Source organism: Nocardia sp. CDC153, assembly GCF_035818515.1.
In the GTDB taxonomy this organism is placed as follows: domain Bacteria; phylum Actinomycetota; class Actinomycetes; order Mycobacteriales; family Mycobacteriaceae; genus Nocardia.
This window is the reverse complement of record NZ_JAYKYU010000007.1, coordinates 56,875-418,524: the sequence shown is the minus strand read 5'-3', so window position 1 is coordinate 418,524 and position 361,650 is coordinate 56,875. Positions and strand designations below refer to the sequence as shown.

The following is a 361,650-nucleotide window of genomic DNA, read 5'->3' as shown; positions in this document are numbered from 1 at the left end:
AGCTCGGTAAGCGCATCAATATCGACCGTGTCGACGAAGCATTGGACACCCTCGGTGGTGGGAATGAGCCGTCGATGATCGCGACGGGGTGCCCGTTCTGTCGGGTGATGCTCACCGATGGGGTGACCGCTCGCAAGGACGGTGGCGAGGTCGGCCAGGGTGTCGAGGTCGTCGACGTCGCCCAGCTGATGCTGCAGTCCATCGAGCGTGTGGATGCGGTGACGTTGACCGAGAACCTGAAGGTTATCCAGACCCCGAAGGCCCCCGAGCCCGAACCGGTTCCGGCCCCCGAACCGGCGAAGGCCGCTGTGGCCGAAGCGCCTGCCGAGGCCGCGAAGGCGGCTCCGACCGGTGGCGGTCTGGGCATGAAGGGCGGGGCGAAGGCCCCGGGCGGTAAGGGCCTGGCCATGAAGGGCGGCCTCAAGGCCCCCGGTGCGAAGCCCGCGGCTGCGGCCGAGACTCCGGCCGCCGAGGCCGAGACCGCGGCCGAGGCGCCCGCGGCTCCGACCGCCAAGCCCGGCGGGCTCGGCATGAAGGGCGGGCTCAAGGCTCCCGGTGGCAAGGGCCTGCAGATGAAGGGTGCCGCCAAGGCCCCGGGCGCGAAGGCCGAAACCGCCTCCGCCGCTCCGGCTCCCGCCGAACCCACCACGGAGACCGCGACCGACGCGCCCGCAACACCGGCCGCCAAGCCGGGCGGGCTCGCCATGAAGGGCGGGCTCAAGGCCCCGGGCGCAAAGCCCGGTGGCCTGGCGATGAAGGGCGCCGCCAAGGCTCCGGGTGCCAAGCCCGCCGCCGAGGCGACTCCGGCCGAGGCTCCGGCGGCGGCCAGCGCGTCGGCCGCCGAGGCTCCGGCCGCCGAGCCCGCGACCGGCGAGGCGGCGGCTCCGGCCGCCGAGGCCAAGCCGTCCATCGCGCCCAAGGGTCTGGCCATGAAGTCCGGCCTGAAGCGCCCCGGACCGAAGGCCCCGGGTGCCGCCGCGCCCGCCGCCCCGGCTCCGGAAGCGGCTGCCGCCCCGGCCGATTCGGTCGCGGAGGCCCCGGCGGCTCCGGCCGAACCCGCTCCGGCCGCCACCGAGAGCAATGGCACGTCGGAGGGGAACGGCACGTCGGAGGGGAATGGCTCCGCCACGCCGCCCGCCGCCAAGCCGGGTGGCCTCGGCTTCAAGTCCGGGATGAAGGCCCCGGGCAAGAAGAGCTAGCCACGGGCCCGAAACATCGGGCGGCCGAACCTGATTGACACGGGCGGCGCTACCACCTCGGTCGCGCCGCCCGTGTCATTGTGCGGATCACCACGGCGCGGCTCGAGCGCCACGGCCAGCCGTCGCGGTGGTATCGCCGCAGGTGGTCCGGGGGTACGACCGGCCGCGACGCCGCCGGTCCGTCAGGTTTGCGGGGTCTGTTCACGGGGCATTAATGGCCCGATGGCTATTCGCGAGCAACATGTCGGGCGGGAGTTCGCCATACTGCAAGGTATGACGGATGCGCGCGCGGTGCGGGTGGAGATCGGGGTGGAGTCTCTGGAGGGGGTCCGGATCGCCGAACAGGCGGGTGCCACCCGGGTGGAATTGTGTTCCGGCCTGACGGTCGGTGGGCTGACACCCGGACCCGCGCTCGTCGAGGCGGCCGTGGCCGCGGCCGGGCACACCCAGATCCACGTACTGATCCGTCCGCGCCCCGGCGACTTCCGCTATTCGGCCGACGAGGTGGCGCTCATGCGCACCGATATCGAGCGGGTGCGCGCGGCCGGCGCGCACGGTGTGGTGATCGGCGTCCTCGACGAGGACGGGCACATCGATCCGGCCGCGAACACCGAACTGCTGGCCGCGGCCGACGATCTGGAGGTCACCTTCCACCGCGCGTTCGATGTCTGCGCGGATCCCGCCGAGGGCTTCGAGCAGCTACTGGAGTTGGGTTTCACCCGGCTGCTCACCTCCGGCCGCCAGATCTCCGTGCTGGACGGCGCGTCGCTGATCGCGCGTCTGGTGAATCTCGCCGACGGCCGCATCGACGTGATGGCCTGCGGCGGGCTGCGCGCCGACAATGCCCGCCGGGTGATCGAGCTGACCGGGACGCGGGATCTGCATGCGGCCGTGCGCATTCCGGTGCCGGGACGACCCGCGCCCGATACCGAGGTCTCCTTCGCCGAATTCGGGGTGCCGAGCGGCTTCGATCACTTCGCCACCGATGCCGACGGGGTGGCCGCGCTGTGCGAGGCGGCCCGGAAATCCCGCTGAAGTTTGCTGACCTACCCGCGAAGTTTGCTGGGTAACAGGATAATTCGGTCACCCGTGATAGGACGCTTGACCAAAGCGTTGCTGAGTCATATCTTTTAGAGCACGCTTTTGCTACAAAGTGGTCTGGATCACATCACAGATCCGTCACGGGACAGCATGTCGGCCGCCGCTGCCCCACTCTCACAAGGGGTTTCACGTGCTCGATAGAAGAAGTCTGTCCCTGCTCGCGGCCGCGGGCATCGCACCGGTGATCGTCGCCTTCCTGCCCGCCGCCATCGCCAATGCCCACGGTTACGTGTCCTCGCCATTGAGCAGACAGGCGCAATGCGCCAAGGGCCTATTGCCTTGCGGCGACATCAAATACGAGCCCCAGAGCGTGGAAGCGCCCAAGGGCTCGAACAAATGCAGCGGCGGCAACGCCCGCTTTCCCGAACTCGACGACGACACCAAGCCCTGGCAGGTCCAATCCGTCGGCAGCACGGTCACTTTCACCTGGACGTTCACCGCCCTGCACCGCACCCTGAACTGGGAGTACTACATCGGTTCCACCCGGGTCGCGGTCTTCGACGGCGGCGACAATCCCCCGCCCGCGAGCGGTGTCAGCCACACCGTGGATCTCAGCGCCTTCAGCGGCCGCCAGAAACTGCTCGCCGTCTGGAACATCGGCGACACCGTCAATGCCTTCTACTCCTGCGTGGACCTGCAGATCGGCAGCGGCGGAACACCTTCCACCACGACGACGCCCCCGACCACCACCGCACCGCCGACCACGACCACCACGCCACCCACGACAACTACTCAGCCCACGACAACTACGTCGCCGCCGACCACGACCGCGCCACAACCCACGACCTCCACCGGCAAACCCGCCTCGAACAGCTGGAAGGTCGGCGCGCACTACAACGTCGGCGATGTAGTCACCTACGACGGCATGACCTACCGCTGCCTACAGGCCCACACCGTGTACGACCCCGGCTGGAACCCCGAGGCCGCACCCGCCCTGTGGCAGATGACCGACTGATCCCCACCCGAAGACCCCGTCATGAGCGGGTGGCCGACCCGAATCCGCCGAATCGAGTCGAGCCACACCCGGTCGGCAATCCGGCGGCGGAACCGCCGCGCCTATCCGCCCCGGACCACCCGGCAACCCACCGCTCATGACGGCGAGGGGCGTGTTCCCCCGGGAACACGCCCCTCACTCCACTTTTCACGCGCTACGGCCGCGAGTGTCGCCCGCCTCTCGGAGGCTCCGGCCAGCCCTGGTCCCCCTCATCGGGCGGCCAGCTCTGTTCACGCTGTCCAGGCCCCGACCACGGCTCGGCCGGATCGAACCAGGAGGAGGTCGTGTGTGGCGGTTCCTGGGGCGCCCCGGCCCCGTACCATCCGTGGTCGGGCCGGGCCGCCTCACCCTGGGGCGGATTCGGCTGCACCACACTGGTTCTCGGGACCGTGGGTGATTCCCCGCCGCCCGGCGCATCGGCCCGCGGCACCGCCTGTTGCTCGCCGGTCCACGAAACCCGCGGCTGCGCACCGCTTCTCGGGGCGGCCGGATACTCTCCGGTGCGCGGGCCGCTGTCGCCACCGCGCCGTGCCGCGGGCTGCGCTCCGGTGCGGGTCGCGGCGGCCTGGGCTCCGGTGCGCGGCCCGTTCGCGCGCCGCGACGTATTCCGTTGCGCCCCGGCGCCGCGCGGCCGCGGGGTACCGGATCCCGCGCGCGCCGGGGCCGGTTTCGCCCCGAGCGGGCGGGCCAGGAGTACCGCGATGGCGGTGGTCAACGGCACCGACAGGGCCAGCGCGATGCCGCCGACCGCGGATCGCGCGATCTCGATGCCCACCGCGTCCCCGGTCAGCACATCGCGAATGGACCGTCCCGCCACGCTGAACAACAGCAGCAGCGGCAGTGCGCCACCGGCGTAGGCGAGCACCAGGGTGTAGACGGTACTGGCGATATGGTCGCGGCCGACCCGCATGGCGGCGGCGAAAATGCTGCGCCGCGTGGCCTTCTCGTCCAGTGCCGCGAGTTCGAAGGCGGCCGACGCCTGGGTGATGGTGACGTCGTTCAACACACCCAGCGAGCCGATGATGAACCCGGCCAACAGCAGCCCGGTAATGCTGACGTGCTGGATATAGGCGGCGACATTGGTGTTCTGCTCTTCGGACAACCCGGTCAGATGCGTGATCTTCAGCGACACCCAGGACAGCACCGCCGCCAACACCATCGAGGTGAGTGTCCCCAGCAGCGCCGAACTGGTCCGCAGATTCACCCCGTGCGCCAGGTACAGCACGGCGTAGAGGATCACCGCGCCCGCCACCAATGCCACGGGTATGGCGGGTTTTCCGTCCAGCAGCGCGGGCAACAGGAACACCACCAGCACGCCGAACGCGATGACGAGCCCGATCAGCGCCCGCAGCCCGCGCCACCGCGCGACGGCGATGATCACCACCGCGAACACGATCCCGATGATCGTCAGGGGCAGCCCGCGCGCGTAATCGTCGAACGAGTAGATGGTGGTGCCGCTCGGATCCGCCTGCCGCACAATGCGAATCTTGTCGCCGACCTTCAGATTGGGCTGATCCGGCGTCGGCGAATTGACGAATACCGTCCAATTCCCTTGGTCCGGGCCGGATTCGATGGCGACCACGCTGCGCGCGCACTGCTGCTGCGCCGCGGGCAACAGCTCCGGCTCCTTGGTGACCACCTTCCCGTTCGAGGCGTCACCGCACGGCCCCAGATCCTGTTTGATCACCGTCCCGCCCTCGGTGTGCACGGCCCCGCCGCCCCCGTTCTGCATCGGCAGGGGGATATCCACATGCTGCGCACTCGGCCACAACCAGATCAGCCCCACCACGACCAAAACCCCGATGGCACTGAGCAGCCCGACGACCACCCGCGCGGCGGTCGCCCCGATCGCGATGGGTCCGGAATGGTCGTGGTGATGGTGGTGGTGATCGCTCACCCGGCGAGCCTAAACGAAAACGATTCCTGACATCCTGAGAGGTTGTCGCCTGGGAGGAATCTCTGGATTGCCTGTTCACATCGGTTTTCTCGACCGGAAAGAACTGTGGCTGAAAGTGCGGGAGGGGCGGCGGAGAGCAGGGGGATGTCTCCGCCGCCCGGCATCGGTGGCCCAGGGGGGGTAGGCCAGCCAACGCAGGGCCGGACGGCCCAGGGGGGGTAGGCGGTCCGGCCGGGGCACTCGAAGTGCCGAGGACCACTGTACACAAAAGACGGTTCTTTGCGCTAGCTAAGTCTCTAAAAACCGAACTTTTTCGTACCAGCGGTTTGTTTTAGCCAGGGTCTCACCTGCGCCATAGGGGCTACGAGGGGATGTCCAAGAGGGGACAGAATCGCATTTCCGCAGGTCAACAGGGGGAACCTGGGGCGCACGCCGGTACTCCAGCGTACCCCACAGGTACCCCACGATCGAGAATTTTCAGCCGGAAATTTACTGCCGATAGCTGGCGAGGAAGTTCCCGAACCGCTCGATGGCGACCGAAAGATCACGCGCCCACGGCAGGGTGACGATCCGCAAGTGGTCGTGGTGCGGCCAGTTGAACCCGGTCCCCTGCACCATCAGGATCTTCTCCTGCAGCAGCAGATCCAGCACCAGCTTCGAATCGTCGTGGATCTCATGGACTTCCGGATCCAACCGGGGGAACGCGTACAGCGCGCCCTTGGGTTTCACGCACGAGACACCCGGAATGGTGTTCAGCTTCTCCCAGGCCACATCCCGCTGTTCCAGCAGCCGCCCGCCCGGCAGCACCAGGTCGTCGATGCTCTGGTGTCCACCCAGTGCGACCTGAATGGCATGTTGCGCAGGCACATTCGGGCACAGTCGAGTCGACGCGAGCAGATCGATGCCCTCGAGGAAGCCGCCCGCGTGTTCCTTGGGCCCGGTGATGACCAGCCAGCCGGAGCGGTAGCCCGCCACCCGGTAGGCCTTGGACAGCCCGTTGAAGGTCAGGCACAGCAGATCCGGCGCGAGCGTGGCGAGGGAGACGTGCTTGGCGTCGTCGTAGAGGATCTTGTCGTAGATCTCGTCGGCAAGCAGCAGCAGCTGATGCTTGCGGGCCAGATCCACCACCTGCTGCAGCACCTCCGCGGAGTACACCGCGCCGGTGGGGTTGTTGGGGTTGATCACGACAATCGCCTTGGTCTTGTCGGTGATCTTGGATTCCATGTCGGCGATGTCCGGCTGCCAGTCGTTGGACTCGTCGCACAGGTAGTGCACCGGGGTGCCGCCCGCGAGCGAGGTCATGGCCGTCCACAGCGGATAGTCCGGCGCGGGGATGAGCACCTCGTCGCCATTGTTCAGCAGCGCCTGCATGACGATGGTGATCAGCTCGGAGACGCCATTGCCCAGATAGACGTCGTCCACATCGAATTCGGGGAAGCCCGGCACCAGCTCGTAGCGGGTGAAGATGGCGCGCCGCGCGGGCAGGATGCCCTTGGACTCGCTGTAGCCCTGCGCGTAGGGCAGCGCCGCGATCATGTCGCGCATGATGACGTCGGGCGCGTCGAACCCGAAGGGCGCGGGATTGCCGATGTTCAGCTTGAGAATCCGATGCCCCTCGGACTCCAACCGTGCCGCGTGCGCGTGTACCGGCCCCCGGATTTCATACAGAACGTTCTGGAGCTTGGTGGACTGCTCCAGCGCGCGCGGGGACCGATGCGGTAGGTGACTCGAAGGGCTCACCCGATCAATGGTGCCATCAGGCTACCGAGCGGTATCGGGCGGCAGTACGCTGCGGGCCGCGGTGGAGCCGCAGAACTCCTCGATCCTTTCGTCCAGGTCCTGGGCCTCTCCGGCATCCCGGAATTCCGGCGAGGCCAGGCGCTGCCGCACCGCGGACAGTCGCTCCTCCAGCTGGGCGATGCGCTTGTCCTCGTCCAGTTCCAGGACCGGTTCCAGGGCCGCCGCGGCCCCGTCGAGACTGCCGTTGATCAGGTGCGCGGCGGCATTGTCGACCCGGGCCAGCGACTCCGCGCCGTAGGAGCGCTTGTCGGTGGGGCCGTTCACATACAGGTCGATGGCCCGGTTGGTGGCCTCCAGCGCGGGCTCGGCCTGGCCGAGGTGGATATAGGTCGCGCCCGCGTAGTAGTGGCTCTTGGGCTGGTTGAATCCGAACACGCCGCCGACCTCGTCGTGCAGGGTGTCATTGGATTCGCTCTCGCGAGCGTCGTCGGCGGCCCGAATGCAGCGCTCGGTGTCGGTGGTGCTGCCCAGCCGCGACCAGATGCGGGCCTCGATGTTCAGCAGCCGCACCCGCGAGGTCGCGGATTCGGCGTAGCGCTGCCCGCTCTGGGCCAGCAGCACCGCGCGCCGCGGCCGCTCGGAGCGGTACTCGATGAGCGCCTGCATGCCGCGGGTCCAGGCCCGCAGCGGATTGTGCTCGCACAGTTCGGCGTAAGCCCAAGCGGCCCTTGCCTGTTCACCGGCCGCGTCGAAATAGCCCAGATCGGTGCTGGCATTGGCCAGCAGACCGGACAAAGTGCCCGCCAAGAGATAGAGGTGCGAGGTGTCGGCCGGGCGCTGATGGCCTTCCAGCAGCCGGTACACCCGCCGCCGTACCCGTAGCATCTCCACCATCATCGGCACCGGCGCCATGTGGACGTAGTCGTTGGCGATGCGCGTGACATCGGCGTCGAGCTGCTCCAACATGGTCGCACCCACATTGGTGCTCTCGGCCCTGCCGGCGTGCTCGCTTGCTTCGTGGGCAGCCGCCATGATCAGATCCCTCTCCGAAATCGCCGCTAACGCATCGCCCCTCATCGCACCCGTATCGACGAGTGCCAGCAGTTCCGCGTCGCTGGAATAACTGGCTGGCGCGGGCATCGGGTTCCATAGCTCGGAAAGCTCGGAACCGCCATGGCGCACATCGAAACCGGGAACGGCGGCGGGGCGGTCGATCAAGGGCTGGTCGATCAAGGCCGCGAACCGTGCCCGCACAACATCGTCGGACCTGGCAAGGGAAGTATCGAGGGCGGCCTGATTGATGGGACGGGGATGCACCCGATTGCCCCCGGCCTCCCATTTCGAGACCAGTCGTTCGTGCACGCCCAGGTGGGCGGCGAACTCCCGGATACTCATGCGTTTGGCATCGCGGAGGGCCCGGGCCTCTTTGCCTGACCAGTGCCGGACCACGGTGCCATCCCTTCCGAACGAACTCCGAACTCCAGGGTACGAGCGGAAACTGGCCGCGACCACATCCGAAACCCGGTTGGTACCAGGCTTTATGCGTTTCGGTAATAGTGGCGGCGGAAAGGCAGTGGAAGGCGGGTGTGCGGGCGTTTTCACAGTGCCTCCCGGCACGCGACCCTTGTGGTCAGGGGAAGGAGGCGGGGATGTGAACGCGGACAAGCTCAGAACAGTCGACGACTGGGTTTCCTACTACCGGCACGAGTTCGGGCTGCCGGTCACCGAACGCGGCGGGTTCGTGATGCTGCCCGTCACCTCGCGCATCGGCGTCGTGCATCTGCCCGTCGCCCGGGCCGAAAAGGTCCGCAGCACACTGCAACAGCAGTATCGCGAGGCCCCGATGCTGGCCCGGCAGATTCGCTGGAGCTTTCTCGCCGAACCGGATTCACGGCCCGGCGATCAGGTCATGGAGGTGTTGAACGGCCTCGATATCGGAATTCCCGCGGTCGGCAGCGCGGTCATGCTGCCCACCGGCCTGGGTCGCTGGACGCGCGAGGGGTGCCACTGGGTGACGCCGCCCGCGCGCGACTCCAAACTCCCACCCCTGTCGGCAATCATCACGACAGCTCTGGCGGTGGGAACCGGAAGCGGGGACTGAACGCAGCCGGTCCCCGCACCCGGCGCATGCTCGCGCCGGTCCCACCGAGTCCGCCCCCTTCTGGCAGTCGACGGGGCGGACTCGGCGCGTGTACGCACGAAGTGAAACCCGTTGCGTCAGTGCTCTTGTGCCGGCGGGGCCGGGAAGAGCGGGGGAAGGGTGGGCACGACGACCGGGGGGAGGCCCGGGATGATCGTGATGGTGTTGGGGCCGACGGTGGGGGGTGGGGCCTCGGTGGTGGTCGTGGTGTAGCGGGGTGGGGGTGCGGCCAAGGATTCGTTGGTGGCGTCGGTGGTGGTGGGGGCGACGGTGGCGGATTCGACCGCGTGGGTGGTGGTCACCGGGACGGAGCTGGTGACGGCGTCCTGGCGCTGCTGCGAATCATGTTCCAGCACACGGGGTCCCCAGCCCAGGGTGACGCCGATGGCGGCGACCACGACCAGCGCGCCGACCGCCACACCGGCGAGGCTGATCTCGCGGCGGCGGCCGAACTTCTCCACCGCGCGGGCGGGCCCGGGCTGCCAGGGCTGGCTCGGTTCGATCGGCGGCGGCGTCTGGTCGTGGACGGCGGTCGGGAACGGCGCGGGCGCGGGGCGCGCCATGACCGGGCGGGCCAGCATGGCCGCGCCGCGGGTCACCACGGTGTCGGGCGCGGCGGGCACGATGACGGGCACGCCCAGCCACCGCCGCAGAACCCTTGCCACCAGCGGAATCTGGGCGCAGCCGCCGAGCAGGGCGACCGCCTGCACCGGCTGCTCGGAGCGCAGGATGACATCGCGGGTCATGCGCGCGGAGGATTCGACGGCCAGCATGATGAGGGCCTCGAAGTTCTCCTGCGAGAGCAGCACCAGCCCCTCGGTCGAGGGCAGGGCCACCGCATTGCTGCCGGAGAGCTGTTCCTTGGCCTGTCGGCACAGCGCGTCCAGCGCGGCCAGCCCGGTGTGGTCCGGCGGATGCGCGATGCGCCCGGAGGCGATCTGCTGTTCGCGGATCAGCGAATCCAGGTAGTCGCCGCTGATATCGCTGGTGCGTTCGCTGAAGCAGACCTGCCGGGTGGCGGTGTCGACCACCGTCACGGACAAACCGGACGCACCCAGGTCGTAGAGCGCGACCGTGCCGAAACCCCGTAGCTCACCGGAGCATTCGAGGAATTCCAGCGCCGCCACCACATCGGGCACCAGTTCGTAATTGGTGAACTGACGCCGCGCCAGCTCGGCCCGAATGGCGCGCGCGTGATTCTCGTCCCGATAGGCGATAGCGGTGGCGGTGATCCGCGAGTCCGCGGCCAGCACCGCGCCGATGACATCGGCGGCCAGCTCGTCGACCCGGCGCTCCCCGACCGGCACGGCCTGCACGTCGAACGCCTCGGGCGCGCCCTCGTAGCCGCCGAATCCGGGCGGTGTCGCGGAAAAGTTGCGGGTGGCAGCGGTTTCCGCGGAATCACCGGCGATCGGGCGTGCGATGCGAACCGCACTCGCCCCCACCGAAACTCCCAGAACCGAACTCATCCGCTGCCCATCTCGTTTCCACAGACCTGTCGCCGTCACCTTACGACGTACCGCGCCATCCGTACACCCGGTAACCCCGCGTACCGGTCGGCGTAATCGCGCCACCTGCGACGGTCAACTGTCCAGGCAGCGGCCGATTTACGCCGTCCGGCCGACAGCACCCGCTACCCCGTAACGCATCTCACTGGGAGACGGGGAAATTCAGATAGGCGCGCGACGGCGTGGGCCCGCGCTGCCCCTGATATTTCGATCCCACGGCCGCGCTGCCGTACGGATGCTCGGCCGGGGAGGTGAGCCGGAAAAGGCACAGCTGCCCGATCTTCATGCCCGGCCACAGGGTGATCGGCAGATTCGCCACATTCGACAGTTCGAGGGTGATGTGCCCGCTGAATCCGGGGTCGATGAAGCCCGCGGTGGAGTGGGTAAGCAGACCCAGGCGACCCAGGCTGGACTTGCCCTCCAGGCGTCCGGCCAGATCGTCGGGCAGCGAGCACACCTCGAGGGTGGACCCCAGCACGAATTCACCCGGATGCAGCACGAACGGCTCGCCCGCGGCCGGTTCGACCAGCGTGGTCAGCTCGTCCTGCCGCTGCGCCGGATCGATATGCGTGTAGCGGGTGTTGTTGAACACCCGGAACAGGCTGTCCAGCCGCACATCGATGCTCGACGGCTGCACCAGCTTCTCGTCGAAGGGCTCGAGCCCGAGACGTCCATTGGCGATTTCCTTGCGGATGTCGCGATCTGAAAGCAGCACGGGCAAGAGCGTATGTCAATGGTCGGTCGGTGAATCGACTGGCCCGGCCTCGGCGACGGCCTTCGGTTTGCGCAACCCCCACGACACATGGGCCTCGGCCCGCATGCGTTCGACCATGTGCGGATAGTGCAGCTCGAATGCAGGGCGTTCGGAACGAATGCGCGGCAGCTCGTAGAAGTTGTGGCGCGGCGGCGGACAGGTGGTGGCCCATTCCAGGGAATTGCCGTAACCCCAGGGATCGTCCACGGTCGCCAGTTCGCCGTACCGATAGCTCTTGAAGACATTCCAGACGAACGTGACCATCGACAGCCCGAGAATGAACGATCCGATGGTGGAAATGGTGTTGAGCGTGGTGAATCCGTCGCTGGGCAGATAGTCCGCGTAGCGCCGCGGCATGCCCTGATTGCCCAGCCAATGCTGCACCAGGAACGTGGTGTGGAAACCGAGGAATGTCGTCCAGAAATGCAGTTTGCCGAGCCGCTCGTCCATCATGCGGCCGGTCATCTTGGGGAACCAGAAGTAGATGCCCGCGAAGGTGGCGAACACGATGGTGCCGAACAGCACGTAATGGAAATGCGCCACAACGAAATACGTGTCCGACACATGGAAGTCCAGCGGCGGGCTGGCGAGAATGACACCGGACAGACCACCGAAGAGGAAGGTCACCAGGAAGCCGACCGCCCACAGCATGGGCGTCTCGAAGGTGAGCTGACCGCGCCACATGGTGCCGACCCAGTTGAAGAACTTCACGCCCGTCGGCACGGCGATCAGGAAGGTCATGAACGAGAAGAACGGCAGCAGCACCGATCCCGTCGCGTACATGTGGTGCGCCCACACCGCGACCGACAACCCACCGATGGCGATGGTCGCGTACACCAGGGTGGTGTAGCCGAACAGCGGCTTGCGACTGAACACCGGGAAGATCTCGGTCACGATGCCGAAGAACGGCAGCGCCACGATGTAGACCTCGGGATGCCCGAAGAACCAGAACAGATGCTGGTAGAGGATGGCCCCGCCATTGGAGGGGTCGTAGATGTGCCCGCCCAGGTGCCGGTCCACCTCGAGGCCCATGAGCGCCGCGGTGAGAATCGGAAACGCCAGCAGCACAAGCACACTCGTGACCAGGATGTTCCAGGTGAAGATGGGCATGCGCCACATGGTCATGCCCGGGCAGCGCAGGCAGATGACCGTGGTGATCATATTGACCCCGCCCAGAATGGTGCCGACACCGGACACCGCCACGCCCATGATCCACAGGTCCGCGCCCACGCCGGGCGCGTGTTCGGCCAGGCTGAGCGGGGTGTAGGCGGTCCAGCCGAAGTCGGCCGCGCCGCCCGGGGTGACGAAGCCCAGGGTGGCCATGGTCGCGCCGAACAGGTACAGCCAGTAGCTCAGCGCGTTCAGGCGCGGGAACGCCACATCGGGCGCGCCGATCTGGAGCGGCAGCACCGCATTGGCAAATCCGAAGACAATCGGTGTCGCATAGAACAGCAGCATGATCGTGCCGTGCATGGTGAACAGCTGGTTGAACTGTTCCGGCGTCAGGAACTGCATGCCCGGCCGCGCCAGCTCCGTGCGCATCAGCAGCGCCATCAGGCCGCCGACAAGGAAGAACGCCATGGCCGTGAACAAATACATGTTCCCGAGCATCTTGGGATCGGTGGTGGTGATGGCCTTCCACAGATACGACCCCTTGGGTCCCATCCGACGTGGAAATGGCCGCACGGCTTCGAGCTCGGGCACTTCACGAGCGGGCACTGCGGTCATACGTCCTCCTCGACCGCCGAGCAGGAGCACCGAGCGCGCGCATCAGCAAACGTTCAGCGCATCCAAACTACTTGTGGTGGACGGGTTTTCGACCCGGAGACAGTCTACGACCGCGCGTAATCGAAACTCGGTGCTTCGGCGAAAGAACCCCGCGATCTTCGGCGTGCCGCCCCCGACGCGCGGGAACGATCATCCGGGCGGCGCGCACGATCGAAAATCCCGCGCCGGACCTGCGAGAACGGATAAGAGTTGCATCGGGTGAGAGGCGGTCTGATAGAGTCGCGAACGCGAGTCAGACGCTGCCGATGTAGTTCAATGGTAGAACTCCTGCTTCCCAAGCAGGTAGCGCGGGTTCGATTCCCGTCATCGGCTCCACGAGAAGGCCCCCAACACTGCGGTGGGGGCCTTCTCGCATGTCAGGGGCTTTTGGGGTTTCAGGGGAACCCCTGAGAGTTACGAGAGTTGTTACTTGGTGCACTCGGTGGCGATGCGCTTGGTGGCCTTCCCCGCCTTGACGAGGTCGTCGGTGCCGAGACTCACCTTGGCCGGGTTGGTGCCGTTGGCGCTGTCGATGATCTTCTGAATACCGCTGTCGGACAGGCCCTCTTGGATGTAGATGTTGGCCACGCAGTCGGCGGTCGTCGCGCTGAGTTTGCCCTTGTCCTGCAAGGCTTTCGAGATCTGCTCGGCGGTCAGACCGCTGCCGGGGGAGGCGCTGCCGCCCGGTGCGGTGGTCGCGCCGGGGCTCACGGCCGCGCCCGGGGAGGTGGTGGGCGCGCCGGACACCGTGGTCTTCGCGGCCGAGGTCACCGCGGCCGGAGCGGGCGTGGTGCTCGCGGCGGTGACGGACTCTTGACTATTGCTGCACGCGGACAGCAGGGGCAGCGCCAGTAGCGCCGCGGCGACGATGGATTTCCGCAACATGATCCCTCCCGGACGCCGGGACGATCCCGGTCGTTCAGAGATTGCACACCGGCGTCCGAGGGTTAACAAGGGCGAGATCACTGCTTCATGCAGTCCGTGATGATCTTGTTCGTTGCGGCCCGGGCCTTTTCGGCGTCGTCCTTGCTCATACCGAGCGATTCCGGGTCCTGCGCGGACGCGTTCTTCGCGTCGTTCTTGATCATCAATCGCAGCCCGGCCTGCGAAATGCCCTGATCCACATAGATTTTCGCGGCGCAGTCGGCGAACTTCGCATCCTTGAGACCGCTGTCCTGTAGCGCCTTGGAGACGTCCGCCTGGGTGACATCGGCGGACTTGTCGCTGGTGCTGCCGCCACAGGCGGCCAGCAGGGGAAGCGCGACGAGCGCGGCGGCGAACAGGGAGATGCGCACGGGGGCCTCGACTCTCGATAACTCGACGAAAACTGCCGCAGGCACGATCTCACAGATCCATGGCGGCGCGCAGCGCTGTGTCGATTCGCTCGGCGGTCTCGGCGTCGACCTCCGCGATCCGCTCGTCCAGCCAGCCGCGATAGATGCGCCCCAGATTGCCCGCGTGCACCCAGCCGTGGCCGGGAATGAGCACGGCCAGAATGTCGCGCGGATCCTCGGCCTCGACCTCGGCCGCGATCAGCCAGGGTCGCGGCGACTCGTTGATGCCGTCGCTGGAGATGAGAATGATGGTGCGGGTTCGGGTGGTGCCGTGTGGGTGGTAGACCCAGAGTTCACCCCTGCGCACGCAGCTCCTTCTCGGCGGCCACGATTTCCGCCTCGTCGGCCGCGGCGAGTTCGACCGGGTCCGGCACGGGCGCGCAGCCCAACCGCACGGCTTCGCGGCGCGCGGCGCGGGAGATCCACGCCGAGGGCGACATGCCCGCGCGGGCGGCGGCATCCTGTGCATAGGACCAGGCCGCCTCGTCCAGCGACAGCGTCACTTTCCGGGTTGCCATACCTTTTATCGTACCGCCGACGTGTCCCTTTTCCTCATGTTGGCGACGCGTCAACGACTGTAGGGTTCGATCGGTGACGAAGTTGAACCATCACCGCGTCGGCAGCGGCGAACCGCTGGTCCTGGTGCACGGCGTCGGCAGCCGCTGGCAGGTGTGGGAGCCGATCATCGACACCCTGGCCGCCTCGTTCGACGTGATCGCGGTGGACCTGCCCGGATTCGGGGGCAGCGCGCCGCTGCCGCACACCACCGTGTCCACGCTCGCCGACGCGCTCGTCGAATTCCTCGCCGCGCAGGGCATCCAAAACCCGCATCTGGCAGGCAATTCCATGGGCGGCGGGATCGTGCTCGATCTCGCCGCGCGCGGGCTGGCCCGCTCGGTCACCGCCTACTCCCCCATCGCGTTCTGGGACACCGCGGGCCGCGTCTGGTGTCAGCAAGCCCTGGGACGCGCCAAACAGCTCACCAAGGTCCTGCATCCGGCGGTGCCCGCGCTGCTCGGAAACGCCGCGGGCCGTTCCACTTTCCTCGGGTTGGTGTTCGGCAAGCCGTGGGCGGTGGACGCGCAGGTCGCGGTCGACACCGTCGAGGGGTTGCTCGGCGCGTCCGGGTTCGATGCCGCGCTGGCCTCCTTCACCGACTTCCGGCTCCCCGACCGCAGCGCCCTCGACGGCATCCCGATCACCGTCGCCTGGGGCAATCGTGACATTCTGCTCACGTACGCCACCCAGTCCCGCCGCGCCCGCGCGGTACTGCCCGGCGCGCGGCACGTCACCCTGCACGGCAGCGGCCACACGCCCTTCTACGACGACCCGGCGGGCTGCGCCCGGCTGCTGCTGGACCAGCTCGAATAGTTCGAATCAAAGGAAAGACCGTGAGCCACAACGTTTCCCTGACCTTCGACGGCGACCGCGCCTACGTGGCCCTGGACCGGCCCGACAAGCACAACGGCCTGACCATCGACATGCTGCGCGAACTGGTCCGCGTCGCCGGGATCATCGGCAAGCGCAAGGACATTCGCGCGGTCATCCTCTCCGGCAACGGGCCCAGCTTCAGTTCCGGGCTGGACGTCGCCAAGGCCATGGGCAATCCGCTGGACGTGGTGCGCGGCTTCGTCCCGCTGCCGTGGCTGGGCACCAATACCTTCCAGGAGGCGTGCTGGGCGTGGCGGCGACTGCCGCAGCCGGTGATCGCGGTGGTGCACGGGCGCTGCTACGGCGGTGGCCTGCAGATCGCGCTGGCCGCCGATTTCCGGTTCGCCACACCGGATTCCGAATTCTCGGTGATGGAGGTCAAGCACGGGCTGATTCCGGACATGACCGGCGCGGCCACGCTGTCGCGGCTCATCGGCATCGATCAGGCGCTGTTGCTCACCATGACCGCCGACCCGGTGGGCGCCGCCTACGCCGAGCGCATCGGACTGGTCACCGAGGTGACCGCGGATCCGCGCGCGGCCGCCGAGAAATTGGCCGACCGGATCGCGGCGCGCTCGCCGCAGGCGGTGGCGAGCGCCAAGAAACTGTTCGATCGGACCTGGCAGTCGTCGGTGCGCCGGACGCTCGCGGTGGAGCGCGCCACCCAGCTGCCGCTCATCATCCGGCAGGCGCTGGGCCGCAACGGATAATCGAGCTATACCAAGATGTAAGCCAATTCACGGCAAACAATCCGGTTTGCAAGCCCCGATTTTCGGGTATCGCTGTTAGCATTTTCACACTTTGCCAACGAGTCGAACGCATTGTGCGGCCCGTCACATACGGTGTGGTCCGCGCATTATTCGGCGAGACCCGGAGGAAGCACCGCATTGACCAAAGCCGCCCCCCTGCTGCTGTCCGGTTTAGCAGGTGCCACGGCCTTGCTCCTTACCGTGACCACACCGGCCGCAGCCAACCCCAACGCGATCAACCCGATTCCGGTCCTCAACGGCACCAACGGTCTACCGCAACTCCCCGGGCGCACCAAGGCGGTCTTCCAGGTCACCGGCATGGCCAGCCCCAACAACACCCAGTCCTACAACGTGCTCGGCACCGACCTGGGCATCATGTGGGACAACGGGAACGGCGAAATGCTCACCGCCTTCGGTGACACCGCCGGACTCGGCCTGCCGAACCTGCTGGTCGGCAGCACCTGGGCGTGGCGCTCCAATATCCTGGTGCGCTCGCACACCCAGAACCCCAGCAACGGCATCTACTTCGATTCGGTGGTGCGGGACTGGTTCGGGCAGGCCCGCGATCTGATCCCCAGCCCGAAGATCCCCTTCATCGAGATCAGCCGGATTCCCACCGCGGGCATCTCGGTCGGCCCGACCCAGTTCATGAGCCTCATGTCGGTCAAGAGCTGGGACGACGTGGGCGAGTGGACGACCAACTACTCCAGCCTCGCGGTCTCCGGCGACAATGGCGAGAACTGGGTGGAACTGCCCGCCACGCGCCGACCGGACGAGGGCGGCAACGCCAACTTCCAGATGAACGCCTTCGTCAAGCGCGACGGGTTCCTCTACGAGTACGGGACCGGGTCCGGACGCAATCACCCGGCCTACGTCGCCCGCGTGCCCGAAGCGGCCGTCACCGATATGGGCGCCTACGAGTACTGGGACGGCGGCAAGTGGCAGAAGGACGTGAACGCGGCGCAGCCGGTGATCGGCGGCGGCGTCGCGGAGATGTCCGTGCAGTGGAACGACTATCTGGGGCAATACATCCTGCTGACCACCGACCCGTGGAACTCGGTGGTCATGTACACCTCGCCCAATCCGGAGGGGCCGTGGAGCGCGCCCGCGGTGCTCATCGACACGCGGGAACTGCCGACGGCCTACGCGCCGTACATCTTCCCGTACCAGACCGGCCGTGACCTGTACTTCCTCACGACGGTCCACAGCCAGTACAACGTGATCCTCATGCACACCACGCTTTAGACAACTCTCGGGCTCTCAGGGGCTTCGCCCCTGAAACCCCCGACGATTTCGGGGGCTGCGCCCCCGCACCCCCGCCGATGGCCGCGAACCGATTCGAGGTTCGCGGCCATCGTCGTTACCGCCAGCGGCTCATAGACTCGCACTCATGGATGCCGCCGAATGGGACGAGCACTACTCCCAGACCGAATTGGTGTGGGGCGCACCTCCGAACGAGACGGTGGTCGAGCAGGTTTTCGGGTTGGAGCGGCGGGTGCCGGTGGGCGGGCTCGGCGTCGGCGAGCCGCGGCCGGAGCTGCCGCGGGCCCTGGATCTGGGCTGCGGCGAGGGCCGCAACGCGCTGTGGCTGGCCACCCACGGCTGGCAGGTGGATGCCGTGGACTTCTCGCAGACCGGCATCGACAAGGGCCGCACGGTCGCCTCCCGACTGTCCCGCTCGGTGCGCGGCCGCATCCACTGGGTCCACGCCAATGTCACCACGCTCGACGCCGCCGACATCACCGGCCCCTACGAGCTCATCCTCATGGCCTTCCTGCACCTACCCGCCGACGACCGCCGCGCCCTGCTGCTGCGCTCGGTCGAGATGCTCTCCCCCGGCGGCACCCTGCTCGTCCTCGGCAACGACACCCTCAACCTCACGGAAGGCTATGGCGGCGAACAGAACCCGTCCCTGACCTTCACCCCCGCCGACATCCTGGCCGACCTGGCCCCCGCCGAACCCGACATCCGCGTCCGCCACGCCGACCGCGTCCACCGCCCGACCGAATCCCACGACGCCATCGACGCCCTGGTGGTCGCCACCAAACCCATCCCCGAACCGCCCACCGAGGAACCCGCCCTCGGCGGCGTCCCCCAACCCCCGGCCCTCGACCTCTTCTAGCCGTCCATCGCTCGTCGACGCCGCGCGGGTAGGCCGGTGAGGTAGGCGCTCTTCGCCCACAACTCGGCGCGCCGGCCCGGATCGGTGGTGTGGGCCGCGGTGCGAACATCCTTGCGGCGCACGAAGAATCGGCCGGACACGCCGGCCAGCTCCGGCGCGGTGGCCAGCCATACCGGGGTGTCCGCGCCCGCGTCCGGGCCGGGGAGCAGCGGGTTGATCCATTGGGACCAGCCGAAGACCCGCAGCAGTCCACGCGCGGAGTCCCGGCCCAGGCCGGTGTGGCGAATGATGCCCGGGTGCGCGCCATTGACGGTGACGCCGCTGCCCGCGAGGTGTTCGGCCAGGCTGTAGACGAACATCGCGTTCATGTTCTTGGTCCGCCCGTAGGCCACGAAAGGCCGGAAACTGGGCGGGAATCCGAGGCCGCGCGGGTTCTCGAAGCCGAGATCCTCGAGATCTACGGGAACTCTGCGCAGGGCGGTCGGTGACGCGCCCACCACAATCAGACGCGCGGATCCGCCTGCGGCGGCGATGTTCTCACCCAATGTGCGCAGCAGAAGATACGGCGCAAGGTGATTGGTGGCCAACGTGCGCTGCACACCTTCGGCCGTGTGGTCGCCGAGTTCGGCGACCACCGCCGCATTGCTGATCAGAATATCGATCCTGGTGTCCCGCAGGCGATCCGCCAACCGCCGGACGTCTTCCAGCAGGGACAGATCGGCCAGTTCGTCGCGCAGTCGCGCGCCCGGAACCGCGGCGGTGATGCGCTCCCGCACGGCCACCAGACGCCCCCGATCCCGCCCCACCAGCACCACCTCCATTCCGGTGGCGGCCAGTTGCCGCGCGATGGCCTCGCCAATGCCGTTCGTCGCACCCGTGACGACGGCCGTCGTGCCCTGATCCATGCCCGCTCCCTTCAGGTTGACAACGTCAACCTAGGCGCGCGGGTTGACGTTGTCAACCGCCGATTAGGATGGTCCGATGCCCCCGTCCACCCGCACCGTCCTGCTCGACTCCGCGCTCCGCCTGCTCGATGCCGGCGGCGCGGACGCGGTCACGCTGCGCGAGGTCGGCAAGGGCGCAGGCGTCTCGCACAACGCGCCCTACAAGCACTTCGCGAACAAGGAGGCGCTGCTCGCGGCCGTCGCGGCGCGCGAATTGTCCGAGCGCGTGGCGGAATTCGCCCGCGTCGTCCAGGACTGCCCCGACCCCCTCGAGATGTTGCGCGCCGTCCTGCACGGGTACATCTCCTGGGCCCTCGACTATCCCGCCCGCTTCCACCTGGTGTTCGGCCGCTGGACCGAGGAGACCCCCGAACTCGCCGAGACCGGCGCGAATGCCCAGTCCGCCCTGATCGCCCTGGTCGCGCAGGCCCAGGCGGCGGGCAGCCTGCCCGCTGCGGATCCCGAACGCCTCGCCTCGCTCGTGCGCGCCACGGCTCACGGTGCCGTCGGGTTCGCCGCCACCGGCCACCTGTCCGCCGACGGCAAGGGTCACGCGGACCCCACCGATCTGATCGACGACCTCCTGACGTACCTGACCCGCGCCCGCTGATCCCGCCGGGGGTCAGGTCGTGGACCAGCGCCGCAGCCAGGGCGTTACCGCGGCGACGATGTCATCGAAGCCCGCGCGGTACGAATGCGCCTGTCCGGGAACGACATGGACCTCGGTGGCGTCGGTGGCCTCGGGGATGCCGAAGGGGTCTCGAGCGCCGTTCACGACGATGACTTCGATGTCGCCAGGGGCCAGCAGTTCGTCGCGACGGGACTTTTCGGGCTTGCCGGGTGGATGGAGGGGAAAGGATAGGGCCAGGACGCCTCGGGCTTTCGCCTCGCGAGCCGTGCGACAGGCCACGCGCGCGCCATTGCTGCGGCCGCCTTGCACGAGCGGCACGCCGCGGACCTTCTTGCGCAGTGCCGCAATGATTTCCAGCCAGGCCGCGTCCTGCGCCTCGGCCTTACCCGGGGCGCGCCGACCCGCGACCCGGTAGGGCTGGGTCACCAAGGCCACTGCGCCGCCCAGCGCGACGGCCGAATCTCGCACGGCGAGCAGGTCTTTCGCGTCGACGCCGCCGCCCGAGCCGTGCGTCAGCACCAGCAGGAAGGTCGGCTTGTTCCGCCCGGGACGGTCGAGCTCCACCTCCGCCGGTCCGGCACTCGTCTCGATGCGCATGCACGCACCGTATCGAGCCGCCCGGCTCCACCCGGCGCGGCTCACCGACGTCGCGTGGGCGGGGTTGCCTACCCTGCGCCGCCCACTGTGTCGAGGGACTCATGTCCCGGCGGCATCGATCGCGGGGCACCGGCCCTAGCTGCGGGAACGGGATCCGCACGGGCTCAACGGAACCCCGGGTCTCGGCAACTCGCGTGCTTTCTGTCACATTCGGCCGCGATGACCTTGGCGGCCCTCCTACCGGTCGGTAACATGGCGCATAAGTTACCCGCCAGTAGCGCTGCTTTACGGTGTCTACCCGGTGGAGACCTAACGGGCGGGAACGGCACACACCGAACCGCACCCATCTCAATGGAGAGTGAGTACGACCATGGGTCACTACAAGAGCAACGTTCGCGACCTCGAGTTCAACCTCTTCGAGTTCCTGGGCATCCAGAAGCTGCTCGACGCGGGCGCCTACGGCGACCTCGACGCCGACACCGTCAAGGAGATGCTGAGCGAGGTTCGTCGCCTGGCCGAGGGCCCGCTGGCCGAGTCCTTCGCCGACGCCGACCGCAACCCGCCGGTCTTCGACCCGGAGACCCACACGGTCACTCTCCCCGAGTCCTTCAAGAAGTCCTACCGTGCCCTCGAGGACGGCGGCTGGTCCAAGGTTCCGGTCCGCGAGGAGCTGGGTGGCCTGGGCGCCCCCTCGGTCGTCGGCTGGGCCCTGGGCGAGATGATCCTCGGCGCCAACCCGCCGGCCCAGATGTACGCCGCCGGTGCGGGTTTCGCGCAGGTCTTCTACAACAACGGCACCGATGAGCAGAAGAAGTGGGCTCAGATCATCGCCGACCGCAACTGGGGCGCCACCATGGTGCTGACCGAGCCCGACGCCGGTTCCGACGTCGGCGCGGGTCGCACCAAGGCGATCCAGCAGGAGGACGGCTCCTGGCACATCGAGGGCGTCAAGCGCTTCATCACCTCGGGTGACTCCGACGACCTGTTCGAGAACATCATGCACCTGGTGCTGGCCCGCCCCGAGGGCGCCGGACCGGGCACCAAGGGCCTGTCGCTGTTCTACGTGCCGAAGTACCACTTCGACTTCGAGACCCAGACCCTGGGTGAGCGCAACGGCGTGTTCGTCACCAATGTCGAGCACAAGATGGGCATCAAGGTCTCGGCCACCTGTGAGGTCACCTTCGGCGGCCACGGCGTGCCCGCCAAGGGCTGGCTGGTCGGCGAGATCCACAACGGCATCGCGCAGATGTTCGACGTCATCGAGAACGCTCGAATGATGGTGGGCACCAAGGCCATCGCCACCCTGTCGACCGGTTACCTGAACGCGCTCGAGTACGCCAAGACCCGTGTGCAGGGTGCGGACCTGACCCAGATGACCGACAAGGCCGCCCCGCGCGTCACCATCACCCACCACCCGGACGTGCGTCGTTCGCTGGCCATGCAGAAGGCCTACGCCGAGGGCCTGCGCGCGGTGTACCTGTACACCGCCGCGCACCAGAACGCGGACATCGCCGAGCTGGTCTCGGGTGCCGACAAGGACACCGCGTTCCGCGTCAACGACCTGCTGCTGCCGATCGTCAAGGGTGTCGGCTCCGAGCGGGCCTACCAGTACCTGACCGAATCGCTGCAGACCTTCGGTGGCTCCGGCTTCCTGCAGGACTACCCGATCGAGCAGTACATCCGCGACGCCAAGATCGACTCGCTGTACGAGGGCACCACCGCCATCCAGGCGCAGGACTTCTTCTTCCGCAAGATCGCCCGCGACCGCGGCGTGGCGCTGGCCCACGTGGCCGGCCAGGTGCAGAAGTTCATCGAGCGCGAGGGTGGCAACGGACGCCTCAAGGCCGAGCGCAAGCTGCTCGCCACCGCCCTCGAGGATGTCCAGGGCATGGCCGCCACCCTGACCGGGCACCTGATGGCCGCCCAGCAGGACCCGAAGGAGCTCTACAAGGTCGGCCTGGGTTCGGTCCGCTTCCTGCTGGCCGTCGGCGACCTGCTCATCGGCTGGCTGCTGCTGGCCCAGGCCGAGGTCGCCATCAACGCTCTCGACAACGGCTCGACCGAGAAGTTCTACGAGGGCAAGATCGCCACCGCCCAGTTCTTCGCCCGCAACGTCCTGCCCGAGCTGACCTCGGTCCGCACGGTGCTGTCGAACCTGGACAACGACATCATGGAGCTCGACGAAGCCGCGTTCTGATCGCGCCGATGCTCTGAAAGAAGCGATGCGGCTCGGAATTCTCCGAGCCGCATCGCTTTTGGCGTTCATTCACAGATGACCGTGGGAACCGGGTCGTATTTGACGGTTCGGGTGTGGCGGGAGATTTCCTTGCCGGTCTTGGCATCTCGGATGACGCGGGTGTCGGAGGTGGTGAAACCCGGTGCGCCGGTGGAGGCGATGCAGTCCTTGCCCTTGGGGAGGGTGATGGTCTTGGGCTCGGTGGGTTTGGTGCGGTCGCCGGTGATGGATTCGACCTCAACGGTTTTGGTGCTCCACAGGCGGACCGTGATCGAGGAGTCGTCGGCGGCGGTTTCGATGACCACGCCGTACGGGGTGTTGTTGCGGAACTTCAGGTCGATCGCGCCGTCGAAGACGGTGGCCTCGCGGGCGGCGGGGTACCGAGAGATGTAGTAGCTGTGTTCGGTGTGGCCCGCGTCCTCGAGGCCCGCGAAGTACGCGGCGTTGTAGAGGGTGGTGGCGAACTGGGAGATACCGCCGCCGACGGCCGTGGCCGGGCGGCCGTTGTTGATGATGCCGGATTCCACGTAGCCCTGGGCGGCGCCGCGCGGACCGGTGAAGTCGTTGAGCGAGAAGGTCTCTCCGGGCTTCACGATCGCGCCGTCCACCTTGCGCGCGATCACCCGGATGTTCACGCCGGACGGTCCGCTGAAGCCGCCGGTGGTGAACGAGCCGACCGGTTCGACGACACCCAGTTTGTTCGCGTCCTCGGTGCTCAGCTTGGGTTGAACCTGCTGATAGACCACGGCCTTCGATCGGTTCGACGGTGAAACCAGCACGGCGGTAAGCCCATCGAGAGTCTTGCCCCAGTCGACGAGGGTGCCGACGACGGCGGGGCGGACGCTCGCGCGGGAGCCGGACAGGTCGAAACCCGCGTCGCGCGGCGGCACCTCGGTGGACCGCAACTGCGGTGCCAGCGCCGCCGTCAACGCCTCGGTATCGGTCGAGAGCTCCAGTCCGCCTTGGTCGTTCGGGTGGAAGGAGAGCGCGCCCGCGATCTGCCCCGGGTCCAGGGTGGCGTCACCGCCCTGGCCGGTGAAGGTGATCGGGGCCCGCACGGCGGGTTCGGCGACCTCTTTCAGCGCGCGGTCCACCGCGTCGGCACGCACCCGCGCCGGGGTCTGCGCCACGGGCAGTTCCAGCACCGAGCCGTCGGCCCAATGCTCGGCGAGTGCGGTGCGCGTCGCCGCGACGTCGAGCACCCGACCGGGAACCGGCCGCACCGCCACGGCCCTGGCGTCCTCGAAGACGATTCCGCCCTCGACCGGCTGCCGGTCGTGCGCGCGTAGGGCATCCAGCGCCCGATCCAGCGCGGCGGCATCGATCGTGGCCGCGGGCTCCACCTTCCGGGTGGTGAAGAACGAAGCCAGCCGAGTGACCGGATTCTTCGGCTGCCCGCCGACGCGCGCCCAGGTGCCGTTCCAGTCCACCCCCAACCCGATATCGCGCGGCACCAGGTCGGTGGTGACGTCCCCGGTGCGGACCGTGAGCGGCTGTGCCACACGCCGATCGAGCACCGTCTCGAGCCGCGACCGCGCCGCGGCCCGATCCATCCCGCCTATGTCGACCCCGGCAACCTGCACCCCGCGCGGCACCTGACCCGACGACAGCGACCAGTCGACCACATACCCGATCCCCGCCGCGGCCATCAGCACACCGGCGGCGATCCCGGCGCGGCGAGCGGCATTCGAGTTCAGAAGTTGGCGTCCGCCAGCACTTCCACCGGTCACGCAAGATCCTCCCCAGCAGTCAGCAAATCATCTGCAACGATAGCCGGGGGCATGAAAAGAGCCCCGTGCGGTTGCCGGGTCGGGGGTCTGGCAACAGCACGGAGCCACCTCTTCTATCGATACCGGATTCAGGGCGTTACACACCGATCCATCCGATCGTAAAAAAGTTTCGAGACGCTCGACTGGGACAATCGGACCGGACCGGACCGTACGAGGCGAGGAGACAAACCATGCAGCTCGGAATGATCGGACTCGGCCGGATGGGCGCGAATATCGTGCGCCGCATCGTGCGCGACGGGCACACCTCGGTCGGCTACGAACGCCGGGTCGAGAACATCGACCAGCTCTCCGCCGAACTCGGCGAAAGCTTCCAGGGCAGCACCGAACTCCAGAAATTCGTGGCCATGCTCGATGCCCCGCGCGTGGTGTGGGTCATGATCCCGGCGGGCGCGACCGGCGCGGTCATCGACAGCGTGGCCGAGCTGCTCGAGCCCGGCGACATCATCATCGACGGCGGCAACAGCCGCTACCACGAGGACATCGCGCGCGCGAAAGCACTGCGGCCCAAGGGCATTCACTATGTGGACATCGGCACCTCGGGGGGCGTGTTCGGCCTCGACCGCGGCTTCTGCCTGATGATCGGCGGCGAGCACGACACCGTCGCCTACCTGGATCCGCTGTTGAAATCCATCGCACCCGGCGTGGACGCCGCGCCCCGCACCCCCGGCCGCACCGGCACCCCCTCCACCGCCGAACAGGGCTACCTGCACTGCGGTCCCGCCGGAGCGGGCCACTTCGTCAAGATGGTCCACAACGGCATCGAATACGGCGCGATGGCCGCCTACGCCGAGGGCCTGAACATCCTGCACCAGGCGAATATCGGCACCCGACCGGACGGCGAGCACTCCGCCGAGGTGACGCCGCTCGAGCATCCCGAGTACTACTCCTACGACATCGACGTCCCCGAGGTGACCGAGGTGTGGCGGCGCGGCTCGGTGGTCGCCTCCTGGCTGCTCGATCTGACCGCCGCCGAGCTGTACGCCGACCCGAACCTCGACACCTTCTCCGGGCGCGTCTCCGATTCTGGCGAGGGCCGCTGGACCGTGGACGCCGCCATCGACGAGGGCGTCCCGACCCCGGTGCTGGCGGCGGCGCTGTTCCAGCGTTTCTCCTCGCGCGGCAATGCCGTGTACGGCGACAAGGTGCTCTCGGCCATGCGTCAGGCCTTCGGCGGGCATCACGAGCTACCGCAAGGGTGAATTCGCCACGCGCGGTGGAACACCCGGTGTCGATGGCGAGAACTCTCGCGCGGGGAGCTACCGTCGGGGCATGCGCCTTGCTCCGGGGATCGCCGTCGCGGTGACCGCTCTCGCCCTGACCGCCTGCTCGAGTGGCTCGAATTCGTCCAACGAATCGGCCTCGACCAGCACCGGAGCGCCGAGCACCAGCAGTGCCGCGCCGACAACGACTCCGACGCAAGGGGATTGCGCGGCCATGTACCTGTCCCAGTTCACGCTGCGGCAGAAGCTGGCGCAATTGTTGACCGTCGGCGTCACCGGCGAGGCCGACGCCGAGAACGTGGTGAAGACCGAGCAGATCGGCGGCATCTTCATCGGCAGCTGGACCGACAAGGCCATGCTGGCCCAGCACCAGGTGGACGCGGTGCAGAAGGCCTCGCGGACACCGCTCATGGTCACCATCGACGAAGAGGGCGGCCGGGTCTCGCGCGCCAAGGACCTGATCGGGGTGGCACCGCCCGCGCGGTCCATCCCGGGGTCGATGAGCGTCGACGAGTTCTACACCTTCAGCCTGGACCGGGCCAAGAAGCTGAAGGCGCTGGGGGTGACCGTGGACTTCGCCCCCGACGTGGATGTCAGCAGCCAGCCCGATGATTCGGTGATCGGCGACCGCTCCTTCTCCGACAATCCGGACGTCGTGGTGGATTACGCGGGCGCGTTCATCCGGGCCATGAACGACGCCGGGGTGGGCAGTGTCATGAAGCATTTCCCCGGCCACGGTTCCGGCTCGGGCGACTCGCACACCGGCGCGGTGCACACCCCGCCGCTGGATCAGCTGCAGGGCAAGGACCTGGTGCCGTTCCGGAAGCTGGTGGATTCGGGGGCGGCGGTCATGGTCGGACACCTCGACGTGCCGGGGCTCACCGACCCGGATCGACCCGCCAGCATCAGCAAGGAGGCCATGGCACTGCTGCGGCAGGGGACCGGCTACGGCGCAGCACCCTTCGAGGGCGTGATTTTCACCGATGATCTGGGCGGCATGGCGGCCATTACCAACCGCATGACCATCGAGGAGGCGGTGGAGGACGCCCTGGTCGCGGGGGCCGACAATGCCCTGTGGATCACGACCGACGCGGTGCCGAAGGTGCTCGACCGGCTCGAGGACGCGGTGAAGACGGGCCGCTTACCGGGAGCCCAGGTGGATAAGTCGGTCATGCGCATGGCAAAGTTCAAGGGCTCCGCGCCGCACTGCTGAGCGCCAGGCAAATCCTCGGCAATTCACGATCGCGGAACTTACCATGGAGTAAGATAAGAGCTTCGGAATTGTCCTAGGAGAGTGAATGGCTGGCGGAACGAAACGGCTCCCGCGCGCGGTCCGCGAGCAGCAGATGCTCGACGCCGCCGTGGAAGTCTTCTCGCGCAAGGGGTACCACGACACCTCCATGGACGCGATCGCCGCGGAGGCGAAGATCTCCAAGCCCATGCTGTACCTCTACTACGGGTCCAAGGACGAGCTCTTTCGCGCCTGCATCCACCGCGAGAGCATGCGCTTCATCGAGGCCGTCGCGGTCGCCGGCAACCCCAAGCTGACCCCGCACGAGCAGTTGCGCGCGGGCCTCGAGGCCTTCCTGTCCTACGTGGATCAGAACCGCCTGTCCTGGCAGGTCCTCTACCGGCAGGCCCTGGGCCAGGCCCCGTTCGCCTCGGAGATCTCCAACAGCCGCGACCGGGTCATCGAGTTGACCGCCAAGCTGCTGGAATCCAGCGCCAAGTACGCCGAGCCGGGCACCAACTTCGAGATCGTCTCGGTCGCGGTGATCGGCGCGGGCGAGGCCATCGCCGACCGGGTGGCCAGCGGGCAGATCGATATGGCCGAGGCCGTGAACCTGCTCGACGATCTCGCCTGGCGCGGTCTGTCCGGCAACAAGAAGAAGGCCGAACAGGTCTGAGTCCGCCGCCGGGCGGACTTGCCGGAACCCCCGGTCCCCTGCCACAGTTCGCTGCGATCGTGTTGCAGGACAGCCGGTACCGGCTGGGGATGGGGACATCGTGTTCGGCTTGCTGAAACCGTGCGCGCACAGCGCCGCGCGGCACGGTATCGACCCGTCGGCGTGGCAGACCCACCTGTGCGGGTTGTGCCTGGGACTGCGCGACGGCCACGGTCAGCTGGCCCGCGCGGCCACCAATACCGATGCCATCGTGCTGGAGATACTCACCGAGGCGCAGCAGTCGACTCCGGCGGCGCGGACCGCGGCCGGGCCCTGCCCGTTGCGGGGGATGCGACGCGCCTCGGTGGTCGCCGCCGATGCCCCGGGCGTCCGGCTCGCCGCCACCGCCGCACTGCTGTTGGCCGCGGCCAAGATTCGCGATCATGTGAACGACGGGGAGACCGCACGGCTGGCCCGCCGACCGTTGAGCCGCGTCTCGAACCGCTGGCAAGCCGGGGCCCGCGCCTCCGCCGCACCGCTCGGCCTCGATATCGAACCGCTCATCACCGCGATCGAATCGCAACTGCGCCTGGAGAATTCGCCCGAGAGCACGCTCGACGAGCTGACCTCCCCCACACAGCTCTGTGCCGCGGAATTGTTCGCGCACACCGCGATACTCGCCGATCGCCCCGAGAACGCCGATGCCCTGCGCGAGGCCGGTTGGCATTTCGGCCGCATCGCCCACCTCGCCGACGCCCTCGAGGACCTCGACGCGGACCGCGCCCAGGGCCATTTCAACCCGTTGCTCGCCACCGGCACCACCCGGGAGCAAGCGCATTCCCTGGTGGCCGAATCGCATTCGCTGCTGCGCGCCGCCCTGGCCCGCGTCGCCCTGGACCGGGTCGCGACCATCCGCTGGAGCCTGCTGGATCCCCTGCGCGGCGTGGTCCGCGAACTCGGCCGCACCGCGGGCATCGCCCACACCTGCGCGACCGGAGCCTGCCGGACGAGCGGCGCGACGGTCGCCGATATCGAGCTGTCCACGCTGAGCAACCAGCAGCCATGGCAGCCGGGCGCGCCGTTCACCCCGCAACCGGGCCTGGAACCGCCCGAACCGCCGCAGCGCCCCAACCTGTTCCAGGGACTCGGCATCCTCTGCACCCAGTACTGCACCGGATACGCCTGCTGCGCGACCCACACCCGGCCCTGCAGCGGCCAACGCAAGGACGCGTGGATCAACCGCTGCGACTGCGATTGCGGCGATTGCTGCGACTGCGATTGCTGTGGCTGCGACGACTGCGGCGGGTGCTGCGACTGCGGGGGCTGCGATTGCGGTTGCGACTGCTGACCCGGCCACACCGCCGCGATTGCCGACCGGGGCGAGCTGCGAATCTCGTCATTCCGGCGTGCTTTTGGCCGGGATCCCCTTCGTACCGGCGGATTCCGGCCAAACACACGCCGGAATGACGGGAAGACATACGCCCGAGTGACGGGAGTGCCGGCAAGGTGGGCGTGATCGCCGTGCAAGGGGTGTGCAAGGGGAGCCGCGCAGGGTTGCGGCATGACTTCGGCACATGTTCCGGTACTGGTGGTCGGCGGCGGTCTGGTCGGCTTGTCGGCCGCGCTGTTCCTCGAATACCACGGCGTTCCTTACGTTTTGGTGGAGCGGCGGGCCACCCCGTCGCCGCTGCCGCGGTCGCGCGGGCTGCACACCCGAACCGGGGAGATGTACCGGCAGGTCGGGTTGGAATCGCGGATTCTGGCGACGGCGGCGACGGCGCTGAAGGCCGGGAAGTTCGGCGGGGCCTGGACCGGCGAGTCGGTGCGGACGGCCGAGGCGTTGGATCTGTCGGCATTCGGGGCGAGCATCGCGGCGGGCGCGGATCCGAGTCCGGCCCAGTTCGTGTTCGTGCCGCAGGTGCAGCTCGAACCGGTGCTGGCGCAGGCCGCCCGGGAACGCGGCGGTGATCTCCGATTCGGCACGGAGCTGGTGGAATTCGCGCAGGACGCCGACGGGGTCACCGCCGTGCTGCGCGATGCCGCGGGTGCGCGGTCGCCGCTGCGGGCGGACTACCTGATCGCGGCCGACGGCGCGGGCAGCCCGATCCGGGCGGCGCTGGGCATCACCGGCAGCGAGCTGCCGCCGACGCACCACTATCTGAATGTCTTCGCCCGCACCGATCTCACCGGCATTCTCGACGGTCGCGGGTTCAGCCAATGCGAGATCACCGGGCCGCGGGTGCGGGGATTGGTGTTGACCAAGAACAACACCGACGAATGGTCCTTCCACATCGAATACGATCCGGCCGTCGAATCGCCCGCCGACTGGTCGGACGCCCGCTGTGTGGACGCCATTCGCGCCATGATCGGCGCACCCGGCCTCGGGGTCCAGATCCTGGCCCGAAGCGCCTGGGACACCGGCACTTTCGTCGCCGACGACTATCGCCGCGACCGCGTCTTCCTGGTCGGTGACGCCGCGCACCGGCACGCGCCGTGGGGTGGCTACGGCGGCAATACCGGGGTCGCCGACGCCCACAACCTGGTCTGGAAGCTGGCCGCCACCCTGCACGGCACCGCCGGCGGGGCCCTGCTGGATTCCTATGCGGCCGAACGCCGTCCGCGCGCACGGATCGCGGTCGAGCAATCGCGCCTGGGCACCGATTTCCGGACCCGCTACGGCATCCGGACGCGCGACAATGCCGGGGATCTGGCCCGCAGACTCGACATGTCGGCGGTCATGACCCGCTATCGCTACACCTCGACCGCCGTGCTCGACACCGCCGATCGCTCGCCGCACGTGCCGGCCCTGCACGGCCAGACCGGAACCCGCCTGCCGCACTGGTGGGTCGACGCCGGAACCTGGACCCTGTCCACCCTCGACCTGTGCGGCCCCGGCTTCACCCTGCTGATCGCCGGACCGGCCGGTGCCTGGCGCGAGGCCGCGGCAAAAGCGCAGCGCGACACCGGCATCGACATCGCCGTGCACGCCCTCCCGGCCTCCGACTGCGCCGAGCGGGCGGGCCTGTCCGAAGGCCAGGCGCTGCTGGTCCGCCCGGACCACCACATTGCCGCCGGACCGGATTCGGGCCTCACCCCGGCCTGGCTGGGCGAGGTCCTCGAACTGGTCTCCGACACCCGCAATGCCCGGCCCGTCCTCGCCTAGCCCGGAAATGCAAGAGCCGCACACTGTCTCGGGCGGATGTAGAAACCCCTGCGTGGCGACATCCGATTTGCGAAACAGTGTGCGGCTCTTCACCCCCGTCGGGCGGACCGCCTATGCGGCGGTACCGCCCGAATCCCTGGGTGACGCGTAAGCCACGTTCAGCGCAGCGTAGCGGTCAGGTGCGGGAAGCCCTTCTTCGGGTTCTTCAAGGAGATGTCCCAGCCACCGGACACCTGGTCCGCGTACAGGTTCACCGTGGACGGCAGGAAGATCGGCTTGCCGAATTTCACCGCGTAGGTGACCTTTTCGGGAATGCGACCCTCGATCGCCCCGAGCACCGTCGCGGCCGACCACATGCCGTGCGCGATCGGCTTGGGGAAGCCGAAGGCCTTGGCGCCCAGCGCCGAGGTGTGGATCGGGTTGTGGTCGCCGGAGGCATTGGCGTAGCGGGTGATCATCTTCTGATCGACGCGCAGCGCCCGCAGCGGCGGCGGGGGCACCTCGTCCGGCTTGGGTTCGGGCTTGGGACCGCCCGACAGCGAGGTCTTCTGCTGGTGCAGGAAGGTGGTGACCTGTCGCCACACCAGCTCGCGCCCCACGCTGACCTCGGTGATGGCGTCCACCAGCAGGCCCTTGGGGTGCTCGCGCAGGTTCTCGATGTGGGTCTCGAAGTCCAGCGGCTCGGACACCGAGATCTCGCGGGTGCGCTCGATGACGTTCTCCGCGTGCACCGCGCCGACCGCCACGAACGGGAAGTCGCGGGCGACGACCAGCTGCATGGCCAGCGGGAAGCTGAGCACGAACGGATAGGTCAGCGGCAGTGCGTCACCGAAGCGCAGGCCGGTGGCCCGGCAGTACGCGGCGAGATGATCGGGATCGGCCTTGAAGCCCTCGAGCCGCACCGTGCGATCCGGCAGCGTGGACTTGCGGTTGGACAGTCCCGGCACCGGCAGCGCGCCCAGGGCGGCCTTGACGAACAGGCCGCTGTTCTTGGGCACCTCGGTGAGGTTGATGGTCTGCGACATCATGCTCCGATCAGGGCCTGGCCGCAGACGCGGATGATGTTGCCCGACACCGCGTTCGAGGCCGGGGAGGCGAAGTAGGCGATGGTCTCGGCGACGTCCACGGTCTGGCCGCCCTGCAGCAGCGAGGACAGCAGGCGACCGGCCTCGCGGGTGCCCAGCGGGATGGCCGCGGTCATGGCGGTCTCGATGAAGCCGGGGGCCACGGCGTTGATGGTGATGCCCTTCTCGGCCAGCTTCGGGGCCTCGGCGTTCACCATGCCGATGACACCGGCCTTGGACGCGCCGTAGTTGGTCTGGCCGCGGTTGCCCGCGATACCGGCGATGGAGGACACGTCGATGACGCGGCCGCCCTGCTTCAGCGCGCCCTTGGCGACCAGGCCCTCGGTAATGCGGTGCGGCGCGGCCAGATTCACGCCGATGACCGAATTCCAGCGGCCCTCGTCCATATTGGCGAGCAGCTTGTCGCGGGTGATGCCCGCGTTGTGCACGACGATGTCGATGCCGCCGAAGCGGGTGGTGGCGAACTCGGCCAGCTTCTCGGCGGCGTCGGGGGCGGTGACGTCGAGGGCGAGGGCGGTCGCGCCGACCTTGTTGGCGGTCTCCGAGAGCGCCTCACCGGCGGCCGGGATGTCGGCCACGATCACGGTCGCGCCGTCGCGGGCGAACACCTCGGCGATGGTCGCGCCAATGCCGCGGGCCGCGCCGGTGACCACGGCGACCTTGCCCTCGAGCGGCTTGTCCCAGGAGGACGGGGCGGTCGAATCGTCCTTGCCGACGCGGAAGACCTGGCCGTCGACGAAGGCCGACTTGCCGGACAGGATGAAGCGCAGGGTGGACTCCAGACCCGTTGCGGCGGTGGCGGCCTCGGGGTGCAGGTAGACCAGGTTCGAGGTGGCGCCGCGCAGCAACTCCTTGCCGACCGAGCGGGTGAAGCCCTCGAGCGCGCGCTGCGCGATCTGCTCGTCGACCGAGGCCGACAGCTCCGGGGTGGTGCCGATGACCAGCACGCGGCCCGAGGCGGCGATGCTGCGCATGGCGGGCTGGAAGAACTGGAACAGCTGCTCGAGTTCCTCGATGGTCTTGATGCCGGTGGCGTCGAACACGAGCGCGCCGAACTTCACGCCCGGGGTGATGGAATCCACAAAGGTGTAGTCGCCCAGCAGGTTCCGCACCGCGTCGGCGACGCGCCCCTTGCCGCCCACGAGAACCGGGCCGGGCAGCGCGGGCTCACCGGCCTTGTAACGGCGCAGCGTCTCCGGCTGCGGCAGGCCGAGCTTGCTGGCCAGGAACGCGCCGGGGGCGGAGTGAACGAAAGATCCGTACAGGTTGGGAGCGCCCTTGCTCTTGCTGGCAGCCACGTTTCCTACCTTCTCCTTGGTTTCGGCCCGCCAAAAGCGGTATTGCGCACACATGCGCGGTTCGGTGTCGACAAATGAACTTACTCCAGAGTAAGTTTAATGTAAACCGAGTGACGCGCGTCCGGAGCGGTAGCGCGTGGCGGAAATTCCACCGACGAGACACTGGAGACTCGAGTGACCACCAAAGCCCGTTCGGCGAAGGCCGCGGCCAAGACCACCAAGCAGGCGCGCCCGGTTGCCATCCTCGGCGGTAACCGCATCCCGTTCGCCCGTTCGGACGGCAAGTACGCCCACGCCTCCAACCAGGACATGTTCACCGCGGCGCTGAACGGGCTGGTCGCCCGCTTCGGTCTGCAGGGTGAGCGGCTGGGCATGGTCGTCGGCGGCGCGGTGCTCAAGCGCGTCGGCGAGCACGGCATGATCCGTGAGAGCGTGCTCGGCTCGACCCTCTCGCCCTACACCCCGGCCCACGATCTGCAGCTGGCCTGCGGCACCGGCCTGCAGTCCATCGTCACCGTGGCCGACGGAATCGCGTTGGGCCGCATCGAGAACGGCGTCGGCGGCGGCACCGACACCACCTCCGACGCGCCGATCGGCGTGAGCGAGGGCATGCGCGAGTGGATGCTCGACGCCAACCGCGCCAAGAAGAACTCCGACTACGTGAAGCTGGTCGGCCGCCTGCGTCCCTCGATGGTCGGCATCGAGATCCCGCGCAATGCCGAACCGCGCACCGGTCTTTCGATGGGTGAGCACGCCGCCATCACCGCCAAGGAGTTCGGCGTCTCCCGCGAGGCGCAGGACGAGCTGGCCTACCTGTCGCACAAGAACATGGCCGCCGCCTACGACCGCGGCTTCATGGACGACCTCGTCACCCCGTTCCTGGGCCTGACCCGCGACGACAACCTGCGCCCGGGCTCGACCATCGAGAAGCTCTCGACCCTCAAGCCGGTCTTCGGCGTCAAGCTGGGTGACGCGACCATGACCGCGGGCAACTCCACCCCGCTCACCGACGGCGCGTCCGCGGTGCTGCTGGGCTCGGAGGAGTGGGCCGCCTCGCGCAACCTGTCGCCGCTGGCCTACCTGGTCGACTCCGAGGTGGCCGCGGTGGATTACATCCACGGCCCGGACGGCCTGCTCATGGCCCCCACCTACGCGGTACCGCGGCTGCTGGCCCGAAACGGCCTGACACTGCAGGACTTCGACTACTACGAGATCCACGAGGCCTTCGCCTCGGTGGTGCTCGCCACCCTGCAGGCGTGGGAGTCCGACCAGTACTGCAAGGAGCGCCTGGGCCTGGACGGCGCGCTGGGCAAGATCGACCGGTCGAAGCTGAACGTGAACGGCTCCTCGCTGGCCGCGGGCCACCCGTTCGCCGCCACCGGCGGCCGCATCATCGCCCAGACCGCCAAGCAGCTGGCCGAGAAGGGTGGCGGCCGCGCGCTGGTCTCCATCTGCGCCGCGGGCGGCCAAGGCGTCGTCGCGATCGTCGAGCGCTAACAGCCCGATCGAAGGCGGTGCCCGGTCCGAGACCGGGCACCGCCTTCGTTGTATTCGCCGTCAGGAGACCAGGTTTCGCGTGCGACGGGCCAGCTCCGAGATGCGGGCGCCGTCGTAGCCCGACACCGCGCTGTGCACGGTGTCGTGGAAGGGCGCGACCCAATGGGCGGGGAGGGCCGCGGCTCCGGCGAGGACGCCCGCCACCGAGCCCGCGGTCGCGCCATTGGAGTCGGTGTCCCAGCCGCCCTGCACGGTGAGGGCGATGGTTTTCGTGAAATCGCCCTCGCCCCACAGCAATCCGGCGGCGATGAGGCAGGCGTTGCCGATGGCGTGGACCCAGCTGTAATGGTCGTGACGGGCGCGGACGGCGGCCACGGCCGCGTCCCAGGAGCGCCCGCCGCGGTGGTCGTCGCGCACCTCGGCCAGGGCTACCGCGAGGCGGGAGCGGGCCGGGACGACCGATCCGGCGATGGCCAGCAGATCGGCGGGCGCGCGGCTGGTGAAGGCCGCCGAGACCAGGGCGGCCGACCACATGGCGGCCCATAAACCATTGCCCACGTGGGAGATCGAGGCCTCGCGGGCGGCGGCCACGGCGGCGCGGCGGGGTTGGCCCGGGTGGGTGTAGCCGTGGATGTCGGCGCGAATGAGCGCGCCGATCCATTCGCGGTAGGGGTTGCGGTAGGTGGCGGTGTCGGGTGGGGCGTACCCGTCGATGAGGTTGCGATAGGCGACGCGTTCGGCGGTGTAGGTCTGCAGGAACGGCAGGCGCTCGAGCCAGAGGGCGGCCACATCGTCGGCGGTGAAATCCGGGCCGCGCTGCTCGAGCAGGTGCAGGCCGAGAATGGTGTAGTCGATGTCGTCGTCGCGGGGACAGCCGTCGATGCCGCCGAGAGTCGCGGCGCGCCAATCCCTTCGGCTGGTGATCTGCGCCGGGATCGGCTCGGATACGGGCACGTAGTCGCGTAACGGGTACGCGTCGTAGGGCTCGAGGTAGGCGCGAATGCTTTCCGGTGTCCAGAGGAAGCCGTTCTCCAACGGCTTGCCCAGGGTGCACCCGGCGCAGCGACCGAGCCAGCCGCCGTGGATGCGGTCCAGCAGTTCCGCATCCGGGCGGGCAGGCGACGAATCCTGCTCGGCCTCGGGCAGATTCGCGCTCCACGGCGCGTCCCGCCACTCGGTGTACGGCCAGTCCGGAATCCGGCGCGCCCGCTCGATGCGATCGAGCAATCGCCAGCAGGCCCCCGGCACCGGATGCTCGGTGTGGGTGAGCTCGCGCACCTCCTCCGCGAAATCGTCGACCGCGTAACCGGATTCGACACGCTGACACCATTCGTAGTACAGCAGGGCGCGTGGATCGGCCTCGTGGTGGCCGAAGAACGCCGACTCTATGGTCACAACACCGCCTGGGTGGCCGCGACCACCTCGGAGAGTAGGGGCAGGGATTCGTCGCGCTGGGGTGCGCGCGCCCACCAGCGGCCCTCATGGGTGTGGCGGCCGAATCCGGTGGGCAGGATGACATTGCTGCGATGCGGGCCGATGTCGATGCTGTTGCGCTCCAACAGTTCCAGGCATTCATCGGACGGATAGCCGTCGAAGACCGCCAGGAATGTTCGCCGCGGCGGCTTGTCGCGCACCAGCACCGGGCCGGGCACACCACGCCCGACCAGTTCGTCAAGGATCAAGGCACCCAACGATTCCGGCGTGTTCAGGGCGGCGATGGTGTCGACCAGGGGTAGCACCACGAAGCCCGGCGTGGTCACGTGCACGTAGGGAAGACCGAACAGGGAGCGGTACACGCGCGCCCACTCCTGCGGGGTCGTCAGCTCGTCCAACCGCACATTCCACCCCTCGTTCGGGCCCAGCTCCAACGACGGCGATGTCGAACGTCGGCGGCGCCGACAATGATCGGCTCCGGAGACGCCGACAATTTCAGTGAAAACCCGCATGCCCCTTCACACCACCGCTTTGGGTGAATCGTTCGCAAACTGTGGAGAACTTGCGACGTGCCGTGCGTTGCCAGGTCCGCGCGGCGGTCGGTTTCCGGGGTAGCCTCGAGGGTACAGCCAGACGTTCCTACCAGGAGGTACGTCATGCCCTGCGATTTGATGCTGATCGCCTACGACGGCTCCGAGAACGCCCGGCGGGCCGTCGAATACGCGGGCCGGTTCCTGGCGGCGAACCGCGCCGTGGTGCTGACCGCATGGGAGCCGATGGTGCGGCAGGCGGCTCGCCTGTCGGGGTTGTCGGGGGTGATGCAGCCCGAGTGGATGACCGACGACGAAATCGAGGACGTCGCCCTCGTGGACGCCCGCAATATCAATGCCGAAGGGGTGCGACTGGCCAAACTGGCCGGTCTGAACGCCGAGGCGCGCACGGTGGAGTGCACGACCACCATCTGGAACGCCATTGTCGAGGTGGCCGACGAACTGGACGTGGACATCATCGTGGCGGGCACGCGCGGGGCCACCGGCATCCGCGCGCTCATGCATTCCAGCGTCGCCGACGCGGTGCTCAAGCACTGCCACCGGCCGGTGCTCATGGTGCCGCCGGGGCGGGAACCACGGTCCGAACCCGCCTGACCGACCGGTACCCACACCCGCGTTGCGGGAAAGCTGCTGGGCCCCAGGAAGATCGGCGGCAACACGCCCGCGACCAGGTGAGAGATGCGTCGCTCCCCGCCCCTGCGCGCCCGGCCGCGGGGCTATGGTCGAAGCATCATGGACGGATTTCTGCTCGCGACGCCCGACGGCGTCGTCCGCGCCTCCGGCAGCCGCGCCGCCTTCGATTCGGCGGCGGCCGCCGCCGCGGCGCTGCGGTCGGGCGCGGCCGAGCTGATCGTCGGGGCGCTCGCCTTCGATCCGCGCCGGCCCGCCGCGCTGGTCGCGCCCGAGGCGGCCGCGCACACCGCGGGCCCGTGGCGGCCAGCCGCCCTGCCGGAGCTGCCCGAGGTCCGGGTGATCTCCGAAATACCCAGTGCCGCAGAGCATGTCGCACGTGTCACGAAACTCGTGGCGGAGCTGGGCGATCCGGGCCAGCCGCTGCGCAAGGTGGTCGCGGCCCGCTCGCTGGTGGCCGCCGCCGACACGCCGCTGGCGGCCGAGGTCATCGCCGCGCACCTGGTGACCCGCCATCCCCGCGCCGCCGTCTACGCGGTGGACCTGTCCCCCGCCGGGCGGCCGGGCGACACCCTGCTCGGCGCGACGCCCGAGGTGCTGGTGTCCCGCCAGGGGCGCACGGTGACCCTGCGCCCACTGGCCGGGACCATGCCGCGGCTGGCCGATCCGGCGGCCGACGCGGCCCGTGCCCAAGATTTGCTGGCCAGCACCAAGAATCGCGATGAGCACGCCTTCGTCATCGACTGGATCCGGGAGCGGCTGACCCCGGTCTGCACCGAGCTCACCATCCCCGACGGCCCGGAACTGCTCTCCACCCCGGAGGTCTGGCACCTGGCCACCCCCATTCGCGGCGAACTCCGCGATCCGACCACCACGGCGCTCGACCTGGCCGTGCTGCTGCACCCCACCCCGGCCGTCTGCGGCACCCCGACCGAACTGGCCCTCGACGCCATCGCCGACCTCGAGGGCGACCGCGGCTTCTACGGCGGCGCGGTCGGCTGGTGCGACGCCTCCGGCGACGGCAACTGGTACGTAGCCATCCGCTGCGCCGAGCTCTCCGCCGACGCCCACACCCTGCGCGCCTTCGGCGGCGGCGGCATCGTCGCCGCCTCCGACCCGCAGACCGAACTCCAGGAAACCACCGCCAAACTCCGCACCTTCCTCGGCGGCTTCGACTGTCGGATCCCCGAGTAAGCGGGCTTCGGCGGCCACGGAGGCAAAACCTGCTAGGTTGGCTCGAGTTGAGCACGGTCCGATGTTGGGAGTACCGCGATGAAGTTTGCCGTTCCTGGTGCAGCGAGTGCTGTCGGTGGGGCCTTGGTCGGGCTGGCGGCGGTCCTGGTCATCACGATGGCGGCTTCGCAGGACAAGCGGCCCGATATCGACCGCAGTGGCGACGCCTCCTCGTCGCTATTGAACAACGTTGAGTACGGCTCGCGCTGACCGGCTGACCTCCGAACCAGGCCACCCCGAAGACGCGCGGTCGCATTCTGCGGACGCGCGGTCCACCGCGACCGGTCCGGGCGAGGACCGGTCACCGAACACCACACCGCTGGGCCGTCGCTGGCTGTTCGGCAGTGTCATCGCCGCCTTCCTGCTGACCTTTCTGCAGGCGCCCGGGCAGACTGTCGCCGATACGAAATACGATCTGGCGCAGAATCCGCTCGGCTTCCTCTCTCGCGCTTCGCATCTGTGGAGCAGCCAGGCCCCGATGGGTCAGGTGCAGAACCAGGCCTACGGCTACTTCTTTCCGCACGGCGCGTTCTTCTCGCTCGGGCACATCCTCGGCCTGCCGGGGTGGGTGACCCAGCGCATCTGGTGGGCCCTGCTGCTGCTCGCCGGGTTCTGGGGCATCATCCGGCTCTGCGAGGCATTGGGCCTGGGCAGTCGCGGTTCCCGGGTGATCGCCGCGATCGCGTTCGCGCTCTCGCCCCGGGTGCTCACCACGCTCGGCTCGATCTCCTCGGAGACGCTGCCGATGATGCTCGCGCCCTGGGTGCTGCTCGCGCCCGCCGCGCTGGGCGTGGCCATGAAACGTTCGGCCGCCGATCCGCCCCTGCGGCACGGCTCCGTTTCCAATAGACGCGGTCTGGCGACGCCCGCGGGCAGCGCGCTCGCGCTCGCGCTGATGGGTTCGGTGAACGCGGTCGCCACGGCCGCCGCCTTCCTGCCCGCGGCGCTGTGGTGGATCTCGTACAAGCCGAATCGCACCTGGTGGCGATTCACCCGCGCCTGGATTCCCCTGCTGGTGCTGGGTACCTTCTGGTGGGTCGTGCCACTGCTGTTGCTGGGCAAGGTGAGTCCGCCGTTCCTGGACTACATCGAGTCCTCCGGGGTGACCACCCAGTGGGCCTCGCTCGGCGAGGTGCTGCGCGGCACCGACAGTTGGACGCCGTTCGTGTCCCCGGAGCGCATCGCGGGCGCGGTGCTGGTGACCCAGCCCGCCGCGGTGCTGGCCACCGGGCTGCTGGCGGCCGCCGGCATGGCCGGGCTGGCCATGCGCTCCAACCCGATTCGGGGCCGCCTCGCGCTCATCCTGCTGGTCGGCCTGGTCGGCATCTGCGCGGGGTACGCGGGCGAGCTGGGCGGGCCGTTCGCCGAACAGGTGCGGATCTTCCTCGACTCCGGCGGCGCGCCGCTGCGCAACGTGCACAAGCTGGAACCGCTCATCCGGCTGCCGCTGGTGCTCGGTCTGGCCCATCTGCTGAGCCGGGTCCCGCTCCCGGGTTCGGTGCCGATGCCGGTGTGGCGCAGGGCCTTCGCGCATCCCGAACGGGACCGGATGGTCGCGGTCGGCGCGCTGATTCTGACCGCGCTGGCGCTGTCCACCTCGCTGGCCTGGACCGGCAAGCTCGCGCCGCGCGGTAGCTACGACCGGGTGCCGGGCTACTGGCAGCAGACCGCGGACTGGTTGGCGCACAACGCTTCCGACACCCGCGCCCTGGTGGTGCCGGGCGCGCCGTTCGGCAGTCAGGTGTGGGGTCTGACCCGCGACGAACCGCTGCAGGCGCTGGCCAGCACCCCGTGGGCGGTGCGCGACGCGGTGCCGCTCAACCCGCCCGGCGCGATCCGCGCCATGGACTCGGTGCAGCGGCTCATTGCCGACGGGCGGCCGTCGGCGGGGCTGGCGGCCACCCTCGCCGGACAGGGCATCGGAGTCCTGGTGCTGCGCAATGATCTCGACCCGGAGACCTCGCGCTCGACCCGGCCGATGCTCGCGCACCGGACGATCGAGGGCTCACCGGGGCTGAAGAAGGTCGCCGAATTCGGCGACCCGGTCGAGACCGGACGCGTGGAAGGCCTGGTGGCGGACGGGGATCTGCGCCCCGACTACCCGGCCATCGAGATCTACCGCGTCGAGCCGACGGTGCCCGGCACACCCACCGGGGTGAGAAGTGGTGTCGGCGCGCCGAATTCGTTCCCGGGCGCGGTCACCGTGCCGTTGGACAGCATCCCGGTCGTCCAGGGTGGGCCCGAGGTCGTGGAACGGTTGCGCCGCGATCCGGCGACACCCGCCGGGCCGACCATGCTGGCCTCGGACGCCGCCACCGCCGGACTGCCCGTGGACGGCGTCACCATCACCGACACACCCATGGACCGCGAGTCCGACTTCGGCCGCGTGGACAACCACAATTCGGCCCTGCGTGCCCCGAGCGACGCCCGCCGCACCCACAACCTGGTGCCCGACTATCCCGTGTACGGCGCACAACCGGTGGAGGGCGAGTGGTCCGGCGCGACCATCACCGCCTCCAGTTCCGCCGGTGACGCGACCCAGCTCGGCGGGGCCGCCCCCGGCAGCTCCACCGCCGCCGTGGTGGACGGCGATCCGGCCACCGCCTGGATCAGCAATGGCGCGGAACACGCCGTGGGCCAATGGCTTCGGTTGGATCTCGACAAGCCGGTCAGCTCCGCGGTGCTGCGGCTCACCACCAGCGCGGCCGCCATCGGCAGCCCGGTGAAGTGGGTCGAGGTGGAGACCGCCAAGGGCACGGTCGCGGCGCGCATCACCGAACCCGGTACGCCGGTGCCGATCTCGCTGCCGCCCGGCCGCACGGACTGGATCAAGATCACGGCCATGAACACCGAGGACGGCAGTGCCGGTGGGCAATTCGGCATCAGCGAACTGAGTCTCGACGACTACGCCGACCGCGACAATCCGGTGCCCGTGGACATTCGCCACCGCACGGTCCTCCCGCCCGCCCCCGCCGGTGCGCCGGTGCGGGGTTGGGATCTGGGTCAGGAATTCCCCGGCCGCAGCGCCTGTTTCGACTCCCCCGACCGGATCCGCTGCAGCAAGGGCCTCGCACTGGCCGCCGAGGAGCCCGGCCTGTTCGAGCGCACCCTGCAGGTGCCGCAACCGATCTCGGTGAACCCGGATCTGATCGTGCGCACCCGCCCCGGCCCGGCGCTGGAGGCCCTGCTCACCGATCCGGACCGGCCGATCGCGCGCGGCCAGGCCGATGTGGCCGACCCGCGCGGCTCCGCCTTCGCCGCCACCGACGGCGATCCGCGCACCAGCTGGACCGCACCGGAGACGGCCGTGCGCAACCCGGCGGGCGCGAAACCCACGCTCACCATCGAACTTCCGGCCCCGACCCTGGTGACCGGGCTCGAGGTCGCGCCCTCGCGCGGAGATCTGCCCGCCCACCCCACCTCGCTCTCGATCAATCTGGGTGACGGCCCGCAGGTGCGCGCGGTGAATCCGGACTCCGGCGCGGCCACCCGCATCGAGCTGCATCCCCGGGTCACCGATCGCATCGAGATCAGTATTCAGACCTGGGATGCCGTACTCGACCGCACCGCACTGGGTTTCGCGCAGGAACAGCCGCCGGGGCTGGCCGAGGTGAACGTGCTGGGCCCCGACTATCCGGCCCCGGCCGACCCGAATCGACAAATCACCATCGACTGCGCGCACGGGCCCACCATTGCCGCCGCGGGACGCACCCTGCACACGACGGTCACCGGCACGGCCGCCGAACTGCTGTCCGGCGCACCGCTGCCCGCCACGGTGTGCGCGGTGGACGACACCCCTCCCGGCGCTACCGGTTCCGACTCCGGATTCGAATTCCCTTCCGGGCGGGTGGATGTCGCGGTCGCGCCGACCGAGCTGTTCACCGTCGACGAACTGCGTCTGGACCGGACCCCGGCGCTGCCGCCGGTCGCCGACCCCAATGGCACGGCGGGCACCCAGGTGCTCGTCCTGCCATTGAGCACCAATGTGGGCTGGCAGGCCCGTACCGCCGACGGTCACACATTGAAACCCGTGGTGATCAATGGCTGGCAGCAGGCCTGGCTGGTTCCGGCGGGCACGCAGGGGCCGATCACCGTCGCGTTCCCGACCGACCGCTGGTATCGCCTGGCCATCTTCGGCGGTCTCCTGCTGCTGATTCCGCTTGCGGCACTGGCCTTCCGGGGTGCGCGCGCGCCGGTGAGGGACGATGGTCCCGCGCCACGCCCGTGGCGCGGTCGCACGGTGGCCGGTCTGGGCCTGGCCGCCGGGGCCGGACTCATCGCGGGACCGGTCGCGCTGGTGATCACCCTGATCGGCCTGATCGGCGACCACCTTTCACCCCGCTGGTGGCCGCGGGCGCTGGTCGCCGTCGCGGGCGGTGGCACGGCCATCTGCGCGGCGGCGCTGTCGACCGGCCCGTGGCGTTCGTTCGAGGGTTATGTCGGCGGGTCGCTGTGGGTGCAGTTCCCGGCCCTGGTCGCGGTGATCGCGGTCGGAATCGCGGCGCTCCCGCCCCGACGCTGAATCCCGCTGCCGCTCAGCCGAAATCCCGCTGGCGCTCAACCGAAACGACGACGGGTCCACTGCCGGACGGGCTCCTCGATGAGCGCGTAACTCGCGGCGGCCAAGGGCAACGTGAAGGCGACGGTCAACAAATAGACGATGACGAAGTGCCCGCGGAACGGCACGATGCCGAACACCGGGAAGATGATCGACAACACCGCCAGATGCCAGATGAAGATGCCATAGGACCAGCGCCCGAGGGTGGCGGCCACCCGGCCGGACAGCAGGCGGTGCCGCCGATCCGGCCGCAGCACCAACGGTGCCAGCAGTCCGAAGCCGATGATCGCGCCGAGCGCCATCTTCATGACGTATTGCCAGGGCTGGCCGTGCTTCAGGCCGGGCGGGCCCGCGATATCGGTGGCCGCCAACAGCATTGCCACCAGGGCCAGCGGCCACATCACCCGGTAATCCCCGGCGATCCGCCGCCACCGCGGTGCGGGCAGGTCCGCGAGTTCGGCCAGCAGCATGCCGACCGCGAACCACGGCAGGTATCCGGGCAACCAGTTGTCGGCGTGAATGCCGTCGGGCGTGGGCACGGGCAGGAAGTTCCAGCCCAGGCACAGCAGCCCGAGACCCACGACCACCGGGACCCGCCAGCGCGCCCGCTGTCCGCGCAACCACACCAGAGCCCCGGCCAATAGCGGAAGTACCAGGTAGAACGCCACTTCCACCGAGAGGCTCCACATCTGGGTGAGCCCGTCGGTCAGAGTGAACGGCACGAACACTTGCAGCAGACCGAGATTCGACAGCCATACCCGCAACCCGGCGGTATGTGCCGCACCGGGCAACAGGATCAGCACCGCGCACACGACGACCCAATAGGCGGGCAGAATCCGGGCCGCGCGATGCAATAGATATCGCCCGGCGCTCGGCGCACTGCCCTGTCCGCGGGCCGCGAGCGCGTGCGGCCGCCACAGCAGGAACCCGGACAGCGCGAAGAACACCGCGACCGCCATATCGAATCGCTCCCACAGCCGACCTGAGAACGGCTGTCCGGTCGCCCCGGTCTGAAAGGCCACATGCGTGAGCACCACCCCCAGCGCCGCCAACGCGCGCATACCTTCCAGCGCCGGAACGAAGCGCCCGAGCCGAAATTCGGCGGGCACCCCGGCCGGAACCGGTGTCGCCGCGGGATCGAGGGTCGTGGTCATCGCGTATCAGTGTGCCCTGTCGGCAATTATGTGAGCATTCCCCGTTTGACTTGGGGGATTTTCGGGGTGTTTTCCTGACTCGGCCGCACTCTGCGACCGCTCGGACTGTTAGTGTCTGGGCTCACGAGTGCTGTGCGGCGACCGCAGTACCGGAAGAAACACGTGTTCGACGACGAGGAGAACCTGCATGGCACTCAGTGCCGGTACCAGAAGGACGGTGGCCTGCGTACTCGTGGGGCTCGGTGCGATGCTGCTCGTCGCCGCGATCATGATCCCCACCTATACGATCAGCCGTCTCGCGAAGACGCCGCTGGACCTGGAGATCACGACCGTCGCGACCAACCCGCAGACCGGGGCGCCCAGCGAAGTCCTCGACGCCAAGTCGCTGACCTCGCCCACCGGTTCGGCGAAGGTGGATCAGAACGTTCCCCTCGTCTCACAGCGTTTCCTCACCGTCGAAAACCCCGCCAACGCTTCGGAAATGACCATTCAGGCCGGTCAGACCCTGCGCCGCACCGATAAGCAGGGCGACACCGGCCTGCTCACCGCGACCATCGACCGGGTCACCATCGACCGCAAGACCGGCGAGCCGGTCGAATCGGTGGACGGCGGCCCGAACGGCTCGATCGCGGTGACGGTCGACAAGAAGGGCGACAGCGTCATGGATCCGGTGCAGCACACCGGACTCCAGTACCGCTTCCCCATCGGGACCGACAAGAAGACCTACCCGTACTTCGACCTGAACGTGCGCAAGAGCTTCGACATCAACTATGTCGACGAGACCGAGATCAACAATCTGAAGGTCTACCACTTCCAGATGACCGTCCCGGTCACCGATCTCTCCACCGTCGCCAACTCGCCGACCAACAAGCTGACCCTGCCCGCCGCCAAGTGGGGCGTCGACGGCGACGGTGATGTCACCATGGCGCGCTACTACACGAACGTGCGCGACCTGTGGGTCGAGCCGGAGACCGGCACGGTCATCAAGGGCCAGGAGCAGATTCACCTGTTCTACGCCCGCAGCGGTGACAAGCCCGAGGTGACCGCGCTGAAGTCCACCCTGGTCTTCGACGAGAACACCATCGAGTCGCAGATCTCGGTCGCCAAGGACAATATGGACAAGCTGTCGCTGTACGGCCGCATCCTGCCGATCATCCTCGGCGTCCTGGGTCTGATCTTCCTGATCGTCGGCATCCTGTTCGGCATCCTGGGCAAGAACGACAATGGCCCCACCGTGGTCCGTCGCTCCGCCCCGGCCCCGTCCGGCGGTCCCGGCTTCGACCCGCCGACCCAGCAGATCGACATGAACAAGAAGGCCTAGCGGCTCCTGTTCCACGCGGCCCGGCACCTCGAAGGTGCCGGGCCGCAGTCGTTTCCGCCGGGCGCAGGGGTGCGCAGCCGGGCTCGCCGCGACGGATGGCAGCATTGCGGGCGTGTCTGCTGTTCGCCGTCTGCCCGTGGTCAAAGACCTGACCTTGGTGACGGCGGGGGCGATGACCGCGAATGTGGCGGGGTACCTGCTGCAATTGCTGGCCAGCCGGTGGCTGGGGGTGAGCGGATACAGCGCCTTCGCGAGTCTGCTCGCGGTGCAGATGATGTGCGCGGTACCGGCCCTGGCGTTGCAGAATGTGGTGGCGCGGGAGATCGTTCGGGGCGCGCCGATGGCGGCCGCGCGGGCGTTGGCCCTCCGGTGCGCGGGAATGGTTGCCGCGCTGGCCATCGTGCTGGCGCCCGTTATCAGCGCGGTGTTGACGGTGAGCCTCGCCGCGTCGGCCGGGGCGCTGTGCACCGCACCGCTGCTCGTGCTGCTCGCGGGTGAGCAGGGGATTCTCCAAGGACGCAGCCGCTTCCGCGAACTGGCCACGGTGCTGGGCGGCGCGACGATCATCCGCGTCACGCCCACGCTGATCCTGCTGGCCTGCGGCTTCGGACCCGCACCCGCGCTGTGGGCCGGGGCGGGCGGTGCGGCGCTCGCAGCCCTTCTCGCCCGCCGACTCACCCGTGCCGCCGCTGCGGCTCGGCGGGTCCCTGATACCGCGGTGTCCGCCCGCGTACTGACCACGGGCGACGCCGAAACGGCTGCCACCGCGCAGAATACGGCCGACTGGTCGGCACTGAGCGGGGAACCGGCGTCGGCCGCTGCCGAGCGAGCGGGCGGGTGGAGGCTCGGGGTGGCGGCGGTGTTTCGGGCGGTGCAGGTGCAGGCGGCGTTGACGGCGCTGTCGGCGGCGGATCTGCTGGTATCGCGAATCGTGTTGGACGAGAACGATGCCGGGCGTTATGCGCTCGGGGCGATCGCGGCCAAGATCGCGTTCTGGCTGCCGCAGGCCGTCGGCGTGGTGCTCTATCCGAAGATGGCGCAGCCGCAGCACTCCGCGCGGGCCATGCGCTCGGCGCTGGCGGTCCTGGTCGGGATCGGGGCCGTGACCGTGCTCGGTGCGGCGGTGGCCGCGCCGCTGGCACCGCTTTTCGCGGGCCGGGATTACGCGCCGATCGAAGGGCTGCTGTGGTTGTTCGCGCTCGAGGGCGCGCTGCTGGCGATCCTGCAGGTGGCACTGCTGTCGGCCATCGCGGCGGATCGGACCGCGCCCGCCGCGATCACCTGGATCGGCTTGGGTATCGGGGTGGCGGTCATGGTGACCTGCGCGCACTCGGTGTTGTCGCTCATCGGGATCGCGACCGGGACCGCGGCGGTCACCACGCTGGTGATCACCGGCGTGGCGGTGCGCGCGGCGCGGGGCGGCGCGAAAGACCGTTCGCCCGTCCCCGATCTCGGGGCGGACGGAACGTAGGGTGCCGGGTGTGAACGCGGAGGTCCGGGAGCGGCGGTGGCGCGGGGTGGTGCCGGCGGGGTACAGCCTGGCGCTGGCCCTGCTCGTGCTGGGCCCGCTGCTGGGCTCGGGCTATCTGCTGCTGCGGGACGCGGTCAGCACCCCGCGCTCGTATCTCACCGATTCCGCGCTCGGGCTCGGCGATGCCGCGCCGCGCGCGGTGCCGCAGGACGCGCTGCTCGCGACGCTGTCGACGGTCGTGGACGGCGGAATCCTGGTGAAAGCGATTCTGCTGGTGGCCATCTGGCTGGCCGGGTGGGGTGCGGCCGCGCTGGCGCGGGAGCTGCTGGGGGTGTCGCTCGGTCCGCAGTTGGTGGCCGCGACGCTCGCCATCTGGAATCCCTATGTGGCCGAGCGTCTGCTGCAGGGACATTGGAGCCTGCTCACCGGCTACGCCGCGCTGCCCTGGATCGCGCTGCTGGCGGCCCGATTACGCGCCGCCGAACCCGCGGGCACGATCTACACCTGGGCGGCGCTGACGGGCTGCCTGGCCGCCGCCGGATTGACCCCGACCGGTTCGCTGCTGGCGGGCGGCGTGGCGCTGCTGGTGGTGGGCAAGCGGAATCTCCCCGCGACGGTGGCGCTGTGGATCCTCTCGGCCGCGCCCTGGCTGGTCGCCACCGCGCTGTCCAGCTCGGGTGCCGCGCCGTCGGATCCGGCGGGCATCGCCGCCTTCGCCGCCCGCGCCGAACCCTGGCTCGGCACGCTGGGCAGCCTGGCGGGCCTGGGCGGAATCTGGAACGGCACGGCCGTACCCGATTCCCGCACCACCTTTTACGCGCTGGTCGGGACGTTGGTGCTGCTCGCGATGGTGGCCACCGGACTGCGCGCGGTCCACCGCGGCGGAACCGTCGAGCGGCGACTGCTCTGGCTGGCCGCCGCGGCCATCGTCCTGCCCGCCCTCGGTGCCACCGGATGGGGACTGTCGGTGGGCGAGTTCCTGGTGACGCGGGTGCCCGGGGCCGGATTGTTCCGCGACACCCAGAAATACGTGGCGCTCGCCATGCCCGCGTACACGCTGTGCGCGGCGGCGGGGTGCCGGGTCGCCGGGCGGTGGATCTCGGCGAACGTCCTCGACGGATCGTTCGGCGAGCGGCCCGCGCGGACCCGGACGGGCGCTGCCGCAGCGCTTTTCATTGTCGCGACGCTCATCGCCCTACCGGATCTGGCGTGGGGTGTCGGCGGGGCGCTGCGCCCGGTGCACTACCCGGCGGGGTGGGAGCGGGTGACCGCGCTGGTCGACGCGCCGGGTGATGTCGCGGTGCTGCCGGGCGGAATGTTCCGCAAGTTCGGGTATTCGGGCGACGCTCCGGTGCTGGATCCCGCCCCGCGCATGCTGCGCCGAGATGTGTTGCAGACGGGGGAACTTCCGGTGCGCGCCGGCGTCGTCGCGGGCGAAGGGGTTCGCGCGCGACGGGTGGAGAAAATGCTGTCGCGTGGCGAGCCGGCGTCCAAGCTGGCCGCGCTCGGGGTCGGCTGGGTGCTGGTCGAGGGCGGTACGCCGGGGCCGCTCGGGGAGTCGAAAAATACGCTGGCTCAGCTGAATCCGGTCTATTCCGACGCGAATCTCCAGTTGTACCGGGTGCCGGGCGACATCACGCCCAATGACGCCTCACCCGAGAGCCGTCGGGCATCGGGGGCCGCGCATCTACTCTGGGCAACCCTGCTCATCGGCGGATTCCTCACCGCCGCAGTGCCTTCGGTGCGCGGTGCCGCAGCACCTTCGGTGCGCCGCTCAGTCCTTCGGGAAGCCGAGCGCGAACCCCACCCCGATCACGACAATGCTGACTAACGCGATGACGACGATGATCCACATGCTTCAACACTATGAAGCGTAGTAGGGCGGCGCGCTCGCTTTACGGAATCGCGGGCGCGATCAACCCGCTGACGCGCTCGCCGCGGGTTACCGCCGACAGCACCTCGTAGACGCCGTTTCCCGTTTGCTCCCAGGAGAATTCGCGCGCCCGCGCCCGCGCCTTCTCCCCGAGCACCGTGCGCGCCTCATGATTGCCGAGCAGATCGCCGACGGCCGCGGTGAGCTGCGCGGCATCGTCGACCAGCAGGCCCGTGACCCCGTCCACGATGGAATCGGTGAGCCCGCGCGAACTCCGGTACCCGACGGTGGGCACCCCGTGCTGGGCCGCCTCGATGACCGCCAGCCCCCAGCCCTCCTTGCGCGAGGGCAGCACGTGCACCCAGGCGCGGGCCAGCAGCCGGTGCTTCTCGTCCTCGTCGACGTGGCCGTGGAAGGTGACCTCCGCCGCGATGCCGAGCTCATCGGCGTGCGCGCGCAGATTGTCGGCCCACCAGCCGTCGCCGATCACATCCAGGCGCAGGCCCGGAATCCGGCCGCGCAGCCCGGCCACCACGGCCATGGCGTCCTCGATCTGCTTGTGCGGCACCAGCCGCGACAGCACCACGATGCTCGGGTGCGCGGTGCGGGTGCTCTCGTCCCCGGCGGAGACGGACGCGGGTACCGGCTCGGCGCCATTGCGCACCACCGCGATTCGCGATCCGCCCACGCCCAGCGCGGTCAATTCCTCGGCCGACGGCAGCGAGACCGTCAGATACTGATTGCGGCGGTGCACGCGCGGCGACAGTCGCGATTCGATCCACCAGCCGATCCGGCCCACCAGTTTTCCGGCCACCGGCCACTGCTCGCGATGGCCGTGATGCACGAGCACCACGGTGGGCGCGGCCGTCGCGGCGCGCGCGAAGAAGGGAATGCCGTTCTGGGTGTCGATGACGGCGTCCGGTCGCGAACCCTTGAGCGGGCCGATCCCCAGGCGACCGAGCGCGATGGCCGCGAGCGCCCGCGGGTACACGGTGAACCGCCCCCCGCCTCGGCTGATCTCGATGCCGTCCACCGATTCCCGCTTGGCCGCCCCCGGATAGCCCGCGGTCCGCAGCGTCACCTTCACGCCCCGCGCGGCGAGCTGTGCCCCGACCTGCTCCAGATAACGCTCGCTACCCCCACCCTGTGGATGCCCGGTGTCGCGCCAGCACAGCAGCAGCACTTCACGCACGGGCGGATCTCCAGGGTCAAGGACTCGACGGGGGATGACGGTCGGGGCGGACAGACAATGGGCTCCACCATATAGCCCGCGGACCCGCCACGGGCCAGCAGTGGTCATCCGACCACCCCGTCATTCCGGCGCGCTTTTGGCCGGAATCCACCACATGCGCGGTATGGATCCCGGCCAAGAGCATGCCGGGATGACGAGTACTGGCCGCCGAGAACGAGGAAGCGCCGGTTGCAGCCGTGGTTGTGGGCCTGTGCGAGACTTGCCGCCGTGCTTCGAGCTGAGCAGTCCTCCATGCGCCGTGCCGGGCAGCGCCCGCGATTCGCCCGGCGGGCGACGCTGCGCAGGTCGCTGCGGCTGCTGGGGAGTTTTCGGTTCGAGCAGACCGATCCGGCCGTGTTCTATGGCGGCGTGGCCTCCGATACCGCGGATTTGGTCGGGGATTTCTATCGGGATCTGACCGGGGAGTCGTTGCGCGGCACGATCGTGCTGGATGTGGGCGGCGGGCCGGGGTATTTCGCGGACGAGTTCGGGCGGGCGGGGGCCCGGTATCTGCCGGTCGAGCCGGATCCGTCGGAGATGCACGCGGCCGGGCTGCGGGTGGCGGGCGCGGTGCGCGGGTCGGGGATGGCGCTGCCGTTCCGCGATGACGCCGTGGAGATCTGCATTTCGTCGAATGTGGCCGAGCACGTGCCGCAGCCGTGGGTGATGGCGGAGGAGATGCTTCGGGTCACCAAACCCGGTGGGCTGATGGTCTTCTCGTACACCGTGTGGCTGGGACCGTTCGGCGGGCACGAGACCGGGCCGTGGCACTACCTGGGCGGGGAGTACGCCGCGCGGCGCTATCGGCGCAAGCAGGGGCGGGAGCCGAAGAACCGCTTCGGGCGCTCGCTGTTCGCGGTGCGGGCGTCGGAGGGCATCCGCTGGGCGCGCGAAACCCCGGACGACATCGAGATTCTCGCCGTGTTCCCGCGCTATCACCCGCGGTGGGCCTGGTGGCTGGTGCACGTGCCGGGCCTGCGGGAGCTGCTGGTCAGCAACCTGGTGGTGGTGGCGACCAAGCGGGCGCGGTCAGCGTTCGGCGAGACCGCGCCGGAAGATGCGGCGTAAACCGGTGCACGGTTCGGGTTCGCTCCACGGTGACTCCTGGGTAGCCAACCCAACGGTCTCCATCGCGGTCAGGCCGACCTGACCGGCGAGGGCGTTCACCGCGGCAACCGCCTCGGCCGCCTGCAGAGCGGCGGCGGCCTGTTCCAGGGTGAGGGTCCGGCCCGGCAGGAAGGACACCACCCATCCGCCTGCGCCAACGCTTTTCGCCTGATGCGGGGTGAGATCACTGGTCATCAGCGACCGATCGACCACTTGCACCGCCATGACTCGGACTCCCCTGTGCGGTAACGGTTCATGTATCGAGCGAGCTATCCACGGTAGCTATAAAGCATGCTCGCTACGGCCGTCGAATGCAATAGTGCGTTCGGTGAAAAGCGAACCGACAGGTTGGAATTCGTTTTTTCGCGGTGCTACCGATTTGCCACAGGGATGCGGAACCGCTTGCACCCCTGCGCATTCGGCGCGCTGCGCACCCTGGGCGCGGCGGTTCAGCCCTCGGGCATCATGAGTCGAAGCACCGGCTGCCCCTGCCGCACCGTCGGATAGGTCGCCTCCACCACCTCGACTCGCCAGCCGGGCGGCAGCACGCGCTGCAACTGATCGGCGGCCCGCCGCATGGGAGTACTGACCTCCGGCGAGTCGACATCGGACAACTCGCCGAGCAGGAAGTCATCGATGCGCATATCAGTCATGCGGGGGATCTACCTTTCGCAAAGCTAATACATAGCAACCGACCGGATTGGTGGAGAAAGGCGTACTTCGCAGAGCATAGGCCACCGCCCGGCAACTCAGAATCCGAACCACTTTTTGCCGCGCGGGTAACAACGCGACTTAGAAACCGAGGGGTCGAATTTCAAAGAAAGATCCCGGTCAGCGGGACGGTTGCCCGTCATGACCGGGACAGCCGAAGACGCAAAACTGTAACGTGTTCTCATGGAGTACCAGAGTCTGTTCATCGGTGGCCGCTGGACCGCACCGGCCGGTCCCGACACCCTCCCCGTCGTCTCGCCCGCAACCCTGGAAACCGTGGGCAGCGTGCCCGTCGTCACCCGCGCCGACGTGGATGCCGCGGTCGCGGCGGCCCGCCGGGCCTTCGACAGCGGACCCTGGCCCGCCACCCCGCCCGAGGAGCGCGCCGCGCTGCTGACCCGGGTCATCGCCCTGCTCGACCAGCAGGCGGGCGAGATCGGCGCCGCACTGTCCGCCGAGATGGGCGCGCCGACGATGGCCGCCAGCACCCTCAACTACGTTCCGGCCCGCGCCACCCTGGATTTCTACGCCGGACTCGGAAAGTCCTTCCCCTGGAACGAGACTCGCACCGGACTGTTCGGCACCACCCGCGTCTCGCGCGAACCGGTCGGCGTGGTCGCCGCCGTGATCGCCTGGAACGTCCCGGTCTTCCTGGCGGTCAACAAGCTCGCGCCCGCCCTGCTGGCCGGATGCAGCGTGGTGCTCAAGCCCGCGCCGCTGACCCCGCTGGCCGCCAATGTGCTCGCCGACATCTTCGCCGAGGCCGGTCTGCCCGAGGGCGTGCTGTCGGTGCTGCCCGCCGAGGCCGACGCGTCGGAATACCTGATCTCGCACCCGGGCGTGGACAAGGTCACCTTCACCGGCAGCACCGCCGTGGGCCGCAAGATCGCCGCGATCGCGGGCAGCCAACTCAAGCGCTGTTCACTCGAACTGGGCGGTAAGTCGGCGGCAATCCTGTTGCCGGACATGAACATCGAGGACATGCCCAAGCTCGCCTTCGCCGGGCTGATGAACAGCGGCCAGGCCTGCGTGGCCCAGACCCGCATCCTCGCCCCGCGCGCCCGCTACGACGAGATCCTCGACGCCCTCAGCGCTTCCGTGGACCTGTTCCCACTCGGCCTGCCCGACGACCCGGCCGCCCAACTCGGCCCGCTGATCTCCGACAAGCAGCGCGAACGCGTGGAGGGCTACATCGCCAAGGGCAAGGATGAGGGCGCGCGGCTGATCCGCGGCGGCGACCGCCCCGACGACCTCCCCGGCTGGTACGTCCGCCCAACGGTTTTCGCCGACGTGCACAACTCGATGACCATCGCCCGCGAGGAGATCTTCGGCCCGGTCCTCTCGGTGCTGCCCTACGACACCGAGGAAGAAGCCATCGCGATCGCCAACGACAGCGACTACGGCCTCGCCGGTTCGGTCTGGACCACCGACATCGAGCACGGCGCGGCCGTGGCCGCGAGGGTCCGCACGGGTACCTACGCCATCAACTGGTACGCCTTCGACCCCTGCGCCCCCTTCGGCGGCTACAAGACCTCCGGCATCGGCCGCGAGAACGGCCCCGAGGGCCTCGACGCCTACTGCGAGACGAAATCCCTTCTGATGCCGATGGGTTCGTAACCCGCGGAATGAAAACGGCTGGCCCGCACAGATTGTGCGGGCCAGCCGTTTTCTGTCTCTTATCCGAGACGCTGCTTGAGCGCCTCGAACTCGTCGCGCAGGCCCGAGGGCAGCTTGTCGCCGATGAACTCGAACCACTCCTCGATGGAGGGGATCTCGTTGCGCCACTCGTCGACGTTCACCGCGAGCGCCTCTTCGACGTCGTCGGGGTTGACGTCCAGGCCCTCGAGGTCGAGGTCGGCGGCGTGCGGGACATTGCCGATCGGGGTGGCCTCGGCCGAGGCCGTGCCCTCGATGCGGTTGACGATCCACTCCAGCACGCGGGAGTTCTCGCCGAAGCCCGGCCACAGGAAGCGGCCGTCGGCGCCGCGACGGAACCAGTTGACGTAGAAGATCTTCGGCAGCGCCTGGGCATCGGCGTTCTTGCCGAGGGTGATCCAGTGGTTGAGGTAGTCACCCACGTGGTAGCCCATGAACGGCAGCATGGCCATCGGGTCGCGGCGCACGGTGCCGACCTTGCCCTCGGCGGCGGCGGTCTGCTCGGAGCCCACGGTGGCGCCCATGAACACGCCGTGCTGCCAGTCGAAGGACTCGGTCACCAGCGGGATGGTGGTCTTGCGGCGACCGCCGAACAGGATGGCCGAGATCGGCACGCCCTGCGGGTCGTCCCACTCGGGAGCCAGGGTCGGGCACTGCGACATCGGGGTGCAGTAGCGCGAGTTCGGGTGCGCGGCCAGGGTTTCCGACTCGCGCTCGTACCAGTCGTTGCCCTTCCAGTCGATGAGGTGGTCGGGGGTGCCCTCCAGGCCCTCCCACCACACATCGTTGTCGTCGGTCAGGGCGACATTGGTGTAGACGGTGTTGCCGGCCTCCATGGTGGCCATGGCGTTCGGGTTCGAGCTGTGGTTGGTGCCGGGGGCGACACCGAAGAAGCCGAACTCCGGGTTGACCGCATATAGTCGGCCGTCCTTGCCGAAGCGCATCCATGCGATGTCGTCACCGAGGGTCTCGGCGCGCCAGCCCGGAACGGTCGGCTGGATCATGGCGAGGTTGGTCTTGCCGCAGGCCGACGGGAACGCGGCGGCGATGTAGTAGTTCTTGTTCTCCGGCGAGATCAGCTTGAGGATGAGCATGTGCTCGGCCAGCCAGCCCTCGTCGTGCGCCATGGCCGAGGCGATGCGCAGCGAGTAGCACTTCTTGCCCAGCAGCGCGTTGCCGCCGTAACCCGAACCGTAGGACCAGATTTCGCGGTCCTCGGGGAAGTGGGTGATGTACTTGGTGTCGTTGCACGGCCACGGCACGTCGGCCTGGCCCTCGGCCAGCGGGGCGCCCACGGAGTGCAGGGCCTTCACGAACGGCTTGTCGGTGCCCAGCTTCTCCAGGGCGGCGCTGCCCGCGCGGGTCATCACGCGCATGGACACCACGACGTACTCGGAGTCGGTGATCTCCACGCCCAGCTTGGGGTCCTCGGCGCCGAGCGGGCCCATGCAGAAGGGCACCACGTACATGGTGCGGCCCTTCATGCAGCCGCGGTACAGCTCGGTCATGGTGGCGCGCATCTCGGTCGGGTCGACCCAGTTGTTGGTCGGACCGGCGTCGGCCTCGGTCTTCGAGCAGATGTAGGTGCGCGATTCGACGCGGGCGACGTCGGAGGGATCGGAGAGCGCCAGGTAGGAGTTGGGCTTCTTCTTCTCGTTCAGCTTCTTGAACGTGCCCGCGGCGACCAGCTGCTCGGAGAGGCGGACCGCTTCCTCCTCGGACCCGTCCGACCACACCACGCGGTCGGGCTGGGTGAGTTCTGCGACCTCCTGTACCCAGGCAAGCAGTTCCTTGTGCTCGGTGGGCGCGGTGCCATCGTGAAGACCAGGAATGGTCGCTGAGGTCATGAAAACTCTCCTGAGATGGGCGGCCCCGATGGCCTCGAGCCGAGGAGCGCGGCTCGCGACACCGAGTGCCACCAAGTGCGGCAGGGCCCCCGCCGGTCTCGCCGTCAGCCCGTCCTGGCTGGACGTGCGTACGAGAACGCGCCGGATGCCCTAGTTCCTGCCATAGAGGTTAACGCCACATATCGGCGTATACGGAATCGGGTTGTCCAGTCGGTATCGGGTCGAAACCTCCGAACTGCGACTATGCGAATTCGAGTGCGGCCAGGTCACGTTCGCATGCCTGCAGTAATGCGGGGCGGCGATGGGCGGCCTGGCGCAATTGCTCCTCCAATTCACCGACCCGCAGATCGATTTCCACCATGCGCGCGGTGGCGCTGCCGAGCACCTCGTCGGTGAGTCGTTCCTCCGCGTCGACCAGGGCCGTCGCCACCCGCGCCTCCAGCTGCGCCCGAGCGTCCACCAGTGCGTCGGCGACCCATTGCCGCAGGTGAGCGCCGTCGGCGAGGTGCCGGCGGGCGCGCACGAACCAGCTGGCGGCCGCGGCACCGAGGGCCAAACCGACCGGCATGATCGCGTAGTCGAGGGCGGGCAGCAGGCTCAGCGGGGCCGCCACCAGGCGACCCAGGCCGAATCCGGCCGAGGCGCCGAGCGCGATCACCAGGTGGTCCTCCACGCCCCGCAGCCGCGGCCCGGGCGTCGGAACCGACCGCGAACCCCGTTCCGCGGGCGGCGGAAAAGATATATGCCATTCCTCCGCGACGGATTCTTCGACTTGACGGCACAATTCGCCCATCCGGAAGCGAATCGCGCGGTCCATGTCGCATGTGAGTTTTTCCACAGATTCGCTCACGTGCCGCGAGAATTCCGCGTGCGACCCGCGCGCCAACCCGTCGATTTCGGCCCGCAGGTCGGTGTGCAGCGCCCGAATTCGGGCCCCTACCTCGTGCAACAGGTCGACGCGGGCCAGTTGCACGCGATTGCGCACCACCGCCATGGCACTCCCGCGCCCGCCGTCGTTCACCGCCAGCAGCCGCGCCCGCTCCTCCCGCAGCGCCGCCACATCGTCGCGCCCCCGCAGCTTCTCCACCTGCGCCCGAATGCGCCGCCGGGTGTCGGCCAGCACCCGCTCCCGCACGATCGCCACCTGATCCCCGACCGCCCCCGCCCCCGCGGCGGCCACCAGCCGCGCGTGCAACAGCCCCACCCCCGACCGATCCACCAGCGCCGCATCCCCGCTCGCCCGCCCCACCGCCGCCAATCGCGCCGAAACCGGCACGATCTCCTCCCCACCCACCCCCTCGACCTCGGCCAGCAATTCGAGATCGAGCTTGCGCACCTCCCGCCATTCGCGATGCGCGTGAATCCCGTCCAGCGCGAAGACGATCCGTGTCCCCTCGGCGCGCAACCGCCGCACCTCGGTGATCAGGTGCTCGCCGATCAGGGCTCCCGCCTCGAGCACGACGAGCGCCACCGGAACTGGTGCGGAATCGCGCCGAACGGATTGCAGCTCGGCCTCGTCGGGGACCCGATCGGCCCGCGCGGCGATCGCCTCCACGTCGATGCGCGGAAGAAAGCGCGCGAACTCGACCCGCAGCGCGGGCGCATGCGATTCGTCGGCGCTGAGCAGGGCGACGGTCGGGGTCGACACCCGCGCCGGGCGGACCATCGCCCGCAGCAGTGCCAGGCCGTGCGGATTCCACCGCATCACCACGGCTTCCACCCCGGGCGGCAGCACCACCTCGGAACGCTCCCCCGCGCCCGGCGGAGGGTCGTCGGCATCGGATCGCCCATTCGTCTCGCCCGGGGCCATTCGGTGCAGCGGTGGAAGTTCCAGCCCGCCACCGCGTGGGTCCGGCACCGCCTGGGCGGCAACGGATTCCGGCTCGGCGGCAGTGGGTTCCGGTGCCGCTATCGGTGGTAGCCGCAGCGAGGGGACGCGCGGATCGCGCGTCGGCGGGTGGCTCGGGGAGGCCACCGGCTTCGGTTCGGGAAGCGGTGGATCGGCGGGGTGGTCATCGGGTATCAACACCGCTGATTCGTTTCACGCGCGGTTTCGGCTTGGCCACGGCCGGTTACGACTTGGGCGGGGCCGGATCCGCGATCGCCGTGTAGCGGCGATGGATTTCGTGATGGAGGCGGTCTATCCCGCTGGCGCAGTGGAGGATCTGCAGCAGGGCTCGCGCACCCAGGGCGGGGTCGTGCCGGAGGGCGGTGAGGGCGCAGGAGACGCCGTAAAGGTCCCAGCGGTCCAGGAGGGCTTGGCGCGCTTCGGGATCGGAGGCGAGGTTCGAGGCGGTGAACAGGTCGTGGGACAGGGTCAGGGGTGGGTCCGCGCGGTCGCGATGGCGGTGCAGGGTGTGGAGATCGGTGTCGGTGAGGAGGCCCGAGCGGGTGCGGGCGGCCAGGACGGCGACCACCGGGAAGGTGGCGAATCCGAGGTCGGACCGCAGGTTCTCGGCCATGGTCGCCGCATCGGACCAACGGGTTCCGATGGCATCGGCCTTGTTGAGGACGACAAGGGTGCGGTTCGGGGGCAGGGTGGCGAGCAGGCGGCGGTCGGCGCGGTCGGCGGTGCCCGGGAGGACATAGAGGAGTAGGTCGGCGTCGAGGACGGGGCACGGTTGCCCGCGCTGGTCGACCGGTCGGGTTTCTTCGGCGGTGAGCAGCGACAGCGCATGTCGCAGGGTGGTTTTGCCCGCGCGGGCCCGGCCCGTCACCTGGATGCGCGGAGATCGCCCGACCGGCACGCGGGCAGCCTAGCCGGAACCCGCTGGGCGCGTGGGGGTTTCACATCACAAACCCGCAGGTCGCGCGGTGAGAACAGACCGCTCCGGGTTCTTCTGTGCGCCAGCACAATTCGCTGCGACGGCTCTTCACAGACACCCGCGAACGGCCTACTCTGGCGATTCGGTCGGCACCAGCGCCGATGCACGGCTGCGGCGATCCCTCTCGGTCCACGGCCGCCGCGACGAGGGGAGGTAGCGATGACCGTCAATGCCGACGTCATCGGAAGATCCGAGACACCGCGGCCGAAACGGGTCCGCCGCACCATACCGAACATGCCCACGCGGGTCGCCCTCGCACCGGCACCCGAACGCAGCGACACATCCAGCCGCGGCGAGACAGCCGGGCACGGCGACACTGCCAGGTACAACGGCACATTCGGGCCGGGCGGCACGCCTGGACACGGCGACACACCCGGGCACGGTGGCGCACGCGAGCGCGGGAGGCCGCTGCCGCCGAGTCAGGATCCGTTCTTCCACCCGCCGCGCGGCTTCGCGCGCCAGGCACCCGGCACCATCCTGCGGCACCGCGAGGTGGAGATCGCTCTCTTCGGCCTGGTGCCGCAGCACGTGACCGCGTGGCAGCTGCTCTATCGCAGCCAGGATCTACACGGAAAGCCCGAAGTCGCCATCACCACCGTGCTGCTCCCCGCGGGCGCGGCCCCCGACCCCGACCGCCCGCTGCTGGCCTTCCAGACCGCCATGGACGCGGTCACCGATCGCTGCGCGCCCTCCTACGCCCTGCGCCGCGGCGCGCTCTCGCCCGGCTCGATCACCCAGCTGGAGTGGATGCTGGTGGCGGGCGCGCTGCGCCGCGGCTGGGCCGTCAGCATCGCCGATCATGAAGGGCCGCAAGGCAATTTCGGTGTCGCGCGGGAGCCCGGCTACCGTGCGCTCGACGGCATTCGGGCCGCCCTGCGTTTCGCCCCGCTGGGCCTGCGCGCCGACACCAGGGTCGCGGTGTGGGGCTATTCCGGTGGCGGCATGGCCAGTTCGTGGCTGGTGGAGATGGCCCCGGAGTACGCGCCCGAGCTGTCCATCGTCGGCGCGGTGCTGGGCGCGCCGGTGGGTGATCCGCGCCACGTCTTCCTGAAACTGGACGGCAGCTCGTTCGCGGGCTTCCCCGCGATCGTGATCGCCGCACTGCGGCAGGTGTATCCGGCCATGGCCGAGGTGGTCCGGCGCGATTTCACGCCCGAGGGCCGTCGGCTGCTGGACCGGGCGCGCAGTCTGGGCCCGATCGCGGTGCTGCCGCTGCTGGTCGGCCGCCGCATGGACGACTACCTGTCGCGCCCGCTGGTGGAGATCCTGCCGGACCTCGAGGACATGTTCGACGATCTGCGCCTGGGCAATCGCGCGCCCACCTGTCCGGTGCTGGTGATCCAGCCCGTGCACGACCAGGTCATCGACGTCGCGGGCATCGACGGTCAGGTGCAGCGGTATCGGGCGGGCGGCGCGGCGGTCTGGTACGTCCGTGATCGACTCAGCGAGCATTTCTCGCTGCTGCCGCTGGCGACCCCGATGAGCCTGGATTGGCTCGCCGATCGGCTGGCCGGGAGAACTCTTACCGAACCCACAACCAAGACCGTCTGGTCGGTCGCACTGTCCCCGACGCACTGGCGCGGCATGGTGGAAATGGCAACTACCGCAATGCGAGTCACGCTCGGACTGCCCCTGCGCGCGCCCGCCGCACCGGCGTCCGACGAGGTGTCGGGCCTGGCAGCCTGAGTGTTCGCACTCGCCGCAACCCCTGGTCGATTGCTGCGCTAATCATCCAATACTGGACAATGGACGCCGTGAACGACGCCGCGAACCACACCGCCGAGCCTGTTCCCGGCCAGCCGGGCGGCAACCGCCTCTACCCCCGTGTCACCAGCTTCCGTGCTCGTCGCGGCGCGGTGTCACCGGCGCGGCAGGATGCCTGGGATCGGGTGTGGCCGCGGATCGGCAAGGACGTCTCCGACGAAAAGCTGGACGCCGACGCCTGGTTCGGGCGCTCGGCCCCGCTCATCATCGAGATCGGCTGCGGCACCGGCACGGCCACCGCGGCCATGGCGCAGGCCGAGCCGCAGTTCAATCTGATCGGCATCGAGGTCTACAAGCCGGGTCTGGCGCAGTTGGTGCAGCGCGTCGAGCGCGAGGGCATCGAGAACATTCGACTGCTGCGCGGCGATGCCGTGGATGTCCTGGAAAATATGATTGCTCCCGAATCGCTGACGGGGGTTCGCGTGTTCTTTCCGGATCCCTGGCCGAAGGCGCGGCATCACAAACGACGGCTGCTGCAGCCGGAGACCTTCGCACTCATCGCGACTCGCTTGATTCCGGGCGGCGTGTTGCATGTCGCTACCGATCATGCCGATTACGCGGAGTGGATCGCGCTTTACGGAAATGCGGAACCGCAGCTCATCGGCATGAACGAGCCCACGGGCGGGGACCCGGAGGCCTATCGAACCAAGGCACCGATTGGTTTCGAACGTCCGATTACCAAGTTCGAAAACAAAGGACTCCGCGCGGGTAGCGCCATCACCGAGTTCATCTGGGGGAAGATCGAATCATGAGCGTCAGTGAGATGGCCCCCGAGGTCACGGAAGTTGCCGAAATAATGCACGGCACCCCGTCGACCGAACTATCGGGCACCGCGGGCCTCGGCGGCACCGCCACTGTTGGTCTGGGCGGCACCGCCACCGATGTGCGCCGCGTCCTGCTCGTCTGGGATGCGCCCAACCTCGACATGGGCCTCGGCGCGATCCTCGGCGGTCGCCCGACCGCCGCCTATCGCCCGCGCTTCGACGCGCTGGGCCGCTGGCTGCTGGCCCGCACCGCGGAACTGTCGGTGGGCAGCAAGACCCGGGTCGAACCCGAGGCCACCGTCTTCACCAATATCGCCCCCGGCACCGCCGATGTGGTGCGACCCTGGGTCGAGGCGCTGCGCAATGTCGGCTACGCCGTCTTCGCCAAACCCAAGATCGACGAGGACTCCGACGTGGACAGCGACATGCTGGCCCATATCGAGTTGCGCCGTCGCGGAGCCGGTTTGGCCGGAATCATGGTGGCCTCCGCCGACGGGCAGGCGTTCCGCGCGCCGCTCGAGGAGATCGCCGCCTCCGGCGTGCCTGTTCAGGTGCTGGGTTTCCGCGAGCACGCGAGTTGGGCCGTCACGTCGGATATTCTCGAGTTCATCGACCTCGAGGACATCCCGGGCGTGTTCCGTGAACCGCTGCCCCGGGTCAGCCTCGACTCGCTGCCCGACGAGGGAGCCTGGTTGCAGCCGTTCCGGCCGCTGTCGGCCCTGCTCACCTCCCGCCCCGCTCAAGGAGTCGCTTAGTGTTCACCCGCTGGGGCGACCTGGTCTACAAGCTGCGATACACCGTTCTGGGTGTGGTTGTGGCGGCACTGCTCTCACTCGGCGCGTTCGGTTTCGGGTTGGAGGACCATCTCAGCTCCAGCGGATGGGACGACCCCACCTCGCAGTCCACCGCGGCCGCGCAGCTGCGCGACCAGGTCTACGGGCGCGATCACGGCAGCGACATCGTGATGCTGTTCACCGCGCCGGACGGCCAGACCATCGATGATCCGGCCTGGAGCCAGAAGGTCATCGACAAGCTCAACAGCCTGCCGAAGGAACATCCCGAGATCTCCGGAGTGGTCTTCGCGCCGTGGAAGCTCGACACCGGCACGCAGGTCGCGCAGGCCGCGAGCCCGGACCGCAAGCACGCCTTCGCGACGCTGGCGCTCAATGGCAACAACGACACCGAGAACATGCGCAACTACCGGAATATCAAGAACGACTTGAGCATTCCGGGCGTCAAGGCCGAGGTCGCGGGCATGGTGCCGATCGCGGGCACGCTCAACGACACCATGGCCCAGGACCAGAAGCGCATGGAGGTCATCGCGATCCCGGTGGTCGCGATCCTGCTGTTCTTCATCTTCGGCGGCATTGTCGCGGCCGCGCTGCCGCTCATCATCGGCGGTCTCACCGTGGTCGGCGCCAATGGCATCGTCATGGGGATCACCAAGTTCACCGAGGTGAATTCGTTCGTCTCGCCGGTGGTTTCGATGATCGGCCTGGGCCTGGCCATCGACTACGGCCTGTTCATCGTGAGCCGTTTCCGCGAGGAGATCGCCGACGGGTACGACACCAAATCGGCGGTGCGGCGCACCATCATGACCGCGGGACGCACCGTTGTCTTCTCCGCGACCATGATCATCGCGGCCAGCGCGGGCATGCTGCTGTTCCCGCAGGGCTTCCTGAAGTCGGTCGCCTACGGCACCATCGCGACGGTCGCGCTGGCGGCGCTGTCCGCGCTCACCATCCTGCCCGCGCTGCTGTCCATCCTGGGCAAGCGGGTGGACGCGTTGGGGCTCAAGTGGTTCCGCAAGACCAAGAGCACCGAGGAGATCGAGAACGGCTTCTGGGGCAAGCTCACCGCGTGGGTGATGAAGCACCCGCTCAAGGTGGCCATTCCGATCACCGTCGGCCTGCTGCTGCTCATCATCCCGGTGAAGAACCTGGCCTTCGGCGGCATCAGCGAAACCTATCTGCCGCCGGACAATCCGACCCGCCTCGCGCAGCAGCACTTCGACGAGGTCTTCCCGATGCGGAAGTCGGATCCGCTGCTGCTGGTCATCGTGACTGACAACAGCCGCAATGTCGGGCCCATCATCAGCGAGGCGAATGCCGATACGCCGGGCCTGACTTCGACCGGTAAGTTCCAGATCCCGACGCAGAAGCCGCCGAACGGCTCCAATGTCTGGGTGTCCGAGGGCCGCCTCGAGAAGGGCGCGGACGCCAACGCGGCCATCGCCGCGCTGCGCGCCATGGACGTGCCCGACGACGCGGAGGTCATGGTCACCGGCCAGCCCGCCATTCAGGCCGACTCCATCAACGCGCTGGAAGAGCGCATGCCGTTGATGATCGCGCTGGTGGTGTTGGTGACGACCATTCTGATGTTCCTCACCTTCGGCTCACTGGTGCTGCCCATCAAGGCCGCGCTCATGAGCGCGCTCGGCCTGGGTTCCACGCTGGGCATCCTGACCTGGATCTTCATCGACGGCCACGGCGCGAGCCTGCTGAACTTCACGCCGCAGCCGATCATGTCGCCGGTGCTGGTGCTGATCATCTCCGTGGTCTACGGCCTATCCATCGACTACGAGGTCTTCCTGCTCTCCCGCATGGTCGAGGCGCGCACCCAGGGCGCGAGCACGACCGAGGCGGTGCGCTCGGGCACCGCGCAGACCGGCCGCATCATCACCGCGGCCGCGCTCATCCTGCTGGTGGTCACCGGCGCGTTCGCCTTCTCCGACCTGGTGATGATGCAGTACATCGCCTACGGCATGGTGGCGGCGCTGTTCATCGACGCGACCGTGCTGCGCATGCTGCTGGTCCCGGCCACCATGAAGCTGCTCGGCGACGACTGCTGGTGGGCGCCCAAGTGGATGAAGAAGATCCAGCAGAAGATCGGCCTGGGCGAGCCCATCCTCGACGATGAGCGGCCCGGCGGCGGGGAGGTGGTCGACCTGGTCAAGACCACCCCGATCACCGATCCGGTCACCATGCAGATCCCCATGGTCACCGACGGTTCCGCGCCCGCGCGGCCGCGCAAGCCGCGCCCGCGCCGCAAGGTCGATATCGACAGCGAGGCCCCGACCCAGCGCATCGACCGGGCCGAGCCCAAGCCGCCGACCACCGCTCCGGCTCCGGCTCCGGCTCCGGCTCCGGAGGCCGATCGGGCCGTACCCGGATTCCCGTCCGCCACAGCGCGTCCCGGCCACGGGGTGACGCCTTCGTCGCGCCCGGCCCCGGACTTCGTCGCGAAGCCGGGCGGCACCGCCGCCCCGAGCCCACTCTCCGGACTGGTTCCGACACCCGAATCCGATTCCGGCACCGGCACTTCCGGCAATGCCGACCAGACGCCCCCGACCCGTGGACCCGAATCCGGTTCCGCCGCACCGCTGACCAACCTCGGCGGCCCGGCGGAGTCCGGCGGTGCGCTCCCGCCGCGCCGGGTCACCGGTGCGGCGTCCGCCGACGCGCCGACCACCGATCTCGGTTCCGGCTCGCCCGCCCGCGGTCCCGTGGCCCCGCACCCGATCGGCGACTTCGCTTCTCCCGGTAAGGGATCCGTGCGCGGTCAGGACGGCGCGTTCCCGCCGCCCGCCCAGCCGACCGGGCTGCCGTCGGTCTCCGAGCCCGCACCGCCCGCGGCGGATCAGCAGGCCCCCGTGGTCGGCTCCGGGCGCGTGCTGCCGCCCGCCCCAGCCGCCCCGTCGACGCCGCCCACACCCAAGCTCCCGCCGCATCCAGCGACGCGCGCCCAGCTGTACCAGCCGCAGCCGCCCGAAACCGAGCAGGCCGCCGAGCCGACCGCGGAAGCCGGTGCCCCGGAGGACCATCCGGCGCATCACGCCGCGCCGGAGCAGCCGCAGGGCGGCAACCGCAGCAGCATCGAGGGCTGGATGTCGGACCTGCGCTCCGCGCGCCGCCGCCCCAAGCCCGAGGAGGACGCCAAGCACCGGGGCGGTGAGGGCCGCCAGGTCAGCGTCAACGAATTGCTCCGTCGCCAGAATCGCGACTGATCTCGACACCGCGAAGGCCCGGCCGAATTCTCGGCCGGGCCTTCGTTTTTCGCTGACCGACGTGGCTTACGCGGTCGGTGTCCGGGTGTCCATGTCGGCGAAGGCCCGCGCGTAACGGGTGCCGACCAGGAGCAGCAGGACGCCGACGACGAGGAACGCGCCGGCCCGCAGCAGCCCGTCCAGGGTCGCCAGGTCGAACAGGAACAGCTTGGCCAGAGCAGCGGCGGTGACCAGAAGTCCCGCGGCGAGAGCGACTTTGGCGCGCTGCGGGGTCCGCGACAGGCTGCGCAGGCCGTAGAGCAGGGCACCGGTCGCGGTGGCCATCCAGACCACGGTGGCAATGCCGTGCCCGGCCCGGAAACCGTCCGGGTTGCCGGTGGCGACGCCGAGGGAGACCGTCAGCGTCGTGACCGCGTACAACCCGACCAGACCCGCGAACACCGACAGCACGGTGGCATTGGACTCCCGATCCAGCAGGCCGAGTCGGCGCGCGCACCAGCCCGCCACCGCCGGCACCGCGAGGATCATCAGCGCCGACAGCGCGGTGGAAATGCCCAGGTGCGCTTCGGCTTCCGTCCGTCCGGCGAGGGTGCCCGGATCGGCGCGGTAGCAGAAGGTCATGCCCGCGAGCACGCCGTAGGCCGCGCCGAGCGCCCCCGCGACCCGCGACCGCTGCTGACCGGCCACCGCCAGGAAGCCCATGGCGACCACGGACAGGGCCACCGGCAGGGTTTGCACCCGCGAGATTCCGAGGCACGCTTCCAGCAGCGCGAACGCACCGGCCAGGCCGGATACCACCGCCAAGTGGCCCGGAATCCGCAGCGCACCACCCAGTTTCGGGATCCAAGGCAGGGCCGCGGTGACCAGCAGCACGGCCGCGAAGGACGCGGAGACGAGGATCGAGCCGGTGCGGTCGAACATGACCGGCGCGGCGAGCAGGGGCAGGGTCGCGGCGGCGAAGCTCAGACTGGCCGTGACATCCCCGGCCCGCTGCCGTCCGGCGAGGACCGCGCCCGCCAGCCCGGCGACCGCGATGACACTGGCGGCGGCGAGCAACTCGATCCGCAGCACCGAGGTGTCGTCACCGGTCAGGGCCGTGGCCGCCACCGCGAGCAGCGTGGTCAGTGCCGCCGGCAGGGTGCGCACCAGGTGCAGCACCGGCCAGTCGCGCACCGATTGCACCGGGAGAGCGGCGATCTGCAACACGATGAGGAAGCCCAGCAGCACCACCAACTCGGTGCTCACGAACGGGGCCAGCAGCGCCGCGCCGAGCACCACCAGCACCGCCAGGGCCTGCGAGCCCCACCGCATCGCCAGGGCGACGCCCCCGGCCGCGATCCCCAGCGCGACCACGAACCCGACCACCGGATTCAGCCAGTGGTAGATCGAGGTCACCGCGACCACATCCAGGTATCCCCCTGCGATACCGGTGGCCGCCAACGCGATTCCCCCGACCTTGCCGCCCGCCTTCGCGGCGACGCGGGTGGCGATGGCCACGAGCGCACCCGAGAACAGCGCGCCCGCAACGACTCTGGGCACCGGACCGAAGAATCCGGCCTGCGCCGCCAACACCAGCAGCATGACCACGCCGATGAGCGTCACCGCGACCCCGGCGACGGCCAGCACCCGACTGATGATGCCTTCGCGCTGCCACCACGGCGTGCGAATCGGCCTGGCGTAGGCGCGATTCCGCTGCTGCGGCAAGCGTGGCGTGGGCTGGTAGGTGGGCTGTCGCCAGCCACCGACGGGCGCGACCGGCTGGGCCTGCCAGGGCCCGCCGGTGGCCTGGGGTTGTGCCGCGGCGGTCGGGACCGGTGGTACGGGAGCCGGTGCGGGCGGCGGATTCTGGCCGGTTCCGGCGGTCTGCGCGGCCGGGAACGGATTCCACGCGGTCGGCGCGCCACCGGACGGCACTGTGGGCATGGTCGCGCCCGTCGCCTCGGGTGTGGCGACGGGCGCTGGGGGCGGGGTCGGCTGCTGAGCGGTTCGGGCGTTTTCGGCGACGACCTGGCAGCGGAGGGTTTCGAGGTCGCGGCCGAGGACGTTCAGGTGCTCGCTGAGCGAGGTGAATTCAGTCGACAGCCGCGCGATCAGGCGAGGATCGATGGCGAGATTCATGTCCGCCATACTCTCGACCCGGGCGTCGGCTCACATGAGTAGAACCACCCGGGCCACCCGCGATTACTACGTGAATCGGGGTGGGCCGCGTCACGCGGGGCGCACGGTGGCCGCCGCGCGGGCGATGGTGGCGCGCACCTCGGCGGTGATCAGGTCCGGTGCCTCGAGCATGGGGACGTGGCCGAGGTCGGGGAGCGGGCGCACCTCGAGGGTCGGGGTGGCGGTCAGCGGGGCGTACACGTGCGGCGGGAGGACGCGGTCGTGCGCGGGGAGCAGGATCGTGGTCGGGACGTCCAGCTCGGCCAGTCCGGTGAAACCCGTTGGGAGCGCGGGATCCTCGGCCAGGTCGTCCACGATGGCGCATTCGGTGATGGCCGCGGTCATCGCCTTGGCCAGTGGATTCGGCACCGCGGCAGGACGATTCGCCAGCAGCGGCAGCAACAGGCTGCGCAGCAGGGTCGGCATGGTCGGCTGCCGGTCCGGGCCCAGGCCGATGAGCGGGCCGAAGGCGCGGAACTTGCGCAGCAGGGAGTCCGCGGCGGCCGGTGCGCGCCACAACCCGGCGGGTGCGATGGCGGTGCAGGAGCGGGCCCGACCGCGGGCGGCGAGTTCCAGGGCGACCCAGCCGCCCAGCGAGTTGCCCGCGATATGCGCGGTGTCCCAACCGGATTCGTCGAGCAGCCGTTCGCAGTAGTCGACCAGCGCGCGCACGGTGGCGGGCCGGGCGGCCGCGGGCCCGCCCCAGTGGCCGGGGAACGTGGGTGCCACCACGGCGTGGTCGGCGGCCATGTCGTCCAGCACCGCGCCCCAGGACTGCCAGGTCAGCAGGACGCCGTGCAGCAGCAGAAGCGGTTCGCCGCCGCCGGATCGATGCACTGCCTCCGGAACCTCGACGCCTTCCACCATGGGGGTGACCATACCGGCGCACGCGCGCTCATGCCCCGTTGAGGAACCGCTTCCAGTTGGTCCCGAAGGGGTGCTTGGCCTTGACCGAGCTGAAGCGCAGCGTGCCGTGCACGATGATGTGCAGCGGGCCGAGGGGCGGGCCGGTGCGGACCTTGGTCTCGGCGCTGGAGGCGATCAGATCGATGGCGTTCATATCCACGGTGGCCTCGGGCGGCACGATCAGCTCGAGCGAGCCGCAGGTGTCGTTGACGTGGATCTCGACCACCTGGGTGGACATCACGGCCTGGGTGAAGTCCAGGCGGACACTGCCCAGCAGGCTGTTGATCATCAGCGCCGGCGGCACCTGCCAGGCGCCCTTGCGCTCGACGCTGGACAGCCGGGCGCGAATCACATTGCCCGGCATGGCCTGTGGCATGCGCTGCGCGGCCGCGTAGCGCTGCGGCTGGTGCAGATAGCGTGGACCCTGGTGGAAGCCCGGCGCGGGCGCCGGGGCCTGGGTGGGCTGCCCGACGAGCCGGATGCCCGGCAGATCGACCAGCACCGTATTGAGTTCGCCGCGGGTCTTGGCCGCGAGCGCGGTGTCCATGCGCTCGGTGAATTCCCCCAGCGACAGCATGCCCAGCCCCACCGCGCGCTGCAGCAGCCGGCCGACATGTTCGCGTTCGACATCAGATACCCGTAGATCCCGGTCGCCGATCACGGCGTTGCCGGTAGCGATCGCGGAAACCGCTTCAGGACCTCCCATGCCTTCGAGGCTAGGCCGGTAGGGGCCGTCGGCGCATCAGGGCAATCCCTGATCCACTCCCCCTACTCGTCGAGACCCTGTTCGATGGCGTACCGGGTCAACTCCACCCGATTGCCCAATTGCAGTTTGCGCAGGGTGGACTGCACGTGGTTCTCGACGGTGCGGTGGCTCAGCCCCAGCCGGGTGGCGATCTGCTTGGCGGACAGGCCCTTCGCCACCATGCGCAGCACCTCGGTCTCGCGGTCGGTGAGGGCGGGGCGGTGCGGTTCGTCGCGGTCGGCGGGGGTATTGGCGATGCGCCGGAATTCGCCGAGCACCAGACCGGCCAGGCCGGGGGTGAACACGGCCTGCCCGGCGGCGGTGGCGCGGACGGCGTCGAGGAGTTCGGTGGCCGAGGCGCTCTTGACCAGATAACCGGTGGCACCGGCCTTGATGGCGTCGAGGACGTCGTCGCGTTCGGCCGAGGCGGAGAGCACCAGCACGCGGGTGCGGGGCGAGACGCGCAGCACCTCGGCGGTGGCGTCCGCGCCATTGCCGTCGGGGAGCTGCATGTCCATCAGGACGACCCGCGGTTGGACGGCGCTGGCGCGGGCGCCGGCGGCGCGGACCCCGTCGGCGGTCGCCACCACGTCGAATCCGGCCTCGGCGAGGTCGCGGGCGACGCCGTCGCGCCAGATCGGGTGGTCGTCGACCACCATCACCGTGATCGGGTCCGTGCCCGCCATCTCCGCCATCTCCGCCTCCGCTCTCCTTGTCGCCCTTGCGGTTTCACTGCCGCCGTCGGCGCGGCACCCGGAACTCCCATTCCGCGCCCGCGCCTTCCTCGCCCTCGACCGGGGTCGCCTCGAACAACAGCTGCGCGGTGCCGCCGAGGGCGGCGATGCGGCCGACGATCGATCGCGAAACACCCATGCGCCCTTGACCTTCCGCCTCCACCAGCCGCCCGGGCGGGATGCCGGGGCCGTCGTCGCGCACGCTCACGATCAGCTCGTCGCCGGTATCCTCCAGCAGCACATAGGCTTTCGCGCCCGGCCCGGCGTGCTGCACCACATTGGCCAGGGCGGCGGCCACGGCGGCGGCGACCTCGCGGGCCTCCCAGCGGCCCAGCGGGACCGGCTCGCCTGGGGTGGAGACGAAGACCGACGGGGTGGCCTGCGCGGTCAGCAGCGGGCGCAGATCCTCTTCCGCACCACCGGGATCGGGGCGTCGCCCCTGTTCGGAGATGAGCACCCGCAGCGCCACCTCCTGCTCGCCCGCGCGTTGCGCCAATTCGGCGGTGGGGCCGCCGATCTCGGTGCCGCGGCGCTTGATGTAGCTGAGCACCTGGAGCACCCCGTCGTGCACCTCGCGCGCCAGGCGTTCGCGTTCCTGGGCGGCCGCGGTGAGTCGGACGGCGCGCTGCAGTTGGGAGTGCGCGCGGCGGGCGGTGTTCGAGGCCAGGCCCAGCGCCAGCCCGACCGAGATGAGCACCGGCAGGGTGGCGTCGCGCCAGACGTCGAAGTCCCATTGGGCGCGCGCGGTGATGACCGCGCCCGAGATCAACAGCCCCGAGCAGATGCCGCCGAGCGGTCCGCGCAGAATCGCCGCGGACACCACGGCATTGGCGGCCCACAGCGTGGTGGGCAGGGTTTGGTGGCCGTGATACCAGTCGTAGGGCGCGACCAGCCGGGTCGCGAAGATCAACGCGATGACCACCACGTGGTCGCCGAGGACGACGGCGGTGCGCACCCGGGGGTGGTGGCGAATCCGCCACTGCGACAACAGCACCGCCGAGATGCCCGACCACACCACCATGATGGCGATGAGGAACCAGCTCAGCCGCTGATTGGTGTAATGCGGCACCGAGGCGATCTGCTGGCCCACCGCGTACAGCAGGGTGACCAGCCGAAAGGCCTGCACGGCGCGCCACAGCGGCGCGGAGGCGGCCCAGTCGGGATCGGTGTCAGTCCCCGGCGTCATCGGTGTCGGTCTTCGGCAGCACGGTGCTGCCGGGAGGCTTCGGGGCCCGATGATCGTCCGCGGGGACCCTCGGACGCAGCTCGTTGGGATCGTCCGGATCGGCGTGGAACATGGGCTCGTGCGGATCGCCGGTGTGCAGGTCCTGGTAGGCCTCTTCCGGCGAATCGGCCAGCAGCGAGCGGATGGCGGTATTGAGCACCGCCACGAACGGCACCGCGAGCAGACCGCCCGCCAGCCCGGCCAGCACCACGCCCGCGGCGATGGCGAGCACCACGGCCAGCGGGTGGATGCGCACGGCACGGCCCATCAGGAGCGGTTGCAGCACGTGGCCTTCCAGCTGCATGACCGCGATGGTGATGCCCAGCACGATGAGCGCGGTCACCAGGCCCTTGGTCATGAGCGCGATGAACACCGCCACCGAGCCCGCGATGAACGAGCCCACGATGGGGATGAACGCGCCGATGAAGACCAGCGAGGCCAGCGGAAGGGCCAGCGGCACACTGAGAATGGCCAGGCCCGCGCCGATACCGATGGCGTCCACCGCCGCCACCATGACGGTGGCGCGCACGAATCCGGTGAGGGTGCCGAAGCCCAGCCGCCCGGCCGTGCGCACGCGTTCCCGGTGCGCGGTCGGGATGATGCGGGTGACGAACTCCCAGATCTGATCGCCGCCGTAGAGGAAGAAGATCAGGATGAACAGGGTCAGGAACGCGCCGGTGAAGAATTCGGTGATGACCGTGGCGGTGGTGAGCGCCCCGTTGGTCAGCGCGTCCTTGTTGGACTCGATGGACTTGACGATGGTGTCGCCCGCATTGCGGATCTGATCGTTGCTCAGGTGCGGCGGCCCGTTGATCAGCCAGTCCTGCACCTGATGCACGGAGGTCTTGAACTCGTCCGACAGCTGCGGCACACCGGAGACGAACTGTTCCACGACGAAGGTCATGATCCCGGCGAGCAGTCCGAGCGCCCCGACCAGCGCCACGAACACGCCGATCGCGCGCGGCACCCCGAACCGCTGCATCCAATTCACCAGCGGCGCCATCAACGCCGCCCCGAGCAGCGCGATGGACATCGGAATCGTGACCGTCGACAGCTTCCGCGCCAGGTAGGCCACCGCCAGCACCGCCGCGAAGATGATGAGCAGCCGCCAACACCACTCCGCGGCCTGCCGCACGATCGGGTGCACGGCCTCCGTATCACGACGGCGCACCCCGCCGGACTCGCCGGATCTGCCGGACCCCGCCTGCACCTCACTCACGTAGGCGAGCCTAACGGCCGGAGCGGCCGCAGGCATGTACCGACGAGATCGATCGCGGGTTCGCACGGGTTGACGCGTGCTGGGGCGCCACGCAGGATCGAACGCGGGATGGATGATTCATGCAGGTAGGGCTGTTGGGTCCGGTGATGGTGGCGGCCGCCGACGGGACGCGGACGGCGGTCGGGGGTCCGCGGGTGCGGGCTCTGCTGGGCTTGCTGGCGCTCGAGGCCGGGCGGGTGGTGTCGGCGGGGCGGCTGGTGGACGGGGTGTGGGGCGAGGACCCGCCGGCGGGAACCGGTAATGCCTTGCAGACCTTGGTGAGTCGCTTGCGCACCGCGGTGCCGATGGTGCGCAGCGACGGTGGCGGGTACGTGCTCGACCTGCCGCCCGAGGCCGTCGACGTGCATCTTTTCACGCGTGAGATCGAGGCCGGGCGGACGTCGCTCGCCGACGGGGCGGCCGAACGCGCCGTCGCGTGTTTCGATGCCGCGCTCGCCCGGTGGCGCGGGGAGCCATTGATCGACGCGGGGGAATCGGAGGTATTGCGCGCGGCGGCACTGCGATTGACCGAACTGCGGCTCGATGCGGTCGAGCTGCGGGCCGACGCCCTGCGCGCCCTGGGCCGCGGTGGTGAGGTGGTGCGCGAGCTGCACACCGAGCTCGCGGCCCATCCGTTCCGCGAGACACTGGCCGCGCGACTGGTGCGGGCGCTGGCCGCGGCGGGACGAACCTCCGAGGCGGTGCGGCAGTATCAGCGCGTCGAGGCCCTGTTGCGCGAGGAACTCGGCACGACACCCGCCGAGGCGCTGCGCTCGGCCCTGGCCGACGTTCACCCGGACCTGGCCGACGTTCACCCGGACGCACCTCCCGATCGCCCGAGCGCGGCGCGGGCCGCGACCCCGCGGGTGTCCGCGCCGCTGCCCACGCGTCGCACCAGCTTCGTCGGCCGCGGCCCCGACGTGGCGGGTGTGCGACGGGCGTTGCGCGAGGCCCGGCTGGTGACGCTGTCGGGGACCGGGGGTGTGGGGAAGACCCGGTTGGCCGCCGAGACGATCGGGGCGCACGCCGAGGACTGGGCGGATGGCTACGCCTTCGTCGAATTGGCCGCACTCGAACGGGAACGGGCCGACCGGCCGACCGTGACCGCGGTCGGGGTGGCGATAGCGAATGCGCTCACACGGTTCGAGCGACCCGATGAACTGTCCACGGAGTGGGCCGAGGTGCTGGAGCGGACGCTGTCCGGACGCCGAATGCTGTTGGTGCTCGACAACTGCGAGCATGTCGTGGCGGCGGTCGCGCGCCTGGTCGACGATCTGTTGCAACGGCTGCCGCTGTTGCGGGTGCTCGCGACGACCCGGGAGCCCCTCGGTGTGGACGGTGAGCGTCTGTATCCGGTCCGCACCCTGGACCTGCCCGAGGCCGACGCGGATTTCGCGGCGGCGACCGCCTCGCCCGCGGTCCGGCTGTTCGTCGACCGCGCTACCGCCGTGCTCCCGGATTTCGTACTGTCCGAGCGCAATTCCGCGGACGTCCGCGGCATCGTGCACAGTCTGGACGGCATGCCGTTGGCCATCGAGTTGGCCGCCGCTCGCCTGCGGAGCCTGCCGCTGCCCGAGCTCGGCGCACGGCTCACCGATCGATTCCGTCTGCTCACCAACAGCACTCGGCACGCGGTCCCGCGCCATCGCACCTTGCAGGCGGCGATCGCCTGGAGCTGGGAACTGCTCACGGCCGCGGAAGTCGCGGCAGCCCGGCGGTTTTCGGTCTTCGCCGGCGGGGCGAGCTTGGCGGCCGTCACCCGGGTGTGCGGGCCGGACGCCATCGACATGGTCGACTCGCTGGTGGCGAAGTCGTTGGTGGACTTCGACGGACAGCGCTACCGCATGGCCGAGACCATTCGCGCCTATGCGACAGCGGAATTGACCGCGGCGGGCGAGGCCGACGAGGTCGCGCGCATCCACGCCGACTATTTCCTCGACTTCACCGACAGCGCCATTCCCGGCCTACGCACTGCCGCACAACCTGATTGGCTTGCCCGGCTGATCGTCGAACACAGCAATTGCGACGCCGCGCTGCGGTGGGCGCTGGACGCGGGTGACGGTGAGCGCGCGGTTCGCCTCTACGCGAATCTCGTCTGGTACTGGCTGCTGCGCGGGCTGCACGGCGATATCTCCGCCCGCCGCCGCGAGGTCCTCGCCCTGGTCGGCGACACACCGCCGCCCGGGTGCACCGGGGCCTATCTGGCCTGCCGGTACGCCGAGGAACTTCCCGCGTACTTCACCAATATCTGGTGGGGGCAAATCCGGGACGACACCGGGCAATTCGAGCGTCTGACCCGCGCGGCCCTCACCGAGACGCGGCCCCCGCACCCGATGTTCGTCCTCATTCTGGCGCTGCGTGACCTGCTCGGCGACGACGAGGGCCTACTGACCGAGTGCACCACCTCCGATGATCCATGGCTGCGCGGAAACTCGCTGATAGCAAAGGGATTCGACGAACTGGGCGGCGACCACCCGGCCCGCGCCCTACCCACCCTGGAGGCGGCGGTGGCCGGTCTGGGCGCCCACGGTGACGCCCGGTCGCACAGCCGCGCCCTGATCTCCCTGGCCAGCTACCGAACCCGGATGCTCGGGCTGGACAGCGCGCGCCCACTGATCACCCGCGCCGTGGAGCTGCTCAGCCCCGACCTGGGCGCCGCTGAACGCGTGGGCGTGCACCTCTTCGCGGCGGAGATGTACCTCGTGGGCGGCGATACCCACAGCGCGGCAACCCATCTCGAGCACGCCGAGGGCTCGATCACACCGCATATGGTCCCCTCGCCCGGCCGCTTCCTGGCCGCGACGCAGGCGCACCTGGCCCACCTGCGCGGCGACAACGACCTCGCGCTGAGGCTGTTCCAGCGGATGTCCGAACATCCGCTGCCCGCCGGACCGCCACCCGCGGGCCGCCACGACACCGTCCGCTTCGTGAACCTGGTCTTCGTGAGCACCGTGTACGCGGCCACCCTGGTCGCGGCGGACCGGCCGGACGACGCGCTGCGCGAGCTGGCCGGGCCCCGCGAGGTGGCCGCCCAGACCTCGGCGGCGCTGCTGGCCGAGGTCGGTATCGGTTATGCCCTGGTCGATCTGGCGCAGGGCGCACCGGGGCGAGCGGCCCGCATTCTCGGCGCGACCGACCGGATCAACCGCAGGGCCGGGGTGAGCCGCGTCGGCCCGTTCCGCCGGCGGGCGCTGGACCAGGCGGAGGCCGCGCTCGGGCCGGTGCGCTCGAGCGCGGAATTCCTCGCGGGGGCGCGACTCACCGACGGAGCGGTGCTCGAATTGCTGCGTACCGAGCGCTGACAACGACTATCAGCGGACGGTACGAGCCGCACTGGATGCTCGGGACGCGTATCCCACCGATCCAGGAGTGCTCATGGTTCCCTCGAACACCGAATCTGTTGTCTCCGCCCGTGATTCCCGCCGATCCGGGACGCGTCTCGGCACGGCCGGGGCCCTGTTGGGAGCCGGGTTCATCATGTCCGTCGGCGGCGGCTATCTGCTCGCCCCGCGAAGCATGGCCCCGGGCTTCGGCTTCACCGCATGGCCGCACGGTGAAGCCGAGGGCTTTCTCAACGTCAAGGGCGTTCGCGATGTCGTCACCGGCGTGATCCCGTTCGCCCTGTTCGCGACCGGGCAGCGCCGCGCGCTCGGCGTCACCACACTCGCCCTCGCCCTCATTCCGACCGGCGACATGCTCACCATCTTGATGCGCCGCGGCTCCACCGCCACCGCCCTGGGCGTGCACGGCCTCACCGCCGCCATGGTGGCCGCCAGTGGCGCGCTGCTGCTGCGCCGCGAAAACCGGTGAGCGACTTATGAACACGCTGGTCGACACCGCTCGGCGGGCATCGCGATGAGCGGCGCGCTGTGGACGCGGGACGCGGTCTCGTTGGCGGCGCTGATCGCCGAGGGGACGGCCACGGCGGTCGAGGTCGTCGAGGCACATCTCGACCGCATCGCGCGGATCGACTCCGAAATCGGCGCGCTCACCACGGTATTCGCCGAGGCCGCCCGGGCGGAGGCGGCCGCGGCCGACCGCCGGGCCCCGATCGGGCCGCTGCACGGGGTTCCGGTCACCGTCGAGCACGACCTCGAGGTGGCGGGCCGCCCGACCACCCGGGGCGTGGCGGCCCTCGGACGCGCGGTCGCGACGGCGGACGCGCCCGCGGTGGCGGCGCTGCGGCGCGCCGGGGCGATCGTCATCGGGCGAACGAACGTGGCGGACTTCGCCACTCGCTGGCACACCGACAACGACGCGTCGGGTCCGACGGTGAATCCGTGGTATCCGACCCGCAGTCCGGGCGGGTCGAGCGGAGGTGACGCCGCCGCGGTGGCGGCGGGCCTGACACCGCTGGGCCTGGGCACCGATTTCGGCGGCTCGCTGCGGATACCCGCCGCGTTCTGCGGGGTCGCCGCGCTGCGCACCACGCCCGGCCGGGTGGCGGTGGCCGCCAGCCTGCCCGGGGCCGCACCCGCGCCGACCAGCCAATTGTTCGCGGCACCGGGGCCGGTGGCGCGCAGCGTGCGTGATCTCGCGACCGCCTTCGAGGTCCTGCGCGACAGCGCCGACGTGCGCGAGCCCGGATGGATTCCGGTGCGGGACACGGCGGATGCCGCTGCGCCCGCGGTCGCCGTCACGCTCGGTGACGACCTCGATCCCCAGGTGCGCGCCGCGGTGCTCCGCTGCGCCGACGCGCTCGAGCGCGCGGGATATCCGGTCGCACACCGGGATCCGCCGCTGGTGCGCGAGGTGGCGGCGGACTACGGCCGACTGGTCTCCACCGAGATCGTGGCCCAGCGCCGAGAAGTCGTGCGCCGCTTCGGCAGCGCCGGAGCGAACGTCTTCCTCGACGCGGCGATCGAGCTGTTCCCGCCGCTGGATCCGGCGGGCTACACGACCGCGCTGGGTGAGCGTCGCACGCGCCGGGCAGCCTGGTCCCGCTTCCTCGCCGAGCACCCGATCGTGCTCGGCCCGGTCTCGACCGAACTGCCCTGGCCGGTCGGCTACGACCTGGGCGGCACCGCGCAGGTCGCGACCATGTACGCGGCGCACCGGCTCACGGTCGCAACCGATTACCTCGCCCTGGCCGCGGTCGCGGTCCCCGCGGGCGTCTCGGCCGAGGGTCTGCCCATCGGCGTTCAGTTGATCACCGCCCCGTTCGCCGAACTCCGCGCGCTGCGGGCCGCCGTCCACCTCGAGGCGGCCTGCCCGATGCCGACACCCATCTCCCCGGCCACCGAGCCGGTCATTCAGTAACGAAGGGAATCCTCATGTCACACAACACCTTGCGCTCCGCCGTGCGCGGACGAGTACTGCTGCCCGGCGACGCCGCATTCGAGGCCGCGCGGACGCCGTGGAATCTGACCGTGGACCAGCCGGTCGCGGCGGTCGTGCACGCCGAGGATGCGGACGATATGGCCGCCGTGGTCCGCTATGCCCGCGACGCGGGCCTGTCGGTGACCGCGCAGCCCAACGGGCACGGCGCATCCGGTGACACCGCCGGGGCCATCCTGGTGCGCACGCGCCGACTCGATCGGGTCGAGGTGGATCCGCTCACGCGCCGCGCCCGGGTCGGCGCGGGAGCCAATTGGGGTGAGCTCCAGGCGGCGGCCGCGCAATACGGCCTGACCGGACTGGCCGGCAGCTCCCCGGTGGTCAGCGTTGTCGGCTACACCCTCGGCGGCGGCCTGTCGTGGTTCGGCCGCGCATTCGGCTGGGCCGCCGACAGCGTCCGGGCCTTCGACATCGTCGACGCCGACGGCCAGCGGGCCCGGGTCACGGCGGAATCCGACCCGGAGCTCTTCTGGGCACTGTGTGGCGGCGGCGGCGATTTCGCGCTGGTGACCGCCATGGAATTCGAGTTGTACGCGGCGCCAGCGCTTTTCGGGGGCACGGTCGCCTGGCCCGCCGCGCGTACCGAGGCGGTCCGGGACGCCTTCCTCGACATCACCGCCCAGGCACCGCCCGAGCTCACCGTCTGGCTCAATCGGCTGCAACTGCCCCAGATGCCCCCGATGGTCACCATCGCGGCCGCCTACCTGGGCGAACCGGACCGCGGGCGGGAACTGCTGCATCGTCTGGACACCATCGACGGCACGCTCGCCGATACCCGCCGGGAGCTGTCCCCGGCCGAGGTCGGCGCCATCGTCCCCGAACCCACCGACCCCGCACCCGGCCTGCTCCGCACCGAACTGCTCACCACCCTGGACGCCACCGCCACCGAAATCCTGCTGCACGCACCGATCGATCCCCTGTTCGGCGTCCAACTCCGGCACCTGGGCGGCGCTCTCGCCGCCCCCACCCGAGGCGCGACCCCCGCCTTCACCGAGACCTATGCCGTGGCCCTGCAGGCCATCGGCTCCGACCCGGACGCCATCACCGCCGCCCACGCCACCCAGAAGCGCATCATCGCCGATCTGGGAGCCCGAATCACCGGCCACAAGCCCTACACCCTGCTCTCCCCCGGCGACACCCCCGCCGCTGTCTTCGACGCCGCCACCCTGACCCGACTCCGAACGCTGAAGCGCTCGCGAGACCCCCGCGGTGTCTTCCGCGCCAACTTCCCGATCCTCGGCTGAACCCCCGGGACCGCTAGATTGGTGATCGTGTCGGCGCCTCTGGAAGCGGTCAAACAGACCATGAAGACGCGTTGGCCGCTGTACTTAGCTTCCATGCTCGCGGCCAACGCGTTCGGCGCTGTGCTGGTGTGGGCGTTCATTCAATACGGGTTGCCGGTTCCGGAGGGGGAGACCAGCGCGACTCGGCAGACGGGGTTGTTGATTCCCGGGCTGGTGTTCTTGATCGGGGGGCTGTTGAGTGTGGGCGCGTCGGCGTTCATGCTGCGGCCGGTCATGCGGTGGCAGATGCGGGGTGGACCGCCGTCGCGGCAGGAGCAGATGGCGGCCTTGCACGCGCCCTTGCGGCAGGCCATCGTGCATCTGGTGTTGTGGCTGGTCGGCGGTGGCGTGCTGGCGTCGTTGATCATCGTGCGCACACCCGAGCTGGCGGCGGCGGTGATCGTGACCGAATGTATGGCCGCCACCATCGTTTTCGGCTTCACCTACATGCTCGGTGAGCGCATTCTGCGCCCGGTCGCGGCCGAGGCCCTGACCACGGGCGCCTTCGACCACACCCTGACCGCGGGCGTCGGCACCCGCATGGCCATGACCTGGGGCATGGGCACCTTCGCGCCGACCATTGCCATCGTGCTGCTGTGCGTCACCCAGATTTCTTCTCGCGTCCAGTTTTCCGCGCAGTCGCTGGCCGTCTCGATTCTGCTGCTGTGCGGTGTGGTGATCATGCAGGCGCTGGCGCTTTCCATGCTCACCGGCTCCTCCATTTCCGATCCGATCCGCCAGCTCAGCCAGGCCATCGACCGGGTGCAGGAAGGCGCGCGGGATGTGCAGGTGGAAGTTTTCGACGGTTCGGAAATCGGACTGCTGCAGGTTGGCTTCAACCGCATGATGGGTGAGGCCGCGAAACGCCGCGAACTGCAGGAATTGTTCGGTCGCCACGTCGGTGAGGACGTCGCGATCCGCGCCCTCGAGTACGGCACCGAACTCGGCGGTGAAACCCGATTCGTGGCCGTGTTGTTCGTGGATATGGTCGGTTCCACCGCTACCGCCGCGGAACGCCCGCCCACCGAAGTGGTCAGCCTGCTCAATGAGTTCTTCCGCGTCGTGGTGGACGTCATCGACCGCCATCACGGGCTCATCAACAAATTCATGGGCGATGCCGCGCTGGCCATCTTCGGCGCGCCGCTGGACCGCCCGGACGCCCCGACCGCGGCCCTGGCCGCCGCGCGTGAGCTGCGCGAAGCCCTGCGCGAGGTGGCCGGGCTGGATATCGGCATCGGCGTCTCGGCCGGGCTGGCCGTCGCCGGGAATATCGGTGGCGCGAATCGTTTCGAATACACGGTGATCGGCGATCCGGTGAACGAGGCCTCCCGCCTCACCGAACTCGCCAAGGACCGTCCCGAACGGGTGCTGACCTCCTCGAGCGCCCTGTTTTTCGCCGACGAGAACGAGCAGCGACATTGGCAGACCGGTGAAGAGGTGCAGCTGCGCGGCCGCCGCCGGAAAACCCGTTTGGCCTGGCCATTGGAAAGCGCCGACCCGACTGATGCAGACGAGGCGGCGGCGAGTTCGTTAGGCTGACGACGTGACGGCCCATGGGGAGCTGGCGGGAGATCCCACGCCAGCCGCGAATAACTCGCACCGTGGCAGGTTCTGGTGGGCCAAATGGGTTCTCGGCGCCGCGCTCGCGGCACTGCTGATATCCGAGGGCATATATCTCTATCCGCGCCTGCACGAATCCTGGAAGAACCTCACCGAAATCCATTGGGGTTGGGTCGCCGCCTGCGTCTTCATGGCCGCGCTGTCCATGAGCGGTTTCGGCCGCATCCAGAAACAGCTGTTGAACGCCGGCGGCGTGGAGGTGAGTCAGCGCAAATCGGTGGCGGTGGTCTACGGCGCGACCGGCATGTCGCTGACCCTGCCCGCGGGCCAGGTGTTCTCGGCGGCCTTCACCTACCGCCAGACCCGGCGCTGGGGCGCGAGTCCGATCGTGGCGTCCTGGCAGTTGGTGATGTCGGGGGTGGTGGCGGCGGCCGGGCTGACCCTGCTCGGCTTCTTCGGCACGGTGTTGTCCGGTGACCAGGTCGGGCCGCTCAAGGTGATCCTCACCCTCGGCGTGGTGGCCGTGCTGGTCTGGGCCTTCAACTATCTGTCCCGGCATCCGGGCGGCATCGAGGCGGTGACGCGGCGGATTCTGGCCCGGGTCAATCGGATTCGGCACCGGCCCGCCGACACCGGCATGGACAAGGTGGGCGAGATCCTGGCCCAGCTGGAATCGGTGGACCTGGGCAAACGCGACGGCGCGTGGGTGATCGTATGGGCGCTGGTGCACCGGCTCGCCGACGTCGCCTGCCTGGGCGCCGCCTGCTACGCGGTCGGCGCGGATCCGCGGTGGGCCGGGCTCATGCTGGCCTTCGCGGCCGGAAAGGCCGTGGGCACCATTCCTTTGGCCCCGGGCGGCATCGTCTACGTGGACGCCACCCTCATCTACTCGCTCTCCGCGGCGGCCGGTCTGCCCGCCGCCCAAGCCGTCGCCGCGGCCTTCCTGTACCGCCTGATCAGCTTCATCCTGGTCGCCATCGTCGGCTGGATCGTCTTCCTGTTCCTGTTCCGCAAGCCCCAAGCCGACGACGCCGAATACGAGAAGGAATTCGAGGAGCGCGGCAACACACTGGTCACCGACCGCCGCCGCGCGACTCCCCCCGCGAACCCCGACGGTAGCGCCGCCTGACCGAACAGGGTGCAGTGTCCCTGCACAGACGCGCCGAGAGCGCCCGTTACCCTGTGGCGCGTGAGGAAACTGGTGCCCTTCGCCGCGGATGTCGTGCTCGTGATCGTCTTCTGCGTGCTCGGGCGACGCAGTCATGACGAGGCCGTGCTCGGGGCGGGGCTGCTGCGGACGTTCTGGCCGTTCGGCACCGGGCTCGTGCTGGGCTGGGTGATCGCGGTGGCGGTGGCCTCGGGGCGGGAAGGCATCAGCGCGGCAAAGCGTTTCGACGCCCGCGGCGTGTGGCCGACCGGCGTCATCGTCTGGCTGAGCACCCTGATCGGCGGCATGCTGTTACGTGCGGTGTCCGGTCAGGGCGTCGCCCTCAGCTTCTTCCTGGTGGCCGCGACCTTCCTGGCCCTGTTCCTGGTCGGCTGGCGGGCGGCCGTTCAGATCCTGCGCGCCCGCTAGGCCGATCTAGTCCGGCGAGGCCAGCGACTGCAGCAGTCGCGCCGCCACCCGCGCGGTGAGGTCGCCGCTGTCGGGATCGTCGATGTGGATGGCGAAGGCCAGATCACCCATCGTGGCCATGAGCCAGCCATTGTTGCCGGTGGTGGCCCCGAAGGCCTGGACATCGCGATACCGGTTGAGGCTCACCATTTCCGGCGCGCCCACCCCGTCGCGCAGCATGGCGCGCAGCCGGTCGGTGGCGCCGCCGGGCAGGGCGGCCAGATCGGCCTCGGTGGTGGCGGGCTGGCCAATGGTGATCATGGGCTTGGGCACCTGGCCATTGGCGATGGCGGCCGCCGCGATGGCCATGCCCCACGGGCTGGCCAGCAGCGAGTCGGCGGCATTGCCGCGGCCCACGTTCTCGGCGGCGTTCTTGCCGGTGGGCAGGCGTCCGGTGGTCTCGTCCAGACCCGGCACCTTGAAGTCGATGCCGATGCCCAGCAGGCTGGCCGCGTCCGCGGCATCCCCGACCGAAACATCCTGCGGCGCTTTGTTCTTGGTGACCGCCGCGACATTCTTGAACAGCTCGATCATGCCGCCGACCGGATACAGCCCGGTGAAGGCGACATTGCCGCGCTCACTGGCCTGACTGTTCTGCGCGGCGGCGACCACGGCCCCGCTGGAGGGCTGGATGGCCACGATCGAGGTCGGCGCGCCGGTGCTCACCACCGCGTCCTCGGCGGCGCGCTGCAGGCGCTGATCCATGGTGGCGGGGATGTCCGGTCCGGGCGGGCCCTGCTCCCCGGCCAGCTGGGTGACGAATTTGCCGTCCGGTTCGAAGAGCTGAACGCCCCAGCCGGAGTGCTGATCCCGATTGTCCTGCCACACCTTGGTGAACGCGTCCAGCAGCGGCGACCAGACCCGACGGTCGGTGGAGATGAGCTTGGGCTGCTTTTCCATCACCACGCCGGGGATGGGGGCCATGCGCGGCTCGAGGATATTGAAGTCACCGTCGCGCAGATTGACCGCGACGATGGGTTTGCCCTGCGCGGCCGAAAGCTGTTGCATCAGAGCCGGTCCGTCGATGAGCGGGGCGACCGGCGCGATGGCCGCGGCCAGCGCGTTGGTGGAGGCGACCGGGTCGGTGATCTTGGCCGGGTCCAGCTTGACCACATTGATGGTCTGCTCGGCCATGAGCGGCGCGCCCACGATGTCGTTCACCTTGGGCGAGGGCTGGGCGAAGGTGCGGACCAGTTTGGCCGAGCGCTTGGCGTCCAGCTGGGGCATGACCAGGGCCGGATCCCACGAGATGCGCCAGCCCACACTGAGTTTGCGCACGGTGCCCTGCAGGTCGAATTTCCAGTCCCGCTTCTCACCGAAGTTCCAGGCGCCGGTCATGGAGAAGAGTCCGGTCGTACCGTCCAGTTCGATGTACTGGGTCTTGCGGTAGTCGGGCTTGCCCGGATCGAGGCCCTCGAAAACTTGCTTCAGCGTTGCCGAAGCGCCCGCCGGGTACGAGGTGAGCCGCGACGCACCGTCGTAGTCCTTCTTGTCGATCAGCGTGGTGAACTTCTCGACCACCGCTTCCGCACCCGTCGACCGCTCCCGAACCCCACACGACCCCATCGCGATCGCGACGGCCGCCACGCCCGCGAGTGCGATCGCACCCCGTACCCGGAAGCGGCGGGATCCCCACACATCCATATCGCCCACTCTTCACTCTGGCCACATCAGCAACAGGTCCACGGTACCGCGCGCCGACGGCCCACGGCTCCACCATTCCACCAGGCGTGCTTGTTCTGAGCACCACCATAGTGCCGAAATCGGTCAGCAGTGACCACTTACATGATCACCGGTCGGTTACGGGCCTGGCGTATTCGAGACTCTGAAGACCGTTCGGTTCTCACTGGTGCCAGTCATTCGGACCATTCGGTTCGAAGCACGCGAACCGCGTTCTCCCAGAGCGGAATCCACTCGGCCCATACCGACGTAACGTTGTAATCAGTATTACAACTCCATGCAGCAAGTGAGAGTGACCAACATGAGACACGGACATCGTGGACACGGTTTCGGGCGCACCGGCGGCTGGCAACAAGCCGACCTTCCCGACGCGTCGGACGCTCCGGACTGGTTCGCTGGACGATTGCCAGCCGACTGGTTCACCGGTCCCGCAACCCTCGAGATCGATCGCGACGAGATCGTCGTGGTCGGCGAACTCCCCCTCCCCACAGCCGAACCCGCCGCCGACGCCCCCGCAGAGGATGCTCCCGCCGGGGTCCCGCAGGCCACCCGCGAGGGCGTCATCGCCCGCTTCCGGGAGACCACCCGCCCCGCCCGCATGCAGATCGCCCAGGAGGCCCAGGCCCGCTACGGCCGCAATGTGGCCTGGGGCGTCACGGTCGATGGCGAGCGAATCATGTTCACCCACCTGGCCGTTCCGGTCATGACCCGGCTGCGCCAGCCCGAGCGCAAGGTGCTCGACACCCTGGTCGACTCCGGCGTGGCCCGCTCCCGCTCCGACGCCCTGGCCTGGACGGTCAAGCTGGCGGGCAAGCACGCCGAGGAGTGGCTCGAGGAATTGCGCTCGGCCATGCGCAAAGTCGACGACCTGCGCGCCGAGGGACCGCAGGGCCTGTAGTCGTAGAGTGTGCGCATGCCCGCAACCGCCCCGATCCTGGTGCTCAACGGCCCGAACCTGAACATGCTCGGCACCCGCCAGCCCGAGGTCTACGGGGCGGACACCCTCGACGACGTGGTGGAGCTGTGTCGCAAGACCGCGGCGCGCTTCGATCGGGAGATCGTGGCGTTCCAGTCCAATCACGAAGGGGCGCTGATCGACCGGATCCATTCGGCGCGCGGAATGGAGTCCGGGATCGTCATCAACCCGGGTGGACTGACCCACACCTCGGTGGCGCTGCGGGACGCGCTGGTCATTCCCGAGGTGCCGATCGTCGAGGTGCACATCAGCAATGTGCATGCCCGCGAGGAGTTCCGGCATCACTCCTACGTCTCCCCCATCGCCACGGCCGTGATCGCGGGCATGGGAATCCAGGGCTACGCGGCCGCGATCGAATTCCTCTGCACGCGCTGAATCGCTGATCGGAAGGGCCCGGCTCACTTCGAGCCGGGCCCTTTTTCGTCCCCCGAAAATAGCTTGAACCCGTCAAAATGTAGTAGGTATGCTACATATGATCCGGCTTCTACTACGGAGGGGTTTCATGGCGGTCGGCGAAGGCGTCGTACTCGACGTCGAGAACTTACGAATGCGCTACGGCACTCGCGATGTGCTCCAGGACGTCACGTTCCAGGCGCACCGCGGCGAGGTGCTGACGCTGCTCGGCCCGAACGGCGCGGGCAAGACCACCACCATCGAGATCCTCGAGGGCTTCCGCATGCGCTCGGCGGGGCGGGTCGCGGTGCTGGGCACCGATCCGGCACACGGCGACGAGGCGTGGCGGGCCCGGCTGGGCGTGGTGTTGCAGTCCTGGCGCGATCACGGCAAGTGGCGGGTGCGCGAACTGCTGCAGTACCTGGGCATGTTCTACGCGCCGTACTCCACCGCCGAGATCCAACGGCCCTGGGACACCGACGAACTCATCGCCGCGGTCGGTCTCACCGAGCACGCCGACGCCAAGGCCATGACGCTGTCCGGCGGTCAGCGCCGCCGCCTGGACGTGGCCATCGGCATTGTCGGCCGCCCCGAGCTGCTGTTCCTGGACGAGCCGACCGCCGGTTTCGATCCGCAGGCCCGCCGCGAGTTCCACGATCTGGTGCACCGGCTCGCCGACGACCAGCACACCACCATCCTGCTCACCACCCACGACCTGGACGAGGCCGAGAAGCTGGCCGACCGCATCCTCATCCTGGCGGGCGGGCGCATCATCGCCGACGGCTCGGCCGATCAGCTCTCCCGCCGCATCGCCGGTGAGGCCGAGGTGAAGTGGACCCGCGACGGGCAGCGCTTCGTGCACACCACCACCGAGTCCACCAAGTTCGTCTACGAGCTTTTCCAGCAGTTCGGGGAGTCGGTCGAGGAGTTGGAGGTGCGCCGCGCCTCGCTCGAGGACACCTATATGACCCTGGTGCGGCGGTTCGAATCCGGCCAAGGCGATACCGAATTGCACAGCCTGGAGGAGATGGTCCGATGAGAACCGCGGCACTCACCAATCCCACCTCGGTCGCGGTGCGGGCCGGATTCCGGCGCGGCCGCATCGAACTCGTCCAGACCCTCACCAATGGCATGGACGTGTTCTCGCAGTTCTTCTGGCCGGTGGCCACCATGGTCGCGGTGTTCTTCATGCGGCACGGCAGTTTCCAGGGCACCGGCGTCGGGCTGGGCACGCTGGCGCTGCCCAGCGTTCTGGGCATGCTGGTGGCGTTCACCGGCATGTTCGGCGTGGCCCAGGGGCTGGCGCTGGACCGGGAGGACGGAACCCTGTTGCGCGCCAAGGCGACTCCCAACGGGATGCTGGGCTATCTGATCGGGAAGGTCACCGCGGTCTCCGGGGTCACCCTGGTGCAGGTGCTGTTGATCCTCGGTTTCGGCCTGATCGCCATCGGCGGCGTGAGCCTGGACAGCGTCGGCTCCTGGGTCACCCTGATCGGTGTCCTGGTGCTGGGTCTGCTGGCCTGCCTGCCGCTGGGCGCGATCGTCGGCTCGCTGTTCGACAGCCCGCGCAGCGTCGGCTTCGTCTCGTTCCCCATCATGGGTGTCGTGGCGATCTCCGGAATCTTCTACCCGATCACCGGCTTGCCGGGCTGGTTGCAGGCGGTGGCGCAGGTCTTCCCGATCTATTGGATGGGTCTGGGCATGCGCTCGGCCATGCTGCCCGACAGCGCGGCGGTGGTGGAGCTGAGCCACTCCTGGCGGCATCTCGAGACCGTCGCGGTGCTGGGCGCGTGGGCGGTGCTGGGCATCGCGGTGGCCCCGATCGTGTTGCGCCGCATGGCCCGTCGGGAATCGGGGTCCTCGGTGGCGGCCCGCCGCGAGAAGGCCATGCAGCGTGCCTACTAGCGAGGTCATCTACAACCGGATCGCGATGCTGCGTGCCGAGCGCGGCATCTCGCGCCGGGAACTCGCCGAGGCGCTGGGGGTCCACTACCAGACCGTCGGCTATCTCGAACGGGGCGAGTACAGCCCGAGCCTGCACCTGGCGCTGCGGCTCGCGCAGTACTTCGAGGTGCCGGTGGAGATCATTTTCTCCACCACACCCTTTCCGCGAATCGGTTCCGAGAGCGCCTGATTCGGCTCAGGCGCGCTCGGGCACCGCGCCCATGATCTCGAAGGTCGAGACCGCCTTGCCCGCGCCCGCGCTGGCGGACACCGCCCGGCGCCAGAACGCCTGCGCCGTGTGCGAGAGGGTGGCGTCCACACCCACCTCCTCGCTGGCGTCGATGATGTGCTGCGCGCCCGCGTCCATCATCTTCAGCCCGGCCACATCGGCCCAGCCGCCGTTCTGGTTCTCCACCGCGAACTGCTCCATGAAGTACGGGAAGGCGGCATTCGACCGCACCGCGAACGGCACGAACTGCGCGATGTCGTGGCCGGAGCGGGCGATCATGGCCGTGGCCTGGTCGAAGGCCAGCAGCCAGGGGTGGAAGATGGTGAGCAGACCCTGGTAGAAGACCTGCGCCAGACCATCGTCGGTGCCCAGGTACTCCTGCGGGCTCAGCGGACGCAGCAGTTCGGCGTGCGCGTCGAAGATCTCCCGCGGACCGCTGTAGAAGATGTACGAGGCCGGATGCTCGATATTGTCGCCCGCCGACATGACGCCGCCGGACAGGAATTCGGCACCGCGTGCGCGCACCCAGGCGCCGCCCGCGCGGGCCTTCTCCGGCGAATCCGACGAGAGGTTGGCGATCACCTTGCCGCGCAGGTGCTCCGCGGCCGGACCCAGCACGTCGTACATGGCCGCGTAGTGGGTGAGGCTCAGCACGATCACCTCGTTGGCGTCGATGGCCTCGGCGACGGTCGCGGCCTTCTTCGCGCCGAGTTCGACCATGGCGTCGGCCTTCTCGGGGCTGCGGTTCCAGACGGTGACCTCGACCCCCGCCTTCAGGAACGACGTGACCATGGCGCGCCCCATCGGGCCCAGGCCGATGACGGTGACGGATCGGTTCTCGGACATGGATTGGTACTCCTCCGATTTCGATGGACTGGTGCAGCGCGCTGCCATCGATGGTGTGCCGGATCGGTAGCCTCGGGAAGACCGCACGTTCGCGTGGGGTTGCTTACCTGGAGGTTCGAAATCTGGTCGGAGAGGGCGCGATGAGTACCGAGGGTGACGTGGATAACACGCGGTGCGGCATGTCCGTGGCCATCGACGTGGTCGGCGGCAAGTGGAAGATGCACCTGATGTGGGTGCTGGCCGAGGGCCCGCAGCGGTTCGGGCAGATCCGCCGCCTGCTCACCGGGGTCAGCGAGAAGGTGCTCGCCGAGAACCTGCGCCAAATGGAGGCCAGCGGTGTCGTGCACCGCGAGATCTACCCGGAAATCCCGCCGCGCGTGGAGTATTCGCTCACCGAGCTGGGCTGGGAGCTGAGCGCGGCACTCCGCCCGCTCGAGGAGTGGGGCGACCGCAATCGCGACCGGATTCTCGGTCGCGCCCTCACCCCGGCCAGCTGATTCACCCCATACTTTCGGCGATTCGCGCACCGACGCGCGTCAGCAGCGCGGCGGCGTCGGCCATGCTGCGGGCCGGATCGGGCTCCAGATCCGACAGCGCGTAGGCGTCGGCGAATCCGGCGGCGCGCACCTGCTCCGGGGTGAGCTGGATGCGGCCCGAGACCGCGATCACCGGCACCCCGGCCGCCCGCGCCGCGTCGCCGACCCCGATGGGCGCCTTGCCGGACAGGCTCTGTCGGTCCAGGGAGCCCTCACCGGTGACCACCAGATCCGCGTCGGCCACCTGCGCCCGGAAGTCGATGAGGTCGAGAATCAGGTCGATGCCCGAGCGCATGCGCGCGCCCAGGACCGCGAGCGCGCCGAATCCGGTGCCGCCCGCCGCGCCCGCGCCCGGCTTGTCGGCCCATTCGGGACCCAGCACGGCGGCCCAATTCTTCAGTGCCGCTTCGAGAGTGGCGACCTGCTCGGGATTCGCGCCCTTCTGCGGGGCGTAGACGGCGGCCGCGCCGTTCGGTCCGAGTAGCGGATTGTCCACATCGCTGGCCAGCGTCACCTTCGAATCGGCCAGGCCCGGATGCAGATCGCTGCGGTCCACGTGCACCGCGCGCGCGAGTGCCGCGCCGCCGCAGGGCAATTCCTTGCCGTCCACGTCGAGGATCCGCAGGCCCAGGGCCTGCAACAGGCCCGCGCCGCCATCGGTGGAGGCGCTCCCGCCGAGCCCGAGCACGATATCGCGCGCGCCCCGGTCCAGGGCGTCCCCGATCACGTCCCCCACACCGTAGGTGCTGGCGTGCAGCGGATCGAATTGTCCGCCGGGCAGTCTCGCGAGTCCGCTCACCGCCGCCAGCTCCACCACCGCCGTCGGTCCGCGCAGGGCGTAGGAGGTGGTCACCGGTGCGAGGGTGGGGCCGTAGCTCTCGACCTCCACCCGCTCCCAGCCCGCGGCCACGAAGGCGTCGACGGTCCCGTCCCCGCCGTCGGCGATCGGCAGCTGCCGGACCCGGGTGTCGGGGGCGGCGCGGGTGATGCCCGCCGCCAGCGCGGCCGCCACCTGCGCGGCGGTGAGGGAGCCCTTGAACTTGTCCGGGGCCAACAACACCCGGCGCGGCGGTGGGTTCGTCACCCCTCCATTCTGATCATGGGTGTGGCAAACGACACGCCCGAGGCCACCCTTCTCGTATTCGGACAAATAGGCGCGTCGCGCGCACTAACGTCGTGCCCATGTCGAGTCAGTCGATCGAGGTCCGCAAGAACGACGCTTTGGATCGGTTCGAGTTGTTCGTCGACGGATACCTCGCCGGTGTCGCCGCCTACCAGGACACCGCCAATGAGCGCGCCTTCGTGCACACCGAGATCTATCCCCAATTCGAGGGGCTCGGCTACGGGCGCAAGCTCGTGCAGGGCGCGTTGGATCAGACCCGGGACGAGGGGTACGGGATTCTGCCCATGTGCCCGATGGTGCATCACTTCGTCGAATCCCGGCCGGAATACCTGGCTTTGGTGCCGCACTGGTCGAGAGAACGGTTGAACCTACCCCAGGGCTGAGCCCCCTTCAGTACGCCTTCACCGCGCCGTCGAGCGCGGTCTGCAGTTCGTCGCGCACCACCCGCGTGATCTCGGCGGGCTTGGTCGGCAGCTCCGCCACCGGCACCCCGAAATAGAAACTGGCCGAACGCGCTTCCTCCTTGGTCGGCTCCACCCTGGGATCCGGGCGCGGGCCGTAGCTCAGCCCCAGACTCACCAGCACCGGCCGCGCGCCGAGCTTCTTGGCCCGGAAAGCGATGTGCCCGATACCGGTTCCCACCGCCTGCACCTGCGTGGGGTCCACGTCGTTGCAGGTGCCCTCGGGGAACACCGCCACCCCGTCACCGCGCGCCATGCGCTCGGCGCAGATGTCGATCATGCGCTGCCCGGCCGCGTTCACCGCCCGCAACCCGTGGTCCTTGCCGCGGAAGACCGGAATGCCGCCCATCATGTCGATGCGTGCGCGCAGCTTGGGTTCGAGGAACAGTTCGTCCTTGGCCAGCACCCGCGTCCGCCCGATGACCGGCCGCAGGTCACTGCGCCAGGCCGCGGCGGCGACCGTATAGGGATCCAGCTGCGAGAGGTGATTCACCGCGATGAGCAGCGGACGGCCCTGGGAGATGAACTCCCGCAGGCTTTCCCGGGCCCCCGGGGCGTAGTCCACCCGCGGCCGGTAGCGTCGTCCCAACAGCCAGTAGGCCGCCCGCGCCTGCAACAGGTTCTGCCGGTGGTCGTGATAGAAGTCGTAGACGGCGTCGCTGTTCTCGAGGAGCACCTCGGGACGTTCCATAGCGCCCACCCTAGCTACCAACCGCAAGGTATGCGGGACAAGTTTTTCCGGCTCCGGGCGACCCCGCCACGGCACAAATGGGTAACCAGCAAATTAAGCAACGCAATTACCCTGTCTCAGTGCGATGATGGCGGGGTGGCACGCGCAGAGGAACACGGTGACCGTTCTCGACGCGAATTCCGGCACGAGGACCAGGTAGTTCGCCCCGGCACGCTCCTGGTGTCCGCAACCGATCTCGTCGAGCCGTCCTTTCGGCGGTCCGTGGTCTACATCCTCGAACACAATGACGGCGGCACCTGGGGCGTGGTCCTCAACAAACCCAGCGACACCGCCCTGCACGACGTTCTCCCCAACTGGTCGGAACTGGCCGCCGCGCCCCGCGCCCTCTTCATCGGCGGCCCCGTGAAACGCGATGCGGCACTGTGCCTGGCCACCATCAAGGTGGGCGCGTCCATCGCCGGGCTATCCGGGGTGCGGCGCGTCGACGGCCGCGTCGCACTCATCGATCTCGACTCCGATCCGGAGCAGATCGAAGGCCTGGTCGAGGGCGTGCGCGTCTTCGCTGGCTATGCCGGGTGGACCTTCGGCCAGCTGGAAGGCGAACTGGACCGCGGCGATTGGATCGTCCTGTCCGCCCTGCCCACCGACCCCCTCGCGGGCCGCGGCGACCTGTGGGCCCAGGTCCTGCGCCGCCAGCCCCTCCCGCTCTCGCTGCTGGCCACGCACCCCATCGAGCTCGAACGAAATTGACCGGCGCGCGAACAAACTGAACCGTCGGGACGTCTGTGTCGTGATCGATGCGGAGGTGAGCGATGCCGGAGGACCAGGCCGCTTTACTGCGCGCGCTCTATGAGGAGCACGCCGCGGCATTGTGGCGCTACACCTACGGGCTGGTCGGGGATCCGGGGCGGGCCGAGGACATTGTGCAGGAGACGCTGCTGCGTGCCTGGCAACGGCCCAATGTGCTGGATCAGTCGACGAGCTCGGCGCGGGCCTGGCTGTTCACGGTGGCACGTAATCTGGCCGTGGACGAACATCGCAGCGCGCGAAGTCGGCGCGAGTTCCGCACCGATCACCCGCCGGAGGTTCCCGAACCCGACAAAACGGATAGGGCCCTGGACGGGTGGCTGGTGGCCGACGCGCTGGCGCGGCTGAGCATCGATCACCGCGACGTCATCGTCCGTGCCTACTACCGGGGGCTTTCCACCCACCAGATCTCGGAGGAGCTGGAGATTCCCGAGGGCACGGTCAAGTCCCGCATGCACTACGGCATGCGGGCATTGCGATTGGTGCTTCAGGAGATGGGGGTGACGAGATGACCGAGGGCCATGAGCTGTGCGATGGCTACACCACGTGGGACGGCGCGTATGTGCTCGGCGCTCTCGCCCGGGACGACCGCCGCGAGTACGAGGAACATCTGTCCGGATGCGATGCGTGCCGCGCCGCGGTGGGGAAATTGGCGGGGCTGCCCGGCCTGCTGGCCCTGGTGGACACCGACACCGCGCTGTCGATCGCGGCGCAGGAGGATCCCCCCGAAACCGTGCCGCCACCGCCCGAGCGACTACTGCCGACGCTGGCGGCCCAGGCCGCCAAACGGCGGCGCCGGGGGCGATGGTGGACGATCGGCGGACCCGTGGCGACGGCGGCCGCGGCGGTGATGATCGCGGTCCCGGTGACCGCGAACGTCGCCCGCGAGGAGAGCCCGGCCCTGGTGCAGCAGGTGGTGGCGCAGGGACCGCTGAAGCCGCAGACCGACACCCCGATTCAGGCCACCTTCAAGGTGGTCACCATCAATGGCCAGACCCGGGTCGACATGTGGTGCCAGTACCCGCCGCCCGCCGACAAGGACGATCTGTCCTACATGTGGACACTGTCGATGTGGGTGACCCGCGACGACGGCGTGCAGTCCAAGCTCGCCGAGTGGACGGTCAAGCCCGGACAGACGCTGACTCCGGACGGCACCACGTCGGTGTCGCCGGAGCAGCTCAAGACGGTCGAGATCCGCAATATGTCCGGGAAAGTCCTTCTCGCGGCGGGTATCTGACCGCTATCGGGTCTTGCGGCGGAAGGTCGTGGTGGACCAGAGGTATCCGGCCACCCCGATCACCACGCACCAGCCCACCGCGAGAATCCCGTTGTGCCCGATCGGACCGCCCATCAGCAGCCCGCGCAGGGTTTCGGTGATGGGCGTGAAGGGCTGGTACTCGGCGAACTGCTTGACCCCGGCGGGCATGGTGTCGGTGGGCACCAGCCCGCTGCCGAGGAAGGGCAGGAACAGAATCGGCGTCGGCATATTGGAGGCGCTCTCGGGCGTCTGGGCGATCAGGCCGAAACCGACACCGAGCCAGTTCAATGCGAACACCGTCAGCGCGATGAGGCCGAAGGCGGCCAGCCATTCCAGCACATTGGCGTGCGGGCGGAACCCGATGGCCAGCGCCGTGAGCGTCATGGCGGTCACACCCAGCATGCCCTGGATGAGGGTGCCCACCACCTGCCCGGTCAGCACCGAGGCGTGCGAGAAGTGCATGGTGCGAAAGCGATTGATGATGCCCTTGGTCATATCGGTGGCCATGCCGACCGCCACGCCCGCGACCATGTACGCCGGAATGATGAGCATCATGCCCGGGGTCAGGTAGTCGATGTACTTGCCGCCGGTCGAGGATTTCAGCGCGCCGCCGAAGACGTAGTTGAACAGCAGCAGCAGAAACACCGGCATGATGATCAGGGCGAAGCTCATGCCGGGATACCGCTTGGCGTGCACCAGATTCCGGCGCAGCATGGTCTTGGAATCGGCGAAAGACGTACTCATCGTGGTCATTTGGAGACCTCCTGCTCCGCAGCATGCCCACCGGTGAGGGCGAGGAAGACATCGTCGAGGTCGGGGGTGTGCACGGACAGGCCCGCCGGTTCGACCCGGCCCGCATCCAGCCGATCGAGCACCTCGCGCACCGAACGCACCGCGCCATCGCTGGGAATGGCCAGGGTGAGATCCCCGTTGACCCGGGCCGCGTCACCGAAAAGCCGTGCGGCGGCCTCGAATTCGTCGCGCTGGCCGAAGTCCAGGCGGATGTAGCCGCCCGGCACCAGGCGCTTGAGCTGATCGGCGGTGCCCTCGGCGACCAGCTGCCCCTGGTGCAGGACCGCGATGCGGTCGGCCAGCTGATCGGCCTCCTCCAGGTACTGGGTGGTGAGGAAGATGGTGACGCCGCGGGCGGTCAGTCGCCGGATGACGTCCCACATGGCGCGGCGGCTGCGCGGATCCAGCCCGACCGTGGGCTCGTCGAGGAAGATGATGCGCGGATCGCCGACCAGGGTCATGGCCAGATCCAGGCGGCGGGTCATGCCGCCGGAGTAGCTGGAGGCGACCTTGTCCGCGGCCTCCTCGAGATCGAAGGTGGCCAGCAGTTCGGCCGCGATCCGGCGGTTCTCGCCGCGCGGCAGATGGTGCAGATCGCCCATGAGCAGCAGGTTCTCGCGCCCGGTGAGCAGCTCGTCGACCGCGGAGAACTGACCGGTGACGCCGATGACCGACCGCACGCCGTCGGCCTGGGTGCCGGGATCGTAACCGCCGACCGAGATTTCGCCGCCGTCGGCGCGCTTCAGGGTGGACAGGATCTCGACGGTGGTGGTCTTGCCCGCGCCATTGGGGCCGAGCAGCGAGAAGACACTGCCCTCGGGAACGGTGAAGTCGATGCGGTCGAGCACGACGTGCTCGCCGAAGGATTTGCGGAGGCCGGTGACCGCGATGGCCGCCGATCCGGGCTGGTTCATGACGCCCCTCTCTTTCATCAATGAATAGCCATGAATGCATGCGTCATCCAGGCCGTGGCCGCCGAGGCTCGCGGCCAAAGTGTTCGAGTCGCGCTGTTCAGTTGTGTGACAGGGTTTTTCGGCTAGATATCGAGGTCCTCGACCTGCGGGTGCTGGGTCGCGTCCACGACGCGGGCGTAGAGGGTGTCGGGAATCTTGCCCTTCAGATCGTCGATGGTGTCGAAGACCTCGAGGGTGAAGTCACCCCAATCCTGTTCGCCCAGACCGAGAAAGCGACGCCACTGCCGCCAGTCCTTGAGGACGTTGGTGTCGGTCGGGAACTCCGACCAGTTGGAGAAGTGGCTGTGTACCGCATACGCGCCTTTGCGGGTGCGGTACACCCGGATGTCCTCGATGCGCTCGTTGGCCATCTGGTGCCAGTGGGTGAGCAGCTGACCGGAGAACCGGACCTGCCGGACGCCGTCCTTGCCCACCTTCAGGACCACCTCGTCGTAGCCCTGTTGGCGGCCCTCCTCGAGCTCGATGAAGCGCCGCAACGCCGTCACGATCGCGCCCGACAGATTGCCCCCCACCAGTTCCTGCGCGCGCTGAAACAGCTTCAGGTCGTCATCGGATACGTAAATCGTCTTGTTCGGCATGCCCCCAACTATACGTAGATGTATACGTACACGGCAAGCCCGGTCGCGAAAAAGCGATATTGAACCGCTCACGACTCGCATTCGTATCCCGATTGAGGGTACTCGGGCACCGGTGGCCACCACCGAAAGGAAGCGCCCATGCACAGCGGTAAACGGGTCGTCGATCACCTGGTCAAGGCGGTTTCGGCCCTGGGCGTCCGGCACGTCTTCGGTGTCGACGGAGCGAATATCGAAGATCTGTACGACGCGGCCTTCGATCATCGCGACCTGCTCACCGCCGTGGTCGCCAAGCACGAGTTCGCCGCCGCCACCATGGCCGACGGGTACGCCCGCTCCACCTCCGGGCTCGGCGTCGTGTGCGCGACCTCCGGCGGCGGCGCCGTGAATCTCGTCGCCGGGTTGGCCGAGTCCCACGCCTCCCGGGTTCCCGTGCTGGCGTTGGTCGGGCAGCCCCCGACGGTCCTGGAGGGCAAGGGCGCGTTCCAGGACTCGAGTGGGCAGGCCGGTTCCTTCGACGCGGTCGCGCTGTTCACGCCGATCTCGCACTACTGTGCGCGCGTCGAGTCGCCCGCCGACCTGCCCGCTCACCTCACCCACGCCGCCGCCGCGGCCCGGCGCGGCGGACCCGCGGTGTTGTTGCTGCCCAAGGACATTCAGCAGGCCGAGCTGGTCGCACCGGACTTCGTGCCGCCCACGCACGCCTATCGACGCGATATCGAAAATCTGTGGCGGGTATTGCACATCGTGCGCGGCGCACGGGCCACCGGCAAGGTCGTGATCATCGCCGGGGATCAGGTGGCCCGTGATGACGCGCGCGCCGAACTGGCCCGATTCGCGGCCATCCTGGACGCGGCGGTCGGTGTCGCGCCGGACGCCAAAGACGTGTACCACCAGGCGGATCCGGGCTTCTGCGGCGTCTCGGGCAGCATGGGCAATCCAGAACTCCTCGACGCCCTGCGCGGGGCGGCGCTGTGCCTGCTGGTCGGCACCCGCATGCCGGTCACCGCGCGGGCCGGGATGGAGGACGCCCTCGGCGCGGTGCCGCTGGCGAGCATCGGTGTGATGCCGCCCTTTCTGCCCGCCCGCCACGCGCAGAGCAACGATCTGGCCAAGACCCTCGCCGAACTGATCGGCGAATTGGGTTCCACCGCGGGCGATCCCGAGCGCGAGGTGATTCCCCTGCGGCCGCGCGCTCCGCACGAGCCGCCGCTGACCTCGCTCTCGGTGCCGCCCTCTGACGGTCCGGGACTGCGCTACCGGGAGGTGGTCGAGACCATCAACGCGGCGCTGCCCGCGGGTGCCGACGTCTTCGCCGACGCGGGCAATACCGGTGCGGCCGTGGTGCATCACCTGCGCCTGCCCCGGCACGGGCGGTTCACGGTCGCGCTCGGCATGGGCGGGATGGGCTACGCGTTCGGGGCCGGTATCGGGTCGGCCTTCGCCCGTCACCGCCGCCCCGACGGGAGCGTCCGCCGTACCTACGTGATCGCCGGTGACGGCGCGTTCTTCATGCACGGCATGGAAATTCACACCGCCATCGAGCACGAGCTGCCGATCACCTTCATCGTTTTCAACAACAACGCACACGCCATGTGCATCACCCGAGAGCAGCTGTACTACGGAGACCGCTACAGCTTCAACCGTTTTCGTCCCGCGTATCCGGGCGCGGGCATGGCCGCCATGTTCCCGGATCTGTGCGCCCACGCACCGGAGTCCCTGGCCGAGCTCGACGCGGCGCTGCGGCACTGCGCCGATCGACCGGGGCCCTCGTTCGTCAGCGTCGACTGTGACCCCGACGAAATCCCGCCGTTCACACCGTTCCTGACGCCCCCCAGGAGGTAACCCGTGACCACCAGCGCCCTGCCCGCCCTCAGCGACATCCCCGAAGCCGTCCCCGGCATTCTGCGCATCGAGAATTCCGATCGCGACGCCACCACTCCGATCATCCTGGACATGCTGCGGTCGGTGTATCCGCACGACCAGATCTTCGGCGACTACTGCCCGGTCCAGGGCTATATCGAGGCCCCGCCCCGGGAGCTGTACGAGTACCTCGCCGATACCCGGTGCCTGGAGGAGTGGACCTACAGCCTGCGGGGTTTCACCGAGACCGACGAGCCGGGCCTGTGGGTCTCCTACGACCGGTTGGGCGACAGCACCAAGATCTACACCCGCACCGTCGCCAATCCCGATGCCATGACGGTGGATTACCACTGCGCCTGGGATCAGGGCGAGCACCTGTGGATGGTCTATCTGATGCGGGTGGTCGATGCCCAGGTGGTGTTCGACAAGCCGGGCTCGGTGGTGCTGTGGACGAACTGCCACCACCCGTTCTACGACAAGAACCCCTATAAGGACACCGCGCCGGACAAGCGCAAGGTGTGGGTGGGTGACTTCTGGGAGATGTTCTCCGCCGGGCACCAATTGGAGCTCGACAACCTCAAGGCCATCGCCGAATATCGCGCGTCGCACGGCCTGCCGATCAAGCCCGCCTGGATGGAATGAGTTGTACGGTCATGGATTTCACCGAACCCTCTTTGGGGACGCCGCCTGTCAGCCTGGTCGATGTGGCCGGTTATCTACCGGGTGAGCCGGTCGGCACCGAATACTTCACCCAGTTCTCCCGCTCGGATCGCATGGCCAAGAACGTCATGTTCCGCGCGCCCAAGGGCCGCCATCACGTGGCCCGCGACGAGACCGCCGTGGACATGATCGAGCGTGCGGTCGCCCCGCTCACCGATCGCCATGGGGCACAGGAAATCTCGAACATCGACGTGCTGCTCACCCACACCCAGCTGCCCGACAATCCGGTCATGGGGGCCGGACCGGAGGTGGCGCGGCGGCTGGACATGAAGCCGCGCTGGGTGTTCGACATCCACAATGGCGGTTGTGCCGCCTTCATCCACATGATGTGGATGGCCCGCATGATCCTGCAGACCACCGAGGCGCGCACCGCGCTCATCGCCTGCGCCCAGAACTGCGCGGGACCGGTGTTCACTCAGCCCGATATTCGCGGGCTCGCGCAGGCCCCCGTGCCCGGCGACGGCTGCGGCGTCGGGCTGCTGGTGAAGAACAATGCCGCGCCCATCCTCGATATCGAATGCCGGACCTATCCGGAGTTCGCGGGCGACATGGAATTCAGCACCAATGGCGACCGCAAGTACTGGGAGCCCGGTGAGGGCCAGGGCTGCGTCACCTTCACCGAATCCAAGGTGGCCAAGGTGATGACGCGTGGCAATCGGCTGGTGCCGGAGGTGGCGCAGGCGGTGTGCCAGCGCATCGGGGTGAAGTCCCGCGATATCGACACCTTCGTGACCAACCAGCCCAACCGGCTGTTTCTGCGCAACTGGAACGAGGCCATGGAACTGCCGCCCGAGCGGCATCCGGACACCTTCGACAGCTGCGGAAACCTGTTCGCCGCGGGCATTCCGGTCACCCTGGACACCGAGAACCGGGCCGGGCGCCTGCGCAATGGATCGGTGGTGCTGATGGCGGCGTTCGCGCACGCCGGGGATTTCGCGGGGGCGGCGGCCGTGCGCTGGGGGGCGGCGCGATGACCGCCGGGGGCGCGGGGGACAGCGGCCGCCCCGCGCCGCGGATGGTGGCGCCGGTGCGCTGGCCGACGGGCCTGCGCGCCAATGAGACGGGCGAACCGTCGGGCGCGCTCGAATCCCGCGGCGCGCCCACCCTGCGCTACGACCTGAGTCTGAGCGAGAATCCCTTTCCCCCACTGCCTTCGGTCGTCGACGCGCTCGAGGACTGCATGGACAAGGCCAACCGCTACCCGGAGTTCCTGCCCAAGCGACTGCCGCAGGTGATCGCCGATCACCTCGGCGTGGACGCCGATCAGGTGGTGGTGGGTTCGGGCGCGACCGGGGTGGCCATGCAGATCATGCAGACCCTGCCCCGCGCCGGGGCCGGATTCGTCTACGCCGCACCGACTTTCGACGGCTATCCGATCATGGCGAACATGATCGGCCTGCGGTCGGTGGCGGTGCCGCTGGATCCGCACGGCCGCCAGGACCTGTGGGGCATGGCGCGCGCGGTGGACGAGCGCACCGGGCTGATCGCGATCTGCCGTCCGCACAATCCGACCGGGACCGTGGTGGCGGCCAGTGAGCTCAAGGCGTTCCTGTACTCGATTCCGGTCCGGGTGCCGGTGGTACTGGATGAGGCCTACGTCGAATTCCTCGGCGCGGCCGACGGTCTCGACACCCTCGAACTGATCCGTCGCCACCCCAATGTCCTGGTGCTGCGCACCTTCTCCAAGGCCTACGGCCTGGCCGGGCTGCGCATCGGCTACGCCTTCGGCGCGCCCGAGCTGGTGCGTCGGGTGCACCGGCTGCAGTTGCCGTTCGGGGTGCCCGCCACCGCGGTGGCGGCGGTGCGCGCGTCCTATGCGGCGGAAGCCGAACTGGGCGAACGGATTCTGCGCATCACCACCGAACGCGAGCTGCTGCGGGCCGAGTTGCGGCGCGGCGGCATTCGGGTGCCCCGATCCAGCGCCAATTTCCTCTACCTGCCCGGCCGCGATATCGCGCCCGCGCTGGCCCGCGCCGGGATCGTGGCCAAACGCTATCCGGACGGCAGCGCCCGCATCGCGGTCGGTGATCCGGCGGCCGATCGGGCCGTGCTGCACGCGTTGGCCGACCGGCCCACCGCGGGCATGCGTTCGCTGCGGCGCGAGGACAGCCGCCTGCTCACGCTGACTGCGCGATACGAGCCCACCTCCCGGCGAGGGCCGCGCACGTGATCAGCTGAATCTGGTGGAACATCATGAGCGGCAACACGATCAGGCCCACCGGATGACCCTCGAACAGCACCGTCGCCATGGGTAGTCCGGTGGCCAGGCTCTTCTTGGAGCCGCAGAACACCACCACGATCCGGTCGGCGCGATCGAAACGCAGCGCCTCGCCGAGGAATCCGGTGGCCGCCAGCACGATGGCCAGGACGGCGCAGCACACCACGGCCAGCAGCAGAATCCGCCACGGCGACATGGCATGCCAGATGCCCTCCACCATGCCCGCACTGAAGGCGCTGTAGACCACCAGCAGGATGGATCCGCGATCCACCAGCTTGGTCGGCTCGGCGTAGCGCGACAAGAAGCCCTTGACCTTCGGGCGCAGCAGCTGGCCGATGAAGAACGGGACCAGCAGCTGCAGCACGATGTCGACGACCGCCGAGGGATCGACCTTGGCCTGCCCGGTGGTGTTCATCAACGCGATCACCAGGGCCGGAGTCAGGAAGACGCCCAACAGGTTCGACACCGTGGCGCTCACGATCGCGCCCGCCACATTGCCCTTGGCGATCGAGGTGAAGGCGATCGAGGACTGCACGGTGGACGGCACCAGGCACAGGAACAGCACGCCGGTGTAGAGGTCGCTGGTCAGGACGTGCGGCACCAGCAGCCGCGCGGCCAGGCCGAGCACCGGGAAGAGCACGAAGGTGCAGGCCAACACGGTCAGGTGCAGCCGCCAGTGCTTGAGCCCCGCGATCGCCTCCTGCGGCGAGAGCCGGGTGCCGTACAGCAGGAACAGCAAGGCGATGGCAATCTTCGTCAGCCAGCTCACGACGTCGGCGGCCTCGCCGCGGGCCGGGAAAACACTGGCCAGCAGGACCATCGCAAGGATCCCCAGGATGAATCCGTCGATATAGAACTTGCTGAGGAATCGCACCGAACCAGGCTAAACACCCAAATTTCTCGGGATAACGCGGCACCCGCGCAACCGCGATACTGGTGGTGATCGACAAATTTTCGACGATTCGCGAGGGGAATCGCCATGGTCCAGTGGACCGCAGCGGCCACGGCCGCACCCGAGACCTGGGGGATCTCGGGCCCAGTGTTCATGCTCTGCTACGTGATCGCCGCCGCGCTGGCGGTGGGCCTCGGGTACGCCCGGCGGGCCGCCGTCCTGCGCGCCGTGGATCCGGCCTGGCCGCCCGCGGGTCCGCTGCGGCCCAGCGAGACCGCCATGCTGGTCGACGACCGGCGACCGGTGCTGGCCGGGCTCGCGCAATTGCGCGGCCACCAGATCATCGACTCCAGCGGCAAACCGGTGCGCACACCCACCGATTCCGAACAGCGCCACCTGGATCCGATCTCCGGCACGCTGTACGCGCATCTGCTCGGCAGCGACCGGCGGCGCGTGCGCGACATGGTGACCGCGACCGGCACGGCGGTGCGGGGCCTGCGCGACAGTCTCACCGCGCGCGGCTACCTGTTCGGCGACAAGCAGCGAAAAGCGCTGTGGATGGCCAGGGTTCCGCTGCTCGCGGTGCTGGCACTGGGCATCGCCCGGCTGTTCGCGTCCAGCGGCCGTCCGGTGGGCTTCCTGGTCTTCGCCATGATCGTGGTGGCCCTCCTGACCTGGGCGGTCGGGCGGCCCACACGGCTGACACAGCGCGGTCGCGACGCCCTCGCGAACGCCACGGCGGGCAACCGGCATCTGCGCCCGGCCAATGCCCCGGCCTATTCCGCCTATGGCCCCGACAGTGCCGCGCTGGCCGTCGCGCTCTACGGCGGCCTGGTGCTGTGGACCCTCGATCCGGCGCTCGCCGGTGCCGCGGAGATCGCGGCGGGCGGTGGCGGTGGCGGCGGCAGCAGTTGCGGATCCGGATCCACTTGCAGCACCGGCGACAGCGGCGGCGGAGGAGACAGCGGCGGGTCCAGCTGCGGCAGCAGTTGCGGCAGCGGGTGTGGGGGAGGCTGCGGCGGATGAACGGCTCACCACTCCCGGCCGGAGCGCTGGGGATCGGCTGGCGGCGCGAGATCTGCGGCATCCTCGCGGGTCTGGAGGGCATTGGATTCTGCGAGGTCATCGCGGAATCCCTGGCGGCCAAGGTTTCTCGGCCGCCCAAGGACTCTCGGCCGCGCACGCGCGCGGCCGTCACCGTGCCCGAGGAACTCGCCGAACTGGTGCGTCGCGGCATTCCGGCCGTGCCCCACGGCATTTCATTGTCGCTCGGCAGCGCGGAAGGCGTGGACGACGGGCGGATCACGCAGCTGGCCGAGTCGGCGCGCGCGCTCGGCGCGCCGCTGGTGAGCGAGCACATCGCCTTCGTGCGGGCGGGCGGACTCGAGGCCGGGCACCTGCTGCCGCTCCCCCGCACCCGCGAGGCACTGGATGTGCTGGAGCACAATATCTTCCGGGTCATGCGCAGCCTCGACGTGCCGCTCGCGGTGGAGAACATCGCGGCCCTGTTCGAATGGCCCGACGCCGAATACACCGAGGCCGAGTTCCTGCAGGAACTGGTCGAGCGCACGGGCGTCTACCTGCTGCTCGACATCGCGAACGTGTACGCCAACGCCCGCAATACCGCTCGTGACCCGCTGACCGAACTGCTGCGCCTGCCCACCGAGCGCCTGGCCTACTGCCATATCGCGGGCGGCCACGAATCCGGCGGCCGCTACATCGACACCCACGTCCACCCCATTCCGGCCGAGGTCCTGGCGCTGGTGGCCGAATTCGCGCCGGGCCGCCCGGTCCCCCTCATGCTCGAGCGGGACGGAAACTACCCGCCCGCAACCGAACTCGTCGCCGAACTGAACGCCATCGCCACCGCCTCCGGCCGCCCGCCCGTCACCCAGCGCACCGAATCGATTCCGGCGTGAGCGCCGAATCCGACCGGGCCGCCGGGACATTGGGGCAACACGGGACACTGGCGCAGCGGCAGGCCGCCGTCATCCGGGCGCTGGTGGCCGGGGCGGGTCCGCCCGCGGGCTTCGACCCGGACGATCTCGCGGCCACCGCGCACGGCCTGCTGCACAAGCGCGCCGACGAGGTGCGGCGGCGGTTCCCGTTCCTGGTCCACGCCCTCGGGCCGGAGTTCACCGAGCGCTATGTCGAGTGGGCGCGGACCCGGCCGAAGACCACCACCGCCGACGACGCGGCGGCCTTCGCCCGCGATCTCGGCCTGGGCCCGGCCCCCAAACGTGGTGTGCGCTCCCGATTGCGGTGGCACCGACGAACCCTCGGCAAGTGATCTCCGACACTGGGGCATGCTGGTCCCATGATCGAGGTCGTCACCGTCGGTACCGAGCAGGAGCTCGCCGACGCCTACGCCGTGCGCATGAAGGTGTTCGTGGATGAGCAGGGCGTGCCCCCGGAAATCGAGATCGATGAACTCGACGAGGTCGCCGATCATTTCCTGGCGCGGCTCGACGGTAGGCCGGTCGGGGCCGGACGACTGATCGTGCGGGACGGTGTCGGTGTGCTCGGCCGTCTCGCGGTGCTCGCGGAGACCCGCGGCACCGGGCTCGGCGTCGCCCTGGTGCGCGCCATCGAGGAGCGGGCGGGCGAGCGCGGACTCGGCTCGGTCGAACTGCATTCGCAGACCCATGCCCGCGGCTTCTACGAGAAGCTCGGCTACCAGGCGTACGGGGAGATCGGCATGGACGCGGGCATCCCGCACATCTGGATGCGCCGCACCCTCGCGACCCGAACGACCCTCGCGAACTGACTCAGCTGGCCGGGGTTTCGCAGGCGTCGCGCAGCGAGCACGCGCCGCAGGCACTGCCGCAGCCGCCGACCTTCTCCTCCGGGAACGCGGTGGCGAGCGCCTTCTCGGCGGCCGCGGCACCCGCGCCGAGGGTGAAGAGCGAGATCACCACGGCCACCACCGCGATGATCAATGCCGGAATCCCACCCGCCACCAGGGCGACCATTCCGGCCGCCGCGAGCAGCAGTCCGGCCACGATCGAGGTCGGCGCGGCCACCTTGTTGGCCAGCTTGAAGGCCGCCTCGGATTTCACCGCGGCCTCGGAGTGCACCCCGAAGTACCGATTGCCGGGCAGGGTGCCGGTGAACCCGAGCACGCCCGTGACCACGGCCACAGCCGCGAAGACAAAGAGGATCAGCGCTACGACGAACACCCGCTAAACGGTACCCCTACCCTTTTTGGGCCTGGGGTAGGCCACGTTTTACGCTGGTGGGCGACCTTATCGGGGAACGGCTCGACAAAGAAGGCAGGACCGTGCAGGACCCTCGTGCAACCGAAACACCCACCGCGACCGCGGCTGGGGGCGGCGACGTTCCCGCACACCGCTACAACGCCGACCTCGCCGGGCGTGTCGAGAAGAAATGGCAGCGCAACTGGCAGGAGCGCGGCACCTTCTTCGCGCCCAACCCGGTCGGCCCGCTGCAGGGCGAGACCCCGGCCGACAAGCTGTTCATCCAGGACATGTTCCCGTACCCGTCGGGCGCGGGCCTGCACGTCGGGCACCCGCTGGGCTATATCGCCACCGATGTGTTCGCCCGCTACCACCGCATGCACGGCCGGAATGTGCTGCACGCCCTGGGTTATGACGCCTTCGGTCTGCCCGCCGAGCAGTACGCCGTGCAGACCGGCGCGCACCCGCGCGACACCACCATGTCGAACATCGCGACCATGCAGCGCCAGCTGGACCGGCTGGGCCTGGGCCACGACCGGCGGCGCACCTTCGCCACCACCGATCCCGAGTACTACCGCTGGACGCAGTGGATCTTCCTGCGCATCTACAACGCCTGGTACGACGAGGGCCTGGGCAAGGCGCGCCCGATCGACGAGCTGATCACCGAATTCGAGACCGGCAAGCGCAATCCCGTGGAGGGCCGCTCCTGGGCCGAGCGCACCCCGGCCGAGCGCAATGCCCTGATCGACTCCTATCGCCTGGTCTACCAGACCGATTCGATGGTCAACTGGTGCCCGGGTCTGGGCACCGTGCTGTCCAACGAGGAGGTCACCGCGGACGGCCGCTCCGAGCGCGGCAACTTCCCGGTGTTCCGTAAGCGCCTGTGGCAGTGGATGATGCGCATCACCGCCTACTCCGATCGCCTGGTCGACGACCTGGACGAGCTGGACTGGCCGGAGAACGTGAAGTCCATGCAGCGCAACTGGATCGGCCGCTCGCGGGGCGCGCAGGTCAAGTTCGAGGCCGGCTCGGATCTGATCGAGGTGTTCACCACCCGCCCCGACACCCTGTTCGGCGCGACCTACGTGGTGCTGGCCCCCGAGCACGACCTGGTCGACAAGCTGACCGGCGCGTCCTGGCCCTCGGGCACCGACGCCCGCTGGACCTTCGGCGGCGCCGACACCCCGGTGGAAGCCGTTGCCGCGTACCGCAAGTCGATCGCGGCCAAGTCGGATCTGGAGCGTCAGGAGAACAAGGAGAAGACCGGCGTCTTCCTGGGCACCTACGCCACCAACCCGGTCAACGGCGCGCGCGTGCCGATCTTCATCGCCGACTACGTGCTGAGCGGCTACGGCACCGGCGCGATCATGGCCGTCCCCGGCCACGACGCCCGGGACTGGGAATTCGCCTCCGCCTTCGGCCTGCCCATCGTGGAGGTCGTCGCGGGCGGGGATGTCTCGCAGGCCGTGTACACCGGCGAGGGCACCATGGTGAACTCCGGTTACCTGGACGGCCTGGACATCGAGACCGCCAAGGCCACCGTGATCGCCCAGCTGGAGGCCGACGGCCACGGCAAGGGCACCGTCCAGTACAAGCTGCGCGACTGGCTGTTCGCCCGCCAGCGCTACTGGGGCGAGCCGTTCCCCATCGTCTACGACGAGGACGGCGCGCCGCACGCGCTGCCGGAATCCATGCTGCCCGTGCAACTTCCGGAGATCGACGACTTCGCCCCGGTCACCTTCGACCCGGACGACGCCGACTCCGAGCCGTCCCCGCCGCTGGCCAAGGCCACCGACTGGGTGCACGTGGAACTGGATCTGGGCGACGGCCCGAAGATGTACCGCCGCGACACCAATGTCATGCCCAACTGGGCGGGCAGCTCCTGGTACCAGCTGCGCTACGCGGATCCGACCAACGACAAGGTCTTCTGCGCGCCGGAGAACGAGCAGTACTGGTTGGGCCCGCGCCCGGCCGAGCACGGCCCCAAGGATCCGGGCGGCGTGGACCTGTACGTCGGCGGTGTCGAGCACGCGGTGCTGCACCTGCTGTACGCGCGGTTCTGGCAGAAGGTGCTGTTCGACCTGGGTGAGGTGTCCGGCTCCGAGCCGTACCGCCGCCTGTTCAACCAGGGCTACATCCAGGCCTTCGCCTATACCGACGCGCGCGGGGCGTACGTGCCCGCCGCCGAGATCGTGGAGCGGGACGGAAAGTTCTTCTGGACCAATGCCTCCGGCGTGGAGGAGGAGGTCTTCCAGGAGTACGGCAAGATCGGCAAGTCGCTGAAGAACGCCATCTCCCCCGACGAGATGTGCGATCTGTACGGCGCGGACACCTTCCGCTTCTACGAGATGTCGATGGGTCCGCTGGACACCTCGCGCCCGTGGGCCACCAAGGACGTCGTGGGCGCGCACCGCTTCCTGCAGCGCGTGTGGCGACTGGTGGTGGACGAGGAGACCGGCGCGGTCAAGGTCACCGACGCGGAGCCCTCGGGTGAGGCATTGCGCCTGCTGCACAAGACGATCGCCGGTGTCGACGACGACTACGCCAACCTGCGCGACAATACCGCGGGCGCGAAGCTGATCGAGCTGACCAACTACCTGACCAAGAACTACGGCGACGGCGCGCCGCGGTCGCTGGTCGAGCCGTTGGTCCTGATGCTGGCCCCGATGTCCCCGCACGTGGCCGAGGAACTGTGGGAACGGCTGGGCCACACCACCGCCCTGGCCCATGGCCCCTTCCCGGTCGCGGATCCCGCACTGCTGGTGGCGGATTCGGTCGAGTACCCGATCCAGGTCAACGGCAAGGTCCGCGCCCGCGTCAGCGTCCCGGCCGACGCCGATCAGGCCGCGGTCGAGGCCGCCGCCCTGGCGGAGGAGAGGATCGCGGAACTGCTGGGCGGCAAGGCGCCCCGCAAGATCATCGTGGTGCCGGGCCGACTGGTGAACATCGTCGCCTAGCGCTGGAACGATATCGGCCCGGTGCGTGTACACGCACCGGGCCGATTCATGTGCGGGGGTTCGGGGGGCGAAGCCCCCTGAGAGTCCCCGAGAGTTGGGTTACCTCAGCACTTTTCCCAGTAGCCCGGACTGGTTTCCTTGATCGTGCTCGTCACGAAGGTGTTCCAGAGGCCGAGGTTCTGATTCGACCCGTTGGCGTAGGCGGTCCCCATCGATTGATGGGCTCGACCGGCTTGCACATGCGCGTAGTTGCTGGCGGTCACGCAGGTCGGGGCGGGCGTGGTCGTGGTGGTCGTCGGGGGCACGGTCGTGGTGGTCGTGGGCGGCACGGTCGTGGTCGTGGTGGGCGGGACCGTGGTGGTGGAGGTCGGGGGCGTCGCACCGCCACTGATCTTGCGCACCATGGCCATGATGGCCTCGATCTGCTTGCCGCCGTGCCAGGCGTAGTTCGCGTCGCCGCTGAAGCCCCACCAGTTCCAGCAGCCGTTCGGGTTGCCGTTGCTCAGCGGAATCGCCTGCGGGTACAGCACGATCATGTTGTTGGTGTCGGCGTACTCGTTGAGGTAGGCGTCCTTCATGAAGGTGTCGCCGAAGGACTGGTAGTCGTAGCCCTGCTTGCAGCCGTGCAGGGCGACCAGCAACCGGCAACTCGTACCGCCCGCGCAGGACTGCGGAACGTAGGCGAATCCCTTGTCGTCCATGCTGATGGCGCTCGCGCTGCCGCCGGGCGCGTAGGCGTTCTGGTCGAACTGGATCAGCTTGCCGTTCAGGGTGGAGGCCGGGGCGCTGACACTGCCGAAGAACTTGGCGAGCATCTCCTTCTCGGGATCGTTGTCGCAGTTGTTGATGAACGGCGAGGTGGTGTCCGAGCAGTTCACCGGCCCGAGCGGGCTGACCCAGGAGTGCCCGGCCGCGCTGGCCTTGTTGTAGGTGACGTTCGCGCCGAAGTCCGAATAGTAGGTCGCGAGATCGTCGTTGACGGCCTGCACCACGGTGTTGTCGCTGGTGCCGTGGTAGAGGTAGACCGGCGCTCCGGACAGGTTCGACACCGGATCGACCTTGCCCTGGCTCGCCAAATCCTTTGTCTGCGACTCCAATTGCGCCGGCGTCGCACGGCCCGGATAGGCCACGTTCTGCATGCAGGAATTCTGTGCCCGCACCGCGTTGTCGAAATCCCCGGCGCAGCGGTAGGGACCGGCGGTGAAGATGCCCGCACCGGCGAAGACGCCCGAGTAGGCGACGTGCAGCTGATTGGCCATGTAGCCGCCCGACGAGACGCCGGAGACGTAGGTGCCGCTGATGTTGTAGCCGCGCAGCGTATCCGGCGTGGGACTCGGCACCGCGGCGGTCACCACGGTCGCGGTGGCTGCCGCCAGACCGGCCGCTATGGCCAAGGCGGACAGGGCATTACCAAATTTCATCGGGATTCCTCGGGGGTGGGGCTCAGTCGCCCAGGGCACAGCTGTTGGCCGGATCACCGGCGTCGGTTCGGGGCACGGTCGCGTTCGGCGGCGGCGGTTGGCCTGCGGCCGTCCAGGATTCGAGCGCGGCGAAGGCGGCGTGGAAGCAGGGCAGCAGGGGCCGCAGCAGGGCGGGATGGATGTCGTAGAGGCCGTCGACGTGATTGCCGCCTTCGATGCGGTAGTACCGGTGCAGGTCCGCGCGGCCCTGGTCGCGAATCATGGCGGCGTAGACGTCGGAGTCACGGCCGATGGGCAGCAGGGTGTCGAGGGTGCCGTGAATGGTGAGGAGCGGCCGTTGGATTCGGCCGGTCAGCGCTATGCGCGCCACGGCGTCGTGCACGGCCCGGGGACGCGAGGCGTAGTCGTAGTCGGCGTCCGCCCCCACGTACGTCGGATCGAACTCCTGGCGGTAGATGCGCTGGGTCAGCTCCCAGTACGTCTTGTCGTGGTACTCCCACAGCGGCTGGGACTCAGCGTCGAAGCCCGCCGCCACGATCGCGTCGCGTGCCGCCGGATTCGACTGTGACTCCGGGTAATTCGCGATGGCCCGCGGAAGGACCGCGAGCAAGTTGTCCACATCCGTCCACAGGGCTCCCTCCCAGTCGACCCCGCCGTCGTAGAGCCACGGCGCGTTCTCCAACTGCCAGCGCACCAGATACCCGCCATTGGATAGCCCCGCCATATACGTGTGCGCGGGCGGTCGTCCGTAGCGCTGCGCGACGGTGGCCTGCGCCGCGACGGTCAATTCCGTGACGCGGCTGTTCCATTCGGCCATGGCGTCGCCGGGCGCGACATCGTCACGAAAGAAATCCGCACCGGTATTGCCCTTGTCGGTGGCGGCGAAGGCATAACCCTGCGCCAGCACCCAGTCGGAGATGACGAAGTCATTGGCGTACTGCCGCCGATTGCCCGGCGAGCCGGTCACCACCAGGCCGCCGTTCCAGTGCTCGGGCAGCCGAATCACGAACTGGCTGTCGTGGTTCCACCCATTATTGGTGTTGGTGGTGGAGTTGTCGGGGAAGTAGCCGTCGATCTGCGTGCCGGGCACGCCGCTCGGATTGCGCGCCCCGGCCGGATGCAGTCCGGCCCAGTCGGCGGGCACGGTGTGTCCGGTGGCGACCGTGCCCGCGGTGGTCAGATCGTCCAGGCACGAGGCGATCTGGAACTGCGCGCCGAGAACCACGGGCGCGGAACAGCCCGGGGTGGCGGCCGCGTGCCCGACGGTCATGGCTCCCGCCACCACGACGATGGCCGTCACGGTGGCGATGTGCGTCCGGCTGGGTGCTGGTGGCATCGTGCTCCCTCTCGAGCGGAAATGCCGGAAAGTCTGTTCAGCGGGGCCGGGCCGCGGCCAGGTGGCTGCCACCCACATTTCCGGCCGCGAATGTGTCGGAGGTCACCTCATGTGGATCGAATGGATGCTTCGGGCAACCACTATGTGGGAAGTCCACACCTGAAACACGCCCGCGCCGTGGGCAGTTGGACCACAATGGCTCGCCATGAGCGGTGAGGTCTTCCTGGAGTTGCTCGAGCGGGAAGCCCCGGCCGTCGAGTTCGAGGCGCCGGTGCTGGAGGCGCGGGCCGCCGGGGCGTCCGCCGCCGAGGTGGCCGCGCTGGAGGCGGCCAAGCTGTCGGCGCTGCGGGTGCGGGCCCTGCTGGAACGCCGCGCCCGGCGCGAGGCCGAATTGGCGGCGCTGTTCGACACCGCCAGCGATCTGGCCGGACTGCGCGAGGTGGACGCGGTCCTGCGCGCCATCGTGCACCGCGCCCGGCGGCTGCTGCGCTCGGACATCGCCTATATGACGCTGCCCGATCCGGCGCGCGGGGACACCTACATGCGGGTCACCGACGGCTCCGGCTCACCGGCCTTCCGCGCCTGTCGATTGCCGATGGGCGCGGGACTGGGCGGCCTGGTCCAGCAGACCGGCATGCCCTACTGCACCCCGGACTACTTCGCGGACCAGCGATTTCACCACACCGCCGAGATCGACGACGCGGTGCGCGACGAGGGCATCGTGGCCATTCTCGGGGTCCCGATGAAGCTGGGCGAGCGGGTGATCGGGGTGCTGTTCGCCTCGCATCGCGACGCCCGGCCCTACGCGCCCGAGGAGATCGCGCTGCTGTCCTCACTGGCCGCGCACGCTACCATCGCCCTGGACTCGGCCCGGCTGCTCACCGAAACCCGCACGGCGCTGGCCGAATTGCGGGCCGCCAACGAGGCCATGCACGACCACTACAACACCGTGGAGCGGGCCGCGCAGGCCCACGACCGCATGACCGACGTGGTGGTGCGCGGCGGCGGCGTGGACGATGTGGCCGCCGTGGCCGCGGACATTCTCGGCGGCGCGCTGCTGGTGCTCGACGCCGACGGACGCCGGATCGGCGCGGTCGGCGCACCGGACGGCGAGCCCGCCGATCGGCTCGACGAGGACGCGCTACTGGGTGAGATCGCGGCCACGGCAGCCCAACTCGGGCGCACCGCGCAGCTGAAGGAACTGTGGGCCGCACCCGGCGGCGCGGGCAGCGAGCCGCTGTGCACGCTGGTGCTGCACCATCCGGAACCGCTCTCGTCCTCGGATCAACGCATTCTCGAGCGCGCGGCACTGGTCACCGCGCTGCTGTTGCTGTTCCGCCGCAGCATTGCCGAGGCCGAGGGCCGGGTGCGCGGGGAACTGCTCGACGATCTGCTGGCCGGGCGGGTCGCGGACCGGGAGACGCTGACCAATCGGGCCGCGCTCTTGGGCATCGATCTGGGCCGACCCCAGGTGCTGGTCGTCGTCGACCACGGCGACCATCGTCGAATGGCCACCTGGACAACGGGTTACGGCATGTCACAGCACGGACTCGCGGCCACCCGGGGCGAGCACACCGTGCTGCTGCTGCCCGGCGCGGACCCCACCGCCACTGCCGACCAGGTGGGTCGGGAGCTGACCGCCGCGCTCGGCGCGCGCGCCACCATCGCGGGTGCGGGACCGGTGGAACTGCCCGGCGACGCGGAGGCCGCCTACCGCGAGGCGCTGCGCTGTGTGCGGGTGCTGCACGCCCTGGGCCGCACCGGATCCTGTGCCAGCGCCGCGAATCTCGGCTTCGTGGGGCTGTTGATCAGCGGCGACGCGGACGCGCCCGGATTCCTGGACAAGACCCTCGGGCCCGTGGCCGAATACGATCGCCGTCGCCGCACCGAGCTCGTCCACACCCTGGAGGCGTACTTCGCCAGCGGGTGCAGCCTCAGCGGCAGCGCCAAACAGCTGCACGTGCACGTGAATACGGTGACGCAGCGGCTCGAGCGCATCACCGGACTGCTCGGCGAGGGCTGGCAGCATCCCGACCGCGCCCTGGAGATCCAGCTCGCCCTGCGCCTGCACCGGCTGCGCGAATCCGCGGTCTTCACAGCCTGATTCGCGCGGCCGCGACGGTTACGTGGCCAGCACGTCGTTGAGCGTGACCAACTGCAGGTTGCGTTCGCGCACGATATCCATGAGCTGGTCGTAGATGTGGGTGACGGTGGGCCGGTTGGCGTGGCCGATGACAATGGACTGCGCGCGGAACCACTGCCGCGCCGCGTCCAACAGCATGCCCTCGTTGATCACCGTATTGGTGTCGCTCAAACTGCCGTACCACATGGTCGGAATCGTGTAGCCGCAGTCGGCTGCCACCGCGTCCACAGCGCCGTTGTGCCGACCGTAGGGCGGGCGATAGAAGGGGGTGCCGTCCACGCCGTACTGGTTCCAGAGGAAGTCCTTGCAGCGGTTGAGCTGATCGGCGATCGCGCCGCCCGAGAGCCGGGTCAGGTCCGGATGGTCCCAGGTGTGATTGCCCAGCTGAATCTGACCGGAATCGACCAAGGGCCGCAGCACATCCCGGTGGTCCAGCCAGCCGGGGTAGTAGGCGGTCACGAAGAAGGTGAGCCGCGCGCCGGTATTGCGCGCGAAATCGATGAAGCCACCGATGGTTTCGGAGCTGGCACCGTCATCGATGGTGAGCGCCATATGGTTTCCCTCACCCGGCAGCGCGCTGATGGTGCCCGGCCCGATGGGAGTCTTGGGGCCGAAGTTGGGCTGCAGTATCTGGGGCACCCCGGGTATCTGCGGGACTATTCCGGAGGAGCCGGTGTCGAAGGGGAAGTCGGCGCGTGCCTCGCCGGTGCCCAGCAGGGTGGCGGCCGTGCCCGCCGCCAGCATTGTCAGCAGCCGTCGTCTGTCCATGTCGAACCTCATTCCCTCACTCCGGCACCGGTGCCGGAAACTTCCGCTCCCCCAACCGAACCCGGCTACGTGGGCGACACCAGGACGTCATTGAGCGTCACCAGCGACAGGTTGCGCTCGCGAATGATGTCGACCAATTGGCCGTAGCAGTGCGTGACGGGGGGATGGTTGGCGTGCCCGATCACGATGGCCTGCGCGTTGAAATACTTTCGCGCGCACTCGATCAGGTAGTCCTCGGTAATGACGCCGGAGTCGGACAGCGAGCCGTACCACATGGTGGGGACGGTGTAACCGAGATCGGCTGCCACCTTGTCGACCGTAGCATTGTGGCTGCCGTACGGGGGCCGGAAATACGGGGTGCCGTCCACGCCGAAGTTGTTGTGCAGGAAGGTCTTTGCCTTGCTCAGCTGCGCGGACACCTCGGCCGCGGACAACTTCACCAGATCCGGATGGTCCCAGGTGTGATTGCCCAGCTGAACCTGCCCGGACTCCACCAGCGGCCGCAGCTCGGCACGGTGCGCGGTCCAGGAGTCGTAATTCGCGGTGACGAAGAAGGTGAATCGCGCCCCGGTGTCCTTCGCGAATTTGATATACGCGCCGACCACTTCGGAGCTCGCGCCGTCATCGACGGTCAGCGCCAAATTGCTGCCCTTGCCGGGCAGCGCGGTGATGGTCCCGGCCGGAATGGCGGACTTGGCCCCGCCCGGCGGCGTCGGCAATGCGGCCTTCGCGGCGGCCGAGGTGGTCGAGGTCGGCACCGGACCGCTGATCCGGGGGGTGACCTTGTGCGGGAGGGAGCTCTTATCCGTAGAGCAGCCGGTCAGAGCTGTTGCAGTGCCCGCCACGAGAAACGCGAGCAGCTGTCGTCGATCCATTGTTTTCGTGCACTCCGAATATCACTTGTGCTCCCGGGGGTTCGGGGGGCGGAGCCCCCTGAGAGTTCCCGAGAGTTGGTCCTACCTCCCTCGCAGGCTCATCAGTTATATCGAGATGCAGTGAACTCGGCACGAAATCTGTGCGAAATGATTCGAATTCAGTGGAGAAATTAAGGCTGCTCTCAGCGTGCGATCGGTCGGAGCACGATTTCGGTGGGATGCGCGTCGCGCGGGGTCTGCACCGCGTGGCGCACCGCGGCGGCCACCGTTTCGGCCGTGAGGAATTCGCGCGGATCGTACTCGCGACCCTCCCCCGCGATGATCGCGCGCTGCATGTCGGTGTCGATGCGCCCGGGATGCACCGAGGTCACCCGCAACGCCGGTTCCTCGAGCCGCAGCGCGTCGCCGAAGGCGCGCAGTCCGAACTTGCTCGCCGCGTACACTCCCCAGCCCGGATTGGCGCGCAGTCCCGCACCCGAATTGATCAGCACCACATGGCCATTGGCGGCGCGCAGCGCGGGCAGCAACAGTCTGGTCAACTCGGCGACGGCGATCAGGTTGGCTTCCAACGTATTCCGCCACTGCGCAACCGAGGAATCGGCTATCGTTCCCAGGTCGGCGATTCCGGCATTGTGGACCAGTACCTCCAGCCGTTCGATTCCCTCGACCGCGCGCGCCACCGCCGCGTAGTCGGTGAGATCGACCGGCCACCCGGCAGTGCCCGGCAGCTCACGCAGGATCTGCTCCAGAGCCGCCGGCGTGCGCGCGCCCAGCAGCAGTCGATGCGTGGGCGCCAGCTCCCGCGCGATCGCCGCACCGAGCCCGCGACTGGCCCCGGTGATCAACGCGGTCGGCCGGTCGGTGCTGGTCTTCGCGGAATTCGCCATGAGATCACCGTAACCGCGTGCCCCCGGCCTGCGATGCTTCGGTCGGGCACACCACCGCTAGCTGATTCCCGAAGAAGGCGAACGAAGTGCAATCTGGCGACCAGGAGTCATCCTTGGGCCAACTCGCGCGGTCCATCACCTACGCCGTGCGGTCCAGCTCACCGTCCGACCCGTCCGTCCATCGCGCATACCTGCGGGTTCCGGCGCAGAATGGGGCGATGACACACCCGGGATTCACGCCCACCCAGCTCGCGGCGCGCGCCGCCTATCTGCTGCGCGGCAACGACCTGGGCACCATGACCAGCGCCGCGCCGAAGCTGTATCCGCACATGTGGAGCTGGGACGCAGCATTCGTAGCGGTCGGTTTGGCACCGCTGAGCGTCGAACGCGCCGCCCTCGAACTCGACACCCTGCTGTCGGCGCAATGGCGCAACGGGATGATCCCGCACATCGTCTTCGCCAATGGCCAGGACGGCTACTTTCCCGGCCCCTCCCGCTGGGAATGTCGCCGCCTGGCCGCGGACGCACCGGACGGTCCCGACACCTCGGGCATCACCCAGCCACCCGTGCATGCCATTGCGGTGCAACGGATTCTGGACCATTCCCGCCGCCACGGCCGCAGCACCCGGGCGATCGCCGAGGAGTTCCTGCAGCGGCGCTGGCCCGACCTCATGCGCTGGCACCGCTGGCTGGCCTACGCCCGCGACCCCAAACAGCACGGCCGCATCACCCTGTACCACGGCTGGGAATCGGGCATGGACAACTCGCCGCGCTGGGATCGCGCCTACGAGAACGTGATTCCGGGCCCGGACCTGCCGCCCTACGAGCGCGCCGACCTGCAGGTGGTGGGCGATCCCACGCAGCGGCCCTCGGACCGCGAGTACGACCGCTACCTGTGGCTGCTCGAGCAGATGCGCCGCGCGGGCTACGACGACTACCAACTGGCCTCGACCATGAGCTTCGCCGTCGAGGACGTGTTCGTGACCGCCATCTTCGCGCTGGCCTGCGATGTGCTGGCCAATATCGGCGAGGACTACAAGCAGCCACACGCGGACGTGCGCGAACTCTACGAGTGGGCCGACTACTTCCGCGCGGGTGTGGTCGCCACCACCGACGCGCGCACCGGTGTGGCCCGGGATTTCGACGTGCGCGCGGACCGGTGGATCGAGACCGAGACCCTGGCCTGTTTCGCGCCCCTCATCTCGGGCGGGCTGCCGCGCGACGCCGAACGCCGACTGCTGCGGCTGTTCGAGGGCCCGCGCTGGTGCGGGCATCCGGATCTGCGCTACGCGCTGCCGCCCTCGACGTCCCCGGTGGCCAAGGACTTTCGCCCGCGCGAGTACTGGCGTGGCCCGGTGTGGCCGGTGATCAGCTGGCTGTTCTCCTGGGTGTTCGCCCGCCGCGGCTGGGCCGAACGCTCGTTCATGCTGCGCGCCGAGGGGCTGCGACAGGCCAGCGACGGCAGCTTCGCGGAGTACTACGAGCCCTTCACCGGTGTGCCGCTGGGCAGCATGCAGCAGTCCTGGACGGCGGCGTCGGTGCTGGACTGGCTGGGCTGATCGATTGAGCTAACAATTGGCGAACATCACAGCCGTGCTTTCACGGCTATAGGACCGGATCGACCTAGCGTTTTAGGTCATGACCGGACACAGCCTGATGAAAGTGCTCACTATCGCAGCTACCGGCATCCTGACGGCTACCACCACGTGGGTGGCGGCCGCCGACATCACCGGCCCGGATGTGGCCTCCTGGCAGCATCCGGGCGGCGGGGGCATCAACTGGTTCGCGGTGCGCGCCGCCGGACACCAGTTCGCCATGCTCAAGGCCACCGAGGGCCTCGACTACGTGAACCCCTACTTCGTCTCGGACAGTCTGGCCATGCGGGTGGCCGGAGTCGCCCGGGGCACATACCATTTCGCGCGGCCGAACCTGCCGCCCGAACCGCAGGCCGCGCTCTACGCGACCGTCGTGCTGGGCCAGAACGGGCTGCTGGACCTACCCGCGGTGCTGGATCTCGAGGACTCCGCCGGTCTGCCGCCCGACGCCCTGATCGACTGGACCCACCGGTATCTCAATACCGTGCAGGCCCTGACCGGGCGCAGGCCGATCATCTACACCTATCCGCGGTTCTGGCAGACGGCCATGGCCGATACCAACCAGTTCACCTCGTATCCGCTGTGGATCGCCGACTACCGCGGCAATGATCAGCCGGAGGTGCCGGGCGGCTGGCCCACCTGGACGTTCTGGCAGACCACCAGCTCCGGCGACATCCCCGGCATCGGCGGTGCCGTCGACATCAATGTCTACAGCGGAGCCCAGGGCGACTTCGGCGGCTACGCCAACATCCCCTTCAGCGGCAGCGGGCGCGGCAGCAGCTAGGCCACCCACCATGGGGTTTCAGGGGTACCCCCTGAGAGTCCCGAGAGTTGGTCACAGCACCTGCGAGAGGAACTGCCGCAGCCGCGGCGTCTCGGCGTTCTCGAAAATCTGCTCCGGCGTTCCGGTTTCGACGACCTGCCCGTGATCCATGAAGACCACGCGGTCGGAAACCGAACGCGCGAAGCTCATTTCGTGCGTCACCACGATCATCGACATGCCGCCCTGCGCCAGCTCGGACATGAGGGCGAGCACACCCTTCACCAGTTCCGGGTCCAGCGCCGAGGTGGCCTCGTCGAAGAACATGATGTCCGGCTTCATGGCCAGCGCCCGCGCGATGGCCACCCGCTGCTGCTGACCGCCGGACAGATTGGCCGGGCGCGCATCGGCCTTCCCGGCCAGCCCGACCGCCTCGAGCTGCTGCACCGCGAGCGTGCGCGCCTGCTCCTTGGACAGCCCGTGCAGTTTGCGCGGCCCGAGCGCGATATTGTCCGCGACCGTCCGGTGCGGGAACAGGTTGAAGTGCTGGAACACCATGCCGATGCGCTGCCGCAGCCGGTCCGGGTTCTCGGCCAGCACCGACTTGCCGTCCAGCAGGATGTCGCCGGAGTCGGGTTCGTGCAGCCGGTTGAGCACCCGCAGCAGCGTGGACTTGCCGGAGCCGGACGGGCCGATCACCGTGGTGGTCTTGCCCGCGTCCACGTGAATGTCCACGCCGCGCAGAATCTCGTTGTGGCCCAGCGTCAATCGCAGGCCGGTGCCGGTGAGGGAGGCACTCATGCTCCACGCCCTTCGGTGATGGCGGCCGTTTCCACCGGCTCCGCCGCGCTCTGCGGTCGCCCTTCGCGCATGCGCTTGTCGATGTAGTTGACCAGGTGGGTGAGCGGCACGGTCAGCAGCAGGTACACCAGACCCGCCGCGACCAGCGGGGACAGGTTTCCGGTCTGCGAGTTGAGATCGCGTCCCACCGCGAACAATTCGCGCTGACTGGCCAGCAGGCCCAGGAAGTAGATCAGCGAGGAGTCCTTGATGAGCGCGATGAACTGGTTCATGAGCGCGGGCAGCACCCGGCGCACGCCCTGCGGAATCACCACCAGCGTCATGGCCTGGCGGTAGCCGAAGCCAATGGCGCGCGCGGCCTCGAGCTGCCCGGCCTCCACCGACTGGATGCCCGAGCGGAAGATCTCACCGATATAGGCCGAGGCCAGCAGCGCCAGGGCCACCGCACCCAGCCAGTACGGGTTGTTGCCGGTCAGGTTCTTCACCACCGGCCCCACGCCCAGACCGATGATCAGAATGATGACCACGGCGGGCAGGCCGCGGAAGATGTCGGTGTAAACCCGTGCGGGCCAACGCAACCAGCGGGTGCGGGAAATACCCGCGACCGCGAGCAGCATGCCGAGCACGGTGCCGAGCGCACCCGAAACCAGTGCCAGGATCAAGGTATTGGGCAGACCCGTCTTGATCAGATCCGGGAATGCCTTGCGGTACAACGACCAGTCGAAGAACGTGTCCTTCAACTGCCGCAGGGTGGATTTCGGCGCGACCGCGGAATTGTCGGTCTTGTGGCCCGCGTTCTCCGCCGCGATCTTGTCGAAATCCGGCAGCTGCGGCATCGGCGCGGCCTTGGAGCCCGGCTTCCAGCCCGGCGGCAGCTCGCGCGGCACCCAGTCCTGGTACAGCTTGGCGTAGGTGCCGTCGGCGATCACCGCGTCCAGACCGGCATTGAGGGCATCGGCGAGCGGCCGGTTGCCCTTGCGCAGCGCCCAGGCGGTGAAGTTGTTGACGCTGAAGGTGTTCTGCACGATCGAGGTCGGATCGCCCGGCTTGATCGCGCCGATGGCCTGTTGCGAGGGTGCGACCCAGGCGTCGATCTGCCCGGACTTCAGGTTGGCGTAGGCGGTGTTGTAGTCGGGGAACTTCACCGGATCCAGGTGCAGCTCATTGACCACGTACTCGTCCTGCACGGTGCCCTGCACGACGCCGACGCGATTGCCGCGGTGCAGATCCGAGAAGCCTTTGATGCCACTGCCGTTCGGCACCACCAGCGAGAAATAGCCGAAGTCGTAGCCATTGGTGAAGTCGACCAGTTGCCGGCGCGCATCGGTGGTGGTGATGCTCGACGAGCCGATATCGAAGCGGCCATTGGCGACCTGGGCGAGCAGGCCCGCGAATTCGGTGCCGGTGAACTCCACCTGCAGACCGAGCTTGGCTCCGACGGCCTTCAACAGCTCATTGTCGAAGCCGGTGAACACGCCCTTGGAATTGACACAGATGCTCGGCGGCGCGTCCGAGAGCGTGCCGACGCTCAGCTTGCCGGGCGTGAGCAGGCCCAGCTTGCCGGTATCGATCGTGTCGAGCGGCACGGTGGTGGCGGTGGTGAACCGGTCCGCGGCCGGATTCTGCTGCCCCGAGGCCAGGTTGGTCGGGGCGGCGCTGGCCGCGGACAGACCGGGCGGCGAACACAGGTCGCGGTCGTCGGCCGACGCGCCGCCGGCACCGAGGGTGACGGTGCCGAGCAGACCGATCAGCAAAACTCCCGCGAGTGCCAGCCACTGACGCGCAGGCGCGACCGGGCGCAAGGAAACCATGACAAACCACCCTAGTGGGGGTGGTTCGTCAGACCAGGATTACCCTCACGCCGATTCGGCGTGGATCACAGTTCAGGACTGGTTACGCCGGTCGCGCCAGGCGACCGCCTCCAGAATCCGGCTCATGTCGTAGTCGGGTCCGCCCGTGCCCACCGTGAACAGCGTGACCCCCGCGTCGGCGTAGGCGTCGACTTGATCGGCACCGGGCCAGGCCACCGACTTGGCGATGGCCGAGGCGTCGGTGCCGACCTCGGCGCAGTGCTCGCCCAGGATGCCGATCTTGCGCTTGAGCACGTCGATATCGGAGAAGCTGTGCCAGATGTCCGCGTACTGGGCGACCAGCCGCAGCGTCTTCTTCTCCCCGCCGCCGCCGATCAGGATGGGGATGTCGCGGACCGGCTGCGGGTTCAGCTTGGCCAAGCGATCGGTGATCCGCGCCATGGCGTCCTTCAGCCCCGCGAGACGGCTTCCGGCCGTGCCGAATTCGTAGCCGTACTGGTCGTAGTCCTTCTGGAACCAGCCCGCGCCGATGCCGAGAATCAGGCGTCCGTTGCTGATGTGGTCGACCGTGCGGGCCATATCGGCGAGCAGGTCCGGATTCCGGTATCCGCCGCCGGTGACCAGTGCCCCGATCTCCACCCGCTCCGTCTGCTCGGCAATCGCGCCGAGCATGGTCCAACACTCGAAGTGCGCGCCCTCGGGGTCCCCGTAGAGCGGATAGAAGTGGTCCCAGTTGAAGACGATGTCCACCCCGGCGTCCTCACAGCGCCGCACCGCGTCCCTGATCAATCCGTAATCGGGCGCGTGCTGGGGCTGCAACTGAACTCCGATACGAACCGGCTGGCTCATGAGGCTCTCCTGGTTTCGATGATCACTGCGGCCCATTCTGCTCCTCGGCTACGCTCTGGGCCGACCCTCTACAACGGATCGTCCGGCACGTTCCTGCCGGTGAAGGGAAGTGTTAATCCGTGGCTACGGTTACTTTCGACCAAGCCACCCGGCTTTACCCGGGGGCGAACAAGCCCGCCGTGGACGCGTTGAATCTGGAGATCGCCGATGGCGAATTCCTGGTTCTCGTCGGTCCGTCCGGCTGTGGCAAATCCACCTCGCTGCGCATGCTGGCGGGTCTGGAGGAGGTGAGCGACGGCCGAATCCTCATTGGGGACAAGGACGTCACCAACGCCGAACCCAAGGAACGCGATATCGCCATGGTGTTCCAGAACTACGCGCTCTACCCGCACATGAGCGTCGCGGAGAACATGGGCTTCGCGCTGAAGATGGCGAAGGTGTCCAAGGAGGAGCGGCAGCAGCGGGTGTTGGAGGCGGCCAAGCTGCTCGACCTCGAGCCGTATCTGGACCGCAAGCCCAAGGCGCTGTCCGGCGGTCAGCGTCAGCGTGTGGCCATGGGGCGCGCGATCGTGCGCCAGCCGCAGGTGTTCCTCATGGACGAGCCGCTGTCGAACCTGGACGCCAAGCTGCGCGTGCAGACCCGCACCCAGATCGCCCAGTTGCAGCGGCGGCTCGGCACCACCACCGTCTATGTCACCCACGATCAGGTCGAGGCCATGACCATGGGCGATCGGGTGGCGGTATTGAAGGACGGGCTGCTGCAGCAGTGCGCCTCGCCGCGCGATCTGTACCGGAACCCGGCCAACCTGTTCGTCGCGGGCTTCATGGGGTCACCGGCCATGAATCTGTTCACCCTGCCGGTCGGCAATGGCAGTGTGACGCTTGGTGGTTGCCCGCTGCCGCTGCCGCGATCGGTGGCGGCGGCCACCGGCGAGCGCGTGGTGGTCGGCGTGCGGCCCGAGCACCTGGAGCCGGTCGGCGACGGTGCGGGCATCGCCATGGAGGTGGATGTGGTCGAGGAGCTCGGCTCCGACGCCTACATCTACGGCCGCACCCTCGGTGACGGGGAAACCATTGTGGCGCGCGCGGATTGGCGCAACCCGCCCGCCAAGGGCACCCGCCTGGCGCTGGTCGCCGACGCGGAGCACACCTACTTCTTCCACCCGGAAGACGGCCGCCGCCTGAACTGACGGGCGAGTCTCACGAATGGCGGCGGTGCTTCCGCCGCCATTCGTCGTTCACGCGGACCCGCAAATTCTCCAGGGGCACTTTGTTTCCCGAGGCGCTACGTAATTCGACCCGCACCGGCTCACCGGTCGTGTCCTCGAGACGCTCCAAGGGCGCGAGGCCGTTCTGGAGGTACTTGTCGCCCCACTGCCACAGCGCGATGATCACGGGCAGCGCGTCCTCCCCCATCTGGGTGAGCACGTACTCGTGCCGGGTGCGCTTGCCCTCTTCCTGATACGGCCGCTTCTCCAGCAGCCCGGCGTCCACCAGTTTGCGCAGCGCCGTCGACGCGGCCGCGTCGGTGATCCCCACGCGCGCGGCGAACCCGTCGAATCTGGTCGTGCCGTAGTAGGCCTCGCGCAGGATGAGGATCGCCGAGCGCGTCCCGATGATCTCCACCGCCTTGGCGATCGAGCACCCCTCGGGCTTCCACGCGCTCAGGTCGCTGAGCTTGCCTTCCATCACTGCCGACATGGCGTACATCATACAGATGCTGACTTGCCCTAACTATGGCCAGGTCCTAACCTGACTTCATAGCGATGAAGCTAGCTAGGTCGAGAGGAACGTCATGAGAGACGCAGTCATCGTCGAAGCGGTCCGCACACCGATCGGCAAGGGGAAGGCGACCGGCGCGCTGCACGGCGTCCATCCCGCCGATCTGCTGGCCCACAGCCTGCGAGAGGTGGTGCGCCGCACCGAGATCGACCCGGCCCTGATCGACGATGTGATCGGCGGCGTGGTCACCCAGGTCGGCGAGCAGGGCTCCAACCTCACCCGCCGCGCGGCCCTGGCCGCCGGGTATCCCGAATCGGTTCCGGCCACCACGGTGGACCGCCAGTGCGGCAGCAGTCAGCAGGCCATTCACTTCGCCGCCCAGGGCGTCATCGCCGGGGCCTACGACATCGTGGTGGCCGCGGGCGTGGAGTCCATGAGCCGGGTTCCCATGGGGGCCAACCTGATCGGGGCCGAGGACGTCTCCGGTGTCGGCTTCGCCGAACGCTACCCCGAGGGTCTGGTCCCGCAGGGCATCAGCGCCGAACTCATTGCCGCCAAGTGGGGGCTGAGCCGCACCCAGCTCGACGAGTTCGCCCTCACCAGCCACGAAAAGGCCGCCGCCGCAACCAAGAACGGCGCGTTCGAGGCCCAGCTCAGCCCGTTCGGCGGGCTCACCGAGGACGAGGGCATCCGACTCGGCAGCACCCTGGAGACCCTGGGCGCGCTGCGCCCGGCCTTCTACAGCGAGGAGATGGCGGCCCGATTCCCGCAGATCGGCTGGAACATCACCGCCGCCAACTCCAGCCCCATCAATGACGGCAGCGCCGCCACCCTGATCATGACCAGCGAGCGCGCCGCCCAACTGGGCCTGCGTCCGCTGGCCCGCCTGCACAGCTTCGCGGTCGCGGGCGACGACCCCCTGCTCATGCTCACCGCGGTCATCCCCGCGACCCGAAAGGTCCTGCGCCGCGCCGGACTCGACCTCTCCGACATCGACCTGTTCGAGGTCAACGAGGCCTTCTCCTCGGTAGTCCTGGCCTGGGCCCACGAAACCGGAGCCGACCTGTCCAAGGTGAACGTCAACGGCGGAGCCATCGCCCTGGGCCACCCACTCGGCGCCTCCGGCACCCGCCTGGCCACCACCCTGGTCCACGCCATGCACGACCGCGGCGCCCGCTACGGCCTCCAAACCATGTGCGAGGCAGGCGGCCTCGCCAACGCCACCATCTACGAACGCCTCTGATCAGTTGATGGCGGTGGCCACCAGGACATGTCCGGCGCCGCCGGCAATGGCGATGAGCGGTAGGGCGATCGCGGGCCAGAGCCAGGCCCGTCGACCCGTCATGGCCGCCACCGCCGCCAGGACCAAGGCGCCGACCAGGGCCAGGAACATGCCGCCACCGCCGATCAGCAGGCCCCACAATGCCGAGGCGGGCGGGCGAATCACCGCGCACTTCACCGAGAAATCGGACTTTTGCAGGGTGCAGCGGTTGTGGACCAGATCGAACAGCTTCGCGAACAGGTCGTAGGCCCACCCGAACGCGACGGCCACGCCCGCCAGATACAGCACCGCGGAAATCAGAACATCCTTGCGGCGCACCGGTTTACGAGCTGACCCACTCGGGTTCGCCGTCGCCTCGGTCGCGGGCGGTGGCGACGGCATCGTCAGGTCCTCCCCGCCGAAGGCCTGGCCCGGCTCCTCACCGAGTGGGTGATTCGGGTCGCCGGGCCCGGCGTTCGGCCACGACTGCGCGGCACGCGGCGGCGGCCCCGCGGGCGGCTGCGGGTGCGCCGGACCGCCGAAACGAGGCGGTCCGCCCGGGGTGCCGGGCGCGCGCGGTGGGACCGGGGCGGGCGGGGCCTGCCGACCGCCCTTGGGCAGGGTCGGACCGGCCGGGTCCACCGCCCCGGAACGTGGAGCGCCGGGCGGCTGCGGGGGAAGCGGTCGCGGGGGAGCCTGGCGGCCGCCTTTCGGCAAGGTGGGTCCGGCTGTTGCCGGATCCTCCCCGGGCGGACGCGCACCACCGGGGTGCGCTACGGGCGGCTGCGGCGGAGCCGGAGGTGGCGGGGCCTGGCGACCACCCCCAGGCAGCGTCGGCCCCGCCGCTCCGGCCATATCCTCATGATCAGGGGAACCGACCGGTCCGCCCGACTGGGGTCGCGGCGGCCCCGCGGGCCGCTGAGCTCCCGCACCCATCGGACCCCGCTGCCCCGCTGGATTCGGATTGCGGTGCGGCGCAGCGCCACCGGGCTGCCGTCCGTCCCTGGGCGGTGGGGCGGGACGCTCGTTGCCGTCGCTATCGCGCGGAGGTAGCGGGCGGAAGCCGGGACTGGAAACCGGCCCGTTGTCCGCGTCGGGGCGGCGGGGCTGGTTGGGCGGGTTCATGGTTGCGGTCTCCCCCAAGGCGCAGGTGTGGAGCCGACGATCGGCTCCTTCGGATTGTGACCGCGCCCGGGCCGCGCCGCCACCTGTTACCGGATCGCGCGGTGGGTAGGGTGCGTGAACGTGAGCGACGGTGATGCGGTGGATTTCGAGTCGGCGGTGGTCTACGCGATTCCCATGCGGACCCGGTTTCGGGGGATCACCGTGCGCGAGGGGATGGTGATTCCCGGGGCGGAGGGATGGGGCGAGTTCTGCCCGTTTCCCGAGTACGACGACCGCGAGGCGGCGGCGTGGCTGGCCACGGCGGTGGAGCAGGCGAGCGTGGGATGGCCTGCGCCGGTGCGGGATCGGGTGCCGGTGAACTGCATCGTGCCCGCGGTGGGGCCGGAGCGGGCGCGCGCGATCGTGGCCGGGTCCGGATGCCGCACGGCCAAGGTGAAGGTCGCCGACCATCCGGATTCGCTGACCGAGGACCTGGACCGGGTGGCGGCGGTGCGCGACGCGCTGGGCCCGGACGGGGCCGTGCGGGTCGATGCGAATGGACTGTGGGACGTGGACACCGCGGTCACCCGGATTCAGCAGATCGATCGGGCCGCAGGCGGTTTGGAGTACGTCGAGCAGCCTTGCCGCACGATCGAGGAGCTGGCCGCGGTGCGCAGGCGGGTGCAGGTGCGCATCGCCGCGGACGAATCGATTCGGAGGGCCGAGGACCCGCTGCGGGTGGCGGTGGCCGGTGCGGCCGATGTGGCGGTGCTGAAATGCACTCCGCTGGGCGGGGTTCGGCGCGCCCTCGAGGTCGCGCGGGCGGCCGGGCTGCCCTGCCTGGTGTCCTCCGCTCTGGAGACCAGCGTCGGCCTGGCGGCCCAGGTCGCCCTGGCCGGGGCCCTCCCCCATCTCGACTTCGCCTGCGGCCTGGACACTTTGTCCCTGCTCACCGGCGATGTGGTGACCGAACCGCTGCGCCCGGTCGACGGCTACCTGCCGGTCCCCCGCACCGCGCCGACACCGGATCCCGAGTTGCTCGACCGCTACCGCCATCCCGACCCGGAACGCACGCGATGGTGGCGACAGCGCCTCGCCCGCGTCCGCGAACTCCTGCCCTGATCAGGCGATACGCACTCCGCACGAATACATGGTGGTACGCAGCAGCAACGCCGCCTCGGGCCCGATGACGCCGTCCACCAGGTCGAGGTAGCGGGCGCAGAATTCGGGCCCGTGCGGCGCGACGTCGCCGATCGCGGGTTCGAGGTGATGGGCGAGCTCGTGCAGGACCACCAATTCCCTTAGCGCCCAAGCGGTTCCACCGGCGTGCAAAGGCACCGCCAGGACCGCCCCGTCGGTCTCGTAGTGCGCCGCCTTCGCCCCGGAACGAGCCCGCACGGTGACCGCGACCTTCGCACGATCCCAGTGCGCGAGCACCCAGTTCAGCGCCAGCACCCGATCCACGTACGTCTGCACCGATTCCACCGACGCGAACCGCCGCTCGATCGGCAGCGTGAGGTGCGAGCCGTGCAATTCCACCGTCCGCGCGCCGAATTCGTCGGCGCGGTCGAACATTCCGCGCACCAGCCCCTCGGCGTCGTACACCCGGGACCGCTGCGCATCCCGCACCGCCATGCGCGCGACCGCTATTCGCCCGAACCGCGCGGCAGCTGCCCGCGCACGCCACCCAGCTCCGGAGAATTGCCCAGTCGCGCGGCCTTGCCCGCGCGGTCGCCGGCCCGCCGGGCCGCCGCCGAGTATCCGGCCGAGGCCTGCGGCCCCTGCCAGGTTCCGCGCGCCTCGGAGGTGCGGGAGTAGAAGTCGGTGAGCTCCAGCTCCTTGTTCCGCAGGGCGAGAGCCGTTCCGGTGGGCGCGGATTCGGCCGCGTCGGCCTCGACCGCCGCGCTCTCCACATCCGCCTTCACCTGCGCCAGGCGCCGCCCGATGCGGGAGGCGAAGGCCATCTGGAAGTTCAGCCGCGCCGTCACCGCCGCCACCGGCACCTCGACCGGACGGTGGTAGGTCCGCCCGTAGCGGCGTTCGACGACGATCTTCTCGGCGGTCGCGCCCTTGTACGCACCGGATTTGATGTAGTGGTCGGAGGCCTTCACCATCTGGATCAGCAGGCTCGTGTAGAGCGCCTCGCAGGTGTCGATATCGGTGTCGAATCCGTAGGCGTACACCGTGGTCGAGGATCGGGCCACATCGCAGCGCACGTCATTGGCCGCGGCGATGGCCACGAAAAGCTGCACATACGTTCGCAGCCCGCGCTTTCCGGCCTCGCCGATGGGAATCACCCGCTGCGTCGGCGTGGGCCGCCGCTCGCGACTGGCGATATGCGCCCGTGCCACCGCCAGATCCACCGACGAGCCGGTGGCCAGCCGCTGCGCGGCGGCCAGGAACGCCTCGGCCTCGTGCTCGTTGTCGGTGGATTCGGCCTGCCGCAGCAGTCCGCCGATTCGGGTGAGCATCTTGTCCTGAGAAGACATCGCGACACAGCCTAGCGGCATCGCCGAGCCCGTGGTCACGCGCGCGGGGAACAGGTAGTCCCCGCGCACGGAACGTCCACCATGTATCTTCCCTTGTGCAACCGGCTGGGTGTGCCGCCGCTCACGTCTCGACCCTGGAGTATCCGCGATGGCTTTGAAGAACATGTCGTCCCTACGATCGACGCTGGTGCCGCGTGCCGTCATGGCCGTGACGTCGGCGGCATTGCTGACGGCGACCTTCGCCAGCGGCTGCTCCAGCAGCTCGAGCGGCTCCAACCCCACCGCCGAGAACCTCACCGGCCGTGGCCCGATCACCTACGTCGAGGGCAAGGACACCACCGAGACCGGTGCGGTCAAGCAGCTCATCGACCGCTGGAACGCCGCCCACCCGGACGAGAAGGTGACGTTCAAGGAGCAGTCCAACGACGCCTCCCAGCAGTACGACGACCTCAAGCAGCACATGCAGGCCAAGGCCTCCGACTACGACGTGGTCGCCCTGGACGTGCCGTGGACCGCGGAGTTCGCGGCCAAGGGCTGGATCCAGCCGCTGAAGGACTCCTTCGCGATCGACACCTCCACCCTGCTCTCGCCGCCGGTCGCCTCGGCCACCTACAACGGCACCCTCTACGCGGCCCCCCGCAACACCAACGGCGGCCTGCTGTTCTACCGCAAGGACCTGGTGAACGAGCCGCCCAAGACCTGGGCCGAGCTGCTGAACGACTGCCCGAAGGCCAAGGAGGCCGGAATCGGCTGCTACGCCGGGCAATTCGCGCCCTACGAGGGTCTGACCGTGAACACCGCCGAGGTCATCAACGCCTTCGGCGGCAGCTTCGTCGGCCCCGACGGCAAGACCCCGACCGTGAACAGCCCGCAGGCCAAGGCCGGTCTGCAGACCCTGGTCGACGCCTACAAGAACGGCGACATCCCGAAGGAGGCCATCTCCTTCAAGGAACCGGAGTCCCAGACCGCCTTCGTCACCGGCAAGCTCATGTTCATGCGCGGCTGGCCGTCGTCCTACGGTGACGCCGGTTCCGACGCCTCCGCGGTGAAGGACAAGTTCGGGGTCGCCCCGCTGCCCGGCAAGGACGGCATCGGCGCCTCGACCCTGGGTGGCTACAACGCGGCCATCAGCTCGTACTCCAAGAACAAGGCCACCGCGCTGGACTTCCTGCGCTTCCTGATCAGCGAGGACGCCCAGCACATCGTCGCCTCGGGCGCGCTGCCCTCGGTTCGCGCCTCGGTGTACGACGATCCGGCCCTGATCGCCAAGATGCCGTACCTGCCCGCGCTCAAGGATTCCATCGCCTCCGCGGTGCCGCGTCCGGTCACCCCGTTCTACCCGGCGGTGTCGAAGGCCATCCAGGACAACGCCTATGCTGCGTTGACCGGAAACAAGTCGGTCGACGACGCCATCGCTGGCATGCAGAAGGGCATCGAGACCGCCGGATCGTAGGGCGTGCTCGACGACGAGTTGGTCCCGTAGGAGAAGAGATAAGGTGTCACGTCCTTCGGGAGCGACCGATGTCGCGTCGCCCGACCGCACGGAGTCGATCGTGAAATCCCAAGCACCACAGGGCCGGCCGAAACGCGCGCGCAAGCCGCTGGGCGTTTCGGCCCGGGCCTGGCTGTTCGTCACGCCGGTGCTGCTCGCACTGGCCGTGGTGATCGGCTACCCGGTGGTCCGGGCCCTGATCATGTCCTTCCAGAAGGACTCCGGCCTGGACAAGGCCACCGGCATGTTCGTCGAGGGCGGCGGGGCCGGGTTCAGCAACTACACGCACTGGCTGCTGCAGCAGTGCACCAATGGACTCGGCGAGACCGTCGACTGCCCCACCGGCAATCTGGGCTCCCAGTTCTGGACGGCCATCGGCGTCACCCTGCTGTTCACGGTGGTGACGGTGGCGCTCGAGGCCACCATCGGCCTGGGCATGGCCGTCATCATGGGCAAGACCTTCAAGGGCCGCGCCCTGCTGCGCGCGGCCGTGCTCATCCCGTGGGCCATCCCCACCGCCGTCACGGCGCGGTTGTGGGAGTTCATGTTCCAGTACGACGGCGTGGTCAACCGGGTCCTGGGCACCCACATCCTGTGGACCGCCGACCCGTGGCCCGCCCGCTTCGCGGTCATCGCCGCCGACGTGTGGAAGACCACCCCGTTCATGGCGCTGCTGATTCTCGCTGGGCTGCAGGTGATTCCGGAGGACGTGTACGAGGCCGCGCGCGTGGACGGCGCGTCCGCGTGGCAGCGCTTCCGGCACATCACCATGCCGCTGCTGAAACCCGCTCTGCTGGTGGCGGTGCTGTTCCGCACCATGGACGCGCTGCGCATGTACGACCTGCCCGCGATCATGACCCAGTCCAACCCGGCCACCCGCACCATCTCCATGCTGGTGGTGGATCAGGTGCGCCAGGGCCCCAACAGCGCCTCGGCCCTGTCGGTGATCACCTTCCTGCTCATCTTCATGGTGGCCTTCTTCCTGGTGAAGGTCCTGGGCGCCAACGCCGTTCGCACCCAGGAAGAACAGCGGGAGGCGCACTGATGACCACCACTGTCGTCGAGACCACGAAAAGGCCCGCGCGCCAACCGGTTCCGCTGGGCAAGCGGCTCACCTCCGGTCGCGTCTACCTGGGCGCGCTGATCGTGCTGGTGTGGGGTCTGGGCCCGTTCTACTGGATGGTCGTGACCGCGCTGCGCGACCCGGAGTACACCTTCGACAACACCCCGTGGCCCACCCACGTGACGTTGGAGAACTTCCGCAACGCCTTCGACACCAGCCGCGGCAACAACTTCGGCCGCGCGCTGGGCAACAGCGTCATCATCGGCGCGGCCACCACGGTGGTGGCGCTGCTGATCGGCATCATGGCCGCCTACGCGCTGGCGCGGCTCACCTTCAAGGGCAAGTACGTGGTGTCCGGACTCATTCTGTCCGCCTCCATGTTCCCCGTGGTGGTGCTGGTGACCCCGCTGTTCCAGCTGTTCACCGACCTGGGCTGGATCGGCCACTACCAGGCCATGATCATCCCGAACATCTCGTTCGTGCTGCCCATGACCGTCTACATCCTGGCCTCGTTCTTCACCGAACTCCCGTGGGAGCTCGAGGAGGCCGCGCGCATCGACGGCGCGTCGCGCTTCCAGGCCTTCCGCCTGGTCATGCTGCCGCTGGCGGCACCGGCGGTGTTCACCACCGCCATCCTGGCCTTCATCGCGGCGGTCAACGAATACCTGTTGGCGCGACTGCTTTCCAGCGACAAGACCGAGCCGGTGACGGTCGCGGTCGCCCGTTTCTCGGGCAACAATCCGCTGGTGCAGCCCTACACGGCCATCATGGCCGCGGGCACCATCGTCACCATTCCGCTGGTGATCATGGTGCTGCTGTTCCAGCGCCGCATCATCTCCGGCCTCACCGCGGGCGGCGTGAAGTCCTAGGGACGCCACGCAACGTCGATTAGCATGGGTCGCGCCGTGGCACTGCGTGCTGCTCGAGATCGGGCCACGGCGTCACCTGACACCGGCTTTGTCGACGCTCCGGAAGGAGATGCTCGTGAGCTCGTCCCGCAAGCGGCGCCGTGGCCAACCGGCCCCGTACGCCAACTCGGCAGGGTGGAGCGAGCTGGCGACCGCGGCGTCGCGCCGGCAGGCGGGCGCCTCGCACAGTCGACCACGCCGCCGGGCCAAGCCGCCCAAGCAGCCGAAATCGGCCGAGCCCGGGCTGCGTCCGCGCCGCACCCGCGGGCAGCGGATCCGGCGGCTTTTCCTGGCGTTGTTCCTGGTGCTGGTGGTCATGCCGACCACGCTCATGGGCATCGCCTACTGGAGCGCCGAGATTCCCGACCCGAACGCGGTGCAGACCAATCAGATCGCCACCATCCTCACCTCCGACGGCAATAGCGTCATCGCCAAAGTCGTTCCGCCGGAAGGCAATCGGGTGCCGGTGCCGCTGAGCGACGTGCCCGAGCCGGTGCGGCTGTCGGTGCTCTCGGCCGAGGACCGCAACTTCTACACCAATCCGGGCTACTCCACCTCGGCGTTCCTGCGCGCGGCCCGCGACAACCTGCTCGGCCGCGACGACGCGGGCGGCGGCTCCACGATCACCCAGCAGTACGTGAAGAACGCCTTCCTGAGTTCGGAGCGCACGCTGAGCCGGAAAATGCGCGAACTCATCATCTCCGCCAAGATGGCCCGCGAGTGGAGCAAGGACGACATCCTCGCCGCCTACCTCAATACGATCTACTACGGCCGCGGCGCGTACGGCATCGCGGCGGCGGCCAAGGCCTATTTCGGCAAGGCCGCACCCGAATTGACCCTCGCCGAGGGCGCGGTGCTGGCCTCGGTGATCCGCACGCCCTCGCTGCTGGATCCGGAGAACCACCTCGACCAGCTGAAGGCCCGCTGGGCCTACGTGCTCGACGGCATGGTCTCGATGGGGGTGCTGAACCGAAACGAGCGGGCCGCCACCCAATTTCCGCCCATCCTGCCCGTCACCGAGGTGGACGACAGCACCCCGCGCGGCCCGGAGGGCCTGATCCGCGCCCAGGTGCTGCGCGAGTTGCGCGCCTCCGGCATCAGCGAGCACGAGCTGAATACCGGTGCGCTGCAGATCATCACGACCATCGACGCCAAGGCGCAGCAGGCCGCGCTGAACGCGGTCGGGAATGTGCTGGGCGGGCAGCCGGGTGAGTTGCGCACCGCCGTGGTGTCGATCGATCCGCGGTCCGGGGCGGTGCGCGCCTACTACGGCGGACCCGACGGCATCGGCTTCGACTTCGCGCAGGCCCCGCTGCAAACCGGTTCGGCCTTCAAGACTTTCGCGGTGCTGGCCGCCCTGGAGCAGGGCATCCCGCTGTCCTACAAGCTCGACAGCGAACCGCTCACGGTGAACGGCGAGAAGATCCAGAACGTGGGCGGCGAGTCGTGCGGCACCTGCTCGCTGGCCGAGGCGTTCAAGCGCTCGCTCAACACCAGCTTCTACCGCCTGGCCCAAACCCTGTTCGAGGGCCCGAAGGCGATCGCCAACGCGGCCCACCAGGCCGGGATTCCGGATCAGATCCCCGGCGTGCCCGGTAAGACGCTCACCGAGGACGGCGCTGCACCGCTGCCCGCCATCGTGTTGGGCGCGTACTCGGTGCGGCCCATCGACATGGCCTCGGCGTACGCCACCCTGGGCGCGTCCGGCACCTACCGCGCACCCTATTTCGTGCAGAAGGTGATCACCGGCGACGGGCACGTCCTGCTCGACCGCGCCAAGGATCCGCGCAAATCCGAGCAGCGCATCCAGTCCGCGGTCGCCGACACGGTCACCCAGGCCATGCTGCCCATCGCCGCCTACTCGGGCAATCACAATCTGGCGGGCGGTCGCCCGGCCGCCGCCAAGACCGGCACCACCCAGCTCGGCGACACCGGCCAGAACAAGGACGCCTGGATGGTCGGCTTCACCCCGTCGCTGTCCACGGCCGTCTGGGTGGGAACCGAACAGTCCCAACCCATCCGGACCTCCCGCGGCGCGGCCATCTACGGCTCCGGCCTGCCCGCCGACCTCTGGAAACAAACCATGGACGCGGCCCTCGCCGACACCCCCGTGGACCAATTCCCCAACCCCGAACAAATCTCCGGAATGCCCCCCGGCAACGGCAATTACGACATCCTCAACCCCGCCACCCCGGCCCCCCAACAAGAACCGGTGCTGGTTATCCCCCCGGCCCCGACGCCGAAGGAAGTAGAAATCTTCCCCGGCCTCAGCATTCCTGTGCCCGGATGATGGTCCGTGACGCAGGTAAGGTCGGCGTATGCCAAGGTGACGCCTGGTTTCGTAACGGTCGGGGTAACTCACCGGGTACGTCCAAAATTGATTCGGCTCCCAACCGCCGGCACGGATACACGACTCCGACGGCTCTCAGTCGGCCGCTAAAGGCTCGGGGAGGCGGGACAGTTGATCATGTTTCGTGGCTACTGTGCCCATCCAACGACGGGCGCGGATATGGTGGAGACCGCTACCGGCTTCAATGACTCCGGGGGACGGTGGCAGGATGCGGGTTGGGAGCAGGGTGGGGTCGGAGACAGCACGAGACATAGGGGCGACGCCGGTGGATTTCAATGTCGTTGAACGCCACGAAACGCTGGTAGCCGGAACGGTGCTACGCAGCCCGGCACTCGCGGTCGAAGGGCCGCGCCGTTCGAAGGTCGAGGAGGCCTGGAAACGCAATTTGGCACGGGATCTGCCCGGTCCGCCCGCGACCGCGTATGTGGATCACGCACCCGAGATCGGTTCGTATCTGACGCATATCGTCGGCTACGAATGCAAGAAGCTGGACGACCTATTGCCGGGCGATGTACTCGCTCGTATCCCGGCCGGTAAATTCGCCCGCTTCATTCGCAGTGGCGACAATCTCGGCGACATCATCGTCTCGATCTGGCGCACGGTCTGGGACCTCGAGGCGGCGGGCACCCTGGTGCGCGCCTACACCGGGGATTTCGAGCACTATCCGGACAACCGGACGGTGGAGGTTTTCGTCGCGCTCGATCCGAGCACCGAGGGGTAGGGGCAGGAAGTGGACTTCGAAATCGTCACCCTGGAGGAATTCCTCGTCGGTGGCCTGACCATCCCCCTCGCGGGCCGCGAGGTCACCGCCCGCGACCTCGACCTGGTCAACTTCACCTGGGACCGCTACCTGGCCCGCGAGAAGAAGGCCGAGCGCGTGGCCGCCTACATCGGCCAGAACGATCACGCGGTAGCCGTTCTGGGATACGAGCTTTCGGGCCTGGCGACCCTCGACACCGGCGACGTGGTCACCCGCATCCCCGCCGGCCGCTACGCGAAATTCGTTGTCTCCGACAAGCCCTACGACCTGCTGCGCACCGCGTGGGCCAAGGTCGCCAAGGCGGAGAACGCGGGCACCATCACCCGCTCCCACACCGCGGAGATCGAGCGCTACACGGGTCCGACCTCGGTCGAGGTGTACGTCTCGCTCGACTGAGTCGAAAGACCGGCACCGAACGACAAAGGGCGGCATCGCGATTCGCGATGCCGCCCTTACTGTCCCAGGGTCTTTACTCAGCCCCGATGATGAACGCCTCCAGCTGCGCGCGGGCGACGTCGTCCGCGAGCTGCTGCGGCGGGGACTTCATCAGGTAGGCCGAGGCCGGGATGACCGGTCCGCCGATGCCGCGGTCCTTGGCGATCTTGGCCGCGCGCACCGCGTCGATGATGATGCCCGCCGAGTTCGGCGAGTCCCACACCTCGAGCTTGTACTCCAGGTTCAGCGGCACGTCGCCGAAGGCGCGGCCCTCGAGCCGGACGTAGGCCCACTTGCGGTCGTCGAGCCACTCGACGTAGTCCGACGGGCCGATGTGCACATTGCGGTCGTGCACCTTGCCCGCCAGCGGACCCTCGAGGTTGGAGGTCACGGCCTGGGTCTTGGAGACCTTCTTGGACTCCAGCCGCTCCCGCTCGAGCATGTTCTTGAAGTCCATGTTGCCGCCGACATTGAGCTGGTAGGTGCGGTCCAGCACGACGCCGCGGTCCTCGAACAGCTTGGCCATCACGCGGTGGGTGATGGTCGCGCCGACCTGGGACTTGATGTCGTCGCCGACGATGGGCAGGCCCGCGTCGACGAACTTCTGGGCCCAGACCGGGTCGGAGGCGATGAACACCGGCAGCGCGTTGACGAAGGCCACGCCCGCGTCGATGGCGCACTGCGCGTAGAACTTGTCGGCCTCTTCGGAGCCGACCGGAAGGTAGGACACGAGGACATCGACCTCGGCGTCCTTGAGCGCCTTGACCACGTCGACCGGCTCGGCGTCGGACAGCTCGATGGTCTGGGCGTAGTACTTGCCGATGCCGTCCAGGGTCGGACCGCGCTGCACGGTGATTCCGCTCGGCGGCACGTCCGAGATCTTGATGGTGTTGTTCTCGCTGGCGAAGATCGCGTCGGACAGATCGAAGCCGACCTTCTTGGCGTCCACGTCGAACGCGGCGACGAACTTCACATCGCGCACGTGGTACGGGCCGAACTTGACGTGCATGAGACCCGGAACGGTGGAATCCGCCGGTGCGTCCTTGTAGAAGTGCACGCCCTGAACCAGGGAGGATGCGCAGTTGCCCACACCCACGATGGCCACGCGAACTTCGGTGGCTCCGCCAGCCTGATTGATGTCACTCATGGCCGATATTTCCCTCTTTCTGTGGTGCCGCCTTCGTCGATTGCTCTGCGGCAATCAACTCGTTGAGCCAGCGCACTTCGCGCTCGCTTGATTCGAGACCGAGTTGATGGAGCTGGCGGGTATAGCGGTCCAATTGCCCGCTCGCGCGTTTGATCGCTTCCCGCAGTCCCTCTCGGCGCTCCTCGACCTGCCTCCGCCGCCCCTCCAGGATTCGCATCCGCGCTTCCGCGGGGGTGCGGCCGAAGAAGGCCAGATGAACGCCGAAGCCGTCGTCGGTGTAGTTCTGGGGCCCGGTGTCGGCGAGCAGTTCGGCGAACCGTTCCCGCCCGGGGTCAGTCAGTTGGTAGACCCGCCGCGCACGGCGGGTGGCCAATCCCTGCGGACTCTCCTCCGCGATGAGGCCGTCGGCCTGCATGCGCCGCAGGGTCGGATACAGCGACCCGTAGGAGAAGGCCCGAAAAGGCCCCAGCAGACCGGTGAGTCGCTTGCGCAACTCGTAGCCGTGCATCGGTGATTCGAGGAGCAGCCCGAGGATCGCCAGTTCCAGCACGGGCTTCACCTCCTGACTGTCGTGTGTTCAGAACCTAACCGATGGATGCAGTTCCAAACTATATCGCGCCGATATAGTTGCCGCGCACTATGCGACGCTCGTGCCTCGTACTCAAGGGCAATGGGCGTCTGGGGGCCGGGCCCCCAGACCCCCGAATCTCATGTGGAATCTCATGTGGAGATTTCGTGAGAGTCGACTCGGGGCGTGCGGGCGGTCGGGGCGCGCAAGTACTCTGGGTCGCGTGCGAATACAGCGGCAGGTAGTGGACTATGCGCTTCGGCGTAAGTCGCTGCTGGCCGACGTCTACGCGGGACGGGTGGACGTCGCGGAAGTGTGCGATGCGAATCCGTACCTGTTGCGTGCGGCGAAGTTCCACGGGCGGGGGAGCGAGGTCACATGCCCTATCTGCAGGAAAGAGCAGTTGACTCTCGTATCGTGGGTCTACGGTGACGGGCTCGGGCCCGTCGCGGGATCGGCCCGCACGCCGGAGGAGTTGGTCCGGTTGGCCGAGACTCGTGAGGAGTTCTCGGTGCACGTGGTCGAGGTGTGCCGGACCTGCAGCTGGAATCATCTGGTGCAGTCCTATGTGCTGGGCCTAGCGCCCGCACCGACCGGGCGTCGTCGCACCAGCGCCCGTCGCACGGCCGCCGAGTGAGAGGCCACGTCGACTGCTGATCCAGCGGGTATCCCCGTGCCCGCCGCGGTGCACCTGCGTGACCGCATCCGAGAGCAACAGGACCGTATCGAGAGTTATTGGAGAGCCAGGCTGTGACATCGCCCTATGACGACGGACCGCACGGCGGCCGCCCCCGTGGCGGTTCGCAACCCGGCCCCGGCGGCTACCCGCCGCCTCGACCGGCAGGCCCGCCGCCCGGGGCACGCCAGCCCGCGGGACCCGGCGCTCCCCGCGGCCAGGGCCTACCGCCGCGCGGGCCGGGTGGCCAGCCGCCGCGCGGTCCGCTGCCGCAGGGCGGTCAGCCCCCGCGTCGTCCCGGACCGCCGGCTCCGAGACCCGGCGCTCCGGACGCGACCCGCAAGCTACCCAATCCCGCCGATTCCGACGCGAAGGTGAATACCGGCGCGCGCCAGGCGGTTCCGAATCACATCTCCCGGGCGGCCACCTCCGACCGCACCCAGCGCGTGTCCGACCGCGCGGTGCGCGCGGGTTCGGGCGCGGGCGCGGGGACCCGGCCGCGGCCCGTCGACGACCGCACCCGGCCGCCCTCGGGCGGGCAGCCCGCGGCCCGTCGACCGCAGGCCGGCGATCCGGCCGGTCCGCCGCCGCGACGCCCCGGCGGCAATGGCCCCGGCGGTTCGGGCGGCTCCGGCGGCGGCCGCAAGGGCGCGCCGAAGAAGCGCTCGATCTGGCGCACCGTCCGCCGCGTGATCTACCTCGGCATGGCCATGGTGCTCGGCGTCGCGAGCGCTGGCTTCCTGTTCATGTACTCGACGGTCAACGTGCCGCAGCCCGGCGACCTGAAGAACAATCAGGTGGCCACCATGTTCATGGCCGACGGCACCTCGGTGCTGGCGAAAGTCATTCCGCCGGAAGGCAATCGGACCGATGTGAGCATCGATCAGATTCCGCCGCACGTGCGCAACGCGGTCATCGCCGCCGAAGACCGCTCGTTCTACACCAATCCGGGCTTCTCGATTCAGGGCTTCGGCCGCGCCATCGTGGGCCAGTTGACCGGTAATACCAGTGCCGGTGGTGGTTCGACGATCACGCAGCAGTACGTCAAGAACGCCATGGTCGGCAATGAGCACTCGCTCAGCCGCAAGCTGCGCGAGTTGGTGATCTCGGCCAAGATGGCCAAACAGTGGTCCAAGGACCAGATCCTGACCGCGTATCTGAACACCATCTTCTTCGGCCGCGGCGCCTACGGCATCGACGCCGCGTCCAAGGCGTACTTCAACAAGCCGGTCTCGGATCTGACGGTGGCCGAGGGCGCGGTGCTGGCCGCGACCATTCAGCAGCCGTCGAATCTGGACCCGGAGAAGAATCCCGAAGGCGCGCAGGCCCGTTGGAAGTACGTGCTGGACGGCATGGTCGACGGCGGCAATCTGTCCGCGGCCGATCGCGCGAACATGCAGTACCCCGCGGTGATTCCGGCCGCGCAGGCCCAGAAGGACAAGACCCTGGACTCGGGCCCGGAGGGCCTGATCAAGACCCAGGTGCTCAAGGAGCTCGAGGCCGCGGGCATCAGCGAACACGATCTGAACACCGAGGGCCTGCAGATCACCACCACCATCGACAGCAAGGCGCAGCAGGCGATGGTCGACGCGGTGAACAAGGTGATGGACGGCGAACCGGACAAGCTGCGGACCGCCGCGGTGTCGGTGGATCCGAAGACCGGCGCGGTGCGCGCCTACTACGGCGGTTCCGACGGCCAGGGCCTGGACTACGCCAATCAGGGTCTGCCGCCGGGCTCCTCGTTCAAGGTGTTCGGCCTGGCCGAGAACCTCGAACTGGGCAAGCCGCTCTCGACGCTCTACGACTCGTCGCCGGTCACGGTGAACGGCATCAAGATCACCAACGTCGAGGGTGAGCAGTGCGGCATGTGCACCATCGCCGAGGCGCTCAAGCGCTCGCTGAACACCAGCTTCTATCGCATGCAGCTGGACATGCCCGGCAACGGCCCGCAGAAGATCGCCGACATGGCCCACAAGCTGGGCATCCCGGACACCATTCCGGGCGTGGGCAAGACGCTGACCGAGAAGGACGGCTCCGGCCCCAACAACGGCATCGTGCTGGGCCAGTACCAGGTGCGCCCGCTGGACATGGCGTCCGCGTACGCCACGCTGGCCGCCTCGGGCGTGTACCACGCGCCGCACTTCGTGCAGAAGGTCGTCGCCTCCGACGGCACCGTGCTGCTGGATCGCGGCGAGCCCGCGGGCGAGCAGCGGGTCTCGGCGGCGGTGGCGGACAACGTGACCGACGCGATGAAGCCCATCGCGGCGTGGTCGCGCAACCACCAGCTGGCGGGCGGCCGTCTCTCGGCCACCAAGACCGGCACCAACCAGCTCGGCGACACCGACGAGAACCGCGACGCCTGGATGGTCGGCTACACCCCGTCGCTGTCCACCGCGGTCTGGGTGGGCACCGACAACGGTGAGAAGCTGCGAAACGCGAACGGCGGCATGATCTACGGTTCGGGCCTGCCCGCCGACATCTGGAAGGCGACCATGGACGGGGCCCTCAAGGGCACGCCCAACGAGAACTTCCCGAAGCCGGGCACCATCGGCGGCCAGGCCGGTGTGCCGTCCTGGTCCGCGCCGTACACGCCCGCGCCGACCACCGAGCAGCAGGTGCTGCCGCCGGTGATCACCCAGAGCCAGGTCGAGATCCTGCCGGGTCTCACCATCCCGGTGCCGGGTCTGGCGCCCAATCCGAACAATCAGCGGCAGTCGAATCCGCAGAGCCAGCAGGCGAATCCGCAGGACGGCGGGCCGATGTCCGGCCAACCGGTGGCGCCCGCCGACGGATCGACACCGACCACGTCACCGAATGGCGGTGGCGGCAATGGGAACGGCAACGGCAACGGGTCACGGCCGACTCGGTAGCCTGCTGCCGTGATCGAGCAGGAACTGGTGCACCGGCCGACCGCCGCGGGCGTGTCGGCCGGTGACGCGCTGAAGCCGGGGGAGGCAGCGGTGGAAGATGCTCGCGCACAGCGTGATTCCTCGGTGGTCTACGAATCACCGGAGCCGCTGGCGGCGGATCTGCGATCGGTCGACGACCGGGACAAGCCCAGTCGCACCGATACGCTGACCGCGCAACTGTGCGATGTGATCGGCGGCCCGGTGGGCGATCACGCGGTGATCGGCCGGGTCCGCTTCTGGACGCCCATGCGCGTCATGATGGCGTTCGCGGTGCTGTTCCTGGCCTTCGGCTGGTTCGGCAAGGCGGGCTGCATTCAGCAGCGGCCCGACGCCGACGGCGTGATGGGACTGGACTGGAACAACGGCCGCCAGTACATCGCCATGTGCTACTCGGACACCGTGCCGCTGTACGGGGCCGAGCATCTCAACGAGGGCGCATTCCCCTACAAGAAGCAGTGGGTGGAGTTCAACGACGGCAAGCCGCAGGTCCGGTACATGGAGTATCCGGTGCTGTCGGGGCTCTACCAGTACGCCTCCATGGGAATCGCCAAGGCGTGGAAGCTGTCCGCGCTGCCGGGGCACACCGCCCTGGAAGTGGTCATCTACTTCAATGTGGTGGCGATCGGGCTGTCGCTGGCGTGGCTGGTGACCATCTGGGCGACCGCGCTGCTGGCCGGTCGCCGGGTCTGGGATGCGGCGCTGGTGGCGCTGTCACCGCTGGTGCTCGTGCACGCGTTCACCAATTTCGACGCGCTGGCAACGGCTTTCGCGGCGGGCGGGCTGCTGGCCTGGGCGCGGCGGCGGCCGGTGCTCGCGGGTGTGCTGCTGGGTCTGGGCGGGGCGGCCAAGCTGTATCCGCTGCTGTTGCTGGGACCGATCCTGGTGCTGTGCCTGCGGGCCGAGCGGGTCGGCGAGGACGAATCGGCCTGGGGCGGTATCCGTCCGCTGCGCGCGGCGGGCGGGGCGGTCGCGGCGGCGGTGGTCACCTGGCTGGCGGTGAACGCGCCCATCGCGGCGCTGTATCCCGACGGCTGGCGAGAGTTCTTCCGGCTCAATACCGAACGCCACGCCGACCCGGATTCGATCTACAACGTGATCACCTCGTTCACCGGCTGGCCCGGATTCGACGGGGTGCTGGGCCCGCAGCAGACGCCGGTGTGGCTGAATCAGGTGTCGCTGGTGCTGTTCATCCTGGCCTGCGCGGGCATCGCCTGGATCGGGTTGACCGCGGCGCGGCGACCGCGGCTGGCGCAGTTGGCGTTCCTGGTGGTGGCGGCGTTCCTGCTCACCAACAAGGTGTGGAGCCCGCAGTATTCGCTGTGGCTGGTGCCGCTGGCGGTGCTGGCGTTGCCGCAGCGGCGAATCCTGTTGGCGTGGATGACGATCGACGCCCTGGTGTGGGTGCCGCGCATGTTCTACTACCTGGGCCAGGACCACAAGGGCCTGCCCGAGCAGTGGTTCACCGGCACGGTGGTGCTGCGGGATCTGGCCGTGGTCGCGCTGTGCGTGCTGGTGATCCGGCAGATCTACCGGCCGGGTGACGATCCGGTGCGCCGGGACGGGATCGACGATCCGGGCGGCGGGGTGCTCGAGCACGCCCCGGATCCCCAGATCCCTTGGCTCCCGGCGTTCTTGCGGCCCCGCCACCCGGATCCGGTGACGTACCCGGTCCCGGTGGCGTAGGCCCGGATTTCAGACGAACCGGGCCAGCTGCGGAACCGCCTCGCCCGGATGCTTGGCCTGGAAGCCCTCGCCGAGGGCTTCCAGCTTCCAATCCGCGCCCGGGGCCGGGCGATACACCTTCGCCATGACCATGGCGGTGAAGGGCATGCCGCCCGCGAGGGTGTAGCGGGCCAGTTCCGCATTGGTGGCGCTATCGACCAGACGGCAGTAGGCGTTGGCGATCTGCTCGAAGGTGTGGCCCTTGTAGGAGGTCACGATGAAGACCAGGGTGGTGACCGACGCCGCGATGCGGGTGAGGTCGACCATGATCTCCTCGTCGTCGCCCTCGCCCTCGCCGGTCAGGTTGTCGCCCTGGTGGCGGATGGAACCGTCCTTGGAGTTGAGGCTGCCGTAGTAGACGACATCGACCGGGTTGGCGCCCGCGAACAGCACCACCGAGGCGTCCAGATCCACATCCACGGACTTGTTCCCGAACATGCCGCCGCGCTTGACCGGATCCCAGCCCAGACCCATCTTCACGTGGCCCAGCGCCGCGCCGCCCTCCTTGCGCAGGTTGATGCGCTGGCCCTTGACCAGGCTGACGGCATGGCCGTTGGGCAGGTCGCGATCGGCCTGGACCGGCGGCGGCGCGGCCGCGTAGCCGGGCGGCGGCGGGTATCCGGCGGGCTGCAGGTAGCTCGGCGGCGGCGGATACGACTGTCCCGGAGCCTGATACCCACCGGTCGGCGCGTACTGGGCCGGGGGCGGCGGGGGATAGCCGGTGCCGGAAGAGAACTGGTCGACGGGCGGCGGGTAACCACCGGTCGGCGCGAAATTGTCGGCGGGCGCGGGCTCGGGATATCCGGTCGGCTCGGGATATCCGGTCGGCGCGGGGTTGTACGGCGCGGGCTCGGGCGCGGCCTGGGGTGCGTCGTTGACCTGGACGCCGTGGTCGGTGACCAGCGCGGCGAAGCCGCCCGCGTAACCCTGGCCGACGGCGCGGACCTTCCAGTCGCCCTGGCGGCGGTACAACTCCAGTGCGATGACGATGGATTCGGTGCTCAGCCCCTCGATCCGGTACTCGTACAACGCGTTTCCGGCGGCATCGCTGACGGTGGCGACCGGCGGGGTCAGCGGCCCGAAACTGCCATTGGCGTCGTCGAGGGTGATGACGGCCCGAAGTTGTTCGATATCAGCTGGAATCGCGCCCAGCGACACCGCCAGCACCGCGGGCTGCCCGGCCGCGCCCGGCCGCAGCTGCACCCCGGGTCCCGACGGCTGGTTGAAGAAGACGAAATCGGCGTCGGAGCGCACCTTGCCGGCGGCGGTGACCAGCAGCGCGGACAGGTCCGCGGGCGCGGCCACCTGCACGCTGATCACCAGATCGGGAACACTCAAGGGACCGTTCTGGCCCTTCACCAAAACTGCGGACAAGATCGACCCTTCGCTTGTCGGTGCTATCGCTGCCACTCTACGAGAATCCGACGACACGGGACGGGGCCGTGGTGTACGGTCCGCGCGGGCGGGCGTGGCAGGATCGGCGGAGTGAGCGACGGTGAGGTCGATCCCGGGGATGCGCACGAACAGTATCTGAGCGCCTTCCGGCATCCCGCCGTGTCCCGCGATCAGCTGCGCGACCTGCTCGACGCGGTGAACGCGTTCCTGGACACCATCACTCCCAAGGACGGGGAGTACGTGCCGCGCGGCGGCTGGGCCCCGGAATCCACGGCCATGGCCTTCCAGATCGGCCGGGCGGTCGAACAGGTGCTGTCCGAGCGGGAGGACGCCGACCGGGAGCTGGTGCGCCGCCGCGATATTCGCGACCGGCTGGTGGCCGCGCTGGACGCGGTGCTGGACTGCCTGCGCACCCTGCCCGAACTGGCCGAGGCCGAGGTGCAGCTGGGCACCATCTGCGTGAACGAGGGCTTCCAGGTCTACGAGGACGGTTCGGTGCGCACCACGCCCGCGCAGGAGCTGAGTTGCGATCCGGGGCTGTTGGAACAGCGCCGGGCCGAACTCGACGAGCAGATGACCGCCGCGGTGACGGCCCGCAACGGCCTGATGGACGACACCGTCGATCTGATCCGCGAGCGGCTCGGGGTCGCCGACGTCGGGATTCCCTGGGTGATCCTGGCCGCGACCCAGGGCGGGCTGGATGTGTCCGAGCCGTTCGAGTTCGCCGCCGAACACCTGCCCGACTGCGAATTACGGGATCTCATGGTGCAGTTGGTGACCGATATCGAACTGGCCCGCACACTGGAGGAGCCCGCGCGTTAACCGGTTGCCGAGGGGAGATTTCGGTGAAGAAGCTCATCAACGATCCGGCCGAGGTGGTGGACGCCGCACTGGCGGGTATGGCCGCGGCGCATCCGGAGCTGCGGGTGGACGTGAAACAGCGGCTGGTGGTGCGCGCCGACGCGCCGGTGCCGGGCAAGGTCGGGCTGGTCTCCGGCGGCGGTTCCGGGCACGAACCGCTGCACGGCGGATTCGTCGGCCTCGGCATGCTCGACGCGGCCTGCCCGGGCGAGATCTTCACCTCGCCGGTGCCCGATCAGATCCAGGCCGCCACCGCGGCGGTGGACGCCGGTGCCGGCGTGCTGCACATCGTGAAGAACTACACCGGCGATGTCATGAATTTCGACATGGCCGCCGAGCTGGCGGCCGCCGAATCCGGCACCGAGGTGCGGTCGGTGGTGGTCAATGACGATGTGGCGGTGCAGGACAGCCTCTACACGGCCGGGCGGCGCGGTGTCGGCGCGACCGTGATCCTGGAGAAGATGGCGGGCGCGGCCGCCGAGGCGGGTCGCCCGCTGGCGGAGGTGGCGCGCATCGCCGAGGCGGTGAACGCGAATTCGCGCAGCATGGGCATGGCGCTGACCTCGTGCACGGTCCCGGCGGTCGGGCATCCGACCTTCGAACTGGGCGACGGGGAGATGGAGATCGGCATCGGCATTCACGGCGAGCCAGGGCGGCTGCGGGTGCCGCTGGCCCCCGCCCGCGATGTGGCGGAAATGCTGCTGGACCCGATCCTCGCGGATCTGCCCTTCGCGCAGGGGGATCGGGTGCTGTGTTTCGTCAATGGCATGGGCGGCACGCCGCTCATCGAGCTGTACCTGATGTTCGACGAGGTGGCGCGCATCCTGCGCGGGCACGGCATGCACATCGAGCGCTCACTGGTCGGGTCGTACATCACCTCGCTCGAGATGGCGGGCTGCTCGATCACCCTGACCAGGCTCGACGAGGAGCTGACGGCGCTGTGGGACGCGCCGGTGCGGACTCCGGCACTGCGGTGGGGCATCTGATGGCGGCGGTGGACGCGGCGGCGTGGGTGCGGGAATTCGCCGCGCTGATCGACGCGCACGCCGAGGAGCTGACCGCCCTGGACGCCGCCATCGGCGACGCCGACCACGGCACGAATATGCGGCGCGGTCTGGCGGCAGCCGTTGCGGCACTCGATGATTCGACGCCGGACACCGCGGCCGAGGTGGGCAAGCAGACCGCCATGGTGTTGATCCGCACGATCGGCGGGGCGAGCGGGCCGCTGTTCGGGACGTTCTTCCTGCGCTTCGCCGGTGCGATCGACGGCGGCGCGGATATCGGCGATTTCGCGCGGGGATTCCGGGCCGGGCTGGAGGGTGTGATCGCCCGGGGCAAGGCCGAGCCGGGGGACAAGACCATGGTGGATGCGCTCGGCCCGGCGGCCGACGCGTTGGACGAGCAGGTCGCGGGCGGAGCGTCGGCCGAAGCCGCCCTCGATGCGGCGGTAGCGGCCGCCGAGGCCGGGCGCGACGCCACCGTCCCGCTGGTGGCGCGCAAGGGACGCGCCTCCTATCTCGGGGAACGCAGTGCGGGACATCAGGATCCGGGCGCCACCAGTGCGGCGCTCCTGGTGCGGGCCGCCCGGCGGGCGGTCCGATGATCGGACTGGTGGTGGTGTCGCACAGCCGGGCGCTGGCCGAGGCGGCGGTGGCCTTGGCCGCCGGACTGCTGCCCGATCAGGGCGTGGCGATCCGGATCGCGGCCGGACTGCACGACAATGAGCTGGGCACCGACGCGGTCGCGGTGGCCGACGCCATCGCCGCGGCCGACTCCGGCGACGGGGTGCTGGTGCTGATGGATCTGGGCAGCGCGGTGCTGTCCGCGGAGACCGCGCTGGATCTGCTCGAATCCGCCGTCGAGGTAACCCTTTCCGCCGCGCCGCTGGTGGAGGGTCTGTTGTCAGCGCTGGCGGCGGCGGGTGGCGGGGCGGATCTGAGGACCGTCGCGCGCGAGGCCGAGAACGCGTTGGCCGCCAAGCGCGGCCAGCTCGGCGAATCTCCCGAAGGCGCGGTCGAAAACGATCCACAGGTGTCCACAGGTGTGCGGCCTGTGGATGATTCGGTGATCGCCGATACCTTCCCGGTATCCGGCGAACACGGACTCCACGCCCGACCGGCCGCCGAACTGGTCGCGGCGCTACGGGAATTCGACGCGGACGTGCGATTGCGCAACGCCACGACCGGCGCGGGCCCGGTGCCCGGCGACAGTCTGACCCGCGTCCTCACCCTCGGTGTCCTGCCCGGCCAGCTGTTGGAGGTCACCGCAACGGGCACGGATGCTGCCGCGGCGGTCGCCCGGGTCCGCGCCCTGATCGACGGTCACTGACGTATTCCCCCGCGCCGCGTGAGATATATACCCGGCGAATTCCTTCCCCGCTCAACGCTTCCCGGGGCAAGATCGAGCGCATGACCAGCCTCGCTGAGAAAGCCCAGACCTTCCTGACCCTCCACCAGCCCGGCAATCCGGTGATCCTGCCGACGGTCTGGGACGCCTGGTCCGCGAAGTTGGTGCAGGACGCCGGTTTCGCGGCCCTCACCATCGGCAGCCATCCGCTGGCCGATTCGATGGGCAAGGCCGACCAGGAGGGCATGACCTTCGCCGAGGTGCTGGGCCGGGTCCGGGAAATCACGGCGACCGTGGACATTCCGGTGTCGGTCGATCTCGAGTCCGGCTACGCGGAGAAGCCGTCCCGAATCATCGAGGGCCTGCTCGAGGCGGGTGCGGTCGGCTTCAATATCGAGGACTCCGTGCACAGCGAGGGCGGGCGGCTGCGCACACCGCAGGAACACGCCGATCTGGTCGGCGAGCTGCGTGCCGCCGCGGATGCCGCCGGGGTGCACGTGGTGGTGAACGCGCGCACCGATGTCTTCCTGCGCCAGGACACCGGCATTCCGGAGGAAAGGCTCGAGAGCGCGCTCACCCGGCTGCGCCTGGCCGCCGAGGCCGGTGCGGACGTGCTCTACCCGGTGGGCCGCCACGAGCCCGAGGTGCAGCGCACGCTGACCGCGGAGCTGCCGTTGCCGGTCAACGCCATCGGCATTCCGGATCAGGGGTCGCCCGCCTACTTCGCCGAACTCGGTGTGGCGCGGGTCAGTTTCGGCCCGTTCCTGCAGCGCGCCCTGACCGAGCAGACCAATCGGCTGCTGGCGGGCTGGCGCTGATCAGGCCCGGACGCCCAGGAAGTAGTCGAGGATCTCGTCCGCGGCGTGGATGCCCGACGCCGCGGTGACGGACACGCCCGGATGGGTCCAGTTCCGTTCCTCCAGCTCGCCGTGGCGCGGGCGAATGGCGGCATCGGCGACGCGCAGCAGTTCGGCGTCGAGCGCCCCGTCGCCCGCGGCCAGCAGCCGGGCCTCCGGGTGCAGCTCGCCCGCCTCCAGCATGCGACGTCGAACCTCCTGCACCGCACGGCTTTTGCACACCGGAACGGGCATGGTGTAAATCTTGCGGCCCTGCTGGGACACCGACCAGCCGCGCGGGCGGCACCAGGCGTCCCAGTCGGCGAGGAAGCCGTCGGGCACCTTGGCGGGGTCGACGACGAGATAGACGAACAGGTCGTCGGCCTCACGCAGGCGCAGCACCCACGATTCGTCCACGCGCGCCCGCAATTCCGCGCGCACCTCCACCAGGGTGGCGCACTCGGCGCGCACCTGGGCCTCCAGCGCGGAGCGCCAGCGCCGATCGGGCAGGCCATTGCGCAGGATGGTGCCGCCATTGCTGGTGACGGCGTAGGGCCACGGCCCGCCCGGCAGCCGGACGCGATGGAACTGCTCGATGGTGCGGGTGGTGGCCGGGACCAGCGCCACCGCCGACGCGAGCGCGGTGAAGCGCTTCGCCGCCGTCACCGTCATGTACGAGAGCGGTTGCCCCTCATGGTGTTCCACGCACACCGTCTCCGGCTCCGGGTGCCCGAAGGACGACCGCGTGTAGATCACGGTCTTGTCCAGATCCGTCGCCACCATCACCCCGCGCACCGCTACCCCTTCACATCCTTGATCAAGCCCATACAGGCATACGCCAAATCCGGAACCACCTCGACCGGTACCCCGCGTGCCGCGGCCAGCAGCCGAATGTGGGCGTGTTCGCCCGCCTCCGGGTCGCGCACCAGCACCCGCCAGGGCACGCGCCGCAGCAGCACCCGGGTCGTCTCACCCACACCGGGTTTCACGAAATTCACGCTGGCGATGCCGTATTCGGCGCGCACCCGCTCCACCGACGCCCAGCCCGCCCAGCTCGGCGTGCGATCGGCGGCCAGCAGGGCCCGGACCCGCGCGTCCACCAGCGGTCGCACCTGCTCGAAGCGGTCACTGACGGCATCGAGCAGACGGTTGGACACGTCCTCGGCCGCCAGCTCCCGGTAGAACTTGCCGCCGTGGAACTGTCCGGGACCGATCAGCCGGTCATTGAGGACGGTGCGCGAAATCAGCCCGGACACGGTGGAATTCAGGCAGGCCGACGCGATGAGGAAGTCGTCGCGGGTGCCGAAGGTGCGCACACACCCGCCCGGGTCGGCGAGCACGGCCAGGTCCGGGTCGAACCGCGCCCCGCCCGCCGCCTCGTAGGCCGCCAACGCCGCCGCGAGCTCGCGGGTGATCGCGCCCTTGCCGGTCCAGCCGTCGACGAAAACCACCCGGGCCGGATCATGGTGCGCCGCAAGATAATCCAATGCCACCGCATCGATCCCGCGATCCCGCACGATCGACACCGCGTAGTGCGGCACCTCGAGACCGCGCCCGGCCAGCCAACGCCGCATGAGCACCCCGACCGGGGTACCCGCCCGCGCCAGCGACGCCAGCACGATATCGCTCCCGCGCTCGGCGACCACCAGCTCCGACACCGTCGCCACCGCCAGCGCCAACCGCTCGGCACTCTCGGCCAACACCTGGTCGAACAGCTCCCGATACGCGTCGTCCGGCTGATACTCCACCGGCAACGACTCCGCGTAATGCGCGACCCCCGCCTGAATCCGCCGCTCCCGCTCCACCACATCGGCCTCCAGCGCCACCCCCGACAGATCGGTCAGCAGCCACGCCACCTCGTCGGACGCATAAGACCCGAACTCGGGCCCACGCAAAGGCTCCGGCAATGCGGCGACCCCGCCGCGCGCCCGCTCCAGTACCCGCGGGTCCGCGCCGTCCAGCACGGCCAGCATCACGTCCGCTCCGGACGCGGTCAGCACATCGATGAGGCCACCTGCCGCGGTGAGTCTTTCGGTATCGGCGGGCCAGTCGGTGACCACGAGCAGGATCGGGTCGGCATCGATGGGCTCGGGCCATTGCGCGTTGTAAAGAAAGCGCGGGGCGTCCTCATCGAGTTCCGGTGCCGTGAAACGGAATCCACGGCGCAGCGGGTAGCCGGGCTCGTCGAGCACATAGGCGGGTGAGCGCGTCGTGGTCTGGTAGCGGGTGGGGACGCCTCGGTCGGCGAGTGCCGCGGCGATACGCAGCGGCAGATACATGAGTTCCTCGTGCGCGATGACAATGACCGATCGGTTTGCCAGCTCGCGCGCGAGCTCGGCCACCGTGTGGTCGAGTGCGGCCTCGAACGGCGCCCCGTCGGAGTCGAGGAAGCCGTGGCGACCACCCTCGGGAACTTCTCGGGGCCAGGGCAATTCGATGCGGGTGCAGCTGCCGCGTCGATCACCGACCGGATTCAGGGCGGGCTCCGGCAGGGTTGCCATCACCGTCTCGGTCAGGTCGGTCGGGAGCACGGTGTGGCCGCTGGCCAGGCTGACGGTGTCGATGCGGATGCCGAGGTCGCAGGCGAAGGCTTCGAAGGTCTGACGATCCTTTTCGGTGCGCATGTCGACCAGGGAGGCGAGGATGTAGTGCCTGCGCGGGGTGAGCGCGTGTAATGCTCGAATGGCGTCCAGAGCCGTTGCGCCGGTGGAGATCTCGTCGTCCACCAGCACCATGGGCAGATCGTTGCGGAACACCGTGGCGGGCATCGGCTGCAGCAGGTGGGAGGTGGCATGGGAATGCCCCTCCTCGAATCCGGCGAGCGTGACGGCGGTCGGCACATCGCGGCGTGTGGAGTGCAGGTAGCAGCGCGCGCCGATCCTGGCCGCGACGGTGTGGCCCAGGCCCGTCGCGGTCTCGGCGAACCCCAAAACCACGGCGTGGGTGCCGGATTGCCCCGGCGTCGCGAGGACCTCGGAGACCAGGTCGCCCAGGCGGTTGCCCGCGTCGAGGACGCGGTGCGGGTCGGTGGGCAGGTGTTTGCCGAGAACCGTGGATACCAGCAGGTGGGCGCGGCGCGGGTTGCGGCGCAAGCCCGGCTCGACGAGATCCTCTATACGCCAACCTGGTTCGTGGATCGATGAATCGACGTGGCGGAGTGTGAGTCCCAGTTCGCGTGTGGCCCAGGGCAGTTCGCGTGTAACGCGGGGAAGTACGGGTGCGGTCCAGGGATTTCCGCGGGTGGCACCGGGGCGTCCCCGGGTATGCGCGGCCAGGTCGGGTTCGGCGGTCATGATTCGACCAGGGCCTTGAGCAGGTCCACGAAGGAGACTCCTTGATTGGCGACGCCGAACACCCGGGCGCGCAGCGCGATCTGATGCGCCCAGCTGCGGTGCGGGCGCATTTCGTTCATCTTGTTGCGGTATTCGGAGGCGGCGACCCCGCCCGAGTCGGCGCGCAGGATGTCGAGCGCGTCGGAGTACTCCTCGTGGGTCACCACCGACAGCGCGTGCACCACCGCCACATGCGAGGGGTGGATGACGGTCTTGCCCTGAATCCCATTGGCACGGTCCAGGGTTATCTCCCGCAGCAGCCCGTCCATGTCCCGGCTGACCAGCGACTGCCGAAACGGCACGGCGTCGATCTCGGCGAACGGTGAGGTGCGCAGCAGCGGCCGGAACATGCGGGCGTGATCGGCGAAGTACTCCCACACCGGCCCGGTGATGGTGAAACCGGTCCCGTCGGCGCGACCCAGATAGTTGACGATGTCGGCGATCACGTCCGAGACCACCCGCACGTCGTAGATGGTGAGGTCGCGGTCGCGGCGAATCCCGAAGGTGGAGCACATATCGGTGGCCCCGATGCGCACGGCCAGCACCCGTTCCCGATGGGCGGCGAGCAGCTCGCCGATGCGACGCAGTTCGCGATCGCGGGTCTCGCGGTGCACCAGCGACGGCGATTCGAGCACCGGCATGCCGAAGACGGTGCGGCCGAGGCGTTCCGAGGCGGCGGCCACGGCACGCAGGTACTCGGCCGCGCACGAGGTGTCGAATTTGGGCAGTACGAACCCGGTGAGCGCACCCGCGCCCGGCCCCAGCCGCGCGGCGATCTCACCGATGCTGTCGGGCTCGCGCACCCGCACGAACAGCAGCGGATGCGCCTCACCGCCGTCGGCCAGTTCGTCGAGAGTGCGCACGGCCTGCCACATTCCGGCCGCCACGGCATGGTCGGCCACCGCGTCCTCGAGGTCGATGACCATCGAGCACACCCCGCCCGCGGCCCGCCGCGTGATGGTCGAGGTGAGGTCGGGTCGGGTGGCGGGCACGTACAGGGTCGCGCCCAGCGCCATGGCCAGCAGTTCGCGATCGCCGGAGCCGCCGAAGGGTTCGGGCAGCAGATGGAACAACCGCCGCAGCTCGGGGCCGGGCACCTGCCGGAAGTGCCGCAGCGGGAAGCGTTTCCGCAGGGAGACGGGGGCGAGGCTCGGTGGGCCGGTGATCGTGGCGGTCATCGGTGCGGCCGTCCTCCTGCTGACTTTCGGTCTATCTGTCGGTATTTCGCATGCGCTCGACCACTCCGGCGACGAACGCGGAGATGGCGTCGAGTTCGGACACGTACGCCCAGTAGTCGGGGTGGCGTCCGGTCAGGCCCGCGGCGGCTCGGTCCAGGCGTTCGGCCTGGGCGTCGAGCACCGATCCCCATTGCGGGACCACGCCTTTGTTGACGGCCAGCATCTGCGCGTCGCGCAGTTTGAAGCGGACGGCCTTGGCGCGGTCGGCGGGCTGCTCGCGCACCTGCCGCAGCAGGGCGAGCCGATCGGTGACGGCCTCGGCGCACTCCTCGGCGGTGGCGAGGTGGGCGCGGGCGGTGGTGGTCAGGTCGAGCGCGTCCTCCGGGTCGTTGGCGGCCAGGGCCGCCCGGGCGCGGGCCAGATCCGCGTCGGCGGCCGCGATGGCCTCCCGGGCTTGACGCTCATTGTTGGCCAAATCGTTCGAGGACGCAGCCGCGAATTCGCGCAGCAGCGCGGACATGGCCGGGGGCACCCGGTCCAGCCGGTTGCGGGCGGCGTCGAGTCGGGTGGCCGCCGACGACAGGGCGGTGGTGGCCGAATGCTGTTTTCCGGGAGCGGCTTCCAGGGCACTGGACAGTTCGCGGGTGCGGGTCTCGAGCCTGGTCGCGGCCTCCCGAATCGCACCCCCGGCTCCCCCGGCCACCGCGGCCTCGAGTGTGAGCAGTGCCTCATCCACCGCGGCCGCGCATTGCCGGATCGAGGGATACCCGGCGTAGGGCGAGGACTCGGCGGCCTGCCTCGACCGCTGGGCCTGTGCGCGGGCCTGCGCGGCCAGTTGCGGCACCGAACCGTACACCGCGACCGCGTGCTCGAGGTGCGCCTGATTGCCGCGATAGAACTCGTCCACCCCGCGCGCGGCGTCGGCCAGACCCCGGATGACACCGTCGATTTCGGGCTGCGGGATCGTGCCGCCCTCGCGTTCGGCCTGGTCCAGGCGATCATTCAGGGCCAGGTAGGCGCCGGAGGCGCCATAGCAGCGGGCGCGCACCGGTTCCCAGCGCGCGGTCATGCCGCGCTCGGGGAACAGGGCCGCGGATGCGGCGACGGCGGCCTCGGCAATGCTCTGCCGCTGATCCATATCCAGGAAGGCGGTCGTCAGCACCTGCCGGGCCTGCTGCACCCATTCCGTGTTCCGTGTTGTCCGGAACCATCCGCGTCGACGGCCTGCCACGCCCCCGATGGTAGGAGAACGTTGACGAACCCGGCGACCGACGCGATGGAGTGTGTGACGCTGTCCTGTGACAGGGTGTAATCGCATGGTCGCCTTGAATCTTACCTACCCAAGACTTGGGGAAACCATTACTGTCGAGACGGCGGAACCGATACGTGCGACACGCCGTTGAGCAAGAAACGCACCAAACGCTTTACAACGGAAGGATTCCCACCATGGGTGTCAGTTTGTCCAAGGGCGGAAACGTTTCACTGACCAAGCAGGCTCCGAACCTGACCCAGGTGGCCGTCGGCCTCGGCTGGGACGTCCGGACCACCACCGGCACCGACTTCGATCTGGACGCCAGCGCCATCGCCACCGGCGGTGACAAGAAGGCGCTGTCGGACAAGCACTTCGTGTTCTTCAACAACCTGCAGTCCCCGGAGGGCACCATCGTGCACACCGGCGACAACCTCACCGGTGAGGGCGAGGGCGACGACGAGGTCATCAATATCGACCTGGCCAACACCCCGCCCGCCATCGAATCCATCTTCTTCCCGGTCTCGATCTACGACGCCGACTCGCGCGGCCAGAGCTTCGGCCAGGTGCGCAACGCCTACATCCGCGTGGTGGACCGCGCCAATGGCGCCGAGCTGGCCCGCTACGACCTGACCGAGGACGCTTCCACCGAAACCGCCATGGTTTTCGGTGAGCTCTACCGCAACAATGGTGAGTGGAAGTTCCGCGCCATCGGCCAGGGCTACGCCTCCGGCCTCGCGGGCATCGCGCGCGACTTCGGCGTCAATGTCTGAACCGAACAACTAGCGGCGCGAAGAGGGCTCGGTCGCACGAGCCCTCTTCGTCTGTCCGCCCCCGCCACCGTCACCCCACCCGCCACTCACGAAAGGCCCACCGCGGTGCGAATTTTCGGCCTCTCCATCGTCGTCACCGTTTTGGCGCTGATCGCGGCGCTGGTGTACGGCGGCCCCACGGCCCTGCTGCTGTGCGCGATCCTCGGCGTCCTCGAGGTGTCGCTGTCCTTCGACAACGCGGTCATCAACGCCAGCATCCTGCAGCGGATGAGCGAGTTCTGGCAGCGCATCTTCCTCACCGTCGGCGTCGTCATCGCCGTTTTCGGTATGCGCCTGGTGTTTCCGCTGGCCATCGTGTGGATCACGGCCGGGCTCAGCCCGACCCGCGCCTTCGACCTGGCCATGAACCCGCCCGCCGACGGCGCGCTCACCTTCCCCGACGGCAGCCCCTCCTACGAGAAGCTGCTCACCGACGCGCATCCGCAGATCGCGGCCTTCGGCGGCGCATTCCTGCTGCTGCTGTTCTTCAACTTCATTCTCGAGGAGCACGAGGTCACCTGGCTGGGCTGGCTGGAGCGGCCGCTGCAGCGGCTCGGCAAGCTGGACATGCTGGCGGTGGTGCTCACCCTCGGCGGCATCGTGCTGGCGGCGGAATTCATTGCCGCCGACGACGATCGCGGCACCGTGTTGCTGGCGGGCATTCTCGGCGTGATGACCTACATCCTGGTGGACGGGCTCGGCTCGCTGTTCCATGCCGAGGAGCACGCCGAGGAACAGGCGGCGGCCGGACCGTCGGGGATCGTGAAGGCGGCCGGCAAGGCGGCGTTCTTCCTGTTCCTGTACCTCGAGGTGCTCGACGCCTCGTTCTCCTTCGACGGCGTCATCGGCGCGTTCGCCATTACCTCCGACCCGATCCTGATCGCCTTGGGCCTGGGCCTGATCGGCGCCATGTTCGTTCGGTCCATCACGGTGTACCTGGTGCGCAAGGGCACGCTCTCGGAGTACGTGTACCTCGAGCACGGCGCGTTCTGGGCCATCGGCGCGCTGGCGGTCATTCTGCTGGTCACCATTGGCGTTCATGTCAACGAGGTGGTCAGCGGCTTGGTCGGGGTGGCGTTCATCGGTGCGGCCTTCGTCACCAGCGTCATTCGCAATCGGCGCGAGGCCGAGGAGAACAGCGACGATGACGATGTGAACCTGGAGAAGTCCAGCAGCGTCGGCTGAGCCGCGTCGCGCCGGGACGCCAGGACCGTGCCGATCAGGCCCACGCCCAGGCCCGCAATGGTCAACGGGCGCAACGGCTGATCGATGAACAGCCACGCCATGACCGCGGTGACCGCCGGGATCACGAAGAAGAAGCGGCTGACCCGACTGGTGTCCCAGCGCAGCATCATGGTGTTCAGCAGCAGGAACGCGCCGATGGAATTGATCAGCACCATCCAGATCAGGGAACCGCCGAAGCGGGCCGGATCGGCGATGTGGAAGCTGCCGGTCAGCGCGGCCAGCACGCCCGCGAAGGGTGCGCTGATCACCAGGTGCAGGGCGGTGCCCGCGCGCGGATCGACGGCCGGGGTGAAGCGCTTCTGGTAGACGGTGCCCAGGCTCAGGCCGAGCAGCCCGAGCACGCACAGCAGCAGTCCCGGCAGTGAGAAGTGGGACTGGTCGAGCACCGCGAGGCCGACGCCGACCCCGCCCACGCCGAAGCCGAGCCACTGCCGTCGGCTGACGGATTCGCCCATGCCGCTGGCGAACAGCGCGATCACGATCGGGCTCAGGCCCTGCACCAGCGAGATGACCGCGGCGGTGACGTGCTCGTGCATGGCCGAGTAGAAGCCGCCGAATTGCACCATCTGCATGAGGAATCCGGCCACCAGGGTGTGGGCCAGGATCCGGCCGCGGGGCCACACCGCCCGTGCCACAAGGGCATACGCGACCAGCAGCAGGGCGGCGATGCCGAACCGGGCGAACAGCACCAGCATGGGCGGGGCCGCGCCGACGCCGATGATTCCGGCGATGAAGGCGCTGCTCCACATGACGATCAGCGCCGGGGGACCCGCCACTTCGAGAAGCCGGTTGTCCATGATTCCTCCATGCCAGTAACCGCTTTAGGTAGTTACTACCGTGGCACCCCTTGCGTAACCTGTCAAGGGGGTTACCATCGGAGGCATGTCCATTTCCGGCGATCCCCACCTGTTCGTCAGCGGGAACCTGGCCCTGAACTTCATCGGCACCGCGCAGGAACGGCGCACGACCTACATCGAGCGGCTCACCACCGAAGCGGATCTGAGCGAGTGGGCCGTCGCGGCGGGCGTGCTCGACACCGCACCCGACTGCGCCGGCGCGCTCGACCGCGCCAAGCTGCTGCGCGAGGCGGCCTGGCGCATCATGCAGGCGGCCCTGCACGGTGAGCACCCGGCCGCGGACGACGCCGCACTGGTGAATCGGCACGCGAACGATCGGATGCCCGACCTGTTCCTGTGCCCCGACGGGACCGTAACGCGCACCGGCACAATCGATTCCGTGCTGGCTGCGATCGCCCGCTCGGCCCTCGAACTGCTCGGCGGTCCGGATCGGGAACGGCTCAAGGAGTGCGGGCGCAGCGAATGCTCGCGCCTCTACCTCGATACCTCACGCGGCGGTTCGCGCCGGTGGTGCGACATGACGGTCTGCGGCAACCGGGCCAAGATCAAGGCCTACCGCGCCCGGAACACCGAGGCGACCGTGTGAGCGCGCCCGAGCGCCGATGAACAGCAGGAAGAAAATGGCCAGCAGCGCGGCCCGCCCCCACACGCCGATCTGCACGATGTTCTGCTCGAACTCGGCATTGCGGCCCGCGCCCAGGGCATAGAAGTAGCGGAAGACGCCGATACCCACGCAGGCGTCGGCCATGAGATAGGCGACGATCAGACCCCACGGCACTTCCAGCAGCACCAGGAACGGGATCAGCCACAGCGTGTACTGCGGCGAATGCACCTTGTGGAACAACAGGAATCCACACAGCATGGCGCCGCTGACGCCGATCCACGGATAGATCCCCGACAGCTGATACTTCCGCCACCCCAGCCAGCACGCCAGCGCGAACGACGCCACGATCAGCGTCGGCGAGGCCACCGACACCATGGCCTGGAACGTGTCGTAGCCACTGCGGGTATTGGCGAACAACGGGCCCAGACCCCAATACCAAATGGAATTGGTGGTGATATCGGCCTGCCGCAATTGCTGGAAGGTGATCGACGCCCGCCACCCGTCGTACCCCGCGAGCGCGAACGGCAGATTGATCGCCACCACCGTGCCGATGGCGGTGGCCGCCACCATGAGCGCGCCGCGCACATCGAATCGCTTCTCGCGCAAGGGGTGTTCACCGACCAGCACGTAGATCAGCAACGGCAGCAGGAAAATTCCCGGATACAGCTTGAAACAGAAACCGATCGCCAGGAATACCGCCGCGGCGATCGCCCGATCCCGCAGCGAATACCGGGTCAGCACCGTCATCACATAGAACGCCGCGACCGCGGTCGCGACCACGGGCAGTTCCCAATTGTGGAAGGCGTAGAGGATCAGCGGCGGCCCGGCCGCCCACAGCAGCGCCGGCGGACCCGCCATCCGGGCCAGCAGATAGGCGGTGAGCAGCGCGAACGGGGCCAGCAGCAGCGCCGAGTGGAAGAGGAAGTCCGCGTCATTGTGCGAGCCGATCCCACCGACCCACATGAGCAACCCGCTCAGCACCGGATACTCGACCGCGCCGCCGGTCAACTGGCCGTCGGGGGTGATGCCGCCGGTTATATAGGGAAAGACGTGCTCATTGATCCCGCGACCCAGCCATAGGTACTGAATATCGGAATAGCAGACGTGCGAATCCTTGATCACGTCGAAGATCGCGCTGCGGCCCGACTCCTCGAAGGTCCCGCCCGCGCAGCGCGCCTTGTTCATATAGGCGATCCACAATGTGATGCCGCACACGAGTGTCGACGCGATCGCGAACATGGATCGACCCGAATCGCGACGGCGAGAAACCAATTCGCGGACGACGGGTCGGTTCGACATGCGCCCCACCCTAGGCCGACCTTCGGCGTGTCCGCTCGTTCAACTCGGAACCGACCCGATTTCGCAGCTCACGCGGCCTCATGTAGCCTTGTCGGGTTGCTGACGCAACGAACCCTCCTGCCCACGGACAGTCCGTGGGCCGTTCACAGTCCACAGGAGGTGATGAGGTCCGTGCGTCATTATGAAGTGATGGTCATTCTCGATCCGAGCCTGGACGAGCGCACCGTCGGCCCGAATCTGAACACCATGCTCGGTGTCATCGGTGCCGAGGGCGGCAAGGTCGACAACGTCGACATCTGGGGCCGCCGCCGTCTCGCCTACGAGATCAACAAGCAGGCCGAGGGCATCTACGCGGTTGTCACCCTGACCGCCAAGTCCGAGACCGTGAGTGAGCTCGATCGCCAGCTGGGCCTGAACGAGTCGGTGCTGCGCACCAAGGTGCTGCGTACCGACAAGAAGTAAGTCCAGTCCTCCCGCAACGTCGCTCGTAAACCGTCGGTCCCTATCTCTAGGCTGACTGGCAAACCGTGCTCATGCATGGAGCGCGTTGCGGACTGCACCGGAAAGCAGGAGGAACCATGGCCCAAGGCGACACGGTCATCACCGTCATCGGCAATCTGACGGCTGACCCCGAGCTTCGATTCACGCCCGCGGGAGCGGCCGTCGCGAACTTCACGGTCGCGTCGACTCCCCGTGTGTTCGACCGTAATACCAATGAATGGAAAGACGGCGAAGCGCTTTTCCTGCGCTGCAACATCTGGCGTGAAGCTGCGGAGAATGTCGCCGAGAGCCTGACCCGCGGCTCGCGAGTGATCGTGAGCGGACGACTCAAGCAGCGCTCCTACGAAACCCGCGAGGGTGAGAAGCGCACGGTCGTCGAACTCGAGGTCGACGAGGTGGGTCCCTCGCTGCGGTACGCGACCGCGAAGGTCAACAAGACCACCCGTGGCGGTGGTGGCGGCGGCTTCGGCGGCGGCGGACAGGGCGGCGGCCAGCAAGGCGGCGGCTTCTCCGGTGGTGGCAACAGTGGTGGGGGTCGTGGCGGCCAGAGCGCCGGCGACGACCCGTGGGGCAGTGCGCCCGCGGCCGGCTCCTTCGGGGGCGGCCCAATGGACGATGAACCGCCGTTCTAGACAACGGCTTCCTTAGGAGCTCCTTCCAGGCGGCTCCCGAAATTACGGAGTGAAAGACCATGGCCAAAGCACCGGCACGCGAAAAGGTGCTGAAGAAGAAGGCTTGCACCTTCTGCAAGGAAGACAAGGCTGGCAAGAAGAACAACACTGCTGGCGCGAAGATCGACTACAAGGACACCGCGCTGCTGCGCAAGTACGTGTCCGACCGCGGCAAGATCCGTGCGCGCCGGGTGACCGGCAACTGCGTCCAGCACCAGCGCGATATCGCTGTCGCCGTGAAGAACTCGCGTGAGGTGGCCCTGCTGCCTTACGTGTCCACCGCTCGCTGAGAAAGGAAGGCACAGCAATGAAGTTGATCCTCACCGCTGATGTCGACAACCTCGGTGCGCCCGGCGACACCGTGGAGGTCAAGGACGGCTACGGCCGTAACTTCCTGCTCCCGCGCGGGCTGGCCATCGTGGCCACCCGTGGCGCGCAGAAGCAGGTCGAGGGCATCCGCCGGGCGCAGGACGCCCGTCGCGTGCGCGACCTGGACCACGCCAACGAGCTGAAGCAGGCCCTCGAGGGTCTGTCCGGCGTGTCCCTCGCGGTCAAGACCGCGGGCACCGGCAAGCTCTTCGGTTCGGTCACCGCCGCCGATGTCGCCTCGGCCATCAAGGCCGCCGGTGGCCCGGTCGTCGACAAGCGCAGCATCGAGCTGCCGAAGGCCCACATCAAGAGCACCGGTAAGCACGGTGTCGTGGTGCACCTGCACCCGGATGTGATCGCCAAGGTCGACCTGCAGGTCACCGCCGCCGAGTAATTCGGTTCGTCGGAGGCCACCTTCCCAGTGGGGGTGGCCTCCGATTTTCTTTGTTTGCCGGAGAGTGGCTGTGGGTTCCTGGCCGCCGGGCGCGCGAGGTTTCGGCAGGCGTGACCCGCGGCGTTCGCCCGGGGTGTGGATTGCTCAGCAAACCAACCATTCTCGTTGTGTGCCAGGTCACAGGCTCGAGACCGTCCGTTTACCCAACACGCCCGGACGTTATCGACCAGCGACACGCCGCACCGAATTGATCCACAGTTGCTCACACTGAGAATTCCGCCACTACCAGTGCATTGAGGCACTACATCGACCGTTGTCCCCAAGTTCTCCACAGGGGGTGCACAACGGTTGGTGAACAATACCCACGTTATCCACAGGTGTGTACACAGCTCGGTTTGGCGGCCGCCCACCCGGTCGCCTAGGTTCGCATTCGATGTCGTGACCACTGCCCGGGGACGGCACGACTCCGTGTTCCCAGCGCTCCCCTCGCGGGTTTGCCACGGCGCCTTCGCAGCTCGGCGCGGCGGCTCCGCGTGGCGACCCGAACATGTCGGTGCGCAGGCGTACAACGGTCATGCACGTCGTTGCGGGCGCGAGGAGAGAGGACGGTCGAGCCGATGGCAGTCGTCGACGATCGCGGCCACGACGATCACGGACCCGCCGACTATCCCGACGCCCCCGGCGAGGATTTCGGCCGCCAGCCACCCCACGACATGGCCGCCGAACAATCCGTCCTCGGCGGCATGCTGCTGTCCAAGGACGCCATCGCCGACGTGGTCGAGGTGATCCGCCCCGGCGACTTCTACCGCCCCGCCCACGCGGCCGTCTACGACGCCATCCTCGACCTCTACGGCCGCGGCGAGCCCGCCGACCCCGTCACCGTCGCCGCCACCCTGGACCGCCGCGGCGAACTCAAGCGCATCGGCGGCGCCCCCTACCTGGTCACCCTGACCCAAACCGTCCCCACCGCCGCCAACGCCGGCTACTACGCCGAAATCGTTGCGGAAAAGGCGATCCTGCGCCGCCTGGTCGAAGCCGGCACCCGCATCGTCCAATACGGCTACGCCGGCGCCGACGGCCAAGACGTGGCCGAGGTCGTAGACCGAGCCCAGGCCGAACTCTACGACGTCACCGAACGCCGCTCCTCCGAAGACTTCGCCCCCCTCACCGACATCCTCCAGCCCACGATGGACGAACTCGACTCCATCGCCAGCCGAGGCGGCATCTCCCTAGGCGTACCAACCGGTTTCACCGAACTAGACGAAATCACCAACGGCCTCCACCCAGGCCAAATGATCATCGTCGCGGCGCGCCCTGGCGTCGGCAAGGCCCTCGCCCTCGACACGCCTCTGCCCACTCCAACCGGCTGGACCACGATGGGCGAGGTCCAGGTCGGCGACGAGCTGCTGGACCTGCAAGGCCAGCCGACGCGGGTCCTTGCCACCACCCAAGTGATGCTCGGCCGCCCGTGCTACGAGGTCGAATTCTCCGACGGCTCCGTGATCGTCGCAGATGAAGAGCACCTGTGGCCCACGGTCTCGCGCATGCACGGACCGCATGCCGAAATCCGGACTACCGGCGAAATCGCTCACAGCCTGCGGACTCCCGATGACGCACTGAATCACTGGGTACCGGCAACCAACCACTCGGAGCGCCGACACATCGTCGACGTTCGAAAGGTCGAGAGCGTCCCGGTCCGCTGCGTCGAGGTCGACAATCGCGACCACCTCTACCTCGCCAGTCCCACCATGGTGCCGACTCACAACTCGACGCTGGGCATGGATTTCATGCGCAGCTGCTCGATCAAGCACGGCCTTGCGAGCGTCATCTTCTCCCTCGAAATGAGCCGCACCGAAATCGTCATGCGTCTCCTATCCGCGGAAGCGAAAATCAAACTGGGCGATATGCGTTCGGGCCGCATGAGCGATGACGACTGGACGAAGCTCGCGCGGCGAATGAGTGAGATCTCGGAAGCCCCGCTGTTCGTGGATGATTCGCCGAATCTCACGATGATGGAAATTCGAGCCAAGGCCCGACGGCTCAAGCAACGCCACGATCTACGCCTCGTCGTGGTCGACTACCTCCAGCTGATGACATCGGGCAAAAAGGTCGAATCCCGCCAGCAGGAAGTCTCCGAATTCTCCCGTAGCCTCAAGCTTCTGGCGAAGGAGCTCGAGGTACCCGTAATCGCGATTTCGCAGCTCAACCGTGGTCCCGAGCAGCGAACCGACAAGCGCCCCATGGTGTCCGATTTGCGCGAATCGGGAAGTTTGGAGCAAGATGCCGATATGGTCATTTTGTTACATAGGCCCGATGCTTTCGAACGGGATGACCCTCGAGGTGGCGAAGCGGATTTGATCCTCGGAAAGCACCGAAACGGACCAACCGCCACGATTACCGTTGCGCACCAGCTGCATTTGAGCCGCTTCGTCGATATGGCTCGAGGCTAGAAATTCACTTCCCTCGAACACAGATTCGACTTACAGTCTTTCTGTGCCCGAAAGCCATACTCACGATGAGTCAATCGGTAAGTGCACCAACAACTTCAATAGTGGACTGGGCGGTCTAGCCCCATCCGCGCGCGTCTTCCGCGCCGACAATGGTGCGGCAATATCAGTAAAGTCTCTGCACCGCAATGGAGAACGACCACTCGTATGGTCGCTCGATGAACTGATGAGGTTCGTTCCCCGACCGGTCGCAGAGGTGATCTCCAACCCCGGCGAGGTCATGCGCGTGCGCCTCGCCTCCGAACGATTCGCCGAGGTGATCATGCTGGCGCACATGATCGGTGACGGCTCCTTCGTCAAACGCCAACCGATCCGCTACGCCAGTATCGACGAGGACAACCTGTCCGCGGTCGCTGCTGCCGCCAAGCATTTCGGCATCACGGCGGTCCGAGACGAGTACGCAGCGGCTCGGGTCAGCACTCTCCGTTTGCCAGCACCGCATCGGCTGACTATCACCTTCCTATACGACGTCGGTTGCCATGGTGCCCGCGGCGTGATTGGCGAAGCCTGTATCCCGACGCAATAGATTCCAACACCAATGTCGACACGATCCCAAAAGAGGTCTGGCACGAAGTCAGAGCGCTGCTCGAAACCCGCGGGATGACCCACTGGGACCGCATCACCGAGATCACCAGCCTTGGTGGACAGGAGGTGTTCTCGGTGTCCGTGCCCGGCACCGAGAATCTTGTGGCACAGGGCATCTCGGTCTACGCGGGGCACTGAGGGTGTGTGGCGCGGCTCGCTGAGCCGAGCCGCCCGCCTCCGCTCACAGTTCTCGTTTGAGGTCGCGGGCGGAGTCATGGGGGGTGATGGTGAGGTTGTGGGTGTGGAGGGTGGTTTCGAAGGCGGTGGGGTTGTCGGGGGTGAGGACGGGGTGGATGCGGCGGCCGAGGTCTAGGACGTAGGCGGTGGTTTTGCGGGTTCGGGTGGGGTCGAGGGGGAACCAGAAGCGGGGGTCGGAGGTGCCCCAGAGGCGGCCCCGACCGGACCAGGTGGTCATGGGGTAGCGGTGGATGGCGCGGATCGCTTCGTAGGGGATGTGTTTCGCGGTGGCGGTGGGGAAGTAGTAGCCGCGCACGGTGAGGCCGTGGGCGTCGGCGGTGAGGCGATTGTCTTGGTATAGGCCGTCTTCGGTGGTCATACCGAGAATCGAACACCCTGCGCACGGCCGAGGGCACGTGCCGCGCGGTGATAATCAGCCGATATTGGCGGAGAGGTCGGGGAGCATGCGGTAGGCCTCGTCTTGCCAGGTGTTCCAGGCGTGGATGCCGTACTCCGGGAAGGAGTAGGTGACGTTGGTGGCGCCCAGGGTGGCCATGCGGACTTGGAAGGCTCGGGTGTTGGCGAGGGCGAGGGCTTCGAGGGCCATGCCGTTGACGGTGCCCATGGTGGGGCCGTCCTGGGCGGTGGGGCGGCCGCTGGCGGCGGAGATGTAGAGGCGGGTGTTGTTGGCTACGAGGTTGGGGGCGAAGACGAAGGGGTCCATGTGCAGCCATTGGGGGCCCCAGGGCGGGGCCATGGAGTCGACGTTGTAGCCGCCGGCGTCGATCATGCCGAGGCGGATGGCCTCGCGCATGCCGGGGGCGGAGTTGTTGAGGTAGCCGGAGAAGGCGCCCGCGAAGCTGAATTGGTCGGGGTGGTAGGCGGCGAGGGTGAGGGCCGCCGAACCGCCCGTGGACAATCCGAAGACGCCATTGCGATTCGGGTTGAAGCCCAGGCGATCTCGCAGCGCCCAGCGCAGGTCGTTGGTGAGGAAGGTTTCCCAGGTGTAGCGGTAGCTCTTGCCGGGGCCGCCGCCGAGGATGTCGGTCGCGCCGGAGCCGGTGTTGGAGGAGCCGGTGCCGGGCGGAATGCCCAGGAAGGAGCTGGGTGCGTTCCAGTCGGCGTACCAGCTGGACTGGCCGCCGACGGGCATGACCACATTGATATTGGCCGCGGCCATGGCCTCGGCCACGTTGGTCTCGATCTCCCAGCCGCTGAGGTCCTCGCGGGCGCGCATGCCGTCCAGGGCGTAGACGACCCGGTCGGTATTGCCGTCGGCCGCGCGCAGGATGCGGGTCTTGATGGGTCCCATGGTCGGGGAGTCGACCCAGAAGTCGAAGGCGGCGGGATCGAATGCCGCCGATGCTGTTGCGCCGCCGCCGGATACGGCGACCAGCAGTGGTGCGACCAATGCCACGATCAAGGCAAAAACGCTTCGAATGGATCTCATCGACGTAGGTCCTCTCGCTCGAGCGGGCGAACAAGCGGCGTGACGACGGGGGCAGTTCCCGTCGCCACGCACGCTCGATGTACCTATCGTCCAGTTCCTCGATTCTGTTGCTGAAAATTAGCGAGAATCTTTGAGCGGCCGAGTAGTCCCAGGTCAAGCCCCTAAAATCGGGTGCGGTTTCTCGGGGGCCGGGCTTGCGCGCTGGGTTACGGTCGATTGATGAGGCGGAGCGGAAGAGGGCGCGTTCGTATCATCCGGGCCGCAGCGGTGGCGGCCACGGCCGCACTGCTCGCGGCGGGCTGCGGCAGCGGCGCGGACAACGGGACACCACCGGCCGCGAGCAGCTGGCCACCATCGGGCGGTCGCGGGTCCTGCGCGGTGGACAAGCAGGAGAACGTCCCCGCCACCATGCGGGACGGCGTCGTGCTGAAGTCCGATGTGTACAAACCGAAGACGAACGACCCGGTGCCGGTCATCCTCATGCGCACCCAGTACGGGAAGTCGGCGGCGCAGATTCAGCCGTCCCGGTACCAGACACCGGATTGGTTCGCCTCGCACTGCTATCTGGTTGTGGTCCAGGACATTCGGGGCCAGGGCCAGTCGGGCGGCACCTTCACCGAGTTCGGCAATGACACCAACGACGGCTACGACTCGGTGGAATGGGCGGCCGGATTGCCGGGCTCCAATGGCAAGGTCGGCATGTACGGCTCCTCGTATGTCGGTGCGACACAGTGGCTCGCGGCCGTCGGCGCGCCGCCCCACCTGACCACGATCGTGCCCGCCAACACCTCCTCGGATTACTACGACGGCTGGAACTACGAGGGCGGCGCGTTCCGGCTGGCGTTCGTGGAACCGTGGGCCATGGAGACCATCGGGGCCAGCGCCGCGGTCAATCGCGGCGACACCGGCACCGCCAAACAGCTGCAGATCGACGGCGCGGACTACACCAGGTGGCTGGGATTCCGCCCGTACCAGCAGTTTCCGCCGCTACACCCGGGCGATCCGAATATCGCCCCGTGGTTCTACGACTGGATCTCCCATTCCACCCGCGACGACTACTGGAAGCAGTGGAGCATTCGCGACCGCTATGCGAATGTCAAAGTCCCCGTGCTCGATGTCGAGGGCTGGTACGACGCGTTCCTGGCGGGCGGGGTGGAGAACTTCGCCGGAATGGTCGCGAACGGCGGTACGCCCGAGGCCAAGTCGAATCAGCGGCTGGTGCTGGGTCCGTGGGATCACGTCGGCTGGGGGCGGCCGGGCACCAATATCGAGACGCCGATGCTGGCCGCCACCGGTGCGGCGGGCGACAGCCCGATCAACGATCTCATGCTCGCCTGGTACGACCACTTCCTGAAGGGCAAGGACAACAAGGTTTCCGGCAAGCCAGTCGTCGATTACTTCCTGATGGGCGCGAACAAGTGGAAGTCCGCGTCGGCCTGGCCGCTGCCGAATACGAAGTGGACCACCTACTACCTGTCGGGCAATGGCGGCAATGGCGTCGCGGGCCGCGTCGGCCAGCTCACCACCGACGCCCCGAAGGATCCCCAGCAGCCGGACAAGTACGCCTACGACCCGCTCAATCCTGTGCCCAGCGCGGGCGGGCACTCGTGTTGCGGCGCGTCGTCCGGACCGCAGGGGCCGGTGGATCAGTTCGTGGTCGAGCAGCGCTCGGACGTGTTGACCTACACCACCGCCCCGATGGCCGCCGACACCGAACTGACCGGCCCGACCCGCATGACGCTATGGGCCGCCTCGACCGCGCCCGACACCGATTTCACCGCGAAACTGGTAGCGGTGGCCCCGGACGGGTCGACGGTGAACCTGAACAACGGCATCATCCGGGCGGCGTTCCGGGATTCGCTCGAGCACCCGTCGCCCATCACGCCCGGCCAGCCCTACAAGTACACGATCGACATCTGGCCGACCAGCTATCTCGTCAAGGCGGGGTACCGGATTCGCGTCGAGGTCTCGAGCAGTGACTTCCCGCAGTTCGCACCCAATCCGAACACCGGTGATCCGTTCGGGGCGAATACGAATACGCAGGTCGCGACCCAGACCATCTTCCACGACGCCGACCACCCGTCGGCGCTGGTCCTGCCGATCATTCCGGCGGGTGACGCGGGCAGTTCCCAATTCCCGATGGAGCACTGAGACCCTTCGCGGCCCGGCACCCCCGCGGCCGGGGTTAGTGTCGCGGGGTGGGTTTCGAGGTGCGTGTCGATACCGCGGGTGCGGTCGAGATCGTCAGAGCGGCAGCCGGGTTCGGCTGGCGGTGGGGGTCCGGCAATGTCTCCGAATTCTCCCGACTGGTCGGATGGAGTAGCCCGCAACCGGTCGGCACGCTGCGCAACGGTCCCGTGTTCTCCCGCACCGGACTGTCGGTGTGGTGGGACTCGGCCATGTTCTGGGGCAGTGAACGCGGGCTCGACCATGTGCGAATCACCATCTCCGACTGCCCCGCGCCCACCGATGCCGGCAGCCGCGAACTCCTCGAGGCCGCCCTGGCCCGCGCCACCGCCGTGTTCACCGATCACTGGGGCGAACCGGAGAGCGCCGACGCGGGCCCGGCCGAGGGGGTGGCCTGGCGGTTCGCGAATGTGTTCGCGGGCTTGACCATCGGATTCGACACCGTCGACCTGCTGCTGGTGAACCCGACCGCGCAACGGTATTGGATGGACCGCCGCCACGAGCTCGCCCGCCGCCGCAGCGCCGCGGGCGGCTGGGGTCGCTTCGCGGAGAATCTGGCGGGCTTCCTGGAGACCTTGCCGGTGGACGGGCGTCTGGTGATCACCGTGCCCGGCGGGCGCTTCGTGCAGTTCGAGGCCGGGCCCGAACAGCTGACCGGTGAACTGGCCCGCAGCGAATTCATCGATCCGACTTGGCGATACACGCCCGAGATCGAGCAGCGGCTCATCGATCAGGGGTGGACGCCGCCGCGCGAGGCGAACTGGTCGCGCACCCTGTCGCGGCGCGCGGGCAGCGTCGCCATGAGCGGCCTGGCACTGCGCACCGTGGACGCCCTGCGCACGGTCGGCGCGACCGCCATCACCGAACTGGTCGCCGACGCCTGGGTGGAGGGCGGCCCGGACCTGGACGTGTCCGTGCTGGACGTGCCGCCGCATCCCACCTCGCGCAGCCAGCGGGCCGAGTTCCTGCGCCGCCACGCCACCTACGACTTCGATGCCGGACCGCTGCGGGTGGACGTGCCCGCCGGGATCGAGATCGCCCGCGCGGCCCGCGACTTCGACTGGACCTGGACCCGCGCCGATCTCGCGGGCTTCGCGGCGGCCGCCGGCTGGAAACCGGTGCACGACAGCGATACCGGCGAGCGCACGGTGTGGGCCGACACCGACCTACGCGTGGACGATCCGCGCGCCCGCTTCTGTTTCGACGGGGATCGGCTCGAGGCCGTCTGCGTCACGCTCAGCGACAGCATCGAATCCTTCCTCTACGACGAGGGCCTGCCCGCCGAGGTGCGCGAGCAACGCGACGCCGCCCACGCCCGCGCGGTGGACGGTTTCCGCGCCGAGTTCGGCGTACCCCGGCACGGGGTGCTGGGGCAGTCGCACGGTCCGGCCTGGCCGGATGCCGGACTCACCCTGGGCGTGATCGCCGAGACCGACACCGTGGAGCTGTATCTGGTCCCGGCCGCCGATCGCGACCGCCGGCTGATCATCGAGCAGCAGCGGGCCGCGCATCGCGCCCACGAGCGCGAATGGGCGCAGTTCTTCGAGGAACTCGCCGGACTGATCGCCGATCTCACCGAGCCCGGGCAGTTGACCGTGGACGCGGGTGAACCGCATCGCGCCCGCATCGACCGCGATCACGACCTGCTGCGCCTGGAACTGGCCAGCGCCGCCGCGCGCGCCCTGTCGCCGCGGGTGCTCAAACTCATGCTGCGCGACGGGTGGCAGCATCCCGATCACCGCTATCCGCTGTGGCGCATCGAACTTCGGCTGCCCGCCCTGCCGCGGGACCTGCGTCGGCTGGCGCGGCGGGCGGTGTGGCCCCTGCGCACCCTGATGCCGCCCGCGGCCCCGCTGCGGGTCCTGTTGAACGGTCTGGATCAGCCGGTGCGCTCGCCCGCCACGGGTGCGATCGGCGGCGGCGCGGGCGCCTAGGCTCGAACCATGATCGAACCCGAGGACATGCGCATCACCCGGGCCGCCTACGACGGGGTCGCCGAGCTGTACGCCGGTCTGTTCCAGCGGCAGTTGCACGACAATGTGTTCGACCGGATGATGCTCGAGGCCTTCGCGGAGGCGGTGCGGGACAATGGATTCGGTCCGGTGGCCGAGATCGGCTGCGGGCCCGGGCGGGTGGCCGCCCATCTCGCGGCGGCCGGGTTGGAGATGTCCGGGCTCGATCTGTCGCCCGAGATGATCCGGCTGGCGCGCGCGGCCCACCCCGACATTCCCTTCGAGGTCGGGCCGATGGAGGAGCTGCCCTACGCCGACGGTGCGCTGGCCGGAATCGTGGTCTGGTACTCCATCATTCACACCCCACCGGTGCGCGTGCCCGCGATCCTGACCGAATTCGCCCGGGTGGTGCGGCCCGGGGGACAGGCCGTGTTCGCCTTCCAGGCCGCCGACGAACCCACCGGTGTCACCGAGTACGCGCACAAGGTCGCGCTCGCCTATCGCTGGGGACCGGACACCTTCACCGAAACCCTTGCCGCGCACGGCTTCCGAGTCACCGCCAGCCTGTCCCGGGCAGCCCGCCCGGACGAGCGGACCCCGCACGCCACCGTGCTGGCCGTCAGAGTCTGACCGGTTCCGGGTCCCGCGCCGCCCGCTCGTCGAATTCTACTCGGGCGGCACCGATTTCATCCGCGTGGCGCAGCGCCCACTGGCCCATGGCGTGGGTGATCACGCCCAGATCCGCGCCGAGGTCGGTCAATTCGTACTCCACCCGCGGCGGCACCGTCGGATACACGGTGCGCCGCACCAGCCCGTCGCGTTCCAGGTCGCGCAGGGTGCGGGTGAGCACCTTCTGGGTGATGCCGTCGAGGCGGCGGCGCAATTCGTTGAACCGGATCGGGCCGCCCTCCTTGCGCAGGGTGCCCAGCACCAGCAGCACCCACTTGTCCGCGAGCACCGCGAGAATGTCGCGCGCGGGACAGCGCCGCAGGTAGCTTTCCACCAGATTGCCGGATGGCTCCCAGTCGGAGACGGTATCCATGAGGTACCTCGGGATCGAAATAGTGCCTTCTTCCCCTGCGATACTACCGAGCGCAAGATCGAGATCATGACGAGCGACGCCATGAAAGCGATCACCCAGCAGACTCTCGGCGGCCCGGATGTGCTCGAGACGGTCCGGGTTCCCATCCCGCGTCCCGGCGACGGCGAGGTGCTGGTCCGGGTGGCCGCCACCTCGATCAATGCCGCCGACTGGAAACTGCGCTCGGGCGTGGTCACCAGGCTGGGGCCGCCGCCGCTCACGCTGGGCTTCGACCTGTCCGGTGTGGTCACCGAGGTCGGCGCGGGTGTCACCGAATTCGCGCCCGGTGACGAGGTTTTCGGCAATATCGTGAGTCGGAACGGGGCCTACGCCGAATACGTGGTGGTACCGGGGGAGTTCCTCACCCGCAAGCCGGTGGAGATCGATCACGTGCACGCCGCCGCCCTACCGACGGCGGCCCTGACCGCCTGGCAGGCGCTCACCGAAGTGCAACCGGGACAACGGGTTCTGGTGCACGCGGCGGCGGGCGGCGTGGGCCATCTGGCGGTGCAGATGGCCAAGGCGCGCGGGGCCTACGTGATCGGAACCGCGCGCGCCGCCAATCACGAGTTCCTGCGCGGACTCGGCGCGGACGAGCTGATCGATTACACGACAACCGATTTCACCACCGCGGTCGCCGATGTCGACATCGCCTTCGATCTGGTCGGCGGCGACTACTCCGAGCGCTCCCTGCTCGTGCTCACCCCGAACGGCCGCGTGATCGACGCCCAGGGCGAGGAGCCGCTCGCCGATCCCCGCTACTACCGCCTCTACTTCCATCCGTCCGGCGCGGACCTGGCCGAGGTGGCCGCGCTGGTGGTGGCCGGGCGGCTGCGCGGCGAGATCGACCGGGTCATGTCGCTGGCCGATATCGCCGAGGCGCACAAGCTCAGTGAATCCGGTCGGGTGCGCGGCAAGATCGTGCTCACCCCCTGGACCGACTGATCGGCTCATCCGGCCATCGGGACTTCTGCTGCGTCCGGCGTTCCCGGCGCATACCGTCGCGGAGAGACCGCGTCTTTCAGGGAGTTAACGGTGACGGACTGGAACGAAGAAGTCGATGTCCTGGTGGCCGGCACGGGCGGCGGCCTGGCCGGAGCCTATACGGCGGCCCGCGAGGGACTGACCGTGGCGGTGGTGGAGGCCACCGAGAAATTCGGTGGCACCACCTCGTATTCGGGCGGCGGCGGAGTCTGGTTCCCGTGCAATCCGGTGCTGCGGCGCGAGGGTGTGGACGACACCCTCGAGGACGCGCTCACCTACTTCCACTCCGTGGTGGGCGACCGCACCCCGGCCGCGTTGCAAGAGACCTACGTCCGCACCGGGGCGAAGGTCATCGAATACCTGGAGCAGGACGAGGCGTTCAAATTCCAGATGTTCCCGTGGCCCGACTATTTCGGCAAAGCACCCAAGGCGCGCACGGACGGCAAGCGCCACATCGTTCCTGCCCCGTTGGCCGCCAAGAAGCTCGGTGCGCTCAGCGCATCCGTGCGCGGTCCACTGGGCACCGACCGGCACGGCGATCCGCAGCCGGACTATCTGATCGGCGGGCGCGCCCTGGTCGGGCGGTTCCTGCTCGGACTGTCCAAGTACCCCAACGCTGCTCTGTACCTGAACACCCCGCTGGTCGAGCTGGTCACCGAGGGCGGCGCGGTGACCGGTGCGATCGCGGAGCGGGACGGGCGGCGGGTGGCCATTCGGGCGCGCAAGGGCGTGCTGTTGGCGGCGGGCGGTTTCGAGGGCAACGACGAGCTGCGGCAACGCTACGGCGTGCCCGGCGTGGCCCGGGACACCATGGGGCCGTGGGGAAATCAGGGCCGCGCGCTCGAGGCGGGCATCGCGGTGGGCGCGGACACCGATCTGATGGATCAGGCGTGGTGGTCGCCGGGTTTGATCCATCCGGACGGGCGGGCCGCGTTCGCGCTGTGGTTCACCGGCGGCATCTTCGTCAACCAGGCGGGCGAACGGTTCGTCAATGAATCCGCGCCCTACGACCGACTCGGCCGCGACATCATCGAGCAGCTGAACGACGGCTCGGCGACCCTGCCGTTCTGGATGATCTACGACGACACCGAAGGCCCGGTGCCGCCCATCAAGGCCAGCAATGTGCCGATGGTCGAGACCGAACGCTACGTCGAGGCGGGCCTGTGGAAGACCGCCGATACCCTCGAGCAGCTGGCCGCCGAAATCGGTGTTCCCGCCGACGCTTTGGTCGCCACCGTGACGCGCTTCAACAAGTTCGCCGCCGAGGGCGTGGACCCGGATTTCGGTCGCGGCGACGAGGCCTACGACCGCGCCTTCAGCAATGGCGAACCGCCCCTGACCCCGATCACGCGGGGTCCCTTCCATGCCGCCGCGTTCGGCATCTCCGATCTCGGCACCAAGGGTGGGCTGCGCACCGACAGGGCCGCGCGCGTGCTGAACCGAGCGGGCGAACCGATTCCGGGCCTCTACGCCGCGGGCAACACCATGGCCGCCGTGAGCGGCACGGTCTATCCGGGCGGCGGCAATCCGATCGGCGCGTCGGTGCTGTTCAGCCATCTGGCCGCCCTCGACATGACCACCCGCTAGCCCCCTGCGCCGCAGCGAGTGTGATGCGATGGTGGCATGACGCGAGCGGGTAGCCCCGGCCGGGCCGGGTACGACGTGATCGTGGTGGGCGGCGGCCACAACGGGTTGGTGGCCGCCGCCTATCTGGCCCGGGCCGGGCGCTCGGTGCTGGTGCTGGAACGCCAGGACCACACCGGCGGCGCGGCCGTGTCGGAGCGGGTGTTTCCGGGCTTCGACGCGCGGCTGTCGCGCTACTCGTATCTGGTGAGCCTGCTGCCGCAGCGCCTGGTGCGAGATCTGGACCTGCAGTTCGAGGTTCGCAAACGGCGCATCTCCTCCTACACGCCGGTCGGTGACACCGGGCTGCTGGTGGACAATGGCTCCGAGGCGGCCACCCGCGCCAGCTTCGCCCAGGTCACCGGGTCCGAGCGGGATTGGGCGGCCTGGCAGGACTTCTACGCCATGACCGGGCGCGTCGCCGAGCGCGTCTTCCCGACCCTGACCCAGCCGCTGCCCACGCGCGCCGAATTACAGCGCACCCTAGGCGATTCCGCGGCCTGGGACACGATCTTCGAACGGCCCCTGGGCGAGTCGGTGGAGGCCCGATTCGCCGATGACACCGTGCGCGGCGTGGTGCTCACCGACGCGCTCATCGGCACCTTCACCCACGCCCACGACCCGTCGCTGCTGCAGAACCGGTGCTTCCTCTACCACGTGATCGGCGGCGGCACCGGCGACTGGAACGTGCCGGTCGGCGGCATGGGCGCGCTGACCGACGCGCTCGCCACCGCCGCCCGCGCGGCCGGGGCCGAGATCCGCACCGGCTGCCTGGTGACCGGCGTCGAAACCGACGGCGGCACAGCCGAAGTGCGCTATGCCTGCCGCACCGGCGAGGGCACGGCGAGCGCGCGGCACGTGCTGGTGAACGCCGCGCCGCACGTGCTGGCGGGACTGCTGGGTGAGACTGCGCCCAAGCCCGAGGGCGCACAGCTGAAGATCAATATGCTGCTGCGGCGACTGCCGAAACTCCGTGACCCGCAGGTGGATCCGCGCACCGCCTTCGCGGGCACCTTCCACATCTCCGAGTCCGCGAGCCAGCTCGAGCGGGCGTATCGGGAGGCGGCCGCGGGCGAGCTGCCCTCGGCACCGCCCGCGGAGATCTACTGCCACACCCTGACCGACCCGTCGATCCTCGCACCGGAGCTGATCGAGCAGGGCTATCACACGCTGACCCTGTTCGGTTTGCACACGCCCGCACGGCTTTTCGCGGACGATCCGCGCGGGGCGAAGGAGCGGCTGGTGGATGCCACACTGGCACAGCTGAATTCGGTCCTGACCGAGCCCGTCCAGGACTGCCTGGCGCTCGACGGTGAGGGCAACCCGTGCGTGGAGGCCCGGACGCCGGTCGAACTGGAACGCGAGATCAGCATGCCCGGCGGTCATATCTTCCACGCGGACCTGGCCTTCCCGTACCGCGACGCGGACGACGACAGCCCGGCCGCCCGCTGGGGAGTCTCGACCGGTCACCCGAACATCCTGCTGTGCGGGGCGGGCGCGGTGCGCGGCGGCGGCGTCAGCGGCATCGGCGGCCACAATGCCGCCATGGCCCTCCTGGAGCAGCGCTGAATACCGAGCGACCCGCTCAGTGCCTTACCGAGCGACCCGCTCAGTGCCGCGGCAGCATCTGGGTGACCCGCCACAGCCGTCGCGGCAGCTCGCCCTCCTCGAACGAATGCCGTTCGCGCAGTTCCCATCCCGTCGCCAGGATGTCGACCAGATCCGGGGAGAAGAAGTGCACCGCGAACCCGCCGTGCTCGTAGATGTCGTCACCGAGCGCCTTACCGGTGCCGTAGTGCGCGTCCTCGGTGGTGCGGACGGTGTACACGAAGGCACCGCCGGGCTTGAGCACCCGGCGGATCTCGCCGACCAGATCGCGAATCTCCTGGGTGCTCAGATTCATGCACAGCAGCATGTGCGCGTACACCGCGTCCACACTGCGGTACGGCAGCGGAATGGGCTGGCGGACATCGTGTTCCACCGTGCGAATGCCGTCGCCGAGCCCGGCCGCGTCGGCCCGCTCGCGCAGCTGCGCCAGCCCGATCGCGCTGAAGTCCGAGGCCGTGACCCGAAACCCCTGGCGAGCCAGGTAGATCGCGTCGCGCCCGTGACCCGCGCCCAACTCCAGCACGTCGACGGCCCCGGTCTCGCGGAAGACCTCGGCCGCGTACACGGCCGCCGCCGACGGCCGCTCACCGTACATGCCCGGATGCGCGCTGTAGGTGCGCTGCCAGTGCTCGTGCTGGTCGCTCATGCACCCATCATGTCCGACCGCGCGGCCCCCTCCGGGCGAACTCGGCGGGTGCGCCGTCGAACTCAGGAGGTGCGGCGTCCGTCCGCGCCGTGCTGGCCGCCCATGATGTCCGAACAGCAGCGAATGAAGTAGCGCATGACCGGATCCGCCTCGGAGGCGTCGGGCCACACCACCGCCACCCGGGTCGGGCCGATGCCGTGCACCGGCCGGAACACCACGCCGGGATACTCGGTACGCGCGGTCGAGGCCGGGGTGAAGCTCACGCCGAACCCATTGGCGATGGCGCGCAACCACTCCTCGGTATTGCGGGCGATGGCCCCGATGATGGCGGTATCGGCGGGCCGGGCGTCCAGACCCATCCAATAGTCGCGCCACCAGCCGGTTTCCGCGGGCGAGGCGACATAGGGCTCGTCCCACAGCTCCCGGAAGGCGATATCGTCGCGATCGGCGAGCGGATGATCCTGCGGCAGCGCGATCCAGCGCGGTTCGGCGAACAGCTCCCGCAGGTGATATTCCTCCTGACCCGGAAAGGGCAGGCGCAGCAGGGCCACATCCACATCGCCCTCGTCCAGCCCGGCCGTCGGATCGGTCCAGCCCCCGGTGTGGATATCGACCTGCCAGTCCGGGTGCAGGCGGTGGAAGACCCGGATGATCTCCGGGATGTGCGCGTCGGCCGCGCTGTTCACACAGCCCAGCCGCAGCACCCGGGAGGCGCGGCTGGCGTCGCTCTTGGTGTCGCGCAGTATCCGGTCCCAGGACGCCAGCAACGCCGGGACCTGTTCGGCCAGCACCTTTCCCGCCGCGGTCAGGGTCCAGCCCGCCCGCGACCGAATGAACAGCTCCACTCCCAGTTGCTGTTCCAGCTGTTTGATCTGGGTCGCCAGCGCGGGCTGCGCGACGTGCAGTCGCGTCGCCGCCCGCGGCAGGTTCTCCGCATCCGCGACTGCCAGGAAGTAACGCAGCAGTCGCGTGTCGATATCCATGCCACCAGGTTAGGAACAGGGCAACCGGTAGGCATACCCCATGGCCTGGAAGACGGGATTCCAGCAGGATGCTATCGGCAGTTCTCGTACCCGGCGGTTCGAGTCGCGGGCGGGCGACGTCGAAAAGCCCTTGCCGCTCCGGCCCGCCCGCCCCACTGCGCGCTAGGGTGCTTTGTGTTGCGAAATATTTGCCAGCGGAGGCGATGAGTCACGAGCGAACCTCGGGCGCACCATCCACAGCACCGGCGGGTGTCACGCGGCCGGGGCCCGGTGTCCCGCACCCTCTACGGGGCCACCCGGCGGGCCGCGGGATCCATGGACCGCTGGCTGAAAAGGGTCGGCAGCGAGACCGCCGCGCCGCCCGACCAAGCGCCGGAGCCACTGGAACCGCCGGTCTCCCAGGATCTGCTGGACCTGCTGCGGCATTTGGGCGTGGCGCTGATTCGCTCCGGTGAGACCACCGGGCGCGTGCAGGACATCCTCGACGATCTGGCCCACCGCTACGACGTGGACGAGGTGCACTTCTTCGTGCTGCCCACGGGAGTGTTCGTGCGCGTACAGGATTCGCGCGGCTCGGCGGTGGATCTGCTCGAGGCCGCCTCCGACACCCTGCGCCTGGATCAGATCGCCTCGCTGTATCAACTGATCGACCGGATCAAGAAGGAAGTGCCGCCGCCGTCCGAGGCGACCGCCGCGCTGGTGGAGATCCTCGCCTCACCGCAGCCCACCCCGGTGTGGCGGCTGCTACTGGGCAATGTGGTGTTGACCGTCGGGCTGGGCCTCATGCTCAACCCGACCTCCACCGCACTGCTCGGCTATATCGTGCTGGGCCTGGTGGTGCAGGTGCTGATCATGGCCGCCGACCGGTTCCGGCTGCTCTCGACCGGCCTGCCGGTGGTCGCGGGCGCGGTGGTCACGTTGCTGTCCTTCGGTTTTCCCAACGCGCTCGGCGGCGGCAATCCCTCCCAGCTGCTGGTGCCGTCGGTGTCGAGCCTGCTGCCGGGATCGGCGCTGACCAACGGCTCCATCGAATTGGCCACCGGCAGCATGGTGGCCGGGGCCAGCCGCACCATCTACGGCTTCAACAAACTGCTCCTGCTGGCCTTCGGCATCCTCATCGGTCTCCAGCTGCTGGGCACACTCACCCCCGCCACGCCGCCGCACTCGGGCGGATTGGGTTGGTGGACACCGGCTCTCGGTGTGCTGCTGATCGGACTGGGGCACAGCTGGCGGGCGAGCGCGCCGAAGAAGTCACTGGGCTGGCTGTTGATCGTGCTCTACGCGGCCTTCTGCGGCCAGCAGCTGGGCCAGCAGTTGCACGGCGGTGGACTGCTCGGCTCGTTCCTGGGCGGCATGATCGCGGTGCCGGTGGCCTATCTGGTGCAGCGCAGCAAGGACGCCCCGCCGACGCAGGTGGTGTTCCTGCCCGCCTTCTGGATGCTGGTGCCCGGCGGCATGGGACTGACCGGGGTCTCGGAGCTGGTCACCAAGAACGACCCCAATGGTCTGCACGTGGTGGTGAACGCGGTGCTCACCGTGTTGGCCATCGCCATGGGCGTGCTCGTCGGGTCCGGCCTGGTGGCCTCGACCCGACGGCCGCGGTTGGAGAACATGGTCGAGGGCTGGCTCGGACCCGACACCGGCCGCCACGCCGCGATCAATATCGAATCCGCGGTCGAGGCGGAATCTCAGCGCACCACAGGCAGTTCCGAGCCGGGATCGGCGAGCCAGAGCAGCCAGTGAGGCGCGAGCAGCGCCGCGAACTCGTCGTAGCCCGCCGCACCCGGGTGGTAGCCGTCACCGGCGGCGACGTCCTGCATCCAGATCTGGTTCTCGCGCAACGGCTGATGCGTGCGCAGGTACGGCACCTTGGCCTCCTCGCAGAGGTCGGCGAAGCGGGCGTCCAGGTCCACGATCCGGGCATTGTGCTCGGCGTCCACATTCGGCGGCGGCGCGACCACCATTGCCTGCCAGCCCTTTTCCCGCACCCGGCGCAGCATGTCGGCCAGATTGCGCACCGAGTCCTCGACCTCGACGCGGGGGCGGCCGTCCTCGAACTGGGTGTCGTTGACGCCGGTGGAGATCACCACCCGGCAGTCCGCCCCCTGCGGTAGCCGCGGCGCGCACTCGGCCTCCCAGCGCGCGGCCAACTCGGTGCTGTTCTCCCGGCGAACACCGAGGTTGTAATAGGTGAGCGGCTGGCCCGCGGCGATCGCTCTGACGGCCAGCCGCCCCGCCCAGCCCAGGCATTTCTGGTCACCGACCCCCGCGACGAACGATTCCCCCACGAAGCAAACACGAAGATCGAGCACCACGTTCCGATCCTCGCACGCCGGTCACGGGAAAGTTCAAGGCTCGTAATAAGCAGGAAAAACCGATATCTGGGTTCGGCGTGCCGGTGGGCGGAACGTCGATCGCGCCCCCGACGGGTTACGGTTACCGGCGTGTTGGGTGGCCGGTGACGGCATCGCCTGCCGCATACTCACACCAGCCGACCATGGGACCGAAGCCGTTCCCACGATCCGAAAGCGCGAATAGGACATGCGAGTCGACGGGCGGGAGATTCCCGTCTCCGGCAGCCTGCTGCAGCCGCGGATCCGCCGGACCACCGACATTCTGCGCGTTGTGCTGTCCGCGTTGGCCGTGGCCATCGTCATCGCCGGGTCGCTGATCACCCGGCCGCAGTGGGAGCAGTTGGAGCGCTCGGTCTCCAATATCGTCGGGTTCCTCACCCCGGAACAGTCCAACCTGGTCTACATCGTCTACGGCATCGCGATCCTGGCCCTGCCCTTCGCCATCCTGGTGCGGCTGGTGCTGCAGCGGCAGTGGAAACTGCTGGCGGGCTTCCTCTTCGCGGGACTCATCGCGCTCGGGCTGTTCTCCATCACCGGCACCGGGTTCTCCGCACCGCGCTGGCATCTGTCGGAACCGCAGCAGGTCAACACCTTTCTGTCGCAGTTCCTCGACGATCCGCGCTGGATCGCCATGCTGGCCGCGGTGCTCACGGTGGCCAGCCCGTGGCTGCCCGCGCGCTGGCGACGCTGGTGGTGGACGCTGCTGCTGGCCTTCGTGCCGATCCACCTGTTCGTCTCGCTGGTGGTGCCCGCCCGCGCCGCGCTGGGTCTGGTGGTGGGCTGGCTGGTCGGCGCGGTGATCGTGCTGGTGGTCGGCACGCCCGCGCTGGAGGTGCCGCTCGGCGCGGCGGTGCGGGTGCTGGCCCAGCGCGGTTTCCGGGTGACCGCGTTCAAGGTGGTGCGCCCGGCCGCCCGTGGGCCGCTGGTGATTTCGGCCAGCACGGTGCCGCAGCCGGAGCTCGCCGCCTCCCCGAACACGCCCTCCTCGGCGGGCACCGAGCCCGCACCCGGCGAATCCCGTGCGCCCGACAACGCCCTGATCCTCGAGCTGTACGGAGCCAATCAGCGCAGCCGCGGCATGCTGCAGCAGCTGAAGCGTCGGCTCACGCTGCGCAGCGGCGAGTATCCGGCCTCCTTCGCGTCCATGCGGCGCGCCGTCGAGCATCGGGCGCTGATGGGTTTCGCCATCGCCGATCTCGGCCTGGCCAGCAACAAGCCGCTCACGGTGGCGGAGCTGGACCGCGGCTGGATGGTGTACGCGCACACCGTGCCCCAGGGCCGGCCGCTGGCCGCCGCCGACGGGGAGCAGACGCTCACCCGGGTGTGGCGGGCGCTGCACCGCATGCATCAGGCCCAGATCTCCCACGGCGATCTGCGCACCGACGAGATCCGGGTGCTCGACGACGAGACCGTGCTGTTCGAGGGCTTCGTACAATCCGAATTCGGCGCGTACAAGGTGCGTTTCGACTCCGACGTGGCGCAGTTGCTGCTGTCCTCGGCCGCCGTGTTCGGGGTGGAGACGGCGGTGCGCACCGCACTGGACGTCCTCGACAAGCAGGCGGTCCTGGACGCCTCGGCCCGGCTCACCCGCACCGCCATGCCCGCGCATCTGCGCAAGGCGGTGCCCGACGCCGGCGAGCTCATGAAGCGGCTGCGCGAGGAGGTCACCGACCAGACCGGGCAGGACAAGATCGCGGCCGCGCAGGTGACCCGGTTCTCGCGCAATCAGATCATCCAGCTGGTGCTGCTCATCGGCCTGGTGTACGTGGCCTACCCGTACATCAGCCAGGTGCCGACCTTCTTCAGCGAGCTGAACAAACTGCACTGGGGCTGGGCGACGCTCGGGCTGGCGGTGTCGGCGCTGACGTACGTGGGTGCCGCGATGGCGTTGTGGGCGTGCGCCTCCGAGGCCGTGAAGTTCCGCAATCTGCTGCTCATGCAGATCGCCAACACCTTCGCCGCGACCACCACGCCCGCAGGGGTGGGCGGTCTGGCGTTGAGTGTGCGGTTCCTGCAGAAGGGCGGGCTGGGCGCGGTGCGCGCCACCGCGGCCGTCGCCCTGCAGCAGACCGTGCAGGTGATCACCCACGTGATCCTGCTGCTGATCTTCGGCGCGCTGGCCGGAACCTCCACCAACCTCTCGCATTTCGTGCCCAACGCCACCGTGCTCTATCTGGTGGCGGGCGCGCTGTTCGGGGTGCTGGGGGTGACCATGTTCGTGCCCACGGTCCGGCGCTGGCTGCTCCACGAGGTGCGTCCGCAGTTGGCCGATGTGCTGGGCCAGCTGAAGGATCTGGGCCGCAAGCCCTGGCGGCTGGCCATGATCGTCGGCGGCTGCGCCACCACCACCCTCGGCATGGCGCTGGCGCTGTGGGCCAGCATCGAAGCCTTCGGCGGCAGTACGACTTTCGTGACCGTCACCATCGTCACCATGATCGGCGGCACCCTGGCCTCGGCCGCACCCACCCCCGGCGGCGTCGGCGCGGTGGAGGCCGCCCTCATCGGTGGCTTGGCCGCCTTCGGTGTCTCGGCGGAGATCGCGGTCCCCGCCGTGCTGCTCTACCGGGTGCTGACCTGCTGGCTCCCGGTCTTCTGCGGCTGGCCGATCATGCGCTGGCTGACCGCGCGCGACATGATTTGAAAATCGCCGCGGCTAGGCCGAATACTGCTTGCGCAGTTCGTTCTTCACGACCTTGCCGCTGGCATTACGGGGCAGCTCCGGCACGATCACCAGGTGCTTGGGGTGCTTGTAGCGGGCCAGGGATTCATTGAGGAACGGGGTCAGCTCCTCGAGGGTGAGCTCGTCGACGCCCTCGACCAGCGCGACGACCGCGACCGGCACCTCGCCCCACTTCTCGTGCGGGCGGCCGACCACCGAGGCCTCGTGAATCTTGGGGTGGGCGAAGAGCACGTTCTCCACCTCGGCGCAGTAGATGTTCTCGCCGCCGGAGATGATCATGTCCTTCTTGCGGTCCACCACGTAGACGAAGCCCTCCTCGTCGCGGCGGACCAGATCCCCGGAGTGGAACCAGCCGCCGTGGAAGGCCTCGGCGGTGGCCTCGGGCTTGTTCCAGTAGCCCTGCATGAGAGTCGGTCCGCGATAGACGATCTCGCCGACCTCGCCGGGGGCGACATCGTTCATCTCGTCGTCGACGACGCGGGCCTGAATGGTCGGGATGGGCAGACCCACCGAACCGATCTTGCGCAGCGCGTCCTTGCCCTCCAAAACGCAGGTGATGGGCGACATCTCGGTCTGCCCGAAGACGGCCACGTTGAAGGCGTTCGGGAAGCAGTCGGCCATGGCCCGCAGCACGGTGTCCGAGGCGGGGGCCGCGCCCCAGCACAGCGCCTGCAGCGCCAGCTTGCGCTGCTTGACCGTCGGCTCCTCGCAGATGAGCTGCCACTGCACCGGCACGCAGAAGGCGGCGGTGGCCTGCTCCTTCTCGACCTCGTCGAGGAACTCGGTGGCATTGAACGCGCCCAGGGGATGCAGCACGGTCTTGCCCCCGAGCAGGAAATACGGGGTGAGACTGCCCAATCCGGCGATGTGGAACAGCGGTGAGGTGCAGAAGCCGATGGAGTCGGGGGTGATCTCCATGGCGCGGATACAGGTCAGCGCCTGCGCGTTCATGTTCGCGTGGGTGAGCACCGCGCCCTTGGGGCTGCCGGTGGTGCCCGAGGTGTACATGATCAGGCAGGGTGTTTCCTCCGGAATGTCCAGCGGCGCATGGGGTTCGCCGGGTTCGGCCAGGAAATCCTCGTAGCCGATCACGCCCTCGCCGGTCTGTCCGTTGATCACGACCACCGTCGACAGTTCCGGCGCCTGCCCCGCCACACCCACGGCCAGCGGCTGCAGAATCGCGTCGGTGACAATGGCTTTCGCGCCCGAATCGGACACGATGTAGGCCACCTCGGGCGGGGTGAGCCGGAAGTTCACCGGCACCGCGATCGCGCCCAGGGCATTGATGCCCATGACCGCCTCGATGTACTCGGTGTAGTTCAGCGCCAGGATGAGCACACGATCGCCGAACCCGACCCCTCGACGGGACAGCGCGTCGGCGAAGCGCTCCGACCGCTCGTGCAGTTGCTTCCAGGTGGTGTCCACGCCCTTGAACTTGAAGGCCACGTGGTCGGGCCGCATCACCGCGTGGGTCGCGATCTGGTTCACCCAGTGATTGCGACGCGAGCGGATCGGCTCGTCGAGCGGCTGGAAGGTCATGCGGTGTCCTTTCACGCTGATCGCTCGTGAGAATATCGCTTAACTTTCTACCGTGACAAGGGTTACAGACCAGGGAATCTTGTCGTAGTGACTGCAAACTCCGACTCACATCGGGGTTGTCGGCCCATATGCAACTATGCGAGTATCGGGGCAATCGTGAGAGGCAGGAGAGGACAGCGCCAATGGCACTGAAGACACGGTTCACCGAGACCTTCGGGGTGGAACACCCCATCGTGCAGGGCGGCATGATGTGGGTCGGCCGCGCCGAACTGGCCGCCGCCGTCTCCGAGGCGGGCGGCCTCGGCATCATCACCGCGCTCACCCAGCCCACCCCCGATGATCTGCGCCGCGAGATCGACCGCGCGCGCGAACTCACCGACAAGCCCTTCGGCGTGAACGTCACCATCCTGCCGTCGATCAACCCGCCGCCGTACCAGGAGTACGTGCAGGCCATCATCGAATCCGGCGTGAAGATCGTGGAGACCGCCGGATCCAATCCGGAGCCCTTCCTGCCGTACTACAAGGAAGCCGGAATCAAGGTGCTGCACAAGTGCACCAGCGTGCGGCACGCGCTCAAGGCGCAGAAGATCGGCGTGGACGGCGTGTCCATCGACGGCTTCGAATGCGCGGGCCACCCGGGCGAGGACGATGTGCCGGGCCTGATCCTGATTCCGGCCGCCACCAAGGCCCTCGACATTCCGGTCATCGCCTCCGGCGGCATCGCCGACGCCCGCGGTCTGGTCGCGGCGCTGGCGCTGGGCGCGGACGGCGTGAACATGGGCACCCGCTTCATGTGCACGCAGGAGTCGGCCATTCACCAGACGGTCAAGGAGCAGATCGTCGCCAACTCCGAGCGGGCCACGCAGCTCATCTTCCGCACCATGCACAACACCGCGCGGGTGGCCGACAACGAGATCAGCCGCAAGGTCGTCGAGATCGAGAAGGCGGGCGGCAAGTTCGAGGACGTGCGGGATCTGGTCGCCGGTGCGCGCGGCCGCCGCGTGTTCGAGGAGGGCGATCTGGACGCGGGCATCTGGTCGGCCGGTCAGGTGCAGGGCCTCATCGACGACATTCCGACCTGCGGCGAACTGGTCTCCCGCATGGTGGCCGAGGCCGAGGCGTTGATCGGCCAGCGGCTCGCGAGCATGATCGGATAAAACCGGCCAAAGGCCGTACGTCCCAGACAATTACGACAGCAGCCCCCGGTTCCGCGCCGGGGGCTCTGGTCATTTCGACTATCACCGCCTGCGGGATCCGTCATGCTTTTCAGTACACGACGGATGCGGCGGAGGTGCCTGAAATGGCAATCACTCGAATCTATCTCGACGACGACGCGCTGCGCCGGACCATGGCCATCTCGGGTGTGTACACCGAGCAGGACGCGGTGAATCTAGCCCTGCGGTTCTTCAGCACCCACGCCACGGCCGAGGATTTCGACCATCCCTTTCAGGCGCGGGAGGCCACGGCCTCGTAATCATGGGCCAAAGCCCTGCTGAGCATCATGGGCCAAAGCCCTTCTGAGCGCGGCGAAATCTTGGCAGAATCGCCGGAGGTACCTCGGCGGCCGACAGCGCGCGGACACGGGAGGGCTTCCTGTGCGGCAGAGTACGAGAGCATCGACCGATTCCACCCCTTTCCCACGGGTGTCGATCGTTGGCGTCGGCTGCCGGGCCACCGGCCTGGACTTCGACCACGAATGGTTCGGCATGGACCGGCTCGAGGCCGCCGGGCTCACCCCGCGCCAGCGCACCAATCTCGAGGTCGCCGTGGAGGCCCTCGACGATTCGGGTCTGGGTTGCCTGGCGCGGGGATCGCACGCCGCGGTCATCTTCGGCGCGATCGGCGGCACCAATAGCGCCCACCACCTGTCCAAGGCCCTGGACCTGCGCGGGCCCAGCCTGACCGTGGACAGCCAGCGCGCGTCACCACTGGTCGCGGTCGATATGGGAGTCCGCCTGCTCGCCGACGAATCGGTGCCGTTCGTGCTCGCGGGTGGAGTGGATCTCGCTCTGCTACCGGACATTTCGGACCTTCGCATTCCCTTGCCGCGTGGCGAGACCCCCGGAGCGAGCACCGGCATCTGCACCGTCCTGGTGCTCCAGCGCACCGCCGACGCCCTCCGCTCACGCACTCGCCGCTACGCCGAAATCGGCGGCCCCGCACTGGGTTTCCCGGAGGCGGGCAGCCTCGACGCCCACATCGCCCTGGACGACCCGGACCACGCGAACGGAAACCGCGCCCTCGACCGCGGCGACGAGCCCCCCATCCTCATCCCCGTCACCGGCCGCGACCCGCTCACTGTCCACCACCTCGCGCTGCGCTGGGCCGTGGCCGCGGGTTCGTATCGCTCCGTGCGCGAATTCGCTGCCGCCACCGCACGATTGGTCCCCGAGCCCACCCGCGCCGCCGTTCTCGCCCGCGATCCGGCCGAGGCCGCGACCCAGCTGCGCACGCTGGCCCGCCGGATCGCCGCCACCACCCCCGCACCGGGCCGCCTGCCCACACCGCCCCTCGTGGCGACCGACGGAGTATTCGACCCGAAACAGGCACAACCCGAAGGTGGCCTGCTGCTCCTGTTCTCCGGGAGCGGCGGCCATCCGCGCATGGGTCGCGCCCTCGCGGCCCGATACCCGGTCTTCGCAACCGCGTTGACCCGAGCCGTCGACGCCGTCGTCGCGGCCGATGGCCCGCGCGTCTGGACGCCTCGCCACGGATTCAACCGGTCGGCGTCGGCACCCAGGCCGGGTGATCCGAACGATCTGAATTCCTGCCGCAGGCCACGTATTTCCGGCATCTCCGGGGGCGATCCCGGCACGGGTCCGGCCACGCTCGGATACGACGATGGCGCAGGCGAATTCGGTGGGGGTGAGGTGGTTTTCGAGCAGTCGGCCCTGTTCGTATTTCAGGTGGCACTGGCCGAATTGCTCGATTCGTGGGGGATTCGCGCGGACGCGGTCGCCGGACACGGGGTCGGCGAGATCGCCGCGGCGGTCGCTTGCGGAACGCTGTCACTGGATGACGGTGCTCGAGTGGCCGTGGCCCGGGCGCGGCTGGTGGAACGAGCCGGTCCGGGCGGAGCCGCTGCCACGCTGGAAGCGACGCGCGCGGAAGTGCTGCGGCTGGTCGAACCCATGCGCGCCGAGGTGGCGATAGCGGCGGTGGACGGACCGACCGCGATCACCGTATCCGGCGAGCCCCGCTATATCGATGCGCTCGTCCGCCGCGCCCACCGCCGGGCCATCTTCGCGCAACGCATCGCAGCCGACGCCATTCCCATACCGCCACATCTGCCGAGGATCCGGGCCCGATCCGGCGAATTGCTCAGCGTGCTGGGTGATCTCGCACCGGAAGCACCCTGGCGACCGCTGTATTCGACGGCTCGTCGCGGGCTGGTACTGCGGACGTCGGGGAACAGCGACGCGACGACCGACCTCGACACCTCGAGCCTCATACCCCGAGCGGCCGCTGCGAACAGGTGTGCTCCGCCGAATGCCCGGTTGGATGGTGAGTACTGGGCCGACAATGCTTCCGGCACTGTCGAATTGGCATCGGCCCTGGAGGCTGCCGCGTCGGACGGCCTCTCGATGGTGCTCGAAGTCGGGCCGCACCCGGTGCTGACACCTCGGCTGCGGGAGCGCGCACCGTTCCGGGAGGGCACGCAGGGCGTGCTGACGCGCGAGGACGAGGCGGGTAGCTTTCTGCGAACCATCGCGCGGCTGTATCTCGACGGGCGGGCGGTGGATTGGACCGCGCTCGGGGCGCATACGGCCGCGCCACCGCAAAGGCAATGGAGCAGAGGCGAATTCGGCGGCGAGACGCGGTGGAGCGGAGGTGGGACCACGGTCTATCCGCCCGGTGATCCGATGACCCCGGCCTTTCCCGCCGTGGAGATCCGGCCTGATGGCGCGTATGTGGTGGCGGGCGGGCTGGGGGTGCAGGGTGAGGCCGCGGTGCGGTGGCTGCTGGCGGCGGGGGCGCGGGATGTGGTGGTACTGACCGGAACACCGCGGCCGCTGCCGGGGTCGCTGGCGGGGATGGAGGATCGGATCGTCTTGATGCGCTGTGACTGCGCGGATCCCACCGATCTGGCCACGGCATTGCAGGATATTCGCGAGTGCGGGGCACCGATTCGGGGAATCGTGCACGCGTCCGGGGAGTCGCGGTTGGTGGCCGCGGCCAATCTGCTGGAGTTGACCGCGGCCGATCCGACCGATTTCACGGTGTTGTTGACCTCGGCGCTCGGATCGGAGGGGCCCGGGGCGGTGCGGGAATTGGCCGCGGCGCAGGCGGATCGGCGGGTGATCTGCGTGGAGTGGGAGGTCGGGCCCGCGGCCTGAGACCGCGTGTCGGTGGGCTACCGGTCGGTCGTGCGGGAATGATGACGCCATGGTGGCGCCGTGACCTTTCAAACCCTCACCCTCATTACCGTGATCGGGCTGGCCGGACCCTGGCTGGCCTGGCGGCAGTCCTGGCACCTGCCGGTCATCCTCGGCGAGCTGCTGGCCGGAATCGTGTTCGGGGCCACCGGTTTCGGACTGCTGCACCCGACCGATCCGACCTTCACCTTCCTCGCGGACGTCGGCTTCGCGGTGGTCATGTTCGTGGCGGGCACGCACGTACCGGTGCGCGACGCCTCGATTCGGTCGGCGCTGGGCCGGGGCGCGCTGCGCGCGGTACTGGTCGGCCTGCTGGCCGTGGTCGCGGGGCAGGGCATCGCGGTCTGGTTCGACACCGGGCACGGGCTGCTCTACGCGGTGCTGATCGCCTCCTCCTCGGCGGCCATCGTGCTGCCCATCATCGATTCGCAGGGGCTGAGCGGAAAACCGGTGCTGGAGTTGACCGCCCAGGTCGCCCTGGCCGACGCGGCGGCGGTGGTGGCGCTGCCGCTGGTGATCGATCCGGGCAATGCGGGTCGGGCCGCGCTGGGCGCGGTGCTGGTCGGCGGTGCGGCCGTGGCCGTGTACTACTTCCTGCGCTGGCTCGAGGACTCAGGCATCCGGCATCGGCTGCACCGGGTGTCCGAGGAGCGTGGCTTCGCGCTCGAGCTGCGGGTCAGCCTGGCGCTGCTGTTCGCCCTGGGCGCGCTCGCCACCCGCAGCCACGTGTCGATCATGTTGGCGGGCTTCGCCCTCGGCCTCGCGGTGGCGGCCGTCGGCGAGCCCCGCCGGGTCGCCAAACAGCTCTTCGCCCTCAGCGACGGCTTCCTGGCTCCCCTGTTCTTCGTCTGGCTCGGCGCGCGCCTGAACCTGCGCGAGTTCGGCGACCACCCCTATCTGATCCTGCTGGGCCTGATGCTCGGTGTGGCCGCGGTCCTCGCCCACGCGCTCATGCGCCTGCAGGGACAACCGATTCCGCTCGGGGCCATCGCCTCGGCCCAGATCGGCGTCCCGGTCGCGGCCGTCACCGTCGGTACCCAGCTGCACGTCCTGAAACCCGGCGAACCGGCGGCACTCATGCTCGGCGCATTGGTCACCATTGCCGCGGCCGCCTGGGGAGCGCGCACGGCCGCCACCACGCAATCGGGCGATTCGGGTGAGCGGCAGGGGAATTCGAAGAACTGATCAGTCCTGGTCGCGGCCGAGCAGTCGGTCGGTCTCGCGGCGCTCGCGCTTGGTCGGTCGGCCCGCACCGCGGTCCCGGCGCGGCATGAGGGCGGCGATCTGTGGATCGGGTGGGGGCGGGCTCTTGTCGATCATGCACTGCACGGCGACGGCCGCGCCGACCCGCTTGGTGATGAGCTGCTCGACGATGACGATGCGTTCCAAACCATTGACGCGAACGCGGATCTCGTCGCCGGGCTTCAGACTGTGCGCGGGCTTCACCGGTACGCCATTGACCCGAACATGTCCCGCGCGGCAGGCCGCGGCCGCCGCCGAGCGCGTCTTGAAAATGCGCACGGCCCAGGTCCAAGAATCAACTCGGGCCTGGGCCGTAGTGCTCAAAGGAGCGGAAGTCACAACGCAACAATACTGCGAATACCGGGGCGCAATTGCGCCACTTACGCTGTCGCTCGGGCGTGACGCATTCGCGTCAGGCCTGGATGCGGCGGGCGGTGACGACCTGGCTGGGGTGCAGGTTGGTGTAGGACACCGGGGTGCCGGTCTGCACGGCGTTCAGCAGCTTGCCGTCACCGGCGTAGATGCCGACGTGGCCGCCGCCGTTGGTGACGACGATATCGCCGGGCTGCAGGTCCTCGAAGGCGACCGGAGCGCCGACATTGGACTGCTCGAAGCTGGTGCGGGGCAGGTCGATTCCGGCCTGCTTGTAGGCCCACTGGACCAGGCCGGAGCAGTCGAAGGAGTAGGGACCGGTCGCGCCCCAGGAGTACTGGGCGCCGACCTTGGTCTCGGCGGCGTGCAGCGCGATGTCGCCGACGCTGGAGGGCTTGTTGAACAGGGACGGCAGCTGGAACTGCGGAGCCGGGGCGACCGCCGGGGCGCCGACCTGAGCGCCGCCGCCCAGTCCGCCCGGGGTCTGCAGCGCCGTCTCGGCGTCCTTGACCGTCTGGTTGAACTGCTGCACCTGAGGCGCGAAATCGTCCGGTACGTCGAAGTTTCCAATGCCGGGGATCTCGACGGTGGCGGCGGTGGCGGTGATCGCCGGGAACGCGCCGGTCGTCGTCGCGGCCATCGCACCCATGACGATGGCACCCTTCACGGAATTCGGAAGCCGAGATTCCCGCTGCAAGCTGTGCTTACCCACTGAGCCGCATCTCCGATCTTGCTGCTGTAACGTCGCGGGCTGCCTCTCCGATGAAGCAACAGACTCCGCTAAGTCACGAGAAGATTACGACTAGCCCCGCCGGTTGTCCACCCGACGGGAGGGGTGTGTCGCACCTTTTCCAAAACGCCCCGCTGAAGGGGCAATTCGGTGTATAGGGCCCCAGATCACGAGTTGGTATAGGTGATCGACTCGGCCGTTATCAACCCTTCGCCTCCACCACTCGCTCGAGCTCGGCGATCCGGCGGCGAGCGTCGGCGAGGTCCACCTCCAACTGCCCCAACGCCATCACCAGCGGACCCACCGCGAGGTCCGCCACCAACTGCGGATCGTCGTAGCCGCGCTCGATGGCCACCAGAATGTTGTTGCGGATGCGCGCGGCGACGATCGCCTCGGCGGGCACGTTCCAGGATTCGACCACCTCCGCGACGGTGGGTACGGCTTCTTCCGACATGAACCCTCCTGCGCTGGATCCCAACGAATCAGGCATAAGGGTAGAGATACCCGCGGACAGCACGGGCACTAACTCGATCACTGCCGTATGCCGATCGATAGCTGCGTCTAGCACCGTCGATAGATGCCCGGATAATCGGCGATTCCCGCGCTACGGTTGGGCGGCATGGACCCCGTCAGGAATCCCTACGCGCCCGGCGCGGGGCAGCGGCCACCCGAACTCGCGGGCCGCGACAAGCAACTCGACGCCTTCGACATCGTGCTGGAACGGGTCTCCCGGGGGCGTCCGGAACGCAGCGTCATGCTCACCGGGCTGCGCGGGGTCGGGAAGACCGTGCTGCTCAATCAGCTTCGCTCGGCCGCCCGCACGCGCGGCTGGGGCACCGGCAAGCTGGAGGCCCGCCCGGAGCAGGAACTGCGGCGACCGCTGGCCTCCGCGCTGCACATGGCGGTGCGCTCCATCGCTGTCGCGCACCGCAATCCGGAGCAGGTCGACGATTTCCTGGGGATTCTCAAGGCCTTCGCGCTGCGCTCCACCGCCGACAAGGGCATGCGCGACCGCTGGAATCCGGGCATCGACGTGCCCGCGGTGACCGGGCGGGCCGACTCCGGGGATATCGAGATCGATCTGGTGGAGCTGCTCATGGAGGCCGCGGCGCTGGTGCGCGATATCGGCATCGGCATCGCCATCTTCATCGACGAGATGCAGGATCTCGGGGCGGCCGACATCTCCGCGATCTGCGGGGCCTGCCACGAATTGAGCCAGGACGCCGCGCCTTTGATCGTGGTCGGGGCGGGGCTGCCGCATCTGCCCGCGGTGCTGTCGGCGTCCAAGAGCTATTCCGAGCGACTGTTCTCCTATCACCGCATCGACCGGCTGGATCGGGAGTCGGCGGATCAGGCCCTGATCGCGCCCGCCGAGCGGGAGCACGTGAAGTACAGCGAGGAGGCCCTGGACGCGCTCTACAAGAAGGCCGACGGCTACCCGTATTTCGTGCAGGCCTACGGCAAGGCGACCTGGGACGCGGCGGCGCAGAGCCCGATCAGTGCCGAGGATGTGGCGGTGGCCGCGCCCGCCGCCGAAGAGGAACTGGCGGTCGGTTTCTTTGGCTCCCGCTACGAACGGGCGACCCCGGCGGAGCGAGAATACATGCGCGCCATGGCCGATCTGTCCGGCGACGACGGCCCGGTGGCGACGTCGGCCGTCGCCACCGAACTCGGACGCAAACCGGCCTCGTTGTCCCCGGCCCGAGATGGGTTGATCAAGAAGGGCCTCATCTACTCCGCCGAGCGCGGCAGCATCGGTTTCACCGTCCCGCATTTCGGCCGATACCTGCGGAGTGTGCAGTAGCCCTTCTCGATTCCCCCTGTGCCCGCCGCCCGAAGGGCGGCGGGCACGAGTGCTGGAGAGTTGCTGACACTTCAAGATCATTGTCCGACAAGGGATTTCGATCTTTGCCGGCCCCTACCGGTGGGTAACAAAGGCTCCTACACTCGAATGTGATTCTCATCACGGTCGAGGAGGACATCATGGCGACTCACGCCAAAGTCGACGCCACCGAAGAACAAGCCCGGGCATTGGTCGAGGAGTCCCGCGAAACCACGTGGGCCAAGCCATCCTTCGCCAAGGAGATGTTCCTCGGACGGTTCCGGCTCGACCTCATCCATCCGTTCCCGCGCCCCGATGCCGCGGACGCCGCCAAGACCGAGGCCTATCTGAAGCGGCTGAGCGCGTTCTGCGAGACCATCGACGGCCAGCGCATCGAGGCCGAGGGCCGGATTCCGGACGAATACGTGCGCGGGCTGGCCGAACTCGGCTGCTTCGGGCTCAAGATTCCCGAGGAGTACGGCGGGGTCGGGCTGTCCCAGGTCGGCTACAACAAATCGCTCATGCTGGTCGGCTCCGCGCACGCCAGCCTCGGCGTGCTGCTCTCGGCGCACCAGTCCATCGGCGTCCCCGAGCCGCTCAAACTGGCGGGCACCCCGGAGCAGAAGCGAGAGTTCTTGCCGCGCTGCGCCAAAGGCGCGGTGAGCGCCTTCCTGCTGACCGAGCCCGACGTGGGTTCGGACCCGGCGCGCATGGCCTCCACCGCCACCCCCACCGCCGACGGCGAGGCCTACGAGATCAATGGCGTGAAGCTGTGGACCACCAATGGCGTGGTGGCCGAACTGCTCGTGGTGATGGCCCGCGTCCCCAAGAGCGAGGGGCACCGCGGCGGCATCTCCGCCTTCATCGTGGAGGCCGACAGCCCGGGCATCACCGTGGAGCGGCGCAATGCCTTCATGGGCCTGCGCGGCATCGAGAACGGCGTCACCCGCATGCACAATGTCCGTGTCCCCAAACGGAATCTGGTGGGACGCGAGGGTGACGGGCTCAAGATCGCGCTCACCACGCTGAACGCCGGACGCCTCGCGATTCCGGCCATGTGCACCGCCGCGGCCAAGTGGTCGCTGAAGATCGCGCGGGAATGGTCGGCCACCCGCGTGCAGTGGGGCCGCCCGGTCGGTGAGCACGCCGCGGTCGGCGCGAAGATCGCCTACATCGCCGCGACCACGTTCGCGCTGGAGTCGGTGCTGGACCTGTCGGCCACCATGTGCGACGAGAACCGCAACGACATTCGCATCGAGGCCGCCCTGGCCAAGCTGTGGGCCTCCGAGCAGGCCTGCGATATCGCCGACGAACTGGTGCAGATCCGCGGCGGGCGCGGTTACGAGACCGCCGCGTCCCTGCAGGCGCGCGGCGAAAGAGCGGTCGGGGCCGAGCAATTGGTGCGCGATCTGCGCATCAACCGCATCTTCGAGGGCTCCAGCGAGATCATGCGACTGCTCATCGCCCGTGAAATGGCCGATGCCCACATGGCCGCCGCGGGTGCGCTGGTCGATCGCAATGCCGAACTCAAGGACAAGGCCAAGGCGGCGGTCGGCGCGAGCGGCTTCTACGCCAAGTGGTTCCCGCAGTTGACCGTCGGCGCGGGCAGCGCCCCGGTGAGCTACGGCGAATTCGGGCCGCTCGCACGGCATATGCGCTTCGTCGAGCGGATGTCGCGCAAGCAGGCCCGCGCCCTCATGTACGGCATGGCCCGCTGGCAGGCCAAGCTCGAGTACAAGCAGGGCTTCCTGGGCCGCATCGTCGATATCGGCGCGGAGCTGTTCGCCATGGCCGCGGCCTGCGTGCGCGCCCAATCCCTGCGCGTGGCGGGCGATCCCGACGGCGTCGCCGCCGAGGAACTGGCCGATGTCTTCTGCCGCCAGGCCCGGCTGCGGGTGGAGAACCTCTTCAATGCCCTGTGGTCCAACACCGATGACGCCGGGACCGAGCTGGCCCGCGGCGTGCTCGACGGCCGCTATCGCTTCATCGAGGCGGGGGCGCTCGACCCGAGCGAGGGGACCGGGCCGTGGATCGCCGAATGGCAGTTCGGTCCCTCCAAGGAGGCGAATCTGCTGCGGCCGTTCCTGCCGTCCACCAGGACGGGGGCGGCGACCTAGCCGGAGCGGCGCAGGCCGAAACCGATCGCCATATGAATCTGCCTCTATCTAGCCATCCAGCTAGATAGAGGCAGATTCTTGTGACCATCGCGGTCATTCACCGCTGCACATCTATTTCTATAGATATCTAGTCAATCTACTAGAAATAGATAGATTCACCTGAGCTCGGCCGCGTGGACAGGGATCTCTACGCGGGTCTAGCAAGTTGCCGAGAGTCGAGTAGATCCGGCGAGAGGGTTGCATAGATCGGCGGCGACAGTTGGACAACTTGTGCATAACGCCTGGTGTGGGGGGTTAACGCGGGGGCTATCTCTATCGACAACCGGGCAAGAAGGCGCACTCTTCGGGAGGACGTCATGTCCACGATCGACACCCGCGCCGCCGATTTCGACGGCCGCCACATCACCGTCTGCGCCGATGACGGCGTGCCACTCGCGGTCCGCGAATTCGGGGCGGCCGATGCCCCGGTCACCGTCGTCTTTGTCCACGGGCACTGTCTGCGGGCCGAGTCGTGGGCGTTCATGCGCGGGCATCTGCTGCGGGCCTGGGGCGACGACACCCACATGGTGTTCTACGACCATCGCGGACACGGGGATTCGGGCGCGGCCGAACCGTCCACCTACACCATCGAACAGTTGGCGCGGGACCTGGACGCCGTGCTGCGGGCCGTGGTGCCGACCGGACCCGTTGTGCTGGTGGGACATTCGATGGGCGCCATGACGGTGCTGGCCTACGCGCGGCTGTACCCGGAGACCATCGGGACCCGGGTGGTCGGCATCGGGCTGCTCTCCAGCGCCGCCAGCGGGGTGACCCGGGTGGGGCTGGGGCGGCTGCTGAGCGCGCCCGCGGTGAGCTCGCTGCGGGTGGCGGTGCGTCGCGCACCGCGCGCCATGCAGGCCTCGAAACACCTGTCGCGCCGCATCTTCGAGCCCATCATGCGCGATGCCACCCTGGGCACCCGCAAGGTGAGCCCGCGCATGCTGGCGGTGGCGACCGCCATGCTCAACGACACCTCGCTGCTGACCATGGCCAGCTTCCTGGAATCGCTCATGCGCTTCGACGAGTCGGCCGGTCTGCACCGGCTGGGCATGATTCCGGTGCTGGTGCTGGCCGGTTCGGCCGACATCATGATTCCCTTCGCGCATTCGGTGGTGCTGGCCTCGCAGGTCGACGACGCCGAACTGGTGCGGCTGGACGGGGCCGGGCACAGCGTGATCCTCGAACGCGCCGAGGAGGTGGCCGCCGCGGTGGTGGCGCTCGTCGCGCGGGCCGTCGCCGCCATGCGGTCCGAGGACCCCGACTGCGGGCCGGAGTACGCCATTGCGGGGTAGCCGGGAGGCGCTCGGCAGGGGGACGATTCGAGCATCTGAAACGCGCTCCGGCCCAATTCTGGGCCGAATGACAGGCCTCTGACCTGTGAATATGTCTTCCGAACAAGACGGATCCCACATGATCACGTACTGTGTTGTAGATCACGATGTGTGGTCTGTCACACGGCTCGAGGAGGGTTTCGATGACACGCAGCGAAATTGCTGAACTCCGCTACGCGGTCGGCCAGCTCCGGCAGTGCGTCAGCGCATTGCGTTCCCACTACGGAGACGCGGGCACGGTACGCCGCCTGGAGAACGATCTGGAAAGGCTCGTCATCGACGCCGACGAGTTCGAGCAGGCCCCACCCCCGGAGACCCCGGCGGCCAAGCAGGAGATCATCTACGTCCCCGACGCCAAGCACGATGAGGCGGCGTGGATGGGCGCGCAGGACGAGGGTCTCGGCTTCCACAGCCGCCCCCGCACCAAGTAGGGACAACAACTCTCGTAGCACGGATTACGACCGCTCTGGTTCCAGCGGCAACGACGCCGCGACCAGCGCGCGTGATCCGGCAGTCTCCCTTGCCTTCAGTGCCGGTGGCGTCCCCGCCCCGGGCGGCTGCCCGCGCCCCGGAAGCGAGCGCCGAGTGGGGCCTGGGCGACCGGTTCCAGGTTGGGTGATTCGAACAGGGCGGCCACCGCGCCACCCGATCCCGTGGCGCTGACGGCCAGGCCGAGACCGCCGTCGCGGCGGGACAATTCGTGCAGCATGGTGGTGACCATGCGCAGGCCCGCGGCGCCGCCCGGATCGCCGAGCGCGATCGCGCCGCCGTGCACATTCACCAGATCCGGGTCGTAATCCGGCAGGCCCAGCGAGCGGGTGAGGGCCAGCACGTCGACCGCGGAGGTCTCCTCCACCTCCAGCAGCTCCAGATCTCCGAGTTGGAATCCACTGCGCCACAGCGCCTTCGAGACAGCGGGCGTGGTGGCCGGAATCGGCGCGTCGGCGGGCGCGGCGGCGGAGGCCCAATCCACCAGGTAGCCCAGGGGTTCCAGGCCCAGATCCACCAGCCGCTCCTCGGCCACCACCAGGCAGGCGCTCGCGGCGAGACCGCGCGTGCTGCTGTTGGCGGCGGTGGTGACGCCGTTCGGCAGGAAGGGGGCGAGGGCGGCGAAGGCGCGGGCGGACACGTCGTCGCGCAGGCCCTCGTCGCGGTCGACCAATTGCACGACCGCCGAATCCGGATCGTGGGGATCGGCGCACACCACCACGGGCGCGATCTCCGTGCCGAAGATGCCCTGCCGGTGCGCGCGGGCGGCGCGGCGGTGACTGGCCGCGGCGAAATCGTCGGCCGCGCCGCGGGTCAGACCGTGGTCGTAGGCGAGCCGTTCGGCGCGCAGCGAATCCGCCTGTCCGCGTTGCGGTTCGGTGGCCGCCCAGATCGCGATCTGCTCGTCGGTGGTCGGTTCGGTGTCGTCCACGCGGCGGGGCGGCACGCTGGGGCGCGGTGCGCTGGGCGGTTGCGCCGTGGCTTCGGCCGGGGCGCCCGCGTATTCGGCGCCGACCGCGAGGACCACGTCGGCCGCGCCGGTGTGCACCAGCATGGACGCGGTGATCAGGGCGCGCAGGCCGGCGCCGGGACCGTCGCCGATCGCGAAATCGCCGACCTCGGAAGGCAATCCGACCGCGGTCGCCGCGCCGAGCACCGCCTCGGCGTCGGGGGTGGCGGTGACGAGCTGGTCGACCCGTCGCGGGTCCAGACCGGACCGCCCGAGCACCGCCGATAACACCGTGGCTATCAGCCGATCCGGCGGCACCGCCGCGAGCGCTCCACCCGTGCGACCCAGTGGCGTACGCATCGGCATGACGATCGCCGCTCGTCTCATCACCGGCTCCCTTCAACCCTCATCGCCGGTTCCCCTGTCGGATTTGTCCAGCCCAGGGGACAGGCCACCACACGGTTGTTGCTGCTGTGTGACGGTGTGTAACCGCGAAAAGCCGGTTCGCCACACCCCGTGGTGTCCGAAATCCGAATCTTTCTGACACGCCGTGAAGTTCGCAAGATTGCCGTTTGTTCACTAAGCAAACGAATCGCTGGTCACCGCAGGAAATGTGGCGCAAATCACTGGGTCACGAAATAGCTGTTGCCGGCTCGAGTGATAGCGCCGCTGTCGTAGGGTGCTCACCATCACATTCGATGCCGGAGGTAACGATGACGTTCCACGGGGTAGAGCAGCGAGGCATCCAGCGTTGAGCGCCGCACCAGTCAAGGTTTCCGAATCGAGCACAACCGGGGTTTTCAGTCGTGGTCGCGCCGCCATCGCGGCACGCACGCTCCGCACCGATCAGTGGTGGTTGCCGCCGCTGATGACGGTGCTCGGGCTCGCGGCGTTCGTCATCTACGCGACCATCAGATCCTTTGTGCGCACCGCGTATTGGGTGTCGGACTTCCACTATCTGACACCGTTCTACTCGCCGTGCCTGAGCGCCTCGTGCGTCGAGGGCTCCAGCCATTTCGGCACGCCGATCGGCCACCTGCCCATGTGGATTCCGCTGGGCTTTCTGGTGCTGCCGTTCCTGCTGCTGTTCCGGCTCACCTGCTACTACTACCGCAAGGCCTACTACCGGTCGGTGTGGATGTCGCCGCCCGCCTGCGCGGTGGCCGAGCCGCACGCGAAATACACCGGGGAGACCCGCCTTCCGCTGATCATCCAGAACGCGCACCGCTACTTCTTCTACGTCGCGGTGATCATCTCGGTGATCAACACCTACGACGCGGTGATCTCCTTCCACGCGCCGGGCGGTTTCGGGATCGGCCTGGGCACGGTGATCATCACCGGAAACGCCTTGCTGCTGTGGGCATACACGCTCTCGTGCCACTCCTGCCGCCACATCGCGGGCGGGCGGCTCAAGCACTTCTCGCAGCATCCGGTGCGGTACCGGTTCTGGACGGTGGTGTCCAAGCTGAACACCCGTCATATGCAGCTGGCCTGGACCACGCTGGGCACGCTGGTCCTCACCGATTTCTACGTGATGCTCGTCGCGAGCGGGACGATCAGCGACCCGCGCCTCATCGGCTGAGCACCATAGCTTCCAATTCCTCTGTCTCCCAGGAGTATTCGGTTCCATGCCTGAAGTCGAGCGGCACAAGTACGACGTGGTCGTGATCGGTGCCGGTGGCGCCGGTCTGCGTGCGGTCATCGAGGCCCGTGAACACGGGTTGTCGGTGGCGGTGGTCTGCAAGTCCCTGTTCGGCAAGGCGCACACCGTCATGGCCGAGGGCGGCTGCGCGGCCGCCATGGGCAACGCCAACTCCAAGGACAGCTGGCAGGTCCATTTCAAGGACACCATGCGCGGTGGCAAGTTCCTCAACAACTGGCGCATGGCCGAGCTGCACGCCCAGGAGGCGCCCGACCGGGTCTGGGAGCTGGAAACCTATGGGGCGCTGTTCGATCGGACCAAGGACGGCCGCATCAGCCAGCGCAACTTCGGCGGCCACACCTACCCGCGGCTCGCGCACGTGGGCGACCGCACCGGGCTCGAGATCATCCGCACCATGCAGCAGAAGATCGTCTCGCTGCAGCAGGAGGACTTCGCGCAGACCGGTGACTACGAGGCGCGGATCAAGATCTTCGCCGAATGCACCATCACCGAACTGCTCAAGGACGGCGACCGGATCTCCGGGGCCTTCGGTTACTGGCGCGAGTCCGGGCGCTTCATCCTGTTCGAGACCCCCGCGGTGGTCATCGCCACCGGCGGTGTCGGCAAGTCCTACAAGGTGACCTCGAACTCCTGGGAGTACACCGGCGACGGGCACGCGCTCGCGCTGCGGGCCGGGGCGTCGCTGATCAATATGGAGTTCCTGCAGTTCCATCCGACCGGCATGGTCTGGCCGCCGTCGGTGAAGGGCATCCTGGTCACCGAGGGCGTGCGCGGCGACGGCGGAGTGCTCAAGAACTCCGAGGGCAAGCGGTTCATGTTCGATTACATTCCGCCGGTCTTCAAGGGGCAGTACGCCGAGACCATCGAGGAGGCGGATCAGTGGCTCGAGGACAACGACTCCGCCAGGCGCACACCGGATCTGCTGCCGCGTGACGAGGTGGCGCGGGCGATCAACGAAGAGGTGAAGGCGGGGCGCGGCACCGAGCACGGCGGCGTGTACCTCGACATCGCCTCGCGCCTGCCCGCCGATCAGATCGTCAAGCGGCTGCCGTCCATGCACCACCAGTTCAAAGAGCTTGCGGACGTGGACATTACGAAGGAGCCCATGGAGGTGGGTCCGACCTGCCACTACGTCATGGGCGGCATCGAGGTCGATCCGGACAGCCAGGCGGCCACGGTGCCCGGGCTGTTCGCGGCCGGTGAGTGCGCGGGTGGGCTGCACGGGTCCAACCGCCTGGGCGGCAACTCGCTGTCGGATCTGCTGGTGTTCGGGCGACGCGCGGGACTGGGCGCGGCCACCTATGTGGAGAATCTGGCGGCGCGGCCCAAGATCTCCGACACCGATCTGGCCGCGGCCGCGAAAGCCGCTGTGACACCGTTCGATCCGCCGAGCGAGGGCGGTCCGGGCGAGAACCCGTACACGCTGCACATGGACCTGCAGCAGACCATGAACGATCTGGTCGGCATCATTCGCAAGGAACACGAGCTGAAGCAGGCCATCGAGAAGCTCGCCGAGCTGCGCGACCGCTACGACCACGTCACCGTCGAAGGGCACCGGCAGTTCAACCCGGGCTGGCACCTGGCCCTGGATCTGCGCAATATGCTGCTGATCAGCGAATGCGTCGCCCAGGCCGCGCTGTTGCGCACCGAGAGCCGGGGCGGACACACCCGCGACGACCATCCGGGCATGGATCCGGCGTGGCGCAACAAGCTGCTGGTCTGCACCGTCGACCCGGACGAGGTCGGCTTCTCGGTGCCCGCCGTCACGGTCACCCCGCAGTCCCAGGTGCCCATGCGCGAGGATCTGCTCCGGCTGTTCGACCTGGCGGAGCTCGAAAAGTACTACACCTCCGCGGATCTCGCAGCGCTGCGAGACGACGCCGGAAAGGCGGAATAACCATGGGTTACGAGGCGAAGTTCAAGGTGTGGCGTGGCGACACCGAGGGCGGCGGCCTGCAGGACTTCACCGTGCTGGTGAACGAGGGCGAGGTGGTGCTCGACATCATCCACCGGCTGCAGGCCACCCAGGCGCCGGATCTGGCGGTGCGCTGGAACTGCAAGGCGGGCAAGTGCGGTTCGTGCTCGGCGGAGGTGAACGGGCGGCCGCGACTGCTGTGCATGACGCGCATGTCGACCTTCACCCAGGACGAGGTGGTGACGGTGACGCCCATGCGCACCTTCCCCGTGATCCGCGACCTGGTCACCGATGTGTCCTTCAACTACCAGAAGGCGCGCGAAGTCCCGTCTTTCACCCCGCCGGTGGATCTGAAACCGGGCGACTACCGCATGGCGCAGGCCGATGTGGAACGCTCGCAGGAATTCCGCAAGTGCATCGAATGCTTCCTGTGCCAGAACACCTGCCACGTGGTGCGCGATCACGAGGACAACAAGCAGGCATTCTCGGGCCCGCGCTACCTGATGCGCATCGCGGAACTCGAAATGCATCCCCTCGATGTGGCCGACCGCCGTGATCTGGCGCAGGAGGACGCGGGCCTGGGCCTGTGCAACATCACGAAGTGTTGTACGGAGGTTTGCCCGGAGCACATCAAGATCACCGATAATGCGTTGATTCCCATGAAAGAACGCGTGGTGGACCGCAAATACGACCCCGTCGTGTGGCTGGGCAACAAGCTGTTCCGGCGTTGAACCAACACCTCTGAGTCCTCGCCCCGTGCCCCCGCGCATCAGCGCGGGGGCACGGGATTTACAGAGTTGGTGATTGATCACGAAACGGTGGCCGTTCGACAACGAAACCATGTTTGCCCCGGCTAAGCATGGGTATCCAACTATTCGTGGACCGTGGACTGAGAAATGCTCGTCCCCGGTACCGGAAAATGGGTCCCGATGACTGGGTCGAACGGCTGATCGTGGGGATGCTCTTCGCGGTATCGGCGATGGGCGTATACGTACTTACCGGCGCATTGATGCCCGCACTGGCGATCGGCGTGCTCGTGGCCGCCGTCGCCCTCGGCGTCGTCGCAATCCTATGACGCGAGGGTTCACGGGTCGGGGCCCGTGAACCCTCGATCAGCGAATCACAAGTCGAAAACACCACTTTCGATACCCGCGGTGAACGAACGCCATTCCGCCGCGCCGAATACCAGCGCCGGGCCGGCGGGATTCTTGCTGTCGCGCACGCCGACCCGGCCCGCGGCCAGCCAGGCCACCTCGACGCATTCCTTACCGGCCCCGCTGCGACTGCTCTTGAACCAGCGGGCCCCGGAAAGTTCCACACTCATGCCGAATACTCCTTCGCCACCTGCCGCAGCAGGTTTCTGCTGTCCTGGACGTCCAGCGCGCAGCGTTCCAGCCCGGCCTGCGCCCGGCGGTACCGCTGAACGTCGCCCTGTCTTTCGAGATACAGATCGCCGGTGAACCCCTCCACATAGACCACCGGGGGCTCCACCGGCTGCCCCTTGCTGTCGGTTCCGAACTCCAGAATCACGAACGGGCCGGTCGAAAGTCCCAGGGGGACACCGGCTGCGAAGGGCAGGATGCGCAAGGCGACATTGGTCCGGGTGCTCAGTTCCGCCAAATGCCGCACCTGCGCCGCCATCACCCTTGCACCTCCCACCAGGCGGCGCAATACCGATTCGTGCAACACCATGGCAATGGTGGCGGGGCGCACCTGACGGGTGATCATGGCCTGGCGCTGCATGCGCAGTTGAACGCGCCGATCGACCTCCGCGGCGGTCTCCTCCGGATAGCCGAGGCGGTTCAGAGCCCTTGCGTACTCGGCGGTCTGGAGCAGACCGGGCACCAATTCCGATTGGTAGCACGACAACTGCTGCGCGGATGCCTCCAGGCCCACGTAGACGTCGAAGTTCTCCGGAATCAGATCGCCGTAGGAGTGCCACCAACTCTTCACCGCGGCCTGCTGTGCCAAACCCTTGAGGCCCTCGGCGATTTCGGCGGGGATGCCGTAGATCCGGCACAGCTCCTGGATGTCGATGGTCCGGATGCGATCGGCATTGCCCTTTTCCAAGCGTTGTAAGGTGCTCGCACCCCACTCCATCAGCTTGGCGGCTTCGGCGATGGTGAGGCCCGCCTGGATGCGCCAGTCGCGCAGATAACGGCCGAGTTGGCGGCGAGGCAGGGTGGATGACGCGGGACCTTCGGACACAACACGCTCCATTCGCGGTCGCGGGCATGGATCGGGGTTGGCGTGAATCGGGGCTGCTCAGCGGTGAGGGCCTCGTCCACTATGGAGAATCGTCCTCCCCCAGGTGGATTCGCTGCTGGGAATTCGCGCAATTTTGCGTTCTCCTTCTCGAAATTCGCCCGCCTGGCGTCTGCTCGTGGTGTGCTAGATGTGTGCCCGGAGCGCGTAGCTAGGCCCCTTTCCTTTCCTGAGTCTCCGGGCACTTCAGGAACTAGTGGGAACTGGAGTGGTCTGGACATGCAACTGACGTCCCTCAATATGCACATCGCCGGTCTGTCGCGCTGCCGCCGTGATCCGGGTGTGATGTCCGTCGAACAAGCCCATGCCGCAATGCAATTGCACCTCGATTGCACCGTGGCGACGTGCAAGGTGCGCAGGCGCGCCCGGGCCATCCTGGTCGAGGAGGGCCGGTGCGTGCTCGACGAGCGCGCATTGCCATGACCGCCCACCCCGCGCCGACCCGATACGACCGGTTGGTGCACCGCCTGCTGTGGCTGGCCCTGGACGTCCGCACCGCCCTGCGGCACCGCCTGGGAACCACACAGCAACGGACAATTCAGACTTCGCGGCCCGGGGTGTACCGGGGAAGGCCCCCGGCCGCGATAGACGCTGCCGCACAGCGCTTTCGAACGCCCCGCGCCTAACCTCCGGGAACGGTGGCGCAGTCCCCATCGCGTGCTGCAGCGCGGTTCGGCCCGCCCGCTCCACAGACGGCGGGCGGCCGAACCGCACCCAAGATCCGGTGCGACGCCTACCCTGGAATCCACCGCGCGTTCCGCCCGAACCCGCGGCGTGCCCAGGGGTGAAGGGGAACACCGTTGTTGGCCTTCGAACAGCCGTATGTGCCGGCGTGCCGGACCGCGTCGCTGGCGGATCTGGATGCCATCCATGCGCTCGAGGTGTCCGAGTTCGCGCACCTGGCGTATCCGTATTTCGTCCTGCGCCAACTCTTCGAGCTACACGGAGCAAACTGGACGGTTGCTGAAGAGGCGGGGGAGGTGTGCGGCTACGTCCTCACCGCCATCGGCGGCGCAGGCGCGGCATGGTTCCTCGGGTTTGCCGTGGCCGCCGACTGCCGGGGCCAGGGCTACGGCCGGGCGCTGCTGGAAGCCGCACTGGACCAATGCCGTCGGGCCCGCGCGGACCAGGTCTTCGTGACCGTGAAGCCCGCCAATCGCACGGCCTACCACCTCTACAAGGAGGTCGGCTTCGTCTGGGCGCACCACGAGGCGACCTACTTCGGGGCCGACGAGCCCCGAGATGTCCTGGTACACAAGATCTACCATTGATCATGCTCGAGAAAAGCGCGCCCTCTTCGCCATTCGTGGCGGACATGAGCATGCGCATCGAACGGCACGCGGCCACCTACGCCGAGGGCGTCACCGAGTTCCTCGAGCAGCCGCACCGCCTGCGCCGCCGCGCCACCGAACAGCCGCTGCTGGACCTGTTCACCCGGCACACCGAGGCGGTGGTGGCCACCTACGATCCGCCCGGAATCCGCAGGGCCGGTGACAGTCTCGTCTTCACCCATCTCTACGCACCGGTGCTGGAGCACACCGCCACCGCGTCCGCCGAGACCCTCCCGGTGGCGGTGCTCCTAGCCGCGCTGATCGCGGCGGAGGTCGAGTTCCGGGGTCCCTTGCGCCTGAGCCGCACCCAGAACCGGCTACTGGCCGAGGCGTACGAGCGCCTGGGTCCGCCGCTGGTCCAGGCCGGGCTGCCCGCGCACGCCGCGCTGGCCTACCGCCGCGCGGGCAGTCTGTACCGCATCGACGAGGACACCGACGCCGAGGACCGGTGCGGGCTGGCCCTGGCGCGGGCGCGGCGGCTGGCGCAGCCGGTGGGCTGGAAGCGCGTCGGCGGGCTGGTGCCGGACCTGATCTGCGGCTACGGGTATCGGCCCTTCCGAATGCTGTGGTTCGTGGCCTGCCAGCTGCTGGTGTTCGTGGTGGCCGTGCTGCTGCGGGCGGATCAGCCGCCCGCCGTCACGGTGTTCCAGGTGCTCATGAACTACCTGAATCCCCTGGGCGTCGGCGACACCGAGAATCTCCGGGTGGGCGGGCGCGCCATCTTCGTGATCGAGAGCTATCTGGGCGCGGTCACCATGTCGGTGTTCTTCGCCCTGCTGGTGCGCCGCTGGTTCCGACTCTGAGCCCAGCCACCACCGGCTACCACTGGATGGTGCTGATCTTGGAGCTGCGCAGGGCCTCCAGGGTCGCCACCGCCAGACGGTCGCGCAGCTGACCCACCTGGGCCGTCCACTGCCGGGTGAAGCCGGGATCGGATTCCAGCCGGGTCCACAGGTCGCGCAGCTTGGGCGGGGTGTGCGCGCCGGGCATCCACAGGTGCACCAGCTGTTCGAGCAGCGGGGCCAGCGCCGCGGTCGAATCCCGTTCGGGCATGGGGCGATCGGCCTCGGACAGGGCCGCGCCGAGCACCGACAGCAGCCAGTCGTGGACCGCCAGATCCTCGCAGAAGCGCTGCACGAAACCCAGCTCCCGGATCGACGGCACAATGATCTGCACCGACCGGGTGGTCTCGTCCTCCAGCCGGAAGGACAGGTGGGCGCGTTCGCGCACGCTGCCCCCGAGCGGCGGCGCGACCCGCGCGGCCCACCGCAATCGGGTCGCGCTGGACCGCACCGGCGGATCCTGGTCCAGCCGCCGATCGGTGCGCACCCGGGTGAGCAGACGGTCGCTGATCGAGCCCAGATCCAAGGTGGTGGCGCTGGAACCGCCGAGGAAGCCCTCGGTGAGATCCACTGCCGCCGGGGCGTCCTCGGTGATTCGGTGCCACACCTCCACCGTCCCGACCTGGGCCAGATAGTGCGACCACGGCCGCCGATTCTTGTCCGCGGCCCGCACCACCGTCGAGCACGCGGAACTCTGCGCCACCCGGCCGCCGACCAGCACGGCGTGCGCCGCCACCGTCCCGATGGCCCGCGTCTCCTTGGTCGACGCCAGCCGACAGTCCACACCGACCGCCGAACTCGGCGAAATCGCCAGTGCCAGTGGTCGTTCCCGCATCAGCACGCGCTGACCCGGCAGCAGCGACAACAGGGCCGACGCCTCGCGCGCCGCCAGCGCCCCCGAGTTCGGCAGCAGTGCCGTGCGTACCTCCCCCAACAGCACCAGCGGATCGCTCATGCCCGCGCCACCTCACACGTCCCCGAGGAAGATGTGGTTGAGCCGACGCGTGGCCAGCCGCGGCACCGCCACCGGATTCCGTTCGCTGGCACCGCGTTCCACCAGTTTGGCCTGCACGTCCTCGTCGAGCTGCAGATGGTCGAGAATGACCCGCACCGCGTGCTCGATGCCCAGATAGCCGTAGGGCAGGATCGACAGCGCCCGGTAGGCCGCGAACGGCTTGGCGTCGGGATTTAGCTGTACCACCGCGGGCAGACGGGACCAGTCGCTGGGCCACGGGTCGGGCCAGGGCACCGGCGCGGCCACCATAGCCCCTTCGTCGCGAATCAGCCCGAGCCGCAACAACTGCCAGATCGAGGCGAGGAACGGGCAGGACCAGAGAATCCGCTCCACCTGCTCGCCCGCGACCTCCTCGAGCTGACGGCTCCACAGCTGCACATCCAGGAAGATCGAGTGATTGCGCGCGCCGAACTCCTCCGGCGGCCGGTAGCGCGCGATCCGCATCGCCTGTCCCGCATCGTATTCCGAGGAGCGCCGGCCATTGCAGAGCCAGCCCGACTCCACCGTCGGCGGGCGACGGCCGGTGCCCTCGCGCTCGGGTTCGGGCACGATGCGCGCGGCGATCATCTCCGCCAGGCGCACCGGCGCGCCGACCGGTTCGCCGTCCAGGAACGACGGGACCTCGGCGCAGCCGGCCTCGCGGGCCAGGTAGTCGATGGGCACCCCGCAGGTCTGGGCCGCCTCGAGCAGCTTGGGCAGCACCTCGCGGGGGTCGGCGGTGCGCCGGGCCTCCCGGGATCGGGCGCCGGTCCGGTTCCAGAAGTAGTCGTCGACCAGGAAACAGGTGCTCACCCGCGCGCCGGGGCCGAATTCCCGTTCGGCCGCCGCGATCTGATCCGCCACGATCGGCGCGACCTTGCGCAGCTGCGCGTGGATGCGGTCGACACCGTTGACGAGTTCGTCCATATAGAAGTGCCCGACCTCGATGGACAGGTGCGAGAGCGGTTGCCCGGCCACGCGATTGCGCTCACCGGCCTCGCTGTAGTCGGTCGCGGAGCTCATCGGCGCACCTCCACCTGTTCCCAGACGGCCTCGTTCACGAGCTTCTCGGTCAGCTCCCGAAACGCCGCCACGGTCTCGGCATTGGCCACATGCGCGGCCACGTCCACATCCAGGATCACCTGTTCCCGGCACTGCAGCATGGGCTCCACCGGAATCTTTCCGAGTATCCCGCTCTCACCCATGCCGTGCCGGTTCGCCGCGCGGGTCAGGGTGTTGTGCTGTTCCTGCAGCCAGGCCGCCTGGGCCGGACGCAGACCCGCGGTCGCGCCGAGTTCGGGGACCGCGGTGCGGACATAGCGCAGCGAATTCAGCAGCGCGGTCCGGTCGTGCCCCCAGGCCAGACCGGTGGCCAGCACGCCGTGTTCGTCGTGGACCAGGCCGCGGGCCGCGGCGATGTGCTGGCGGGTCCAGCGGTGGAAGATCAGCCACCGGCACACCGCGCGGGCCAGCTGCGGATGCTTGGTGGCGCTCAGCGCCAGGGCCAGCGCGATGGAGCGGCCCGCGCTCAAATCCACGAAGGTGATGTTGAATTCCTGCTCGCAGGTGGCGAACAGCGCGGCGCAGCGGTCGATCATCGGCTCGTCGAGGGTGGTGAACTCGGAGCCGCCGAGATCGCCGGGGAACAGCACCAGGCGGCCCGAGGGGTGGCGGGAGCGGCTCAGCTCCAGGCGATCGGTCTCCGAACGCACGCTCAGCCGCGCCGGTGTCCCGTTCTCGTCGAGCAGATAGGCGTGCAGGCCGGTGCCGTCGCGCACGCCATTGTCGATCCGGCTGATCTCGAAAGTGCCGCCCGCGGTGGGCGATCCGAAATCGAAGTCCAGATAGGCGACCTTGTAGCCCTTCATGCTCAGCCAGTAGGCCATATTGCAGCTGGTGACCGAGCGGCCGGTGCCGCCCTTGTCGGAAGCCGAGAACACGAGCACGGTCACACACTCCTGGTGGCGTCGGACCGGGCGTAGGCGAGCTCGTCCAGTTCCAGTAGGGCCTGCGAGGCGAGACTGACGGCGGTTCCGGGACGTTCGTCGATGAGCTTGCGGGCGCGTTCCAGGCGCTGTTCGGCCAGCGTCAGGGCGGTGCGGCCGGCGGACATATCGGTCTCGCTGAGCTCCAGCATCTCCCGATTGAGCAGGTGCTCGGCCTCCATGAGCAGTTCCATGGCGCGGGTCACCGAGGTGGGCGAGCGCAGCGGGGGCTCGCGGTACATGCGCGCGGCGGTCACCATGCATTCCACGACGCGCTCGGTCAGATACCAGGACGGCAGCAGGGATTCGACGCCGCCGCCGAACAGGCGGCTGGGGTCGTCCCACAGGCCGGTGGCCGGACCCTCGCGGAAGGCGCGCAGATCCAGATGGTCCATGGTGGCCTGGGCCAGCGTCATGAGTTGATCGCGGGTCTCGATGGTGCCCGACAGGCGCGCGGCCTGCAGGGTGCGCTTCAAAAGCACGGTGGCGTAATCGGATACGGTCCACAGCAGCAGCGGGCCGTCCAGCTCCTCGCTGCCCAGCAGCCGCAGGCTCACGCCCGGGGTGTGCATGGTGCGGGCCGGATCGCCCTCGGTGAAGCGGCGAATGATCCGGCCGCGGCGGGCCAGTTCGTCGAAAATCGTTGCGGCGCGGTCCAGATCGTCGTCATCGGCCTCGCGGTTGAGCAGATCCTGCATGAGCACCGCGGACACGATGAGACTGAAGTAGTCCGATTCCTCGCCGTCGGAGGTGCGCCACGGAATGTCCTCGAGCGGCCAGCGGCCGGATCCGAAGCGCGCCACCGCCGCCCAGTAGCGCTGGGCCAGATCCCAGCGCAGTTGCAGCGCCTCGGCCAGGCGGCGCTGCTGACCGTTGAGCAGGTCCAGTTCGCGGGTGCGGACCGAGGTGAGGTCGTTGATGCCGTCCAGGGCCACCACCGTGAAATGCAGATACGGTCGCGCGATGGCGTGGCCGGGTTGGTCCGCGATGGCCATGTCCACGAAGTCGATGCCCGCGGCCTTGCGCACGATGCCCCAGCTCCACCCGCATTCGAACAGCATGTCCTCGCTGTCGAGGTCCACGCCCTCCACCTGGCTCAGCGTGGCGTCGTTGCGTAGTCGAATGCGGACGCGGTCCAGGCGCTGTTGGACGGCGTGCACCACCGCCTCGGGCGGCCCGCCGGTCTGATTGAGCATGGACAGCATGGCCTGCCCGGCCTCGGAGCGGGGCTCGACGGTGTTCACCACGAAGCTGCGAATCAGACCGACCATGGCGGCGGTGAGCCGGACATTGATCCGGGCGTCGAGTCGCTCGATGCGCGGGACCAATTCGACCGCGAGCCGGGTGCGGCGGCCGACCGACCGCTCGGCTACCGGGCCGCTGAAACCGCGCAGGAACTTCAGGGCGGCCAGGCACAGGGTCAGCGACATGGAATAGGAGTCGACGACATCGAGGGCGCGTTGTTCGGGCGTCGGCTCGTCGCCGTTGGCGGAGGCCAGATAGCTGCCCGCCGCGAAGATCGGCAATTCGGTGGCGGTGCCGGGTTCGCCCGCGGTGTGGCGGTCGATGTACTGCTCGAGCAGCCAGACCACCCGCTCGCCGATCTTGAGGTCGTTGTCGCCCAGGGGTGAGAGCACCTCGCGGATGTCGTCGGCGATCTCGTCGGGACGCTCCAGGCCGAACCCGTCGATCTCGGTAGCCGGATACAGCAGGCACAGCAGTTGTTCGGCGTCGCTGATGGAGTTCGAGCCATTGCGGCCGCCCCAGACCCAGGCGTCATCGTGGTAACACGCGGTCAACAGCGACCGCCAGACTCCGAGGATCTGTTCCCGTGGCTTGATTCTCATCGACGCCGTCCCCTGCCCTGTCGTGGCCAGCCTCGCCGTAACGCTATGAACGAGCGCGGCTGAAACTATCATGCGCCAGCCGCGCGCACTGGGTGGAAGGCAGTCCCGAAATCGCGTCGGGCACAGCACAATATCGGGCAGATCGGGCGTGGGAGAGCGGGGGTCGCGGGCCGCGCCGGTAGCGTCGCGGACCATGGACCGGACGGTTCGCTCTCGCGTGACGGCACGGCGTCGCAGTGCCGCGGTCGGCTATGCCCTGCTGCTGCCCAGTCTGGTCGGGGTGGGAGGTTTTCTGCTGGTGCCGATCGCGGTGGTGCTGTGGCTGAGCGTGCACAGTTGGAATCTGTTGGGGCCCATTGGATTCGCCGGGTGGGACAACTGGCGGTCGGTGCTCGCGGATCGGCGGTTCGGACATTCGATCGGGGTGACGTTGGTGCTGACGGCGATCGCGGTGCCGGTGCAGACGGCGCTGGGGTTCGCGGTGGCGGCCATGCTGGCGCGGCGCGGGCGGGGCGGGACGGTGCTGCGGGTGGTGTACGCGCTGCCGTGGATGTGCGCGCCGGTGGCGGTGGGCGTGGTGTGGCAGTGGATCTTCGCGCCGACCGACGGCGCGTTGAACGCACTGCTGGGGCGGCGGGTGGAGTGGCTGAGTTCGCCGACGCTCGCGCTGCCCGCGGTGGCGACGGTGATCGTCTGGATGAATGTCGGTTATGTCGCCCTGTTCTTCGTGGCGGGGATACGGGCCATACCGACCGAGATACTCGACGCGGGGGCATTGGACGGGGCCACGGGGTGGCGGCGGATTCGCTGGCTGATCCTGCCGCTGCTGCGGCCGACCATGTTCTTCGTGCTGGTCACCGGGGTGCTGACGGTCTTCCAGACCTTCGACGCGGTGTACGCGCTGACCAAGGGCGGGCCGGACCATCGCACGGATGTGGTTGCCATGCGGATCTATTCGGAGGCATTCGAGGCGGCGCATCCGGGACGGGCGGCCGTGATGGCGGTGGTGGTGTTCGCGGTCATGTTCGTGATCACGCTCGCGCAGCATCGGTACTTCCGGGATCGGACGAGCTATGCGTATTGATCGCCGGCTAGCACGTGCCGCGGCGGCGTACGCGGTGCTGATCCTCGGGGCACTGGTGACGGTCGCGCCGCTGATGTTGAGCGCCCTGACCGCCCTGAAGACGCCGCGGCAGTTCGCCAACGAATCCGGCTTGGCCACACCGCATCCCGCGACGCTCGAGAATTTCCGGACCGTCCTCGATCAGGGGCTCGGGCGCGCGGTGGCGGTCACCGCGCTGATGACCGTCTGCATCACGTGCGGGCAGTTGCTCACCGCGATCATGGCCGCGTACGCCTTCGCGCGCCTGGATTTTCCCGGACGCGACGCGCTGTTCTGGACGTATCTCGCGACCATGATGGTGCCGAGTGTGGTCACCCTGGTGCCGCTGTATCTGATGTTCGCGAAACTGGCCTGGCTCAATACCTTCTGGGCGCTGGTGCTGCCGTTCCTGTTCGGATCGCCATACGCGATTTTTCTACTGCGCCAGTACTTTCGGGCCATACCCGGCGAGATCATCGATGCGGCGCGGGTGGACGGGGCCGGAACGCTGGACATCCTGGTCAGCGTGGTGGTGCCGATGAGCCGCCCCATTCTGGCCACGCTCACCGTCATCACCGTGGTCACGCAGTGGAACAGTTTCATGTGGCCCTTGGTCGCCGCGTCGGGACCGAAGTGGCAGGTGCTGACGGTGGCCACCGCCACCCTGCAGACCGAATACAACGCGCAGTGGACGCTCATCATGGCCGCCACCACGCTGGCCATCGTGCCGCTGGTGGTGGTGTTCGTGGTGTTCCAGCGGCAGGTGCTGCGGTCCATCGCGGTGACGGGGCTCAAATGAGCGCAATGCGGCTGAAGGATTCGACCCGGGCGGTGCTCGGGATCGCGGTGGTGGCCGTGCTGCTGGTGGCGGCGGCGCTGTGGCTGGGGCGAGAAGGCGAGGGCGGCGGACGCACCGTTGTCCGGATGCGGATCTGGGATCAGAGTTTCGTCTCCGCGTACCGGGCCTCGCTCGACGAGTTCCAGCGCACCAACCCGGATCTCGAGGTGCGAATCACGCTGGTGCCGTGGGCTTCTTACGCGCAGAAACTGCGATTGGATGTGGCGGGCGGCATTGCCGACGACCTGTTCTGGACCAACCTGTACGAGGACTATGCCGATAGCGGGCACCTGATGGATATCGGCGCGGCGCTCGGGACCCAGGCCGCGCGAGAGTGGGATCCGCGGGCGGTCGCCCAGTACACGCGGTCCGGAAAACTCTGGGCGGTACCGCAATTCGTCGATGGCGGCAGCGCGGTGTACGTCAACCGGGAGCTGCTCGCGCGCGCCGGAGTCGATCCGGCCGAGTTGGCGACGGCCCGGTGGAGTCCCGACCCGGGGCAGGACACGTTCCGCCCCATGCTGCGACGGCTGGCCCCGGTGTCGGCGTGGCCGTACAACGCCGCCAATGACTTTCAGTCCATCACCCTGCCGTATCTGGGATCGGCGGGCGGGCAGTTGCAGCGCGACGGGCGGTTCGCCTTCGACTCCCCGGCCGGACGCGACGCCTTCGGCTACACCGTGGGGCTGGTCGCGGACGGCTTGTCACCGTCGGCGGCCGATACCAATACCAGCGGTGATTTCGCGAAGAACGCCTTTCTGCAAGGGCGCATGGCGCTGTTCCAGTCCGGCAGTTTCAATCTGGCCACCGTCGCGCGGAATGCCGGATTCTCCTGGGGACTGGCCATGATTCCCGAGGGTCCGGCCGGACGGGCGTCGGCCGACAATGCGATCGGTGTCGCGGGCAATGCGGCCACGCAGCATCCGGAGGCGGTGCGGCGGGTGCTGGCCTGGCTGGGCAGTGCTGCGGGCAATCGGTATCTCGGCGCGAACGGGGCGACCATCCCGGCCGTGGTCTCCGAACAGCAGGTGTACCGCGACTACTGGGCGCGGCACGGCGTCGATGTGTCGCCGTTCTTCGATGTGTTGCGCGGCAGGACGATCGCGGCGGGCGGCGGTGCCGGATTCCCGGCGGCACTGCAGGCGATGACACCGATCTTCGACGAGATGTATCTGGGCCGAATCCCGGTGCCCGAGGCGCTGGCGCGGGCGCAGCGGGAAGCCGATGCGGCGGCCGCGCAGCAGTGAGCCGCGCGGTCACCACTCAGATGCGGCTGTGATCGGTGTACGGGGTACGCGGGCCGAACTTCGGCTTCCGCGCGAAACCGGCCAGGCCGAGCAGCCGCACGGCCCGATACCGGTGCGGGCGTAGGGGTTCGAGATATTCGACCATCTCGTCGTCGTCGATCGGACGGTCCAGCAGGGTCCAGCCGACAATGGACGCGAGGTGAAAATCGCCCACCGACAACGCATCCGCGTCACCGAAGGCACGCTGGGCGATCTCGGCGGCCGTCCACACCCCGATGCCGGGCACCGTGCGCAGTCGATGCGCGGCGTCCGCGTGGCTCAGCGCGGCGGCCTCCTCCAGCTTCGACGCGATACGGGAGGCCAGCACAATGGTTTTCGAGCGTTGCGGGCCGACATTGGCGCGGTGGTAGACCCAGGACGGAATGTGCCGCCAGGTCTCGGCGTCCGGCATGACGCGCAACCCCTGCGGTGCCGGTCCCGGTGCCGGAGTTCCGTAGCGCCACACCAGTTTTCGCCAGGAGTCATGGGCGGTCTTGGTGTGCACCTTCTGCTCCAGCACGGCCGGAACCAGCGCTTCCCACACCAGACCGGTGCGCAGCATGCGCAGGCCGGGATTGCGTCGGTGCGCCTCGGCCACCTTCGGGTGGTCGGGGGCGAAATCGCTGACGTCCTCGTCCAGGCACAGCATGGCGGGCAGCCGTTCGAGGAACTCCTCCGCGCCCGGACCCCACGCCCGGGCCTCGACCGCGGCGCGCTCGGACTGCCGCAGTCGGTAGGTGACCTCGCCCGACGGCATGCGGGAGGCGTGCCAGTGCGAACCGTCGGGGGTCTGTCGATGACAGGGGTCACCGAAGCCGCGGCGCAGGGGAGAGATGGTGGCGGCCAGATCGAACGGGCGGTCACAGCGCAGCACCCGGGTGTGCTCACGCGTCGGCACAGGACTGGTCTGTGCGGGCGGCGCTGGAGTCACCGCGTCATTCTAGGGGGACCGTCGTCCAGCAGGAACTGGGCGAGATGGCGGAAGCGGCGGCCCGCCAGCTGGTCGGCCTGGGTGCGGCAGGAGAAGCCGTCGGCGATCAGGATCGTCGTCTCCGGTGCCGTGCGCAGGGCCGGGAGCAGGCCGTTCTCCGCCACCGCGACCGAAATGTCGTAATGTCCGCGCTGCATGCCGAAATTGCCCGCGAGCCCGCAGCATCCGGTGATCTCGGTCACCGCCGCACCGGTGCGGCGCAGGATCCGGCGGTCGGCCTCGAAGCCGAGCACGGCGTGCTGGTGGCAATGGGGCTGGACCAGGACGGTGTGGCCGCTGCGGTCCGGTGGCCGCCAGTCGGGCTGGGTCTCCAGGAATTCGGACAGGGTGTGGACAGCACTCGCCACGGCGGCCGCGCGCGGATCGTCCGGGAGCAGGCGCGGGAGGTCCGCGCGCAGGGCGGCCGTGCACGACGGTTCCAGACCCACCACCACGCCGCCCGCACCGACATGGTCGTCGAGGGCATCGACGGTGGCGCGCAGGCGTTTTCGCGCATCGTCGAGCTGGCCGGTGCTGATCCAGGTCAGCCCGCAGCACACGCGGCGGTCGGGAATCGTGACGCGCTGGCCGAGGGATTCGAGCACCGCCACGGTCGCCCGGGCGATCTCCGGGTCGAAGGCATCGGTGAAGGTGTCGATCCACAGCATCACGCCCGGTCCCGGCGTCGCCGCGGTACTCGGCCGCCAGGATCGACGGAAACTCTTGTGCGCCAGGGTCGGTATCGCGCGGCGCGGATCCATTCCGGCCAGGCGCAGGCCCGTGCGGCGTAGCGGTCCGGCGGTGCCGAGCAGGTTGGCCAGGCGCGGTGCCCGGGTGGCCGCGGCCAGCCACCGTGGGAGTCGGCCCAGCGAATAGTGGTCGATCGGGCGGCGTCGGCCCCGATAGCGGCGGTACAGCGTCTCCGACTTGTAGGTCGCCATGTCCACACCGGCCGGGCAGTCGGAGTGGCAGGCCTTGCAGGACAGGCACAGATCCAGGGATTCGGCGACGGCCTCGGAACGCCAATCCAGCGCTCCCCGAACGACTTCCTGCAGCACGCGGGCCCGACCCCGGGTGCTGTCCTTCTCATCGGCGGTGGCCAGATACGAGGGGCACATGAACCCGCCGGACGCGTGATTGTCGGCGCGACACTTGCCGACCCCGACGCAGCGGTGCACCGCCGTGGCGAGATCGCCGTCGGCGGGGAAGGCGAAGCCACCCGTGGTCGGCAGGGGGCGCAGCCCGGCCAGTCGCAGATCGGCGTCGAGGGGTCGCGGGTGGACGAGCACACCGGGGTTGAGCACGTCCTCGGGATCGAAGAGGGCCTTGAATTCGGCGAAGGCGTCGAGTGCCGCCGGGGAATACATGTGCCGCAACAGTTCCGAACGGGCGCGTCCGTCGCCGTGTTCACCCGAGAGCGACCCGTCGAACTTCACGACCTGGCGGGCGGCGTCCTCGAGGAAGGCCCGGAAGCGTTGCGGCGCATCGGCTATCGGCAGATCCAGGCGCACGTGGATGCAGCCGTCGCCGAAGTGGCCGTAGAGCAGGCCGTCCAGACCGTGTTCCCGCATCAGGGCGTCGAAGTCCCGCAGATAGTCGCCCAGCCGGTCGGGCGGCACCGCGGCGTCCTCCCAGCCCGGCCAGGCCGGATTGCCGTCGGGGGTACGACCGGCCAGGCCCGCGCCGTCGGCTCGAATGCTCCACAGCGCCCGCGCCTGCGCCTGGTCGGTGACGATTCGGGAATCCAGGGCGTGCGCGCGCGACCGCAGCAGTTCCGCCTTGTCGCGGGCCTCTTGCGCACCGGCACCGTCGATCTCGATCAGCAGCCAGCCGCCGCCGCGCGGCAGGTCGGGCACCGCGCCGCGATGGGTCCGCACCACATCGACGAGGCGGGCATCCATGCCCTCCACGGCGAGCGGTCGCACCGCCATGACGGCCGCGATATCGTCCGCGGCCGTGGGCATATCGGGATAGCCGAGCACCACCAGCACGGTCGCGGCGGGCACGGGCACCAGGTCGACCGTCGCCTCCAGCAGCAGCCCGCAGGTGCCCTCGGTGCCGACGAAGGCCCTGGCAATCGACGAACCCCGTTCCGGCAGTAGGTGTTCCAGCGCGTAGCCGGACGCCTGCCGTTCGAAGCGACCCAGTTCGGTGCGGATGAGCGCCATGCGGTTTCGAGTGAATTCGGGGAGCCCCGCGATGGCCGAGAGGTCGTCGGCGAGCACCCGTTCCAGGCCGCGGCCGTCCAGAATTCGCAAGCGCCGCACCGTATCCGAGGTGCGGCCCCAGGCCACCGCGTGCGGGCCGCAGGCGTTGTTGCCGATCATCCCGCCCAGCGTGGCGCGGTTCTGGGTGGACGGGTCGGGGCCGAAGCGCAATCCGTGGTGCGCGGCCTGGCGCTGCAGGGCGGACAGCACGACGCCCGGTTGCACGCGGGCAATGCGTCGCTCCGGATCGAGCTCGAGGATCGCGTTCATATGCCTGCTGAAGTCCAGCACCAGCCCCGGTCCGATGGCATTGCCCGCCACCGACGTCCCCGCCCCGCGCGCGGTCACGGCCAAACCGTGCGTGCGCGCGATGTCGAGGGTCGCCGAGACATCGGCGGCATCGCGCGGAAAGACCACCGCGCGCGGCAGCACTCGGTAGTTGGAGGCGTCCGAGGAGTACTCGGCGCGCCGCCGCGGATCGGTCTCGATCTCGCCGGTGATCGCCCCGCGCACCGTCTTCTCCCACGCCTCGGTCTGCTTCCACGCCCCGGCCACGTCCCCAACCCTAGGCGTTTCGCTGTGCGCGAAAGCCCGACCTGCCCGGAAGCCCTTGATCTGAACCTTTGTTGAGGTCTTACTGTCGGTGCCGTGGGGTTCGATGGAACCCGGACGTGAGGAGCGGGGATGAGTATCGAATCCGTGGCGTGGAACCAGCTGTACCGGCAGATGAACGCGCCCACCGAGCAGCGGCCGTTGCGCTTGGCGACGGCGCGCCGGATTCTGGCCTTCGCGCGCCCGCATCACCGGCGGCTGGTGGCGTTCCTGATCCTCAGCATCGCCTCCGCGCTGCTGGCGGTGGCCACCCCGGTGCTGGCCGGGCGGGTGGTCGACGCCATCGTCGGGCACGGCGCGCCCCGCACGGTGATCACCCTCGCCGGGATCATCGCGGTGGTCGCGGTGCTGGATGCCGGGCTGGGCATCGTCATTCGATGGTTGTCGGCGCGCATCGGGGAGGGGCTCATCTTCGATCTGCGCACCGCGGTGTTCGACCACGTCCAGAAGATGCCCATCGCCTTCTTCACGCGCACCCGGACCGGCGCACTGGTGAGCCGGTTGAACAATGACGTCATCGGGGCGCAACGGGCGTTCAGCACCACCCTGTCCGGCGTGGTCACCAATGTGGTGACCCTCGCGCTCACCCTCGCCGTCATGCTGCGGCTGTCCTGGCAGATCACCCTGCTCGCGCTGGTGCTGCTGCCGGTGTTCGTGATCCCCGCGCGGCGCATGGGCGAGCGCATCGCCGGGATCCAGCGCGAGGCTGCGGGGCTGAACGCGGCCATGAGCACCCAGATGACCGAGCGCTTCTCCGCGCCGGGCGCGACGCTGGTCAAGCTGTTCGGGCGGCCGCGGCAGGAGTCGGCGGAATTCGGGCTGCGCGCCGGGCGGGTGCGCGATATCGGCGTCCGCACCGCCATGCTGCAGACCGTGTTCGTCACCGCGCTCACGCTGGTGTCGGCGCTCGCGCTGGCCCTGGTATACGGGCTCGGCGGCTATCTCGCGCTGAAGGGGCAGCTGGAACCCGGTGCGGTGGTGGCGCTTTCGCTGCTGCTGACCCGGCTGTACTCGCCGCTCACGGCCCTGGCCAGCGCGCGGGTGGATGTGATGTCGGCGCTGGTGAGCTTCGAGCGGGTCTTCGAGATCCTGGATCTGCGTCCGCTCATTCAGGATTCGCCGCTCGCGGTGCCGGTGCCGGACGGACCGGTGGCCGTGGAGTTGGACGGCGTCAGCTTCGGCTACCCGTCGGCGGACAAGGTGTCGCTGGCCTCGCTCGAGGATGTGGCCACGCTCGACACCCGCGGCGGCGAGGAAGTGCTGCACCAGGTCTCGCTGCGGGCCGAGCCCGGGCAAATGGTGGCGCTGGTCGGATCGTCGGGGGCCGGGAAATCGACCATCGCGCAACTGGTTTCGCGGCTCTACGACGTGGACTCCGGCGCGGTGCTGCTGGGCGGCCGGGACGTGCGCGAGCTGACCTCGCAGTCCATTCAGGACACCGTCGGTCTGGTCACCCAGGACGGTCACCTGTTCCACGACAGCATTCGCGCCAATCTGCTGCTGGCCCGGCCCGAGGCCACCGAGGCGGACCTGTGGGATGCGTTGGGGCGGGCCCGGTTGCGCGATCTCATCGAATCCCTGCCCGACGGCCTGGACACCGTGGTCGGCGAGCGCGGCTACCGGCTCTCCGGCGGCGAGCGCCAGCGACTCACCATTGCGCGGCTGCTGCTCAAGCAGCCCCGCGTGGTGATTCTGGACGAGGCCACCGCCTCGCTGGACTCCACCTCCGAGGCCGCGGTGCAGGAGGCCCTGGCCGAGGCGCTCGATGGGCGCACCGCGCTGGTCATCGCGCACCGGCTGTCCACCATCCGCAATGCCGACCAGATCGTGGTGCTCGAGCACGGCCGCATCGTGGAGCGCGGCACCCACGCCGAACTGCTCGCGGCCGAGGGCCGCTACACCGAGCTGTACCGGACCCAGTTCGCCGACGCGAGCGCACCCGCGGCCGCCTGACCGGAAGGTCGACGGCCCGATCGGAAACGGAGCTTGCCGAATCGGCAAAAGAACTGTGACTCCCGACGCCGCGGCGGATAGCGTCGGGAGCATGGGCTCGCATTCACACGGACAGGCAGACACGCACGGCCATCGGCATTCCCACGGCCACGACCACACCCACGGTCACGGTCACACCCATGACAGCATCGACTGGGCGACCATGATCCCGGACCTGCAGCGCGAGGACGCCATGTCGGCGGACGCCAGCGCCGAGATCGCGCAGCGGCTGATCGCGTTGGTTCCCGAGGCGGACGAGCCGATCGTGGTCGATATCGGGGCCGGGGCGGGCGGGCAGAGCGTGGCCTTCGTCCGGGAGCTGGCGGCACGCGGCGGCGGGCGGCTGATCATTGTCGACGCCGTGCCGGAATTGCTCGAGGTGGCACAGCGGTCGGTCAAGGCGGCCCTCGGCGGCGACGATCGGGTGCGGGTCGAGACGCTGCGCGCCGATGCCGCGGCCGAGGACTTCGGCACCGATATTCCGGCCGCGGACCTGGTGTGGGCCTCGCGCTCGGTGCATCACCTGCCCGATCAGCAGGCCGGCACCACCCGCCTGGCCGGACTGCTGCGGCCCGGCGGCTGGCTGGCGCTGGCCGAGGGCGGGCTCCCGGTGCGTTGTCTGCCATGGGATTTGGGCGTCGGCGCACCCGGCCTGCAGGATCGGCTGCTGGCGGTGCGCGATGCGGGCTTCGCGCAGATGCGAGCCGACATCACCGGTTCCACGCCCATGCCCTACGGCTGGAATGTGGCGCTGAGCCGGGCCGGGCTCGACGAGGTGACCTCCTTCAGCGTGCTCACCGATCACCCCGCGCCGCCGTCACCGGCCGTGCGCGCCAGCGTGGCCGCGTGGCTGAGCGGATTGCGCGAGCGGGTCGGCGACCGCCTCGGCGAGGATGACCGGGCCACCCTGGAGGCTCTATTGGACGCGTCGGCGGACACGTATGTCGGTGCGCGCGAAGACATTTACATTCTGGGCGCGACCACGGTTTTCCTGGGCCGCCGATAGCGGTACGACATGACGGGCACGGTCGTGATCCGACCGTGCCCTAACCGCAATGCTGTTGTGGCCGCCCAAGCGCCCCTGACCTCCCGAAATGCCCTGGCATACGGCATAATTCGAGCTCCCATGGCACCCGCATGATCGTTTCACATGCCGGGGGAGGAGTTTCGGTGACCCGTACCAAGGAGCAGCGGCACACGCCCGCTACCCGTGTCGACGATATCGAGCGAATGTTCGGCGCCCGTCGATCCCAGCCCGCCGCCGACACGCCGCCCCTGGAACTACGGGTGACAGACGGCACCCGGCGGCGCACCGACGACGACTGGACGGTCCCGAAAAAGCTGGTGGCCGAGGCGGTTTCGGGCAAGCTCGTGATCGACTTCACCCGGGCCCGGTGCTCGCGGCGCGAAATCGACATCCAGGCCGTGGCCGGTGCGGGGGCGATCGTGCTCATCGTGCCGCGCGGCTGGCGCGTCGATATGGACGCGGTGTCGCCGGGCAATGGCACGGTGGCCAATCGGGTCAAGCTGCCGCGGTTCCCGGGCGCTCCGATCATTCGGGTCGTCGGCCAGGTGGACACCGGGGTGGTGAAGGCGCGCTACGCCTATCGCTCCCCGCTGCCGTGGTTCCGCCGGTCCCGCTGACCGTTCCCCCGGTTCCCGGCATTTCGGGAGACCATGCGGTATGACGGAGGGGTGACGCGCTGGCTGCTGCACGTCGACCTCGACCAATTCCAGGCCGCGGTCGAATTCCGGCGGCATCCGGAGCTGCGCGGCGCGCCGGTCATCGTGGGCGGGAACGGGGATCCCACCGAACCCCGCAAGGTGGTGTCGTGTGCGTCGTATCCCGCCCGGGCCTTCGGCGTGCGGGCGGGCATGCCGCTGCGCACCGCCGCGCGGATCTGCCCGGAGGGCGTGTTCCTGCCGCAGGATCTGGCGTTCTACGCCGAGGCGTCCGAGGAGATCATGGCGCTGCTGCGCAGCTTTCCCGGGCGAGTGGAGGTGCTCGGCTTCGACGAGGCGTTCTTGGCGGTCGACACCGAGGATCCCGAGCAATTGGCACGTGAGATCCGTTCCGCCATCGAGGAATTGGATCTGACCTGCGCGGTCGGCATCGGAGACAACAAGACGCGGGCCAAGCTGGCGACCGGCTTCGCCAAGGCGGTGGGCAAGGCCGGGGAATCCGACGACGCCTCGGACGACACCGGCACGGGCATCTTCCGACTCACCGCCGACAACTGGGTCGAATTGATGGCCCACCGACCGACCAGTGCGCTCTGGGGCATCGGAGCGCGCATCGCGAAACGGCTGAGCGGCTTGGGCATCGAGACCGTGGCCGACCTGGCCGCAGCCGACCGCAAGGCGCTGGCGGCGGAATTCGGTCCCAATACCGGGCCTTATCTGTGGGTACTCGGTCACGGTGCGGGCGACACCGATATCTCCGAGCCCCGGGAACCGGTGGGGCACAGTCGATCCGAGACCTTTCCGAGCGACCTCACCGAACCCGCGGAGATCGACGCCGCGGTGGTGCGGCTGGCCACCCAGGTGGCCGAGGAGACCGTGGCGCAGGGTCGGGGCGTCGGCCGGGTGAGCGTGACGGTGCGGACCAAGACCTTCTTCACCCGCAGCAAACAGCGGAAACTGCCCGAGCCCACCGCCGAGGTGGACGAGATCGTGCAGACGGCGCTGGAGGTGCTGCACTCGTTCGAGCTGGATCGGCCCATCCGGTTGCTCGGGGTCCGCGTCGAATACGCCATGCTGTGATCAGGTTCCACCGACGGAAGGCATTCTCGCGATGAGCGACTACGAGAACATCCTGTTCGAGCACGATGGCCCGATCGCGCGCATCACGCTGAACCGGCCCAACGCCGCCAATGGCATTGATCAGGCGCTGGCGGACGAGCTGGTGCGCGCGGCCGAGTACTGCTCCGAGGATCCGGCCGTGAAGGTCGTGGTGCTGACCGGTGCCGGACGGTTCTTCTCCGCGGGCGGCGATGTGCGGGCCATGGCGGCCAGCGCGGACACCGGCGAGTTCATCGAGAAGCTGGCCGCGACCCTGCACCATGCCGTGTCGGCGCTCGCGCGCATGGACGCACTGCTCATCGTCGGCGTGAACGGCACCGCCGCCGGGGCGGGCATGAGCCTGGCGGTGGCGGGCGATCTGGTGGTCGCGGCCGAATCCGCCTCCTTCACCATGGCTTACACCAAGGTCGGCCTGAGCCCCGACGGCGGCGCGTCCTACTATCTGCCGCGGCTGATCGGGCTGCGCCGGACCCAGGAGCTCATGCTCACCAACCGGACGCTGTCCGCGGCCGAGGCCCTCGACTGGGGTCTGCTGCACCGGGTGGTGCGCGATGTGGAGCTGGCCGACGCGGTCGAGGCCCTGGCGCGGGAGTTCGCCACCGGACCCAAGGGTTCCAACGCGAATGTGAAGAAGCTGCTGCTGGTCTCGTCCCAGCACACCCTCGAGGAGCAGCTGAACACCGAGGCCGGATTCATCACCCGCTGCGCCGAATCCGCCGACGGCCAGGAGGGCATTGCCGCCTTCGTCGGCAAACGGGCGCCGAAATTCGCCTGAGCTCGGCCGCTTTCACCGACCTGACCAGCGCCGCGAGCCCTATGCTCGGATCATGGAGTTCCAGGCGATGGTGGCACACGAGACCAAGGACGGGATCTCCCTCATTCGCGAGGAGGTCGGCGACGACTTCCTCATGCCGGGTGAGGTGACGATCAAGGTGCACTACACGAGCGCCAACTACAAGGACGGGCTGGCCATCACGCCGCGCGGCGGCGTGGTGCGCCAGTACCCGCTCATTCCCGGCATCGATCTGACCGGTGAGGTGTTCGCCTCCACCGATCCCGAATTCGCGCCCGGCGATCTGGTGGTGGCGCACGGCTACGAGATCGGTGTCTCCCATCACGGCGGCTTCGCCGAATACGCGCGGGTGCCCGCCGACTGGGTGGTCAAGCTGGAGGGGCTGACCCCGCGCGAGGCCGCGGCCATCGGCACCGCCGGCTACACCGCCGCCATGAGCGTGCAGGCGCTGCTGGATCGGGGTCTGACGCCCGAGGACGGCCCGGTGCTGGTGACCGGCGCGACGGGTGGCGTCGGCAGTGTGGCGGTCGACATTCTCTCCGGGCTCGGCTTCGAGGTGACCGCCTCGACCGGCAAACTCGGTGCGGGCGAACTGCTTTCGACGCTGGGCGCGAACGAGGTCATCGGCCGTCTGCCCGGTGAAGGGGAGAAGCTGCGCCCCCTCGGCAAGGCGCAGTGGGCGGCCGCGGTCGACAGTGTCGGCGGCACCTCGCTGGCCCATGTCCTCAGCACCGTCAAATACGGTGGTGCGGTGGCGGTTTCGGGTCTGACCGGCGGCTCCGATCTGCCGACCACGGTCATGCCGTTCATTCTGCGCGGGGTCGCGCTGCTCGGTATCGATTCGGCTCACTTTCCGATCGCGCAGCGCCGCGAATTGTGGGCGCGGCTCGCCAAGGACCTGAAGCCCCAACATCTTTCGCTGCTGGAGAACTACGCGCCGATCACCGAGGCGGAATCGGTGCTGCACGCCATTCTGGACGGAACCCACTCGGGCCGAACCGTTCTCGGCGTGGCGGGAGAGTTCTGACCGACGCTCTGGTCGGTTTTTGTTTCATGTGAAACGAAGAATATTCGCCCGGCGGTTGCCATCTCACCCCGCGTCGGCCAACACCTCCAGGGCCGCCGCGAGGTGCGGCAGCGCGGACGGGCCGTAGGAGGTGGCGATCTCGGCCAGGGCGCGGGCCAGGTGCGGTGCGATGGCGGCGGCCGGGAGCAGCTCCTCGGCCAGCACGATTCCGCCGACGATGTGGTCGGCCTTGATGCGCTGATCGCGGGTGACCTCGTAACGCCAGGAACCGATCTGGACCCGCTCCGGATCCGAACGGAACAGCGACTTGCGGGCCGGGATGCGGGTAACTCCGGGGACGCCCGCGAAGACGGTGAAGACCAGACCGAGACCGCCCGGGCCGCCGAGGGCCGCGTCGATGGCGCGGGTGGCGGTCTCGATATCGAAGTCGTTCACGCGTTCATGCCGAGGGTGAACTGCGGAATGATGGGGTCGCCATCGCCGATGCGGCGAATGGCCGTGCCCGAGGCGTAGAACTCGACGGTGTGATATCCCCAGGCGTAGTTGGAGATATCGAAGCTGACGCCGGTGACACCGGTCCCGCCATCGCGTTCGGCCTCGGCCTGCATGCGGGACATGGCCAGCTCCCGCGCCTGGTAGTTGCCCTGGGTCCACTGCGGCATCTCCATATTGCGGCCCATCTGGCTGAGCATCTGCCGGAAGCTCTGCACGGCCACGTGGAAGACGCAGTTGCCCATGACGAAGGCGATGGGTGCGTAACCGGTGCGCATGAGCGTCACCATGTCCTGGCCGGAGAGATGGCTGGTGAAGGCCTGTCCGTTCGGACGGCGGTAGCTGCCAGGGGATTTCGCGTAGCGGACGGCGGTGCCGACGGCGATGAACTCGAGGTGTTCCAGGGATTCGCCGTGCTGCCGCCACTCCAGGCGGACGCCCACCACACCGTCGGCCTTCAGCGCGTCGGCCTCGGCCTGCATGCGGGACATGGCATTCCAGCGGGCGCGATAGGTGGCCTCGGTGAGCACCGGGAGTTCCTGCTGCTGTCGGATACCCGTGAATTGGAAGCCGACGTGATAGACCGACACGCCCATCACCAGATCGATGGGTTCGAATCCCGCGCCGTGCAGCAGCGCGAACTCGTTGACCGACAGGTCCGAGGTGAAGATGCGATTCGCATGCGAGAGACGCTCGCCCGCGACTTGATCGAGCTGTTGCGGTTGCTGACTCGGCTGATTCGGTTGCATGCTCTTCGCCCTCCGTTGGATCCCGACTGAATCCCTAACCGAGAGTACGACTCGGTCCGGTTCGAGACCCGCCGAAACGGAGGGAGCCGGGCGTGTTCGAAGAACACGCCCGGCTCCCTCTCGAGCACTTATGCGGTAGCGCTCAGCTGCCGTCCCTCGTAGGCCGGTTCGGCGACCGGTTCGATGGCGTAGGCCAGGATCTCGGCCACGTCGGCGACGGGGCGGACATCCAGGGCGGCCAACACCTCGGCCGGGACCTCGTCCAGGTCCGGCTCGTTGCGGGCCGGGATGAACACGGTCTTCAGTCCGGCGCGCTGGGCTGCCAACAGCTTCTGCTTGACGCCGCCGATCGGCAGCACCCGGCCGTTCAGCGTGACCTCGCCGGTCATGCCGACATCCGCGCGGACCTGGCGGCCCAGGGCCAGCGACACCAGGGCGGTGACCATGGTGACGCCCGCGGACGGTCCGTCCTTCGGGACCGCGCCCGCCGGGAAGTGGATGTGGATATTGCGATCCAGCACCTTCGGCTCGATGCCGATCTCCTCCAGGTGGGAGCGGACGTAGGTCAGGGCGATCTGCGCGGACTCCTTCATGACGTCGCCCAGCTGGCCGGTCAGGGTCAGCGAGCGGTCGCCCTCGGCGGCATTGGCCTCGATGTAGAGGACGTCGCCGCCCGCGCCGGTGACCGCCAAACCCGTGGCGACGCCGGGGACCGCGGTGCGTTCCACGCCGTCGGGGGTGAAGCGGGGACGGCCCAGGTACTCCTTCAGGTCACCCAGGTCGATCACCAGTTTCCCGGTGGCCGAGGCGGATTCGGCGTCGTAACCCAGCTCCTTGTCGTAGCCGAGGCCTTCCGGCACGAATTCGCCCTTGCCGACCGGACTTTCGGTGTCGGAGATGTCCGCCGACTCCGACAGCTTGGTCGCGGCCTTGCGCAGTGCCTTGGCGATCAGCCGTTCCATCTGCCGCACACCGGCTTCCCGGGTGTAGTTGGCGGCGATCTCGCGCAGCGCCGCCTCGGTGATCGAGACCTCCTCGGCGGTCAGGGCGTTGCGCTCCAACTGCCGCGGGATCAGGAAGTCGCGGGCGATGGCGACCTTGTCGGCCTCGGTGTAGCCGTCCACGCTGATCAGCTCCATGCGGTCCAGCAGCGGGCCGGGAATCGTCTCGAGGACGTTCGCGGTCGCGATGAACAGCACGTCGGACAGGTCCAGATCCAGGTCCAGGTAGTGGTCGCGGAACGTGTGGTTCTGCGCCGGGTCCAGCACCTCGAGCAGGGCCGCCGCGGGATCGCCGCGGAAGTCGCTGCCGACCTTGTCGATCTCGTCCAGCAGGACAACGGGATTCATCGATCCCGCCTCCTTCATGGCGCGCACGATGCGGCCGGGCAGCGCGCCCACGTAGGTGCGCCGGTGACCGCGGATCTCGGCCTCGTCGCGCACGCCGCCCAGGGCGACGCGAACGAACTTGCGGCCCAGGGCCTTGGCGACCGATTCACCCAGCGAGGTCTTGCCGACGCCGGGCGGGCCGACCAGCACCAGCACCGCGCCGGAGCCGCGTCCGCCGACCACCTCGAGGCCGCGGGCGGCCCGGCGGGCCCGCACGGCCAGGTACTCGACCATGCGGTCCTTGACCTCGTCCAGGCCGTGGTGATCCGCGTCCAGCTGGGCGCGGGCGGCCGAAACATCGGTGGAGTCGGTGGTTTTCACGGTCCAGGGCAGTTCCAGGACGGTGTCGAGCCAGGTGCGAATCCAGCCCGTCTCCGGGCTCTGATCGCTGGAACGCTCGAGACGCCCCACCTCGCGCAGGGCGGCTTCCTTCACGTCCGCGGGCAGGTCGGCGTTCTCGACGCGGGTGCGGTAGTCCTCCGCGCCGTCCGGCTCGTCCTCGCCCAGCTCCTTGCGAATCGCGTTGAGCTGCTGGCGCAGCAGGAATTCGCGCTGCTGCTTCTCCAGACCCTCGCGCACGTCCTCGCTGATCTTCTCGCTGACCTCGGTCTCGGCGATGTGCTGGGTGGTCCACTCGATCAGCTTGGTCAGCCGCGCGAAAGTGTCCGGGGTGTCCAGGATTTCGCGCTTCTGATCATTGCTCAGGTACGACGCCCATCCGGCCGCGTCGGCCAGCGTGGACGGATCGTTCATCTGATTGACCGCGTCGATGACCTGCCAGGCCTCACGGCGCTGCAGCACCGACACGACGAGCTTCTTGTATTCGGCCGCGAGCTCTTTGGTGCGTCCGTCGGCGGCCGGAATCTCGACCGGCTCGGCCTCGACCCAGAGCGCCGCGCCCGGCCCGGTCACGCCGTGGCCGATCTTGGCCCGGCTCTCGGCCTTCAGCACCGCCGCCGGTGCGCCACCGCGCATCCGGCCGACCTGTTCGATGGTGGCCACGACGCCGTAGGTGGCGTAGCCCTCATCGAGGCGCGGCGCGACCAGCACCTGGTTGACCTTGCCCGCGCGGGCGGCATCGATGGCGGCCTGCGACGACTCGTCCAGCTCGATCGGGACGACCATGCCGGGCAGCACGATCGGATCGGTCAGGAACAGGACCGGCAGGTTCGTTGGTGTAGTCACGTCTTCGACCCCTTCCAAGGTTGAGCGTTACCTACTCAACCTCGGCGGTATACCGATTGTTCCGCGACCTTGTTCGCCTGAGGCGAACATATATATGCGCAGGTAAATCGCGTTTCAGAGATTCTCGAGAGGCAATTTCCGCGCAACCCTTGACCGCCTTGGCTAAAGCGATTAGCTTTATGGCTATCACAGTTAGCTACTCCCAGAGAGTGAAAGACCATGACGCAGTACGTAGATATCGACGGTGGCCGGATCGCCTACGACGAGACGGGCGAGGGTCCGCTGGTCGTGCTGTCGCACGGCATGGGTATCGATCGGAACGTCAACAAGCACCTGGTGCCGCTGCTGGCCGCCGCCGGATACCGGGTGGTCAACACCGATATGCGTGGCCACGGCGAATCGAGCATGGGCTGGGCGTCGGTCACCGGCAAGGAGGCCATCAGCCGCACCGATGTGGCCAACGACCTGATCGCGGTCATCGAGAAGCTGGGCGGCGGGCCCGCCATCCTGATCGGGCACTCGCTCTCCGGCGGGTCGGTCACCATCGCCGCGGCTCAGCGCCCGGACCTGGTCCGCGCCGTGGTGGAGATCAACCCCTTCACCCTCACCCAGAAGGCCGACCTCGGGGCCCTGCTGTTCAACGCCCGGCACCGCGGCGGCATGATTCCGTTGATGTCCACGATGATGTTCAAGAGCCTCGGCCAGTGGCTGAAGTACCTGACGGTGGCCATGCCCTCGCAGCCCGCCGACCGCGACGAGTACCTCGCCGAGGTGAAGGCCAAGCTGACCGAGCCGGGTCGGATGGCCGAGTTCATGAAGACCGGCAAGTCGACCCCCGCCGACGCGGAGGCCCAGCTGCCCAACGTGACTCGGCCCGCGCTCATCATCATGGGCGGCGCCGACCCGGACTTCCCGAGCCCCGAGGGCGAGGGTCAGCGCATCGTCGCCGCCCTGCCCGCCGGGCTGGGCAGCCTGGGCTTGGTCGCGGGCACCGGCCACTACCCGCAGTTCGAGAAGCCCCAGGAGGTGGCCGATCTGGTGCTGCCATTCCTGAAGGAACACCATGCCTAGGGTGGGCCTGAGCCGAACCGACGTCGTCGCCGCGGGGGCCGCCCTCGCCGACGAGGTCGGTTTCGGCAATCTGGCCCTGGGCGCGCTGGCACAGCGGGTCGGGGTGCGAACCCCGTCGCTGTACAAGCACATCGAGAGCCTGGCCGACCTGCAACACGGCATTGCCGCGCTGGCCATGACCGAGCTCGACCGCAAGGTGCGCGACGCCATGCACGGGCTCTCCGGCAGCGCCGCGCTGGCCGCCTTCGCGAATGCCTTCCGGGAGTACGTCGTCGAGCATCCGGGCCGCTACGCCGCCACCATCGGGGCGAAGTTCCGCGGGCCGGATGATCCACTGCTGCAATCGGGTTCGCGAGTACTGGATTCCATGGCGGCGGTACTGCGCGGCTACGGCATCGACGAGGGTGAAATGGTGCACGCCCTGCGCACGCTGCGCTGCACCTTCCACGGCTTCGCCACCCTGCAATCCTCCGACGGCTTCCAGTGGAGCGGCGACTCCGAGGACAGCTTCGCCTGGATGATCCGCTTCCTCGACCGCGGGCTCAGCGAAATCGGCTCGCGCTGAACCGGCTTGCGGGACCATGACTACAACACTGGCAACGAAGGTGTTGGGGTGTCATGGAACGCTTCATATTCGACGGAACGCATCTGGCCTACGCGCGGCAGGGGGAGACCGGACCGCCGGTCGTGATGCTGCACAGCGCGGGCTCCTCGCACATCATCTGGACGCCGCTGATGACCGCGCTGGCGCGTGACTACCGCTGCTACGCAGTCGATCTGCCCGGGTACGGCGAATCGGATCGGCCCCCGGACGGCTACACCCTCGAGCGCTACACCGAGTTGATCTGCGCCTTCCTCATGCAACACGGGCTCACCGACGCGGCCCTGATCGGCAACTGCGTCGGATCGGCCATCAGTCTCACCCTCGCCCGCCGCTATCCGGAACTGTTCCGGGCGGTGGTGGCCATCAACCCACTGACCGAATCCACTGCCATGCACGGTGATTGGCGACGCGCCGCCCGCCTGGTACGGGGTGCGCCCGAGGGCACCGTGCGGGCGCTGAGCGGCTGGCACACCCCGCGGTGGGTGGCCCGGGGCACCGCCCGCTCCTGGTTCACCACCCGCCGCGCCTACCGCGAATCCCCGTACGTCGCACCCCTGTCGTCCGGATTCCCCGCCCGCGCCCTGATCTACCTGGTACGCGACCTGTCTTCCTTTGCGGCCCTGGACGATTGGCCCGATCGAGACGAGCTGCCGCCGCTCTGCGTGATCTGGGGCAACCAGAATCGAGTGCTGTCGGCGGCCGCCGGACGCACCGTGAACGAGCGACTCCGCCCCGACCGCGCCGAATACCTCGACGGCTGCGGCCATGTACCGATGCTCGAGCGCTCGGCCGCGGTGACCGAGATCGTCACCGACTTCCTCGCCGCCCACCTCCCGGCGGACCGCGTCCACTGACGAACTGCGCGACCTACCGTGGCCGAATTGCGACCCTGCTTCCCGCATGCCTGCACCTGTGGCCCAAGGCCACTGGCTCGACAAGGTCTCCCGGTTCCGAAACTGACGTGAGCCAGTGCACTGGTCGAGGTTGAGGCAGCCTGGGCGCGCCTGTCGGATATGCACCTCATCGACGGCATGCTGACGCCACTATTCCTGCGCGGTGCCGTCCGTGGCTATCTTCGGCCACGAGGCGGCGGGCACAGTGCGCGCTCGGCCCCGCGGTTTCGCCTCCGCGGAGGGCGATCGAGTCCTGTTGCAGGCGAGGGAGCTTTGTGATGGAGCCATTTCCACAAGGCGCCCGCCGACCGACTCGACGCTCAATCCCTCGTATTCCACGGCATTTTCGTGCGCTGCCGATCAGGCGGTTGCGCGCAGGCTGGACAGCACTCGGATGGCGTCGGAGAGCGGGATCATCCGGTCGGGCTGTTCGGCGGCCAAACCCATCTCGATGTACTGGCGGATCAACATGCTCGCGGTAATGCAGTGCTCGGCGGCAGTCTCCCGGATACGGTCCCGCAGCTCGGCGGGCAGTTTCAGGGACGTGGTGACCATGCCCGTCTCGATCTCGTCGATGGTCGGCGGCAACGGCGGCACGGTCGCCGTGTCGTCGAAGGTCATGCCCTCCAAAAAGGTGGCGGCTTCCTCGGAGGTGCGCGGGTAGCCGTGTTCTGTCGGGTCGCTCATTGGTTGGCCTCCCATGCGTTGTACTCAGTGAGCTGGTGCGGTCCCATCGGCACGGCCATCAGGATTTCCCAGCGAGTGGAGGGTGCGGGCAACTGCCGCAGCATAACCACCAACGGACGGCCTTCGTCGCTGCGGCCCCACACGGTCAGCACCGGTAGACCTTGATCGGTGCGGGCCGGTCGTGGCCAACGACGAGACGAGTACAGGACCTCCATCACCTCCCAGCTGAGGACCTGAAACCGTTCGAGGAACTGTTTGGCTGTCGGCGACCATACATACTCCACACCCCCACAATAATACCTTGGTATTACCGGCTGGTGGTTTTTTGCACGAGCGGGGCGATTGAATCGGCTGCGACACGGCGGGTTGGTACAGGCCAGGAGCTTTTGACAGGGGTTCCTGCCGGTGAGAGTGTTGGGAGTCCGATTTCTCACCATCAGGTTGGCCGTAGGGGGACGCTGGTATGACGACATTGGCCTCGGGGCTGTTCCTGGATTGGGAGCAGGTGACCGGGCAGCCGAAGGTTGTCGTCGATTTGATCAGTTTTCCGATCTTCAGTGCGATCGCCGGGTGGCTGACCAACTGGACCGGCGTGCTGATGTTGTTCTGGCCGATCTACTTCAAGGGGTTCCGGGTTCCGGGGCTGGAGTTTCTGTATCCGTACTTTCCGCGGCGGGTGCAGGTGTTGCCGACCTTCTCCGGGGATGGGAAGCGGCTGGGGTTTCAGGGGTTCATTCCGGCGCGGGCCGAGAAGATGGCCAGCATCTGTGTGGACAAGGCGCTCATGCGGATCGGGAGTCCGCGCGACTTCATTCACGAGCTGGATCTCGAGGGCATCGCGGACTACATCGCCGAGGTGGGGCGCAAACAGGTTCCGGCCATGGTCGACGAGATCATGAATCACGAGAACCCGGATCTGTGGGGCGCGGTGCCCAAGGCCGTGCGCAATGTGCTCTACCAGCGCATCGAGCGGGAGCTGCCGACGCTGGCGCGGCGGGCCTTCGAACAGCTCGGCGACAATGTCGATCAGCTCATCGACATCAAGGACTTCGTCATCCGGTACCTGCGGGACAACCCGACGATCCTCAAGGACCTGACCACCACCATCGCCGCGCCGGAACTGCGGTTCATGGTCCGCATCGGTCTGTTGGGCGCACCGTTCGGTCTGCTGCTGGCGCTGTATATGCAGGTGCACCACAGCATTCCGGTGTTGGGCTGGCTGCCCGGGTGGTTCGTCATCCTGTCGGCGGCCGCGGCGATCGGCGTGATCGTCAATGTCATCGCCGTGAAGATGGTGTTCGAGCCGGGCGACCCGCAGCCGCGCTACAAGTACCTGTGGAAGCAGGCGCTGCTGGCCAAGCGGCAGCCCGAGGCCGCCGCCGATCTCGCGAACATCCTTGCCTACCAGGTGCTCACGCTGCCCAACCTGGCCCGCGAACTGCTCGACGGGCCCAATGGCGACAAGACCCGCCAGCTGCTCGAACGCCTCATCTCCCAGGAGATCCACCGCCAGCTCGGCCCCACCCACTCGGTGGTGCGCACCGTCTTCGGCAAGCGGCAGTTCGACAATCTGAAGGTCGGCGCGACCTCGGCCGCGGTGGGCCTGGCCCCGAGCCTGGCCGACGATCCGGAATTCGCGGCCGCCCAGGCCAAGAAGATCGACGAGTTCGCCGCCCGCAAGCTGCAGCAGCTCACGCCGGGGGAGTTCATGGAGATGTTCTATGCCTCTGTGGAGCAGGACGCGTGGCTGCTGTATCTGCACGGTGCGGCGCTGGGCCTGGGGGTCGGGCTTGTGCATTTGATCCTTTTCGGCTGGTAGACAGCCTTTTCCGGGTCGGCCAGAAATCAAGCACGCGTGCTTGCATTTTTGGGGCCCGGCTGCGATGCTGACCCGGTGGCCGATCTCGAGGCATTGCTCGCCGACTTCACCGCCGAATGCGCCGATCTGGATCGGCTGATCGCCGACCTCGATCCCGCCGAGTGGCAGCGCGACACCCCGGCCGCGGGCTGGACCATCGCCCATCAGATCGCCCACCTGAACTGGACCGACCGGGTCGCCGCCGTCGCGGCCACGGATCCCGCCGAGTTCGACCGGCAGGTGCAGGCGGCGCTGCCCAAGATGCTCACCTTCGTGGACGAGGCGGCCGCGGAAGGGGCGAAAACCCCTGCGCCGCAACTGCTCGCGGACTGGCGGCGCGATCGCGCGGCCCTGGTCGAGGCGCTGCGCACGGTCCCGGCGGGCACCAAGCTGCCGTGGTTCGGGCCGCCCATGAGCCCGGCCTCGATGGTGACCGCGCGACTGATGGAGACCTGGGCGCACGGACAGGACGTGGCCGACGCCCTGGGCATCACCCGGGAGCCCACCGCCAGGCTGCGGCATATCGCCCACATCGGCGTGCGGACCCGCGACTTCGCCTATCTGACGCACGGCAAGGCCGCGCCCGCCGAGGACTTCCGGATCGAGTTGACCGCGCCGGACGGCCAGGTGTGGAGCTGGGGTCCCGAGGACGCCGAGCAGCGAATCACCGGTCCGGCCTTGGATTTCTGTCTGCTCGTCACGCAGCGGCGACACATCGACGATCTCGGACTGGTCGTGCGCGGGGACGACGCCCGCGAATGGCTCGGCCTGGCACAGGCTTTCGCGGGTCCCCCCGGAAGCGGCCGAACGGCGGGCCAGTTCGCCTGACCCGCCGTCATCCCGGCCTCCGACCAGAAATCCCAATTCCCACTTGGGCCTTTGTTCCCAGGTCACCTGGGAGGGAGCGAACGAGCGCCAGCTTGGGTGCGCCGTGCCTGGTGCCGACCGGACGCCGTTGGCCGGAGGTCTCTTCGATGGCAGTCGAGTTGACGCTCGCCGCTAACAGCTTTTTACCCAGGCTTTCGACAGCGAAAACCTGATGATGTCCAACCTTTCCATTCTGTGATCCTGGTCTCTTTGGTGAGTCGGTTTACCGGACGTTACCTGGACCGCCGTAACCTGGACGAGCGTACGACTTTCAAAGGTGCGGGTCGTTGCGCCGAACAGGCGCAGGGGGACAGGGGAGAGGAAAGGACGCACCAGTCATGTCGCATCAACTCGCGACACCGGCCGCCGGGTCGACCCGTCGTACGGCCCAGGCGTTCCGCTACAGCGCCATCGTCACCGCCAGCATGGCCAGCATCGGGCTGACCGTCGCCGCCGGTTCGTATATCGCCAATGAGATGGCGCACGAGCCCGGCAAACTCGCCACCACACCGCCGAGCAACCACCCGGCCCTGATCGAACTCGGCGGCGGGAACGACCCGTCGATCGCCCAGCCCACCGCGCCGCTGCCCGAAAATGTGGGCCTGGCAGCGCTTTTCACCCCTCGACCGGCGGAGCAGGCGGCGCCGCGGGTGAGTTCGGCCCGCGTGTCCGGCACGGGCGCGGCCGCGGCGACCGAGGTCCCGCGTCCGGTCGGCGGCCAGCTGCGGCTCGGCACCGCGTATCTGGGTGCGCATGTGGCTGCGGCACAGCATGATTCGGTCACGCTCACCGTCGACACCAATGTCTTCGCCACCCTCGCGGACGTGCTGCTGCACACCCCGCTCGGGGAGCAGTTGGGGATCAACTCCGATCCGAGCGCCAATACCCAGCTGCGCACCGAGGTGGACAGCCACGGCGACGTGACGCTGACGGTGTCGGATCCGGGCCTGGGCCGCTACGGCGTCCAGATCGCCCGCCATCCGGTTCCGGCCCCGGTGGAAGACTCCACCGCCGTCGCTGTGTGAGACTTCCCGGTGTGTACGACTACTGCGTGATCGGCGGCGGCATCGTCGGGGTGGCCACCGCGCACCGCATTCTCGAACGCCATCCGGGGGCGAGCCTGTTGCTGGTGGAGAAGGCCGAGCGGTTGGGCCTGCACCAGACCGGGCACAACAGCGGGGTCATCCACTCCGGCATCTACTACGAGCCCGGCAGCCTGAAGGCCCGGCTGTGCGTGCGCGGTGCGGAACTGACCAAGGAATTCGCCGCGGCACACGACATTCCGTTCCGGGTGTGCGGAAAACTGCTGGTGGCCACCGATGCCGCCGAGCACGCGCGCATGTTGGCGCTCTACGAGCGCTCGGTGACCAATGGCGTCGAGGTGGAATTGCTCGACGCCGCCGAACTGGTGCGGCGCGAGCCGCGGATCACCGGCGTCGGGGCGCTGTTCGTGGCGAGCACCGGCATCATCGACTACGGCGCGGTGACCCGGGCGCTCGCGACCCGGGTGCGCGCGGCCGGGGGTGAGATCGTGCTCGGCGCGGAGATCACGGCCATTGTCGAAACCGACTCGGCCATCACGATTTCCGGTCCCGCGGGCAGCTGGCAGGCCCGGCGGATGGTGGTGTGCGCGGGGTTGCAGGCCGATCGCCTGGCGCGGTTGGCGCGCCTGCGGGTGGATCTGCGCATCGTGCCGTTCCGCGGCGAGTACTACACGCTGCCGCCGGAGCGCCGAGATCTGGTGAACACCCTCATCTACCCGATTCCGGATCCCGAATTGCCGTTCCTGGGCGTGCATTTGAGTCCCACCATCGACGGCGAGCTCACGGTCGGGCCCAATGCGGTGCTGGGCCTGGCGCGGGAGGGCTATCGCAAGGGCAGCGTGAATCTGCGGGATGCCCGGGAGATCCTGGGCTACCGCGGTTTTCACCGGGTGGCCGCGGCCAATGTTCGCACCGGTCTGCGCGAGATGCGGAATTCGCTGTTCAAGCGCGGGTATCTGGCGCAGTGCCGCCGCTACTGTCCCGACCTGACCCGCGCCGACCTGCTGCCCCGCGAGGCCGGTATCCGCGCCCAGGCCGTGCTGCGCGATGGCACCCTGGTCCACGATTTCCTGCTCGAGCGCACCCCGCGCTCGGTGCACGTGCTCAATGCCCCGTCCCCGGCGGCCACCTCCGCCCTGCCCATCGCCGAGTACATCGCCGATCGATTGGACGCGGTGTCCATTTGAGGCTCCGCTCAATAAATAGGGACTCCGCTCAATAAATAGGATTGCTGTAGTACTTTTGAGGCAGCCGTGGGACAGGGAGCAGCCTATGGGCCATTTCAAGTACGCGAGTGACGTCGGCGCGCCGGTAGAAGTCGCGTTCACATACACGGACAACCATCAGTTCGTGCCGGACTGGGCCTTCGGCGTCGTCGCCTTCGAGCCGATCGGGGATTCCGATCATGGCGCCGGAGCCGTCTTCGCCGCGACCCTGCGGGTCGGCCTGTGGCACCCCACCATCGAGTGTGAGATCACCGACTACCGCCGCAACGCGGTCATCGAGTACACACTGCGCCGACGCCGGACGGGGAAGTCGGCGTCGGCGTGCTCCAACTTCTGCGTGATCACCCTGCGCTTCGATCCGCTCGGCTACGGCCGCGCGGTGCTGACCTCGGAAACCGAGTACTGGGTGCCGCGCGGACTCACCGGTAGGTTGCTCTCGACGATGGCGGCCGCATTGGTGCAGGCCACGGTCCGGCGAACGGAGTCGCAATTGCGTAGGGAGATAGAGGAATTCCACGGCACGGATCTTGTCGGCCGGATCGCGTAGGGTAGGCCGCATGATCATCGTGAGCACCGACGGATCATGCCTGCGCAATCCGGGCGGCGCGATCGGCTGGGCCTGGGTCAATCACGCGGGCGGCTCGGCCAGTGGCGGTGCACCCTCGGGCACCAATCAGATCGCGGAGTTGCGCGCACTCCTCGAGGCCGTTCGGGCGCATCCCGGCGCGGAACCCCTGCTCATCGAGAGCGATTCGCTCTACGCCATCAAGTGCGCCTCCGAATGGATCAATGGCTGGCGCACCAATGGCTGGAAGACCTCCACGGGCGGCGCGGTGAAGAATGTCGAGCTGATCCAGCAGATCGACCGCGCCATCGCCAGCCGGCCCGGCCCGGTCCGGTTCCGCTGGGTGCGCGGCCACGTCGGCAACTACTTCAACGAGCAGGCCGACGCGCTGGCCGGGCAGGCCGCCCGCCACGTCGCCGCCACCGGTGTCGCGACCGAGCCCGAGGATCCGGCCCCTTTAGACCCGATCACCGAGCCCCTGCCGGTCCAGGAGCCCAAGACCGAGCCGCTGCCCGTCACCAAGCCCGCCAACCACACGGAGATGGTCACGGCCACCACGCATTCCGCGGCCCAGACTCCGCGCCGCCGGGCGGCGGCCGCGAAAGCCCCTGCCCCCGAGGCACTCACGCTGTTCTGACGACTCCACCGCCCGGCCGCACGGGCGAGAACAGAAGGGCCTGTCTCCGGATTGCTCCGGGGACAGGCCCTTTCGTTGATTCAGCTCTCAGTTGCCCGGCTTGGGGGCCGCGCTGGTGGGGGCGGGCTGGGGAGCCTGGGTGGTCGAGGGGGCGGGCTGGCCGGAGGGCTGGGCACCGCCCTGCTGGTCGTTGCCGCCGCCGGACGCGCCCGGGAACAGCGGGTTCTCGTCACCGGAGTACACCGGCTGGAACTTGGAGACCAGCCACTTGCCGTCGTGCTTCTCGAGTTCCACGTAGGTGGGGATGGTGAGCACGATGGGCTTGTTGTGGAAGTCGTTGGTGGAGGTCTGGGTCAGGCTGACCAGGACCGTGGCCTTGTTCGAGTCGCCGGATTCCCACCCGCAGCGCAGCACGTTCAGCGAGGACTTGGCGTGCGCCTGGGACAGGATGTCCTTCACGTCGCCCGCCATGGGGTCGAACATCTGCTTGAACTCGCCGGTGATGAGCGCCTGCACGCGCGGGCCGAAGTCGTTCCAGGTGTTCTGGTCGTAGACCGAGACCGCCTTGGCGAAATCGCAGGCCGCCTTGGACGCCGAATCGCGGTCGGCGAGTTCATTGCTCTTGGAGTGCGATTGCCACGCGAACGCCGCCAGCCCGGCCAGCGCGGCGACCAGCAGCACACCGAGCGCGATGAGCGCGACCATCGGCACCGCGATCTTGGAACCGAGCGCCGAGGACTTCCGCTCGTCGGTCGGCTTCGATTCCGCGGCCGGTGCGGGCTTCTCGGCGGGCTCGGCCTTCGGCTCGGCCACCGGCTCGTCGGCCTTCGGCTCCGCGGCCGCCGTCTCCTTCGTCGGCTCCGGCTGCTCGGCGGCCTGGTCGGCACTGGCGCTGCCCTGGGCATCGGCCTCGGCGATGGAATCGTCTTCGGTTTTCTTGTCCTGGGCAGCGTCGTCCGACATGTATCGATCACTTTCCCGGTGCGCTGCGGCGCACCGTCTAGGTTTCGTCAGCGAGTATGCCTGTTGCGCACAGCAGCTGATTCGGGGCACTCACTTGAGCGGCGGCAGGGTCCGTTCGTTCGGGTCCGACCCCGCGGGCGGGAGCGCGCCGTTGTTCGGCACGTCCGGTCGCGGCGCATTGGCGGAGCCGCGGATCTGCTGATCCATGGGCGGGTTCTGGCAGTAGCTCGCCCACTTCGGGAAGGTGCTCTCGGTGGCCACATCCGGCCGCACCTTCTTGGTGACGTAATCGCACCAGGTGCGCGGCCAGATGTCGACGATGGTGTAGAACTCGCCGTCGTGCGCGGGCACGCCCATGGCGGAGGTGCCGACCACCAGCGACGGGAACAGGGCCCGCAGCGCCGGGGTGCGCAGTTGCGCGGCCCTGGTGATGGCCGCGAAGTTGGTGAGCAGACTGGTCGCCGGGTCGGCGGTCTTGTCCAGCACCGCGCCGAGGGTCTGCATCTGGCCGGGAGCCTGCTCCAGGATCTTCTGGAGTTCGGCATTCGCGTCGTTGAACTGATTGAACAACACACTCGAATTACGGGTCAGCGTACCCAGATCCGGCTGCGCCAGCGAGGTGGTGCCGGAGATGGTCTGCAAATTCCTGAGCAGATTGGTGGTCTGCGGCAGCAGGTTGTCCAGGCCGGTGGTCGCCACCGAGATGGCATCGATCATGGAGCGCAACTGATCCGGCCCGCCGGACAGCGCGGTGTCCAGCTCGGTCAGAATGACGCTGAACTTGTCCGGATCGATCTCGGAGATCATGGCGCTGGCGTTGTCGAGCACCGACCACACCGGGGTCGGCGTCTTGACCTTGTTCGCGTCGTACTGGATCACCGAACCGTTGTGCAGGTACGGGGCCTGATCCACGTTCGGACGGAAGTCGATGTACTGCTCGCCCGCGCCCGAGAGCGCGCCGACCGACACCAGGGTGTCGCTGGGAATGGAGTACTTGCTGTCGATTTCGGCGGTGGCCGCGATGGCCGCGCCATTGTCGATCAGCTTGATGTCGGTGACCTTGCCGATTCGGTAGCCGCGCAGGGTCACGTCGTTGCCGGACTGCAGACCGCCGGAACGGTCCAGATTGACCGTCACCCGGTAGGTCTGGCGCAGCGGGTTCACCCGCATGACGCTGATCGCCAAATAGGACGCGCCCAGCAGCAGGATCAGCACGAGCGCGGTGTTGGACACCAGGTTCTTGTGGCTCTTCACCCAGTTCATCGGTGTCCCCCGTTGATCCGGCCGTAGATGATCTGCAGCACCTGAATCAAACTGCCGCCGAAGTCGTTGAGGTCCTTGAGATCCGGGAACTTGCTGTTGGCCGGGTCGGTGAGCAGGCCGATATCGAGCATGGTGGCGGTGGCCGCGACGGCCAGGGTGTCGCCCTTGAACGAGGCGTCGGCCTTGGGCCGAATGTCGTGCAGCGCGTCGAGCGCGGGCCCGAGGGTCTGATCGGTCTTGGACAGCGCCGTCATCAACTGGCTCACATTGTCGAGCAGGCTGGCCAGCGAATCGGAGGTGGTATTGGCGTAATCGCCCAGGGCCGCACTGGTGGTGGAGACCTTGGTGAGCAGATCGCCGAGCGCCTGGTTGTTCTCGGCGATGGCGCCGATCATGCTCGGCAGGTTGTCGGCCACCTGACCGAGCTGCTGGTGGTTGGCCTCGATGGTGTCGGCCAGCGCGCTGAATCCGGCCAGTGTGCCGTCGATGCGCGCGCTGTTGGTGTTGAGACTGGTCATGACACTGGTCATTTGGGTGAGCACATGGGCCAGCTGGTCGCCGCGGCCGCCGACGATGGAGTCCAGCTCGGCGGTCAGCTTGGACAGGCTGGCGATGCCACCGCCGTTGAACAGCAACGAGATCGACATGAGCAGCTCTTCGACGGTCGCGCCCGCCGAGGTGTTGGTGAGCTGACCGCCGTCCTTGATCATGGCCGCGCCGGGTGCGGTCTTGGGCTTGGACACCGCCACGAAGACGTCACCGAGCGGGGTGGCCTGGCGCAGTTCGGCCGTGCTGCCCTCGGGCAGTTCGATGTCCTTGCGGATGGCCAGGTCCACATTGGCCTTGTAGTCCTTGGTCGTGATCTTGGTGACCACGCCGACGTCGGAACCGCCGATCTTGACCTTGGCCTGATCGGGCAGGTTCAGCGCATTGTCGAAAACCGCGTGCACCGTGTAGGTTTCGCCGCCCGCGCCGGGCTTGGGCAGCGGCAGGCTCTCGACCGTCACACCGCAGCCGGTGGCGACCACCGCGGTCGCCGACACCGCCACGGCGACGATGGTGCGCCGCAGCGCGGTGCGACGCAGAAACCGATTGCTCATTTGGTCATCCCCAGCATCGCCGCCATGAGCCCGAAGTCGGGTCCGAAATCTTCCATCTTCCCGGTGCGGCAGCCATCCGACTTCATCTGGATGCGTTCGCAGAACAGGCTGACGATCTCACCGGAGAACGCGGTGCCGATCAGACCGTGCAGGCGAATGAAGTTGCCCTGCCGGTTGACCGACCGGTCCAGGTTCTGCATGAGCAGCGGCGCCACGTCGACCACCTCGGTCACCCCGGCGGCATTGGCGCGCAGCTGGTTGGTGACATTGGTGAGCCCGGTGAGGGTGCCGTTGAGCTGATCGGAGTACTGCGAGAACGCGCCACTGGTGTTGGCCAGGAAGGCGTTCAGCTGATCCAGCGTGGCCTGCAGGCCCGGCGCCTGATCGGCCAGCAGCCCGGTCATCTGGGTGACCTTGTTGCTGAATGCGCGCACCGAATCGTCATTGTCGGCGAGCATGGTGGTGAGCTCGTTGAGCTTGATGATGATGGTGGAGATGGCGTCCTTGTTGTCGACGCCGGTCTTCAACGCACCCGAGAGCGCGTTGAGCACATCGCGCATCTTCTCGCCATTGCCGTTCATCATCGGGTACAGCACCCGACCCGAGAGCGGACCCACACCGTCCTGTCCCGGTTGGGGTTTCAGGGCGGCGGCGAAGCTGTCGATGGTCTTGATCATGGTGTCCAGCTCGACCGGGGTCTTGGTCTGCTGGGTGGTCAGGTGCGCGCCGTCGGGCAGCTTGTCGCCGCCGGTGTAGCGCGGGGTGAGCTCGATGTGCCGGTCGGTCACGATGGACGGCGAAACCAGCGCGGCCTGCACGTTTTTCGGGATGTCCACGCCCTTGTCCACGGTCATGTGGACCTCGACGTACTGACCCTTGGGCACGATCTTGTCGACCCGACCCACCTCGAGGCCGAGCACGGTGATCGGGTTGCCCTCGAACATGCCCGCGATATTGAGGAAGTCCGCGGTGAAGTGCTTGGTCTGGCCCGCGGCGTCCTTCACCCCGAGCGGGACGATGGAGCAGGAGCCCACCGCGAACGCGGCGGCACCGATCATGGCGGCCTTGGTGATGCGACTGAATCTCATTGGTGGCACCCCTCGTTCACCTGCGCGAAGCACAACCAGTTGTCCGGGAACAGCCAAGGCAGCGCGACCTCACCGTAGTTGCCATTGCCGAAGGCGTTGTTGAACTGGCGAATCGACGGCGGCATGATCGACAGCAGCCGATCCAGGTTGTCCTTGTTCTTCTGCAGGCCCTCGGCCATGGTGTTGAGCTGCTGCAGGGTCGGACCGAACTGGTTGTCGTTCTGCGCGCCGATCTGCTGCAGCTGACCGCTGAGCGCGGCGATATTGTCCAGCAACGACTTCAGCAGACCCTGGCGCTCCATCACCCGATTGGCGATGGCCTCGCCCTGGGTGATCACCAGCAGCAGGCTGTTGCGGTTGTCACCGAGAATCCGGGTGACCCGGTCCAGATCCTTGAGCAGCTGGTCGACCTGGTCCTTGCGGTTGTTCATGGTCTTGGCCAGCGCGCCGATGGCGTCGAGCGCCTGCACCGTCATCTGCGGGGTGTCGCCCATCTGCTGGTTGATCAGATTCAGCGAGTCCGCGAGCTTCTTGGTGTCGAGCTCCTCGAACTTGGGCGTGCCCTGCTGCACCACATCGGCCAGGTTGTAGGGAACGACCGTGTTGGACTTGGGGATTCGGTTCCCCTTCAGGCCGGAGCCGTCGCCGGGCGTGAGGTCGATGTAGCGCGCGCCCAGCAGGGTGGCCATCTTGATCGAGGCCTTGGCGTCGGGGCCGAGCTTCACCTTGTTGTCGACGTTCAAGGTGATCAGCACGTGATCGCCCTCGAGCTCAGCGCCCGAGACCGAGCCGACCGCGACACCGGCCACGTCCACCTTGTCGCCCACCTTGATGCCGGCGGTCTGCACGAATTCGGCCTTGATGCTCTGCTTTCCGATGCCCACCTGCTTGTACAGGGTGGAGCCGAGCAGCAGCGCGGCGATGAGCACCACGCCGAAGGTGCCGAGCCAGAAGTTGCGGTTGGCGTTGAAGCGGGATTTGAGAGTCGCCATCATGGTCGGCACACCGCCGAGTGGGAGTTGCCGCCGATCTGCGAGAACAGACCGCGCGGGAAGAGAATGCCGTACAGCGAGACGTCCAGGCTGCACAGATACGCGTTGGCGTAGGTGCCGTTCTGGGTGAACTTGCCGACATTGGCCAGGATGGCGGGCAGGTCCACCGCCGCCTGGTCCAACTTGGCGCCATTGGCCAGCAGCAGCGCCAGCGCGTCGTGGGTGGCGTTCTGGGCCAGCACCAGCTTGGGCTGGATGCTGCCGAACATGTTCACCAGAGCCGATGTGGCGTCGGCGATCTGAACGGTGGAGGCCTGCAGCGACTGACCCTGCGCGTACAGTCCGCCGATCAGGGCGCGGGTCTGGGTGACCAGCGTCTCCAGTTCGTCACCGCGCTTGGCCAGACCCGACATCACGCCGGACAGGTTGGTGATGACATCGGAGAGGATCCCGTCGCGGCGTTCGAAATCCGAGGCCACCGCGGCGGCCTGAGTGATGAACGCGCTCAGCGAGACATTGTCGCCCTGCAGCGCCTGGATGAAGGTGTTGGACAGGTTGTTCACCTGCTCGGGCTGCAGCACCTGGAACAGCGGCTGAAAACCGTTGAGCAGGGCCGAGACATCGAAGGACGGCTCGGTGCGCTCGAGCGGAATCGAGCCGTTGTTCTTCAGCGGCACGTGATCGCCGGTCTTGGGCTTGCCCGCGGGCGGCATGGCCAGCGCGAGATAGCGCTGCCCGATCAGGTTCTGGTAGCGGACCAGCGCCTTGGTGTCGCCGAACACCGTCTGATCGCGCTGCACGATGAAGGTCACCACCGCCTGGTTCTTCTTGTCCAGGTCGATCTTCTCCACCTTGCCGACACGCACACCCGCCATCCGGACGTCGTCGCCCTCGCGCAGGCCGAGCACGTCGCTGAAGGTGGCGGAGTAGGTGTTGGTGTCGCCCTTCACCGTTCGCGCGAGCGTGTTCCAGATGACCGCGGTCACCAGGATCGACACGATCGCGAAGATGCCGAACCCGATGAGCGGCTTGCGAATGCTCATCGTCCGGCCTCGCTCTTGGTCAGTTGCAAGGTCGCACCCTTCAGGATCGGGCTCAACAGCAGGTATTCGGCCGCGGTGGGACGCCGACCCAGCAGGGCGGTGATGGCGTCGTCACCGGAGAGGGCGATATCGCCAGCGGTCGGGACCGAATTGCCGCCGGTGGGAACCGAACCCGGCTGGCTGGCCGGGGCGGCGGGTGCCGGGGCGGCCGGTACCAGGTTGGGGAACAGGCCCTGCAGCGGCGTGCCCGCCAGCGGGTCGGTGCCCGGCTGCTGGGTGTCGGCGGGCTTGTCCGTCGGGGTGCCGGTGGTGGTGAGGCCCGGGATCAGCGGGAAGCCCGGCGGCGGCGCGGTGACCGGAAGATCCTTGGCCGCGTCGATGGCCCTGGGCCGCATGGCTTCCGGCAGCGTGCCCGGGTCCGAGACCAGCGGCGCGGTGGCGCAGCTGGGGGCGGCCAGATCGCCGTAGCGCGGGCAGTCGTCGCGGGTGTAGGGCTTGTAGGGCGTGAAGGTGATGCCCATGTTCCAGATCATCTGGTTCTGCGGACCCCAGTGGAAGGTCGAACCCAGCTTGCGCACCGAGTCGTTCAGATTCGAGATGGCCTGCGGGATGGCGTCCGGATTGTCCGACAGCGCGCCGAACAGGGCGCTGGTGCCGGTGGTGACGTCCTTGCCGACATTGGGGTTGCGGGCGAACAGGCCGTTCACCTTGTCGATGGTCGACTCCGAGCCGGAGATGAGCGCGGTCAGCTCGGCGCGCCGGTCGGAGATGGTCTTGGCCGTCTCGACCGAATCCCGCAGCACGCCCATGAGTTCCGGCGCGGACTGGTTGAGCGCGTGCATCGACGCGGTGAGGTCGTCGAGGAACCCGCCGACATTCGGCACCGAGGTGCGCACCCCGTCGAGCCAGCGGTCGACGCGTTCGATGGTGGAGCCGGGCATGCGCCCGCTGCCGTCGAGCGCGTAGGACAGCGTGCCCAGCACCCGGCCGAACTGCACCGGATCGATCTTGCCGAGAATGTCGCGGACCTTGGTGAGGGTGTCCTGCAGGGCGATGGTGCCCGTGGAGGTGTCCTCGGCGATCTGCGAGCCCTCCTTCAGATGCGCGGAATCGGCTCCGTTGTAGACGAGTTCGACCGAGGTGACGGCGAACAGGTTGGAGGGCACCACGCGCGCGGTGACATTGGCCGGGATGCCGTCGGTGTACTCGGGTTTCATCTCGATGTGCACCTCCTGCTTCTCGCCCTTGGCCGCCACCGACACGTCCTTGACCGCGCCGACCAGCACACCGCGGTACTTCACGTCCGCGTTGGCGGGCAGACCGTCACCGGTGGTCGTGAGATTCGCGGTGACATTGACCTTTTCGACGAAGTAGCCCCGGTACCGCGCGAACAGGAAGCCCAGCACGATGGCGATGACGGTGAGGCCGCAAACCCCGGCGATGAGCAATTGCCGCATCGTCGGTCCGCGCCCGCTCGGATCGATGAGCATCGTGCGCCTCCTATCCCGAGATCCGGATGCCGGGGTTGACGCCCCAGATGGCCAAGGTCATGAACAGGTCGGCGAAGACGACCGCGATGATGCAGAGCTTGATCGCGCGACCGGCCGCCACACCCACGCCCTCCGGGCCGCCGGAGGCGAAAAACCCGTAGTAGCACTGGATGAACGTGGTGATCGCGACGAAGAGGATCGCCTTCAGCAGTGAGTACAGCACATCGTGGGGGATGAGGAACTGATAGAAGTAGTGCTGGAAGGTGCCTGTCGCGGTGCCGCCCACCAGGGCCACGGTCAGCGAGCAGGAGATGTAGGCCAGCGGCAGCGCCAGGCAGTACAGCGGCACGATGGCGATCATGGCCGCGATCATGCGGGTGCTCACCAGGTACGGAAGCGGCCGAATGGCAACCGATTCCAGCGCGTCGATCTCCTCGGAGATGCGCATGGCGCCCAGCTGCGCGGTGAACCGACAGCCCGCCTGGGCCGCGAAGGCGACGGTCGCGAGCAGCGGCCCGAGCTCACGGGTGGTGGCGAAGGCGGAGATGGCGCCGGTCAAGGGGCTCAGGCCCAACAGGTTCAGCGAGGTGTAGCCCTGAATGGCGACGGTCATGCCGCCGAACGCCGACAGGATCAGCACCACGCCGATGGTGCCGCCACCGACGACGAGATTGCCGTTGCCCCAGGTGACATCGGACAGCAGTCGCCAGACTTCCTTGGGGTAGTGCTTGAACGCCATCGGCATGGAGCCGACCGAGCGCAGGAAGAAGAAGACCTGGTGGCCGATGCGGGCCAGCCAGTCGCGCGGCGCACCGGCCGCACCCTTGAACCGTTGGAGCGGCCGCAGCAGCGGCGGTACATACGTTGCTGACACGACTCAGACCACCTGCGGCGGGAAGAGGGAGTTGTAGAGCTGCGTAATGATCAGATTGACGCCGAAGAGCATGACCGCCGACATGACCACCGCGGTGTTCACCGCGTTGGCGACACCGCCCGGGCCGCCCTTGGCGTTCAGGCCCGAGTCGCAGGCGATGATCGCGGCGAGCAGGCCGTAGATGAGCGACTTGAGCAGCGCCACAATCAGGTCCGTGGTGACCGCGAACGAGGAGAAGGTCCCGATGTAGGAGCCCGGGGTGCCGTTCTGGGCGAAGATATTGAAGACGTAGCCGGTCAGGAAGCCGACGAAAACCACGAAGCCGCACAGCAGTACCGACACCAGCATGGCCGCGCCCAGGCGCGGGGCCACCAGGCGGCGCATGGGATCCACGCCCATGACCCGCATGGCGTCGATCTCCTCGCGAATGGTGCGGGAACCGAGGTCGGCGCAGATGGCCGAACCGACCGCGCCGGAGATCATCAGCGCGGTGACGAGGGGCGCGCCCTGCTGAATGATGCCCAGGCCGTTGGCCGCGCCGATGAACGAGGTCGCACCGACCTGCCCGGCGACCGAGCCGACCTGAATGGAGACGATGACGCCGATCGGGATGGCCACCAACAGGGTCGGGGCGGCCGCGACATTCGCCATGAAGGCGCACTGCCGGATGAACTCGGCATAGGGGAAGCGGCGGCGAAAGATCGCGATGAAAAGTTCAGCGACCGCCGACACGCCCATGGACATCATCCGACCACCGGTTTCCAGCGATCGTTTCGGATGATCCTGCCAGTACCCCTTGGCCCAATCCACGGCCGCATTCATCCGTGACGCCGACGGTGGACTCCCCTGGTCCCCCGGGCTCGTGGTCAACTGCACTGACTACCCCTCTCGACGCCGGGTTACCCGCCTCCGGCGACTGTTTGCTTGACGCACCTTACTACGGAGTTAGGAAAAACACATCACCGATTGTGGTTCCGGTCATAGACCCGGATCACTTTCGTCGTATAGCTGTGAACAGCCACATCAGGGTTGGTTTAGCGCCCAAAGAACCTGGCAGATATCTAGAACTTGTTCTAGTTTTTGAGTATCCACCGATAGATGTGAACACCTACCGGGTAACAATTTGTAGGAACAATTTTATTGGAATTCCATAGCGCTTGCGTATTGTTCCGATATCTCCATCCAACTAGGTATCCGCGACGAACCTCGGCAGGACACGGCTCGGCAACATGTGGCAGTACAAGAGGCAACCGGGCTCGAATACTGACAGGATGAGTAACCGCAACTCGAGATTCGCGCGGCTTCCGACGTCTGGAGGGACATGATCAAGAAAATCGCCGGGGCGGCCGGGACTGTCGCCGTCGCCCTGAGCACCGCGTTCTTCGGCATCGGAGCCGCCAACGCCGATCCCGCGCCCGCCGTCATCGGCGGCGGCTCGGGGATCATCATCGACGACCAGTTCGAATGCACGGTGACCACCGTCGGCCACGACGGCGCGGGCCGCCTGGTCGGCCTCACCGCCGGGCACTGTGGCGACGCCGGGGCCAAGGTCTGGGCCGAAAAGGACCGTGCCGCGGGTCAGATCGGTCAGTTCGTCTATTCCAACCACGACCTGGACTACGCCGTCATCCAGTTCGATCCGGGCCGCATCATCCCGGTCAACCGGATCGGCAATGTCACCATCACCGGACTCGGGGGCCCGCCGGGATTCCCCATGATCGTCTGCAAGGAGGGCCGGACCACCGGCAACACCTGCGGCATCTCCTGGGGTGACGTCTTCGACACCAGCGTCGAGACCTGGAGCCAGATGTGCGTGGTGGAGGGCGATTCCGGCGCGCCGGTCGTCGTCGGCACCACCCTGGTCGGCATGGTGAACGCCTACCTGGCGGTGGCCTGCTTCGGGCCCGAGGTCGGCACCAATATGAGCTCGATCATGGCGGACCTCAATGGCCGCGGCGGGATCGGCTCGGGGTACTACCCCATCTGAGAACGAAAGGCAGTGTCGAGGGCGGTGATTCGCGAATCACCGCCCTTTCCTTTTATTTGAGGGTGTCCACGCAGACGACGATATTGCGCTCGTCGTAGATGTAGCCCTGATTGTCGCCGGGGCAGTCGTCGACGCTGGTGGTGTTCTGCAGGATCGACACCACCTTCACGCCGTCGGTGGCGGTGCGGGTGGTGCAGGGAATCCGGTGCGCGACATCGGTGCCCACCTCCATGCAGTCGCCGACCACCCAGTCGATGGTCAGGCACAGGGCTCCGGTCTCCACGCCATTGACGGTCTCGTAGTAGACCTGGTCGGCGCCCTTGCCGCACTGGGCATTCTGCGGGGCCTTGCCGGTCACCTTGTAGTTGGCGTCCTGGCTGCCGCAGCTGGCCTTGTCGATGGTGGCGTCGGTGGTGGTGCCGCCCAGTTTCACGCAGTCGCCGATATTGGCGTGGAAGTCGGTGTGGCCGCCGCGGTCCGCGCGCGGGGTGGTGGTCGGCACGCCGGAGCCGGGCTTGCCCGAGGGTTTGGCCGGAGTGGTGAGCGGGGCCTGGCTCGGGAGCAGGGTGTCGCCGGGGGCCGCGACGGGAGTGCCGGTGACGGTGGTCCCGCAGCCCGCGAGCAGCAGGGCGGCGGCGAAGATCGCGGGGAGGGCGATCCGGGCGGAAAGCTGCTGACGCAACACGCAAGAGTCCTATATTTCGAAACAAACAGATTTGACTTGCGCCCATGCATATCACGTCGGGCACACGGGAGATCGAACCGAGGTGGCGAACCATTTCGTGTAGGCACTCATGAGCGGCGACATCCTGGAGCGCTATGCGCGGTGGCGGCGCGGGCGGGACGGCGATCCCTTCCGCGTGCGCATTCCCGCGCTGGGATCGGTGCTGTTCACCGGCACCCCGGACGGGGCGCGCGAGCTGTTCCGCGCACCGGTCGAGCTGCTGGAACCGCCGCTGCCCAATCCCATCGAACCCATGGTGGGCGCGGCCTCGCTGATTCTCGCGCGCGGCGGGCGACATCGGCGCGAGCGGGCGCTGCTCGCGCCCGCCTTCCATCGCAATCGAATCAGCGCCTACGGCAATGCCATTCGCGAGGCCGCGCGGGCGGAACTGTCCGGGGAGCGCACCGGGAATCCGTGGCGACCCGGCACCCGGGTGGACGCCCGGGCGGCGGCGCGGGCCTTGACCCTGCGGGTGATCCTGGCGGCCGTGTTCGGCATCGACGAACCGGTGCGGCGGGCCGAATACACCTCCGTGACAACGGATTTCCTGGAATCGTTCGGCAGCACGCTGTTTCTGGTTCCGGCCTTGCGGCGCAATCTGTTCGGACTGTCGGGCTGGGAGCGGTTCAGCGCGGCCCGGGACCGGCTCGACGAGCTCATCGATGCCGAGGTGGCGCGGCGGCGCGCGGACGGGGGCGGCGGGAACGATCTGCTCGCGCTCATGCTCGAGACCCGCTACGAGGACGGCACCGCCATCACCGCGGAAGATCTGCGGGAGCAGTTGCGAACATTGCTGGTGGCGGGCCACGAGACCACCGCGACGGCGCTGGTGTGGGCGCTGTACCGACTGCACCGGACGCCCGCGGCGCTGGCCCGGCTGCTGGACGAATTGTCCTCGGCCGGAACCGATCCCGATCCGGCGGAGCTGGTGAAGCTGCCGTATCTGGACGCGGTGTGCCAGGAGACGCTGCGGCTGCATCCGCCGGTGCCGATCGTATTGCGCAGGCTCACCGGCGATTTCACGCTGTGTGGGGTGGCCCTGCGGGCGGGGGACACCATGGGGATATCGACGCATCTGCTGCACACCGACCCCGAGGTGTGGTCGGACCCGCACCGCTTCGCACCGGAGCGCTTCCTCGAGCGGCGCTACGGCCCGTTCGAATTCGCGCCGTTCGGGGGTGGGCACCGGCGGTGCGTGGGCGCGGCGCTGGCCGACTATGAACTCCGAATTGTGTTGGCTACTGTACTGACCAGCGTGCGACTGCGGCTCTCGCCGCGCTTCGCGCGCGGGCCCGCACCGCTGTCGGTGCCGCACACCATTACCGTCGGTCCCCGCACCGCGATCACCTTCGACGTTCAACCCTGAAGCGGCATAAGTGATTTCGATCACAGTAACGTTTCGGGGCGCGCGTGCGTCGAAACCGGCCGCAGCGGTGTCACTTTCGGGGAATCGCCGATGCCATCGGCGCATACACCGCACCCCGGCAACCCACCCGCGGCCTTGTGACGTGGCACACACCAAGAAGTCGGTATGCATAACCGTCAGAAGCCAATTGGCTTGCCGGACCGATCGCGGTAGTAATGGACGCGGGGTTGGGACCTACGCGGGTGAACTGTGCCCGCAATCTGAGTGTGAACGAAGATCTGAGAGGACCGAGCTGTGCGCACTACCCGCTATCGGAGAACGGGACTGATCGCCCTCGCCGCCATCGCGGCGACCGGAGCGGTGGTGGCGGCACCGGCGTCAGCGACCCCGCTATGGCCGGGCGGTCCCGATGTCCCGGGTGTGCCGTCCGCGGTCATGCCGCAGCCCGAGCCGGGCTCGCTGCCCACCGATCCCAACGCCAAGGCCCCGATTCCGCCCGCCAACTTCGCGGCCCCGAACATCAGCCCCGGCGACGGGGACGTGGTCGGCGTGGCCATGCCGGTCATCATCAACTTCAAGGATCCGGTGAGCGATCACGCCGCCGCCGAGAAGTCCATTCGCATCACCTCCACCAACAAGGTGACCGGCCACTTCTACTGGATGGGCGACAAGCAGGTGCGCTGGCGGCCCGAGGACTTCTGGCCCGCCGGGTCCAAGGTGACCGTGCAGGCCGGTGACACCAAGGTGGCCTACGAGATCGGCGACGAGTTCATCGCGACCGCCGACGACGCCACCCACGAGATCACCATCACCCGCAATGGCGAGGTCGTCAAGACCATGCCGACCTCCATGGGCAAGAAGGGGCACGAGACCCCGAACGGGACCTACATCGTCAGCGAGAAGAACCGCAAGATGATCATGGACTCGTCCACCTACGGTGTGCCGGTGACCGCTCCCGAGGGCTACAAGCTCGAGGTCGAGTACGCCACCCGCATGTCCAATAGCGGCATCTTCGTCCACGCCGCCCCGTGGAGCGTTGCGCAGCAGGGTGTTTCCGACACCTCGCACGGCTGCCTCAACGTCTCCACCGAGGACGCCAAGTGGTTCCAGGAGAACGTGAAGAAGGGCGACCCGGTCATCGTCAAGAACTCGATCGGCACCTTCAGCACCAGCGACGGCTGGGGCGACTGGAATTAATGGTCCCACTCTGATTTCTCGCATGCCCCGCCCTTTACGGGCGGGGCATGCACCTATATAGGGGGTGTACGTGAGCCCCTGCGCTCGGGGTTCCAGGGGCCTGCCCCTGAGATCTTGTGGGGTTTCAGGGGCTTGCCCCTGAGAGCTACGAGAGTTGGTCTTGCGTTCACATGATTTTGGTCACGTAATCGTTTGAGTGATCGTACTATTCGCCCATGTCCGCGCCGACTGAAGGTGTGACCGGTGAACAGTCGGTAGCGGGAGCCGCCCGACAGTTAAGCGAGTTACCATCCGGAATTAACCAGACATTTGCACGGGATCGCAAGGCTGCGCGGGTGCGAAGTTGGCCCGAACGAGTACTCCCGACGCCCCCCGGGCGCGGGTGGCGAAGCAGACCCTGGCAGGACTATGCGTTGTTCGTCGTGCTGGTCGCGCCGAACCTGATCCTGTTGGGCGTCTTCGTCTATCGCCCGCTGGCCGACAACATTCGCCTGTCGTTCACGGACTGGAACATCTCGGCGACGAGCCTGTCCTACATCGGGTTCGACAACTACACCGAATGGTTCCGGCGCGACGATTCGTGGCAGATCGTCGGCAATACCGTAGTCTTCACGGTGGCCGCGGTGCTCGGCAGCATGGTCCTGGGCCTGGCGCTGGCCATGCTGCTGGACCGCAAGCTGTTCGGGCGCAATGTGGTTCGCTCGGCGATCTTCGCGCCCTACGTCATCTCGGGCGCGGCCATCGGCGTGGGCTTCCAGTTCATCTTCGATCCCGGCTTCGGCCTGGTCCCGGACATCCTGACGCGCCTGGGGATTCACTCGCCCGACTTCGCGCAGAATCCGCACTGGGCGCTGTTCATGATCACGGTGACCTACATCTGGAAGAACCTGGGCTACAGCTTCGTCATCTATCTGGCCGCGCTGCAAGGGGTTCGGACCGACCTCATGGAGGCCGCCGAGATCGACGGCGCGAGCCGCTGGACCACCTTCACCCGGGTGCTGCTGCCGCAGCTGCGGCCGACCACGTACTTCCTGTCGATCACGGTGCTGCTCAACTCATTGCAGGTCTTCGACCTGATCAATGTGATGACCCGCGGCGGGCCCATCGGCACCGGCACCACCACCATGATCTACCAGGTCTATCGCGAATCCTGGGTCAACCAGCGCGCCGGATACGGGGCGGCGGTGGCCACCATCATGTTCCTGGTGCTGCTGCTGGTGACCGTGGTGCAGGTGCGCATGATGGACCGAGGGGACGAGAAGTGAACCGGCTCAATATCAATCAAGGACCACTGGCGGCCAATCGCGAGTTGTTCGCCAAGATCTTCGGCTATGCCGCCATGGCGTGCGTGCTGATCATCGTGGGCGTCCCGCTCTACTACATCCTCACGCGCTCGTTCATGGCGCACGCCGAGGTCTACTCCCAGCCGGTCAGCTACTGGCCGAAGACCTGGCTGGGGTCGAACTACCACGACGCCACCACCGTGCTGCCGTTCTGGCAGTTCCTGCGCAACTCGATCATCGTCACCGCCATCGTGTCCACGGTGAAGTTCGTGCTGGGCGTGCTCAGCGCCTACGGTCTGGTCTTCCTGCGTTTCCCGTACAAGAATGTGCTGTTCCTGACGATCATCGCGGCGCTCATGGTGCCCAACCAGATCACCATCATCTCCAACTACGCGCTCATGGCCCAGGCCGGACTGCGAAACACATTCGCGGGCATCATTCTTCCGCTCTGCGGCGTCGCCTTCGGCACCTTCCTCATGCGCAATCACTTCCTGTCGCTACCCAGCGAGGTCATCGAGGCCGCGCGCATGGACGGCGCGGGCTGGTGGCGGTTGCTGACCCGGGTGGTGCTGCCCATGTCGGGGCCGACCATGGTGGCGTTCGCGGTGGTCACGCTGGTGAACGAGTGGAACGAATACCTGTGGCCGTTCCTCATGGCCGACGACGCGCGCGTGGCCACGCTGCCGGTCGGCCTCACCCTGCTGCAGAACACCGAGAACCCCAGCGTCACCAACTGGGGTCCGGTCATGGCCGGGGTCATCCTGACCATGCTTCCCATTCTCATCGTCTTTCTGGTGCTCCAGCGCCAGATGATCAAGGGCCTCACCTCCGGTGCGGTCAAGGGCTGAGCGTCCGAATATGAAGTCCCAGAAGGAGATTCCCGTGTCCGATTCTCGTCTCCCCGCGCTGTCGCGCCGCGGGTTTCTCGGCCTCGCCGGCGCGGCCGCGGGCGCGGTCGCGCTGACGGCCTGCGCCGGTTCCGGTGGTGGCGGCACCCAGGGCGGTGATTCCAAGACAATCACCTTCTGGTCCAACCACCCCGGCACCTCCAAGGACCAGGAGACCGAGCTCATCAATCGGTTCCAGGCGAAATACCCGGACCTGAAGGTCAATCTCGTCGACGCGGGCAAGAACTACGAAGAGGTCGCGACCAAGTTCAACGCGGCCCTGTCCGGCGGCGAGCTGCCCGACGTGGTCATCCTGTCCGACGTGTGGTGGTTCAACTACGCGCTCAACGGCACCATCGAACCGCTGGACAGCCACTTCTCCGCGGCCGGGGTGAACGTGTCCGACTACGTGGACACCTTCGTCAACGACTACAAGTTCAATGGCAAGACCTGGGCGCTGCCGTACTCCCGCTCGACCCAGATCTTCTACTACAACAAGGATCTGTGGTCCAAGGCCGGACTGCCCGACCGCACCCCGGAAAGCTGGGACGAGTTCGACGAGTGGGGCCCGAAGATCCAGAGCGTCATGGGCGGCGGCGAGAAGTGGGCGCACGGCTGGGGTGACGCCAAGAACTACCTGGCCTGGACCTTCCAGGGTCCGTGCTGGACCTTCGGCGGCGCGTACTCCGACGAGTGGAAGCTGAAGTTCAGCGACCCGGCCACCATCAAGGCCGGAAACTACCTGCGCGACTCCATCAATGCCAAGAAGTACGCCAGCATCCGGCCCACCTACGCGGTCGACTTCGGCAATGGCATCATCGCCTCCGCCATCGGCTCCACCGGTGACCTCAAGAGCATCAAGACCAATGCCGCGGGCAAGACCGAGTTCGGCACCGGCTTCCTGCCGCACCCGAACGGGCTGGCCGGGTGCACCACCGGCGGTGCGGGCCTGGCGATTCCGTCGCGCATCAGCGACGCCCGCAAGGAGAACGCGCTCAAGTTCATCGACTTCATCACCAATGCGGCCAATACCTCCTACTTCTCGCAGGCCACCGGCTACATCCCGGTGCGCAAGTCGGCACAGCAGGATCCGAGCATGGCCGACTTCCTGACCAAGAACCCGAACTTCAAGACCGCGATCGACCAGCTGCCGCTGACCAAGCCGCAGAACTACGCGCGCGTGTTCGTGCCGGGCGGCGACCAGATCATCGGCACCGGGCTCGAGCAGATCGGCCTGCAGAACCGGGATGTGACAAGCGCTTTCGGCGATATCACCAACCAACTGCAGACCATCATCGACCGGCAGATCACGCCGAAGCTGCCCAAGTAACTAGCGAGCGAGGAGACGCGCCAGCATGGCGACTGTGCAGTTCGAGGGTGTTTCCCTCACCTATCCGGGTGCGCCCGGCCCCGCGGTCGACGACCTGAGCCTGGACATCGCCGACGGCGAATTCCTGGTGCTGGTCGGGCCTTCGGGCTGCGGCAAGTCCACCAGTCTGCGCATGCTGGCGGGTCTCGAATCGGTGACCGCCGGGCAGATTCGCATCGGCGGACTGGATGTCACCGGCCTGCCGCCGCGCTCGCGCGACGTGGCCATGGTGTTCCAGAGCTACGCGCTCTACCCGAACATGACCGTGGCCGAGAACATGGGGTTCGCGCTGCGCAATGCGGGAATGAGCAAGGCCGACACCCTGGTTCGGGTCAAGGAGGCGGCGGCCATGCTCGAGCTCGAGGAGCTGCTCGATCGCAAGCCCGCGCGGCTGTCCGGCGGCCAGCGCCAGCGCGTGGCCATGGGCCGGGCCATCGTGCGGCGGCCGCAGGTGTTCTGTATGGACGAGCCGCTGTCGAATCTCGATGCCAAACTGCGGGTTTCGACCCGCTCGCAGATCGCGGCGCTCCAGAAGCGGCTCGGCACCACCACCGTGTACGTGACCCACGATCAGGTCGAGGCCATGACCATGGGGCATCGGGTGGCGGTGCTGAAGGACGGCAAGCTGCAGCAGATCGCCGCTCCCCGTGAGCTTTACGCCGATCCGGTCAACACCTTCGTGGCCGGGTTCATCGGCTCCCCGGGCATGAATCTGCTCACCGCGCCGGTGCGCGCGGGCGAGGCCGTGCTCAACGAGCTGCGCATTCCGCTCCCGCGCGCGGTCGAGGGCAAGAATGTGGTGGTCGGCATCCGGCCCGAATCCTGGGAGGTCACCACCGATCCGAGCAATGCGCTCGCGGTCGAGGTGGAGCTGCTCGAGGAGTTGGGCGCGGAATCGTTCCTCTACTCGCACGGCATCGCCGACGAATGGTCCAGCCGCTCCGGCCGCGTGGTCGCGCGCGTGGATCGCCGCTTCCGAGTGGCGCTCGGCGACCGTCTGTACTTGACTCCCAAACAGGATGAATTGTTCTTCTTCGATGCCGAAACCGAAGAGCGCCTGCGCTAATCGAGGCCTGGTCGCGCTCGCGACCGCCGCCGTCGTGAGCCTGCTGCCGGGGTGCACCCCGGCGGCAGCGCCGACCCATGCCGCGCCCCTGCTGTTCGCGCACCCCGGCGTGCTGGTCTCGCGCGAGCAGCTCGACTTCGCCAAACAACAGGTGGCGGCCGGGGCGCAGCCGTGGAAGGGCGCGTTCGACCAGCTGGTCGCGAGCCCCTACGCCGCACTGGATCACGCGCCCGTGCCCCGGGCCGTGGTGGACTGCGGCTCGTATTCCAAGCCCGACAACGGCTGCACCGACGAGCGCAAGGACGCGGTGTCGGCCTACACCGATGCCCTGGCCTGGTATTTGACCGGTGACACCCGCTACGCGGACAAGGCGATCGAGATCATGGACGCCTGGTCCGGTACCGTCACCGACCACACCAACTCCAATGCGCCGATCCAGAGCGGCTGGGCGGCGTCCATCTGGACCCGGGCGGCGGAGATCATCCGCTACAGCCACGACTGGCCCGGCGCGGGCCGCTTCGGGGACATGCTGCGAAATGTCTACCTGCCCAAGGTGATCAATGGTTCGCAGTCCAATGGCAATTGGGAACTCGTCGAGTTGGAGGCCACGCTCGGCATCGCGGTCTACACCGAGGACCGGCCCACCTGGGACAAGGCCGTCGGCATGTATCTGGACCGGGTGCCCGCCTACATCTACCTGTCCTCGGACGGTCCGATGCCCAGGGTGTCGGCGCGCAGTAACCTGCGCACGCCCGAGGCCGTGATCAAGTACTGGCAGAACCAGTCCACCTTCGTCGACGGTCTGGCCCAGGAGACCTGCCGCGACTTCGAGCACACCGGCTACGGGCTCTCGAGCATCGCCCATATCGCCGAGACCAGCCGCATCCAGCACGAGGATCTGTACCCGCAGGTCGGTGACCGACTCCGGGCGGCGTTCGAGTTCCACGCCAAATACCAACTGGGCGAGCCGCTCCCGGCCGACATCTGCGGCGGCAAGTTCGACAAGAAACTCGGCCCGATCACCGAGGTCGCTTTGAACGCCCTGCACAACCGCATGGGTCAGGATCTACCCGAAACCCAGCGGCTGACCGATCAACTCCGCCCCGAGGGCGTCTTGATGTTCAGCCTCTGGGAGACCCTGACCCACGCCCAGAATCCCAACTAGCCGCTCACCAGATCTTCACGCGCTCAGCGGGATCCAGGTAGAGCTCGTCACCGGGCCGCACGTCGAACGCCTCGTGGAAGCTGTCCAGGTTGCGCACCACGCCATTGCACCGGAACTCCGGCGGCGAGTGCGGATCGACGGCGAGACGGCGAATGGCCTCCTCTTGGCGAGCCTTGGTGCGCCACACCTGCGCCCAGCCGAAGAAGACGCGCTGCAGGCCGGTGAGACCGTCGAGGACAGGGGATTCCTTGCCCTCCATAGCGATCTTGTACGCCTCCAGGGCGATCGAGAGCCCGCCCAGATCGCCGATGTTCTCGCCAATGGTGAACTCGCCATTGACCTTGTGGTCGTCGGAGAGGTCCTTGGGGGAGAACTGGTTGTACTGGGCGATCAAAGCCTTGGTGCGCTTGCCGAATTCGGTGCGGTCCGACTCGGTCCACCAGTCGACCATATTGCCGTCGCCGTCGTACTTGGAGCCCTGATCGTCGAAGCCGTGGCCGATCTCGTGGCCGATGACCGCGCCGATGCCGCCGTAGTTGGCGGCGTCGTCGGCGTTCATGTCGAAGAACGGCGGCTGCAGAATGGCCGCGGGGAAGACGATCTCGTTCATGCCCGGGTTGTAGTAGGCGTTCACCGTCTGCGGGGTCATGAACCATTCGCCGCGATCCACCGGGCCGCCCAGCTTGTTCAGGTCCCGATCGTGTTCGGCGGCATAGCCGTTGCGGTAGTTGCCCACCACGTCGGCCGGATCGATGGTGACGGCGGAGTAGTCGCGCCACTGGTCCGGGTAGCCGATCTTGGGGGTGAACTTCTCCAGCTTGGCCAGCGCGGCCTGCCGGGTGTCCGGTCCCATCCACTCCAGCCGGGAGATATTGCGGCGGTAGGCCTCCTGCAGGTTCGCCACCAGTTCGACCATGCGGGCCTTGGCCTCCGGCGGGAAGTGCCGGGCCACATAGAGCTTGCCGACCGCCTCGCCCAGCAGATCCTGCACCAGCGAGACACCGCGCTTCCAGCGCTCGCGGTTCTCCTGCGCGCCGGTCAGGGTGCGACCGTAGAAGTCGAAATTGGCCTCGACCAGGGCGGCGGTCAAATACGGCGCGCGGGCCTTCACGACCCGCCAGGCCGCCCACGCCTTCCAGTCGTCCAGCGATTCCGAGGCCCAGGCCTGGGCGAAGTCGCGCACGTAATCCGGCTGGCGCACCACCAGTTCCGCGAACAGCTCCGGGCCGGAGCGATCCAGGCCCGCCGCCAGCGCGGAAGTCCAGGCGGTCCAGTCGAATTCGGGGTTCTCGGCGACCAGATCGTCGAAAGTGATGAGGTTGTAGCTCAATTCGGCGTCGCGGCGGCGTACCACGTCCCAGTGGCCCGCGGCCAGCTTGGCCTCCAGGTCGAAGACCCGCTGCGCGTCATAGGCCAGGCCCGCCAGCTCGAACATGTGGCGGATGTGGGCGACGTACTTCTCGCGGATCTCCGCGTACTCGTCCTTGTGGTAGTACGACTCGTCGGGCAGGCCGATGCCGGACTGGGTGGCGTGCACCAGGTAGCGGGTGGAGTTCTTGTCGTCGGTGTCGACGTAGAAGGCCAGCGCGCCACCCACACCGGTGCGCTGCAGGCGGCCGATGAGCGCGGCGAAGTCCGAACGGTCGGACACCCCGGCCACGGCGGCCAGCTCCTCGGCGATCGGGGTCAGACCGGCGGCCTCGATGGCCTCGGCGGCCATGAAGCTGTTGTAGAGGTCGCCGATCTTGCGTTCCTCGCTGCCGGGGGCGGCACCCGAGGCCGCGGCGTCCTGAATGATCTTCTGCACGTCCAGCTCCGCCTGGTCGTACAGCGTGCGGAAGGCGCCGTCGACCGCCCGGTCCGCCGGTATCTCGTAACTGTCCAGCCATTTGCCGTTGACGTGCGCGAACAGGTCATCCTGCACCCGCACGTCCGCGTCACGGAAGGACAGATCGATACCGGAGGGAGTCAGCTGCGAAGTCACGGAACCCAGTATGCCCACTCCGGAGGCACACGGCCGGGCGCTGTGAACTTCGCACCCCGCGCGTTCACGATCGGTGAACGCACCTAAGCGGGGAGCGGCAACCGGTCGAATTCCCCGTCCCGGACCCCGGCGACGAAGGCAGCCCATTCGCCGGGGGTGTAAAGGAGGGTGATCTGTTCGTGCGTGAGAGTTGTGTGGCCGTCCGCACCGGTCTCCGCGATGAGCGCGGTGCGGTGGATATGGCGGCCCAGCACGGCGTCCAGGAATGTCATCCATTCTGGCGCGGTGACGGTGATGATGGGCTCGTCGTCAAGGCGATGTTCCGGATTGCGCCGGTACTTGCTGTCGCGGATGAGCACCGCATCACCGTCGAATCGAACCTCCACGCACTGATTTCCGTTATTGGTACGAGTCGACGTGAACCAGCCGGTGGATTCCGGCTGGTACTTCGCGGTGGTTTGCATGGGCAGCATTTTACAGTTCCGCATGCGTTTCCTACCCTTGCGAATAGCGTTTGATCAACTCCAAAGATTCTGCGCGACCGAGAGATTGGTCCAGTGCGCGCACAAATGCGAACCGCAGATCGCGAATCTGCTCCGGATCCTCCACGGCCCCACCGAAAACCGCGCTCTCCACCCAGGTGAAGGTGGGCAGATTTTCGGAAGCGAAATCCAGCAGATGAAAACTCGACCCGCCCAGCAGTGCGCCGCGGGTCGCGGTGAACGGAATCACCCGCACCGAAATGGAATCCAGTTCGTCCAGCAGTGTTGCCAGATGTTCGAGTTGCCCGCGCAATACTTTCGGGCCGCCGATCTGTTGCAGCAGCGTTGCCTCGCCGATGACCGCGGTGAGCTCGACCCGGTCATCGCCGCGCAATCGCTCCTGCCGCCGGAGCCGTACCGCCACAAGCTGTTCCACCTGCACCGGCCGAATCATGACGTCGGCGCTGATGAGCGCGCGGGCATAATCCTCGGTCTGCAACAGCCCGGGCACCACCAACGAGTCGTAGCTGCGAATACTCTCCGCACCCAGTTCCATGCCGTAATACCGTTGCAGCTCCGGCCCGATCAGCGCCGAGGACTTGGCCCACCAGCCGCGCTCCTTGCTCAACGCCAGCAGTTCCAGCAGCTCCTCGCGTTCTTCGCCCTCCACCTCGAGCAGTTCCAGCACCGGGCCGATGGTGGTCGCGGTGAGCACGCGCCGCCCCTTCTCCACGTGCGACCAGTTGGCCGGGGTGAAGCCGACGCGCTTGGCGAAGGTCGCCGAATCGAAGCCGCGTTGCTCGCGCAGGTCGCGCAGCCGCAGGACCAGCTCCCACCGGGCGACAGTTGGCGAGACGGGTGCCATGACCAGCGATCCTACGCCCGCCAACTCGCGGGCGTGTGACTATTGTCATACCGATTGGCCCGGCATAGGGTCGGTAGCAGGAGGTTCGCCATGAGCGCGCTGGACCCGTCCTCGTATACCGCCACCCAGGAAGCGTTGGCCCGGTGCCGCCGCTACCGCAAGGAGCACGGCCTCTACGGCGTGGTGGACTCGACCCTCGGTCGAATCATGTTGGAGGTCGGGGCCGTCGGAGCCGTCACCATGCCCGCCGACCTGGGCCGCCGGGTCCGCGACGCGCTCGCCGCCCGGCAGCGCCGCGGACCCATCATCGCCCACCCGCGTTCGGGTCGCTGGACCTTCCTGACCGGACCGATGGACGACTCGTACCTCGACATGGCCCTGTTCTCCGACCTTTTCCGCGATTGCGCCTCCGTAGCGCTCCCGGGTAGCAGCATCGTGCTGCCCTCGCCGTCGGATGAGCACAGCGGCTACCGGGTGTGGATTCACCCGCCGGAGGGGGACTTTCGCCCGGAGCTCGCGGACGTGCTCGCGGCCACCCGCGAGTGCCGTCCGGTCAGCGGGTAGGCGCGGGCGTCAGGGTGACGCTGAACTTGTCCTCGACGCGCTTGTTGAACTCGTCCTGGCACTGCTGAATCTTGGACTGGTCGTTGCCCGCCTTGTTGAGGCAGTCGATCAGATCGGTGCCGCCGGTGTCCTTGAAGAAGATCCACACCACCGCACCGACGATGACACCGATGATCAGGGCGAGGGCTCCGGTGATCACACCGCCGAGTGCCATGCCGAACCCACCGGCCGCGCCGCGGCGGGCGCGCACCATGGCGATCACGCCCAACACGACGGCGACCAGGCCGCACAGAATGCCGATGACGGTCAGCAACACGGTCCAGCAGGTGAGCAGGCCAACGATGCCGAAGACCAGGGCGGTGATCGCCATGCCCTTGCCCTTGGGCGATTCGGTCCAGTACTGCTGACCCCCGGGCGGCGGATAGCCGCCACCCTGCGGTGGGTACTGGCCCTGGGGGCCGGGCTGAACGTACTGGCCCGGCTGGCCGTAAGGACCAGACTGACCGTACGGTCCCGGCTGATCCGGTGGCGGGTACTGGTTCATGGTGCGATGCTATTGCCCGCCGAGGCGGGCATGCATTTCCCACACCAGGATTTCCGACGGCAGGTTCGCGGTGACCCGCTGACCGCCGCTGCGGGCCAGCCGCACCGCGTCACCCTCGTACAGGGTGCCGACGCCCTCCATCTCCACTTCCCCGCGCGCGACGAAGACGTGCAGGTACGGTGCCTCGGGCAAGCGAACCTCGGCCGCCTCGCCGGGCAGCCGCGCCACATGCAGTGCGGAGTGGCTGCTGGCAATGGAAATGGCGGTCCGGTCGCGATAGCGGGGCAGGCCCGAGGCCACGGTGACCAGGCCGCCGCCCGCCAGCTCGGCGTCGACTTCCAGCTGCTGATAGCCGGGGGTCAGCCCGGATTCGTCCGGCACCACCCACATCTGGACGAAATGCACCGGCTCCTGATGTTCGGGCGCGGCGCTGATCCGCCAGGAATCGTTCTTCTCCGAATGCAGAATGCCCGTGCCCGCGCTCATGCGCTGGGCCAGACCGGGATAGATGACGCCGTTGTGGCCCAGCGAATCCTGATGCACCAGGCTGCCGCTCAGGACCCAGGTGACGATTTCCATGTCCCGATGCGGATGGGTCTCGAAACCCTCGCCGGGCAAAACGATGTCCTCGTTGTTCACCAGCAGCAGGCCGTGATGGGTGTTGTCGGGGTCGTAGTGTTCTCCGAACGAGAACGAATGCTTCGAATCCAGCCACGCCACACGGGTTTTCATGCGGTCGCCGCCACGATGGACATCGATGTGTGGTGTCGTGAGGGTGGACACCGCCGTACTCCTCTCACCGGCGAGCACCGATCGGGTTCCAGGGTAGGGGCACAATCCATGCCTCGCGCTGAACTCCAGGTAAATAGTCTAGCGTGGGAGCACCGCCGCCCCGCCCGCTGCCGACCAGGCCATACACCCCGGGTAGTAGGTTCGGGCAAACGCGCGGCGACTGTGTCGTCGAGGGCGCACCGGACTGCGACGGAACGGTGAACAGCGGGTTCCGGCCCGTCCGTGCCCCGGCGGACCGCGGTCGGCGACCGTATCATGATGTGCCGCAAGCGAAACGGGAGGGAGAGCAGGGGGATGCGACCCGAGGTACTCGCGGGCATCGAGCGCGAACTCCGGCAGCAGGCCGAAAGCGAGGGGATCGCTCACTTCGTGGTGGGCGTGGCCGTCTTCCGCGCGGGCAAACTGCTGGTGGTGCGGCGTGTCGCGGACGGGTCGAATGCAGGCATGTGGGAACTGCCCGGTGGCGGAGTGGAATCCGGGGAATCCTTCGCCGACTGCGTGGCCCGCGAGCTGTACGAGGAGACCGGGCTGCGGGTCGTGCGCGTCACCGACGTGCTGGGCGGCTTCGACTACGCCACCCGGACCAAGTCCCGGGTGCGCAAGTACAGCTTCGTGGTCGAGGCGCAGGACGGTGAGGTCCGGCTCGACCCCACCGAGCACGACCGCTACCAGTGGATCGACGCCGACACCGTCGACAACCTACCCATGGCCGACGATATGCGCGCCGCGGTCTTCGCCCTGGTGACCACCCACCCGAGCCGATGACCGCACCCGCCCCGGAGGGTTCGGTCGACCGGCCCGCCCTGCGCGACCGGCTCGCCGCGGCCCGCACCGGGCTGCACGAGAATCCGGGCACGCTGCGGCTCACCGCGGTCCGGTTGGCGGGACAGTTCGGGGACGGCATGTTCCAGGCCGCGCTGTCGGGGGCGATTCTGTTCAATCCCGAACGCGAGACCGACCCGCTGGCCATCGCGGGCGGCTTCGCGGCGCTGCTGCTGCCGTATTCGATCATCGGGCCGTACGCGGGTGCGCTGCTCGACCGCTGGGATCGCCGCCTGGTGCTGCTGGTCGCCAATCTGCTGCGGGGACTGCTCATTCTGTTGACCGCCGTGGGCCTGCTGGCCGGAATCCGCGCCACCCCGCTGCTGCTGGGCGCGCTGGCCGTGGTCGGGGTGAGCCGCTTCGTGGGCGCGGGTGTGTCCGCCTCGCTGCCCCGGGTGCTGTCGCAGCGCTGGCTGGTGCCGATGAACTCGGTGCTGGCCACGGTGGCCTCCGGCTGCGCGATTCTCGGCGCGGGCCTGGCCTTCTCGCTCATCGGGCTGATCGGCGCGGGCGATCTGGCCTCGGCGGTGGCCGCGGCGGTCAGCGCCACCGGTTCGGTCGTGGGCGCGCTGGCGGCGGCCGGATTCCGGCCCCGCGCACTGGGACCCGAGCGCGACGAGGGGTCCGGGAGCCAACGGAATACCGTGCGGGCGATCGCCGCGGGGCTGCGGGAGGGTGCGACCGCGGCGTGGCACTCGCGCGAGGTCACCACCACCTTTCTCGGCATCGGCGCGCACCGCATCGTCTTCGGCGCGGACACCCTGCTCATGGTGCTGGTGCTGCGGCGCGGTGACGAGACCGCGGTGGGGACGCACATCGCCAAATTCAGCGCGGCCATCACCGCCACCGGGTCGGGCATGCTGACCGCGGCCGTGGTCGCGCCGATCCTGATCCCGCGCCTGGGTCGGGCACGCACGGTGGTGACCGGCCTGATCGCCGCCATCGCGATACAGCTGGTGCTGGTCACCCCCATCACCGTCGCCACCGGGGCGGCCGAGCGGTGGGCCGAATTGTCCTTGCTGGCCGCGGCGTTCCTGCTCGGGCTGGCGGGCCAGGTGATCAAGCTGACCGGTGACGCGGCCATGCAGATCGATATCGACGACGCGCATCGCGGCCAGGTCTTCGCGCTGCAGGACACCGTTTTCAATATCACCTTCGTGCTGGCGCTGGCGGGCGCCGCCCTGGTGGTTCCGGCCGACGGGCGATCACCGGCGCTGGTGGCGGCCGCGGCGGCGGTCTACGCGTGCGGAATCCTTGCCATCGCCGCGAATTCGCGACGGCACGCCAATACCTGACCGGGCGACACGCCAAGATCGCTACCCGGATGCCGGTCCGGCCGGTTACCGTGACAGGGATGCGTACGGCACGCTCCAGACCGACTGCCGCCCTGGCACTCTCGGGTACGGCCGTGCTTGCCGTCATGCTGCTGCCCGCCGCACCGGCGCTGGCCTCACCCCTGGCCCCCTGGGTGCCGCCGTCCATGAACGCCTGCGGTGAAACGGAATTCGACCCGCTGGCGCGCCAACCCGACCCCAAGCTGCCGCCCCCGACGCCGCCGACGCCGCCCCCGGCCGACGACACCATTCACGTGCAGATACCGGTGCCGCAGTTCACGCCGGTCCCCATTCCGGGACCGCGGCCGGACAACACCCGCATCGACGCCGCGCCCCTGCCCGCGGACCCGTGCGCCAACCCCTGCCCGGATCTGCGCAACGACCAGAGCCCCAAGCCGGAACAGCCGGAACAGGCTGTGCCGGAGGCTGATCCGGCCGATCCACCCGGCGATCCGGCCGGCACCTCGGGCGCGCCCGCCGACCCCCCGGGCGATGCGGGCACCGGTGGCGATGCGGGCACGGGTGGCGATGCGCCCGCGCCGCAGCCGAACGCCGGATCCGGTGGGCTGTCGCTGCCGGGGCTGCCCAAGGTGCAGTTCGACCAGATTCCCGAGACCGTCCCGGTCCCGGTGCCCGGCGGTGACCCCCTCGATCCTCAGCCGCAGCCCACACCGGCCACCCAGCCCCCGGCCCCCGCGCCCGTGGCCGCGCCGGTGGTCCCGCGCGAACTCGACTCCCTCGCCCTGGTGAATCAGGTGACCGGGCACGGGTCGACCAACCGCACCGACATGCGGTGGTCGGTGGACGGCACCGACCTCGGGATTCTCTGGGAATCCGCGCCCGGCAAGATCGCGGTCGCGTTCGGCGACACCTTCGGCAAGGGGTGGGAGCCGCCGGGAGCCGGTGCGGGGGACCAGGACTGGCGCAGCAACAGCATCGCCTTCAGCAGCACCCGCGATCTGTCCGGGGGCCTGGCGCTGGACACCTTCGTGCAGAACAGCCGCTGCCACGCCGCCGAGATCCTGAGCAGCCGCAAGATCGACAACTTCGAGATCACCACCATCCCCACCTCGGGTTTCGCCCTCGACGGGCGGCAGTACCTCACCTATATGTCGGTGGCGCGGTGGAGCCGCCACAAGCCCGGCATGTGGTGGACCAATCTGGGCGGGCTGGCCTGGTCCGACGACGGCGGCAGCACCTGGACCAAATCCGAATGGGCGCGCTGGGACAATATTTTCGGGCTCGGACGCTTCCAGGTGCAGGCCATGGCGCCGCACGACGGATACGTCTACATGTTCGGCACGCCCAACGGCCGCTTCGGGACCATCGGGTTGGCGCGGGTGCCGACCGATCAGGTGCTCAACAAGACGGCCTACCAGTACTGGGTCGACAACACCTGGGTGCCCGCCATCGGACCCGACGAATTGCTGGCCACGCCGGTGCTTTCCGGCACCGCCGGGGAGGTGTCGGTGCGCTATGACGCGTCGAGCGGACAGTGGCAGATGGTCTATCTGGATCTCGACCACCACGCCATCGCGCTGCGCACCGCCGCCGAACCGCAGGGCAGCTGGACCGATCCGGTGACGCTGGTCGACACCGACGACTATCCGACGGCCTACGGCGGCTACATCCACCCCTGGTCGACCGGGAACGATCTGTACTTCACCATGTCGGCGTGGAACAGCTACAACGTGTATCTCATGCACGCGAAACTGAAGTGAGACACCGCTATTCGACTCTGCGGAAACGCAGGGGCTGACCGGGCCGAGCCTGGGCGACGGTGTCCACGTCGGCGTCGACGACCACGGCGATGACCGGATAGCCCCCGGTGATCGGATGGTCGGCCAGGAACACCACCGGCTGGCCGCTGGGCGGCACCTGGATCGAACCCAATGCCATGCCCTCCGTGGGCAATTCGGCGGTCACACCGCGCCGCAGCGGCGGCCCGCTGCGCCGGTTCAGGCGCGCGCCGATCCGGTCGGTGTCGGAGGACACCGTCCACTCGCCCGCGAAAAGCGCTGCGGCATCGGCGAACCAGTCGGCGCGCGGCCCGGGAATGGCGCGCACCGTGAGCAGGTCGTTGCCCAGCACCGGCACCGGCGCGACATCCACGATGGGCCAATCGCGCGGCGGCTTGCCCACCGGCAGCTCGTCGCCCGCGCGCAGCGGGTCCGGTCCGATGCCCGAGAGGGTGTCGCGGCTGCGGGAGCCCAGCACGGGCGCGACCTCGATGCCGCCGCGCACCGCCACGTAGCTGCGCAGGCCGGTGCGCGCGTAGCCGAGCCGAAGCCGTTGGCCCTCTTCCATTTCCAGCACGCTGGCCGCGCCCATGGCCCGGTCGTCGACGGCGATGGGGGCCGAGGCGCCGGTCACCGCCACCGTGACGTGCCGCCGCGCCAGCAGTTCCAGACCGCCCAGCAGCACCTCGATACCGGCCGCGCCCTCCGCATTGCCGACCAGTCGATTGGCCAGCCGCAGCGACGCCCGGTCCGCCGCACCGGCGGTGCCCACCCCGGAGTCGAACCAGCCGGGACGGCCCAGATCCTGAATGGTGGCCAGCGGGCCCACCCGCTCGACGCGCAATCCGTTCATGGGCGCACCTCCGCACGCACGAAACGAACCCTGGTGCCCGCCCGCACCAGGGCGGGCGGATCCCGATCCACCGCCCACATCGGGAGTTCGGTGGTGCCGATCAGCTGCCACCCGCCGGGACTGCTGCGCGGGTAGACCGCCGAATAGCCGCCCGCCAGCGCCACCGCGCCCGCCGGAATCGCGGTGCGGGACTGGGTGCGCCGCGGCACGCTCAACCGGCCGTCCGGGGATTCCAGATAGCCGAAGCCCGGCGCGAAACCCACGAAGGCGCAACGCCAGACGGTGCCGGTGTGCTGCGCGATCACCTCGTCCGCGGTGACGCCCAGCAGGCGCGCGACCTCCGCCAGATCGGCGCCGTCGTAGCGGACCGGGATCAGCAGCGCGTCGGAGGCGTCGGTTTCGTCCGCCGAGCCCCAGGGGTCCGATTCGGGACGGCCCGGCCGCGCGCGCTCGCCCACCGCCACCCGGGCCCGGGCATCCAGGCGGGCCAGCAACGCCCGCAACTGTTCTCGGACCCGATCGGCGGCGGCGGGCGCGGTGAGGGTCACCAGCACGGTCTCGGCGGCGGGCAGCACATCCACCACGCCGGATGGACGCACGCGCAGGGCGGAGACCAATTCGGCGATCATCGAGTGCGTCGGTGGAATCACCAGCAGCGCACGGTCACCCGCCGCCCGCACCTCGCCGACGGTGTCGCATCGTTCGGGACCGGTCATGGCCGTTCACCCCGCGCTCAGGCGAAAGCCCGGACGGGCGTACCGGATTCGTCGAGGGCGGTCCGAATGCGACGGGCCATCTCGACCGCGGCCGGGGTGTCGCCGTGCACACAGATGCTGGCGGCGTGGACCGCGACCGTGCCGCCGTCCACGGCGGTGGCCTTGCCGTCGCGGGCGATCGAGAGCGCCTGCGCCACCGCGGCATCCGCGTCGAGCACCGCGCCGGGCAGGCCGCGCGGGGCCAGCAGACCTTCCGGCGTGTAGGCGCGATCGGCGAAACCCTCACCGACGAAGGGGATTCCGGCGTCCACCGCGGCCCGTTCGAGTTCGGTGGCGGCCGGGCCGAGCAGCATCAGCTCGGTGTCGAAATCGCGCAGCGCGGCGACCACCGCGTCCGCCAGCGCGCGGTCGGCGGCGGCCTGGTGATACAGCGCGCCATGGGGTTTCACGTAGCGCACCCGGTCACCGGCGGCCCGGGCGAAGCCGTCCAAGCTGCCGATCTGATACAGCGTCTCGTCACGCAGGTCCGCGGGGGAGATGGCGATGGCGCGGCGGCCGAAGCCGGGCAGATCGCGGTGACCGACGTGCGCGCCGATCCGGACGCCCTTGGCCACGGCCAGCGCGCAGGTGCGGCGCATGATGGCCGGGTCCCCGGCGTGGAAGCCGCAGGCGATGTTCGCGCTGGTGACCACGTCCAGCATGGCGGCGTCATCGGCCATCACATAGTCGCCGAAGCCCTCGCCGAGGTCGCTGTTCAGATCCAGCGTCATATGCGTCCTCCAGCTGTCGTCGTGTTCCGATTGTGGTCGCGCCCGCATCCGGCGACAAGAATCTCACGTCCCGAACCCTGGTCAATGCGGGTAGACGTCGACCTCGGTCGCCTTGACCGCGAAGTACACGTCCATTCCGGGAGCCACGCCCAGGTGGGCCACCGCGGCCGGGGTCAGATCCGCCGCCAGGCCCGCGGCCGCGCCCGGACCGTCCACCGCGCGCACCCGGATGACGCCGCCGCGATCCTCCAGTTCCGCGACCCGCACCCGGAACACATTGCGGGGACTGCCTTCCGGATGCTCGAGGTGCACCGCCACCGCGGTCGGCGAGAACACCGCCGCCGCCGCGCCGCCCACGGGCCACTCGGCCGCGCATCGGCCGACGATCTCGAGGTCGCCGTCGGTGACCGCGCCCAATCCGGGGCTGCCGCCACTCGCGGCGGTGCCCAGCAGCAGATTCACCCCGGCGATCCGCGCCGCGAAACGGCTCCGCGGCCGCGCCAAAACCTGTGCCGCTCGACCGGACTCGATGACCCGCCCGGCCTCGAGCACCGCGATCCGGTCGGCCAGCGTGACCGCGTCGATGATGTCGTGGGTGACGAGAATCGTTCCGGTCGGGCGGGCATTCGGCAGGGCCGCGAGCTGTTCCGCGGCGGTGTCCCGCAGGACCCGACGCAGGAGGGTCCGCATGGCCGGGGCGGCGGTCACGTCCAGTGCGGCCATCGGCTCGTCGAGCAGCAGAACCTCCGGATGAACCGCCAGCGCCCGGGCCAGGGCGACCCGCTGGGCCTGACCGCCGGACAGCGAACCGGGCGATCGGTTCGCGAATTCCTCGGCGTCCACGGCCCGTAACCACTCCCGGGCCAGCGTCACCGCCGCGCTGCCGCGCATCCCCCGGCTGCGCGGTCCGAAGGCCACATTCGATTCGACCGAGAGATGCGGGAACAGCAGGGCGTCCTGCGCCAGCAGCGAGACCGCGCGCCGATGCGGCGGCACCGCGATGCCTTTCGCGGTATCGGTGAGCACCCGGTCGCCGAGGCGCACCGCACCGGAGTCCGGAACCAGCAGGCCCGCGACCACATCCAGCAGACTCGACTTGCCCGCGCCATTGGGTCCGAGCACCGCCAGCACCTCGCCCGGCGGAACCTCCAGGGCCACCTGGAAATCCCGGTCCGCCAGGCGCGCGGTCACCGACAGTCCGTCAGCCATCGTCGACCCCGAGCAGCAGGCGCAGATGGCGCGGGGCGGGGGAGCCGTGATCGAGCATGGCGTCGTGCCATTCGCGCGGGGAGGTGACGACCGGACGATCGGCGGCCAGGGCGGCGACCTCGGTGTACCCCACGAAATAGGTGGAGAGCTGGGTGGAGCTGAGCAGGGTGCGTCGCCATTTACCCGCGGCCTCGCCCTCCTCCTGAAAGCCGCGGTCCAGCATGAGGCGCATGGCCTCGGCCTTCGTCATGCCCTCGCAGTGCACCGACTGGTCGAGAATGGCGTTGATGGTCATGCGCAGATGGGACTTCAACTGCTGCAGGCGCACCGGGAGGCCACCGAAACCCCGGTCGGCCATGAGTTTCTCGGTGTAGACGGCCCAGCCCTCGATGAAGGTGCCGCTCCAGCACAGCGCCCGGATCGGGGTCGCGCCACGGTAGCGGCGGGCGCGGGCGAGCTGCAGGTAGTGACCGGGCATGGCCTCGTGCACGGTCAGATTGCGCATCATGTGGTTGTTGTATTCGCGGTAGAACGAGGTCACGCGATCGCTGGACCAGTCGGCGGGGGTGGGCGCGATGGCGAAGAACGTTGGCAGCTCGGCGGTTTCGAGCGGACCCACCGGATCGCAGTAGGCGATGGCGACACCGCGCGCGAACTCCGGCATCTCCTGAATCACCAGCGGATCGTCGACCAGGGTGGCCAAATCGTGGTCACGGACGAAGGCGGTGGCCTCCGCCAGGGCCTCGCGCGCGACGGCGACCACCGTGGCATTGTCCGGATGCTCGCCACCGAGCTGATCCATCGCCTTGCGCACGGTGTGGTCGTCCGGATTCGCCACACCCAGCAATTCCCCGGCCGCGGAACGGATTTCACCGGTCAGCTGCTCGAGGTGCGCGAAGGCGCGCTCCAGAATCTCCCGCGAGCTCAGATTGGTGTCGAGGGTGTGCCAGAGCTTGGCCTCCCACAGCCGACGACCCAGGCGCGGGTCGCGATCGGAGGTGTCCAGGCGGTCGGTGAGCCAGGCGGTGAAGTCCGTCAGCGCCGAGATCGCCTCGCCCGCAACGGGTTCGATCTCGAAGCCCGGGACCTGGGCCGCCAGCTCGGGAAGCTGCTCGCGCAACAGGGACGCCACCCCGCCGAACTGGCCGACGGCGGTCTCGACGTGCACGCGCGGCATATCGCCGAGCACCACGCGGGCCGTGGCCAGCGCGTCGGGCAGCACCGTGAGCCGCGCGCGCAACGCCTCCAGCCGCACCTCGGCGGAGGCGAAGGGACGCGCCAGCAACTGGTACAGGAGCGGTCCGGGGTTGTGCAGCAGGGGATTCCACTCGTGTTCGCGAGTGTCGAGCCGCTCGAAGAGCATGGCGTCGACGCGTTGCTGCAGGAGCGCCAGATCCACCCGGTCGGCGGGGGAGAGGTCCTCGTCGTCGATCTCGGCCAGCGCGTGCGAGGCCTCGCGCAGCATGGCGACCTGCCCGCGCACCGCGGCCCGTGACCAGTCCGGCAGCCGCTCGTCGGAGCGGTGATCACCGACCGAGGCGGCCAGGTGCGGATCGGCAGTCAAGAGCGCTTCGACAATGCGCTCGGCGCGCGGTACGAAAACAGACGACATGGCAGCCACGCTAGCTCGCACCGCCGACCATCCGATCCGGGGCGATACCCGGCTTGCGATACGCCACCAGCACGATCACGGCCGCCACCAGCACCAGGAGCAGGGAAAGCGCCACGGCGGCATCGGGATCGGACTCGCGCTGGAGGTAGATCTCCAAAGGCAGGGTGCGGGTTCGGCCCTGCAGGCTGCCCGCGAAGGTCAGCGTCGCCCCGAATTCGCCGAGCGCCCGCGCGAAGGCCAGAATCGTGCCCGATACCAACGCCGGGCGCAGCAGCGGCAGCGTGACCCGCCACCACACGACCGACGGCCGCGCGCCGAGGGTGGCGGCGATCCGCTCGTAGCGGTCACCGGCGGTGCGCATGGCACCTTCGAGGGTGATCACCAGAAACGGCAACGCCACGAAGGTCTGCGCCAACACCACCGCCGCCGTGCTGAACGCGATGCGAATGCCCATCGACTCCAACTCCCGACCCACCAGACCGTGACGGCCGAACAGGTAGAGCAGGGCCAGACCGCCGACCACGGGCGGTAAAACCAAGGGCAGCAGCACAAGTGCGCGCAGCACCGGCAGCACCCGCCACCGCGAACGGGCCAGCACCGCCGCCATGGGCACCCCGAGCAGGACGCACAGCACGGCGGCGGCGAGCGAGGTGCGCAGGCTCAATTCCAGTGCCACTCGCGAGGATTCGGAGGTGATCAGGCCGACGAAGTGCGACCAGTCCACCGCCCCGGTCAGCGCTACCAGGGGACCGGCCACCAGCACGAAGCCGATGGCCGCCGGAAACAGTAGCCAGACCGGAGGTTTCACTACGGCTTACCGAAACCCGCCTGCTGCAGGGCCTGCTGCCCGTCCGGCCCGGTGACCAGCGCCTCGAAGTCCTTCGCGGCCGCGGCGTTCTTCGAATCCGCCACGGTGGCAATCGGATAGGTGTTCACGGCCTTGGCCGACTCCGGGAAGTTCACGGTCTGCACCTTGTTGCCCGCCCCGGCCGCGTCGGTGACGTAGACCAGACCCGCGTCGGCCTGCCCCGAGGTCACCTTGGCCAGCACGTCGGTCACCGAGGACTCCTCACTCACCGGCGAAATCGACACGCCCGCCTCGGTGGTCACCTTCTTGGTGGCCGAACCGCACGGCACCTGCGGCGCGCACACCACCAGCCGCAGACCCGACTGCGACAGGTCCGCCAACGAATTGACGTGTGCCGGATTGCCCGGGGGCGTCACGATGGTCAGCACATTGGTGGCGAAAGTCTGCGGCTTGTCGGTGATCCGGCCGCCCTTCACCGCCTTGTCCATATTGGCCTGATCGGCGGAGGCGAAGACGTCGGCGGGCGCGCCATTGTTCAACTGCGCCACCAGATCCGACGAACCGGCGAAGGAGAAGGTCACCTTCGTGCCGGGATGCGCGCTCTCGTACTGGGTGCCCAGCTGGGTGAACACCTGCTTGAGCGAGGCGGCGGCGAAGACCGTGATGGTCTTGGTGTCACTGCTCGTCGACGAGGAACCACAGCCCGACAGCAGGCCCGCGCCCACCACCGCGGTCGCGGCCAGCGCCGCGCCGGACCTGACGCCTAGGCCGTGCCACCGGCTTCTCTCGAATCGGACACCGTGGCCGCGGTCTCCACCACCACGGTGGTCGCCTTCACGCTCGCCCACGCCACGCTGCCGGGTTGCAGCCCCAGCTCGCGCACCGACTCGCTGCTCATCAGCGAAACGACTGTGAATGGTCCGCATTGCATCTCCACCTGTGCCATCACGGTATCGGCCACCACCCTGGTGACCAGTCCGGGAAACCGATTGCGTGCCGAACTGGCACTACCCATCCGGGTCTGCGGAGTGCGGGCCTGCTCGACGGCCAGTTCCGCGAGCTGTTTGCCATCCACCACCAGGCGACCGGATTCGTCCTTGCGCGCCGAGAGCGTGCCGCTGTCGATCCAGCGACGCACGGTGTCGTCGCTGACACCCAGGAGCTGGGCGGCGTCACGAATCCGAATTTCGGGCATGACAGGAAGAATACTTCCGCAGATTCGGAAGCAATAATCGTATATCTCCGCATATGCGCACGATGGGTGTGAGGGCCGAGCCCCCGCACCCCCTTAGTTCACTTCCGCGCTCCTGCCCCTGTCACCGACGGCCAGTACGCTCGAACCAATCATGGCCACGTATTTCGATCCGAAGGCCTGGTCGTGGACGAGCTTCACGAGCTTCACCACCGCCTGGCTCGAGCCCGCCGCCGATTTCGGCGCCGGGACGGTCACCGCACTGATGCCCGACGTGCTCATGACGCTGCTGTCGGAGGGAATCCTCAGCCGTTTCGGGGGTCAGGAGGTCAGCGCCACCCTGCTCGGGCACGACCTGCGGGCCACGCTGCACACGCTCAAGGTGCGGCGGCGCGGTGCGCACTTCCAGACCAAAACCGTTCTCACGGGCCTGCTCTGGAACCGGCATCCCATCGAGGAACTGACCGTCATCGCACACGGCGTGCGACTCATCCCCGGTGTGCCCACCAAGGTGCGCGCCGCGCAGCTCGACCTCGAGGGCGTCATATCCGTTGCGGCACTGCTGGACTGGATCAACTCCTGGCAGCCGGACTGGGAATTGGAACCGGCCGCCGACGGACTGGTGCTGGCCACGCACCGCCGCCGCCGGATCAAGGCGCTGGCCGAGGCCGAGATCACCGACAATCTGCTGTCCATCCGGGTGCATCGGGCGCATTGGCGAAAGGTGCGCGCGCCCAAGCGATTCACCGTGCTGGATCCGATTCCGCTGACCGGCCTGCCGAGTCAGGCGCGCATCAGCCGCGCCCAAAGGGTCGGCGACCAGGTGGTTTTCGCCGCGGATCTGCCGTCCATCACCGGATCGTTCGACCTGGCGCAGATCCGCTCGGCCATCGTCGCCGGGACGACGCTCATCATCTTCTGAGCGTCAGGACTTCTGGGTCGGCCACCACTCGAGCAGCGCGGCCTCGGCCTCGTCGCGGCTCATCGGACCGCGATCCAGGCGCAGCTCCTTCAGGAAGCGCCACGCCTTGCCGACATCCGGACCCGGTCGCAGGTCCAGCAGTTCCATGATGGCGTTGCCGTCCAGATCCGGGCGCACCCGCGCCAGATCCTCCTGCTCGGCCAGGCGCTCGATGCGGGCTTCCAGATCGTCGTAGGTGGAGCGCAGCAGCGCGGCGCGGCGCTTGTTGCGGGTCGTGCAGTCGGCGCGAACCAGCTTGTGCAGGCGGGGGAGCAGATCGCCGCCGTCGGTCACATAGCGGCGCACCGCCGAATCGGTCCACTGGCCCTTGCCGTAGCCGTGGAAGCGCAGGTGCAGATACACCAGCCGCGCCACATCCTCGGTGAACTGCTTGGGATACTTCAAGGCGCGCATGCGCTTTCGCACCATCTTCGCGCCCACCACCTCGTGGTGGTGGAAGCTGACGCCGCCGCCGGGCTCATTGCGCTTGGTGGGCGGCTTGCCGATGTCGTGCAGCAGCGCGGCCCAGCGCAGCACCAGATCCGGATCGCCCTGCTCCTGATCGATGGCCTGGCGCAGCACGGTCAGCGAATGCTGGTAGACGTCCTTGTGCTGGTGGTGCTCGTCGATCTCGAGCTGCATGGCCGGGACCTCGGGCAGCACCCGCGCGGCCAGGCCGGTCTCGACCATGATGTCGATGCCGTCGGTCGGGTATTCGCCGCCGATCAGCTTGTCCAGCTCGGCGCGCACCCGCTCGGCGGTGATGCGATCGATCTCCGGGGCCATGGCCACGATGGCCGCGCGCACCCGCGGTGCCAACTCGAAGCCCAGCTGCGAGACGAAGCGGGCGGCACGCAGCATGCGCAACGGGTCGTCCTGGAACGAATCCCGCGGCAGCGCAGGCGTATCCAGCACACCCTCGAGCAGATCCTCGATACCGCCCAGGGGATCCACGAATTCCAGCTCGCCCAGCGCGCCGATGCGCACCGCCATGGCGTTCACCCGGAAATCGCGGCGCACCAGATCACCCTCGAGGGTGTCGCCGAAGGTGACCTCCGGATTGCGCGAGACCCGGTCGTAGGAGTCGCTGCGGAAGGTGGTGATCTCGAGCTGCTGTCCGTCCTTGGACGCGCTCACGGTGCCGAAGGCCAGCCCGCCGGTGTCCCAGAGATTGTCGGCCCAGCCGCGCATCATCTCCTGCACCACCTCGGGGCGGGCGTCGGTGGTGAAGTCCAGATCGGTGCCGAGCCGACCCAGCACCGCATCGCGCACACTGCCGCCGACCAGATACAGCTGGTGACCGTGCGCGGCGAACAATTCGCCCAGCGGGGTCAGGACGTCCGAGAGCCGCCCCAGGGTTATCGCCGCCGCCGCCAGCAGGCGAGTACGACGATCCTCCACGGCTGCTTCCTCGGACTTCGGCGAAACCACGACATCGGAGCTTAGTCGGTGCGGGGTCCGATCCCCGAAAAGCGTCCGGGCGCCCCCGGTCCGCATCCGGCGTGCCGCGCCGCGACCGGGGTCTACCTGGCACGGGAGCTCCATATATAGGGGAGCTACCGCGGTGGGGCGGGCACGCCCGCTGTCCCCTATAGACTGGCGCAGTGTCCCCGGCCGATCGTGCGAACAGTCGACGCCGCCAGCCCCGGCGGCGCGGTTCGGCCGGTAATGCGGCGAAATCCACCGGTGCCGCGAAATCCACGGGCGCTACGAAGTCCACGGGTGCCACCAAGTCCACGGGCGCTACGAAGTCCGCGGGCACACCGAAGCCGCGCATGCGCACGGTCCGGGAGACCTCCGCGGGCGGACTCGTCGTCGACGGGCTCGACGGCCCCCGGGAGAAACGCTGCGCCGCCCTCATCGGCCGCACCGATCGGCGCGGCCGCCTGCTCTGGTCGCTGCCCAAGGGCCACATCGAAGAGGGCGAGACCGCCGAGCAGACCGCCATTCGGGAAGTGCAGGAGGAGACCGGCATCCACGGCACCGTGGTCGCCGAACTCGGCAGCATCGACTACTGGTTCGTCACCGAGGGCCGACGGGTACACAAGACCGTGCACCACTATCTGATGCGCTGCCTCGGCGGTGAGCTCTCCGACGCCGACGTCGAGGTGACCAAGGTGGCCTGGGTTCCGTTGAGCGAACTAGACTCCCGGCTCGCCTACGCTGACGAACGCAGGCTGGCCGAGGTCGCCAACCGGCTGATCGACCGGATGGAGAACGGCAGACAATGACGCGTGCGGGATCGCAGCGCACGCTGCTTTCACTCGTCGCGGTAATGCTGGCGGTGCTCACGCTGGGGATCATCGGACCCGGACTCGGTACGCCCATTGCCGCCGCCGAACCCACCGGCAATGGCAGCGGCCAACAGCCCAGCGGGCCGAAATTCCTGAAACTGTCGCTGGATTCGGTCACGCCCACCGCCATCACGGCGACCAGCGACCCGTACTTCGTGGTGTCGGGCACGGTGACCAATATCGGGGACCGGCCGGTCAACGACATCAGCGTCCGCATTCAGCGCGGGGCCGCCGTGACCAGCCCCAGCGGACTGCGCTCCGCGCTGCGCCTCGATCAGATCAATTACGACGTCAATGGCGAATTCCAGGACGTCGCCGACAAATTGGCGGCCGGACAGCGCAAACAGTTCAGCCTCACCATCGCGCTGCACGCGGGCGGCGACCTGCCCAGCGGGATCTCCGCGGTCGACATCACCGCGCCGGGTGTCTATCCGCTGCTGCTGAATGTGAACGGCCAGCCCGACTACGGCGGCCAGGCCCGCCTCGACGACGCCCGCTTCCTGCTGCCCGTGCTCGGCGTGCCCGGCGGCGGCGACCCGAAACACCAGGCCGCCCAGCCCAATCCGCCCGCCGGTGACGCGGCCGCGCCGGTCGCCACCACCATGCTGTGGCCGCTGGCCGACCGCCCCCGGCTGGTGGCCGGACGGCCCGGTTCCCCGGACGGGCCCGCGCTGCTCACCGACGACGACCTGGCCGCGTCGCTGGCCCAGGGCGGGCGACTCGACCAATTGCTCTCGGCGCTGGAGAGTCTCGCCAAACCGGACAGCGGTCGCGATCGCAGCCTGATCAACGCCATCTGCCTGGCCATCGACCCGGACCTGCTGCAAACCGTGACCGATATGACCACGGACTATCTGGTCCTGGCGAGCCCCTCGGATCCGGAGGGGCCCACCCGGGCGGGCACCGGCACCCACGCGGCCAAGGCGTGGCTGGAACGACTGCGGGCGATCGCGCCCGGAATGTGCGTGGTGGCACTGCCGTTCGCGCAGGTCGACCCCTCGGTGCTGGCCGCCGCCGGTGACGTCACCCTGGCCGATCGCGCGCTCAACGCACCCGCCGACCTGGTGGACACCACGCTCCGGGTGAAATCGGTGCGCGGCGTGGCCATTCCGGACGCGGGTTCGGTGGACACCGACGGCGCGACCCTGTTCGCGCATCACGGCTTCACCAGCGCCGTCCTCGCCGACAATGCGGTGACCACGGCCGACGGCCGGAACAACCTCACCTCCACCAAGGCCCCGGCCCCGCCGAGCGGCGGCGGCGACGCGGGCACCCCCGACGTGGTGAACCTCGCCGACGTCACCGTGCCGCCCGCGGTCGGCGCGACGCCGCCGCCCGCACCGGCCGACCTGCACGCGGTCAACTTCGACATCTGGGCCGCCACCGCCCTGGCCGCCATTGGATCCAACCCGCCGACACCGCCCTTCACACCCGAGAAGGTCCGCTACGACGTCACCGTCGACTCCCGCGCGGCCCGACTGCAGGACGCGCTCGGGGCCATCGCCTGGACCGCGCTCAACCCGCAACCGGGTCGGCCCCGCTCGGCGCTGCTCATGCCGCCGCAGCAGTGGGGAGCCAATCGCGACGAGGCGACCGCGGTGCTCGGCCAGCTCGATCTGCTGGTGCGCAACAATCTCGCCACCGCGCGCCCGTTCACCGATCTGCTTGCCCAACAGCCGGATCCGCAGCCCTATGAACTCGACTACCTCGCCGGGGCCGCCGACGAGGCGGTGCCCGCGCACTTCGCCGAACCGGTGCACCAGCAGGCCCAGCGCATTACCGAGCTGATGAGCGCGCTGGTCGACGTCCCGCAGCAGGAACTGAGCCCGCGCGATTTCCTCACTCCGCTGCGCGACGATCTGATCCGGGTGCTGTCGCTGTCGGACCGCCGGGCCGGGGGAGCCGCCGCGGACACCAATGCCCAGCGCCGCCTCGACCAGACCACCAAAACCCTGGACAACCTGTTCGGATCGGTGACGGTGCTGCCGCCCGGCGGCGTCTACACCCTTGCCTCCGAACAGAGTCCGCTGCTGCTGGTGGCCCGCAACGATCTGCCGGTGGCCATCCGGGTGCGCTTCAAGATCGACGCGCCCGCCGAGACGAACATCACCGATATCGGTGAACAGCAGTTGCCGGCCAAGGGCAATCGGTCTTTCCAGATTCCCACCGAGGTTTCCGACAGCCGAAACCTGGTCATACCCATCGCACTTACCACACCGGACGGCGTGCCGCTCGGCAATGCGGTATCGGTATCGGTGCGGTCCAACGCCTACGGTCAGGTGTTGGCAATAATTACGGCGTGCGCGTGCGCACTGCTGCTCCTGCTGGTCGGTCGCCGACTGTGGCACCGCTTCCGCGGGCAGTCCGACCCGGCCGACGAAGAGTTCGACTCGGGCACCCGACAGGAGCGGCGCGCACGTAAGCGGGAGTTGAAGCGACAGAAGCAGGAGGCACGGTGAGCGAGTACGGCGGGCCGCGCTCATCCGGCCGACCGGAGGGACCCGACGGGCCACCGCCACGTCGCGCGCCCTCCGCACCCTGGGAACGTGGTGTACCCGGGGAACGCGGTGTACCTGGAGAACGCGGTGTGCCGCGGCCGGGGCCGCGCGGACCGCAGCCGCCCGGCTCGGGGCAGCAGCCCCGGGTACCCGGATCCCAGCCGCCGCCCTCGGGCGGCCAGCGGGCGATTCCCGGTAATCCGCAAGGGAATCCGGGCCGTCCGCGTCCAGGTCAACCGACCGGTCCGCAACGCCAGCAGCCACCCGGACCCGAATCCGGGCCCATCATGCACCGGCCCCGGCAGCAGCCGCCGCGACCCGATCCCGCGGCGGGCGGACGCATTCCGCCCGAAGAGCGCTACCACTGGGGACATCCGGGCAACGAGGGCAACCGCCCGGCCGGACCCGGTCCACACTCGCTGCCACCCAACGAGCAGCGCTACCCGACGCCGCCAATGTCGAATCCCCAGCCGGGACCGCGGGCCAACCCGCGCCCGGGACCGCCGAGCGGAGCCCAGCGCCGCGTTCAACCGCGCACGGGCGCAATGCCCGTCGCGGTGCAGGAGAAAGCGGAGAGCGCCAACGCCAAGCTGGTCCGCGACTCCGGATCCATGGCCGTCGCGACGCTGGCCAGCCGCATCACCGGATTCGGCAAGCAGGTGCTGTTGCTGACCGTGCTCGGTCCCGCCATCGCCAGTGCGTTCACCGTCTCGAGCACGATTCCGACCATGATCTCCGAGCTGCTGCTCGGTGCCGTCCTGACCGCGATCGTCGTGCCGACACTGGTGCGCGCCGAGAAGGAGGACGCCGACGGCGGTGCCGCCTTCGTAAGACGGCTCGTCACAGCGGCTTTCACGGTGCTCGCCACCGGAACCGTGCTGGCCACGGCCCTGGCACCGGTCCTCACCACGCACGTCTTCCTGTCCAACGACGGCAAGGTGAACACGGGGCTCACCACCGCGCTGACCTATCTGCTGCTTCCGGCGATCCTGTTCTACGGCATGTCCGCGCTGCTGATGGCGATTCTGAACACCCACGGCCGGTTCAAACCCGGTGCCTGGGCTCCGGTTCTGAACAACATCGTGGTGCTGGTCGTACTCGGGCTGTACGCGCTGACGCCGGGGGAGATCACCCTCGACCCGGTCCGCATGAGCGAGCCGAAACTGCTGCTGCTCGGTGTCGGTGTGACGCTCGGTGTGATCGTGCAGGTCGGCAGTCTGCTGCCCGCCATCCGCCGCGAAGGCATCGACCTGCGGCCGCTCTGGGGCGTGGACGCGCGGCTCAAGCAGTTCGCGGGTATGGGCGCGGCGATCATCCTCTACGTCGCCATCAGCCAGGCCGGTCTCACTGTGGCGACACGGATCTCGTCGCACTGGGATGTCGCGGGTCCCGCGATCTACGCGAATGCCTGGGCGTTGCTGCAATTGCCGTACGGCGTCATCGGCGTCACCCTGCTGACCGCCATCATGCCCAGGCTCAGTCGCAATGCCGCCGCCGACGACACACCCGCCGTGGTGGACGATCTCGGCTCGGCCACCCGACTCACCATGATCGCGCTGGTTCCGATCGTCACCTTCTTCACCTTCGCCGGACCCCAGATCGGGCAGGCGATGTACGGATACGGACGCTTCGGTGGCGACGCCGCGCGGCTCGGCGAGGCCGTGTCCTGGTCCGCCTTCACGCTGATTCCCTACGCGCTGGTACTGATTCACCTCCGCGTCTTCTACGCCCGGGAACAGGCGTGGACCCCGACCTGGATCATCCTCGGCATCACCGGTGTTCAGATCACCCTGTCGATGCTGATGCCGATGTTCGTCTCGCCCGACCACGTGGTCATCGCCGTCGGTGTCGCCCGCGGACTGGGTTTCGTCGCGGGTGCCGTCATCGGCGGCTGGCTGCTGCACCGCAGCCTCGGCGACCTCCGCATGACCAATGTCGGGCGGACCATCACCCGGGTGGTGCTCGCCTCACTCGCCGGCGGCGCCGTCATGCTGATCGTGGACAAGGTGCTGGGGCTGCACCGGCTTTCGGATTCGTTCGGCGGATTCGGTTCCCTGGTGCGGGTCGGCCTCACCGCCATCGTCATGTTCGGCGTGGCCTTCGGCCTGATGCGTCTGCTCGGCATTCCCGAGATCGTGGCCATTACCGTCGCCATCTCGCGCCGCCTCGGCATCACCCCGCCCGCACCGGATCTCGACCTGTCCGGCACGCCGCTCGAGGACATCCACGAGACCACGCTGCTGCCCAAGCCGGATCTGCGGGCCGCGCCGTACTATTACCGCTTCGACCCGTACCTCGACGCGCAGACCATGGTGCTGCCCGTCATCCGGCCCGATGCGGTTGACATCACCGGGACGGGCGAGTTCCCGTACCCTGTTCCGCAGGCAAACGCAACTGCCCGCTCCGGCATGCCCGCAGACAGCCCCCGCGGATATCCGGACGCGGCGGTTCCGGGCCCCACACATCGGTCTTCGACACACCACGGCGAAGGAGGAACCAGGGTGAGCGACGACGCGGCGGGCGGCGTCCCGGCCGCCGAATCCGCAGCGGCCTCGGGCGGCGGGCTCTCCACGGACGCGCCTCCCCCCGGCAAGCCCGGCGGAAAGGCCGGCGGCCGAGCCGAATCCGCGGCACCTACCGGCGGCGGCGAGCGGGCGGAACCGGAGAACCTACCGGAGGACGCGGACCAGCCGGGTCCGGAAACCGGTGTGTACGAGGCCGTCTCGCCGCAGATGCCGCCCATGCGGGTGGAATCGCCGAGCAAGCGCATCCAGCGCGGCCCCAAGCTGACCCCCGGCGCGTCCGTGGCCGGTGGCCGCTATCGCCTGCTGGCCAGCCACGGCGGGGCGCGCGGGCTGAAGTTCTGGCAGGCCCTGGATGTGAAGCTCGACCGCGAGGTCGCCCTCACCTTCGTCGACGCCGACCAGCAGGCCACCGACAACTCCGGACACGATGGGCCGCAGGCCATTCTGTCCCGCACGCTGCGGTTGGGCCGGATCAACTCGCCCGGCCTGGCCCGCGTGCTGGACGTGGTGCGCGGCTCCTCCGGCGGCATCGTGGTGGCCGAGTGGACGCCCGGCCGCTCGCTCAAGGAGATGGCCGAGACCGTGCCGTCGCCGATCGGCGCCGCGCGCGCCATTCGGGCGCTGGCGGCCGCGGCCGAAATGGCCCACCGCGGTGGCGGTTCGCTGTCCATCGACCATCCCGACCGGGTGCGCATCAGCGCCTCGGGCGATGCCGTGCTGGCCTTCCCGGGCACGCTCTCGGATTCGGACGCCCAGTCCGATGTGCGCGGGCTCGGCGCGATGCTCTACGCGCTCATCACCGCGCACTGGCCGATTCGCGTCGGCGGGGTGTCCGGCAGCGCCGCGACCGTCGGCGGGCTCCCGCTGGCCGACTTCGGCCCGGACGGAACTCCGGTGGAGCCCAGGACGATTCGGCCCGAGGTGCCCTTCGAGATCTCCGCGGTCGCGGTGCGCTCGCTGGAGTCCAACAAGGGCGTGCGCACCGCCGCGACCGTCCAGCACGTGCTGGAGCAGGCCTCGGTGGTCGACCAGAAGACCGATTTCATTCCGGTGCTCAGACTGGGCCAGAAGCCGCCCAGCGCACCCGACGAGACCCTCGCGGACCCGGAACTGCTGGCGGCCGAGAAGGAACGCTCGCAGCGGATGATGTGGATCCTGGTCGGTCTGGGCGTGCTGGCCGCGCTGGTCGTCGGCGTGATCATCTGGTGGCTGCTGAGCGTGTTCGCGCCCGGCTCCTCCAACGCGCCGCTCAATGAACAGCGCAATATCGGTCTGACCACCTCGGCCACCCCGCCGCCGGGCCCCGGCTCGTCCCAGACCCCGGCCGGTGCCCCGGCCACGGGTGGCGTGCCGGTGCCGGTCACGGGCGCCACGGTGTTCTCCCCGGAGGGCACCCCCGACAATGTCGGCAGCGTCGGGGCGGTGCTGGACAACAATCCGGCCACCACCTGGCGCACCGACGCCTATTTCCAGCAGTTCCCGGCCCTGAAGAAGGGCGTGGGCGTGCTGACCACCCTGGGCAGCCCGAGCAAGCTGACCAAGGTGATAATCGAATCGCCCTCGCCCGGAACACAGGTCGAGATCCGCACCTCGCCGACCGCCTCGCCGACCCTCGATCAGACCCAGCTGATCGGGTCGGCGGTGCTCGGCGACGGCACGACGGAGATCCCGGTGCGGGCCGACCAGCCCGCCCGGTACGTGCTGGTGTGGATCACCCAGCTGGCCAACAACGGGGGACAGTTCCAGTCCTCGATCGCTCAGATCAACTACGAAGCCGCACCGTAATTCCGGGGGTTCTGCCCGGCCGGTGACGACACCCGGTCGACCACATTCTGGGCGGTCATCATCCGTCCGATTCGCCCGAACAGCCCGCCTACCAGGGCTTTTTTCGCGCGATCCGTTGCTATCGAATCGTTACCTTCGATATGATCTTGCGTACTCTCGGCAAGGGGAGCGCCCGGGGACCCGGCTTCTACGGTCCCGGATGACAGCCAAAAACACTCGGTGACGTCCGGTCGTGTTGCCAGGCCGTGCGCACCGGTCTGAGGGGATGCATTGTCGTCAGCGAACGAGCTCGTGGAAGCAGCACAGGTCAGCGATCGCGACCTGTTGGCCGCCCATGCCGGCGGCGCGCCCTACGCCTTCGCCGAGCTACTTCGCCGTCACCGCGACCATCTCTGGCAGACCGCGCTGCGCGCCTCCTACAGCCCCGAGGACGCCGACGACTCGCTCCAGGACGCCCTGCTCTCCGCGCATCGGGGCGCGGCCGCCTTCCGCGGCGACGCCGAGGTGCGCAGCTGGCTGCACCGCATCGTGGTCAATGCCTGCCTGGACCGTATTCGCCGCAACAAGCTGCGCCGCACCGAACCGCTGTCGGAGGATGTCGCGGACGAACCCCGTTGTCCCCGAGACGATTACGCGGCCCTGGAGGCCAATCTGCTGGTCGACGCGGCCCTGTTCGCGCTGCCCGCCGACCAGCGCACCGCCCTGGTCGCCGTGGAACTGGAGGGCTACTCCATCACGGATGCCGCTGCGCTGCTCGGCATTCCGGAGGGAACGGTCAAGAGCCGATGCGCGCGGGGCCGACGGCGACTCGCGGCGCATTTTCGAGATCAATGAATCGTTATGGAACACCGTGATTTCGAGGGAACCTTGTACGGTTCCGCTGCGTCGGATACAAAGACAGGTCTGCGATTCCTACTCGAAGCCCTGGAGGGGCAATGGAGGACACAGGAGGAGCAATGGCGGGTACCACGGTGCCCACGCCGCCCTTCTCCACCGAACTGCTCGCCGATCTGCACGGCGGCAGTCTGCCGCCGGACGAATCCGAACGGCTCTGGCCTGCGGTCCGGCAGGACCCCGACGCCATGCGCTATCTGCGCTCCCTCGACCGCGTCGACGACCGCCTGCGCGATCTCGGCCGTGACGGCACGATCGTGCATCCCATGCCCGCCGAGGTGGCCGACCGCCTCGAGCGCATGATCGACGACCTCGCCGCCGACGAAACCCCGGCGGCCACGGCGTCTCCGACGACCCCGGCGACTCGGCTCGCCACCGTGACCCGGCTGCCCATCGCCCCGCCACCCGTCACCCGATCCACCCATCCGGCCCCGGCCGCCACCGCCCCGATCCCGATCCTCAACGGGTCGATCTTCGACACCGGCCGCCTCGATCCCCGCGACCTGGAAGAGCCCGAGCTCGAGCTCGACCTGCCCGAGGACACCGAGCCCGCCGAACCCCTCCCGCCGGAGCGTCCGTCCGGCCGCCTGCGCTGGCTCACCGTCGCCGCGGCCGCCGCGGCGGTGATCGCGGGTGCCGTGGTGGCCGTGGACGCCGTGAGCACCCGCACGGTGGCCCCCGCGGCCCACCCGGCGGCGGGCGACAGCCTGGACGCGTCCATGCCGCCGACCGCTCTGCTCACCGCGATGGGCCGCCACGACATCACCGGCCCGCTGGCCGCCGGAAACGCCCTCACCACCTGTCTGCAGGCGGCCGGTCTGGATCGGCAGGTGCTCGGCTCGCGCAGCGTTGTGTTCTCGGGCACACCCGGCGTGCTGGTGCTGCTCGCCGGACCCAAACCGCCGCAGATCACCGCGGCCGTGCTCGGAACCGGCTGCGGCCCAGGCAATCCGCAGGTGCTCGGACGCGCCGATATCGGCTGAGGTCCGAGGACGAACGGGCGCGGGAACAACAGCGTTTAGGCTGTTGTTGACCGACACGCTGACGCTCGAACAATTCGAGCCATTCTGCACAACTGCTTCGGAGGGCCCCTTGAGCACGCCTGTTCGCGACCTGATCATCGTCGGTTCCGGTCCGGCCGGGTACACCGCCGCGGTGTACGCCGCCCGCGCGGAACTCGAACCGCTGCTCTTCGAGGGCACCCAGTTCGGCGGCGCGCTCATGACCACCACCGAGGTCGAGAACTTCCCCGGCTTCCGCGAGGGCATCATGGGCCCCGATCTCATGGAGGAAATGCGGGAACAGGCCAAGCGTTTCGGCGCCGACATCCGCACCGAGGACGTGGACGCCCTCGACCTGTCCGGTCCCATCAAGAAGGTGACCGTCGGCGGCGAGGTGTACGAGGCCTACGCCGTGATCCTCGCCATGGGCTCGGCGGCCCGCTACCTCGGCGTCCCCGGCGAGCAGGAACTGCTCGGCCGCGGCGTCAGCGCCTGCGCCACCTGTGACGGCTTCTTCTTCAAGGGCCAGGACATCGTGGTGGTCGGCGGCGGCGACTCGGCCATGGAGGAGGCGACCTTCCTCACCAAGTTCGCCAACTCGGTCACCATCATTCACCGCCGCGAGGAGTTCCGCGCCTCCCGCATCATGCTCGACCGCGCCAAGAAGAACGAGAAGATCAACTTCATCTTGAACTCGGAAGTCGTTGCGGTGCACGGGGATACCAGCGTCACCAGCCTGACGCTGCGCGACACCCGCACCGGCGAGACCACCGAGCACGCCGCCACCGGCCTGTTCGTCGCCATCGGCCACGACCCGCGCAGCGAACTGGTGCGCGGCCAGGTCGATCTGGACGACGAGGGCTACGTGCTGGTCCAGGGTCAGAGCACCTACACCTCGCTGCCCGGCGTCTTCGCCGCGGGCGATCTGGTCGACCACACCTACCGGCAGGCCATCACCGCCGCCGGTACCGGCTGCCGCGCGGCCATCGACGCCGAGCGCTGGCTCGCCGAACAGGGTGACATCACCACCAACACCCTCGATCACGCCGGTGCGCCGGTGGAAGTGAACAACTAAGGAGCAAGCCAATGTCCGATGCCAAGACCTCGGCCACCAAGACGGTGACCGACGCCACCTTCGCCGACGAGGTGCTGCTCAGCGAGAAGCCGGTGCTGGTGGACTTCTGGGCGGCCTGGTGCGGTCCCTGCAAGATGGTCGCCCCGGTGCTCGAGGAGATCGCGGCCGCCAATGCCGACAAGATCACCATCGCCAAGCTCGACGCCGACAACAACCCGGAGACCTCCAAGCACTACGGGATCCTGTCCCTGCCCACCATGGTCCTGTTCCAGGGTGGCAAGGAGACCAAGCGGATTGTCGGCGCAAAGGGCAAAGCGGCCCTCTTGCGTGAACTGCAAGAAGTTCTTTAACGACGCTGGATAGAATTTCGGCGCCGGTGGAAGCCCGCGTATTCGCGCGGGCTTCCGCCTTGGGGTCCTGACACCTGTACCGGGGTTAGGATGCCTGCACTCGACAGTTGCCGAAATTCGGTCCGGGTCTGAAACAATCATTCGACGCTCCGGTCGTGCGAAGGTGTGAACCACCGCATGAGTGGGTACCCGGGTTGGCGGAAGGAAAGGGCTCTCACGCATGCACCGACTTCGTCACGGCGATACAGGACCAGCCGTAGCAGAGGTTCGGAGCACCTTGGCAAGCCTCGGGTTCCTGCATTCCCACCCCAATACCGACCCGTCGGGTCCGATCGGGGAGTACTGGAAGGACGCCGACGCCACCTTCGACCACGATCTCGACTCCGCCGTGCGGGCCTTCCAGCAGCACCGCGGACTCCTGGTCGACGGCGTGGTCGGTCCGGCCACCTACCGCGCGCTGAAGGAAGCCTCCTACCGGCTCGGCGCGCGCACCCTCATCTACCAGCTGTCCGCACCGCTGTACGGCGACGATGTCGCCACGCTGCAGCGTCGACTGCAGGATCTGGGCTTCTATGTGCACCGGGTGGACGGCTACTTCGGGCCGCACACGCACGACGCGCTCACCTCGTTCCAGCGTGAGATCGGCCTGTCCTCCGATGGCATCTGCGGTCCGGACACCCTGCGCTCGCTGGATCTGCTGGGCGCGCGCGTCACCGGCGGCAACCCGCACCGCATTGCCGAGGAAGAGGTGGTGCACCGCGCCGGGCCGCAGCTGACCGGCAAGCGCATCGTCATCGATCCGGGCCTGGGCGGACCGGACAAGGGCTCCGCGGTGCCGACCGAATTCGGCGACGTCTACGAATCGGAGATCCTCTGGGATCTGGCCAGCCGCCTCGAAGGACGCATGGCCGCAACGGGTATGGAGACCTTCCTGTCCCGGCCGTGGGGCGCCAACCCCTCCGACGCCGAGCGCGCCGAGACCTCCAATACCTTCGACGCCGATCTGATGATCTCGCTGCGTTGCGCCAGCAATGACAGCGGTTCGGCCAGCGGTGTCGCCAGCTTCCACTTCGGCAATTCGCACGGCTCCACCTCCATGATCGGGCAGGTGCTGGCCGGGTTCATTCAGCGCGAGATCGTGGCGCGAACCTCGTTGCAGGACTGCCGGACCCACGCCCGCACCTGGGATCTGTTGCGGCTCACCAAGATGCCGACGGTGCAGGTCGACATCGGTTATCTCACCAATGATTACGACGCCTCGGTGCTGACCAACCCGCGCATGCGCGACGTGATCGCCGAGGCCATCCTGATCTCGGTCAAGCGGCTGTACCTGCTCGGCCAGGACGATCAGCCCACGGGGACTTACACATTCGCCGAACTGCTCGCAGAGGAACTGGCGGCCGCGGACCGGCTCTGATGTAGAACAGAATGGGGGCTACGCCCCCAAACCCCCAACTTCCAACCCCCTCCAACCCCATTGGGTTGGAGGGGGTTTGTTTCATGTGAAACATCTGGCCGAAAGCCGCTACCGGGTGGCGATACGGGTCGGCATGGTGAGCTCCGCCGCCGCCAGCAGCTGATCGAGCGCCCGCTCGACGTCTTCCTTCCACAGGTGCTCGTGATCCAATTCCAGCCGCAGCCGCGGGAATCGGTGATGCGAGGCCACCACCTTGAAACCGACGTCCTCGAGGAAGTCGGCCTCGATCATGCAGTTCTCGGGCGAGCAGCCGGAGGGGGCCGGGGCGGGGGAGCGCAGGGGCGTGCCGATCCGCTCGCGCAGCGACATGGATCCGATGGCGGGCATCGGGGTGGTCGGCGGTTCCTTGCGAATGCCGAACGCCTCGATGGCCCGCACGCCGCGGCGCACCAGATCGGCCACCACGGCCTGAATCAGCTGATGGGCTACATCGGTGTCCTGATACGGCATTTCGGCGCTCAGCGTGGTCAGCAGCACCGCGTCCGGGCTCACGGGGGAGGTGGGGAACAGGCCGGAACGCGGCACCGCGCTGGGCGGCGCGTAGAGCGCGCATCCGGCCGAGCGATCCTCCACCATGGCGACCTGTCCACAGGAACCCCACTGCAGCATCACGGTGGAGAGCCAGGCCTCCTTCTCGAAGGTCGGGTCGCTGAAGTCATGGGAATCCGCCGCCACGGCCGGATCGATCTCCCAGAACACGCACCGCCGTGCGTGTACCGGAAGTTTGTCGAGTCCGCCGAGGGTAAGTGCGGTCACGCTGGTCGACACCGCTCTGCTCAGCCTCCAGCTGTCCGATTCATCCACACTCACGCCGCATCACACTGTGCTCGCCAGCAAGAATAAGCGATCAACGCTTTACGCCTCTCCGGGGCCATAAACCTGAACGTCACAGTGACGTTTCCACCGCGACCTTCGGGTCGCGCCCACTCTAGGGCTTCGACTGCTCCATGAGACTGACGATCCGCTCCAGATCATCGATGGAACCGAACTCGACGGTGATCTTGCCCTTGCGCTTGCCGAGCGCCACCGTCACGCGGGTGTCGAAGGACGCCGACAACCGCTCGGCCACATCCTGTAGTCCGGGCATCTGAATCGGCTTGCGCTTGGGGGCCACCGGGGGAGCGGCGGCGTCCGGGTTCCGGTTGGCCAGGGTGACGGCCTCCTCGGTGGCCCGCACCGACATGCCCTCCGCGACAATGCGAGCCGCGAGCGCCTCCTGCGCATCCGCGCCCGCCTCCAACGCCAAGACCGCGCGCGCGTGCCCGGCGGACAGCACGCCCGCCGCGACCCGGCGCTGCACCGGAATCGGAAGCTTCAGCAGCCGAATCATATTGGTGACGACCGGACGCGAGCGCCCGATCTTCGCGGCCAGTTCCTCGTGGGTGACGCCGAACTCCTCCAGCAGCTGCTGATACGCCGCCGCCTCTTCGAGCGGATTCAGCTGCACGCGATGGATGTTCTCCAGCAACGCGTCCCGCAGCATGGAGTCGTCCGCGGTCTCGCGCACGATGGCCGGGATGGCGTCCAGGCCCGCCTCCTGGCTGGCCCGCCACCGCCGCTCGCCCATGATGAGCTGATAGCGCGGCTCCGGCAGGGTCGCGATCTGGCGCACCACGATGGGCTGCATCAGACCGAATTCCTTGATGGAGTGCACCAGTTCGGCCAGCGCCTCTTCCTCGAAGACCGAGCGCGGCTGCTTCGGGTTGGGCTCGATCTGCAGCGGCGGGATCTCCCGGTACACCGCCCCGGCGTCGGCGGAGCCGACCGCGTCGGACGTATCGACCGGATCGGGGACCCGATGCAGATACGCCGAGGCGGGCTGCGGCCCGACCGGGTCGAGACCGATGACGACGTTGGCGGCGGCACTGCCGAGCCCGCCGGGTGTGGTCGCCGGGCCGGTCGGGATCAGTGCCGCGAGACCGCGCCCCAGTCCACCCTTCTTCGCCTGACTCATCGGCCTACCGACCCCTTCCGTTGTTCACCGCCACCAACATTCACTTACACACCGGATTGTGCGTCGGAAACCCGCGCAGTCGCGGTCTGGCGCGCCGTACGCGACGCGATCTCCCGTCCGGCGTCGAGATAGCTCATGGCACCTCGCGAGCCCGGATCGTAATCGAGCACGGTCATGCCGTAGCCGGGAGCCTCCGAGACCTTGACGCTGCGCGGGATGACCGAGCGCAGCACCGCGTCGCCGAAGTGCGAGCGCACCTCCTCGGCCACCTGGTCCGCTAGCTTGGTGCGGCCGTCGTACATGGTGAGAACCACGGTGGAGACATGCAATTCGGGATTCAGGTGCGCCTGCACCAGACCGATATTGCGGAGCAGCTGCCCCACGCCCTCGAGCGCGTAGTACTCGCACTGGATGGGGATCAACACTTCCTTGGCGGCGACGAGCGCGTTCACGGTGAGCAGACCCAGCGACGGCGGGCAGTCGATCATGACGTAGTCGATGTCGTACCCGGCGAGGTTGGCCTCCTGGATGGCGGCCTTGAGCCGACCCTCGCGGGCGACCATGGAGACCAATTCGATCTCCGCGCCCGCCAGGTCGATGGTGGCGGGGATGCACAGCAGCCGTTCATTGTGCGGGCTCTGCTGAATGGCGTCGCTGACCGAGCACTCGCCAATGAGGAGTTCGTAACTGGAGGGAATGCCCGAGTGGTGCTCGATACCGAGCGCGGTGCTGGCATTGCCCTGGGGGTCGAGATCGATGACGAGCACCCGCATGCCCTGAATCGCGAGCGCGGCGGCCAGGTTCACGGCGGTGGTGGTCTTGCCCACGCCGCCCTTCTGATTGGCGATGGTGAGGATGCGCTGTTCCTTGGGGCGCGGGATGTGCGCGTTGGTGCCGGACAGCACCTGGCTCGCGCGCTGCGCCTCGGCGGCAATCGGAGTCTCGGTGGGGGAGATGTTTCCGAACGGAGTACGGCTGAACTCGTCCGTGTCGAAGGGACCGCTATCGAGCATGCCGGGCACCCGGGACGTTGTTTCCCGTGAAACATTCGCCGGACGATTGGACATACAGGCTCCTAACCCCGAGAACTCAAAGACACGCGGCCGAGCAAGATTTCGCGCACCTGGCAGCAACGGCCGCGACGCTGCGTTGTTACCGAGGGCTGGCTCGAATCGGCTGGAAGTCGTTCACGCTCGACGTTCACTAGCTTGCCAGTAGAGGACACAATACGGAAGTTGAACGGGCACCTTCGCACCGCGACACACTCAAAAGCGGCAAAACTGTTCATGTTTCACGGGAAACATTGCGCCGCGAGCTTCGTCAGTGACGCTTCGGTCGACTGGTCCCGGACCGTCCGCTCTTGCGTTCCGCACGACGCTCCGCACGGTCGAGGCGCTCGGCGCTGATGACGAAGGTGGGCGTCTCCAGCACTCCCACACCGCATTCCAGGACCTCGGCATGACCCGCGCCCGCTTTGGTGAGATCGTCGCGATCGCGCTCGAGTTCCTCCGCGGCGCTGATTCCCTTGAGCGCCAGCATCCGTCCGTGCTCGTGCACCAGCGGCATGGACCAGCCCGCGAGCTTCGCCAGGGGAGCGACCGCCCGGGAGGTCACGATGTCCGCGCCGCCCGCCTCCTTCTTCACCCCCGCCTGCTCGGCTCGGCCGCGGACAATGAGGACATTGTCGAGCCCGGCCTCCGCCACGAACTCGGCGAGGAAGACGGTCCGGCGAAGCAGCGGCTCCACCAAGGTGATTCGGAGATCGGGCCGGGCGATGGCGAGCGGGATGCCGGGCAGTCCCGCGCCGCTGCCGATATCGACCACGCGCACGCCCTGGGGGATGAGGTCACCGATCACCGCGCAGTTGAGGATGTGGCGGTCCCAGAGCCGGGGCACCTCACGCGGACCGATCAGCCCGCGCTCCACGCCCGCCGTCGCGAGCGCGGTGTAGTAGAGCCGAGCCTTGTCGAGTCGATCACCGAAGACGACCGTCGCCGCGGCGGGCGGGTCGACCGGACCCGGCGCGCTCATCTCGGTCTCTGGTTCCACGTGAAACATCCCTTCCGAACGCCTTGCCCCCAACCGAACTTCACTGTCCCCACCCGCACACCTCTGGATAAGAGTAGGGCCCCCGGTCCTTTCGATCCGGGGGCCCTACCTCGAGTGTTCCGCGTGTCAGGCGGGGAGCACCACCACGCGGCGGTTCGGCTCCACGCCTTCGCTCTCGCTCACCACTCCGTCGAACGCGGCCACGGCATCGTGGACGATCTTGCGCTCGAACGGGGTCATGGGGGAGAGGGCCTCGCGCTCACCGGTTTCCAGCACGCGCTTGGCGGCCTCGGTGCCGAGCGCGCTCAGCTCCGAACGACGCTTGGCGCGCCAGCCCGCCACGTCCAGCATGAGACGGCTGCGCACGCCGGTCGCCTGCTGCACGGCCAGGCGGGTCAGTTCCTGGAGCGCGTCCAGGACCTCACCGCGACGGCCGACCAGCTTCGACAGATCCTTGCCGCCGTCGATGCTCACGACGGCCCGATCGCCCTCGACGTCGAGATCGATATCACCGTCGAAGTCGAGCACGTCCAGCAGCTGCTCGAGGTAGTCGCCCGCGATCTCACCCTCTTCGATGAGCGCTTCCTCGGCGTCGGTCGCGTCCGGTGCCGCCGTCGCAGCCGTCACAGTGGGATCCCCTCCGTCGGTTTCAACAGTCATGGTTGTTTCCTTCATCTGGAGTTGTAAGTCTCAGCGACGCCGCTTCTGGTTGGCGCGACCGCGATTGCCGGAGCGCTTCTTGGCCTGCCCGGGCTTGGCGCCGGGGGCGGGCTTGGAACCGTTCTGCGAAGGCTGCGGCGCATCGGTCTTGGCATCCTCGACCGCGTCCTCGACGCCGTCGGTCTTGGCGGCCGCCTGCTTCTTGCGGACGTCGACCGGCTTCGCGCCCGGTTTCGGGGCGTTCTGGGCGCGGCGCTCGAGCGCGATCTTCTTCTTCTCTTCTTCTTCTTTTTCGATCTTGCCGAAGACCAGGTGCTGCTGACCGTAGGTCCAAATGTTGTTGGACACCCAGTAGATCAGGATGGCGACGGGCAGGAACGGACCACCGACCATGACGCCCAGCGGGAAGACGTACAGCGCCAGCTTGTTCATCATGGCGGCCTGCGGGTTGGCCGCGGCCTCCGCGGACTGGCGGGCCACCGAGGCGCGCGCGTTGAAGTGGGTCGCCAGGCCCGCGATGATCATCAGCGGAATCGACACGGCCGCGATGGCGACCTTGCTCGGCATGCCGCCCCAGTGCGCGAAGGACTCCAGTTGCGCCGCGGGCTGTGTGATGAACGACGACAGCGGAGCACCGAAAAGCCGTGCGGACAGGAAGGACTGGACGTCCGCGGGGGAGAAGATGTAGTTGGCGGTATTGGCGTTCTGCTCCGCGGTCATGCCGCCGCTGTGCCCGAAACCAGCGAAACCGCCACCGCCGCCGACGCGGTTGAACGAGCGCAGCACGTGGAACAGGCCGATGAACACCGGCACCTGCAGCAGCACGGGCAGGCAGCCCATCAGCGGGTTGAAGCCGTGTTCCTTCTGCAGCTTCTGCATCTCGACCGTCATCTGCTGGCGGTCGTTCTTGTACTTCTTCTGCAGTTCCTTGATCTGCGGCTGCAGCTCCTGCATCTGCCGCGTGGTGCGGACCTGCTTCACGAACGGCTTGTAGAGCACCAGCCGCAGTGTGAACACCAGGAACACCACGGCCAGGGCCCAGGCGAATCCGCTGTTCTTGCCCAGCACATACCCGAATGCCTGGTGCCAGAACCAAAGAATGGCCGACACCGGGTAATAGATGAAGTCGAGCACGGCGCTATGCACTCCCGTCGTTCGTATCGCCGGTCACCGCGGGCGATGACCCTTCACAAGCTGATGCCGCGTGCCGGTGCTTGCGCTCCGGCACGGGGTCCCACCCACCAGGGTGCCAGGGCGCACATTTCGCCAATCGGACGGCCGTCAGTCCGAGTCCGACGAACAGTCCGCGGGTGCGCAACGCCGTCACCGCGTACTCACTGCACGTGGGGGTGAAGCGGCACACCGGCATGCGGGTGGGAGAGATATAGGTCCGATACAGCTCGATGAGGAATATCAGAGCTTTGGCAGGTAGGCGCGCAGCGGCGCGCAGTGCGTTCACAAGTCGCTGCCGACGGAGAGCAGGCCGAGCTTGCGCAGCCCGCTCCGCAACTGCCGCAACAGTTCATCGGAGGGCGCGTCGGCGGCACCGGGCAGGGCGCGAATGACAATGTCCGCGCCCCCGGGCAATTCGGCCGTCAGGGTCGCGCAGATATGACGCAGGCGGCGGGCCACCCGGTGGCGTACCACCGCCGGACCCACCGCCTTGCTGACGATCAAGCCGAAATGCGGACCGCCCACCCGGATGGCCGGGGTCGGTCCGCCGACTTGGTCGTCGTGTAGCAGTACGTGCACAACGAGGTCCCGTCTCCCGATCCGCCGGCCCTGGCGCACCGTCCGGGAAAAGTCGGTGCGCCGGTGCAGCCGGTAGGGCTCAGGCAGCACCTGAGCATCCAGCGGAATGCGGGCGGAGGGGGGACCGGAGACCGGACGGCGAGTCGCTCATACGACGCCGCATCCGGGATTACCGAATCAGGCGGTCAGCTTGGCGCGGCCCTTGCCACGGCGCGCCGAGACGATGGCGCGACCCGCACGGGTGCGCATACGAAGACGGAAGCCGTGGACACGCGCCCGACGACGGTTGTTCGGCTGGAACGTCCGCTTGCCCTTGGCCACGGTCAACACTCCTCTAGGTGGTGGACGTCCGGTGACGCCCGAAGCTGTTCGGTGATACGTGCTCTCGACGGACGGGAGTCCCTCGGCGCAATACCCTTGTCGGCACGGGCAGCAGACAGCCGCCACCGCACCACAGGGTGACTGTAGAAGGGTACTTACCCCCTGGACGAGGGTCAAACTCGGGGGTAGAACACCGGTTCCGCGTGCCGCTTGCTGGGAGTTCGTGTGTCGGGGCAGGGTTCGTGTACGGTCCTTTCCAGGCCTTCGACGGTACCTCCGTTGCGACCGCGGTTGACTTTGCCAGCAGATAGCTGTGAACCCGCAGGTACGCGCCAGATTCGGGGAATCAGACACGCGGACGCGTGTATCCCCAGGTTTTCCACATCTGTGGATAATTGTGTGGAAAGACCCCTGGAGTGGCATATTCGTAGGGCCGACGGTGCCTCGCCTACGCCCGGTTACTGGGGGAGCCGAGCAGTGCGGACCGTCTGCTCCTATCGACCTACATCCGGGGAGGACTACGTTCGTGGACGACGAGCAGAATGTGCTGACCGCTGTCTGGCCGGAGGTGATCGCCGAGCTGGCGAGCGGCTCCACGGATGGGGAGATCCAGCCGGTCAGCAAGGCTCACAAGGCGTGGCTCAACACTATCGAACCGATCACCTTCGCGCAGGGATTCGCCCTGCTCTCGGTGCCGGGCACGATGGCGCAGGTCACGGTCGAACGCGATCTGCGGGAGCTCATTCTGCGATCCCTGGCCCGCCGTGGTCTCCAGGTCGAGGGCCTGGGCGTGCGCATTCGCGCGCAACAGAATCCGCCGACCGGTCGCTCGGGCAATCCGCCCCGGCACGCGCGCATGACCTCGCGCCCGGAACGGCCCCGCGAACCCGAGCCCGCGCCCCCGGCGTATCAGCCCGAACCGCCCCTGACCGAGCGGCCGCAGCAGCTGTACCAGGCGCCCCAGGAATACGCCGCGCCGCGCTACCTTCCTCCCCAGGACTACCCGGGCGAGTACGACGAGCGGGATGCTTATCCACCTGTGGAATTCGGGCAGCCGCCGATGGCCGAAGAGTTGCCGGCGCCGGTCGCCGAGCCGCCCGCGCCGCCCCGGCGACGGGAGAACCACCGCGGTTCGACCATGCCGCCGGGCCAGGAGTCGCTGTTCTCGCCCGAACCCGACGACGAACCGGTCCGGCCCGCGCCGCAGCGCTACGCCGAGGAACCGGCCCAGCGGTACGAGGAGTCCCCGCAGCGCTACGCCGACGAGTCCCAGCCCCAGCGCTACGCGGATGAGCCCGCGCCGCAACGGTATCCGGACGAACCGGCCCGCCGCCCGGTCGACGAGGCCCACGACGACGAGCCGGTGGTCAATGTCCGCAACTCCTGGCCGACCTATTTCAATCGGACGCCCGAGCGCGAGCCCGCGCCCGCCGCGTCGTCCTCGGCCAGCCTGAACGCCAAGTACACCTTCGAGACCTTCGTCATCGGCGCGTCCAATCGCTTCGCACACGCGGCGGCGGTGGCCATCGCCGAGGCTCCGGCGCGCGCCTACAACCCGCTGTTCGTTTGGGGCGCTTCGGGTTTGGGGAAGACGCACCTGCTGCACGCCGCGGGTCACTACGCGCAGCGGCTGTTCCCGGGCATGCGGGTGAAGTACGTCTCCACCGAGGAGTTCACCAACGACTTCATCAACTCGCTGCGCGACGACCGCAAGGTGGCGTTCAAGCGCCGCTACCGCGAGACCGACATCCTGCTGGTCGACGACATCCAGTTCATCGAGGGCAAGGAAGGCATCCAGGAGGAGTTCTTCCACACCTTCAACACCCTGCACAACGCCAACAAGCAGATCGTGGTGTCCTCCGACCGGCCGCCCAAGCAGCTGGCCACCCTGGAGGAGCGTCTGCGCACCCGGTTCGAGTGGGGCCTCATCACCGATGTGCAGCCGCCGGAGCTCGAGACCCGCATCGCGATCCTGCGCAAGAAGGCGCGCATGGACCGCCTCGACGTGCCGCACGATGTGCTCGAGCTGATCGCGAGCCGGGTGGAGCGCAATATCCGCGAGCTCGAGGGCGCGCTGATCCGCGTGACGGCCTTCGCCTCGTTGAACGGACAGCCGCTGGATCTCTCGCTGGCGGAAGTGGTGCTGCGCGATCTCATGCCCGACACCGCGACGCTGGAGATCACGGCGGCCACGATCATGGCGGTGACCGCGGAGTACTTCAACACCACGCTCGAGGAGCTCACGGGTCCGGGCAAGGCCCGCCCGCTGGCGCAGGCCCGGCAGATCGCCATGTACCTGTGCCGAGAGCTCACCGACCTATCCCTACCCAAGATCGGTCAGGCCTTCGGCCGCGACCACACGACGGTCATGTACGCGGAGAAGAAGGTGCGCAAGGAGATGACCGAGCGCCGTCGCGTGTACGACCAGGTGCAGGAACTCACAGCCCGGATCAAACAGCGTTCGCGCTGATCCACAGCCCGGCCCACTGATCCACAATTCACAGAACCCCACGTCATCTGACGTGGGGTTCTTCGCTTTTCGGGGTTGTGGATTCCTCGAGGAGTCCTCGAGGAAGGCGTGTGGACTCCTCGAGGATTCCCACTGTTGTCCACGGGGTTGCCCCCAGGTCGCTACCCACACCCGTGCACAGGCGTTGGTCCACATGACTAACAGGGGAATTCATCCTCGAGCCCTGAACTGGGCGGATGGGAGTTGTGCCCTGGGGATTCCTCGAGGAGTCCTTGTCAGGTCCTCGAGGAATCCTCGAGGTAGTCCCCGGTTTCATCCCGATGTTGGCTACCGGGCCTGGAGTGGGGGAGCAACTCGAGGATGGCTCGAGGATGAATGTGGAACAGCGGATCGACTCCACAGCCACCCGTTGTTCATCCTCGAGCCACCCCGACGACATCCACACGACGCCGCCCGCCCCCACCTGCGTAAACGGCCGAAGTCCACAGAACTAACAGGACCTACTACTACTTCAGTTATTCATCTAGAGAAGGTTCTTCTAAAACAGGGTGTGTGGAAACTCGGGTTGGGGGAGCACGGTCCGTCGGGCAGCCCCTCCACACCCGATCGGTCGGCAAGGAGAAGGGAGGGTGTCCGGTCCCGGCGCATCGGACGCCCGGAGGGTCGGCGTAGGCAGTCGGGGCTCTCGCGGGTACGGTTCTCTGTCAGTCCCCTGTGCGATCCTGCGTAGGCGGCTGACGCAGATCAGCAGAGTTCACGAATCACACACTGGGAGAGGACAGACCGGGCGATGGAGCTTGCAAGCATGAAGTTTCGGGTCGCCCGCGAGGACTTCGCCGAATCCGTAGCCTGGGTGGCCCGCAGCCTGCCGTCGCGGCCTCCGGTGCCCGTGCTCGGTGGCGTGCTTCTCGTGGCCGACGAGGATGGACTGACGGTCTCCGGCTTCGACTACGAGGTCTCCGCGCAGATGCGCGTGGCCGCCGAGGTCGCCGGTCCGGGTCAGGTGCTGGTGTCGGGCCGCCTGCTGGCCGATATCACCAAGGCGCTGTCCAACAAGCCGGTGGATGTGTCGGTGGACGGTACCCGCGTGCTGATCGCCTGCGGCAGCGCCAAGTTCTCGCTGCCGACCATGCCGGTCGAGGACTACCCCCAGCTGCCCGAGCTGCCCCCACAGACCGGTGAGCTCGCGGTGGATCTGTTCTCCGAGGCCGTCTCCCAGGTGGCCGTGGCCGCCGGGCGCGATGACACGCTCCCCATGCTCACCGGTATCCGCGTCGAGATCGAGGGCCCCAAGGTGGTCCTGGCCGCGACCGACCGCTTCCGCCTGGCCGTGCGCGAACTCGAATGGCAGCCCGGACGCGCCGATGTGGAGACCGCGGTGCTCGTCCCGGCCCGCACCCTGTCCGAGGCCGCGAAAACCCTTGGTGCGTCCGATCAGCCGGTGCAGCTGGCCTTCGGAACCGGCACCGACGGACTGCTCGGCATCGTGAACGGCGGCCGCCGCACCACCACCCGTCTGCTCGACGCCGAATTCCCCAAGTTCCGCCAGTTGCTCCCCAAGGAGCACACCTCCCTCGCGACCATCGCGGTGAGCGCGCTGACCGAGGCCATCAAGCGTGTGGCCCTGGTGGCCGAGCGCGGCGCGCAGGTGCGGCTGGAGTTCTCCGAGGAGGGCCTGCTGCTCTCCGCCGGTGGCGACGACGCCGGTCGCGCCGAGGAGTGGCTGGAGGCCGAGTTCCGCGGTGAGCCGCTGACCATCGCCTTCAACCCGGGCTACCTGCTCGACGGCCTGTCCGCCTCGCACTCGGATCGGGTCACCTTCGGCTTCACCACCCCCAGCCGTCCGGCCGTGTTCCTGCCCGCTCCGGAGGAGGAGCCCGCCCAGCTGGAGTCGGGTGCCTTCTCGGCACTGTCGGGCAGCTACATCTACCTGCTGATGCCGGTGCGGTTGCCGGGCTGATCGGGCGACCCACCTGTGCACAGTGTTGACAAACCTGTGAAAAACATGGACTGACCGGATGCACGTGCGTGCGCTGTCGCTGCGCGATTTCCGCTCCTGGGCGGCCGCCGAACTCGAACTCTCGGCCGGTAGAACGGTTTTCCTGGGATCCAACGGGAATGGCAAGACCAATCTGATCGAGGCCATCGGCTATCTGTCCACACTCGGCTCACACCGGGTATCGACAGACGCGCCCCTGATCCGGATCGGCGAGCCGAAGGCCCGGATCGGGGCGACGGTCGTCAATACCGGCCGCGAGCTCCGGGTGGACATGGAGCTGAACCAGGGCACGGCCAATCGCGCCCAGATCAATCGCTCCCCGGTGCGGCGACCGCGGGAGATCCTGGGGATCCTGCAGACCGTCCTGTTCGCCCCGGAGGATCTCTCGCTGGTCCGGGGCGATCCGGGGGAGCGGCGGCGCTTCCTGGACGAGCTGGCGACCGCTCGGCTGCCGCGGCTGGCCGGGGTGCGCGCGGATTACGACAAGGTGCTGCGGCAGCGCTCGGCCCTGTTGAAAACCGCTGGGCGCAATGCCCGTTCGGGCAATCGGGGCGCGGAGATGAGCACCCTCGACGTATGGGACGGCCATCTCGCGGCGCACGGCGCGGTCTTGCTGGCGCAGCGGCTGCGACTGGTGCACGAGCTTTATCCACATCTTGCACAGGCTTATTCAGGTATCGCTCCCGAATCCCGGCCCGCCGCAATCGCTTACCGAAGTGCGAGTTTGCCGCCGGAGCTGCTGGATCCGGCCCGTTCTCCACAGCCTGAGGACGAATCGGAGCTCGAGGCAATCCTGTTGCGGGAGTTGGCCGCCGCCCGCTCCAAGGAGCTCGAGCGCGGGGTGTGCCTGGTCGGTCCGCATCGCGACGATCTGGAGTTGATGCTGGGTTCGGCGCCCGCGAAGGGTTTCGCGAGTCACGGCGAATCCTGGTCGTACGCGCTGGCTTTGCGGCTGGGCGCGTTCGAACTACTGCGTTCGGCCGGAACCGATCCGGTGCTGATCCTCGATGACGTGTTCGCCGAATTGGATCGCCGCCGCCGCACCGCGCTGGCCGCCGTCGCGGCGGGAGCCGAACAGGTGTTGATCACCGCCGCGGTGGCCGAGGACGTGCCCGCCGAATTGGAAGCGGTGCCGCTGCGGGTGGAGACCACCGGCGAGGCCGATCGGCGCGCGTCGCGGATTGTCGAAGAGGGAGTCGACATTGCCGAAGGCGGAGTTGACCCTGCCGAGTCGGCTTCGCTGTGAGCGTCGGACCGATGCGGCAGAATCACGTGACGAACCGAGATCACGTGACGAACCGATGCTGAGGTTCGGGATTCCCCAGTGTGGAAGGAGTTGTGGATGGTCGAGCAGCCCGAAGCCGACGACCGCATGAGCTCCGAACAGAATTCCGGGACACCGGGACCCGAACCCGAATTGCGCGGCGTCGATCTGGCCCGGCGAGCCCTCGAGGAGGCGCGCGCCGCGGCCCGGGCCGCCGGGAAATCGGTCGGTCAGGGCCGGGCCTCCCCGCGCCAGGGCGGTGTTCGCGCCCTGCGTCGCCGCCGCACCGGATGGTCGGGCGCGCACCCGGATGACCGTGATCCCCAGACCCTGTCGGCCTTGGCCATGCAGTTGGCCAAGGGTCGCGGCTGGTCCACCAAGGTCGCCGAGGGCACGGTCTTCGGTCGCTGGGCCAGCGTGGTGGGGGAGGACATCGCCTCGCACGCCCAGCCCATCTCGCTGGAGAACGGCATTCTGAGCATTCAGGCGGAGTCGACGGCCTGGGCCACCCAGTTGCGCATGTTCCAGTCGCAGATTCTGGCCAAGATCGCGGCTGCGGTCGGCAATGGCGTGGTGAAGCAGCTCAAGATCAATGGCCCGACCGCACCGAGTTGGCGACACGGCGATCGCCACGTCAAAGGCCGAGGCCCGCGCGATACCTACGGGTAGATCTTGTTTCACGTGGAACGTTTTCGACGGCCCGGGGAGATCGTCGCGAACCCGCGCGCAAACGGTCTCCGCGGTGTCGGCCGAGGTGTCGGGTGCCGCCCGCGCATCGCCGTCTGAGGCTTCCGGAACCGCCCGCACCCATAACCGGTCATATCGCGGGTCGATTTCATGACCCTACGGCCCACACAGGGGTGTCATAGGTGGGTTCTCTGTCGGTCGTACCAGTAGGATGGGGGAGTAACTAGCGGCGATACCTCCCGGCGCGTTCCGCAGCGCCCGCGCGTGAGCCCCCGTAATTCTCGAGCAGACACAGTCTGATGCTCGAGCAGACAGTGTCTGACGGCCTCACGCGTGCCACCGCACGGCGTCGGGAGGATCAGCAAGTAAGGAGAGCTACCGACCAGTGGCTGCCATGGACTCCAACGCAGACGGCTCGACCCAGCCCAAGTCAGGCAAGCAAACGACGTACGGTGCCGACTCCATCACCGTCCTCGAGGGTCTCGAGGCGGTGCGCAAGCGCCCCGGTATGTACATCGGTTCCACCGGTGAGCGCGGTTTGCACCATTTGATCTGGGAGGTCGTCGACAACTCGGTCGACGAGGCGATGGCCGGATACGCCTCTCGGGTCGATGTCACCCTGCTGGGCGACGGCGGCGTCGAGGTCGTCGACGACGGCCGCGGTATCCCCGTCGGCATGCACGCGCAGGGTGTACCCACCATCGAGGTGGTCATGACCCAGCTGCACGCGGGCGGCAAGTTCGACGGTGAGTCGTACGCCGTTTCCGGCGGTCTGCACGGCGTCGGCATCTCGGTGGTGAACGCGCTGTCCACCCGGCTCGAGGCCGAGGTGGACACCGACGGCTACCACTGGGCCCAGGAGTACAAGGACTCCAAGCCCGGCAAGCTGGTTCAGGGTGACCCGACCAAGCGCACCGGCACCACCATCCGGTTCTGGCCGGATCCGGAGATCTTCGAGACCACCACCTTCAGTTTCGAGACGGTGGCGCGCCGCCTGCAGGAGATGGCGTTCCTGAACAAGGGCCTGACCATCACGCTGACCGATCAGCGGGTGGCCGAGAACGACATCACCGACGAGGTGGTCAGCGAAACCGCCGAGGCCCCCAAGCATCTCGACGAGAACGCCCCGGTCGCCGAGCCGAAGGTGAAGACCCGCACCTATCACTACCCGGGCGGGCTCGAGGACTACGTCAAGCACATCAACCGGACCAAGACGCCGATCCACAACTCGATCGTGTCGTTCACCGGCAAGGGCACCGGCCACGAGGTCGAGGTCGCCATGCAGTGGAACTCGGGCTACTCCGAGTCGGTCCACACCTTCGCCAACACCATCAACACCCACGAGGGCGGCACCCACGAGGAGGGCTTCCGCGCGGCGCTCACCACCGTGGTGAACAAGTACGCGAAGGACAAGAAGCTCCTCAAGGAGAAGGACGGCAACCTCACCGGTGACGACATTCGCGAGGGCCTGGCCGCCATCGTGAGCGTCAAGATCGCCGACCCGCAGTTCGAGGGCCAGACCAAGACCAAGCTCGGCAATACCGAGGTGAAGTCGTTCGTCCAGCGCACCTGCAACGAGCACATCTCGCACTGGTTCGAGGCCAATCCGGCCGATGCGAAGACCATTGTGCAGAAGGCGGTTTCGTCCGCCCAGGCGCGTGTCGCGGCCCGCAAGGCGCGAGAGTTGGTGCGGCGCAAGTCCGCCACCGATCTGGGTGGTCTGCCGGGCAAGCTGGCCGACTGCCGCTCCAAGGATCCGGCCAAGTCCGAGATCTACATCGTGGAGGGTGACTCCGCCGGTGGTTCGGCCAAGTCCGGCCGCGACTCCATGTACCAGGCGATCCTGCCGCTGCGCGGCAAGATCATCAATGTGGAGAAGGCGCGCATCGACCGCGTGCTGAAGAATACCGAAGTCCAGTCCATCATCACGGCCTTCGGCACCGGCATCCACGACGAGTTCGATATCGCCAAGCTGCGCTATCACAAGATCGTGCTGATGGCCGACGCCGACGTGGACGGCCAGCACATCTCGACGCTGCTGCTCACCCTGCTGTTCCGCTTCATGCGTCCGCTGGTCGAGCACGGTCACGTGTTCCTGGCCATGCCGCCGCTGTACAAGCTGAAGTGGCAGCGGTCCGAGCCGGAGTTCGCCTACTCCGACAAGGAGCGCGACGGGCTGCTCGAGCGCGGCCTGGCGGCGGGCAAGAAGATCAACAAGGACGACGGCATCCAGCGCTACAAGGGTCTCGGTGAGATGAACCCCAAGGAGCTGTGGGAGACCACCATGGATCCGAGCGTGCGCGTGCTGCGTCTGGTGACGCTCGATGACGCGGCCGCCGCGGACGAGCTGTTCTCGATCCTGATGGGTGAGGACGTCGAGGCTCGACGCAGCTTCATCACCCGCAACGCCAAGGACGTTCGGTTCCTCGACGTGTAATTCGCGCTGGCAGCGGCCCTTTGGGTCGCTGCATGCGCGCCGCGAGGACCATCCACAACTTCTGACGGAGACAATTCATGACTGAGACTTCGCTTCCGCCTTCGGGTGGCGACCGCATCGAGCCGGTCGACATTCAGCAGGAGATGCAGAACTCCTACATCGACTACGCCATGAGCGTGATCGTGGGCCGCGCGCTGCCCGAGGTGCGCGACGGTCTGAAGCCGGTGCACCGGCGAATTCTGTACGCGATGTACGACAACGGGTATCGGCCCGACCGCGGCTATGTGAAGTCCGCGCGCCCGGTCGCCGACACCATGGGCAACTACCACCCGCACGGTGACACCGCCATCTACGACACCCTGGTGCGCCTGGCGCAGCCGTGGGCGATGCGCTACCCGCTGGTCGACGGCCAGGGCAACTTCGGTTCCCGCGGCAACGACGGCGCGGCCGCCATGCGTTACACCGAGTGCCGCCTGACGCCGCTGGCGATGGAGATGCTGCGCGAAATCGACCACGAGACGGTCGATTTCATCCCGAACTACGACGGCAAGACCCAGGAACCGGTCGTGCTGCCGAGCCGCGTGCCCGCGCTGCTCATGAACGGCTCCAACGGTATTGCCGTCGGTATGGCGACGAATATCCCGCCGCACAACCTGACCGAGCTGGCCGAGGCCATCTACTGGGCGCTGGACAATCACGAGGCCGACGAGGAAGCCACCCTCGCGGCGTGCATGGAGCGGGTGAAGGGTCCGGACTTCCCGACCTCGGGCCTGATCGTGGGCACCCAGGGCATCCACGACGCGTACACCACCGGGCGCGGTTCGGTCCGCATGCGCGGTGTGGTGGAGATCGAGGAGGACAACCGGGGTCGCACCACGATCGTCATCACCGAGCTGCCGTACCAGGTCAACACCGACAACTTCATCAACGCGATCGCCGAGCAGGTGAAGGACGGCAAGATCGCGGGCATCTCCGATATCCACGATGAGTCCTCCGACCGGGTGGGCCTGCGCATCGTGGTGACCGTGAAGCGCGACGCCATCGCCAAGGTGGTGCTGAACAACCTCTACAAGCACACCCAGCTGCAGACCAGCTTCGGCTGCAACATGCTGTCGATCGTGGACGGGGTGCCGCGCACGCTGCGCCTGGACCAGATGATCCGGCTGTATGTGAATCACCAGTTGGAAGTCATCGTTCGGCGCACCCGCTACCTGCTGCGCAAGGCCGAGGAGCGGGCTCACATCCTGCGCGGTTTGGTGAAGGCGCTCGATCAGCTGGACGCCGTGATCGCGTTGATCCGCCGCTCGGCCGACACCGAGACCGCTCGCACCGGCCTGATGCAGTTGCTGGAGATCGACGAGATCCAGGCGACCGCCATCCTCGACATGCAGCTGCGCCGCCTGTCGGCGTTGGAGCGGCAGAAGATCCTCGACGAGTTGGCCAAGATCGAGGCCGAGATCGCGGATTTGAACGACATCCTGGCCAAGCCGGAGCGGCAGCGCGCCATCGTGCGTGACGAATTGGCCGAGATCGTCGACAAGTACGGCGACGACCGCCGCACCAAGATCATCGCGGCCGACGGCGACGTGCAGGACGAGGATCTGATCGCCCGCGAGGACGTGGTCGTGACGATCACCGAGACCGGCTACGCCAAGCGCACCAAGACCGACCTCTACCGTTCGCAGAAGCGCGGCGGCAAGGGCGTGCAGGGCGCGGGTCTCAAGCAGGACGACATCGTCAAGCACTTCTTCATCACCTCCACCCACGACTGGCTGCTGTTCTTCACCAACAAGGGCCGGGTGTACCGGGCCAAGGCGTACGAGCTGCCCGAGGCCAACCGCACCGCGCGCGGCCAGCACGTGGCCAACCTGCTGGCCTTCCAGCCGGACGAGAAGATCGCCCAGGTCATTCAGATCAAGTCCTACGAGGACGCGCCCTACCTGGTGCTGGCCACCCGCAAGGGTCTGGTGAAGAAGTCCAAGCTGACCGACTTCGACTCCAACCGGACCGGCGGCATCGTGGCGGTCAATCTGCGCGATGAGGACGAATTGGTCGGCGCGGCACTGTGTTCCGCGGACGACGATCTGCTGCTCGTCTCGGCGCACGGCCAGTCCATCCGCTTCTCCGCCAATGACGAGGTGCTGCGCCCGATGGGCCGCGCCACCTCCGGCGTGCAGGGCATGCGCTTCAATGCCGACGATGAACTGTTGTCGCTCAACGTGGTTCGCGACGAGGAGGGCATCTATCTGCTTGTCGCGACCGCCGGTGGGTACTCCAAGCGTACGGCGATCGACGAGTACACCGCGCAGGGGCGTGGCGGCAAGGGTGTGCTGACGATTCAGTACGACGAGAAGCGTGGCAGTCTTGTCGGGGCGCTCATTGTCAATGACGATGATGAGCTGTACGCGATCACCTCCGGCGGCGGTGTCATTCGCACGCTGGCACACCAGGTTCGCAAGGCCGGGCGTCAAACCAAGGGCGTGCGGTTGATGAACCTGGGCGAGGGCGATACTTTGCTCGCGATCGCTCGGAACGCGGATGAGCCCGACCAGGTTGCCGAAGACGACACCAGCGGTTCGGCGAAGCAGTAGTTTCACCACAGCAGCGGCGGCACACACGGATCGAAGGATTCACCATTGACCACGAATCAGCCGAATGACCAGCGCGGTCATGCCAATGGCGTGACCGAGAGAATCGCCCCGTCTCCGATTCCGCCGCGGCCCATTCCGCGTCCGGGCGCGCCCGAGGGCGGTGCTCCGCAATCACCCGAATTGTCGGATCAATCCGGCGATTTCGGGCCGGAAGGTAACAATTCGGCAGAAGCGTCCGCGGATTCCGCGGACGCGCAGGGCGGTTCGCCCTTCCAGGAAGGTTGGTCGCAGCTGCCGCAGCGCGAGCCGCAGTCCAACCTGTACCGGCCGGGCCAGGCCCCGACCCCGGGCAGCACCGGCAGCCTCAAGGGTGGCGGCGGCCTGCAGGGCGGCGGCCTGAATGCCGGTGTCTCCAATGCCCGCACGACCGCCGACCTGGCGGCCAAGGCGGCGCGCAAGGAGGCGGCCATGGTGAAGTCCGTCGGCATCGACGGACCGACCCGCAGCATCGCCCGCCCCGAATTGGTCAAGGATCTGCCCGATCTGTCCGAGCTGCGGCACCCGCTGCCGCCGCCGGAGCCGATCGCACCGGCCGGTCCGGTCTCGCCGTCCGCCCCCGCGGCGGTGGCGCAGGCCGCGGCCACCGGTGAGCCGCTGCGCGCCACCGTGCAGCTGCGCCACATCGATCCGTGGTCCACGCTGAAGGTCTCGCTGGTGATCAGCGTGGCCATGTTCTTCGTGTGGATGCTGGCCGTCGGCCTGCTGTACCTGGTGCTCGAGGGCATGGGTGTGTGGGAGCGGCTGAACTCCACCTTCACCGACATGGTCTCCGACAGCTCGTCCTCGGCGCTCATCGACGCGGGCACGGTCTTCGGCTACGCCGGTGTCATCGGCCTCATCAATGTGGTGTTGCTGACCGCGCTGTCCACCGTGGGCGTGTTCGTCTACAACCAGTGCACCGATCTGGTCGGCGGCATCCAGGTCACCCTGGCCGACCCCGACTAGAAACCGCTCTTCGATCCGCCGTCACGGCCGGTCGTGGCCTGCCCCCGCGCAGGCCGCTGACCGGCCGTTTTGGTTATCGGCGCTTGCGTACGGTAATCTTCTGCCTCGTTCGAGTGACACACTTCGAACACCCACTAAGGGCCTATAGCTCAGGCGGTTAGAGCGCTTCGCTGATAACGAAGAGGTCGGAGGTTCAAGTCCTCCTAGGCCCACTTACAGGTAAAGATCGAACTGCCTTCCCAGGGGCCTTAGCTCAATTGGCAGAGCACTGCCTTTGCAAGGCAGGGGTTAGGGGTTCGATTCCCCTAGGCTCCACTGACGACAAGCCGCAGACCGAATCCGGTCTGCGGCTTTTGTGTTTGTTGTTCCAGTACTGTGGGATTCATGAAATTCGTTCTCACGATCGTCGTGATCGCCGCCGTGGTTTTCGGAATCAGCAAGCTCCGCCAGCGCACCGACGCCGATCTCTGGCACGAGGTCACCACGCGCTGAAAAATGCTGTACCGCCGCCCATTACGGTGATTCGGTGAGTATCCAGCTGACCCTGCTGTCGAATGTGACCTTGCGGGGTCGGGAAATCAGCGGACCCCGGGTGCGCGCCCTGCTGGCGGCGCTGGCCACGGATCTGCGCGGCGGTTGCAGCGTGGCGGGACTGATCGACGGGGTATGGGCCGACGCCCTGCCCGACAATCCGGGTAAGGCCCTGCAGGTGCTGGTCTCGCGGACGCGGGCGCAGCTGGGGGCGGACCTCATCGTGAATACGGCGACCGGCTACCGGCTCGCCCTCGAACCAGACCAGGTGGATGCGGCCGCCCTGGAAATCCGGGCGGCCGCGGCCACCCGGCATGCTCGCGCGGGCGATCCGGAGGCCGCGCTGACCCAGGCCGAGTCCGGACTGGCCCTGTGGGACGGTGTGGTCGGCGAACTGCGCGCCACCGGCGATCCGCTGGCCGAGCTGCGGGTGGCGCGACTGCCCGCGCACCGTGCCCTGTCCACGATCCGCGCGTTGAGCCTGGCCCGATCCGGCCGCTACGCGGAGGCGCTCGCACCCCTCACCGAGGTCATGGCCCGCGAGCCGCGCAACGAGGAAGTCCTGGCCGAGCTGCTGCGGGCCGAGGCGGACACGTCGGGACCGGCCGCCGCTCTCGCGCGCTACGACCGCTATCGCCGCCTGTTGCGTGACGAGCTGGGGACCGATCCCGGCGAAGCGCTGCAGTCGCTGCACCGTCAGCTGTTGCGCACGGGGGAACCCCTGGTGCGCCAGGGGATTCGCCACGAGCCGAACCCGCTGGTCGGACGCGAGCGTGAGGTCGCCGCGGTGAGTGCCCTGTTACGCGGACATCGGGTGGTGTCCATCGTGGGGCCCGGCGGGCTCGGCAAGACCCGCCTGGCGCACACCGTGGGTGCGGCGGCCGAACAGCGGTCGGTGTATCTGGTCGAACTCGCGTCCGTGACCTCGGACGCGGCCGTCGCGGCGGAGGTGGCCGGTGCCCTCGGCGCGGGCGAACTGGTGCCCGGCGGTGGCACGGCCACCATGGTCGCCGGGATCGCCCGCAAGTTGGATGCCGGTTCACTGCTGATCCTGGACAACTGCGAACAGGTGCTCGCCGGTGCGGCCGAACTGGTCAGCGCCCTGGTGTCCCTGACGCGGGACCTGCGGGTGCTGGTCACCAGCCGGGCACCGCTCGGCCTGAGTTCGGAAGCGGTGCATCAGCTTCCGGCCCTGGGCGCGGACGCGGCGGCGGAACTCTTCGCCCAGCGGGCCCGCGCGGTGCGCCCCGACGTGGAACTGCCCGCCGAGCCGGTGGCGAAACTGTGCGCGGCGCTGGACGGGCTGCCGCTGGCGGTGGAATTGGCCGCGGCGCGGGTCCGGGTGATGTCGGTGGCGGAGATGTCGCAGCGCCTGGTCGACCGGTTCACCCTGCTGCGCGGTGGTTCCCGGGACGCGCCGACCCGGCACCGGACGCTGGCCGCGGTGGTGGAATGGAGCTGGAATCTGCTCGACGAGCCGGGTCGGGCGGCCATGCGCCGGCTGTCGATCTTTCCCGCCGGATTCACCGCCGAGGCCGGAAACCGGCTGCTGGACGGTGATCTCGTGGACACGCTGGACACGCTCACCTATCTGGCCGATCAGTCGCTAATCCAGGTGAGCGGGACCGCCACGGACACGCGGTTCCGAATGCTGGAAACCGTACGGGAATTCGCCGCCGCCCGTCGCAGCGAGGCGGGTGAAGATAAGCGGGCGCTGCGCGAATTCGTGGCCTGGGCCCGGGATTTCGGGCTGGCGCGGACTTCACGCGCCTTCGGTGACCTGGCCGAGACCAGCGTCGTCCGGGCCGAGCAGGACAATCTGGCGCACGCGCTGGCCCACGCCCTGGATCGGGCGGACGGTCCCGCGGTGGCCGCGATCTGGGCGGTGCTGGGATCGCACTGGTTCGTGGGCGCCCACTACGCGCGGGTGGCGGAGTCGGTCCGCGCCTGTTCGTGGTCGCTCTCGCATATCCGGCCCGAACCCGAACTCGTGGAGGCGATTCGGACCGCCGCCGTGGTCGGTGCGGTACACCAGGCCGCCCAGGGCGGACTCGATATGCGCGCGATGGCCGTGCTGCGCCGCCTTCCGGCCGCACCCGCCGATACGCCGGCGCGTGCGCTGGCGTCGGTGCTGCTCGCCGGGCCGGAACTGCTCGGCCCCGATCCGGAGCCATTGAATCGCTTGTGCGACAACGACGCTCCGTTGCTCGCGGCGCTCGGACAACTGCTGGTCAGTGTGCGGGCCGAGCAGCTCGGGGATCGGGAGACCGCCCTCGCGGCGACCGAGCGCATGCTGGCCGTGCTCGACCGCGCGCCGGGCGACTGGCTCGAGTTCCAGGCCCGGTGCCGCATCGGCCATCTGGCCCTGCTCTCCGAGCGGGCGGAACAGGCGCATCGGGAGGTGAACGCCGCCCTCGACCAGGTGGCCGAGCTGGGTCCGCGCCCGGATCGCGGTGATCTGCTGGTCGCCTGCGCGATGGCCGCACTGCAACTCGGCGATCCGGACGCCGCGCAGGCATGGCTGGCGCAGGTGCCCGATCACACCGATGTCTTCGCCTACCCGTACGCACAGGTGGCGCAGGCCGAGTTGCGTTTGGCGCGGGGCGAGATCGAGGACGGGCTGTGGCGCTGGCGGGAGAACGCGAAGCTGGTGTCCGGCACCGACAATCCGTTCTTTCGGCCGGATCCGCGCGGCGTGCAGGTGTGGTCCTTGGAGATTCGCGCGGCGGCGGTCCTGGCGCACGCCCAGCACGATCGCCTGGATCTGGTGGCGTCCTCGACGAGCGAGCTGGCCGGTGACGCGATCGCATTGCTGGAGCGGCCGTCGGAGCAGCCGAGCGGGCATCTGGCCGAGCTGACCGCGGTCGGCGCGGTGCTGCTCGCGCTGGCCGCGGTGGATCTGGCCGAGGGACAAACGGTTACGGGTGCCCGGCTGACCGCCCTGGCACAGCGATTCGACGCGCCGCACCAGATTCACCCGACCATGTCCGGGCAGCGGGCCCGCACCGCCGCCGAAAACGCCGACGGGGCGGCGTATCTCGAGGCTCGCTCGAGCTACGCCGCCCTGGATGTGGCGGGATTGCGGGCCGCCGCGCTGGCGGTGCTGCGGGATCGGATTACCGTCCCGGTTCGCGGTTGAGCAGGGCGGTCGCGCCCCAGAACGCGGCGGCCGCGATGCCAACGCACCAGGCCACGGCGATCCACGCCTGGTGGCCGACCGGCGTGCCCAGCAGCAGTCCGCGCAGCGTCTCCATAACCGGGCTGAAGGGTTGGTTACGGGCGATCCAGGCCAGCCAGGCCGGCATGGAGTCGGTGGGAACGAAGCCGCTGCCGAAGAAGGGCAGGATCATCAGCAGCATGGGCAGATTCGAGGCGGTCTCGACATTGTCGCTGACCAGACCCATGAGCACGGCGATCCAGGTGATCGCCAGGGTCAGCAGCGCCAGCATGCCCGCCGCGCCGACCCAGCCGAGCACTCCGGCGTGCGGCCGGAAGCCCACGAGTCCCGCGACGCCGAGAACCACGGCCACGCACAGGAAGGTCTGGACCATGCTGCCGACCACATGCCCGGCCAGCAGCGCGGGCCGGAAGATGGACATGGTGCGGAACCGGGCCACGATGCCCTGGGTCATGTCGGTGCAGACCGCGACCGCCGTCGCCGTCGCGGCGCCCGCCACCGCCAGCAGCAGGATGGCGGGGGTCACGTAGTTCACGTATTCGCCACGCCCGCCGGAATTTCCGAGCCCGGCGCCCAGTGTGCCGCCGAAGACGTACACGAACAGCAGCAGGAAGATGATCGGCCCGAGCAGCAGCGGGATGGTCATCGACGGGTAGCGCACGATGTGTTTCAGGCTGCGGCGGACCAGCATCGAGGAGTCGGTGAGGGCGTTCTTGACAGTGGTGGTGCTCATCGCGCGGACTCCTTGGACTTTCCGGTGAGGGCGAGGAAGACGTCATCGAGATCGGGTGTGTGAATGGACAATTCGGCCGCCCGCAGGCCGGTGGCGGACAGGCGGTCGAGCAGGGTGTGCAGGGAGTCGACACCGCCGTCGCTGGGCACCTGCAGGGTGAGTTCGTCGTCGTCGCGGGTGGTCGCGCCGAGCAGCCGGGCGGCGGCATCGAGGGTGCGCGGGTCGGTGAAGCGCAGGTTCACATGCCCGCCCGGGACGAGCCGCTTGAGCTCCTCGGGGGTGCCCTCGGCCACCACCTTGCCGCCGTCGATCAGCGCGATCCGATCGGCGAGCTGATCGGCCTCCTCCAGATACTGCGTGGTGAGGAAGACGGTGGTGCCGCCCGCGACCAGTTCCCGCACCAGCCGCCAGACCGAGCGACGGCTGCGCGGGTCCAGTCCCGTGGTCGGCTCGTCCAGGAACAGGATGCTCGGATCGCCCATCAGCCCCATGGCGATATCGAGTCGCCGCCGCATGCCCCCGGAGTAAGTGGCGGCGGGCTTGCGCGCGGCGTCCACCAGGTCGAATTGCTCGATCAGATGCGCGGTCCGGCGCTTGCGCTCCTTGCGGCCGAGGTGGTGCAGCGTCGCCATCATGGCGAGGTTCTCCTCCCCGGTGAGCAGATTGTCGACCGCCGCGAACTGACCGGTGAGGCCGATGGCGGCCCGCACCCCGTCGGGTGCGGTGCGCACGTCGTGCCCGGCCACCCGGAGTTCGCCGTCGTCCGCGCCGATCAGGGTGGTCAGGATCTGGACGGTGGTGGTCTTGCCGGCGCCATTGGGTCCCAGCAGCGAGAAGATGGTCCCGGCTTCGACTTTCAGGTCGATGCCGTCGAGGACCCGGTGTTCGCCGTAGGACTTGCGGAGCCCGGTCGCCGTGATCGCCGGTGGGCGGTGAGCGGTGGTCATTGCTGTCTCCCTCGGTTTCGCGGCCGTGGCGGCCGCTGTTGGGAGAAGAGTGCGGGGCCGCGGATTCACGGCGGTATCACCGCGGTTTCACGGGGTCGTGATGGGCGAAACCGGCGCGAACTTTGCGACTGTGACACGGAACATGCGGAGGTTTACGGCCTGATCAAGGCCGTATCGTCGAGGCATGGCGTCCACTGAGATCTCCGAGCTGGTGCAGTCCGTAGTGGAGCCGTATCTGCTGCGCGGGTCGCGCAAATACGACCGGACGCAGGTCTCGGAGCTGACGGGACTGCCCAATTCCATTACCCGGCGGCTGTGGGTGTCGCTGGGCTTTCCGGCCGATCCGGACGACAACGCGGTGGAGTACACCGAATCCGATATCGAGGCCGCCCGCACGTTCGCCAAGCTGCACGTGCTCGCCGGTGCCGATATTCATCGACAGACCACCGCGGCCCGCACGCTGGGCCGGTCCATGGCGCGGCTGGCGGAGTGGCAGGTCGATCTGGTGACCGAGGAGATCCTGGACCGGATCGCGACGCTGGCCAAGGAGCAGCCGGAGCTGGATCCCAAAGAGGCCGCGCGCATCGCCACCGACGAGGTGGTCACCGAGTTCGAGACGTTGCAGCGGTACGCTTTCCGGCGGCATCTGGACGCCGCCCTGGCGCGTTCCCTGGATGGGGGAGCGGTCGCGGGGGACACGCTGCGCGTGCTGGCCGTCGGTTTCGCCGACATGGTCGGTTACACCCGCCTGACCCGCCACCTCGAGCCCGACGAGCTGTCGGCGCTGCTGGAGGCCTTCGAGACGGCCACCAGCAATGCGATCGTGGCGCACGGCGGCTGGGTGATCAAGAATGTCGGCGACGAGGTCATGTTCGCGGCCAATTCCGCCGCCGAGGGCGCGCGCATCGCGCTCGCGGTGCAGGAGGCCGCCATCGCCTCGCACGGCGTGACCCAGGAATTGCGGGTCGGTTTGGCGTATGGCGAAGTCCTGCAACGTTTCGGCGACCTCTACGGCTCGGTGGTGAATACCGCGGCGCGACTCACCGGTGTGGCGCGGCCGGGCACGGTGTTGGTGGACGACGGTGCGGCCGAAGCGATCGAGGACGATCCGGAATTCACGCTGCGGCATCTGGCGACGGTGCGGGTCAAGGGCATCAATCGACTGCACGGGCATGTGCTGCGTCGCAATGTGATTCGGCCGCTGGTCTGAGACTGTTCGCCGTTGGGGAGAACCTGCCCCGGGAATAGGGGCGGGCCTCGGCGAAGGGGGGGAGTTAGCCGAGGCCCGCGTAAGGTCGGCCCGGGGGGGAGGGGCCGACGGGAACGATCCTACGCGACGAATTGGGATTGTGTGGCTATCGGGGCATCGCGTTCCAAGATTTTTTCGCGGAAAAAGTGTCGTACCCGAGTGGGAACATCCGACTGTGACCGAATTGCGTCCTTCGCCGAATTCGATTCGAGTAGCGCACTACTCGCGATCGGGGCCGGTGGCCGGGCGGATCATCGAATCGGTCGCATCCCACACCGGCAACCCCGAGCATCGCCGGACCCCCAGTGGGATGCGGCCACTTCCGCGTCCGGCCATACTGACCGAGAGCGTTTGGTCTTGTTCGACCGTATTCGTGCAGTTCAGAACCAGCGCACAGTCAGGAGAGTCATGCCCGACGCCATAGTCGCCGAGGGTCTGGTCAAGAGGTACGGCCACCTGGTCGCCCTCGACGGCCTGGACCTGTCGGTTCCCGAAGGCACCGTGACCGCTCTGCTCGGCCCCAATGGCGCGGGCAAGACCACCACGGTGCGCGTGCTCACCACCCTGCTCATTCCGGACTCGGGCCACGCCACCGTGGCCGGGGTGGATGTGCTGAAGGATCCGCAGCTGCTGCGGTCGCGCATCGGCACCTCCGGGCAGTACGCCGCCGTCGACGAATACCTCACCGGTTTCGAGAATCTGGAGATGGTCGGGCGGCTGTACCACATGGGCGTGCAGCGCAGTAAGGAGCGAGCCCGGGAGCTGCTGGAGCGTTTCCGGCTCGCCGACGCCGCGGACCGGCCGGTCAAAGGCTACTCCGGCGGTATGCGCCGCCGCCTCGACCTGGCGGGCGCGCTGGTCGCGAATCCGCCGGTGCTGTTTCTGGACGAACCCACCACTGGCCTGGATCCGCGTGCGCGCCTGGATCTTTGGGACGTCATCGAGGAACTGGTGGCGGGCGGCACCACGCTGCTGCTGACCACCCAGTACCTGGAGGAGGCCGACCGGCTGGCCGATTCCATCGCCGTCATCGACCATGGTCGGGTCATCGCGGAGGGCACCTCCGACGAGCTCAAGGCCATGGTCGGCGGTGACCGCATCGAGCTGGTGGTCGATCACGTGGACAATCTGGCGATCGCGCGGCAGGCGCTGGAAGGCTTGGCGCACGGGGAGATTCGGCTCGAGCCGGGTTTGCGTCGGATCATCGTGCCGGTCGAGGACGGCTCGCAGGCCCTGGTGGACGCCATCGGTCAGCTCACCGAGCACGAGGTGAAGATCCACGATGTGGGTCTGCGGCGGCCCTCGCTCGACGATGTGTTCCTGTCGTTGACCGGGCACGAGGCCGAGGAACTGATCAACGGTGATCGCGAGCGCGGTCGCGAGGCCGACGAGAAGGTCGGGGGAGGCGCGCGATGACCGCCTTCGCCGTCGCCGAGAAGCCTTCGCTCGCACAGCGTCTGGCCATGGTGGTGACCGACAGCGTGACCGTCACCAAGCGCAATGTGATCAAGATTCGCCGGGTGCCGGACGTGCTCATCTTCTCGACGCTCTCGCCGATCATGTTCGTGCTGCTGTTCGCCTACGTCTTCGGCTCGGCGATCAAGCTGCAGGGCACCTCGTATCGCGAATTCCTGATCGCGGGCATCTTCGCCCAGACCGTGGTGTTCGGCGCGACCTTCACCGGTTCGAGTCTGGCCGAGGACATGCAGAAGGGCATCATCGACCGTTTCCGGTCGCTGCCCATGGCCCCGTCGGCGGTGCTCATCGGGCGCACGGTCGCCGATGTGGTGATCAATGTGGTGAGCCTGGTGGTCATGTCGCTGACCGGTCTGCTGGTGGGCTGGCGCATTCGCGGCTCGTTCCTGGACGCGGTGCTGGCCTACGTGCTGTTGCTGCTGTTCGCATACGCGGTGTCGTGGATGATGGCCGTGGTCGGTTTGCTGGTGCGGGCGCCGGAGGTCTTCAACAACGCCAGCTTCATGGTGATCTTCCCGCTCACCTTCATCGCGAACACCTTTGTGCCGTCGGAGAATCTGCCCACCGTGCTGCGCGCGGTGGCGGACTGGAATCCGGTGTCCGCGGTGACACAGGCGACCCGCGATCTGTTCGGCAATACCAGTCCGCTGGCGCAGACCCCGGACGTGTGGCCCATGCGGCATCCGGTCGTGACCACCCTCATCTGGGTGGTCGTGATCCTGGCGATCTTCGTGCCGCTGGCATTGCGGCAGTACAAAAAGTCAGTGAGCCGCTGACCGGGGCCGGTCAATGAGCCGCTGACAGGTCCGGTGTCGGTGCCGAGCCGTTGCGCGAGTAGCCCAGGCGCGGCGGCTCCGGCGCCGGCGCGGGCGGCTGCGGGCGCTTGCTCACGAAGAACGCGATGACGCCGCCCGCAATCGCGATCAGGGCGGCCACGATGACCTTGTTACGAACGCTCCCCAGCTCCATCCGACCATGCTGGCACAGCAAAGGAATTCGTGCACAGATGGGGGTAAGGGGGTGTGGGGGCCCAGCCTCCACACCCCTCGGCCTCACTCGACCGTGACGCTCTTGGCAAGGTTGCGCGGCTTGTCCACGTCCCGCCCCAACGCCATGGCGGTGTGGTAGGCCAGCAGCTGCAGCGGAATCGTCAGAATGATCGGGTCCAGTTCCGCGCACACCCGCGGCACCCGAATCACCGCGTCCGCCAACCCATCCGGCAGTTCGGCATTGGTGACCGCGATGACCGGTCCGCCGCGCGCCTTGATCTGCTCGATGGTGGTGATGTTCTTGGCCAGCAGCTCGTCGTCGGGCACCAGCACGATGCTCGGCATCTCCGGGTCGATGAGCGCCAGCGGCCCGTGCTTGAGCTCGGAGCCCTGATACGCCTCGGCGTGAATGTAGGAGATCTCCTTGAGCTTCTGCGCGCCCTCTCGCGCCACCGGCCAGGCGCGCACCCGGCCGATGAAGAACATGCTGCGCGCCTTGGCATATCGGGTGGCGATATCGGCGATGTACTTGTCGTCGGCGAGCACCGCGTCGATGGCGTCGGGCAGCGCGCGCAGCCCGGACACGATGCGCTCGCCCCCGGCCGCCGACAGATCGCGCACCCGGCCCAGCAGCAGCGCCAGCATGGCGAAGGAGACCGACATATTGGTGAGCGCCTTGGTGGAGGCCACCGACACCTCCGGGCCCGCGTGCAGGAACACCCCCGCACCGCATTCGCGGGCGATGGCGCTGCCGACCACGTTCACCGCGCCGATCACCCGGCCGCCCTTGCGCTGCAATTCCTGAACGGCCGCAAGGGTATCCAGCGTCTCACCGGACTGGCTGATGGCGATGTAGAGCGCGTCGGGATCCACCACCGGATTGCGGTAGCGGAATTCCGAGGCGGGTTCGGCGGTGGCCGGAATCCGGGCCAGCTCCTCGACCAGCTGCGCGCCGAGCTGGCCCGCGTAATAAGCCGAGCCGCAGCCCAGGAACACCACCTTGCTGATGCCGCGCAGTTCGCGCGCGTCCATATTGAGCCCGCCCAGCACGGCGGTGGCGAAGCGTTCGTCGAGGCGACCGCGCAGGGCCCGGCGCACGGCGTCGGGCTGCTCGGCCATTTCCTTGCGCATGAAGTCCGGGTACCCGCCCAACGCGTAGTCCTCGGCCGCCATATCGATGGTGGTCGGGATCTTGTCGGTGCGGCGCGCCTCGAGACCCAGTGTGCTGGTGCGGAATTCGCCCGCGCGCACGGTGGCCAGCTCGCCGTCGTCGAGGAACACCACGCGCTGGGTGTGGTGCACCAGGGCGGCCACGTCGGAGGCCACGAACATCTCGCCGTCGCCGACGCCGAGCACGATGGGGGAGCCGTTGCGGGCCACCACCAGTTCGTCGGGGCGGCGGGCGTCGAGCACCAGCAGGCCGTAGGTGCCCTCGACCCGGTGCAGGGCGGTGCGGACGGCGTCCTCCAGCGATTCGGCGCCGTCCAGGGCGGCGGCCACCAGGTGCGCGATGGCCTCGGTGTCGGTGTCGGAGACGAATTCCACGCCCTCGGCGGTGAGCGCGGCGCGCAGTTCCTCGGCGTTCTCCACGATTCCGTTGTGCACCACCGCGATCCGGCCGGAGCCGTCCAGGTGCGGGTGCGCGTTGGCGTCGGAGGGTTCGCCGTGGGTGGCCCAGCGGGTGTGGGCGATGCCGACATTGCCCTTCAGCCGCGCGCCCTCGGCGTCGACCCGGTCGCGCAGGTCCTGGACCCGGCCCTGGGTCTTGGTGACGCGCAGGCGGCCCCGGTGCGGCACGGCCAGCCCGGCCGAGTCGTAGCCCCGGTACTCCAGCCGGTGCAGGCCCTCCAACAGAACCGGGACGGACTCACGGTGTCCGATGTACCCGACGATTCCACACATTGCGCGACGGACTCCTCACCCGTAGACGATGCGACGCAGTTGTCGTTCGGTGAAGTCGGGGGCGGCCACCGGGCGCTGCGCGAGCTCGTCGGCCAGGCGCTGCCAGATCTCGGCATTGCGGACCTGGCGGGCCTGGAGTTCGGCATGTCTGCGGCGCACGAACTGCTCGGCGGTCTCGTCGAAGTATCCGGCGACGTCGGCGACCACGCGGGCCGCGACGGCGGGCGGCAGGCCGGTGGAGGCCGCCACATGGCGGACCAGATCGGCCGGAACCCCGTCATTCACCCGACCGAACTTGCCATGCCGCGCCCGGTTCCGCCACTTTTCTGCCCGAATTCGGGCAGGGAATCACAGTGTGAGCCGTTTCTGACTGCTGGGCGTGTGCCGATTCAGGCTGCACACAGGGCCTACGCCTAGCATTGCGGCGTGACCTCACCGAATCAGACCGCCGTGGCCACGCTGCACACCAACCACGGGGACATCAAGATCTCGCTCTTCGGTAACCACGCCCCCAAGACGGTCGCGAACTTCATCGGCCTGGCCGACGGTTCCGCGCCGTACACCACCAAGAACGCGTCCGGGACCGACTCGGGCCCGTTCTACGACGGCGCGGTCTTCCACCGGGTGATCGACGGATTCATGATTCAGGGCGGCGACCCGACCGGCACCGGCCGCGGCGGGCCCGGCTACGAATTCAAGGACGAATTCCACCCGGAGCTGCGCTTCGACCGCGGCTACCTGCTGGCCATGGCCAATGCCGGACCGGGCACCAACGGCTCCCAGTTCTTCATCACCGTCGGTGCGCAGCCGCACCTGAACCGGCGGCACACCATCTTCGGTGAGGTCCTCGATCCGGACTCCCGCAAGGTGGTCGACGCCATCGCCGCGACCGCCACCGACCGCAACGACCGGCCCAAGGACGAGGTCGTGATCAACAGCATCACCATCTCCTGACGCAACGCCGGACTCGAAGAGAACTCACATGCAGCCCCAGCCGCCCGCACCGACCTGCTACCGCCATTCGGACCGGCCCACCGGTCTGGCCTGCACCAGGTGCGGGCGACCGGCCTGCCCGGAGTGCCTGACCGCCGCCGCGGTCGGCCAGCACTGCGTGGAGTGTGTGCGGCAGGGGCGCAATGACATTCGACCGGTGCGCAACGCGGCCGGGACGCAGGTGTCGCGGGTCCCCGTCCCGTACGTCACCTACGCGCTGATCGCTGTCAACGTGATCGTCTTCGCCGTCAGCGCCTTCCAGGCGAAGAGCCTGACGAACAACGACCTCTCGAGCCTGGTCCGGAACTGGGAACTGGTGCCCGTCCAGGTCGGCAATGGCGAATGGTTCCGGGTGATCGGCTCCGGATTCGTGCACTACGGCCCGATTCACCTGTTGGCCAATATGTTCTCGCTCTACATGCTCGGGCCCTACTGCGAGGTGGCATTGGGTCGGGCCCGGTTTCTGGCCGTCTACCTGGTGTCGCTGCTGGGCGGCTCGGCGGCGGTGGTCGCGCTCTACGGTGCGCAGAGCCATTCCGGCGGCGCGTCGGGCGCGATCTTCGGAATCTTCGGCGCGGTGGCCGTGATCATGCTCCGCACCCGGCAGAACCTCACCCAGATCGCCGTCCTGCTGGTGATCAACCTGTTCATCACCTTCGCGGTGCCGGGCATCTCGATCTGGGCGCACCTGGGTGGCCTGCTGGCCGGAACGGCCGCCACCACCGGCATCCTCTACCTCCCGAGGTGGGCGGGGGCGCGAAACACCAAGACGGCCCTGAACATCGGCTGGGCGGCGGTCGCCGCGGTCGGTGCGATCGCGATTCTGGTCACGGTGCTCACCGCGCCCTCGGGGACGGTGCTCCCGTACCTGCCCGTCTAGCGCGACAGGTGAATGCGCAGGACCTCGAGCACATCCTCGGGGTGCGCGCCCAGATCCCAGCGGCCGAAGATGATGAGCTTCTCGTCCCCGTCGTGATCCACATCCATCTCCAGCATGGGCATGCGGCGACCGAGTCGCCGATAGTTCACCACGCGGACGCGGAGGATCTGCTGGGGTGTGTAGCGCTGCGGCCCGGCCAGTCCGCGCACCACGATATGCACAGGGTCACCGGGTTCGACCGAGAGCCGCGGCCGCTGCCGCAGACCCATGCCGGTCAGGAAGAGCAGCCCCAGCGCGGCCAGCCCGATGAGCAGGCGGCCGGGACCGTCGTTCGAGAGAAAGGCGGCCACGGCCAGCGCGATGCCGCCGATGCCGCAGACCGCGAGGGCGGCCGGTGGTGTGGACCAGGCCAAGCGGGAGGAGGGATCGGTTTCGGTCACTGTCCCCACTCCCTCCTCGAGTTGTCCACAAGGTCATCCACAGGTGTGTATGAATAACAATGATGTAAGGCACTCACAGCGGGGAAGTCAGCGCCAGCGCATGGTCATGATCAGGCCGACCACCATCAGGCCGAAACCGATCAGGAAGTTCCACGCGCCCAGGTCGCTCATCCAGCCGATGTGTTCGTTGGCCAGGTAGTAGACCAGCAGCCAGGCCAGCCCCGCCAGCATGAAGCCCAGCATGATGGCCACGTACCAAACCGGCGACGGACCAGCCGACTTCACGCGCACGGGAGTGCGGCTGGACGGGTTGATCGTGTAATCGGTCTTCTTCCGGACCTTTGACTTAGGCATGACGTCCTCGTATTCGGCGTTCTGTCTGCGTAGACATTATCCCGGCGACCCTGTGGAAAGCGTCGTTGGGGAGTCCCCGGCGATTGTGGTGACACGGTTCGGAGGTATTGGCTGGGCCGCACGGTGCCGCGCCCACTACTCTCGAATCATGCGTGTACTGGTCGTCGACAACTACGACAGCTTCGTGTTCAACCTTGTTCAGTATCTCGGACAGCTGGGTGTGGACGCCGAGGTCTGGCGCAACGACGATGATCGGCTCGCGGATGTGGATGAGGTGGTGCGGGACTTCGACGGGGTGTTGATCAGTCCCGGGCCCGGCAGCCCCGATCGCGCGGGCGCGAGCATTCCGCTGGTGCATGCCGCCGCGAAGCACGCCACCCCGCTGCTCGGCGTCTGCCTCGGGCATCAGGCCATCGGTGAGGCGTTCGGCGCGACCGTGACCCGCGCCCCCGAACTGCTGCACGGCAAGACCAGTGAGGTCTTCCACATCGGCGCGGGCGTGCTGGCCGGACTGCCCGACCCCTTCACCGCCACCCGCTACCACTCGTTGACCGTCCTCGAGGAGACCATGCCGCCGGAGCTGGAGGTGCTGGGCCGCACCGAATCCGGCATCGTCATGGCCCTGCGGCATCGCGATCTGCCCATCCACGGTGTGCAGTTCCACCCCGAATCCGTGCTCACCCAGGGCGGGCACCGCATGCTCGCCAACTGGCTGGGCGTGTGCGGCGAGCGTCCGGCGGAGGGACTCGTGCAGACCTTGGAGGCGGAGGTCGCGGCACTCGCGTCATGAGGCCGCACGTCATGTTGTCGGTGGCCGTCAGCATCGACGGCTATATCGACGATGCGAGTCCGGATCGCCTGATGCTGTCCAACGCGGCCGATTTCGATCGCGTGGACGCCCTGCGTGCCGACTCGGATGCCATCCTCATCGGCGCGCAGACCCTGCGGCGGGACAATCCACGCCTGCTGGTCAACAGCACCGACCGGCGGCTGCACCGGGTCGCGGCGGGCAAGCCGGACTACCCGGTGCGCGTGATCGTCACCGCCGGTGGCGATCTCGATCCGGAATTGCGGTTCTGGCATTGCGGCGGCGAACGGCTGGTCTACACCACCGATTCCGGGGCCGACCGGATCGGTGACACCTTGCACGGGCTGGCCGAGGTGATATCCCTGGGCGCGGCAATCGATTTCGAGGAACTCCTCGACGATCTGGGTAAACGCGGTGTCGCCCGGCTCATGGTGGAGGGCGGCGGTGCCATTCACACCGCGTTCCTGTCGGCCGGTCTGGCCGACGAGATCTGGATGGCCGTCGCACCGCTGGTGGTCGGTGACCCGGCGGCCCCGCGCTTTCTCGGGCCCGCCGCCTTCCCGGGCGGGCCGAATCACCGCATGCAGTTGGCCGATGTCGGCCGCATCGGTGATATCGCACTGCTGCGCTATCTGCCCAAGGAGGATTCCGATGTCGGATGAGGCGCGCCTGGACCGCGGGTGGATGCGCCATGCCATCGGCCTGGCGCGGCTGTGCCCGCACAGCGATACCGCCTTCGCGGTGGGCGCCGTGATCGTGGGCGCGGACGGGGTGGAGATCGAGCACGGCTGGTCGCGCGAGACCGATGCGAAGGTGCACGCGGAGGAGTCGGCGCTGAACAAGCTGGAGCCGGACGATCCGCGGCTGCCGCACGCCACCCTCTACAGCACCCTGGAGCCCTGCTCGCAGCGCGCCAGCCAGGATCGCTCGCCGTGCACCGATCGCATTCTGGCGGCGGGGATTCGGCGGGTGGTCATCGCCTGGCGCGAGCCCGCCACCTTCGTGGACAACTGTGTGGGCGTGGAGAAGCTGCGCGAGCACGGCGTCGAGGTCGTCGAGCTGGACGATCTGGCCGACGAGGCCATGTCGATGAACCGGCATCTGCGCCTTTAGGTTTCAACCGCGAAGGTTTCACATGAAACAAGGGGCCCGCGGACATCCGCGAACCCCTTGTGAATCTCAGCGTCGACCCTCGATCACGGCGGGCCGAGCGACAGCACGCCCAGGGTCACGGTCACCGTCTGGGTCTTGCCCAGCGCGGAGCCCGCGCTCGGCTGCTGGGCCAGAATGCGACCGACCTCGCCCGCATTGAGCGTGCTCATGGTGTTCTGGTTCATCTGACCGCTCCAGCCCTTCTGCCGCAGCATGTCCACGGCCTGCGCCGGGGTCAGGCCGCGCAGATCCGGCATGGTCAGCTGATCGCCGCTGGAGACCTGCACGGTAATGCTGGACCCCTTGTCGGCCTGGGTGCCCGCGGCCGGATTGGTGGCGATGACCGTGCCCTTGGGCTGGTTGTTCGGCACCTCCTGGACGGTCACCTTGAATCCGGCGGTGTCCGACAGCGTGGACTGCGCGACGTCGATGCTCTGGCCCACCACATCGGGCACCCGCACCTTGTCCGGGCCGGAGCCGAGGGTGATGGTGATCTGGCTGTCGGAGTCGGCCTTCTGCCCCGCGTCGGGGGTCTGCGAGACGACCTTGTCCTTGTCCTCGGCGGCCGAGGCCTCCCGCTTCACATCCGGATTCAGGCGCAGCCCTTGCGAATTCAGGGTCTGCTCGGCCTGCTGCTGGGTGAGCCCGGCCAGCTTGGGCACCGGCACCTGCTGCGGCCCGGCCGACACCTGAACGGTGACGGTGCTGCCCTTGTCGACCCGGGAACCGCCCAGCGGCTGGGTGGCGATGACATTGCCCTGCGCCACCTTGGGATCGTTCTTCTGCTGGATGGCGACCGTGAAACCGGCCTTCTCCAGATCCCGTTGCGCCAGTTGATAGTTCTGATTGGCGACATCGGGCACCGTGACCTGATCCGGCCGTGAGCCCGGCCCGATGAGCATCCACGCCAGCACGCCCACCACCGCCACCGCGGCCGCCGCCAGAATGGCGATGAGCGCGGTGCGCCGCCGCGGATTCGCCTCGACGATCTCCTGTTCGGTGGTGTCGTCACGGCGTTCGACGGTGCGGTAGCTGCGCGGCGGCGGCAGTTCGTCGTCGAAGCTGCGGTCCTCGTCGGTCATGATCATGGGCGCGGTGGGCTTCTGCCCGCCCAGCACGCGGATCAGGTCGGCGCGCATTTCCGCGGCCGTCTGATACCGGTTGGCCGGGTTCTTGCTCATGGCCTTGAGAATCACCGAATCGAGTTCGCGCGGCACGCCCGGATGCACCTGCGACGGCAGCCGCGGATCCTCCCGCACATGCTGATACGCCACCGCGACCGGGGAGTCGCCGGTGAAAGGCGGTTCGCCGGTGAGGATCTCGTAGAGCACGCAGCCCACCGAGTACACGTCCGACCGGGCGTCCACCTGCTCGCCGCGGGCCTGCTCCGGCGACAGGTACTGGGCGGTGCCGATGACGGCGGCCGTCTGCGTCATGGGATTGGAACTGTCGGCGATGGCGCGGGCGATGCCGAAGTCCATCACCTTCACCGCGCCCGCCCGGTTGATCATGATGTTGGCGGGCTTCATGTCCCGGTGCACGATGCCGTTGCGGTGCGAGAAGTCCAGCGCCGCACACACATCGGCGATGACCTCCATGGCGCGCCGGGGCGGCAGCGGACCCTTGCCGCGCACGATGTCGCGCAGGGTGTCGCCGTCGACGTACTCCATGACGATGTAGGGCAGCGGCCCGCCGTCCACCTCGGCCTCGCCGGTGTCGTACACCGCGACGATGGCCGGATGGTTCAGCGCCGCCGCGTTCTGCGCCTCGCGCTTGAAGCGCAGATAGAACGTGGGGTCACGGGCCAGGTCGGCGCGCAGCACCTTGATGGCGACATCGCGGCCGAGCCGCAGATCCCGCGCCTTGTGCACCTCGGACATGCCGCCGAACCCGATGATCTCGCCCAGCTCGTAGCGGGAGGAGAGGTTCTTCGGGGTCGTCATGGCAATCCTTGCTGCGGGACTGTGGATGAGTAGGGGTCCTGGTACATCGGACTGCGGTCACTGCCCGGACTCACACCGCCACCCGGGTTCGCGCCGCCGGGGTTCGCACCGGGAGTCACTGGCCATGATGGTATGTCGCCCTGCTGCCAGGGCCAGCGAGCGGTGGTGGTCGGTCGCTGCGAGGTCGTGGTCGGCGCGGTGGTCGTGGTCTTCTGCGGTGTGGTGGTGGTCGGTGGCGGCGTGGTCGTCGGCTCGGGCGTGGTGGTCGGCGGCGGCTCGTAGGTCGTCACCGGGGGCGGCGGCACCGGGCGTTCGCGCGTCGTGGTGGTCGGCGGCGGCGTGGTGGTGCTCGGCGGGGCGACCGGCGGCGCGACCACCGCGCTGGTCCGCGCGGGCGGCGTGGACTCGTGAGTATTGCTGCTGGCCAATACGATTCCGACGCCGGCGAGCAGGATCAGCGCACCGACGGCCAGACCGGCCATGGCCTTCTGACCATTGGTGAACCGACCGCCGCCGGTCTTTTCGTCCGCGCCGGTGAAGGTCATCGGACCCACCGGTGTGCGCGGACCGGACATCACGGTGGTGGATCCGGTCGGCGCCATCGGCTGCCGCATAGCCTGCGGCGGCGGCGCGTAGCGGGTGGTGGCCTGATCGGCCCGGGCCCCCGGAATGATCATGGTCGGCCCCGGCGGCAGCACCCGGGTGGCCCCGGTCATGGGCGGCGCCATGGGAATTCCGCCGGGCGGGGTGGGTCTGCGACCCGAGCGCACCGCGGCCACCGCGTCGGCGAACTCGCCGCCGTCGGAGTAGCGCTGGGCCGGATCCTTGGCCATGGTGATCTCGATGAGCTCACGCACGTTCGGCGGTAGGTCGGCGGGCAGCGGCGGCGGGGTCTCCCGCACGTGCTTCATGGCCACCGTCAGCGCGCCGTCACCGGTGAACGGCCGTGCGCCCGAGAAGGCTTCGTAGCCGACCACGCCGAGCGAGTACACGTCCGAGGCGGCGGTGGCGTCCTCACCGGTGGCCTGCTCGGGGGCGATGTACTGGGCGGTGCCCATCACCATGCCGGTCTTGGTGACCGGGGACGCGTCCACGGCCTTGGCGATGCCGAAGTCGGTGATCTTCACCTGACCGGTCGGCGTCACGAGAATGTTGCCCGGCTTCACATCCCGGTGCACGACGCCCGCCTGATGCGCGACCTGCAGGGCGCGTCCGGTCTGCTCGAGCATGTCCAGACCCTGCGCGACCGAGAGCCGGTTGAGCCGGGAGAGCACCGCGTTGAGCGGTTCGCCCTGCACGTATTCCATGACCAGGTAGGCGATCTCGCCGCCGGACGGGTCCTGCGTCTCGCCGTAGTCGTAGATGCTCGCGATGCCGGGGTGGTTGAGCTGCGCGGTGGTTCGCGCCTCGGTACGGAAACGCTGCCGGAAGGTGGGATCCGTGGAGAATTCCGCCTTGAGCACCTTCACCGCGACCCGGCGGTCCAGCCGGGTATCCAACGCCTCCCAGACCTGGCCCATGCCGCCGGTGGCGATCAGCCGCTGCAGCCGGTACCGGTCCGCGATCATCGCACCGTTGTTCAGCATCCCAGACCCTGTCTACCTTGCACTTTCATCGTCGTTCAGCCCCCCAGCCCGGCGTCCAGCACCGCCCGGGCGATGGGCGCGGCCACCGAACCACCGGTCGCGGCCAGGGCGCGGTCGCCGCCGTTCTCCACGATCACCGCGATCGCGATCTTCGGGTTCTGCGCCGGTGCGAAGGCGATGTACCAGGCATGCGGCGGGGTGTTGCGCGGATCGTTGCCGTGCTCGGCCGTACCGGTCTTGGACGCGATCTGGTACGAGCGCGGCTGAGTCCCTCCCTGTGTGTTCTTCTCCGACTCCAGCATCAGATTGGTGATCTGGGTGGCCACCTGCGGGGTGACCGCCTGCCCCACCGAGGTCGGCTTGGTGGTCTCCAGCGTGCTCAGGTCGGGCGCCTGCAGCTGGTCCACCAGATACGGCTTCATCCGCACGCCGCCATTGGCGATGGTGGCAGCGATGACCGCGTTGTCGAGCGGGGTGAGCGCCACATCGCGCTGTCCGATGCTGGACTGGGCCATGGCCGCACTGTCGGGAATGGTGCCGACGGTGCTGTCCGCCCACGGGATCGGAATATTGGGATGCTGGGTCCCGATTCCGAACGCGTTGGCCTCGTCCTTGAGTTTGGCCGCGCCCACCTTCATACCGAGCTCCGCGAAGGCGGTGTTACACGAGTACTTGAAAGCCTCGGTGAGAGAAGCGGTTTGGGCATCGCCGGGACCGCAGTGGCTGCCGTTGTAGTTCTCCAGCGTGGTGGCGGTGTCGGGCAGCGTGATCCGCGGCGCGGCGGTGAACTGATCGTCGGGCTTGGCGATGCCGTTGGACAGCGCGGCCGCGGTCACGATCACCTTGAAGGTCGAGCCCGGCGGATAGGTCTGCGAGACGGCCCGATTCAGCATGGGCTGGCGCGGATCCTGCTGCAGCTGCTCCCAGGTCTTCTGGGTGGCCGCGCCGTCGTGCCCGGCCAGCAGGTTCGGATCGTAGGAGGGCGTGGACACCATGGTCAGGATGCGCCCGGTGCTCGGCTCGATGGCCACCACCGAACCGGTCAGGTTCTTGGCGGTCAGCTGCTCGTAGGCCACCTTCTGCATGACCGGGTTGAGCGTGGTCACCACATTGCCGCCGCGCGGGTCCCGGCCGGAGATCATGTCGATGAGCCGTCGCCCGAAAAGGCTGTTGTCCGAACCGTTGAGCACCGAGTCCTCGGCGTGCTCGAGCCCGTTGCTGCCGTACTGCATCGAGTAGTAGCCGGTGGCGGGCGCGTAGGCCAGCGGATCGGTCGGGTAGGTGCGCAGGTACTTGTAGCGGTCGTCGGTGGCCACCGAACTCGCCAGCACCGTGCCCGAGGCGGAGATCTGGCCACGCTGACGCGCGTACTCGTCCAACAGGACTCGCACATTGCGCGGATCGTTGCGCAGGCTGTCCGCCTTGAACACCTGTACGTAGGTGGCATTGGCCAGCAGCGCGACGATCATCACCATGACCGCCAGCGCCACCCGGCGCAGAGGCGTGTTCACGCGGCACCCCCCTCGACCTTGCCCTCGACCTTGCGCAGCAGTTGCGTCGACGCGTCGGCGATCGGGACGACCGGCTCGGCCCGCTTGCGCGCGGGGGCCGGACGCCGCGCGGCGTCGGACACCTTGATCAGCAGACCCAGCAGCACGTAGTTGGCCAGCAGCGACGAACCGCCGTAGGACATGAACGGCGTGGTCAGACCGGTCAGCGGAATCAGCTTGGTGACACCGCCGACCACCACGAACACCTGGATGGCGATGGTGAAGGCCAGCCCCGCGGCCAGCAGCTTGCCGAAGCTGTCGCGAATGGCCAGCGCGGTGCGGATGCCGCGAATGGTGAACACGCAGAACAACATCAGGATGGCGGTCAGCCCGATCAGGCCGAGTTCCTCCCCGATCGCGGAAATGATGAAGTCGGTCTTGGCGAACGGCACCTGCGAGGGCCGCCCGCTACCCAGCCCGGTCCCGGCCAATCCGCCGGTGGCCAGCCCGAACAGCGACTGCGAGATCTGATAGCCGGTATTGGAGTAGTCGGCGAAGGGATGCAGCCAGGTCTCCACCCGGACCCGCACATGCCCGAACATGTTGTAGGCGAACACGAATCCGATCGCCAGCAGCGCCATGCCGACCACGACCCAGCCCACCCGCTCGGTCGCGATGTAGAGCATGCACAGCACGGTGCAGAAGATCAGCAGGCAGGTGCCCAGATCCTTCTCCACCACCAGCACGCCCACCGAGAGCATCCACACCAGCAGCACCGGACCCATATCGCGCATGCGCGGCAACTCCATGCCGAACACGTGCTTGCCCGCGCCGGTGAACAGGTCGCGCTTGGACACCAGCACGCCCGCGAAGAACACGATCAACGCGATCTTGGCGAACTCGCCGGGCTGAACACTGAAGCCGGGCAGGCGAATCCAGATCTTCGCGCCGTTCACCATCGAATACCGGTCCGGCAGCACCGCGGGCAGCGCCAGCGCGATCACACCGATCAGTCCGAGGGTGTAGGCGTAGCGGGCCAGGCTCCGGTAGTCACGCAGCACGATCAACAACCCCATGAAAACCACCATCCCCAACCCCGTCCACAGCACCTGCTGGTTGGCGTCGGGGGAGGGGATGGGCAGGGAGGCGAAGGCGGCGTCCTGTGCCTGCGCTAGGTCGATGCGGTGAATGATCACCAGGCCCAACCCGTTCAGCAGCGCCGCGATCGGTAGTAGGAGGGGATCGGCGAAGGCCGCGAACCGCCGCACCGCCAGATGCGCCACCCCGAACAGGGCCAGGTACGCGGCACCGAGTTTGGCGATCTCCCAGGTGATCGCCTGCTCCTGACTGGCCTCCACCAGCACCAGCGACACCGTCGTGATGACGGCGGCCAGACCCAGCAGCAACAACTCGACATTGCGCCGGGTGGCGGGCGGCGGCGCAGGAGCGAATCCGCCGGGCGGACTGGGGAAGGCCCCAGTGGACGGCGGTGCCGGTGCGGACATCAGTCCGCCATCCTGCAGTTCTGCCCCGGAGTCTGCGGAGCCGTGGTGGTGGTGACAGGAGCGGTCGGCTGGTCGGACTTGTGGGGTTCCAGGGTGTGGGGTTCGCCGGTGCGCTCACCGCCGGTGAGGCCGCCGGGCGCAGCCGGGGTGGTCGGCGCGGCGGGCGTGGTGGTGACCGCGCCGCCCGGCTGATTCGGGTCGGTGGCGGGCGGGGGCACCGGGGTGCTCGGCGCGGGCGGCTGCGCCTTCTCGCACGGCGGCAGCAGCTCGGTCTGCACCAGATTGCGGATCTGCTTCACGGCGTCGTCGCGCGAGCCCGGCGGCAGACCCTTGTCCACCGAATCCCGGCCGCTGGGGCGAAGATCGTTGCGGGTCAACTGGGCACAACCGGAGGGGAACTTGTCACCGGACCCGGTCAGCGTCAATTCGCCCGCGCGCGTGACACATCCGACCTGATCCACATCGCGAATGGAGTAGCCCAGCACCGAACCGGGCAGGCCGCGCAGCACGACCACCTTCTCGCCGTCCACGCCGACGTAGTAGTTGCTGCGAATCATGTTGTAGCCCACGGTGAGTCCCGCGCCCACGGCCACCAGCAGGGCCAACGACAGCGCCAGCCAGCGCAGCTTGTGACTCTTCTTGGGCGGTTCGGGTTCGGGCGTCTGCACCGCGCGGCGCGGGGTGGCGCGCGGCGGGCGCATGGCGGCGGCCCGGCCCGCGGCGGTGTTCGGCGGGGGCGTGTCCTCGTCCTCACCGGAGGCCGCGCCCGCCACGATGGGGTGGCTCTGGCCGTAGTCCAGGTCGATGACGTCGGCGACGACCACGGTCACATTGTCGGGACCGCCACTGCGCAGGGCCAATTCGATGAGGCGGTCCGCCGCCTCGTCGGTGGTGCCCTCGCGCAGGGTGTTGGCGATGGTCTCGTCGCTGACCACGTCCGAGAGGCCGTCCGAGCACAGCAGATACCGGTCCCCGGCGCGCGCCTCGCGCACCACCAGGGTGGGATCGATCTCGTTGCCGGTCAGCGCGCGCATGATCAGCGAGCGCTGCGGATGAGTGTGGGCCTGCTCCGGGGTGATTCGGCCCTCGTCCACCAGCGACTGCACGAAGGTGTCGTCGCGGGTGATCTGGGTCAGCTGACCCTCGCGGAGCATGTAGGCGCGGGAATCGCCGATGTGCGCGAGGCCGAGTTTGCGCCCGGCGAACAGGATGGCGGTGAGCGTGGTGCCCATGCCGTCGAGTTCGGGCTCCTCCTCGACCTGGTCGGCGATGGCGGCATTGCCCTCGTGCACAGCACGATTGAGCTTGCCGAGCAGATCGTCTCCGGGTTCGTCGTCGTCCAGATGCGCCAGCGCGGCGATCATCAGCTGCGAGGCGACCTCACCGGCGGCGTGGCCGCCCATGCCGTCGGCCAGCGCGAGCAGTCGCGCGCCCGCGTAGACGGAATCCTCGTTATTGGCTCGGACGAGACCACGGTCGCTACGCGCTGCGTAGCGGAGAACAAGAGTCACGATCGCAGCTCGATCACTGTCTTGCCGACACGGACAGGGGTGCCGAGTGGAACTCGCACCGGAGTGGTGACCTTCGACCGGTCGAGGTAGGTCCCGTTGGTGGAACCGAGATCCTCGACATACCAATCCTCACCGCGCGGAGACAGTCGCGCGTGGCGGGTGGAGGCGTAGTCGTCGGTGAGGACCAAAGTGGAGTCGTCGGCGCGCCCGATCAGCACCGGCTGCGTGCCGAGCGAGATACGGGTGCCGGCGAGAGAACCCTGAGTCACCACGAGATATTTGGCGCCCTTCTGGCCCCGGCGAAACGATGGGAGCACCGCGGAACCGCCTGCGGCCCGAGGCGCGACCCGGAGGCCGGATGCCGCGTAGATATCGCTGCGCAGGGTCCGGAGCACCGCCCACACGAACAGCCACAGCAACAGCAGGAACCCCGCACGGGTCAATTGCAGGATCAATCCCTGCACGGTGCTCCACCTCCTGTTCGACCGTGTCGTAGGTACGGGCAAGTTACGGAGGTATGGCTCCGTGACCCCCAACCGGTGTGTTGCTGGTCAGCGTCGGTGCTCTGCTGGTTAGCGCGACCAGACTCCGCCGCGAGTGTTGGCAGCATCATAGGGCCGTCGACCGGTTGCGATCACGATACGACCGAGGAATTCCTAGCCATATCGTGACCTGCACCGCGAGCTTACGGGATCAGACGATCCGGATCAGGATCTCGGAATGTCCGGCGCGGATCACATCCCCGTCGGCCAGCTGCCAATCCTGGACGGGTGACCCGTTGACCAGCGTGCCATTGGTCGAACCGAGGTCCGAGAGCATCGCGGTCTGGCCGTCCCAGCGAACCTCGATGTGCCGCCGGGAAACTCCGGTGTCCGGCAGTCGGAAGTGCGCGTCCTGGCCGCGGCCGATGATGTTGCTGCCCTCGCGCAACTGGTAGGTGCGGCCGGAGCCGTCGTCGAGCTGCAGCGTGGCCGAGTAGCTCGAGCCGCCGCGCGCGGGCGCGGCGCCCGCGCCGTAGCCGCCCTGCTGACCGTAGCCCGGCTGGCCGTAGGCCTGATCGTCGCCGTAACCGGCCTGATCCGGGTACTGGTCGTAGCCCTGCTGGCCGTACCCCGGCTGCTGGCCGTAGCCCGGCTCGGCGTAGCCCGGCTGGCCGTAGCCGCCCTGGTCCGCGTAGCCCGGCTGGCCGTAGCCCGGCTGCTGGCCGTACCCCTGATCGGCGTACCCCTGCTGCTGGCCGTAGCCCTGGTCCGCGTAGCCCTGCTCGTAGCCGTGCTGCTGGCCGTACGCCTGATCGGCGTACCCCGGCTGCTGACCGTAGGCCTGCTCGGACTGGCCGTACCCCTGCTGGCCGTAGCCCTGGTCGGCGTAGCCCTGCTGGCCGTAGCCGCCGCCCTGCTGCTGGTAGTCGTAGCCGTTCTGGTAATCGGCGTAGCCCTGTTCGGACTGGCCGTAGCCGCCCTGTTCATAGCCCTGCTGGCCACCGCGGCCGTAATCGCCGTACCCCTGCTGACCGGGGCGGCCCGCAGGCGGGGGCGCGTACCCGCGGTTCCGCGGATCGGACTCCGCGGGCTCACGGCTTGGGTCGTAGCCTGAGTTCTGCGTCATGGGGCCAGCTCCTGGTTGCGGGTTGGGTCGTTGTGGACGTTCAGGACCCGGTGACGGGCCTGCCCGCCCACCCGCGTCCGGATCCACCCGGCCGCGTGTCCTGAACTGTCCGGTGTGCAGCGTAGGGGATGCCTCGAACTCCACGTGCACTTCGCCGTAGGTCTGCCACCCTTGCTCACGGATGTAATCCTGCAGATGTTTGGTGAATGCGCGCTTGGTGAGCTCGTAATCCTGCGCGGCCAGATCGCGTTCCGGCTGGCCCTCACCCGCGACGAGCTGCCGAAGATCGGACTCGTTGACGGTGATGACATAGCTGTTGGGCGCCAAGAGATGGCCCCCGCCGAGATCCTGGACATGGTCGGTGGCCTCACGCTGCAGTGCGGCCTCGACCTCCTGGGGTACGACGCTCCCGCCGAAGGCGCGGGCGAACACATCCCCGACAGCCCCTTGGAGACGGCGTTCGAAACGGGAAACGATCCCCATTGAGCCCCCTCCCTTCCAGGGTTTTCGACGCTCCCCGCGAGGAAGCGTGCGTCGTGTCGTTCGTGACCGGCCGTGGCGTGCGTGAGGTGCCCGAGCTCGAACATTGCGTCCGAGATGGCAACACGCAGACATGGCGTGTCGCCGCAGGGACACGGTGATTGCATGATATCCACGATCGTCCACACCTGTAACTCTTGGCGGCGAGCCAAGGTTCCCGCGTCGTAGCTACATCACGATCTCGGCCGCGTACCCCCGATAACCAGGCGATTTCGTTTTGGCGCGTACCCCGTGATAGTTTTCTTCACGTCGCTCCGGGCGAGTGGCGGAATGGCAGACGCGCTGGCTTCAGGTGCCAGTGTCCGTAAGGACGTGGGGGTTCAAGTCCCCCTTCGCCCACCGAGAAGGCCCCGATCCATTGGATCGGGGCCTTCTGCTATGTCCGGCCCGGGTTCGCGGTCCGGAGTGCGCGACCGAGTCCTCGCCGCGGGGACTCCGCTCGGCGCGACCAGGAAGTTCCCAGGTCAAACCGGATGTGACGAAGATCGCACACCCTGGTCGGGGAGGGGCGCCGGAGGCGTTGCCGGAGGGCGATTTCGGGGCGTCGTGGGGGTGAAAATCGTTTGCCGGAAGATGCCGTTTGGGGTATGTGTCCGATTACGTCCAGGTATTGCCTGATGATCATTTGGCTAAAACGGTGCCAAACAAACTTTCGGTTTGTTTGACGGATGGCGATCGGTGGGCAAACGGCGCTAGCTGCGACGAAACGCCAGCTTAACGTGGGTTGAACCGGTGGTTAGCGGAAAACTTGCGCCTTTTTCGCAAACCTTCCGGCGGGCTTCGAAACACATCGCACGCAAGGGGTTGAAACTCGGGTCAGAAGGCGACCGCGAGTCCAGTTTTCTGGGTTTCGGCAGACCGTCCGCTAAGTGGATGCCGAGAATTAGCGATCTTGCCGGGTTCCCCAGTGGGAAGGGGTGTTTCGCCTGGTCGACATATACGCTTGCGGGGCAAGTCGGAGGTTGCGTAGCCATAACGATTGTGTAGAGTCATCGGCAACGCTGGCCGCAGCTGAGCCGGACTCGCTGCGGCCAGTGGAAATCAATCCGAACGGTTCCGCGACTACGAAGTCGCCACTCCCACAACCGGTTCCGGACCCTTCTCGATCGAATAGCCCGTGATGTGCTCCGGGTGATCCCCCGCCTCCAGCTCGCGCATCGCGATCCTTCCCCGCCCGAGTACGTAGCCGACGAACGCGAGTTCGGCCAGCGCCCCGATACCGACCCGCAGTGCGGTGGGCAGTCCGCTGGGCGTCACGAAGCCCTCCAGGAAGCCGGAAACCAGCAGCACGCCCACCAGTCCGAGGGCGATCACGGCCGTCGCCCGCCCCTGTCGGGCCAGCGCCCGCGCCCGGCTCTCGCGGCCCGGGTCGATGAGCGTCCAGCCCAGCTTCAGACCGGCCCCGCCCGCCACGAAAACGGCTGTGAGCTCCAGCATTCCGTGCGGCAGCAGCCAGCCGAAGAACGGGCCCAGGCGTCCGGCCGCGGCCATCAGCCCGGCGCTGATCCCGAGGTTCAGCGCGTTCATGAACAGCATGTAGACCGCGGGCAGGATGAGCACGCCGAGGAACAGCACCATGGCCGACACCCACGCGTTGTTGGTCCACACCTTGGCGGCGAACGCGTCGTGCGAATGCTCGTAGTAGTAGGTCTCGAATTCGCCACCGGGGCGTGTCAAGGCATCTGTATCCGTGTCCAGTCCGAGATGTCGGCGCGCGGCCTCGGAATTGGCCACCCAGGCCCCCAGCGCCGCCGAGCCCAGCAGGAACACCGACGCCACCGACACCCACCAGGGCCAGGCCCGGTACACGGCGGCGGGGAAGCGGTGGGTGAAGAAGTAGCCGATCTCCCGCAGGGTGTCGATGCGGGCGCTCAGTATGCGACCGCGCGCCCGGGTCAGCACGGCCGAAAGTCCGGCGATGAGTTCGGGATCCGCCTCGCGGGTCTGCAGGCGCGCCAGCTGCTGCGAGGCCAGCCGGTACCGCCGCACCAGCTCGTCGGCCTCCGCGCCGGTGAGTCGCTTACCGCGCGAGGCCAAATGGTCGAGCCGGTCCCATTCGGGCTTGTGCACGAACGTGTAGGCGTCCAGATCCATCGGTACCCCTCCTGCGCTGCCGCTGACAGAATGCTATCCATCGCGATCTCATCCGGCGGAGGAAGACGACCCATGGCACTGTTCACCACCGGCGAGGCCGTCGCCGTCGAACTGCCCATCGCGCGGATTCCGACCCGGGCGGCGGCGTTCCTGCTCGACCTCATCCTGCAGATCATCATCGGCATCCTGTTGACGCTGCTGTTCATCGTGCTGCTGGTGTGGGCGGGTGCGGATTCCGCCTGGCGCGACGCCGCGATGCTGGTGGCCGGGGTGAGCGCGTTGATCGGGTATCCGGTGCTGTTCGAGACGTTCTCGCGCGGTCGGTCGGTGGGGAAGATGGCGGTGGGTCTGCGGGTGGTGCGCGTCGACGGCGGGCCCATCGACTTTCGGCACGCGGTGACGCGGGGGCTGGCCGGAATCGTGGACTTCTGGATGCTGGGCACGGGGCTGATCGCCATCGTGGTGTCGATGTGCTCACCGCAGGCGCGGCGGGTGGGGGACGCGCTGGCGGGGACCGTGGTGGTGCACGATCGCAGCCGCCTGCCCTTCGCCGCGTTGGCCGCACCACCGCCGTGGCTGGCGGGTTGGGCGCGGCAGCTCGATTTGTCCGGTCTCCCCGACGATTTGGCGCTCTCGACGCGCAAGTACCTGCTGCGCTTCCGGACCCTCACCCCGGAGGTCCAGGATCAGCTGGGGCGGGCACTGGTGATCGCGGTGTGCGCGCGGCTGCGCACGCCGCCGCCGAACGGGTATCCGCCCCTGCACATTCTGGGCGCGGTGCTGGCCGAGCGGCAGCGCCGGGCCATCCCGCCCGCGCCTTACGCGACGGGGCGGCCGGTGGCTATGCCGACTACAGCGCTCCGGTCTGCTTGAGTTCCAGGTATTCGTCCGCCAGCGCCTCGGGCAGCCGGTCGGGTGCGGCGGCGATGACGCGGACGCCCTTGCGGCGCAGGGTTTCCCGGGCCACCGCGTGCTCGGCGATGACGTTCTCGGCGGCGGCCGCGGCATAGAGGTCGTCCAGACCCGAGCGCCGGGTCGCGGCGGCCGCCACCTCCGGATCGGTCACCGAGACCACCAGCACGCGATGGCGTTCGGCCAACACCGGCAGCACCGGGAGCAGGCCCTCCTGCACGGTCGCGGCATCGAGGTGGGTGAACCACACCACCAGGCTGCGGCGGCGGGCGCGCCGCAGGGTCGCCCGCAGCAGGCCCTGATAGTCGGTGTCGACCAGTTCGGGGGTGAGTCCGGCCAGCGCGTGCATGAGCTTGACCTGCAGGCGTTTTCCGCCGATGCCGCGCACCTCGGTGCGCACGCGGCGGTCGTAGGCCAGCAGATCCACCGAATCGCCGCCCGCGGCCGCCAGTCCGCCCAGTAGCAGGGCCGCCTCGATGCTGGCGTCCAGTCGGGTGCTGTCGCCGGTACTCGGGGAGCCGACCCGGCCCGCGCTCACCCGGCCGGTGTCGAGCACCAGCACCACGTGGCGATTGCGCTCCGGCCGCCAGGTGCGCACCAGTACGTCATTGGCGCGCGCGGTGGCCCGCCAGTCGATGGTGCGGACATCGTCGCCCGCCACATACTCACGGAACGAATCGAATTCGGTGCCCTGGCCGCGAATCGTGGTGGTGTTGCGGCCCTCCAGCTGCTGCAGTTGCCGGACCTTCGAGGCCAGCAGTCGCTCGCTGCGGAACGGGGGCAGCGCGCGCAGCCGGGCGGGCACCTCCCGGCGCACCTGGCGTCCGGCCACGCCCAGCGGGCCGAGCAGGCGCAGCGTCACCGGACCGGCCACCCGGTCGCCGTGATAGTCCGGGGTCAGTTCGGTGCGCAGGCGAATCCTGGTGTTGGGCGGCAGATTCAGCGGGTGGGTGCGGTGGCGGGCGTGCGCGCTCGGCGGCCAGTCGTCCCACAGCGTGCCGCGCGCCGGACGCGTCCCGGTATTGAGCACCGCCAATTCCACCTCGATGCCGCGTCCGGTGCGCACGGTGGTGATCGGCGCCCGCGAAAGCTCCAGTGCGCCCGGTGATCCCAGGGCGGCCAGGTCGACGGCGATGAGCGCGGCCAGCGCCAGCGTCGCGATGGCCACGCCGAGCCACGACGGCAGCACCAGCGTGACGAACAGGGCCGCGAGCACGGCCGCGGCGGCCAGCCGTCCGGTGACGACCACGGCCTACACCGGAACGGGGACGGACATGAGCAGCGCGGCCATGACGCCCTCGGCGGTGACGCCCTCCACCTCGTGTTCGGGCCGCAGGTGCAGCCGGTGCCGGAGTACCGCGGTCGCAACGGCTTTCACATCGTCGGGGGTGGTGTAGGCGCGCCCGTTCAGCCAGGCGAAGGCGCGCGCGGCGGCCATGAGCGCGGTCGCGCCGCGGGTGGACGCGCCGTGCGCCACGGCGGGGGAGGTGCGGGTGGCCCGGCAGATGTCGACGGTGTACGCGAGCACCTCGGGGCTGATGGCGACCTGGGCGACGGCGGCGCGCGCGGCCGCGAGGTGGGCGGCGGTGGCCACCGGGCGCAGTCCGGCCGCGTTCAGGTCCCGGGGGTCGAATCCGGCGGCGTGCCGCTGCAGAATGCGGAATTCGTCGTCGCGCCCGGGCAATTGGACGTCCACCTTGAACAGGAACCGGTCCAGCTGCGCCTCCGGCAGCGGATAGGTGCCCTCCTGCTCGATCGGGTTCTGGGTGGCGACCACCACGAACGGATCCGGCAGCGGCTGCGGCACGCCGTCCACCGAAACCTGGCGCTCCTCCATGGATTCCAGCAGCGCGGACTGGGTTTTCGGTGGGGTGCGGTTGATTTCGTCGGCGAGCAGCAGATTGGTGAAGACCGGGCCGCGGCGGAAGGTGAATTCGGCCGAGTGCGGGTCGTAGATCTGCGATCCGGTGACATCGCCGGGCATCAGGTCCGGGGTGAACTGGATGCGGGCGTGCTCGAGGTCCAGCGCGGTGGCCAGCGCCCGCACCAGCAGCGTCTTGGCCACGCCCGGAACGCCTTCCAACAGCACGTGACCGCGGCACAGCAGGGCCAGCACCAGGAACATGACGGCGTGGTCGTTGCCGACCACCGCCTTGCCGATCTCGGCGCGCAGGGCCAGCAGCGCCTGGTGCGCGTCCTGCGCGGTCGGCGCGGCGGCGTCGATCTTGGTGGTGTCGACGGCATTCTGGGTCAGATCGGTCACAAGACCTCCGCTTCGATCCATTCGAGTTGTGCGGCCACGAGTTCCAGGGCGCCCCGATCGGCGACCGGGTCGAAAAGGGCGGCGCGGACCGCGACAGGGTCCATGCCGCTGCGCGCGCTCACGGTCCCGACCACCAGTTCGGCCGGGGTTTCCGCGGTGAGGCCGAGCGCGGGCCGCAGCCGCCGCAGCGACGCCGCCCGCAGTTTGTCCGCCACATGCGCGTGATCGCGCGACTTCCGGTACAGCCCGGCCTGTCCGGCCAGCAGTTCCTGTGCCGGGGCCTCCACGGGCAGCGGTTCGCGCACCAGCGCGCCGCGTCGCCGTCCGCGCCACCACAGCACCGCGGCCCAGGCGATGAGGAATTGCAGGCCGCCGAACGCGAGCCAGTTCGGCAGCGTGTGGAAGATGGAATCGCTGCCCTCACCGAAGTTCGGCGGCGGCACATCGGGCCGCTGCGGCGGTGTGCTCGGCGGATTCGGCATATCGGTCGACGGATGCGGCATCGAGGGCGCGGGCCCGAGCTGCGACAGCGCGTACACCAGCAGCACGACCAGCAATATGCCGATGACGACGGCCCAGAACCGCCAATCTCGCAGCAGTTCCGGCAGTTCCGGACGTTCCCGCTTCGACTTCTCCTTGGCGGCCTTGGTTTTGCGCGTCTTGCGTTTCTCGGTGATTTCGACCGGGCCGTCCTTGGGCGGCGGCGCGATCGAATACCGGTCCGCCCGTTCGAGTTGCCGATACTCCGCCTCGGTGCCGAACCGTCCGCCGTAGACGACCTCGTCGAAACTGTGCGCGGCCGAGGGCAATTCACCCGCGTCCGGCACGGTGTCGGCGGCGGCACGGGCGGTCTCCCGCGCGGTGCGCGCCCGTTCCTCCTCGAGCAGCCCGCGCTGCTCCAACCCGCGGGTGACCGCGCGATACCGTTCGCGCAGTGCCGCACCGAAATCGCCGCGCCGGGCGGCGTCCTCGGCGGCGGCCAGGTGGGCGGCGGCCGGGCCCAGGGCGGGTTCGGGCGGAACCGGAATCCGGTCGGTCTCGGTCATCGGCCGCCCCCGGTCGGCACCGGAATGTCCCAGGCTTCGCGGCGGCAGCGGCGGTCCACATAGATGACGACCTGGGTGGCCGATTCCACCAGCTCGCCCAGCGCCACCATGAGCAGTGCGGCGGTAATGATCAGGACGGTCACCGTCCAGCGGTGGGTACCGGAGAAGTCGGCGATGAACTGCGGCAGCGCGAGCACCGGGACCAACAGCACCAGCAGCAGTCCGCGCAGGTAGAGCCACAGACCGACCAGCTGCCATTCCGTACCGCCGACAAGCGTTTTCGCGCGTCGGGCGGCGGCCTGGTAGCCGGTGGTCGTGTCGAAAACGATGGGCACCAGGGTGGCGCGCCGTCCGCGCAGCCAAGCCAGCCAGATCACCGCGAACGGAATGGTGATGAGCAGGGGAGTGCCCATCGCCAGCACGCCCACGCCGATGAGCGTGTACATCACCTGATAGCCCAGCAGCGGACCGATTTTCGACGTCAGCCGCCCGAGCGCGCCACGCCAGCTCATCGAGTTCCGATGCACGACCGACAGTCCGATCGGCACGGTGACCCCGCGCACGAACAAGCGCAGTGCCCACGCGCACAGCAGCGTGACCACCAGTGCGCCCCAGAAGGTTCCGCTATCGGAATCGTCGGTGATCGCGGCCGCCGCCACGGTGCCCGCGATCGCCACGACCGACGCCACCGCGACCGCGCCGCCGAGCAGCGCCGCCAAGGTCTTGATCCGCGCCTGGATCAGCGCGAACGGCAGATCCAGCAGTTCCCGGAACTGCATCGGGCGAATCGGAACCACCGGTTCGGTAGAAGTCGGTCCCCCCACCGAGCCGGTCGGCGAACCGACGGAGTCGGCGGCGGTCGGCAACACGCGCCCGAGTCTATCCGGACCAGCGCGTTCGGTCGCCCGATGACAGCAACCGCGCCACCACGCGGCGGTACAGCTCCGGGTCGATGGGCGGCATGCCGAGCAGGGCCCGCAAATAGACGCCGTCGCCGACCAGGCGCACGATCTCGGCCTGGACCGGATCGTCGATCTCGTTGTCCAGGGCCGTCTTCCAGGCGGACAGCACCTCGCTCAGCGCCCGGTCGGTCTCCGCCTGCGCGGTATCGCGGGGTGCGTCGACGGTCCGCATGGCGGCCAGCATGGATCGGTACAGCGCGAGTTCGACGGCGTCGGTCTCGTCCTGGGGGTGCGGGGCCTGCAGATACCACTCGGCCACCGACCGGCCCTCTGCCACGGCGTGTCGCACCTGTTCGTCGGCGCGCTCGCCGACCCGGCGCAGCAGTCCGGCGATGAGCGCGTCCTTGCTCTTGAAGTGATAGAGCAGTCCGCCCTTGGAGACGCCCGCGGTGGCGGCCACGTTCTCCAGGGTCACCTGGGACAGACCCTTGTCGAGCAGCAGCGTTTCGAGCGCGTCCAGGATCCGGTCGCGGGTTCCGGCGGGGTCACGGGTGGTCACGAGGCTTGACTGTACCGTCTGGACGGTTCACACTTCTACTGTACCGTCTGGACGGTTCAAGACTTGAGAGAGAAAGCCGATGACCACCACCGCACGTTCCGGAACCCCCGTGACCCTCGACCGGCGCAGTGCGCCCGCACCGAAGGCCCGGCCCAGGGATTGGGCCGGGCTCGGTGTCCTCGCGCTCGCCCTGCTGCTGATCGCCGTCGACGCCACCGTGCTCGACCTCGCGGTCCCGTCGATTACCTCGGACCTCGCCCCCACCACACCGCAGCTGCTGTGGATCATCGACGTCTACTCGTTCGTGCTCGCGGGCCTGCTGGTCACCATGGGCACCCTCGGCGACCGCATCGGCCGGCGCCGCCTGCTGCTCATCGGCGCGGCCGGTTTCGCCGCCGCCTCGGCGCTCGCGGCCTGGGCGGTCAATCCCGAAATGCTCATTGCCGCACGTGTTCTGCAGGGTGTCGCCGGTGCGACCCTGATGCCCGCCACGCTGGGCCTGATCCGATCCATGTTCGCCGACGCGCGCCAGCGCACCCTCGCCATTTCGGTCTGGGGCGCGATGGCCGCCTCCGGTGCGGCCTTCGGTCCGCTGCTGGGCGGCTGGATGCTCGAGCACTTCTGGTGGGGCTCGGTGTTCCTGGTGAACCTGCCGGTCATGGCGCTGCTGCTGGTACTGGCCCCGGTCCTGGTGCCGGAGTCGCGAGACCCGAACCCGGGACGTTTCGACCTGATCAGCGCGGGTCTGTCGATGCTGGCCCTGATCCCGATCGTGTACGCGGTCAAGGAATTCGCGGCCCACGGCCCGAGCCTGAACCTGGTGTTCATCGCCGCCGTCGGCGTGCTCTCGGGTGTGGTGTTCGTGCGCCGTCAGCGCGGGCTCGCGGCCCCGCTGATCGATCTCGACCTGTTCCGAATGCCGCTGTTCCGGGCCGCCGTGTTCACCAACCTGCTGTCGGTGTTCGCCCTGGCCGGTGTGCTGTTCTTCGGTTCGCAGTACCTGCAGCTGGTGTTGGGCAAGTCGCCGCTGGAGGCCGGTCTGCTGCTGATTCCGGGCACGATCGGCTCCATGCTGGGCGCGCTCGCCGCGGCCTGGCTGGTCCGATGGTGGCGTCCGGCAACGGTTTTGGCGGGTGCGCTGGTGACGGTCGCGGCCGGTGCGACGCTCTACTGGCTGCTACCCACCGATCCGCAGGGCTCGGTCGTGCCGTTCGTGGTGGGCTTCCTGCTGATCGGTCTGGGCGAGGGTGTGGCGCTCACGGTGTCCTCCGACATGATCGTGAGCACCGCGCCCGAGGCCCGCGCGGGCAATGCCGCCGCCATCTCCGAGACGGCCATGGAGACCGGTATCGCCCTGGGTGTGGCGGTCTTGGGCAGTGCCGTCATGGCGGCCTTCCGCCACGGCCTGGACCTGTCGCACGTGCCGTCCACCCAGGCGGACGCGGCGCGCGAGTCGCTGGGTGGCGCGGTCGAAACCGCCCGTGCCCTACCGCAACCCGCGGCCGGTGAGCTGTTGGGCTCGGCGCACTCCGCCTTCGTCAGCGGCATTCACCTGGCGGCCACGTCCACGGCGGCCATCCTGCTGCTGACCGCGGTGATCGCCTACCGCGCGGCCACCCGGAAACGGTCCTAATCGTCCTTGCCGGGCGGCAGTTCGCGCGGGCTGCGGTAGTCCAGTTCCGGGTCGTGGCGACCCGGCAGCGCGTCCTGCCGCGGCCCGGCGGGCAGCGGGTGGCCCGGCTCGACCACCTGGCCCTGGTGCAGCGCCTGATACGAGGGGTATTGGGCGTAGGGCTGATCCACCACGGTCGAGGCCACGCGCTGCGCGTGCTGCGGTGCGCCCGGCGGCAGCTGGTACCCGTACTGCGGCGGCGCGTAAACCTGTTGCGGCTGCGCCGAATCCTGGGAATCCACCGTCACCTTGCGGGTGCGGCGCAGCGTGAAGGTGATCTCCTCGGCCTCCTCGAAGGCCTGCCGCACCGTGCGCAGCGGGTGCGTGGCGGTGTCGATGGCATTGGCCACGAAGGACGGGACCAGCGGCCGGATCCAGCGGGCCGCGGTATCGGTGAAGGGCACGGTGCCGATGATCGGAAGCTCCAGGCCCCCACCCTTGTTCGCGGTCGCGGGCTGGGCGACCGGGGTGTGCGGCGCGAGCGCGCCGCCGGGCGGCAGCGGGGCCAGCGCCCCGGACGTCAGCGGGGCGGGCAGATTCGGCGACTGTGTCACGTTCCCCTCCTGGGACACGGTGCTGTCCTTTCGGTCCCCGGCCGCGGCCGGGAGTTCATGTCTGGTGGCACTGTCGAATTCGGCGACCGCGCGCTGCGCGGGTTCGGTGATGCCGATCTCGAGATTGCCGATGGCGGCGATGATGCGGGTGCGCTGCCGTTCCCGGTCGATGGCGGTGTCGGCGTGCGCGGCCAGGCGCGCGGCGGTGAGTTGTTGTTCGGCGCGCAGGTTTTCGGTCTCCACCCGCACTTCGGCCTGTTTGACGGCGATGGCGGTGGTGGCGGCCTGGTCGATGCGGTCGGTGGTGGTGCGGACCGCGACGCCGCGGTCGAAGGCGGTTTCGCCCCGCCACCAGCGCAGCAGCAGCGGCAGCAGGGCGAGCACGGTCATGAGCACGGCCAGCGCGAGGCGCAGCGCCAGCGGTCCGGCGTGCCCGCTCGTGTAGTCGTTCATGGCCACCCAGCGCGCGCCGAGTCCGCGGTCGCCCTCGGTGTAGGCGTCCTTGCGGGCGGTGGCGAGGGCCTTGTCCTTCTCGGTGACCTTGGCGTCGAGCCCGTCCACCTTGGCCTGCGCCGCGGTCAGTTGGGCGCGGGCGTCGTCGAGCATCTGGTTGGCGGTGCGTTCCTCGGGTCCGCGCCCGGGCACGCCCGTGGTCGGGATGCCGACGCAGTCCTGGCTCGGGTTGTATTCGCAGCGCGCGATTTTCAACGCGGTGGCGACATCGGCCTGGGCCTTGACGATCTGCTGGTCCAAGGCCGTGCGATCGGCCTTGGCCTGATCGAACTCGGTGCGCGCGGTGACCACGGCGGGCGCGGATTCCACGGTGCGCTGGGCGGTTTCGTCGAGCAGGCGGTCGACGGTGCCCGAGAACACCACGGTGGCGGCCAATTCGGCGATCACCACACCGGCCAGCACCGCCACCGCGATGCGACCCGTGAATTCGGCCACGGCTCGGCGGTTTTCGTGCCGATTCGGGGTCGCGGCGGTGGCCAGCGCCCGGCCGACGGCCCCGACCAGCAGGGTCGCGATGAGCGCGACCGCCAGCAGGGCGAGGAAGGGCCACTTCGCCGCGCCCACGGCCACGGCCGTGACCACGCCCGCGGTGATCGCGAACAGCGCCACCACCGCGCCGGTGACCGTATAGCCCCCGCGTTCGTCCCGATCGGTGAGTCGCGGCTGTGCCCCGCCCAGCCAGACCAGCAGCGCGCCGAGTCCGGCGGCTTTCTCAGTCATGGGAACTCACATCCCTTTAAGTCCCAAGTGATTCGGCTTCGCGCCGTGCTATCGCTGAACCGTCGCTGATTCGTTGTCTCAGCGTGACAGGCCCGGCGCGGTTCCATCGACCGCGGCGGCTGGGATGTGGCCAGGCTCACAGTGGCGCGTTTCGGGCGTATGACGTGGTGTTGATCACGCTCGGACCGGCTCGAATGGGACCGAAAATGCCGCCCGCAGGCGCTTTTACGGTTTGCTGAGCGTGTGCTGAATCCCACATTCAGGAAAAATTCCGTACGGTCGGCAGGTAGCGCGGTCATGTCGCCTCGACGGCCGCCGCGGCGACGGAACTTGTCCGGAAAGTTAGCCGCCTAACGCCCGGTTTGCCGGATCCCATTGTGGGGAAATCTGTTCCATTGCAGGTGAGAGGCCGTCCGGAGCTGCGTCGGAGCGGTCATCGGTGGTCCTCGCGCGCGTGCGATGCAGTGGTGAACTCAACTGAAACGCGCGTGCACCCCTGCTTTACACTGGAGAACGCGCGTGTGTTGGAGGACCGATGAAGAAGCCCAGCTAGAAGCTGGAATTAGTGCAACCTAAGTTGGTTGGGCTCCAGTCCTGACTTATCGTTTGCTCTTACGCCGAACTACACAAATTCGGCACAACTCCCCATACGGTCAGAGGCCCGATCGGTGCTCAGCCTAGCGGGCGAGAACGGCGCGGTGTGTGGCGAACGCGTAAGAGTTCCGTTACCACCGAGCACCCGACTAGGTAATCGAAGCGGGTCGACAACTGCAAAGTTGACTGCACGGAGTGACCATCAGCGCCGCTGGTCTCCGAAACGTCCGGGCGCAGTCCCTACCGGAGGCGTTCGACGAAGGCCCTTTTTCTTCGAAGGCCTGTTTTTTGTGAAGGCAGAGGCATGACGCAACTTCCTGGCCACGGGTCCCCCGCCGGCGGTGCCGGCTACGGTCACCGTTCCATCGGGCTCTATGACCCGGCGAATGAACACGACGCCTGCGGTGTCGCTTTCGTCGTCGACATGCACGGCCGCCGCAGCCGCGACATCGTCGACAAGGCTATTACGGCATTGCTGAACCTGGAGCACCGTGGCGCTGCCGGTGCCGAACCCAACTCGGGTGACGGCGCGGGCATTCTGATCCAGCTCCCGGACAAGTTCTTCCGTGCTGTCGTCGACTTCGAGCTCCCCGCCGAAGGTTCGTACGCCACGGGTATCGCGTTCCTCCCGCAGGCCCGCCGCGAGGCCGCCCGCGCGGGTTACGGCGTGGAGAAGATCGTGCGCGAGGAGGGCCTCGAGGTCCTCGGCTGGCGCGAGGTCCCGATCGACGAGTCGTCGCTGGGCGCGCTCTCGCGCGACGCCATGCCGACCTTCCGGCAGATCTTCATCGCCTCGCCCAAGGACTCCGCCGAGCAGCTGTCCGGCATGGACCTGGAGCGGCGCGCCTACGTCATCCGCAAGCGGGTCGAGCACGAGCTCGGCAAGGCGGGCGCCGGTGAGGGTGCGACCGGCAAGGAATCGGTCTACTTCCCGAGCCTGTCCGGTGAGACCTTCGTCTACAAGGGCATGTTCACCACCCCGCAGCTGCGGGCCTTCTACCTGGACCTGCAGGACGACCGGGTCGAGTCGGCGCTGGGCATCGTGCACTCGCGCTTCTCCACCAACACCTTCCCGTCGTGGCCGCTGGCGCACCCCTTCCGGCGCGTCGCCCACAACGGCGAGATCAACACCGTCTCCGGCAACGAGAACTGGATGCGCGCTCGCGAGGCGCTGCTGAACTCCGACGTGTTCGGCACCGACTCCGAGGGCAACAACCGCCTGGAGAAGATCTTCCCGGTCTGCACCCCGGGCGCATCGGACACCGCGCGCTTCGACGAGGTGCTCGAGCTGCTGCACCTGGGTGGCCGCAGTCTGCCGCACGCCGTGCTCATGATGATTCCGGAGGCGTGGGAGCGCCACGAGTCCATGAGCCCGGAGCAGCGCGCGTTCTACCGCTACCACTCCTTCCTCATGGAGCCCTGGGACGGCCCGGCCTCGGTGTGCTTCACCGACGGCACGGTCGTCGGCGCGGTGCTGGACCGAAACGGCTTGCGCCCCGGCCGCATCTGGGTGACCGAGGACGGTCTGGTCGTGCTGGCCTCCGAGGTCGGCGTGCTCGACATCGATCCGGCCAAGGTCGTCTACAAGAAGCGCCTGCAGCCCGGCCACATGTTCCTGGTCGACACCTCGCAGGGCCGCATCATCTCCGATGACGAGGTCAAGCAGTCGCTGGCCACCGAGTTCCCGTACCAGCAGTGGCTGGACGAGGGCCCGATCAAGCTGAGCGATCTGCCCGACCGCCCGCACGTGCACATGTCGCACGACCGCGTGCTGATCCGCCAGCAGATCTTCGGGTACACCACCGAGGAGCTGAACCTGCTGGTCTCGCCGATGGCGCAGACCGGTGGCGAGGCGCTCGGCTCGATGGGCACCGACACCCCGATCGCGGTGCTGTCCTCGCGTCCGCGCCTGCTGTTCGACTACTTCTCGCAGCTGTTCGCGCAGGTCACCAACCCGCCGCTGGACGCCATCCGCGAAGAGGTCGTCACCTCGCTGCGCAGCATGATCGGCCCGGAGGCCGACCTGCTGAACCCGGGCCCGGAGTCCTGTCGTCAGATCACCCTGACCCAGCCGATCCTGGACAACGACGAGCTGTCCAAGCTCATCCACATCAACGACGACGGGTCGCGTCCCGACCTGCGTTCGGTTGTGGTGCACGGCCTCTACCCCGTGAAGAAGGGCGGCAAGGGGCTGCGCAAGGCCATCGAGGCCGTGCAGCGCCAGGTGTCGGCCGCGATCGACGGCGGCGCGCGCATCATCGTGCTGTCCGACCGCGAGTCGAACGAGAAGCTGGCCCCGATCCCGTCGCTGCTGCTGACCGCCGCGGTGCACCACCACCTGGTGCGCGAGCGGACCCGCACCAAGGTCGGTCTGGTGGTCGAGGCCGGTGACGCCCGCGAGGTGCACCACATGGCCATGCTGGTCGGCTTCGGCGCGGCGGCCATCAACCCGTACATGGCCTTCGAGTCCATCGAGGACATGCTCGAGCGCGGCGCGCTGAAGATGCCGGGCAGCACCGGCGATCTCGCGGCCGACTACAAGAAGGCCGTCTACAACTACAACAAGGCCGCGGGCAAGGGTGTGCTGAAGGTGATGTCCAAGATGGGCATCTCCACCATCGCCTCCTACCGGGGTGCGCAGCTGTTCCAGGTCGTCGGCCTGGCGCAGGAGCTCGTCGACGAGTACTTCACGGGTCTGCGCTCGCCGCTGGACGGCATCGGCCTGGACGACATCGCCGACGAGGTCGCGCAGCGGCATCGAATCGCGTTCCTGGAGAACCGCAATGAGCGCGCGCACCGCGAGCTCGAGGTCGGCGGCGAGTACCAGTGGCGTCGTGAGGGCGAGTACCACCTGTTCAACCCGGACACGGTGTTCAAGCTGCAGCACGCCACCCGCTCGGGCCAGTACAAGGTCTTCAAGGAGTACACCAAGCTCGTCGACGATCAGTCGGAGCGCTTGGCCTCGCTGCGCGGCCTGTTCAAGTTCAAGTCCGAGGGCCGCAACCCGATTCCGATCGACGAGGTCGAGCCCGCGTCGGAGATCGTGAAGCGCTTCTCCACGGGCGCGATGTCCTACGGCTCGATCTCGGCCGAGGCGCACGAGACCCTCGCCATCGCGATGAACCGCCTCGGCGGTCGCTCGAATTCCGGTGAGGGCGGCGAGCATCCGGCGCGCTTCGAGCCGGAGGAGAACGGCGACTGGCGTCGGTCCGCGATCAAGCAGGTGGCCTCGGGTCGCTTCGGTGTGACCGCGCACTACCTGACCAACTGCACCGACATCCAGATCAAGATGGCGCAGGGCGCCAAGCCCGGTGAGGGCGGCCAGCTTCCGGCCCACAAGGTGTACCCGTGGGTCGCCGAGGTCCGGCACTCGACGCCCGGCGTCGGTCTGATCTCGCCGCCGCCGCACCACGACATCTACTCGATCGAGGATCTGGCGCAGCTGATCCACGACCTGAAGAACGCGAACCCGCAGGCGCGGATTCACGTGAAACTGGTCGCGGAGCCCGGCGTCGGCACCGTCGCCGCGGGTGTCTCCAAGGCGCACGCGGACGTCGTGCTGATCTCGGGTCACGACGGTGGCACCGGTGCCTCCCCGCTGACCTCGCTCAAGCACGCGGGCGGCCCCTGGGAGCTCGGCCTGGCCGAGACCCAGCAGACCCTGCTGCTCAACGGTCTGCGCGACCGCATCGTGGTGCAGGTCGACGGTCAGATGAAGACCGGCCGCGACGTCATGATCGCCGCGCTGCTGGGTGCCGAGGAGTACGGTTTCGCGACCGCTCCGCTGGTGGTTTCGGGCTGCATCATGATGCGCGTCTGCCACCTCGACACCTGCCCGGTCGGCGTCGCGACCCAGAACCCGGTGCTGCGTGAGCGTTTCACCGGCAAGCCGGAGTTCGTCGAGAACTTCATGCTCTACATCGCCGAGGAGGTCCGCGAGCTGCTGGCGTCGCTGGGTCTGCGCACCCTCGACGAGGCCATCGGCCGGGTCGACCTGCTCGACACCACCGCCGCCAAGGCGCACTGGAAGGCCGCCAAGCTCGACCTGTCGCCCATTCTGGACGACGTCGAGACCGCGTTCATGTTCCAGGACCGCCGCCGCACCAAGGACCAGGACCACGGCCTGGACAAGGCGCTGGACAACCAGCTCATCGCCTCGGCCGCGGACGCGCTGGAGCGCGGCAAGCCGGTCAAGATCGAAACCAAGATCACCAACGTGAACCGCACGGTCGGCACCATGCTCGGCCACGAGGTCACCAAGCTCTACGGCGGAGTCGGCCTGCCGGACAACACCATCGACATCACGTTCACCGGTTCCGCCGGTAACTCGTTCGGTGCGTTCGTCCCGGCCGGTATCACCCTGCGGGTCTTCGGCGACGCCAACGACTATGTGGGCAAGGGTCTTTCGGGTGGCCGCATCATCGTGCGCCCGTCGACCGACGCGCCCGCGGCCTATGTGGCGGAGCAGAACATCATCGCGGGCAACGTGATCCTGTTCGGCGCCACCAGCGGCCAGGCGTTCATTCGCGGTGTCGCGGGCGAGCGCTTCAGCGTCCGCAACTCCGGCGCCACCGCGGTGGTCGAGGGTGTGGGCGACCACGCCTGCGAGTACATGACCGGCGGTCGCGTGGTCATCCTCGGCGAGACCGGCCGCAACTTCGGCGCCGGCATGTCGGGCGGTATCGCGTTCGTCTACAACCCGAACGGCACCTTCGAGGCCAACCTCAATACCGAACTGGTCGATATCGAGCAGCTCTCGGCCGAGGACGCGCAGTGGCTCAAGGACACCGTCGCGCAGCACCGCGAGGAGACCGGTTCGGCCGTGGCGGAGGCCATCCTGGGCGACTGGGCCCAGCAGGTGACCAAGTTCGTCAAGGTCATGCCGCGCGACTACAAGAAGGTCCTGCTCGCCATCTCCGAGGCCGAGAAGGCCGGACGGAACGTGGACGAAGCCATCATGGAGGCCGCTCGTGGCTGACCTCCACTGCACTAACCAGGAGTACGTAAATGGGTGACGCACAAGGCTTCCTGAAGCACACCAGCCGGGAACTGCCGAAGCGCCGTCCGGTACCGCTTCGCCTGCTGGACTGGAAAGAGGTCTACGAGGAGAAGTTCTCCCACGAGACCCTCCAGACCCAGGCCAGCCGCTGCATGGACTGCGGTATTCCGTTCTGCCACAACGGCTGCCCGCTCGGGAACCTGATTCCCGAGTGGAACGACCTGGTGTACAAGGGCGCGTGGAAGGAAGGCTTCGACCGCCTGCACGCGACCAACAACTTCCCGGAGTTCACCGGCCGCCTGTGCCCGGCTCCGTGCGAGGCGTCCTGCGTCCTGGGCATCAACCAGGATCCGGTGACCATCAAGCAGGTCGAGGTCGAGATCATCGAGAACGGTTTCGACGAGGGCTGGGTGACCCCGGTCTACCCGACCCGGCTCACCGGCAAGCGCGTCGCCGTGGTCGGTTCCGGACCTGCCGGTCTGGCCGCCGCCCAGCAGCTGACCCGCGCGGGCCACACCGTGACCGTGTTCGAGCGTGACGACCGCATCGGCGGCCTGCTGCGCTACGGCATCCCGGAATTCAAGATGGAGAAGCGTTTCATCGACCGCCGCCTGGCGCAGATGGAGGGCGAGGGCACCATCTTCAAGACCGGCGTGAACGTGGGCGTGGACATCACCGCCGAGCAGCTGCGCGAGCAGTTCGACGCGGTCGTGCTGGCCGGTGGCGCGACCATCGCGCGCGACCTGCCCATCCCGGGCCGCGATCTGGACGGCATCCACCAGGCCATGGAGTTCCTGCCGCTGGCCAACCGGGTGCAGCTGGGCGACCCGATCACCGACGAGAACGGCCTGCCGCGCATCAACGCGCGCGGCAAGAAGGTCGTCATCATCGGTGGCGGTGACACCGGCGCGGACTGCCTGGGCACCTCGCACCGCCAGGGTGCGGCCTCGGTCCACCAGTTCGAGATCATGCCGCGTCCGCCGGAGGAGCGCGCCGCGTCCACCCCGTGGCCGACCTACCCGCTCATGTACCGCGTCTCCTCGGCCCACGAGGAGGGCGGCGAGCGCGTGTTCTCCGTCAACACCGAGCGTTTCATCGGTGCCGACGGCAAGGTCACCGGGCTGCAGGCGCACGAGGTGACCATGGTGAACGGTCGCTTCGAGAAGGTCGAGGGCACCGACTTCACCCTCGAGGCCGATCTGGTGCTGCTGGCCATGGGCTTCGTCGGACCGCAGAAGAACGGTCTGCTCGAGGGTCTGGGCGTGGGCTACGACCAGCGCGGCAATGTCATGCGCGACAAGGACTGGGCCACCACGGTTCCCGGCGTCTTCGTCGCCGGTGACATGGGCCGCGGCCAGTCGCTCATCGTGTGGGCCATCGCCGAGGGTCGCGCCGCGGCCGCCGCGGTGGACAAGTACCTCGAGGGTGAGACGGCGCTGCCGTCGCCGATCACCCCGACCATGGTCGCCCAGCGCTGAGTCGATAGGTCAGCCAGCGCAGAGTCGATAGGTGAGTCAGCGCTGAGTCGAAATCCCAAGGGCGCCCCCGGACTTCGGTCCGGGGGCGCTTTTCTCATGCCCGAAACGCATGTGAAATAAGAACTAGTCAGTAGTTTTCCGAAAACCTGGACAGCAGCCCAGTTACACCTGTTTACTTACTCCCCGTGTGGAATCCACCTCCGAGTCGTCCGCAGCGCTCGGTAAGTCTGGATCGGTCCCGAGAACCTGCCGGGACACTTGGAGGAGAAATATGTTCGGTAACCGCCGCGCGGCCGCGATCATCAGCGCCGCCGCTCTGGTCTGCGCGGGCCTGAGCGTCACCACTCTGGAAACCGGAGTCGCGTCCGCGGATGGGACCTGTGCCATCAGCTCGCACGCCACCAAGAACGACATCAGCACGCTGGGCATCACGATGACCTACGACAAGTCCGCCAATCTGGACTCGATCGGCGTCGGCACCACCGTGACCTACAAGATCGTCATCGGCACCACGGGCATCGGCAATCCGTACGTCAACACCATCACCGACTTCCCGCCCGCGGGCATTACCGCGGCACCGGTCAGCGCGTCCATCACCGCCTACCACGCCGCGCTCGGCGAGAAGACCGAGAGCGTCACCCCCGAGCCGAACGCCGGCGGCTGGAAGGTCACCAATACGGGCTGGTTCGTGAACTCCGGAAATCCGTTGACCTACACCATCACCTACCCGGTGCCCACCACGTACTCGCCCGGCCAGCAGGTCACCAGCGGTGGCATCGGGGTCGCGGGCACGGTCGGCGTCAGCAATGAGCTGCCGAACCTGACCGCCTGCTTCACCGCCCGCGCCAACACCGTCGGCGAGGACGCGCTGGGCAGCCTCAACAACAACGGGCTCGGCTCGGCCGACGGTCAGCTCAGCTCGACCGGTTCGCTCAGCACCATTCTGGGCGACGCCATCAAGAAGGCTCTGGGCAGCTGATTCGCCACCGGGCCGATGTGATCGATAGGAAATCCGCACCGATGTTCACCCGTAGACTCCCGGCGCTCGCCGCGATTTCGGCGATCGCGCTCTCGCTCGCGATGTCGGCCATGCCGGGGAACGTCGGTACGGCCACGGCGGATTCCGCCGGAGCACACCTGGTTTCGATCGATCGGCCCGGTCAGCGGCAGGAGCAGTTCACGGTCTATTCCGCCGCGATGGACCGGGAGATCACCCTCCAGGTGATCACCCCGTTCGACAACAGCGCACCGCGGCCCACGCTCTATCTGCTCAATGGCGCTGGCGGCGGCGAGGATTCGGCCACCTGGTATCGGCAGACCGATATCGTGCAATTCTTCGCCGACAAGAATGTGAACGTGATATCCCCGGTCGGCGGGAAATTCTCGTATTACACCGATTGGGAGCGCGACGATCCGAAACTCGGGCGCTATAAATGGCAGACCTTCCTGACCCGGGAGCTGCCGCCGATCATCGATTCGACATTGCACACCTCGGGGGCGAACGCGATAGCGGGCGTCTCCATGTCCGCCAGTGCCGCACTGGATCTGGCCATTCACGCCCCGGATCTGTATCGGGCGGTCGGTTCCTACAGCGGATGCGCGTCCACCGCCGACCAGACCAGCCGCCAGTACATCAAGCAGGTCCTCGACCGCGGTGACGCCGATATGCGCAATATGTGGGGCGAGCCCGACGACCCGGCCTGGCAGGAGCACGACGCGGTGCTCAATGCCGAGGGATTGCGCGGCAAGGCGCTGTTCATCTCCACCTCGACCGGGCTGCCCGGGGAGTTCGACGCCTTCGACTCGCCGACGATCGCCGGGCGTCCGGCGACGCTGGTCGATCGGCTGCTGCTGGGCGGCACCATCGAGGCCGCCACCAATGGCTGCACGCATCGCCTCGCCGACCGCCTGAACGAGCTCGGTATTCCCGCCGACATCGAATTCCGGCCCGCCGGAACGCATTCGTGGCCGTACTGGCAGGACGCCCTGCATCGGTCCTGGCCGACGCTCGAGGCGGCATTGCAGAACTGAGTGCCGGAAGTTGGCCGGGAGACGAACTTCGATCCGGAAATCGGACGAGTTCGCGAACTCGTATGGCACGCCTGCATAGGCCCCTTTATGCTTGTCGGCGGTGTGTCGCCGATCTCGTCAACCGGTCTGTTTCAGTCAGCTCATACGGGGCGGTTACCTGGGTTAACCCACAGTGCACCGGACTGTCATCCGGCGACCGCACCATGATCGGGAATCGGGACGAGCAAGAGGTCCCGGCACAAAGCGTGAACTGGAGCAGTATGCGGTTGAAGAATGTTGTCGCGGCTGCGGGGGCAGCGGCGAGCGTGCTCATGTCGGGAATCGTCCTGGGCAGCGGTCCCGTTACGGCCGACCCGGGGGCCGGGTGCCCGTCCCTCTACACGGTGGCCATTCCGGGCACCTGGGAAACCGGTCACGACCAGGACCCCAAGCCCGGCATGCTGGCCGCGGTAACCAATGGCTTGCCCGGTGAGGTCGACTATGTGACCTACGCGGCCCGCGCCTTCCCTTGGGAGGGCGCGGTTTACGCCGAGTCCAAGAAGGAAGCCGTCGACAATGCCCGCGGCCTGGTCCAGGCCATGGGCGAGCGGTGCCCGGGAACCAAGATCGCCATCACCGGCTACAGCCAGGGCGCCCACGCGGCCGGTGACCTCGCCGCCGAGATCGGCACGGGCCACGGTGTGGTCCCGCCGGATCGCATCGCGGCCGTGGCGCTGATCTCCGATCCGAGCCGTTCCCCCAGCGACGCCCAGATCGGCGCGATCGCCCCCGGTACGGGTGCGGCCGGGCCGCGCGTCGGCGGCTTCGGCTGGGTCAGCGACAAGGTGCGCACCGTGTGCGCCATCGGCGACCTGTACTGCTCCACCGAGCAGACCGACTTCGTCACCCGTTTCGCGGGCTTCCTGGCGCAGGCCAGCAACCCGAACAACTTCAACCCCTGGCAGACCCAGCTGCAGCTCGGGTCGATCATCAACGACCTGATGGCCCAGGGCGGTCTGCCGACGTTGCAGGCGCAACTGGCCGAGGGCACCGACAGCGAGTACGCCCACCAGCTCGAGCAGTTCTACCGCAGCGGCACCCACACCAGCTACGGCAGCTACCAGGTCGGCGGCGGCCAGACCGCGCTCACCTGGATGCACAACTGGATCGCCACCAACGCGTAAGAAGGACTCTTGATCTCGAGGGCCGCTCCCTGACGGGAGCGGCCCTCGGTGCGAGAAGTGAGAAGTTGGTGTTTCCCAAGAGCTTTGGGGGATGTGCTTCGAAGCGGGAGCGGCTGTCGGTAGGGGCCGTGGCTCAGGTTCGCGGGCGTTGCGCGCGCGGCAGCAGGTCCCAGACGTGCCCGTTCTCGTTGATGGTGGCCGCGGTGCGGGTGCCGGTGCGCGAGTACAGGATTCGGGTGATCGAGCAGTAGTCGATGGGAAAGGTGAGCGGCCGGGCCAGGCCGAGCACGTCCTGCAGCAGCACGTTGATCACGCCGCCGTGCGCGAACACCACCACGGTCTCGCCGGGATCGGCGGCCGCGACAATGTCGTCGACGGCGGCGTACACGCGGCGCACGAAGGCGTCGCCGTCGATCTGCTCGGGCAGGTATCCGGCCTTGATGCGCTCGTAGGTCGCGCGGAATTCCCGCTGGGCGTCCTCGATCGGGATGTACAGGGGCAGGTCGCGATCGTATTCGGCCAGCCCGTCGCGGATTTCGACGTCGAGCCCCAGCTTCTCCGCGGTGGGCCGGGCGGTTTCGCGCGCCCGCAGCTGCGGGCTGCTCACGATCCGCGCGATCCGGTGCTGGGCCAGGGCGGCGGGGACACGGCCCGCCTGCTCGACGCCGAGGGCGGTGAGATCCGGGTCGGCCGGGCCGCTGGATCCCACGAGGCGTTCCGGCTGGGCATGGCGGACGAGGATCAACTGCACAGCACCACTGTGCCGTACCCCGCCCGCACCGGCCCGCCGGGGTCAGTTGTTGCGGCGGCGCATCAGATAGACGATGCCCAGCACCAGGATCACGATGCCGATGCAGCAGACCCCGAGGAAGCCGAAGAAGCCCATGCCGCGTCGGCCGCTGGAGCGCCGGGCCGCGGTGTTCTCGAGCGCGGCGTTCCAGGTGTCCGGATGGGTCCACACGTGATGGTCCAGCAGCGTGGCCTGGGTCATGAGATCTACGTAGTGCATGGGATTCCCCCAATCGTCCGGTGTGCCCGTCGCCGGGCCGAATCCCAGATTAGCTGGCGATTCGGTCCCGGCAATCAGGGTTTTCCCCGGTCTTGCCCGTAATCACGGACCCGATCACGGGGCCGCGTTGCGGGGTTTCACCAGCGGGAACGGCAGGGTTTCGCGAATGCTGCGCCCGATCAGCAGCATGACCACCCGGTCCACGCCGACGCCGAGACCGCCGGTGGGCGGCATGGCGTGTTCGAGGGCCTGCAGGAAGTCCTCGTCGAGTTCCATGGCCTCCGGGTCGCCGCCCGCGGCCAGCATGGACTGTTCGGTGAGGCGGCGGCGCTGCTCCACCGGATCGGTCAATTCGCTGTAGGCGGTGGCCAATTCGACGCCCCAGGCCACCAGGTCCCAGCGCTCGGTGACGCCCCGGACGTGGCGGTGGGCGCGGGTGAGCGGGGAGACGGAGGTGGGGAAGTCGATGTAGAAGGTGGGTTCCTGGGTCGCCGACTCGACGAGGTGCTCGTACATCTCGAGCACGAGTTGCCCTTCGTCCCAGCCCAATTGGAACGGCACGCCCGCCTTCTCGCACAGCAGCCGCAGTCGTTCGGCGTCGGTCTCGGGGGTGATGGTCTCGCCGATGGCGTCGGACACGGCCCCGTGCACGGTCTTGACCGGCCAGTCGCCGGAGATGTCCACCTCGACGACGCCGCCGTCGGGTCCCGGCCGCAGCGCCACCATCTTGCCGTTGGCGGCGAGCGCGGCCTCCTGGATGAGCTGGCGGCAGGCGTGCATCATGCGCTCGTAATCGCTGTGCGCCTCATAGGCTTCCAGGATGGTGAACTCGGGATTGTGGCTGTAGTCGACGCCCTCGTTGCGGAAGACGCGGCCGAGTTCGAAGACCTTCTCCATGCCGCCCACGCACAGTCGCTTGAGGTACAGCTCGGGCGCGATGCGCAGGTACAGGTCCAGGTCGTAGGCGTTGATGTGGGTGGTGAACGGGGTGGCGTTGGCCCCGCCGTGCACCTGCTGCAGCACCGGTGTCTCGACCTCGAGGAATCCCCAGCCGTGCAACGTGTCCCGCAGCGAGCGCACCACGGCGCTGCGCTTGGTCATCACCTCGCGGATGTCGGTGTTGATGGCCATGTCGACATACCGTTGGCGCACTCGGGCTTCCGGGTCGGCCAGACCCTTCCACTTGTCCGGCAGCGGGTGCAGGCATTTGCCGATCATCCGCCAGTCCTGCGCCAGCAGCGACAGTTCGCCGCGGCGGCTGCGCCCGATCTGACCGCTCACCTCGATGAGATCGCCGAGGTCGAAGTACTCGGTGAACTCCCGGCTGCGGTCCGCGCCCACCCGGCCGCGGTCGATGAGCAGCTGGATGTCGCCGGACCAGTCGCGCAGCACGGCGAAGATGACGCCGCCGTAATCGCGAATCCGCAACAGCCGCCCGCAGACTCGCACCGTGGTGCCCTGCGGGGAGTGGCGCGCGGCGTCCACCGTGTGGGTGGGCGGGTAGGCCACCGGGTAGGCCTCGACGCCGGATTCCTGGAGTTTCTCCAGCTTGTCCATGCGCACCCGCACCTGTTCGGGGCGGCGCGGGCCGGTTTCCTCGAGTTCCTCGGGCGGCAGGTCGGGGGTGCTGCCGTCGGCGTGCAGCCCGGTCATGGTGGGCGGCACCGACGGTCGCAGACCGGTGTGCGCGGAGGCGTCGTGGTCGCGGCCGATGCGGGGCAGGAAGCCCTCGGCCAGGGCGCTGGCCACGGCCACCCGCAGCAGGTGGCGGCGTTCCTCGAACAGCGAGAAGCGCGGCACCCATTCGGGCTGGTATTTCACGTTCGAGCGGTACAGCGCCTCGAGCTGGTACCAGCGGGAGAAGAACATGAGCACGCCGCGCCACAGGCGCAGCACGGGTCCCGCGCCGATGCGGCCGCCCTCCTCGAAGACCGCGCGGAAGACCGCGAAGTTCAACGAGATTCGGGTGATGCCGTACTGGTCGGAGTTCAGCGCCAGCCGCGAGATCATCAGTTCCATGAGCCCGTTGGGGCCGGTGCGGTCGCGGCGCATGAGGTCCAGGGAGACGCCGGTGCGGCCCCACGGCACCAGCGACAGCATGCCGAGCACCTGCCCGTTCGGGGCGACGGCCTCGACCAGCAGGCAGTCGCCGTCGAGCGGATCGCCGAGTCGGTCCAGCGCCATGGAGAAGCCGCGTTCGGTCTCGGTGTCGCGCCAGGCGGCGGCGCGGCGCATGACGTCCTGCATCTCCTCGGCGGAGATCTCCTTGTGGCGGCGCACGCGAACCGTGATGCCCTGCTTGGCGAGTCGGTTGGCGGCCTGGCGGACCGGTTTCATCTCCGCGCCCGCGAGGGAGAAGTTGCGGGTCTCGAGGATGGCCTCGTCGCCCAGGCGCAGCGCCGAGAGTCCGGCCCGCCGGTAGGCGGTCGCGCCGAGTTCGCTCGCGCCCATGACGGCCGGGGCCCAACCGTATTGGTCGGCCAGCCGCAGCCAGGCGTCGATGGCATGCGGCCAGGACTCCTTCTGCCCGATCGGGTCGCCCGAGGCCAGGCAGACGCCGAGTTCGACGCGGTAGGTCAGCGCCGCCTTGCCGTTGGGCGCGAAGACCACGGCCTTGTCGCGTCGGGTGGCGAAGTAGCCCAGCGAGTCCTCGACGTCGGAGCGTTCCAGCAGCCCGCGAATGGCGGATTCGTCGAGTCCGGTCAGCGCGTTGGAGGAGCGCTGCGAGCGGAACAGCGTGATCACGGCGGCCAGCAGTGCGATCGCGCCGAACAGTCCGAGCAGCAGGTTCACCGGATGCGGCGCGCGCCCGTCGAAGTCGTCGTTGGAGACCAGGATCGCGCCGGTCACCCGCGACACCGCCCACAGGGCGCGTTCGGTGTGATCGGGCAGGGTGTGCGGGAACAGCTCGACCAGACCCCAGCCGACCAGGCAGCCCAGCGTGAGCCCGCCCACCAGGACGCCGAGCGCGCGCCACACCGCGCCGCGCTGGACGTGGGTGTAGAACTCCGACCACGACGCGATGAGCACGCCGATCACCAGCAGGTGAATGATCAACGCCACCAAGGCGTTGACGTCGCCCTCGGAGGCGAAGTCGAGGGCGTTGGCCAGGGCGAAGGCCGCCATGTAGCCGACCAGCAGCCACCAGGCGATGCGCTTGCGGCTCGCGGTCGCGCCCGCCAGCAGCCCCACCACCAGCGCCCACACCAGCGAGGTGTCGGGTGCGTCGAAGTAGTAGGTGTCGACGAAGTGGCGTAAGTGCGAGGTCAGGAAGCGTAGGCCCGGAGAGATCGACCAGGCGAAGCAGAGCACGGAGAAGACGCCCAGCGCGGTGCCCGCGAGGTGCGGGAGCTCGCGCAGGCGGCCGTGCCCGCGATGCGGGACCTCCGGCGACCGCGGCTCCGGTCTCGGGTCGGAGTCGTGCTGCGGCCGGTCCTGCGTGGAAGTCACCGCACCAGTGTGAATGTTGCCGTTGCCCATGTGCACTCAGAACCCGGTTCGTGTCTCGTCGCCGCGGTGCGGCAAGTGGTGATCGCCGCGGTGGTGCGGCTGGTGGTGGGGGCGGCGTTTGGTCTCGGGGCGGCCGCGGGTAAGGATGTACCCCATGTCGGATCCAGTCGATGTCCCGATCGAGGACGATGTCATTCGACTCGGCCAGTTCCTGAAGCTGGCGAACCTCATCGATTCCGGTTCGGAAGCCAAAACGGTGATCGCCCAGGGCCTGGTACGCGTCAACGACGAGGTGGAGCTGCGCCGCGGGCGACAGCTACACGCCGGGGATGTGGTGGCGTTGGCCGGACACAAGGCCCGGGTCACCAGCGGCTGAAGGCACACGGGTTCCCATTCTGGGTGTTGATCACCTTCAGCCGCTGAGAACTTCCCGAGAGTTCTCTCAGTCCTCGCTGCGGACCACGACACCGTCGTGATCGCTGTAGAGCATCTCGCCGGGCACGAAGGTGACGCCGCCGAATTCGACCGGCACGTCCTTCTCGGCATTGCCCTCGATCTGGGTGCTCTTGCGCGGGTTGGTGCCCAGCGCCTTGATGCCGATGGGCAGGGTGCGCAGGATGGCCGAGTCGCGGACCGCGCCGTTGACGATGACACCGGCCCAGCCGTTGTCCACGCCGCGTCCCGCGATGATGTCGCCGACCAGCGCGGTGTGCACGCTCGCGCCGCCGTCCACGACCAGCACGCGCCCCTCGCCGGGCGTCCCGAGGGTCTGCTTGACCAGCAGGTTGTCCTGGAACGTCTTGATGGTCACGATGCGGCCGGAGAACGTTTCGCGGCCACCGAACTGGATGAACTGGGTGTCGCAGCTGCGGATCTCGGGGCCGATCTCGTCGGCTAGGTCGGCAGTCGCGATGGTATCTGCGGATTCGGTCACGCGATCTATCTTGTCAGGGCGAATATCCGCAAGTCACGGGCGGTGCGATTGCGGTACGCGGTGTACGCCTCGGTGGTCTCCTCGAAGCGTTCGAAGATCGCCCGTTTGCGGTCCTCGTCGATGACCTGGGTGGCGGTGACCGGAATGTGCTGTCCCGCGATGGTGACCTCGGCGGCCGGATTGGCGAGCAGGTTCGCGGTCCACGCCGGGTGGTGGGCCTGACCGAAATTGGAGCCGATCACATACAGCGTGTCCCCGTCGTGGACGTAGAGCAGGGGCGTGGTGCGCGGCTGCCCGGACTTGCGGCCGACGGTGGTGAGCAGGATGACCGGCGCGCCGATCGGGCCGAGCACGGTGTACTTGCAGGCGGTGCGCTCCAGCACCTTTCGATCCAGCGGGGTCAGCGCGCGCACGACCGCGGAGCCGATCTTGGTCGCGGCGAACGAACTGGCCGTGCGGCCCAACAGACTCGTGCGGGAACCCCAGATCCGTTCCGGAAACTGCTCACTCATACCGCGACTCTAGTGGCCCGCGACCGGCCGCGTCCGGTCTCCGCGATGCGCTCCGCGCTTGCTCGGCGATCTATCCACAAGAGGCAATCAACCGTGCAGTCGGATTCGCGGGCGCATACTGACGGCACCCGATGAGTCCAGGTCGGGGGAGGACATGAAGGTGGAACCGGCGATCGACTCGGGTGCCGTCGACGAGACCCGCTCCCTGCTGGCGTCGATGATCGCGAGATTCACCGCCGCCTGGGAGGACGCGGGCACGCCGCCGCGGCTGGCCGAATTCCTGCCGCGCGCACCGGAGATCCGGCGGCTCGCGCTCATCGAACTGATCAAGGTGGATCTGGAATACCGCTGGATCCGCTACGACTTCCCCAAACGGCTCGCCGAGTATCGGGCCGAATTCGACGAATTGCGTTCCGGCCCACTGCCCCCGGATCTGGCCTACGAGGAGTTCCACGCGCTGCGCCGCTCCGGCTTCGCCCTGGACGTGAGCTGCTATCCGACCGAGGCCGCCGCCACCGAATGGGCCGAGCGCGATTACCGCAGTACCTTGCTCGCCCGCCCGCAAGCCCAGCACGCGTTGGAGGGCATCGAGGTCGGCGATCGGGTGGACGATTTCGATCTGCTGGTGGAATTGGGCAGCGGCGCGTTCGCGCGGGTGTTCCTGGCCCGGCAGCGGTCCATGCAACGCCTGGTGGCGGTGAAGATCTCGCAGAATCACGGCACCGAGTCCGAGACCCTGGCCCAGCTCGACCACGAGCACATCGTGCGGGTCTTCGATCAGCGGCTGCTGGCCGAGCGGGAGCTGAAACTGCTGTACATGCAGTACCTTCCGGGCGGCACCCTGTCGAAGGTGTTGGCGCTGGTGCGTTCCCGGGAACCGGGGGAGCGCGACGGCGGGCTGCTGCTGGAGGCCGTGGACGCGGCCATGCGCGACAAGGGCGGGCTGGTGCCCGGCGAATCGCTCACCCGCACCGCGGTGGCGGAGCGGACCTGGCCGGAAACCGTTGCGTGGCTGGGCGCTCGGCTGGCCCGCGCCCTGGATTACGCGTCCGACAACGGGGTGCTGCACCGGGACATCAAGCCCGCCAATGTGCTGCTCACCGCCGACGGCAGCCCCAAATTGGCGGACTTCAACATCAGCTTCAGCCTGCACGTGGCGGGCACCAGTCCGCTGGCCTACTTCGGCGGCTCCCTGGCCTACATGTCGCCCGAGCAGCTGGCGGCCTGTCATCCCCAATTGCCGGAAACCGCCGAGGGTCTCGACGGCCGCAGCGACATCTACGCGCTCGGCGTGGTGCTGTGGGAACTGCTCACCGGCCGTCGCCCCTTCGACGACGAGAACCGCGCGGGCGATTCGGAGTCCTCGCTGGAGCGCATGCTGCGACTGCGCGGGCACGCGATCGATCCCCGTTACCTCGACGACCTGCCGCCCGACTGCCCGCCCACGCTACGCCGGGTGCTGCTGAAATGCCTTGCCCCCGACCGGGAGGACCGCTGGCCGACCGGCGCGGCCCTGGCGCAGCAGCTGGAATTGTGCCTGGATCAGCGCGCCCGCGATCTGGTGGATCCGCCGGAGCACAGCTGGCGGGCCCGGGTCGGCCCGTGGTCGCTGCTGGCCCTGATCACGGTGGCGACCTTTCTGGGCGACCTGCTCGGGATGGCCTACGTCAACCTGCACAATCACGGGCTGTGGGCGCTGTGGTTCTCGCCGGGGGAGCGGGCCCGATTGCAGGTGGTCGGAAATCTGTTGGCGCTCACCGCGACTCCGGCCGCCGTCGTCCTGACCAACTATCTGTGCCGCCGCGCCTTCATCGTCTGGCGCGGGGTGCGGCGCGGTCGCGTCTACGATCCGGTGGCGCTCTCACGTGCGCGCCGGGACGCCCTCGTGGACGGTGACCGGGTGGCCCTGGTCGCCTTCTCCTGGTGGGCGCTCGCGGCCGCGGTGTCGGCCATCGCACTGGTGGTGTTCACCGGCGCGCCGCCCGGGCACATTGTGAACATCGCTGCGACCATGCTGGTTTCGGGCGCGATCTCGGTCGCCTACCCGTTCTTCGTGGTCACCTTCTTCGTGGTGCGCTGCTTCTATCCGCGCCTGCTCACCCACGGTGAGACGGCCCGCGATCGAGACGCGCTGCGCGCCCTGAGCCGTCGCTGCACTCGCTATCTGGCGGTGGCCGTGGCGATTCCCTTGATCGGCGTCATCTCCAGCCTGATCTTCCTGAACGCCGAGGAGGTTTCGCTGGCCCTGATCCCGATCTACGGCCTGTGCGTGGTGGGCGTGCTGGGGTTCCTGGGCGACTACTGGCTGTTCCGCCAGACCGAGGCAGATCTGCGCGCATTCGAGCGCGCGGTCTCGGCATAACTAGGCCCACAACGATTTTCGGCGAAAGAACGGCCGGAACCGGGGACGCGGGGGTCGGCGGCTTTGGCGACCCCGGGGAAGCTAGGCGTTGGTGCGGACGGTGTGGAACTCGGAGACCTGGGTGACCAGGTTGTGGGTCGAGCTCTTCACGGCGAGCTTGACGAACGGCTCGATGGTCTTGCCGAGGATCTTGCCCGCGATGCCGCCCGGCACCCGGTAGTCGACAATGGCGTCGATGGTGCAGGATTCCTCGCCCCTGTCGTGGAAGAGGAAGGTGGATTCGATCTCGAAACCCTTGATGGACTTCACGCCAATGGCGTACCCGGGCTCGTGCCGCACGATCTTGATGGTCGAATGCAGGGTGATCGGGCCCAGCGCGATGGTGCCGTCGAAGGTGGCGTCCACACCCTCGACCTGATCGGTCAGCGGCGTGAAGGCGCTGATCTCATTGATGAATTTCGGCAGGTGCCGGTAATCGTTGACGTAGGCGAAAGCGGATTCGGCCGAGGCGGCGCAGTCTGCGACGATCTTGACTTCGGTCATGCGCGCCACAGTAACGGGTTCCAATTTCATTCGCAGATCTTGTGATGCATGCCATCTATCAGGCGGTGATGGCCAGCGTTCCGGCCAACCCGAAGACCAGCGCCATCACCAGGATCTCCACGATCGCCCGCCGCAGTGACGCGTCCGCGGTCAGCCGGTGATCGGCGGCCCGGGGCACCCACGTGCGCCGCCACCACCAGCCCGTGGCGACCAGCAGACACAGCACCACGGTCTTCGCCAGCAGAATGCGCCCGTACCCGGACTCCACCAGCGGCGTGAGACCGCCGATCCGGACCAGCCCGTTGATCACCCCGGTGCACAGCACCGTAACCACCAGCGGCAGCGCCCACTTCGAGTACCGGGGCAGCAGGTTCGCCCATTCGCCCCGGGTGCGCACGGTCAGCGCCAGCGCCAGCAGCACCCCGAACCAGGTCGCGGCGGCCAGCGCGTGCACCGCCGCCAGCACCGAGCCGAGGGTCTGCTGCGACATGTGCCCGGTGATCGGCCGCAGCGTCAGCGTGACGGCCGTGAACACGAGCACCAGATCCGCGGTGGCGCGGTCCGGATTGCGGAAACCGAAGGCGCTGTAGACCGTGACGGCCCCGCAGCCGAGCAGAATGGCGATGCCGATCTGGCCGCCGCTCACGTGCGCGAGGTAGTCACCGAACTGCGCGGCGCTCATGCGCTGTTCCGCGACCCCTTGCACCTCGGCCGCTTCCAGCACCAGCATGCCGAATTCCATTGCCCCCCAGACCGCGGCGAGCAGGGTGAGCAGCCGCCAGCGCGGGGCCAACCGGTCCCA

Annotated in this window: 315 protein-coding genes, 4 tRNA genes and 3 pseudogenes (1 of these 322 only partly in view); 177 read left to right on the top strand and 145 right to left on the bottom strand. The window is 68.4% G+C overall.

Annotated elements, in window-relative coordinates; all coding sequences use genetic code 11:
* The 3 genes and pseudogenes from VMT65_RS35095 to VMT65_RS35085 form a co-directional block, all read left to right on the top strand.
* Positions 1–1,199, top strand: a pseudogene (locus VMT65_RS35095) (Fe-S oxidoreductase); the annotation flags it as partial.
* Between the two features lie 273 nt (positions 1,200–1,472).
* Entirely contained in the window at positions 1,473–2,234 is a 762-nt protein-coding gene (locus VMT65_RS35090; protein ID WP_326312959.1) for a copper homeostasis protein CutC, read from the top strand.
* Between the two features lie 196 nt (positions 2,235–2,430).
* The gene (locus VMT65_RS35085; protein WP_326312958.1) at positions 2,431–3,255 is read left to right on the top strand and encodes a lytic polysaccharide monooxygenase; all 825 of its coding nucleotides are present in this window, start codon (positions 2,431–2,433) and stop codon (positions 3,253–3,255) included.
* Positions 3,256–3,925: 670 nt separating this feature from the next.
* On the opposite strand, the pseudogene VMT65_RS35080 reads toward VMT65_RS35085, so the two are convergent.
* From VMT65_RS35080 to VMT65_RS35070, 3 genes and pseudogenes are all read right to left on the bottom strand, one after another.
* Positions 3,926–5,191 (bottom strand): annotated as a pseudogene (locus VMT65_RS35080) (YibE/F family protein); the annotation flags it as partial.
* Between the two features lie 489 nt (positions 5,192–5,680).
* Complete coding sequence (locus tag VMT65_RS35075) at positions 5,681–6,940, bottom strand: pyridoxal phosphate-dependent aminotransferase (protein WP_326312995.1); 1,260 nt, start codon at positions 6,938–6,940, stop codon at positions 5,681–5,683.
* A 12-nt stretch (positions 6,941–6,952) separates the two neighbouring features.
* A complete protein-coding gene (locus VMT65_RS35070) occupies positions 6,953–8,326 on the bottom strand; it encodes an ABC transporter C-terminal domain-containing protein (protein ID WP_326312957.1) in 1,374 nt (457 codons plus the stop codon).
* 256 nt (positions 8,327–8,582) lie between these two features.
* Here VMT65_RS35070 and VMT65_RS35065 point away from each other — a divergent pair, with 256 nt between their 5' ends.
* On the top strand, positions 8,583–9,032 hold the full coding sequence (locus VMT65_RS35065) for a hypothetical protein (RefSeq protein ID WP_326312956.1): 450 nt from the start codon (positions 8,583–8,585) through the stop codon (positions 9,030–9,032).
* A gap of 116 nt (positions 9,033–9,148) precedes the next feature.
* Here VMT65_RS35065 and VMT65_RS35060 read toward each other — a convergent pair whose 3' ends face one another.
* The 3 genes from VMT65_RS35060 to ctaD all read right to left on the bottom strand — a co-directional run bounded on the left by VMT65_RS35060 (position 9,149) and on the right by ctaD (position 13,061).
* Entirely contained in the window at positions 9,149–10,540 is a 1,392-nt protein-coding gene (locus VMT65_RS35060) for an Hsp70 family protein (RefSeq protein ID WP_326312955.1), read from the bottom strand.
* Between the two features lie 181 nt (positions 10,541–10,721).
* A complete protein-coding gene (gene dcd / locus VMT65_RS35055; RefSeq protein WP_326312954.1) occupies positions 10,722–11,294 on the bottom strand; it encodes a dCTP deaminase in 573 nt (190 codons plus the stop codon).
* Between the two features lie 15 nt (positions 11,295–11,309).
* Positions 11,310–13,061, bottom strand: coding sequence for an aa3-type cytochrome oxidase subunit I (gene ctaD / locus VMT65_RS35050; protein ID WP_326312953.1), 1,752 nt, complete (start codon positions 13,059–13,061; stop codon positions 11,310–11,312).
* A gap of 301 nt (positions 13,062–13,362) precedes the next feature.
* Here ctaD and VMT65_RS35045 point away from each other — a divergent pair.
* A tRNA-Gly gene (locus tag VMT65_RS35045) sits at positions 13,363–13,436 on the top strand.
* A 90-nt stretch (positions 13,437–13,526) separates the two neighbouring features.
* Here the strand turns inward: VMT65_RS35045 and VMT65_RS35040 are convergent.
* The 4 genes from VMT65_RS35040 to VMT65_RS35025 all read right to left on the bottom strand — a co-directional run bounded on the left by VMT65_RS35040 (position 13,527) and on the right by VMT65_RS35025 (position 14,952).
* Positions 13,527–13,985, bottom strand: a complete 459-nt coding sequence (locus tag VMT65_RS35040; protein WP_326312952.1) for a hypothetical protein — start codon at positions 13,983–13,985, stop codon at positions 13,527–13,529.
* A 77-nt stretch (positions 13,986–14,062) separates the two neighbouring features.
* A complete protein-coding gene (locus tag VMT65_RS35035; protein WP_326312951.1) occupies positions 14,063–14,395 on the bottom strand; it encodes a hypothetical protein in 333 nt (110 codons plus the stop codon).
* A 49-nt stretch (positions 14,396–14,444) separates the two neighbouring features.
* Positions 14,445–14,741, bottom strand: coding sequence for a hypothetical protein (locus VMT65_RS35030; RefSeq protein WP_326312950.1), 297 nt, complete (start codon positions 14,739–14,741; stop codon positions 14,445–14,447).
* Positions 14,728–14,952, bottom strand: a complete 225-nt coding sequence (locus tag VMT65_RS35025) for a hypothetical protein (RefSeq protein ID WP_033085930.1) — start codon at positions 14,950–14,952, stop codon at positions 14,728–14,730. Before VMT65_RS35025 ends, VMT65_RS35030 begins: the two co-directional genes overlap by 14 nt.
* 73 nt (positions 14,953–15,025) lie before the next feature.
* Between VMT65_RS35025 and VMT65_RS35020 the strand changes: the two genes are divergently transcribed.
* The 4 genes from VMT65_RS35020 (at position 15,026) to VMT65_RS35005 (ending at position 18,736) form a co-directional block, all read left to right on the top strand.
* Positions 15,026–15,805 carry an alpha/beta fold hydrolase gene (locus VMT65_RS35020; protein WP_326312949.1) on the top strand — a complete coding sequence of 260 codons (780 nt, stop codon included), beginning with the start codon at positions 15,026–15,028 and terminating at the stop codon, positions 15,803–15,805.
* 20 nt (positions 15,806–15,825) lie between these two features.
* Positions 15,826–16,575, top strand: coding sequence for a crotonase/enoyl-CoA hydratase family protein (locus tag VMT65_RS35015; protein WP_326312948.1), 750 nt, complete (start codon positions 15,826–15,828; stop codon positions 16,573–16,575).
* A 177-nt stretch (positions 16,576–16,752) separates the two neighbouring features.
* The gene (locus VMT65_RS35010; protein ID WP_442790360.1) at positions 16,753–17,859 is read left to right on the top strand and encodes a DUF4185 domain-containing protein; all 1,107 of its coding nucleotides are present in this window, start codon (positions 16,753–16,755) and stop codon (positions 17,857–17,859) included.
* A 145-nt stretch (positions 17,860–18,004) separates the two neighbouring features.
* Positions 18,005–18,736 carry a class I SAM-dependent methyltransferase gene (locus VMT65_RS35005; RefSeq protein WP_326312947.1) on the top strand — a complete coding sequence of 244 codons (732 nt, stop codon included), beginning with the start codon at positions 18,005–18,007 and terminating at the stop codon, positions 18,734–18,736.
* Here VMT65_RS35005 and VMT65_RS35000 read toward each other — a convergent pair.
* On the bottom strand, positions 18,733–19,641 hold the full coding sequence (locus VMT65_RS35000) for an SDR family NAD(P)-dependent oxidoreductase (RefSeq protein ID WP_326312946.1): 909 nt from the start codon (positions 19,639–19,641) through the stop codon (positions 18,733–18,735). The genes VMT65_RS35005 and VMT65_RS35000 overlap by 4 nt on opposite strands.
* Before the next feature lie 76 nt (positions 19,642–19,717).
* Between VMT65_RS35000 and VMT65_RS34995 the strand changes: the two genes are divergently transcribed.
* Positions 19,718–20,290: a TetR/AcrR family transcriptional regulator gene (locus VMT65_RS34995; protein ID WP_326312945.1), complete on the top strand. Its 573-nt coding sequence runs from the start codon at positions 19,718–19,720 to the stop codon at positions 20,288–20,290.
* A gap of 12 nt (positions 20,291–20,302) precedes the next feature.
* Here VMT65_RS34995 and VMT65_RS34990 read toward each other — a convergent pair whose 3' ends face one another.
* Complete coding sequence (locus tag VMT65_RS34990; RefSeq protein ID WP_326312944.1) at positions 20,303–20,908, bottom strand: alpha/beta hydrolase family protein; 606 nt, start codon at positions 20,906–20,908, stop codon at positions 20,303–20,305.
* Between the two features lie 370 nt (positions 20,909–21,278).
* Here VMT65_RS34990 and VMT65_RS34985 point away from each other — a divergent pair, with 370 nt between their 5' ends.
* The gene (locus VMT65_RS34985; protein ID WP_326312943.1) at positions 21,279–23,105 is read left to right on the top strand and encodes an acyl-CoA dehydrogenase; all 1,827 of its coding nucleotides are present in this window, start codon (positions 21,279–21,281) and stop codon (positions 23,103–23,105) included.
* A 65-nt stretch (positions 23,106–23,170) separates the two neighbouring features.
* On the opposite strand, the gene VMT65_RS34980 is transcribed toward VMT65_RS34985, so the two are convergent.
* Positions 23,171–24,874 (bottom strand): VanW family protein, encoded by a 1,704-nt coding sequence (locus VMT65_RS34980; RefSeq protein WP_326312942.1) that lies wholly within the window; start codon positions 24,872–24,874, stop codon positions 23,171–23,173.
* 230 nt (positions 24,875–25,104) lie between these two features.
* On the opposite strand from VMT65_RS34980, the gene gnd reads away from it, so the two are divergent.
* The 5 genes from gnd to VMT65_RS34955 all read left to right on the top strand — a co-directional run bounded on the left by gnd (position 25,105) and on the right by VMT65_RS34955 (position 31,203).
* Positions 25,105–26,133, top strand: coding sequence for a phosphogluconate dehydrogenase (NAD(+)-dependent, decarboxylating) (gene gnd / locus VMT65_RS34975; protein ID WP_326312941.1), 1,029 nt, complete (start codon positions 25,105–25,107; stop codon positions 26,131–26,133).
* A 70-nt stretch (positions 26,134–26,203) separates the two neighbouring features.
* Complete coding sequence (locus VMT65_RS34970) at positions 26,204–27,367, top strand: glycoside hydrolase family 3 N-terminal domain-containing protein (protein ID WP_326312940.1); 1,164 nt, start codon at positions 26,204–26,206, stop codon at positions 27,365–27,367.
* A gap of 85 nt (positions 27,368–27,452) precedes the next feature.
* Positions 27,453–28,061, top strand: coding sequence for a TetR/AcrR family transcriptional regulator (locus tag VMT65_RS34965; RefSeq protein WP_326312939.1), 609 nt, complete (start codon positions 27,453–27,455; stop codon positions 28,059–28,061).
* Positions 28,062–28,161: 100 nt separating this feature from the next.
* On the top strand, positions 28,162–29,388 hold the full coding sequence (locus VMT65_RS34960; RefSeq protein WP_326312938.1) for a DUF5685 family protein: 1,227 nt from the start codon (positions 28,162–28,164) through the stop codon (positions 29,386–29,388).
* 213 nt (positions 29,389–29,601) lie between these two features.
* Positions 29,602–31,203: an FAD-dependent monooxygenase gene (locus VMT65_RS34955; RefSeq protein WP_326312937.1), complete on the top strand. Its 1,602-nt coding sequence runs from the start codon at positions 29,602–29,604 to the stop codon at positions 31,201–31,203.
* 158 nt (positions 31,204–31,361) lie between these two features.
* Here the strand turns inward: VMT65_RS34955 and VMT65_RS34950 are convergent, their stop codons facing one another.
* Entirely contained in the window at positions 31,362–32,231 is an 870-nt protein-coding gene (locus VMT65_RS34950; protein ID WP_326312936.1) for a MaoC family dehydratase, read from the bottom strand.
* Complete coding sequence (locus tag VMT65_RS34945) at positions 32,228–33,586, bottom strand: 3-oxoacyl-ACP reductase (RefSeq protein WP_326312935.1); 1,359 nt, start codon at positions 33,584–33,586, stop codon at positions 32,228–32,230. The genes VMT65_RS34950 and VMT65_RS34945 overlap by 4 nt, the downstream gene beginning before the upstream one ends.
* A gap of 174 nt (positions 33,587–33,760) precedes the next feature.
* Here VMT65_RS34945 and VMT65_RS34940 point away from each other — a divergent pair, with 174 nt between their 5' ends.
* Positions 33,761–35,083, top strand: a complete 1,323-nt coding sequence (locus VMT65_RS34940) for an acetyl-CoA C-acetyltransferase (protein ID WP_326312934.1) — start codon at positions 33,761–33,763, stop codon at positions 35,081–35,083.
* A gap of 60 nt (positions 35,084–35,143) precedes the next feature.
* On the opposite strand, the gene VMT65_RS34935 is transcribed toward VMT65_RS34940, so the two are convergent.
* Both VMT65_RS34935 and VMT65_RS34930 read right to left on the bottom strand, forming a co-directional pair.
* A complete protein-coding gene (locus VMT65_RS34935; protein WP_326312933.1) occupies positions 35,144–36,478 on the bottom strand; it encodes an ADP-ribosylglycohydrolase family protein in 1,335 nt (444 codons plus the stop codon).
* The gene (locus tag VMT65_RS34930; protein WP_326312932.1) at positions 36,475–36,915 is read right to left on the bottom strand and encodes a hypothetical protein; all 441 of its coding nucleotides are present in this window, start codon (positions 36,913–36,915) and stop codon (positions 36,475–36,477) included. Before VMT65_RS34930 ends, VMT65_RS34935 begins: the two co-directional genes overlap by 4 nt.
* 258 nt (positions 36,916–37,173) lie before the next feature.
* Between VMT65_RS34930 and VMT65_RS34925 the strand changes: the two genes are divergently transcribed.
* The 4 genes from VMT65_RS34925 to VMT65_RS34910 all read left to right on the top strand — a co-directional run bounded on the left by VMT65_RS34925 (position 37,174) and on the right by VMT65_RS34910 (position 43,453).
* A complete protein-coding gene (locus tag VMT65_RS34925; protein ID WP_326312931.1) occupies positions 37,174–37,662 on the top strand; it encodes a universal stress protein in 489 nt (162 codons plus the stop codon).
* 138 nt (positions 37,663–37,800) lie between these two features.
* Positions 37,801–38,892 carry an isochorismate synthase gene (locus VMT65_RS34920; protein ID WP_326312930.1) on the top strand — a complete coding sequence of 364 codons (1,092 nt, stop codon included), beginning with the start codon at positions 37,801–37,803 and terminating at the stop codon, positions 38,890–38,892.
* 78 nt (positions 38,893–38,970) lie between these two features.
* Positions 38,971–39,141 carry a DUF2613 domain-containing protein gene (locus tag VMT65_RS34915; protein WP_071812209.1) on the top strand — a complete coding sequence of 57 codons (171 nt, stop codon included), beginning with the start codon at positions 38,971–38,973 and terminating at the stop codon, positions 39,139–39,141.
* A 109-nt stretch (positions 39,142–39,250) separates the two neighbouring features.
* Positions 39,251–43,453, top strand: coding sequence for an alpha-(1->3)-arabinofuranosyltransferase (locus tag VMT65_RS34910; RefSeq protein WP_326312993.1), 4,203 nt, complete (start codon positions 39,251–39,253; stop codon positions 43,451–43,453).
* 35 nt (positions 43,454–43,488) lie between these two features.
* On the opposite strand, the gene VMT65_RS34905 is transcribed toward VMT65_RS34910, so the two are convergent.
* On the bottom strand, positions 43,489–44,643 hold the full coding sequence (locus VMT65_RS34905) for an acyltransferase family protein (protein WP_326312929.1): 1,155 nt from the start codon (positions 44,641–44,643) through the stop codon (positions 43,489–43,491).
* A 187-nt stretch (positions 44,644–44,830) separates the two neighbouring features.
* On the opposite strand from VMT65_RS34905, the gene VMT65_RS34900 reads away from it, so the two are divergent.
* From VMT65_RS34900 to VMT65_RS34890, 3 genes are all read left to right on the top strand, one after another.
* Positions 44,831–45,964, top strand: a complete 1,134-nt coding sequence (locus VMT65_RS34900) for a DUF3068 domain-containing protein (protein ID WP_326312928.1) — start codon at positions 44,831–44,833, stop codon at positions 45,962–45,964.
* 112 nt (positions 45,965–46,076) lie between these two features.
* Entirely contained in the window at positions 46,077–47,435 is a 1,359-nt protein-coding gene (locus VMT65_RS34895) for a polysaccharide biosynthesis protein (protein WP_326312927.1), read from the top strand.
* A gap of 10 nt (positions 47,436–47,445) precedes the next feature.
* Positions 47,446–49,266: a hypothetical protein gene (locus VMT65_RS34890; protein WP_326312926.1), complete on the top strand. Its 1,821-nt coding sequence runs from the start codon at positions 47,446–47,448 to the stop codon at positions 49,264–49,266.
* Positions 49,267–49,330: 64 nt separating this feature from the next.
* Here the strand turns inward: VMT65_RS34890 and VMT65_RS34885 are convergent, their stop codons facing one another.
* Positions 49,331–50,500: a glycosyltransferase family 4 protein gene (locus tag VMT65_RS34885; protein ID WP_326312925.1), complete on the bottom strand. Its 1,170-nt coding sequence runs from the start codon at positions 50,498–50,500 to the stop codon at positions 49,331–49,333.
* A 291-nt stretch (positions 50,501–50,791) separates the two neighbouring features.
* On the opposite strand from VMT65_RS34885, the gene VMT65_RS34880 reads away from it, so the two are divergent.
* Positions 50,792–51,607, top strand: coding sequence for a class I SAM-dependent methyltransferase (locus tag VMT65_RS34880; RefSeq protein WP_326312992.1), 816 nt, complete (start codon positions 50,792–50,794; stop codon positions 51,605–51,607).
* Here the strand turns inward: VMT65_RS34880 and VMT65_RS34875 are convergent.
* Both VMT65_RS34875 and VMT65_RS34870 read right to left on the bottom strand, forming a co-directional pair.
* Positions 51,569–51,871, bottom strand: coding sequence for a hypothetical protein (locus VMT65_RS34875; protein ID WP_326312924.1), 303 nt, complete (start codon positions 51,869–51,871; stop codon positions 51,569–51,571). The two genes, VMT65_RS34880 and VMT65_RS34875, sit on opposite strands and share 39 nt — an antisense overlap.
* Before the next feature lie 224 nt (positions 51,872–52,095).
* Positions 52,096–52,299, bottom strand: a complete 204-nt coding sequence (locus VMT65_RS34870) for a hypothetical protein (protein ID WP_326312923.1) — start codon at positions 52,297–52,299, stop codon at positions 52,096–52,098.
* Positions 52,300–52,540: 241 nt separating this feature from the next.
* On the opposite strand from VMT65_RS34870, the gene VMT65_RS34865 reads away from it, so the two are divergent.
* Positions 52,541–53,974 (top strand): aldehyde dehydrogenase, encoded by a 1,434-nt coding sequence (locus VMT65_RS34865; RefSeq protein WP_326312922.1) that lies wholly within the window; start codon positions 52,541–52,543, stop codon positions 53,972–53,974.
* 59 nt (positions 53,975–54,033) lie between these two features.
* Here the strand turns inward: VMT65_RS34865 and VMT65_RS34860 are convergent, their stop codons facing one another.
* The 3 genes from VMT65_RS34860 to VMT65_RS34850 form a co-directional block, all read right to left on the bottom strand.
* A complete protein-coding gene (locus VMT65_RS34860; protein WP_326312921.1) occupies positions 54,034–55,860 on the bottom strand; it encodes a phosphoenolpyruvate carboxykinase (GTP) in 1,827 nt (608 codons plus the stop codon).
* 241 nt (positions 55,861–56,101) lie between these two features.
* Entirely contained in the window at positions 56,102–57,889 is a 1,788-nt protein-coding gene (locus tag VMT65_RS34855; RefSeq protein ID WP_326312920.1) for a hypothetical protein, read from the bottom strand.
* A 43-nt stretch (positions 57,890–57,932) separates the two neighbouring features.
* The gene (locus VMT65_RS34850; protein WP_326312919.1) at positions 57,933–58,607 is read right to left on the bottom strand and encodes a hypothetical protein; all 675 of its coding nucleotides are present in this window, start codon (positions 58,605–58,607) and stop codon (positions 57,933–57,935) included.
* Positions 58,608–58,919: 312 nt separating this feature from the next.
* Here VMT65_RS34850 and VMT65_RS34845 point away from each other — a divergent pair, with 312 nt between their 5' ends.
* Genes VMT65_RS34845 through VMT65_RS34830 form a run of 4 tightly spaced genes read left to right on the top strand, consistent with a single transcriptional unit; the run spans position 58,920 to position 65,219 of the window.
* Entirely contained in the window at positions 58,920–60,371 is a 1,452-nt protein-coding gene (locus VMT65_RS34845; protein WP_326312918.1) for a lipase family protein, read from the top strand.
* Between the two features lie 59 nt (positions 60,372–60,430).
* Positions 60,431–61,201 carry a tRNA (guanosine(46)-N7)-methyltransferase TrmB gene (trmB, locus tag VMT65_RS34840; RefSeq protein WP_326312917.1) on the top strand — a complete coding sequence of 257 codons (771 nt, stop codon included), beginning with the start codon at positions 60,431–60,433 and terminating at the stop codon, positions 61,199–61,201.
* Complete coding sequence (locus tag VMT65_RS34835; protein WP_326312916.1) at positions 61,198–61,968, top strand: NYN domain-containing protein; 771 nt, start codon at positions 61,198–61,200, stop codon at positions 61,966–61,968. Before trmB ends, VMT65_RS34835 begins: the two co-directional genes overlap by 4 nt.
* Positions 61,968–65,219 carry an MMPL family transporter gene (locus VMT65_RS34830; RefSeq protein WP_326312915.1) on the top strand — a complete coding sequence of 1,084 codons (3,252 nt, stop codon included), beginning with the start codon at positions 61,968–61,970 and terminating at the stop codon, positions 65,217–65,219. The genes VMT65_RS34835 and VMT65_RS34830 overlap by 1 nt, the downstream gene beginning before the upstream one ends.
* A 66-nt stretch (positions 65,220–65,285) precedes the next feature.
* On the opposite strand, the gene VMT65_RS34825 is transcribed toward VMT65_RS34830, so the two are convergent.
* The 6 genes from VMT65_RS34825 to VMT65_RS34800 form a co-directional block, all read right to left on the bottom strand.
* Complete coding sequence (locus VMT65_RS34825; RefSeq protein WP_326312914.1) at positions 65,286–67,337, bottom strand: DUF2339 domain-containing protein; 2,052 nt, start codon at positions 67,335–67,337, stop codon at positions 65,286–65,288.
* A 90-nt stretch (positions 67,338–67,427) separates the two neighbouring features.
* Positions 67,428–68,243: an alpha/beta fold hydrolase gene (locus VMT65_RS34820; protein ID WP_326312913.1), complete on the bottom strand. Its 816-nt coding sequence runs from the start codon at positions 68,241–68,243 to the stop codon at positions 67,428–67,430.
* Positions 68,244–68,271: 28 nt separating this feature from the next.
* Positions 68,272–68,940 (bottom strand): DUF1707 SHOCT-like domain-containing protein, encoded by a 669-nt coding sequence (locus tag VMT65_RS34815; RefSeq protein WP_326312991.1) that lies wholly within the window; start codon positions 68,938–68,940, stop codon positions 68,272–68,274.
* Between the two features lie 110 nt (positions 68,941–69,050).
* Complete coding sequence (locus tag VMT65_RS34810) at positions 69,051–69,722, bottom strand: response regulator transcription factor (protein ID WP_326312912.1); 672 nt, start codon at positions 69,720–69,722, stop codon at positions 69,051–69,053.
* Positions 69,723–69,756: 34 nt separating this feature from the next.
* The gene (gene macS, locus VMT65_RS34805) at positions 69,757–70,947 is read right to left on the bottom strand and encodes a MacS family sensor histidine kinase (protein ID WP_326312911.1); all 1,191 of its coding nucleotides are present in this window, start codon (positions 70,945–70,947) and stop codon (positions 69,757–69,759) included.
* Positions 70,931–72,133 carry an AI-2E family transporter gene (locus tag VMT65_RS34800; protein ID WP_326312990.1) on the bottom strand — a complete coding sequence of 401 codons (1,203 nt, stop codon included), beginning with the start codon at positions 72,131–72,133 and terminating at the stop codon, positions 70,931–70,933. Before VMT65_RS34800 ends, macS begins: the two co-directional genes overlap by 17 nt.
* Before the next feature lie 191 nt (positions 72,134–72,324).
* On the opposite strand from VMT65_RS34800, the gene VMT65_RS34795 reads away from it, so the two are divergent.
* The 7 genes from VMT65_RS34795 (at position 72,325) to VMT65_RS34765 (ending at position 82,000) form a co-directional block, all read left to right on the top strand.
* Positions 72,325–75,546 carry a BTAD domain-containing putative transcriptional regulator gene (locus tag VMT65_RS34795; protein ID WP_326312910.1) on the top strand — a complete coding sequence of 1,074 codons (3,222 nt, stop codon included), beginning with the start codon at positions 72,325–72,327 and terminating at the stop codon, positions 75,544–75,546.
* Positions 75,547–75,619: 73 nt separating this feature from the next.
* On the top strand, positions 75,620–76,054 hold the full coding sequence (locus VMT65_RS34790) for a DUF4267 domain-containing protein (protein WP_326312909.1): 435 nt from the start codon (positions 75,620–75,622) through the stop codon (positions 76,052–76,054).
* A 45-nt stretch (positions 76,055–76,099) separates the two neighbouring features.
* Positions 76,100–77,503 carry an amidase family protein gene (locus tag VMT65_RS34785; RefSeq protein WP_326312908.1) on the top strand — a complete coding sequence of 468 codons (1,404 nt, stop codon included), beginning with the start codon at positions 76,100–76,102 and terminating at the stop codon, positions 77,501–77,503.
* Between the two features lie 14 nt (positions 77,504–77,517).
* Positions 77,518–78,825, top strand: coding sequence for an FAD-binding oxidoreductase (locus tag VMT65_RS34780; RefSeq protein ID WP_326312907.1), 1,308 nt, complete (start codon positions 77,518–77,520; stop codon positions 78,823–78,825).
* A gap of 60 nt (positions 78,826–78,885) precedes the next feature.
* Entirely contained in the window at positions 78,886–80,403 is a 1,518-nt protein-coding gene (locus tag VMT65_RS34775; protein ID WP_326312989.1) for an adenylate/guanylate cyclase domain-containing protein, read from the top strand.
* A gap of 4 nt (positions 80,404–80,407) precedes the next feature.
* Entirely contained in the window at positions 80,408–81,553 is a 1,146-nt protein-coding gene (locus tag VMT65_RS34770) for a lysylphosphatidylglycerol synthase transmembrane domain-containing protein (protein ID WP_326312906.1), read from the top strand.
* Between the two features lie 60 nt (positions 81,554–81,613).
* The gene (locus VMT65_RS34765) at positions 81,614–82,000 is read left to right on the top strand and encodes a DUF3054 domain-containing protein (RefSeq protein ID WP_326312905.1); all 387 of its coding nucleotides are present in this window, start codon (positions 81,614–81,616) and stop codon (positions 81,998–82,000) included.
* A gap of 6 nt (positions 82,001–82,006) precedes the next feature.
* Here VMT65_RS34765 and VMT65_RS34760 read toward each other — a convergent pair whose 3' ends face one another.
* A complete protein-coding gene (locus VMT65_RS34760) occupies positions 82,007–83,683 on the bottom strand; it encodes an NTF2-like N-terminal transpeptidase domain-containing protein (protein WP_326312904.1) in 1,677 nt (558 codons plus the stop codon).
* A gap of 337 nt (positions 83,684–84,020) precedes the next feature.
* Between VMT65_RS34760 and VMT65_RS34755 the strand changes: the two genes are divergently transcribed.
* The 5 genes from VMT65_RS34755 to VMT65_RS34735 all read left to right on the top strand — a co-directional run bounded on the left by VMT65_RS34755 (position 84,021) and on the right by VMT65_RS34735 (position 87,222).
* On the top strand, positions 84,021–84,617 hold the full coding sequence (locus VMT65_RS34755; RefSeq protein WP_326312903.1) for a hypothetical protein: 597 nt from the start codon (positions 84,021–84,023) through the stop codon (positions 84,615–84,617).
* A 15-nt stretch (positions 84,618–84,632) separates the two neighbouring features.
* Positions 84,633–85,070, top strand: a complete 438-nt coding sequence (aroQ, locus tag VMT65_RS34750; RefSeq protein WP_326312902.1) for a type II 3-dehydroquinate dehydratase — start codon at positions 84,633–84,635, stop codon at positions 85,068–85,070.
* A gap of 127 nt (positions 85,071–85,197) precedes the next feature.
* Complete coding sequence (locus VMT65_RS34745; RefSeq protein ID WP_326312901.1) at positions 85,198–86,127, top strand: ABC transporter ATP-binding protein; 930 nt, start codon at positions 85,198–85,200, stop codon at positions 86,125–86,127.
* Positions 86,124–86,993, top strand: coding sequence for an ABC transporter permease (locus tag VMT65_RS34740; RefSeq protein ID WP_326312900.1), 870 nt, complete (start codon positions 86,124–86,126; stop codon positions 86,991–86,993). The genes VMT65_RS34745 and VMT65_RS34740 overlap by 4 nt, the downstream gene beginning before the upstream one ends.
* Complete coding sequence (locus VMT65_RS34735) at positions 86,983–87,222, top strand: helix-turn-helix transcriptional regulator (protein ID WP_442790359.1); 240 nt, start codon at positions 86,983–86,985, stop codon at positions 87,220–87,222. The genes VMT65_RS34740 and VMT65_RS34735 overlap by 11 nt, the downstream gene beginning before the upstream one ends.
* A 6-nt stretch (positions 87,223–87,228) precedes the next feature.
* Here VMT65_RS34735 and VMT65_RS34730 read toward each other — a convergent pair whose 3' ends face one another.
* Positions 87,229–88,155 (bottom strand): NAD(P)-dependent oxidoreductase, encoded by a 927-nt coding sequence (locus VMT65_RS34730; protein WP_326312899.1) that lies wholly within the window; start codon positions 88,153–88,155, stop codon positions 87,229–87,231.
* A gap of 92 nt (positions 88,156–88,247) precedes the next feature.
* Here VMT65_RS34730 and VMT65_RS34725 point away from each other — a divergent pair, with 92 nt between their 5' ends.
* Positions 88,248–88,604, top strand: coding sequence for a winged helix-turn-helix transcriptional regulator (locus VMT65_RS34725; protein WP_442790358.1), 357 nt, complete (start codon positions 88,248–88,250; stop codon positions 88,602–88,604).
* Between the two features lies 1 nt (position 88,605).
* Here the strand turns inward: VMT65_RS34725 and VMT65_RS34720 are convergent, their stop codons facing one another.
* Complete coding sequence (locus tag VMT65_RS34720; protein ID WP_326312898.1) at positions 88,606–89,727, bottom strand: glycerate kinase; 1,122 nt, start codon at positions 89,725–89,727, stop codon at positions 88,606–88,608.
* A 98-nt stretch (positions 89,728–89,825) separates the two neighbouring features.
* Here VMT65_RS34720 and VMT65_RS34715 point away from each other — a divergent pair, with 98 nt between their 5' ends.
* Positions 89,826–90,149 (top strand): GNAT family N-acetyltransferase, encoded by a 324-nt coding sequence (locus VMT65_RS34715; protein ID WP_326312897.1) that lies wholly within the window; start codon positions 89,826–89,828, stop codon positions 90,147–90,149.
* A 7-nt stretch (positions 90,150–90,156) separates the two neighbouring features.
* Here the strand turns inward: VMT65_RS34715 and VMT65_RS34710 are convergent, their stop codons facing one another.
* Complete coding sequence (locus VMT65_RS34710; protein ID WP_326312896.1) at positions 90,157–90,918, bottom strand: lysophospholipid acyltransferase family protein; 762 nt, start codon at positions 90,916–90,918, stop codon at positions 90,157–90,159.
* A 135-nt stretch (positions 90,919–91,053) separates the two neighbouring features.
* Between VMT65_RS34710 and VMT65_RS34705 the strand changes: the two genes are divergently transcribed.
* The 3 genes from VMT65_RS34705 to VMT65_RS34695 all read left to right on the top strand — a co-directional run bounded on the left by VMT65_RS34705 (position 91,054) and on the right by VMT65_RS34695 (position 92,962).
* On the top strand, positions 91,054–91,668 hold the full coding sequence (locus tag VMT65_RS34705; RefSeq protein ID WP_326312895.1) for a YqgE/AlgH family protein: 615 nt from the start codon (positions 91,054–91,056) through the stop codon (positions 91,666–91,668).
* Between the two features lie 62 nt (positions 91,669–91,730).
* Positions 91,731–92,237, top strand: a complete 507-nt coding sequence (locus tag VMT65_RS34700; RefSeq protein ID WP_157389599.1) for a sigma-70 family RNA polymerase sigma factor — start codon at positions 91,731–91,733, stop codon at positions 92,235–92,237.
* Entirely contained in the window at positions 92,234–92,962 is a 729-nt protein-coding gene (locus VMT65_RS34695) for an anti-sigma factor family protein (RefSeq protein ID WP_326312894.1), read from the top strand. Before VMT65_RS34700 ends, VMT65_RS34695 begins: the two co-directional genes overlap by 4 nt.
* A 3-nt stretch (positions 92,963–92,965) precedes the next feature.
* Here the strand turns inward: VMT65_RS34695 and VMT65_RS34690 are convergent, their stop codons facing one another.
* From VMT65_RS34690 to VMT65_RS34680, 3 genes are all read right to left on the bottom strand, one after another.
* Positions 92,966–93,736 (bottom strand): ABC transporter permease, encoded by a 771-nt coding sequence (locus VMT65_RS34690; RefSeq protein WP_326312893.1) that lies wholly within the window; start codon positions 93,734–93,736, stop codon positions 92,966–92,968.
* Complete coding sequence (locus tag VMT65_RS34685) at positions 93,733–94,689, bottom strand: ATP-binding cassette domain-containing protein (protein ID WP_326312892.1); 957 nt, start codon at positions 94,687–94,689, stop codon at positions 93,733–93,735. Before VMT65_RS34685 ends, VMT65_RS34690 begins: the two co-directional genes overlap by 4 nt.
* A 122-nt stretch (positions 94,690–94,811) precedes the next feature.
* The gene (locus tag VMT65_RS34680; protein WP_326312891.1) at positions 94,812–95,327 is read right to left on the bottom strand and encodes an EXLDI protein; all 516 of its coding nucleotides are present in this window, start codon (positions 95,325–95,327) and stop codon (positions 94,812–94,814) included.
* A 138-nt stretch (positions 95,328–95,465) separates the two neighbouring features.
* Here VMT65_RS34680 and VMT65_RS34675 point away from each other — a divergent pair, with 138 nt between their 5' ends.
* From VMT65_RS34675 to VMT65_RS34660, 4 genes are read left to right on the top strand one after another with little or no spacing between them, the layout of a single operon-like run.
* Complete coding sequence (locus VMT65_RS34675) at positions 95,466–97,169, top strand: thiamine pyrophosphate-binding protein (RefSeq protein WP_326312890.1); 1,704 nt, start codon at positions 95,466–95,468, stop codon at positions 97,167–97,169.
* A gap of 3 nt (positions 97,170–97,172) precedes the next feature.
* A complete protein-coding gene (locus VMT65_RS34670; protein WP_326312889.1) occupies positions 97,173–97,829 on the top strand; it encodes an SRPBCC family protein in 657 nt (218 codons plus the stop codon).
* Between the two features lie 11 nt (positions 97,830–97,840).
* The gene (locus VMT65_RS34665) at positions 97,841–98,881 is read left to right on the top strand and encodes a 3-oxoacyl-ACP synthase III family protein (protein WP_326312888.1); all 1,041 of its coding nucleotides are present in this window, start codon (positions 97,841–97,843) and stop codon (positions 98,879–98,881) included.
* A complete protein-coding gene (locus tag VMT65_RS34660; protein ID WP_326312887.1) occupies positions 98,878–100,077 on the top strand; it encodes an aminotransferase class I/II-fold pyridoxal phosphate-dependent enzyme in 1,200 nt (399 codons plus the stop codon). Before VMT65_RS34665 ends, VMT65_RS34660 begins: the two co-directional genes overlap by 4 nt.
* Here VMT65_RS34660 and VMT65_RS34655 read toward each other — a convergent pair.
* A complete protein-coding gene (locus VMT65_RS34655; RefSeq protein WP_326312886.1) occupies positions 100,025–100,999 on the bottom strand; it encodes a bile acid:sodium symporter family protein in 975 nt (324 codons plus the stop codon). The two genes, VMT65_RS34660 and VMT65_RS34655, sit on opposite strands and share 53 nt — an antisense overlap.
* A 105-nt stretch (positions 101,000–101,104) precedes the next feature.
* On the opposite strand from VMT65_RS34655, the gene VMT65_RS34650 reads away from it, so the two are divergent.
* Genes VMT65_RS34650 through VMT65_RS34635 form a run of 4 tightly spaced genes read left to right on the top strand, consistent with a single transcriptional unit; the run spans position 101,105 to position 103,784 of the window.
* Positions 101,105–102,043: a TIGR04222 domain-containing membrane protein gene (locus VMT65_RS34650; protein ID WP_326312885.1), complete on the top strand. Its 939-nt coding sequence runs from the start codon at positions 101,105–101,107 to the stop codon at positions 102,041–102,043.
* A complete protein-coding gene (locus VMT65_RS34645) occupies positions 102,040–102,936 on the top strand; it encodes a DUF692 domain-containing protein (RefSeq protein WP_326312884.1) in 897 nt (298 codons plus the stop codon). The genes VMT65_RS34650 and VMT65_RS34645 overlap by 4 nt, the downstream gene beginning before the upstream one ends.
* Positions 102,933–103,307, top strand: a complete 375-nt coding sequence (locus VMT65_RS34640; RefSeq protein ID WP_326312883.1) for a hypothetical protein — start codon at positions 102,933–102,935, stop codon at positions 103,305–103,307. The genes VMT65_RS34645 and VMT65_RS34640 overlap by 4 nt, the downstream gene beginning before the upstream one ends.
* Before the next feature lie 27 nt (positions 103,308–103,334).
* The gene (locus VMT65_RS34635; RefSeq protein ID WP_326312882.1) at positions 103,335–103,784 is read left to right on the top strand and encodes a GNAT family N-acetyltransferase; all 450 of its coding nucleotides are present in this window, start codon (positions 103,335–103,337) and stop codon (positions 103,782–103,784) included.
* A 1-nt stretch (position 103,785) separates the two neighbouring features.
* On the opposite strand, the gene VMT65_RS34630 is transcribed toward VMT65_RS34635, so the two are convergent.
* The gene (locus VMT65_RS34630; protein WP_326312881.1) at positions 103,786–104,196 is read right to left on the bottom strand and encodes an SdpI family protein; all 411 of its coding nucleotides are present in this window, start codon (positions 104,194–104,196) and stop codon (positions 103,786–103,788) included.
* 101 nt (positions 104,197–104,297) lie between these two features.
* Here VMT65_RS34630 and leuS point away from each other — a divergent pair, with 101 nt between their 5' ends.
* Positions 104,298–107,171: a leucine--tRNA ligase gene (leuS, locus tag VMT65_RS34625; RefSeq protein ID WP_326312880.1), complete on the top strand. Its 2,874-nt coding sequence runs from the start codon at positions 104,298–104,300 to the stop codon at positions 107,169–107,171.
* A gap of 104 nt (positions 107,172–107,275) precedes the next feature.
* Here leuS and VMT65_RS34620 read toward each other — a convergent pair whose 3' ends face one another.
* Positions 107,276–108,592 carry an extracellular catalytic domain type 2 short-chain-length polyhydroxyalkanoate depolymerase gene (locus tag VMT65_RS34620; protein ID WP_326312879.1) on the bottom strand — a complete coding sequence of 439 codons (1,317 nt, stop codon included), beginning with the start codon at positions 108,590–108,592 and terminating at the stop codon, positions 107,276–107,278.
* Between the two features lie 22 nt (positions 108,593–108,614).
* The gene (locus tag VMT65_RS34615) at positions 108,615–109,928 is read right to left on the bottom strand and encodes a tannase/feruloyl esterase family alpha/beta hydrolase (protein ID WP_326312878.1); all 1,314 of its coding nucleotides are present in this window, start codon (positions 109,926–109,928) and stop codon (positions 108,615–108,617) included.
* A gap of 205 nt (positions 109,929–110,133) precedes the next feature.
* Between VMT65_RS34615 and VMT65_RS34610 the strand changes: the two genes are divergently transcribed.
* On the top strand, positions 110,134–112,032 hold the full coding sequence (locus VMT65_RS34610; RefSeq protein ID WP_326312877.1) for a helix-turn-helix domain-containing protein: 1,899 nt from the start codon (positions 110,134–110,136) through the stop codon (positions 112,030–112,032).
* An 18-nt stretch (positions 112,033–112,050) separates the two neighbouring features.
* Here VMT65_RS34610 and VMT65_RS34605 read toward each other — a convergent pair whose 3' ends face one another.
* The 3 genes from VMT65_RS34605 to VMT65_RS34595 form a co-directional block, all read right to left on the bottom strand.
* The gene (locus VMT65_RS34605) at positions 112,051–112,839 is read right to left on the bottom strand and encodes a polysaccharide deacetylase family protein (RefSeq protein ID WP_326312876.1); all 789 of its coding nucleotides are present in this window, start codon (positions 112,837–112,839) and stop codon (positions 112,051–112,053) included.
* A gap of 65 nt (positions 112,840–112,904) precedes the next feature.
* Positions 112,905–113,714 carry a polysaccharide deacetylase family protein gene (locus tag VMT65_RS34600; protein WP_326312875.1) on the bottom strand — a complete coding sequence of 270 codons (810 nt, stop codon included), beginning with the start codon at positions 113,712–113,714 and terminating at the stop codon, positions 112,905–112,907.
* A 182-nt stretch (positions 113,715–113,896) separates the two neighbouring features.
* The gene (locus tag VMT65_RS34595) at positions 113,897–114,601 is read right to left on the bottom strand and encodes an SDR family oxidoreductase (RefSeq protein WP_326312874.1); all 705 of its coding nucleotides are present in this window, start codon (positions 114,599–114,601) and stop codon (positions 113,897–113,899) included.
* 218 nt (positions 114,602–114,819) lie between these two features.
* Here VMT65_RS34595 and ggh point away from each other — a divergent pair, with 218 nt between their 5' ends.
* Positions 114,820–116,160, top strand: coding sequence for a glucosylglycerate hydrolase (gene ggh / locus VMT65_RS34590; protein WP_326312873.1), 1,341 nt, complete (start codon positions 114,820–114,822; stop codon positions 116,158–116,160).
* Between the two features lie 79 nt (positions 116,161–116,239).
* The gene (locus VMT65_RS34585) at positions 116,240–116,980 is read left to right on the top strand and encodes a glycoside hydrolase family 25 protein (RefSeq protein WP_442790357.1); all 741 of its coding nucleotides are present in this window, start codon (positions 116,240–116,242) and stop codon (positions 116,978–116,980) included.
* 51 nt (positions 116,981–117,031) lie between these two features.
* Here the strand turns inward: VMT65_RS34585 and VMT65_RS34580 are convergent, their stop codons facing one another.
* From VMT65_RS34580 to VMT65_RS34570, 3 genes are all read right to left on the bottom strand, one after another.
* Positions 117,032–117,757, bottom strand: coding sequence for an amino acid ABC transporter ATP-binding protein (locus VMT65_RS34580; RefSeq protein ID WP_326312872.1), 726 nt, complete (start codon positions 117,755–117,757; stop codon positions 117,032–117,034).
* Complete coding sequence (locus tag VMT65_RS34575; RefSeq protein WP_326312871.1) at positions 117,754–119,568, bottom strand: ABC transporter substrate-binding protein/permease; 1,815 nt, start codon at positions 119,566–119,568, stop codon at positions 117,754–117,756. The genes VMT65_RS34580 and VMT65_RS34575 overlap by 4 nt, the downstream gene beginning before the upstream one ends.
* A gap of 72 nt (positions 119,569–119,640) precedes the next feature.
* On the bottom strand, positions 119,641–120,417 hold the full coding sequence (locus tag VMT65_RS34570) for an LLM class F420-dependent oxidoreductase (protein ID WP_326312870.1): 777 nt from the start codon (positions 120,415–120,417) through the stop codon (positions 119,641–119,643).
* Between the two features lie 119 nt (positions 120,418–120,536).
* Between VMT65_RS34570 and VMT65_RS34565 the strand changes: the two genes are divergently transcribed.
* Positions 120,537–121,607: an ABC transporter ATP-binding protein gene (locus VMT65_RS34565; RefSeq protein WP_326312869.1), complete on the top strand. Its 1,071-nt coding sequence runs from the start codon at positions 120,537–120,539 to the stop codon at positions 121,605–121,607.
* Positions 121,608–121,617: 10 nt separating this feature from the next.
* On the opposite strand, the gene VMT65_RS34560 is transcribed toward VMT65_RS34565, so the two are convergent.
* Entirely contained in the window at positions 121,618–122,118 is a 501-nt protein-coding gene (locus VMT65_RS34560) for a winged helix-turn-helix transcriptional regulator (RefSeq protein ID WP_326312868.1), read from the bottom strand.
* A gap of 94 nt (positions 122,119–122,212) precedes the next feature.
* On the opposite strand from VMT65_RS34560, the gene VMT65_RS34555 reads away from it, so the two are divergent.
* Positions 122,213–123,382 (top strand): thiolase family protein, encoded by a 1,170-nt coding sequence (locus VMT65_RS34555; RefSeq protein WP_326312867.1) that lies wholly within the window; start codon positions 122,213–122,215, stop codon positions 123,380–123,382.
* Here the strand turns inward: VMT65_RS34555 and VMT65_RS34550 are convergent, their stop codons facing one another.
* Complete coding sequence (locus VMT65_RS34550) at positions 123,383–124,042, bottom strand: hypothetical protein (RefSeq protein WP_326312866.1); 660 nt, start codon at positions 124,040–124,042, stop codon at positions 123,383–123,385.
* Between the two features lie 603 nt (positions 124,043–124,645).
* Between VMT65_RS34550 and VMT65_RS34545 the strand changes: the two genes are divergently transcribed.
* Positions 124,646–125,626 carry an o-succinylbenzoate synthase gene (locus VMT65_RS34545; RefSeq protein WP_326312865.1) on the top strand — a complete coding sequence of 327 codons (981 nt, stop codon included), beginning with the start codon at positions 124,646–124,648 and terminating at the stop codon, positions 125,624–125,626.
* Here the strand turns inward: VMT65_RS34545 and VMT65_RS34540 are convergent, their stop codons facing one another.
* Positions 125,627–126,139: a TIGR04338 family metallohydrolase gene (locus VMT65_RS34540; RefSeq protein WP_326312864.1), complete on the bottom strand. Its 513-nt coding sequence runs from the start codon at positions 126,137–126,139 to the stop codon at positions 125,627–125,629.
* An 11-nt stretch (positions 126,140–126,150) separates the two neighbouring features.
* Positions 126,151–126,993, bottom strand: a complete 843-nt coding sequence (locus tag VMT65_RS34535; protein ID WP_326312863.1) for a DUF2786 domain-containing protein — start codon at positions 126,991–126,993, stop codon at positions 126,151–126,153.
* Between the two features lie 148 nt (positions 126,994–127,141).
* On the opposite strand from VMT65_RS34535, the gene VMT65_RS34530 reads away from it, so the two are divergent.
* From VMT65_RS34530 to VMT65_RS34505, 6 genes are all read left to right on the top strand, one after another.
* Positions 127,142–128,446, top strand: coding sequence for an ABC transporter substrate-binding protein (locus VMT65_RS34530; RefSeq protein ID WP_326312862.1), 1,305 nt, complete (start codon positions 127,142–127,144; stop codon positions 128,444–128,446).
* Positions 128,447–128,543: 97 nt separating this feature from the next.
* Positions 128,544–129,530: a carbohydrate ABC transporter permease gene (locus VMT65_RS34525; protein ID WP_442790371.1), complete on the top strand. Its 987-nt coding sequence runs from the start codon at positions 128,544–128,546 to the stop codon at positions 129,528–129,530.
* Complete coding sequence (locus tag VMT65_RS34520; RefSeq protein ID WP_326312861.1) at positions 129,530–130,417, top strand: carbohydrate ABC transporter permease; 888 nt, start codon at positions 129,530–129,532, stop codon at positions 130,415–130,417. Before VMT65_RS34525 ends, VMT65_RS34520 begins: the two co-directional genes overlap by 1 nt.
* Before the next feature lie 109 nt (positions 130,418–130,526).
* A complete protein-coding gene (locus tag VMT65_RS34515; RefSeq protein ID WP_326312860.1) occupies positions 130,527–132,746 on the top strand; it encodes a transglycosylase domain-containing protein in 2,220 nt (739 codons plus the stop codon).
* Between the two features lie 325 nt (positions 132,747–133,071).
* Entirely contained in the window at positions 133,072–133,527 is a 456-nt protein-coding gene (locus tag VMT65_RS34510) for a GyrI-like domain-containing protein (protein ID WP_326312859.1), read from the top strand.
* 9 nt (positions 133,528–133,536) lie between these two features.
* On the top strand, positions 133,537–133,962 hold the full coding sequence (locus tag VMT65_RS34505) for a GyrI-like domain-containing protein (RefSeq protein ID WP_326312858.1): 426 nt from the start codon (positions 133,537–133,539) through the stop codon (positions 133,960–133,962).
* A 73-nt stretch (positions 133,963–134,035) separates the two neighbouring features.
* Here VMT65_RS34505 and VMT65_RS34500 read toward each other — a convergent pair whose 3' ends face one another.
* A complete protein-coding gene (locus VMT65_RS34500; protein ID WP_326312857.1) occupies positions 134,036–135,148 on the bottom strand; it encodes an inositol-3-phosphate synthase in 1,113 nt (370 codons plus the stop codon).
* Positions 135,141–135,698 (bottom strand): PadR family transcriptional regulator, encoded by a 558-nt coding sequence (locus VMT65_RS34495; RefSeq protein ID WP_326312856.1) that lies wholly within the window; start codon positions 135,696–135,698, stop codon positions 135,141–135,143. The genes VMT65_RS34500 and VMT65_RS34495 overlap by 8 nt, the downstream gene beginning before the upstream one ends.
* A gap of 241 nt (positions 135,699–135,939) precedes the next feature.
* Between VMT65_RS34495 and VMT65_RS34490 the strand changes: the two genes are divergently transcribed.
* The 3 genes from VMT65_RS34490 to VMT65_RS34480 all read left to right on the top strand — a co-directional run bounded on the left by VMT65_RS34490 (position 135,940) and on the right by VMT65_RS34480 (position 140,984).
* Positions 135,940–136,353: a DUF5318 domain-containing protein gene (locus tag VMT65_RS34490; RefSeq protein WP_326312855.1), complete on the top strand. Its 414-nt coding sequence runs from the start codon at positions 135,940–135,942 to the stop codon at positions 136,351–136,353.
* A 743-nt stretch (positions 136,354–137,096) separates the two neighbouring features.
* Positions 137,097–139,262 carry a transglycosylase domain-containing protein gene (locus VMT65_RS34485; protein ID WP_326312984.1) on the top strand — a complete coding sequence of 722 codons (2,166 nt, stop codon included), beginning with the start codon at positions 137,097–137,099 and terminating at the stop codon, positions 139,260–139,262.
* A 90-nt stretch (positions 139,263–139,352) separates the two neighbouring features.
* Positions 139,353–140,984: a glycosyltransferase family 87 protein gene (locus tag VMT65_RS34480; protein WP_442790370.1), complete on the top strand. Its 1,632-nt coding sequence runs from the start codon at positions 139,353–139,355 to the stop codon at positions 140,982–140,984.
* Positions 140,985–140,993: 9 nt separating this feature from the next.
* Here the strand turns inward: VMT65_RS34480 and VMT65_RS34475 are convergent, their stop codons facing one another.
* Complete coding sequence (locus VMT65_RS34475; protein WP_326312854.1) at positions 140,994–142,397, bottom strand: TerD family protein; 1,404 nt, start codon at positions 142,395–142,397, stop codon at positions 140,994–140,996.
* A 111-nt stretch (positions 142,398–142,508) separates the two neighbouring features.
* On the opposite strand from VMT65_RS34475, the gene VMT65_RS34470 reads away from it, so the two are divergent.
* The 5 genes from VMT65_RS34470 to VMT65_RS34450 all read left to right on the top strand — a co-directional run bounded on the left by VMT65_RS34470 (position 142,509) and on the right by VMT65_RS34450 (position 146,443).
* Positions 142,509–143,240, top strand: a complete 732-nt coding sequence (locus VMT65_RS34470; protein ID WP_326312853.1) for a hypothetical protein — start codon at positions 142,509–142,511, stop codon at positions 143,238–143,240.
* Positions 143,241–143,263: 23 nt separating this feature from the next.
* Positions 143,264–144,265 (top strand): dihydroxyacetone kinase subunit DhaK, encoded by a 1,002-nt coding sequence (gene dhaK / locus VMT65_RS34465; RefSeq protein ID WP_326312852.1) that lies wholly within the window; start codon positions 143,264–143,266, stop codon positions 144,263–144,265.
* Positions 144,265–144,882 (top strand): dihydroxyacetone kinase subunit DhaL, encoded by a 618-nt coding sequence (dhaL, locus tag VMT65_RS34460; RefSeq protein ID WP_326312982.1) that lies wholly within the window; start codon positions 144,265–144,267, stop codon positions 144,880–144,882. The genes dhaK and dhaL overlap by 1 nt, the downstream gene beginning before the upstream one ends.
* Positions 144,879–145,607, top strand: coding sequence for a dihydroxyacetone kinase phosphoryl donor subunit DhaM (gene dhaM, locus VMT65_RS34455; RefSeq protein WP_326312851.1), 729 nt, complete (start codon positions 144,879–144,881; stop codon positions 145,605–145,607). Before dhaL ends, dhaM begins: the two co-directional genes overlap by 4 nt.
* Positions 145,608–145,687: 80 nt before the next feature.
* Positions 145,688–146,443, top strand: a complete 756-nt coding sequence (locus VMT65_RS34450) for an isocitrate lyase/PEP mutase family protein (RefSeq protein ID WP_326312850.1) — start codon at positions 145,688–145,690, stop codon at positions 146,441–146,443.
* Here VMT65_RS34450 and VMT65_RS34445 read toward each other — a convergent pair whose 3' ends face one another.
* The 4 genes from VMT65_RS34445 to VMT65_RS34430 form a co-directional block, all read right to left on the bottom strand.
* Positions 146,444–147,244, bottom strand: a complete 801-nt coding sequence (locus VMT65_RS34445; RefSeq protein ID WP_442790369.1) for an HAD family hydrolase — start codon at positions 147,242–147,244, stop codon at positions 146,444–146,446. It lies immediately after the preceding gene.
* 14 nt (positions 147,245–147,258) lie between these two features.
* Positions 147,259–149,631: a phosphoribosyltransferase gene (locus VMT65_RS34440; protein ID WP_442790368.1), complete on the bottom strand. Its 2,373-nt coding sequence runs from the start codon at positions 149,629–149,631 to the stop codon at positions 147,259–147,261.
* Positions 149,632–149,750: 119 nt separating this feature from the next.
* Positions 149,751–150,908 (bottom strand): HpcH/HpaI aldolase/citrate lyase family protein, encoded by a 1,158-nt coding sequence (locus VMT65_RS34435; protein ID WP_326312980.1) that lies wholly within the window; start codon positions 150,906–150,908, stop codon positions 149,751–149,753.
* Positions 150,909–151,002: 94 nt separating this feature from the next.
* A complete protein-coding gene (locus VMT65_RS34430) occupies positions 151,003–152,202 on the bottom strand; it encodes a hypothetical protein (protein ID WP_326312848.1) in 1,200 nt (399 codons plus the stop codon).
* Between the two features lie 215 nt (positions 152,203–152,417).
* Between VMT65_RS34430 and VMT65_RS34425 the strand changes: the two genes are divergently transcribed.
* Together VMT65_RS34425 and VMT65_RS34420 are read left to right on the top strand one after the other, a co-directional pair.
* Positions 152,418–152,993, top strand: a complete 576-nt coding sequence (locus VMT65_RS34425) for a TerD family protein (protein ID WP_326312847.1) — start codon at positions 152,418–152,420, stop codon at positions 152,991–152,993.
* A gap of 105 nt (positions 152,994–153,098) precedes the next feature.
* The gene (locus VMT65_RS34420; RefSeq protein ID WP_326312846.1) at positions 153,099–154,217 is read left to right on the top strand and encodes a DUF475 domain-containing protein; all 1,119 of its coding nucleotides are present in this window, start codon (positions 153,099–153,101) and stop codon (positions 154,215–154,217) included.
* 26 nt (positions 154,218–154,243) lie between these two features.
* Here the strand turns inward: VMT65_RS34420 and VMT65_RS34415 are convergent.
* Positions 154,244–155,026 (bottom strand): annotated as a pseudogene (locus tag VMT65_RS34415) (DMT family transporter); the annotation flags it as partial.
* Between the two features lie 133 nt (positions 155,027–155,159).
* On the opposite strand from VMT65_RS34415, the gene VMT65_RS34410 reads away from it, so the two are divergent.
* Positions 155,160–155,720, top strand: a complete 561-nt coding sequence (locus VMT65_RS34410; protein ID WP_326312845.1) for a CGNR zinc finger domain-containing protein — start codon at positions 155,160–155,162, stop codon at positions 155,718–155,720.
* On the opposite strand, the gene VMT65_RS34405 is transcribed toward VMT65_RS34410, so the two are convergent.
* Positions 155,622–156,977, bottom strand: a complete 1,356-nt coding sequence (locus VMT65_RS34405) for a glycosyltransferase family 87 protein (RefSeq protein WP_326312979.1) — start codon at positions 156,975–156,977, stop codon at positions 155,622–155,624. The two genes, VMT65_RS34410 and VMT65_RS34405, sit on opposite strands and share 99 nt — an antisense overlap.
* A 231-nt stretch (positions 156,978–157,208) precedes the next feature.
* Between VMT65_RS34405 and rpsF the strand changes: the two genes are divergently transcribed.
* The 7 genes from rpsF to VMT65_RS34370 all read left to right on the top strand — a co-directional run bounded on the left by rpsF (position 157,209) and on the right by VMT65_RS34370 (position 162,202).
* Positions 157,209–157,499: a 30S ribosomal protein S6 gene (gene rpsF, locus VMT65_RS34400; protein ID WP_326312844.1), complete on the top strand. Its 291-nt coding sequence runs from the start codon at positions 157,209–157,211 to the stop codon at positions 157,497–157,499.
* Between the two features lie 116 nt (positions 157,500–157,615).
* Positions 157,616–158,170 (top strand): single-stranded DNA-binding protein, encoded by a 555-nt coding sequence (locus tag VMT65_RS34395; protein WP_326312843.1) that lies wholly within the window; start codon positions 157,616–157,618, stop codon positions 158,168–158,170.
* A gap of 59 nt (positions 158,171–158,229) precedes the next feature.
* A complete protein-coding gene (gene rpsR, locus VMT65_RS34390; protein ID WP_040814320.1) occupies positions 158,230–158,499 on the top strand; it encodes a 30S ribosomal protein S18 in 270 nt (89 codons plus the stop codon).
* Positions 158,500–158,516: 17 nt separating this feature from the next.
* Positions 158,517–158,972: a 50S ribosomal protein L9 gene (gene rplI, locus VMT65_RS34385; RefSeq protein WP_326312842.1), complete on the top strand. Its 456-nt coding sequence runs from the start codon at positions 158,517–158,519 to the stop codon at positions 158,970–158,972.
* A 617-nt stretch (positions 158,973–159,589) separates the two neighbouring features.
* Positions 159,590–161,422, top strand: a complete 1,833-nt coding sequence (gene dnaB / locus VMT65_RS34380; protein ID WP_326312841.1) for a replicative DNA helicase — start codon at positions 159,590–159,592, stop codon at positions 161,420–161,422.
* A 43-nt stretch (positions 161,423–161,465) separates the two neighbouring features.
* Complete coding sequence (locus VMT65_RS34375) at positions 161,466–162,005, top strand: hypothetical protein (protein WP_442790356.1); 540 nt, start codon at positions 161,466–161,468, stop codon at positions 162,003–162,005.
* A gap of 74 nt (positions 162,006–162,079) precedes the next feature.
* Positions 162,080–162,202, top strand: a complete 123-nt coding sequence (locus VMT65_RS34370) for a hypothetical protein (protein WP_326312840.1) — start codon at positions 162,080–162,082, stop codon at positions 162,200–162,202.
* A 43-nt stretch (positions 162,203–162,245) separates the two neighbouring features.
* Here VMT65_RS34370 and VMT65_RS34365 read toward each other — a convergent pair whose 3' ends face one another.
* Entirely contained in the window at positions 162,246–162,620 is a 375-nt protein-coding gene (locus tag VMT65_RS34365; protein WP_326312839.1) for a hypothetical protein, read from the bottom strand.
* A 54-nt stretch (positions 162,621–162,674) separates the two neighbouring features.
* Entirely contained in the window at positions 162,675–163,691 is a 1,017-nt protein-coding gene (locus tag VMT65_RS34360) for an alpha/beta hydrolase (protein WP_326312838.1), read from the bottom strand.
* A gap of 219 nt (positions 163,692–163,910) precedes the next feature.
* On the opposite strand from VMT65_RS34360, the gene VMT65_RS34355 reads away from it, so the two are divergent.
* The 3 genes from VMT65_RS34355 to VMT65_RS34345 are packed head-to-tail and all read left to right on the top strand — an operon-like array spanning position 163,911 to position 168,460.
* Entirely contained in the window at positions 163,911–165,842 is a 1,932-nt protein-coding gene (locus tag VMT65_RS34355) for a CocE/NonD family hydrolase (RefSeq protein WP_442790355.1), read from the top strand.
* Positions 165,843–165,889: 47 nt separating this feature from the next.
* A complete protein-coding gene (locus VMT65_RS34350; protein WP_326312837.1) occupies positions 165,890–167,812 on the top strand; it encodes a DUF6301 family protein in 1,923 nt (640 codons plus the stop codon).
* A 9-nt stretch (positions 167,813–167,821) separates the two neighbouring features.
* Entirely contained in the window at positions 167,822–168,460 is a 639-nt protein-coding gene (locus tag VMT65_RS34345) for a class I SAM-dependent DNA methyltransferase (protein WP_326312836.1), read from the top strand.
* Here the strand turns inward: VMT65_RS34345 and VMT65_RS34340 are convergent.
* Complete coding sequence (locus VMT65_RS34340) at positions 168,450–168,872, bottom strand: winged helix-turn-helix transcriptional regulator (RefSeq protein ID WP_326312835.1); 423 nt, start codon at positions 168,870–168,872, stop codon at positions 168,450–168,452. The two genes, VMT65_RS34345 and VMT65_RS34340, sit on opposite strands and share 11 nt — an antisense overlap.
* 66 nt (positions 168,873–168,938) lie before the next feature.
* On the opposite strand from VMT65_RS34340, the gene VMT65_RS34335 reads away from it, so the two are divergent.
* From VMT65_RS34335 to VMT65_RS34325, 3 genes are all read left to right on the top strand, one after another.
* Positions 168,939–169,856: an NADP-dependent oxidoreductase gene (locus VMT65_RS34335; protein WP_326312834.1), complete on the top strand. Its 918-nt coding sequence runs from the start codon at positions 168,939–168,941 to the stop codon at positions 169,854–169,856.
* A 90-nt stretch (positions 169,857–169,946) separates the two neighbouring features.
* Complete coding sequence (locus tag VMT65_RS34330; RefSeq protein WP_326312833.1) at positions 169,947–171,482, top strand: FAD-binding protein; 1,536 nt, start codon at positions 169,947–169,949, stop codon at positions 171,480–171,482.
* A 36-nt stretch (positions 171,483–171,518) separates the two neighbouring features.
* Positions 171,519–173,087, top strand: a complete 1,569-nt coding sequence (locus VMT65_RS34325) for a phytoene desaturase family protein (RefSeq protein WP_326312832.1) — start codon at positions 171,519–171,521, stop codon at positions 173,085–173,087.
* A 40-nt stretch (positions 173,088–173,127) separates the two neighbouring features.
* On the opposite strand, the gene VMT65_RS34320 is transcribed toward VMT65_RS34325, so the two are convergent.
* Complete coding sequence (locus VMT65_RS34320) at positions 173,128–173,772, bottom strand: class I SAM-dependent methyltransferase (RefSeq protein WP_326312831.1); 645 nt, start codon at positions 173,770–173,772, stop codon at positions 173,128–173,130.
* 62 nt (positions 173,773–173,834) lie between these two features.
* Positions 173,835–174,755 (bottom strand): LysR family transcriptional regulator, encoded by a 921-nt coding sequence (locus tag VMT65_RS34315; protein WP_326312830.1) that lies wholly within the window; start codon positions 174,753–174,755, stop codon positions 173,835–173,837.
* A 249-nt stretch (positions 174,756–175,004) separates the two neighbouring features.
* Between VMT65_RS34315 and VMT65_RS34310 the strand changes: the two genes are divergently transcribed.
* Positions 175,005–176,498, top strand: coding sequence for a threonine/serine ThrE exporter family protein (locus VMT65_RS34310; protein ID WP_326312829.1), 1,494 nt, complete (start codon positions 175,005–175,007; stop codon positions 176,496–176,498).
* Here VMT65_RS34310 and VMT65_RS34305 read toward each other — a convergent pair.
* Positions 176,444–177,070 (bottom strand): GDSL-type esterase/lipase family protein, encoded by a 627-nt coding sequence (locus VMT65_RS34305; RefSeq protein ID WP_326312828.1) that lies wholly within the window; start codon positions 177,068–177,070, stop codon positions 176,444–176,446. The two genes, VMT65_RS34310 and VMT65_RS34305, sit on opposite strands and share 55 nt — an antisense overlap.
* A gap of 226 nt (positions 177,071–177,296) precedes the next feature.
* Here VMT65_RS34305 and VMT65_RS34300 point away from each other — a divergent pair, with 226 nt between their 5' ends.
* Positions 177,297–179,750, top strand: coding sequence for a lysylphosphatidylglycerol synthase domain-containing protein (locus VMT65_RS34300; protein ID WP_326312827.1), 2,454 nt, complete (start codon positions 177,297–177,299; stop codon positions 179,748–179,750).
* 12 nt (positions 179,751–179,762) lie between these two features.
* Here the strand turns inward: VMT65_RS34300 and fadD5 are convergent, their stop codons facing one another.
* Entirely contained in the window at positions 179,763–181,328 is a 1,566-nt protein-coding gene (gene fadD5 / locus VMT65_RS34295) for a fatty-acid--CoA ligase FadD5 (RefSeq protein ID WP_326312826.1), read from the bottom strand.
* 182 nt (positions 181,329–181,510) lie between these two features.
* Between fadD5 and VMT65_RS34290 the strand changes: the two genes are divergently transcribed.
* The 4 genes from VMT65_RS34290 (at position 181,511) to VMT65_RS34275 (ending at position 186,889) form a co-directional block, all read left to right on the top strand.
* Positions 181,511–182,485: an NAD(P)H-dependent flavin oxidoreductase gene (locus VMT65_RS34290; RefSeq protein ID WP_326312825.1), complete on the top strand. Its 975-nt coding sequence runs from the start codon at positions 181,511–181,513 to the stop codon at positions 182,483–182,485.
* Between the two features lie 143 nt (positions 182,486–182,628).
* Positions 182,629–182,802 carry a type II toxin-antitoxin system VapB family antitoxin gene (locus tag VMT65_RS34285; RefSeq protein WP_326312824.1) on the top strand — a complete coding sequence of 58 codons (174 nt, stop codon included), beginning with the start codon at positions 182,629–182,631 and terminating at the stop codon, positions 182,800–182,802.
* 169 nt (positions 182,803–182,971) lie between these two features.
* Positions 182,972–185,665 (top strand): acyltransferase domain-containing protein, encoded by a 2,694-nt coding sequence (locus tag VMT65_RS34280; protein WP_326312823.1) that lies wholly within the window; start codon positions 182,972–182,974, stop codon positions 185,663–185,665.
* A 60-nt stretch (positions 185,666–185,725) separates the two neighbouring features.
* Complete coding sequence (locus tag VMT65_RS34275; RefSeq protein WP_326312822.1) at positions 185,726–186,889, top strand: cation:proton antiporter; 1,164 nt, start codon at positions 185,726–185,728, stop codon at positions 186,887–186,889.
* Here the strand turns inward: VMT65_RS34275 and VMT65_RS34270 are convergent, their stop codons facing one another.
* From VMT65_RS34270 to VMT65_RS34260, 3 genes are all read right to left on the bottom strand, one after another.
* Positions 186,890–187,270 (bottom strand): RNA-binding S4 domain-containing protein, encoded by a 381-nt coding sequence (locus tag VMT65_RS34270; protein WP_326312977.1) that lies wholly within the window; start codon positions 187,268–187,270, stop codon positions 186,890–186,892.
* A gap of 88 nt (positions 187,271–187,358) precedes the next feature.
* Positions 187,359–187,967: a C40 family peptidase gene (locus VMT65_RS34265; RefSeq protein WP_326312821.1), complete on the bottom strand. Its 609-nt coding sequence runs from the start codon at positions 187,965–187,967 to the stop codon at positions 187,359–187,361.
* Positions 187,968–188,250: 283 nt separating this feature from the next.
* Complete coding sequence (locus tag VMT65_RS34260; RefSeq protein ID WP_326312820.1) at positions 188,251–188,502, bottom strand: hypothetical protein; 252 nt, start codon at positions 188,500–188,502, stop codon at positions 188,251–188,253.
* A gap of 165 nt (positions 188,503–188,667) precedes the next feature.
* Here VMT65_RS34260 and VMT65_RS34255 point away from each other — a divergent pair, with 165 nt between their 5' ends.
* The 4 genes from VMT65_RS34255 (at position 188,668) to VMT65_RS34240 (ending at position 193,788) form a co-directional block, all read left to right on the top strand.
* The gene (locus VMT65_RS34255; RefSeq protein ID WP_326312819.1) at positions 188,668–189,852 is read left to right on the top strand and encodes an AAA family ATPase; all 1,185 of its coding nucleotides are present in this window, start codon (positions 188,668–188,670) and stop codon (positions 189,850–189,852) included.
* A gap of 179 nt (positions 189,853–190,031) precedes the next feature.
* A complete protein-coding gene (locus tag VMT65_RS34250) occupies positions 190,032–191,987 on the top strand; it encodes an acyl-CoA dehydrogenase family protein (RefSeq protein ID WP_326312976.1) in 1,956 nt (651 codons plus the stop codon).
* A 356-nt stretch (positions 191,988–192,343) separates the two neighbouring features.
* Entirely contained in the window at positions 192,344–193,318 is a 975-nt protein-coding gene (locus VMT65_RS34245) for an alpha/beta fold hydrolase (protein ID WP_326312818.1), read from the top strand.
* A gap of 182 nt (positions 193,319–193,500) precedes the next feature.
* Positions 193,501–193,788: a hypothetical protein gene (locus VMT65_RS34240; protein ID WP_326312817.1), complete on the top strand. Its 288-nt coding sequence runs from the start codon at positions 193,501–193,503 to the stop codon at positions 193,786–193,788.
* Positions 193,789–193,883: 95 nt separating this feature from the next.
* Here VMT65_RS34240 and VMT65_RS34235 read toward each other — a convergent pair whose 3' ends face one another.
* On the bottom strand, positions 193,884–195,182 hold the full coding sequence (locus VMT65_RS34235; protein ID WP_326312816.1) for an acetyl-CoA C-acyltransferase: 1,299 nt from the start codon (positions 195,180–195,182) through the stop codon (positions 193,884–193,886).
* Between the two features lie 364 nt (positions 195,183–195,546).
* On the opposite strand from VMT65_RS34235, the gene VMT65_RS34230 reads away from it, so the two are divergent.
* The 4 genes from VMT65_RS34230 (at position 195,547) to VMT65_RS34215 (ending at position 199,448) form a co-directional block, all read left to right on the top strand.
* Positions 195,547–196,377: a hypothetical protein gene (locus tag VMT65_RS34230; protein ID WP_326312815.1), complete on the top strand. Its 831-nt coding sequence runs from the start codon at positions 195,547–195,549 to the stop codon at positions 196,375–196,377.
* A gap of 46 nt (positions 196,378–196,423) precedes the next feature.
* Positions 196,424–198,355: a fumarate reductase/succinate dehydrogenase flavoprotein subunit gene (locus tag VMT65_RS34225; RefSeq protein WP_326312814.1), complete on the top strand. Its 1,932-nt coding sequence runs from the start codon at positions 196,424–196,426 to the stop codon at positions 198,353–198,355.
* Between the two features lie 2 nt (positions 198,356–198,357).
* Positions 198,358–199,104, top strand: a complete 747-nt coding sequence (locus VMT65_RS34220) for a succinate dehydrogenase/fumarate reductase iron-sulfur subunit (protein ID WP_326312813.1) — start codon at positions 198,358–198,360, stop codon at positions 199,102–199,104.
* Positions 199,105–199,250: 146 nt separating this feature from the next.
* Positions 199,251–199,448: a hypothetical protein gene (locus tag VMT65_RS34215; protein WP_326312812.1), complete on the top strand. Its 198-nt coding sequence runs from the start codon at positions 199,251–199,253 to the stop codon at positions 199,446–199,448.
* Positions 199,449–199,493: 45 nt separating this feature from the next.
* Here the strand turns inward: VMT65_RS34215 and VMT65_RS34210 are convergent, their stop codons facing one another.
* Positions 199,494–199,697 carry a DUF397 domain-containing protein gene (locus VMT65_RS34210; RefSeq protein ID WP_326312811.1) on the bottom strand — a complete coding sequence of 68 codons (204 nt, stop codon included), beginning with the start codon at positions 199,695–199,697 and terminating at the stop codon, positions 199,494–199,496.
* Positions 199,694–200,581: a helix-turn-helix domain-containing protein gene (locus tag VMT65_RS34205; RefSeq protein WP_442790354.1), complete on the bottom strand. Its 888-nt coding sequence runs from the start codon at positions 200,579–200,581 to the stop codon at positions 199,694–199,696. Before VMT65_RS34205 ends, VMT65_RS34210 begins: the two co-directional genes overlap by 4 nt.
* A gap of 276 nt (positions 200,582–200,857) precedes the next feature.
* Between VMT65_RS34205 and VMT65_RS34200 the strand changes: the two genes are divergently transcribed.
* The 3 genes from VMT65_RS34200 (at position 200,858) to VMT65_RS34190 (ending at position 202,772) form a co-directional block, all read left to right on the top strand.
* Positions 200,858–201,061, top strand: coding sequence for a hypothetical protein (locus VMT65_RS34200; RefSeq protein WP_326312809.1), 204 nt, complete (start codon positions 200,858–200,860; stop codon positions 201,059–201,061).
* Positions 201,062–201,438: 377 nt separating this feature from the next.
* Entirely contained in the window at positions 201,439–201,909 is a 471-nt protein-coding gene (locus VMT65_RS34195; protein WP_326312808.1) for a GNAT family N-acetyltransferase, read from the top strand.
* 2 nt (positions 201,910–201,911) lie between these two features.
* Positions 201,912–202,772 (top strand): hypothetical protein, encoded by an 861-nt coding sequence (locus VMT65_RS34190; protein WP_326312807.1) that lies wholly within the window; start codon positions 201,912–201,914, stop codon positions 202,770–202,772.
* Between the two features lie 16 nt (positions 202,773–202,788).
* Here VMT65_RS34190 and VMT65_RS34185 read toward each other — a convergent pair whose 3' ends face one another.
* Genes VMT65_RS34185 through VMT65_RS34170 form a run of 4 tightly spaced genes read right to left on the bottom strand, consistent with a single transcriptional unit; the run spans position 202,789 to position 207,637 of the window.
* The gene (locus VMT65_RS34185; protein WP_326312806.1) at positions 202,789–203,766 is read right to left on the bottom strand and encodes an SCO2521 family protein; all 978 of its coding nucleotides are present in this window, start codon (positions 203,764–203,766) and stop codon (positions 202,789–202,791) included.
* A 12-nt stretch (positions 203,767–203,778) separates the two neighbouring features.
* Complete coding sequence (locus VMT65_RS34180) at positions 203,779–204,828, bottom strand: SCO2522 family protein (RefSeq protein WP_326312805.1); 1,050 nt, start codon at positions 204,826–204,828, stop codon at positions 203,779–203,781.
* Positions 204,825–205,757 carry an SCO2523 family variant P-loop protein gene (locus VMT65_RS34175; RefSeq protein ID WP_326312804.1) on the bottom strand — a complete coding sequence of 311 codons (933 nt, stop codon included), beginning with the start codon at positions 205,755–205,757 and terminating at the stop codon, positions 204,825–204,827. The genes VMT65_RS34180 and VMT65_RS34175 overlap by 4 nt, the downstream gene beginning before the upstream one ends.
* Positions 205,754–207,637 (bottom strand): SCO2524 family protein, encoded by a 1,884-nt coding sequence (locus VMT65_RS34170; protein WP_326312803.1) that lies wholly within the window; start codon positions 207,635–207,637, stop codon positions 205,754–205,756. The genes VMT65_RS34175 and VMT65_RS34170 overlap by 4 nt, the downstream gene beginning before the upstream one ends.
* A gap of 193 nt (positions 207,638–207,830) precedes the next feature.
* Here VMT65_RS34170 and VMT65_RS34165 point away from each other — a divergent pair, with 193 nt between their 5' ends.
* From VMT65_RS34165 to VMT65_RS34155, 3 genes are read left to right on the top strand one after another with little or no spacing between them, the layout of a single operon-like run.
* Positions 207,831–208,721, top strand: a complete 891-nt coding sequence (locus VMT65_RS34165; protein ID WP_326312802.1) for a carbohydrate ABC transporter permease — start codon at positions 207,831–207,833, stop codon at positions 208,719–208,721.
* On the top strand, positions 208,711–209,538 hold the full coding sequence (locus tag VMT65_RS34160) for a carbohydrate ABC transporter permease (protein ID WP_326312801.1): 828 nt from the start codon (positions 208,711–208,713) through the stop codon (positions 209,536–209,538). Before VMT65_RS34165 ends, VMT65_RS34160 begins: the two co-directional genes overlap by 11 nt.
* An 11-nt stretch (positions 209,539–209,549) precedes the next feature.
* The gene (locus VMT65_RS34155; RefSeq protein ID WP_442790367.1) at positions 209,550–210,824 is read left to right on the top strand and encodes an extracellular solute-binding protein; all 1,275 of its coding nucleotides are present in this window, start codon (positions 209,550–209,552) and stop codon (positions 210,822–210,824) included.
* 16 nt (positions 210,825–210,840) lie between these two features.
* On the opposite strand, the gene VMT65_RS34150 is transcribed toward VMT65_RS34155, so the two are convergent.
* Positions 210,841–211,794: a DNA-3-methyladenine glycosylase family protein gene (locus VMT65_RS34150; RefSeq protein WP_442790353.1), complete on the bottom strand. Its 954-nt coding sequence runs from the start codon at positions 211,792–211,794 to the stop codon at positions 210,841–210,843.
* Positions 211,791–214,595 carry an FAD-binding and (Fe-S)-binding domain-containing protein gene (locus tag VMT65_RS34145; protein ID WP_326312800.1) on the bottom strand — a complete coding sequence of 935 codons (2,805 nt, stop codon included), beginning with the start codon at positions 214,593–214,595 and terminating at the stop codon, positions 211,791–211,793. Before VMT65_RS34145 ends, VMT65_RS34150 begins: the two co-directional genes overlap by 4 nt.
* A 129-nt stretch (positions 214,596–214,724) precedes the next feature.
* Between VMT65_RS34145 and VMT65_RS34140 the strand changes: the two genes are divergently transcribed.
* The 6 genes from VMT65_RS34140 to VMT65_RS34115 all read left to right on the top strand — a co-directional run bounded on the left by VMT65_RS34140 (position 214,725) and on the right by VMT65_RS34115 (position 221,266).
* On the top strand, positions 214,725–216,605 hold the full coding sequence (locus VMT65_RS34140) for an ABC transporter ATP-binding protein (protein WP_326312799.1): 1,881 nt from the start codon (positions 214,725–214,727) through the stop codon (positions 216,603–216,605).
* 91 nt (positions 216,606–216,696) lie between these two features.
* Positions 216,697–217,650, top strand: coding sequence for a class I SAM-dependent methyltransferase (locus tag VMT65_RS34135; RefSeq protein ID WP_326312798.1), 954 nt, complete (start codon positions 216,697–216,699; stop codon positions 217,648–217,650).
* A gap of 164 nt (positions 217,651–217,814) precedes the next feature.
* Positions 217,815–218,288 (top strand): hypothetical protein, encoded by a 474-nt coding sequence (locus VMT65_RS34130; RefSeq protein ID WP_326312797.1) that lies wholly within the window; start codon positions 217,815–217,817, stop codon positions 218,286–218,288.
* Positions 218,289–218,339: 51 nt separating this feature from the next.
* Positions 218,340–219,407, top strand: coding sequence for a DNA polymerase IV (locus tag VMT65_RS34125; RefSeq protein ID WP_326312796.1), 1,068 nt, complete (start codon positions 218,340–218,342; stop codon positions 219,405–219,407).
* A gap of 31 nt (positions 219,408–219,438) precedes the next feature.
* Entirely contained in the window at positions 219,439–220,221 is a 783-nt protein-coding gene (locus VMT65_RS34120) for an enoyl-CoA hydratase/isomerase family protein (protein ID WP_326312795.1), read from the top strand.
* A 52-nt stretch (positions 220,222–220,273) separates the two neighbouring features.
* Positions 220,274–221,266, top strand: coding sequence for an oxidoreductase (locus VMT65_RS34115; protein ID WP_326312794.1), 993 nt, complete (start codon positions 220,274–220,276; stop codon positions 221,264–221,266).
* A 63-nt stretch (positions 221,267–221,329) separates the two neighbouring features.
* Here the strand turns inward: VMT65_RS34115 and VMT65_RS34110 are convergent, their stop codons facing one another.
* From VMT65_RS34110 to lon, 3 genes are all read right to left on the bottom strand, one after another.
* On the bottom strand, positions 221,330–221,701 hold the full coding sequence (locus VMT65_RS34110) for a DUF5073 family protein (RefSeq protein WP_326312793.1): 372 nt from the start codon (positions 221,699–221,701) through the stop codon (positions 221,330–221,332).
* Positions 221,698–222,507, bottom strand: coding sequence for a heavy metal-binding domain-containing protein (locus VMT65_RS34105; RefSeq protein WP_326312792.1), 810 nt, complete (start codon positions 222,505–222,507; stop codon positions 221,698–221,700). The genes VMT65_RS34110 and VMT65_RS34105 overlap by 4 nt, the downstream gene beginning before the upstream one ends.
* Positions 222,508–222,635: 128 nt before the next feature.
* Complete coding sequence (lon, locus tag VMT65_RS34100) at positions 222,636–225,020, bottom strand: endopeptidase La (RefSeq protein ID WP_442790366.1); 2,385 nt, start codon at positions 225,018–225,020, stop codon at positions 222,636–222,638.
* A gap of 279 nt (positions 225,021–225,299) precedes the next feature.
* On the opposite strand from lon, the gene VMT65_RS34095 reads away from it, so the two are divergent.
* Genes VMT65_RS34095 through VMT65_RS34085 form a run of 3 tightly spaced genes read left to right on the top strand, consistent with a single transcriptional unit; the run spans position 225,300 to position 227,609 of the window.
* Entirely contained in the window at positions 225,300–226,151 is an 852-nt protein-coding gene (locus tag VMT65_RS34095; protein WP_326312790.1) for an alpha/beta fold hydrolase, read from the top strand.
* On the top strand, positions 226,144–226,716 hold the full coding sequence (locus VMT65_RS34090) for a TetR/AcrR family transcriptional regulator (protein WP_326312789.1): 573 nt from the start codon (positions 226,144–226,146) through the stop codon (positions 226,714–226,716). The genes VMT65_RS34095 and VMT65_RS34090 overlap by 8 nt, the downstream gene beginning before the upstream one ends.
* 53 nt (positions 226,717–226,769) lie before the next feature.
* Positions 226,770–227,609 (top strand): alpha/beta fold hydrolase, encoded by an 840-nt coding sequence (locus VMT65_RS34085; protein WP_326312788.1) that lies wholly within the window; start codon positions 226,770–226,772, stop codon positions 227,607–227,609.
* A 399-nt stretch (positions 227,610–228,008) separates the two neighbouring features.
* Here VMT65_RS34085 and VMT65_RS34080 read toward each other — a convergent pair whose 3' ends face one another.
* Together VMT65_RS34080 and VMT65_RS34075 are read right to left on the bottom strand one after the other, a co-directional pair.
* On the bottom strand, positions 228,009–228,335 hold the full coding sequence (locus tag VMT65_RS34080; RefSeq protein WP_326312787.1) for a hypothetical protein: 327 nt from the start codon (positions 228,333–228,335) through the stop codon (positions 228,009–228,011).
* Positions 228,332–228,619, bottom strand: a complete 288-nt coding sequence (locus VMT65_RS34075) for a hypothetical protein (RefSeq protein ID WP_326312786.1) — start codon at positions 228,617–228,619, stop codon at positions 228,332–228,334. Before VMT65_RS34075 ends, VMT65_RS34080 begins: the two co-directional genes overlap by 4 nt.
* Positions 228,620–228,798: 179 nt before the next feature.
* Here VMT65_RS34075 and VMT65_RS34070 point away from each other — a divergent pair, with 179 nt between their 5' ends.
* From VMT65_RS34070 to VMT65_RS34045, 6 genes are all read left to right on the top strand, one after another.
* Positions 228,799–230,154: a hypothetical protein gene (locus tag VMT65_RS34070; protein ID WP_326312785.1), complete on the top strand. Its 1,356-nt coding sequence runs from the start codon at positions 228,799–228,801 to the stop codon at positions 230,152–230,154.
* A gap of 75 nt (positions 230,155–230,229) precedes the next feature.
* Positions 230,230–231,021 carry a TIGR03084 family metal-binding protein gene (locus VMT65_RS34065; RefSeq protein WP_326312784.1) on the top strand — a complete coding sequence of 264 codons (792 nt, stop codon included), beginning with the start codon at positions 230,230–230,232 and terminating at the stop codon, positions 231,019–231,021.
* A 377-nt stretch (positions 231,022–231,398) separates the two neighbouring features.
* A complete protein-coding gene (locus VMT65_RS34060; protein ID WP_326312783.1) occupies positions 231,399–232,085 on the top strand; it encodes a hypothetical protein in 687 nt (228 codons plus the stop codon).
* Entirely contained in the window at positions 232,082–233,290 is a 1,209-nt protein-coding gene (lhgO, locus tag VMT65_RS34055) for an L-2-hydroxyglutarate oxidase (RefSeq protein WP_326312782.1), read from the top strand. Before VMT65_RS34060 ends, lhgO begins: the two co-directional genes overlap by 4 nt.
* Positions 233,291–233,375: 85 nt before the next feature.
* Complete coding sequence (locus tag VMT65_RS34050; RefSeq protein WP_326312781.1) at positions 233,376–233,876, top strand: SRPBCC family protein; 501 nt, start codon at positions 233,376–233,378, stop codon at positions 233,874–233,876.
* 10 nt (positions 233,877–233,886) lie between these two features.
* Positions 233,887–234,531: a ribonuclease H family protein gene (locus tag VMT65_RS34045; RefSeq protein WP_326312780.1), complete on the top strand. Its 645-nt coding sequence runs from the start codon at positions 233,887–233,889 to the stop codon at positions 234,529–234,531.
* 87 nt (positions 234,532–234,618) lie between these two features.
* Here VMT65_RS34045 and VMT65_RS34040 read toward each other — a convergent pair whose 3' ends face one another.
* The 9 genes from VMT65_RS34040 to VMT65_RS34000 all read right to left on the bottom strand — a co-directional run bounded on the left by VMT65_RS34040 (position 234,619) and on the right by VMT65_RS34000 (position 244,166).
* Positions 234,619–235,494, bottom strand: a complete 876-nt coding sequence (locus VMT65_RS34040) for a hypothetical protein (protein ID WP_326312779.1) — start codon at positions 235,492–235,494, stop codon at positions 234,619–234,621.
* A gap of 90 nt (positions 235,495–235,584) precedes the next feature.
* Positions 235,585–236,757 (bottom strand): MlaD family protein, encoded by a 1,173-nt coding sequence (locus VMT65_RS34035; RefSeq protein WP_326312778.1) that lies wholly within the window; start codon positions 236,755–236,757, stop codon positions 235,585–235,587.
* The gene (locus VMT65_RS34030; RefSeq protein ID WP_326312777.1) at positions 236,754–237,857 is read right to left on the bottom strand and encodes an MlaD family protein; all 1,104 of its coding nucleotides are present in this window, start codon (positions 237,855–237,857) and stop codon (positions 236,754–236,756) included. Before VMT65_RS34030 ends, VMT65_RS34035 begins: the two co-directional genes overlap by 4 nt.
* Positions 237,854–238,945: an MCE family protein gene (locus VMT65_RS34025; protein ID WP_326312776.1), complete on the bottom strand. Its 1,092-nt coding sequence runs from the start codon at positions 238,943–238,945 to the stop codon at positions 237,854–237,856. The genes VMT65_RS34030 and VMT65_RS34025 overlap by 4 nt, the downstream gene beginning before the upstream one ends.
* Positions 238,942–239,937 carry an MCE family protein gene (locus tag VMT65_RS34020; RefSeq protein WP_442790365.1) on the bottom strand — a complete coding sequence of 332 codons (996 nt, stop codon included), beginning with the start codon at positions 239,935–239,937 and terminating at the stop codon, positions 238,942–238,944. The genes VMT65_RS34025 and VMT65_RS34020 overlap by 4 nt, the downstream gene beginning before the upstream one ends.
* Complete coding sequence (locus tag VMT65_RS34015; protein ID WP_326312774.1) at positions 239,937–240,980, bottom strand: MCE family protein; 1,044 nt, start codon at positions 240,978–240,980, stop codon at positions 239,937–239,939. The genes VMT65_RS34020 and VMT65_RS34015 overlap by 1 nt, the downstream gene beginning before the upstream one ends.
* Positions 240,977–242,470: an MlaD family protein gene (locus tag VMT65_RS34010; RefSeq protein WP_326312773.1), complete on the bottom strand. Its 1,494-nt coding sequence runs from the start codon at positions 242,468–242,470 to the stop codon at positions 240,977–240,979. The genes VMT65_RS34015 and VMT65_RS34010 overlap by 4 nt, the downstream gene beginning before the upstream one ends.
* A 10-nt stretch (positions 242,471–242,480) precedes the next feature.
* Positions 242,481–243,344 carry an ABC transporter permease gene (locus VMT65_RS34005; protein WP_326312772.1) on the bottom strand — a complete coding sequence of 288 codons (864 nt, stop codon included), beginning with the start codon at positions 243,342–243,344 and terminating at the stop codon, positions 242,481–242,483.
* A 3-nt stretch (positions 243,345–243,347) separates the two neighbouring features.
* On the bottom strand, positions 243,348–244,166 hold the full coding sequence (locus tag VMT65_RS34000) for an MlaE family ABC transporter permease (RefSeq protein WP_326312771.1): 819 nt from the start codon (positions 244,164–244,166) through the stop codon (positions 243,348–243,350).
* Between the two features lie 499 nt (positions 244,167–244,665).
* On the opposite strand from VMT65_RS34000, the gene VMT65_RS33995 reads away from it, so the two are divergent.
* Positions 244,666–245,331 carry a serine protease gene (locus tag VMT65_RS33995; RefSeq protein ID WP_326312770.1) on the top strand — a complete coding sequence of 222 codons (666 nt, stop codon included), beginning with the start codon at positions 244,666–244,668 and terminating at the stop codon, positions 245,329–245,331.
* A gap of 52 nt (positions 245,332–245,383) precedes the next feature.
* On the opposite strand, the gene lppU is transcribed toward VMT65_RS33995, so the two are convergent.
* A complete protein-coding gene (gene lppU / locus VMT65_RS33990; protein ID WP_326312769.1) occupies positions 245,384–246,016 on the bottom strand; it encodes an LppU family putative lipoprotein in 633 nt (210 codons plus the stop codon).
* Positions 246,017–246,125: 109 nt separating this feature from the next.
* On the opposite strand from lppU, the gene VMT65_RS33985 reads away from it, so the two are divergent.
* From VMT65_RS33985 to VMT65_RS33955, 7 genes are all read left to right on the top strand, one after another.
* Positions 246,126–247,421: a cytochrome P450 gene (locus VMT65_RS33985; protein WP_326312768.1), complete on the top strand. Its 1,296-nt coding sequence runs from the start codon at positions 246,126–246,128 to the stop codon at positions 247,419–247,421.
* A 294-nt stretch (positions 247,422–247,715) separates the two neighbouring features.
* Positions 247,716–248,618, top strand: coding sequence for a L,D-transpeptidase (locus VMT65_RS33980; protein WP_326312767.1), 903 nt, complete (start codon positions 247,716–247,718; stop codon positions 248,616–248,618).
* A gap of 335 nt (positions 248,619–248,953) precedes the next feature.
* Positions 248,954–249,883: a carbohydrate ABC transporter permease gene (locus VMT65_RS33975; protein WP_326312766.1), complete on the top strand. Its 930-nt coding sequence runs from the start codon at positions 248,954–248,956 to the stop codon at positions 249,881–249,883.
* A 74-nt stretch (positions 249,884–249,957) separates the two neighbouring features.
* Positions 249,958–250,749 (top strand): carbohydrate ABC transporter permease, encoded by a 792-nt coding sequence (locus VMT65_RS33970; protein ID WP_326312973.1) that lies wholly within the window; start codon positions 249,958–249,960, stop codon positions 250,747–250,749.
* A 34-nt stretch (positions 250,750–250,783) separates the two neighbouring features.
* Positions 250,784–252,118, top strand: a complete 1,335-nt coding sequence (locus VMT65_RS33965; protein ID WP_326312765.1) for an ABC transporter substrate-binding protein — start codon at positions 250,784–250,786, stop codon at positions 252,116–252,118.
* A gap of 25 nt (positions 252,119–252,143) precedes the next feature.
* A complete protein-coding gene (locus VMT65_RS33960) occupies positions 252,144–253,223 on the top strand; it encodes an ABC transporter ATP-binding protein (protein WP_326312764.1) in 1,080 nt (359 codons plus the stop codon).
* Positions 253,195–254,388: an alginate lyase family protein gene (locus VMT65_RS33955; protein WP_326312763.1), complete on the top strand. Its 1,194-nt coding sequence runs from the start codon at positions 253,195–253,197 to the stop codon at positions 254,386–254,388. Before VMT65_RS33960 ends, VMT65_RS33955 begins: the two co-directional genes overlap by 29 nt.
* Before the next feature lie 4 nt (positions 254,389–254,392).
* On the opposite strand, the gene VMT65_RS33950 is transcribed toward VMT65_RS33955, so the two are convergent.
* The 3 genes from VMT65_RS33950 to VMT65_RS33940 form a co-directional block, all read right to left on the bottom strand.
* Positions 254,393–256,372 carry a M13 family metallopeptidase gene (locus VMT65_RS33950; protein ID WP_326312762.1) on the bottom strand — a complete coding sequence of 660 codons (1,980 nt, stop codon included), beginning with the start codon at positions 256,370–256,372 and terminating at the stop codon, positions 254,393–254,395.
* Between the two features lie 83 nt (positions 256,373–256,455).
* Positions 256,456–256,836: a DUF397 domain-containing protein gene (locus VMT65_RS33945; protein ID WP_326312761.1), complete on the bottom strand. Its 381-nt coding sequence runs from the start codon at positions 256,834–256,836 to the stop codon at positions 256,456–256,458.
* Positions 256,837–256,867: 31 nt separating this feature from the next.
* Positions 256,868–257,719, bottom strand: coding sequence for a Scr1 family TA system antitoxin-like transcriptional regulator (locus VMT65_RS33940; protein WP_326312760.1), 852 nt, complete (start codon positions 257,717–257,719; stop codon positions 256,868–256,870).
* Positions 257,720–257,809: 90 nt separating this feature from the next.
* Between VMT65_RS33940 and VMT65_RS33935 the strand changes: the two genes are divergently transcribed.
* Positions 257,810–258,283 carry a hypothetical protein gene (locus VMT65_RS33935; RefSeq protein WP_326312759.1) on the top strand — a complete coding sequence of 158 codons (474 nt, stop codon included), beginning with the start codon at positions 257,810–257,812 and terminating at the stop codon, positions 258,281–258,283.
* Here the strand turns inward: VMT65_RS33935 and VMT65_RS33930 are convergent.
* Both VMT65_RS33930 and VMT65_RS33925 read right to left on the bottom strand, forming a co-directional pair.
* Complete coding sequence (locus VMT65_RS33930) at positions 258,273–258,827, bottom strand: DUF4190 domain-containing protein (protein WP_326312758.1); 555 nt, start codon at positions 258,825–258,827, stop codon at positions 258,273–258,275. The two genes, VMT65_RS33935 and VMT65_RS33930, sit on opposite strands and share 11 nt — an antisense overlap.
* Before the next feature lie 9 nt (positions 258,828–258,836).
* A complete protein-coding gene (locus VMT65_RS33925; protein WP_326312757.1) occupies positions 258,837–259,610 on the bottom strand; it encodes a pirin family protein in 774 nt (257 codons plus the stop codon).
* A gap of 303 nt (positions 259,611–259,913) precedes the next feature.
* Here VMT65_RS33925 and VMT65_RS33920 point away from each other — a divergent pair, with 303 nt between their 5' ends.
* The 3 genes from VMT65_RS33920 (at position 259,914) to VMT65_RS33910 (ending at position 263,496) form a co-directional block, all read left to right on the top strand.
* Positions 259,914–260,384, top strand: a complete 471-nt coding sequence (locus tag VMT65_RS33920) for an NUDIX hydrolase (RefSeq protein ID WP_326312756.1) — start codon at positions 259,914–259,916, stop codon at positions 260,382–260,384.
* Positions 260,381–261,736, top strand: a complete 1,356-nt coding sequence (locus tag VMT65_RS33915; RefSeq protein ID WP_326312755.1) for an MFS transporter — start codon at positions 260,381–260,383, stop codon at positions 261,734–261,736. The genes VMT65_RS33920 and VMT65_RS33915 overlap by 4 nt, the downstream gene beginning before the upstream one ends.
* Before the next feature lie 125 nt (positions 261,737–261,861).
* Complete coding sequence (locus VMT65_RS33910) at positions 261,862–263,496, top strand: DUF4185 domain-containing protein (protein ID WP_442790364.1); 1,635 nt, start codon at positions 261,862–261,864, stop codon at positions 263,494–263,496.
* A gap of 7 nt (positions 263,497–263,503) precedes the next feature.
* Here VMT65_RS33910 and VMT65_RS33905 read toward each other — a convergent pair whose 3' ends face one another.
* From VMT65_RS33905 to VMT65_RS33870, 8 genes are all read right to left on the bottom strand, one after another.
* Positions 263,504–264,367: a biotin-dependent carboxyltransferase family protein gene (locus VMT65_RS33905; RefSeq protein ID WP_326312753.1), complete on the bottom strand. Its 864-nt coding sequence runs from the start codon at positions 264,365–264,367 to the stop codon at positions 263,504–263,506.
* Complete coding sequence (locus VMT65_RS33900) at positions 264,364–265,083, bottom strand: 5-oxoprolinase subunit B family protein (RefSeq protein WP_326312752.1); 720 nt, start codon at positions 265,081–265,083, stop codon at positions 264,364–264,366. The genes VMT65_RS33905 and VMT65_RS33900 overlap by 4 nt, the downstream gene beginning before the upstream one ends.
* A gap of 17 nt (positions 265,084–265,100) precedes the next feature.
* Complete coding sequence (locus VMT65_RS33895) at positions 265,101–265,853, bottom strand: LamB/YcsF family protein (protein ID WP_326312751.1); 753 nt, start codon at positions 265,851–265,853, stop codon at positions 265,101–265,103.
* An 81-nt stretch (positions 265,854–265,934) separates the two neighbouring features.
* The gene (locus VMT65_RS33890; RefSeq protein WP_326312750.1) at positions 265,935–267,062 is read right to left on the bottom strand and encodes a sulfate/molybdate ABC transporter ATP-binding protein; all 1,128 of its coding nucleotides are present in this window, start codon (positions 267,060–267,062) and stop codon (positions 265,935–265,937) included.
* Positions 267,055–268,674, bottom strand: a complete 1,620-nt coding sequence (locus VMT65_RS33885) for a DUF885 domain-containing protein (protein WP_326312749.1) — start codon at positions 268,672–268,674, stop codon at positions 267,055–267,057. Before VMT65_RS33885 ends, VMT65_RS33890 begins: the two co-directional genes overlap by 8 nt.
* A gap of 10 nt (positions 268,675–268,684) precedes the next feature.
* Entirely contained in the window at positions 268,685–269,482 is a 798-nt protein-coding gene (locus VMT65_RS33880) for an ABC transporter permease (protein WP_326312748.1), read from the bottom strand.
* Positions 269,482–270,225 (bottom strand): molybdate ABC transporter substrate-binding protein, encoded by a 744-nt coding sequence (gene modA, locus VMT65_RS33875; protein WP_442790363.1) that lies wholly within the window; start codon positions 270,223–270,225, stop codon positions 269,482–269,484. The genes VMT65_RS33880 and modA overlap by 1 nt, the downstream gene beginning before the upstream one ends.
* 20 nt (positions 270,226–270,245) lie before the next feature.
* Complete coding sequence (locus VMT65_RS33870) at positions 270,246–270,677, bottom strand: TOBE domain-containing protein (protein WP_326312747.1); 432 nt, start codon at positions 270,675–270,677, stop codon at positions 270,246–270,248.
* Positions 270,678–270,828: 151 nt separating this feature from the next.
* Between VMT65_RS33870 and VMT65_RS33865 the strand changes: the two genes are divergently transcribed.
* Entirely contained in the window at positions 270,829–271,596 is a 768-nt protein-coding gene (locus tag VMT65_RS33865; protein WP_326312746.1) for a hypothetical protein, read from the top strand.
* A 3-nt stretch (positions 271,597–271,599) separates the two neighbouring features.
* On the opposite strand, the gene VMT65_RS33860 is transcribed toward VMT65_RS33865, so the two are convergent.
* Positions 271,600–273,066 carry a CCA tRNA nucleotidyltransferase gene (locus VMT65_RS33860; RefSeq protein ID WP_326312745.1) on the bottom strand — a complete coding sequence of 489 codons (1,467 nt, stop codon included), beginning with the start codon at positions 273,064–273,066 and terminating at the stop codon, positions 271,600–271,602.
* Positions 273,067–273,239: 173 nt separating this feature from the next.
* On the opposite strand from VMT65_RS33860, the gene VMT65_RS33855 reads away from it, so the two are divergent.
* The 8 genes from VMT65_RS33855 (at position 273,240) to VMT65_RS33820 (ending at position 285,474) form a co-directional block, all read left to right on the top strand.
* On the top strand, positions 273,240–273,866 hold the full coding sequence (locus VMT65_RS33855) for an NUDIX hydrolase (RefSeq protein WP_326312744.1): 627 nt from the start codon (positions 273,240–273,242) through the stop codon (positions 273,864–273,866).
* Positions 273,863–276,388, top strand: a complete 2,526-nt coding sequence (locus tag VMT65_RS33850) for a DUF6049 family protein (RefSeq protein ID WP_326312743.1) — start codon at positions 273,863–273,865, stop codon at positions 276,386–276,388. Before VMT65_RS33855 ends, VMT65_RS33850 begins: the two co-directional genes overlap by 4 nt.
* 584 nt (positions 276,389–276,972) lie before the next feature.
* A complete protein-coding gene (locus VMT65_RS33845; RefSeq protein WP_326312971.1) occupies positions 276,973–280,737 on the top strand; it encodes a murein biosynthesis integral membrane protein MurJ in 3,765 nt (1,254 codons plus the stop codon).
* Positions 280,738–281,028: 291 nt separating this feature from the next.
* Entirely contained in the window at positions 281,029–281,571 is a 543-nt protein-coding gene (sigM, locus tag VMT65_RS33840) for an RNA polymerase sigma factor SigM (RefSeq protein ID WP_326312742.1), read from the top strand.
* A 122-nt stretch (positions 281,572–281,693) separates the two neighbouring features.
* Entirely contained in the window at positions 281,694–282,614 is a 921-nt protein-coding gene (locus VMT65_RS33835; protein WP_326312741.1) for a hypothetical protein, read from the top strand.
* A 109-nt stretch (positions 282,615–282,723) separates the two neighbouring features.
* Positions 282,724–283,707 (top strand): thioredoxin-disulfide reductase, encoded by a 984-nt coding sequence (gene trxB / locus VMT65_RS33830; RefSeq protein ID WP_326312740.1) that lies wholly within the window; start codon positions 282,724–282,726, stop codon positions 283,705–283,707.
* Positions 283,708–283,718: 11 nt separating this feature from the next.
* A complete protein-coding gene (gene trxA, locus VMT65_RS33825; RefSeq protein ID WP_326312739.1) occupies positions 283,719–284,057 on the top strand; it encodes a thioredoxin in 339 nt (112 codons plus the stop codon).
* 220 nt (positions 284,058–284,277) lie between these two features.
* Positions 284,278–285,474 (top strand): N-acetylmuramoyl-L-alanine amidase, encoded by a 1,197-nt coding sequence (locus VMT65_RS33820; protein ID WP_326312738.1) that lies wholly within the window; start codon positions 284,278–284,280, stop codon positions 285,472–285,474.
* A gap of 108 nt (positions 285,475–285,582) precedes the next feature.
* On the opposite strand, the gene VMT65_RS33815 is transcribed toward VMT65_RS33820, so the two are convergent.
* From VMT65_RS33815 to rpmH, 9 genes are all read right to left on the bottom strand, one after another.
* Positions 285,583–286,302, bottom strand: coding sequence for a GNAT family N-acetyltransferase (locus tag VMT65_RS33815; protein ID WP_326312737.1), 720 nt, complete (start codon positions 286,300–286,302; stop codon positions 285,583–285,585).
* Positions 286,303–286,462: 160 nt separating this feature from the next.
* Positions 286,463–287,488, bottom strand: a complete 1,026-nt coding sequence (locus VMT65_RS33810; protein ID WP_326312736.1) for a ParB/RepB/Spo0J family partition protein — start codon at positions 287,486–287,488, stop codon at positions 286,463–286,465.
* 44 nt (positions 287,489–287,532) lie between these two features.
* The gene (locus VMT65_RS33805) at positions 287,533–288,501 is read right to left on the bottom strand and encodes a ParA family protein (protein WP_442790362.1); all 969 of its coding nucleotides are present in this window, start codon (positions 288,499–288,501) and stop codon (positions 287,533–287,535) included.
* A 307-nt stretch (positions 288,502–288,808) separates the two neighbouring features.
* The gene (rsmG, locus tag VMT65_RS33800) at positions 288,809–289,546 is read right to left on the bottom strand and encodes a 16S rRNA (guanine(527)-N(7))-methyltransferase RsmG (protein WP_326312734.1); all 738 of its coding nucleotides are present in this window, start codon (positions 289,544–289,546) and stop codon (positions 288,809–288,811) included.
* A gap of 117 nt (positions 289,547–289,663) precedes the next feature.
* Positions 289,664–290,197 carry a Jag family protein gene (locus tag VMT65_RS33795; protein WP_326312733.1) on the bottom strand — a complete coding sequence of 178 codons (534 nt, stop codon included), beginning with the start codon at positions 290,195–290,197 and terminating at the stop codon, positions 289,664–289,666.
* A 30-nt stretch (positions 290,198–290,227) separates the two neighbouring features.
* Positions 290,228–291,331, bottom strand: a complete 1,104-nt coding sequence (gene yidC, locus VMT65_RS33790) for a membrane protein insertase YidC (protein ID WP_326312970.1) — start codon at positions 291,329–291,331, stop codon at positions 290,228–290,230.
* Positions 291,332–291,335: 4 nt separating this feature from the next.
* Positions 291,336–291,656: a membrane protein insertion efficiency factor YidD gene (yidD, locus tag VMT65_RS33785; protein ID WP_442790352.1), complete on the bottom strand. Its 321-nt coding sequence runs from the start codon at positions 291,654–291,656 to the stop codon at positions 291,336–291,338.
* On the bottom strand, positions 291,653–292,039 hold the full coding sequence (rnpA, locus tag VMT65_RS33780; RefSeq protein WP_326312732.1) for a ribonuclease P protein component: 387 nt from the start codon (positions 292,037–292,039) through the stop codon (positions 291,653–291,655). The genes yidD and rnpA overlap by 4 nt, the downstream gene beginning before the upstream one ends.
* 87 nt (positions 292,040–292,126) lie before the next feature.
* Positions 292,127–292,270 carry a 50S ribosomal protein L34 gene (gene rpmH / locus VMT65_RS33775; protein ID WP_033085250.1) on the bottom strand — a complete coding sequence of 48 codons (144 nt, stop codon included), beginning with the start codon at positions 292,268–292,270 and terminating at the stop codon, positions 292,127–292,129.
* A 526-nt stretch (positions 292,271–292,796) separates the two neighbouring features.
* On the opposite strand from rpmH, the gene dnaA reads away from it, so the two are divergent.
* The 11 genes from dnaA (at position 292,797) to VMT65_RS33720 (ending at position 308,393) form a co-directional block, all read left to right on the top strand.
* Positions 292,797–294,740 (top strand): chromosomal replication initiator protein DnaA, encoded by a 1,944-nt coding sequence (gene dnaA / locus VMT65_RS33770; RefSeq protein ID WP_326312731.1) that lies wholly within the window; start codon positions 292,797–292,799, stop codon positions 294,738–294,740.
* A gap of 790 nt (positions 294,741–295,530) precedes the next feature.
* Entirely contained in the window at positions 295,531–296,700 is a 1,170-nt protein-coding gene (dnaN, locus tag VMT65_RS33765) for a DNA polymerase III subunit beta (RefSeq protein WP_326312730.1), read from the top strand.
* 58 nt (positions 296,701–296,758) lie between these two features.
* Entirely contained in the window at positions 296,759–297,985 is a 1,227-nt protein-coding gene (gene recF / locus VMT65_RS33760; RefSeq protein ID WP_326312729.1) for a DNA replication/repair protein RecF, read from the top strand.
* A gap of 126 nt (positions 297,986–298,111) precedes the next feature.
* A complete protein-coding gene (locus tag VMT65_RS33755) occupies positions 298,112–298,672 on the top strand; it encodes a DUF721 family protein (protein ID WP_326312969.1) in 561 nt (186 codons plus the stop codon).
* Between the two features lie 412 nt (positions 298,673–299,084).
* Positions 299,085–301,127 carry a DNA topoisomerase (ATP-hydrolyzing) subunit B gene (gene gyrB, locus VMT65_RS33750; protein WP_326312728.1) on the top strand — a complete coding sequence of 681 codons (2,043 nt, stop codon included), beginning with the start codon at positions 299,085–299,087 and terminating at the stop codon, positions 301,125–301,127.
* A 77-nt stretch (positions 301,128–301,204) separates the two neighbouring features.
* A complete protein-coding gene (gyrA, locus tag VMT65_RS33745) occupies positions 301,205–303,718 on the top strand; it encodes a DNA gyrase subunit A (protein WP_326312727.1) in 2,514 nt (837 codons plus the stop codon).
* 90 nt (positions 303,719–303,808) lie between these two features.
* Complete coding sequence (locus tag VMT65_RS33740) at positions 303,809–304,723, top strand: DUF3566 domain-containing protein (protein ID WP_326312726.1); 915 nt, start codon at positions 303,809–303,811, stop codon at positions 304,721–304,723.
* A gap of 138 nt (positions 304,724–304,861) precedes the next feature.
* Positions 304,862–304,935 (top strand) — tRNA-Ile (locus VMT65_RS33735).
* A 30-nt stretch (positions 304,936–304,965) separates the two neighbouring features.
* Positions 304,966–305,038, top strand: a tRNA-Ala gene (locus VMT65_RS33730).
* Positions 305,039–305,107: 69 nt separating this feature from the next.
* Positions 305,108–305,215, top strand: coding sequence for a DLW-39 family protein (locus VMT65_RS33725; protein ID WP_326312725.1), 108 nt, complete (start codon positions 305,108–305,110; stop codon positions 305,213–305,215).
* A gap of 34 nt (positions 305,216–305,249) precedes the next feature.
* The gene (locus tag VMT65_RS33720) at positions 305,250–308,393 is read left to right on the top strand and encodes an ATP-binding protein (protein WP_326312724.1); all 3,144 of its coding nucleotides are present in this window, start codon (positions 305,250–305,252) and stop codon (positions 308,391–308,393) included.
* Here the strand turns inward: VMT65_RS33720 and VMT65_RS33715 are convergent.
* Both VMT65_RS33715 and VMT65_RS33710 read right to left on the bottom strand, forming a co-directional pair.
* Complete coding sequence (locus tag VMT65_RS33715; protein ID WP_326312723.1) at positions 308,371–309,165, bottom strand: ABC transporter permease; 795 nt, start codon at positions 309,163–309,165, stop codon at positions 308,371–308,373. The two genes, VMT65_RS33720 and VMT65_RS33715, sit on opposite strands and share 23 nt — an antisense overlap.
* Complete coding sequence (locus VMT65_RS33710) at positions 309,162–310,112, bottom strand: ATP-binding cassette domain-containing protein (protein WP_326312722.1); 951 nt, start codon at positions 310,110–310,112, stop codon at positions 309,162–309,164. The genes VMT65_RS33715 and VMT65_RS33710 overlap by 4 nt, the downstream gene beginning before the upstream one ends.
* A 184-nt stretch (positions 310,113–310,296) precedes the next feature.
* Here VMT65_RS33710 and VMT65_RS33705 point away from each other — a divergent pair, with 184 nt between their 5' ends.
* The 3 genes from VMT65_RS33705 to VMT65_RS33695 all read left to right on the top strand — a co-directional run bounded on the left by VMT65_RS33705 (position 310,297) and on the right by VMT65_RS33695 (position 313,613).
* Positions 310,297–311,322: an adenylate/guanylate cyclase domain-containing protein gene (locus tag VMT65_RS33705; RefSeq protein ID WP_326312721.1), complete on the top strand. Its 1,026-nt coding sequence runs from the start codon at positions 310,297–310,299 to the stop codon at positions 311,320–311,322.
* Positions 311,323–311,769: 447 nt separating this feature from the next.
* Positions 311,770–312,777, top strand: coding sequence for an ATP-binding cassette domain-containing protein (locus tag VMT65_RS33700; protein WP_326312720.1), 1,008 nt, complete (start codon positions 311,770–311,772; stop codon positions 312,775–312,777).
* A 47-nt stretch (positions 312,778–312,824) separates the two neighbouring features.
* The gene (locus tag VMT65_RS33695; RefSeq protein ID WP_326312968.1) at positions 312,825–313,613 is read left to right on the top strand and encodes an ABC transporter permease; all 789 of its coding nucleotides are present in this window, start codon (positions 312,825–312,827) and stop codon (positions 313,611–313,613) included.
* A 10-nt stretch (positions 313,614–313,623) separates the two neighbouring features.
* Here the strand turns inward: VMT65_RS33695 and VMT65_RS33690 are convergent, their stop codons facing one another.
* The 3 genes from VMT65_RS33690 to VMT65_RS33680 form a co-directional block, all read right to left on the bottom strand.
* On the bottom strand, positions 313,624–313,806 hold the full coding sequence (locus VMT65_RS33690) for a hypothetical protein (RefSeq protein ID WP_326312719.1): 183 nt from the start codon (positions 313,804–313,806) through the stop codon (positions 313,624–313,626).
* 83 nt (positions 313,807–313,889) lie between these two features.
* Positions 313,890–315,728: a glutamine--fructose-6-phosphate transaminase (isomerizing) gene (gene glmS / locus VMT65_RS33685; RefSeq protein WP_326312718.1), complete on the bottom strand. Its 1,839-nt coding sequence runs from the start codon at positions 315,726–315,728 to the stop codon at positions 313,890–313,892.
* Positions 315,729–315,743: 15 nt separating this feature from the next.
* On the bottom strand, positions 315,744–316,013 hold the full coding sequence (locus tag VMT65_RS33680) for a hypothetical protein (protein ID WP_326312717.1): 270 nt from the start codon (positions 316,011–316,013) through the stop codon (positions 315,744–315,746).
* Between the two features lie 141 nt (positions 316,014–316,154).
* Here VMT65_RS33680 and VMT65_RS33675 point away from each other — a divergent pair, with 141 nt between their 5' ends.
* Together VMT65_RS33675 and VMT65_RS33670 are read left to right on the top strand one after the other, a co-directional pair.
* Positions 316,155–316,682, top strand: a complete 528-nt coding sequence (locus VMT65_RS33675; RefSeq protein WP_326312716.1) for a peptidylprolyl isomerase — start codon at positions 316,155–316,157, stop codon at positions 316,680–316,682.
* A 28-nt stretch (positions 316,683–316,710) separates the two neighbouring features.
* Positions 316,711–317,601, top strand: a complete 891-nt coding sequence (locus VMT65_RS33670) for a rhomboid family intramembrane serine protease (protein ID WP_326312715.1) — start codon at positions 316,711–316,713, stop codon at positions 317,599–317,601.
* Here VMT65_RS33670 and VMT65_RS33665 read toward each other — a convergent pair.
* Both VMT65_RS33665 and crgA read right to left on the bottom strand, forming a co-directional pair.
* On the bottom strand, positions 317,598–318,041 hold the full coding sequence (locus tag VMT65_RS33665) for a PH domain-containing protein (RefSeq protein ID WP_326312714.1): 444 nt from the start codon (positions 318,039–318,041) through the stop codon (positions 317,598–317,600). The genes VMT65_RS33670 and VMT65_RS33665 overlap by 4 nt on opposite strands.
* 87 nt (positions 318,042–318,128) lie before the next feature.
* The gene (crgA, locus tag VMT65_RS33660) at positions 318,129–318,395 is read right to left on the bottom strand and encodes a cell division protein CrgA (RefSeq protein ID WP_326312713.1); all 267 of its coding nucleotides are present in this window, start codon (positions 318,393–318,395) and stop codon (positions 318,129–318,131) included.
* A 148-nt stretch (positions 318,396–318,543) separates the two neighbouring features.
* Here crgA and VMT65_RS33655 point away from each other — a divergent pair, with 148 nt between their 5' ends.
* The 3 genes from VMT65_RS33655 to VMT65_RS33645 are packed head-to-tail and all read left to right on the top strand — an operon-like array spanning position 318,544 to position 320,316.
* Complete coding sequence (locus VMT65_RS33655) at positions 318,544–319,185, top strand: aminodeoxychorismate/anthranilate synthase component II (RefSeq protein ID WP_326312712.1); 642 nt, start codon at positions 318,544–318,546, stop codon at positions 319,183–319,185.
* Entirely contained in the window at positions 319,182–319,865 is a 684-nt protein-coding gene (locus VMT65_RS33650) for a RibD family protein (RefSeq protein ID WP_326312711.1), read from the top strand. The genes VMT65_RS33655 and VMT65_RS33650 overlap by 4 nt, the downstream gene beginning before the upstream one ends.
* Positions 319,855–320,316, top strand: a complete 462-nt coding sequence (locus VMT65_RS33645) for a dCMP deaminase (RefSeq protein ID WP_326312710.1) — start codon at positions 319,855–319,857, stop codon at positions 320,314–320,316. Before VMT65_RS33650 ends, VMT65_RS33645 begins: the two co-directional genes overlap by 11 nt.
* 83 nt (positions 320,317–320,399) lie before the next feature.
* Here the strand turns inward: VMT65_RS33645 and pknB are convergent, their stop codons facing one another.
* The 7 genes from pknB to VMT65_RS33610 all read right to left on the bottom strand — a co-directional run bounded on the left by pknB (position 320,400) and on the right by VMT65_RS33610 (position 330,481).
* A complete protein-coding gene (gene pknB, locus VMT65_RS33640) occupies positions 320,400–322,298 on the bottom strand; it encodes a Stk1 family PASTA domain-containing Ser/Thr kinase (RefSeq protein WP_326312709.1) in 1,899 nt (632 codons plus the stop codon).
* Positions 322,295–323,884: a protein kinase domain-containing protein gene (locus tag VMT65_RS33635; RefSeq protein WP_326312708.1), complete on the bottom strand. Its 1,590-nt coding sequence runs from the start codon at positions 323,882–323,884 to the stop codon at positions 322,295–322,297. Before VMT65_RS33635 ends, pknB begins: the two co-directional genes overlap by 4 nt.
* A 35-nt stretch (positions 323,885–323,919) precedes the next feature.
* A complete protein-coding gene (locus tag VMT65_RS33630; protein ID WP_326312707.1) occupies positions 323,920–325,395 on the bottom strand; it encodes a peptidoglycan D,D-transpeptidase FtsI family protein in 1,476 nt (491 codons plus the stop codon).
* Entirely contained in the window at positions 325,392–326,879 is a 1,488-nt protein-coding gene (locus VMT65_RS33625) for an FtsW/RodA/SpoVE family cell cycle protein (RefSeq protein WP_326312706.1), read from the bottom strand. The genes VMT65_RS33630 and VMT65_RS33625 overlap by 4 nt, the downstream gene beginning before the upstream one ends.
* Positions 326,879–328,390 (bottom strand): PP2C family protein-serine/threonine phosphatase, encoded by a 1,512-nt coding sequence (locus tag VMT65_RS33620; protein WP_326312705.1) that lies wholly within the window; start codon positions 328,388–328,390, stop codon positions 326,879–326,881. Before VMT65_RS33620 ends, VMT65_RS33625 begins: the two co-directional genes overlap by 1 nt.
* The gene (locus VMT65_RS33615) at positions 328,387–328,854 is read right to left on the bottom strand and encodes an FHA domain-containing protein FhaB/FipA (RefSeq protein ID WP_040862589.1); all 468 of its coding nucleotides are present in this window, start codon (positions 328,852–328,854) and stop codon (positions 328,387–328,389) included. Before VMT65_RS33615 ends, VMT65_RS33620 begins: the two co-directional genes overlap by 4 nt.
* Before the next feature lie 229 nt (positions 328,855–329,083).
* Positions 329,084–330,481, bottom strand: coding sequence for a DUF3662 and FHA domain-containing protein (locus tag VMT65_RS33610; protein WP_326312704.1), 1,398 nt, complete (start codon positions 330,479–330,481; stop codon positions 329,084–329,086).
* A gap of 313 nt (positions 330,482–330,794) precedes the next feature.
* On the opposite strand from VMT65_RS33610, the gene VMT65_RS33605 reads away from it, so the two are divergent.
* Positions 330,795–330,877: transfer RNA gene (locus VMT65_RS33605), tRNA-Leu, on the top strand.
* A gap of 723 nt (positions 330,878–331,600) precedes the next feature.
* Here VMT65_RS33605 and VMT65_RS33600 read toward each other — a convergent pair.
* A complete protein-coding gene (locus VMT65_RS33600) occupies positions 331,601–332,632 on the bottom strand; it encodes a stage II sporulation protein M (protein ID WP_326312703.1) in 1,032 nt (343 codons plus the stop codon).
* 72 nt (positions 332,633–332,704) lie between these two features.
* Between VMT65_RS33600 and VMT65_RS33595 the strand changes: the two genes are divergently transcribed.
* Entirely contained in the window at positions 332,705–333,505 is an 801-nt protein-coding gene (locus tag VMT65_RS33595; protein ID WP_326312702.1) for an RDD family protein, read from the top strand.
* On the opposite strand, the gene VMT65_RS33590 is transcribed toward VMT65_RS33595, so the two are convergent.
* Genes VMT65_RS33590 through VMT65_RS33570 form a run of 5 tightly spaced genes read right to left on the bottom strand, consistent with a single transcriptional unit; the run spans position 333,483 to position 338,314 of the window.
* Positions 333,483–334,793: a DUF58 domain-containing protein gene (locus VMT65_RS33590; protein WP_326312701.1), complete on the bottom strand. Its 1,311-nt coding sequence runs from the start codon at positions 334,791–334,793 to the stop codon at positions 333,483–333,485. The genes VMT65_RS33595 and VMT65_RS33590 overlap by 23 nt on opposite strands.
* 3 nt (positions 334,794–334,796) lie before the next feature.
* Complete coding sequence (locus tag VMT65_RS33585; protein WP_442790361.1) at positions 334,797–335,798, bottom strand: AAA family ATPase; 1,002 nt, start codon at positions 335,796–335,798, stop codon at positions 334,797–334,799.
* A 5-nt stretch (positions 335,799–335,803) separates the two neighbouring features.
* A complete protein-coding gene (locus tag VMT65_RS33580) occupies positions 335,804–336,853 on the bottom strand; it encodes a DUF4129 domain-containing protein (protein ID WP_326312700.1) in 1,050 nt (349 codons plus the stop codon).
* Positions 336,850–337,722 carry a hypothetical protein gene (locus tag VMT65_RS33575; protein WP_326312699.1) on the bottom strand — a complete coding sequence of 291 codons (873 nt, stop codon included), beginning with the start codon at positions 337,720–337,722 and terminating at the stop codon, positions 336,850–336,852. Before VMT65_RS33575 ends, VMT65_RS33580 begins: the two co-directional genes overlap by 4 nt.
* A gap of 10 nt (positions 337,723–337,732) precedes the next feature.
* Complete coding sequence (locus VMT65_RS33570; protein ID WP_326312698.1) at positions 337,733–338,314, bottom strand: TetR/AcrR family transcriptional regulator; 582 nt, start codon at positions 338,312–338,314, stop codon at positions 337,733–337,735.
* Between the two features lie 79 nt (positions 338,315–338,393).
* On the opposite strand from VMT65_RS33570, the gene VMT65_RS33565 reads away from it, so the two are divergent.
* Entirely contained in the window at positions 338,394–339,947 is a 1,554-nt protein-coding gene (locus VMT65_RS33565) for an MFS transporter (RefSeq protein ID WP_326312697.1), read from the top strand.
* On the opposite strand, the gene VMT65_RS33560 is transcribed toward VMT65_RS33565, so the two are convergent.
* The gene (locus VMT65_RS33560) at positions 339,944–341,773 is read right to left on the bottom strand and encodes a DUF4407 domain-containing protein (protein WP_326312696.1); all 1,830 of its coding nucleotides are present in this window, start codon (positions 341,771–341,773) and stop codon (positions 339,944–339,946) included. The two genes, VMT65_RS33565 and VMT65_RS33560, sit on opposite strands and share 4 nt — an antisense overlap.
* An 898-nt stretch (positions 341,774–342,671) precedes the next feature.
* On the opposite strand from VMT65_RS33560, the gene gltB reads away from it, so the two are divergent.
* The 5 genes from gltB (at position 342,672) to VMT65_RS33535 (ending at position 352,038) form a co-directional block, all read left to right on the top strand.
* Positions 342,672–347,345: a glutamate synthase large subunit gene (gene gltB, locus VMT65_RS33555; protein WP_326312695.1), complete on the top strand. Its 4,674-nt coding sequence runs from the start codon at positions 342,672–342,674 to the stop codon at positions 347,343–347,345.
* 29 nt (positions 347,346–347,374) lie between these two features.
* The gene (locus VMT65_RS33550; RefSeq protein ID WP_326312694.1) at positions 347,375–348,844 is read left to right on the top strand and encodes a glutamate synthase subunit beta; all 1,470 of its coding nucleotides are present in this window, start codon (positions 347,375–347,377) and stop codon (positions 348,842–348,844) included.
* A 271-nt stretch (positions 348,845–349,115) separates the two neighbouring features.
* A complete protein-coding gene (locus VMT65_RS33545; RefSeq protein ID WP_326312693.1) occupies positions 349,116–349,823 on the top strand; it encodes a hypothetical protein in 708 nt (235 codons plus the stop codon).
* 41 nt (positions 349,824–349,864) lie between these two features.
* Positions 349,865–350,875, top strand: a complete 1,011-nt coding sequence (locus VMT65_RS33540) for an alpha/beta hydrolase (RefSeq protein WP_442790351.1) — start codon at positions 349,865–349,867, stop codon at positions 350,873–350,875.
* A 311-nt stretch (positions 350,876–351,186) separates the two neighbouring features.
* On the top strand, positions 351,187–352,038 hold the full coding sequence (locus VMT65_RS33535; protein ID WP_326312692.1) for a cutinase family protein: 852 nt from the start codon (positions 351,187–351,189) through the stop codon (positions 352,036–352,038).
* A 133-nt stretch (positions 352,039–352,171) separates the two neighbouring features.
* Here VMT65_RS33535 and VMT65_RS33530 read toward each other — a convergent pair whose 3' ends face one another.
* From VMT65_RS33530 to lysX, 3 genes are all read right to left on the bottom strand, one after another.
* Positions 352,172–352,789: a histidine phosphatase family protein gene (locus VMT65_RS33530; protein WP_326312691.1), complete on the bottom strand. Its 618-nt coding sequence runs from the start codon at positions 352,787–352,789 to the stop codon at positions 352,172–352,174.
* 42 nt (positions 352,790–352,831) lie between these two features.
* Positions 352,832–353,047, bottom strand: coding sequence for a hypothetical protein (locus tag VMT65_RS33525; RefSeq protein WP_326312690.1), 216 nt, complete (start codon positions 353,045–353,047; stop codon positions 352,832–352,834).
* Positions 353,048–353,161: 114 nt separating this feature from the next.
* Entirely contained in the window at positions 353,162–356,497 is a 3,336-nt protein-coding gene (lysX, locus tag VMT65_RS33520; RefSeq protein WP_442790350.1) for a bifunctional lysylphosphatidylglycerol synthetase/lysine--tRNA ligase LysX, read from the bottom strand.
* Between the two features lie 154 nt (positions 356,498–356,651).
* On the opposite strand from lysX, the gene VMT65_RS33515 reads away from it, so the two are divergent.
* Positions 356,652–356,873, top strand: a complete 222-nt coding sequence (locus tag VMT65_RS33515; protein ID WP_040802261.1) for an RNA-binding S4 domain-containing protein — start codon at positions 356,652–356,654, stop codon at positions 356,871–356,873.
* A gap of 66 nt (positions 356,874–356,939) precedes the next feature.
* Here the strand turns inward: VMT65_RS33515 and rraA are convergent, their stop codons facing one another.
* Positions 356,940–357,431 (bottom strand): ribonuclease E activity regulator RraA, encoded by a 492-nt coding sequence (rraA, locus tag VMT65_RS33510; RefSeq protein WP_326312689.1) that lies wholly within the window; start codon positions 357,429–357,431, stop codon positions 356,940–356,942.
* Positions 357,432–357,436: 5 nt separating this feature from the next.
* Positions 357,437–357,943: a nitroreductase/quinone reductase family protein gene (locus VMT65_RS33505; RefSeq protein ID WP_326312688.1), complete on the bottom strand. Its 507-nt coding sequence runs from the start codon at positions 357,941–357,943 to the stop codon at positions 357,437–357,439.
* Positions 357,944–358,097: 154 nt separating this feature from the next.
* Between VMT65_RS33505 and VMT65_RS33500 the strand changes: the two genes are divergently transcribed.
* A complete protein-coding gene (locus tag VMT65_RS33500; protein WP_326312687.1) occupies positions 358,098–360,305 on the top strand; it encodes a serine/threonine-protein kinase in 2,208 nt (735 codons plus the stop codon).
* Positions 360,306–360,386: 81 nt separating this feature from the next.
* On the opposite strand, the gene VMT65_RS33495 is transcribed toward VMT65_RS33500, so the two are convergent.
* Together VMT65_RS33495 and VMT65_RS33490 are read right to left on the bottom strand one after the other, a co-directional pair.
* Entirely contained in the window at positions 360,387–360,848 is a 462-nt protein-coding gene (locus VMT65_RS33495; RefSeq protein WP_326312686.1) for an SRPBCC family protein, read from the bottom strand.
* A 58-nt stretch (positions 360,849–360,906) separates the two neighbouring features.
* Positions 360,907–361,650: the 3' portion of a copper resistance D family protein gene (locus VMT65_RS33490; RefSeq protein ID WP_326312685.1), read on the bottom strand. It continues 225 nt past the right edge of the window; only the last 744 of its 969 coding nucleotides appear in the window; its start codon lies beyond the right edge, outside the window; its stop codon occupies positions 360,907–360,909.

What these genes read in the sequence shown, in the direction of transcription:
- VMT65_RS35090 (WP_326312959.1), top strand. Translation starts at nt 1,473, where the DNA reads ATGACGGATGCGCGCGCGGTGCGGGTGGAGATCGGGGTGGAGTCTCTG.
- VMT65_RS35070 (WP_326312957.1), bottom strand. Translation starts at nt 8,326, where the DNA reads ATGAGTATCCGGGAGTTCGCCGCCCACCTGGGCGTGCACGAACGACTG.
- VMT65_RS35060 (WP_326312955.1), bottom strand. Translation starts at nt 10,540, where the DNA reads ATGAGTTCGGTTCTGGGAGTTTCGGTGGGGGCGAGTGCGGTTCGCATC.
- ctaD (WP_326312953.1), bottom strand. Translation starts at nt 13,061, where the DNA reads ATGACCGCAGTGCCCGCTCGTGAAGTGCCCGAGCTCGAAGCCGTGCGG.
- VMT65_RS35040 (WP_326312952.1), bottom strand. Translation starts at nt 13,985, where the DNA reads ATGTTGCGGAAATCCATCGTCGCCGCGGCGCTACTGGCGCTGCCCCTG.
- VMT65_RS35025 (WP_033085930.1), bottom strand. Translation starts at nt 14,952, where the DNA reads ATGGCAACCCGGAAAGTGACGCTGTCGCTGGACGAGGCGGCCTGGTCC.
- VMT65_RS35005 (WP_326312947.1), top strand. Translation starts at nt 18,005, where the DNA reads ATGGATGCCGCCGAATGGGACGAGCACTACTCCCAGACCGAATTGGTG.
- VMT65_RS35000 (WP_326312946.1), bottom strand. Translation starts at nt 19,641, where the DNA reads ATGGATCAGGGCACGACGGCCGTCGTCACGGGTGCGACGAACGGCATT.
- VMT65_RS34995 (WP_326312945.1), top strand. Translation starts at nt 19,718, where the DNA reads ATGCCCCCGTCCACCCGCACCGTCCTGCTCGACTCCGCGCTCCGCCTG.
- VMT65_RS34990 (WP_326312944.1), bottom strand. Translation starts at nt 20,908, where the DNA reads ATGCGCATCGAGACGAGTGCCGGACCGGCGGAGGTGGAGCTCGACCGT.
- VMT65_RS34985 (WP_326312943.1), top strand. Translation starts at nt 21,279, where the DNA reads ATGGGTCACTACAAGAGCAACGTTCGCGACCTCGAGTTCAACCTCTTC.
- gnd (WP_326312941.1), top strand. Translation starts at nt 25,105, where the DNA reads ATGCAGCTCGGAATGATCGGACTCGGCCGGATGGGCGCGAATATCGTG.
- VMT65_RS34970 (WP_326312940.1), top strand. Translation starts at nt 26,204, where the DNA reads ATGCGCCTTGCTCCGGGGATCGCCGTCGCGGTGACCGCTCTCGCCCTG.
- VMT65_RS34965 (WP_326312939.1), top strand. Translation starts at nt 27,453, where the DNA reads ATGGCTGGCGGAACGAAACGGCTCCCGCGCGCGGTCCGCGAGCAGCAG.
- VMT65_RS34955 (WP_326312937.1), top strand. Translation starts at nt 29,602, where the DNA reads ATGACTTCGGCACATGTTCCGGTACTGGTGGTCGGCGGCGGTCTGGTC.
- VMT65_RS34950 (WP_326312936.1), bottom strand. Translation starts at nt 32,231, where the DNA reads ATGATGTCGCAGACCATCAACCTCACCGAGGTGCCCAAGAACAGCGGC.
- VMT65_RS34925 (WP_326312931.1), top strand. Translation starts at nt 37,174, where the DNA reads ATGCCCTGCGATTTGATGCTGATCGCCTACGACGGCTCCGAGAACGCC.
- VMT65_RS34920 (WP_326312930.1), top strand. Translation starts at nt 37,801, where the DNA reads ATGGACGGATTTCTGCTCGCGACGCCCGACGGCGTCGTCCGCGCCTCC.
- VMT65_RS34915 (WP_071812209.1), top strand. Translation starts at nt 38,971, where the DNA reads ATGAAGTTTGCCGTTCCTGGTGCAGCGAGTGCTGTCGGTGGGGCCTTG.
- VMT65_RS34905 (WP_326312929.1), bottom strand. Translation starts at nt 44,643, where the DNA reads ATGACCACGACCCTCGATCCCGCGGCGACACCGGTTCCGGCCGGGGTG.
- VMT65_RS34900 (WP_326312928.1), top strand. Translation starts at nt 44,831, where the DNA reads ATGGCACTCAGTGCCGGTACCAGAAGGACGGTGGCCTGCGTACTCGTG.
- VMT65_RS34880 (WP_326312992.1), top strand. Translation starts at nt 50,792, where the DNA reads ATGCGCCGTGCCGGGCAGCGCCCGCGATTCGCCCGGCGGGCGACGCTG.
- VMT65_RS34875 (WP_326312924.1), bottom strand. Translation starts at nt 51,871, where the DNA reads ATGGCGGTGCAAGTGGTCGATCGGTCGCTGATGACCAGTGATCTCACC.
- VMT65_RS34870 (WP_326312923.1), bottom strand. Translation starts at nt 52,299, where the DNA reads ATGACTGATATGCGCATCGATGACTTCCTGCTCGGCGAGTTGTCCGAT.
- VMT65_RS34865 (WP_326312922.1), top strand. Translation starts at nt 52,541, where the DNA reads ATGGAGTACCAGAGTCTGTTCATCGGTGGCCGCTGGACCGCACCGGCC.
- VMT65_RS34860 (WP_326312921.1), bottom strand. Translation starts at nt 55,860, where the DNA reads ATGACCTCAGCGACCATTCCTGGTCTTCACGATGGCACCGCGCCCACC.
- VMT65_RS34845 (WP_326312918.1), top strand. Translation starts at nt 58,920, where the DNA reads ATGCCCACGCGGGTCGCCCTCGCACCGGCACCCGAACGCAGCGACACA.
- trmB (WP_326312917.1), top strand. Translation starts at nt 60,431, where the DNA reads ATGGACGCCGTGAACGACGCCGCGAACCACACCGCCGAGCCTGTTCCC.
- VMT65_RS34835 (WP_326312916.1), top strand. Translation starts at nt 61,198, where the DNA reads ATGAGCGTCAGTGAGATGGCCCCCGAGGTCACGGAAGTTGCCGAAATA.
- VMT65_RS34825 (WP_326312914.1), bottom strand. Translation starts at nt 67,337, where the DNA reads ATGAATCTCGCCATCGATCCTCGCCTGATCGCGCGGCTGTCGACTGAA.
- VMT65_RS34820 (WP_326312913.1), bottom strand. Translation starts at nt 68,243, where the DNA reads ATGGTGGAAGGCGTCGAGGTTCCGGAGGCAGTGCATCGATCCGGCGGC.
- VMT65_RS34810 (WP_326312912.1), bottom strand. Translation starts at nt 69,722, where the DNA reads ATGGCGGAGATGGCGGGCACGGACCCGATCACGGTGATGGTGGTCGAC.
- macS (WP_326312911.1), bottom strand. Translation starts at nt 70,947, where the DNA reads ATGACGCCGGGGACTGACACCGATCCCGACTGGGCCGCCTCCGCGCCG.
- VMT65_RS34795 (WP_326312910.1), top strand. Translation starts at nt 72,325, where the DNA reads ATGCAGGTAGGGCTGTTGGGTCCGGTGATGGTGGCGGCCGCCGACGGG.
- VMT65_RS34790 (WP_326312909.1), top strand. Translation starts at nt 75,620, where the DNA reads ATGGTTCCCTCGAACACCGAATCTGTTGTCTCCGCCCGTGATTCCCGC.
- VMT65_RS34785 (WP_326312908.1), top strand. Translation starts at nt 76,100, where the DNA reads ATGAGCGGCGCGCTGTGGACGCGGGACGCGGTCTCGTTGGCGGCGCTG.
- VMT65_RS34780 (WP_326312907.1), top strand. Translation starts at nt 77,518, where the DNA reads ATGTCACACAACACCTTGCGCTCCGCCGTGCGCGGACGAGTACTGCTG.
- VMT65_RS34775 (WP_326312989.1), top strand. Translation starts at nt 78,886, where the DNA reads ATGAAGACGCGTTGGCCGCTGTACTTAGCTTCCATGCTCGCGGCCAAC.
- VMT65_RS34760 (WP_326312904.1), bottom strand. Translation starts at nt 83,683, where the DNA reads ATGGATGTGTGGGGATCCCGCCGCTTCCGGGTACGGGGTGCGATCGCA.
- VMT65_RS34755 (WP_326312903.1), top strand. Translation starts at nt 84,021, where the DNA reads ATGAGACACGGACATCGTGGACACGGTTTCGGGCGCACCGGCGGCTGG.
- aroQ (WP_326312902.1), top strand. Translation starts at nt 84,633, where the DNA reads ATGCCCGCAACCGCCCCGATCCTGGTGCTCAACGGCCCGAACCTGAAC.
- VMT65_RS34745 (WP_326312901.1), top strand. Translation starts at nt 85,198, where the DNA reads ATGGCGGTCGGCGAAGGCGTCGTACTCGACGTCGAGAACTTACGAATG.
- VMT65_RS34740 (WP_326312900.1), top strand. Translation starts at nt 86,124, where the DNA reads ATGAGAACCGCGGCACTCACCAATCCCACCTCGGTCGCGGTGCGGGCC.
- VMT65_RS34730 (WP_326312899.1), bottom strand. Translation starts at nt 88,155, where the DNA reads ATGGCAGCGCGCTGCACCAGTCCATCGAAATCGGAGGAGTACCAATCC.
- VMT65_RS34725 (WP_442790358.1), top strand. Translation starts at nt 88,248, where the DNA reads ATGAGTACCGAGGGTGACGTGGATAACACGCGGTGCGGCATGTCCGTG.
- VMT65_RS34715 (WP_326312897.1), top strand. Translation starts at nt 89,826, where the DNA reads ATGTCGAGTCAGTCGATCGAGGTCCGCAAGAACGACGCTTTGGATCGG.
- VMT65_RS34710 (WP_326312896.1), bottom strand. Translation starts at nt 90,918, where the DNA reads ATGGAACGTCCCGAGGTGCTCCTCGAGAACAGCGACGCCGTCTACGAC.
- VMT65_RS34700 (WP_157389599.1), top strand. Translation starts at nt 91,731, where the DNA reads ATGCCGGAGGACCAGGCCGCTTTACTGCGCGCGCTCTATGAGGAGCAC.
- VMT65_RS34695 (WP_326312894.1), top strand. Translation starts at nt 92,234, where the DNA reads ATGACCGAGGGCCATGAGCTGTGCGATGGCTACACCACGTGGGACGGC.
- VMT65_RS34690 (WP_326312893.1), bottom strand. Translation starts at nt 93,736, where the DNA reads ATGACCACGATGAGTACGTCTTTCGCCGATTCCAAGACCATGCTGCGC.
- VMT65_RS34685 (WP_326312892.1), bottom strand. Translation starts at nt 94,689, where the DNA reads ATGAACCAGCCCGGATCGGCGGCCATCGCGGTCACCGGCCTCCGCAAA.
- VMT65_RS34680 (WP_326312891.1), bottom strand. Translation starts at nt 95,327, where the DNA reads ATGCCGAACAAGACGATTTACGTATCCGATGACGACCTGAAGCTGTTT.
- VMT65_RS34675 (WP_326312890.1), top strand. Translation starts at nt 95,466, where the DNA reads ATGCACAGCGGTAAACGGGTCGTCGATCACCTGGTCAAGGCGGTTTCG.
- VMT65_RS34665 (WP_326312888.1), top strand. Translation starts at nt 97,841, where the DNA reads ATGGATTTCACCGAACCCTCTTTGGGGACGCCGCCTGTCAGCCTGGTC.
- VMT65_RS34660 (WP_326312887.1), top strand. Translation starts at nt 98,878, where the DNA reads ATGACCGCCGGGGGCGCGGGGGACAGCGGCCGCCCCGCGCCGCGGATG.
- VMT65_RS34650 (WP_326312885.1), top strand. Translation starts at nt 101,105, where the DNA reads ATGGTCCAGTGGACCGCAGCGGCCACGGCCGCACCCGAGACCTGGGGG.
- VMT65_RS34645 (WP_326312884.1), top strand. Translation starts at nt 102,040, where the DNA reads ATGAACGGCTCACCACTCCCGGCCGGAGCGCTGGGGATCGGCTGGCGG.
- VMT65_RS34635 (WP_326312882.1), top strand. Translation starts at nt 103,335, where the DNA reads ATGATCGAGGTCGTCACCGTCGGTACCGAGCAGGAGCTCGCCGACGCC.
- VMT65_RS34620 (WP_326312879.1), bottom strand. Translation starts at nt 108,592, where the DNA reads ATGAAATTTGGTAATGCCCTGTCCGCCTTGGCCATAGCGGCCGGTCTG.
- VMT65_RS34615 (WP_326312878.1), bottom strand. Translation starts at nt 109,928, where the DNA reads ATGCCACCAGCACCCAGCCGGACGCACATCGCCACCGTGACGGCCATC.
- VMT65_RS34610 (WP_326312877.1), top strand. Translation starts at nt 110,134, where the DNA reads ATGAGCGGTGAGGTCTTCCTGGAGTTGCTCGAGCGGGAAGCCCCGGCC.
- VMT65_RS34605 (WP_326312876.1), bottom strand. Translation starts at nt 112,839, where the DNA reads ATGGACAGACGACGGCTGCTGACAATGCTGGCGGCGGGCACGGCCGCC.
- VMT65_RS34600 (WP_326312875.1), bottom strand. Translation starts at nt 113,714, where the DNA reads ATGGATCGACGACAGCTGCTCGCGTTTCTCGTGGCGGGCACTGCAACA.
- VMT65_RS34595 (WP_326312874.1), bottom strand. Translation starts at nt 114,601, where the DNA reads ATGGCGAATTCCGCGAAGACCAGCACCGACCGGCCGACCGCGTTGATC.
- ggh (WP_326312873.1), top strand. Translation starts at nt 114,820, where the DNA reads ATGACACACCCGGGATTCACGCCCACCCAGCTCGCGGCGCGCGCCGCC.
- VMT65_RS34585 (WP_442790357.1), top strand. Translation starts at nt 116,240, where the DNA reads ATGACCGGACACAGCCTGATGAAAGTGCTCACTATCGCAGCTACCGGC.
- VMT65_RS34580 (WP_326312872.1), bottom strand. Translation starts at nt 117,757, where the DNA reads ATGAGTGCCTCCCTCACCGGCACCGGCCTGCGATTGACGCTGGGCCAC.
- VMT65_RS34575 (WP_326312871.1), bottom strand. Translation starts at nt 119,568, where the DNA reads ATGGTTTCCTTGCGCCCGGTCGCGCCTGCGCGTCAGTGGCTGGCACTC.
- VMT65_RS34570 (WP_326312870.1), bottom strand. Translation starts at nt 120,417, where the DNA reads ATGAGCCAGCCGGTTCGTATCGGAGTTCAGTTGCAGCCCCAGCACGCG.
- VMT65_RS34560 (WP_326312868.1), bottom strand. Translation starts at nt 122,118, where the DNA reads ATGTCGGCAGTGATGGAAGGCAAGCTCAGCGACCTGAGCGCGTGGAAG.
- VMT65_RS34555 (WP_326312867.1), top strand. Translation starts at nt 122,213, where the DNA reads ATGAGAGACGCAGTCATCGTCGAAGCGGTCCGCACACCGATCGGCAAG.
- VMT65_RS34540 (WP_326312864.1), bottom strand. Translation starts at nt 126,139, where the DNA reads ATGGCGGTGCGGGATGCGCAGCGGTCCCGGGTGTACGACGCCGAGGGG.
- VMT65_RS34535 (WP_326312863.1), bottom strand. Translation starts at nt 126,993, where the DNA reads ATGTCTTCTCAGGACAAGATGCTCACCCGAATCGGCGGACTGCTGCGG.
- VMT65_RS34530 (WP_326312862.1), top strand. Translation starts at nt 127,142, where the DNA reads ATGGCTTTGAAGAACATGTCGTCCCTACGATCGACGCTGGTGCCGCGT.
- VMT65_RS34520 (WP_326312861.1), top strand. Translation starts at nt 129,530, where the DNA reads ATGACCACCACTGTCGTCGAGACCACGAAAAGGCCCGCGCGCCAACCG.
- VMT65_RS34515 (WP_326312860.1), top strand. Translation starts at nt 130,527, where the DNA reads ATGCTCGTGAGCTCGTCCCGCAAGCGGCGCCGTGGCCAACCGGCCCCG.
- VMT65_RS34500 (WP_326312857.1), bottom strand. Translation starts at nt 135,148, where the DNA reads ATGAGTGACATCAATCAGGCTGGCGGAGCCACCGAAGTTCGCGTGGCC.
- VMT65_RS34485 (WP_326312984.1), top strand. Translation starts at nt 137,097, where the DNA reads ATGGCCATGGTGCTCGGCGTCGCGAGCGCTGGCTTCCTGTTCATGTAC.
- dhaL (WP_326312982.1), top strand. Translation starts at nt 144,265, where the DNA reads ATGGCGGCGGTGGACGCGGCGGCGTGGGTGCGGGAATTCGCCGCGCTG.
- dhaM (WP_326312851.1), top strand. Translation starts at nt 144,879, where the DNA reads ATGATCGGACTGGTGGTGGTGTCGCACAGCCGGGCGCTGGCCGAGGCG.
- VMT65_RS34450 (WP_326312850.1), top strand. Translation starts at nt 145,688, where the DNA reads ATGACCAGCCTCGCTGAGAAAGCCCAGACCTTCCTGACCCTCCACCAG.
- VMT65_RS34445 (WP_442790369.1), bottom strand. Translation starts at nt 147,244, where the DNA reads ATGGTGGCGACGGATCTGGACAAGACCGTGATCTACACGCGGTCGTCC.
- VMT65_RS34425 (WP_326312847.1), top strand. Translation starts at nt 152,418, where the DNA reads ATGGGTGTCAGTTTGTCCAAGGGCGGAAACGTTTCACTGACCAAGCAG.
- VMT65_RS34410 (WP_326312845.1), top strand. Translation starts at nt 155,160, where the DNA reads ATGTCCATTTCCGGCGATCCCCACCTGTTCGTCAGCGGGAACCTGGCC.
- VMT65_RS34405 (WP_326312979.1), bottom strand. Translation starts at nt 156,977, where the DNA reads ATGTTCGCGATCGCGTCGACACTCGTGTGCGGCATCACATTGTGGATC.
- VMT65_RS34395 (WP_326312843.1), top strand. Translation starts at nt 157,616, where the DNA reads ATGGCCCAAGGCGACACGGTCATCACCGTCATCGGCAATCTGACGGCT.
- rpsR (WP_040814320.1), top strand. Translation starts at nt 158,230, where the DNA reads ATGGCCAAAGCACCGGCACGCGAAAAGGTGCTGAAGAAGAAGGCTTGC.
- rplI (WP_326312842.1), top strand. Translation starts at nt 158,517, where the DNA reads ATGAAGTTGATCCTCACCGCTGATGTCGACAACCTCGGTGCGCCCGGC.
- dnaB (WP_326312841.1), top strand. Translation starts at nt 159,590, where the DNA reads ATGGCAGTCGTCGACGATCGCGGCCACGACGATCACGGACCCGCCGAC.
- VMT65_RS34370 (WP_326312840.1), top strand. Translation starts at nt 162,080, where the DNA reads ATGACCCACTGGGACCGCATCACCGAGATCACCAGCCTTGGTGGACAG.
- VMT65_RS34365 (WP_326312839.1), bottom strand. Translation starts at nt 162,620, where the DNA reads ATGACCACCGAAGACGGCCTATACCAAGACAATCGCCTCACCGCCGAC.
- VMT65_RS34360 (WP_326312838.1), bottom strand. Translation starts at nt 163,691, where the DNA reads ATGAGATCCATTCGAAGCGTTTTTGCCTTGATCGTGGCATTGGTCGCA.
- VMT65_RS34355 (WP_442790355.1), top strand. Translation starts at nt 163,911, where the DNA reads ATGAGGCGGAGCGGAAGAGGGCGCGTTCGTATCATCCGGGCCGCAGCG.
- VMT65_RS34345 (WP_326312836.1), top strand. Translation starts at nt 167,822, where the DNA reads ATGATCGAACCCGAGGACATGCGCATCACCCGGGCCGCCTACGACGGG.
- VMT65_RS34340 (WP_326312835.1), bottom strand. Translation starts at nt 168,872, where the DNA reads ATGGATACCGTCTCCGACTGGGAGCCATCCGGCAATCTGGTGGAAAGC.
- VMT65_RS34335 (WP_326312834.1), top strand. Translation starts at nt 168,939, where the DNA reads ATGACGAGCGACGCCATGAAAGCGATCACCCAGCAGACTCTCGGCGGC.
- VMT65_RS34325 (WP_326312832.1), top strand. Translation starts at nt 171,519, where the DNA reads ATGACGCGAGCGGGTAGCCCCGGCCGGGCCGGGTACGACGTGATCGTG.
- VMT65_RS34320 (WP_326312831.1), bottom strand. Translation starts at nt 173,772, where the DNA reads ATGAGCGACCAGCACGAGCACTGGCAGCGCACCTACAGCGCGCATCCG.
- VMT65_RS34315 (WP_326312830.1), bottom strand. Translation starts at nt 174,755, where the DNA reads ATGGATATCGACACGCGACTGCTGCGTTACTTCCTGGCAGTCGCGGAT.
- VMT65_RS34300 (WP_326312827.1), top strand. Translation starts at nt 177,297, where the DNA reads ATGCGAGTCGACGGGCGGGAGATTCCCGTCTCCGGCAGCCTGCTGCAG.
- fadD5 (WP_326312826.1), bottom strand. Translation starts at nt 181,328, where the DNA reads ATGACCTTCCAGCCGCTCGACGAGCCGATCCGCTCGCGTCGCAATCAC.
- VMT65_RS34290 (WP_326312825.1), top strand. Translation starts at nt 181,511, where the DNA reads ATGGCACTGAAGACACGGTTCACCGAGACCTTCGGGGTGGAACACCCC.
- VMT65_RS34285 (WP_326312824.1), top strand. Translation starts at nt 182,629, where the DNA reads ATGGCAATCACTCGAATCTATCTCGACGACGACGCGCTGCGCCGGACC.
- VMT65_RS34265 (WP_326312821.1), bottom strand. Translation starts at nt 187,967, where the DNA reads ATGGGTGCGATGGCCGCGACGACGACCGGCGCGTTCCCGGCGATCACC.
- VMT65_RS34260 (WP_326312820.1), bottom strand. Translation starts at nt 188,502, where the DNA reads ATGTCGGAAGAAGCCGTACCCACCGTCGCGGAGGTGGTCGAATCCTGG.
- VMT65_RS34255 (WP_326312819.1), top strand. Translation starts at nt 188,668, where the DNA reads ATGGACCCCGTCAGGAATCCCTACGCGCCCGGCGCGGGGCAGCGGCCA.
- VMT65_RS34250 (WP_326312976.1), top strand. Translation starts at nt 190,032, where the DNA reads ATGGCGACTCACGCCAAAGTCGACGCCACCGAAGAACAAGCCCGGGCA.
- VMT65_RS34245 (WP_326312818.1), top strand. Translation starts at nt 192,344, where the DNA reads ATGTCCACGATCGACACCCGCGCCGCCGATTTCGACGGCCGCCACATC.
- VMT65_RS34240 (WP_326312817.1), top strand. Translation starts at nt 193,501, where the DNA reads ATGACACGCAGCGAAATTGCTGAACTCCGCTACGCGGTCGGCCAGCTC.
- VMT65_RS34235 (WP_326312816.1), bottom strand. Translation starts at nt 195,182, where the DNA reads ATGAGACGAGCGGCGATCGTCATGCCGATGCGTACGCCACTGGGTCGC.
- VMT65_RS34225 (WP_326312814.1), top strand. Translation starts at nt 196,424, where the DNA reads ATGCCTGAAGTCGAGCGGCACAAGTACGACGTGGTCGTGATCGGTGCC.
- VMT65_RS34220 (WP_326312813.1), top strand. Translation starts at nt 198,358, where the DNA reads ATGGGTTACGAGGCGAAGTTCAAGGTGTGGCGTGGCGACACCGAGGGC.
- VMT65_RS34210 (WP_326312811.1), bottom strand. Translation starts at nt 199,697, where the DNA reads ATGAGTGTGGAACTTTCCGGGGCCCGCTGGTTCAAGAGCAGTCGCAGC.
- VMT65_RS34200 (WP_326312809.1), top strand. Translation starts at nt 200,858, where the DNA reads ATGCAACTGACGTCCCTCAATATGCACATCGCCGGTCTGTCGCGCTGC.
- VMT65_RS34190 (WP_326312807.1), top strand. Translation starts at nt 201,912, where the DNA reads ATGCTCGAGAAAAGCGCGCCCTCTTCGCCATTCGTGGCGGACATGAGC.
- VMT65_RS34185 (WP_326312806.1), bottom strand. Translation starts at nt 203,766, where the DNA reads ATGAGCGATCCGCTGGTGCTGTTGGGGGAGGTACGCACGGCACTGCTG.
- VMT65_RS34180 (WP_326312805.1), bottom strand. Translation starts at nt 204,828, where the DNA reads ATGAGCTCCGCGACCGACTACAGCGAGGCCGGTGAGCGCAATCGCGTG.
- VMT65_RS34170 (WP_326312803.1), bottom strand. Translation starts at nt 207,637, where the DNA reads ATGAGAATCAAGCCACGGGAACAGATCCTCGGAGTCTGGCGGTCGCTG.
- VMT65_RS34165 (WP_326312802.1), top strand. Translation starts at nt 207,831, where the DNA reads ATGGACCGGACGGTTCGCTCTCGCGTGACGGCACGGCGTCGCAGTGCC.
- VMT65_RS34160 (WP_326312801.1), top strand. Translation starts at nt 208,711, where the DNA reads ATGCGTATTGATCGCCGGCTAGCACGTGCCGCGGCGGCGTACGCGGTG.
- VMT65_RS34140 (WP_326312799.1), top strand. Translation starts at nt 214,725, where the DNA reads ATGAGTATCGAATCCGTGGCGTGGAACCAGCTGTACCGGCAGATGAAC.
- VMT65_RS34135 (WP_326312798.1), top strand. Translation starts at nt 216,697, where the DNA reads ATGGGCTCGCATTCACACGGACAGGCAGACACGCACGGCCATCGGCAT.
- VMT65_RS34120 (WP_326312795.1), top strand. Translation starts at nt 219,439, where the DNA reads ATGAGCGACTACGAGAACATCCTGTTCGAGCACGATGGCCCGATCGCG.
- VMT65_RS34115 (WP_326312794.1), top strand. Translation starts at nt 220,274, where the DNA reads ATGGAGTTCCAGGCGATGGTGGCACACGAGACCAAGGACGGGATCTCC.
- VMT65_RS34105 (WP_326312792.1), bottom strand. Translation starts at nt 222,507, where the DNA reads ATGCAACCGAATCAGCCGAGTCAGCAACCGCAACAGCTCGATCAAGTC.
- lon (WP_442790366.1), bottom strand. Translation starts at nt 225,020, where the DNA reads ATGGTCGTCCCGATCGAGCTGGACGAGTCGTCGCAGGCCGCCATCGAT.
- VMT65_RS34095 (WP_326312790.1), top strand. Translation starts at nt 225,300, where the DNA reads ATGACGCAGTACGTAGATATCGACGGTGGCCGGATCGCCTACGACGAG.
- VMT65_RS34090 (WP_326312789.1), top strand. Translation starts at nt 226,144, where the DNA reads ATGCCTAGGGTGGGCCTGAGCCGAACCGACGTCGTCGCCGCGGGGGCC.
- VMT65_RS34085 (WP_326312788.1), top strand. Translation starts at nt 226,770, where the DNA reads ATGGAACGCTTCATATTCGACGGAACGCATCTGGCCTACGCGCGGCAG.
- VMT65_RS34080 (WP_326312787.1), bottom strand. Translation starts at nt 228,335, where the DNA reads ATGAGCGACCCGACAGAACACGGCTACCCGCGCACCTCCGAGGAAGCC.
- VMT65_RS34070 (WP_326312785.1), top strand. Translation starts at nt 228,799, where the DNA reads ATGACGACATTGGCCTCGGGGCTGTTCCTGGATTGGGAGCAGGTGACC.
- VMT65_RS34060 (WP_326312783.1), top strand. Translation starts at nt 231,399, where the DNA reads ATGTCGCATCAACTCGCGACACCGGCCGCCGGGTCGACCCGTCGTACG.
- VMT65_RS34050 (WP_326312781.1), top strand. Translation starts at nt 233,376, where the DNA reads ATGGGCCATTTCAAGTACGCGAGTGACGTCGGCGCGCCGGTAGAAGTC.
- VMT65_RS34045 (WP_326312780.1), top strand. Translation starts at nt 233,887, where the DNA reads ATGATCATCGTGAGCACCGACGGATCATGCCTGCGCAATCCGGGCGGC.
- VMT65_RS34040 (WP_326312779.1), bottom strand. Translation starts at nt 235,494, where the DNA reads ATGTCGGACGACGCTGCCCAGGACAAGAAAACCGAAGACGATTCCATC.
- VMT65_RS34035 (WP_326312778.1), bottom strand. Translation starts at nt 236,757, where the DNA reads ATGAACTGGGTGAAGAGCCACAAGAACCTGGTGTCCAACACCGCGCTC.
- VMT65_RS34030 (WP_326312777.1), bottom strand. Translation starts at nt 237,857, where the DNA reads ATGAGCAATCGGTTTCTGCGTCGCACCGCGCTGCGGCGCACCATCGTC.
- VMT65_RS34025 (WP_326312776.1), bottom strand. Translation starts at nt 238,945, where the DNA reads ATGAGATTCAGTCGCATCACCAAGGCCGCCATGATCGGTGCCGCCGCG.
- VMT65_RS34020 (WP_442790365.1), bottom strand. Translation starts at nt 239,937, where the DNA reads ATGGCGACTCTCAAATCCCGCTTCAACGCCAACCGCAACTTCTGGCTC.
- VMT65_RS34015 (WP_326312774.1), bottom strand. Translation starts at nt 240,980, where the DNA reads ATGAGCATTCGCAAGCCGCTCATCGGGTTCGGCATCTTCGCGATCGTG.
- VMT65_RS34010 (WP_326312773.1), bottom strand. Translation starts at nt 242,470, where the DNA reads ATGCTCATCGATCCGAGCGGGCGCGGACCGACGATGCGGCAATTGCTC.
- VMT65_RS34000 (WP_326312771.1), bottom strand. Translation starts at nt 244,166, where the DNA reads ATGAATGCGGCCGTGGATTGGGCCAAGGGGTACTGGCAGGATCATCCG.
- VMT65_RS33995 (WP_326312770.1), top strand. Translation starts at nt 244,666, where the DNA reads ATGATCAAGAAAATCGCCGGGGCGGCCGGGACTGTCGCCGTCGCCCTG.
- VMT65_RS33985 (WP_326312768.1), top strand. Translation starts at nt 246,126, where the DNA reads ATGAGCGGCGACATCCTGGAGCGCTATGCGCGGTGGCGGCGCGGGCGG.
- VMT65_RS33970 (WP_326312973.1), top strand. Translation starts at nt 249,958, where the DNA reads ATGGCGTGCGTGCTGATCATCGTGGGCGTCCCGCTCTACTACATCCTC.
- VMT65_RS33960 (WP_326312764.1), top strand. Translation starts at nt 252,144, where the DNA reads ATGGCGACTGTGCAGTTCGAGGGTGTTTCCCTCACCTATCCGGGTGCG.
- VMT65_RS33955 (WP_326312763.1), top strand. Translation starts at nt 253,195, where the DNA reads ATGCCGAAACCGAAGAGCGCCTGCGCTAATCGAGGCCTGGTCGCGCTC.
- VMT65_RS33945 (WP_326312761.1), bottom strand. Translation starts at nt 256,836, where the DNA reads ATGCAAACCACCGCGAAGTACCAGCCGGAATCCACCGGCTGGTTCACG.
- VMT65_RS33940 (WP_326312760.1), bottom strand. Translation starts at nt 257,719, where the DNA reads ATGGCACCCGTCTCGCCAACTGTCGCCCGGTGGGAGCTGGTCCTGCGG.
- VMT65_RS33935 (WP_326312759.1), top strand. Translation starts at nt 257,810, where the DNA reads ATGAGCGCGCTGGACCCGTCCTCGTATACCGCCACCCAGGAAGCGTTG.
- VMT65_RS33930 (WP_326312758.1), bottom strand. Translation starts at nt 258,827, where the DNA reads ATGAACCAGTACCCGCCACCGGATCAGCCGGGACCGTACGGTCAGTCT.
- VMT65_RS33920 (WP_326312756.1), top strand. Translation starts at nt 259,914, where the DNA reads ATGCGACCCGAGGTACTCGCGGGCATCGAGCGCGAACTCCGGCAGCAG.
- VMT65_RS33915 (WP_326312755.1), top strand. Translation starts at nt 260,381, where the DNA reads ATGACCGCACCCGCCCCGGAGGGTTCGGTCGACCGGCCCGCCCTGCGC.
- VMT65_RS33910 (WP_442790364.1), top strand. Translation starts at nt 261,862, where the DNA reads ATGCTGCTGCCCGCCGCACCGGCGCTGGCCTCACCCCTGGCCCCCTGG.
- VMT65_RS33905 (WP_326312753.1), bottom strand. Translation starts at nt 264,367, where the DNA reads ATGAACGGATTGCGCGTCGAGCGGGTGGGCCCGCTGGCCACCATTCAG.
- VMT65_RS33900 (WP_326312752.1), bottom strand. Translation starts at nt 265,083, where the DNA reads ATGACCGGTCCCGAACGATGCGACACCGTCGGCGAGGTGCGGGCGGCG.
- VMT65_RS33895 (WP_326312751.1), bottom strand. Translation starts at nt 265,853, where the DNA reads ATGACGCTGGATCTGAACAGCGACCTCGGCGAGGGCTTCGGCGACTAT.
- VMT65_RS33890 (WP_326312750.1), bottom strand. Translation starts at nt 267,062, where the DNA reads ATGGCTGACGGACTGTCGGTGACCGCGCGCCTGGCGGACCGGGATTTC.
- VMT65_RS33885 (WP_326312749.1), bottom strand. Translation starts at nt 268,674, where the DNA reads ATGTCGTCTGTTTTCGTACCGCGCGCCGAGCGCATTGTCGAAGCGCTC.
- VMT65_RS33870 (WP_326312747.1), bottom strand. Translation starts at nt 270,677, where the DNA reads ATGCCCGAAATTCGGATTCGTGACGCCGCCCAGCTCCTGGGTGTCAGC.
- VMT65_RS33865 (WP_326312746.1), top strand. Translation starts at nt 270,829, where the DNA reads ATGGCCACGTATTTCGATCCGAAGGCCTGGTCGTGGACGAGCTTCACG.
- VMT65_RS33850 (WP_326312743.1), top strand. Translation starts at nt 273,863, where the DNA reads ATGACGCGTGCGGGATCGCAGCGCACGCTGCTTTCACTCGTCGCGGTA.
- VMT65_RS33845 (WP_326312971.1), top strand. Translation starts at nt 276,973, where the DNA reads ATGCCCGTCGCGGTGCAGGAGAAAGCGGAGAGCGCCAACGCCAAGCTG.
- VMT65_RS33835 (WP_326312741.1), top strand. Translation starts at nt 281,694, where the DNA reads ATGGCGGGTACCACGGTGCCCACGCCGCCCTTCTCCACCGAACTGCTC.
- trxA (WP_326312739.1), top strand. Translation starts at nt 283,719, where the DNA reads ATGTCCGATGCCAAGACCTCGGCCACCAAGACGGTGACCGACGCCACC.
- VMT65_RS33820 (WP_326312738.1), top strand. Translation starts at nt 284,278, where the DNA reads ATGCACCGACTTCGTCACGGCGATACAGGACCAGCCGTAGCAGAGGTT.
- VMT65_RS33810 (WP_326312736.1), bottom strand. Translation starts at nt 287,488, where the DNA reads ATGAGTCAGGCGAAGAAGGGTGGACTGGGGCGCGGTCTCGCGGCACTG.
- VMT65_RS33805 (WP_442790362.1), bottom strand. Translation starts at nt 288,501, where the DNA reads ATGCTCGATAGCGGTCCCTTCGACACGGACGAGTTCAGCCGTACTCCG.
- rsmG (WP_326312734.1), bottom strand. Translation starts at nt 289,546, where the DNA reads ATGTTTCACGTGGAACCAGAGACCGAGATGAGCGCGCCGGGTCCGGTC.
- VMT65_RS33795 (WP_326312733.1), bottom strand. Translation starts at nt 290,197, where the DNA reads ATGACTGTTGAAACCGACGGAGGGGATCCCACTGTGACGGCTGCGACG.
- dnaN (WP_326312730.1), top strand. Translation starts at nt 295,531, where the DNA reads ATGGAGCTTGCAAGCATGAAGTTTCGGGTCGCCCGCGAGGACTTCGCC.
- recF (WP_326312729.1), top strand. Translation starts at nt 296,759, where the DNA reads ATGCACGTGCGTGCGCTGTCGCTGCGCGATTTCCGCTCCTGGGCGGCC.
- VMT65_RS33755 (WP_326312969.1), top strand. Translation starts at nt 298,112, where the DNA reads ATGAGCTCCGAACAGAATTCCGGGACACCGGGACCCGAACCCGAATTG.
- gyrB (WP_326312728.1), top strand. Translation starts at nt 299,085, where the DNA reads ATGGACTCCAACGCAGACGGCTCGACCCAGCCCAAGTCAGGCAAGCAA.
- gyrA (WP_326312727.1), top strand. Translation starts at nt 301,205, where the DNA reads ATGACTGAGACTTCGCTTCCGCCTTCGGGTGGCGACCGCATCGAGCCG.
- VMT65_RS33725 (WP_326312725.1), top strand. Translation starts at nt 305,108, where the DNA reads ATGAAATTCGTTCTCACGATCGTCGTGATCGCCGCCGTGGTTTTCGGA.
- VMT65_RS33715 (WP_326312723.1), bottom strand. Translation starts at nt 309,165, where the DNA reads ATGAGCACCACCACTGTCAAGAACGCCCTCACCGACTCCTCGATGCTG.
- VMT65_RS33710 (WP_326312722.1), bottom strand. Translation starts at nt 310,112, where the DNA reads ATGACCACCGCTCACCGCCCACCGGCGATCACGGCGACCGGGCTCCGC.
- VMT65_RS33705 (WP_326312721.1), top strand. Translation starts at nt 310,297, where the DNA reads ATGGCGTCCACTGAGATCTCCGAGCTGGTGCAGTCCGTAGTGGAGCCG.
- VMT65_RS33700 (WP_326312720.1), top strand. Translation starts at nt 311,770, where the DNA reads ATGCCCGACGCCATAGTCGCCGAGGGTCTGGTCAAGAGGTACGGCCAC.
- VMT65_RS33695 (WP_326312968.1), top strand. Translation starts at nt 312,825, where the DNA reads ATGGTGGTGACCGACAGCGTGACCGTCACCAAGCGCAATGTGATCAAG.
- VMT65_RS33690 (WP_326312719.1), bottom strand. Translation starts at nt 313,806, where the DNA reads ATGGAGCTGGGGAGCGTTCGTAACAAGGTCATCGTGGCCGCCCTGATC.
- glmS (WP_326312718.1), bottom strand. Translation starts at nt 315,728, where the DNA reads ATGTGTGGAATCGTCGGGTACATCGGACACCGTGAGTCCGTCCCGGTT.
- VMT65_RS33670 (WP_326312715.1), top strand. Translation starts at nt 316,711, where the DNA reads ATGCAGCCCCAGCCGCCCGCACCGACCTGCTACCGCCATTCGGACCGG.
- crgA (WP_326312713.1), bottom strand. Translation starts at nt 318,395, where the DNA reads ATGCCTAAGTCAAAGGTCCGGAAGAAGACCGATTACACGATCAACCCG.
- VMT65_RS33655 (WP_326312712.1), top strand. Translation starts at nt 318,544, where the DNA reads ATGCGTGTACTGGTCGTCGACAACTACGACAGCTTCGTGTTCAACCTT.
- VMT65_RS33650 (WP_326312711.1), top strand. Translation starts at nt 319,182, where the DNA reads ATGAGGCCGCACGTCATGTTGTCGGTGGCCGTCAGCATCGACGGCTAT.
- VMT65_RS33645 (WP_326312710.1), top strand. Translation starts at nt 319,855, where the DNA reads ATGTCGGATGAGGCGCGCCTGGACCGCGGGTGGATGCGCCATGCCATC.
- pknB (WP_326312709.1), bottom strand. Translation starts at nt 322,298, where the DNA reads ATGACGACCCCGAAGAACCTCTCCTCCCGCTACGAGCTGGGCGAGATC.
- VMT65_RS33635 (WP_326312708.1), bottom strand. Translation starts at nt 323,884, where the DNA reads ATGCTGAACAACGGTGCGATGATCGCGGACCGGTACCGGCTGCAGCGG.
- VMT65_RS33625 (WP_326312706.1), bottom strand. Translation starts at nt 326,879, where the DNA reads ATGTCCGCACCGGCACCGCCGTCCACTGGGGCCTTCCCCAGTCCGCCC.
- VMT65_RS33610 (WP_326312704.1), bottom strand. Translation starts at nt 330,481, where the DNA reads ATGGGGATCGTTTCCCGTTTCGAACGCCGTCTCCAAGGGGCTGTCGGG.
- VMT65_RS33600 (WP_326312703.1), bottom strand. Translation starts at nt 332,632, where the DNA reads ATGGATCTGGACGCCTACACGTTCGTGCACAAGCCCGAATGGGACCGG.
- VMT65_RS33595 (WP_326312702.1), top strand. Translation starts at nt 332,705, where the DNA reads ATGGCACTGTTCACCACCGGCGAGGCCGTCGCCGTCGAACTGCCCATC.
- VMT65_RS33580 (WP_326312700.1), bottom strand. Translation starts at nt 336,853, where the DNA reads ATGACCGAGACCGACCGGATTCCGGTTCCGCCCGAACCCGCCCTGGGC.
- VMT65_RS33565 (WP_326312697.1), top strand. Translation starts at nt 338,394, where the DNA reads ATGACCACCACCGCACGTTCCGGAACCCCCGTGACCCTCGACCGGCGC.
- VMT65_RS33560 (WP_326312696.1), bottom strand. Translation starts at nt 341,773, where the DNA reads ATGACTGAGAAAGCCGCCGGACTCGGCGCGCTGCTGGTCTGGCTGGGC.
- gltB (WP_326312695.1), top strand. Translation starts at nt 342,672, where the DNA reads ATGACGCAACTTCCTGGCCACGGGTCCCCCGCCGGCGGTGCCGGCTAC.
- VMT65_RS33550 (WP_326312694.1), top strand. Translation starts at nt 347,375, where the DNA reads ATGGGTGACGCACAAGGCTTCCTGAAGCACACCAGCCGGGAACTGCCG.
- VMT65_RS33545 (WP_326312693.1), top strand. Translation starts at nt 349,116, where the DNA reads ATGTTCGGTAACCGCCGCGCGGCCGCGATCATCAGCGCCGCCGCTCTG.
- VMT65_RS33540 (WP_442790351.1), top strand. Translation starts at nt 349,865, where the DNA reads ATGTTCACCCGTAGACTCCCGGCGCTCGCCGCGATTTCGGCGATCGCG.
- VMT65_RS33535 (WP_326312692.1), top strand. Translation starts at nt 351,187, where the DNA reads ATGTCGGGAATCGTCCTGGGCAGCGGTCCCGTTACGGCCGACCCGGGG.
- VMT65_RS33525 (WP_326312690.1), bottom strand. Translation starts at nt 353,047, where the DNA reads ATGCACTACGTAGATCTCATGACCCAGGCCACGCTGCTGGACCATCAC.
- VMT65_RS33515 (WP_040802261.1), top strand. Translation starts at nt 356,652, where the DNA reads ATGTCGGATCCAGTCGATGTCCCGATCGAGGACGATGTCATTCGACTC.
- VMT65_RS33505 (WP_326312688.1), bottom strand. Translation starts at nt 357,943, where the DNA reads ATGAGTGAGCAGTTTCCGGAACGGATCTGGGGTTCCCGCACGAGTCTG.
- VMT65_RS33500 (WP_326312687.1), top strand. Translation starts at nt 358,098, where the DNA reads ATGAAGGTGGAACCGGCGATCGACTCGGGTGCCGTCGACGAGACCCGC.
- VMT65_RS33495 (WP_326312686.1), bottom strand. Translation starts at nt 360,848, where the DNA reads ATGACCGAAGTCAAGATCGTCGCAGACTGCGCCGCCTCGGCCGAATCC.